This is a genomic window from Clostridium sp. CM027, from assembly GCF_024730565.1.
Taxonomy (GTDB): Bacteria; Bacillota; Clostridia; order Clostridiales; family Clostridiaceae; genus Clostridium_AD; species Clostridium_AD estertheticum_B.
The window spans coordinates 576717-1038089 of sequence record NZ_CP077725.1 but is presented as its reverse complement, the minus strand read 5'-3'; the positions used below and the strand labels follow the sequence as shown (position 1 = coordinate 1038089).

Here is a 461373-nt window from a genome sequence, read left to right as displayed (position 1 = left end):
TCTTCAAAATTGCGAATTGCAAGTGGTAAAATAGATGAGCTTTTAGTGCTTTCAAAGGATTTGAGGGCCAAGGACATGCGAGAACTTTTGCAAATATTTGAAGTCATAGATAGGTTATATGTTTGCAAAGTTTTAATAGTTCATCTTCTAAAAAGAAAAGAAACCCGCTGGAAATGCTATGGAGATAATGCGGATTTTCCATATAAAGATGATGGTTTACTTAAATATATCAACACAATATATAAAGATGGAAAGGTTAAAGTTGTTTTTAGAAATTTAATAAAGCGAGATGAAGTTTATGAGCATTAAAATAGATCCACAAAAATGTGTGGGTTGCGGAAAATGTATGGACGTTTGCCCGGGAAATCTTATATTTAAAAAGAATGACTCAAAAGCTTTTATAGAATACCCACAGGAGTGTTGGGGATGTTGTGCTTGCGTTAAAGAATGTCCTGCTATGGCTATAAATTATTATCTTGGAGCAGATATTGGAGGTAAAGGAACTTATTTAAATACAAAAAAAGAAAAAAATCTTCTTCATTGGCACATGTTTAAACCAAATAGTGAAGAAATCATTATTACAACAAATGTAGCAGAGGCTAACAAATATTAGGGAGGTAAAATTATGGATCATTTAGATACATTAGAAGCAGAAAGTATTTTTATATTAAGAGAATCCTATAAAAAATTAGGTAGACTTGGGATGTTATGGTCAATTGGAAAGGATTCAACAGTACTGTTGTGGCTCGCTAAGAAGGCTTTTTTTGGACATTGTCCTTTTCCTTTTATTCATGTAGATACCAAGCATAAAATACCTGCAATGATTGAATATAGAGACAAAATTGCTAAAGAGTTTAATATTGACCTTATAGTACACACGAATGAGGAAGCTATAAAGAATGGTATGGGGCCACATTGTGGAAGACTTAATTGCTGCAAGGCACTAAAAACAGATGGCCTTCAACAGGTGGTTACAAAGTATGAATTTGATGGATTAATTCTAGGAATTAGAAGTGATGAGGAAGGTTCGCGGTCAAAGGAAAGAGTATTTAGTGAAAGAAATAAGGATTCGGAATGGGATTATACTAATCAAGCACCAGAACTTTGGGATCAATTTAAAACTGATTTTCCAAAGGGCAATCATATTAGAGTTCATCCAATACTTCATTGGAGTGAAATTGACATATGGGCTTATATACAGAGAGAAAATATACCAATTATAGATTTGTATTTTGCTAAAGACGGCAAAAGATATAGAAGTCTTGGTTGCGCTGAGTGTACTGGTAAGATAGATTCTACGGCTACGACTATTGATGAAATTATTGAAGAACTAAAAAACACTACAACAGGTGAACGCGCAGGTAGAGCTCAAGATCAAGAGGATGCTTACGCAATGCAAAAGCTTCGTAAAGATGGGTATATGTAAGGGAGGGGTTTATTACTAATGGAAAATACAAGAGAAGTATTAAGAATAGTTACGGTAGGACACGTAGATCACGGCAAGTCTACAGTAATTGGAAGATTGCTTTATGATACAAAATCATTGCCAGAAGGTGCAATAGACAGAGTTAAAAAAATTGCTAAAGAAAAAGGTAAACCATTTGAATATGCATACCTATTAGATGCTTTTGAAGAAGAACAAAAACAAGGAATAACAATCGATACAACTTCTCTTCAATTTCATACAGACATGCGGGATTATGTAATTATAGATGCTCCAGGACATGTAGAATTTCTTAAAAACATGATTACAGGGGCAGCTAGCGCTGAAGCTGCACTTTTAATAATTGATGCGGAAGAAGGAATTCAAGAACAATCTAAAAGACATGGTTATATACTTTCTCTTTTAGGGATTAGGCAGGTGTGCGTTGTAGTTAATAAAATGGATCTTATTGATTATAGTCAGGAAAGATTTAATGTTATAAAAAATGAAATGAATGCTTTTTTAAATAATCTAAATGTACACCCTATGAGTTATATCCCTATATCAGCATTTTACGGTGAAAATTTAACTTCAAAATCCGATAAATTATCTTGGTATAAGGGGGAAACTGTGCTTGAAGCATTAGATTTATTTACCCAAGAAACAGGCCTCGAAGCAAAACCTCTAAGATTACCTATACAAGATGTATATAAGTTTGATAATAGGAGAATAATTGCAGGAAGAGTAGAGGCAGGTACACTTAATATTGGGGATGAGATTCTTATTTCACCAGAAAATAAAACTACAAAAGTTAAAACTATTGAATATTTTGTAGAAAAAGATAATGTAAAAACTGTAAGTGCAGGTATGTCGGTAGGTATTACTTTTGAAGATGAATTTTTTAATAAAAGAGGAGAAATAATCTCTCATAAAAAAAATACACCTATTGTCTCAAATATTTTTAAGACCAATATATTTTGGATGGGGAAAAGCAATTTTGTAAAAGGTAGGAAATATAAGATAAAGCTTGTAACTCAAGAAGTGGAATGTGAAATTGTATCATTTAATAAAGTTATAGATGCAACTACTTTAGGTACTTACGAAAATGCACTTGAGGCAAAAACTAATGATGTAGCTGAAGTTACTATAAAAACAAAGGAAAATATATGCTTTGATAAATTTTCAGATAACCAAAACACTGGTAGATTTGTAATAGTGGATGGCTATGATGTAAGTGGTGGTGGAATTATTTCAGGCGCTATTGATCCTGATGAAGTAACGGTGACTAGCTTTATTAAAGATGAAATTAAGATTCCAATAAATTGTTTTGATGAATATTATTATGATATTAAAACAGCAGAAGTTAAAAAGAACTTGTCAAAAGTCGTGCAATATAATATTTGTGATAATGTACCTTTCCTTGGAGAAAGTTATGATTTTAAAGAAAACTTCGATGTAATAGTATTAAATGCTAGCATTGTTGCTAAAATAAGAGCTGGTAAGTTAATGGATGTTATCTCAATAGATAAGTATTCTTATGAGGCCGTAGTCACTATTAATGAAAATGGGTTTGGTATCAATATAGGCGCTGATAAAGATTTATTGGACTATATCGCTGACCATGAAAAAGGCATTAACGATATTTTTGCAAATAAATGGCTTAATTTCACTAAATATAGAACTATAAAGTTTAGAGATATTATAGAAGAAATAGTAGAATACGAGATTTAAATCAAAAAGGAGGGGTATAATCCTCCTTTTAATTTATGAAAAAAGTAACTATTTTTATGGAATTTTACATGATTATTGATGCAACAAATAAAGATGTGTATAATTAATATAGGTGTATTAAATAATAAGACATTGTATTGTAGATTATAAGTTACTAAACAAAAAATCCATAGTTTAGTAGCTTTTTTATATTATAAGAAAGTGAAATTTATTTTATAAAGAATAAGAGGAGAGTTTAATGAAAAGTTTGGAGTTGTTAAAAAAAGAACTAGCTAGAATTGATGGGAAAAGTTATAGGTTGTACAAGGAGTTAGAGGGAGAGTATGATTTTGGGGGTTTTGCACTTTGCATAGATCATGTTCAAGGTGATCCTTTTGCATCACCATCAAGAATTAGGGTAATAGTAAATCAGAGGGTTGCTAAATTTCCAAAGGATACTTTTGATAATAAAATAAAAAATATTGCAGTAGCTGATTATTTAACAAGAGAATTTTATTCTAATATAAATAAGTGCTGCGTAAAAGTTTTTGGATCTGGGAAGAGTGGATTAATAGCTATAAGCAAATGTCCACAAGAGATACTAAATAGAACTTCAATAATTATAGATGAGGATAAAATAGAAGCAAGGTTTTATGTTGGATTTCCAGCGAGGGGAAGAAGCGTTTTATCAAGAGAGCTTGAGAAAATTTTGTATAATGTTATACCAAATATTGTAGAGAGGACTTTAATGTATAAAAATATTAATAGTGAAAAATTAATAAGCAGAGTAAATTTAGTAGAAGATCAAGAGCATATAAGAAGGTCGCTTGCAAGTAGAGGGCTAGTTGCATTTGTAGCCAATGGATCAATGCTGCCGAGAGAAAGTGGAATATCTACAAAAGCATTAAAAGCTGGCATGGTATTTGCCTCACCAAAGGAATTAGAAGTAGAGTTTAATACAAAGAGCCGTGGCAAAATTTGCGGAATGGGAATAAAAAAAGGTATAACGCTTATAGTAGGTGGAGGATATCATGGTAAATCAACATTATTAAAAGCAATAGAGCTTGGAGTTTATAATCATATTGAAGGTGATGGTAGAGAGTTTGTTATAACAGATGAATCAGCTTTAAAAGTAAGGGCAGAAGATAGTAGATGCGTCACTAAAACGGATATATCACTATTTATTAGTAACTTACCTAACGGGAAAGACACTGTAGAATTCTCTACGCAGAACGCAAGTGGGAGTACATCACAAGCGGCGAGTATTATTGAGGGGATAGAAAGCAGCGCTAAGGTATTTTTAATAGATGAAGATACTTCAGCTACTAATTTCATGATGAGAGATGATTTAATGCAAAAATTAGTTTGCACAGAAAAGGAACCAATCACACCGTTTATTGAAATAGTGGGATCTTTATATAACCAGAAAGGTATTTCAACAATAATGGTAGTAGGAAGCTCTGGAGATTTTTTTGATGTAGCGGATTCTGTAGTGCAGCTTGATAATTATGAGGCCAAGGACGTCACAAAAAAGGCTAAAAAACTAAGTAGTGGTCATATTACAAAAAGAATTAACGAAAGAAATTTAAAAATAGATATCTCATTTAACAGAGTAGTTAAAGCCGGAACTATTTCACAAGGAGAAAGGGGAGTTAAAATCAAAACAATGGGGCTCAATATATTGTGTATAAACAGAGATGACATAGATTTAAGAGCTGTAGAGCAAATAGTTGATAGTGAACAAGTAAATGCTATAGGCACAATTATGAAATGGGCAGAGGTAAATATTATGAATAAGGGCTTAAGATTTGAAAGTATGGTTGATGATATAATTTGTAAAATAAAGAAAAATGGGTTAATATCCATGGATAAATTAAAAGGTGGAAGTGGAGATTTAGCCATGCCGCGAAAGCAAGAAATAATGGCAGTATATAATAGGTACAGAAACCTAAAAATATAAAAAGATATAACTAGAATTTGGCATAAAAATAAATCAATGACATTTTTATTTATTGCATTTTTTTTAAAAATCCTGTATTCTTATGAATAATGAAGTAGATTAAAGGCTAAAACAGGGGGTAACAAATGTGAAAAAATTTAAACGAGTACTAGTAGCAAACAGAGGCGAAATTGCTATAAGAATTTTTAGAGCTTGTAATGAACTTGGGATTCGTACGGTGGCGATTTATTCCAATGAAGATAAGTATTCACTTTTTAAAACTAAGGCAGACGAAGCTTATTTAATTGGAAAAAGCAGAAGTCCTGTTGAGGCATATCTAAATATTGAGGAGATAATCAGTATTGCGCTTAAAAAAGGTGTAGATGCAATTCATCCAGGGTATGGATTCTTATCAGAGAACCCTGAATTCGCGAAAAAATGTGCAAAAGCAGGTATTGAATTTATCGGGCCTACAGCTGAAATGATGGATAAACTTGGAGATAAGATTAAATGCAAAATTGTGGCAAAATCATTAGGAGTTCCTACGATACCTGGTTATGAAAAAGAAATTGAAACAGTAGACATTGCAAAGAAACTCGCAGGGGAATGTGGATATCCTATTATGTTAAAGGCAGTTGCTGGCGGCGGCGGACGAGGCATGAGAATTGTAAGAAATGAAGGCGAATTAGCCTCTGCTTATAGAAGTGCTAAAAGTGAAGCAAAGAAAGCGTTCGGTATCGACCATTTATTTATAGAAAAATATTTTGAAAAGTCTAAACATATAGAAGTACAGGTTCTTGGAGACAAGTTTGGTAATATTGTTCATTTATTTGAAAGAGATTGCTCTATTCAAAGAAGACATCAAAAGGTAGTAGAGTACAGTCCTGCTTTTTCAATATCAGAAGAAAAAAGAAATGAAATCTGCAATGATGCATTAAAAATAGCTAAATCAGTAAATTATAGAAGTGCTGGAACTTTGGAGTTCTTAGTAGATACTTATGGGAATCATTATTTTATAGAAATGAACCCTAGAATTCAAGTTGAACACACCGTTACAGAAATGGTAACAGGTATTGATATAGTTCAAAGCCAAATACTTATAGCAGAAGATTATGCTTTAAATTCCTCTAAAATAGGAATTTCGTCTCAAGAAGATGTTGTGCTTCGAGGATATTCTATTCAGTGCAGGATAACAACAGAGGATCCTTCTAATAATTTTGCACCGGATACTGGAAAAATAGAAGAATATAGAACAGGTTCTGGCTTTGGAATAAGGCTTGATGGCGGTAATGGTTTTGCAGGGGCGGTAATTAGCCCTTACTACGATAGCCTTTTGGTAAAAAATATATCATGGTCTAGAACTTTTCAAGATGCTATAAGAAAATCTATAAGAGCTGTTGAGGAAACTAGAATTACAGGAGTAAAGACTAATATAGGTTTTCTAATTAATGTATTAAATCATCCTACTTTTTTGAAGGGCGAATGTAATACAAGTTTTATTGAAGAAAGTCCAGAATTAATATCCATTGCACCTAAGGAAGATGAGGAAGGCAGAGTGTTAAAATTCATTGGAGACAAAATGGTAAATGAAGTAAGTGGAATTAAAAAGCTTTATGATGTGCCGGTAGTTCCTAAAATTATAATGCCAAATAAACTTAGTGGGACAAAACAGATTTTAGATATGCAGGGTACGGAAGGTCTTTTAAACTGGATTAAAAATCAAAATAAATTACTGTTAACAGACACCACAATGAGAGATGCTCATCAATCTTTAATGGCAACTAGAATGCGAACGAAGGATATGTTAAAAATAGCAAGTGCTACCTCTGTTTATGGAGGAGATTTGTTTTCCCTTGAGATGTGGGGAGGAGCTACTTTTGATGTAGCATACCGCTTTTTAAACGAATCGCCCTGGGAAAGATTAACACAGCTACGATCGAAAATTCCTAATGTGCTTTTCCAGATGCTACTACGTGGAGCAAATGCAGTAGGCTATAAAAATTATCCTGATAATGTAATCCGTGAATTTATTAAAGAATCTGCAGATACAGGCATTGATGTTTTCAGAATTTTTGATTCTCTAAACTGGTTAAAAGGAATGGAAGTTTCAATAGATGAAGTTATTAAAAGTGGTAAAGTTGCAGAAGCTTGTATTTGTTACACAGGAGACATCTTAAATGATAAAAAAGATAAATATAATTTGGATTATTATATTAAGCTAGCAAAGGAAATTGAGAAAACAGGAGCTCATATTTTAGGAATAAAAGATATGTCAGCACTGCTTAAACCTCATGCTGCGTTTAAGTTAATAAATGCACTAAAGCAAGAAGTAGGAATGCCTATTCATCTTCATACCCATGATACTACAGGAAATGGAGTTGCTACAGTTTTGATGGCGGCTCAAGCAGGCGTTGACATTGTAGATACTGCTTTTAACAGTATGTCAGGGCTTACAAGTCAACCAGCTTTAAATTCAGTTGTTGCAGCACTTAAGAATACTGACAGGGATACTGGGATAGAACCCAAAGGAATTCAGGAAATTTCAGATTATTGGGATGCAGTAAGACCAGTTTATGACCAATTTAAATCAGATTTGAATTCTGGTTCCGCTGAAATTTATAGATATGAAATTCCAGGAGGCCAATACTCTAATCTCAAACCACAAGTAGAAAGTTTCGGACTTTCACATAAATTTAATGAAATTAAAGAACTGTATAAAGAAGTAAATGAAATGGTAGGGGATATTGTAAAGGTAACTCCATCCTCTAAGATGGTTGGAGACTTTGCAATATTTATGCTTCAAAATGACCTTACACCAGAAAATATATACGAAAAAGCTACTAATATGTCTTTCCCAGATTCCGTTGTAGCATACTTTAAAGGCATGATGGGTCAACCAATGGGAGGATTTCCAGAAAAACTTCAGATATTAGTTTTAAAGGGTGAGAAGCCAATTACATGTAGACCGGGTGAATTACTCCCTGATGAGGATTTTAGCAAGATAGAGAAACACCTAATAGAGAAATTTAATATTGCTCCAAATAAAAAAGACGTACTTAGCTATTCATTATACCCTGAGGTATTCGATGGCTATATAAAATATGTTAAGGAGTTTGGAGATTTAAGTAGAATCGGAAGCGATGTATATTTCCACGGGCTCAATGAGGGTGAAACCTGCGAAGTCGAAATTGCTGAAGGAAAAACCTATATGATAAAGTTGCTTCACATTGGTAGATTGGATTTAGAGGGTAACAAAGTTCTTGTTTTCGAGGTGGATGGAAATAGACGCGAAATAAAAATAAAAGATAGAAACAATAAAGCGTTGCAAGATTTCCAAGGACCAGAAATGGCAGATTCATCAAATCCTTTAGAAATCGGAGCACCTATACCAGGAACTATTTTAGCCATTCTTGTAGCAGAAGGAGATACAATAACTGAAAATCAACCATTGATGACAGTGGAGGCTATGAAAATGGAGACAAGGGTAAGCGCCAGTGTAACAGGAGTGGTTGAGTCAATTAATGTTATTGAAGGACAACAGGTAAAGGCTGGAGAACTTTTAATAAATTTAAAATAGCTTAGAAAATTAGCAAATAAAACTCAAATAAGAGTAAAAAAAACACTAAAGTTTTTAAGCTTTAGTGTTTTTTACTCTTATTTTTTTGTTAATTAAGGTTTAATGCACGTTTGAAACTAATTTATGAATTTTTAAGAAAATATTTATATAAAAAGATTATATTGGTTATTGCGTTCGAATATAAATTATAAGACATGAAGTTTATATGATGAGGGAGAAATCAAAATTTATGAAAAGAGAGGATGAAGAATAATGAAAAAGTTATCAATAACCTTAGCGTTTGTTATGATTGCTTCCATGTCTTTTATCGGATGCAGTAAATCTACTGAGCCAAAAGTAACAACTATTCAGTTTATGGAGACTCTAACCAGTCCTGAGAGGACTAAATTTGTAAAAGAGCTTATATCTGATTTTGAATTAAAGAATAAAGATGTAAAAGTGGAACTAATCTCTGAGCCATGGGAACAAGCCCATGATAAAATCATTACAATGTCAGCTGCAAATCAACTGCCAGATGTAATGGAAATGGCTGCAAATTGGGCTTCTGAAATCGGTGCAACCGGAAAGCTTGAAGATTTAGGGCCATATTATAATAAATGGGACAAAAAGGATACATTGACAGAGAAAAGCCTTAAGCTTGGTAAAGCATACAAAGACACATTGTATGTCGTTCCTCATAGTTTATATTTCCAGGCAATGTATTATAGGAACGATTGGTTAAAAGCAGCAGGTGTTGATGTTCCAAAAACAACAGAGGATTTCTTTAATACTGCAGAAAAAATCACGGATAAATCAAAAAACAGGTATGGATATTCATTCAGAGGAGGAGCGGGAAGCTGGACCCTTATGTCGAACTTCATTATGACTAATGGAGGATTTACAAATTACTTTGATGAAAATGGTAAATGTGTGTTTAGAAAACCTGAATCCGTTGAAACATTTAAGAAATTCACTGATATGTATCTAAAGGCTGCTCCAAAGGATGCTCTTAACTGGGGATATGCGGAAACAGTTGATGCATTCACATCAAGTAATACAGCCCTAATCATACAGGACTCTGAAGTAATAAAATCATGTGAAACAAAAATGGACAAAGGAACATTTGAAACAGGATTATGTCCTGTAGGTCCTGATGGCAAGAGATATTTACAAGGAGGATACATTGGGTTCTCAATGCCATCTGCTTCATATAAGAAAGAAGCTTCTTGGAAATTCATTTCTTATATGATTAGCCCTGAAGTTAACCTTAAATGGGGTGTTAAAAACTCTGTAATTCCTGCAACAAAAGTACCTAATGATAGCGCTGAGTTTAAAAAAGGTTATATTTCTGCATATACAAATACTTTAGAAGATTCCAATACAGTATTGTTCAGCGCTCCTGAATATTTGCCAGAATGGGGAGAATTTACAGGGAAGATTGCTGGGCAAGAACTTCAGTCATATCTCTTGAAAAAGCAAACTGCAGAAAAAACTATGAATAATATATCTACGTATTTAGAAAATGCAAATGCAAAATACAATAAAAAATAGTGGTATTAAATAAAGAGGAATGGAGAAATTATCCATTCCTCTTGATAGGAGGTAGTAGTTTGGACAGTAAAAAATCATTAGCACAAAAAAAACGGGTTATAAACAGTGTTAAGATAAAGAATATTGAGCCTTATTTATATATAATGCCGGGATTAGTAATAATGTTTGTTTTTATTGGGTATCCAATTGCAAAGGGGATAGAAACCTCCTTCTATCATTATAGGCTAAATGATCCAAATATTTACTTTAATGGTCTTGAAAATTACAAAGCAATACTTGCAGAAAAAGATTTTTGGAAGATTTTAAAAAATTCATTCTGGTGGGTTGCAGGTTCAATAAGTTTCCAGTTTACATTTGGGTTAATTTTGGCGCTGCTACTAAATAGAAGATTTAAATTTAGGAGCTTATATCAAGCCTTAGTTCTTGCGCCTTGGGCAGTACCTGGCTTTTTAATAGGGCTTATATGGAAATGGCTACTTAATGGGCAATATGGAGTTATAAATGATATACTTATTAAATTGCATTTAATAAAAGAGCCTATTTCATTCTTGGCACAATTAAATACTGCACTTCCAAGCACAATAGTGGCAAATATTTGGTATGGTATACCGTTTTTCGCCATAATGATTTTGGCTGCACTTCAGTCGATACCGTTAACTTTATATGAATCTGCAGAAATAGATGGTGCAGGAAAAGTAGCAAAATTTTTCAAAATAACTTTGCCATACATAAAACCCACTATCATTACAACTTTGCTGCTTAGAGTCATATGGATATTTAGTTTTGCAGATATTATATATATAATGACAAATGGTGGGCCTTTGAATTCATCAAATAATTTGGCTTCTTATATTATTTTTAAAGCATATAAAGTCCTTGATTTTGGGCAGGCGTCAGCTATAAGTGTCATATTTTTAGTAATACTACTCATATATACTGTACTTTATCTAGCAATTACGAAATTTGATAAAGCGGGTGATTTTTAATGAACAAGGAAAATAAATTAAGCAGAGCATTGACATACTTTTTAATGGTAGCATTCTTTATTTTTATGACTTTCCCTATCATCTGGATATTTATTACATCAGTAAAGTCAGTTAAGGAGATAGTGACCATACCTATAACATACTTTCCAAAACACTTTACTTTAAAAAATTATGAAAGTATATTAAAAACTACAAACTTTCCAGTATACTTTAAAAATAGTGTGATTGTAGGTACTACTGCATCAATAGGGACTTTGATTATATCACTATTTGCAGGATATTCTCTGGCAAGGTTTAAATTTGCAGGTAAAAAACTTACCCTCTTTCTATTCCTTGCAACTCAGATGGTTCCTGTGGCAGCGATTATAGTGCCTATATTTATGCTTTTTTCAAAATTAGGCCTTATAAATAATTTGCTGGGGCTAATAATAATTTATATAGTTTTGAACATCCCTTTTTGCACTATGATGATAAGGGGATTTTTCGAAAAAATACCTTATACTTTGGAAGAAGCTGCAATGATTGATGGATGTTCAAGAATACAAGCATTGATAAAAATAATACTTCCTGTAATGAAACCAGGTATTATTGCAACTTTTGTTTTTGCTTTTATGGGAGCATGGAATGAATTATTCTTCAACACTCTGTTTATAAGCCGTGAAGGCCTTAAAACTCTGCCAACAGGGATTAATGCTTTTATCGGGAAATATGATATAGACTGGGGAATGATGACAGCAGGTTCTGTTATTGCTTTAATACCTATATTCATTATGTTTGGTGTTATCCAAAAATATCTGGTAGGGGGTCTTACTGACGGTGCTGTCAAAGGATAATAATTTTATCTATGGTTGTGTATAGACAAGTAAGAGATTATATAACAAGATGATGCACCTAGATATAGGTGTATTTTTTATATTTAGGGTAGTGAGCTACAGTATACATAAGGATAAAATTAGGAAAATATTAATAGTTTGGTAATTATTGAGCTAAAATTTGACTTATTACTATATTTACGAGTGAATTTTTTGTGGTATAATGTAAATTAATAAAGAAATAGGAGGGTTTTCAATGGCAATACTTACGTCTATTAAAGATGCTTTAAATGCGAAGCAATATAAATCTGAGGTTGAAAAACTAATCGAGGAAAATAAAAATTTGAAATATATAAAATTAACTCCAACTCAAATGGGAATGAGTCAAATTTTATCTAAAACTAAAGAACTTGAAGCAGAGCTCGAAGGATATGATAATATAATTAAAACAAAAGCAAAAGACATACAAGAACTTAAAACAGAATATAATGATCAAGCTGTGTATCAGTCTAGAGAGTTTGAACAAAAATCGAATGAATATGATGATTTAATTAAGCTGAAATGTAAAGAGCTTGAAGATAAATCAGCAGAATACGATTGCATAATTGAAAACAAGAGTAAAGAATATGATGATCTAATTCAGCTAAAAGGTAAAGAACTTGAAGACAAATCAACAGAATACGATGGATTAATTGAAAACAAAAGTAAAGAGTATGATAATTTAATCCAGTTAAAAGATAAAGAACTTGAAGATAAATCAACAGAGTATGATGACTTTATTGAAATGAAAAGCAAAGAATATGAGGATATGTTCAAACTAAAAGCTAATGAAATTGAACAGAAATCAAATGAATATGAAGTTTTAATTGAAACTAAAACAAAATTCATTGAGGAACTTAATGCAGAATATAACGATATAAAAACATGTGTGGATAGCTTAAAGTCTCAAATAATAAATTTAGATGATGATATTTTAATGCAAAGTTTTGGAGTTTATAAATCTGAATATAATTTAATGAATTCAGAAAAATGTTCTACAATGCTTCAGGATATAAGAGAAAAGCAAATTGAGATGATAAAATCAAAGGAAGCTATAGAATTTAAGCAGTGGATTGTTAATGGAAGTATAAAAGAAGGCAATCAACTAGTTGGAGATATGACAGAGGATATGATTAAATTAGTCCTTAGGATTTTTAATGATGAGTGTGATTCTATAATTGAAAAGGTTAAATTTAGTAATATAGAAATGATAGAAAATAGAATCAAAAAATTCTTTGAGGATTTAAATAAGCTTGGGAATATAACACAAGTTAAAATAGCTCCTAAATATTTGGATACTAAACTAGAAGAACTTTATCTTTCTTATGAATATAAACTTAAAAAACAGGAAGAAAAGTAAAATAATGGTTGTGTGATAACCTTAGAAGAACTATAATGAAGCTATAACAAAAATGCATTATTTATGAAAGTAATTATTAAAATTAAAATTTAAACGTCAAATTAAGGCGTTTATTTATAAGGAGGAATATAAATGAAAAAAACAGTAAAAAAGAAAAAAATAGGATTACTTCCTAGACTTATTATCGCTATCATATTAGGTATCATTTTAGGAAAAATACTTCCAGGAACAGGGATTAGGATTTTTGCAACATTCAATGGACTATTCGGTCAATTTTTAGGTTTTGCTATACCGCTTATAATTATAGGATTTATAGTACCTGGTATAGGTGATCTTGGTAGTGGGGCTGGTAAAATTCTAGCTTTAACTGCAGGAATAGCGTATGCATCTACTATAATTGCCGGATCAATAGCATACTTTGCAAATATTACTATTCTTCCAATGTTTTTAAAACCTGGAGCACTAGGCGCAAATTTTGGTAGTAGTGAGAGTGGGCTTGCTAAAGCATTTATTGAATTTAAAATACTACCTTTAATGGATGTAATGACTGCTTTAGTTCTTGCATTTACAATAGGTATAGGAATTGCTGCAATAAAATCTACTGCCATAAAGAGTGTTATGAAGGAATTCCAAGAAATTATAAGTAAACTGATTTCTGGAATAATAATTCCACTACTACCTATATACATTATGGGTACTTTCGCAAATATGACTTATGCTGGTCAAGTTGAATCTATATTAAAGGTATTCTCAAAAGTATTCATTTTAGTTATTTTACTTCACATTATAGTAATTGTTCTTCAATATGTAGTTGCTGGAAGCATATCAGGTGCTAATCCATTCAGATTAATTAAGAAAATGATTCCTGCATATTTAACAGCTATAGGAACTCAATCATCTGCAGCAACTATTCCTGTTACTCTTGCTCAAACTAAAAAAAATGGGGTAAGTGATGGAGTAGCTGATTTTGTAATACCACTTTGTGCAACTATACATCTTTCAGGTAGCACAATAACTTTGGTAAGTTGTTCTCTTGCAATAATGATGTTAAATGGTATGAATTATGGTTTTGGAACTTTCTTTGGATTTATTTTAGCATTAGGAGTTACAATGGTAGCGGCTCCCGGAGTTCCTGGCGGAGCGGTTATGGCATCACTTGGACTTCTTCAAAGTATGCTCGGATTCAATGAAACATTGACATCGCTTATGATAGCTCTATATGTAGCCCAAGATAGTTTTGGTACTGCTTGCAACATAACTGGAGATGGAGCAATTGCTGTTATAATAAATAAAATCTCAGGACATAAACTTGAAACTCCAAAAGAAAAAGATGCTATTGCTTAGATATTATGGTAAATTAAATATAGTGATATATTTTTAGTGTAAATAGTAATAGCATTATAAGAACAGGAGGACGAAATATGGAATTAGATTTGAAATTTCAAAAGTTAAAGGAGATTCTTCAAGATTTAGAAAGTGTAGCGGTAGCGTATTCTGGGGGTGTTGATAGCACGTTTCTTTTAAAGGTAGCAGCTGATGTTTTGGGGAATAGGGTTATAGCAATAACGGCAAAGTCATCAACATACCCGGAAAGAGAATTTAAGGAAGCTGTTAAATATATTGAAGGTATCGGGGCAAAGCATATAGTCATAATTTCGGAAGAATTAGAAATTGAAGGATTTGCTAAAAATCCTGTTAATAGGTGCTATTTTTGTAAAAAAGAACTTTTCTCAAAGATTAGAAAAGTTGCTGATGATAATAACATTAATGCAGTTTTAGATGGTTCGAATGTTGATGACTCTTCCGATTACAGACCGGGAATGAAGGCAGCTAAGGAATTAAAAGTTATTAGCCCATTAAAGGATGCTGGCTTTACGAAAAATGATATAAGAGCACTGTCAAAGAGATTGGGTGTACCTACTTGGGACAAGCCAGCATTTGCATGTCTATCCTCAAGATTTCCATATGGCAATGAGATAACGGTGAAAAAACTAAGTATGGTTGAAAAAGCCGAACAGTTTTTATTGGATTTAGGGTTCAGACAGATAAGGGTAAGGCACCACGGAGATATAGCAAGGGTAGAGGTTAATGTTGAAGAAAGAAATAAATTTTTCAATATTGAAATGATGGATAAAGTTGGAAACAAATTGAAAAGTATTGGTTTTAAATATGTAACCCTTGATTTGTTAGGCTATAGAACTGGAAGTATGAACGAAGTACTTAGCGTAGCAGAAAGAAATTCAGTAAAAGCTCTTGATTAAAATCAAGAGCTTTTTTATTAATAGTTGCTACTATATCAAAGATTGTTTTATCTAAATAAATTTAATTTTCATGAAATATTTTTTATAGCAAGTAAAAAATATATACTAATTTACGTTTATATGGTAAAATGTGGTAGAGGAAATTTAATATAGACTAACTGCAATTGGTAGGAACTTAAAGACAAAAACTAGCCATATTATAGAGGTATTGTTACCAAATGTTAAGGAAGTTATAAAACAATAGAAAGAAGGAGAGTTTATGAATAAATATTGGTGGAAAGAAAGTGTAGTTTACCAGATTTACCCAAGAAGTTTTAAAGATAGTAATGGCGACGGAATCGGAGACTTAAGAGGAATAATAGAAAAACTTGATTATCTTGAGGAACTAGGAATTGATGTAATATGGTTGTCGCCTGTTTATGAATCACCTAATGATGATAATGGATATGATATAAGTAATTACCAGGGGATAATGAAAGAATTTGGAACCATAGAGGATTTTGATTTATTGCTATCACGAGCTCATGATAGAAAGATTAAGATAATGATGGATCTTGTCGTAAATCATAGTTCTGATGAGCATAAATGGTTTATTGAGAGTAAGAAATCTAAAACAAATAAATATAGAGATTATTACATTTGGAGGGATGCAAAAGATAGCTTGCCTCCCAATAATTGGGGATCGTGCTTTAGTGGTTCTGCTTGGGAATTAGACCCTCAATCACAAATGTATTATTTACACTTATTCTCGAAAAAACAACCAGATTTAAATTGGGAGAACGAAAATTTAAGAAAAGAAATCTTTGGTATGATGGAATGGTGGCTAGAAAAAGGAATTGATGGTTTCCGTATGGATGTTATTAATATGATTGGAAAAGATCAAAGCTATCCTGACGGTATTCTTAATGGAGATAATAACTATGCAGATCCAGGTAATTTCAGCAAAAATCATCCAAAGGTTCATGATTATTTACAAGAAATGAATAAAGAAGTATTAAGCAAGTATGATGTTATAACTGTTGGCGAAACGCCAGATGTAACACCTGCGCAAGCTATCGAATACGTAGATGAAGATAGAAATGAATTAAATATGGTGTTTCAATTTGAACATATGAGTGTAGGAGATGGGCCAGAAGGGAAATGGGGCAAAACAAAATTTGAGCTGAGTGAATTTAAAACTATTATGTCAAAATGGCAAAATGAACTTGAAGCTAAAGGATGGAATAGTCTTTATTTAAATAACCATGATCAACCAAGAATGGTTTCACGTTTTGGAAATGACAATAAATATAGAATTGAATCTGCAAAAATGTTAGCAACCTTTCTTCATATGATGCAAGGTACTCCCTACATTTATCAAGGTGAGGAAATAGGTATGACAAATGTCAAATTTGATAACATCAATGATTACAAAGATATTGAAACACTAAATGCATATAGAGATTTTACTGAAAGTGGTAAGAAAAGTCATGATGAGATTATGAATTCTATTTATAAAAGGGGCAGAGATAACGCAAGAACGCCATTTCAGTGGAATAATAAAAAAAATGCAGGTTTTACTGATGGAACTCCTTGGATCAAGGTAAATCCAAATTATAAATATGTTAATGCGCAATCGCAATTAGAAGATGAAAACTCTATTTTTAATTATTATAAAAAACTTATAAGACTTAGAAAGAATAATGAAATAATAGTATATGGAAAATATACTTTAATTTTGGGGGACCACAAAGATATCTATGCATATAAAAGAGAATTAAAAAATGAGACTCTTTTAGTAATATGTAATTTCTGTGAGAACATTGCTAAATTTGCTCTTTCCAACAATATAAAATATGAGCATAAGGATCTTCTAATTTCAAATTATATTGTAGAGACTGAGTCCATAGATGAAATTAACCTTAAACCTTATGAAGCAAGAGTATATTTGTTAAAATAAGTGAACTATATAAGTGGAATTAATACTCAAGGTTCGCAACCCTCAAAAACTTGTTAAATAAGGATTTGAGGGTTTTTATTTATAATGATAATTAGGTGTACGAATGATTTTCAAAAATCGATTTATGAGAAGTAAGCTGCTAGAGCATTTAATGTTGGTGGAAAGTAGTAGAAAAAATTGATGATAGCTTAAAGCTTTCAACTAAGCTTAATTTGTGGTATAATAAGACAATATTGTAAAGATAATGAAACACTATTACTAAAATACTTGGGAGGGAATTATTATGAATTTATTGATTTTAGCCCCAGCTTGTTCCATATTAGCCCTTGCTTTTGCCGGTTATCTTGCAGCTAAAGTACTAAAAAAAGATGAAGGAACCGAGCAGATGAAAAAAATTGCGACTGCTATTAGAAATGGTGCAGATGCATATTTAAAAAGACAGTATACAGGAGTGATTATTTTCTTTGCAGCTATGTTTGTAATACTAGGAATACTTGCATCATTTGGGTTTATTACCCCATTTGCACCTTTTGCATTTATAAGTGGGGGGTTCTTCTCAGGTCTCTCAGGCTTTATAGGAATGAAAATTGCTACCCGTGCAAATGTTAGAACTACACATGCAGCTGGGAAAAGTCTTAATAGTGCTTTAAACGTTGCTTTTTCAAGCGGTGCAGTAATGGGACTTACCGTTGTAGGTCTTGGACTTCTTCATGTTAGTATATTTTATTACTTATTGGATTTTTTCTATAGAGATTTAGAAGCGGGTATAAGAATTCAAAATATAACAAGTGCACTGATTACATGTGGAATGGGAGCTAGTGCAATGGCATTATTTGCACGTGTTGGTGGCGGTATATTTACTAAAGCAGCAGATGTAGGTGCAGACCTTGTTGGTAAGCTTGAAGCAGGAATTCCTGAGGATGATCCAAGAAACCCTGCAGTTATAGCGGATAACGTTGGAGACAATGTTGGAGATGTAGCTGGTATGGGTGCAGATTTATATGAATCCTATGTTGGGTCAATAGTAGCTACTGCTGCTCTTGCCGTAGCAGCTGGACTTGGAGTTTCAGGTGTTACAATTCCTATGATCATAGCAGCTATAGGTATAGTTGCATCTATTATTGGAACCTTCTTTGTTAAATCAGGGGAGAAAGCTGAGCAAAAAAGTCTTTTATCAGCTCTTAGACGAGGTGTTTACGTTAGTTCTGCAATAATTGGGATAGCTACATTCTTCCTAGTCTGGAATGTACTTGGATGGGATCATATTGGAGTTTACTTTGCAATATTAAGTGGTCTTATAGCAGGTAATTTAATTGGGTTTTGTACAGAGTACTTTACTTCAGACACATACAAGCCTACCCAAAAACTAGCACAAACAACAAAAACCGGTGCAGCAACAGTTATAATAGGTGGTCTTTCACTTGGAATGATGTCTACTTTTCTTCCAGTTGTAATAGTAGCTGTGGCTATAGCAACTAGTTTTTATTTTGCTGGAGGAGCAGTAGATTATAATATGGGGTTATATGGCGTAGGAATAGCCGCAGTAGGTATGCTTAGCACACTAGGTATAACACTTGCTACGGATGCGTATGGTCCTGTGGCAGATAACGCTGGTGGTATTGCAGAAATGACTCATCAAGATCCTATAGTACGAGAAAGAACAGATGCTCTTGATTCTTTAGGCAATACTACTGCAGCTACAGGCAAAGGTTTTGCTATAGGTTCTGCAGCACTAACAGCTCTTGCGCTTATCGCAGCATATAGAGATCAAGTAGAAATTATTATAAAAAAAGAAAATTTGGATTTTGTTTTTAATTTGTCAGTATTAAATCCCCAGGTTCTTATAGGGTTATTTATAGGTGGAATGGTGCCTTTCATATTTGCAGCACTCACCATGGATGCAGTCGGCACGGCAGCACAACTTATAGTGGTAGAAGTTAGAAGACAATTTAAAGAGATAGTGGGTCTTATGGAAGGTAAATCAGAAGCTGATTATGCAAGGTGTGTTGATATCTGTACAAAATCAGCTCAAAGGGAAATGATTATGCCAGCACTACTCGCTATTACTATTCCAATAGTAGTTGGTTTACTTTTAGGTGTAAATGGCGTAGTAGGATTATTAGCAGGAGCAACTGTAACAGGTTTTGTACTTGCTATTATGATGGCAAATTCAGGTGGAGCTTGGGATAATGCTAAAAAGCATATTGAAGCCGGAAACCTAGGTGGAAAAGGATCGGATTGTCATAAAGCTGCCGTTGTTGGTGACACTGTAGGAGATCCATTTAAGGATACCTCAGGTCCATCCATAAACATATTGATTAAATTACTTTCAATGGTATCAATAGTATTTGCAGCATTTATTTTGAAGTTCTCAATGTTTTAGATATTACAAAGTCAACTGTAAAATAGTAATAATAACCATCGGTTAAGATGCAAGCAGCATCTTAATCGGTGGTTATTATTAGTATTATGGCAAAGAAAAGTTATTCTATTAATTCCTTAAACTCCATATGGTTACGTACATTATCAAAATCTTCCTCATTCTTTGCATTATTTTTTACACTTGGATTAATATCAATAGCTAGTTTTAAGTATTTTACGGTATTATTAACATCACCTTTTCTTCCATAGATACTAGCTATACCATAATAGCTCCATTCAAACTTTTCGACTTCTAGATCTTTTTTATACCATGTTATAGCTTCATCATAATGTTCGTATAATTCATTGGCTAGTGCTTTATTAAATCTTGCATATCCGTAATTAGGGTTAAGTTTTAATGATTGATTGATTTGCTGCATACCTTTTTCAAAATTTCCACTATAAGCTAAGGCAATTCCTTCTACAGCATATGCTTTATAAAAAGTAGGATCTTCTTTTATGACTTGTCTTTCCGTTTCAATAGCTTGCTTATATTTTTTATCAAAAAATTCATCATACCCTTTCTTCCATACCTTTTCTAAGTTTTCTTGTTTTTGATTTATCTGTTGCTGTTTTTCTTTTTCTTTTTCTTTTTCTTTTTCTTTTAATTGTTGCTTTTTTATTTCTTCGTTTTTATTGCTCGATACAATCACACTGTTATTTTTCATTGTAGCATTAACCATTATACCTATCACTATAGCAGAAAGAATAGCAAACATTATTACCCTAAATTTAAATGATTGTGATTTCATATTTTCCACCGATTCCTTTACTATAATATTTTAAACTTAAACTTTAATATTACGCCATATGATTTTGTTCGTTTTTGACAAGTATATGGTAGAGATACCTATATAATAACAATATATGAATATTTAATATAGTAAAAGTTATTAAGGGCTGTGTTTATTTAAACAAAACATAAAAAAATACCGGAATATATCAAAATACATCGAAATAAACGAAATTAAATGATAGAATAGTAAAAAGATATACAAAATAAATGGTTATATCTAAACAAAAGCTTTAGAACAGACTAAGGCGATGATTTAACATGAAAGAATAATTATTATTATACTTAGGAGGAAAATTAAATGGAAAAAAGAACTAATTTTATAGGATTATTACCTTTGGTATTTTTCTTAATATTGTTTATGGGGGTTGGTATTTTAACGGGAAACTTCTCTAGTATGCCATTATTGCTAGCATTTGTTTTCGCTACTGCTTTTGCTTTATTATTGGATAAAAAAGGAGAGAAAACATCCTTGTCCGACAAGATTGATATATTTGCGAAAGCGGCTGGAGAACCTACTATTATGTTAATGGTAGTTATATTCATATTGGCAGGCGCTTTTTATTCAATTGCAGATGCAATGGGTGCTGTTACTTCCATAGTAAATATGGGATTAAGTGTTTTACCAGCCAATATGATGTTACCAGGTTTATTTATAGTTTGTTCTATTTTATCATTTTCTATGGGCACTTCAATGGGAACTATAACAGCTTTAGCGCCAATAGGAGTTGGTATAGCATCGCAAACGGGTATGGGATTACCTTTGGTATTAGGAACTGTAGTCGGTGGTGCAATGTTTGGGGATAATCTATCTTTTATTTCAGATACAACAATTGCAGCTACAAGAACGCAAGGAGTAAAAATGAGAGATAAATTTAAATCAAACGGTTTAATTATTTTACCCGCTTTTGTTATTACTGTAATAATATTGACTTTTCTATCTGGTGGAAATGTTCAGTTGCAAGCACTTGAATACTCGTTAGTTAGAATAATTCCATATATATCAATTATTGCTAGTGCGGCAATCGGCCTAAATGTTATGGTTGTTTTAGGAATAGGTATAGCTACTGGATCAATAATAGGACTTGCAATGGGTAGTTTTAATATAGTTGAGATGTTTGCAATATTGCAAAGAGGGATGGGCTGGATGGAAGATTTAGCACTGATATCTATTATAGTAGGCGGATTGGTTGGCCTTATGCATTATTATGGGGGGATTGAGTATCTACTAGAAAATTTAGCATCTAAAGTTAAAACAAAAAAAGGAGCAGAAATAGGAATAGCTGCACTAGTAAGCGTGCTAGATATAACTACAACAAATAATACAATATCTATTATTACGGCAGGACCACTCGCAAAGGATTTGTCAGAAAAATATGGGGTTAGTCCAATAAGAGCAGCAAGTATTTTAGATATATTTTCGGCTGGGTTTCAAGGCGTAAGTCCTTATGCAGGGCAAATGCTATTAGCAGCAACAATTGGGAAGATATCACCTATTCAAATTATTCCTTTTTCAATATATTCTTATTTAATGATAGTTTGCGGATTACTTTCAATATTCTTAGATTGGCCCAAAGCCCAAAGTTTTAAATAAACAGGGGCAGTCATGAGAATGGCTTTAGTGGAGTTTTATTCTAGCAATAAGGAAGTAAATCCTAAGTAAGCTGGCACCTATAGAGTAAACACTTTTTTATGTGCTTACCCTATAGGTGCCAGTTTATTTATGCACTTACCCTTATATGAATAATTGTATATCTGATTCGAGAGCATCCTTTAGATAGTCCTTAGCCTCAATTACCTCAAGTTCTGGAATGAGTTCTTCCTTTTTAAGGCCCATAACTTCCATTGAAAGCTTACATCCATAAAACTTAACACCTTTTTTTACAGCACCTTCTAGAAATTTAGAAAGGGTAGGTGTTCCGTCTTCCTTCATCATAGCCTCAAGCATTTTTTTTCCGAAACCACTAAAATTCATGGTGGAAAGGGGTAATTCATCTGGACCTTTTGGAGTCATTGCACCCATAAGTTTCTCCAGCGAAGACTTACCTTCACTTGTATTTATATTTGGATTTCTCAATAAAAGCAGACCCCAAAAGGCGAAAAACATAGACACTTCCATTCCTAATTCTTTAGCTGAATTTGCCAGTATTAATCCAGCTAAAGCTTTGTCATATTCTCCACTAAACATTATAAGACTTAGTTTTTTATTCATTATAGCACCTCATTTTCTTTAGTATGTGTATATGTTTACATATTTATTCTTATTCATTAATTGAATTTTTTTATAATAATGGGGAAATAATATAATAAATGTTGCAAAAATATTTATTATATTTAGGAGGATTATTGTATGAATTCTTTAGACAGACTATCAAATAAAAATAAATTTAAAAAAAGAAAACAAAGGGTTTGCCCTATTAAAAGTTTAGCAGTGATAGGTGTCGCAATTGGAGGAGCTATTGCAGGTTTGTTCGTTCGAAGTTGTTGTGGCGAAATAAAAAATATTATTATTAGTAATGCAAAAGATATTGAAGAGGATATTGAAGAAGATACAAATACTAAAAGGGATGAAATTAAGCAAACATTGGATAAAGCACTTGATGAATCTGTAGGTGACGTAGGAATTGCAATGGAGAGGGCCTTTGAAGACTTGGAAGATGAGAAACAAAGCAAGGATGAGGTTATAAAATAATATGTATATATTAAATCAACTCCTGCGGAGCTGCACAGCATCGAAGAAGATGAATTGACGACTTCAGAAGGAGATTAATACCGCACTTATAGAAGTAGGAGACTTTCCTTCTGAAATGTCGTTAAACTTTGAGTTATAAAAAATGATTATATGCTAATAGTTAAGAAAGAGGATTAAAAACAACAGAGATTGGAAGCTTCTAGAAGCTTCCAATCTCTGTAAATGGTAAGAACTTTTTGAACAGTCTTATTTATGTCTGTTTAATGATTTTAGCTACTGTATTATATATTTTTACCTTTTTCTTTAAGAAATGATAATAACATTTTTTTATTAGTATTAATAATAAGTTCTTCAGGCATATTTATATCTCTAAGTAGTTTTTCTACAACACTAAAATTTCCTATAGAATAGCAGAAATGAGCATCACTGTTTACAATAATCCTTACTCCAAATTCTTTGCAAAGTTTTAGAATTTTAAGACAGTTTTTGTCACTGCCTTTTCTTGAAGTTACAAAAGAGCTATTATTTATTTCGATTAGTATATTTTTTTCTTTTGCTTTTTTTACGATTTCTTCCGCATGTATAGGGAATTTAGGATTTCCCATATGTCCTAAAATATTCACATAAGGATTATCCATAGCTTTTAAAATAGTAGCTGTATTTAAGTCTGCACTCTTTTCACCTTCCATTAGAGGTTCATGCATGCTTGCTATCATTATGTCAAGAACATTTTGTAGCTTTACTGGTATATCAAGATTACCTTCATAATCAATTATATTAGCTTCACATCCGTAAAGCATTTTAACACCGTATAATTCTCTTGGCAGCACTTTAAAATTTTCAAAATACCAAGGGTCGGGAGCCCCTGGCATATTAGGACCGTGATCTGTAACTCCTAATATCTCAAGACCTTTCTCACTAGCATATTTCGCATTCTCCATTAAAGTACTATATGCATGGCCACTAACTATAGTATGGGTATGTAAATCAGCAATAAACTTCATAAAATCTCTCCTCTCACTTTTCCATCTGTATATATTTAATTGTATCCCAAAATCCATGCTAGTGCTTAAAAAGGGGATATATTTTACTTATATTACTCTGAATTCTCCACCATAAACATTGAAACCTATCACGACTACTACAAATAATACTACAATATATATTACTTCAAATAAATTTCCAGTATCAGAGCCTGTGGTAATATGTGGTGGGAATTTAAGTTTAAACTTACCTATTTTTTCTAATATATTAACAAATTTATTATGAATACCTAATTTTTTCAATAACTGCGCAAGAAACCTGGGTATTGAAAGTATTGGTACTCCTTCTTTAGTAAATATATCAGCCCAATAAATATGACTTATATATCCAACGAAAAAACACCCCGTTAAATACTCATAGCCTAATTTATTAAATACATATGAAGCTGAAATAGTAAAAATAGTAACGCCTTCTATTGAGTGCAAAAATGTTCTGTGTGGGAATATTGCTATACAAATTAATAAAATACAAATAAGATAAATAAATGCATCGTTTAAATTAGTAACGTTATACATTGCTAAAATTGCACTCGAACCAATATAAGTTATAAGCATGGTCGACCTTTTGAAATTATTTGTTCCTTTACTAATTGTGGCGGATAATTTCTTATAAACTAAACCAATGATAGGAATCCTTTTGTAATACCTATCATTGGTGATTCCTAAAACTATAAAAAGGAAAGACATAAAATATGTGAATATCTCAGCATATTTACCTATATATTTTATCATTGTTAACTCTTGTACAATAGTTTTTGAATACCACAAAATCAGTGCCCCAAGTCCAATACTTAATAATAATTTTAGTAATAACTTTAATGATTTTTCCATATTATTTATTACTTTAGTACTTGTGCCTGAAAGTGGGTTCATTTGGTTTATCTTACTATTTTGACTATCTGCATCAACAAGTAATCCCGCCAGAGAGGCAGTTCCAAGGCCAATAATGCTTATTCCCATTGGAACATGTATATATTTATTGTTGAATATTGGCATTGAATTAATTAAAGGTATTGTCGCTACTATAGCATATGATAATATCGCTATTTTTTGGTGTGATCGCCCATTCATCTTATGTACTCCTTACTTCCGTTGATGTCATTGTAAATTTTTTTATAAATTACATTACATATTGTTTTTTAAAAACTTAATTATATAACTTAATGTGTGAAAATCACAATTTAAATCGGATTTAATGATATTTAATCCTTTAATTAAGGTATCCTCATCAAAGTTCTCTAATAATATTGTTAAATTTATCATGTTAATGCCACCATCTTTTGTATCTAGAACCCTTGCAGCCTTTACATATTTATTTTTCATTGCATCTAGAATAGCTATTTTAAGGTCCTCACTAATTTCAAATTGTGGCATTTCATCAAAAATTTTGATGCCTGAGTTTTTAATGCTAAGATTCTTAGCTTTTGTAACATCAGTTGACAAAAATATAGTATTTTTAAATTCCGCATCTTTAAAATCAACACCGTCTAGATTCACAGAATCAAATATAGTATTTTCAAATATAGTATTTTTGAAATCACTGCCTTTTAGATTTGTTCCAATAAATTCGGCCCACTTAAAGGTACACTCAAAAAACACACATGATTTAAAATGCGCACCTCTAAAATTTACAAAATTAAAATTAGAGTTTGAAAAATCACTATTATAACAATTGCTTCTCTCAAGATTTTTATACATAAAATTCTTACCTATTTTCTCTATGTTGTTGTAAATAAAATTACCTTTAACACTTTGATTCTTACCCATTTTTACCTCCATGGCAAATGCATTTATTTGCCTTCCTTAATATTAGTATACCTTAAAAAAACTTCTAACCAATTTTAAGGTGGTTAGAAGTTTTTACATTCATTATAAATAGTATACACAATTTCAATAAAAGTCAATAATTAATTAAAAGAAAACTATCACATTTTTAAATACGTGAATATAATATTATGTACTCAACAATATTATATGGAGGATTAAATTGGAACAGAATGAAATGAGAAAAAAAACAAACTGCCCAACAATGAGTAATTGTATTCCACAAGAAACTATAATAGAAAATGTTAGATTAGCCGCAGCTTACGTTCCGTACCAAAAACTTTGCACGATTTTTGCGCCTTTAGAAGCACTTAAAAGAGGAACTGCTTTCCCAGAACTTTATAGTCCGTTTGAGGGGGAAAACAAAAAAAATAGTCCATTTGCATCAAGTAAAAAGGGGAGAACTTATGAAGACTAAAATGGAACTTTTAAAACTAATTGTTGCTTCAGAATTTATGAAAGATGACCTAGGTTTGTTTCTTAATACCCATCCAATGGATCAAGAGGCTCTTGCAAAATATAATTTTTATGTGATGGAATCAAGAGGATTAAGAGAAAGCTATGAGATGAATTACGGAATGTTGTCTGACAACTCGCTGAGCCCTTATCCATGGCAGTGGATAAATAATCCATGGCCTTGGGAAACTGATGCTAATTTCAAACTTGAAAGGGGGGATATGTAATTTATGTGGACATACGATAAGTTTTTACAGTATCCAGTGAAAATTAAAAATCCAAATCCTGCAATGGCGAAAATTATTATTACTCAATATGGCGGACCGGATGGTGAATTAGGTGCCTCATTAAGATATCTGAGTCAGCGCTTTTCTATGATTACGCCTCAAGCTATAACAACATGTACTGATATTGGTACGGAAGAATTGGCCCATTTAGAAATGGTAGGTGCTATGGTTAGACAGCTAATGAAAGGTGCCAGTCTTGAAGAAATTGAAAAAGGAGGCATGAGTGGCTATTATGTGGATCATGGTAGAGGAGTATACCCTGTAAGTGCTTCAGGAGTACCCTTTAATGCTTCTTATCTTCAATCGAAAGGGGATCCAATTGTAGATCTAACAGAAAACTTAGCAGCAGAGCAAAAAGCAAGGGCCACTTATGAATATCTAATTAACATGGCAGATGACCCTGATGTATTAGATCCATTGAAGTTTCTACGAGAAAGAGAAATTGTTCACTATCAAAGGTTTGGTGAATCTCTTAGGATTGTTCAAGATTACTTACAGGAACCTCGTTTGTTTACAATGAGATAATGAATTATAAGTACACATATAAATGATAATAAAGCTTAGGATTGTGAAAACAATCCTAAGCTTTTAATTTATAAAAAAAATTTGCGGTTGACTTCCATATACAAAGATGGTAAAATCTTAACAGAATTATGAACAAATTATTAACAAAAATCATTAAACACATTTATAAGTATAAATAACCAAAAATAAGTTTAATGAATATTTATGCTTTAGTTTTATTATTATGCATAGCAAATTAGATAATTGCGAATATATATACAAACAATCTGACGTTTTAACTTATCAAGAGGAGATGTATGTAGTATTATTGCGCAAAATAGAGATTTTCATAACCATATAGTGATAATTCAGGAGCAAAGCTAATAATCAAGATATATATGCAATTACAGTGAAATAATGGGGTTCCCTTATAAAATCGTACACTTTATAATGATAGTATAAATAAAAATGAATAGGAGGCCAAGTTAAATGGAATCATTTATAAATGTAACTTCTGAAATAGGAAAACTTAATAAAGTAATGCTACATAGACCCGGTAGAGAAATAGAAAATTTAGTACCAAATCTTCTTGAAAGATTGCTTTTCGATGATATTCCTTATTTAGAAGTAGCGCGAAAAGAACATGACATATTTGCAAAAATATTAAAAGAAAACGATGTTGAAGTTCTTTATTTAGAAGAACTTGTTACAGAGGCTTTGAATGAGGATCAAACAAAAAAAATATTTTTACAACAGTTTTTACATGAAAGCCACATTAGTAATAAAGAAATATATAAATCTCTTTATGATTATTTAATGTCAAAGCCTACAAGAGAAATGATTGATATACTTATGGCTGGAGTTAGAAAAAACGAAATAGCTGTTAAGGAGATTCATTCTCTAAGAGGATTAATAGGAACCCAGTATCCATTCTACTTAGATCCTATGCCTAATCTTTACTTTACTCGCGATCCAGGTGCTTCAATTGGAAATGGGATTACTATAAATACTATGCAAACTGAAGCTAGAAGACGTGAGACTTTGTTCCTAGAATTTATTCATGAATATCATAGTTCTTTCAAACAAAATGAAGTGCCACTTTGGTATGATAGAAGCCTCCCAAATAATATCGAAGGTGGGGACGAACTTATATTATCTGCCACAACCCTTGCAATAGGATGCAGTCAAAGAACTTCCCCTGAAGCTATAGAAGTTGTAGCAAGAAATTTGTTTGAAATACATACTACTTTTGAAAAAGTATTAGTACTAGAAATTCCATCTAGCAGAGCATTTATGCATCTTGATACTGTATTTACTATGGTTGATTATGATAAATTTACAATACACCCAGAGATAGAAGGACCACTTAATGTTTTCGAAATTACAAAAGGTGTCAATGGAGAATTAAATATTAAGCAAGAAAAAGATATATTACAAAATGTATTAAAATCTGCATTAAAAGTGCCTTCAGTTGATTTAATAAGATGTGGTGGTGGTGACGCTATTGTAGCGGCAAGAGAGCAATGGAATGATGGATCAAACACTCTAGCTATTGCACCAGGAAAAGTTATAACTTATGAACGAAATTATGTTACAAATGAAATTTTATCAAAACGTGGTGTAACAGTGCTCACAATGCCAAGTGCCGAACTTTCAAGAGGAAGAGGCGGCCCAAGATGTATGAGTATGCCACTAAATAGAGACAACTTATAAACACAATATAAAAACAATATAAAAACAACAATATTAGGAGGAATTTATTATGTTTAACTTAAGAAACAGAAACTTTTTAACTTTGATGGACTTTACTCCAAAGGAAATAAACTACTTTTTAGATTTAGCTAGAGATTTAAAAAGAGCTAAGTATGCAGGTACAGAACAACAGAAATTAAAAGGTAAAAACATTGCGCTAATATTTGAAAAGAGTTCTACAAGAACAAGATGTGCTTTTGAAGTAGGAGCACTAGACCAAGGAGCTCATGTAACTTACCTTGGACCTACAGGAACTCAAATTGGCAAAAAGGAATCTGTAGCAGATACAGCTAGAGTTCTTGGCAGAATGTATGATGGAATAGAATATAGAGGATATGGCCAAGAAATAGTTGAAGAACTAGCAAAATATGCAGGAGTTCCAGTATGGAACGGATTAACAACTGAAGACCACCCAACACAAATTCTTGCAGATTTTTTAACTATAAAAGAACACTTTGACAAGCCATTAAGCGATATTGTGTTTGTATATGCCGGAGATGGAAGAAACAACATGGCAAATGCATTGATGATAGGCGCTGCTAAAATGGGTATGGACTTTAGAATTGTATCACCAAAGAGCTTATTCCCAGAAGCAGCATTAGTTTCAAAATGTAATGAAATTGCTAAAGAAACAGGAGGAAAGATTACCATTACAGATAGCGTTGATGCAGGAGTTAAAAGTGCAGATGTAATCTACACAGACGTATGGGTTTCTATGGGCGAAGCAGACGAAGTATGGGCATCAAGAATAGAATTATTAAGGCCATACCAAGTTAATATGGAAATGCTTAATAAGACAGGTAATAAAAACGTTAAATTCATGCACTGCCTACCAGCTTTTCATGATTTAAAAACACTTGTAGGTAAAGATATATTTGAAAAATATGGTCTTGAAGGTTTAGAAGTTACAGATGAAGTATTTGAAAGTACACATTCTATAGTATTTGATGAAGCAGAAAACAGAATGCATACAATCAAAGCAATTATGGTTGCTACACTTGGAAACTAGCCTAAAATAATTATAAAATTAATTGGTGAGGGCAATATTATTGCTCTCACCAATTTAAAATATGGCTAATACATTAATCAAAAGGAGATTACAAAATGTCTGATAGATCAAAAAAACTAGGGTTGTTTTCACTAACAGCATTAGTTATTACGTCCTCAATAGGTGCTGGTATATTTAGTATATCTAGTGATTTAGTATCTGGTGCTGCAGCAGGACCTGCAATTATTGCATGGATAATTGTTGGTTTTGGTGTTTTAATGTTATCGTTATCTTTTAACAATTTATTATTAAAAAAGCCTGAATTAAATGGCATATTCAGCTATGCAGAAGATGGTTTTGGAAAATTTGGAGGTTTTATTAGTGGATGGGGATACTGGTTATCATCTTGGCTTGGCAATGTAGCCTTTGCCACAATGCTTATGAGTATACTTTCCTACTTCTTTCCCGTCTTTGGAAATGGTCATAATATACCATCAATTATCGGTGCAAGTGTTTTTATATGGTTACTTACTTACATAGTTAATAGAGGAGTTGAAGAAGCCGCTGTTATAAATACACTAGTTACCTTATTTAAATTAATACCAATCTTTTTATTCATAGTAATAGGTATTATAGCTTTTAAGGTGGATTTATTTACATATCATTTTTGGGGAAACATATCTACTAATTTTAAGATATCAGATATATTCGTGCAAGTTAAAAGTTGTATGATGGTAATGATGTGGGTTTTTGTCGGTATAGAAGGGGCCTCTATGTTATCTTCTCGTGCTAATAAGAAATCTGAAGCAGGCAGGGCAACTGTACTAGGACTATTAGGTTTATTAATTATTTATGTTTTAGCTTCTATGATTCCTTATGGTCTTATGAGTAAAGAGCAACTAGTAAATTTACCAACTCCTACAATGGCGTATATCTTAAAAGATATTGTTGGGCCATGGGGAGCTACATTCATAAACATAGGTTTAATAATATCTATTTTAGGTTCATGGTTATCGTGGACAATGTTACCCGCTGAAACCACTCTTTTAATGGCACGTGCAAACCTACTGCCGAAAAAATTTGGTGAAGTAAATAAAGCTGGTGCGCCTACTTTTTCATTAATTATCACGGCGGCTTTAACTCAATTATTCATTTTCACTTTATTATTTACAGATAAAGCATATCAGTTTGCTTATTCAATGGGTACTGCTGCAATATTAATATGTTATTTATTCGTTGGAATGTATCAATTTAAAATATCTTATATCGACAGACATAAAAAAGGTGAAATAAAACAAATAATCATAGGTTTAATTACAGTAATTTTTGAAATTTGGGGAATTCTAGCTTCAGGAATAAACTATACTTTGCTTTGTCTTTTGGCTTATATTCCTGGGATTGCGTTTTTTGTAATGGCTAGAAAAGAAAATGGTGAAAAGAAATTACTAACAAAAAACCAATTTGTATTAACTTCTTTGATCGTTATTGGATCAATATATGTTATTTATCTATTAGCAATAAGTAAAATTACAATTTAAATTGTTGAAAAGAGGTTTTTAATATGAAAATTGCAAATTTTGGCGTTGAAGAATGGTTAAATGTTTGGGAAAATGATGCTATCTATGATATAGCAGGAAGCTCAATAGCTTCATTTTCATTAGAGGAAATAATATCTATAGATGGGACAACTCCAGAGGAATTTTTCCATGGACTATTAAAAACAAAAATGAACTATGGATGGATAGAAGGGTCCCCAGAGTTTAAAAAAGAGGTTAGTAAATTATATGAAAATGTTCCAGCTGAAAATATTCTACAAACTAATGGAGCAACTGGCGCAAATTTATTAGCTTTATATTCATTAATTGAGCCAAATGATCATGTGATTGCCATGCATCCTAGCTATCAACAATTATATGAGATTCCAAAGTCTTTTGGTGCTGAAGTGGAGTTTTGGGAAATTTATGAAGATAATGACTGGCTACCTAAGTTAGATGAATTAAAAAAATTAATGCGTCCAAATACAAAATTGATTTGTTTGAATAATGCAAATAATCCTACTGGGACTATTTTTGATGATAACTTTCTAAAAGAAATAGTTAAGATTGCGGATGCTGTGGGTGCTTACATTTTAGTTGATGAAGTATATAAACCTTTAGATTCTGACATTTCTGTTTCATCAATAGTAGACCTATATGATAAAGGGATTTCTACAAATAGTCTATCAAAAACATATTCAGTTCCAGGAATACGTGTTGGTTGGATTGCTAGCAATAAAGAATTAGCAGATTCATTTAGGAAGTATCGTGATTACACTATGATTTGCGCAGGTGTTTTTGATGATTATCTAGCTGTTCATGTATTAAAAAATAAAGAATTAGTCCTAGATAGAAATAAAAAAATTATCCATACGAATTTAGAAATTGTTAAGGAATGGATTAAAAATGAACCTCGCGTTTCATTAGTGTTTCCGAAATATGTTTCTACATCATTTATAAAATTAGATATACCTGTTGATATTGAACAATTCTGCATAGATATTTTAAAAGAAAAAGGAGTTCTTTTAGTTCCAGGCAATCGTTTTGATGTTCCGGGGCATGCTAGGTTAGGATACTGTTCGCATTCAAATATATTAATAAATGGATTAAAAGAGCTATCTGCTTATTTAACAAAGTTTGATAAATAATCTAATCTAAAATAATTTATACTTACAAAGTTAATATATTTTACAAATAAAAAAGTTTACATGGAAGTCATAAGATGAAAATACTTACGGCTTGCATGTAAACTTTTAATTTAGTTTATTGAGGATCTATGTGTTCCAATTTAATGACTACATGATTTACTAAAATACAGCTACCCAAACTAATGCTGCAAGTACTGCTCCAACTATTGGGGCAAATACTGGAATCCATGAATACGCCCAATCAGAATCTCCTTTACCGGCTATTGGTAATATTGCATGAACAATTCTTGGTCCTAAATCTCTTGCTGGATTTATTGCATATCCCGTTGGTCCACCTAAAGAAAGTCCTAAACCCAAAATTAATCCTCCAACAACAAATGTTGGTAATCCTGCAGCAGCTGTAACACCACCTATACCTAATATAACAAAAACCAATACAAATGTTCCGATTACTTCAGTTAAAAAGTTTGAAGAATACTTTCTAATTGCTGGTCCTGTACAAAATACTGCGAGTTTTCCAGCCTGGTCATCTGTTGCCTTCCAGTGTTCTAAGTATGTAAGCCATACTAGTGTAGCTCCAGCCATAGCTCCTAACATTTGGGCTATAACATAACCAGGCACTTGCGCCCAGGAAAATTTTCCAGCAACAGCTAAAGCAATAGTAAGCGCTGGGTTAAAGTGAGCACCGCTTATTGCACCAAAAATGAACGCTGGCAACATAACGGCCATTGCCCAACCAGATGCAATTACAATCCATCCGCTATTTTGAGACTTACTTTTGTTTAGTACACTGCCTGCAACTACACCGTCTCCTAAAAGAATAAGTATCATAGTACCAAAAAATTCAGCTAATAGTTTTGTTGACATTTTATTTTCCCCCTAATTTTCGAATATCTTTATAGATGAAATGTATTGCATTGCGTCTATATTTGAATACATATCATATCATATCATATTATAGCTTTATTTTCCTTATTTCGACCAATTTCTTGATCTTCCAATAGCTTTATGCCATCCTTTTAAAAGTTCTAATCTCTTTTCTTCTCCCATTTTTGGTTCAAAGGATCTTGATAGTGCCCAATTTTTCGCAATTTCCTCCTGATCTTTCCAATATCCAACTGCCAGGCCTGCTAAATAGGCAGCACCTAACGCTGTTGTTTCAATTACTTTTGGTCTGTCAACTTGAACATCTAATATATCTGACTGAAACTGCATTAAGAAGTTATTAGCACATGCACCACCATCCACCTTTAATGATTTAAGTGTAATACCTGAATCTTCTTGCATAGCTTTTAATACATCATTTGTCTGATAAGCTAAGGATTCAAGTGCTGCTCGTATAAAGTGTTCTTTCTTAGTTCCGCGAGTTAAACCAACTATTGTTCCTCTTGCATATGGATCCCAATATGGAGCACCAAGTCCAACGAATGCTGGCACCATATATACACCATCTGTATCTTCAACAGCACAGGCATACTCCTCTGATTCAGGTGCGGTCTTTATCATTCTTAATTCATCTCTTAGCCATTGAATAGTTGCACCTGCAACAAATACACTTCCCTCAAGAGCGTAGTTAACTTTGCCATTAATGCCGTAAGCTATAGTTGTAAGTAAACCATTGTGGGAATCAACTGCTTTTTCACCAGTGTTCATTAATAAGAAGCAACCAGTACCATAAGTATTTTTAGCCGTTCCAGCTTGATAACAAGTTTGTCCAAACAGGGCAGCTTGCTGATCACCGGCTGCGCCAGCTATTGCAATTGGAGAACCAAATATTGAATTATCGGTGTATCCATAAACACAGCTTGACGGTTTTACTTCTGCAAGCATTGATTTAGGTATATCTAAAGTACTAAGTATTTCATCGTCCCATTTCAATTCATGAATGTTGTATAGAAGTGTTCTTGAAGCATTTGTATAATCTGTTACATGAACCTTTCCATTTGTTAATTTCCAAATTAACCATGTATCAATAGTACCAAATATTAAATTACCTTTTTCAGCCTCGTCTCTAGCACCAGCGACATTATCAAGTATCCATTTAACTTTTGTTCCAGAAAAATAAGCATCAAGTATAAGTCCAGTTTTATCGCGTACTACTTTATTAAAGCCTACAGTCTTTAATTCATCACACATGCCAGCGGTTCTTCTACATTGCCAAACAATTGCATTGTATACAGGAACTCCAGTGTTTTTATTCCAAACCACTGTAGTTTCTCTTTGATTAGTAATACCAATAGCGGAGATATCTTTTGCTGTGGCACCAATTTTGGCCATAGCTTCTTGTGCCATACCTAATTGAGTAGCCCAAATTTCCATAGGGTCATGCTCAACCCAACCTGGACTCGGAAATATTTGTGTAAACTCTTTTTGAGCTACGCTTGCAATAAGTCCTTCTTTGTTAAATAAAATGCATCTTGAACTTGTTGTTCCTTGATCTAGTGCCATTACATACTTAGCCATAATTTGTACACTCCTTTTTCGGTTTAATAGTAATCGTTTACTTAATGATTTATGGAAACACGATATTAATTAATATAATATCGTGAATTATTATTGGATTAGTTGTTAATGTTAAATCATCACCTGCGCAGCGGCAGTATCAACGACTTCAGAAAGAAATTTATACTCTCACTGAAGTTTTTTCTTTATTATAGTGTATAACCCCCTCTTATAGAAGAAGGGGTTATATACTATTACTAATATACTATTAAAGTAATACTATTAGACCACTTTAACGTTCTTAGTTGCTATAATATTCACTCCGGTGTCAAGTATGTTTTCTAGAACCACATCACCTATAGAAATAGGAGCTTTTACTATAACATTTTTTAATGCTCTTACGCAGTCATAAATCATATCCTTTGGAATATCTCTCTCAGTTTTAACAGGAAGTATCTCATTTTCCCCACCTGAAACTAAAACAGAGGATGTAACGACTCTTGTTGGATTAGTGCATTCTTTCTTGCCGTAGGTTTCTCCCAGCTTACAGGTATTTCCTTTAACGCTAATAACTTCTTTGCCCTCAAGCGCTACCACAAGAGCACAACCTATTGGACAGCCTATGCATGTTAATTCCCTTGTACTCATAGTTAACTACTCCTTTTCTACCTTTATGGTAATCTTTTTACAGTTACTATATTTATCAAAAACTGCTTTAGTTAATTTAACGCTTTCCATTTCGCCTGGTGTAAGAATCTTTTTCTTTAAATGCATTTCGCGCACATCATCAAAATAAACAGATATATAAGCAGATTTATGTACCTCACCAACCCTAAATCTAACATCTATTATGTTATCGATATTTTCAGGATTGATAGTACTTGGTACTGTATACCTAACTCCGTCTGTCGCGAAGATCTCAATACTCTTTCCGGCATGGTAAATTCCTTTTATGTAATCAGAAGCATTTCTACCAGCAGTGTAGCTTTCAGTGGTTACATTATCTACTAAATCATGAACGTGAAGCACATTGCCACAGGTAAATATTCCAGAAATGCTCGTCTGCATGCTTTCATCTACCTCAGGACCCCCAGTAACTCTGGAAAGTTTAACATTAGCTTTTCTAGAAAGTTCATTTTCGGGTAGAAGGCCAACAGATAAAAGTAATGTATCACAAGCAATGTATTCCTCAGTTCCCTTAATTGGTTTTCTATGGTCATCAACTTGAGCTATAGTAACTCCGCAAAGTCTATCATGCCCATGTATATTTGTTATAGTGTGGCTTAATTTTAAAGGAATATTAAAATCGTCTAAGCATTGTACAATATTTCTCTTAAGTCCACTTGAATGAGGCATTAGTTCTACACAAGCCTTTACATTTGCACCTTCGAGGGTCATTCGTCTTGCCATTATAAGTCCGATATCTCCAGAACCAAGTATTACTACTTCTTTTCCTGGCATTAGACCCTCAACATTAACATATTTTTGAGCTGTTCCAGCTGTATAAATACCTGCGCATCTTGCACCTGGTATGTTTAAAGCTCCTCTTGGTCTTTCTCTGCATCCCATTGCAAGTATAACTGCTTTTGCCTGGAGCTCCAATATACCATCTTCTGTATTTACAGCAGTAACTTGTTTATTATCATTTACATCTAGAACCATGGTATTTAACCTATACTCGATATTAAGTGCAATAACCTTGTCAATAAATCGTTGAGAATACTCAGGACCAGTAAGTTCTTCTTTAAATGTGTGAAGACCAAAACCATTATGAATACATTGATTGAGAATACCACCTAATTGATTATCTCTTTCTATAATTAAAATGCTGTTTATCCCTTGATCCTTTGCAGAAACTGCAGCTGCAAGGCCTGCTGGACCTCCACCAATTATGATTAAATCATATTCTTGCATATATATTCCTCCAATTTATAAAGATTGTTTATTTTTGCCAGTGAGCAGTATAGAATTTTCGCCTGATTTTGTAATGGCGCATCGTGGTATATTAAGTTCTCTTGAAAGAATATCTACAACTTTTGTTGCACAAAAGCCCGATTGGCATCTCCCCATTCCAGCTCTTGTCCTTCTTTTAACTCCATCAAGTGTTTTTGCTCCAAGAGGTCTTCTTATAGAGTCTATAATTTCACCTTCTGTTACAGTTTCACACCTACAAACAATTGTTCCATATTCAGGTATTTCCTTGATTATTTTTTTTCGCTCATCGTTTGACATTTCTCTAAATTTTCTTGTACCTTTTCGTATAGGGTTGAATTTTACATTTTCCTGCGGTGCTAATTTTTCTGTTACTATATCAGCTACCATTGCAGCAATACTTGGAGCACTAGTTAAACCTGGAGAATCAATTGCTGCTACATTAATAAAGTTCTTAGCGTCTTCTGCTTCCCCAATTATAAAATCATTTCCCTCGCATTTTGATCTATTCCCTGCAAAAGAAGTTATAACCATATTCATAGGAAGTGGCATTTGGATACTTAATTGAGCATTTAAAACGATATCATCGATGCCTTCACGAGTTGTACTAAGATCAGCTTTGTTATCTTGATCTACAGCATTAGGTCCAATTAGAAGGTTACCATCAACAGTAGGGGTAACTAAAACTCCTTTTCCAAGTTTAGTTGGAAGTTGAAAAATAGTTTTTGTAACTAAATCTCCGCAAGCTTTATCAAATAAGACATATTCTCCTAGCTTGGGAAGTATTTTAAATTTATTATTGCTTACCATATTATTAATTTCATCCGAAAATAAACCGGCTGCATTTATTACTACTTTTGTTTCAATGTCGCCTTTATTAGTTTTTATAACGTAACAACTTTGTTTTTTTTCTATATTAAGGACCTCAGTTCCAAATTCAAATTCCACGCCATTGGTGTATGCGTTTTCAGCCATAGCAATAGTCATTTCATATGGGCAAACAATTCCTCCTGTTGGAGCATATAAGGCACCGACACAGCTCAATGTTACATTAGGTTCCATTTCTCTAACTTGATCTCCATCAAGAATAGCTAAATTAGGTACTCCATTTTTTTCGCCTTGTTCTAGTAATTCTTTAAGATCATTCATGTGTTTCTCGTCGAAGCACAGAACCAATGATCCATTCCTCTTAAATGGGAAATCTAATTCCTTTGCAAGCTTTGTATACATTTCATTACCTTTTGCGTTTAATTTTCCCTTAATAGTACTTGGATTAGCATCATACCCTGCATGTACTATTGCACTATTTGCTTTTGTTGTACCAGAAGCAACATCACTAGATTTTTCAATAACACATGTTTTTAAATTATATTTAGATAGCTCTCTTGATACTGAGCAGCCAATGATGCCAGCACCAATAATAGTTACGTCAAACATCCTTTTACCTCCTAAATGCAAATAAAAAGAGAACCTTGATTAATAGGTATAAAATACCCATACATCAAGGCTCTCTTTTCTCCGCCTTTACTTATTTAAGTACATACTAACATAATAATTAAAGAAGTACAAGTCCCAATTAAAAACATACATAATTTCGAAACAACAACAGAATGATGTGAATTTGCTTGAATGAGAAATGAGAATGTGATAGTATTTAATTAATTATATCTTATAAACCTAAATAAATTTTTGGAGGGTACATCATTGGAAAACCTAGAACAATTATTAATAGAGAACCCAGTTATTGCAGCCATACGAAATGAGCAGGATTTAAAAAAAGTGATTCTTAGTAATGTTCATATTGTGTTTGTCTTATATGGGAGCATAATAAATTTAAAGAAAACATGTGAGGACCTTAAAGAGGCGGGCAAAGTAGTATTTGTTCACGTGGACTTAATAGAAGGATTAAAGGCAGATTATGCAGGGCTGCTTTTTCTAAAACAATGTGGAGAACCTTATGGAATTATAACTACAAGGGCAACAAATATAAAAAATGGGAGAAAGCTAGGATTCTGCGCTATACAGAGAATATTTGCAGTAGATTCTTTGGCTTTAGAAACGGGAATAAGAAATATACAATCTGTAATTCCAGATGCTGTAGAGGTTATGCCTGGGGTTGCAAGTAAGATTATTAAAAATATAGGAAGTGCAGTGAGAGTACCAATTATAGCAGGGGGATTGATTCAAAATAAGAAGGATATAATGGAATCAATTAGCGCAGGAGCAATGGCTATTTCAACGTCAAAACAAGAATTATGGGGTTTATCTGAAGAATAGTAAAGATGAGATTTTCTTATAGGAACATAAGTTGGTAATTAGTTATCAACTTATGTTCCTATAATTTTTGAGAAATAGACCATTGACAAACATGTTAACATGTTATATCATTTAAACATTAAAGAATTTGAAGATATTAATTTAAACTTTTGTGAGGTGTTATTATTATGAAAAATATCATTATTAAGGAAATCAATAAAAAAGTATATTTTTATTTTAGCTGGGGCTATCGTTATTTTAGCGTTAGTTACTTTTTGTGCAAAAAAAAATATATGGTTTTTTTAAATAATGAGTTTAGTAATAAAACTATGATACCAGCGTATGCTGATTTATAGAAAGTAAACTAAGTCTGTACGCAAGGAGGACTCATTATAGGGGTTCTCCTTTTTTAAAAGGAAGACCCATTATAAGGGGTCTTCCTTTTTTTATAATTTTTTATAAGTTAAATGACTTATTAAGACTAAGATCAAAATAATATTTTAGGAGGAATTTTAAATGGTAATCGTAATGAAATCAACTGCAAAACAAGAACAGATTATGAATATTAAGAAAAAACTTGAGGGGTTAGGTTGTGCCATCTTTATTACACAGGGAGAAAACTGTTGCATTTTAGGGATTGTTGGAGACACAAGTTCAATAAATGCAGGCCAGATTGAAGCAGAGGAATGTGTTGATAATGTTATGAGAGTTCAAGCTCCTTACAAAAGAGCTAATAGACTTTTTCATCCTGATGATTCATTAATAAAGGTAGATAACAGAATAATAGGTGGAAAAGAACTAGCGATAATTGCAGGGCCTTGTGCTGTGGAAAGTGAAGAGCAATTGATAACTATTGCAAAAGATGTAAAGCTAGCAGGAGCTAATTTTCTAAGAGGCGGAGCTTACAAACCTAGAACTTCTCCATACGCATTTCAAGGAATGGAGGAAGAAGGATTAAAAATATTATTAGAAGCAAGAAAAATAACGGGGCTTCCAATAGTAACTGAAGTTATGAGTGTTGAACTAGTTGATAAAATATCGCAATATGCTGATGTACTTCAAATTGGAGCTAGAAATATGCAAAATTTCGATCTTTTAAAAGAAGTAGGAAGATGTAATAAGACAATACTTTTAAAGAGAGGTATGAGTGCAACAATTGAAGAACTTCTTATGTCTGCGGAGTACATAATGTCTGAAGGAAATCAAAATGTAGTTTTATGTGAAAGAGGTATTAGGACCTTCGAAACTTTCACAAGAAACACCTTAGATTTAAGTGCAATTCCAGTACTTAAGAGGCTTAGTCACTTGCCAGTTATAGTAGATCCAAGTCATGCCGCTGGTAAATGGTGGTTAGTAGAGTCACTTGCGAAAGCAGCTATAGCAGTTGGTGCAGATGGTCTTGAAATTGAGGTGCATAACGATCCTACCAATGCATTGTGTGATGGACAACAATCATTAAAACCGGAGAAATTTGAGGATCTTGTAAATTCCATAAGAGTAATTGCAAAAACACAAAATAGAATAGTTTAAGAGGTGGTAAATTTGGATTGTACAGACTTTAACATTACAATTGTAGGATTAGGACTTATAGGTGGCTCCTTTGCTATGGCACTAAGAGAATTAAAACCTAAAAATATTTGGGCTATTGACATTGATAAAGATGTTTTAGATATAGCTGAGGAAATGAACATTATTGATAAAGGATATACAAGTCCAGAAATACCACTTAGTAATTCGGATATTGTGATACTTGCAGTTTATCCTCAAAAGACTATAGATTTTGTGAAAAACAATATGAACTTATTTAAAAGTGGAGCAGTTATTACAGATACTGCTGGAATTAAGAGTAATTTAATAAGTGAAATTATGATTGAACTTAGAGATGATTTAGATTTTATCGGTGGTCACCCAATGGCTGGAAAAGAAGAATCAGGGCTCAAGGCTGCAACTAAAGATATGTTTAAAAATGCTAACTATATCTTGACACCAATTAATGGAAATAAAGAGGAGAATATAAATTTAGTAACGGGGATAGTTAGGGGAATGGGGTGTAAAAGTGTGGTACGACTTACACCGAATCAGCATGATGATATAATTGCTTATACAAGCCAGTTACCACATGTTATAGCTGTTTCCTTAATAGATTGTAATAGTTTAATTGTCGGAATACCCCAGTTTGTTGGAGGAAGTTTTAAGGATACCACTAGAGTTGCTACTATAAATGGTGAATTATGGCCTGAATTACTTTTTTATAATGAAGAAAATATAGTTAGCAAAATTGAAGACTTTGAAAATAATATAAAAGAAATAAAAGATGCAATAATAAATCATGATGAAGCTTTTCTAAAGAAAAGGTTTGAGAATGCAACTAATAAGAGAAAGGAGATAAGTAAAGGTGTATAGTATAGAAGTTAAAGCTTCTAGCAGAAGCTATCCAATATACATTAAGAATGGATTACTAGAGGAAATTGGAGCAGAAGTTAAGAAGATATATAAAGGAAGAAAAATAGCCGTAGTAACAGATTCTAATGTTAATGGATTTTATGGGCAAAAGCTTATTTGTTCATTAAAAGAGTCAGGATTTGAAACTTTTAAAATTGTTGTAAAAGCTGGTGAAGAAAGCAAGTCCTTCGAAACTCTTTTAGAGGTGTATGATAAACTTTTAGATTTTAAGATAAACAGAGGAGATATTATAATTGCCTTAGGTGGTGGAGTTGTTGGAGATATGAGTGGTTTTGCAGCCGCAACTTTTTTAAGAGGGATTCCACTCATACAAATTCCAACTACATTACTAGCACAGGTGGATAGTAGTGTAGGTGGTAAGGTTGCAGTAGATTTGCCTCGTGGAAAGAACCTTGTGGGAAGTTTTTATAGCCCTACAGCAGTTTTTATTGATCCATTACTGCTTGGAACACTTAATGACAAGTTTTTTAGTGATGGAATGGGTGAAGTTATAAAATATGGAGCAATAAAAGATAGTGAGCTATTTTATACATTAATGAATTATGAAAACAAAGAAGCCCTTTTAAAAGAGATAGATAAAATCATTTATACTTGCCTTAGTATTAAGGCCGCTATTGTTGAAGATGATGAGTTGGATACTGGGGGCAGAATGTTATTAAACTATGGTCATACCATCGGTCACGCAATTGAGCAATTCTTTAATTTTGAGGTGTATTCCCATGGAGAAGCAGTGGCAATGGGGATGTATTCTATAACAAAACTAGGAGAAGAACTAGGAATGACTAAAACTGGAACAGCAAGTGCTATAAAAGATATTTTAATTAAGTATAATTTGCCTTGGATGTTACCTGAAATAAAAAGTGAGAATATAATTGAGACTATTAGTCATGATAAGAAAAACATTGGGGAATCCATGAATTTCATATTAATAGAATCCATTGGAAATAGTTTTATTGAAAAAATTAATGAAGCTAATATTAAGGGTTATCTGCAAAAAATTCTTAAATAATTATTATATTGAATTGAGGTGTTCGTCGATGAAGTCAGTTATAATTCAACCTTTTTCTTTGAATGGAAAAGTCAAAATTCCGCCTTCAAAATCATTATCCCATAGAGCGGTTATAGCTGCAGGATTAAGTGGCGATGAATGTGCCATTAATAATATTAGTATGTCTGAGGATATAATAGCTACTTGTGAAATAATGGAGAAACTTGGAGTTAAGATTAAACAATTCCCAAACAATCTTGTGGTATGTGGAAAAGGTAAGCTTCAGCTTGCATGCGGTGGAACTTTGGGAAGCGAGCTACAATGCAATGAAAGTGGATCAACACTACGTTTTTTAATTCCTATAGCAATTTTAACTGGAGAAAAAATAATCTTTAAAGGGAAGTCCAAACTAGTACAAAGAACACTTAAACCTTATTATGAAATTTTTGATAAGCAGAATATAAAGTACACTACTAACAATGGTTGTCTTCCTTTAACAATACACGGGAGCCTTAAACCTGGGATTTTTGAACTAAGAGGAGATGTAAGCTCTCAGTTCATTACCGGTCTTATTTATGCGCTGCCTCTATTAAATGGAGAGTCAACGATTAAAATTACTAGTTCCATAGAATCTATTGGGTACATAGATTTAACCCTAGATGTGCTTTCTAAATTTGGGATAAAGGTAGAAAATAATAATTATAGAGAATTTAAAATAAAAGGAAATCAACATTTCATGAAAAGAGATTATAGAGTTGAGGGCGATTTTTCTCAAGCTGCATTTTACCTTGCTGCTGGTGTTTTAGGTGGAGAAATTGAATGCATTGATTTAAATATGGAATCACTTCAAGGAGACAAAGTAATATTGGACATAATTAAAAATATGGGCGGAAAGATTACTATTGAAGATGGTATTATAAGGGCTTCAAAATCAAATTTAAAAGGCACCGTTATTGATGCATCACAATGTCCTGACCTTGTACCAATTGCTGCGGTGCTTGGTGCTTTAAGCGATGGAACAACAGAGATCATTAATGCTGCTAGAGTTAGAATAAAAGAATCTGATAGATTAAAAGCTATAGCAACAGAGCTAAATAAAATTGGAGCAGAGGTTATTGAAAGAGAGGATTCACTTCTAATTCATGGTAAACCATGGCTTAAGGGCGGAATTGTAAGCAGTTGGAATGATCATAGAATAGCTATGGCTATGGCAATTGCTTCAATTAGATGCACGCAGAAGCTCACAATTGAGGATAGTGGGGCAGTGAAAAAATCCTATCCAGAGTTTTATGAGGATTTTAAGGGGTTAGGAGGAAAAGTTAATGAGCGGACAATGGGGTAAAAAAGTAAAGTATTCCATCTTTGGAGAATCGCATGGAAGAGGAATAGGAATAATTATTGATGGATTACCGCCAGGTATAAAGCTTGATATGGATTTTATTAATAGTGAAATGCAAAGACGCGCTCCAGGACGAGATGAATTTTCAACTAAAAGAAAAGAATGTGATAAATTTGAAATACTAAGTGGATATTTTAATGGATATACCACAGGGACACCTCTTTGTAGCGTTATTTTTAATGAAAATCAAAATTCGAAGGATTACGATAAGTTAAAGGATTTAGTAAGACCGGGTCATGCTGATTTTACAGGAAAGGTTAAATATTCAGGCTTTAACGATTATAGAGGTGGCGGACATTTCTCAGGAAGAATTACAGCACCACTTGTTTTTGCAGGTGCTGTTGCGAAACAGATACTTTTTGATAAGGGAATCGAAATAGGAAGTCACATTTTAAGTATTGGGAATGTGTTTGATAGTTATTTTGATGGGGTCAATTTAAAGAAACAGATATTAGCAGATATTCTAAAGAAAGATTTTCCTGTAATTGATGATTCAAAGGGAAAAGAAATGAAGAACATTATATTAAAGGCGAAGGAAGAAACAGATTCGGTTGGAGGTATAATTGAAGCTACTATATTAAATGTGCCTTGTGGACTGGGGGAACCATTCTTTGATTCTATAGAGAGCAATTTAGCTCAATTACTATTTTCTGTGCCTGCAGTTAAGGGGGTAGAATTTGGCATGGGCTTTCAAATAACAAAACTTCGGGGAAGCGTATCAAATGATGTACCGTGCATTAAAAATGGGAGTGTATTGACGAAAACTAACAATAATGGTGGAATTAATGGTGGTATTTCTAATGGAATGCCGATAGTTTTTAGGGTAGCTATGAAACCAACACCTTCTATTGCAAAAACTCAAGATACCATTGATATGGTGACTTGTGAAAATTCGGAAGTATCTGTTACAGGAAGGCATGACCCTTGCATAGTTTTAAGAGCGCTAGCAGTGATAGAAGCTTGCGCTGCAATGAGTATTTTAGATTTTATTTGAAGGATGTGCTTTAATGAGTAAATTAGATGATTTTAATATAGATAATTTAAGAAGTGAAATTGATAAAATTGACTCAAGCCTTGTATCATTATTTGAAAAGCGTATGGAAGTAGTTTTAAAGGTAGCTGAATATAAAAAAAATAATCATATGGAAGTTTTAAATAAGGCTAGAGAAGAAATAGTTATAAAGAAGAATTTAGACTTAGTTAAAAATAAAAATTTGTTTTTAGAGGTAGAAGAATTTTTCAAATCCGTTATGGAAATAAGTAGAGGGTTTCAAAACAAAAATTTAAATCGGGAGGGGGCTTTTGCTACTGAGAAAAAGCTAACAGTTGGTTTTTATGGCGTAACAGGTTCCTTTAGCGAACAAGCTTTAAAGGGATATTTCGGTGAAAATGTGGACGCAAAAGCAATAAGTGAGTTTGAAGATATATTTTTGCAATTGAAATATGGGAAGATAAATTATGGTGTTATCCCTATAGAAAATTCTTCCACAGGAGCAATATCCGCGGTTTATGACCTTCTAAATAAATATAATTTTTATATAACAGGAGAAAAATATCTTAAAATAAGCCAAAACTTAATGGGAATTAGAGGATCAACACTAGATGATATCAAAGAGGTTTACTCTCATCCACAGGGATTAGAGCAAAGTATGGAATTTTTAAAAGGCTACAAGCAGTGGAAGTTAGTTCCCTATAACAGCACTGCAAAAAGTGCGCAGTTAGTTAAAGATAGACAGGACAAAACCTTGGCAGCCATAGCTAGCGCTAAGGCAGCGGAAATATACAACCTTGAGATTTTGCAGAAAAATGTAAATTCAAATGCAACAAATATGACTAGGTTTGTTGTTATTGGTAAAGAGTTGGAGTCAACTAGCGGAAACAATAAAACAAGCTTAGTTTTATCTACTACCCACAAGGCAGGTTCGCTCTATCATGTTTTAAAGCATTTTGAAGAAAATGGTATAAACCTTTTGAAAATTGAATCTAGACCAATAAAGGATAAGCCATGGGAATATTTCTTTTACATAGATTTCCACGGAAACATAGATGAAGATAAAATTATATCTTCAATTAAGTTAATTAAAAAGAATAGCCGTTATTTTAAAATATTGGGCAATTATAAAAGTGAAATGATTGACAATGAATAAATGATATTAGTAAGTTTTACTTAAGAAATGAGGGTGAGTTATGTCAGGGTTATATGGTTTACTTGGAGAAAAACTATCACATAGTGTTTCGCCGCAAATACATTCAATGGTATTTAATAAATTGAATATGAAGGGTTATTATCATCTCTTCGAATTTAAAAGCAAAGATCTGAAAGCAGCAATGGCCGGATTTAATGTTATTAAACCAAGAGGTATTAATGTAACTATTCCTTATAAAATTAAGGTTATGGAATTACTTGATGAGGTTAGCATAGAAGCAAAAGCGATAGGATCTGTAAACACCCTAAAGTTTGAGGAAAACAAAACTATTGGATACAACACAGATTACTTTGGAATTGGAATGCTTTTCAATAAGTATGATATTGAAGTGAAAAATAAAAAAGCAACAATACTTGGAAACGGTGGAGTAGCAGTTACTGTGGTTCAATATTTATTAAATAAGGGAATAACTGAAATTACTGTAGTTACAAGAGATATCTCAAGGATTAAGGAAAACAGCAAATTTAATGGTTGTAAATTGATTTCTTATAATGAAATTCAAGGGCTTAAAGAGTCAGATATAGTGGTAAACTGTACACCACTTGGAATGTATCCTAATTTGGACAATTCTCCAATTGAAAAGAAACATATTGGTAAATTTGGCGCCGCTGTAGATATGATCTACAATCCTAAGGAAACCCTATTTTTAAAGTATGCGAAGGAGACGGGTTTAAAAGCAGTTAATGGTCTTTATATGCTAGTTGGCCAGGCAATTGCTGCTCAGGAAATCTGGAATGATATTAAGATCCCAAAGATAATAATTGATGAAATTTATGATGAACTAGAAAAGGGAGTAGAAAATTAAAAGATGAAAAATATAGTTTTAATTGGGATGCCCGGTTGTGGTAAAAGTGTCATTGGAGAAATAATCGCAGAAAAGATAGAAATGGCATTTATAGACATAGATGCATATATTGAAGCTAGTACAAATCTTACGATTACTGAAATGTTTAAAAATGGTGAGGCTGGATTTAGAGACATAGAATCTAAAGTAGTTGAGAAATTATCTAAAAAAAATCGAGTAATTATTTCAACTGGCGGTGGAGTGATTAAAAAACATGAAAATATTTTAAATTTAAAGAAAAATGGTATTATAATTTACATAAACCGTCCTATTGAAAATATAGTAGCGGATATAGATGTTGAGACCCGCCCCTTACTAGCAAAAGATCCATCTAAGCTTTATAGATTGTTTGAGGAGAGAGGTCACTTGTACAAACAATATTGTGACTATGAGGTTATGAATACTAGTGATATTTACGATGTAGTGAATAATATCATAGAAATATATATAAATGAGATGTCGTTAATTAAATAACTTAACACAGAAAAAAAGCTGTTGATTATTAAACAGTATCGTTGAAAAATAATTGTAAACAAGTTTTTTATCATTTAGCATTGAGTAATATGGAAATTATTATTGTGAAATGAATTCAAATAAAGTAATATATATATAAGATTAAATTCAAAACAACAAATTATCTATATTTAAAATGGAGAGTCAAATCAGGAGTAAATTAATAAATGTTTGAGATGGAAGAAAAATATATTATGTACGTTGACAAATTATAAAAAAAGGTGTAGTTTATAACTAGCGTTAGCACTCGATAACATAGAGTGCTAACAAAATAAAAAATAAGAAGATTTGGTACGAAAGGGGAAATTTTAATTGGAAAAAAAGCAGTTTAAAACGGAGTCTAAGAGAATTCTGGATATGATGGTAAATTCAATATATACTCATAGGGATATTTTTTTAAGAGAACTTATCTCTAATGCTAGTGATGCTATTGATAAAATTTATTATAAGACATTAGCGGATGATTCATTGAATTTTGATAAGGGTAATTACTATATTACAATAGCCAGTGATAAGTTAACTAGAACAATAAAAATTTCTGATACAGGAATTGGAATGACAGAAGCTGAACTTAGTGATAACCTAGGAGTTATAGCTAAAAGTGGCTCTTTAGCATTCAAAAAAGAAAATGAAATAAAAGATGGGTACGACATAATTGGACAATTTGGAGTGGGATTTTATTCTGCATTTATGGTAGCAGATAATATTACTGTTATAAGTAAAGTTTTTGGTAGTGATGAAGCACATAAATGGGAATCTAATGGTGCAGAGGGTTATACCATAGAACCTTGCGCAAAAGATACTGTTGGAACAGAAATTATACTTAAAATAAAAGAGAATACAGAAGATGATAACTTTGATGAATTTCTTGATGAAAATGGACTAAAATCTATTGTAAAGAAATACTCCGATTTCATTAGGTATCCAATTAAAATGGATATAAGTCAGTCAAGACTTAAAGAAGGTAGTGAAACAGACTACGAAGACTTCGTTGAGGAAAAGACTGTAAACAGCATGGTTCCTATATGGAGAAAAAATAAAAGCGAACTTACTGATGAAGATTATGATAATTTTTACGCTGAAAAGCACTATGGATTTGACAAACCAGCAAGGCATATCCATATTAGTGTTGATGGTGTTATAAGTTATAATTCAATTTTATATATTCCAGAAAAAACGCCTTATGATTTCTATACAAAAGAATATGAAAAAGGCTTAGAATTATATTCAAGTGGTGTTTTAATCATGGATAAGTGTGCAGATTTATTGCCTGACTATTTTAGTTTTGTAAAAGGAATAGTTGATTCAGAAGATCTGTCGCTTAACATATCTAGAGAAGTACTGCAACATGATAGACAACTTAAACTTATAGCTAAAAACATTAAAACTAAAATTAAAAATGAGTTAGATAGTTTACTTAAAAATGAAAGAGAAAAATATGAAGAATTTTATGAAGCATTTGGAAGACAATTGAAGTATGGTATTTATAGCGATTTTGGAAGTAACAAAGATGTTTTGCAAGATTTATTGTTGTTTTATTCATCAAAGGAGAAAAAGAATGTTACTTTAGATGAATATGTTTCTAGAATGCCAGAGGATCAAAAATATATTTATTATGCTTCAGGAGAATCAAACGCGCGAATTGAAAAATTACCACAAATTGAAATGGTATCAGATAAGGGATTCGAAATTTTATATTTCACGGATGAGGTAGACGAATTCGCTGTGAAAATGATAATGAAGTACAAAGAAAAGGAATTTAAATCTGTATCAAGTGGTGACTTAGGTATAGAAGTAGATGAAAAAGAAAATCCTTCTAGCACTGATGAAAAAGACAATAAAGAATTATTTGAACATATGAAAAGTGTTTTAACAGGTAGAGTTAAGGATGTTAGGGCATCAAAAAGACTTAAGAACTACCCAGTATGTTTATCAAATGATGGTGACCTTACAATAGAAATGGAAAAAACATTAAATTCTATGCCTAACAATGAAAACATAAAAGCAGATAAGGTTTTAGAAATAAATATAAATAATGATATGTTTAAAGTACTTAAGGAATCTTTCGAAAAAGATAAAGTTAAGTTAGATTTATATACTAATATATTATATAATCAGGCGCTACTTATTGAAGGATTACCGATTAACGATCCGGTAGAATTCACAAACAATATATGTAAAGTAATGATATAAGAAAAATACGCTTTCAATAAAAATTTAAGAGAGCTTTGCAAAAGCGTTACAAATATATAAAAAAAGCATATGCTATATTTGGAAGATGGTTTCTGTATTGTGAAATATAACCCATAAACTAGACAGTTTAAAAAAAATGACCTATGTTAGCACTAAAAAGTGAGTCCTGTATTGAGCAGGGCTCATTTTATTTAATCCCCACTGGTATCTGTCATTATTATAGTAACTCATATAACTATCAACTATTCCTACTAACTCACCGAATGACATAGCTTGTTTATATTCCATCTCGTCTTTCATATGCCCGAAAAATGATTCCATAGGAGCATTATCTAAACAATTACCTTTTCTAGACTTTGATTGTGTCAGTCCTAATTCTTTAACACGAGATTGAAAATCTGCATTTGTATAATGAAATCCTTGATCAGGGTGTATAATTGTATCTGAATTATCTTCCAAATTAAGGTTACATTCTAACCTATTAAGCGTTTTTAACACTATACTCAATTTTTTTCTCCAGCGAGCCAGCGTATTGACTGGGTTTCGCTTTTCTATTATAGATATGTCAAATCCACAATGCCTAAAGAAATCCATAGGGGCTTTTTTAGAGTCCATTGATATCTATCTTTATTATAATAGTTCGCATAGTCCTTAATTTCATTTTTTACGCTTTTAGAATAGCAGGCTACCGCCTGAAAAATCATGTGATATTTTAAGTTGAATAATATATCGTGAATACATTTTTTTATCTCAAAGCTAACAAATTTAAATTATATAACGACTTATGGTCTAAAATATGTATTTCATGGTAATAGAGTTTACACTATTTGTACATCTGTGTAAAATGATTATTATAAAGTAATGCCCTATGTATGAAAGAGAATTAACATGTCTTACAAAACTATTATTTAGTATGGAGTGCAATGAGCAAGCAGCATATTGTAGTTCATAGAAGGAGTGGTTAATCACTGAATAAGAAGAATAGGTGGTATAAAAATGGTAAAAAAACAATTAAATGAAGAAGAAATACAAATTTATCCGTTAAGTTTATATCAAAAAGATGTATGGGTTGAACAATGCTTATATAAAGATAAACCAATATATAATATTGGTGGTTATGCAAATATTAATGGTCCTATCGAATACCAAATGTTTCAAAAATCGGTACAAAAGCTAATTGAAGACAATGATAGCTTAAGAATTAGAATATTTGAAAATGATGGACAACCTTCGCAGAAAATATTAAAAGAATTGAAATATGAGGTACCGTTTTATGATTTTTCCATAAAACAATATGCGGAGAAATTTTCTTTGAATTGGATGCAAAAGGAATTTTTAAAACCATTTATTTTTGATAATGGTGAGAATTTATTTCGATTTGTTCTTATTAAAGTAAATAATAATAAGTATTTCTACTTTATGGAATCGCATCATATAGTATCAGATGGATGGGGATTTTCACTAATATTTAAAGAGACAGTTAATAATTATAACAATATAACTGAGACAAAAAGCAAGTTAGAAAAGTATTCCTATTTAGAATTTATAAAAGAAAATAAAAGATACCAAGAATCAGATACATATTTAAAAAACAAAATGTTTTGGAAGGATAAATTCAAACATATTCCAGAAGCTCTATTTACTAAGGGTGTGAATAGTAATGGAGGTATAGTTAGTAATAGAGAAAGCCTAGTAATAGAAAGAAAAGTGTATGATGAAATAATTGAATTTTCTAACAAAAGAAAATGTTCCGTATTTCACTTTTTTCTTGGTATATTAGCTGTATATTTCGGAGAGGTTTGCAATAAAGAAGAGGTAGTAATAGGAGTTCCCATATTAAACAGAACAAAAGCTAGCAATAAGCAAATAGTAGGACATTTTGCCAATGTTATACCATTAAAGATAGCTATAATAAAAGAAAAGACATTTTCATATATGATAAATGAAATAAGGATGGAATTAGGAGAGTGTTACAGACATCAAAAACTTTCTTTTGGTGAAATTTGCGGTAGCATTTATAAAGAAAGAAAAGACGGCTTATTTGATATAACTTTATCCTATGAACATCATAATTACGCAGCAAATTTTAATGGGGCAAAAACGGATATAAAAACGTTAAGTAATCATCATGAAAGAAATTCCATGAGCGTATTTATACGAGAGTTTGACGAGTGTAAAGATGTTGAGATTAACTTTGACTATAATATTGAAGTATTTAAAAAATTTATGCCTATAAAAGATGTAATTACACATATCCAATATTTAATTAAACATATTATAGATAGTGATGAAAAAAGTATTAATGATATTGAAATAATTACAGAACAAGAAAAACATCATATATTATGTGATTTTAACGATACAAAGGCAGAATATCAAAAATATAAGACAATATATGAATTGTTTGAGGAACAGGTTGAAAAAACGCCAGATAATATAGCAGTAGTATTTGAAGATGAGAAGCTAACTTATAGAGAACTAAATGAGAAAGCCAATAGTTTAGCAAGAATATTGAGGGAAAAAGGCGTTAAACCAGACAGTGTAGTAGGAATAATGATAGAGAGTTCCCCGGAGATGATAGTAGGAATACTTGCAATTTTAAAAGCTGGAGGAGCCTATTTACCAATAGAACCAAGTTACCCACAAGAGAGAATAAAATACATATTGGAAAACAGTAAGTCTTCTATACTTATTACAAAGTCAGCATATATGGATCTATTTAACATTGAGGTAGAAATAATAGACATGGATAATACTGAAATCTATAATACTGATAAAGAGAATTTGGGGAAAGTAAATATACCCCAAGATTTAGCTTATATAATCTATACATCAGGGAGTACTGGAAAACCTAAAGGTGTTGTAATTACGCATGAGGCAGTGTTAAATACAATACAGGATATAAATAGTAAATTTGCAGTAAAAGAAAATGATAAAATCATAGGACTTTCTTCTGTGTGTTTTGATCTATCAGTATATGATATCTTTGGGGCTTTGAGTACAGGAGCAAAGCTTGTGCAAATTAAAGATCAACGAGATGTAAATAAAATTATTGAGGTATTAAAGGATAAAAGTATAACTATATGGAACTCAGTTCCTGCTATTATGGATATGTTAATAGAAAGTATAACAGAGCCATTTAAAAATGAAAATTTGAGACTAGTAATGTTAAGTGGAGATTGGATTCCTTTAAAATTGCCTGGAAAAATAAAAAAATATTTTCCAAATGCAGCAATAATAAGTTTAGGTGGTGCAACAGAAGCTTCTATTTGGTCTATCTATTATCCGGTTACGGAAGTTAAAATCGAATGGAATAGCATTCCATATGGAATGCCTTTATCTAATCAAAGTTTCTATGTGTTAAACAAAGAAATGAAGTTATGTCCATTTGGAATCCCTGGAAAGTTATATATTGGAGGAGTTGGATTAGCAAAAGGGTATATGAATGATATAGAAAAGACGAAAAATGCGTTTATTAATCATCCTGAGTTGGGTAAATTGTATAGTACTGGAGATTGGGGGAGATTTCGTAAAGAAGGATATATTGAATTTTTAGGTAGAAGAGATCATCAGGTGAAAATAAGAGGATTTAGAATAGAACTTGGTGAAATAGAAAATCAGTTATTAAGGCAAGAAAATATAAAAGAAGCAGTAGTAGTAGATAGAGAAGACAAAAAAGGGAATAAATACTTATGTGCATATATAGTATTAAAAAAAGAAATGACAGTAGCAGAATTAAGAGAAAGTTTGTCAAAAGAACTACCAGACTACATGATACCGGCGTATTTTATACAGATAGAGAAGATACCACTAACACCAAATGGAAAGATAGATAGAAAAGCACTGCCAGAGCCAGATGGAGAAATAAGTACAGGAGTAGAATATGCAGTACCAAGAAATGAAATAGAAGAGAAAATGGTAAAGGTATGGTCTGAAGTATTAGGAGTAAAAAAAGTAGGAATTGATGACAGTTTCTTTGAATTAGGGGGAGATTCAATTAAGGCTATACAGGTCTGCGCTCGTTTAAGCAGATATAATTTGAAGATAACAGTTAGTGAGTTGTTTGCAAATCCAACAATAAGAGAATTAAGTATAAATGCTAAGCAAGAGGATAAACAAATAAATCAAAAAGTTATACAAGGAGAAGTAGAACTAACTGCTATACAAAGGTGGTTTTTTAAACAGGAATTTACCAATATGCATCATTGGAACCAAGCATTTATGATGTACTCAAAAGAGTGTTTTGATGAAAAAATTATAGATAAGGTATTTTCGAAAATAGTTGAACATCATGATGCATTAAGGATAGTTATTAGAAAAGAAGAAAATAAGCTAATTCAGTACAACAGGAGAGTAGAAGATAAATTATTTGATTTATCAGTTATGGATTTGGGTAATAAAGAATCATATCAAGCAGAAATGGAAGAACAGGCAACAAAGATACAGTCAAGTATAAATCTAATTGATGGACCTCTTGTAAAGTTAGGGTTGTTTAAAACTAAAGATGGAGATCATTTGTTAATAGTAATACATCATTTAGTAGTGGATGGTATTTCGTGGAGAGTTTTACTTGAAGATTTTTCGGCAGGATATAGATGTGCTGTAAATAAAGAAAAAATAGAACTACCTATAAAAACACATTCATTTAAGGAATGGTCAGAGAATATTCAAAAATACGCTAAGAGTAATAAACTATTAGAGGAAATAGAGTATTGGAAAAATGTCGAAGATACTGAAGTAATAAAACTTCCTAAAGATCATCAAACTACAAGTAATAATTGGTATAGTTCTAAGAAGGTACAAATGAAAATATCAAAAGAAGAGACAGATAAGCTATTAACAGATACAAATAGAGCTTATAATACAGAAATAAATGATATTTTATTAGCTGCACTAGGATTATCAATAAAAAATTGGACAGGTGAAAATAAAGTTTTAGTAAGTATTGAAGGGCATGGAAGAGAAGAAATAATACCTAATATGAATATAACAAGAACAATAGGATGGTTTACATCATCTTATCCTGTAATTTTAGATTGTGAAAAATCTGAGGATATAAATTACTATATAAAATCAACAAAGGATGGTATAAGGAGAATTCCCAATAAGGGAGTAGGATACAATATATTAAAATATGTAACACTTAATGAGTATATAAAAGATTTAGAATTTAAACAAAACCCTCAAATAAGCTTTAATTATTTAGGCCAATTTGATAATGATGTAAACCAAGAAATGTTTAATGCATCATTTATTCCTACAGGAGATGCTATAGGTAAGGAATGTCAACGTTTATATGATATAGACATAAATGGCATGGTAGTAAAGGGAGAATTGTGTTTAAACTTTGAATATAATAAAGATGAGTATGATGAGAGCACAATTATAGAACTTGTTAAAAATTATAAAGAAGCACTACTAGATATTATTAAATATTGTGTTGAAAAAGAAGAGACGGAAATGACACCAAGTGACTTGGACTATAAAGAAGTTTCTATTGAAGAACTTCAAGATATAAAGTTAACAATTGGAAGTTTATTTAATGAAATCTGATCTCTATTGAAGTGCAATTTGAAATTACTACTAATATATCTTGCTTCGTGTTTCAGTTAGACTGAAGCAAGGTATATATTAAAAATGGGAGATGATAAATAGTGAGTAATAATGAAATGATAAAAAATATATATCCCTTATCTCCAATGCAAGAAGGTATGCTATTTCATAAATTATTGGGTAATGATAAAAATGCATATTTTGAACAATCATCTTCTAAAATAATTGGAAGCTTAGAAGTGGAATTATTTGAAATAAGTATAAATAAACTCATTGAAAGATATGATGTTTTAAGAACCTTATTTATATATGAAGATAAAAAAAGACCTTTACAGATTGTACTAAAAAAAGCCAAAATAAAAATATGCTTTGAAGATATATCGTCCTTAAGAAGTAGTGAGAAAGTAATATTCATAAAGGAATTTAAAGAAAAGGATACAGTTAAAGGATTTAACTTGTCAAGGGAAATTTCAATAAGAGCTTCGATAATTAAAACAGATGAAGAAAAGTATATTTTTATATTAAGTTTTCATCACATAATTTTAGATGGATGGAGTATTCCAATTATATTTAATGAGCTTATGTATATATATAGTGCGCTTAAGGAAAATAGGCCTATAAAATTTAAAAAAGTAAACGAGTACAGTAATTATATAAAATGGTTAGAAAAGCAAGATAAAAAAGAAGCTCTTTTATATTGGGAGAAATACTTAGAAGACTACGAACAACAAGCGCAGATTTCACAATTAGCTAAGTCCGTTAAAGAGGTTAAGTACATAAACAGTGATATAAAATTTATTATAGATAAAGAAACAACAAACAAGTTAGAAAATATAGCAAGAAAGAATAAAGCAACTGTAAACACAGTGTTTCAAACTATATGGGGAATATTACTTCAAAGATATAATAATGTAAATGATGTTGTGTTTGGAGCCATAGTATCAGGTAGACCGGCTGAAATTGATGGAATTGAAAATATGGCAGGGTTGTTTATAAATACTGTTCCAGTACGAATAAAAAGTAGCACAGACAAGGGGTTTATAGGATTATTAAAAGAAGTACAAGATGCTAATGTTAAGTCTAAAAAGTATGAGTATGTGCCATTAGCAGAAGTACAATCAAATACAAGTATAAAACAAAAATTAATAGATAATATAATGGTATTTGAAAATTATCCAGTGATTGAACATAATAAAAAATTAGATTTTAAAATACAAATGGATGAAGTTGTTGAACAAACTAATTATAATTTTAATATTATAATTGGAATGACTGATGAAATATTTATAAAATTAAATTATAATGCATCTATTTATGATGATAAGTATGTAAATATGATAGCAGGTCATATAAAACATGTCATAAAAGAGGTATCAGAGAATCCAGAAATAAAGATATCAGAAATAGATATGCTTTCAGAAGAGGAAAAGACAAAAATATTAGTAGAGTTCAATGATACAAAAGCAGAGTATCCAAAGGATAAAACAATTCATGAATTGTTCGAAGAACAGGTAGAAAAATCACCAGATAATATAGCAGTAGTACTTGAAGATAAAAAGCTAACTTATAGAGAACTAAATGAGAAAGCAAATAGTTTAGCAAGAATATTGAGAGAAAAGGGCGTAGAGCCAGATTCTATAGTAGGAATAATGGTGGAAAGATCTCTGGAGATGATGATAGGGATAATGGGAATATTAAAAGCGGGGGGAGCATATCTACCTATAGATCTAAGCCATCCAAAGGAAAGAATTGAGTATATGCTAATGGATAGTGAAGTCAAAGTATTATTAAGCGCAGAAAGATTAGTAGATAACATAGAGTTTGATGGAGAAGTTATAGATTTAGTTGATAAATATTTATTTAAAGGTAATTTAAGTAATCTAGAGAAAGTAAATCAATCAAGTAATTTAGCGTATATTATATATACTTCAGGTACAACTGGTGAACCTAAGGGGGCGATGATAGAGCATTTTAACCTTAATAACTTTATACATTCCTTAGCTAAACAATTTGATAAGGGATTTAATTCAAATGATAGGATTTTATCATTAACAAACTATGTGTTTGATGTAAGTGTATGCGAGTTCTTTGTGTCATTAATCAGTGGAGCAACTTTAGTTATTAATCATAAACAAAAGACCTTTGATCCTATTGAAATAGCAAAATTAATAGTTAATAATCAAATAACGTTTACGTATATTCCACCGTCTCTGTTATTAGAAGTCTATGAAAATTTAAAGATGAATAAGAGAAAGGTAAAGCTAAGGAAATTACTGGTTGGTGTTGAAGCAATAAGAGGCGAGACATTAAATAAATTTTATACTCTAAATAAAGACTTAGAGATAGTAAATGGTTATGGACCTACTGAAACAACTATATGTTCAACTTTTTATAAGGTAACTAAAAATGAGCCTCAAAATAGAAATGTACTAATAGGAAGAAGTGTAGGAAATACTAATATTTATATTTTAAATAAATATTTAAAAATAGTTCAGGTAGGAGTAGTAGGAGAGTTATTCATAAGTGGAGATGGGGTATCAAGAGGATATATAAATAAACAAGAATTGACAGATGAAAAGTTCGTAGGAAATCCATTTAAATTAGGTACTAAAATGTATCACACAGAAGATTTTGCAAGATGGCTACCTGATGGAAATATAGAATTTATAGGAAGAACAGATAATCAAGTAAAAATAAGAGGCTTTAGAATAGAACTTGGTGAAATAGAGAATCAGTTATTAAAGCAGAAAAATATAAAAGAGGCAGTAGTAGTAGATAGACAAGATAATCAAGGAAATAAATACTTATGTGCGTATATAGCATGTGATGAAGAAATGACGGTAGCAGAATTAAGAGAAGGGTTGAAAAAAGAATTACCAGAGTACATGATTCCAGCATATTTTATGCAAATAGAGAGGATGCCACTAACACCAAATGGAAAGATAGATAGGAAAGCATTACCAGAGCCGGATGGAGAAATAAACACAGGAGTAGAGTATGCATCAGCAACAAATGAGACAGAAGAGAAGCTAGTAAAGGTATGGAGTGAAGTACTAGGAGTAGAAGGAATAGGTATTGATGATAATTTTTTTGTATTAGGAGGACATTCACTAAAGGCTATACAGGTAGTGTCAATGATACATAAAGAGCTAAATGTAGAAGTGCCTGTAGGTGAGGTATTTAGTAATACAACTATAAGACAGATAGGAGAATATATAAGCAAATCAAAGGAAAGCATATACTCATCAATAAAAGTGGTAGAAGAAAAATGGGAGAAGGAAGTACTATGAGTTTGATATTTAGAATAAAAGCATCTTCAGCACAAAAGAGGTTATTTACATTAAATCAGTTTGAAAAAGAAAAAACAAGCTACAATATGCCATCAGTAATGGTAGTAGAAGGAAATTTAGAAAAAGAAAAAGTAGAAGAAACATTTAGAAAGCTTGTTGAAAGGCATGAAGCATTTAGAACTTCTTTTGAATTAAGAGATAAAGAAATAGTACAAAAAATACACAAAGAGGTAGAATTTTATTTAGAATACATAGAATTAAAGAAAGAAGAAGAAGAAACAATAAAAATAATAGTAAAAAGCTTTATAAAACCATTTGATCTATCAAAAGCACCTTTATTAAGAGTGAAACTAATAAAAATAGAAGAAGAAAAACATATATTAATGATAGATATGCATCATATAATATCAGATGGTACATCTATAGGAATTATTATAGAAGAATTCTCAAAGCTTTACAAAGGAGAAGAATTAAAAAAATTAAAAATACAATATAAAGACTATTCAGCATGGCAAAATGAAGCTTTAAGCTCAGAAAATATGAAAAACCAAGAAGAGTATTGGAAAAATGTATTTAAGAAGAAAATACCTGTATTAGACATGCCAACAGATTATAAAAGACCTACAATGAAAAGCTTCGAAGGAGAAAGTATAGGATTTAAGATTGATAAATATATAACAGAAAAGGCAAAGAAAATAGGAATGGATAATGGAACAACATTGTATATGACATTATTGTCAACATACAATATACTGCTATCAAGATATAGTGGACAAGAAGATATAATAGTAGGCTCACCAATAGAGGGAAGACCACATGCCGATTTACAAAAAATAGTAGGCGTGTTTGTAAATACTCTTGCAATGAGGAACTATCCAAAAGCAGATAAAACCTTTAAAGATTTTTTGCAGGATGTAAAGAAAAATGCATTAAATGCATACGAAAATCAAGATTATCAATTTGATGAATTAGTAAAAAAGTTAGATATAAGAAAAGATTTAAGTAGAAATGCACTATTTGATGCTATGTTTGTATTACAGAATACTGATGTTTACGGTATAGATATTGATAGCTTAAAATTCAAACCATATAGCTTTGAATATAAAATGTCTAAGTTTGATATTACATTATCAGCAATAGAAGCAAAAGGAGAAATATCATTCAACATAGAATACTGCACAAAGTTGTTTAAGAGAGAAACAATAGAAAGAGTAATACAACACTTTATAAATATATTAAAAGAAGTATCAGAGAATCCAGAAATAAAGATATCAGAGATAGAGATGCTTTCAGAAGAAGAAAAGATAAAGATACTAGTAGATTTTAACAATACGAAGGCAGAATATCAAAAAGATAAAACAATATATGAATTGTTTGAGGAACAGGTTGAAAAAACGCCAGATAATATAGCAGTAGTATTTGAAGATGAGAAGCTAACTTATAGAGAACTAAATGAGAAAGCCAATAGTTTAGCAAGAATATTGAGGGAAAAAGGCGTTAAACCAGACAGTGTAGTAGGAATAATGATAGAGAGTTCCCCGGAGATGATAGTAGGAATACTTGCAATTTTAAAAGCTGGAGGAGCCTATTTACCAATAGAACCAAGTTATCCACAAGAGAGAATAAAATACATATTGGAAAACAGTAAGTCTTCTATACTTATTACAAAGTCAGCATATATGGATCTATTTAACATCGAGGTAGAAATAATAGACATAGATAATACTGAAATCTATAATACTGATAAAGAGAATTTGGGGAAAGTAAATATACCCCAAGATTTAGCTTATATAATCTATACCTCAGGAAGTACTGGAAAACCTAAAGGTGTTGTAATTACGCATGAGGCAGTGTTAAATACAATACAGGATATAAATAGTAAATTTGCAGTAAAAGAAAATGATAAAATCATAGGACTTTCTTCTGTGTGTTTTGATCTATCAGTATATGATATCTTTGGGGCTTTGAGTACAGGAGCAAAGCTTGTGCAAATTAAAGATCAACGAGATGTAAATAAAATTATTGAGGTATTAAAGGATAAAAGTATAACTATATGGAACTCAGTTCCTGCTATTATGGATATGTTAATAGAAAGTATAACAGAGCCATTTAAAAATGAAAATTTGAGACTAGTAATGTTAAGTGGAGATTGGATTCCTTTAAAATTGCCTGGAAAAATAAAAAAATATTTTCCAAATGCAGCCATAATAAGTTTAGGTGGTGCAACAGAAGCTTCTATTTGGTCTATCTATTATCCGGTTACGGAAGTTAAAATCGGATGGAATAGCATTCCATATGGAATGCCTTTATCTAATCAAAGTTTCTATGTGTTAAATAAAGAAATGAAGTTATGTCCATTTGGAATCCCTGGAAAGTTATATATTGGAGGAATTGGATTAGCAAAAGGGTATATGAATGATATAGAAAAGACGAAAAATGCGTTTATTAATCATCCTGAGTTTGGTAAATTGTATAGTACTGGAGATTGGGGGAGATTTCGTAAAGAAGGATATATTGAATTTTTAGGTAGAAGAGATCATCAGGTGAAAATAAGAGGATTTAGAATAGAACTTGGTGAAATAGAAAATCAGTTATTAAGGCAAGAAAATATAAAAGAAGCAGTAGTAGTAGATAGAGAAGACAAAAAAGGGAATAAATACTTATGTGCATATATAGTATTAAAAAAAGAAATGACAGTAGCAGAATTAAGAGAAAGTTTGTCAAAAGAACTACCAGACTACATGATACCGGCGTATTTTATACAGATAGAGAAGATACCACTAACACCAAATGGAAAGATAGATAGAAAAGCACTGCCAGAGCCAGATGGAGAAATAAGTACAGGAGTAGAATATGCAGTACCAAGAAATGAAATAGAAGAGAAAATGGTAAAGGTATGGTCTGAAGTATTAGGAGTAAAAAAAGTAGGAATTGATGACAGTTTCTTTGAATTAGGGGGAGACTCAATTAAAGCCATTCGTATGATATCGAAACTGCGAGAATACGGTTATGAGATAGGTATAAGAAATATTATGAGAGATAGAACTATTCGAGCAATTCGTACAGGAATTAGTAAAGTAGAAATAAGTAATGCAGAACAATCAGAAATAGTAGGTAAAGTTGGGTTAACACCAATACAAATAGACATCTTTACAAATAAGCTTGAAGTTCCAAATCATTTTAATCAATCCTTTATTCTTGAAAGTAAAGAAAGAATAAAGCAAGAAAGTCTTAAAAAGGCACTCACAGCAATTGTAGAGCATCATGATATACTTAGAGCAGTGTACAAAGATGATGAACTAACAATAAGGTCAAATTCTGAAGGTAGCTTGTATAACTTTAAGTATTATGATTTTTCTGATATTAAAGAAGAAGAAATATTATACAGAAAAATAGATGAAAGTGCAAATGAAATACAATCGAGTATTAATATTTCAACTGGACCATTAATGAAAGTAGGAGTATTCTGTACAGAATACAAAGACTATTTATTCATTTCCATTCATCATTTAGTGGTAGATGGAGTGTCGTGGCGAATCATTTTAGAAGACTTAAGCAGAGGATATTTAGCATCAAAAGAGAAAAAAGAAATTATACTTCCAGCAAAAACTGTTTCATTCAAGAAATGGAGTGAGACATTAAGAAGATATAGAGAGAGCAATGATTTGAAGAAAGAGATTGTTTATTGGAAAGATATTGAACAAAAGGTTAAAGAGAGTAAGATGGGATTTACAGTAAATGAAGTCGAACATGGAATAAATGATGTTACTGTTCATTTAACTAGTGAACAAACAAATGATTTACTATATAAAGCGGGACGAGCTTATGGGACAGAAATTAACGATTTGCTTTTAACAGCATTATTTAGAGCAGTTAATAAAGTTACAGGAATTAAGAGTGTGTCTGTAAGCGTTGAAGGGCATGGAAGAGAGCCAATAGGGTTCTCCATGGCAATTGACAGAACTGTAGGATGGTTTACAAGCGTTTATCCTGTAGCAATAAATGAAATCGGAGAAACAATAGTAAAGGACATATGTAAAATAAAAGAGACTCTAAGAAAAATTCCTAATCATGGAATTGGATATGGAGTGCTAAAAGTATTAGGAGATGATGTGCTGGAGGGAATAGAGCCTGATATCACATTTAATTATTTAGGGGAATTTGGACAGGAAAATAATACTGAGGATTTTTTATTAAGCAATATCTCTTGTGGACAAGAGATATCAGAAAAAAATAGATTTGGAACACCTATTTCAGTTAATGGTGCTATTATTAACAAAGAACTTAATCTCCTTATCAATTTTGATAAGGAGAGATTCAGTAAATGTTTCATAGAAGATTTCAAAAGACAGTATGAAAAACAATTACTTGATATAATAGGGCACTGTGTAAAGGTAAGAAAAAGAGAGAGTATAGAAGTAAATGGACTAGAAATGAATAATAGTTACAATAATTTCGATATGAATCAGTTTATTTGGTCAAGATTTAGTGTTGATAGTATTCTTAAGGTTATTAGTGTAGATAAGCAAGCATATTCTATATTATTTGTAGAAAACATGGATCAAAAAATCAGAAATGAAATTATTAACACAATAACTGAAAAATTGTCAATAAAACATATGCCACATTACTGTATTAATATGAGAAAACATCAACTCTCACAAAGCATAATGGATGAAAAGATGTTTAGAGAGATGTGTAGCGATAATAACTCTTTAAGCAATAAAGATTTTTCACAGATTGAATTAAAGAACTTTAATAATAATTTGAATAACAAAATTATAGACCAATATATAGCTTCTTGTATGCAAAAATCTTTTCTTGAAGCAACGGGCACTATAATAGAAGAAGTGATAACAGTTAATGGAATTTATACCCAAGATAAAATTATGGAAGCAGTTAAATTAGTTGTTCAAGAACAAAGTGTATTAAGAAGTTCATATGAGAAGTGTGATAGAGAATATATTATTTCCGAACATAAATATGATACTTCATGGTATGTTCCATATGTTGACTTAAGATACAGTTCCTATGAATATATCACTACCATTCATAAAGATATTTACGGAATGAAAAATGGAGAAGGTAACTGTGATGGTCGAAATAATTTGATTAGAATGGTGATTACTAGAGAGTCGGAAGTATGTCATAAACTCCATATTATAGCACATCATAGTGGATGGGATAAAGCCAGTACACAAATTTTAAATGATAGGTTAAATGATTTAATTAAATCTAATTCAACTGAAACATTAATTAAAACAACGTATAAAAATTATATTGAAGAGATTAAAAATTGTAATGGATTTACAAAAAATATTGGATATATGGCAGAATTAAAAATTGAAGATTTTATAGAAAATGTTAATGAATATGTTCGAGGTAATATAGATAATAATCTCGAAAAATCAATACTTTTAACAATAAAAATGGGACCAAAATCGTTGAAGGTTTTAAAAGAAAAGCCATGGAATTTATTAACTCATGTATTGAGAATTGTAGCAAGGGAGAATCAATTAATCTCACTAGATAAAACTATTATACCAATGTTTATTTTACAAGAAGATAGAAGAGGTAAGGAGAGAAATTATACCAATACAATGGGTGAATTTTTAGATATATTACCAATATTAATAGATTGCTCACAAGATGCAATTAAATGCGATATGCAAAAATACGTAGAAAAAGTTCAAAATATTAAAAAAGATGAAAATATTAATTATTTAGAACTTTTTAACAGGCAACAGCAAGATTTTTATTTATTAACTGCATCTGTTTTGTCAATCAATTATCATGGTATTTTTGAATTAACATATGATATAGTACAAAAAATGTTAAGTTTAGATAAGATAAGAAGGGCAACAGAAATTTTTGTTAATTGTTATTCAAACTATCTAGTTATATCATTTCCTATTTATAAGAAATGCATTAATAATTTAGAAAAAATCTTACAAGATGAATTCAACATATTAGAGACTAAATTTAGTGAGGGATAACATTTAAACTTCAAATGAAAAATGTGGATTCCACCATTCTCATTTAAAAGGTAAAACAGTTTATGGTCATAAATTAGTTACCGTTATGTTATTGTGCGATACTCTTGTGCTACCATATATCATCGTGGTGAAAATAAAGCATGAATCAATTAGTTAATTCACGAGGAAATACCACTAAAAAATAAAAGTGGTATTTTCTCATGATAAAAATAATATAAAGAGTAATGGATGAAAATTTATGATGTACCCTGGTTAACCAACTAAACTCCTTATTTATATATATTCAATTTGTTTATTAAAGGAATAAAGTGAATAATTTAAAATATTTATAATCATGTTTAAAGATTCGTAGTCTTTTGAAACATATTCTAACATATTTGTGTATTCCATAAGTTTAGACAATTCTTCGTTTCTGCATTCTTGTTCAAAATTTCTTTTTACATTTTCATTATTTAATTCTGTAAGTATAATTATTAAAACTAAAGAATTTAATACAATAAATAGATTTATCATGAATAATTTTATGAAGATATTTAAATGACTTATAAAAAAATTGGATATAAATAGAGTACCATTACAATAGTAGAAATTATAGTACTTATATTTAAAACTAAGCTAAGCATTTTTTTATCAGTCCCTTTAGATACATTGCAGAAACAAAACAAGTTTCATCATTTACAAAATATATAATACGATTTTGTTTATCAATTGAGTTTATGTTAGTTATGTTTACCAAATATGATTTATGAGCTTTATAAAAACATGAGTTTAATTCAACCTCAAAATCTTTCAATTTTCCATAAAACTCAAATTGTCCATTATTTGTATGGAGCCTCAATTTATGAGTTATAGTTGTTGTTTCAAAAAATAACATGTCGCATAAAGAGAAATTAGTTATTCTATTTCCTAAATTTATCGCTATAGTTACTTTTTCTTTAGTATTATTTTTGTTGTAATCATTACATGATTCTAAAATACACTCATTAATTTTATTCTTAATACTTTTAATATCACCTTTTAAAATATAATCTAAAGCTTGTACTTTATATTTGAAAGTTAAAAGAGACATCTCAGAATGTGCTGTAATAAAAACAATATATCCTTTTGAATCATACTTTCTTATAATCTTAGCAAGTTCTATTCCTGATATTTGATCTTTTAGGTCTACATCAAGAAAATAAATAAAGATTCTCTCTTTATTGCTTTTTACATAAGCAATGACTTCTTCATATTTTCTTGTTGATAATTCTATTTCTAAATCAATTTTCAAATTTATTAATTCATCTTTTATAATGTTTTCAATTTGTTTTTTTTGATGTTCATTATCTTCACAAATTATGATACCAAGCATTGTATACCCTCCTAAAGTTATTTCAACACTGATTATTACATATTGTAACATAATAATCCGAATTATGCAGTCCTATTGGTCAAGATATTATCATAAGCATATCTCTCCTTCGTTCGAGAAGATCATATTCCATTATCTTTTATATAAAATTAAAATAATTATTCAACAATAAGTAAATTATGTAATATTTTAAGTTGTACTAAAAATGTTCTTAACATCCGACTCGCCACGCACTCTCGTGACTTCAGTCATGAGTTAGTGGCGGACGCATATGTCGAAAAAAATATAGATAAATCGTTATACATGATTATTTTATTTATAAACATATGTTATTATAAATATATAAATAAAAAAACGGAGTAATAACATGTGAGTAAAATATATCATGGTAGAGGGTATGTTTATTCCATTCAAATCACAGGCTCTAAGGAGTTTTCGTGAATGCTCTGGTAAACAAAGGAGAAAATACTTATGGTAAAACTCATCGCAACAGATATGGATGGTACCTTATTAAATGACAATGGAAATATAAATGAAAAAATATTTGATTTAATACATATGTTTAATGAAAAGGATATAAAATTTGCAGCAGCAAGTGGCAGATTTTACTCTCAACTAAGCAAAAATTTTGAAAAGGTCAATACAGATATGATATTTATTGCTCATAATGGAGCCCTTGTTAAGTATAATAATAAGGGTAAGACGTTGTATTCAAGCAGTATTGATAGAGAAGAAATAGACTCTGTGGTGAATTTAAATCCAAAGCTAGGAGAGGAATTATTTTTAGCTGGAGAAAATGAGGCATATATAGTAAATCCATCAGAAGATATGTTGAATAACTTTACATCTTTTGAGGTGCCTGTGGTAATATTAAAATCTTTTAGCGAAATAAAAAATCCAATATATAAGATTACTTATTATATGACTGATGGAGTTAAACCATCTATAGTGGATTATATAAAGGGGAATTTGAGTGATAAGCTTGAATTTGTTGTATCCGGCGACAAGTGGATAGATATAATGAACAAAGGTATAAGCAAAGGAAAGGCTATAAATATGATTCAAGAAAAATTTAAAATAAATCAAAAGAACACAATGGTTTTTGGGGATTATTATAATGATTTGACTATGTTTAAAGCAGCACATTATAGTTATGCAATGAAGAATGCTCCAGAAGATGTGAAAAAACATGCTAACTTTATTGCAGGAAGCAATAATGAAGATGGCGTTTATAATGTAATAGCTTCTTTGTAGAAATAAATGCTTTTTATACAATTAGTTAATGAGTTTAAAACAAAGCATAGCCTTTCCTAATAATGGGAGAGGCTATTTTTGGCTGACTCTGTAAGTTATTCGTTGAAGTTCTAGAAATCTCTTTGGATCGTCATTACGCAAAAATTATATGTTTCAATCTATTTACTTATAATCAAGACAATGGTAAAATTACATTAAACGATGTTTAATATAATTACAGTGATTAATAAAACATTAACTATTGGAGGGATTATGGGAATAACAGAAAGAAGACAATTCGAAAAAGAGATCATAAGAAAAAAAATAATAGATGCCACAAATGATATATTAGTGGAAGAAGGCTATGAAAATTTATCTATTCGTAAGATTGCTAGTAGGATTGAGTATTCTCCAGGTATTATTTATCACTATTTTAAGGATAAGGCTGAAATAGTGTCTTTTGTTGTAGCGGAAGGGTATGGAAACATATTAAAAATTATAAGTGAGATTCCTATAGATACTGAAAACCCAGATAAGACAATAGTAAATGGGATGAGGTCTTATATTGAACTTATGCTAGAAAATCCACAGCAATTTAGGGTTGTTTTAATGAATGATATTGAAACTATACAAGAAAAGGTAAATATGCTGCAGGAGGGTATTTCAAAGGAAAGAAAAAGTATACAAGGGCTTTGTAAGTTAGTAGAGTTGGCGATCAGAAAAAACATTTTCAGAAAAATGGATATTGAGCTTACTGCACAAATAATATGGACATCTACTCATGGGCTTGTTTCTAGATTAATATTAGAAAAAAATATTACTAAGCAACAAAAAGAGAGACTTATAAATCATCATTTTGAAATTCTTATTAATGGATTATTAAAATAAAGGGGGGGGCAAGTATGAAAACAGTTATTATTTATGCATCTAAGCATGGTTGCACAGAAAAATGTAGCAATATTTTAAAAGGTAAGCTACATGGTGAAGTGAAAATTGTAGATATAAAAAAGGAAAGTATGCCGGAAATGATTTTGTTTGATAACATTATTATCGGCGGATCAATCTACATGGGGAGAATTCAAAAGGAGGTAAATTCGTTTTGTTTAAAAAATATTAGTGCATTAAAAAAGAAGAAACTTGGATTTTTTATTTGTTGTATGAGTGAAAATGAGATGGCAGAAAAACAGATACACACATCTTTTCCCGAAGAATTGTTAACAGATGCAATTGCAACACAATACTTCGGAGGAGAGTTCATATTTAAAAAAATGAATGTCCTTGAAAGATTTATTATTAAGAAGATTAGTAAAACTAATAAGGATACATCAACGCTTTCAAAGGAAAATATTAATAAATTTGCACAGGTAATAAACAATGGTTAAGTTGAGGGAGGGTGGGATTAAATGAAGAAAATTTTAAAAGTTACAGTATCTATATCCATTCTCCTATTTTTAATTGCTATAGTCGGAGTGCTTTTTGTTACTCGTGGGCTCGAATCGGGTATCAATCTAGTCGTTAATGATGTGAATTTGTCATCATTAAGTGATGGAATGTACAATGGGAAATATAATGCTGGAAGATGGTCTAATGAGATGAATATAATAATTAAAGAACATAAAATTATTAAAATAGATGTGGTAAAGGATGTTTTTTTCTCAAAACCAGAGGTTACAAAAGCCCTGCTAAGTAAGGTTCTAGAAAAACAAAATACTAATGTAGATGTTATTTCAGGGGCAACAGTAACTTCCAAAGCATATTTAAAGGCTATTGAAAATTCATTAAAGTAAAAAAACAATGCAACATTTCATACCTTTTGGTAAGTTATATTACAAAAAAATGTGTACTTGTTCTATGTTTTTTAATGGCGTATACTTTCAAGTAGAAATGTATTTAATATAATACTAAGGAGTGTGAAAATTTAATGATTACTATAGTCGCAAAAAATTCAATTAAACAAGCCAAAGTAGAAGAATTCAAGCGTTTAGCAGAAAAACTTATAAAAGAAAGCAGAAAAGAAAAAGGAAATATATCGTACAATTTATATCAAGACGCTAACAAATGTAATGTATTAACATTTATAGAAGAGTGGGAAAATGAAGATGTAATTAAGAGTCATAACATCTCAGAACATTTCACTAGCATTGTTCCCCAATTTGAAGATTTACAAGAAAGTCAGTCAGAGGTTAATTTATATAAATTGATATAACAAAATATTTTATTCGGAGAATAAAATTAGGAGGTAGAATAAATGAAAGTTGTAGCTATTAATGGTAGTCCCAATAAAGAAGGAAATACTTATCATGCAATAAAAATGGTTGCAAATGAACTTGAAAAAGAAGGAATAGAAACGGAAATCATTCATGTAGGTGGCAAGTCAATTAGGGGATGTACTGCTTGTAATCAATGTGCAAAAAATAAAAATGAAAAATGTGTGCTTCCAGGTGATGATGTTAACGAGTGGATTCAAAAAATGAATGGAGCAGATGGAATAATTTTAGGATCTCCTGTACACTACGCATCAATTGGAGGAACTATGAAATCATTTCTAGATAGAGCTTTCTATGTTGCGGGTAATAATGAGGGAATGCTAAGACATAAAGTTGGTGTTTCCGTTATTGCTGTAAGGCGTTCTGGTGGAATTCCAACTTTTAATCAGATAAACAATTATATTAATTATTCGGAAATGTTAATGCCAACTTCGAATTATTGGAATGTTATTCACGGTACAAGCCCCGGTGAGGCATTACAAGATGAAGAAGGGGTGCAAATTATGAGAGTGCTTGGGAAGAATATGGCATGGCTTATGAAATTAGTTGAAAATGGAAAAGAAAATATTAAAGCGCCAGAAAGAGAAGAAAAAATATTCATGAACTTTATTCGCTAATAGAGTGTTCTATAAGATGGAAAAGAACTGCTTAATTTAAATTGAGCAGTTCTTTTCCATTTTGTTTACAGAATTAGATCTATTACTCCATTTACTAATTTTGAAGTTGTTTTAATATATTGAAGTTTTAAAAATCAAAAGTATAGAATAAAAACTACCTTTCTAGGATAATATAATCTTAGAAAGGGGAGTTTTTAATGCCAAATAAAGCTACAAAAATGAATATACAGCATGATTTAAATAAAAAACATAATAAGCCTGGAATTGTGGATGCAGAAGGCGAACCAGTCAATAATAAACCAATAAAAGAAGCTAAAAAAACATTTCGTTAAAAAAAGGGCCTTAGGGCTCTTTTGCATTGTAAAATTACTTAGTAGGTTGATCTCCTCTAAAACCATAATTAGTTGAAATCGTTCTTCCAATACTATTAACCTTACCGGTTATGCATCCACGACAATGAGCGGGAGTATCCCCAGTACATATTTTACCTGGGTACAGTGCATAATGCTTTCTGTATTCGCCTTCTGTAACATTAGGCATAACTACATTGGCGCCGCTTTGCAGAGCCATTAGTCTTCCATTTTTGTTTAAGGACTCCATAGCAGTTGTCGCAGGTATGTTAATGTCTGGTAGGAGCAAACGTGTTATAGCCATAACTTTAAGGGCCATAGTTAGCTCCTTACCCTTGGCAGTTGCAAGTGGGGTGTCTTCATTTGGAATAAAAGGACCTATGCCTAGCATGTCAGCATTTATTTCTTTGAAAAATAATATATCATTCGCATAGGACTCTATAGTTTGGTTTGGGAGACCAACCATAACACCAGTTCCAACTTCATAGCCTAATTCTTTTAATATCGTTAAGCAATTCAGTCTGTTTTCGTGGCTCATGCCTGGGTCTATATCTTCATATAGGTTTTTATCCGTTGTCTCAATTCTTAAAAGATACCTATCAGCACCAGCGTCTCTAAAAGCTTTATATTCATCATAAGTTTTTTCACCTATACTTAAAGTTAGAGCTAAATCTAAAGCCTTTATTCCCTTTATTATTCTGATAATTCTATCTCTTGTGTAATAATCATCTTCACCACCTTGAAGTACTATAGTTTTATAGCCAAATGACTTAGCTTTAGTGGCAAAGTCTAAAATTTGTTCCTGCGTTAATCTGTATCTAACTAAATTTTTATTATCTCGTCTTAGTCCGCAGTAATGACAATTTCTTTTGCATATATTCGTAAATTCAATAAGTCCTCTAAGATGAACTTCATCCCCTAAATATTTTTTTCGAACTTCATCAGCTGCATTAAATAGTTCTTGGTCTATATCATTGCAACTCAAAAGAGCAATGATTTCTTCTTTACACAATTTATGCTCTGTTTTTGCCATGTTTATTATTTCTAATAATTTCATCATTATCGGTTATCTCCTTATATTTATTATTGTAGTTATCTAGAATATAAAATAATTATAAATTATTTTGTCACTAACATATAGTGTTAAGACTATCATAATATTATAAATAATATATGTAAATATAAAAGAAGAAAACATATTAATAAATTTAGACCATACTAGTTAAATAAGAATTATTATTAATACGATTTAGTAGTTATTGTAAAAAAACAGCATCTAATATTATTGACTTAAGAAAAGAAAGGTGCTACTATAAAAATAAGTTTAATTATATGCAATTTAAGTTAAAAAACAAGAATAAAGGAGAGGTTATTTATGAATAAAGTTGAGATTTATACAAGCAATGCTTGTGGATTTTGTCATATGGCTAAGGAGTTTTTCGAAGAAAATAATATTGTATATATAGAGCATAATATTTCTGAAAATTTAGAAGCAAAAAAAGCGCTTATAAAAAAAGGCTATAGGTCTGTACCGGTAATAGATATAAATGGAGAAGAAATGGTTGGGTTTGATAAGGAAAAAGTAGTTGCTAAACTAGGCCTATAAAAGTAATAAAATATATATGTTACAAAAAGAAGCTGATAGGCTTCTTTTTTTGTAGCAATTACTTCTAGGGGAGATGACAATTATCAATTGTTATTATTTCACTTATAAAAGTATGGGATTTACTTATAAAATGTTGCTAAACATCTAAAAACAAATAAAAGTGTTGACATGTACAATTTTAACTGATAGAATAGTAAATGTAGTCACTTGTTGACGAATGTATAACGTAAATTGGTCTTTGAAAATTAAACAGAGAAATAGGTAAAGATAGCGAAATAATATTTCGTTAAACCAGTTAATTACTTTAGTATAAAGTAAAATTTAGTCGTAAGACTAAAAGTATGTAATGAGCTTGCGTAACAACTTAACAGTTGTCGCAGATTAATCATTTCAACTAAAAAAGTGTAAACTTTTAAATTGAGAGTTTGATCCTGGCTCAGGACGAACGCTGGCGGCGTGCCTAACACATGCAAGTCGAGCGATGAAACCTTTCGGGGTGGATTAGCGGCGGACGGGTGAGTAACACGTGGGTAACCTGCCTCAAAGAGGGGAATAGCCTCCCGAAAGGGAGATTAATACCGCATAATATGTTTTGGTCGCATGATCGAAACATCAAAGGATTTTTCTTCGGAAAATTCCACTTTGAGATGGACCCGCGGCGCATTAGCTAGTTGGTGAGGTAACGGCTCACCAAGGCGACGATGCGTAGCCGACCTGAGAGGGTGATCGGCCACATTGGAACTGAGACACGGTCCAGACTCCTACGGGAGGCAGCAGTGGGGAATATTGCGCAATGGGGGAAACCCTGACGCAGCAACGCCGCGTGAATGATGAAGGCCTTCGGGTTGTAAAGTTCTGTCTTCTGGGACGATAATGACGGTACCAGAGGAGGAAGCCACGGCTAACTACGTGCCAGCAGCCGCGGTAATACGTAGGTGGCAAGCGTTGTCCGGATTTACTGGGCGTAAAGGATGCGTAGGCGGACATTTAAGTCAGATGTGAAATACCCGAGCTTAACTTGGGTGCTGCATTTGAAACTGGGTGTCTAGAGTGCAGGAGAGGTAAGTGGAATTCCTAGTGTAGCGGTGAAATGCGTAGAGATTAGGAAGAACACCAGTGGCGAAGGCGACTTACTGGACTGTAACTGACGCTGAGGCATGAAAGCGTGGGGAGCAAACAGGATTAGATACCCTGGTAGTCCACGCCGTAAACGATGAATACTAGGTGTCGGGGGTCGAACCTCGGTGCCGCCGTTAACACATTAAGTATTCCGCCTGGGGAGTACGATCGCAAGATTAAAACTCAAAGGAATTGACGGGGGCCCGCACAAGCAGCGGAGCATGTGGTTTAATTCGAAGCAACGCGAAGAACCTTACCTAGACTTGACATCCCCTGCATAACCCAGAGATGGGCGAAGTCCTTCGGGACAGGGTGACAGGTGGTGCATGGTTGTCGTCAGCTCGTGTCGTGAGATGTTGGGTTAAGTCCCGCAACGAGCGCAACCCTTATCATTAGTTGCTACCATTAAGTTGAGCACTCTAGTGAGACTGCCCGGGTTAACCGGGAGGAAGGTGGGGATGACGTCAAATCATCATGCCCCTTATGTCTAGGGCTACACACGTGCTACAATGGTGAGTACAAAGAGATGCAAGACCGCAAGGTGGAGCCAAACTCAAAAACTCATCCCAGTTCGGATTGTAGGCTGCAACTCGCCTACATGAAGCCGGAGTTGCTAGTAATCGCGAATCAGCATGTCGCGGTGAATACGTTCCCGGGCCTTGTACACACCGCCCGTCACACCATGAGAGTTGGTAACACCCGAAGTCCGTGAGGTAACCGTAAGGAGCCAGCGGCCGAAGGTGGGATTGATGATTGGGGTGAAGTCGTAACAAGGTAGCCGTAGGAGAACCTGCGGCTGGATCACCTCCTTTCTAGGGAGTAGATGTATTGATTTCGGTCGATGCAATAGAAGAATGTTAATTTGTTCTTCAAAAATATCTATTGTAATTAATCGTACCTAATTCTCTGTTTAATTTTGAGAGACTAATAGTCTAAAAATGTAATGAACAATTATAAAAGCGCTATTTGGTGTTTATAGTTGCTCATTACATTTTTTTGATTAGGTTAATAATATGTAATGAGTACGCGAAGTATAACTTTAACACTTATATGAAAAAAACATAAAAAAGCAAACTTTCACAAGATAGTGGAAGTTTGCTTTTTTATGTTTAATAAATACTCAAAATAGATTCATTAGTAATCAAGGGTTAAATTGCCTACGGAAGTAGCTACTGTCTTTGAAGTTAACCACTCATTTGTTGCAGTACTATCATAAAAATACAAGGCTCCTTTAGTTGGGTCTGTTCCTTTTGAAGCTTCAGATGCTGCTGTGAACTTTGAACCCTATTTACGGCTACAGCTCCAGGTGTGCTCTTCGTAATGCTTTGTAGAGTGCCTTGTGGTGCTAACTTGTCCACTTGATGGGATGCTTGAAATTGTAAGTGCGTCCCTAGGGTAAATAGTATCGTTCCATTTATCATTTGCACTAATACTAATTTAAAAAATTTTACTTAAAAACATATAATTAATGTATTTTTGTAAATACTATATGTAGAATAGTTAGAAAATACAATAAATGTTTAGATATCAAAATAAGCAAAAGGAGATGTTATTTTGGGTAACGATAAGAATAGAGAAGTGAGAAAAGAAAAGCAAAGTGAGGATAAAAAAACTTTTACGAGTGAAGTTCAAGAATTCCATAAACCAGAGGATTATGAAGATGCTTTTAAAGGATACTATCCAAAACAAAAATAAGTCATAATATCTTTAAAGTTTCAATAAAATGGAAAATAAGTTATTAGGTAAAATAAAACAATATATATTTTAGATTAAAGAATCAAGATCTTAGAGCTTGATTCTTTAATTTTTAATAGTTTATAAATAAATTCTTAATTGCTGGGTTACTTATAATAAGTTTATGTAGGGAAAACCCGATAAAAGAATTAATCACTGAAGTAGGAAGCACTATGGATACGAAGAGGATTAAAAAAGGTGCAGGTAAAGCAAATAGAATAAGAGCTGAACCAAGAAAAATACTTCCACTTATTATAGTTCCAAGAAAATAAATGCACCCTAATTTAAGAGGAGAATTAGGATTGAGATACTTATATAACCCGTATATAAGTATTGAAGTTATAACCTTATCTATAATGTTAGGAAGTTGGCCGCCTGGAAAAGTCGTAGATAAGGCACCTAAAATACCTGCTACTATTCCTGTAATAATGGTTATCTTAAGATCTTTAGTTAATGTTAGGGACAAAATCATAAATACTAATAAAAAATCTGGTTTCATTCCTAAAAAGATACCTGGAACAATTTGATGCAATATAAGACCGATTGCAAGTAATAGAGACGTTATTATTAGTTTATTTGTTTTCATAAAAAAAGCTCCTTTTCAAAATAATTTAGAGTTAAATCATCACCTACGGTGTTGCACAGCTTCGAAGAAGATGAATTGAAGACTTCAGAACGAGATTTATACTCCCTATACAGTTTTATTTTTGTTATAGTATAGAACGCCCACTCATAGGAGTGGGATACTTTCCTTCTGAAATGTCGTTAAATGGTTTATTATTATTTTAAAAGCAAATATCTTTCAGAACATCAAATTAACCACCACCTTTACTTTATTATTTAAAATAAAAAAAACCTTCGCCCTGTATTAGGGCGAAGGATATTCGCTGTACCACCTAAATTATGCTACAAAAAAACTAAACATATCTTATAATTCGAGCACTGAAATGCTCTAGCCCTTTTAACAGTGGGCGTCCGGTAACTACTACTCTCAAAATTTGATTTCGGGTTACTTCTAGCAGGTCCATTCACTAAAGTTATCAATACTGAGATTACACTATCCTCAGCTCTCTGAATTTGCATGACTTTAACTACTATTCCTGTTCAACGAATTTATTATTATAATAATAGCATTAAAATTATTAAATGTAAACAATTTTTTCATTAAGAATTATTTACATTTGATAAGAAACGACTAAGATATGTAAATGATTTTACATAAAGAGAAGACTTCAACAATATTTCTATTGTTGAAATCTTCTCTTTTATAAATCTGTTTTATTGAAATTCTAAAGTACTATTATCAAGCCAAGTCCACTCAGGTTTAAAAACTCTTACATCCTCTAAAAGTTGATTGAAAGCCAAATCTGCTTGTTTTGCCTCTAATAGTATATCTAAGTCTATTCCTAAAGGAATACATTTTTCAATAAACTCGATGAATGATGCTGCATCAATGTTATCAGCATGCTTTTTATCTTTTTCACTAGTTTTTGGGCTTGAAAAATGTACTTTTGGTGCTAAAGGCTCACCTTCCCAAGTAGAAAATATATCTTTCAACATAGGTTCTAGTTCATCACCACCGTTGTTGCAGTTATGATGATGTACATCTAGTACCATAGGCACATTTATTTCTTTGCATATGTTTAATACTTCTTTAGTAGTAAAGCTTTTATCATCATTTTCAAATACTAATAACTCAGTTATTTCCTTTGGTAAGTTATTGAAATTCTTAAAGAATCTTTCTGTAGCAGCGAGCTTTCCGCCTTCTTTACCACCAATGTGTAATACCATTTTTCCTAAGGGATAGTTAATATCCTTAAAAAGATTGGCGTGGAATTGTAGATTTTTTGCAGTAGCTTTTATTACTTCTTCCTTAGAACTATTTATGACATTAGATTCATCAGGATGAGTATCTACTCTTAAATTGTTGTTGTTAATAAAATTTCCAAGCCATTCAAAATCCATTTTTAAAATTCTTCTAAATTCCCAATCTGTAACTTCAGGATGAGTTGCTAAAGGGATTAAAGCAGAAGTTATTCTATAAAAATGGACATTGTTTTTTACAACGTATTCTAGAATTTTATGCAAATCATTAACGTTTGATACAGCTACCTTTTGTAGCTTTTCAAGCTTATCTCTAGCCGTCGATTGTTTGGTATATGTAGAAAAAGTTACTGTGCTAGCAGAAGTTATCTTTGCTGACTTTAAGGCAGTAGCCACGTAGCCTAATCTTATTTGCATAATATCACTCCTCATATAATATAGTTATAAATTTGAATATAAATTAAAACATCTCTACTAACCGATATTTTTTAATATATTTTAATAAGCATAATTTTATAGCAATAAAAGTACAATAGCGAAGATAATTTACTATTGTAAAAACGTATTAAGTAAAGGTTTAAAAATTTGCTAATGAGATAAATCCCATATTTCAAAAGTTATAAACAATATTTAAACGTTCCTTAAAAACATCTTATTAAATAAATATAATATCTGAATAGATTTAATAATAAACTCAAATTTAATCATATCACATAATCATAGTGTATGTAAAACAATATAAACTATGATTTAATAAATATTTGTATATTTTAGAGAATTTCATTATAAAAAAGATAAAAACACAAATGTAAGAGAATTTATTTTATGAAATTTTAAAATTATGGTTTTTTATAAAAAGCATATAAAACACTAAGCTAAATGAAAAAAGATAACACTTTGTTTAAAAGATAACATACTTTCATTTTGGCATAAATTAATAATGATGAAAAAAATTTGATGTTATTTAGAATAAAACCCATATATATAATCGTTTTCAGAGAATTTTAAAGTATTGTAGGAGACTAATTGATACTAAAGCATAATAGAATGGTAAAAAAATCATAAAAACTATTTACAACTATCATAAAATTGTGATATAATTAACATGCAAACAAGAACCCAAACATTTATAAGTAAGATCTGAAGATTTAGTGATGAATTGAAGAGTTAACTCATTAAAAAAAATTAATTAATCAGATAAACTTTAAAAGCCAATCTTGAGGAGTTTATTACAACTAATATACAAAAAAAGCAGCAGTACATGAAAGTGAACTACTGCTTTTTGAATTATACAATTAATTGTAGTAATTATCATCTCTTTTTTATGTTATAATTTATTCTTTATTGGAAGTCCGATCCTTATAGTTGTCCCCATTTTAGGTTTGCTTTCTACTATAATGGAGCCGTTATGTTCACCAATAATCCATTTCGCAATAGATAAGCCAAGGCCTGTTCCGCCACTTTCTTTTGCTCTTGATTTATCACATCTATAAAATCTATTAAAAATATAGGGGAGATCTTCTTTAAAAATACCTATTCCCGTATCTATAATTTCAATTACTAAATTATTTTTTCTAATATAGCTATTTAACTTAATACTTCCACCACTTTGAGTATACTTTATGCTATTATCAATGAAAATTCGTAATGCTTGTTTTAATAATTTTTTATCTGCATAAATAATTACAGTTTCATTAATATCAGTTGTAATTTCATGATGGCCATCAATTAGTTTTGTTTCTTTTACGATTTCAAATACTAATTGATCGAAATAAAATTCTTGTTTGGAAAGTCTTTGAGTATTTTTGTCACTTCTTGCAAGGAAGAGAAGTTTTTCTACTAATTGCTGCATATTTTCAGACTCGCTTTTAATAGCGATTATAGATTCGTCGAGTACCGCTTTGTCATCTTTTCCCCAACGGGACAACATATTTGCATAGCCTTTTATAACGGCTATGGGAGTTCTGAGTTCATGGGAGGCGTCTGATACAAATTGATTTTGCATTTCATAGGAAATTTGAATGCGATCCAACATTTCATTAAAGTTTTCGGCTAGCTGTTTTAACTCATCGTGAGAATTGCTAACGTTTAGCCTCTTTTCCAAGGCATTAATTGAAATAGATTTTGTGGTTTCTGTCATACTTTTTATAGGCAGAAGCATTTTTTTACTTGCTTTAGAGCCAATACCTAATGTAATAATTAAAGAGAATATATTTATTATGAAAATAATAAATGCAAAAACATCCCAATATTTGTTTTCATTTTCTAGATTTTTAGAAAGTTGAAGGAAAAATATTTTATTGTTCTGGTCTAACTTAGTAGTAACAAAAACAAGTTGTTGATTTGTTTCATTTGTAGCTGGGTTAGGTGAGCTATCTTTATTAAAATATACATTTTTTTTATCCTTTTCAGTAGTTAAAAGAAGACTTTCTTTTTCATCAAAAATACTGAAGGTTACATATTTTATATTAGAAAAAATATCAACATTAATGTCCTGAGGGTCTTTGTTTAATTTAGCATATTTAATAGCTACTGCACTATATTTAGTAAGTTCACCCTTAGCTTCATTCAATAGATAGAATCTAAAGCCTATAATTAAACCAACACTTAAAAGTAACAGTGTAATAGAAAAAATGAGAGTATAGACTGCAGTCATCTTAAAACTAATTGAAAATCTTAGCAGTTTATGTATTATGCGAGATAATTTTTTCAATAATGTTGGCATAAACAAAAGGATTATTCTAATTAACTTAAAAATTAACCGTAATGATTGTAATAAGAGCTTAAGGATAGATTTTAAATTATTCATCTTTTAAAACATATCCCACCCCTCGCACCGTATGAATAAACTTCAAGTTAAACTTATCATCTATTTTACTTCTTAAATATCTAATATATACATCTACTACATTAGTATCACCCATATATTCATATCCCCATACAATATCTATGATTTTATTTCTTGTAAGAACAATATTTTTATTATCCATTAGGTACTTAAGTAAATCAAATTCTGTCTTAGTTAGTTCTATAGAGTTATCCTTAAATGTAACCACATGTTGATCTAAGTCTATGGTCAATTCTCCAATAGACAATATATTTCTGCTTTCATTGAATACAAGTGTTTTTTTTAATGCTGTTCTTATTCTTGCAAGTAATTCTTCAATAGCGAAAGGCTTAGTCATATAGTCATCGGCACCTATGTCAAGGCCCATAACTTTATCCATTATTTCATCTTTCGCAGTAAGCATTATAATAGGAACTGAGGACACTTGCCTAAGTCTTCTTAATACCTCAAGGCCATTTAAGGAAGGCAACATAACATCAAGGATTACGAGATCAAAAAAATCATTAATGGCCTTATCTAAACCCTCACGTCCGTCATGACATTGCTCAACAATATAACCCTCATACTTTAATTCTAACTCAAGAAACCGTGCTATTTTTATTTCATCCTCAATTATTAAAATCTTTTGCCCACTCATATATAGACTGTACCTCCAAAATATATTATATTAATAGCTTTATTATATATTATTTCATATATAATTACAGACAATTAACTACATATTTTAAATTTTTTAAAAAACCTACATTGATAAGGTGTAGGTTTTTAGTATTTTATTTTCGTGTGCCTTATTCAGTTTTCATTTCTTCGGTAATTTTTGTAGTCACCTTATTAACAGCAACAGACATCTTATCAAAAATCTTGTTTGCTTCTGAATCTTCATTGTTTTTCTTTTGAATTCTTATTTTATGATTAGTTGCTAAGGCTAATATTAATGCTCCAATTACTAGGGGGAAAGCTACTATAGTTATTATAATGGCTAGTGTTACACAGATATTTAATACTACAGCATCATCTTTTTTAACTATTAGCTTTGTTTCATTGGCTTTTTTAATAAGATTTTTTACCTCTTTAAAAAAAATGCTTTCACTGCAAGGATTCTCCTCCGCTTTAATTTTGTTTTGCTTTTCAAGATATACTAAAGCTTCAATAAGGTCTCCGGCACTTTGCTCTAAGGCGTTTTTAGCATCCTCATAACTTACATTAGCTCTTTTTCTTAATTCATCAATTTGTTCTAAATTTATTGACATTTTAATTCCTCCTCGTTTTTATTTGTTTTCTATGTTTTCATTATAAGATTGGAGGATTAAAGATTTATTAGTAGAACGTTAAAATTACATTAGAAATTTAAATTTTAGGTCTTGATTTTAGAATAACATTGAAAATTGGTGTAAAATATTAATATCAGTATATATTTTAAGAATGGAGTGATAAACATATGATTACGCTGACAGAGCAACAAGCACAAAGTATAGTGGATAGAATGATGAATGTAATACCATATAACGTAAATATAATGAATGATAAGGGAATGATTATTGGAAGTGGAGATAAAAATAGACTTTATAAGTTGCATGAGGGAGCTATGGAAGCTATATCTAATAAAAAGATGATTGCAATTTCAGAAGGTGGATTATGTACAAAACCAGGAGTAAATACGCCAATAATTTTTCAAGACAAAATCATTGGCGTTATAGGGATTACAGGTGTACCAAAGGAGGTTCGCCCTTTTGTTGAGTTGGTTAGAATAACTGCGGAACTTCTAGTAAATCAGGAGTACGTTTTATGTCAAAGAAAAATTAATGAACAGCTAAAAGAGGAGTTTTTATATGAATTAATTTATCTAAACAATGACTATAGTCAGGATTTTAAAGAAAGAGGAGATTCTTTGGGAATTGATGTATCTATTCCAAGGGTAGCTGTGGTTTTAACTTTTAGAGAGGACTACATGGGGAAAGTAAAGAGTAAATTAATGAATTTTTTAAGGAATGATGAATTTTATTTGAAATTAAATCCATCTACTATAGTAACTTTTATGTATTACGATAGTTTTGTTACTAAGAGATTAGAAAGGTTCTTATGCAAAGAAGAGGACTGTTGCTTTCAAATAGGAATAGGATATAGTGAAAATATTTTCGGTACATCATTTAAGCAAGCAACGAAGGCACTTGGAATTGGGAAAAAAATTGAAAGCAAAAGAAAAATTTATTTATACAAAGATATAGCCTTTATTTCATTGTTATCAAGTTTTAAAGGAAATAATGATATGAAAAAAATAATCGAGAATTTAGAAGCTGAGAATCAATTAAACTTACTATCGACATTAAGTACTTATATAAATATGAATGGACAAGTAAATAAAAGTTCTGAGGAACTTCATATTCATAGAAATACATTGAATTATAGGTTAGATAAAGTTGAAGAAGTTACTGGGAAAAACCCAAAAAACTTTATTGACTTGTTCCAATTATATACTGCGTATATCTTATCCAAACTATAATTGTTCATATGCACAAAAATTATAGTTCGATTATTAAACAAATGCCTAATGTTTATTTTTTTGAATTCGTTTACAATATAAAAAAGAGAACAACAGAGGAGGAGTTAATATGCAAGTAACCGCATTAGGCGCAATTATTGCACTTATATTAGCAATTTTTTTAATAATTAAAAAAGTTCATCCAGCATATGCCCTTATATTAGGTGCATTAATAGGTGGTTTAGTAGGTGGAGTAGGACTAACAAACACTGTAGTATTTATGATTGATGGTGCAAAAGGTATAATGCCGGCAATCCTTAGAATACTTACTGCCGGAGTTTTAGCAGGAGTCCTTATAGAATCTGGTGCTGCTGCAAAGATTGCAGAAACTATTGTAGATAAAATAGGAGAAAATAATTCTCTAGTAGCACTAGCACTCGCAACTTTAGTACTGACATCTGTAGGAGTTTTTGTAGACGTAGCAGTTATTACAGTAGCACCAATAGCGATGTCTATTGCCATTCGTGCTAATTTATCTAAATCATCGATTCTTATTGCTATGATAGGTGGGGGAAAAGCAGGAAATATTATGTCTCCTAATCCTAATGCTATAGCAGCAGCGGATGCATTTAAAGTGCCATTAACATCAGTTATGGCAGCAGGTATAGTGCCAGCAGTATTTGGCCTTATTGTTACATGCATAATAGCGAAAAAGCTAATTAAAAAAGGAAATTTTGTTGAAAAAGGCGAAGTTGATTGTGAAGTTGAGCAAAAACCAAGCTTTTTATCAGCAATTGTTGGACCAATAGTTGCTATAGTATTACTTTCTCTTAGACCTTTATTCAAAATTAGTATAGATCCACTAATAGCATTACCAATCGGAGGGACCGTTGGAGCGCTTGCTATGGGAAAAATAAAAAACTTAAATAAATACTCAATTGTTGGGTTAACAAAAATGAGTGGAGTAGCTATTTTACTTATTGGTACAGGAACGCTTGCAGGAATTATAGCTAATTCTGGGTTAAAAGATGTAATTGTGCAAGGACTTAGTGCTTCAGGCCTTCCTGCATATGCATTAGCGCCTATAGCAGGAATATTAATGTCTGCGGCTACAGCATCAACTACATCTGGTACTGCAGTAGCAAGTACAGTATTTGGTGGAACTATATTAGAACTAGGAATCTCACCTCTTTCAGCAGCGGCAATGATTCATAGTGGAGCAACAGTTTTAGATCATCTTCCACACGGGAGTTTTTTTCATGCAACAGGTGGAAGTATATTTATGGATATGAAGGGAAGATTAAAACTTATACCATATGAATCATTAGTAGGTTTAACTATGACTTTAGTGTCAACTATAATATTTGGAATAATGAAATAGAGCTCTAAGTAATTGATTATAACAATTAATAATAAAGAATATCTCACAGGTTTAAATTAGTAATTCACTTTGGAAAGGATAGATATATATGAAATTTGTGTTAGCACCAGATTCATTTAAGGAAAGTATGACAGCAAAAGAAGTAGCGGAGGCCATGGAGAGAGGAATCAAAAAAATCATTCCACATGCGGAATGTGTGAAGGTTCCAATGGCTGACGGTGGAGAAGGAACGGTGCAGTCTCTTGTAGATGCAACAGAAGGTGAACTATACAAAACGCTGGTTAAAGGACCCCTTGGTGATGAAGTTCTAGCTACATTTGGAGTGCTTGGAGATAAAAAAACAGCAGTAATTGAGATGGCTAGCGCCAGTGGGTTGCATCTTGTGCCTAGGGAAAAAAGAAACCCTCTTTTGACTACAACTTATGGTACGGGAGAATTGATTAAAGCGGCTCTTGATGCAGGTGTTAACCATCTGATTATAGGAATAGGCGGTAGTGCCACAAATGACGGCGGTGCGGGAATGATACAAGCACTTGGTGGAAAGCTCTTAACAAAGGATAATGAAGAGATTAATTTAGGCGGTGGATATTTAAATCTTCTTCATAAGATAGATTTAAATGGACTAGATAAGAGGATAAAAGATACTAAGATTGAAGTAGCCTGTGATGTTACTAATCCTTTAACAGGCAAAAATGGTGCTTCTTATATTTTTGGACCACAAAAGGGTGCAACAGGTGAAATAGTTAAAATTTTAGATGATAATTTAAGTCATTATGCAAAAATTATAAAAGAACAGTTAGGATTAGATATTGAAAGTATTCCTGGAGCAGGAGCAGCGGGGGGACTAGGTGCAGGGCTTCTTGCTTTCTTCTGCGCAGAACTTAAAAGGGGAATAGATTTAGTTACGAAGCATACTAATCTCAAAGAAAAAATGCAAGATGCAGATTATGTATTTACTGGAGAAGGAAGCATAGATGGACAAACACTTTATGGAAAAGCACCTCTTGGAGTGGCTTTAATAGCTAAAGAATATAATATACCTGTTATTGCATTTGCAGGACGAATAGGTGATGGAGCAGAGGCTTTATATGCACATGGAATAAATTCAATAATAGGCATATTATCAGAAGCTGAAACAATTGATAAGGCACTTGAAAAAGGTCCGGAAAATATTGAAAGAGCTAGTGAAAATGTAGTTAGAATTATTTTACTTAATAAGTAAGCTAATCTTAACAAAATAGTAATTAATAACTCCTTAAGGGTTTATTAATTACTATTTTGTTGTTTTTTAAGAAAAATTTTCTTAAAAATTGTAATTTTTATTAACCAATATCTGCACCAGTGAATATAGTATAGTATAATAAAAAATATGAATTATATAGTATATTTAGCTCATTAATAAAACAAATTGTAAATTTATAATAAAGACAAATTCAACTATGAATCCGATTTATTAGTACATATATCAACGCATAAAAATTATGACCACAATATATTTTAGTGATATATGTATCTATAAAAGTATGAATAACTTATAAATCGGTATCTGTGTGTATCGTCTTATTCTAAATTTATACAAAAAGGAGTTTTATAAAATGAGTAGAGATGAAAATAATAATAATAATAACTGTGAATGTGAATTATGTCATTCTATTAATGCAGAACCAGTAAGTATAGAAAAACATGGTGCAAAATTATTAACTGTAAGAATACAAGTAAATAACGTATGCTTTGGCAAAACAGTAGCTGTTGCATGTATTATATATGATAATGCTGGTAGAATAATCACTTTTAGAGGGTTTACTACAATACTATGTAAAGAGGATGAATGCAATCAATGTGGTACGATTAGACGTAAACTTGTGTTTGTACTTCCAGATGATATTGAAGAGCCAGAAGAAGTAGACGTACGTATTGCAGCTAATTATTTATTTCCATGTGAGTAAAATAACTATGTAACTATAAAAAGAGATAATGAAGATTTAATCTTCATTATCTCTTTTTTTATTAAAACTAGTCGCATGCAAATAAATAAATTTGTCGAATATTAAAACTTATAATAGAAATTATAAGCTTAAACATGGTATAATATAAACTTATGAGTTGAAAATATATTTAAGTTATACTTAAAAATTATATATGGAACAAAAGAAAGGAAGTTAAAATGAGTAACATAAAATTTGAGGAATTTAATATTAGTGAAGAAATATTAAAAGCAATTAATAATTTAGGATATAAAAATCCTTCAGAGGTTCAGGCTGCGGTAATACCTATAGCCCTAAAAGGTAATGATATCATAGTAAAATCACAAACAGGTAGTGGGAAAACAGCTGCTTTTGCTATTCCACTTTGTGAAAGTGCAGATATAGAGGAAACAGAGCCTCAAGCATTAGTATTAACACCTACTAGAGAACTAGCTCTTCAATTGAGCCAGGATATAACACAAATAGGTAGATATAAGAAAATTAGAGCCGTAGCTGTTTTTGGTAAACAACCTATAGAAATGCAAAAGAAACAGTTAAAGCAAAGAGTGCACGTAGTAGTAGGTACGCCAGGAAGAACCTTAGATCATATTGAAAGAGGAACTATTAATTTAGACAAGATAAAATATTTAATATTAGACGAAGCAGATGAAATGCTTAGCATGGGATTTATAGAACAAGTAGAAGAGGTTATCAAAGCTGTTCCTAAAAATAGAGTTACTATGTTATTTTCAGCTACAATACCAGAATCTATTGAAGCAATTTGCATGAAATACATGGTGAATCCTGTTAAAATAGAAATAAACCCTGAAAAATTAACCGTTGAAAAAATTGATCAAGTTTGCTATGAAGTAGAGGAAGATAAGAAGCTCAGTTTGCTTAAGAGAACGCTTTATGTTGAAAATCCAGATTCATGTATAGTATTTTGTAGAACAAAAGAAAATGTTGATGCAATAACAAATCAAATGAAAAATCGCCATTATTCATGTATTAAGATACATGGAGGGTTACTTCAAAATGATAGATTAGATGCTATGGAAAGATTTAAAAAAGGTGAATTTAGATTTCTAGTGGCTACGGATGTTGCTGCTAGAGGTATTGATGTAGAAGATATAACTCATATTATAAATTATGATTTACCCTTAGAAAAAGAAAATTACGTGCATAGAATAGGAAGAACAGGACGTGCAGGCAAAAAGGGAAAAGCTATAACTTTTACAACGCGTCATGAAAAAAGATTTTTACAAAACATAGAAAACTATATTGGTATGGAGATACCTAAAAAACCAATTCCATCAAAGGAAGAGTCTGAGCCATATAGGGAAGCATTTTATGAAAAAAATGATGCCAAGCCTATTATTAAAAAGACTAAAGCATCTAATTTTAGTAGCGATATAATGAAAATATATATCAGTGCAGGTAAAAGGAAAAAAATAAGAAATGTAGATATTGTAGGAACTATTTGCAATATTGAGGGTGTTAGTGTTGAGGATATAGGTATTATAGATATTCAAGATAGTTTCTCTCATGTAGATATCATGGCTGGAAAAGGCAAGTTAGTATTAGAAGCCCTTAAAAACGGGACAATAAAGGGAAAAACAATTAGGGTAGAAAAAGCAAACAAATAGTACTTAATACTATAGAATGCAAAATGAGGTAGATAATCTAATTATCCACCTCATTTTTATATTAAATCATCTCCTGCGGAGCTGAAGTATTAACGACTTCAGAAGGATATTTATACTCCCACTGAAGTTTTCTGTTTGATAGCGTATAAAATGGCTGAAGATAATGGATTTACTGTAGTTTTAATGAGTGGTGACTTAGACCATATTCATTTATTAATAGAATTCATTACTCAACAATATATTCCTGATATAATGAAAGCATTAAAAGGAGTATCGGCTAGATTATTAATTAAAGAATATGGAATAATACTAAAGAAGAAATTATGTGGAGGCCATTTATGAAGACCTTCATATTTCGCTGCAACAGTAAGTGAGATATAGAAGAAGTTTGCTAATATAATATAAACAAAGCGGGTAGGAAGTATCCCAAATTTAACACCCATGGAGTTAGTAGGTAACGAGGACGATGATGTGGGAAAATCTAAGAGCAATCTTAGAAGCATGTGACTTCAGTCATGTGAGCTTCACGCGATAATATATATCTTAATGTTATAGATTAAACATAGAGTTATAAAATTGTTTTTAAATACAATTTAAATACTCTTTAATATGTGTTAAAATATAAAAGTTGTGGGAAAGATTTCGTCAAGGTAACTTAAAAAAAACAAACAACTAGGTAATATTAAGTATTATATAAATTATCAATAATATTACTTGTTAAAAAGGAGAGCTATAATGAAAACATTTCAAGATTTAGTAAATGAGACTTTAGATGTTCAAGATTTAGAGGAATTAGAATCAGCAGCAGATTTATTTCAATTTGGTATTGAAAAAGGATATTATAATAAGCGCCAAGCAGATCAATTTAACATTACATATTGGAAAATGAAAAATAAGTGCTTAGCTTATGAAGTTGCCAAAGAAATAAAAGGTAATAAATTAGATATAATTACCATGGTTACTAGTGCCCCAACTGAAATAAAAGACAATATGCGTGAGCTTATAAATTATGTAAATGGGAGAGTTAAGGCATTAAAGGGTAAAATGAATGGGAATAGATAGCATTGCTATTTTATAAATAATAATGAACTAATTGAAGTTAAGTTAATAATCATCTGTGCAGCTCCATTTGGGAATAAAAGGTATATAATATTATAAGTGAATAAGCTTATAGGAATATATGCAAGAAGGGTATATATTTATATATAAATATATACCCTTTATTCGTATAAATCCCCTGCAAGTTTTTCTAATGCACTTGTATTTAGATTGGAAATGGTGTGTTTTTTTTAATTTCTATGGTAACCTTATAAAAGGGACATATAAACAAATTAAAGAGTGGAGGAAATTAAATGTATAAAGCATCTGCGGTATTTATAGGTATATTAATTGCTATAATGGTGACTTTTAATGGGATTTTAGCAAATTATACAGATCAGTATGTATCAATATTAATAATTCACATAGTTGGACTTATTGCTGTTATTACTGTTTTATTATTTAAAAAAGAAAAGTTTAAGATTCCCAAAAACACTCCATTATATTTGTTTAGCGGTGGATTCATAGGAGTTTTTATGGTGTTTTTAAATAGTTTATGCTTCAATTTACTTGGCGCTTCTCTAACTTTATCATTAGGTATATTTGGACAATTAGTATTAGCCTGCTTTATAGACCATTATGGTCTATTTGGTTTAAATATTTATAAGTTTAAAAAGAAAAAAGTTGTCGGTTTTTTTATAATATTTTTAGGGCTAGTCACAATGATAATATATTAAATGGGAGATGGGGAAGTATGTTGTATATAATTTTAGCAATTTTATGTGGCTGTATTACTATAATATCCATGATTGTAAATTCACATCTAGCTAAAGAAATAGGGATTTTTCAAGGAACCCTTATAAACTATATTGTAGGATTATTAAGTACCATATTACTTATAGTTATAGTGAAAACCACTGTAAACACATCACTTAGTAGTTACACTACAATACCAGCATGGGCTTTTTTAGGGGGGTTACTAGGAGTAATAGTTGTTGCAAGTTCGAACATTGTAATTCCTAAAATTCCTACTATTTATACTACTTTGCTGATATTTATGGGTCAGCTTTTTACTGGTATACTTATTGATTATTTCAGAATGGGTTTTATTTCAAAAGGGAAAATTATTGGTGGCTTATTAATTCTATTTGGGCTAATATATAATTCTAATGTTGACAGGAAAGAATTGATTGGAAAATGTTAACGATATTTTAATTCAGATTATAAGAACATGAGCAACTCCGCAGGAAATGCTTTAATATTGTAGCTGCAAAAGTGATGATTTAATGAAAACTAAGTGATTATGGAAGATAAATTCATAATCACTTAGTTTTTTTATTGGTAGTAATGTATAATAATTTTTAAAAGGTTGTTTTGATATTTAAGAAATTAATGTATAACGAAAGATAATATATAATATAATTATAGAGAAAATAGTTAGTATATTTTATCATATGGCGTCCGTATATAGAAGTGATCACATTGAAAAATAATGAATCGCATTTTTTTTCACTACTGATGAATTTTTAAAAAAAGTAGGTGTTGCCTTAAGAATACTGCAGTACTATGATAAAATAGATTTAACGACATTTAGTAATTATAGTGATTTATATCTGCAAATTCTTGTAATAAATTATAGATTTAAGTAAAAATAAATTAGAATAGTTAAACATTAAAATAAAATTTAATTTGAAGGGTAGGATATGAATGAAAATAAGGAATATTCCTTTTTCACCTCCAGACATAACTGATACAGAAAAAAAGCTTGTAATGGAGGTGCTAGATTCAGGGTGGATTACAAGTGGGCCTAAGGCTATGGAATTTGAAGATCAAATTGCTAAGTATTGTCATGCAAATAATGCAGTAGCACTTTCAAGTGCGAGTGCAGGCTTAGAACTTATATTAAAGGTTTATAACATTTGCGAGGGCGACGAAGTTATTACAACACCTTATACATATACAGCTACAGCAAGTGTAATAATCCATAGGGGAGTTAAGCCAACTTTTGTAGATGTTAAAGAAGGCAGTTTTTTAATAGATGAGCAAAAATTAGGTATGACAATTACACCTAAAACGAAAGCTATAATAACTGTGGATTTTGCAGGGGTTCCTGTAGATTATGATGCTATAAAAGAAGTACTTAGGGAAAAAAATAGAGAAGATATTATATTTATATCAGATTCAGCTCACTCATTTGGAGCAATATACAAAGGAAACAAAGTTGGAACACAGGCTGATTTTAATGTTTTTTCGTTCCATGCGGTGAAGAATTTAACAACATCAGAGGGGGGAGCAATTGTTTTTAATGATAATAAATTTAAGGGGAAGGAAGATTTATTGCGAGAGTTTAAAATAACGTCTTATCAAGGTCAGTCAAAGGATACATTTGCTAAGATGAAAGCAGGAGCTTGGAAATATGATATCATAACAGATGGGATGAAATGTAATATGACAGATATTAGTGCAGCTATAGGGATTTCACAACTTCAAAGATATGAAGGAATGATTGAGCAAAGAAGAGATATTTTTAATGTGTATACCAAAGCTCTTGAAACTAAACAGTGGGCGATTATTCCTTTTATAAAGGATGAAAATAGAGAGACATCATATCATCTATATCCTTTAAGAGTAAAAGGAATTAATGAGATACAAAGAGATGAGGTAGTACAAAAACTTGCAGATATAAGCATAGCTACAAATGTTCACTTTACACCTTTACCAATGTTTACACTTTATAAGAATCTTGGGTATTCTATAAAGGATTATCCAAATGCATATAATCAATATGCAAATGAAATAACACTTCCAGTATACTCAACGCTTAAGTTAGAAGATGCAGAGTATGTGGTGCAAAAAGTAATAAGATGCGTAGAAGAGATAATGGGATAAAGCTCAAATTTAACTGACATTGCCAACTATATAAAAGGAGGTCCTATTATGAAGGTTAAATTTTATACATCTACAAGAGAATATACTAATAAAAAGTCGGAATTTAACAATGCTGTTCTAGGAGTTATGGAAAGAGGAATATCGATGCTAGGCACAGAGGTAACTGACTTCGAAGAAGCAGTTAGAAAATTTACTGGAGCTAAATATGCAATTGGTGTTGCATCGGGTACAGATGCCTTAGTAATGGCTTCTGATATACTAGGTTTTAAAGATGGGAAAGAAGTAATAACTTCACCTTTTACTTTCTTAGCTTCTACATCTTGCATTGCAAAACATAGGGCAAAACCTGTATTTGTAGATATTGATGAAGAAACTTTTAGTATAGATGTAGGCAAAATAGAAGAAGAAATAACAAAGGATACCGTAGGGATTATCCCAATTCATTTATTTTCACAAATGGGTGATATGGATAAAATTATGGACATAGCCAGTAGAAATAATTTGAAGGTTTTAGAAGACGCTGCGGAATCGTTTGGTATGAGATGGAAAGGGAATGGATCAGAATTTAGACATGCAGGTACAATAGGAGACTTTGGTGTTTTCTCATTCTTTCCTACCAAGACGTTAGGAGCTTATGGCGACGCTGGTATGATAGTAACTAACGATGAAAACTTAGCACGTATTACTAAAATGTACAGGGTTCATGGGGCTTCTAAGAAGTATCATTATGATTACATTGGATATAATTCAAGATTGGATTCAATTCAAGCGGCTATATTACAAGTGAAAATGAAATATATAAACGAAGCAATTCAAAAGAGAAATCATATTGCAAAATTATATATAGATAGATTACAAGATTGTGAGTTTATTAAAATACCTAAAATTAAAGGAAATCAAAAGCCGGTGTATTATGTATTTAATATATTAGCCGAAAGAAGAGATGAACTTTGCGAATATCTAAAAGCTAATGAAATAGGAAATAGTATTTATTATCCAATACCGCTTCATCTTCAAAAATGTTTTGAATACTTAGGATATAAAAAAGGCGATTTCCCAGTATCTGAAAGAATAGCAAATGACATCATTGCACTTCCTATATACCCAGAGATAACTGAGGAAGAAGTAGAATTTGTTTGTGAAACTATTAAGAAATTCTATAAAAAGTAAAGGAATTCCATATTACATTAATATGCATAGAATAGATATAACAATCATTGCATAAACCAAAAATATAAATATACGTTAGTTGAAATATAGTAAAAAAGAACATTCCATAATTAGTTGGACTAATTATGGAATGTTCTTTTGTTTTAAATAATTATGGTGATATGGACGGTTCATGTAAGTGTGATTTTAAATTTTTAATGTAAGCTCTTACCTTATAAATTTCTACTGCTGTAAGTAATGTTGGTGGTCCTAGTTTAGATAAAAAATTAATGACTTCTGTACTTTCTTGTACAGTGTCTTTAGCATATACGTAATCTGGTTTTAGCAATATACAGCCTATTATACAACCTATTATGGCTGGGTATGTGTTAAATTTAATATCTTTTAGTTTTGCTTTGAAGATAGCATTATTAATTCCATCTACTAAGGCTTTTCTGGGGTGACATGAATTTATTGTTTTAAATATAATAATAACCCCCTTAAAAACTATATATACTAATTATAGTATATGAAACTTAGGGGTAAGTGATATAGGTAGGAGATAATTTAATATGTACTAAGTATAAAACGGTAACAAACTTTAATCGGTATCTTGCAATGTACAATAGCATGTGCTAGTATATAATAAAGGTAAATAATCTAAGAGAAGGTGAAGTAATGAATGTACAATTTAAAAAAGGCGTTCTTGAATTATGTGTATTATCTGTACTTGATGGCAGAGATTGCTACGGATATGAACTTGTAAATGAAATTTCACAAGATATAGATATATCTGAAGGAACAATATATCCTTTGCTTAGGAGATTAAAAAGTGATGGATTTGTAACTACTTATCTTCAAGAATCACAAGAAGGGCCACCAAGGAAGTATTACAGCATTACGACACTGGGTAAGAATACAAAAGAAGAGCTAAAAGATGAGTGGTTGGATTTTGTAATCACAGTGAGCAAAGTTTTAAAGATAGAACAGAAAAAGGAGATGAGGATATGAATAAAAATGAATTTATGAAAGAACTTTCAAGAAATTTATCTAATCTTCGCGAAGAAGAAAAACAAGATATTTTAATTGATTATGATGAATATTTTACCATAGGAGCAGAAAAAGGAAGAAGTGAAGAAGACATAGCCATATCTCTTGGAGAGCCTAGAACTATTGCAAAACAGTTAAGAGCAAATTATATGATTGAGAAAGCACAAAATACAAAATCTTCAGCAAATATTGGTAGAGCTATAATTGCAGCAGTCGGGTTAGGTTTTTTTAATATAATATTGTTAGGACCGTTTATAGGTATTGTTGGGGTGCTCATAGGATTGTATGCAACGGCGTTTGGATTCACTATAAGTGGAATAGGGGTAGTTTTAGGCACGTTTCTTAAATTAATATTTCCAAGTTATATATCCATGGATGTAAATTGGATTATAAGTATTGCAATTGGCATGGGGCTTAGTGCTGTAGGAGCTTTAATGTTTATAGGATGTAAGCATCTAACAAAATGGCTATATAAAGTAACTATTAAATATTTAAAAACAAATATCAAAATAATTAATGGTAAAGAGGAGCAAGACTATGAGAAAATTTAATGAAAAAAAGGTTGTAAAATGCTTGATGATTGTAGTTATGTGTTCAATAATACTAGGAGGAGTAGGGTACGTACTTGAGTATAAATTAGGTATTATAAAATCTAACAATGATATAACACAAGGAAGCAGTACATCTAATGATAAGTTTAATATAGAGGCTACAAAGGAATTTAGTAAAGGGAATATTAAAACCATAAATGTAGAAACAGTAAGCACAGACGTAAACATTATCACTAGCAAGGAAGATAAAATAAGAGTTCATTTTTATGGTAATTCAAATTCGAAAAAGTCAGCACCACATTTAGAGGCATTTGTAAATGGGGATGATCTAGATGTTTTAATTAAATATCCAGGTAAAATTTTTGGTATAAATATAAACACAAAAATAAATTTAGATATATATGTTCCGGAAGACTATAAAAAGGATTTAAAAATAAATACAACATCAGGGGATGTTATTATAGGAGACCTACGATTAGATAAATTTAAATTTCAAACAACATCAGGAGATGCTAAGATAAACTTATTAACAACTAATGAAACAATATTTGAGGGTACTTCCGGCAAAGTAAATGTAAAATCCTTATTAAGTAAGAAGAATGAATTTAAGACAACTTCAGGGGACACAAAAATAGAAAATATTACAGGAGATATATTAGGTCAATCAGTTTCAGGTTGGTTCAAGTTTAAGTATAAAGACTTTAACAATGATATTAATATAGACTCTACTTCAGGAGATGTGGAATTAAAACTTCCTAAAAAATCAGAATTTAAATTAGACTTTGACAGTACATCAGGTGATCTTAGAAATGATTTTCCTATAACAGTGACAGGAGAAGCTGACAAGCATGAAATAAAAGGGGATGTAGGTAATGGAAATAAAATAATAAAAATAAATACAACTTCAGGTAATGCTACTATTAATGCTTCGGATGAGTAAAATTTATAAAAAAGGTTTCTGATAAATAAAACTAGAAAGCCACAAACCAGTAGGATAAATTATCCTACTGGTTTCAGACCGTTGACAAACATAAAATGTAAAACACTCTAATTTAAAATTGGAGTGTTTTTTTTATATTCAAAAAGGATTTTAGGACATCAATGTCGAATATATATAGTATACAAACTTTATAATTCGGAGGGCATTATTATGATTAATGAAAAGAACTTCACACAACAAAAACTAGAAATGGTGTATTTAGAAGATTTAGTTCCTAAAGACCATATTCTGAGAAATATAGATAAATACATGGATTTCTCTTTTATAAGAGAACTGACTAAAAAATATTACTGCTTAGATAATGGAAGACCTGGCGTAGGTGCGACCTTAATTACAGCATAATATCCTCGTAGTAGAGTGAACACTGCTGTAGACCTACAATTATTATTGTAGGTAACTAATATTTTCGAGACCAGCATGAGAGCCTAATATCTTATGGATACTGAGTCTGACTAATACTCCTGCCAGCCTTGCAGTAATGTAACGTTGCGAAGCATAGGTGAAGACGGAGACACTGGCAGTAATGCTACACTTCGGGTCCAGTCATATATGGTTATAATTTCCTTGTATTTAAATTTCGTAACAGATAATCCCTATCCCTAGTTCAGATGGGAGGGTGTAAAAATTTTTTTACCTCAATGTATGTCTACGCGTGCAGAAGGGGGACGACCTTATGGTGGTTGGAGAATGCGTGTGAGACGTATCCAGGTAAGAACTGAAAAGAACGGAATATAGAGGAGACCTAAGTATGATATATAAAGCGAAAATATTGGGAAAGGTGATTGACCTAATTACACTCCGTGTAATAATAATTGGGGACTGATTGCACCGAAAGGGTAAATCAATAAAGATTATGAATGGGTTAACAGCGAGGCTGTAGTACCGTTAGTATCCTATATTAAGAAATATAGGAGAGGAAAGAGCCTTAGACGTGTGATGTATATAAAATAATTTGTAAATTTCTAATTCGCCAAATTAGATGAAAGAGACTATTCGTACAGAAATGAGGAGAGTCAGACTAACGAGTATAAATAATATTTACTTCATAGATATGAAACAGAGATTTGAAGATTTTAAAAATGGAAATATAGATTTGCGTAATTTAAGTCCTTTAGTTTATTCCGAAGAGAATGTTATGCTAGCAGTACGTCAACTTAGCAAGGGTAAAGGAAGAATGACAAAAGGACCAGATGGTTCTAATTATGATACCATAGCAAAAACGAATTTTATTGAGTTAGGTATGATAGTAAAAGACCGTTTACTTAATAAAAAGATGGATTATGTTAAACGTATTTATATTCCTAAAGGTGATGGTAAGAAACGACCTATTGGCATATGCACAATCTGGGATAAGCTTGTTGAGAAGTGTATTCAGCTAGTATTAGACCCGTACTGTGAAACTAAGTTTGTTCCTAGTTCCTTTGGATTTAGGGAGCAAGTATCAACACATAATGCAATAGCAAAAGTTAAAAACCAAACTAATGTTATGCCATATGTCTTATCTGTAGACATGAAGGATTATTTTGGAACTATAGACCCTAATATTATGTATAGGGAACTATGGCATATGGGAATACATGACCAAGTAATATTAAACTATATTTATCGTTTTATTAAGAAAGGTTACCTAGAAGCAGGGTGCAAAATCTATGACCCGAAGGGTTCTGCACAAGGTAGTATTATAGGACCATTATTATCAAATGTGTACCTTCATCGTTTTGATGTATGGTTGCGAGATCAGGGTGATGATTGGCATGATAAAAGTGTTAATAAGTTTCATAATATAGACAATAGACGTTCAAATATGAGAAGAACTAATTTGAAAATTGGTATCCATGTAAGGTACGCTGATGACATTTTAGTTTTATGTAAGAGTAAGAGTGATGCTGAAAAGTTTAAATATAGTGTAACGAAATATCTTACAAAAAATATGAAACTTATTATTAATGAAGATAAAACTAAAATTTATGATTTAAAGAAAGAAAAGATGAAATATCTGGGCTATAATTTTAAGCTTTATCAAAAACGTAGTAGAATAAGAAATGGTAAGGAGCTAATGGTAATTAACAGCTTACCAAAGGATAAGGGGAATTTAATAGTAGAAGAATGTTGTAAAAGACTTAATGATATTAAAAAAATACCTAGTTATGAGAACATCATGGCTTGGAATGTATATATTATAGGATTACATAATTACTATAAAGGTATGAATGAGTTTAATAAATGTTTTGGAAAGTTAGGATGGCGAATTTACAAAAGGTTTTATAATACAATGGAAGGTCGAATTAAGTTTATAACAGAACAAAAAATCAAGAATAATTTTAGAAAGGGTACATATAAAAGTTGGGGTAAAACAGGATACTACATGTTGTATGATATACCAATTGTTCATATAGAATGGGCTAATTGGGAATATAAATTAGTGAGTGCAATAAAAGGTAAAATATGTAGAATCAATCCGTACGATTATGGTGAAAAGAAAAACCATAAGCCTGGTGTATCTCTTAATGATATTAAGTACCTTGTAGAGAGTGCTAAATTATCTCGTCAGGCAAGTAGATTTAGTCAATTTAGAATTAGTAAATATAGTTCGTTACATGGATTGAGTCATATCTCTGGGGAAGTAGTTCCAGTAGAAGATTATCATTGCCATCATATAGTGCCTTGTAATAAGGGTGGTAAAGACGATTATAATAATCTATGCATACTAAGTAAGGAGCAACATATCATACTACATAGTAATAATAGAGCAAAATTATATGATGTGGTTGGAAAGAAGTATCATAAAAGGGTCGAAGAATTGATAAGTTTGCTATAAAAAAAAAAAAAAAAAAAAAAAAAAAAAAAAAAAAAAAAAAAAAAAAAAAAAAAAAAAAAAAAAAAAAAAAAAAAAAAAAAAAAAAAACTTGATTTCAAAAGTGGTTATAAATATATTTGAGTTTTCAGTTTGTCAGACGTTGGAACGCTGTATGCGATGAAAGTCGCCCGTACAGTGTGGGAAGGGGGAAAAGACCGAGGTAGTAATATCAGAGTCTTACCTATCTTCATATCCTATTATACTTTTTAAAATGCTGTTTATTGGGTACTTATTTGGAATAAAATCTGAACGACAACTTGTAAAGGACATTGAAGTAAATGTGGCTTATAGATGGTTTCTAGGACTAAGTCTTACTGATCCTATTCCAGATCATTCAACAATTAGCCAAAATAGACGTAGACGGTTTAAAGGTACAGATGTGTTTCAAAAAATATTTGACGAAGTAGTATTTAAGGCTATAAATCTTAAGATGGTAACCGGTAAAATACTTTACACAGATTCTACACACCTAAAAGCAAATGCTAATAAGCGAAAGCTTGTGAAAATTGAAGTTGAAAAAACGCCGAAAGAATATGTAGCTGAACTTAATAAAGCAGTGGAAGAAGATAGAATAAACCATGGTAAAAAACCTTTAAAGGAAAAAGAACCTGTTACCAAAATAAAAGAAACTAAAGTTAGCACAACCGACCCCGACAGTGGATATATGATGAGAGATGGCAAGCCGGAAGGCTTCTCATATTTAGATCACAGAACTGTCGATAGCAGACATAATATAATTACTGATGTGTATGTTACTCCTGGAAACATAAATGATGTTGATCCTTATATCGATAGATTAGATGTGCAAATAAAAAAGTTTAATTTTAATACAAAATATGTTGGTGCAGATGCTGGTTATGCTACAAATCTTATATGTAAAGAACTATATGAGAGGGAATTAAAATCTGTAATGGGATACCGTAGGTCTCCACATACAAAAGGAATGTACACAAAAAATAAATTCCAATATGTTAAAGAACAGGACATTTACGTATGCCCTGACTTAAGGGCTTTACATTATAAAACGACAACAAGAGAAGGATATAAAGAATATGTTGGTAATGCAAAATATTGCGAGATATGTCCAAATAGAGCTCAATGCTTTTCTGCAAAAAGCAAGTTTAAAACTATTAGAAGACATGTTTGGGAAACGTATAAAGAAGATGTTGTAAAGTTCACCAGAACAGATAAAGGCAGAAATATATATAGAAGAAGAAAAGAAACTATAGAGCGAAGCTTCGCAGATTCAAAACAACTGCATGGGCTTCGCTATTGCCATATGCGTGGATTAGAAAATGTGCAAGAGCAGTGTCTGCTTACAGCAGCAGTGCAGAATATGAAAAAGATAGCTAGCCTGCTATCTTTACTGTTTTTTGATTTTCTAACTAAGAAGATAGTTGTTATTTTACATTTATCCATAACTCAAAATGCTATCGCATAATTGCATGTAAAAAGCCCAGTATAATAAAAAAATTATACTGGGTTTGTAAACAACCTGAAACCAGTAGGATAAATTATCCTACTGGTTTTTTATATTCTCACTATATCTAAAAATGTTAATATTGAAGCTCCGCAGGAGATGATTTAATTAGTACTTGACAGTATAAGTATATAGTATTATATTTATAGTGTACTACAACAATAGTACACGCTGTACACATAGTGCAAATAGTGAAGAGTTAATTATTTGAGAGAAGGTGAAACCTTGATAAACATTGATAGCAGAAGCGGTAAACCTATTTATGAACAGATTATTGAGAAAGTAAAGGAAAATATAATAAAAGGAATATTAGAACCGGGAGATAAATTGCCTTCTGTAAGGGAACTTGCATCGCTTATAACAATCAATCCTAATACTATAAGCAAAGCATATAATGAGCTAGAAAGAATGAAGGCAATTGAAGTTATAAGAGGAAAAGGAACATTTGTAGTAGAAAATTTCAAACCTATCATGAATGAAGAAAAGATGAGAGAAATAAAAGAACATATGAAGAAAATAATTATAGAGGCACATTATATAGGTGTTGATAAAGATACGTTAATAGATATACTAAATGAAATTTATAACCAGTTTTAACGACCTTTCAGAAAAAAATATATTAATAGATGGTGAAGATATTTTAATTTTAATTTAAGGGGTGGTTTAAGTTGAAAAAAGTACCATATATAATCTTACTGGGATGCATAATTGTTACCATCTTAATATCTGCTTGTGGTAAAAAAAACATGAAGAATAATCTCATTATAGGAAATAAAAGTTCCGAAATTATTAGTGATATAGTAATTCAAAGGGTTGATAAAGTTAATATTATAGCTAGTCATCTTAAGGCTAACCAGCATGGATATTTTGATATGGGGGTACAAGAAAATTGTACTTATAAAGTGGAATTTGAAGACAAAAACAACAAGAGTACTCGTAGCAAAGAATTTACGTCAAATTTTAGTAGAGATAAAATAGCAAATATAAATATTTTAAAAGATAATAACGGAGAGTGGTCTGTTATTATAGAAAATTAAAAAGATTAAATCATCTCCTGCGGAGCTGAAACATTAACGACTTCAGAAGGAGATTTATACTCCCACTGAAGTTTTCTATTTGTTAAGGTATGTAACTCCCACTTATAGAAGTGGGAGACTTTCCTTCTGAAATGTCGTTAAACATCGAGAACAGAAATGTTCTCTTTTATTTTCTTTTTTTGCTTTTGTTTAATTCATAATAAATATGGTAAAATATAAAATAATGGATTATATGGAGGTGATACTATTAAATATGCGGAAGTCTACAACAAAATAAATGGAAATAATTTTATCCACCGATGCATATTAGTTAAAGGGAAATCTGCTAGTGGTAAAACAACTATGGCAGTTTCTAAATATAAGAATATGATAGAAAATGAAAATATAAAAAGTTCAAATATATTATGCTTATTTATGAATAAATATCAAAATATAACATGGACAAGAGAGATGGATTTTAACATGACTAGTGAGATTCGAAAAAACTCTTACTATGGATTTATCAGAAAAGAACTATCACTTTATTGGCCATATGTAGTAGAAAATTGCAAGGAATTAAAAATTAGTTTGTTGAAACCTGAATTCGCATCTTTTGATGCTACAAATTATGCTATGAAAGCACTAGTGGAGCATTTTAGAACGTCTAAAGGGTACTTTATAGATATTACATCAACTTCTTCTAAAATAGCTTCAGATTTGATTTCTAACATTAATAATGCTGCACTATCATTAGTGCCTTTTAATGAAATAGGAACTAGGCTATATAATTCATTAGAGGTAAAGGATTTTTGTGCAAAAGAAACATATAATCAATTGGATGAAGTAATTCAATATTATATCTCAAAATTATTGGGAAATGGTGTTGTAGATTATGGATTGTGTTTTTACTTGTATAATAAGTATTTACTTAAAGATGCAAGATACTTTAATATGAATAAAATAAAATATCTTATAGTAGACGATATAGATCAGGCTTCACCATCAGAGCTAGATCTGATATTTAAGCTTATTGATAATGTAGACAAGGCATACTTGTTTTACAACCCAAGCGGTGGATTTTGTAGTTATTATGGGGCTAATACTAATTATTTGAGACAAAAATTAAATATTGATTATGATGAAATTATTCTAGATGAGCATTTTTGCTGTAATGATGAATTTATTGATTTTTCGCGTGCGATAGAAAACCGAGCACATAATAATTACGAAGAGGAGAAAATAAGCGACAACCTACCAGCTTATATAGATTTGACTTCACAGCTTCGATGCGAAATGGTTGAAAAAATATCATTTAAAATTGAAGAATTAATAAATCATGGAGTTAAGCCTAAGGATATAGCTGTAATATGTCCATTTAATGATTTTGTCATTTCTCATGAACTACAGAAAAAAACAAAAGAATTAGGTATATCAGTCATGGAGACTTCTAAAAAATATAGATTTATTGACAATGAATATTTACAGCCATTAATTATATTAGCAGTATTGTGTAATTCTTTTACAAGCATAAAGTTAACAAGTGAAGATTATAAAAACTTTTTTTCTTTTATGTTACAGCTAGATATAATCAGGAGCTCGCTACTTTCTGATTTAGTAAATTCGAGTGGAGAGATGCGAGATATTAATAAAGCCATCCAAGATAGAGTAGGCATTGAGGTCGCAAGTAATTATAATGAATTAAAAAAATGGATAAGTGATTATAAAGAAAGTAACTTGGAATGCAATATACCACTAGGAGAATTTTTTAGAAAAGCATTCTTAGAAGTTCTTATAACAATACCTAAAGTTAAACAACATGTAGGTGACTATATAAGTATATATGAAAATTGTGAAAGCTTCGTAAATACTTTAGATAAATTACAATTTAAAGGGAAGTCATCTGAGGAGAGATTTATAGAATTTATAAGGCGTGATGGAAAAGATTTTTATTCGTTGAATGATATTCAAGAAATGCTATTACAAGAGAATAGTATAGTTTTCACATCGCCATATACATATTTAACTTCAAATTTAAGTAGCGTGGTTCAGATATGGGCAGATATTAACAGTAATATGTGGTGTTCAAGAAATATAAAGGAATTATCAAATTATTACGTGTTAAGAAGTAATTGGAATATTAATGATATCTATACGCAGGAAACAGAAAACAATAATATATATAGAATTTTAATGTCCGTTGTTGATGGCCTTTTAAGAAAATGTAGGGGCAAATTATACATATATGGCAGTGAGTATTCTCTAAATGGATATGAACAACAAAGTATATTTGCGGATATCCTTGTAGAAATCTTAAGCGGAAGAGGTGAAAATTATGATAGGGGATATGAGTAATGAAGAGGTAAAAATAAGTTATAGGGATGATCAATTGCATATAATGGAATATAGAGGAGGAACCATGGCGGTTCCAGCAGTTCCAGGAGCAGGGAAAACCTTCATAATATGTAATCTAGTATGTGAACTTATAGAAGATAAAATTCATAAACCTGGGAAAATACTTATAGTTACTTTTATGAATAGTGCAGTGAATAACTTTAAACATAGAATTTCAATAGTTTTACAAAATAAGGGAATAACAGCGAGTAATGATTATGAAGTTATGACTATTCATAGTTTAGCACTAAAGATTTTAAAAGATAGACCGGATGTAGTGGGAGTTAATGAAGAATTTAAAATATTAGATGATGTAAATAAAAGCTTATATTTAAATAAGTGCATTATGCATTGGAGAAGAAACGGTGGAGAAAATATATTTAAGGCTATGATATTAGATAAATCCCTAAATAAATACCCAGGAAAACAAAATGATTGGTGGAATGATTTTTTCACGACGGTGGATACAATTATTGGGGAATTAAAGATAAATGATATTTCTCCAGAAAAGTTAAAGGATGAAGTGAAAAATTTAAACCAAGACAGCATTTTAAATTATATATCTGAAATTTATGATTCATACACTAAAACCCTAAAAAGAGAGGGCTATATAGATTATAACGATTTGCTAATTCTTGCATATAAGCTTCTAAAAACTGATGATGTGCTTCGCGAAAAATTAAATGTAAAATATACTTTTGTATTTGAAGATGAGTGCCAAGACTCTAATTTAATTCAGGGAAGAATATTGGGTTTAATTTCTGAAAAAAACGGAAACTTAGTTAGGGTAGGGGATGTTAATCAAAGTATAACAGGTACATTTACATCTTCAGATCCAAAATTTTTCAGAGAATTTTGTGAAAATGCAAATAAAAAGTTTGAAATGTATATGGCAGGACGTAGCACAAAACATATTATTGATTTAGCAAACGAATTAGTTCGACATATCAATAATCATCATGGTGAAGAAAAATGTAGGTGTGCATTAGTAAATCAAGAAATTAAAACGGTACCAGAGTTTTTTAAACTAAAAAAGCAGGATGTGGACATTTACGGAATAAGCACTATGGTTTGTAGTTCAAATCAGGATGAAATTAATAAAGCTACTAAGCTAACAATGAAATTCAAAGAAAAATATCCTAATAAAACCTGTGCCATATTAGTTCCGTATAATAATCAAGTTAAAGAAATAGCGGATAAACTTAGAGAGTTAAATATTGAGTGTGATGAATTGTCAAATAAATCAGATAAAAGATGTAAGGCTGCATTTACATTAGGATATATATTGCAGTTTATTTCAGAGCCACATGATAGTTTTAAATTCAAAGATTTAGTAAAGAATGTGTTTATAGAAGAAAACAACGAAGAAAGTGAAAGGTTGTTTGATTTCATACAAGATTATAAAGTAGAAAAGCTAATGTATCCCAATGGAGGAGTCATAGATCAGAAAGATGTTCCTCGCGAAATATTAGGTTCAGAGGTCTATCAAAAATTTATAAAGTGCATGCAGCAGATTAAAATAATATTTCAATATCCTCAAACACATTTAGATAGACTGATTTTGCATATTAGTGATGTTTTAAATTTCAGTCTTGAGGATAGAGCGATGGCAGATGCAGTTGCATCGTATATTAGATTTCTATCAAAAGATGAAAGTGACTTTTGTTTAAAGCATATAGTGGATCAGTTGCTAGATGAAAAAAATGGTATATTAAATCATATTTCAGGTATAATTTATGACCTAGAAGGATATGAACCTTCCTCAGATAGAATAACAGTTTCTACTTGTCATAAAGCAAAAGGACTGGAATGGGATTGTGTATTTATATTAAGCATCACATCTTACCAATACCCATATATGACAACGGATAAATTTAGGGAGTACTATTACTTGAAACAACAATTTAAAAACCCTACAGTTCTTTGTAAAGCTGAAATTGCAAAAATTCTTGGTAATAATATTTGCGAGGATCCAATTGGGGAAGCGAAAATACAGATAATAAATGAAAAAATAAGGCTCTTATACGTAGGAATAACAAGAGCTAAAGAATATTTAATTTTAATGGCATCTAAGTGTAATGAAGGTAAATGGAATGAAAGTAAACCTTCAAAGTACTTTTATGTGCTTCAAGACTACATAAACAGCCAAAGGGGCGATGGTAAATGTTAGATATTAGAAAATTAAAACACGTTTACTATAGTCAAAATTTATTAAACACTTTTGATAAATGCCCTTTAAGATTCAAAATCAAGTATTTAGATAATGTTAAGTGGAAAAAGGATTCAATAGATAATGAGGATTATTATGAAAATATGAATATGGGACTCGATTTTCATCTCATTTGTGAAAGATATTTTTCAAATATTCCTGCTGGTATTGATAATAGCAATATCGATTTAATGAATTCGTTCAATTCATTAAAGGGAAAATTTACTCTTTTAGATGAAAATATATATTTTACTGAATATGAAATAAAAATGAGAAAAGATAACATCAGGATTCAGGCAAAGTATGATTTGATAATTATTAAGCCAAATAACAAAATAGAAATATGGGACTGGAAGACCGAAAATAGAAAACTTGACTATAAAGAAGTGTGTAAAAGAATGCAAACTATTGTTTATATGTATATATTGGGTGAGAGTTCTTTGAAAATATTTGATAAAGATATACCCCTAGAAAATATAAGTATGAATTTTTGGCAACCTCAGTTTAAAGATGATATCATTACTATTAATTATTCAGAGAGTAATCATAAAATTCACGAAGATAAAATTATGGAGATTACGCATTCATTAGACAATTATGATTTTAGTTTGGACTTTAATAGTGAACTATATAGCACGCAGTGCAAATATTGTGAATTCGGTGGATGTAACCAGGTTTGTGATGCTTTTATATAAAGGTTTTAGGTAAATAGAAAGTATGTATAAACCCTTGATTTTCAAGGGTTTATTTTTATCCCTATTTATATGCTAACTAGGATGTACTAACTAATATATAACTAAGAAAAAAAATATTTTTATGAAATATTGACAATTTTACTTAAATATAATATTATATCATTAAAAGATATATCATTTAATGATATATGTAATGACAAATGAAGGGAGGAAGAAAATGGCTAGGGGAAAAGCTTTAGACGAGGATATATTAACGGATTCTACCTACTGTATTTTACTCACCTTAGTAAGACCTATGCATGGATATGGGATAATGCAGGAGATTGAAAGATTTTCAAAAGGCGAAATGTTAATAGGGCCAGCAAGTCTTTATACAATTATAAAAAAATTGCAAAATGCAGATTTAATCCAATTAGTAGATGATGATGAAGAGAGACGTAAAACCTATACACTGACTTTTAAGGGGAAAGAAATATTAAAAAAAGACATTAAGAGAAGAATAACGATGGTAAGACATGGAGAGGAAGCTTTAAAACATTTAGAGGGGGATGATACTGATGGAAAAGAAGAATAGGTATATTTTGAATATGGGATTTGCCTTTGACGAAGATAGAGCTATGAAAAAATTGTGTCAAAGGGCAAAAGAAGGTTGGATTCTTAAGGAAATGTCCGGGTTTAGGTATAAATTAGTAAAAGGTGAACCAAGAGAAATAGTTTATTCCATGGATTACAAAGAATTAAGTGAAAACGATAATGAGTATTTTGAATTATTTCAGAGTAGTGGCTGGGAGCATATGTGTTCTTGTGGGACTTTTCATTTTTTTTCAGCACCACCTGAAACTGTTCCAATATACACTGAAAAAGAGAACCATATAAGTAAGTATGAAAGGGTAAAATACTTGTGTAAAAAAGCAGCGATTATATCAACAGTAATACTGGCTTTTGTAATCCTAATTGAATTTTTGCTAGCAAGCAGAATAGAGGGAACAATGATGAAAAATCAAATGCTATTAGTAGGTGTTATTTTAAGTACTATTTCAGTAGCTATTGCAGTGCCTTCACTTATGATGTGTGTTGCATATTATTTGAAAGAAAGGAGGATTTTAAAGTAAGGGTGCCTATTGCAATTTTTTTAAACTGATATGATCGCTTTTAGGAATTCAGGTTTAGTCGATCGACCATTTCGTTGCACGGTCGCGCAAGAAATCCTCCTTGGATAATAAATATTATATAGCAGTATAAAGTTTCTCCGAAAGTGACTTACAATAAGAAGAGCAGAAACATTGAAAGTTGATTTAAAATTCTTCTTCTGCAAATATAAAATTTCTTAATGGAATTTCACGCTTCAACCTCTTATTGTAAGTCACGGCGGAGAAACTTCATAGGTCACACTCAGTATTATTAGCTTGGTAAATTCGTTCTACATACTTTTCTATAAAGCAGCGCCGTAATACCTATCACTACAAAGGTAATCATTCCCGTAAGTAAATTCATATTTATACCTGGCAGAATGAGTAAAATCCCAATAAGTATAATACCAACCCCCATTGGAAGCATAATAACAAGGGAAAAAAATCACATTCATTACATACATCAATAAAAATCTGCTTGTGATGACCGAGGATGTTTGGACTGGTAGTGACATGAGCATATCGTAATCCTTGAAAGCAAATAATGTACCACTTGCCTTAAACAAGGTGAAAAACATTACAAGCATACTTGTAATTGTAAATGCATATCCTGGAATAATTGAATCAAGGTTTCTGTAGCCCCAGCCTCAATGAGTAATTTTAAAATGTTTTTACTTGTTTTCATAAAAAAACCATTAAATTACTTCAAATTTGCTCATGTTAAAGATAGTGGCTATTATAAATATTACACTACAAAAAATTGAAAATCCTATAGTATATAAATAGTTATCTAATGTAAATAAATTTGCTCCTTCCACTAATTTGTATGGCATGAGCTTTCCAATTGTATTCAAATTTACAAGTGCAGCATTCAAAAAAGTTATCATAAGCGTTATAAAACCTACTGTTACACCTTTTTTCACAAAGCTGCTAAAAAGTGTCACCAAGGCAATATTAAAAAAATAGTATACAGACATTAGAATAGCCGAGTTCATTACACCTGATAAAGCAACTTTTTCTCCTTTAAATAAAATACTTCCATAGTAAAAACAAGTCAAAAATCCTATGAAGGTCAATATGGTTACCACAATAGTATAATGAATTATTTTAGCAAGCACTATACCAACTGGATTACTTCCCTTAGAATATGGAAACACGAGTTTTTCGCCATTTATCTCATCATTTAAAGTACTTGCCAATGTGAATATTATGAATAAGTTTCCAATTTGAAAAAGATCTTTAATATAATTATTAATCGCACTCTTAGGAGTAGCAATAAAAAGTGAACTTAAATCTCCTTGTAATTGCTTTTCTAATATTTTTGGAAGTAATTTTAACATAAATGGATCTAAAATAGCGAATGCAATTATTCCTACAGCAAGTATTATATATTTATATTGTCTTTTGGATTCCATTATTTCTTTCTTAAAATACGCCTTAAAGGTTGTCATTTTTATTCACCAGCCTTATAAAAATATCTTCAAGATTACTTTTTCTTAAATTATAAGATAAAATATTATTTTCTCCCTTAACAAGTAGTTTTAAAAGTTCAGATTTAGCAACATCTAAATTATTAACATAGATAGAGGCCTTATTTTCATTTATCAAAACTTTTTCCACCCACTTAAAGTTTAAAAGAATTTTATCTAAGTTTACACAGTGTTTTTCAAACTCAATATCGAATATAGGTTGAATATACTTACTCTTTAAACTCTCTAAATTATCAGATATGAGTATTTGCCCCTTATCCAAAATACTTACCTCGTCACAAATCCTTTCTATATCACTCAAAATATGAGTTGAGATAAAAACAGTGGTTCCATTTGACCTCAAGTCTTTTATAAACTCTAGTATTTCCATTCTTCCCTCAGGATCTAGTGCAGATGTGGGTTCATCTAAAAAAACTATTTCTGGTTTATTAAATAGTGCCACTGCAATTCCTAATCGCTGCTTCATTCCACCTGAATATTGCCCTATTTTTCTCTTTGCTACCTCAGTAAGCTTAACAATTTCTAAAATCTCTACAGTTCGCTCCCTTATGTTTTTCTCTGTCATATTAGCTATTTCGCCAATAAAATGCAGATACTCATTAGCGCTCATGTAATTATAAAACACTGGATTTTGTGGAAGATATCCTACTTTCCTTAATAATTGCCTTTTATTTTTCTTGAAATCCCCTCCATCTAAATATATCTCTCCACCATTAAAATCAATTAACCCTGAAAGTATATTCATGGTTGTAGTTTTACCTGCTCCATTAGGACCTAGAAATCCGTATATGGTTCCCTTTTTTATTTCAAAGGATATATCTTTTAGAACTTCAAAGTCTCCATATTTTTTGTTGATATTTACCACTTTAAGCATCTTAATCACGCTCTCTTCCTATTAATAAAAAGGATATGCCACCTATTAATTGGATAAAAATTATAACTAAAGCCCATGCCCACTTAGGTAAAAATTTTACCCTGTCTCGTGTTAATCTATATAAGCAGAAACCAACAAGAACTATCTCTATTATAATTACAGGTGCAAGTAATTTTATTATCTCGAGTAGCGCCATTCCGTCAAACATATTCGATTCCCCCTTTTTATATTTTCATAACTTTAACGCAATAAAAATAAAAAAGTTCATTTTATTTTTATATTAGGAAACAGATTGCGTAAGTGGATGTGGATGAGAATGTAAAAACACTTATTTAAATGATAAAACACATGAAAGTAATAACAGCTTAAATCCAAAGTATATGTACCACATCCTCAGCCTACCAAAAGACTTTCTTTGTGAAGCGGATTGAGAGTTATTATTTTCCTTATATGCCATCCATCTTAGATACATATTAGGATAATTGCATAATAGTATGAACTTTCTCCGGAAGTGATTTGAAATAAGATGTGCAGAAACATTGAAAGTTGATTTAGAAATTCTTGTTTTGCTAATATAAAATCCTCGTGAGCCCGACTGGAAGGAAGGCTAGCGAACCGCCTGTAAGTCGAATGTGAGTGTTAGAGGATTTTATATTTGCCAAACAATAGAATTTCTTAATCAACTTTCACGTTTCAAGCTCTTATTTCAAGTCACGCAGGAGAAAGTTCATAGGTCTTGCACTCTTATTTTTTATTTTTTAATATTACTCGTGTTACCAGTAGGTAAATAAGGAGATTACCTGGTGTATTAATCAGTGCAAAAATCCCCCAAAGCCAATAGTATTTTTCTTTACGCCTTCTTGCATCACAAAATACCCAAGCTCCTTGAATTAATAATATAGGAATAGCAATTGCAAGCACTATAGTTAGTTTATTATTTAAAATCACCATTAACCTTCACTTTCCCTTCTTTTGATTGCTAAAACAGGTATTATTATCCAAGGAATAATGGTAATAATAAAAATCTGTGAAATAATTAGTAGTTTAGTACCTAAGAAAATGGTGGCTATAGCATACACAGAAAGAATTATAAAGGATGTTAATATAAAAAGAATAAATTCTTTTCTAGCATTACTATTGCCTCGTATACACACTCCTTGCTCTATTATACTTAAGGTATCTATATCAAAATCAAATATATCTTCATTTAAAACATCCATTTTTTTAGCTGTGGAATTAAGGACACTTTTAAATTCTTTATCTTCGTCACTATACTTTATATTTTTAAAAACGGTGTCTTGAACTTCATTGTAAAATTCATCAATTAAAGAGTTTTTAATCTTATCAGAATCCTTCATTTATATAATCTCCTTCCTTTCAATTTCACTTATTATATATTTCACTGCATTATGAAGCCTTGACCTAACCGTTCCAAGGCGGCATCCTAAAATTTCTGATATTTCCTCATATTTGTAACCATAATAATGCTTTAAAATAAATACAGCCCTTTTCTCATAGGGTAACATTAAAATTATTTTCATTATCTCTTTGTATTCGTAATTTGCGATCACAATGTCCTCTACTTGTTTGCTTTTATCATCCACACATTCCTCTATTAGTCCAAAGGATTTATTCTTTCTTAAATAATCCCTGTAAACATTGGTAGCTATTTTTATGAGCCAAGTAGAAAACTTTGCTCTAGGCTCAAACTTATTTATATTAATCACAGCTTTAAGCAATGCATCCTGAATAATATCCTGTGCTAAGTGTGGGTCTCCTACCATTTTAACAGTGTAGCCTTTTAAAATATTGTAATTATCTTTTAAAAGAGAATTTAGCGCGCTTTTATTTCCATCCTTAGCTTTATTAATAAGTTCTAGTTCATCCAATAATAATCACTCCTAGCAATCCTTCAACGCAAATATTGATTAATAAGTTCACTATATTTATTATAATCTACAATTACTAAATTATTTTACTGTTTTTCTATTTTTTTTAATATGCTCAGCCTTTAATTCCCGTTATTGAAAAGTATTTAAATAAAAGCATTACTAAAAACCAATAGTTTTGTAAATAAGGGTATTACTGATAATAAAATACTAAAATAGAGTCTTTTTAATAACGATAAGCATAGTCTTTATAATAACAACTATTTTTAAGATGAACAAAGTTGAGGTAAGTTTATTGGTATTCGATCTAAATAAAAAAGGAGGTATATATTATGTCAGACAAGGGCAAAAGTAAGGGTGCTTCAACCAAAAATAATGGCAAGAAAAGTGATAAAAAGAATCAAAAAAATAAGGGGCCTAAAAAGTAAAGGACCTAAAAAGCAAAAAATATCCTGAGCTCAATAAGAGTTCAGGATTTTTAGCATTAACAATACTATTAGTGTTAAAAACATAGTAATGCAAAAACATGAAATAAATGGTATCATATTATAAATACAATTAAATGAAAACCTAATTATGGGGGGTAATTCTTAGTTACGACAATAGAGCTAGTTTGGTTTAATCAAGCATTATCCCTATTAGCGTTAATTTTTATATTTATGTATAACGATAAGAAGGGTAAAGACTTAAAATACTTTTTTTATGCTTTTTATCCAGTGCATTTATTAGTAATAGGATTAATAAGGATCCTTCGTAAAACGTTATTGTAATATCAATAATGAATACACAGAGAAATTATTAGAAGATAACATTAAGAAAAGGAGATTTAAGTAGTATGAAATGGGAAATAAAAAAATTTAATGAACTAAATGGTGAGGAAGTATATGAAATTTTAAAACTTAGAAGTGAAGTCTTTGTTATAGAGCAGCAATGTATCTATGAGGAGTGTGATGGTAAAGATAATAATTCTTATCATTTATTTGCAAAAGAAAATGGGAAAATCATTGTTTACTTAAGGATTTTAGAAAAAGGTATTTCTTATAATGAAATATCTATAGGACGGGTATTAACTGATAAAAAACATCGTGGTAAAGGTTTAGCAAAGCAAATGATGATAAGAGCAATAGAATTTATCGAGAATAATTTAAATGAGAAGGTAATTAGGATTGGCGCACAGGAGTATTTGGTAAATTTCTATGAGGGTTTAGGGTTTGTGAGGGTTTCTGAGGTATATTTGGAAGATAACATTCCACATATAGAAATGTTATATAAAAATCTTTAATTATATATTAGCATCAGATTCATCTTTACGGTTTTTTTTACAAAAAACAAATTAAACCCTGTCTAATATAGATAGGGTTTAATTTAAGCTATAGAAAATATATAATTTTTTAATGTTTAGCAGGCAATTCATCTAAGCTTTTTAGTTCATAGCCTTTGCTTTCCCATTCGGTAATTACATCATCTAATATTTCAGCATTGGTTTTTGACACTGCATGTAGTAACATAATTCCACCGTTGTGGGTTCTTTGCATAATACGTTTTTTTGCAGCTTCATGGGATGGTTGATTGTCTGTAAGCCAATCCATATAAGCGAAACTCCAAAATATGGTTTTATATCCGTAGTTTTGAGTATATTGTAAGGATAACTCACTATATTTCCCCATCGGAGGTCTAAAATACTTAGACATCTTTTTATGAGTAATATTTTCAAATGCTTCTTCTACATCAGATAATTCTTTATTGAATTTATCTTCATCCTTTATAGAAGCCATTGAAGGGTGGTGATTACTATGGTTGCATACTAAGTGCCCCTCGTCTACCATTCTTTTAATTAATTCTGGGTTAGAAGTAATATAGGGTTTTACAACGAAAAATGCTGCTTTTACATTATGTTTTTTTAAAACATTTAAAATTGGAGCAGTATATCCAGCTTCATAACCCTCATCAAAAGTTAGATATAATATCTTTTTCGATGTATCTCCTAAATGATAACATCCATACTTTGATATAAAGCCTTTGGTTTCTTTAGGACCCTCAGGTGGATTATTGTCATTACGTGGTTGGAAATACCAATTATATTCTTTGGTGCTTAATCCAGTAGAGGGCGTAGTAATACTAAAGACACTTTTGAAAAAATTTACTATGGTAGGTGTTTTTGAACCTTGATTATTATAATATCCATTGTTTGAGTCTTTAATTGAAATATTGCCTAAATCTTTGCTATAAGCAACACTTGAAAAAGAGTTAACAAAAAACATTGAAGAAACAATAATACTTAACATCTTTCCTTTCAGAACGATCACCTCTAGTTTATTTTATTTAGATAGATTAATATATAACTTAGTATGCTCAGTAGATGTGTGTAGATATTCTTGAATCTAATGTTACATAATTAGTAATTTTTATTAATATTCCCATAAATATATTTTCACAACATTTTGAATTTACAATTTCATAAAAATTTTACTTTAAGGTTATTATTATTGTATACTATTAGTATGTCTACAGTGGAGGCGGTTAAATGGAATTAAGTTTAGAGCAACAAAAAATGATTCATAGCAAACCCTCAAGATATAGCTTAATTAGAGGAATTCAAGGTTCAGGTAAAACGACAGCAGCCATTTATAGAAGCCTTTATTTAAAAAATAACTATTGTTTATATGAAGGGGATAAAATATTAATGTTAGCATCTAAGGATGAAGACATAAATTATATTGAAAATATATATAACAGAGCAGAAGAAGAAACTAGGTTAGATTATTTAAGTCTATTTTCTAATAGTGAAAGAAACTTTCATGTGGTTACATTAGAAAGTATTTTACATAGATATTTTATTAAATATAAAAACAAGCATAAATTAAAAAATAAAATAATTGTAGATAATGATAAAAAAAATAGTATTATGAAAGATTGCATATTAGAAATTAAAAATATTTATCCAAGACTAAGAATATTACATACAGATTATGCTCAATTTTTTATAGAAGAAGTAAAGTGGATAAAAAGTTGCAATTACTTAAAAGCTAATTTGTATTTGCAAGTAAATAGAAGAGGAAGAAAATGCGAAAAAGGACAAGGACCTCAAAGAATTCTTAAAAATTCAACTGCTAGGAAAGCAATATTTCAACTTATGATCACGTATAATGAAAAGCTTAAATCAGAGGGTTTAGTTGACAATGAAGATATTAATATATATGCTCTGCGAATGGCACAAACTACTACAGTGGGCAGGTATTCTCATATCATAATTGACAAAAGTAATAATTTAACTAAGATACAAGTGGATTTTATTAATGCATTATTTAATGAAAAATCTTATTCGAACATGGTGTTTCTTCTTGATGTGGATAGACCACACAATTCTAATTCATGGATGGTGAAAGGCAAAAGAGTTAATGCTAAACCGCTAAGAGAAAAAGTAAAGTCTTATTCATTCAAAAAATACTATAAAACACAAGAAAAGCTCCAAAAAAAGTGTGATGAAATAACAAGCAAAAACTTGGATATTAATTCACTTGAGAACTTTAAGTATTGTGATATAAGACATAACAGAGCATATGAGTTTATGAGGGATTATAGTAGAAGATCAGATATTATAGTAAATGATGAAAAAGGCAACTATGAGTATATAAATGAGGAATTATTGGAGCTACCCGTGTATAGTGATATAGCAGCAGGCGAACCTATGCTTATTAATTCTGAAATGGAAGGTAAATTTTATATCCCGAAATATTGGTTAAAGGGAGTAAAAAACCCATTCATTTTAAAGGTTAAAGGTGACAGTATGATTGGGGCTCACATTAATAATGGAGATTATGTAGTAATACGGCAGGAACAAGCTGCAAATAATAAGGATATCGTAGCAGTTGACATAGGCGGAAATGCTACTTTAAAGAGACTTTCTATAAACAAAGATAGAATATTACTTATGCCAGAGAATGAAAAATATCAGCCTATTGTAGTAGATAGTGAAGATACATACATTTTAGGAGTAGCTATAGGAATTATAAAGCATGAAAATTAATCTATTTGAAAGGAGCTAAGTTATGATGAAGATATTTTTTATTTCCGATATCCATGGTTCTTTATACTATCTTAAAAAGGCTATAGAGCGGTATAAAGAAGAGGGAGCGGGTTATATAGTGCTTTTAGGAGATGTGTTATATCATGGCCCAAGAAATCAATTGCCAAAGGATTACAATCCACAATTAGTAGCTAGTCTCTTAAACGAATATAAAGACAAAATAATAGCTGTTAGAGGGAACTGTGATAGTGAGGTGGATCAAATGATTATTGAGTATCCTATGATGTCTGATTATTCTATAATATTATGCAATAATAGAAGATTATTTTTGACTCATGGGCACATATATAATGAGGATAATTTGCCCGAACTAAGTGAAAATGATGTTTTGGTATTTGGACACACGCATGTCCCTGTAGCTAAAAAACACAATAAAATATATGTGTTAAATCCTGGCTCGGTATCTTTACCTAAGGAAAATAACCCTAATTCTTATGCAATACTCAAAGATGATTTATTTCAAATAAAAGATTTAGATGGCGCTGTTATAAAAGAAATAAAATTATAAAAAATAATACCTCAGGGTGCCCTGAGGTATTATTTTTTATTTTCTAAGAAAAAAGCTAAATTGATCCTTTGTTGTAGTTGTAACAGATAGATTTCGTTTATGAAGTATACTATCAAATACTTCAAGTTGACCATCACATACATAGGCATAATCAGTTTTACCATCTTTTACCCAACCCATAAATACATAGGCATGGGAAGGCGTACCAGGACTTTCTGGCATATCTGTAGTGAAACATATATCACCTTTTTTTAATTTAGTGAAGTCAGTATTCTTTTTCCAGTCCATAGAAGTTAAAGATTCCATTAATCCCTTTACTGTTGTTGTATTCGCAGGGATAGCAATGGAATTAATTCTCAAAATCTCTGATAAGAGACATACAGTAACACCCTTTTGATTTCCACTATTTAAAGTAATTGCTTTTTTTAGGACAGATGTTCTATTTGCGTCTATATTTAAATATTCATAAATTTTAGTTGAAGTTACGGTAGGGTTAATGGTGTCAGGTTTAGTAGTTTCAGTAACTTCAGGAGCTTTAGTAGATGGGCTAGCATCGGGATTTTTTTGGACTGATTTAATGGTAGCTACATCTGCTTTGGGTTTCATGAATGAGGTGTTCATAAAAATAGAAAATATAATTATAGATACTATAACTATACCAAGTCCTAAAACAACCGCATTGTTCTTAAACTCGTTTTTGTCTGCTAACTCATGCATTTCTTTTATGTATTTTTCACTTTCCTCATCATCTTTTAACTTAGCAACTTCACTATTGTCAGTTTCAGAGTCAGGTTTTTCAGGAATATTTTTGTTTGAATACAAATTATTTATAATTTTATTATTTTCATTATTTTCATTGTTTACTAGGTCCTCTTTATTCATATTTTTCTGCTTGCCAATATAGGTAGAAATTTATCGGTTAACCTATATTTTTGCAGCACCTCCCTTTATTTTATATTGATTATATCAAAGCTTTAATTTTAAAAATTATTTATCAACTGACACAGTTTACTAAATTATTTACACCACCTACTTTTTATATTATAATTATAACATATTAAGAGGTATTTGAGTGCTATTTGTAGGAGTTTAAAGTAATTTAATATTTTGTGAAATATATTACAGTTATTGTGTTTATAATGTAATATAAAGATTGATTTTGTTTAGAACAAGACTGTAGTATAATATAATTAAAATTAATAAGTGAGGGATGTATAATGGCGGTAAAAATAGTCACTGATAGTACCTCATATATAAGTGAGGATTTAAGGAAAAAATATGATATTTCTATAGTTTCATTAAGTGTTATTTTTGGAAATAAGGAGTTCAAAGAAACCCTTATTGAAAATGAAAGTTTTTACGAAAAACTTGATAAGAACTTAAGTATTCCTACTTCATCACAACCATCGCTTGTGGAAATGTACAATATGATAGAAAATCAGGTAAGAGATAATAATGAAGTGGTTGGTGTTTTCCTTTCTTCAGACATGAGTGGAACTTATTCAAATGCATGCCTTGCAAAGAGTATGATTCTTGAAAACTACCCAAATGCACTAATTGAGATTATAGATTCTAGATCCAATTGCATGCAATTAGGATTTGCAGCCTTAACAGCGGCAATTGCGTCGCAACAAGGAAAATCAATAAATGAAGTAGTTGATATAGTAAAAAACAATATAAAGAGAAGTAGATTTCTGTTTATTCCTGATAATTTAGAGTATCTAAAAAAAGGTGGCAGAATAGGTGGTGCAAGTGCACTGTTAGGTACTATTTTTCAAATCAAACCTATTCTTACCGTAGTGGATGGAAAAACAGGATTATTTAATAAAGTAAGGACTAAAAAACGTGCAATACAAACTATGATTGATAAATTCATCGAGGACATAACAAAACATGGACTTGGAGAGGTAATGATTCATCACATAAATGATGTTGAAGGAGCACTGGCTTTTGCAAAAAAAGTCGAAGAATGTATAGGAAAAAAAGTAGACATAGCTCCAATTGGACCTGTAATAGGAACTCATGTTGGACCTGGTGCATTAGGTATTGTGTATTATACAAAGACAGATTTATAAATTAAGCAAAGCCGTATTGTGGATATATAGTACGGCTTTGCTTATAAAATAATTTGTATAAAACACGAAATACACTCAGTAAGTTATGTTTTTAAGTAGTTTTTTAGTATATTTTTTTTGAAATAGTTAAAGTTTCAATTAAATTTTGAAGGTGAAAGTTAAATACTATATTTATATCATTACTAATGTACGGGTAACTAAACATATTTTCATTAAATAATTCATTTATTCTAATACAGTTACTCTCGTTGATATAACAATTAGAATGAGAAGGCGTAAAGGTTAAAGACTTTAGTATAACTAGGTGATTATAAGCAGTTTTAGAAGTATCTATGACTTTGTTAATTTTAAGTATATGGTGGCTTTCAACATTCTCACTTTGTATTTCACTTAAGTATGAGTCTAATGATTTTTCCAATTTGGATATTTGGATGTTTAAACTAGAAAGATTAATATCTGTATTGAAATTAATCATCTCTTTAGAAATTATAAAAACATTATGGGTTAGATTTTCTGCATCCCGATGTAAGTTATCTAAGTATTTACGATGGAATATAAGATAGTTTACTGAAACTGATACAAAAATACCGATAAAAGTTTCTTCAACCCTACTTAAACTATAAAATAGAGGAGTGCCTTGTTTAAGATTCGTCATTATTGCTAAAAAAACTACGCATGCAATTATAATAGACTTTTTTCTATTAAGAAGATTCAAAGAATAAATTACAAATACTATTCCAATGCTGGTAAGAAATACATTGTTGGGACTTATAAGTGTGAATATTAATCCCCAAATTGCACCTACAATAGTACCAATCATTCTGTTTTTACCAGCAGTAAAGGAATCATGTATAGCACTTTGCATTGTTATTACAGCAGCTATACATGCATAAAAGGGAAATGTATTATGAAAAGCTCTTAGTATAATTATACATAAAAAAACTGAAATTGCAGTCTTTATATTTCTCATTCCTATTTTTTGCACACTGTTGCCTCCTGTTTTATTCTGTAGGGTGGATATAGTTTAGTGAATTAGAATTAGTGATAGATGTATAGAATAACTTATAAAGTATGAATAAACTTGCAACCTAAAATTACATTTATACATTGACAAATAATAAAATTTAAATTAAAATAGAAAGAAATTATAAAACATAAAAATTACAAATAAAAGTAAAGTACACTTTTAAATTAGTCCTGTGAGACTAGGAAGGAGTATAGATAATTATGGCATGTGTTTTTTGTTCTGTCAATTTTGAATTTAATACTATTAAATATAATACAATTAATAATATTCAGAATAATGCTATAGATTTATTTTCTATTTTGTTAATAAATGCTATTAATATATTAATAAAGGATAACAGAGAGATTATTTAAATAATCTCTCTGTTATCCTTTATTTTATTGAAAAAACATAATGATTTTTTTAATAAAAATGAGCAAAACCAATTAATTTGGAAAGTACTTGATTTTTATTGTGCATAAATATTATGCTAAATGAATAATAAAATAAGAAAAAACATTGCATTATTATAAAAAACAATATATAATAAATAGAATTAAGCCTGTACGCATGAGGAATATGGCTAAAAATAAATTTAAAAACATATATATTAGAAAAACATATAATATTCATAAAAATGAATAATTATTCATAAATGTCTTTTATTAATTGGAGAAAGTTTTTAGTTTACTAAGGAGGATTTAGTATGAAGGGTAAGTTGATTTTAGAGAATGGAATAATATTTGAAGGTGGTATATTTGGGTGTTTAGAAGAAAATGTTGGGGAAGTAGTTTTTAATACGGGTATGACTGGATATGAAGAAGTTTTAACGGACCCATCTTATTATGGACAAATAGTGACAATGACGTATCCGCTCATCGGGAATTATGGTATTAATTTGGAGGATGTAGAGTCGAAGTATCCGAAGGTAAAGGGGTTCATTGTTAGAGAAAAATGTGATTATCCTAATAACTTTAGATGCGAAATGGATTTGGAAGCATACTTTAAACAAAATAAAATAATAGGACTCGAAGGGATTGATACAAGGGCATTAACGAAAATACTTAGAAATAACGGGACCATGAAAGGTATTATTGCTACAAAGGAACTTACTAAAATTGAAATAAATCAAAAATTTGCGAGTTTTAATAATAACGATGCGGTGATGAAAGTTACAACGAAAGAGCGCTACACGATTGAGGGCACAGGACGACATGTGGCTATTATAGATTTTGGAATAAAGGAAAATATACTTCGCTCGTTTATTGCGAGAAATTGCAAATTAACAATATTTCCTGCATGCGAGAAATCGGAAGAAATATTAAGGGTTAACCCTGATCTAGTATTTTTATCGAATGGACCTGGGGACCCGGAGGATTTGCAAGAAGTGATCAAGACGTTGGGAGAGATTATAGGTAAAAAACCTGTAGTTGGAATTTGCCTAGGGCATCAACTTTTAGCGTTAGCCCTTGGCGGGAAAACTGAAAAACTTAAGTTTGGTCATAGAGGGTGTAATCATCCAGTTAAAGATGTAGAAGAGAATAAGGTTTATATTACATCACAAAACCACGGATATTATGTGAGTGAACTGCCGGAAGATATGGAGGTTACGCATGTAAGTGTAAATGATGGAACGATAGAAGGAATGAGGCATAAGAAACTGCCGATACTTAGCGTGCAGTTCCATCCGGAAGCTTGTCCGGGGCCTAAAGATATAGATGCTATTTTTGATAAATTTCTGTCGCTGATATAGGGTAGATATTTAAAACTGAAAGTTGAGAAGGAAAGTTAAGAACTAATGAAATTAGGATGCATAAATAGAATTTAAGAAGAAATAACATATAGGGGGATTCGTATGCCATTAGATAAAAGCATTAAAAAAGTATTAGTAGTTGGGTCAGGGCCGATAATAATAGGGCAAGCGGCGGAATTTGATTATTCTGGAACACAAGCTTGTCAAGCGTTGAAAGAGGAAGGCGTAGAAGTTGTACTTGTGAATAGTAATCCGGCAACTATAATGACTGATAAAGAAGTTGCTGATAAAGTTTATATAGAACCTTTAACTATAGAATTTTTGGAGAAGGTTATTGATAAGGAGAGGCCGGACAGTTTACTTGCGGGTATGGGCGGGCAAACAGGACTTAATTTAGCGGTTGAACTATTTGATAATGGAATTTTAGAAAAATATAATGTGAGAGTGATTGGAACCTCGATAGAAGCGATAAAAAAAGGTGAAGATAGAGAGCTTTTTAGAAATCTTATGCAGGAAATTGATCAACCGGTAGTGGAAAGTGCGATTGCTACAGATATAGCAGGAGGACTAAGATTTGCGAGCGAAATGGGATATCCCGTAATTGTAAGACCGGCATATACTATGGGAGGAAGTGGCGGTGGAATTGCAGAATCAGAGGAGCAACTACTTGAAATCCTAGAACTGGGATTGCAGTTAAGCTCTATAGGGCAAGTTCTTTTAGAAAAGAGTATTAAAGGGTGGAAAGAAATAGAGTATGAAGTTATGAGGGACGGAAATGGCAATTGCATTACCATATGTAATATGGAAAATGTAGATCCTGTAGGAATACATACTGGAGATAGTATTGTTGTAGCGCCAAGCCAAACTCTTTCTGATAGAGAATACCAGATGCTTAGAAGTGCATCTATTGATATTATAAATAGTGTAGGAATAGAGGGTGGATGCAATGTGCAACTTGCGCTTGATCCCAAAAGTTTTGAGTACGCAGTTATAGAAATTAATCCGAGGGTGAGTAGATCGTCTGCGCTAGCTTCGAAGGCTACGGGATATCCTATTGCCAAAGTAGCGGCAAAAATAGCACTAGGATATGCACTAGATGAGATAAAAAATGCAGTAACGCAAAAAACCTATGCCTGTTTTGAACCTTCGCTAGACTATGTGGTAGTTAAAATTCCTAGATGGCCTTTTGATAAGTTTGAGGGTGCGAATAGGGTTTTAGGTACGAAGATGATGGCTACAGGTGAAATAATGTCAATTGGAAGCAATTTTGAGGCAGCTCTATTAAAGGGAATTCGCTCTTTAGAAATAGGAAAGTATTCATTGCAATACGACTGCCTAGCGCGAAAAGATTTAAGCGAATTAAAGAAAAGAGTGATGGCTCCTGATGATGAGAGGATATTTCATTTGGCTGAAATGCTTAGGCGTGATTATATGGTGGAAAAGGTTTCGGAAATTACAGGAATAGATAAATTCTTTGTAAACAAAATTAAGTGGATAGTGGATGAAGAGGAAAAGATTAAAAAAACGTCAGTGCAAGATATGAATAAAGATTGGTTGCTTTTGTTAAAGAAAAAGGGGTTTTCAGATAAAGGCATTGCAGATTTATTAGAGGTGAATCCAAATGTAATTTACGAACTCAGAAATATATGGGATATCAAACCTGTCTATAAGATGGTAGATACATGCGGAGGGGAATTTGAAGCATTATCACCATATTACTACTCGACTTATGATGAATATGATGAGGTAGAGATAAGTGATAGAAAGAAGGTTATGGTAATAGGATCGGGGCCTATAAGGATAGGGCAGGGCATTGAGTTTGACTATGCATCTGTTCATAGTGTAATTGCTCTTAGAAAGCTGGGGATTGAGACTATAATAGTAAATAACAACCCGGAAACAGTAAGTACGGACTTTAATATTTCGGACAAATTATATTTTGAACCATTAACAGAAGAAGAAGTATTTAATATTGTTGAAAAAGAAAATCCTGATGGGGTTATACTTCAATTTGGAGGTCAGACCGCTATTAAACTCGCTAAATTCTTAAAGGAAAAAAACATACCTATATATGGAACTAAACCTGAGCAAATGGACGTAGCGGAGGATAGAGAAAAATTCGATGCGCTTTTGGAAGAGCTAAATATAAATAGACCAACGGGGAAAGCTGTTTGGAATTTAAAACAAGGATTAGAAGAGGCTGAAAACATAGGTTATCCGGTTTTGGTTAGGCCGTCGTATGTATTAGGTGGACGGGGAATGGAAATAACTTATTCGGAAAAAGAATTGGAACATTATTTAAAAAATGCATTTGAGAAAGATAAGAAAAATCCTGTTTTAATAGATAGATATTTATTGGGTAGAGAAATAGAAGTTGATGCTATTTGTGACGGTGAGGAAATATTAATACCGGGCATTATGGAACACTTAGAGAGAGCTGGAATTCACTCCGGAGACAGCATTACAATATATCCAAGTCGAAATATATCATATGCTATAAAAGAGAAGATATTAGAATACACTAAGAAGATAGCAATAGGACTCGAAGTGATAGGCATGATTAATATTCAATTTATAGAATTTAAAAGTGAATTGTATATAATAGAGGCTAATCCAAGAGCTAGCCGAACGGTTCCGTACATTAGTAAAGTTAGCAAAGTACCGATCGTAGAGCTTGCCACAAGAGTAATGCTGGGGGAAAAGTTAAAAAATTTAGGGTATGGTAATGGAGTTTATAAAGAAGCGGAGTTGGTGTCAGTTAAGGTTCCGGTATTTTCAACTCAAAAACTTCCGGAGGTTGAGGTGTGCCTTGGGCCGGAAATGAGATCCACAGGAGAGGTGCTCGGAATAGGAAGAGACTTTGAAGAAGCTCTATATAAAGGGTTTGTAGCGTCTGGAATGAAGGTTGAAAAAGAAAAAGGAGTTATCTTGGCAACGATAAATCCGCAGGATTACGAAGAGTTTTTGCATATTGCAAAGGCGTTTAATGAATTGAATTATAAATTTATAGCGACGAAAGGTACGGCTAAGTTATTGAGAAATAATGGGATTGATGCCTTAGGTGTTAAAAAAATTACGGATGGAGCCCCTAATATCATTGATGTGATAAAGAGAAGGCAGGTTGATTTAGTGATAAATACACCTACTAAGGGAAATGATTCGAAAACAGATGGTTTTAGAATTAGAAGAACAGCTATAGAAAATAACATTTCTGTTATTACTTCATTAGATACTGCGAAGGCTTTAGTAGAGATTATGAAGAAAAATATTGCGAGTATAAATTTAGAAGTATTTAATATTGCGGATTAGTATATTCTATTTAAAAAAATATTGAATTATAAATTAAAACTGCCCTTAGCTTATGATTAAGCTAAGGGCAGTTTTAAACCTCATCTTGGTTTGCTTTATGTATAAATATTATAATAAATGAATAATTAATAAGGCGAAAGCATTGCATTAATATAAAAAATAATATATAATAAATAAAAACAAGCCAGCAACATCAGTAAAAATGGTTAAAAAATAGCTGTAAAAGATAAATAAACGAAAATAAATAATATGCATAAGAATGTATAAACATTCAAAGATGCAATATGTTATAAAGATAGTGGTTACACTATCTAGAATCTAAGGGGGATATTAAAATGAAAGAAAAAGTGGTTTTAGCGTATTCTGGAGGATTAGATACATCTATAATAATAACTTGGATTAAGGAAAACTATGATATGGACGTTGTAGCAGCTTGCATTAATATTGGTCAAGAAGATGATATGAAGGCAATTGAGAAAAAGGCTATAAGTTCAGGCGCGCAAAAAATATATATTGAGAACGTAACAGCTGAATTCATAAAAGATTACGTATTTAAAGGAGTTAAAGCAAATGCTGCATATGAAGGAACATATTTATTGGGTACAGCATTTGCAAGACCATTAATAGCTAAAAAACTTGTTGAAATCGCTCATAAAGAAGGGGCAAAATATATATGTCACGGATGTACTGGGAAAGGAAATGATCAAGTTAGATTTGAAGTTGGGATAACAGCCATTGATCCTTCTATAAAGGTTATTGCTCCTTGGAGAATTTGGGATATAAAATCAAGAGAAGATGCTATAGATTATGCTAATGATAGAGGCATAGAAATATCAGTTACCAAGGAGAAAATCTATTCAGTAGATCAGAACTTGTGGCATGCAAGTCATGAAGGCGGAGATATTGAAGAATTAAATAATGAGCATAAAAGAGATATGTATCTTATGGTTACACCTCCAGAAAAAGCTAAGGATGAACCTACTTATGTAGAGATATATTTTGAAAAGGGAATTGCGACCAAAATTGACGGAATTGAACTTGAGCCAATTGATATTGTTTCAACATTAAATAAAATTGGTGGAGAAAATGGAATTGGAGTTATAGATATAGTAGAGAATAGACTTGTGGGGATGAAATCAAGAGGAATATATGAGACTCCTGGTGGGACTGTACTTTATGCAGCACACAAAGAACTAGAGGAAATAACTTTAGACAAGGATACACTCCACTTTAAATACTTAGTATCACAAAAATATGGGGAATTAGTATATAATGGACTTTGGTTTAGCGCTATGAGAGAAGCCCTTGATGCATTTGTGGATAAGACTCAAGAAACAGTAACAGGGACGGTTAAACTAAAACTTTATAAGGGAAACATCATGTCAGCAGGTAAAGAATCACCTAATGCTCTTTACGACGCGGGTATATCTTCGTTTGGAGCAAGTGATTTATATGATCATAAGGATGCAGAAGGATTTATAAACTTATTTTCATTGCCAAGTAAAATTAAAGCATATAAAAATTTAAACAATAGCTAAGAAAAATTATAAAATTTATGAAGGAAGAGCGGGTGATATATATGAAACTTTGGGGTGGAAGATTTAAGGAAAAAGAAAGCAAGCTTATGGAGGACTTTAATAGTTCTCTAAGCTTTGATAAAAGATTATATTATGAAGATATTATGGGTAGCATAGCCCATGTTAAAATGCTTGCTAAATGTAGTATTTTAACAAATGAGGAAAGTGTGACTATAGTTAATGGTCTGAATTCTATTCTTTCAGATATTCAAGAAGGCAAACTTAAAATTGAAGGTGATTATGAAGATATTCACAGTTTTATGGAAATACAGCTTACAAAACTTGTAGGGGATGTAGGTAAAAAACTCCATACAGCTAGAAGTCGAAATGATCAGGTTGCAGTAGATATGAGATTATATTCAAAATACAAAGCATTGGATGTTATTGATAACTTAGATGTTATTTTAAACACTATTGAAAAAGTTGGGAATGATAATGCGGTTATAATGCCAGGGTATACACATATGCAAAGAGCACAAGTAGTGACATTTAAACAGCACATTATGGCGTACTTTAATATGTTTCGTCGCGATAAGAAAAGGATTATAAGCGCTACAGAGATTATGGATGAAAATCCTCTTGGATGCTGTGCACTAGCGGGAACAACATATGATACAGACAGGAAGTTTACAACAAGCGAGCTAGGGTTTAAAAAACCTACAGATAATTTTATGGATGGAGTAAGTGATAGAGATTATTTATTAGAACTTTTATCCGATTTTTCTATAATAATGATGCATCTTAGTAGATTAAGTGAGGAGTTCATTTTATGGAGTACTAAAGAATTTAATTTCATTGAAATTAGCGATGAATTCTCCACGGGCAGTAGTATAATGCCACAGAAAAGAAATCCAGATGCAGCAGAATTAATAAGAGGGAAAACTGGAAGAGTATATGGAGATTTAATGAGTCTGCTTACCACTATGAAAGGAATACCACTTGCCTATAATAAAGATATGCAAGAAGATAAAGAACCTTTCTTTGATGCAGTTGACACAGTTTTAAAATGCTTAAAGGTTATGAATGAAATGTTAAGTACTTTAAAAATTAAAAAAGATAATATGTATAACGCAGTTAAAAGAGGTTTTCTAAATGCTACGGAAGCTGCAGATTATCTTGTAAGCAAAGGGGCAGCCTTTAGAGATGCTCATGGTGTTATAGGCGCTATAGTTATAAATTGTGAAAAAAAACATAAGGCTATAGAAGATTTAAGTTTAGAAGAACTTAAAAGTTTTAGCGATTTATTTCAAAATGATGTGTATGAATTTATAGATTATGAAAAGACTTTAAGCCGCGGTATAAAAAAAGAAATGTAAAGGCCGCCTTAGAGGTGGCAGAATACCCCCTTTAAATATAAGGCACGTAACAGGTAAATCCCCACCTGTTACGTGCTTTTTAGTAGATAATGCTACTTTAGTAGATAAAGCTACTTTAGTAGACAATTAATAGTTGAAATCTTTAAGGCACTTTTTAATGCCATCTTCAGTTTTAGGCATAACAATATCATAATTCTTCAATTTGCTATTACTTATTCGTAAGTCCCTTGGATGTTCTTTGTATTTTTCGGTATCTTTTTCTAAATAATTACCTGCTTTATGATTTAAGCCAATTTCTTTTAATATGAGCAAAGCTATATCATAAGTGCTTAAGTTATTTTCGCTTCCAGTGTGATAAGTTCCGTATGGAAGAGTAAAAATCTTATCAAAATTTGCTATTATATCATAAACATAGGTCATTCCTCTAAATTCATTTGAGGGTAATTTCATTTTTTTATACTTTAAAATAGAAGATACAACATTCCATAGTATATTAGAATTTACCCTGCAATTTTTTTCTGGAAATCCAAATAACCAAGTAAGTCTTAAAATCCATAGTTCATCAATAATTCCTTTTAATTCGTTTTCAGCTTCAAGTTTATGTTTCCCATAAATGGTATTTGGAGTTGGAATGTGATTTTCATTATATGGTCCTGATTCGAAATTGCCATTAAAAATTTGTTCAGAACTTAAATATATTAATTTAGATTTTGTTAAACTACAGGCTTTAGCAATGTTAATTGAACCTTTTACATTTATTTCATAAGATAGTTCTGGGTTTCGTTCACACAAACCTGTATCAGCAATAGCAGCGGTATGTATCACGTAATCAGGTTTGAATTTCTGTATAATTTCTAAGGCTTTACTCTCGTCTGTTATATCTAACTCTGCATGTCCTAATGGGATTATTTCGTATTTATCTTTATAATATGTGTAATATCTTGATGCTAAGAAACCATTAGAGCCGGTTAATAATACTTTTTTCATTGAACTCACCTCATTTTTTTTCTTTTTTTTTCTTAATATTATAATATCACATTATTTGAACTGTGACTAAATTTGTGAACTAAGAAAAAAACACCTAAGCTTAATAATAATAATAATAATAATAATAATTATTAAGCTTAGTGCACTTTTAGATTCTTAGTATTGTTCAATAAATAAATGTAAGATGGTGTATATATGAATAAAAAGATTTAGTGTTTTTAGCAACGATTATTATTTAAAAGAATTACTTCTAAAGATTCTATGCTTTTTATAATTATCTTCCCAATTTTTAAGAAATTCTTTTGCGCAAACTTCACCAGAATTATATAACTCCATAATTTTTTTATTCCCAATATTAAAATCTGTGGTTTTAATATCAAGGGTATCGATTTTTACAGTACGCAAGAAATCCATTTCGCTTATATGAATATCATCTTGTGCTTCTAACATAGTCTCAATAATTGAGCTAGTAAAATTTAAGATATTTGTGATTTTATGTTCTCGTATTTCTTTGTTCCCTCCGAGTTTAAAACCGATGGTTGGCCAGAGAGGAACACCATTCACATCAAAAATCCAAACTGGATAATTGCTTAAAACACCACCATCAACAATGAGAGACTTTTTATTAGTCTTTATATTATATAAGTTTACAGGGTGAAAAAAATAGGGGATAGATATGCTCATTCTTATTGCCAAACTTACTTCAAGTTCATCAGGATTTATCCCGTATCCCGCAATATCCTCTGGTAGTATTAGCATCTTTCCACAGCTAATATCAGTTGCTATAATATGCAGTTTGTATTTTCTTTTATACTTATTATTATTTAAAAGAATACCCTTTTCTCCTGGAATAATCAAATCTCCAAAGGTTATTTTTTTCCTATTTGTAAGCTTAAGTTTATGCGATAGAACTTCGTCAATCCAATTTTTTATATAGTCACCTTTATAAATGCCTTTTTTAAAAAGTAGATTGTAAGCATCAGAGAATATAGGCATATTAAAATGACTTTTATCAGCAAATTTTGTGTAGTCTAGATTTAGCATTAATTTTTTTATCTCGTCAGCTGGGTAGCCTACCGCAACTAGTGCAGCTATAATAGATCCGGCAGAGTTTCCTGAAATATTTTTCCATTGATATCCATTATCCTCAAATGTTTTTAAGGCACCTACAAGACCGATGCCCTTAACTCCGCCACCTTCAAACACAATATCTGCAAATCTTCTATTGTTGTATATATTCATATATATCACCCCTTTATGAGTAATATATGAATAAAAATATCTTCATGTCATATATTTAAAAAATAATATTAGTTACACTTTTTTTTGTTAAAAGAATATAATATATTACAACCATTTTATAAAAGAGGCAATGTATGAAAAAGTTAGAAGAATTCACGCCTTGTCAATTAGCCACATTAGCAACAGTAATAGGGATTATAATTGCTGGAAAACTTAATGTTAATCAACAAAATGTAATAGGTAATTTTTTAACGGGTTTGGCGCAGAGTATTTTGATAATTGCAGCTCAGTCTCAAAATCTTGAATCGCAGGATGGCAATCAATCTGGAGATAATGGAAACAGTAATTCTAAGGGCGATAATAAGGATTTACAAAAACAAATAGATGAACTAAAGGAAAATATTAAAAAGTTTGAAGATAATATGGATTGTTAAGAAAAACGCACTGAATAAAAGATGCGTTTTTTATGGTTTGACATTATAAGAATTTTTAGGTAGTATATACGTGTAAAGTAATTTAATATTAAAAACTAGGGGAGTCAATATTTTTGTCTGAGAGGAAACAGTTAAGTTTCGACCCTTATAACCTGAATTGGATAATGCCAGCGGAGGGAAAATATAATTTGCATTTAGGTTAAAATAAGAATATATAAATGGTGCAAAGTTATTCGATTATAGAACCCTTCGCTTAAAAATGAGCAAAGGGTTTATTTTACTTTAACAATATTATAAGGGGGAATTGAAATGTCAGTTGTAAATGTGAGTCTTCAAGTTATACCAGTGGTTGCGGAAGAAAAAATTTACCCAGTAGTAGATAAGGTTATAGAATATATTCAATCTAGTGGAGTGAAATATGAGGTAGGACCAATGGAAACCACTATGGAAGGTGAAATGGATGAGCTTTTAGATATAGTAAAAAAGGCCCAGGAAATTTGTGTAGTTCATGGAGCAAGTAGGGTTGTTTCTATAGTGAAAATCGATTATAAAGCTGAAGGCGTGACTATGAATGAAAAAACATATAAGTATAGAAAATAAACTTATTCCTATAGTTTTTCAATTAATAATTCTTTTTATATGGCAGATAGCTGTAGACAAATGGAAGGTTCCGCAATACATATTGCCTTCGCCAAAAGATATTATTAGTACCTTGGTGAATATAGTTCCAAGCATTACTAAGCATATTTATGCGACTTTATATGAAGCCTTGATTGGATTCGCAATATCAATTTTGATTGCGTTAATTTTAGCCATCTTAATGGATAATGTGAAAATCATTAAAAAATGCATATATCCAATTTTAGTAGTATCTCAAACTGTTCCAATTATTGCGCTAGCACCACTTTTCATAATATGGTTTGGTTTTGGAATATTGCCTAAGATTATTGTAGTAGTGTTAGTGTGCTTTTTCCCTATAGTTGTTAGTTTGATTGATGGATTAGAATCAGTAGACGCGGATATGGTAAACCTTTTAAAGACTATGGGAGCTAGTAAGTTTCAAATTTTCACCATGGTGAAGCTGCCATCCTCTACTGTAAATTTTTTTTCGGGCCTTAGAATAGCAGCAACCTATAGTATTATGGGGGCAGTTATTGGAGAATGGCTTGGAGGAGATAAGGGGCTTGGGGTATATATGATTAGAGCTAAAAATTCATATGCACTTGATAAAGTTTTTGCAGTGATTATAATTATTGTAATATTAAGCATGGGACTATTTGGACTCTTGAATTTATTACAATATTTTTTTACTCCTTGGACTAGAAATAAAGCAGATAACAATGACTAAATTTAAATAGGACATATTATTTTATTTGGAGGTAAAATCATGCTAAAGAAAGTAATTTCATTATTATTAACAGTTTCAATGACTACGGTTTTATTTGTGGGTTGTGCTGCAAAAAAAGAAGATGTAAAGAAGGAAGAAACTTTAAAAAAGGTTACTGTTATTTTAGATTGGATACCAAACACTAATCATACTGGATTATATGTAGCGAAAGATAATGGATATTTTAAAGAAGAAGGACTTGACGTGGAAATTATTCAACCAGCGCAGGGAAGTACTGCAAGTTTAATTGCAGCGGGCAAAGGAGATTTTGGCGTAAGCTATCAAGAAGATGTAACTTATGCTAGAACTGCTAAAGATCCACTTCCAATAAAAGCTATAGCCACTATTATTCAGCATAATACTTCCGGGTTTGCATCGCCTAAGGAAAAAAATATTAAATCTCCTAAGGATTTTGAAGGAAAAACCTATGGCGGATGGGGGTCGCCTTCTGAAAATGCAATTTTAAAGGCGGTTATGGAAAAAGATAATGCGGATTTTTCAAAACTAAAGATGGTAGATGCAGGATCAGAGGATTTCTTTGCTGTAACTAAGAAAAATATTGATATTGAATGGGTATTTTATGGATGGACAGGAATAGAAGCGAAGCTTAAAAATATTCCTATTGACTATATTGATATTGGAAAATTAAATAAAGATTTAGATTATTATACTCCGGTAATTATAGCCAATGAGAACAAATTAAAAGCGGATCCTGAAATGGCAAAGAAATTTTTAAAAGCAGTTACAAAAGGATATGAATACAGCATGGAGAAACCTGAGGAAAGTGCTAAGGTTTTACTGAAAAATGCACCGGAGACAGATGAAGCTCTTGCCGTCGCAAGTCAAAAATATTTAAAGGATCAATATAAAGCTGAAGCTGAAAAATGGGGCGTAATGAAAGAATCGGTTTGGAATAATTACACCAAATTTCTTTTAGATAAAAAGCTTCTAGGAAAAGATATGAAGGCGAGTGAGGCATTTACTAATGAGTACTTACCGAACTAGTAATGAAAAATTAAGAGTAGAAAATATTAAAAAAACTTTTGGAAGTATGAATATAATAAAGGATGTTTCTTTTTATGCAAGAGAGAATGAGTTTATAAGTTTACTAGGACCAAGTGGCAGTGGTAAAAGTACAATTTTTAATATTATATCAGGCCTTTTGCGTAAAGATTCGGGTGAAATTATATTTGACGGAGAAAAATGCTGCGATACTTTTGAAAAAGTAAGTTATATGCATCAAAAGGACCTGCTACTTCCATGGAAAAACATTGTGGATAATACTACACTGTCTCTTATTATAAAAGGAAAATCTAAAAAAGAGGCAAGGGCTCAGGCGCTTAGTCATTTTAAAACATTTGGGCTTGAAGGCTTCGAATATAAATATCCTTTTCAACTTTCAGGAGGTATGAGGCAGAGAGCTGCATTGCTTAGAACATATATGTCATCATCTGATATTATGCTGTTAGATGAGCCTTTTGGTGCACTTGATGCAATTACTAGGGCAAAGATGCACTATTGGCTAATAGACGTAATTAAAGAGCTAAAAGTTACCATAATATTTATAACTCATGATATTGAAGAAGCAGTATTCTTATCTGATAGAATATATGTATTATCAGATAAACCGGCAACTATAAAAAAAGAAATAATCGTTGATTTACCTAAAAACAGAAATAAGGATATTGTTACATCAGAAAAATTCAATGAAATAAAGAAAATCATTTTACAGACATTATAAGGAAAACACCCAGCTTAAAAGCATTTAAGTTGGGTGTTTCATTTATATTGAGATTGAAAAATGTATGATAAATTTATAGTTGTGAGAAAATAGAACAATAAGCCACATGGAAATAAATAAAAAGTCAATATTGGAGGAAACAAAATGAAACAAGGAGCTATAGAAAGGAATTTTAAAAAAATAAAAAGTCAATTTGCTCAGATTGAAGAAATAGTAAAGCATACTAAGTCAAATGTACTATGGGAACATGAAGCTGCTGTAAGAAAGAAACTAAAGGAATTAAATGAGTTTAAGAAAGAAAATTTTAAAGACTATAAAAGGGTTCATGAAAATTATTCAGCATTACTTAAATATATATCAATAAGGCTTGTTGAGGACTATAACAAGAAAAATAATACAGATTTTAATTTTGAGAACATTTTAAAGGACAAGGGTGAAAGCTATTTAAAATCAGGAATTATAAGTGTGTTAATAACGGAGCATATTCCTGAGATTATATCTAGTGAGTTTGAACGCGTGTTTCCAACTAATCCTAAAAATGAATATGAGGGATCAAGAAAATTTAAAAGAAAATTTTATCTCCATTTAGGTGAAACTAATACTGGGAAAACATATAATGCAATGATGCGGCTTAAAGAGGCAACAAAAGGAATTTACCTTTCTCCCTTAAGAATATTAGCACTTGAGAATTTTGAAAGATTAAATAGAGAAGGTGTAAAATGTAATCTTGCAACTGGAGAAGAAGAAATAATCATTGAAGATGCAGCTCATGTATGTTGTACTATAGAAAAATTAAATATAAATGAGGAATATGAAGTTGGTATTATAGACGAAATTCAAATGATAGATAATGACCAGAGGGGAGCTGCCTGGACAAGAGCTGTTTTAGGATTAAAAAGTAAAGAGATACACATTTGCGGGGCTACGAATGCGAAAGAATTGCTAATAAAAATAATAGAGGATTGCTCTGAGGAGTACGAGATTATAGAGTATAAAAGGGATACCCCTCTTGTAATGGAAAATAAATCTTTTGTATATAAAAGTATTGAGGTGGGTGATGCGCTTGTTACATTTTCGAAGAAGAAAGTATTAGAACTAGCTTATCATTACTCAAACCTAGGTATAAAAGTAAGTTTAATCTATGGAGATTTACCGCCAGAAGTTAGAAAAAAACAGTACAATCAGTTTATTAACAAGGAAAGCACAATTTTAATATCTACTGATGCAATAGGTATGGGAGTTAATCTTCCTATAAAAAGAATAATATTTATGGATATTAAAAAATTTGATGGTAATGAGATAAGGTATTTAACTTCTCAAGAAGTGAAACAGATCGCGGGAAGGGCAGGTAGAAAAGGGATATATGAGGTTGGATATGTAGCATCTTATGGCGATTCTCAAGATTTTATAAGAGAAAGTTTAGATACAAGGGATGCAACTATAGAAAAAGGAGTAATAGGCCCAAGTGAAGCTATATTAAAAATCAGTTCGCTTTCTCTTAGAGAGAAATTAGCGTTATGGAGTACAAAAGAAGAAAAAACACCTTTTTATAGAAAAATGGATATAAGCGAGTATTTGGTGGTATTAGATAATTTAAGGAGTTATAAATTGGAAGAAAGAATTCAATGGAGACTACTGAAAATTCCTTTTGATGTATCTAATGATAAGATGATGAATGCATTTTTAAAATATGTAGATGAATTGTTTATAACTAAAAGAGAGATTATCTCAAAACCACAGCGTCTATTAGAGAATCTTTATGAATTAGAGCTTTACTACCAAAAAATAAATATTTATTATTCCTTCTCAAAAGTTTTTAAATTAAATTTTGATGAACAATGGGTATATGAGAATAGAATAAAAGTCAGTGAAGATATTAATAAAATTTTGAAAAGTATATAAAACAAATGATAACATAGATGATTCTTATAGAAAATAATATTTAAAAGTATAGCTATTGCTTGCTATACTTTTTTTACCTTTGTGCCCATCAAAACGCTGTTATAAAATATATTAAATATGTACATTATATTAATATAACAAAAAATCAACTTAAAGGAGGCACATAGTATGTCATACAGGAGTTTAGTACCAGAAGCAAAAGCAGGATTAAACAAATTCAAAATGGAAACAGCAAATCAATTAGGAGTAAACTTTACGGACTATAATGGAGATTTAACATCAAGACAATGTGGTTCAGTTGGTGGACAAATGGTTAAATTAATGGTAGAACAATACGAAAAAAACTTATAAGTTAAAATTAGATAGGGTGTGCAGCAAAACTGTATACCCTATCTTTTATTAAGGCATATTCACATAAATAATTAATTGGAAATTTATTTTTTATATATAGTTGACTTATACTACATAATGAAGTATACTAGATCTCGTAGTGTTAATTACTAATAAGGCTCCTTGGTCAAGCGGTTAAGACACCACCCTCTCACGGTGGGATCAGGGGTTCAATTCCCCTAGGAGTCACCATTAACACTTTTTTTTATTGGGATGTAGCCAAGCGGTAAGGCACTAGACTCTGACTCTGGCATCCGCAGGTTCAAATCCTGCCATCTCAGCCAAATATATTATCATAATGAATATAAATAATTCTAGCATAATGTTTATTTTGCTGGGGTTATTTTTTTGTATATTTTTTCCTTGAAATATTATTAATAATTATATTGTTAGATGAAGAAGTTAGGCATAATAAAAAGTATTAGTTAGACATTTATAGTTAATACTATATTTAAACTTTGAATTGTTTTGTACTTCAGAGAAGGACAAGGAGGGAAATATATGAAAACAGGTATAGTAAAGTGGTATGATGTTGAAAGAGGATATGGATTTATATCCGCTCAAGAGGGTGAAGATGTATTTGTTCATCATTTAGCAATAAAAGAACAAGGGCCAAGAAAGGATTTACATGAGGGAGAAGAAGTGCAATTTGATGTTGTAGATGCACCTAAAGGCCCTCAAGCTATTAATGTTCAAAAAATGTAAAAATATTCGTTATTATTAAACAATATAAATGGAAAAATTCCGGCACGCTCATTTAATCCTTTGAGTGTGCTTTTTTACAATGTATTTTGAATTTATTTGGTTGAAAAATATGGGCGTGCGTATAGTTTATAATGGTAACACATTCTGGAATTTATAATATATAAAAATAGAAAAAACTCGATGGGGTGAAACTTTTGATTGCTATTAATGAAGAGATTATACGAGAACACAGTGATAAAGATTCTTATAAAAGTGGAACAGAGTATTATTTAAGTAATAAGGTTAAGCATATTGATATAGAAATAAAGAAGCGGGAAGATTACAGGGAAACTAAGATAACTTCAGATGTGGAGTCAACAAATTTCACTCGGTATAAAGTAGACACAAGTTTTAATAATAGTAATTCTTTTATAAGTTATCATTGTCAATGTAATGATTGTTATAGTTATTATGGAGAGGTGAGCATGTGCAAGCATGTAGTGGCTACATTATTAAAGTATTTTTATGAGAAAGACGAAATTATTAAAGCAAAAAGAATGGCTAAAACAAATAGTTTAATTAAACAAATAACTAAAAGTATAAATGGTGATCAAAGGATAAAATCATATCTAAATGTAGATGTAAAATATGAGCATGATCCTAATAGTGATAACCGAAAATCTTTTGTGAGTCTAAAGGTTGGAGAGGATAAGCAATACGTAGTTAAAAACATAAAAGAATTTTTTATTTGCTATAATAAAAGTTTTGAGTCTATGGAGTTTGGGAAAAAATTTACATACAATCCCTATTTGCACTCATTTAAAGAAGGTGATTTAAATATCATAGAACTTTTTAAAGAAGCGAGTGAACTTGAAGCGGTGGCTGGGGCTGCAAATACATATAAGGGAAATACAGTGAAATTTCTGTCTGGTAAAAAAGCTTATTTTACAGATAGCATGGTTAAAAGGTTATTTAAATGCTTATACAATAGGGATCTAACTGTGGTAATAAAAGGCGGAACGTTTACTAATGTACACATAAGGCAGAAAGCCATGCCCTTAGAATTCGAAATCAATAGAGAAGATAGTAAATTTATACTTCAGCAAAAAGAAGATATGCCTATTGCAATAAGCAATGATGGGGAATTCTTTTTCTATAAAGGTGAAATATATCAGCCACCTATTGCTCAAAGGGACGCATATTTACCTTTTTATAATAGATTTAAAGAGGAAAATAATAATTGCATAGAATTTTATGAACAAGAGAAAGATGATGTAGCATCATTTGTACTTCCAACTTTAAACAAGATAAGTGATAGAGTTGCCATAGACACATCATTAGAAAAAGAATTTTATATAGAAGAGCTTAAGGCGGTTGTTCATTTTGAAAAAAAGTCTAAAAATGTAGAGGTGTTCATAACTTTCAAGTATGGAGAGGTTGAGATAAATCCTTTTAATAGTAAAGAAAACAAAGCACAAGAGGGAAGAGTACTTATAAGAGACATAGAGAAGGAAATGGGTATCATAAATCAATTTCTTGAATTTGGTTTTGTTAGTACAAATAAGGGGTTTGATATTCGAGATGAAGCAAAGCTTCTAGAGTTTTTAGTTTCAGGACTGGAAAAGCTTCAGCAAGTGGCGGAGGTATATTATTCTGAAGAATTCAAGAAGATTAAGGTGCACGGAAATGCTGGATATAAGTCGAATATAAAGCTTAATAAGGATAATCTTTTAGAATTCAGCTTTAGCATTGAGGGGGTAGATAATACTGAACTCAGTAATGTTTTCTCAGCTTTAAGAGAAAAAAGAAAGTATCATAGGCTTAAAAACGGCAGTTTTGTTTTATTAGATTCAAATAATTTATTAAAAGTTGCTCAAATGATAGAGTATCTAAATATAAAGGATAGCGATATTGCGAAGAATAAAATTCTACTTTCAAAATATAATGCCATATATATAGAAGAAAAATTAAAACGAGAACAAATGGATTTTGTGAATACAAATAAAAAATTTAGAGACCTAGTTAATACTGTTAAGGATATTAGAGAATTGAAAGTAATAGTTCCTAAAACCTTAGATAGTATAATGAGAGATTATCAAAAGGTGGGGTTTAAGTGGTTAAAAACGCTTGCAAGTTGTGGATTTGGAGGGATACTAGCGGATGAAATGGGGCTGGGTAAAACACTTGAGGCTATAGCATTTATTCAATCAGAAGTGCAGGAAAATGAAAATAAGCAACCATCCCTGGTAGTATGCCCTACGTCGGTTGTATACAATTGGAAGGATGAAATAGAAAAATTTGCACCATCACTAAATTGTATAGTAATATCCGGAAATAAAAGTCAAAGAGTGCAACAAAAACAAAGCATTGATGAGACTGATGTGATTATTACATCATATGCACTTATACGGCGAGACCTTGAGGACTATCAAAAGATAAAATTTAGATATTGTTTCTTAGATGAGGCACAGTATATTAAGAATTTTAATTCGCAAAATGCACATTCTGTGAAAAGTATAAATGCTATAAGTAAATTCGCACTTACAGGAACGCCTATTGAGAATTCTCTTACGGAGCTTTGGTCAATTTTTGACTTTATAATGCCAGGTTATCTTTTAAATCATAGTGCTTTTTCAAAAAAATACGAAGCGCCAATTGTGAAGGATGGAAGTCATGAAGCGCTACAAGAACTAAATAATCATGTAAAACCATTTATACTTAGAAGGACTAAATTAGAGGTTGCAAAAGATTTGCCTTCTAAAATAGAACATAGAATTTCAGTAGAAATGACGGAGCAGCAGAAAAAGGTGTATTTAGCCTATTTAAAGGATGCAAAGGGAGAACTAGAAGAAGATATTAAGGCGAAAGGGTTTAATAAAAGCAAGTTTAAAGTACTGTCAATTTTAACAAGGCTAAGACAGATATGTTGCGACCCTTCTACTTTTATAGAGGACTATGTTGGGGGTAGCGGTAAAATGGAAGCTCTAGATGAAATTTTAGGAAATAGCTTAGAAGAAGGTCATAGAATATTAATATTTTCTCAATTTACTAGGGTGCTTAAAAACATTTCTAAGAGGTTAGATCCTAAAGAGATAAAGTACATGTATTTAGATGGCTCTACTAAGGCAGAAAAAAGAGTAGAAATGGTAAAAACCTTCAATGAAGGAGACACACAGGTATTTTTAATTTCTCTTAAAGCTGGGGGTACGGGTATAAACCTTACAGGTGCAGATATGGTAATACACTTTGACCCTTGGTGGAACCCGGCTGTGGAGTCTCAAGCTACAGATAGGGCTCATAGAATTGGGCAAAAGAAGACAGTAGAGGTGATAAAATTAATAGCAAGAGGGACTATAGAAGAAAAAATATTTAAGTTGCAACAAAAGAAAAAAGAAATTGTTGAAAGCGTTATTAATGATGAAACAGGAGCAGAATTATTTCTTTCTCAGATGAGCCAAAATGAAATTGAAGATCTATTTGTTTAATAATGCAGCTCCGCAGGAGATGATTTAACTGAATAAATTTATTAAGTAGTATCTTGCTATGGGGAAATAATATTGGGATTTTTAGTGAAAGAACGAAAAAAATGTTGACTTATGTAGAAATGAATGTTATTATTTTGAAAAATGAATAATAATAATAATCCGTATAATCTTGATAATAAGGTTCAAGAGTTTCTACTAGAAGGCCATTAACCTTCTAACTATGGATTAATCCTATAAGTAAAGATTTTTACTGAAATTATGCCCGTGGATTAATCCTATCCATGGGCATTTTTTTTTGCTTAATAAGGATTTATAAATTCAACATTATATTTTACCTAGGAGGAAATGGCATGAAATCATTTTTGCAATCATTTTTTAAACTCAAAGAAAATAATTCAAACGTTAGGACCGAAATATTAGCGGGTGTTACTACCTTTATTACTATGGCATATACTATATTAGTAATTCCTAATATTTTAAAGTTTAGTGGTATGAATCTTCCTGGAATAAAGGGCGATGGTGCTGCAGTTTTTACAGCAACAAATGACCCTGTGGTAGGAGCAATTTTTACAGCAGTATGTGTAGGCTCTGGAATTGGTACTATTTTAATAGGTACCTATGCAAATTTACCTTTTGCAATTGCACCAGGTATGGGATTATGTGCTTTCTTTACATATAGTGTATGCTTAACACTCGGCTATACTTGGAATCAGGCTTTAGCAGCTGTATTTATTTCTGGAATTTTATTTATAATAATTACGGTTACTTCAATACGCGAAAAAATAGTAGATGCGCTACCAGCAAATCTCAAGATAGCTATTTGCGGTGGTATAGGATTATTTATTGCGTTAATAGGTTTTAAAACTGGAAGCATAGTAGTTCCGAATCCAGGAACTCTTATAAGTTTTGGTGAATTCACAAATCCACACGCTGCTCTTACAATTATCGGTATAATTATAACAGCAATTTTAATGGCTAGAAATGTAAGAGGAGCTATGCTTATTGGAATAATCGCAACGACAATAATTGGAATACCTATGGGTATAACAAATTTAGCTGGAATAAAGCTCTTAAGTACACCACCATCCATTGCTCCAACTTTTATGGCTTTTGACTTTAAGGGTCTTTTAGGAGCTGGAGGAGCAGGTGTTATAGGAGCGATAACTAGCATAATTATGGTGGTTTTAACTTTTAGTTTAGTAGACTTATTTGATACAATTGGTACTTTGGTTGGAACAGCAGAAAAAGCCCAGATGTTAGATGAAAATGGAAAAGTTCGAAATATGAGAAAAGCGCTCTTATCAGATGCTATCGCAACAACTATAAGTGCCTGTATTGGTACACCCACTATGGCAACTTATGTTGAATCTACTGCGGGCATAGCTGAAGGAGGAAGAACTGGGTTAACATCTTGCGTGGTAGGCGTTTTATTTCTATTCTCTTTATTCTTTGCAGGTATAGTTGGGATAGTGCCACCAGAAGCAACAGCACCTGCGCTTATAATGGTTGGAGTCCTTATGATGGGTGCAGTTACTAAATTAGATTTTGATGATTTTACAGAAGCACTTCCAGCTTTTTTTACTATGGCTATAATGCCTTTTAGCTATAGCATAGCTAATGGTATAGCGGCGGGAATAATATTTTACCCTATACTTAAGGTTAGCACAGGAAGAAGGAAAGAAGTTCATCCAATAGTTTATGTGCTTGCAGCGTTATTTATTTTAAGATTTATCTATCTACCGGATTAAGAAGTTATAGTTAATTAATTAAAGATATCATAAATATAACTTCTTGTTTATAAAAAAACAGGCCTAGACTTATTTGAAAGTTCTAGTGCCTGTTTTTTATTTTGTTTAAATCATTATAATTTTACAGTTTGACCGATATCAATAATTTTTATGCTTCCATCATTTATTCTTTTTAAAGTATCACAGGTAACCTCATCTTCATCCTGAGCTAAAATATAGGTTTTATAATGAACTGGGATCATGATTTTAGCTTCTGTCATTTTAAACATTTTAAAGCTCTGCTCAGGAGTACAATGCATTTCTTGAAACTCATCAGGTTTATAGCAGCCTACAGGCATGATAGCAACATCTGCTATTAAATTTTTATATGTATCAGTATATGCAGTATCACCAGCAAAAAAAATCTTTTTTGAACTACTTTCAATTATATAGGAATTGCTCTCAGCTTCAGCTCCCCAAGGATAACGTCTACCATCATGATTTGCTTTTAAAGCCTTTATTTTTATGTGATTATCATTATACGTTTCATCATTGTTTAGAAGAATTATACTTTTAAAACCTAAAAGTCTTAAAGGAACCTTTAGGTTTTTAGGAGCAATAATTATAGCACTTTTATTTAGTTTCATTAGAGTGGAGTAATTCATATGATCCATATGACCATGAGACAGCAATATATAATCAATATTAATGGAGGCTAAGTTTAAAGATGGTTTAACTAATCTTTTTAATTGACCAAGATATATACTAGTTACAGGGTCAGTTACTATAACCTTACCACTTAAATTAATAACTACAGTAGCATGGCCTACCCAATGAATAGAATTTGTTACTACGGGCTCATACGATGGCACACTAATGGGATTGAAGTACAATTTAAAGTTTCTACGATGTAATTCATACATATATTTAAAGATTTTCGGGAATTTATTAAAGCTCATTTTATACCTCTTAATTTTAATATATTCGTTTTATAATAAGATTAAAAAATCTAATTTAATTATAACATAACCTGCTATATTATATATATATATGTATTAAATTACTAAATAAAAAACAATTGAACTAATATAATATATAATATATAATGTACACAAGAAAGTGTGTACATTATATATTATATATTATTCTATTATTTATGTAAACGGAATCAAAAAAGGGGGACTTATACATGATTGGCTTCTTAAACGCTTTACTAAAAATATCACCAGTATTTTTAATGGCAGGATTAATGATGTCTAAAATGGATGCATTACTAGCGGCACCAATAGCAACTATTTACGCAGCTATAATAGCATCATTAGTATGTAAATTTAAATTTAATGACATTGTTGATGGTGCGGTGGATAACGTAAAAGAAATGCAATTAGTTTTCTTTATACTGATGGCAGCTTATGCAATGGCAGAGGCTTTTATGTCAACAGGAGTGGGTGCATCAATAATTAATTTCTCATTAACACTTGGATTAACAGCTAGAACTGTAGCTGTAACAGGATTTATGGTAACGGCAGTGCTTTCAGTTGCAACTGGTAGTTCATGGGGAACCTTTGCAGCTTGTGCTCCGATTTTTCTATGGCTAAACCATATAGTAGGAGGAAATTTATTACTTACTACAGCAGCAATTGCTGGTGGAGCTTGTTTTGGAGACAATATAGGGCTTATTTCTGACACAACGGTCGTAAGTTCAGGTATTCAAAAAGTGGAAGTTATTGATAGAATAAGGCATCAAGGTGTTTGGTCACTAATATGTTTAACAATAACTGCAATTATGTTCTATGCTGTAAGCGTTGGAATGGGACTTCCAACAGTAATTGGTAATGCAGCGGATGCAATAGATAAAATTCCAAAAGATGTATGGGTATCACTTGAAAAAGCTAGACCTTCAGCAGTTGAACTTTTAAATCAAGTTAAAACCGGGGTTCCATATTATATGGTAATTCCATTATTGGTTGTACTTGTAGTAGCAATTAAAGGACTTCCAACACTTGCATGTTTAGGGCTTGGAATAATAACATCTTTAATCCTTGGATTGACAGCGGGAACAGTAGAATCTGTACCTCAATTTTTAGGATTAATGAAAATAGGTTTCGCAGATGCAGGTTCATGGGTTATTGTCATGATGATGTGGGTTGGTGCCTTTGGAGGCATCATGGGTAAAATGGATGCATTTGCTCCGTTATCAAGATTAGTTTCTAAAATTTCAAAAAATGTACGCCAACTTATGTTTTGGAATGGAATGTTGTCAATTTTAGGTAATGCTGCATTAGCAGATGAAATGGCACAAATAGTAACAGTTGGACCAATAATCAAAAATTTACTTGAAGATAACGTAGAGGGTAGCGAAGAAGATATGTATACATTACGTTTAAGAAATGCTACTTTCGGTGATGCGCTTGGTGTATTTGGGTCACAGCTTATTCCATGGCATGTATATATAGCTTTTTATATGGGGATAGCTTCATCAGTTTATCCACTTCACAAGTTTGTACCTCTTGATATAATAAGATATAACTTTATGGCTATGGTGGCAGTAGGTTCATTATTACTACTTACTATAACAGGACTAGATAGATTTATACCATTATTTAAATTGCCGACTGAACCCAATGTTAGATTAAAGAAAAATATTAAGATGGATAGTAAAGATGAATTATCTGCTTAAATGTAAAGTTTTAATAATATGTAATAAAACACTATATTGTAAATATACAATATAGTGTTTTTATTAAATATCAAAAAAATAATGAATTTGCTTAAATTAGCTCCTGCGGAGCTGAAGTCGTTAAATTGAGGAAAAGAAAAATTTTATATAAACATACTAGTTGATAAATAATTTAATAGTTATTCATGGTAAAATGTTTATCTATAATCATTTTTGAATCTTCTTCGGAGTCTTCTTGAAAATTTTCTTGGAAATTTTCTTCGAAATCTTCGTTTTTTTCTGGTTTTTGTCCCCATTTAACTTTAATTGAGAAATCACCATAATTTTCGTCCCTAACAAATTTAAATTCATAACCTAATTCTTCATTGTCAGGTATTAAAACACGGGTTCCGTCTATTTTGAGTTTGTCTTTGAATAATCTTATAACTTCATCTTTTAGGAAAAAGTAAAACTCTTCTTTGCTTCCAACATATCTTTCTATAGAATTCATGTATAAACCCCCTTTCATTATAATAATATTCAGATTTAATCATAAAGGTGATAGTAATTGTGTGTATTTTTACTAAAAAGCAATTTTTAACGACATTTTAGAAGGAAAGTCTCCCACTTCTATAAGCGGGAGTTACATAACCTAACAAATAGAAAACTTTAGTGGGAGTATAAATCTCCTTCTGAAGTCGTCAATGCAGCTTCTGTGAAGCTGTTGCAGCTCCGCAGGAGATGATTTAATTATAGCGAAATTAGGATATAATACTTGTTGATAGGCATAGCTAAATAAATAATTCAATAATATTCAATAATATGATATATTAAATAAAGAATATATGAAAATTATATAGGTAATGCACTTGTATGAAATAACTGTAGAAGGAAGGTTTTTTTATGAAAATTTATTCATGGAATGTAAATGGCATAAGAGCTATAAAAAATAAAGGATTTATTGAATGGATTAAAGAAGAACAGCCAGATATTTTATGTGTTCAAGAAACTAAAATCCAAGAAAACCAAATAGTTGAGGAGCTTAAAAATATAAAAGGTTATTACTCATATTTTTCGTGTGCGGAGAAAAAGGGGTATAGTGGTGTAGCTACTTACACTAAGGAAAAACCAATATCTGTTACGTACGGTATTGGAATAGAAAGATTTGATAGTGAGGGCAGAATATTAATAACTGAGTTTGAAAAGTTTACTCTATTTAACATATATTTTCCTAATGGGCAGAGAGATGAAGAAAGGTTAAATTATAAAATGGACTTTTATGATGCACTGCTCTCCTACTGTGAGACGCTTAAACTAAAAGGGAAAAAATTAATTATTTGTGGGGATTACAATACTGCACACAAAGAAGTAGATCTTAAAAATCCAAAAGCAAACGAAAAATATTCAGGGTTCTTACCGGTAGAGAGAGCTTGGATGGATAAATTTATATCATATGGTTATGTTGATACTTTTAGATATCTCCACGGGGCAGAAACCAAATATTCTTGGTGGAGTTATAGATTTAAGGCTAGAGAAAAAAATGTAGGATGGAGAATTGACTATTTTTTTGTAACTGAGGAGTTAGTAAGTGAATTAAAAGAAGCTAATATTTTAAATGATGTTTTAGGATCGGATCATTGTCCTGTGAGCATTATTTTATAGATATATATAAGAAAGGAAGTTATAGTATGAAGAATGAGAAAACATTATATCCTGTGAAATCAAAAAAAAGGTATGGGTATATAGATAAGGAAGGCAATGTAGTTATAGAATGTAAATATAATTATGCTGAGGAGTTTGAAGGCGAACTAGCCATAATTGGAATAGAGGAAAAGTATGGATTTATTAATAAAGCTGGAGAGGTTGTAATAGAACCTAAATATGATGAAGTTCAACAGTTTAGCGAAGGATCTGCAGTAATAAAGTTGGAAGGAAAGAAAGGCTATATTAATTTAAACGGTGAAATTATCGTTGAGCCTAAATATGATGAAGCTAACTACTTTATGGAGGGAAGAGCAGCAGTAAAGAATGGATATATGTGGGGATATATAGATGCTGAAGGTACGGAAATAGTGCCGGTAAACTTTTTAGATGCAAGCGACTTTAGTGAAGGGTTAGCAGCAGTGCAAATAGGTGGTAGAATAGCTTATATTGATAAATATGGAAAAGTTATAATAGATGCGATCTATGAGTATGCCCATGCATTTAACGATGGGATGGCATCTGTTTGCGCTAATGGAAAGTATGGCTATATAAACAATAAGGGAGAAATAATTATACCCCTTCGATATAATGTTTGTGGGGAGTTCAATGATGGACTCGCACCAGTTGAAATGAGGGAAAAATACGGCTATATAGATTGCAGCGGCGAGCTTATTATAAAACCTAAGTTTCAATGGGCAGATAGTTTCTATGAAGGCATAGCTGTAATTTGTGAGAATGAAAAATATGGTTGCATTGATAAAAATGGAAGCATTATAATACCCACTAAGTTTGAAGATGTAGATATTATGAGTGAAGGTTTAATAGCAGCTCAAATAGGAGAAAAGTGGGGTTACATAGATTGCGTTGGGGAAATAGTTATAGAGCCAAGTTTTGAAGAAGCATATGAATTTATTGGTGGAATTGCAAGGGTTGAATTAGGTAAAAGAATTGGATATGTTAATAAATTAGGGGAATATGTTTGGAAATTACAATCATAAAATTTTAATGAATGGAAGTTTCTTAAGTCTATTATAATTAAATAAGTATTGAAACCTCTACTGGAAATCCAGTGGAGGTTTTGTTGTATTGATGACAACATTTACTGTATAATAAGACTTACAACACTAATTAGGAGAGATGTAAATGGAAAAGATTGAATTACTAGCCCCTGCTGGAAGTATGGAAAGCGTATATGCAGCAGTGCAAATGAGGGCAGATGCAGTTTATATAGGAGGAAGTAAATTCTCAGCAAGAGCTTATGCTTTTAATTTTGATAATGAGAACCTCGCTCGGGCAGTAGATTACTGTCATATTTATGGAGTTAAAGTATATGTTACTTTAAACACATTACTAAAGGATAACGAATTAAAAGAAATTATGGAGTATGTAGGCTTTTTATATAGTGTAGGAGTAGATGCACTGATTGTTCAAGATACAGGATTAATATACTTAATAAGAAATAATTTTCCTGATTTTGAGCTTCATGCGTCCACACAGATGACGATTCATAATGGCGAAGCTGCCTTGTTTTTAAAAGAGATGGGATTTACTAGGATAGTTCTCTCAAGAGAGCTTAGTTTAAAAGAAATTGATTACATATCTAACACTTTAAAAGTGGAAACAGAAGTTTTTGTTCATGGAGCTTTATGCATATGTTATTCGGGACAGTGTCTTATGAGTAGTATTATTGGAGGGCGGAGTGGAAACAGGGGCAGATGTGCTCAACCCTGCAGATTACCTTATACACTAACAGATAAAAACACTGACAAAATGTATAAGGCATACCTTTTAAGCCCTAAAGATACTTGTACAATAGAAAACTTAAAAGATATAGCTAAAAGTGGCACGTCTTCACTAAAAATTGAAGGAAGAATGAAAAAACCGGAATATGTTGCAGGTGTTGTGGAAATATATAGACGAGCGCTGGACAATATTTGTAATAATAAAATACAAAAATTAGATAAGGATACTAAAGTTTTAACACAATTATTTAATAGAGAAGGGTTTTCAAAAGCTTACCTATATGGTAATAAAGGAAAAGATATGATGGCATATAAAGTGCCTAAAAATTCTGGGCTACCAATAGGCATCGCAAATGATGATTTGTCAGTAACACTTTTAGAGAATGTAGCATTAAAAGATGGTGTAATGTTTTTAGAGGATGGGTTTGCTATTTCAAAAATAATAAAGAATGGAATAGAGGTCGAAAATGCAGTGACCTCCGATAGAGTTTTATTAAAACCAGCTAAATTTAAAGCTGGAGACTTTTTATACAAAATTTCTGATGTTAAGTTAATGGATGATCTTTCAAATAGGTATAAGGATAAATTTAAGAGGAAAATAGAAATAAATCTTTCGATTGAGTTCGCCACAAATAAGCCTTTAAGTATAAGTACAAGTTATATGGGAAAAGGCTTTAATGTTAAGGGAGATATTGTTCAAGAAGCTTTAAATAAACCACTTGAAAGAGAACGTATAACCAAAAATCTATCTAAAACAGGAGATACTCCTTTCAAAATAAATGAAGTGAATTTTGAAAGCTTTGAAGAAGGTTTTGTGCCAATGGCAACATTGAATTTAGTTAGGCGAGAATTAATAGATGACGTTCAAAATTATATAATAGCAAAATATAAAAGAGAAAAAAATAATGTGCAGATTAATTACAATAAAGGACTTAGCCTACAGGGAGAAAAGAATTATTTAGAATTTAATGAGAATAAAAATAACATTATACCTGAGACACTTATATATGTAACAAATGAAGAGCAATTAAAAGCGGTACTTGAAATGGGTTTTGATAATATTGCTATAAATCCTTTTATGAGAAGATGTAACATCAACTTTAATGAGTATGATGTAAATATTTATTTTAAGGTTCCCAATATTATCAAAGAAGAATTTGAAAGTATTTGTGAATTTATTGAGAATAACTTAGGTAAATTAAAAGGTATTATTACGGCTAATCTAGGAATAATTAGTAGATTTAATAAAAAAATCACTGTAATTGGGGATTATAAATTGAATATTTTTAATAGCTATGCAGGAGATTTTTACAAGGATTTTCTAACGGGAACTTGTATTAGTGCTGAGTTAAACCAAATGGAAATCAAGAAAATTGCAACTAAAAGTTCTTTGCCACTGCAAATTATGATTTACGGAAAATATGAGCTTATGGTTAGTGAATATTGTGCTATAGGAAGCGTTTTTGGAAACAAGAGTGATAATAATACCTGCAAAGAGAAATGCATCAAAGGATTGTATACACTTAAAGATAGAATGGGCGCAGAATTTAGTATTGATACTGACAAATATTGTAGAAGCTATATTTATAACAATGTGCCTGTGAATTTGATCTCAAATATGGATGAAATAAAGAAAAATAATATTTCCTCTTTTAGATTAGATTTTATCCATGAAAATTATGAGGAAACTATAGAGGTTCTTAGAAATTATATCAATAAAGAATGGCAAGGAGAATTTAAAAATTATACTAGAGGGCACTATAAAAGAGGAGTCGAATAAATAATAGTAGGCGTTTAAATTTTTTAACAAAGGAAAGATGGTGAATTATTATGAATACAAAATCATTAAAGGTTTTAGAATACTATAAAATTAAAGAAAAAATCAAAGCATACACGCACACTACGGCAGGTAAAGACCTTATAGAGGGTTTGGAGCCTTACACTAATATTTATGAAGTAAAAGAACACTTACAGGAAACTAATGAGGCATTACTGCTTTTATCAAAAAAAGGAAGTGCACCATTTGAAGGTATATATGATGTTCGATCTGCAATAATAAGGGCATCAAAAGCAGCATCACTTATGCCAACGCAGCTTTTGAGGATAGCGCAAATGCTTAGGTGTGCTAGATTATTTCAAAATTATGTTGGTAACAAGTCAGATGAGCAGTCCTCTAGAGTTTTAGAAGATATATGTATTGGGATTGTCCCAATAAAAAAATTAGAAGATGAAATTTTTATAGCAATAATTAGTGATGAAGAAATTTCTGATAGGGCTAGTAGTTTGCTTTTTAGCTTAAGGAAATCTTTAAAAGAGAAAAATGCTTCAGTAAAAGATAAGGTAACTTCACTAGTTAGATCAAATGCAAAATATCTTCAAGAAAGCCTTTATACTATAAGAGGGGATAGATACGTAATTCCTGTTAAAATAGAACATAAGGGTAGTGTGCCAGGAATTGTGCATGATCAGAGTTCTTCAGGGGCTACACTATTCATTGAGCCAATGAGTTTAGTGAACCTAAATAATGAAATTAAGGAAATTATGCTAAAGGAAAAGGCTGAGGTTGAAAGAATTTTGGCTGAATTATCCTATAAGATATATGAAAATATAAATATTGTTGGTAACAATGCAAATATAGTATGGGAATTAGATTTTATTTTTGCAAAGGCAGGGTATGCAATAGAAATTAATGCTATTATTCCAGGGGTTAATGAAGAGGGAGTAATAGATATAATTGAAGCAAGGCACCCTTTGATAGATCCGTTGGTTGTAGTACCTAGTAATATTTATTTAGGAGGAGAATTTACTTCACTAGTAATAACAGGACCCAATACCGGGGGTAAAACAGTAACTTTAAAAACTGTAGGCTTAATTCAGTTAATGGCTATGAGTGGGATTTTAATTCCAGCTAGAGAAGGGTCCATGGTAAGCTTTTTTCATGAGATTTTCGCAGATATAGGTGACGAGCAAAGCATAGAGCAAAGCTTATCTACCTTTTCTTCCCATATGGCAAATATAGTAAATATAATTGAAAAAGCAGATATAAAATCTCTAGCTCTATTTGATGAATTAGGAGCTGGAACAGATCCTACAGAGGGAGCAGCACTTGCTGTTTCGATTCTCGAAAATTTAAGGGCAAGAGGTACAAAAGTAGTTGCGACTACCCATTATAGTGAATTAAAAGGATATGCTTTAAAAACTACAGGGGTTGAAAATGCTTCTGTAGAATTTAATGTAGACACGTTAAGCCCAACATATAGACTGATAATTGGAGTACCAGGTAAATCAAATGCTTTTGAAATATCTAAGAGACTAGGTCTCCCAGATTACATTATTAAAAATGCAAAAGAGAATATTTCTAAAGATACATTAGAGTTTGAAGAATTAGTTCAAAGTTTGCAAGAAAAGAGCATAAAGGCAGAGCGTGATGCTAGGGAAGCTGAAGCTTTGAAGCTAGAAGCTAGTAAGTTAAAAGACAAATACCAGGAAAAATTATATAAACTTGAAAACATTAGAGAAAATGCAATGTATGAAGCTCAAAGGGAAGCAAAGAGACTTATAAAAGATGCCAAGGAAGAATCAGATGTCATTCTTAAAAACATGAGACAACTTGAAAAGCTTGGATATTCCTCTGAAGCAAGGCAAAAGCTTGAAGAGGAAAGAATGAAAATTAAAAATAAGCTTGAAACATTAGATAGACATGTAGAAAAAAGCAATGACGAACTAGGAGAAAAATTAAAAAATGTAAAACAAGGTCAGGAAGTATATTTACCATCTCTTAACCAAAAGGTTATTGTAATCTCAAAACCTGATAAAAAGGGTGAGGTGCAGGTTCAAGCTGGCATTATGAAGATAAATGTCAAAGTGGGTGATCTGAGAGAATCAAAGCTTACGCAGGAAGATAAGAAAAAGGCAAAGATAATTAAGAGAGAAATGAAGCTAAATATAAGAAATGTGTCAACTTCTGTAGATTTAAGAGGTATGGATTCGGAGGAAGCTCTTTATACTGTTGATAAATATTTAGATGAAGCTTGTTTAGGAGGACTTAAAGAAGCTACAATTATTCATGGCAAGGGGACAGGAGTTTTAAGAAAAGCTATTACAGATATGTTAAAGAGGCATGGCCATGTTAAAACATATAGATTGGGAAATTACGGTGAAGGCGGTAGTGGAGTTACTGTAGTAGAACTAAAATAAAGGATGGTTATGATATGATTATTGCAAGTGCTTGTTTATGTGGAGTTAATTGTAAATATAATGGTGGCAATAATTTAGATTTAAGGGTGCTTAAACTATTGAAAGAAGGAAAAGTTATGCCTGTTTGCCCAGAACAGTTAGGGGGACAAGAAACCCCTAGGGCTCCTCATGAAATTGTAAACGGGAATGGTAGAGATGTGCTAGAAGGTAAAGCTAGAATTCTTGGGCCAGAGGATGATGATGTAACTGCAAAGTTTATAAAAGGGGCTTATGAAACTCTTGAAATTGCACAAAACGTTGGAGCTAGTATTGCTATTTTAAAAGCACGAAGTCCTTCTTGTGGAACTCCCCAAATATACGATGGAACTTTTAGTGGAACCAAAAAAAAAGGTAATGGAGTTACTGCGGAGTTATTATTATCCAGGGGTATAAAAGTTTTTACAGAAGAAAATCTAGATGATTTAGATTATAACTAAGGGGGAAATAAAATGAATTATAAAGATGTTTTAAAAGATGCTAGAGGGAATTTAAACAAAAGCTGTAGAGTTTGTCCTATATGTAATGGAGTAGCTTGTGCTGGAGAGGTACCTGGAATGGGCGGAAAAGGAACAGGGGATGCTTTTAAAATTAATATAGAGTCACTGGCAGCTTATAAACTTAATATGAGAACTATACATGATGCAAAAAATCCAGATACTTCTATAGAATTATTTGGAATAAAAATGGATATACCTGTATTTGCAGCTCCCGTATCTGGAACTACTTTAAACATGGGTGGTAAATTTAGTGAAGAAGAATATATATCTTGGGTTATTAGTGGATGCCTTAAGGGTGGTATAATCCCAATGGTGGGAGATACTGCTGTAGATTCTTTTTTTACAACTAATCTTTGTGAATTAGAAAAACAGGGTGGAAACGGCATTGCAATAATAAAACCTTGGGAAAATGCAAACGTTATAGAAAAAATTAAATTAGCAGAAAAAGCAGGCGCATTTGCTATAGGTATGGATATAGATGCTTGCGGTCTTATTACGTTAGCACTTCATGGCAAACCAGTTATGCCTAAAACCGTAGAAGAGATTAAAGAAATTGTTGAATCAACGAAGCTTCCATTTATTTTAAAAGGAATAATGACAGCAGACGAAGCAAAACTTGCGGTGGATGCAGGGGTATCCGCAATTGTAGTGTCAAATCATGGTGGGAGAGTATTAGACCAAACCCCGGGTGTAGCAGATGTTCTTACGGAAATTGCGAAGGAAGTTAAGGGTAAAGTAATTATTTTAGCTGATGGTGGAGTTCGAAGTGGAGCAGATATACTTAAAATGCTAGCACTAGGTGCAGACGCGGTACTTATTGGGAGGCCATTTGTAACCGCATCATTTGGAGGCAAGGCTGAAGGCGTAAAATCTTATATTGATTACCTTAGAGGTGAATTAAAATCAGCTATGGTGCTTACAGGGTGTAAATCTATACAAAATGTTAATAATAGAATTTTATATTAAATTTATTAAAAGGTCACTGAAATATTGTGATCTTTTTAATTCTCTACTCCTTTTAGTAGATTAAATCATCTCCTGCAGAGCTTCACAGCTTCGAGGAAGATGCATCGACAACTTCAGAAGGAGATTTATACTCCCACTTATAGAAGTAGGAGACTTTCCTTCTGGAATGTCGTTAAATTGGCAAAAACATTTGTAAAAGCCTTAGAATCGTAAATGAGAAAACAAAGGAGGAATAAAAATGCCAATATACATACTAGCATCTAAAGAAATATTAGAGCATATAAAGCAATATACAAAGAAAGGTGAAGTAGTTAGGATCTCTACCCCTTTAGAATATAATAATATATTATATAGAGAGATTGTATTTTCTAAGAAATTGTTCGGAAATTTTCGTAAAGAAAATTTGGGATATCTTTATATTAATGAAAAAAATGAAATTGCTACTGAAAAATTTTTACAAGAAAGACTAGCGAAATTAGCTTATTTTTCAGAAATATTTTATAATACAGAAAACAGAGCATGCATAGTAAATTCATTTCAAGATGAATCTACAGTTGAAAAGGATAAGAAAGAGTATAAATTAGTGGCTAAGGGTTTAGAGTTATTAACTAAAGAAGGAGTTGTGGACTCAGAGCAGGTAAAACAAATTGTTACTCAATTGCCTGATATTAGAAAAAAGAATAATGAAACTTTAAAACAACTTATAGATAAATCTCAGGAATTTAAAGAGGAGAAAAAATATTTTAATGAACATATGTTGGAAGAATTATTGCCAACATACAGAGATGCCTTAAGCATAAATTTACAAAAGATAAGATTGGTATATTCTGCAAGCGAATGCTATGAAAATATTAAAAGAATTTCCGAAAATAAGAGAAAACAAATGTCCATTAGGCTTAATCAAAAATTAGCTGAACCCTTAAAAAAGATAATTCATGTTATGAAGTATTTTATTAAAACAGTTAATACCTGTGAAAAAATAAGTGAAATGCAAGACACTGAATATTTCAAGTATTTAGGAACTATTGAAAAAGCAAATGTTGATTATAGAGTAAAATTGAATAGAAGAAAAAAGAACTCCTAAATCAGGAGTTCTTTTTCTTCTATTCAACAGTTATATAAACAGCATCTTCTTCTCTAACAACTTTTATATATTCAACTTCAGGGTCTTCAGTTCCTTGAACATATAATCCAGTGTTTTTCAATTTTTCAACATAATCTACGATTTCTTGAGTTATTCTCTCACCGGGGCAAAGTACTGGAATGCCAGGTGGATAAGCCATCAAGAATTCTCCGCTTATCATACCAACACTATTTTTGATTTCAACAGCAGTGTTTACGCTGTTGAAAGCCTCGCGTGGAATTTGAACTTGCTCTGGAATACTAGGAATATCAATAAAATCAGATTTTATTGTGCCTTTGCCATAGTACTCATTGCTTATTTCTACTAAAGCTTGAAGTAATTGCTCCATTCCATCTTTTGTATCTCCATACGAACCAACGGCTAATATGTTATAAAGATCAGATAATTCCATTTGGATATGATATTTGTTAGATAAAATCATATCCAAGTCATAACCAGTTATTCCTAAATCTCTACAAGTTATTGTTATTTTAGTTGGATCAAAAGCGTAAGCACCAAAACCATCTAAAACCTCTTCGCCAAAACAATAAAATCCTGGGATTTTATTTACTTCATTTCTTACATAATTACATAAATCAATAGTTTTTTCTAAAAGCTGAGTGCCCTCTAATGCAATTTGTCTCCTAGCACAATCCAGTGATGCCATTAGAATGTAGGAAGGTGACGTTGTGTGCATTAGGTTTATTAGTTGTTTAACTCTAGCGGGGTTAACACGCTTTGAATTAACATGTAGCATTGAACTTTGAGTTAATGAACCTATAATTTTATGAGTGCTTTGAGCACAGATGTCTGCACCAGCTTCCATTGCTGACATTGGTAATTTGCTATTAAAATTAAGATGAGGGCCATGAGCTTCATCAACTATAAAAGGAATATCGTATTCATGAACAATATCTGCAATTTTCTTAATATCAGTGGAAACTCCATAATATGTTGGGTTAATTATAAGTACAGCTTTTGCATCAGGATTATTCTTTAAGGTTTCTTCCACTGTTTCTGGGGAAACTCCATGAGCAACACCTATTTTTTTATCTAGTTCTGGTTGCATATAAACTGGAACTGCACCTGATAAAATGATACCACCAGTTATGGATTTATGTACATTTCTAGGTACAATGATTTTATCACCAGATCCAACTACAGACATAATCATAGCTTGAATAGCGCCAGAAGTTCCGTGTACTGAGAAAAATGATGCATCAGCACCATAAGCATCCGCTGCTAATTCTTGTGCCTTTTTGATAGGTCCAGTTGGGTGGTGAAAACTATCAACAAGTTTAAAAACCGTAACGTCAATTTTAAAAGGGTTTTCCCCCATAAAATTTCTAAATTGTTCATCAGCGCCTATTCCTTTTTTATGCCCAGGTACGTGAAAAGGTAAGGTTTCTCTGTCTACATATTCCATTAGAGCATCAAATAGTGGAGTTTCATTTTGATTTAATCTATACAATCTATACACCCCTTTCAAAAGAATTTATATTAGAAAACATTTAAATAAATAACGAGTCAGTATGTTAGACTATTATATCCTAGTCTATTTATTTAAATGTTCCAAATTTTTAAAACTGTTCTTTATAGTATATTCATTCAGCCAATTTATAATTATAAATGATTAGATATATAAATGCAATTATAATCTTCAAATAAAAGATAATCATGTCGTAAATGCTAGGCAATTAAGCTTTTTAGTAGAAATACAGTAATTGAAAACATGAAAAAGTGGGTTATTTGTAAAAAATGCCTTTTATTTGTAATGCATTGATAGTATAATATAATAGACTAAAGATAGATTAGGAGGAATAGAAAGGAAGATAATAATTGTTTGCTTCCTCAGGGGAATATAAGGAGGGTAATATAAAATGTACAAAGAAAAATATAAAAGTTGGATTAATTCTAATTTGATAGACTTGAAGTTAAAGAAAGAGCTAGAGCAATTAGTAGATGAAAAAGAAATTGAAGATAGATTTTATAAGGATTTAGAGTTTGGTACAGGGGGATTAAGAGGTGTAATTGGAGCAGGAACAAACAGAATGAATATACATACCATAGGTAAAGCTACTCAAGGGTTAGCAGATTATTTGAACTCAAGATATAAGGGGAATATATCAGTTAGCATAGCGTATGATTCAAGAAATATGTCTAAGGAATTTGCAATAGCTGCTGCAGAAACTCTTTGTGGGAATGGTATTTTCGTTAATTTATTTGAACAATTAACACCAACTCCAATTTTATCTTATGCTGTACGCGCACTAAAAAGTAAAGCCGGTATTGTTATTACAGCATCACATAATCCTAAAGAGTACAATGGATATAAGGTTTATGGAGATGATGGTGGACAAGTCACTGATGAAGCTGCAAGCCAAATTATAAATTGTGCAGCTAGCATAAAAGATTTTTCTAAGGTTAAAACTATGGAGTTTCATAAAGCTAAAACCAATGGAATGTTAACAATAATTGGAGAAAATCTTTATTTATCATACATTGATAAGGTTAAAAATTTAACTATGAGAAAAGACCTAGTTAAGGAATATGCCAAGGATTTAAAAATAATTTATACTCCTATTCATGGATCTGGAAACGTACCTGTGAGGAGAGTTTTAAAAGAATTAGGATATGATAATGTATTTGTTGTAAAAGAGCAGGAAATGCCAGATGGGAATTTCCCTACGGCGCCATATCCTAATCCAGAAGAACCAAAGGTATTTGAATTGGCGCTTATTATGGCAAAAGACATTAATCCTGACATTATTTTTGGTACGGACCCTGACTGCGATAGGATTGGAGTAGTAGTTAAAGACAAAGAAGGAAAGTATAAGGTTCTTACAGGAAATCAGACAGGTGTATTATTAAGTAATTATATTTTAAGTTCATTAAGTGAAACTAATGGGTTGTCTAAAAATGGCGTAGTAATAAAAACTATTGTTACTACAAATATGGTAGAGAGTATTGGGAAAAAATATAATGTTGAAGTGTTAGATGTACTCACAGGATTTAAATATATTGGAGAAAAAATTAAAGAGTTTGAAAATGCGGGTGAAAAAGAATTTATATTTGGTTTTGAAGAAAGCTTTGGTTATTTAGCAGGAAATTTTGTGCGTGATAAAGATGCAGTAATAGCTGCAATGCTAATTTGTGAAATGACACTCTACTATAAAAACAAAGGCATGAGTTTGTATGATGCTTTGATGGATATTTATAAAGAACATGGATACTACGAGGAAGGTTTAGTTTCAATAGAACTTGCAGGAAAAGATGGCGCAGAAAAAATAGGTAATATAATAGAACATTTAAGACATTCAATGAATGGCTTAATAGGTAATAACAGAATTATAAAAAAAATGGATTATAGAGCTGGTTTAGAAGTGGATTTAATCACAAATAAAGAAAAAATAATTAAATTGCCAAAATCAAATGTATTAAAGTTTGTCTTAGAGGATGGTTCTTGGTTTGTAGTTAGGCCTTCTGGAACTGAACCAAAAATGAAAATTTATTTATCTGTTAAAGGGAATTCATTAGAGAATACATATAAAAAAATAACTGAGCTAAAAGAAAATGTTATGTCAATATTTGATGAAGCAGGCATAAATTAAAAACGTATCGTAGGTAGTTATTAAATGCATAAAAAACCATAATTTTCATTTTTATGATTTTATATGGTTTACAAAACAACCTCAGTATACTATTATTATTAATAGTAACATTTGTAGCATAAATTTTTAAACCAGTAGGAAGGTGTAATCATGGATATTAAAACATATTTTTCTGAAAAATTATCAGTTCTTCTTTTTCTAGAAATAAAAAAAGACAGCAAAATTAATGATTTTGTGATTTTGGAGGACATATATTTCCCAGTGAGAACTAATGAGATAATCCAAAAAGTAAAGAATAAAGAAGATTTCGATAATATACCAGTTAATCTATTTATAGAAGGGATGTTCTATGTTTTAGGAGCAGATGAACTTTTTAAATACAATAAAGAGTATAAACAAATTATAAATACTATTCCAAATTCAATAGGATTTATTAAGGGCGTGATATTTAAAGAAATTCAGAATGAAAAGTACGAAGAAGCATTTATCTTCTTAAAAGGATTGTTAACTATAGAAGAAAACAAAGATAATTACGATAAGATTTTTTTGTTAGTTGATAAATTAAGAGCTACAAATAGTATATTCAAGGATGAGCAACTAAAACTTGTAGAAAAAGCTAAACAAATCACTAATTACAGTAATCCATATTTATATGAGGCGCTAGTTTTAAATAGTGAAAGTAAACATGAATTAGCATTAATAGCAATAAGCAATTATACTATAAATGGTGGAGAACAAACGGAAGCGGTTATTGAACTTAAAAACGATTTGGAAACCATAACAAATTTTCAAAAAGCGAAAGATTTAGTATCTAATAACCCTAAAGGTGCACTTGAAATTTTTATTCCTTTAATGGAACAATTAGGAGATAGAGCAGATATATATTATCACACTGCTGTAGCATACAGGAATTTACAAAATTATGAGAAGGCTATATACTATTTAAACGAAGCACAAGCAATTGACAACGATTTGATAGAGGTAGTAAATGAATTTGGTATTAACTATGCTTGTCTTGAAAATTACGAAGCAGCTATTCAATATTTTAGGAAAGCATTTGAGGTTACAAAGTCTATAGAGATATGTACAAATCTTGTTATGTGTTATTTAAATGTTGAAAACTTTGCGCAGGCGAGAATACATTTAGATATGGCTAAAAAAATAGATCCACAAGATGAAATTGTAATGCAACTAGAAAATCAATTGGCGGAGGGTAAATAATGGAGTTAGTGGAGTATTTTAATATTATAAAAAAGAGGTTACTGTTAGTAATTTTAGTAACAATAGGAGCAGCGGTGCTTAGTGGGGTTTTAAGCTATTTTGTTATTACACCTAGTTATAAATCTGATATATCGGTAATAATTGGAAAACCAGAAAGTAAATCTGCGGCGCCGCAGGATAGTTATAATGATGTAATTATGTATCAAAAATTAGTCAAAACTTATAGTGAATTTTCTAAATCACGAAAAGTTTCAGAACATGTCATTAAAGCACTTAAGTTAAATATAGAGCCTAATCAGCTTCAAGGAATGATATCAGTAGCACCTAAAGGAGATACTGAATTTTTAACGATAACAGTTAAATCTAAGGATCCCAAAGAAGCTATGAACATTGCTAATCAGTTAGCGAAGTCATTAAAATACATAAGTAACGATGTCAAAAAAGTGGATAATGTACAACTTTTAGATGAAGCACTACAACCTACAAGACCAGATAGTCCAAATTCAAAGTTAAACATAGCAATTGCATTTTTTATTGGACTTATGGTTTCGCTTGGAATAGCATTTTTATTGGAGTACTTAGATAACACTGTAAAAAGCCAAGAGGACATAGAAAAATTAACTGGGTTACCAGTTATAGGTATTATTCCTTTAACTCAAGATAAAAAATAGGAGGGTGAGAATATGTTAAAAAAATTAGTAACATTAAGAAATCCAAAATCTAGAACGGCAGAAGCTTTTAGAACGTTAAGAACAAATATTCAATTCTCTTCCTTGGATAAAGAATATAAATCCATAGTAGTTACTTCATCTGGCGTTGGAGAAGGTAAAAGTACAGTAATGTCAAATTTAGCTATAACTATGGCTGAAAGTGGTAAAAATGTTATTCTTGTAGATTGTGATTTTAGAAAACCTTCAATCCACAAGAAAATGGGAATTACCAATTCTGTAGGATTAACAAATATATTAGTTCAAGGTGTGAAAAAAGAGGAATGTGTTGTTAAGTCAACTGTTAATAATCTTTTTATACTAACTAGTGGTCCGGTGCCCCCAAATCCAGCAGAATTATTAGGAAGTAAAAAAATGCGGGACTTTATTGAAGTGCTAAAAAGTGAATTTGATTTAGTTCTTATTGATGCACCACCAGTTCTTGCGGTAACGGATGCACAAATTATATCTACAATAGTAGATGGCGTGATTTTTGTAGCTTCATATGGTGAGGCTCAAAAAAAAGCATTGGTAGATGCGAAACAATTGATTGATAAGGTTGGTGGAAAGATACTGGGAGTTGTATTTAATAAAGTTCCTCAATCTGTAAGCGGTTATTATGGAAAATATTATAAGGGCTATTATGGAAATGAAAACTAAAGGTTTAAAAGGTGTAAATTTATGATAGATTTTCATAGTCATATAATATATGCTATTGACGATGGATCAAAAAACTTAGACATGTCCATAGAAATGTTGAAAACAGCAGATAGTGAAGGTGTAGAATATATTTGTGCTACTCCTCATTTTATAACTGAAGAATTTGAATTTAGTCACGAGGAATATATTGAAAAAATAGATAGATTAGTTTTAGCCTCTAGGGAAGAAAATCTTAATATTAAGATTTTATCTGGACTAGAAATTTATATGCACCCCGATTTGCCAAAACTCTATAAAGAAAAGAAGATTTGGGGAATTAACGACTCGGAATATCTACTTATTGAGCTTCCTATGGGGCAGTTTCCTCTGTACACTGAAGATGTATTTTATGAGTTAATGTTACTTGGGGCAAAACCCATTTTAGCACATCCAGAGAGAAATCTTAGGATTATGAAAAATTATGATTTAGTTATTAATTTAATTAACCAAGGGGTATTGATGCAAATAAATTCTGGTAGTTTATTAGGTGATTATGGTAAGGAAGTTAAAAAAACAGCTGAAGAATTTGTAAAAAGGAACATGATACATTTGGTGGGTAGTGACGGACATAATATTACGAGCAGAAAAACGAAGATAAAAGAAGCTTATGCAATTATAAAACATAAAAATCAAGCTGTATATAACTGGATTGCTGAAAATCAAACTAACATTATTAATAATGTTTCCTCATTGGAAGTCTTAGAAATAAAACTTAAAAAAGAAAAAGGCAAGATTTCATTTTTAAGTTTTATCAAATGAATTTTGAGAAATAAGGTTGAAATATAGAAATGCATTATTTGAGGGGAGAAACACTATGAGAGTAAAAAAAGCTATAATTCCAGCAGCGGGGCTTGGTACAAGATTTTTGCCAGCAACAAAGGCACAACCAAAAGAGATGTTACCAATTGTTGATAAACCAACAATACAGTATATTATAGAGGAAGCGGTTGCGTCTGGGATTGAGGAAATATTAATTATAACAGGAAGAAATAAAAGAGCAATCGAAGATCATTTTGATAAGTCGATTGAACTTGAACAACAATTAGAGAAGAACGGTAAGGAAGATACCTTAACAATGGTTAGGGATATATCTAATATGGCAAACATTTATTACATACGTCAGAAAGAACCTAAAGGACTAGGTCATGCTATAGGTTGTGCAAAAACCTTTGTGGGGAACGAACCTTTTGCTGTAATGTTGGGCGATGATGTGGTGGATAGTGAAGTACCTTGTTTAAAACAACTCATAGATTGCTACGGCAAATATGAAACTTCAATTTTAGGAGTTCAAAAGGTTCCTTTAAGTGAAGTTAGCAAATATGGCATAGTAAAGGGAACTTCAGTAGAAGATAGAGTTTATAAGGTTGAAGATGTTATTGAAAAGCCTAACGCATCCGAAGCACCATCAAACATAGCAATACTCGGAAGATATATTATAACACCTAGAATATTTGATATTTTAGAAAATACAAAGCCTGGTAAGGGTGGGGAAATTCAACTTACAGATGCTTTAAAAACTTTAATAGCAGAGGAAAATATGTATGCTTATAATTTTGATGGCAGAAGATATGATGTAGGGGATAAAGAAGGATTTTTAGAAGCAAATGTAGAATATGCACTTAAAAGAGATGATCTTAAAGAAGCATTTATGAAATATCTCCTAACTATTAAGGATAACGATACCTTTAAAGAAATTTATAATAAATGTAGTAATAATTTATAACAGAGAGTATTAGTAAAAAGCCAAGTGAAACTGGCTTTTTTTTATTTGGTGCGCTCAGTATTGGGGATGAACCAAGTAAATTTATTAGAAAATAGATTACTTGATTTTTAAGAAATTTTAAATAAATAGTTAATAAACTCCCATAGATTGAACAAATAGAAATATTTGGGGTAAAATATTATATGCTAGTATAAAAAATATATTGAGAGGTTTTGGGTAGGAACTTATAATGTGGTAAAATGTAGCCATGAAGCTGTTGATAAAAGATTTGTCAAAATTATATGATCTAAGGCTATAGGAGGTAACAAAATGTTTCAATTTAAAGAGGAGTTATTATTAAAATTGAAAAATAAAACAGCTAAACTTGGTGTAGTAGGCTTGGGTTATGTGGGATTGCCATTAGCTGTAGAAAAGGCTAAAGTAGGATATGAAGTAATAGGGTTTGATGTTCAAGATCAAAAGGTTCAAATGGTAAATGAGGGACACAATTACATTGGTGATATTGTAGATTCAGATTTACTTAGATTAGTACAAGAAGGAAAACTTAAAGCTACCACAGACTTTAGCTTTGTTAAGGATGTTGATACAGTGTGTATTGCAGTCCCTACGCCACTAGATTTATATAAGCAACCGGATTTATCATATGTAGTGGAATCAACTAGAAGTGTAGCTAAGTATTTACATAGGGGGATGTTAGTAGTACTCGAAAGCACTACATACCCAGGAACAACGCAGGAAGTACTAAAACCAATACTTGAAGAATCAGGTTTAAAATGTGGAGTAGATTTTTTCTTGGCATTTTCTCCAGAGAGAGTTGATCCAGGGAATAAGCAGTTTAATACAAAAAACACCCCAAAGGTAGTTGGAGGATGTACTCCTAATTGTACTGAAGTAGCAGGAATGTTGTACAGAAGTGTACTAGAGGGAGAAATATTGGAAGTGTCTTCTCCAGCAGTGGCTGAAATGGAAAAAATTCTTGAAAATACTTTTAGAAATGTAAATATAGCACTAGCTAATGAAATGGCTATTCTGTGTAAAAGGATGAATATAGATGTTTGGGAAGTAATAGATGCAGCTAAAACTAAGCCTTATGGATTTATGCCATTCTACCCAGGCCCAGGGATTGGTGGACACTGTATACCACTTGATCCATTTTATCTAGAGTGGAAAGCAAAAGAGTATGATTATCATACAAAATTAATAGAAGCGTCGGGTATAATTAACGATTATATGCCTGAATTTGTGCTTGAAAATGTTATGAAACTTTTAAATGGTAATAAAAAGGCACTAAACGGAGCAAAAGTTCTCCTTATGGGTGTAGCTTACAAGAAAGACATAGATGATGTGAGAGAATCACCAACATTAAAGGTTATTGATCAATTAGAAAAAAATGGTGCGGATATAATTATAAATGATCCATTTATTAAAAAATTCACACACAAGGGTAAAGAATATGTATCTGTAACTTGGGAATATGAAATAAAAAATGCGGATATAGTAGTAATAACCACAGATCATAGTGGTTATAATTATGAAAAAATTGTGGAAGAAGCTAGCTTACTATATGATACTAGAAATGCTACAAAGCATGTTGTAAATAATAGAGAAAAGATAAATAAACTCTAAATAATGCATGCAAGCATTGTAAAATATTTTATAATATTGCATGCCAAAATCCTAGGAAGGCACCTTTAAGAGTAATTGCAAGGAGGGGTTTAAATGAAAAAATTAAAAATTGCAATAATAGGATGTGGAAGAATAGCATACAAACACGTGGAGGCTATAACACAAAATAAAACAGAAGTTGAACTTGTAGCAGTTTGCGATGTGTTAGAAGTTAATGCTAATTCCAAAAGAGATGAGTATATAGAAGCAATAGGTGAAAATTCAGATGTAAAAGTTTATATAGATTATAAAGAAATGCTTGAGAAAACTGATATTGATATGGTTTCTATAGCTACTGAAAGTGGGTATCATCCAGAAATAGCTATATATTGCATGAATAGTGGGAAACATGTAATTGTTGAAAAACCAATGGCATTATCTATTCAAGATGCTGATAGAATGATTAAATGCTCAAGAGAAAATAATGTAAAGCTTTGTGTTAGTCACCAAAATAGGTTTAATGAGCCAATAAGAAAACTTAGAGCTGCAGTCGACAAAAACAGGTTTGGAAAATTAGTTAATGGAACAGCAAGAATTCTTTGGAATAGAAATATGGAATATTACACGCAAGCACCTTGGAGAGGAACGTGGAGCCTGGATGGTGGTACTTTAATGAATCAATGTATTCACAATATTGATTTATTACAATGGATGATGGGTGGAGAAATAGATACGGTTTATGCTCAGTGTGGTACTTTCCTTCGAGATATAGAAGGTGAGGATTTTGGAGCAATAATTATAAGATTTATAAATGGAGCTATAGGTATAGTTGAAGGATCGGCTTGTGTATATCCTAAAAACTTGGAAGAAACATTGAGCATTTTTGGTGAAACTGGTACTGTTTCTATCGGAGGCATTGCAGTTAATTCAATAGAAACTTGGAGATTTGCTGATAATAAGGATACTGAGCAGGAAATATTAATGCAGCAAAAGGGAAATCCAGATTCAGTATATGGCTTCGGACATACCCCCTTATTTAAAAATATGATAGATGCTATAAATATGCATAGAGAACCGCTTATAAATGGCGAAGAAGGAAAAAAAGGTATGTCTATTATACTTGCAGCTTATAAATCAAGACTTACAGGTCTCCCAGTTAAATTTCCAATGGGGGATTTCTCAACACTCGAAATGAAAAAATAATTTTGAAGATATTATATGAAAAGAGGGTATTTTTATGAATTATGTTTCAGAAAAAAGCAAAATTGGCAATAATGTAACAATGGGACATTTTGTGGTAGTAGAAGATAATGTAGTAATAGGTGAAAATTGTATTATAGGAAGTAATGTAGTTATTCACATAGGAACTGTTATAGCAGATAATGTTAGAATAGATGATAATACGGTAATAGGTAAACAACCTATGAGATCAGTAAACAGTATATTCAAAAGTGAGGAAAAATTGCTTCCAGCTGAAATAAGTGAAGGTTGCATTATAGGGGCAGGAGTGATTATTTATTGTGGATGCGCAATTGCAGAAAAAACACTTATTGCTGACACTGCTGTAATAAGAGAAAATGTAATTGTAGGTTCAAAAACAATTATCGGCCGTGCAGCAACTATTGAAAATTTCTGTAAGGTTGGTTCTAATTGCAAAATACAGACTAATGTATATTTAACAGCTTATTCAGAAGTTGAGGATTATGTATTTATTGCGCCATGTGTTACAACCTCTAATGATAATTATGCAGGCAGATCAAAAGAAAGATTTGGAAAGTTCAAAGGGGTAACTATAAAAAAAGGTGGTAGAATTGGAGCAGGAGCAGTTATCCTGCCAGGTATTGCTATACATGAAGATGGTTTTGTGGCAGCAGGTAGTGTGGTCACAAAAGACGTGGAAGCAGGTAAAATCGTAGTTGGTAATCCAGCTAAAGTGCTTCGATCTGTACCAGAGGATCAATTGCTTAAAAATCAATAAAAGGAAGCAAAAGGTGATAATTATGTATAAGAATAAGAAGTTTCTAGCTATTATTCCAGCAAGAGGTGGTTCGAAAGGTATACCAAATAAAAATATTATGGCTATAAGTGGTAAACCACTTATAGCTTATACAATTGAATCAGGAAAAAAATCTAAATATATAGATGAATTAATTGTATCAACAGATAGTGAGGTTATTAAGGTTATAGCACAGCAATATGGGGCTAAGGTACCTTTTTTAAGACCAGAAGAACTATCAAATGATACTTCAAAATCCATAGACGTAGTTATACATTCAATAGATTTTTACAAAAAAAATAATGTAAGTTTTGATTACGTAATATTATTGCAACCCACATCTCCATTAAGAACGTTTAAGCACCTGGATGAATCTATAGAAAAGGTTATTGAGAGTAATAGTACCTCTTTAGTAAGTGTATGTGAAGCCTATGAAAATCCTGTACTTATGAGAAGTATAGAAAATGAAAAGCTAAAAGAAGTCATAAGTTTTGAAGGAACAAATATCAGAAGGCAAGACTTACCTGCTTTTTATATATTTAATGGTGCACTATATATAAATTCAAATGATATGTTAGTTAACAAAAAAAAATTTGTTGATGAAAACACAATCCCTTATGTAATGAACAAGGAAAGCTCTATAGATATTGACACGATGCTCGATGCAAGAATTGTAGAGATGATAATAGATACGAGTATTCATGTTTAAGATAGGAAATAAGGCTATAGGCGATGGAAATTCAACTTTTATTATAGCAGAGGCTGGGGTTAATCATAATGGAGACATAAAAATAGCAAAAGAGATGGTAGATAAAGCTGTATTTGCAGGGGCCGATGCCATAAAATTTCAAACATTTATTACAGAAAAATTAGTTACTGGATATGCAGAAATGGCTGAATATCAAAAGGACAACATAGGAAAAATTGACTCACAGTTTAATATGTTAAAGAAACTAGAACTATCGCACGAAAGTTTTATAGAAATACAAGAATACTGTATACATAAGGAAATTATGTTTTTATCTACACCTTTTGATTTTGAAAGCGCTGATTTTTTAGCGTCTATAGGCGTGGAGGCTTTTAAGATTAGTTCGGGAGACTTAACTAATATTCCATTTTTAGAACATATAGCAAGATTTAATAAACCTATAATTTTATCTTCTGGCATGGCGACACTTTCAGAAATCGAAGAAACAATAAATGTAATAAATTTCCTGGGTAATAAAGAAATAGCAGTGCTTCACTGTACTTCAAATTATCCAGCTAAATTAGAAAGTGTTAACTTGAATGCAATGAATACCATAAAAAAATCTTTTGAAATTGTGTCTGGATATTCCGATCACACTGAAGGAATAACAGTGCCTATTGCAGCAGTGGCTATGGGAGCAAATATAATTGAAAAGCATTTTACAATGGACAAAAGTATGGAAGGGCCAGATCATAAAGCTTCTCTGAATCCAATAGAGCTAAAAGAGATGGTTAAAGCGATTAGAGATGTAGAAATAGCACTCGGAACTGGAATTAAAATGTATAATTTTAGTGAAGTTGATACCATGAAGGCAGCTAGAAAAAGTATAGTCGCAGTTAGATATATAAAAGCAGGGGAGAGTATAAGATTCTCGGACTTAGATTACAAAAGACCAGGAAACGGACTTTCGCCTAAATTCTACATTGATATTGTTGGGCGAAAAACTAATAGAGATATAAAAATTGACGAACAAATAGCCTTAAATATGGTGGAATAAAAATTAGCTAAATTATTTCGAGCACATGGAACATGAGTACATAGAACATGCACTTATAGAATGGGAGATTAAATATGAAAAGAAAAATAGCAGTTATAACAGGTACGAGAGCAGATTATGGTATATTTTATCATGTTCTTAAAGAAATTGAAAAACATGAGGAATTGGATCTTAAGCTTATCGTTTGTGGAATGCATTTATGTCCTGAATTTGGCATGACTATAAATGAAATAGAAAAAGATGGCTTTGTAGTATCAGATAAATTTGAAACTGTTTTAGCTTCTGATACAGGGGCGGCAATGGCTAAATCTATAGGACTTTCAATTATAGGTATGGCTCAAAGCTTTGATAAAATAAAACCGGACCTAGTACTAATACTAGGTGATAGAGGAGAAATGCTAGCGGCAGCAACTGTAGCTATCCATATGAATATTCCTGTGGCTCATATTCATGGAGGAGAAGTAACGGGAACAGTAGATGAGTCTGTAAGGCACGCTATAACTAAATTTTCTCATATTCACTTTCCAGCAAATGAGGACAGCATGCAAAGAATAATTAAATTAGGGGAGAAGGAAAAAAATATTTTTGTAGTAGGAGCGCCGGGACTTGATTATATTGCGAAAGCAAAATATTTATCAAGGGAAGAAATACTAGAAAAATTTAAATTAAAAGATGATAAGATATTTTTAATGACTCAGCACCCAGTAACTACAGAAAGGGACATGGTGGAATGGCAAGTAAGAGAAACTTTAGATGCGGTTGTAGAACTTGGATATCAAACTATAGTTTCATATCCTAACAGTGATAATGGAGGAAGCGAAATTATAAGGGTTATTGAGGAGTATAGCGCTAAATATCCATTTTTAAAAGTATTTAGAAATTTAAGTCAAGTAGAATACCTAAGTTTTTTAAGTATAGCTCAGGTAATGATAGGAAATTCATCGTCAGGTATAATTGAAGCACCTAGCTTTAAACTGCCTGTAGTAAATATAGGGTCAAGGCAGGACGGAAGACTAAGAGCCCTCAATATAATAGACGTACCTTATGGAAAGGAAGCTGTAAAAGCAGGCGTTAAAAAATCAATAGACGATGAGAACTTTAAGAAGCAATTAGAAAACTGCACAAACCCTTATGGTGATGGGAATGCAAGTTGTAAAATAGCACAAATTTTAAGTGAGATAAAGATAGATAGGGAACTTATACAAAAAAGGATAACGTATTAGTTGATAGTTAGGGGTGAGATTATGGAGAAAATCGTACTTGTAGGTGCAGGTGGCCATTGCAAGGTTATTATAGACATTATAAAAAGTGCTTCTAGATATAATATTGTGGGGGTAACTGATAAAGATTATAACTACGATAAATTTGTATTAGATATACCTATAATAGGCGATGATAGCATTTTACAAGAATTATATAATACTGGTGTAAAAAATGCATTTGTATGTGTTGGTGCACTCCAAAACATTTTAACTCGCGAAAATATATATAATAATTTAAAAGCTATAGGGTTTAACATACCGGTACTTATACATAAGGATGCAATGGTTTCACCTTATGCAAATGTTGCAGGAGGAACTTGTATAATGCCTGGAGCCATAATCAATCCAGGAGCTTACATAGAAGAAAATTGCGTAGTAAACACCGGTGCAGTAATAGAACATGATTGCAAGCTGCAAAGGAATACACATATTTCACCTAAGGCTTGTTTAGCTGGCGGAGTTAGCATAGGGTGTAACACCCATATAGGTATGGGAAGTTCTATAATTCAATCAGTGCATATAGGGAATAATGTAATTATTGGAGCAGGAGCTGTGGTTATTGAAAATATAGCAGATAATGCAGTTGCTGTAGGAATTCCATCGAAAATTATAAAGTGTAGGTGATGTTATGAAATTTCCAATTGATGATTATTGTATAGGAGTGAATTCTACTATAAAAGAAGCTATGAAGGTTATAGATAAAAACTTAACAGGGGGAGCTTTAGTTGTAAATGGAAATAATGAATTAGTGGGAAGTATTACAGATGGGGATATACGGCGTGCTATACTTAAAGGCCACAGTATAAATGAGGGTATAGAGAATACATATTTTAAGGATTTTAAATTTGTTACAGAAGAGTATGGCAAAAAGAAAGCAAAAGAGTATATGATTAAGAAAAAGATAAGGCAGGTACCTGTTATTGATAAAAATAAAAAGCTCATAGACTTATATTTTTTAGATGACATATTATCTTATGATAAAAAGCAAAATTATGTTTTTATTTTAGCAGGAGGTTTGGGAACTCGGTTAAGACCATTAACTGAATCACTACCTAAACCTATGCTAACAGTTGGTGATAAACCTATCTTGGAGCTTATAATAGAACAATTTAAAGAATATGGGTTTACGAACTTTATTATTTCTCTTAATTACAAAGGGAAAATGATAGAGGAACACTTTAAAGATGGAAAAGAATTTGATGTAAACATAGAATACATTAGAGAAACTAAAAAACTAGGCACAGCAGGCTCAATAGCATTAGTAAAAGAAAAGTTTACAAAACCTTTCATAGTTATAAACGGAGATATATTAACAGGAATTGATTTTGAAAAATTTTTAAATCATCATATGAATAATAACTTTAATATAACTGTAGGTGTTAGAAATTATGAAATTAACGTTCCTTATGGAGTCTTAGTCACTGATAATATGATTATAGAGTCTGTAGAAGAGAAGCCTACATATAAATTTCACATTAATGGTGGAGTATATGCTGTTAATCCTGAAATTATAAAATACATACAGGAAGATGGAGTCTATAATATGACTGATTTAATAGAAGATGCAATTAACAATAATTGCACGTCAGGTATTTATGAGATAACTGAATACTGGAAAGATATAGGTAGAATGGAAGACTATAAAATGGCCAACACGGATATTAACAAATATTTTAAACTATAAGAAAGGAGTAGATGAAATGAACTGGCAAGGGAAAAAAGTTTTAGTTACAGGTGCAGAAGGTTTTATAGGAAGCCATTTAACAGAAAGATTGGTGGAACTTGGAGCAGATGTTACAGCCCTAGCTCAATATAATTCATTTAATAACTGGGGATGGATTGATACTTTTGATAAGTCAGTAAAAGAAAGTATTAAAGTTGTTACTGGAGACATAAGAGAATACGATGGAATGAAAAGAATTATTAAAGAACAAGAGGTAGTGTTTCATCTTGCGGCTCTCATTGCAATCCCGTATTCTTATTTATCGCCTATGGCCTATGTAAGAACAAATGTGGAAGGCACTACTAACGTTTTAGAAGCCTGCAGAGAATATGGGGTAGAAAAGATTGTACACACATCAACGTCTGAAACCTATGGAACAGCACTTTATGTACCAATTGATGAAAAACACCCAATGCAGGGTCAATCTCCATATTCAGCATCAAAAATAGGAGCAGATAAAATGGCGGAAAGTTACTATAAAAGTTTTAATATGCCTATAGCAACTATTAGACCGTTTAATACATATGGACCAAGACAATCTGCAAGGGCTGTAATTCCAACAATAATATCACAGATACTCGCAGGGAAAACAGAAATCAAGCTTGGAAGCCTAACTCCGACTAGAGACTTTAACTTTGTATTGGACACTGCCCAGGCATTCATAAAAATAGCAGAGAGTGAAAAAACTAATGGTGAAGTTATAAATGCTGGTTCAAATCACGAGATAACTATAGGAGAAACAGTTAAAAAAATAATAAGTATAATAGGTAAGGATGTAAAAATTATTTGCGATGATGAAAGGTTAAGACCTATAAACAGCGAAGTTAATAGATTATGGGCTGATAATACTAAAATAAAGGAATTAACGCTCTGGAAGCCTAATTACACTATAGACAGAGGTCTTGAAGCGACAGTAGATTGGATAAAAAATAATATGCAACATTTTAAGACAGACATATATAATATTTAGCAAAAGAAGAATGTTTAAAAAGTGGGAGGGTTTTGTTATGATACCTTTATGTATACCAGAAATTAGAGGAAATGAACTTAAATATGTTAAGGACTGTATAGATACTAATTGGGTATCTTCAGTAGGTAGTTATGTTAATTTATTTGAAGAAAAATTTAGTGAATATGTAGGTAGCAAAAGTGCAGTTGTCACAAATAATGGTACATCAGCACTTCAATTAGCGTTAGTAACCCTTGGAATAGGATACGCAGATGAAGTTATAGTTCCATCTTTAACTTTTATATCTCCAGTTAACACTATAAAATACGTAGGAGCACAGCCTGTATTTGTAGATGTATGTAGAGATACCTTTGTCATGGATGCAGAAAAGATAGAGGAATTAATAACACCTAAAACAAAGGCTATAATGCCAGTACATATTTATGGCCATCCTGTAGATATGGATAGAGTAATTCAAATAGCTAAAAAACATAATCTATTTGTTATAGAAGATGCAACTGAATCATTAGGATCTACTTTTAATGGCAGAATGACAGGTACCATAGGGGATATAGGCTGTTTTAGTTTTAATGGGAACAAAATTATAACTACTGGAGCAGGTGGAATGCTTGTAACTAATAATTCAGAATATGGCGCACGAGCGAAATTTTTATCCACTCAAACAAAAGTAGTTACTGAAAATAAAGCATTCTATCATTCAGAAATAGGATATAATTTTAGAATGCCAAATCTTTTGGCTGCATTTGGAGTGGCTCAACTTGAAAATATTAAAGAATATTTAAAAATTAAAAGACAAAATGCGGCATATTACAATGAACTATTAAGTGAAATTAAAGGAATTACCTTACCTATAGAAAAAGAGAATGTAGAAAATTGTTTCTGGCTATACTCAATCCTAGTTGAAGAAAAGTATGGTATAACTCGCGACGCGCTTATACAAAAATTTAATGAAGAAAAAGTAGAGGCAAGACCATTCTTTATGCCTATACATGATATGATTCCATATAAAACTTGTACACATGGGGATTTAAGTATTACAAATGAGCTTTATCAGCGTGGAATAAATCTTCCAAGTTCTGTTGGACTTAAAAAAGAAGACATTGCAAAGGTATGTGAAATAATAAAAGAATGCAATAAATAACTCTGTTATTTATTTGCATTTAAGGGCGAAAGTTATTAATTAAGCCGCTTTAGTGGAGGTTTATGATATATTGGTAAGGTGGATAGGAGATAATATGAATATAGATTTTATAAAGAAATTGTACAAAAGCAGATTGGTGAAAAGTGGAGTTTGGTTTACTATAGGGACCTTTTTTGTTCAAGGCATTTCCTTTGTAACTATGCCTATTTTTACGCGTTTACTTAGTGCTAGTGATTATGGAATAACGGGGGTATATACCACATGGCTTTCCGTTTTTACAACTATAATTACATTAGGGCTATTGGCTACAGTTAATAATGCCAAAGTGGATTTTCAGGAAAGATATGATGAGTATGCTTCATCTATACTTTTTTTAGTCACACTATTTGCTATTATGTGGCTTATAATTGGATTTGTGTTTAAAAAGCAAATATCTTCTATTATAAATTTAAATTCTATATTAGTCATCTTCCTTATTATTCAAGGTTTTTTTGGATTTATCGTGGATTTTTCTAATGCCAAATTAAATGCTGAATATAAATATAAGAAATATTTACTTATATCAATAAGTAGTGCTATTATAAACACAATTCTGGCTATAATACTCATAAGTAATATTAAAAGTGATAAGTATTATGGTAGGATTGGTTCTTTAATTATTGTAGCTTTAATTTACGGTACAGTTTTATATGTAATTGCTATGAAAAAAGGCAAAAAACTAATTAGTTTTGAATACTGGAAGTATGGATTAGCCATATCTATACCGGCAATTGTGCATCTTTTATCAGGCGTGATTTTGCAGTCTGTGGATACGGTTATGATAAATAGTATGATAGGATCTAGTGCTGCAGGAATATATACCTTTGCATATAAAATTGGAATGATAATGTATATTGTATGGTTGGCGTGTAATAAGGCTTGGGTACCGTGGTTTTATGAGAATATGAAAGAAAAAAATTATGATGACATAAAGCTGAAAATTAAATGTTATATTATGTTGTTTTCTGTGATGGGGTTTATACTTATATTTATATCTCCTGAAATAGGAAAACTAATGGGTACAAAAAAATTTTATAAAGGGTTAGATTACGTTCCATTAATCATAATAGGATATTATTTTCAATTTCTATACAGTATACCAGCTAATATTGAATTCTATACTAAAAATACAAAGTTCCTTTCCCTAGGAACCCTTATTGCAGCTTTAATAAATGGTGTATTAAATTATATTTTAATTCCAAGATACGGTGCAGTTGCAGGGGCATGGACAACAATAATATCGTATATCTTATTATTTTTATATCATTATTATATATCTTTACGCATATTAGACGTAAGAATTTATACGTTTAAACCTTTTGCATATGGCATTTTATACATAGTACTTAGCAGTGTAATATTTTTTATAGTAAAAAACAATTCGGTTTTGAGATATGGAATATTAATAGCAACATTAATTGTATTAGGATATGAGATTAAAAAAATCAGTGGAAAGTTAATGCAAAAATAAGTTAAAAGAGATGATTCAACGACATTTCAGAAGGAAAGTGTCCCACTTCTATAAGTGGGAGTACAAATCTCCTTCAGAAGTCGTTGATATTGCAGCTCCGCAGGAGATGATTTAATGGTTAAATTAATCTATACAGCACAAAAAAAAGAACTGATAATAGATAGAAAAGTTGTGGATTTATTTGAATATATAGGAAATATAAACGCAGAAAAGGAAGCTTTTGAGTATTTAACTTATTTAGAAAATCAAAAGGTTAATGGGTTAAAGCTTGAAGAGTTATATTTATATGATGATATACCATTATATATTTTTAGTAGACCCACTATTTATAGAAAATTAAATGGTTTGATTTTCTGTATTATGGTTATAAGAAATGCTAAGTATAAAACGAATGAAGAAATACAAGTAAAAACAGATGATGACTTTATGGAAAAGGTTTGTGTAGAGGTATTCAACCTTAAATGTGAGAGAATTTATAGTAAAAAAAACATTCAAGCTATAAGTAAAGGCAAGTTAACTAAACGGTTTATTAGGGGAATAGGGAGTTACTGCAAATTTATATTTAAAAACTTTTTAACGAATAGGAGAAATCATAAAGAACCATTTTTAATTATTTCACATGCTTCAAGTTTAAACTTAGTTAAAGGCAATACCGATGGCTATTACGATACTCAATTAGGGAAAGTTATAAATAAATTAAAAGAAACTTATAATATTTTAAATTTTCAACTCTTAAACAATAAATACATCATAGATAAGACTCTAAATTGTCATGAAAATTTTGTGCCATTTGAATTATTTATTTTATACAAAAGGCTTAAAGCCAAGAAAAATGTAAATAATAATTTATTAGTAGATAATTTAATTTATTTAGATAAGTTAGATTTTCACTTAAATGAACTTGATCTTAAAAATATACTTTTAGGATTTGTGATGAAGGATTTAAGAACGAGTTATCTTTCCTATTTATATGAACTATTAATGGCAGGAAAAATTATTAGAAAGTTGAAAAATAAAAAATGTTTAGTAGCAGGAGAAGGCGACAGGGGAAGGTGCTTTATAGTCGCAGGAAATAAGTTGAATATAGATACTTATGCTGTGCAACATGGAATAATAAATGAAACCTCATCTACTTACATAATTAATTCAAAGTATAAAGATTTGTTGGTGCCACGTAATACATTTGTCTGGGGGGGAAAGTATAAAGAATTATTGATATCTCATACAAATGTATATAATAAAGAAAATGTTAATGTAGTTGGTCAAGTAAGAACAGACAATTTAGTTCAAAATGGATATTTGAAAAAGTCTAAAAAAAATGGGACACTGAGAATACTTTATGCCACCCAATATTTTAGGGATTTACTTGAACCGGCTACCTTAATGCTATTTAAGGCATTAAATTTAATGAAGGAAGATTACGAATTAATTATAAAACTTCATCCTGTAGATTTGAATTTTGAATTTTATGAAGTTATGGTGGAAAAGTTCCACATTAAAAACTGTAAAATAATGAAGGATGGAGATTTGTATGAATTAATTAAATGGAGTGGTTTGGTAGTAAGCGTACATTCTACAGTAGTTGTAGAAGCGGCACTTATTAATAAACCTTCTATATGTATATTACTCCCTAAATATAATGATGCTGGTGGTTTTGTTAAAGAGGGGGTATCCTTTGGAGTTAAGGATGAAAATGAGCTTTTAGAGTGTATGATTAAAATAAATATAGGTGACGTGACACTAAACCACGATATGCAAAAGTATATCCATGAAAATTTCTATAAGTTGGATGGAAAAGTAACAGAGAGGATAATAAATATTATAGTAAATTCTCCTGAGAAGCTTTTAGAAACAATAAAGAATGAGTAATTAAAGATAACTTTCTAAGATTCTTAATTATACTTAAATAGTGTAAAAGAACAGGAGGAAATTTATGAGAAAAATTTGCTTTTTAGCAGATGCACATAGTATACATACAAGAAAATGGGTTCAATATTTTGCGAGACTTGGTAATGAGATTCATATAATTTCTATGAGAGAAACAGATTATGTGTATGAAAACAATGTAAATTTGCATGTGTTAAGAACTATAGGTACAAATAAGTTAAGTTATTTTTTATTAATTAAATCAATTAAAAAATTAGTAAAAGACATTAATCCAGATATATTACACAGTCACTATGCTACTAGCTATGGACTTTATGGGAGAATGTGCAATTTCCATCCATTTGTAATATCTGTTTGGGGTAGCGATGTGTATGAGTTCCCTAAAGATAATAAAGCTAAAGAATTGCTACTTAAGTATATATTAAAAGGAGCGGATAAAGTTTGCTCTACAAGTTATAATATGACTGAGGAAACAAAAAAATACTACAACAAAGAGATAGTAGTAACCCCCTTTGGTGTAGATTTAGATAAATTTAAATGTAACACACCTATACTAAATAGTAGTTATATTACCATAGGTGTTATTAAGGGATTAGAAAAAATATACGGGTTAAATTATCTTATTGAGGGATTTTCAGAGCTTATACGTAAATACAGCGGAACCAAAGATTTAAGACTTTTAATTGTTGGAGATGGTACCCAAAAATTAGAGCTTGAGTCTTTAGTAAAGAAATTAAATTTAAATTCTAAGGTTACATTTACAGGTAAAATAGATAATGAAAAAGTACCTGAATACATAAACAAGATGGATATAGTATGTCTGCCATCCTTAAGTGAAAGTTTTGGAGTTTCAGCTGTCGAGGCCTGTGCGTGTGGACGGCCAATAATAACTACAGATGTAGGTGGGTTAAAAGAGATAATTTTTAATAACTATAACGGTTTTGTAATCAAGCAAAAGAGTAGTTATGATATAACATTAAAACTTATGAAAATCATTGAAAATGAAGATCAAATGAAGGAATTTTCAAAAAATGCAAGAAGATTAGTCCGGGAGAGGTATAATTGGTTTGACAATGCAAAAATCATGAATGATATATATAAAACACTTGAGAAGGTTAGTAAATAGTAATGGTATATTCTAGCTTGCAATGCACTTGTCATTTGAAAATATCAGAAACTATGTAGGAGGATAAAAATGCAATTAACGCAAGAGATTAAAGAGTATTACTATTATTTGAAAAAGTATATTCACATAATTCTAATATTATATGCTGTTATAGAAATAGGGTTGTTTATAAAGATGGGTACATCAAATGTGCTCATGTTCGTAAGTAGCATATTTGTAACCTTGTTCGTAATTTGTAGTTTGATTTTAATGTTTAAAGATTTTGTTACCGCAAGTTTAGTTTACGCGGTAGCAATACCAATAATACCTATGGCATTGTATATTATGAATAGGTTAAATATAGCTGGGATAGGTGAAGTGGTATATTTAGCTTATTTTGCTATATATTTAACAAATATGGCTCGCGAATTTAAATATGGAGGATTTGATTTTTCAAAGTTTACGGTTAAATACACCAAGCTAAGTGTACTCTATATTATATTGTTATTATTAGCGACTATATCTTCTATGCTAAGTATTCATGTTTTAGAAGCATTTAAGCTAGTGCTACTTAACATGGTTTCAATGATGACCTATAGCATAGGTATACTTTGCTATAAAAAAAGCAATAAAGAGTTTTACAAGGATATATTGCTCTATTTATGCGTGGGAGTTACGTTATCATCAATACCAGATATAATAGTAACTTTATATAATTTAATTGTACGTAGCAATAATCAGCATCTCTATGGGGTCTTAGGTAGCAATTTCATGCTTGGATATACTATAATAGTAATGCCTTTTATATTGTTATATGCTATAAATAAAGAGCTATCAGGGAAACATAACAAAATATATATATTCTTATTATTAATTCAAATAATTAATTTTAGTACTCAAAAATCAAGGGGCATTCTACTAACATTAGCTATGTGTTTTTTTATTGTAATTATAGTAGATATAAATAATTGGAAAAAATATATACTAATTTCTATAGTTGTGATTTCTTGCATGACATTTAATGTTATGCATAGGTGGGAAGTGGAAGAAATTGCAACGGACATAAAGATAAACAGTATAGAAGACCTAGTCAGCAACAATGCCAGAATGCTTAAAAGATTAATAGAGCAAACTAAAAGTCGAAGACCAATATGGGCCTTAGCTTTTGAAATGATAAATGACCACTTTTATTTTGGTGTGGGACCAGGGCACTTTAAATATTACTATTTACAATATGGTGGAAACCCTAAAAAATTGTACATAGATGCTCATAATATAATTCTTAATTTAATTACAGAATTTGGAATTATATTTACTTTTACTTTTATGTTAGCTTGGCTAAGCAGCTTAATAAAGTCAGTATTGGATATAATTAAAAATAATAAGAAAGATTTCAAAGAATTTAAATGGCCAGGAATTATTGGGCTTTTATGTCTCTTAGTTTATGGAAATATTACAGGCCAATCTTTTATGGCCTCAAGAGATCCAATAAGTGTAGTGCCTGCTTTTGTTTTTACTGTAGTGATGATACTAATGATATATTCAGAAGGGAAATCTGTTAGTTAAGAGTTAGGACAATGAGAGGTGTTAATAATGAAAAACATATTAATTGTAGCTTATGTTTACCCACCACTAGGAGGTGCAGGAGTTCAGAGAACTTTAAAATTTGCTAAGTTTCTAAAGAAATTTGGATACAACGTAAACGTGCTTACTGTAAATAATGAAAAGAGCACTATAAAGGATGAGTCTTTGGAAGCTGAATCAACGGATGGAATAAAGGTATTTAGGGCTATGCAAAGAGATAATTTTATTGTCAATACTATTGCTAATAGGAATATAACCCATGTCAAAACCATGAAGGTTGAAAATAAAGAGGATATAATAAAAATAACCTCTGAAATTACACTTAAATCTAAAGTTAAGAGAAAAATAAAAAAAACCTTATTAAATATTTATAGAAATATGTACATACCGGATGATAAAATTTCATGGAAAAAAGATGCGGTAGAATTAGGACTTAAAATAATTAAGGAAGAAAAAATTGATATAATATACTCTACCTCAGCACCATATACTGGGCATTTAATTGCTTGTGAATTAAAGCAAAAATCTAACATAGCGTGGATTGCTGACTTTCGTGACCAATGGGTAACTAACCCATTCGCAGATTACACGCCCTATGCTAAGAGAAAAAATGAAAGGATGGAGACGACAGTTATTGAAAAAGCGAATGTTGTAATATCTGTAAGTAAACCTATAATAGATGATTTTATTGATAGATATAAGAATCAGAGGGCAGATAAATTTAAAATAATTACTAATGGATATGATGAGGATGATTTTGATGATTATAATATAGATAGGATACCTCCCAAATATATTATAACTTATAATGGAACCCTGTATGGGAAGATATCACCAAAGAATTTCTTAATAGCTATAGATAGGCTTATTGAGGATAAAAAAATAAAACTGGAAGAGCTTATCATTAGATTTGTCGGGCAAATAGGCAAGGATGCCCAGGAAGATATTACGTTTTTTCTTGCAAAATATGATAAGGTTATTGAATTTATATCATATTTGCCCCATAAAGAAAGTTTGAGGGAATTAGAAAATTCTTCAGCAGCGCTTCTAATTATAGGAGCGTTTGAAAGAAGCGAAGGCGTATATACAGGAAAGATATTTGAGTACATAAGAAGTGGAAGGGTTGTTATAGGCATTGTACCGGACGGTGTTGCTAAAGATTTAATACTTGATACGAACACAGGATTTTGTTGTCATCCTGAACAAATAGATGAAATTAAAGCAGTTATATATAAATCCTATGGCATTTGGAAAGGCACGCAGGAAAAGTTAGATATTCATTGGGAAAAAGTTAAAAAGTACAACAGAGAAAATTTAACTAGAGAACTGATGAGTATTATAGAAAGTTTATAAATGATGATTTGAAAAGGAAGTGCAATTCTAATTTTTATAAAAAACTTTATTAAAAAAACTTATTAAAAGTCAGGAGTCTATATGAAAATATTAACAGTCGTAGGAGCAAGACCGCAGTTTATAAAATCAGCTGCAGTATCGAATATAATTAGAAATGAGCATGAAGAAATTTTAATACATACAGGGCAACATTATGATGAAAATATGTCAAAGATTTTTTTCGAAGAACTTAAAATACCTAAGCCTAGTTATAATTTAGAGGTAGGTTCAGGTGGACACGGCATGCAAACTGGTAGGATGTTAATAGAGCTCGAAGAAATTTATATAAAAGAAAAGCCAGATATGGTTTTAGTTTATGGGGATACGAACTCAACCTTTGCTGGAGCAATTTGTGCAAGTAAGTTACGTATTCCAGTAGCACATATAGAAGCGGGACTTAGAAGCTTTAACATGAATATGCCGGAGGAACAAAATAGAATCTTAACAGATCATATTTCAAAATATCTGTTTGCACCTACAACTTCAGCGGTTAAAAACCTAAGTACTGAGGGCATAACTAAGGGTGTTCATAATGTAGGGGATGTAATGTATGATGCGACCCTTAATTTTTCAAAGATTTCAAAAGAAAAATCTAAGATTATGAAGAAACTTAATTTATACCAGGAAGAATTTATTTTAGCTACCATACATAGAGCAGAAAATACTAATGATATAAATAGATTAAGAAATATTAGTGAGGCATTAAATGAGAGCGGCAAAAAAATAATATTACCCCTACATCCAAGAACAAAAAAATATATGGATGATTATGGTTTGAAATTTAATAATAATATAAAGATAATTGACCCAGTTGGGTATTTAGACATGATCATTTTAGAAATGTACTGTAAAAAGATTGTCACAGACAGTGGTGGAGTTCAAAAGGAAGCTTTCTTTATGAGTAAGCCTTGTATTACTATGAGAGAAGAAACAGAATGGGTAGAAACAGTAGAAAATGGATGGAATATTATTGTTGGAACTGATAAAACTAAGATTTTAGAGGGCATAGTTAATTTTATGCCAAATAAATCTCAGCAAAATGTTTTTGGAGATGGCCATGCTGCAGAGAAAATTTTAAAAATTATAAACAAACAATAGAGGTGAAAACATGCGTATTTTATTTTTAACTCAGTACTGTCCCCCAGAGGTGGGGGCACCTCAAAATAGAATTTTTGAGTTTGCTAAAAAATTACAGGAATTTGGCCATGAAATTACAATATTAACAGCAATGCCTAACTACCCTAGAGGGGAGATTTTTGATGATTATAAAGGTAATAAGGTGGTCATAGAAGAAATTGAAGGTATAAAGATAATTAGAACTAGTATTTATGCTACAAAATCTAAGAGTTTTACTAAGAGATTAAGAAATTATTTATCTTTTACTTTTTCTTCTGTACTTCAAGGGGCTATTCATATAAATAAGCAGGATGTAGTAATAACGGAATCTCCACCACTGTTTCTAGGCTTTTCAGGGTATGTAATAGCTAAGCTTAAAAAAGCTAAATTTGTTTTTAACATATCTGATTTATGGCCAGAATCAGCTATAAAATTAGGTATGCTTCATAATAAGTTATTCATTAAAATGTCTGTATGGTTAGAAGAATTTTGTTATAGACGTGCAGTAGCTGTTACTTGTCAAACAGAAGGAATAGTTGATGATATAGTCGGTAGAGGATTTGATAAAAACAAAGTACATCTGCTAACTAATGGAGTTGATACAAAGCTATTTAAAAGTGAAAATAGGGATGAAACATTTAGAAGTGAAATTGGAGTGGAAAATAAGTTTGCACTATGTTACGCTGGTATTCATGGACTTGCACAAGGACTACAAGTTATAATAAATGCAGCAGAGATAGTAAAAGAGGAAAAAAACATTCAATTTGTTTTTGTAGGTGATGGTCCGGAAAAACAAGATCTTGTAAATATGGCAAAAGAAAAAGGATTAAAAAATGTTACCTTTTTACCTCTTCAGCCAAAGGTAAATATGCCTAAAATTGTAGCTTCTATGGATGCTGCAATAATTCCTTTAAAGAAGTTAGAACTTTTTAAAGGTGCTCTACCTTCAAAAATGTTTGAGACCTTAGCTTCAGAAATACCTATTATTTTACCAGTAAAGGGTGAAGCTGCTAAACTAATAAACAGTGCAAATGCAGGAATTGTAGTAGAACCAGAAAATTCAAAAGAAATTGCAGAAGCGGTGTTAAAGTTATATAATAACATGGAGCTTAGAAATAGGTTGGGTGAAAATGGAAGGGCTTATGTTATGGAGAATTATGCTAGAGAGGATATAACAAGAAAATTAGAAAAAATATTGATGAATTTATAAAAATTATAATATTAGTCTATAAAGAGGTGTAAAAAATGAAAGCTAAGTGTAGTATTTTGTATTATTTAATGTGTGCTTATATAGTGATAATGCCTCTGATTCAAGAGGGAACAAATTTAAAAGGAGTATCTGTTTCAGATATTTTATTAGGAATAATTATGTGCTTATATCTCATAAAGTTGATTTTTAATAAGGATACGAGGGGAAGGTTTCTTTATGGGATTAGAGACTTCTTTAGTAGTACTTTAAGTATTTGCATAGTGATGTTATTGGGTATTATGTTATTATCAACCTTTTATGCATTAGAAAAGGGATTAGCATTAAGCGAAAGCGCAAGATTTTTAACATATGTATTTATATTTTTTATAATTAAGTATGAATTTAATACAAAAAAATTAGTGAAAAACTTATTGAGATGCTTTATATTCACATCAGGAGTCTTGAGTATTTTTGGTATAATTCAATACTTTACAATAATTGGATTAGATAAAAGGTTTATTGTGAAATACTCCTATGGATATAGAGCAAGTAAGATTGCTGCAACAATGCAAAATCCTAATGCATATGCGGGCTTTCTTATTTTAATTATTTTTCCATTAGTAATGCTAACAATTTATGAAAAAAATAAAAAATTAAAAAGTATGTATGGAATAATATCAATTCTAATATTTCTCAATATACTTATGACTTATTCTAGAAATGTTTTATTAGGCGTTTGTATCGGTGCAGCGGTTTTATGTGTGCTGTATAGTTTAAAATTAATTGTAGTTTTTGGAGGGGTAGGTATTTTGGCTTTATTTAGTCCGGCGGTTCTTGATACAGTTAAGGATTTAACAAATAATGGACAAAATGTGGCTAGAATTAAATTGTGGAAAACGGCTCTAATGATGATTAAGGAACATCCAATTCTAGGAGTTGGTAATGGTAATTATATCAGTAGGTATAACGAATATATTAATAAGTATAAAGGCCTAAGCTACAACTCGTATACAAGATATCCTACACATAGTTCTTATTTAAAGACTCAAAGTGAATTGGGCATAATAGGAATAACATCTCTTTTAGTAATTTTAATAACAGTGCTTATTAGATTGAAAAAATTAATTACTATAACAGATGACAAATTTTTGCAAGCTTTTTACATGGGTGCATTGGCATCGATGGTAGCATTCTATTTTATGAATTTATCAGACAATCTATTTTTTGTGCCTAAAGTTACAACATATTTTTGGTTTATAGTAGCTACAGCTGAAGGTTTATTAAACGCATCAACAAATAATTTGAATATATAAGTTGGTGAAGAAATTTAGAAATACAGGGGGACGCTTAAATATTCATCAGAAAGTAGGAGTTAACGCAATATGATAAATATAGATAAAAAAGCGCATATTGAGAATAAGAGGCTTCAATTTGGACTTAAGAGATTAATGGATATTACATTATCTTTTATAGGTATAATTATATTATTGCCTATATATTTAATTATCATTATTGCTATTAAACTAGATTCAAAAGGAGCAACTGTATTTAAGCAGGTTAGGGTAGGTAAAGATGGAAAAAACTTTAATATTTATAAATTTAGAACTATGATAGCTCAAGCTGAAAGCAAAATAGAACTTAATATAGATCCGTTTGATTTGGAGAATTTTGTGTTTCAAGACAAGTCGGACGTTAGAATAACAAGGGTTGGAAAATTTTTAAGGTGCAACAGCCTAGATGAGATTCCACAATTTTTCAATGTTTTGTTTGGACAAATGAGCATTGTAGGTCCTAGGCCTGAAATACCAGAGATAGTTAAGTATTATCCCGAAAGCTACTACCAAAGACTCTTAGTTTTGCCAGGAATTACTGGACTTGCACAGATTAGTGGAAGAGGAGAAATCGAACTAGGGAAAACAGTTACTTATGATTTGGATTATATTAAAAATTTTTCAGTCCAATTAGATATAAAAATTATCTTCTTAACAGTTGTATCTGTGTTTAAAAAAGACGGCGCTTATTAGGGAGTTGTTAATTTGGAGGGGTTTTATTTATGATAACAAGAATTTTTCAATTCGAAATTTTTAATGATACCATAGAAGAATTGTTTAAAAACATAAACAGTTTTAAAAAGGTACATATTGTTTCAGGAAATCCACAAGTTCTTTTTAGTGGTCTACAAAATAATTTATTGTTAGAAAATTTCACTAGTAAAAATTCAATCATTATTCCAGATGGAATTGGTACAGTAATATGTTCTAAAATTGTAGGTCAACCGGTGAAAGAAAAAATTGCTGGTGTAGAACTTATGGATTGTATAGTAAAAAAATGTGAAAAAGAAAGCCAAGGAATATATTTGTTAGGGTCCACCCAGGAAACAGTGAATATGTGCAATATTAATCTGCGAACTAAATATCGCAAATTAAATATTTTAGGGAGTCATGATGGATATTTCGAAATGGACAATTGTGAAGAACTATTAAAAGAAATAGAAAAAGTTAGTCCACAAGTCTTATTTGTTGCTATGGGATGCCCAAGGCAAGAAGTATTTATAGCGAAATATATGGACAGACTTCCTTGCAAAGTATTTATGGGAGTTGGAGGAAGTTTTGATATTATAGCTGGTAATGTTAAACGTGCACCTAAATGGATGATAAATATAGGCATGGAATGGTTTTACAGAGTTGCGAAAGAACCATTTAGAATTAAAAGATTATCATCTATACCTAAGTTTATTTTAATGGTAATAAAGGACAAGTATAAACGTAAATAATTGTTATTAACATCAGAGAAGTAAAGGAGAGGATCCATATTAAAGTTTTGCATGTCATATCAGGAAATGATAATGGTGGTGGTGGAAAACACGTATTAAACATATGCAGTAAATACAATAACAAATTTGAGAATATAGTCGGTTGCTTGGGAGAAGGTCCACTTTACTCAAAAGTTAGAGTTATGGATATTAGCTACAAACTTTTTAGTAAGAAGCTTAATAATATTGAGCTAGTGAATTTTATAAGATGCAATTCGATAAGTTTAGTAAATTTCCATGGGGCAAAGCCATTCCTAATGCATTTAATTTTAAAAAGTAAATTAAACGTACCTACAGTAGCTGTAGTTCACAGTGATTTTAGATATGATTTCCTTAATAATAAAGTGAAATATTTTATTTTTACTCCCCTGAGTATTAAGGGTCTAAAGAGCTTTAATAATTATATTTGTGTATCAAATAATTTGAAGGTTTTATTAGAAGAAAAAAATATTCAAGGAAGTAAATCAGTTGTAAATAATGGTATAGATATAAAGAAAATTAGTATTGTGACGCCAACAGAAGATATACGAAATAATTTGAATTTAAAGAAGAATGATTTTGTATATGTTATGGTTGCGAGATTACATCCTATAAAAAATCATAGAGAAGTTATAGTGGGGTTTAGAAAACTTACTATTGAATTTCATGATGTAAAATTGCTTTTAGTTGGTGATGGTGAGCTACAATCCGAACTAGAGAAGTTAATAGTGGAACTAAAAATAGAAAATAAAGTTATAATGACCGGAAATGTTTCTAATCCAATAGACTATATAAACGCCTCTGATGTTAGTGTTTTAGCTTCTTTAAGCGAGGGTGGAGCACCACCCTTAACGGTTTTAGAATCAGCAATTGTAAAGAAACCTTTGATTTATACTGAAGTGGGCGACTTACAAAGTATATTAGGCGAAGACAGCGGGTATAAAGTGAAGAATCAAAACAACGAAAATATTTATAAAGCTATGAAAGAAGCATATTTAGATAAGAGCAATTTAAACATAAAGGGTGAAAAGTTATATAACATTGTTGTAAATAATTTTACTATAGAGAAGTTTTGGAAAAATTATTTTGAAATTTATAAGAGTATACTAAAAAAATAATAAGTACACTTTTTTATTTTTTTAATTCTATCTTTAAAATTTTAGGTGAAACAACTACATTATTTATGAAGCGATTACACATACTATAATTAAAGGAGTGTGTTATATGGAATTTTATGATGTAGTCAAAAGTAGAAAAAGTATTAAAAAATTTAAGAATACCCCAGTAAATAAAGAAAAATTAGCAAAAATGATTGATTCAGCTATGATGTCCCCTTCATGGAAAAATAATACTTCATACAAATTTATTTTAGTGGATGAAAAAAACAAACTAGAACAAATTTCTAAATCTATAATGAATAAGGACAATTCAGCAGCACAATCAATATTAGATGCTCCGATGACGGCGGTTATAGTAGCAAAGCCAGATGCTTCTGGAGAAGTTGAAAACAGAGAGTATTATTTAGTGGATAGTGCCATTGCTATGGAGCATTTTATTTTGTCAGCTACTAATGAGGGTTATGGAACTTGTTGGATTGCTGCAATTGATGAAGATATTATAAAAAAAGCATTAGCCATTCCACAAAATTACAAAGTAGTTGCAATGACTCCTATTGGGGAAATTGCAGAAAGTAAAGAACATAACAATAAAAAAGATGCAAAAGATTATGTATTCTTGAATACTTGGGATAATGCCTATGCTGAAAACACTAAATAAATTATGAGTTAGATGATTTTTTTTAATTACCCTATGTCTGCAAAAGCAGACATAGGGCTTTTATTTTGTTATATATCTATAAATGAGCGAAACGATTCCTGAAGAAATTATTAGTGATATATTGATGATGTTTTTAAATTGGCAAGAAGAAGGTAATACTGTTGAAAGTATTGAGTGCATAAGGTAAGAAAAGCGGGTATAATGAAGTAAGCTAAGTATGTCTATAATTCTAATGGTAACTTACGTATTAAACTTAAATTTTATAAAAAAATAAATATTTATTAACCGTGAAAAATAGAAAAATGAGGGAGTGGCAGTAATGTCTTCAGATCAAGCATGTAATTAAACTCACTCATTTCAATTTAGAAGAGATAATAAGTTGGAAGATTTAAAGCCTAAAAAATATATTTCTATAAAGAAGGTATGTATTAATGAATGAAAATAATATTGTAATCGGTAAAAAATATAGACATTTTAAAGGCAATGAGTATTTAGTGCTTTATGTAGCAAAACACTCAGAAACGCGTGAAGATATGGTGGTTTATCAGGCCCTTTATGGAGAAAGAGGAATATGGGTTAGACCATTAAGTATGTTTTTAGAGAAAAAAGAAGTTGATGGTAAAATGGTAAATAGATTTGAAAAGATTGATAACGAACTGGAATTAGCCGAAGAAATGCATCACAGTAGTTGATGTTATTAAGGTTGAAAACCAAATTAGTGGCATAGATGTGAAAGGTAAACCACTTCAGTAATGAAGTGGTTTGTTAATAAATATTTTTATTTAAAATTTAATTATTCCTATAGAATTTAAGAAAATAATTAAAAGAAGGATTGGTGATATAAATTTAATAAATACATATATAATGTTTAACACAGAATCGTTATTTAAAGTTCCTTGATTTGATAGTTCTAGTTTGAAATCTTCCTTTTTAGTAAAGTATCCAACGTAAATCGCTATTAAAAGCCCACCTATTGGAAGTAATATATCTGAAGATAAGTAGTCAAAGGTATCGAAAAATCCTCTCTGGCCTATTATATGAATATTAGCAAGGGCACTCGTGGGATGAGCCGATAATGTTGCGAGAATTCCAAACACCATCATTATGCTTGTTGTAAATAATACAGCTTTCGTTCTACTCATACCCTTTTCTTCTGTAAAATACGCAACTGGGACTTGAACCATAGATATCAGTGCTGTTGTAGCGGCTATTGCAGTTAAAAAGAAAAATGCGACTAATAATACACTGCCAAAAGGTATTTTTGAGAATACAAGTGGTATAGTCATAAATAAAAGACCAGGACCTTCACTAGGTTTTAGACCAAAAGAGAATACGGCTGGGAATATTGCAATTCCTGCCAATATTGAAATTAGTGAGTCAGATAAAGCAACCTTAACTGAAGTTGCTATCATATTATTATCAGGTGTAAAATAACTTCCATAAGTAATCATTGTTCCCATTCCGAGGGACAGTTTGAAAAAGGCTAGACCAAGAGCTGCTAATATAACACGTCCAGTTAATTGCGAAAAATCCACATGAAATAAAAATTTTAATCCTTGTGATGCACCTGGAAGTGTTAATGCCCTTGCACCACATATAATAATTAGTATGAATAATACAGGCATAAGTGTCTTTGTTATTCTTTCAATTCCATTTTTAACTCCTGCAATTAAGATTATTGAAACTACGATGAGAACTATAAATTGCCATACTATTGGAGACAGTGGTCCAATTAAGGTTGACATGAATTTTGCCGAAGCAGTACTAGAAGTAACCCCCCTAAAATCGCCCTTTATTGCCTTGAATACATAGGAATAAACCCATCCTGCAACACAGCTATAAAAAAATGCTATTAGAAATGCTGTAGATGTCCCCATTAATCCAATAGTTTTCCAGCCTTTAGCAGCATTTAATTTTTTAAAAGCTCCGACTGCATTTTTCCTTGATTTTCTTCCAATGTAAAATTCACATGCCATAATGGGAATACCAACTAATACAACACATAAAAGATATACTAAGAGAAAAGCTCCTCCACCGTTAGACCCTATTAAATAAGGGAATTTCCATATGTTACCTAAACCTACGGCTGAACCTAATGTTGCAAAAAAAATTGCAAATCCTGTAGAAAACATCTCTCTTTTATTTTTCTCTGCCACTGCATATCACTCCTCTTTATCTTTAATTAAACAATTATCTGTACTACAAAATTAGAGTACTGTTTAAATGATATCAAATTTATTTAAAAGGTAAAATTAATTTGTATCTGTTACTTTAACACCTTAGCACGTACATTTAAATATATCAATAAAAAAGTATTATTACGGAACGTTATTTTTATTTATTATTTCTCTTATTAGTGTATATATTCATATCTTATGAAGGTGTACAGACAAAGCAAATTAAGATAAAACACCGATATAAAAAGTAAAACAATATGATTTTACCTATTTATATAGTTTAGGTATGTTTAAGAATAGTTAAAATATTAAAATTTTCCCATCTGCAGGACTTAGTTTAATCTCTAGTTCTCAAAAGGGGGATTCAAAAACCGATACTACAAAATAACAAGCTTATGTATTAGGATAACGCCATAAAACAAAAAAAATCTAGTTTTAATCCACCATTTACTATGCAGTAGAACTGTATTAGGTACATGGTGGTTTTTTATTCTTATTTACATTTAATTCATATAATGATACTGTTATGACACACTATAACAAGAAGGTCTATATGATTAATTCATAAAGTTTTCATGTTAAAGACTATTATAGACTCTGAAAAATAGCTTTACTCTGGAGGAGGAAACAATATGTTTAATTATATAAACAAAAATATCATTAAGAATATCTTCTTTATACTACTGGGAAGTTTGATATCTTCACTCGGAATTAATTTGTTTATTTCCAAAGCCAAACTTCTAAGTGGTGGTGCAACTGGTATATCGTTAATTATCCAATATTTATTTAAATTTCCTGCTGGATATACTATACTCTTATTAAATATTCCGTTATTAATACTAAGTTATAAATATCTTAACAAACGATTTACTATTTTTTCAATTATAGGTATAATCTCATTTTCTTTGTTCTTAATTTTAACTGCTCCTTTAAAAGAACTGATTGGCACAAACGATACGTTACTATTATGTTTATACGGTGGAGTATTAAATGGAATTGGCATAGGAATAATATTCAGCAATCACGGTTCCGGAGGAGGAGCCAACATTGTTTCAGCTTTGATAAAAGTAAAACATGATAACTTTAATATAGGACAAATATCATTTTGTGTTAATATGATAATTGTTTGTATCGGTACTTTCTTTTTTGGAGTAACTAGCGCGTTGTATACTATAGCTTCTATGTATATAACGGCTGAAGTTACCGATAGAATAATTCATGGAATGAAAAAACAAAAATTAGTTCTTATTATTACTACAAAAGAAAAAGAAATTTGTAGTGGAATTTTGTATAAAATGCATAGAGGAGTTACTTTTTTATATGGAGAAGGTGCATATACTGGTAATCATCAAAAAATATTATTCTGTACAGTAGCACTCCATCAAATTCCCGAATTAAAATTAATAATTAAAGAAATAGACAATAATGCTTTTATGATAATAGTTGATGCTTCAGAGGTGAGAGGTAAAGGATTTAAAAACGATTTAATATAGTAGTAACCACTCCAACAGTAACTGGCTGCCTTTCTTAGGTAGCCTTTTTATATAACTTATCACATAAAGTTCACATATTAATTTGATACTGCTGATACAATTTACCCTTATAATTTTAATTGTGGAGAAAGATTTAATAATTAAAGTGAAGGGAATGATAATAATGAGTAATGGAATTATTTTTTCTGTAATAGTGCCTTTGTATAATGAAGAACTTGTTATAAATGAGAGTTACAAAAGATTAAAATCCGTCATGGATCAAACACTTGAAAACCATGAAATTTTATTTATTATAAACCATTAATGATTACTGGCTACTTTGGAGCATTTGCAGGTTTAATAGGTACTATTTTATTAATTAGTAGTATTACAACCTCACTGTTTAAGCAAAGCAATATATTAAATTTAGGTCTAATACTTTCCATTAACTTAATTATGTTTGGCATTATGTTTTGCTTTCTCGCTATTATAGGGCAATATAGTGGAAGAATATCTGATGAGAGTAAAGACAGACCTTTATATATAATTGCAAGTACAATAAGTTACAATGAACTTAAAAACAGTGTGACTTTTAAAGGTAATTGAGGATAGTATTGTGGATATTAAAGGTATAGAAAGTTTAATTGCTGATTTGATACTACAGCTACTAAGCTATGTGGCAGGGGACAATAAATATCAGAGAAGTTTTCACCAGCAAGATACTCCTTTGTTACATAAAAATATTATAAACACCTGAGCGGTATCAAAGATGTGGGTTGAAACATATATTGTTACGAGAAATAATTAAAATTGGAGATGGGTTTTATTAAAGGAATAGATATATCTAGTTACCAACAAAATGTAGATTTAAAAAAAGTAAAAAACAGTGGAATAGAAATAGTTTATATTAAAGCCACGGAAGGAATCAATTATAAAAATCCACTGTTACAATCACAATATAGTGGAGCAATTGAAGCAGGACTTAAAATTGGGTTTTATCATTTTTTAAGAGCAAATGATCCAATATTAGAAGCAAAACATTTTCTAAGTGTTATAGAAGGGCTTTCATCCGATTGTAAATACGTTATAGATGTAGAAGTGGCATTAGGGCAAACCGTAACTAAGACAAGCTCTAATGTAAGACTTTTCGCGAATTATCTAATATCAAATAATAAGGAAGTATGCATTTATACAGGAGATTATTTTTACGCAAACAATTTAAATAGCTCAGTTAAAGATATACCTTTGTGGGTGGCTCATTATGGAGCAGCAAAGCCCGATGTAATTAATTATATAGGATTTCAATATTCAAGCTCTGGGGGAGTAGACGGAATAAATGGACCTGTTGATTTAAATGAATTTAAATCTGATATATTTATTAATTCAGTCTCACATGTACCTGTAAATATTGTTGTAGTAGCTTTTCAACATGCTGTCAACATACTCGGATTAAAAGATAAAAACGGGGACAAGCTTGTTGAAGATGGCATCAAAGGTACACATACTAATGAGGTTGTAGCTAAGACATTTGTTACTAGAGGCGCCCATAATGAACTTGTAAGGTGGATACAGCAGCGACTTATTGCATTAGGATTTAGTTGTGGTAAAACAGGATCTGATTCAAATTTTGGATTGAACACATTATTATCTGTTCAGCATTTTCAGGCTTCAAGAGGGTTAAAACCAGATGGAATTGTCGGGCCAATAACCATAATACAACTTTTAAAATAAAAAGTAGTTTTTATGAATGTAACTCAACAGTATTGTGTTGCATTCATAAATTATAGCAAATGCGTATTTAATTTCTTATTTTACTTGTTTATTCCAAATTTATTAGGGAAGGGTCTCTTCCTTCACTTGGTTGCTATTTTTTAATTATTTTGAGCTAAACCCCTAACAAATATATTTCTTTCTTTTAATGCCTATTTTATCCATATTAATCATTTTTTCTATAATTTCCTTAGCTAGTGGCACTTTACAACTAGTTTTATTCATTAAAACATTAACTTTACCTATATTAATAGCAACCTTTAATGCTTTTTCATTTAATTCTGTTATATAAGTTCCAACATCTATTATAAACCCATTCATAGTATATTTAACCCTATTCTTTTCATTACGTATATTTGCTTCTATTTTATTTAAAAGATATCCTATTTCATTAATATCAATTAGATTATCCTCTGCTACAGATATATAAATGCTATATGTACTCCAACCACAAGCTGCAATCATTTCATTTTCAGATGTTATCCATTCCTTTGCAAGTTCTACTGCATAATCACTTCCGGCCGTTACAGTTGCAACTATATATTCCGCAATTGGATAACAATAAGCTTTATCTATCCACCCTTTCAGTTCTTCCTTTGACATGCTTTTAGGATTTATAGATAATGCTGCTAAATACATAGCATCATAAATCCCTGTTTTATATAATTCTTTCGCCAAATCATCATTTTTCTTTACAAACTTAACTAACTTTTTCAAATCAGCTATTTTAGCTCCAAAGAACGGTTCGCATATTCCATGATTAGACAATACATTTTTTATTTGAGGTGTCCCAAATGCTTCTATTTTGTTTACTATTTCATTTAACTCCATAAAGTCCTCCTAAATTATTTTATATTCTCAAAAGTTTATTTCTTATTTTCCTTATTAATATCAGCGTAATCAACCATATTATTAAACATCCTCAGTGTGGCATTGATACTCATTATCAATTATATTTTACTGAATAAAACATAATCTGTCAAATATATTAAAAAAATATTAACAATAAAAGTTTTAAATTAATTAAAATGGAGTTCTTGGTTTTTGTGAGATTCAGCGACGATAAATCACTTAAAGATTGTACCATATAATAATAGCTATCTTAAACTATATTTTATAGAATTGGGTAAGCTATAGTATACACTTATTAATACAGTGTAATTTATATATTTGAAGGGAGAATACTTATGAATAATAAAAATAAAAACGCTAATGTAAGCAGTAGCACTAGTGGCGCCACATTACAATCAAGTAAAGAATCAACTGGTTTTAAGGTTGGTTCAGTAAAAGTGCTAAGTAATGAACAATCTTATGCATCAAAGGACGATCCAAGCACTGATATGTCTACTATGACTAATAATATTAATTTTAGCACTCCAGAAGATGTAAAAGAATTTAATGAACGTTCAGAAGCTATTATAGCTGCAGGCAAAAAATAAACTAAGTATTAGATTAAGAGGATAAATATAAATTATGGATATAAAAAACTTGAAGAGATTAAAGCTGATGCCATATATGAAATTAATCAAATGGTGGCTCTAATCGATAATCAAGTGGAAGAAATTGTATTTTATAGTGAGTATGGTTTTTATGAATGGTAGGAAGTCACCTTGGAATTATATTTTACAAGGCAATTCCAATAAAATACTGCATTGGGCATTCGTCCTAATGCAGTATTTTATTTATACATCAAGTCTAATAAGATATTTGCATAATATGATAATGTATCCTTTTCAACAATCAATAATTTTGCTGGTAGGTACCCTTTCATATCCCGTGAATATAATAATATCATAGAATTTATTTAGGAGGATTTATTTTGGAAGAAAAAATAAAAGATGGTAAACCAACATATCAACCTTGCCCATTTATGTTGCAACAACCTATGGATTATACTGGTATGATGGGACAAATGTCTATGAGTAATCCAACAGAAAGAGAAGAAGATGAAGACTTTCTTGTAAGACAACACGGTCACGGAGGTGGCGGTGGACATTTTGGACATGGTGGTAACTTCGGTCACGGTGGTGGACTTTTTGGTGTCTTTGATTTTTTTCCATTCTATCCTTATCCATATTATGATTATGATTACGATTATGATTATGATTATCCAACACCTTATTAAAGAAATTATAAAACAACAAATTGGGCAATCTCCTAAGAGGCTGCCCTTTAAATTATTGTGCTACTGTTTGATTAACTATCAAAGTTGCAACTAGCTTAAATGTAGAAAGCTATAAAACAACTATTAACTTTCCAATATCAATTGGTAACTAAACGATGTTCAAATAAAATATCCAATAAGCGCACTCCATATAATTATTAACCTATGTTCATTATATGGTCAGTATAAACAAAATTTGAATAGGGTAATATAATATAGTCGATATAAAATACAAAGGCGATTAACATATCTATCTATTCGTGATATTAACTTATGGATATATCAATGAGTTTAGTTATTTATTAATCCATCCATAGTACTGCATAGGATTGGTACCAATCATAAATAAAAATGAATTTTGTAAATAGTTAAGTTAATGGTGGAGGTATTGAATGAAAAAGAAAAAAATATTTTGGATTTTTTCTGCTATTGTCTTGATTGTTACAATATACTGTTTTCTTTTAATTAAAAACTTTTCTAGAACAGGTGATGGTAAGCTTGATACATTATTTGGTGTAATGTCAAAAATAGAAGAGCATTTTAATCCTATTTCACTTAAAGGAAAATCAATATATGAAATGCGTGCAGCATTGCATAAGTCAACAACTATATGGAATTCCAAACCTATACCCTTTTCCAATATAAAAAATATGGATATAAAAACAGATTCAAATCAAGTGCCAGTGCGAATATATACGCCTGACGGCAATGGGAATGAATTGCCTATCATAATTTATTCACATGGCGGCAGTTGGATTAGCGGTAGTATTGATGACTATGACAATGTTTGCAGGAAGCTTTCAAAAAATTCAAGGGCTATAGTTGTATCTGTAAATTATCGTCTTGCGCCAGAAGATCCATTCCCAGCTGGTCTTAATGACGTATATAATGTGCTCCAATGGGTTTATAAATATGCTAAGAGTATTAATGGGGACTCCAGTCGAATATGTGTTGTAGGGGACAGTGCTGGGGGCAACCTTTCTGCAGTAGTTGCACAAATGGCACGTGATAAAGGTGGCCCACACATAATCTCTGAGGTACTAATATATCCATCAACAAACATTTATCAACTAAATACTAAATCTTGGTCGTATTTTGGTATGGATTATAATCTTACAAGGGAAAACTCTGAAAAATTTATATCCCTATACACTCCAAGTTTAGAAGAAAGAAAAAGTGGATATACCTCGCCTTTATTATCTGAAAATTTTAAAGATTTACCAGACACACTCATAATCACAGCCGAATTTGATCCATTAAGGGATGACGGTGAAGCTTACGGTAATAAATTAAAGGAAGCAGGTGTGAATGTAATTTCTACCAGATATAAAGGTGTTACACATGGCTTTATCTCAATGGATAAGATTACGAATAAATCAGATGAGGCTTTAATCGAAATTTCAACATATCTAAAAGAGCAATTTAATAGAAAGCAAATTTAATATTATGCTAAATAAATATTTTTTAATTACTTATATAATTAAACTTTATGGTGAATACATAAATATACAAAATATTTTAAACTAACCGGAAGTAAAGGGCCATGTAATATTAAGTTTTTAAAGCCACTAATGTTTAAAGTATAGTTTTACATTACAGTACTTGGTTAATGTTGTAAGCCAACATAATGGTGTAGATACCCATTTTATAGTATAATGGAGAAGAATCAAATTCCATTTTAAAGTGAGGTTTTTACATGTTTAAGATAATGATAGTAGAAGATGATATTAGGATAAAAGAAATATTGCTTGAAAATGTAATGAGATGGGGTTTTGATGGAAAAGCCATTGAGAACTTTAATGAGGTGTTTATCGAGTTTTCAAAATACTCTCCACATCTAGTTCTTATGGATATAAACCTTCCTTATTTTGATGGTTTTTACTGGTGCTATAAAATCAGAGAAATATCAAAGGTTCCCATAATATTTGTTTCTTCAAGGAATAACAATATGGATGTAATAATGGCAATTAATATGGGAGGAGATGATTTTATTCAAAAGCCCTTTTCCTTAGAAATATTGATGGCCAAAATAAATGCATTGATAAGAAGAACATATTCCTACGCAGATGCGCAGACTAATGTGCTTGAGTATAAAAACATTGTTTTAAATATGAAGGATAATAGCGTGTTTTTTAAAGATAAGAGGGTAGAACTAAGTAGAAATGAATTTAGCATTCTATATCTACTTATGAAAAATAATGGCAATTTAATAAGCAGAGATAAAATTATGCGAAGTCTCTGGGAGGATGAAAGTTTTGTTGATGATAATACCCTTACAGTGAATATCAATAGACTGCGTAAAAAATTAGAGAATATTGAACTAGAAGACTTAATTAAAACAAAAAAAAGGCAAGGGTATACAATACTATGAGATTTAGAAATTTTTTAAGGGACAGGATATTTTTAATTTTGTTTTATTTTATATTGATGCTATTTATTTCATCGGTGGTGTATTTTAACAATGAAGTAAAAATAAGTGTTGGCGATATAGCCTATATCAATATAGTAGGGTTTATTATGTTTATACTTTACTTAATATTTGAGTATTTAAAAAATAGAAGATATTATAATGTTATTAAATGTATTATAGATAACCAGAAAGAGAATATTGTTAATTCGTTGCCTATGCCATTAAATTATGAACAAAGGCTATTTGGAGAAATTCTTATGAAAGTTAACGAAGAATTCAATTTAAAAACAGATAGATTACATGAAGGGAAAAAAGAAAATGTAGACTTTATAAATTCCTGGGTTCATGAGATAAAAACGCCTATTTCTGCATGTAGATTGGTTATAGAGAACAGTATGTACAAGTCTAAGGAGGAGACCTTAAGTAACTTAGAGGATGAAATAGATCATATAGAGAATTACGTTGAACAAGCATTGTACTATTCACGATTAGATAGCTTTTCAAAGGACTATTTAGTAAATGAAATAAATATGCATAGTCTAATTGTTGGGGTTGTGAAAAAACATGCAAAGGAATTTATAGGTAAAAAAATAAAGATAGAATTAAGTGACTTAGAATTTACTATAGACTCAGATAAAAAGTGGCTTTTCTTTATTTTGGATCAGATTTTATCAAATTCATTAAAATATACAACAAGCGATGGACTTATTAAAATTAGTGGAGTATTAAAGCACAATGAGAAACAGCTTATTATCCAAGATAATGGAATTGGAATAAAATCTGAGGATATTAATAGGGTTTTTGACAAAGGATTTACTGGATATAATGGACGGGATGATTTTAAAGCCACAGGTATGGGACTCTATCTATCAAAAAATCTTGCTACAAAGCTTGGTCACCATATAACTATTGAATCAATGCATTCTGAATTTACTAGAGTAACAGTTCATTTTCCAAAACTTATAGAATATTATAGGGTTACAAACTAAAAATGTGGTTTGTAGCCCTATTTTTTTAAAACTTACAACAATGTAAGTTTAGAATGGACTTTGTAATGTTACACAATGGATTGGGTATTAGATTTGTTATAAAATAGAATTGTAATAAGCGAAAGGGTTTTAGGGACATTTCAGAAGGAAGTCTCCAACTTTTATAAGTGGGGGTATACTACAACAAAGAGAAATTTCAGTAAAAATCTAAATCTCCTTCTGAAGTCGTTAATATTGCAGCTTCGAAGAGGATGATTTAAGGAGGAAATAAAAATGGAAAATGTATTAGTTGCGAGAAATTTGAAAAAGGTTTACGGCTCAAGGGGGAATGTTTACACTGCATTGAATGATATAAACCTTGAAATAAAAGAAGGGGAGTTTATTGGAATAATGGGGCCTTCAGGTGCAGGAAAAACTACATTATTAAATATTATATCAACTATAGATAAACCAACTTCGGGAGTAGTAACTATTGATAAGGAAGATCTTGCAAAAATGAATGAAGATAAGTTAGCTTCTTTTAGAAGAGACAAATTAGGCTTTATATTTCAAGATTTTAATTTACTCGATACGTTAACATTAAAAGAAAATGTGGTGCTTCCATTAGCTCTTGCTAGAATAAACATAAAAGATATTGAAGCACGGGCTAGTATTATAGGAGCTACTTTAGGTATAAAGGATATATTCAATAAATATCCTTATGAGGTATCTGGGGGACAAAAACAGAGAGCAGCTGCTGCCAGAGCTATTATTACTAAACCTAAGATTATACTAGCCGATGAACCGACAGGTGCGTTGGATTCTAAATCTTCCACAGAACTTTTACAATCTTTAAGTGATTTAAATGAAACTCAAAGGGCTACTATTATGATGGTAACGCATGATGCCTTTGCTGCCAGCTATTGCAAACGGATAATATTTATAAAAGATGGTTCGCTATTTACGGAGCTTGTCAAGGGCACAACATCACGAAAAGAATTTTTTAAAAAGATACTAGATGTATTGGCTGCCTTAGGCGGAAACTTCGATGAAGTATCAATTTAACTTAGAAAGGATGTGATATACAGATGAATTTATTTAATATTACTTTTAGAAACATAAAGAGAAATTTTCATAACTATTTAATATATTTTGTATCCATGGTATTTTGCATAATGATTTATTATACCTTTACCTCCATCGAGTACAATAAACAGGTTACAGACTTAGCGGCGGATTCTATGAAAGTAAGTACTGCTTTTAATGCAGCCTCCATTGTTATAGCAGTGTTTGTAGCTATGTTTATATGGTATTCAAACTCATTTTTTACTAAAAAAAGAAAAAAGGAAGTAGCTTTATACTCCATGCTTGGAGTTAAGAAAAAGCAGATAGGAAGAATGTTATTTTATGAGAATCTAGTAATGGGAGCGCTGGCACTTGTGGCAGGCATATTAATAGGAACGTTATTTTCAAAATTATTTGTAATGATTTTAATTCATATTATGAGCTTTGATGTAAATGTTAAATTTGCTATATCGTTAAAGGCTATTATTAGCACAATTATAGTATTTTTAGTGATATTTATTATAGCATCCGTGCATTCATATACACTAATTTATAGATTTCAGCTAATAGAACTTTTTAAATCAGAGAAGGTGGCACAGAAGCAGCCAAAAGCTTCACTAATATTGGCTCTACTTTCTATAATTTTTATTGGGACGGGTTATTATATGGCACTAACCTATAAATTTGATAATTTATCTAAATTGTTAGTTATATTAGTTAGTACAGTTATTGGAACTTATATGTTTTTCTCTTCACTTATAGTATTTATTGTTAAGCTTTCTAAGAAAAATAAGGTTAAATATTTTAGGGGCTTAAATATGATAGGTACTTCTCAGCTTTTATATAGAATAAAAGCTAATGGAAGATCTTTAGCTACTATTGCAGTGCTTAGTGCAACAACTATTACGGCTATGGGAACCGCAGCATCGCTTTATTATGATCAAGTAAATAGTATAAATAAGTTAACCCCATTTAGTTATGACTATAAGAGCAATGGCAAAACGTTAGATGAACAAATTGATCAGATCATAAATAAATATCCGAATAATAAAATTAAAAGTTCTACTAATAGCGAATTTTTAATTATAGATAGTAAATGGCCTGAGATATCAAAGATGAAAACGCAGCCATTAACAAATTCAAAATCCTTTATTATATCAGAAAGTACTATGAAAGAATTATCAAAAGCAAGAGGAATAGATTACAATATATCTTTAAATTCAGATGAAGTATTATTTTTTATGCGTATGTATTCAGATAAGATGATGGAGAATCCTGTTGGGAGGAATATACAGCTTAAAATAAAGGATAGAACAGTTCCCTTAAAAATAAAAGATTTCAAAGAGAGCCTTCTAACTAATTCAATTGATATAAATGATTCATTTATGCAAGATACCGTAGTTGTAAAGGATGAGGTTTACAATAAATTATATGATAAAGATAAGGTTATAAAAAGAAGATTTATAAATATTGAAAATCAGAAAGAAAGTAAAAAGCTTACATCAGAAATAGAAACAGCACTAGGTAGTAAAGAAGCCCTATCATCATATTATAAGAGCTACATACATACTATGACTAGTATGGGTATTATAATATTTTTAGCATCATTTATAGGGTTTGTGTTTTTGATATGCACTGGAAGTATAATATTCTTCAAACAGCTGTCAGAGGCTGGTGAGGATAAGGACAAATACGATATACTAAAAAAAATTGGTGTGAAAAAATCAGAAATAAGGATTTCTATAGCAAAGCAAATGATTTTTATATTTGCACTACCTTTAGTTGTTGGAATAACACATAGTATTATTGCATTAACAATTCTGCAAATTATGCTTAGCTCGAGCTTAGTATATCCCCTTCTTATAACTGTGGGAGTATACACTCTGATTTATTTAATATATTATATATTAACTGTTAATTCTTATTGGAAAATAGTTAATGTAAAAGCATAAAAATTGATTGGAGTATCAAATTTATACTTACATGTTGTATGGAAATCGTAAGAAAAAATTAAGAAATATTGAAATACATTGCAAGAAAAATAGCCTATATACTAATAGTTGTTAGATGTTGGTAAATAATTTTAACAATTAGGCAAAATGTAATGTATATATCAAGAAGTTTAAAGTATGGTAATAAATATGTAACTGGTTTTAAAATCAAAAATGACTTTCCAAAACCAGTTACACTTAGAAATTTGTTAACTCATACTGCAGGCCTTGATGATAGATTGCCACTTTACTATAAAAGTATAGGTGATAAATTTTATGATTCTGTTGAACCCTTAGGAGAACTTTTAAAAAGAGATCTTCCACCAGTTATCAGAAAACCAGGAAGCTTATTTCCAGCATATACATTATTAATTATTTGATAAAAAATAAACTCTTACTCAGATGGAAAGTAAGTTATTTTTCGCCGATACATATATAGGTATATTTTGTTGACTTATGCCAGCTGATATTTCTAAACTTTCTTTCATTAAACATTTTTGTGATTTCAATTTCTGAATATATTCTTACATCACCACCATCACTGAATTTAATAAAAACATTCATAATCTGCCTTATTGGAGTAAACATCCACGTATCGCAAAGAATAAATTTACCCTGTGGTTTTAATACCCTATGAATTTCATCTAAAGCTTTTAATGGGTTAGGATAGTGGTGAAAGGATTCCGTACATATCACTACATCAAAGCTATTGTCTTTATAGGGTAGATTTTCCGAATCACCTTGTATTAGTTCTGCTTTTTCTTCTAATTTTTGCCTTGCGATTGTTAGCATTTCATCTGATAAATCCAGCCCATAAGCATGTATATTAGGCTTTTGTTCTAATAATAAAGCTAAAACACTGCCTGTACCACATCCTAAGTCTAAGATTGTGTCAAACTCTATTTCAGATAATATTTTTATAACGTTAGGATAACATTCTCTTGGATACTTGCTATAATTACTTTCATCATATACTTTAGCTTGCATATTGAAATTTTGTTTTGATTTCTCCTTATAATCTTTCATAGTTCACCTCATTTAATATTTTTAAATAAATATAAGTAAATTCAGTCATTTTTACAGGTGTTAACTAAATTATAGTTCAATTAATTACTAATTATAACATAAATTTCAATTATAAGGGATTGGATTATTTAAAAAGTGGTTCTCTCTGCCTTTGCAAACTCATACAATAGCTTTAACCATAGCCATTGTATGAAATTTAAGTTCCAAAATTCTTATTAAAGTTTTCGGATAGGTGAACCAACTATCGAACAAAACATAGGTTCCAGGTATGGCATAAGCTACCGCTTGCTTTAGCAGGTCAACCATTACATCTGGTGATTTTTTTACAGCTGTTGCTCCGCTTAAAAGGAGTCATTTAATCTCGTGAAAGTATTTTTTCACAATCTCAGTTTATAATAGCAATTAAGATCATTTTAAATGATTTTACCTAAGTAAACGTATTAACTACCCATTTGAGAAGTTGCTAAGCCTTTGTATATCATAGTATAGTTTTAACATAGATTGAAATTATGAGATATTTTAGGAGATGAAAAATCATATGGGGTCAGATATTATAGTAGGAGTTATCGGTAGTGTATTAATAGCTATGGGGTTAATGGGATTTAAAAAAGACATGACATTACTAAAGATGGAATTCGAAGGAACAAAAATGGAAACTGAAAAAACAAAAAAATGTAATTGGCTAAAAGTATTATACGTATAATTCATAAAACAAGAAAAGTTTAGCAATTCCGCTAGGCTTTTTCTTATTTACAAATATATTTTGATTGTCTATATTTAATGTTTTAACTTATTCTGATTTTTAAGTTTTATTCTTGATCTAGTAGTGAGAGTTTAAAAGGAGGTGAGATATACGAATGATATATTGAATAAAATTATTGAACAGGGAAATAAAGATAATGATAATATCGATTTAGCTGTAATAGCTGAAATAGAAAAATATATGGAAAATCACATAAAATGTGATTTTAAATTAGATTATAATTTAGTTTCTAGATTATATTATTAGAACATAATTTATATGATGATGAAAAATGTATAAATTGTCTTAAGTATTTATTAGAAAAACATAATGTAGATGATGTGAAGTACAAGGCATATCTTGTAATATTATTAGCTTGGATTGAGGATGGTGTTAGCGAGAGATCAGATTTTACAAGGAAATTTTTAGATAATATATTAATGAATAGTACTGATTCATATATAAAATCTATGCTTTATTATTTAAAAGCATTTGATTTTGAAAAATGTTCAAGTATAGATTCAGATAATATAATACAATTATTAAAATTTTCTATTAGTACTGATAAACATGCTAAAAATAGTTATATACTTATTTCTAATAAATACAAGCAATTAGGAAATATGAATTTATCAAAAAAATATCTTGAAGATGGATTGAAAAGTATAAAAAAAGTACTTTCATTGGACGATTTAAGTAAAAATGATATGACAGATATACAATTTTTCTTTAATTCAGATATAAAAGGTAATATTACTGATCAAGCTTCGTACAAAGAAATTTTTTTTTACCGAACTTAAATGATAATATTAAAGGGTCTTTAAATTTTTTATAGAATTATATTAAACATTGAAATGTCGGAATTAATTAGGAATATTAAGAAAATAGGATTAGATATAGAGTAAATTAAAAAAAGAAAATCTTCTGTCTAGAGAAAATTTGCCTTGAATATAAAAATCCCCCCAATCATAGTTTTCTTATCCTACAATTGGGGGGATTTCGCAATGACCATTTTTAGGGGTTCAGTTTATAGGAAAGGTAGGTTGTCCAACTAATATTAATATTTTCTATGAAAGTTTATCAGTATAAAGAAAGGTTTTAGACACTTGATTACCGTTCTCATATGTTATTCTAAATACATTTACTTTCTTTCCCACAATTTCATTAACAATATCATATCTTTTATTGTTAAGAATTGAATTTGAGTAGATACTAAATGTTACATTTTTGTTATGTACTGCAGATTCTATATATATAGGATAAGAAGTAGTATTTTTAAACCTATAATCGAGAGAACCGTAGGCAACTGTAGCATCCAATCCTGCACCAATATAGCTAGAATGCATTGTATGCGGATATCTTTCTACAGATGTTAAATTAGTTCTAAGTACTGCATTATAAAGTGTAGTTGAAACTTGGCATACTCCACCACCTATGCCATCTACATATTTGTCGCCTACAATTTCTTTTGATGTTTTATATCCTCGTTCAGAAGTTCTATCACCTACTACATCATTAAAACTAAAAACATCTCCCGGCATAAGTAGCTTCCCATTTATAGCATTAGAAGATACTCTAATATTTTCTGAACGATTTTCATTTGAATTTCTAAAGTTAGTTGTAACACTAGATATTTCAGCATTGATACATTTTAAATCATTTTCTTTAATTTTAGGTTCAACTTTTTTTAATTTAGATTCGATTACTAAATTTTGATCTTTTTCAATAGTATTAACTTTGTTAATTACAGCTTTTTTTAAACTGGCAGAATCAACACTAAGACCATATTCATCTTCAGTTATAACTAATTGACCTGAATTGTTTCTGAAAATAGTTGCATCTATTGCATTTTTATTGTTGTCCTTAGCAATATCTTTAAGTAAGGTATCTAGAATGGCATAATTGTAGGTATATTTAACATCAAAAGTTTGCTTGCCAGGAGACGTTATAGCAAAATAATTTTTAAATAAATTCTCTTTTCTACCAATATCGTAAGCTTTATTAATGACAACATTGTAATCCTGTTTTATTCCAAGTTTTGATGTATGGACGGTATAGTGTTTGTCATTAAGATTTATTGTTATATCTTTTTTAGCAATAATATTATTACGATTTTTAATAATAGCATTTTTCGCTTCATCCTTAGTCATGCCACCTAAATTTATATCCTCCACCCATACCTCGGGATAGATCTTTAAGTCGTATTTTGATATAGTAGAATACATAATAATTAATTGGACTCCTATTAGAGACACAATTATTCCTACTATAATCAAGGTTGTTCTTAACCTTTTTTTCTTTTTTTTGCTAGTTTTTGACATAATATTTAAACTCATGTTTTTTGCACCTCTCCTTACAATTATTGTTTTTCGACTATAATCCGTATATTAATACATATTTTGTTGCAACTAAGTACATTATAACTGATTTTTGATAGAGAGTTATTACAAAGAAGTTACTTTTATTTTTAATTTTTTATTCATTCTACTATTTATAGTTATACTGATGTATATTAGTAGTTGATAGTTATTTTTGAATATAAAATTAGTTGTAAAGATAAAAGTATTACTAATTAATGGAAGTCCTAAGGCTAAAGGATGTGCTTATACGGCTTTATGTAAAGTAAATAATGAAAGGGTGTTTTTGATGATTTATTCTTTAGAAAATTCAACAATTAAAATAACGGCTAGCGCTCATGGTGCAGAACTACATTCAATAACTGGAAAAAAAGAAGGAACAGAGTATCTGTGGAATGGAGACCAAAACTATTGGAAATATCATTCACCAATTTTATTTCCAATAGTCGGGAATCTAGTTGATTCAAAATATAAAATTGATGAAAAGCTATATGAATTGCCATCTCATGGATTAGGTAGGATATCAGATTTTAAATTTATATCACAAACTAATGATTCAATTACTTTTGAACTAAAATATTCTGAGGATACTATAAAAAGATATCCATATAAATTTTCTTTACTTATTAATTACACAATTGAAAATAATACAGTTAAAGTAACGTATAATGTTATAAATTTAGATAATAAGGATATATCATTTTCAATTGGTGCACATCCTGCATTTATGTGTCCTATTGAAAAAAATGAAAAATTAGAAGATTATTACCTTGAATTTAATAAGAAAGAAACAAGTGATATTATGGAATTAACTAAAGATGCTTATTTTTCACATAAGAGAAAAGAATGTTTAAAGGATACTGATATCATGATACTATCAAAAGAGTTATTTAAAGAGGATGCTTTAGTATTTGATGATTTGAAATCTGATAAAATAACTATAAAATCAAAAAATCATGAAAAGTCAGTATCAGTAGAATTTAAGGGATTCCCTTACATGGGAATATGGTCACCAAAAGGCGGAGCACCATTTTTATGCATAGAACCTTGGTTTGGACATGCAGATTATGAAGATTTTACTGGTGAATTTAAAGATAAAGAGGGCTCGATTTCATTAACTATTGGAGAAGAGTTTACATATAGTTATAAGATTTCTATTGTAGAATAATACATACTAATAAATGCATAGGTTGTTACAAGAAAAAAATAAGCCCAAGACTAGGGCTTATTTTTTTGATTATATTGTACCATTATTTTATGTTAAAATTTCCTATAGTTTGTTTTTTTACATTTAGGACAGGGAGGTAAAGTATCAGTATTATCATCTAATACTACTTTTTGACCGCAAATTTTACAAACATATGTACCATTTCCGGGTTTTTCACCAGTTGAGTATTTCATAAATAATTCACCTCTTTTTTTATTAAATTATAGTTAATATAATTTTAGCATAGTAGAATTATTTTAACAATACTAGAAAAGGAAGTAGCAATTGCTTTAATTTATACGGATGGAACTTTACCATTTTTTCTAAGTTTAGACCAAGTAACAAGTAACAATATCAACATTATTGCAAAAATACCTGATAATATGAAACAAGTGTTAGCACCGTATTTTTCAGCCACAAACCCTGAAAGAAGACTTCCAAGGGGGGTGAATCCAGTAAATACAAGTGAATATACACTCATAACTCGTCCTCTGTATTCATCCTTAGAATTTAGTTGTAACATTGAATTTGCAGTGGTGGAAAAAAACATATTAAATATTCCTGTTATAGCTAAACTTAAGGCAGTAAAATAATATAAATTACTTATACCTGTAAAAATTAACATTATGCCAATTCCAATAGAGCTACCAATCATAAGAATTTTATTTGGACCATTTTTGCTTTTAAAAGACATGAGAAGTGCTCCAATGAGGGAACCTGCTCCAAGTGCAGATAGTAAAATTCCATAGGTTTTTTCCTGCATATGTAGTACGTTTTTCGTAAATACAGGTATCAAAACGTTGTAGTTAAAAACGAATATTCCCATAATGCTAATTAATATCAAGGTTTCGAGTAAGATAGATTTGCTTTTTATATATTTAAGGCCATCCAATATTTCTTTAAGCATCCCTTTTTCAGAAGTTTTCTTTCTAACATAATTGATTGCTTCAATATGGACCAGTCCATAGATAACTGCCATAAAACTAAAACCATTTAATAAAAAACACCATCCTGCTCCGAGATATCCCATGAGTAGAGCTCCAATAGCCGGTCCAATAATTCTTGCTAAATTAAAAGTGGCTGAGTTTAAAGCAATGGCATTCATTAAATCGTCCTTTCCTACTATCTCAACATTAAAGGCTTGCCTAGTTGGCATATCTAAAGTATTGCAAAATCCAAGACACAAAGCTAAAGCTATTAGATGTTCATACTTTAATGTATTCGTAAAGACCAATGCAGACAATATAAAAGCTAATATCATCGATACGCTCTGAGTGAAAATCAGTATTTTTTTCTTTGGAAACTTATCAGTTAGTACCCCAGCAAACAATGAGAAAAAGGTTATGGGTAAAAACTGCATTGCTCCGACAAGTCCAAGTAAAAATGGAGATCCTGTTAGAGAAAGTACTAGCCAGGATTGTCCTATATTTTGTGTCCAGGTACCTATTAAAGAAAGACACTGACCCATCCAAAAATATCTATAATTTTTATGTGTAAGAGCATGAAAATTATTGTTAATAATTCTCTTAGTATTAACCACTATATTAATTTTTATCATCTCCTAATGAGCTTAATCATCTTTAGAATAATCATGTGTGAAAGTTGTAGCATTTTCTCCCATCCTTTCGAGTAATGCTAACGATGTTTTCTTTTCATCTTCACTAAATCCTGAAAATAAAATATATATCCAATCCATCATGGCTTTTCTAACCAGAGGTTTTATTTTCAATGCTTTCTCTGTAAGATAAACATTATATGCTCTTTTATCTTTTGCATCTATTTTTCTAATGATATAGTCATCATCTTCCAGCTTTTTTATAGCCTTTGCTGTGGTACCTTTATCAATTTTAAGGTAATCTGATAATTGTTCCTGACGTACTCCATCTTTTTTATATAATGCATTTAAAAATGTATATTGACCCTTACTTATATTATATGGCTTAAGTTGCCTTCCTACGTATACATGACCATTTCTATGTAAAAGAGAAATCCATCTTCCTAATGAGTTCATATTTTTATTCATTGTCGTATTCCTCCTAAATTAGTTGCAATCCCTACTAATTATATAATAGAGCAATATAGTTGTGAGTGCAACTATTTTTATAATAGTAGTGAAGTATGATTTAATTATAGAGATTTAAAATTTAAAGGCAACCTATAGTTGACAAAAATGTTATGTTTAATTGGTAGCAATATGGTTGTTTTATTAGTAGACTTATGTAGGGGTGATTAAAAATGAGTTTTCAGGAACAATTGCAAATCCTTAGAAAAGGAAAAGGATTATCACAAGAAAAATTAGCTGAAATGTTAGGTATATCAAGACAAGCAGTTGCAAAGTGGGAAGTTGGACATTCATATCCTGACATTGCAAGACTAATTGCATTAAGTGATTTCTTTAAAGTGAGTATTGATAAATTAGTTAATGATTATGAAGAAAATTGCCGTTTATGTATAGAAGAGAATAAGGTTGCTTCTATAAATGAAAAAATAATAGAATTTTTACGTACAGCAAAGAGATCTACATATGCAGGAAAGGGTGCCGAGATCCAATCTTCAAGACCTAATTCACATGATTTAGAGTATGTAGAAGGAAATCTAAAATATATTGATACCTATTTAGGGGGAGGGCAATTCGCAGGAGAAGAGGCTTTATGGAAGGATGATATTCCATTTTGGTCAATGAATTATACAGGCAGAATTATAGGGGAAGGATTTTCAGGGAACTTTTTAAAAGAAGCCTTGAGCTTAGTACCAAAAGAAAATCCATATCGTGGACCTATGGTATATCAAAATGGACAATATAAATATCATTGCATTGTTAATGGAGAATTTAAATGGTTTCAAGGATATGAGGAAATTTATTTTGATGATACAAAGGTATATGAGTGCTTTTTTCATGGTGGAACTATTAAATAATAGATTAATACTAATATAGGAGCTACTAAACTGCTTAAAAAATCTAAATAATTTCAAACAAAAGTGAACATATTTAGTTGTTCATGCAGTGAACGTTGCTTTCAAGCTTAAGTGAGTGTAGCATCTGAAAAGATTGTAGCACGATGAACTACGTGAAATGACAGGTTAAAGACGTACCTTTAGATGTACTTCAGTCTGATGCTCTACGATAATGAGGAGGAAAATAATCTAAGGTTTTGCTACGGCTTAATTATGATTAGGCACACCGAAATTCAGTGCACCATCATTTTACGAGTTGTAAACAAAATAACCAAATGGATTAAGATAGATTCGATATATTTAGAAAATGTGTTAATAGACATACGAGTTCTAACTGAAGGTAGAAGTCTATACAAATGGCAATATCAAAAATCTAATAGACTGGATAATAACATTAGGATAGCGGCACTCATGAGAGATAACTTTACTTGTGTTGATTGTGGTTCTAAAGAAAATGTACAAGAACACCACATTAAACCAAGACGTGCTAAAGGAGCCGACAGCATACATAATGTTGTAACATTATGCAAGTCATGTCACACAAAAACCTTTGGCAGAGAAATCGAGTTAATAGATCAAGATTTAGCTATAATAAAAGGTAGAAAATTAAATCTTAGTGATGCCTTGCATGTTATGCAAGGTAAAAAAAATTTACAAACTGAACTTAAGAAAATAGCCCCATTATATTTAACTACGGGTGGCGATACTGCAAACCATAGAAATGATTGGGATATAGAAAAAACACACTCAAATGATGCTTTAGTTATATGTAACGTAGATATCAAAAAAAATAATATTGATATCAAAGACTGGCAAATATCACCTTTACGTAAAAAATCTAAGGGTGACGCAGAGCTAATTGTAAAAGGATTTAAGCATAGAGATTATGTAAAGTATACCAAGAAAAATGGAACCGAGTATATTGGATATATTACAGCATTATACCCAAGTAAAAATCAATTTAACATGACACGAACAAATGGTGAGATATTAAAAAGATATGGTCTAAAAAGCTTGAAACTATTATCAAGACCAAAATGTATACGGTGGATATAATATTAAAAATAAGGAGGTGAACTGGTTAATTAAATCAAATGTACAATTATGTTCAGATTTAATTAACCAGGATGTATATGATTTTAAATAGAAATGATAAATGCTGGTGTGGAAGTGGACTAAAATATAAAAATTGCCATTTGGACTTTGATAAAAAGCTAGAAAACTTGAAGAAACAAGGCTGCATAGTTCCAACAAGAAATCTTATTAAGAGCAAGGAGCAAATTGAAGGAATAAGAAAAAGTGCTAAAATTAATAATGCTCTTTTAGATTTAGTTAGTGAGAATATTAAAGAAGGAATGACCACAGAAGAAATTAATAAGCTAGCTCATGAATATACAATATTCAGGGGTGGAATTCCAGCTACTCTTAATTATGATGGGTTTCCAAAAAGTATTTGTACATCAATCAATGATGAAGTGTGTCATGGAATACCAAGTAAAGATGTAGTACTTAAAAATGGTGATATTATAAATGTCGATGCAACTACTGTACTTAATGGATATTATTCAGATGCATCAAGAATGTTTATGATAGGAGAAGTAAGTAATGAAGCTAAGAAGATAGTAGAAATAACTAAGGAATGTTTAAATAAGGGAATAGAATCAGTAAAACCTTGGGGCTTTTTAGGTGACATTGGAGCAGCTATTCAAGAATATGCAGAAAGTAATGGATACTCAGTAGTTAGGGATTTTGGCGGACACGGAGTTGGGCTAAATATGCATGAGGATCCATTTGTTTTTCATTTTGGTACTAGAGGAACAGGTATGATTTTAGCACCAGGAATGGTATTTACGATTGAACCAATGATAAATGGCGGAAGTCATAAAATATATATAGATGAAGATAATGGATGGACAGCGCTTACAGCTGATGGATCTCTTTCATCACAATGCGAGCATACACTTCTTGTAACTGAGGATGGTATAGAGATAATATCTAAATAAATAATAATCAAATCATCTCCTGCGGAGTTGCAATATTAACATTAGCAGAACATGGTGGTTATTAAAAAAGCTCTGATTTCCTTAAGAAAATCAGAGCTTTTTAGGAGAATCTAGGTAGAGTACGATTACCAGTTAAATCATCACCTGCGGTGCTGTAATATCAACGACTTCAGAAGGAGATTTATACTCCCACTAAAGTTTTTTCTTTGTTATAGTCCATAACCCCATCTTATAGAAGAGGGAGACTTTCTTCTGAAATGTCGTTAAATATCGCGTTTCTCAAAAACTAAAAAACCTGCAGCGCAGAATATAACAGAATATATAACTGATACGCCAATAGCAAATGCAAGTGTTGTACCAACGACGAATGATCCGTTAACAATAAAGTAAGTAAAATCAGACAATCCAAAAGGAAGATATTTACCCCAGCTGAAATAGGATGAGAATATTTGCACCATATAACTACCAGCTAAAAGCAAGAATAAAGAGCATCCGGTTGCAATTGAGCGTGAACGAGATATTATTGAAAGTGCAAAAGCTACTAATACATACACAAGCACAGTAAGAAAATTAAGGCCATAAATAATAATTGTTTTTAGTACGGCTGGTATATATATTATTTTGGTACTCGTCCACATCATTTCCTTAGCACCCATGCCATTGAAACCGAAATATATACCCAGCAATATAAAGTTTAACAAAAATGCTGTTACCAAAAGTACAAGACCATAAAATAATGTAACAATTAGTTTTGCGGTAAGAATTTCAAACCGTTTATAAGGCCGTGATATCATCATTTTCATTGTACCCTCTGAAAATTCACCTGCAAATAAAGCTGAACATGCTATTATTAAAAGAAGTGCAATAATTAAACTATATGGAACATATGAATCAAACTTTGTGATTCTTGTCCAAATGCTGTCTTTGGATTCTGGCCTGATATTGTTAACAATGCTGTATTCATCTTCAGCTATGCTTTTTTTCATATTTCCTATGGATGCTGACGTTTTATCTGTTTTTTCAATTTGCGTTAGAGCAGCTTTTTCTACCGGAAGATTTGCCAGTAAGTCCTGTTTCCAATTTTCGGAAATTTTTGTAGTAGTTGAACTATTATGAGACACCTTGTGATATTTATAAATACTCGTTGCCGCTATTACAATTACAATCATTATGAGTAACATTATTTTTGTAGAAAGTCTTTTCCAAAGTTTTGTATTTTCTAGTGAAATAAGTGTAAAAAAATTCGCCATGTTATTTTTCCTCCCCTGTAAGCTTCATAAATACATCTTCAAGTGATTGAATCACTTGTCTGTCCATAGCGAAAATAGCTATGCCTGCAGAAGTTAATGTTGTAACTACTTCTGGAACACGATTTTTGGTTGTTTCAATATGTAATCCACCTTCCAAGATGCTGTTACTTATATTAACGCTTGTTAGAAGTGAAGCTGCTTTTTCATTATTATCAGATTCTAATGTCAGAACAGTTTTATCACCCTTTTGTGACATGTTAAGGAGTTCGTCAATGGATTTTACCGTTATAATTTTCCCCTTATTAATTATACCAACACGGTCGCACATCTGCTGCATTTCACCTAATATATGACTAGATACAAGCACCGTAAGACTAGTTTCTGATGAAAGCTTTCGAAGTAGCTCACGCATATCCTTGATTCCTGCGGGATCAAGACCATTTGTAGGCTCATCAAGTATAAGAAGTTTTGGACTATGAAGTATGGCCTGAGCAATACCTAGACGTTGCTTCATACCTAACGAATAAGTTTTCACCTTATCATTTATTGCCCGCTCTAAATCCACAATTTTCACTACTTCATTGATTCGAATCTCATCTACATCTTTATATATTTTAGCGAATAGTTTAAGATTATCGAGTCCAGACATATAATTATACATATCCGGATTTTCAACTATGCACCCAATGTTACGCATTGCTCCTTTGAAATCTTCTTTTACTGAGCATCCATCTACATAAATATTTCCCTCAGTAATTTTGGATAATCCAACAATCATCTTAATAGTAGTGGATTTTCCAGCGCCATTAGGTCCAAGAAAACCGAATATTTCTCCTTTTTTAAGTTCAATGGAAATATCTGAAACGATTGTACGTTTACCAATTACTTTTTTTAGTTTTTCGATTTTTAATACTTCATTAGCCATAATATGCCCCCTGAATTTTTTTCATTTCTCATCACTATAACCATAGTATACTCCACGAGCTGCTAACACTCAATGTCGCTACACTTACAAATAAAAAAGTTATCTTACTATTTTGTAAGAAAGCCCATATTTACAGTTATTAGTTAAGAAAGTAAAAATAGACTAAGGACACTCGAAAGGGTGTCTTTTCTTTTACATTAAATCATCTCCTGCGGAGCTGCATATTAACGACTTCAGAAGGAGATTTACCCCTTTGTAGCGCTCTGGAGTAGATAACAATTCTCAATTGTTATCCCCCCACTGAAGTTTTCTATTTGTTAGGGTAAGTAACTCCTACTTATAGAAGTGGGAGACTTTCCTTCTGGAATGTCGTTAAAATATGGGTGTTACATAATGGCAGTCAAACCTCTGCCAATTTTCGCTATAATTGGTAGAGGAAGGAGGGAAATTATGACACAATTGGATGAAATATTACAAAAAATTGAAAAACACAGAACTTTATTGCATCAGTTAATGGATGAAAAAGAAACCTTAACTGATCCCAGATTAGTAGTACTTAGTCAAGAGTTAGATGAACTACTAAATGAATACGATAAGCTATTAGATTAAATTTAATAGCTTATCGTATCAAATCAATTAAGGAGCCTAAGGGCTCCTTTTCATATTAAACCCAGTAACAATTATATGAATGAATCGTAATATATGGTAATATTTTAACAATGGCATAGTTAAGTTTCCTTCAAGAAATATATCTCATGAAAATGTGATACATAGTAACAAAATATCAAGCAAAAATGAAAGCGTAAAAGTGGAACTTTCAGATATTCATTTATAATTTTGATGTAGTCGGGTGAAATATTTGTTGAATAAGTATTATTGTAAGATTTCATTAATAATTTAAATATATTTCTTTAACTTTTCTTATGTATTATATAATTAAAGAAAGGATGTGTTTAGATGTGGCTTAAAAAACTAAAAAAGAAAAAACTTCAATGTTTTTTAATAGGAGCGTTATTATTTTTATCCTCTTTAATATTTACAAGTAGTTTGTCTATGTTAACTTCTATTCAAGGGTATATTAATAAATTTTATTCTAATGATAAATTTTACTATATAATTTGTTATAACGCTAATGAAAGTTCTACAAATGATGTACTTAAGTGGGGTAAAAATAATACAGAGGTTAATGATGTTAAAGCTACTGAGGCGTTCACTTCTGGTAACGACCTTTATCACAATGGTGTAAATTTAAAGATTTCAATGTACGATGTTGTTCCCATAGAAGATAGCAAAAATATTCCATTTGGACTAACTAAGGGTAACTCATCAAATAATGACAGTTGTCCTAAAAAAGGTGAAGTGTGGATTACTAAGATTCTAGCAGAAAATAATAATATTCACCTTGGAGATAACTTAACCATAAAAACAAAGACAAAGGACGTTACTTTAAAGGTTTCTTCCTTAATTAATGACTCTCTTGAGCCATCTTCTACTATTGGTATAATTAATCTATATACCAATAAGAATAGTGAGCAGGAATTCTCTTCATTAAGGAAAGCATCATTAATTTTTATAGATGTTAAAAGTGGGACTAATGTAGCTAATGTAGAAAAGGATTTGACCGGGGCTATAAAAGTTGGTGGCTTTGTATTTGATAAAGATTTATTAAGCTTAAGTTCAACGATGGCTTCTTCTATGATAGGTGGCATTGCAACCTTAGCTTCAATTCTAGTGTTTATTGTTTCAGTGCTTCTTATGCGATTTATTTTATGGAATAATATTTTAAAAGAATATAAATCTATTGGAATATACAAAGCTCTTGGTTTTTCTAAAAGAGATATTCTCAAATTTTATATTATAGGTTACTCAATAATTGCATTTATTGGAAGTATCCTTGGAGCTCTGTGTAGTATCCCTATATTAAATTATACAGCCTCGAAAGTTTTAAAGTATATTGGTGATTTTAAAGGTGTAAGTATTAATGCATATGTTATTTTAGCTACAGTAATTTTATTTACATTAGTGGTGATTATTAATCTGTATTTTGTAATTAGAAGAACTAATAAGATTACACCTGTGGAGGCTCTTAGAACAGGGATTACATCTTCAAGGCGAAAGCTAACAAAGTCATTGATCAAAGATAATATATCTTCCTTAGCCTTTGCAATAAACGATATGTTTAAATATAAAAAGACTACTGCCTTTATCACATTAACATTAACATTATCCCTAACACTGGTATTGATATTTGGTAATGCAAATGGATCTATGTCAAAGATGAAGGAAAATGCTCCTATTTGGTTTGGACTACCTAAAAGTAATGTAACCATTAGTGCTCCGCAAATGGTTAGACAATCAGAAGTTTTAAATAAGGTTTTGAATGATGTAAAGAAGGACAATAGAATTAAAAATTATGTTTATGGATCTATGATGCTAACGGATGTAGTAGAACTTGATACTAAAAAATACCCTATAAAGAGTACACTTTACGATATATTTGTGATGAATTCTTACACCAGTGATTTAGGCTTTACTATCATAGATGGGCATAATCCCAAAAATTCTAAAGAAGTAGCTGTTTCTTCAAAAATATTAAAAGATGCAGGATTATCCGTAGGAGACTATATAGAACTATCTATAAATAATAAAAAAGACTCCTATTTAATAACAGGCGCTTATAATTCAATGATGCAAAATGGATATGGTATAAGAATATTAAATGCTGCAATAGAAAAGGAGATTCCAAAATTTATAGGCAGTGAAATTTTTATAACTCTAACAGCTGGTACAGATATAAAACAATTTAAGAAAGAGATTAACAATATATATCCTAATTTAGATGCCAGTGAAATTCCACCTGCAATTAAAGATGTCATAGTATCTATCCCTGGAACAGTACTCCCTATTACCAATTTATTAATTGTGGTATTTATAGCATTTGGTGCAATAACGATATTAAATATTATCATAATCAATATTAGAGATAATAGAAGAAACTTTGGAATAATGAAGGCCCTAGGATTTACATCTAAAGAAATAAGAAACAGATATCTATATAGGATATTAATATTAACATTATTTAGCACAATTATAGCTATCATATTTAATTTAACGCTAGCAAGACCTATGATTGCTGCAGCAGTTAGTAAATTAGATGTGTTAATAATATCTCCAGTAACAATGTTACTACTAATAACTACTATGGTTTGTTTAATATTAGTAACTACACTTATATGCTGTAACTCTATAAAAAATACTAAGATTACTGAATTAATGGAGGAGTGATTTGATGAAAAAATCAGTTATAAAAGCTAATAATCTTTGCAAATCATTTGTCACAGGTAAAACTGCGCTAAATGTGATAAAAAATTTAAGTTTAGACATCTATGAAGGGGACTTTACTGTAATTATGGGAAGCTCAGGCTCTGGTAAATCTACATTATTATATACTTTAAGTGGTATGGACTCACCCACTAGTGGCAGCGTTAATATCTTAGGGAAGGATATTACATCAATGAAAGAGAATGAACTTTCATTAATTAGAAAAAAAGACATTTCCTTTGTATTTCAAAGTATAAATCTATTACCTGATATAACGGTTTTTGAAAACATAGCTTATTGTGGTTATGGAGTAAATAAAAATAAAAAAGAAGTCAATGAGAAAACCTTAAAGCTTCTTGAAACCCTGAGTATAAAAGATGCTAAGGAAAAATACCCCTCAGAAATTTCTGGTGGTATGCAACAAAGAGCAGCAGTGGCAAGAGCTATAATCACATCCCCTAAAATACTATTTGGAGACGAGCCCACAGGAGCACTTAACTCCACTGCGGGAGAAGAGGTTCTAGACATATTGTCGGACTTAAATAATAATGGTCAAACAGTAGTTATGGTCACTCATGATTTAAAGGCTGCTGCTCGTGCTTCCAGATTAATATATTTAAAGGATGGTAGAATAGATGGAGAACTTGATTTAGATAAATTCTTTAAATCAGACGATGGAAATAGAGAGGTTTTAATATTTGAATTTTTGAAAGAAAGAGGGTGGTAAACTCTCTTTTTTATATTTTTATGGTAAAATGTAATTATAAAGCATTTGGAGGGTAATTATGGCAAATGAAAAAATTCTTATCATTGAAGATGATATAGATATCAGAAATATATTAAAAGATTATTTTAATAGTGAAGGGTTTATAGTTGATTATTGTGATAATGGAGGAAAAGCTCTTGTCGCGTTTAATTCTTTTAATCCGGATATTGTTGTTTTAGATATAATGCTTCCTGAGGTGGATGGCATAGAAATCTGCAGAATTATTAGGACCACCTCGCGAGTACCCATAATAATGCTTTCTGCTAAAAGTGGGGATATTGATAAGATATTATCCCTGGGAGTTGGCGCTGACGATTATATAACTAAACCTTTTTCTCCCATGGAGATAATAGCTAGAATAAAAGCACATCTGCGGAGATATAAAACTTTTTCAATTCCATTAAAGGATTCTTATCCTTCTAAAAAGTATGATTCTGAAATAAAAGAGTTTGGTAAGTTAGCTATAGATAGTAAAAGCTATAAAGTAACCTTTAAGGGAAAAGAGATTCACTTAACATCCAGAGAATTTGAAATAGTAGACTTTTTATCCGATTATCCATGCCAAGTATTCTCTAAGCAGCAGCTTTATGATAATATTTGGGGACTTAGCGACTTTGGAGATTTAAATACAGTTGCTGTTTATGTAAATCGAATTCGCGAGAAATTTTCTCTGCACAATATAAATTACATTAAAACTGTTTGGGGAGTTGGTTACAAATGGGAGGAAGCAATAGATGAATAAGCAAAGCATAGCTTTGAAAGTTAAAGTTTTCACTTTATCTGTAATTGTATTAGTAGCCTTTGTAATTATTTATTCAACAAATCTTATATATAATAAAAACAGCTTTTATCCTACAGTTAATAAGGGCAGACTTTTAACAAGTTCTATAAAAATAAGTGTAGAAGAAGCATTAGTGAGTAATAATTCTGAATTTTCTTTGAAAAGTGATTTTCCCTATGCTGTTATAGATTTAAATGGAAAGGTTTTGTACTCTTCTATAAGTATTTATAAAAAAGATGCTGTAGCTGATTTAAATGAATTTATGGAATATGATAATAAAGCTTCGATGCAGCATCCGGGACTAATTAAATATACTATCCCACTAATTATAAATAGTAAACAAGTTGGCACAGCAATATTTTTAATTCCTAAGGAGGATTTTTTATCTACTTCACCCAAGCTAGTTACCTTTAGAGATGTATTACCTATTATCATCTCTTTATCTGCAATAATTATACTAATAATCCTCACTTATATTTTATTGAAAAAGGATATTTTATTGCCCTTAGATTCTCTTAATGAAAGTGCGCGGAGAATTTTAAAGGGTGATTTCACATATGAAATTCATTATGATTATGATACAGAAATGGGTGTTTTTTGCCACGATTTCGAAGCTATGAGAGATGAACTTAAATCTTCAAAGGAAAAGGAAATATCAATAAAGGTAAGTGAAAAGGAGCTTTTAGCTTGCTTATCTCATGATATTAAAACCCCTCTAACTGCCATCCATGGATATGCGTCAGGGATTAAGGATGGCATTGTTAAAGATAAGGCGGGTATTGAAAATTATTGTATAATAATATTAAACAGAGTAAAAATGTTATCTAAGCTTCTAGAGGATATACTAGAGCATTCAAAGGCAGAGCTTAACAAAATGAACATATCATTAGTTGAGTTCTACTGTGGCGATTTCTTTAAGGATATATTAGATGATTTATCTGTAGAGATAACCAGTAAGGAAATTCATTTTATTTTCCCAGATAAAATACCTAACCTTTTGTTAAATGGTGATAAGAAAAGACTTTCTCAAGTAATGTACAATTTAGTTTCAAATAGTATAAAGTATTCAAGAGAAGATGGATCCATTTCAATATATTTTGAAAACACTGGTAGGTATCTTAATGTATACATAAAAGATACAGGAATGGGAATTTCTTCGGCTGATATTCCTTATATATTTAATAAATTCTATAGAGCCGAGAAATGCAGAAATCAAAATATTCCAGGATCCGGCCTTGGTCTCTCCATTTCTAAGTATATTGTTGAGGCTCATGGTGGCTTTATAAATTGCGTTGAATCTTCATTGAATGGGACTATTATTTGCTTTGGAATACCAATATAAGTGGTATGGGTTAAGATGTATTTGTTAGATAGTGTACATTAAAATTGTAACTGTATGAGGAGGGGAGGAATATGAAGGGTAAAATTTCAACTAAAAACATTGGAAATATGTTAGTTATTATTTCTTTTACAATACCTTTAATTAATTTTATGTTTATACTGAATTGGTTCTTTGAGATAACTCCATATCAAAAATTAGAAGGGATGCCTTTATTGTTGACGCCTTTAATCTGTCCAATAGGGATGTTATTTGGTGTTTTGTCAATGGCGATTATACGTAATAAACTTGCAAAATATAGTATTATTTTCAATATTATATTAATAACACTACCGTTTTTATATTGGACTTTAGGAACTTTAATTTTTGGACCATGAACTAGCCTCCACTTTATAAGTGGGGCTTATTGGTGAATATAGATAATGATACAAGTTCCCCAAGCTAATAAATAAGAAAACACATAGAAAATTTTCCACTATGTGTTTCTTGTAGTTCTAATTTTGTTTATTTTCTAGCAGTAAAAATCTGAAAAGTAACTCCAAACTTATCAGTGACCATTCCATAAGCAGGGCTAAAGTAAATTTCATTAAGTTCAATAAGGATTTTACCATCTTCCTTCAATTTCTCATAAAATTGTTTGGTTATTGAAATGTCATCGCTTGTGATACATATTGAGATTTGATTTCCCTTCTGAAAAGGAACACCAGGGAAAATATCAGCAACCATAATTTTATTTTCACCAATTTTTAATACTGAGTGTGCGACAAGATCTAATTGATTCTTTTCAAACTTTGACACCTCATCTTTGGGACCTTGACCTATAGTTTGCATAAAAAGAACTTTAGCATTTAAAACCTCTTGATAATATTCAATTGCTTCTTTTGCTCTTCCATCCATTATCTGAATAAAAGGGCTGACTTTTAATGACATAATTAAACAGCTCCTTTGTAAATTTTTATAAGGATTTAATATAATTCAAATTTAGTCTCTACAAAAGCAAATATCCTTATTCATTGCTCTATTTATTATTATATATTATAATGGTGACAAACTATGTCATAGTTATTTTTGGGAGGCGTATATGTCTAAAGCAAAAAGATTAAATGAAATGATTATGATGGTCAATCGAAAGAAGAGATTTACGGTTCGGGAATTAGCACAAGAATTTGGGGTTTCTAAAAGAACCATTTTGAGAGATTTGCAAGAATTAGGCGAAATGGGTGTACCATTGTATTCAGAAGTAGGTCCGCATGGGGGCTATCAAGTCTTAAATGAACGAATTCTTCCTGCCATCACATTTACTGATGATGAGGCTATCTCTATATTCTTTGCTATTCATGCATTAAGACATTATATTTCTCTCCCATTTGACGGTGAGTATGAATCAATAAAAAAGAAGTTTTATTTAAATCTTTCTGGAGATATTAGAGATACGATAGATAGAATAAAAGACCGTGTTGATTTTTTGTCAGTACATCAACAAGAGGAAATTCCATTTTTAAGACAATTATTAGATGCATCAATAAAGCAGGATGTTATTATAATTAACTATGTGACAAATGAGAAAATCAGCAATAGAAGTATTCAACCAATTGGTATATATGCAAATGAAGGAATGTGGTATTGTCCATCTTATTGCTTTTTAACTAAAGATTATCGAGTCTTTAGGTGTGACCGTATAAAGTCTGTAAAACTTGATGAAAACACTGATACTATTGACTTGTCTAATATTAATTTAAAGAACCGTTTTTCAATCCTTAATGATACTAAAGAAACATTTGAATTATATGTGGAGTTAACTAATAAAGGTGTAGAAAAATATCAATCTGCAAAATGGCCAAATATTGAGTTGAATAAACAAGAAGATGGTTCAGGATTTTTGAATGGGAATATCTCAAAACATGATATTGATTTTTTTTCTGATTACTTTATTACATATAGTAAACATGCAATTATCAAAAAACCTTTTGAGTTAATTGCATGCATAAAAGGGAAACTAAATATAATTTTAAATCAGTATACTTAATTTTAATATAAATTATTTAATCAAATTTCCATCTATAATGACCGTGTATAGGAGATGTAAAGTAAGAAAGTTTCAGTATACTAGCATGAGGTTTGGTATTATGAATGACATAAGGAATACCATTTTTATCTCTTTTATTAGAAATAATACCAATATGTTCATAACCCTTAGTAAATACCACAATATCACCAGGTTGCCATTCTTTTAAATTTTCAGCATTCCTAGATTTAACTTCGGTGGTTAAACTTTGAGCGTGCCTACTAAAAAATATATCTTGATTGGGCACTCGTCTGAAATCAATATTAGGGTCTGGCTTTTCATCTACTCTAGGATAAAGTTTAATATTGCTTTTTATGTCCTCATCAATAAGGTCTTTTAAATTAATGTTAGCAGTTTTAAAACCTCGCCAAATTACGTCGGTACATACCCCTTCTTTTTCAGGTGGATAGCCACCATTATAATAATTACTTATATATTTTGTTTTATTAAGAACTTCATTATTAGCACCATTAACTATATCTAGTGCATCTGCTACTCCGTTTTTATTGTTATCAATTTTCGAAAAATTTTCAGATACTATAAATTTGGGTTTAAAGATGCTAAAAACATATTCATTAATGATGGATTTAAAAGGTGAATATATATAAGCACAAGTTAAGATTAAAAAAATCATTATTAAAATTACAACAAATTTTTTTTTCACTTTGTCACCACCCCATCTAGTTTACAATTATGACATTAAAATTATCTTTAAAGAAAAAAAGATTTAAAAATTCTTAGCCCATAATTATCTATCAAAAATAAATGAATTTATTACTGCTAAATATTCCCGAACAAAACAAGTAGGCACTAGAATTGGATGAAGTGGGGCAGGATACCCATATACTTTTAACCCCTGCCTTTCTGCTAAGAACTTAGCTCTAAACATATGGAAATTATTTGTAACAATAGTTGCTTCTATATTTTCTTTTTTATCTAATCCTTTTAAAAGCGCTGCTGTAAATTTAAAGTTTTCTAAAGTATCGGTTGACTTTTCCTCCTGTATTATCTGTTCTTTTGCCACTCCGTGCTTTATTAAAAATCTTTTCATAGCCGCTGCTTCCGTAATAGTTTCACTAGGACCTATTCCACCTGAAACCACTACCTTAACATTAGGATTTAATTTAATATATTCTAAACTGGCATAAAGCCTTTGATAAAGTGCCGTTGAAGGAACTTCTCCTCTAATACCAGCCCCTAAAATAACTAGATAATCTGTTTTTTCTCTATGCTTTGATATAGCTGATTGAATTATGCACCCTTCAATAAATACAAAAGAAGCTAGTCCCATAAAAAAGCATATTTTTATCGCTGTTCTAATCTTTCCTGGTTTTATTAAAATATATTCCCGTTTACTTTTCCGTTTAATTAATCCTAGTGATATTAATAATACTCCGAGGCCTAGATAAAATTCTGCAAAAGTTACTCTCCCGCCAAATATTATAGTTCCTATAAAATAGACTTCACATAATACACCTAAAACTACATAAACATTGCCCTTATTTTTCATAATATCTCCTACCCTGCTGTGTGCAGATAACACTTTTTATTTATATAATATCATAATATTTTATATAAATGGTATAATATTTATAACAATGCTACTCTGAAACCTAATTAGTATGAAAAACATCAAAAACTATTGACAAAATAGGGTAAACGTTTTAAGATGAAACTATACCAAATGTATATACTTTAGGGAGAAATATAATATGAAAATAACACAAGAAGCAGATTACGCTCTTAGAGTAGTAATTTACTTATGCAAATTAGGCTATGGTGAAAAGATAGAGGCAAAAGTAATTTCAGAAAAAGAAGGTATACCGCTAAGATTTCTTTTAAAACTTTTAGGAAAGCTTATACAAGCAAACATTCTAAAATCTTATAGGGGAGTCAAGGGAGGCTATGCTATAAACAAATTGCCAGAACAAATAACATTAAAAGGTGTTATAGAAGCAATAGATGGTCCAATATGTGTTAATAGATGCGTAATTGAACCAAGCTTTTGTAATTTGAATAGAAGTGGTGAATGCATTGTGCATAGAGCTATGACAAAAGTACAAAAGAATTTAAATGCGGAATTAGAAAGTATAAATTTTAAACAACTAGTAGAGGGAGAAGTTTAGGTATGAAATAAAGATTAGTTATGCATGCCTAATCTTACTGATAAATTATATAAAAAAACAAATATAAATTTAATAGTAAGATGTATACCAAAAGGGACCTGCTCATGAACTTTATCTATGAGCAGGTCCTAAATTTATATTTTTCTAAAATTACTTCATTGACTCGATAATGCTGCCTGCAATGGCATCCATTGAATCCGCATCATCTTCTTTCATGCTGGAGTTCAATGACATCTCATTATCTAAAATAGTCATTTCTTTCATCTCATCCAAAAGTCCACGCATCAATTTGCCGGATTGAGGGGCCCATGAGCCATTTTCTATAAGAGTGAAAGTACGTTTTTGAAGATTTAATGATTTCATATCCATCATATAATTCAGCATCGGTGGATAAATCTTCAAGTTGTAGGTTACAGAGGCAAGAACCACATGACTATATTTGAATGTCTCAGAAATCAAATAGGAGACGTGAGTTTTTGAAACGTCATACATAACCACATTAGTCATTCCCTTTTCCACGAGCCTTGTTGCTAGGTCACTTGCAGCGGCCTCCGTATTGCCGTACATTGTTCCATAAACGATCATTACTCCATTTTCCTCAGGCTCGTATCGACTCCACTTGTCGTACTTATCTAACAAGTACCCCAAATCATTACGCCATACTGGTCCATGTAGCGGGCAGATAATCTTGATGTCGAGAGTGCCCGCCTTCTTTAAAAGATTCTGAACATGAGGACCATACTTTCCTACAATGTTTGTATAATACCTTCTGGCATCGTCAATCCAATCCCGGTCAAAGTTCATTTCGTCATTAAACAGCTGACCATCTAATGAGCCGAAAGAACCGAAGGCATCAGCTGAAAATAATACACCATTGTAAGTATCAAATGTCACCATAGCTTCTGGCCAATGTACCATTGGAGCAGCTACAAATGTAACGTTATGTTTTCCAAAGGACATTGTATCTCCTTCACTAACTTCCATTATTTTGCCATCAATAGCGAAACCGAACTGATGCATGAACAAGGAAGCTTTTTGGGTGCATACAATCTTTACATCAGGATAACGAAGAATAATCTCTTCAATGCATGCTGCATGATCAGGTTCCATATGGTTAATTACCATATAATCTAAAGGCTTGCCTTTTAGGATTGATTGAATATTCAAAATGAACTGACGGCAAATTGACCAGTCTACTGTATCAAAGAGTACTGTCTTCTCGTCCATTAGCAAATATGAGTTATAAGAAACTCCTCGTGGAATTGGATGAATGTTTTCGAAAAGGGAAAGGCGACGATCGCTTCCACCAACCCAATAAAGATCCTCAGTTATATTTCTAACACAATACATATATATAATCCTCCTTTATACTAAAAACACATTATTAAATTTAATTATTATAAAAATTAGACTTCTATAAACATATTTTTTTCTTCATAACAAGATGGACAAGTCCACCCTTCAGGTATGTTTTCAAAGAGAGTACCTTCAGCTATTTCGCCTTCGCGATCACCCATACCAGGATCGTATTCATAACCGCATCCGTTACATACATAATGTTTCCAGGTTGGAACAATTTTCTTAGGAGTAGCTGACTTTATCTTCACCATCGGTGGAGCATCTTTCTTTGCTTCTCCGTTATCTAAAGCAGCAGTAAGTAATGGTAATATCTCCATTAAATCGCCAACGATACCGTAATCAGAGTTCTTAAAAATTTTCGCTTTGGGATCAATATTTATAGCAACTATTGTAGCAGCATCCTTTATGCCCTTCAAATGCTGACCTGCACCTGAAATACCACAAGCAATATAGAGATTTCCTTTAAATTTTTGACCAGACATACCAACATAACGATTGAGTGGTAAATATTTAAGTGTTTCAGCTACTGGACGCGAAGATCCTATAGCTGCACCAGCTTGAACTGCCAAGTCTTCTATAAGCTTCATATTTTCTTTTTCCCCTATACCTAGTCCTACGCTGACTACTCTTTCAGCCTTAGTTATAGGAGTATCCATTGGAATTCCAACTGTAAAATCATATTTATCAGCCTTAAGGGCTTCCACAAGTGCATTTACTTTTTCACTCGCAGTTCCTTCCTTGAAAATCACTTTTCTGCGATAACCTGTTGCAGGTCCACGTTCAGTAGCTTTACCTGTATTCTTGTTTTTCGGCATCTTGCCAATGATGTGAGCAGCGATAACGACACGTTGAATCTCATTAGTTCCTTCATATATTGTGCAAATTTTAGCATCTCTGTAAGCACGCTCAACTTCCATACCTTTCAAATAGCCGTTTCCACCAAATATTTGAAGAGCGTCATTTACAATCTCAAGGCAAACATCTGAAGCATATTGTTTCGCCATAGCAGCTTCCATACTGTAACGCTCATGATTTTCTTTAAGCTCTGCTGCACTGTAAATAAGTAATCTAGCTGCTCTAAGTTTTGTCGCCATATCTGCCAACTTAAAAGAGATAATCTGTTGCTGACAAATAGGTTTACCAAATTGAACCCTTTCTTTTGAGTACTCTAAAGCATTTTCATACGCGCCTTGAGCTATTCCTAGAGCCTGAGCTGCAATACCGATACGACCACCATCCAAAGTTGCCATAGCAATCTTGAACCCGTCACCTTCATTTCCTAGTAGATTTTCCTTAGGGACTTTCACGTCATTGAATATTAGCTCTGCAGTTGCAGATGATCTAATACCCATCTTGTCGTAATGCTTACCGAAGGTAAAGCCCTCTGTATCTTTTTCCACAATAAATGCACTTATACCACGAATACCTATATCCGGCGTAGTAATTGCAAAAACAACGTAAATATCAGCCTTACCAGCATTTGTTATGAAGATTTTTTCACCATTCAAAATGTAATTATCACCATCGAGTACGGCAATGGTTTCCGTACCGCCAGCATCACTACCAGCATTTTCTTCGGTAAGACCGAATGCACCAAGTTTCTCTCCCTTTGCGAGTGGCACTAAGTATTTTTGTTTCTGCTCCTCTGTTCCATAGGCAGAAATTGGGTAGGTGCCCAAAGATGTATGAGCGGAAAGAATTACGCCTGTACCACCATCCACTCTTGATAATTCTTCAACGGCAATTGCATAGCTCATTACATCCAGACCTGCTCCGCCGTATTCTTTTGGATATGGGATCCCCAGCATTCCCATTTTACCTAACTTATTAATTGCTTCCATAGGGAATTTATTTTCCTGATCCAAGGTAAATGCAATAGGTTTAACTTCCTCTTCTGCAAATTCTCTAATCTTTGTCCTCAAATTTTCATGTTGCTGCCTAGTCTTAAAAAACATAAATATACCCCCCTTTAATTAATACGGTTTCGTAAATGTTGCTTTGTGAAATCTGTAAAACCACAACATTGAGCTGCTGCAAGCAAAACTCATCAAACTCCTCCAATTATTTTTACATTTGGAATACATCTAATCAATATGTTTTACTGCATTAACCATACTTGGATTTTTTTTCGAATGTATACCTAAACCGTATAGATTTATTATATACGTAAGAGATTTACATTACAAGCTTAACCAAAACCTTTTTTTCGTCAGGATTCCCCATAAAAATGTGTGGCTTATTCTAAGGCTAAAAGAGGAATTTGCAAAGTGAGATTACTATGTTTTTTACTTCTTTCTACAAATTTAGAAGGGTAATCAGGGTACTTTGTAGAAATATGGTTTAGAAGCATGTCGTTGAAAATAATTTTGAATTTATTAAATTAAGGAGAAATAAATATGAAATACAAAATATATATTGTAGAAGATGATTTATCAATAAGTACTTTATTACAAGAATACATAGCTAAGTATGGGTTTGAGGTAATAGCGGTAAAAAACTTTGAAGAAATAATGATAGGATTTAATGGGTGTAACCCAGACTTAGTATTATTAGATGTTAATTTACCTAAATTTGATGGATTTTATTGGTGCAGAAAGATAAGGCAGCAATCAAAGATTCCTATAATATTTATATCTGCAAGAGATAGTGGAATGGATCAGGTTATGGCTTTAGAGAGTGGCGCAGATGACTATATAACCAAACCTTTTTATGTTGATGTTGTTATTGCAAAGATAAAAAGCCATATAAGAAGAGCTTTTGGAGATTATGCACCTAAGGTAGAGGAAAGAATAGTTGAAGCCGATAGTCTTAAGTTCTACCCAGAAAGGTCAGAAGTAGAATTTAATGGTGAAAGTTTAATTATCACTAAAAGGGAAGGCGTACTACTAGAATGCCTTATGGAAAAGTATCCTAAGGTAGTTAGTAGAGATTTCCTTTTAGAAAGAATATGGGATGACATTGAGTTTGTAGAGGAAAATACCCTAAGCGTAAATATTAGTAGAATAAGAAAGAGGTTGCAGGTTTTAGGAATAGATATGGGCATAGAGACTATAAGAGGAGCAGGTTATAGATTAAATAAAACCTGGTAGTGGAATGATATGAAATTATTTTTAAAGGATAATAGAGGTTATGTTTTTATATATTTATTAAGTTTAGCTCTTACAGTTATGTATTGTAATATTATGGGGTTCATAGAGTTTGGTGAAATCATTTATATACTTGTATTTAATACATTTATTCTGGTATGCTTCTTAGCTTTTAGGTATTATCAAAATAGACAGTTATACAAATTATTAAGAAATGGATTAAATTGTTTGAATGATGCTTTTTTGGAACTTGATAGTTCGGATTTGAGTCAAAATATTTCTGAAATATTAAAGAAGCAACATAATTTATATGAAGCTGAAATACAAAAGTGTAACAAAAATCATAATGAGCATTTAACTTTTATAAATCAGTGGGTACATCAAATGAAGACACCTCTTTCTGTAATACAACTTCTCCTTCAAGAATACGCAGGAGAAGAAAAGGCGCGAAGTATAGAAGAAGAGGTTAATAAATTAAATAAAGGTTTAAATATGGCAATGCATTTTGCAAGAATAGATTCTTTCCAAAAAGATTTTGTAGCAGAGCGAATTTCTTTGAAGAAGTTAGTTATTGATACAGTAAATGAAGAAAAGAAGATTTTCATAAAAAACAGAATAATTCCTAGAGTAGAAATAGATGAAGATATTGAAGTATACAGTGATGTAAAGTGGATAAAGTTTGTATTAGATCAACTTATTATTAATGGTGTGAAGTATTCAAAAGGCATGGGAAAAGAATTGATTATAAAAGCATGGGAAGAAGAAAAAAAAATTAAATTAAGTGTTATTGATGAGGGAATAGGAATCCCAAGGAAAGATATTAAAAGGGTATTTGACCTATTCTTTACTGGAGAGAATGGGCGTAGATATGGAGAATCAACTGGTATTGGATTATATATAGCCAAAGAGGTATGTGTAAATTTAGGCCATGCAATAGAGATAGAATCCACTGTGCATGAAGGAACAGTGGTTACAATAAGATTTACAAAATGAAAAATAGCTTTATATATAGATTATAATGGGGTGGAATATGGATAAAAGAGCTAAGATTTTAGTAGTTGAAGATGAAAATGAAATTAATAAATTACTTTGTAGTATTCTTGAAAATAAGGGTTATAGAGTTAGAGCAGCTTTTTCAGGGACAGAAGCTTTAATGTGTGTAGAAAATGAACGGTGGGATATGATTTTATTAGATTTGATGATCCCAGGGATTAGTGGAGAAGAAGCTATATTAAAAATTAGAGAAATAACAAAAGCACCAATAATTGTAGTAAGTGCAAAAACATCTAAAAAAACTAAGATAGAATTATTAGAAAGTGGAGCAGATGATTTTATTTGTAAGCCATTTGATCCAGATGAAGTTGTTGCAAGAGTTAATTGTAATTTGAGAAGATATCTAGAATTTTTTAAGGATGAGGGAAAGAAAAATAGAGATAATATTTTGAGTTATAAAGATATTAGTTTAAATACAGAAAGTAAAGAAGTAAAAGTGGGACAAACTATACTTACGCTAACTGCAAAAGAATTTGCATTACTAGAACTGTTATTAACAAATCCCAATAAGGTGTACAGTAAATCTAATATTTTCGAAAGTATATGGGGAGAAGAATTTTTGGGCGATGATAATACTGTAAATGTACATGTGAGTAGACTAAGAAATAAGCTGTTTATTGCAAATGATAGTGAAGATTACATAGAAACAATTTGGGCAATGGGGTATAAATTAAGAAGAATTAAGACTTTTGAAAGACTTTAGTAAAGTTTTCTTATGAAACATTAGTTATGATAAAAGAATGATTCATAAGGAGGTAATAAAATGAGTGAGTATGTAATTATAGCTAGTAACATTACAAAAACATATGGTAGTCGCAAAGTTTTAGATGATTTGTCCATAAAGATAAAAAAAGGTGATATATATGGAGTTATAGGGAAAAATGGTGCCGGAAAAACAACTATGATTAGAGTGCTTACAGGTCTTGTTATACCTAATGCTGGACAAGTTGAACTATTTGGACATAGTGAGGAGAAAGAGATTATTAAGGAAAGAAGTAGAATTGGTACATTAATAGAATCACCAGCTCTTTATCTTAACATGACGGCGTATGAAAATCTTGAACTTGTCAAAATTCAAAGAGGAGTTCCAGGAAACAAATGTATTAATGAGACTTTAAATTTAGTAGGACTTAAGGATGTCGCGAAAAAGAAAACTAAGAATTTCTCGCTAGGAATGAAACAAAGACTGGGAATTGCTATGGCATTATTAAGTGAGCCAGAATTTTTGGTTTTAGATGAACCTATGAATGGGCTAGATCCAATTGGAATAAAAGAAATAAGAGAGCTTTTAATTAAATTAAACAAAGAAAGAGGAACAACTATTTTAATATCAAGTCATATGTTATCTGAACTTACTCATATTTCCAATAGATATGGTTTTATAAATGATGGGAAATTAATTGAAGAAATGACGTCTTGTGAACTTTCAAACAAATGTAGAACTTATCTTCATTTGAAAGTAAATTATACTTCGGATGTTTCAGTTATTTTAGAAAATGAGATTGGGATAAAAGACTTTGAAGTTTTTCCAAATAATATCATAAGAATATATGATGAATTTGACGGAGAAAAGATTACTATTGCTCTATCTAAACATAACATAGGCGTTAAAGAAATAATGCAAATGGGTGAATCACTGGAGGATTATTTTACTAAGTTAGTTGGAGGAGAAGATAATGAGTAATCTAATTAGAGGAGAATTTTATAAATTAAGGAAAAGTAGATATTTTGTTGGAATGATATTTATGGCAATAGTGGCTTCATTTTTTTTAATTACTGTATGGGATAAGGATATACAACGACTGCAGAAAGTACATCCTAATTTTCTTATGAATGGAGCATATTCAATAGAATACGCATTCGAGTATATTATATATACTAGTTTTATATTTGCATTATTAGGCGGAGAATTTATTGCTAAGGATTTTAAGAATAATAATATAAGTAAAAGTTTCAGTTATGGATATACGAGAAGTAAGGTTATATTAAGTAAATTAATAGTATTTATAATGGCTTGTTTATTTTTAGAAATAATTTATACAACAATTTTAGTTATATATGTTTCAATAAATCATGGATTTTGTGAAGTCTTAAATTTAAGTGCTATTTTATACTTAACCAGAGTAATTATTATTGGAATAATGTATAGTGCAGTCACAATATGTATAATTGCTATGATTGCTATGATAACAAAGAGTGCTCTTTGTACATTTGTTTCACCAGTTATATTCTTTCTGAGTTTTCAATTGCCAAGCAACATAAGTGCATATATACTTCCTTATGTTGCTGGGCGAGTGGCAATATCGAGATTTGCACCTAAAGAAGAGATTATATTTGGGATAATTTCATCACTTTTAACTTTTATTATAACAATTGGAGGGAGTATGTTATATGTACGGCGTGAAGATATTAAGTAAAAGATAAGTAAAAATTTTATTATATGAGTAGGAGAAATGAAATGTATTTAGCTATTATTTTAATGATTATTTTTCTAATATTAATTTTGGCAGTAGCAATTATTAAGTTACATTTATATAAAAGAGAAATAGGAGCTATAACTAAGCAAATCAGAAATTTTAGAGTGCGAGAAACCAATAAAAAAGTTAATACTGAAATAGCTGATAAATATATAGAAAATTTAGCTTTTGAAATTAATGAATATTTAGAACTTTACAGAAGAAATGAACAAGAAAAAGTAATGTTTGAAAATACATTAAAACAAGGCATAGCTAATATGTCTCATGATTTAAGGACCCCCTTAACATCAATAATAGGATATTTAAAACTTCTTAAACAAAATACCATAGATAAAGAAGAGGCATTAGAGATAATTGAAAATAAAACTAACAAATTAAATGTTCTTATAAATGATTTTTTTGAGTTAGCTTCAATAGAGACTGAAGATTATGAGTTAGAGATGGTAAAAATAAATTTAACTAATATAGTACGAGACGAAATTTTATCACTTTATGAATCTTTTGAGAGAAAAGGGATAGAGCCCAAAATATGCATTCCGGATAAGCCAATTTTTATAATGGGGGATAAGGATAGTCTAGAGAGAATAATAGATAATTTGCTATCTAATACATTAAAATATGCTGAGAAAGTTATTGAAATAAAATTAGAAGAATGTGATGCTAAAGTTATTTTTAAAATTTCAAATATATGTACAGGCATTGATGAAAAAGATGTATTACATATATTTGATAGATTCTATATGGCAGACAAAGTGAGAACTGGGAATGGTGTAGGACTTGGGCTAGCTATTGTAAAAAGTTTAATGGAAAAGATGAATGGAGTTATAATATCAAAACTTGAAGGAAATAGGATTTCTATAATATGTGAATGGAAGTATATAAAATAGTATTATTTTATATACTTTTTTTTAGGCTGTTAAATCATCTCCTGAAGAGCTGTAACAACTAATAATTGCAAAGCTTACAACCATGTCACATTCCTGTAAGCTTTGCAGATAGTACCTTATACATTTTTATTATAAACTATATATAAAGTAATAATTAGTTTGTAAGGAGTGATAACGCATGGATATAATATTTTTATTAAAGGCAATCATAATAGCAATAGTAGAGGGCCTAACTGAGTTTATCCCAGTATCTTCTACAGGGCACATGATATTAATTGGATGGGCAATTGGGTTTGAAGGAAAATTCGTAGAGATGTTTGTAGTTGTAATTCAACTTGGGGCAATAATGGCAGTTGTTGTTTTGTATTGGAAGAAAATCAAAGAAAGTATAATAGAATTTTTTAAGTTTATATTTACTAAAGGAAGAGAGGGGGAAAAGGGATTTAGATTTGGGATTAATGTTGTTGCAGCTTCTATTCCCATGGCTATTGTAGGAGTAACATTTTACGATAAAATAAAATCGAAATTTATACCCGAAGCTGTCATAGTAGGATTTATAGTTGGTGGATTATTATTACTGATAGTCGAAAAGAGTTTCGTAGGAAAGAAGCATAAGGTAGATAGTATAGATAGCATAACCCCTGTACAATCATTAAAAATTGGTATATTACAACTTCTTTGTGTGTGGCCAGGAATGTCAAGAAGTGCATCTACAATTATGGGTGGATGGATTGCAGGATTATCAACACCGATAGCTGCAGAATTTTCGTTTTTCATAGCGATTCCAGCTATGATAGGGGCAACAGGTAAGGACTTATTTGAATTTGATTATTCTATAATGACGAAAACATTATGGATTTCATTAATAGCTGGATTTGTTGTGGCTTTCATGGTGTCCTTAATTGTTATGAAAAAATTTGTTGATTATTTAAAAAAGAAGCCAATGAAAGTATTTGCAGTATATAGAATAGTAGTAGGGATTTTACTTGGAGTATTAGTATTAACTAAGATTATCATCTTAACATAATCATTTTAACATAATAGGAGGAGTAAGTAATATGGATATTTTAGCTGTAAAGAATTTAAGCAAGGTATATGGTAATAAAATAACATTCAGTGCATTGGATAATATAAGTTTCACAATAGAAGAAGGTGAATTTGTAGGGATAATGGGGCCGTCAGGAAGTGGTAAGACAACACTGTTAAATATGATTTCAACAGTAGATAAGCCAACCTCCGGAGAGATAAGAATAAAAGATATAAATCCTTTAACGCTTAAGGGTGATGATCTGGCCTTATTTAGAAGGAGAGAATTAGGATTTGTATTTCAAGATTTCAATTTGCTAGATACTTTAACTATTGGTGAAAATATAGTGCTTCCACTTACATTAGATGGTGTACCAGTAAAAAACCAGGATGCGGAACTTAATAGAATATCAAAGATACTTGTAATAGAAAAACTAATTAACAAGAGAACTTTTGAAATATCAGGTGGAGAAGCTCAAAGGACATCTATTGCAAGGGCATTAATACATAATCCTACGCTGATACTCGCTGATGAGCCAACTGGTAACTTGGATTCAAAAGCTGCTAAAAATGTAATGGAATTATTTGAAAAAATAAATAAAGATGAAAAAGTAACTACAATGATGGTAACTCACGATGCATTTTCAGCAAGTTATTGTAATAGAATTCTATTTATAAAAGATGGAACTATATATAATGAAATTTATAAGGGAGATAGCAGAAAACAGTTTTATCAAGAAATTATTGATGTGCTTGCACTAATGGGAGGGGGAAACTAATGAATTTTAGAGAGTTTGCCACTAAAAATGTGTATAGAAATATAAAAGCGTATTTCGCTTACTTTTTAAGTAGTAGCATATCAGCGACCTTACTATTCTCTTTTACTATGATAATAGTTCATCCTGACTTTATGGTGCCTAATCAGCTAAGAAATACACTTTATGTTACAGCCGTAATTGCATACTTGTTTTTATGTTTCTTTGTATTTTACTCAGTAAGCGTCTTTTTAAAAAGTAGATATAAAGAATTTGGAATACTTTATATCATAGGTGCATCAAAAAAACAAATACAGAGGATGATAAGCATTGAAAATATAATAATTAGTTCAGTATCGGGAGTAGTAGGGATAATAGTCGGAATAGTATTTTCGAAAATACTTTTAGCAGCTAGTGGAAAGTTATTAGGATTTAATGCTCTAGGATTTTATATTCCAGTTAAAGCTATGATTATTACCTTAATTGCATTTGTAATGGTAGGAATAGTAATTCCAATATTTTGCTGCTTTATTATAAAAGAAGATATGGTTTTAAGATTACTTAAAGGAACTAAAAAACCCAAATCAGAACCAAAATCATCGGCTATTCTCTCGATTATATGCATATTATTACTTACAATAGGATATTATTTATCAATTACATCGACGGAAAAGACAATAATCTATAGAATAATACCTGTAACAATAATGGTGGTCACAGCAACATACTTATTATTTTCTCAGTTAAGTGTATTTTTATTTAAGTTACTTAAAAAAAATAGAAATTTTTATATGAAAAAAACTACAGTGCTATGGGTATCAGATTTATTATATAGAATTAAGGATAATACAAGAATGCTTTTCTTAATTACAATAACTTCAACCGTTGCCCTTTCATCAATAGGATCAGTATATGCCTATTGGAGAGATAAAGAAAACGAGGTAAATAAAAATTTTCCACAAGCATTTTTCTGTGTTGATACTTATAATAATAAAACTAAAATTGATTATAAAGTCGATTTTATAGAAGATTCATTGAAAAATGAAGAGATAGATTATACTAAGGTTAATGGCGAAATGAAGTTTGTTATACCTGATGGTGGCAAAGATGAAGTAACTATAATTAAAGAAGAAATTTATAACAAATTAGCAGTAGAATTATCTTTAAATACTATTATTTTAAAAGAAAATGAGACCAGAATAGTCGAAGCTTTAGCTAAAGATGAAAGAGAAAATGTTACTTTAGAAAATAAGGAATTAAAGGTTGTTAGTAGCGGTGATGAAGGAGTAATCCCAGCAATTTATGAAAAGGTATATGTGGTTAAAGATGATGTATATGAAAAAATGAAGGGGTCTAAGTGTTACTTTGGAGCACTTAATGTAAATAATTATAAGGATACATTAAGTATAGGTAATAATTGTTATAATAAGTTTGGCGATGATAAAGGTGATAAATATTATAATAATTTTCTGAAAGCATATATATTGGAAAGAACTAAAATAAACTATGGGGTAATTTTGTTTAGCGCAATATTTATAGGACTTATATTTTTTGTAACAACCGCAAGTTTCTTATATAACAAGTGTTACATGGATCTTATAGAGGATAAAAAGAAGTATAAACAATTGAATAAAATAGGATTAACTTATAGTGAAATAAAGAAGGTGTTAAATATTGAGATAGGGGCATTATTTTTACTTCCATATATAATTGCTGTTGTACATTTTTTCTTTGCCATGTGTTCATTAAAATCCGCTTTTGGATTTGAGATAACTGTACCAGCATTACAGGTTGTAGGAATTATGTTGATTGTCCAAATCATATATTTCCTTGTTATAAGAAAAAACTATTTATTAGAGATTAAAAAAAGCTTAGTGTAATTTTATTTTAATTGAATTATCTCGTAATATAGCGCACATTTGTTGTTTGCTGATAATAAGAAAAAAATAGAGAGGTTACAATTACTGGTGTTACATCTCAAGTGTGAAGAGTACTATTTACACAAATATAATACATATGAAGATCTGTCTAATGCAATTGATGAATATATTATATTCTGCAATACCAAGCGTTTACAAAAAGATTAAACGGCCTTAGCCCTTTGAAATTTAGGGGTCAGGCCGCTTGATTAGTTTTTATTATTTCCACTGTCTATTTTATAGGGATCAGTTCAACTTTTGTATTACATTAAAAAACACAGCAGAGCATGAAAACACCGTATTATTCAGGAATGGATTTTATGGTGCTTTTGCTATGAAGGAGTATAAATAAGAAGTCACTGCCTTTTACAGAAAGGCCTTACCTCAACTACATTTATACTAATTTTCTTTTTCACACCAAGGATCACACCCATCTTCAGGACAAGTAACGTGATTATGCTTTTTTTCACGCTTTGACTCAGGAGCATCAGTTTGAATGTAGGTCAATTGTCCTCCTGGATACACTCCATTGTTAGTAACTTTATAATCATCATGATTGTGCATAGGATAAAATTGAGGGAAAAAGTTGTCATTAACAGCTGAAGGTTCATCGCAGATATCTACATAATTGACTGTATTTATATTATTGATGTTGACTGGTTCAGTTGGAATATTAGCTATTGCATTTGGGTCTATATTATTTATTTCATGCATTTGCTTACACAAAGAGGGTATACAATCTTGTCCATTTACAATATAGTTTCTATATTGTGGACGTTTATCTTCGGCTTCTATCAATAGGTCAAACGTTTCTCCTGAACCTATTGTAGCTGTAAAGCCTCTTTCAAGGCCCTCATGTCCTTGTAAAACTAGTGTTTCAGACATCTTTAAGAATGGGCTTGGATTAGCATCCTTACCTATTACTGCAAAATGCCATCCGTGTATATGCCATGGTACGACCTGATAGCCCATATTAATCATTCTAAGCAGGAACATTTCTCCTGTTTTCACATGCACATAGGATTCGTAGTTAATCTGAGATACATCTTTATTACTGCCTGGAGAAGGAGTTAAGGGATGTGGAAGTAAGGTGTCCGGGAAGGCACGACCATTTACAAGCCAAAAGTCAGGTTTAAAATCCACAGGATTAAAATTACCACCGGTTTGAACACTATCATGCCATCTGGTATCTATATCAGAAAGTAACATGATATATTCCTTGTCAAAATAAGAACGTATATCATTGTATGCAAAATTTCTATTTGTAGCAGTTTTAGAAATATGGTGTTGTAGTTTTCCTTTGTATACCCAGCCGCCATTACATAATTTACTTATACCTACCAATTTAAGACTTTTCATGGACGGATAGACAACCAGGGCTCCGTACATACCCATCTGAACATGCTCAGATGCCTCAACATGACAGTGATACATATAGGTTCCGGGATGTTCCGTATCAAAAAGATAAGTTGCCACGGATGGGGCTTTATCAAAATCCATCCACATAGGAACTCCAAAGGATGATTCCGGGAAGCCATCCAGCTGAGTCGCTACATGGGCACCGTGCATATGCACAGTGTGATTATCCATAATACCTGCGGTAGGCATGCCTAAATTTATCAAGGTTATATAAACTCTATCGCCCATTTCCCCCCAGATCATTGGTGAAGGTATGGTAGCAGTTCCTATCAAGGCTTTAAATTTTGGCCAATTAGAGGGCTTTGTCCAATCAAGGTCTTCATTTACTACTTTACCATTAACACTTAACAGCCCACCAACAAAACCAAATACATACACTTTTCTACGCTCAGTTCCTACTGGCGGTAGGTCTGGAGAAGTAGGAAGTTCTATAAACCCATCAGTGGCAACAAGCACATAATGTCTAACACTCATTTTCTTATCACTCCTGTTTATTTATTTTTGATCAATATTGAAAGAAATATAGTAGTTTGTATACAGATCCAGCTCTTTGAAAGATATAATTTCAAATATATAACTGCATCTTTAGTTCATAATATGACAAATATAATAGAATTGATTCTAAATTCAAGTGAATATATTATACTTAATCTAGTATCTAAAGTTACATTTCTTGATCAAAATGCTTTACTTCACCGCTAGGATTAAACTCTTTACTACTCTTACCCTTTTCTTGAATGAATTCTATGAGTTTTTCTATATCATCTGTTTCCATTCTTACTGAAAAAGGTGTAGTAACCGCTAAGCGTAAATTTACCACGTTAAGAAAATATTATTAAAATAACGATAAATCCAGGGGAATATTAAATATACTCGTGTTATTTTAATATTGTTCTCAAAGATGTTACATTAGCTAATATATGCTAATAATATTTTCAATTTTTATCACCTTGAGGTAATGCTCTCATTAGAAAGAATTGTGTGAAAAAAGGAGAAGAAAAGATTATGTCTCAAGGTATAGTTTTTTCTCTTAAGGACATGAAGATATAAAAAAATCAAGAGGAGATATTTTTAAGTAATACAGAACTGAAATTATTCAAATATTTAATTATTAATCCTAAGCAATTTCTAGCAAAGGAGCAGCTTTTAAATGAATTGTGGAATATTGATGGGGATTTTATAGACCCAAATACTATAGCTGTAAATATAAGAAGCTTACAGTAATAGCTGTGATTGGCATCGCTTTTTTGTGGTACATAATAAAATATTTTGTTCGAAAACTAGACAGCTTTTCTTTAGAGGTAGATGAAATAATGAAGGGGAATTATTCTTTCAACATGGTGGATTATGATCAGGGTGTTTTATCTAGGCTTAATTTTCAATTTAGGCAAATGAGTAAGAAACTTGAAATGTGGTGTGATGTTTGATGCTAATAAAAAAAATATATATGCCATAATAAGAAAAGATAGCAAAGTGATTTAGAGGGAAGAATTTTAGTTAAATCATCACCTTTTGAAATGTCGTTAAATATGGATAAAAGTAAAAAAAGATATTTTAGGTAGAATAAAGATAAAATGATAAAATTTGCAGTATAATGAAGATAGAATAAGGTTGAGGACTGCGAGGATTATATTGGAAGAGAAAATATGAGCAAAGAAATGAATTATGAATAAAATAAGGGGCTTAGAAAGCATGAAAAGAGAAAAAATACTAGAAAATTTAAAATTACAAATAAAAATGGGTAATCATATTATTGGGGTAGCTGCAGGTGCAGGAATAACAGCAACGTATGCCAAACAGGGTGGGGCTGATTTTCTTTTGATGTTAAATTCAGGTAGGTTTCGCCAAATGGGGAGGGGCTCACTAGCAGGTTTTTTACCGTTTTGTAATAGCAATGATATGGTAATGGACTTTGCTTCTAAAGAAATAATGCCTTTGGTAACTGACATACCTATTATTTTTGGCCTTAATGCAACAGACCCTACAAAAAACATAAATAGTTACATAGATGAAATAAGGGGCATGGGTTTTTCTGGTATTAATAATTACCCGACAGTTGGACTAATTGACGGTCAATTTAGCGAGGCTCTTAAAGACAATGGACAGCATTATCTAATTGAAGTACAAGCAATAAGAATAGCCCATGAAAAAGATATGTTTACAGTTGCATTTGTGTTTGACGAGGTACAAACAGCTCAGATGATTGATGCTGGAGCTGATATAATTTGTGCACATTTAGGATTAACGGGAGGCGGGTTATTAGGGGCAAAAAAAGTATTCTCTCTGGAAGCTGCAAAGGTTAAAGTGGACAAGATATTTAATAAATGTAATGAATTAAAGCCAGAAGTAATTAAGTTGGTTTATGGTGGCCCTGTAAAGACACCAATTGATATTCAGTATATGTATAGTAGTAATAAAAGCTTAATGGGATATATAGGTGGGTCTGCATTTGAGAGGATTCCATCAGAAAAGGCGATTACAAATATAACAAAAGCCTTCAAAATAGCAGGGCAGCTGAATGAAGAAGATTTAATGATTAAGATGTTGGATGGAGTTTCAAAACACTATGATTATGTTGGATTTGTGCAGGAATACGTTTCTGAAAATTATATGAATGATATTTCGTTTTTAGATTTAGCTACAGTAGCGCATGTATCTAGGAGTTATTTAAGCAGTCTATTCAAAAAGAAAATTGGTTGCAGTTTTCCACAGTATATAGTTAAATTCCGTATAAATAAAGCAGTAGAAATTTTAGAAAGAGAAAATATCCAGTTATCAGAGTTAGCATCATTAGTTGGTTATCATGATTATTCACAATTTAGCAAAATGTTTAAAAAGTACAAGGGATTGTCTCCCAAACAATATAAAGCTAAAAATAATACATAAGCACAAAAACATAAGACATAAAAGCGTTTACGGTAAGAAGCTATGGCAGTATGATTAATTTAGAGTTGTATAGGGGGTTAAAAATTGAAAACAATTGCAATTGCAGGAACATTTGATACTAAAGGTGATGAGTATTTATATGTAAAAGAATTGATTGAAGGTTTGGGGTTAAGTACTTTTACGATTCACACAGGAGTGTTTAAGCCAACATTTAAACCTGATGTATCAAACAATGAAGTAGCAGAGATAGCAGGCGTAGACATTAAAACTCTCGTTGATAAAAAGGACAGAGCATTAGCAACAGAAATATTATCAAAAGGTATGGAAAAATTAGCACCTAAATTATACAAAGAAGGTAAATTTGATGGAATAATATCCCTTGGAGGTAGTGGAGGAACTTCACTAGTAACACCAGCAATGAGGGCACTTCCTATTGGGGTGCCAAAAGTTATGGTATCGACAGTAGCATCGGGAAATACTGCTCCATATGTAGGAACAAGTGATATTGTTATGATGCCATCTGTAGTAGATGTTTCAGGGCTTAATTCAATTTCAACTAAGATTTTTGCAAATGCAGTATTTGCAATAGCAGGTATGGTTAAATTTGAAAACATAAAAGTGGTAGAGAAAAAAAAATTAATTGCTGCAACTATGTTTGGCGTAACAACTCCATGTGTAACGGCAGCCAGAAAATATCTTGAGGATAGAGGATATGAAGTGCTTGTGTTCCATGCAACAGGTATAGGTGGACAGTCGATGGAAGCACTTATTGAGGCTGGATTTATTGAAGGAGTTTTAGATCTTACAACAACAGAGTGGGCAGATGAAGTTATCGGTGGAGTTTTGAATGCAGGGGAACATCGTTTAGAAGCCGCAAGTAAAAATCATGTTCCACAAGTTGTATCAGTAGGTGCACTTGATATGTGCAACTTTGGGACATACGATACAGTACCAAAAAAGTTTGAGGGACGTAATTTTTATAAGCACAATCCGACAGTGACACTTATGAGAACAAATGTAGCAGAAAATGAAGCAATCGGGAAAAAGCTTGTTGAGAAATTAAATATGGCAAAAGAGAAAACTGCTTTATTTTTACCACTAAGAGGCATATCGGGCATTGATGTAGAAGGTCAAGAGTTCTATGGTGTAGAAGAAGATAAGATGCTATTTGACACCTTAAGAAATGGTGTGAACAAAAACATTGTAGAAGTAATTGAAATGGATTGTGAGATTAACAATGCAGTATTTGCAGAAGTAGCAGCACAAAAATTAATAGATTTAATGAGTAAGTAGGATATAATGTTCGGATATATTAGTGTAGTAATAGGATTTTAGGTAATAATCCCAAAATTGAAAAACTAGTGACCAAAATTCAAACTATTTAAGGAGGATTTGGAAATGAATAAAATGACGAGAAAAGAAATTATTATAAAGTTTAAGGATGAAGTTAAAAATGGAAAGATACTATTAGGAGTAGGAGCGGGTACAGGTATTACTGCTAAAAGCAGCGAAGCTGGCGGAGCTGATATGCTAATTATATATAATTCTGGAAGATATAGAATGGCAGGCCGCGGATCACTTGCAGGATTATTATCTTATGGTGATGCAAATCAAATTGTGGTTGAGATGGGTTCAGAAGTATTACCTGTTGTAAAACATACACCCGTTTTAGCGGGGGTATGTGGTACTGATCCTTTTAGAGTTATGGAAATATATTTAAAACAACTAAAGGATCAAGGGTTTAATGGAGTTCAAAATTTCCCAACAGTAGGTTTAATTGATGGCGTATTCAGACAAAATTTAGAGGAAACAGGTATGGGATATGGATTAGAAGTAGAAATGATTAGAACAGCACATGAATTAGACATGCTTACGACTCCTTATGTATTTAATCCAGATCAAGCAAAAGCTATGGCAGCAGCAGGAGCAGATATCTTAGTCGCACATATGGGTTTGACTACCAAAGGTACAATTGGAGCAAAAACAGCTCTTACATTAGATGATTGTGTTAAGAAGATTGAAGCTATTATTAAAGCGGGTAGAGAAGTTAATCCAGATATTATGGTAATTTGTCACGGTGGACCGATTGCAGAACCAGAAGATGCTACATACGTAATTGAAAGAACAGAAGGGATAGATGGTTTCTTTGGTGCATCAAGTATTGAAAGATTTGCAGCTGAGAAAGGTATTAAAGAACAGACAGTATTATTTAAATCGATAGCAAAATAAATTATTAAGATTATACTTTAAAGGGAAAAGAAAGGGTTATGAGGTGCAAGATGCTTATTAAACAACCTATGGAAAGTTTAATGGAACAACAAAGTGTAACAGATGAAATTATGAAATATAAAGAATTATTAGATGAACGAATTATAACAGAAGAAGAATTTTTTATTAAGGAAAAAGAATTATTAAGAAAAATAATAAAATAAATATGGAATAATAAGAAGCTTAAAAATTGGCTTCTTTTTTATTACGTAATATAGTAGTTTAATTTATTGTAATTAATTGGGTTTAGGCTGTTAACAAAAATTAGAAAAGCATAAGTATAGTTTAAGACTCATGCTTTTCTAATTTTAACTACTACATACTTATTAATTTTTCCTGCATTTATTTCTTATCCATATTCTCAATCTTATTCATTTTATCCATCATTTTCATAGTATTCATTTGTATAGTTATATACATTTGCATCATGATATGCATGTGCATCATTTGCATATGCTCAGGCATAGTCATAGGCATAGTACTGTTAGATATAGGCATAATGGGCATAGGAATATTGGGCATATTGGGCATGTTTGGCATATTAGGCATAGGTGCAGGTGCCATCCTCCACGGCATCATGGGTTCTTCCATATTGTACATTTGATTCATATTGTTCCTCCAAAAATTATTATGTTACCCTATTATATATATTCAAATGAAGTCAAAATGTGTTTGTATGATAGAAAAATATAAGTAGGAATTTATAGAAGAAGCTCGGGTGCATTTAATTTAAGCTCTGAGTTTTGATTTTCACTTTGCACTGCACCTGTAAGTTGGGTATTTTTGCCCATGATGATAGGTTTGCTTACTGTTCTACATTCAAAGCTTTAGCCGCTGGTGCTGTTTTAAAACAAGATTCATTAGAGCAGCTTAAACAAGTAGTTAAATATAACAAAGAAGATGTTCTTTCTTATGCTCCAATTACAAAAGATAACATTGATAAAGGCATGACCATTGAAGAAATTTGCAATGCAGCATTACGGTTTAGTGATAATACAGCTGTAAACCTTTTATTTGATCATATAGGTGGACCTAATGGTTTTAAATCAGCACTTAATCAATTAGGGGATAACGTTACGCAACCTACACGTATAGAACCAGATCTAAACGAAGCCATACCTGAAGATATTAGGGACACTAGCACACCAAGACAATTGGCAACTGATTTACAAGCATACACAACTGGAGATATATTAACAGACGATAAGAAAAAAATTCTTATTGATTGGATGACATGTAATGCAACAGGTAATACACTAATTCGTGCAGGAGCACCAGAGGGCTGGGTAGTTATCATCGGAATATTTAGGGTAGTGTCAATGATAGTGGTGTTTGTAAAGTATAAAACATTTGGGATACTTCATACTTATGGGAATAAAATTACAGGGCTTGTGCTATTTGCATTCCCACTATCACTTGCTTTTTCCCAATCAGATGTGCTGATGTATATAATTTGTATGGTTGCAAGTGCCGCTGCTTTTGAAGAATTATTCATTCATCTATTATCAAATGAATTGCAAGCAAATAAGAAAAGTATATTCTTTAAGTGATAATAATTCTAGTTCTGGACAGGAATTTATTAAATCCACAGGTGCCAGCTTTGATAACTCTGAATATGAGATGTTTTTAAGAAATAAATTAAAACAAAATACAATAGCGCGTGATGTAGTTTTAAGAAAAACTACAAATAAAGATGCAAAAGAAATTGCAGTGCAGGATTATATATATTCAAATGTGGAATTCAAAGAAGAGGATATTTGTATGTTTGAGGAAGAAGAAAAATGTGGCGCAATTACTTATATAGCAGAAATTAATAATAAAACATAGGAAAAGTTCGTTTAGAAATATGTGATGGTGTAGGAGGTATTTATGGATTTGGTGTGCTCCCAGAACACCGTGGGAATGGTTATGGGAGAGACATTTTACTCTCATCAATAGAAAAATTGAAAGAGAAAAACTCAAAGAATATTATGCTTCAAGTGTCTGTAAAAAACAAAAATGCTTTAAAAAAGTCCTGCCGAAAGACCTTTACCGACTTTACACTCTCACCACGTTATAACAGTAAAAAAGATATTAAGAAGTGGATACTATATTCAAAATGTATGGCAAATGGTTATTCTATAAGAAAATGTGCAGAGCTAGTTGGAATAAGCATACCTACATCATTCTTTTGGAGATATAATTTTTAGATGCTATCAGAGTCTACATGGGTGTGGGTAATGTCGGTGGTGTAATTGAAGTGGACAAACTTTTTTTAGAGAATCGTTTAAAGGTAACCACAAGAAAAGCAAGACTTTTATCATGCCCCGAAAAGCTCATATGCGAGGGGTTGAGGGTAATAGAGGTAGTAATTTGTGCTATTGATAGAACTGGAAATATTATAACAGAACTAATTTGTAAGGCTAGAATAAAGCACACAGACTTAGAAAGGCTTTTTAAAGACAGAATTGAGGATGAATCTATTCTGTGTACTGATTCACATAAGAGGCATATTAAATTTGCTCAAAATTAAAATGTTGAACTACAACAGATTAAACGTGGTAAGCGCAAGGAAGGCATATATCATATACAGCATATTAATGCGTTCCATAGCAAATTAAAAGAGTGGATGTATCAGTTTCATAGTGTTGCAACAAAATATCTTGCTAATTACATGTACTGGTTTAAGTGGTTAGAGTTCTTTAAAACAGAGAAGGATACTGAAAAAAGCAAACATTTATTAGTTCAATCACATACATCTCATTCTGATACAAAGTTAAAGGATTTTAAAATTAGGGAAGCGATTTATATGCAATAATGTTAAATATTTGAAATATATACTTAATTATTGTATAATATAATAAAGACATAATGATTTAATAAATTGAAAGGAGTAGTTGTTTATGAAAATTTTTAATAAAACATATTTGGGTATTATTTTAGGCACTATTGTAGGAATTATAAATGTTTTACCGATGATATTGCAAAAGGTAGCTTGGGATGCTAATATATCAACTTTCTTGACTTGGGTTATAGTGGGCTTCTTTATTTCAACAACAAAGTTGGGATTCCATGGAGTTATAAAAGGAATTATTATTTCTATACTTATATTTATCCCCTCAACTATTTTTGTAATAGAATCTAATTTAACAGGAGCAATTTGGACTATGGTAATGACATTGATTTTCGGTGGTTTATTAGGGTATTTAATTGATAAACTTGAAAAACAACAATTCGTGAATTTGTAAAATATTGATTAAAGGAATCCTAAAATGGATTCCTTTAAAATTGGCATATTATCAACACTATGATTAAACATAGCCTAATATTTATATAAAAGCAATTTAGATAAGCTTAACTCCCCGATTATAAAAATACAAAATGAAAGTTTTTTAGGTAAGGATTTAGATTTATATAAAAAAAGAGTCAAGTTGACTTCGCCAATATTTTACATAAACAAAAAATTTCCTCCAGCTTTTATATTATGTGAAGGTGAAAGGATGTGTATGTTAGTGAATTTGGGAACAGCATTGATACATGGATTAATTTGGGCACTTATGTGGAGCAGTACGGTTACATTTATTGAAATAAAGTGGCCTCATTTATTTCTACAAGATTATCCGAAAGAACTACAGGAGGTTATTAATCTTCCTCCATTTACAAACAAAAAAGCTGCATATATGTTTGAAACAATAACGATGCTTTTAATTGTAGCTTTTATATTTTGGAGTGGCATATATACATATCATGAAAATCAAGTAAGTTATTGGATAATCTTTTGCCATATACTTATAGTCTGCCTGTGTTGGAATATATTTGATTTAATCGTGATGGACTGGCTTATTTTTTGCACTTGGCAGCCGAAGTTTATTGTACTTCCTGGGAGTGAGGGAAATAAAGCGTACAAAGATTATAAATTCCATTTTATCGGTTTCTTAAAGGGAAGTGTAATATCAGTAATTGGGTCGATTGTTATTTCAGGGATATGTTTTGTGATTTTAAAGTATTTAATATGGTAAGAGCATGAGCATAATGTGTGGTCATTTTAAGTCCGATTTTTATAAAGTTCAGCATAAACAACTACAAGAATTCTTGAAAGAATAATGGGGGTATGTCAACTTGTATTCTTATAGGAAGTAAGGCTAATTTATATTTTAAGAGGTGATGCAGTGAAGACAATAGCAAATTATATATCAATTGCGAGAATATTTTTTTCCATTACATTGCTTGTGGCAAAACCATTAAGTATAGTGTTCTTCGCAATCTATCTCGTTTGTGGAATTAGCGATGTTTTTGATGGATACATAGCAAGAAAAACAGATACCGCAAGTAAATTGGGTGAAAAACTTGACTCTGTTGCAGATTTGATAATGGTTGTGATACTGACAATTGTGCTATATCCAATTATTAATTCAATTATTAATTCAATTATAAATCCAACAGTTCAAATCATTGTTTGGGTAGTTATCATCGGAATAGTTAGAGTAGTGTCAATGATAGTGGTGTTTGTAAAGTATAAAACATTTGGGATACTTCATACTTATGGGAATAAAATTACAGGGCTTGTGCTATTTGCATTCCCACTATCACTTGCTTTTTCCCAATCAGATGTGCTGATGTATATAATTTGTATGGTTGCAAGTGCCGCTGCTTTTGAAGAATTATTCATTCATCTATTATCAAATGAATTGCAAGCAAATAAGAAAAGTATATTCTTAAAATGAGCATTATCCATATCAATTAACAGTTAAGACAAATAATTCTTAAGGTTCGTCATAAACAACTGTAAGAGAAAAGGATGGTGCAAATATATAGTATTAACTATTACTAATAAATAATAAAAAGGGGTTAGATATAGATTATGGGTGAAATAAAAAGTCCCTATATAAGATTAAGAGAAAGATTAAATAAAAATGACTATGAAGATATATATGCTCTTCAAGGAATTTGTTTAGAAATGGATAGAGTAAAACTAAAATTAGAGATTGATTATAAGCTAAGCAGGGCAGAAGGAAAAATTGATACTTTAAGCAAAATTAATGAATTCATGTATTATGATGGAGATGAGCTTATAGGTTATGCTGGTATATGTAACTTTGGGGGAGCTGTACTAGAAGTAAATGGTATGGTGCACCCCGGGTATAGAAGAATGGGTGTATTTAAAAGGTTATTTTCTTTAGTTAAAGATGAATGGAGAAGAGGCGATGCAACAAAAATGCTTTTGCTAAGTGATAATAATTCTAGTTCTGGACAGGAATTTATTAAATCCACAGGTGCCAGCTTTGATAACTCTGAATATGAGATGTTTTTAAGAAATAAATTAAAACAAAATACAATAGCGCATGATGTAGTTTTAAGAAAAACTACAAATAAGGATGCAAAAGAAATTGCAGTGCAGGATCATATATATTCAAATGTGGAATTAAAAGAAGAGGATATTTGTATGTTTGAGGAAGAAGAAAAATGTGGCGCAATTACTTATATAGCAGAAATTAATAATAAAATCATAGGAAAAGTTCGTTTAGAAATATGTGATGGTGTAGGTGGTATTTATGGATTTGGTGTGCTTCCAGAATACCGTGGGAATGGTTATGGAAGAGACATTTTACTCTTATCAATAGAAAAATTGAAAGAGAAAAACTCAAAGGATATTATGCTCCAAGTGTCTGTAAAAAACAAAAATGCTTTAAATCTTTATAAATCTTGTGGCTTTGAAGAGACTTATACTATGGATTACTATGAAATAAGTAAGTAAATATTGCATTTATGCAAAAATATTCTTAGATGTACTACTATCGGAATGCTATGAAAGTAAAACACTAATCATAAACACAAACATTGAATTGTTCGGTTTTATAGTTATGACGCTTAATAAGAATGATATGTTTAATTAAATACGAGTAAATTAAAGTAGGGGTTAAAATGAAGAAGGTTAATAGAAATTTAAAAATCGTAGCAGTATCTTTTGTAAATATTATCTTAGCTGCATTTGTATGGTATGTAATAACACTTATTAGTAGAAAATTTGGGCTTAAATTGCTTGAAAATAATTTTATAAATTATAGTGGCTTAGAAATTAGTATATTAATCGGCCAGTATTTTGTTATTAAAAAGTACAATAATGGCAGAGTTAGTTTTGATTTTATTGACATGAAGTTTAAACAAAATAGTTTTAAACAGTTATTTATAGGTATTGGCATAGGAACGCTAATGTATTTCGCTAGGGTGTTGATTTTGAGTGTAATAAAAATTGTAAAATTCAAAGGTATAGGGTTTATGTTCTACCCTACAAATGAAATTATTGTAGCTATTATTAGTGCATTCGTGACTTGTGCAATAGTCGGTTTTACTGAAGAAATATTATATAGGGGTATTATTTTAAAGCATTTAATGCAATTTAAAGGGAAAGTCGTTGCTCTGATAATAAGCTCATTAATTTTCACAATATTTCATACGCAGTATTATCAACAATTTCATGCCCTATTTGTTGTGTTTATTATGGGAATTCTATTGGGGTATTTGTATATAATAACAGAATCTTTATATTTGCCTATAGGGTTACATTTCGTAGTAGATTTTTATAGTTTCATAACAGGTGAATCTAACAATTTTTTACTTTTCGATATAAAAATTAGTAACTTGGTTTTCAGTTTATATTTTGATTATGTAACAATTATTGTAATTATAATACTGATTTTAATTTTAGCAGTGTATAAATTTAAACATAAAAAATTAAGTGCCAATACTTAAAAACAAGCTTAGGATTTATTATAAACGCTTATTTTTTTTATAGGTCGTGAGTAGAAATTACTGGACAGTAAAATTAATAGGGATTTCTGAATATCAATATGGCTTTATTTTTTAACACCATACTAATGGATTTAGATAATTCGTCAATCGTAAATCCATAATACCTAAACATTTGTAGAAAATTGAGAAGATTATTTTTATTGGGAGGTAATAACTTGAAAAAAGTAAGAGTTATAAAAATATTAATCTCAGCAATAGTTATTACATTATCGCTTTTAGGTTTATTTAATATCATTAATATAAAAATTATAATACCAATTGCATTACTATTATTAGGTATCTTGAGCATATTAAATGGGTATGACTCATATATTAATAACAAAAAAGGAGAATCAATTTTGTTAATTCTAAGTGGAGTATTCGTAATCTTTGTTTCTGTAATTATAACATTTTTTTAGTAAATTTAGGATTAGTAAGATAAGTTATACGATAAAGAGCGTGGTATGATTTGAATAAATATATACAACCCACAAGCATTTGCTGAAATGATAGGTATTTCGGTAAGAACATTACAAAGATGGGATAACGATAAGAAATTAATAGCTTTTAGAAATCCTTCTAATAGAAGATATTATACCCATAACCAATATGCTTAATATATGGGAAAATAATTCAAGATAAAGACATCAAAAAAACCATTATTTATACAAGGGTTTCGAGTAGTGGTCAGAAAGATGATTTAAAAAATCAAGTTGCTACTCTTAAAGAATTTGCCAATGCTAGAGGTATCATAATTGATGAGGTATTTGAGGATATTGGAAGTGGACTTAATTAGTTAAAAGTAACTAGTGGAACTGTAGGTTTTAAAGCAGGTAGGTACTATGTTTCTGTTTTAATTAATGTTCAAGGTACTAATGATTATGCAAGCTCTAATAATCAAGGAATAGGAATAGATTTAGGAATAAAAGACTTGGCAATAGTCAACACAATGAAGCTACCATTTAAACATATAAATAAAACCAAAGAAGTTAAAAAGAGAACACATTAAACTTTCAAGGAAATATGAGAGTTTAAAGGTAAGAAATAAAAAAATAAATATAAAAGGAGGAACTGCTACCAGGCAAAATATATCCGAACAAATAGTTATGGTACAAAAACTTCATCAGAAACTTTCTTATATTAGAAACAATTATGTTAATCAAGTAGTTAATAAGATAGTAAAAACCAAACCGTCTTATATAATAATTGAAGATTTAAACGTAAAAGGAATGATGAAGAATAAGCATTTGGCAAAGGCAATAGCACAACAAAATTTTTATGGCTTTAGAGTTAAACTTACTTTCAAATGTAAGATTAACAATATAGAATTAAGAATTGTTGATAGATGGTATCCATCAAGTACAACGTGTTAAGGAAGATTTAAAACTTTCAGACAGAGAGTATGTATGTCCAGTATGTGGACTTATAATTGATAGGGATAAAAATGCTAGTATAAACCTTGCAAATGCTAAAACATACAAAGTAGCATAACCAAGCTATTGTATATATGTACCGATGGCTAGTCGGGAATTTACGCCTTTGGAGTGTTATATCAAATGTTAGTAGTATAGTTTGCTATATGAGGACAGACACGTTGAAAAAGGAATTTTCTTGGTATGGGGATAATTGTCCATATTTTAAGTAGCAGTGAATAGAAGGAATGAAACTAATATTAAAATATATAAAAAAATATAAACCGCTTCTAGTGCTGAATATAATATCCGTTTTTGGATTTGTATTAGTGGAATTAGGAATTCCAACAATAATGGCTAGAGTGATTGACACAGGAATAGCTAATAAGGATATAGAATACACAAAGCATATGGGTATTGTAATTGTAGGAATATCTATAGTTGGAGCCATGGGTACAATATTATTAGGATACTGTTCTTCAAAAATCTCTACTAGTATGATTAGAGATTTAAGAAACGATATTTTTAAAAAATCTCAGGAATTTTCACATAGTGAATATGATAAGTTTGGGATATCGTCAATGATAACCAGAACAACCAATGATGTTTTTCAATTACAACAATTTACAAATACATTATTAAGAGTAGCATTCCTTGCACCGGTTATGTTTATTGTAAGTTTGGTAATGATTATAAGAACGAGCTTACATTTGTCTGTAGTATTAGCGATAACGGTACCATTCATAGTGCTTGGGGTAATTATTATATCTAAGATATCTTATCCAATATCAGAAAAGCAACAGAAAAAATTAGATAAATTAAATAGAATATCAAGAGAAAATTTAACTGGAGCGAGAGTAATTAGGGCATTTGGTAACGATGATCATGAAAACCAAAGATTTGAAGAAATTAACAATGAGTATACAAATCTATCTAAGAAGTTATATAAGCTTATGGCAATTTCTCAGCCAACTTTCTTTTTCTTGTTGAATTTAGCAGTGCTCGCTATTTTTTGGATTTCTAGCAAAATGATAAATGCAGGAACGCTACAAGTTGGACAACTGGTAGCATTTATAGAATATTTGTTTCATGCAATGTTCTCAATTATGCTTTTTTCAATGATGTTTATCATGTATCCAAAAGCACAAATTTCAGCTAATAGAATTAACGAGATATTAGCTGAAGAGCCTATTATTAAAAATCCTAAATATGGTGTTAAAAATACGGCTATTAGGGGGATTGTGGAGTTTGATAATGTTACCTTTATTTATCCAGATGGAGAGATTCCAGTTTTAAGTGATATATCCTTTACAGCAGTAAAAGGAGAAAAAGTTGCATTTATAGGAAGTACAGGCAGTGGGAAAAGTACGTTAATTAATTTAATTCCAAGATTTTATGATGTTACAAAGGGTAGCATAAAGATAGATGGCGTAGATGTGAGAGAATATGATTTAAAAGCACTACGTGAAAAAATGGGGTTTATACCTCAGAAAACATTGTTGTTTACTGGCAGTATAGGCACTAATATTAAATTTGGTAAAGCTGCTGCAGATAAACAAGAACTTGAACATTCGGCTAAGGTAGCCCAGGCTTATGATTTTATTAATAGTAAACATAAAAAATTTGAAGAATTAATAAGTGAAGGTGGATCTAATATGTCAGGAGGTCAAAAGCAAAGATTATCTATTGCAAGAGCATTAGTTAGAAAGCCTGAAATTTATATTTTTGATGATAGTTTTTCCGCTTTAGATTTTAAAACAGATGCAATGCTTAGAGAAAAGTTAAAGGACGAAACTAGAGATTCCGTAGTTTTAATGGTTGCACAACGGATAGGATCCATAATTGATGCTAATAAGATTATAGTATTGAATGAAGGCGAGATAGTAGGAATAGGAACTCATAAAGAATTACTAAAAACCTGCGAAATCTATTATGAAATTGCATCATCTCAACTTACAAAGGAGGAACTGGAACAATGAAAAAGTTAACGGATAATATAAGAAAAATTTCTCCCTTCGTAAAACCATATAGGAGAGCACTGATTGGCGCAATTTTATTTATAGTAGTAGCGTCTATTTTTACTGCTATTGCTCCAAAAATAGAGGGATTAATTACAACTAGTCTTGCCAAAGATGTTGTGAATATAGCAAAAGGTATAAAAGGAGCTTCAGTTAACTTTAATTATATTTTAAGGGTATTGGTAATATTGGCTTTTATTTATATATTTGGAACATTATCAACATATGCAGCAAGTTTGTTGTTAACTAATTCTATTCAAAACACTATGGAAGATTTAAGAAATGCTGTACAAGGTAAAATTAGAAAATTACCTATAAGTTATTTTGATAAAAATAGCTATGGGGATATGCTGAGCCGCATAACAAATGATATAGATACTATCTCTAATGCACTTCAACAGAGTTTTAGCCAAGTTATAAATTCAATATTGGCAATAACTCTAGCTATTGCGATGATGTTTACAATTAATATAAAACTTGCATTGGTAGCTATACTTATAATACCGATAAGTTATTTAGTGTCAAAATTTATAGTAAGTAAATCACAAAATTTATTTTATAGACAGCAAAATGTTTTGGGGGAATTAAATGGTAAAGTGCAAGAAATATATACTGGTTTTAACGAAATAAAGCTGTATGGAAAGCAAGAAGATGCTATAAAAGATTTTGAAAATATTAATGAAGAACTTTTTAATACTGGATTTAAGGCGCAATTTATATCTAGTATAATTTCTCCATTAGTTTCATTGGTAAGTTATTTAGGAATTGCAGCCATTGGAATTCTTGGCGCAACATATGCTATAAATGGAATAATGACAGTGGGTAATCTTCAAGCATCTATTCGTTATATCTGGCAAATAAACCAACCAATTTCTCAAGTAACACAATTATCTGCTGCAATACAATCAGCCTTTGCGGCAATTGAACGTGTATTTGAAATATTAGATGAGAAGGAGGAGATTCCAGATAAAGCCTCTTTTATAAAGCTCGCGAATGTACGTGGAAATGTTACTTTTGAACATGTCAAATTTGGATATAGTGGAGATAAGATTTTAATTGAGGACTTAAACGCAGAGATAAAAAGTGGTCAGATGGTTGCTATTGTAGGTCCAACAGGAGCAGGTAAAACAACATTAATAAATTTATTAATGAGATTTTATGATATTCAAGGGGGAGCTATAAAGATAGATGGAGTGGATACTAGAGATATGAAACGTGAAGATTTACGTTCTATATTCGGTATGGTTCTTCAGGATACTTGGCTATATAATGGAACAATTTATGAAAACATTGAGTATGGTAGATTTGGAGCTACCAAGGAAGAAATTATTGAAGCGGCTAAAATAGCTAACGTACATCACTTTATTAAAACACTTCCAGATGGGTATAACATGTTTCTAAACGAAGAGGCTTCTAACATATCTCAAGGAGAGAAACAACTTTTGACTATAGCAAGAGCTATAATATCAAATCCAGCAATATTAATATTAGATGAAGCAACTAGTTCAGTTGACACTAGATTAGAAATATTACTTCAAAAAGCTATGAGGAATATAATGAAAGGAAGAACTAGCTTTGTTATTGCACATAGACTTTCAACTATTCGTAATGCAGATTTAATATTGGTTATAGATGAAGGAAATATTATAGAACAAGGAACCCATAATGAGTTAATGAAAAAGGGCAGTTTCTATGAAAAACTCTATAATAGTCAGTTTGGGAGTCCGGTAGCAAATTAAACTAATTATTAATGAATATTTAAAGTATCATGGTCGTATTGTATTTTATTGTGTATAAAAAAGTTATATGCAGAAAGGGAGTTTAGTATGTTTGAAGAACTTAACAGGGAACTTATAAATGTCAAAGAAAAATTGTTGAGAAAAAAGAAATTTCAAAGTTCGGTTAACCAGACTAGGGAAGTGTTGCAAAAAGAATTAGATAGAAAGATAGAGCTCGAAAATATTCTTAAAGATGAGGATAAGGATGTCAAAAAACTTGAATCATTAAGTATTACTAGTATATTTTATTCGATACTCGGGAGTAAACATCAACAGCTTGAAAAAGAGAGGCAAGAGTTGCTTTCTGCTAGGTTAAAGTATGATGAGTGTTGTAAATCAGTTTTAGCATTAGAGAGGGAAATTGTATCGTATAAAGCTTCATTAAACAGTCTACTTGGCGTAGAGTGTGAATATGAAACTGTATTGAAGCACAAAAAAGAGTTTATACTGCGATTAAATGATGGTAAATCTCAAAAGTTACTTCAACTTATAGACAACCTAGCTGACCTTGAAGCACAGAAGAAAGAATTGAAGGAAGCAATTGCGTCAGGTGAGGCTGTACAAATTGAACTTGGACGGGTAAAAAATTCTCTTGAAAGCGCTGAAGGCTGGGGAACATGGGATATACTAGGAGGAGGCTTACTTGCAACTGCAGCTAAGCACTCACATATTGATGAAGCTAAGGAATATGCAAATAATACAAAAATTGCATTGATACGATTCCAAAATGAATTATCCGATGTGAATTTAATAATGAATATAGATATAAATATTGGGTCTTTCGAAACATTTGCAGATTATTTTATTGATGGTCTTATATCTGATTGGGTTGTACAATCAAGGATCTGTGAATCATTAGATAGTGTACATCGTGTTGCAAACAATGTAGAAAATGTAATAGGTTCACTGAAAGAAAAGCTCGATAGTATACAAAATGCCTTGCTTTCAACGGAAGAAAATATTAAATTGCTTGTTGAACAAGCGTAAATGTAGATTGAGGAAACATAAAAGTTATTTTGTTTAAAGGTAGGCATTAATTAAGGAGGAGTAGATGTTGATATCAGCGCAAACAAATATACACGATGAGGAAGTGGTTTTTTGAATGTATTAATCGCAGAAGATGAAAAGGACATCAGAATCCTTTTAAAGTTAGAGCTTGAGCAGGAGGGATACTCTGTATTTGCTGCAGAGGATGGCATTGAGGCTTTAGAAATCATACGAAACAAAGCAATTGATATTGCTATCCTTGATGTTATGATGCCACGACTGGATGGATTCAATCTGCTACGAAAAATCCGTCAAACAAGTAATCTTCCTGTCATATTTCTAACCGCTAGAGGTGATGATATGGACAAGATTTTAGGACTCGGGATTGGTGCTGATGATTACATAGTAAAGCCGTTTAGCATGCCAGAACTGCTTGCAAGAGTTGGTGCACAGCTTAGGCGAAACCTTGAATACTCGGTGCAAAATACGCACGCATTCTCCAAAATAAAGTATGGCAGCTTGTGCTTGGATAAAGATGCCTGCTGCGTCTATAAAGAGGATGTGCTGGTGGTACTGAATGCAAAAGAATATATGTTGCTTAAGTACCTTATGGAGAATCCGGAAAGGGTTTTTACCAGAAAGCAGTTATACAAGGCAGTATGGGATGAGGATATTTATTGTGACAATAACACCATTATGGTGCATATAAGTCATATCAGAAATAAGATTGAGACTGATCCAAGAAATCCGGAATATGTCAAAACCATTAGGGGTATTGGATATAAGTTTCATAAACAGAGCACGGTTAGCTTATGAACAGAAAAATAGAAAGCAGATTCTTAGCAAACTATGTCCTCATGTTTATTATTTCCATAATGATAGCTCTATTCGCACTTATGCTTTTAGGTTTTACAAACGATGTTATATCCAAGACCCTTGCTAAGAATAATTATACTGCAGAAAGCCTAATGAAGGATGATTATAAAAGGATTGACGTAGAACAGGTTATTTATAATGGCGGCGGTGTACAGGTAATTAACACCGATTATGAAGTTGCATATTCTTTAGGGCTTAACACTATTTCAAAAGGTAAACTTACCACAGCGGAGTTTACTGATTTTTTGATGAAGAGTAAAAGTATTGAAAGACGTTATAGCTATAGTATTAAATATAATTCTAAAAAGCAATTTTGGCTGGTAGTGACGTTTCCAACTTCTATTAGAATTGATTTGAATTTCGTATACAACAAAGAATACAATTCCGTTGATAAACAGGGAGTAGTTGGTGTTATTGTTGCTGTTACCTTACTTTACTTCATACTGCTTGCAATATGCACCGTGATATATTCAAAGCTATCATCTATAAGCATTATAAGCCCATTAAAGAAACTTTGTCACAGTGCTTCTCGATTGAAAGATGGAGATTATTCTTCAAGAGTTGAGCTTAATTTGAAAAATGAGTTTGGAGAATTAGAATATATATTTAACGAAATGGCAGAACAAATTGAACAGGAAATATATCTTAGAAATCAGTCTGAAGAAAACCGTAAAAGGCTTATACTTAATATTTCTCATGATCTTAAAAACCCTCTTGCAAGTATTATGGGTTATGCAGAGTTTAGCTATAACAAACCTGATTTATCAAAAGAAGAATACCGTACATACATGAAAGTAATATGTGAAAACAGCGTAAGAGTAAATAATTTAGTTACTAACCTATTTGAGCTGTCTAAAATGGAAAGTTCGAAATATTTATTGAATAAAACCAGAGTTGATATATGTGAGTATATGAGGGAAGAAATAGGTTTTTTTATAACTACATTTGATAAGGCACAATTTACATATGATTTTGAGATACCAGAAAAAGAAATCTTTATTGACATCGATTTAAAGCAGATGAATAGAGTAATCCAAAATCTTGTTTCTAATACAATAAAATATAATCCCAAAGGAACACTCTTAATGATCAGCTTATTTGAGCAGGGTGATGGAGTCGTTATTATCTTTAAGGATAATGGGATTGGAATGCCTTCAGAAATCGCAAAAGATATATTTAATCCATTTTTTGTGTCAAATAAGAATTGGAAGTATCTGAGAAAACAGACTAAATATTTGTAGAAGGGAGACTAATATGAAATCATTATTTAAAAAAGATACAACTTCTCGTGGGTCAAAAACCAATTTGTTGCTTCAACTACGTTTTCTTTTACCGCTACTCACAGCAGTTATAATCGCTTTGTATATTATTGTTATACGCCCACATCTTATGATTACAATGAAAACTGTCCCTATAGAGTTAGGGTTTGCGTTAATATTGATACTTTCTTTGGTTGTAGCAATAGCAACTCTTTTCATCTCAATTTTGATTGCAGTAATTATTGCTGTTTGTACACGTAAAAAAGCAAGGATAACGCCCTGGCTTTTGAAACTGCGGAGTCAGTTGATTGTAGCAGTAGTATTATTATTTGTGAATGTTGTTTCTATACTATGTAGCCAGTGGATGGCATACACGCCACCTATACTTGGAGATAATGGCAAACCATTAGTGGGTAGTATTGCTACCTTAGAGAAAGTAAGTCTAGGTGGTAGTGATCAGTGGATAACTATTCGTGGAAAAAATAAAAATAATCCGGTGCTACTTTTTCTAGCTGGTGGTCCCGGTGGAACACAGCTAGCCGCAACCAGAGAGCAACTAAAAAAACTTGAAGATAATTATGTGGTTGTTAACTGGGATCAACCAGGGGCGGGTAAGTCAATTAATGCTGTACCTCTTAAATCAATTACCCCTGAGCGATATATTTCTGATGGACATGAGCTAACACAGTACCTGTGCAATAGATTTAAACAAGAAAAGGTATATGTACTTGGTGAGTCGTGGGGGAGTGCACTAGGTATATTGCTTGTGCAATGTTACCCAGAACTATTTTCTGCTTTTATTGGTACTGGTCAGATGGTTGAATTCGTTGAAACCGATGTCCGTATGTATGAACTAGTGCTTAAGATGGCAAAAGATAGCAGAGATATAAAACAAATTGAAAAAATGAAAAATCAAGGCCTGCCACCATACCATGGTAAAGATGTAGTTTGGAAATTTTCTACCCTCTCACAGTACTTGAGTAAACATATGACAAAAAATTCTGAAATTGAGAGAGCAGGATATAATACATTTGGTGAAATTGGAGGTACTGAGTATGGGTTATGCGATAAAGTAAATTATTTTTTTGGTTTAGTTACTACTTTTAATCATGTCTATCCTCAGTTATACAATTTAGATCTACGTAAACAAGCTATAAAGTTAGATGTTCCAGTGTACTTTATGGAAGGTCGTCACGATGTCAACGCGTCACCAGTATTGGTTGAGGATTATTTCAATTCACTAAAAGCCCCTTCTAAAGAGCTCATTTGGTTTGAACACTCAGGGCACGATCCATGGAGAAACGAACCAGACAAGTTTGTTGATTTGATGATAAATTTGATATTGAAGGAAACAAAGATAAAGTAACAGAGTTATTGAAATGGGACTGTTTTCCGTTTCTTGTACTGAGTCTCCACATTATTGATATATCAATGAAGTGGGGACTATGAGTCGTCCCTATTATTATCGTAGTAGCGCCAACATTGCTTGTTTATCTATACTAATTCACATATAAATGGCTTGGACAATTGATTTTAGTGTTGCGTATATATAAACAATGTATGGTCTTTATTTATGAGGAAATTGTTCCAAAGTGTGGTAAATTATGATAATATTACATTAGTTACGACGCAGTTGTATTTTATTATGTATTAAAAGTTATTTGAATTGGGGGAGGATTAAGATGTTTGAAATTAGTGATAAAGAAGAAAAATGGTTTTTTAAACCTCGAAATTATGTAATTGGAAGAGATAGAGTTGAAATTATAACAGACCCTAACACTGATTTTTGGCAAAGAACTTATTATGGATTTAGAAATGATAATGCTCATGTTCTTTATATTACAACAGATGAAAGATATTTTTCATTTACAGTAAAGGCAGAGTTTAATAGTACAGCATTGTTTGACCAATGTGGAGTTGCAATTTATCAAAACAGTGAAAATTGGGTAAAGGCAGGAATAGAATTTCATGACAATAATACTGCATGGCTTGGAAGTGTGGTAACAAATCATGGATATTCTGATTGGGCAACTACGGATATTGGAGCATTTGTAAATTGTATGTGGTATAGATTAAGCAGACGAGAGAGTGATTATTGTCTTGAAAATTCCTTTGATGGTGTAAATTTCAAACAGATGCGGATTTTCCACTTGTTTGAAGGTGAAAAAGAAATTAATATTGGGTTACTTGCATGTTCACCAAGTAAAAATTCTTTTAAGGCTGTTTTTACTGAAATGAAGATAGGGGATTGTTTATGGAAAGAGCATAAATAATAAAATGAGAAAATAACATATGTGTAGGCGTTATGATATTAAGTGCTGTATTATTGTATTCCCATTTGGAACACCAGAAACATTTAGTAAATTAGGGATTAAAAAAACTATCTTAATTATTAGAATTTTAGGATTGATATTATTAATAGGAAGTTTTATTTGCTATAGTAATCCTCAGATATTATTTTAAGTAGTTAGGTTACATGTTTCTTAAATTGTTTAGTAATTGTAAAAAAAGTGAATAAGGGGTTTGACTTTGACAAAAAATATTTTGTTAGAATGCTTGACAAAATATTTTTTGTTAGATATAATTGTAAATATAAGTAATTGCGGAGGTGCTAATTATGAAAATTACAACAGGGCAAGCTGCACGAGGTGAAAATTTTTTTAAAAGACCTATTTTAATAAATAAATTATGGAGAAAAATCGATTCAGCTAGTAGTATTATAATTTCAGCTCCAAGAAGGGTTGGGAAAACATCTTTAATGAGGTATATAGAAGATAACCCAAGGGATAAATATTATATAATCTATGTAATTACGGAGTCTGTTTACAACGAAAATAAGTATTATAAGGAAATTGTAAAGGCCATTTTAAATTGCGATTCAATAAAGAAAAGAGACAAAGTAATAAATTCAATTAAAGATTTAGCTAAAACCATTTTTAAAAGTATTGACGAAGTAGGCATAGACACTGTTAAGTTTACTAAGACTATTGAACTTAATTATTATGAAAAGTTTATAGAAATTATGAGATCTATTGATTTAGAAGGGCACAAATTAATTATAATGATAGATGAATTTGCTCAAACGATAGAAAATATTCAACAAAATGAAGGCACTACATATGCAGTTCATCTTCTTCAAAGTAATAGAGCATTAAGACAAAATAGTGATATAAATAATAAATTTCAATTCATATATACAGGGTCCATAAGCCTCGAGGGTATTGCAAGACGAATGGACTCTTCAAAGTTTATAAATGATCTAGATATTTTAAAAGTCACTCCACTAAGTGAATCAGAGGGGAAAAGTCTTATAAATGAACTACTTAAAGGGCTTGATTTCACAATGGATACCGCTACTATAAATCATATGCTACATGAAATTAAGTGGTTGATTCCTTTTTATATTCAACTTGCTATGGATAAAATTCAGGATATTTATGATGAAGATCAAATATGCTCTATATATAATAAATCGGTTGATATAGCAATTAAACGGATGATAGAGGAAAATAATAAATTTAGCAGTTGGCATGAGAGGCTTAAGGTGTACAAAAATAATGACTATAAGTTTATTATAGAAGTATTAAACATAATAGCTATAACAGAAGCTAAGAAGATAACTTATAACGAAATATATGATTTAGCTGTAAAATATAATCTTTGCGAAACATATAAAGATCTCTTAAATACTATTATTGATGATGGATATATAAATAATGATGAGGAGGAAAAATTATATACATTTACCTCTCCTATATTAAGAATGTGGTGGTGTAAAAAAAATGCAAACTAGTACTTTAAGTTTTTATAATCCCAATAATTTATCGCATCAAGAATTAGTTGATAGATTTGTAATAAGGAAAAAAGAATTTCAAAAGATTTTTAAAGATATAAAAAATTCTGACATGAAATATCCAGAGCAGCATTATATCATAGAAGGTCAAAGAGGATATGGTAAAACAACTTTATTAAAAAGAATATACTTTGAAATAAAAGGAGATAAGCAGCTAAAAGCAAAGTTTATCCCTGTTATATTTCCTGAGGAGCAATACAGTATACGGAGACTGTTTAAACTTTGGGAGGTAACGGCTGCGAATCTTGAAATGGAAAATGATGAGTTTGTAGGGCTTTATGATGAAATGGATAAATATGCAGAGGTAGAAGACTACGAAGATATATGCTTTAAAATACTTGAGCAAAAACTTAAAGAAAAAAATAAAAAATTAATACTATTAATAGATGATACTTTCGGTATTCTAAAGAAGTTTAAAATCTATGAGCAGCAAAAACTTAGAGAAATTCTATTAACCTCTGCTGAAATTCGAATTATAGGAGCATCTTCAGAAGTTTTAGAATTTACTTTTGATTATAGTAATCCCTTCTATAACTTCTTTAATCTGATAAAATTAGAAGGATTAAATTCAGAAGAAACTGTGGAATTTTTTGAAAAGTTAGGTGGAATTTTTAATAAGAAGGGTATAAATGAGATACTTAAAAGTAACAGTGGGAAAATAGAAGCTTTAAGGCGGTTAACAGGTGGGGTGCCAAGAATCATGGCATTACTTTTCGATATTTTAAATGTTGACAACGGACCCGTATTTAAACAATTAGATACATTACTAGATAGAGTAACACCTCTTTATAAACATACAATGGATAGGTTATCTCCAGTGCAACAGGAAATTGTTGATGTTATAGCTTTACGCTTTGATGCCATAACCACAAAAGAAATAGCAGATAAAATAAGAATGCAAAGTAAAGAAGTATCCGCTCAGTTAAATCAATTAGAAAAAAACGGAGTAATAAATAAAACACCTGTAAATAAGAAAAATTATATGTACAAAATAAAAGAACGATTTTTTAACATATGGTATATGATGAGGTTTGGGGGAGAAAAAGAAAAACAGCAGGTGAAATGGCTTGTGGGTTTTTTTGAAAGCTGGTGCAATAAAGAGGACCTAATTAACAAAAGTGAAAAAAATGAAAAAAATGAAAAAAATGAAAATGATTTTAATACCATTTATGTTTTATCTGAAACCTTACTTTCTAATGATCGAATAGAAGAATCCTTAGAAAAAGCTCGCTTATTTTTAAGATCAGCTAATAATACAGATAAATATAATAAATCTATTAATGAATATTTAATTTTTCTAATGGCTAAAAAACAATACAATTCCTTATTTAAAATGTTTAATGAAGCTGAATTTAAGCTAAAGGATAAATTTAAGCCTACTTATTATGCGTTAATGTATTTTATGAAAAATCAAAATGAAAAATTTGAAATTGAGTATAAAAAAGTTGGAAAAGAATTAGAGGAAACTGTTGAAGAGATTATTGAAAAAGTTAAATCATCACCTGCGGTGCTGTAATAGTAAAGAAAGAGACAATTAAATACATACTAATATGATTGATATATAAATAAAACTATTCTACATCGGTATTATTTATGTTACTATTATTACGGTAGTTAAAGTTTAAAACACATAATATATACATAATAAAAAGGGGACCTGGAATCATGATAGACATAACAAAAGTATACCTTCAAAAGAAGTATAAAATAAGTTCAAAAACGCTAAAACTCTATGATATAGCAATACAAGATGTACAAGATGAGTTTAAAATTCTTGATGAAATAAGAGAGTTTAATCAACTTAAGGTTTTGACCGCACTACAAGATGAACGAATTAGCGAATGCCATTTTACAAATTCATCTGGATACGGTTATGGCGATATTGGGAGAGATTCATTAGATAAAGTATATGCAAGAATTTTCAATTGTGAGAGTGCACTCGTTCGGCCGCATTTCGTAAATGGAACACATGCAATTGGAGCGTCCTTATTTGGTAATTTAAGACCTAATGATACCATGATATCGGTATGCGGAACACCTTATGATACACTTCTTAATATAATAGGTATAAATGCTAAGGAGGATATAGGCTCATTAAAAGATTATGGTGTAAAATATAAACAATTAGAATTAAACGATAACTCTAAAGTTGATATTGATTTAATGAAAAAGACACTGATTGAAGATAAGTCAATAAAGCTAATTCATATTCAAAGATCTACTGGATATGGCTGGAGAAAAGCATTATTAATTTCTGAAATAGATGATATTATAAGCGCTGCAAAAGCTATAAATCCAAAGGTTATTTGTTTTGTAGATAATTGTTATGGTGAATTTATTGATGTTACGGAGCCTACAGATGTAGGAGCAGATATAGTTGCTGGATCCCTCATAAAAAATATTGGTGGTGGAATTGCACCTACAGGTGGATATATTGCAGGTAAAGAAGAATATGTACGACAAGCTTCTTACAGACTAACAACTCCTGGAATAGGAGGGGAATGTGGTTCTACGTTTGGAGTTATGCGTTCTTTATATCAAGGACTATTCATAGCACCACATATAGCTATGGAAGCATTGAAGGGCGCTATTTTCTGTGCAAGAATTATGGAACTTGCAGGTTTTGAAGTTCTTCCTAAGTATACTGATAAAAGAAGTGATATAATTCAAGCAATTAAATTTAATGATAAGGAAAAGTTAATTAATTTCTGTAGGGGTATACAAGAGGGGTCTCCCATTGATTCTTTTGTTCAATGTGAACCGTGGGACATGCCAGGATATGAAGATAAGGTTATAATGGCAGCAGGTGCATTTATTCAGGGAGCATCTATAGAATTATCTGCAGACGCTCCAATAAGAGAGCCTTATATAGCATATTTACAGGGTGGATTAACGTTTGATCATGCTAAAATTGGAATACTAATAGCACTTTCAAGAGTTATTTGAACTAGAAAGTAAATATTTATGACTTAATAATAGAATAAAAAAATCCTGCAATTGATATATTCATTGCAGGACTTTTTTGTTACATAAAATCTTTAAAGGTGGATATTTAATACTTTCTGTAAATACCAACAAGTACACCTAAAATTACACAGTCATCAACTATGATAGGGGACATAGTTGAATTTTCAGGCTGAAGCCTTATATGATCTTTTTCCTTGAAAAATCTTTTAATAGTTGCTTCATTATCAATAAGAGCTACAACTATATCGCCATTTTTAGCGGTATTGATTTTCTCAATTATAGCAAGGTCTTTATCCAATATTCCTGCTTCAATCATGCTGCTACCAGAAACTTTAAGCATAAATAGTTCATTATTGGTTTTAGTGAAATTTAAAGGAAGTGTAAATGTATCTTCAACATTTTCAACTGCGAGTATTGGTTTGCCAGCAGTGATTTTCCCTATAATAGGTATATCTATAAGTTCTTTTCTTATGACAGAATCCTTTATTAATTCAATTGCACGAGGCTTGGTAGGGTCTCTACGGATAAATCCTTTTTTTTCTAGTCTTGCTAAATGCCCATGAACAGTCGAAGTAGATCTTAATCCTACGCCATCACATATTTCTCTGACTGAAGGTGGATATCCTTTTAGTTGTACCTGTTTCTTTATAAAGTTATATATTTCACTTTGCTTATCTTTTTTTTCAGTTAACATGTAAACGCCTCCCATTCATAGTATAATTATACCATATAAATGTAATAACATCAAACTTACGTTCTGTTTTATAGTTATTAATAAAAATAAAAAATTATATATTATTATGTATGAATACATAAGTCATTATTAAGGGGTGTTAGTGTTTGATTATTGAAAATATATTTGCTATAATAGTCTATTATGAAAGTATTTGAAATAAATAGATTGGAGTGTTGTATGTCTAAAAATTGTATATTTAATAATAAGAAAATTTGTAATAGTTGTGGAGAATGTGAAGTCTGTGAATTAAATTCAAATAAGAAATGTAATAATTGCGGTAAATGCTTAGAAATGGAAGGTTACGATGTAAAAGCTATAAAAATTGATGAAGTTTTTGAGGATAATGAGATTGAAGGGGTAGAAGAGGTAGACGAAAATATTTGTGACAGGTCTGAAATTAATTTAGCGGAAGAAGTAGATAATGATGAAAATGAAAATGATGAACTACCAAAACTTGAAGATTATGACTCAGTGGTAGCCAGCGATGAATTTTTAAAACTACATAAAGATGAGTTCATACCTGAAAACAATGAGGTTTGGGAATTTATAGATGACATAGACGGGGCAAAAGAGCTACTTGAAAATGAAGATGATAACTCAGGATTACTTCAAGAAGAATTTCCTGGACTTATAAGACTAAAAAAAATATAAGTATTAGAAAGTATATATTACGCATAATGCATTAACCGTATTGCAATACGCGTAATATATACTTTTTTTTATTCATCAGAAAGTGGATTTGACTTAACCGCATTTCTTAATTTATCATTATCTACATGAGTATATATTTGGGTGGTAGATATATTTTCATGGCCTAATATTTCTTGTAGACTTCTAATGTCTACATTTCCATATTTATACATAAGAGTAGCAGATGTATGCCTTAATTTATGAGGAGTATACTTATCTTTATTAAGTCCAGCATTACCTATATATTTTTTTACAATTCTCTCCACAGTGCGTTTATTAATTCTTCCATATTTACCACTTATAAAAAGGGCATCCTTATCTTCAGAATGAATTTTATCTATGTTCATATTTCTAATAGGCAAATATTTATAAATTGATTTCAATGAAGCTTTATTCAAATAAATGGTTCGTTCTTTATTTCCTTTCCCAATAATAGATAATGTATCATCTTTAAAATCGGATATGTTTATACTACAAAGTTCTGACAGCCTGATACCACAATTTAAGAATAATGTAATAATACTATGGTCGCGAATAGAATGCTTATCTCTAGAGCTTGTAGCGTCTAGTAGTGCCTTACTTTCACTTAATGTTAAAAAAACAGGACTTCTTTTACCAAGTTTTGGTGACTCTAAATCTATTGTCGGGTCTATAGTTAGCACTTTAGCCTTAGTGGTTAAATACTTGAATAGGGACTTTATAGATGCAATTTTTCTTGCTTTAGCGTAGTTACCATTAGCCCTATATTTCCCAAGATAGGAGATATAGGCATATAAATCCTGCAATGTAAGAGTTTTTAATGTATCTAAAGTTAGGTCACTAATTATAATGTTCTCAAGAGGCAGAGCATTTTCTGAAGAGACTAGACCTTTGTATATTTTTAAGAACTTTAATAGCAATGATAAATCAGCAGTATAAGCAACAACAGTAGAACTAGAACATCCTTTAATAGTAGATAAATAATTCAGATAATCATTTAGAAACGGTGGGAGTTCATTGTTATAAATAGTATTTATATTCGATTTCATAAGTACCTCCAAAAATCATTATAATGTCGTGAAACTTACATTTCACGACATTATTATACTACAAGAGGGGGAGCAAAATCCTGATTTTTCTAAAATAATAAAAATAAACAAATGTTTTTATTATTTTTATTATTTCCACATGCAATTTGAATTTTATTCTTCGAAAGTTATAGTGAAATCATGGCCTGTGGAGCTACAATATTACCGACTTCAAAAGGAGATTTATACTACCACTGAAATTTTCTATTTGTTAGGTTATGTAACTCTTACTTATAGAATTGGGAGACTTTCCTTCTAAAATGTCGTTAAACTAAAAAAGCTATCAGTTTTGTTTGCATCACTGATAGCTTTTTATAGTATAATTTCTATCCAATACTAAGGATTATACGTTTATAGAAGTTTCTACTCCTAATGCATCTTTATTGGCCTCGATTATTGGTTTTACATATTCATCTATAAATTCTATTACTTGACTTGGAGCTCTACCTACAAATTTAATCGGGTCAATTACAGCAAATATCTCTTCTTTTGACATCCTAAAACTATCATCATTTATTATTCTTTCTATAAGATCATTATTTAAGCCTTCTTCTTTAACGCGTTTTGCTGCAGCCATAGAATGAACTCTAATGTTCTCATGAAGTTCTTGTCTGTCCCCGCCCCTTTTAACAGCTTCCATAAGGATATTTTCTGTAGCCATAAATGGAAGCTCGTGGTTTACATGAGCAGTAATTACTTTTTCATATACTACCATATTTCCAGCTATATTCATATACAAATTTAATACTCCATCAAGTGCTAAGAAAGCTTCAGCTACGGATATTCTCTTATTAGCTGAATCATCTAATGTTCTTTCAAACCATTGTGTTGCAGCTGTTATAGCAGGATTTAATGAATTCACTATAATATATCTTGATAAAGAGCTAATTCGCTCAGAACGCATAGGGTTTCTTTTGTATGCCATTGCAGAGGATCCAATTTGATTTTTTTCAAAAGGCTCTTCCACTTCTTTCATGCTTTGAAGTATCCTTAAATCATTACTGAATTTATATGCACTTTGAGCTATTTCTGATAAAGTATTTAATACTATAGAGTCTACTTTTCTAGAATAAGTTTGACCAGTAACGGGATATGTATCTTCAAAGCCCATTTTATTCGCTACATATTTATCTAAGTCTTTTACTTTTTTCTCATCATTTTCGAATAGATTCATAAAGCTCGCTTGGGTTCCAGTTGTTCCTTTAACCCCTAGTAACTTTATTCTATCTATTACAAAGTCTAAATTTTCTAGATCCATTATTAATTCTTGAATCCATAGGGTTGCCCTTTTACCTACAGTAGTTAATTGAGCTGGCTGTAAATGGGTAAAACCTAGTGTAGGAACATCTTTATACTTTAATGCAAATTCTGAAGATTTACTAATTACATTAATTAATTTTTTCTTAATTAATAGTAAAGCCTTTTTCATGACTATTAAGTCTGTATTATCGCCTACATAGCAGCTAGTAGCCCCTAAATGAATAATACCCTTCGCATTAGGACATTGAACCCCATATGCATATACATGGCTCATTACGTCATGTCGTATTTCTTTTTCTTTATTTTCAGCCACTTCGTAATTCACATTATCTACATAGGATTTAAGCTCTTCAATTTGAGATTCTGTAATATTGATTCCTAATATCCTTTCACCTTCAGCTAGTGCAACCCAAAGCTTTCTCCATGTTCTAAACTTCATATCATCTGAAAATAAATAACTCATCTCTTTTGATGCATATCTACTATTTAATGGTGTATTATAAGAATTTCTCATATTCTGCCTCCATACGTACAATTTTAAATATAAAACAAGTTTCATTCATATTATAACATACAATAGTGCTAAAAGTAATGAAAATGTTCGTATACTTAATTTGTACTTTCCAAATTATTTTTTAGTATATAAATTTATATACCATAACATTATATACGCTTTAAAGAAATTATTAAACAGTTCTAAAATATTATATTTATAATATAATTTATACAAATAGAATAATTATATTAGTCTGGGGGTAATTATGTATAAGCTTAGTATTATCGACAAACTTTCATTCGTGTTTGTATTGATTGGTGCTTTAAATTGGGGACTTTTAGGATTGTTAAATGTTAACTTAGTTAGTCTTATCTTTGGATTTGTTCCCTTCCTTGCTAGAGCAATATACATTTTAGTAGGATTATCTGCTGTGAATATTATTGTTTTCATAGCGAGAAATAAAAAAAATTAGATCCTCTTTTCTATTAATATTATCTTAAATAGTGTAATATTAATAGAAAAATACTCCGTAAATTATTATGGAGTATTTTTGATTATATTAAATCATCTATTGGGTTTCTAGGCCCTCTTAATTGGGCTCAGTTCACAATTGCTAAGTTATACTGGCCTACGTTCCAATACTTTTATTTTAATTTCTGATATATCGATTTTTTCCATTATCACATCCTAGCTAACTAGTTACTTGGAGTTACAGTTGATTGTTTTTCGTCTGGAGTTACAGTTGGTTCTTTTTCATCTGGAGTTACAGTTGGTTCTTTTTCGTCTGGAGTTACAGTGGGTTCTTTTTCATCTGGAGTTACAGTTGGTTCTTTTTCATCTGGAGTTACAGTTGGTTCTTTTTTATCTGGAGTTCCAGTTGACTCTTTTTCATCTGGAGTTACAGGTGATTCTTTTTCATCTGGAGTTCCAGGTGATTCTTTTTTATCTGGAGTTACAGGTGATTCTTTTTCATCTGGAGTTCCAGTTGATCCTTTTTTATCTGGAGTTCCAGTTGATTTTTTTTCATCTGTGGATAGTTTGGGAACGGGAGTTTTTACATTAGGAGATGTCCCTTTAAAATAAAATCTTCCTAAACCCCCAACAATTATAACTAAAATAATTGTTGCGATAATTATCATTGCCTTTTTATTCTTACTAGTTTTCTTATTTCTAGAGAGCGCTTCCCTATTTTCTTTATTTATTGTTTGTTCAGCGCCTGTTACCTTATTCATAACCGCTGTAAAATCTTCTTTTTCATTAGGAACTATTGCTTCGTTCTTTCTCACTGCCTTAAGGATTACCTGTTTTACATTTTTAGGTATATTAAACAAAAATGATAGTATTCCCTTTTGTTCTACAGAGTCTATCTCCTTAAAATTTTCAGGTGATCTGATTACAATAATAGGCTTATTATTGTAATTAGATTGTTTTTCTACATATACTGTAACTGAAAACTCATCACCCTTACTTATAAAAGGGATATAAACCTCTAAAATGTTATCCTTTATTGAAGAATCAAATTTTAAACCTTTTGTTATTGTGGCACCCGCACTCTTTAAGTTAGTCTGTGAACCCTGTATATTTATAGTTAACTCATGAATTGTTTTATTTGATGGGTTCTTAACAGTAATAATGTATGTGCAATGTTCTTTGCCATCCGTTTTTATAGGTTTACCATTTCGTACATTACATAATATTCTAGGTCCTAAATTTCTATAATAATCTAATAGTAATCCAGATATAAATGATATTATTATAGTTATAATTGCAGTTTTAATAATATTCATAAAATTAATTTTCGCTCCCTTATTTTTTACTGTTTTTCCAGCTACATAATTATATAATTCACTTTCAGTAAATTATAAAGTAGATGGATACTTGTGACAAACTTAAAAATTGAATTGAGAAGATTTATACAAGAGCCTAAGTAATAGTAGCTACGCATCTTAATGTAGACATGGTCTTGCCAACGCCTCCCTTTTGATTGCTCACTACACTGAAATTTTCTCTTTGTAGTCCCCCTAGAAATATAATGAAGTATCGTTAAAATACTTGTTTCATTATATTCCATATATCGAATGATAGCAAATCAAATTCCCCAAATGTGGTATCATTAATAAAAATTTAACATCATAAAATACTTCATTATGATGTTGACGCTAACCCGTATAGTAACATTAATTGCTTTTTTCTACTTGCTGATTTAAATAACATACAAGTATGTCTCAACAAAGGATATTTTAAGTTGTAGTTGGAAAATAATTTTGTTAATAATTATTTTTGATGCCTTATTTATTTGTTTGATTAAATTTGTTCCATTGTTAGTATTCTCTTGTTCCCATTTTGAGTTTCTTCAATAAAGAGAATATTATATTTTGCGAGATATATGTGATTAAACTAATCAAGTTTTACTTGAAATTTTTTTATTAACAAAAAAAAGCATGTATAAATTAATATAGATGCTTTGTCTAAATGAATTTTTGATTAGTTAGGCACTAGAATTACTACTCCAATTATTACAATAAATTGCTATCATATCATTGCAGCCATTCTATTTCCTACTCTCTATGTATTTTATAATTATTATAACTTACACACTAACCATCTATTGGGTTTTCAGGGCCTTTAAGCTCTAATTGATAAAAAACAAGATTGAGCCACTTCCCAAATTTAAATCCAGCTTTATTTATCTTACCTGAATACTCGAACCCCAATTTTTCGTGCAATTTGATACTTTTTTCATTTGATTCATCAATTGCCGCCACCATGGTTGCAAATCCTCTTTCATTGGAAAATCTTATTAGTTCTTTAGCTAGTAGTGTTCCTATGCCTTTGTTTCTACAGTTACCATTAACATAAATAGAGTGTTCAATAGTATATTTATATGCAGGCCATGCTCTGAATGGCCCAAATGTAGCAAATCCGATAACCTTATTATTTTCTTCAACTACTAATATTGGATACCCCTCTTTCTTCTTTTTTTCATACCATTGTTTTCTGTCATCAATTGTGTGAACTTTATAATCATAGACAGCTGTTGTATTTAATATTGCATCATTACAAATTTCTAAAATATCAATCAAATCATTTTCTACTGCTTCTCTTATCATTTTTATACCCCTCTCACAATAAAAAGTTGCCACTAAAAATTTCTTAACGATCATTCTATACAACATTATACAATATTTTTGTTTTTTAAAACATAACCTTTTATAATTGGTTTTTTCTTTTTCTTATAAGGGTTTTTTATTAGTGTTAGACCCTAAAGTTAAAATTGCTACTGTAGATATAATACACATTCCTCCGATTACTTCAAACAATCCAAAAGGAACATGTAACCAAAATATAGAAGCAAGTGTAGCGGATAAAGGTTCTGCACTTGCCAATAAGCTAGCTTCAGTAGGTGCAATATATTGTAAACTAGCTATGTACAAATAAAAGGCAATTAGTGTACCGAATAAAACCACAAATCCAACAAATAAACTAGAAAGCAAAGACCAATTTTGACCTTGTATATTCCATGGCGGGTTTATGAAACTCAGCCCAACTCCGCCTATAAGCATACCCCAACCTACAACAATCACAGCCCCCCACTCCTTAAGCAAACTATGTGGATATAATGTATAAAAGGCAAGGGCAATTGCTGACCCAACTCCCCAAGCGATGGCAGGTAACGAAATAGTAAGCCTATCAACCGTGCCGTTAGTCACAAGAAGAAATGTTCCCAAAATAGCTAAACCAACTGAAATAAATTCTTTTGGGCTTGGGACTTTTTTTAATCGTATTGCCAAATATGCTACTATAAATATCGGAGCTAAATATTGCAACAAAGTGGCTGTCGCAGCGTTACCTGATTTGATGGACATAAAATAAGTATATTGTACTCCGAGCATCCCAATTATCCCGAATATAATCAAATGTAATCGTTTAGAAGAGTCTTTCCATACAGACCAAACCTTATGTTGTCCATTAGTTTTAATACTTGCGAATAAGAGCAATAGTACACCTGATGTTATCATTCTTACTGTTACTAGCCAGCCAGGTTGAAATCCTTCGTTTTGAAAAAGTTTCTGTGCAACAGTACCAGAAATCCCCCACAAAATCGCACCGACTATAGCCATTGCATATCCTTTGTAGCGTAAATTCAGCATAATTCTAAACTCCTTTTTTCTATTCATTATGTTAACTACCAATAACTTTGTTTACTGATTACAAAACAACAGCATAGGTGTCATTATTTTCAATAAACATTTTTATGTACTGTCAACCAGCATTAGGACCAATTAGCTCACACCTAAAATAATACCTAAATATATTTTGTTAAATTTTCTCATAAACGGCTAGATCCCTCCCCATTAAATTACCATTGCGTAATTATTCAATTATACATAATATTAATATAAGTTTCAAATATTTAGCAAAATTATGTATAAATTGATTTCATATTTTTTATCAATACAAAAAAGCATCTATAAATATATTATAGATGCTTCAGGTTGTTTACAAACCCAGTATAATTTTTTTATTATACTGGGCCTTTTACATGCAATTATGCGATAGCATTTTGAGTTATGGATAAATTTAAAATAACAACTATCTTCTTAGTTAGAAAATCAAAAAACAGTAAAGATAGCAGGCTAGCTATCTTTTTCATATTCTGCACTGCTGCTGTAAGCAGACACTGCTCTTGCACATTTTCTAATCCACGCATATGGCAATAGCGAAGCCCATGCAGTTGTTTTGAATCTGCGAAGCTTCGCTCTATAGTTTCTTTTCTTCTTCTATATATATTTCTGCCTTTATCTGTTCTGGTGAACTTTACAACATCTTCTTTATACGTTTCCCAAACATGTCTTCTAATAGTTTTAAACTTGCTTTTTGCAGAAAAGCATTGAGCTCTATTTGGACATATCTCGCAATATTTTGCATTACCAACATATTCTTTATATCCTTCTCTTGTTGTCGTTTTATAATGTAAAGCCCTTAAGTCAGGGCATACGTAAATGTCCTGTTCTTTAACATATTGGAATTTATTTTTTGTGTACATTCCTTTTGTATGTGGAGACCTACGGTATCCCATTACAGATTTTAATTCCCTCTCATATAGTTCTTTACATATAAGATTTGTAGCATAACCAGCATCTGCACCAACATATTTTGTATTAAAATTAAACTTTTTTATTTGCACATCTAATCTATCGATATAAGGATCAACATCATTTATGTTTCCAGGAGTAACATACACATCAGTAATTATATTATGTCTGCTATCGACAGTTCTGTGATCTAAATATGAGAAGCCTTCCGGCTTGCCATCTCTCATCATATATCCACTGTCGGGGTCGGTTGTGCTAACTTTAGTTTCTTTTATTTTGGTAACAGGTTCTTTTTCCTTTAAAGGTTTTTTACCATGGTTTATTCTATCTTCTTCCACTGCTTTATTAAGTTCAGCTACATATTCTTTCGGCGTTTTTTCAACTTCAATTTTCACAAGCTTTCGCTTATTAGCATTTGCTTTTAGGTGTGTAGAATCTGTGTAAAGTATTTTACCGGTTACCATCTTAAGATTTATAGCCTTAAATACTACTTCGTCAAATATTTTTTGAAACACATCTGTACCTTTAAACCGTCTACGTCTATTTTGGCTAATTGTTGAATGATCTGGAATAGGATCAGTAAGACTTAGTCCTAGAAACCATCTATAAGCCACATTTACTTCAATGTCCTTTACAAGTTGTCGTTCAGATTTTATTCCAAATAAGTACCCAATAAACAGCATTTTAAAAAGTATAATAGGATATGAAGATAGGTAAGACTCTGATATTACTACCTCGGTCTTTTCCCCCTTCCCACACTGTACGGGCGACTTTCATCGCATACAGCGTTCCAACGTCTGACAAACTGAAAACTCAAATATATTTATAACCACTTTTGAAATCAAGTTTTTTTTTTTTTTTTTTTTTTTTTTTTTTTTTTTTTTTTTTTTTTTTTTTTTTTTTTTTTTTTTTTTTTTTTTTTTTTTTTTTTTTTTATAGCAAACTTATCAATTCTTCGACCCTTTTATGATACTTCTTTCCAACCACATCATATAATTTTGCTCTATTATTACTATGTAGTATGATATGTTGCTCCTTACTTAGTATGCATAGATTATTATAATCGTCTTTACCACCCTTATTACAAGGCACTATATGATGGCAATGATAATCTTCTACTGGAACTACTTCCCCAGAGATATGACTCAATCCATGTAACGAACTATATTTACTAATTCTAAATTGACTAAATCTACTTGCCTGACGAGATAATTTAGCACTCTCTACAAGGTACTTAATATCATTAAGAGATACACCAGGCTTATGGTTTTTCTTTTCACCATAATCGTACGGATTGATTCTACATATTTTACCTTTTATTGCACTCACTAATTTATATTCCCAATTAGCCCATTCTATATGAACAATTGGTATATCATACAACATGTAGTATCCTGTTTTACCCCAACTTTTATATGTACCCTTTCTAAAATTATTCTTGATTTTTTGTTCTGTTATAAACTTAATTCGACCTTCCATTGTATTATAAAACCTTTTGTAAATTCGCCATCCTAACTTTCCAAAACATTTATTAAACTCATTCATACCTTTATAGTAATTATGTAATCCTATAATATATACATTCCAAGCCATGATGTTCTCATAACTAGGTATTTTTTTAATATCATTAAGTCTTTTACAACATTCTTCTACTATTAAATTCCCCTTATCCTTTGGTAAGCTGTTAATTACCATTAGCTCCTTACCATTTCTTATTCTACTACGTTTTTGATAAAGCTTAAAATTATAGCCCAGATATTTCATCTTTTCTTTCTTTAAATCATAAATTTTAGTTTTATCTTCATTAATAATAAGTTTCATATTTTTTGTAAGATATTTCGTTACACTATATTTAAACTTTTCAGCATCACTCTTACTCTTACATAAAACTAAAATGTCATCAGCGTACCTTACATGGATACCAATTTTCAAATTAGTTCTTCTCATATTTGAACGTCTATTGTCTATATTATGAAACTTATTAACACTTTTATCATGCCAATCATCACCCTGATCTCGCAACCATACATCAAAACGATGAAGGTACACATTTGATAATAATGGTCCTATAATACTACCTTGTGCAGAACCCTTCGGGTCATAGATTTTGCACCCTGCTTCTAGGTAACCTTTCTTAATAAAACGATAAATATAGTTTAATATTACTTGGTCATGTATTCCCATATGCCATAGTTCCCTATACATAATATTAGGGTCTATAGTTCCAAAATAATCCTTCATGTCTACAGATAAGACATATGGCATAACATTAGTTTGGTTTTTAACTTTTGCTATTGCATTATGTGTTGATACTTGCTCCCTAAATCCAAAGGAACTAGGAACAAACTTAGTTTCACAGTACGGGTCTAATACTAGCTGAATACACTTCTCAACAAGCTTATCCCAGATTGTGCATATGCCAATAGGTCGTTTCTTACCATCACCTTTAGGAATATAAATACGTTTAACATAATCCATCTTTTTATTAAGTAAACGGTCTTTTACTATCATACCTAACTCAATAAAATTCGTTTTTGCTATGGTATCATAATTAGAACCATCTGGTCCTTTTGTCATTCTTCCTTTACCCTTGCTAAGTTGACGTACTGCTAGCATAACATTCTCTTCGGAATAAACTAAAGGACTTAAATTACGCAAATCTATATTTCCATTTTTAAAATCTTCAAATCTCTGTTTCATATCTATGAAGTAAATATTATTTATACTCGTTAGTCTGACTCTCCTCATTTCTGTACGAATAGTCTCTTTCATCTAATTTGGCGAATTAGAAATTTACAAATTATTTTATATACATCACACGTCTAAGGCTCTTTCCTCTCCTATATTTCTTAATATAGGATACTAACGGTACTACAGCCTCGCTGTTAACCCATTCATAATCTTTATTGATTTACCCTTTCGGTGCAATCAGTCCCCAATTATTATTACACGGAGTGTAATTAGGTCAATCACCTTTCCCAATATTTTCGCTTTATATATCATACTTAGGTCTCCTCTATATTCCGTTCTTTTCAGTTCTTACCTGGATACGTCTCACACGCATTCTCCAACCACCATAAGGTCGTCCCCCTTCTGCACGCGTAGACATACATTGAGGTAAAAAAATTTTTACACCCTCCCATCTGAACTAGGGATAGGGATTATCTGTTACGAAATTTAAATACAAGGAAATTATAACCATATATGACTGGACCCGAAGTGTAGCATTACTGCCAGTGTCTCCGTCTTCACCTATGCTTCGCAACGTTACATTACTGCAAGGCTGGCAGGAGTATTAGTCAGACTCAGTATCCATAAGATATTAGGCTCTCATGCTGGTCTCGAAAATATTAGTTACCTACAATAATAATTGTAGGTCTACAGCAGTGTTCACTCTACTACGAGGATATTATGCTGTAATTAAGGTCGCACCTACGCCAGGTCTTCCATTATCTAAGCAGTAATATTTTTTAGTCAGTTCTCTTATAAAAGAGAAATCCATGTATTTATCTATATTTCTCAGAATATGGTCTTTAGGAACTAAATCTTCTAAATACACCATTTCTAGTTTTTGTTGTGTGAAGTTCTTTTCATTAATCATAATAATGCCCTCCGAATTATAAAGTTTGTATACTATATATATTCGACATTGATGTCCTAAAATCCTTTTTGAATATGAAAAAAAACACTCCAATTTTAAATTAGAGTGTTTTACATTTTATGTTTGTCAACGGTCTGAAGCATCTATAAATATATTATAGATGCTTTTTTTTAATGTATTTAATAATGTTTAATTACTCTTTTTCCGTTTTAGTATCTTCTTCAGACCCTTCTTTTTTGTTCTTACTACATCCCATTTTTGAGCTTACTTTAGATACTATTTCTGGTACCATTTCAATAAGACTTTCAAGATTACATTTACCCTTTATAGGAAGCATTGTTACTTCTCCATTTTTTATAACTAAAATAGCAGTTGGGGTTATTCTAGCTCCTGCTCCAAGTCCGCCTCCAGAACCCTCACCATCCTTAGTAGAGTTGCCTGTGCCACCGCCAGTTCCACATCCGAATGAAACTGTAATAAGTGGTATGAGTGTTGTTTCCCCTATAATTATTGCCTCCCCCACTACTGTTTCTGTTTTTAAAAATTTTTCAAGGTTTGAGAATAATGCTTCGGTATTTTCTGTAATATTTATCATAACTTAATCCCCCTAATATTTTAAATTTAAGTATTTATTGATTGCGCAATCATTATTAACTTTATACTTAACAATACACATAAATTATTAATAAGTTTCAGATTTTCTAAAGTTTTTAAATATTTTTCCTCTATTATTTTTCTTAAGAATGAATTTAAGTGTTTTTATTGTAGCTACCAATAAAGAAATTCTGCCATGAATTTCACAATAAATATCAATTATTTCATCATCAAACACTGGTTGCAAATTAATATCGCTTGTAGGAATAAAACTTGATACTAAAGGGACAATTCCACAAGCTATACCCGTTAATGAAGGATCTTCAAATCCATAAACGCCATTGAGTTTGATTTTTTTTGGTTTAGTAATATTTATTATATCTTTAAAGTAATTAATTAAATCATTTATGAATGCCCCTTGGATATAATCCTTTATATTAAAATCAACATTTTTCTTCTTTTTCTTTTTTAGTTTTACCTTTTCATTTTCTTTTTTTCTATTAGACATTTTAATTTTTTTTCTAATAATGCATAATCCCATCACCTTTATTAAAAATAATGTTTCTTTATCCTCATATGCCACCATCATCTTTAAAAAATTTTTAAAAAATGATAGATTTACATCTGTCCTAATTTTTTCATCAATTTTTGTATTGAATTCATATTCAAATGGTATTATTATAAACAATAAAATCAAGCCCAATATAGTGATTAATAAATAAAGTAGTATTTTTATTATTGAAAATAAAACAAACAAGCTTGCACCTCCTTTTCCTTTAGCAGTCTAACCTACTTTTAATTTTAATTTTTTTACTATACTCATTTCATTTATCTTGTTTTTAATCATATGTTTTACAGGCGTTTTAATATAGTTAAAAGTAGCATCAATTCTATTACTTATGAAATTATTATATGGATTATTTTTATATGCTTCGCTTGATTCTGTTATAACGTTATGTATGCCCTTGTATGTCACAATAATATTGTGAACCTTCATCCTAATGCTAATATTGTCCATTTCCGATATGCAGTTTTCTGCAACAAGTTGTGAAATTATGCTTAGTTTATCAGGAAATTCAATATGACTTAGCTCATCTTTAATATTTTCATTAATAATAGTTATTAGCTTTAGGTCTTTTTGACAGTCAGTACAGTATTTTATGTGCTCTTCAATGAATATTTTCTCCAATGGTTCAATTGTCTTATCATCAAAAGCATATAACAGTTCCTTATCAAATTTACAGCACATAATTACGCCTCCATCTCACTTTCTAGTTGTTTCTTTAATATCGCTTTAGCCCTATACAAGTCCGTTTTAATTGTTCCAAGTGGTTTATTTAACAATTCTGAAATTTCCAAGTAACTCAGATCATCAAAATATCTTAATGCAATTACCATTCTATAATTATCAGATAAGTTCTTAAGTCCAGCCTCAATAATCTTTTTAAACTCCTTTTTCTCAACTTCCTCTTCTAAATTGTAGTCAGAAACAATAGTATCTTCTAAACAAAGTTTATTAGCATATTCATAATTTAATGAAATGACGTTGGTTTTAATATTTCTTTTAAAGTTAATACAAGTATTTACTGAAATCCTTCGTAACCAGGGGCGAAAAGGCATTGTCTCATCAAAACTTGATATATTTTTAAAAATCTTTATATAAATTTCTTGTACAATATCAAGAGAATCCTGTTCATTTTGAGTGTAACTATAGCAAATGCTATACAAATACCGCTCGTAAATCTTAAAAAGTTCCATAAAGGAGGATTTGTCATAGTTTTTGCATCTCGATATTAATTTTTTTTCAATCTCCACAACATCCCCTCCGGCTTCTACCTTAAATCATCTCCTGCGGAGCTGCAACATCTCCGCAGGAGATGCATTAACGACTTCAGAAGGAGATTTATACTCCACTTATAGAAGTGGGAGACTTTCCTTCTGAAATGTCCTTAAACGTTAAAATAATTCTCTCTATTATATACACATAATTAATGAATAAAGTTTCAAATATATATTATTTTTATTTATATCAAAAATTAAAAGGTGTTCATAATAAATTTGTATCAATTTATTATGAACACCTTTTTTATGTCACTTAATTATTAAGGTATAATACCAAATCCAATAATAATTAATATAGAGCATATAAATAAAACTATATTCCCTCCAAATCCTACTTTAGATAAGATTCTAATGACTTTATTTTCTGGAGGTTTTTGAGGAGTTAATGCATCCTGCTCCTAATGTCCAATAAACAAATAATAGAAACAAATTCAAATGTTGGCGACACCCCTGCTAGTCTTAACCCAATAAACTAATAATGATAAAATTATTAGAACTACTGCTGCTACAAGAAGATAATATTTTTCTTTAAAGCTATTATTCATTAAAGAAAATATACAAAAGTTTTTTGTGTATTTACCCTTTGTCATGATATCAAAGACAAAATAAACTATTGGTATCATATACCCTATGCTTACATTTTCAGTAAGGGAAGCAACAAATAACCCTAATCCGCCTAGAAATAATGCAGATATAAATGTTCCCATTATTAACCTTCCTGAAGTAAAGGTTCCACCAAGATAAATCAATATATTAACAAATAATGCTATTAGTGATACTAGTAAAATTACTGATATTAGTATTCTTATTATATAAACCAATATAGGAGAAATAGCCTTTGCGTTTATTGTCTCTTTTATATTTCCGTCTTCCTCCGGTGTAAAGATTGGCACTAGAATCACTACTCCAATCATTATAATAAATTGCTCACATATCTTTGCAGCCATTGGAAAATCCAAATTAGTAATGCTAAAGATTATGGGAGCTACAATTAATAATACAATTGAGAATAATATATTATTTCGAAAAGCTATTCTTAAATTTACCTTTGAAATTTGTAAAACATTTCGAATACTTATCATAAAAATCAATCCTTCCTATTCTCTTTAGATTTAATATATAAATAGATGCAATCACGAAAATTGCCGATAGCGATATAAAGAACATTCTATTTAAAAATATATTATTTATAATAGAAACAAATTCATCTCTCTCATATATTGTATTGAATCTTATCATTAATTGACTTAAACCATAACTTCCAATTAATGCACCTTTAAATATAGAGGAGTACCACCAAATCATTTGAACTGGAATAGCTATTGCTGTTTCTGTAAGAAGAGTTAAAAACATCCCTACCGCAGTTACTGCCATAAGCGTTGGCATAAGCCATCCTATTGAATATTTAAAAAACGCAAAATAATCTACCATTAAATTAAGTTTTCCACTAATACTTGCGGCCTGAAATGTTGAGACGATTGCAAGTAAGAAAATTGGAACCATCATCATTATAACTAAGGCACTATACCTCGACAGGATTAACTTAGTAGAGCTTACTCTTCTACTATAAATGACTTGTTTCATATTGCTTTTTTTATCTTTCCTAATAAAAGATACTACAACAAACACCGGAAATAAGCCCATTACGATTCCCATAAAGTCGCAAAATATCCTTGCAAAACCATTTGTAATCTTATCCTTTTCTATTAAATCTTTATAAGTTTTCATTGCTTCCTCATATGTTATTGGTCTAACGCCAAACCTTCTTAAATTTTCTTTTGAATAATTAGATTGCTCTCCTATTATATTATTAGCTTCCTCCATTAATACTTTAAAGCTAGCATAGTCTTTTGAGCTGCTGCTAAAATGTATTTCACTCCATTTTTCGGTTTTATGCAATTTGTCTAACTCGCTTAGAGATTTTCCTGTTATTTGACATAAAATTTCTTCTATCTTTTTCGTGTCTTCCTTATCTAATTTAACATTTTTAAACAAGCTATGTGGATAGGATGAGTATGTTCCTTGCATATGCTCTCCATACATCATTGATGTTGATTTAGAAATAATTTGTTCTGGTATCTCTTTAAAGGTAGATCCATAAGGATACCCATCATTCTCTTTATTGTACTTTTCAACATCTTGAACATAAGAAGGCTTTATCAAAGCACTTCCTTGATACTGTGGATCATTTCCTTTTATACTTGAATAGTATTGGGTATTATAAAATACTATGGCGATACAAATAAAAACTATATAAATCAAACTCTTACCTAATTGCTTACATTCCTTTGAAAATAGATTAAACATTATCTATCCCTCCAATCATAAGCATGTACGAATCTTCAATATTGGGTTCTCGAATTTGGGCATTATCGCTTGGAGGAACATCTGAGATAACCCTAATGGAGATACTGTCCCCTAACATAATCATACCTGTTATAATATATTTTTGTTTTATTCTTTCTAATTCTTCGGGGTTAACGTTCATAGAAAAAACTTTTCCTTCTGCTTTGCTTTTTAATTCCTGAACAGTTCCTTTAAATATAAGGCTCCCATTATCTAATATTCCAATGTTTTTGCAGGTGGCCTCAATGTCTCCGATTATATGTGTTGAAAGAATAACTATTTTATCCTTTGCTAGTTCACAAAGAAGGTTTCTAAATCGAATTCTCTCCTTTGGATCCAACCCTGCAGTTGGCTCATCAACTATTAGAACTTTTGGATTATGCAAAATTGCTTGAGCTATTCCAAGTCTTCTTTTCATTCCGCCAGACAGAGCCCTAACCTTTACTTTTTTACAATCTAACAAGTTAACCTTTTCTAAAAGTTCTGGAATTACTTTTTTCCTCTCACTTGAGGGAACCTCTGATAAAACTCCTAAATAATCCATGGCTTCATAAACGGATAGATTTGGATAAACTGAGAAGTCCTGAGGAAGATATCCAATAAGTTTTCTTAATTCTTTAGTTTTTAAAATATCTATTCCACAAATGCTGATTTCGCCACTACTTTTATTAAGCAGAGTTGCTAGTATCCTCATCAAAGTAGTTTTGCCTGCTCCATTTCTTCCAAGTAGTCCAAACATCCCCTGATCTATTGTTAAATTAACATCCTTTAAGGCACTCATACCACTGAATTTTTTTGATAAATTATTTATATTAATTTGCATGATTCCTACCTCCTAATTACTGGCGTAAATTTCATTAATTTAGATTCATAATTCATTGACGATAAAAGAGTAATGAATGATAAAATGGCGATTATAGATATATCGATATAAACAAATAAAGAGAGAACTGAAATTCCTATAAACATTAGAATTAAAGCGAAATAGATAAAACACTGTCTTTTCTTAATTTCCTTATCTCTTATTAAAATTCTTTCTATTTCCAATTGTTCATTTTCAACTATTTCAACCTTCTGCCACATTACGCTTAGAAATTCTTCATCTTTTAACATCTATATTCCTCCTTAGCAAGTTTTTGTAGTTTTTTTCTTGCTCTAAAAATAATAATTTTCACTTGACCTACAGACTTAATCATTATCTTTGAAATATCCTTATAGGACATATCCTCATATTCATAAAGGTACAATGCAGTCTTATACTCCTTATTTAATTTACCTAATAATTCTGTTACAAATAATCTGTCTTCCTTTTTCATAACAATATCCTCTGCGGAAGGTGTCCGTAGCTTTATATCATCAATATTTACTGGCTTTTGTTTTCTTAGATAATCGATGCACTTATTCCTTACCACTGTATATAAGAATGTTTTAAAACTATATTTATTCTTATAATCCATTCTTTTTACATAAATTAAAGCAAAACTATCCTGTATAATATCCTCTGATATAAATTCATCTTTTACATATTTCTGTGCAAACCTTAAAGCCTTTAATCTGTGTCTAATAACAATCTCCTCAAAAGCTTTTTTATTACCACTTTTGACTAGATCCATTATTGTATTATCATCAATCAAATCATCACCTCTTTGCGAAAAAACCATAGCTTAACTATTTTATTATACTTCTTACACGTATAAGTTCATAAAAAGTTACACTATAAGAAAAATTTTCATGTGAATTAAATTATCACCTGCGATGCTGCAATATTAAAAAGCTAGCAAGGAGATGCTAACCTCCAAACTAGCTTTTTAGAAAAACATTAATGTTACCTTATATATTTTCTATTTTTAGTGCATCAATAATATTCTCTTTTTTAATCTTTGAAGTTGCATATATCATCGTTGAACGGACAATTGCAAATACAGCAATTATAGTCACAATAACACTACCCCATGGAACAGCAAATTGAATATCGAATGAGTCCCTCAAAACCCTGTAAATCAAATACATCATTCCAAAACTAATAGGAAGCCCATAGAGCAAGCTCTTAATTCCATAAAACCAGCTTTCGTAATTAATCATTTTATTGAAACTCTTTGGTGTCATTCCAACGGATTTAAGCATTGCAAATTCCCGTCTACGTAGGGATATGCTAGTTGATATGGTATTTAAAATATTAGCTACGCAAATAGAGGTAATAATTGCTATAAAGCTATAGAAAAATACATAGATAAAGGTCATTTGTTGCCTGGCTTGTTTATTTTGCATTGTAAAATCAGTAATAGTTACACTTGCAATTGAGGTCTTATTTTCATATTCCTTAATACTTTCCACAAGCTTTGTAGGATTAGAACTTTTAATAAGCATATCAACCTGGCTAATCTCAGATATTTTTGGCAGCTTCCCTTGTATACTAGCATACACATCCTTTGATACTATGATCATAGGTTCTTCTATATTAGTTAACTTGGTTTCACCAATAGGCGTCTTATCTGCAAGGGCTGCTATTTCTAATAAAACACTATATTCATTAGGCTTATTACCTACAGTATCTGTAAATTTCAATTTTTCTCCTGGCTTAATATTAAAGCGGTTCATACGTAGGTATTTATAATCCGCTTTGATAGACACAGTGTTAATGAGTATGCCAGATGGATTTACAATATCTTTTAAACTAGTAAGATCAGTTCCCGTTTCTTTAGCGTATCTTTTAAGTGCGGCCTCATCAATAGATTTTATCGTAAAATGTGTTTTATAATTTTTAGCCTTTTCATCTTTATTATTTGGTGAAATCCTTGCTTTAATTTCATCAGGAATTAAACTGCTTTTAACATCTACTACAGCATTATTCATAGTTTCTTCAATAATACTTTCATCCACATATTTCATTTTTGTTATGGCATTATAAAAATTCTTTTTCTCTTGTAATGTAGCAGAGGATGTTACAAAAACATTAACATCATAAGGCATATTATTAACTTTACTTTCTGCTGATTTTTGAAACAGCAAGGATAGGGATGAAACTGATAAAAATAGGACAATACTAATAACTAAGGAAAATATGGTAGTTTTATATCTGCGACTATTGCGCTTTAAGTTTTTAAGCCCAAGCTCTGCTTCAAATCCAAATATAAATCTTGTCTGTTTAGATGTTTTCACAACTCTACTGGTGAGCTTGATGTCTCGTGATTGACACAGCGCATCAATAGGCGATATCTTAGATGCACTCTTTGCGGGAATGTAAGCTGATATTAAAATAGTAATAATAGAAAGTAATATAGCCACTAGTATTGCACCTGGAGATATTACAAGCTTTAGTTTAACAACTATTCCGAAGCCTTCTATTAGCGGTTGCACAAGCTTAAAAGTTATACCCATTGCTACTGTCCCCAAAAATACACCTATAGGAATACCGATAACCCCAACAACAAAACCTTCAAAAAATACAGATTTACTCTTTTGCTTTTTTGTTGCGCCTACACTTGCAAGCATCCCTAAATAACGGCTACGTTCCGAAATTGAAATTGCGAAGGAATTATATATAAGCGCTACGGAACCTATAATTATAATAACCATCATTATACTTGCAAGAATATATAGAGTTAAGAGTAAATGATCATTAATAATTCCATAGTACCTTAAAAGGCTACTATTGTAGATTTTATTATCGCTAGGAATTCCTATTCTTTCCGAAAGCTTATTTGCTTGTGTATTTACTTTTTTGCTCACATTTTTCCAAACTACTGATATATCAACAGTGTCAGTAGGCGCAAGCTCCGTTTTATCAAGATAGGATATCACTGTATAGCCAGGTGACCAGTAGAGTTCGAAGTTGGGTCTACTTATAATTCCTGTTATAGTATATTCTTTTTTATATTCCTCAATAAGTTTTTCACCTTTTTTATCTTTGCCTTGCTTTTGGAAGCTATAAATCTGTCCAAGGGCTTCCTTATTTCCATCTTCATAACGCTTTCCAACATCTAATTTAAGCACGTCACCAACCTTATATGCCACGCCACCATTTTCTGAAATCTGAGAAGATATAACTATTTCATTTGATTTTTTAGGGAGACGACCCTTAACTAAATCTAAATTAAAGCTTTCCATGCCCTGCTTATCATATTCTTCTATAAAAAGATAGGGTTTACTCTTATTTTTAGAACCTTCAAGCTTTGAATATCCTATATTCCTGCTTAAAGCTGCATTTGCCGTATTTTTATCATTCATCACTTCATTAATGTTTTCACTACGTAAATTGTTATAGCGTACATGCCAATTTCCTGTATCCTCTATGGTATTTTTCTTCATCATACTAAGGAAAGACATCACGGAGGTAGGTATGGCTGTTATCATAGAAACTGATAATATAACACCAATAATTGTAACAATAGTACGCTTTTTATTTGATTTCATGTGACGAAGGGTCAAAGAATTTATGATATTCATCTTCGAATCACCTCATCCTTTGCGATTCGCCCATCTTCAATTGAAATTATTCGGTCTGCCTGCAAAGCAATGCGTTCATCATGAGTGATTATTATTAAGGTCTGATGGTATTTTTTATTTGACAGCTTTAGAAGTTCTATTATTTCTCCACTGTTTTTGCTATCAAGGTTTCCTGTAGGCTCATCTGCAAGTACGAGCGCTGGGTTATTAATCAATGCCCTTCCTATTGATACACGTTGCTGTTGACCACCTGAAAGCTGATTAGGCAGATGATTTAATCTATCTACAAGGCCCAGCGTGTTAATTATCTCATCTAGTTGACCATTTTTTATTTTTTGACCATCCAGTAATAGCGGTAGGGTAATATTTTCTTCTACATTCAAAACTGGTATTAAATTATAAAATTGATAGATAAGACCTATTTGCCTACGTCTAAATATGGCAAGCTTTGTTTCATCCATTTCGTAAATGTCAGCATTCTCTACAAAAACCTTTCCACTTGTTGGCGTATCAACGCCACCCAATATATGTAAAAGTGTTGATTTGCCCGACCCCGATGGTCCAATAATTGCAACAAACTCCCCTTTATTGACTGAAAACGACACATTATCTAGAGCCTTTACAGATGATTCACCCCTACCATATATTTTAGACAGATTTTCTACTCTTAATATCTCCATTGCTGCTCACTCCTCTGTTAGTTTGTAACCTTAGTATATCTGTCTAATATGACTTTACAGTGACTATTTGTGTGACGATTTTGTCACACAACACTTTTATAAATCTTTATAATAAATTTTGTACCTTTGTTTTTCTCACTGGTAACTTCAATTGTACCACCTTGTTTCTGCAAAATGATTTTTGACATGGCGAGTCCAATACCTATACTGTCGTTGGGAGCATTGATGCCCTTATAAAAGCGATCGAATATATGTGGTAAATCCTCCTTATGGATCCCCTCACCATTATCAAATATTTTCATCATTGTATATATTGGAGTTTCGCAAAAATCAACACCTATATTTCCACCACAAGGTGTATGCTCAACACAATTTTTTATTATATTTGAAGCAGCCTCTGAGGACCAATTAAAATCGCCAATAAACTCAGTATGCTCATCACCGCTAATTTCAAGGGTTTGATCTTTAAGTTCCATAGGAATTAGCAGATGATGCGTAGCCCTACTGATAAGCTCCCGTACATTTACATTCTCTTTTTTTAACTCAATTGTACCTGCATCAATCTTAGATAACTTTAGTAGTGACGCAACAAGCCACTTAAGTCTTTCAAGTTGTGACCGAATATTTTGGGTGAATTCTTGGCGTTTATCCTGGGGTAGACTTTTGTCACATATAAGGTCTGTCATAACAAACATTGAAGTTATTGGAGTTTTAAGTTGATGGGAAATATCAGAAATTGAATCCGAAAGAAAAAGTTTATCTTTCTTTAATAGTTCAGCCTGTTCATATAAAGTCACAGTTACTTTGTATATTTCATTTTTAAGTATACTAAGCTCGCCTTCATCATTATCTCTAATATCAAGGGAATAATCTCCACTTGTAATTATCCTTAGATACTCAGATAATTGGTCTAATTGATTATATCTCCATCTGGTAAAAATGAAAGATATAACAATTATTAAAAGCAAAACTAAAAGTGCTATAATTCCTGCAATTATATTAACGAAAAAACAGGCAACTGATCCTATTAGTGAAATTGAAACCAAAAGAGTTATATATATCTTTATTTCTTTATTTCGTAGAATATTAATCACCTCCCTTATATCCAATTCCACGAACTGTTTTTATAATTGTTGGATTTTTGCTGTCATCCTCAATTTTTTCACGCAAACGTTTAATATATACCGTTAAAGTATTGTCATTCACAAAATCCCCTGCAAAATCCCATAGACCTTCTAAAAGTTGATTGCGATCAATAACTTGCCTCTGATTATTTGCAAAGATTAGAAGTAGTCGGTATTCAAGAGATGTTAATGTAACTTCATTCGCTTCTTTATACACTTTTGCCTGTGTAGTGTCTATCTTTATACCGCTAAACTCAATGATTGTTTTTGTAATTTCTGTTTTATCATATCTGCGAAGTACAGATTTAATTCGAGATAGAAGCTCTCTTATACGAAATGGCTTTGTTATATAGTCATCTGCCCCCATATCAAGCCCCATAACTACATTAACTTCATCATCTATTGCCGTTAGAAATATTACTGGTATATCTTCCTTTGCCTTAATTATTTTACAAATATCGTAGCCGCTTCCATCTGGAAGAGATAAATCAAGTATTGCCAAGTTAAAGCTATTTTTATGCAGCATAGTTTTTGCTGACTCCACATTCAAGCAGTGGGTAACAAAATACCCCTCCTGAGTCAGTGAGTAGCAAAGCCCTGATGCAATTATTCTATCATCCTCAACAAATAGTATTTTCATTGTGTAAATCTCCTTTGTATACCTAGTAAGTATTATCTTTCTTCTATTTTATCACATTATCTATCTCATAATTTAAATAAAAACGATAGTTTGATGTTAAAATGAATAACCCTACGTAAAGGTATTCCTTTGCGTAGGGTTAAAAACTTATAAAATGTATTCATAAAGTATAACAAAACATTTTAACAAATTAGATATTCGTGTTCTTTATGTCAACAGACGTTTATTTTAATATCCATGATGGAACATTCTTCTCCGTCTTCTTCTCCTTCGTCCAAGTAAATCTCTGATAAACAGTATTCTGGTTAAATCTTGAATCGGACCTCTTCTGCCTTGACGGCGTGTGTCTCTCATATCCTCATCATCATTATCATCGTCATCCCTATAATGTTTTTCACACTTTTCAGATACTTCTTTACACATATGCTCCATTTCATCCTTACTAGGGCAATACATTGGGCCATACTTGGATTCCATCATATCACAATGTTTTTTTACCATGGGATATATCATTCTATAGATTTTAGGATACATGCTTTTTAAATCTTCATCAGCTTCATCATGCATTGCCATATTCATCATAGGCATACTCATCATGGCCATATTCATCATGGCCATATTCATCATGGGCATGCTCATCATGGGCATGTTCATCATAGGCATGTTCTCCATAGGCATGTTCATCATAGGCATATTCTCCATAGGCATATTGGCCATTGGCATATTGGCCATTGGCATATTGGCCATTGGGATTTTCGTCATAGGCATATTGGCCATAGGAATTTTTTGTCCAACATTTTCACAGTCTTTATAACGGTAGTCGTACATAAGTACCTCCAAAATAATATTCACCATTTATATTATTCTGCTTTCGCTGTTTTGTTACAAATACCTATTTCCAGTGATTCCTTTAAGCCTTATTATATTGTTTAACACTATTTTAAATTCTATTTTTAAGAATTTTTCTATAAATCAAAGTTCCAAATCGAATTGGTAAGGCAAGAAACATTCCTATGGATGCAATTGCGTTACCAATAAATAATGAAGAAAGTGGATCCATTAGTGAATTGTCATTAACAAGATAAGTCCAAGTTGAAGAGGGTGGGTTTATCCGCTGTTTTAAGTTAATGAGTCCATGCGTTGATAAATCTAACGTTTCAAAATCTTGTAAAATTCTCGTTTGTATCTCTTGCTGCATCGTCTGAAATATGCCAGCTGTTTCTATTTGAAATGCTTGCAACGGATCTTTAAGCCTTAGTATACTTAACTTTACTCCCTCTTTAAGATATTCTACATGAGCGAGGTAATCAGCCCAAACTTCATCGATATTATATAGTGCTACTTGTTTTTCAAGTTCCTTTACGATGTCTTCACTAAAGAAGTTAATTAATTTTGTAAATAGCTGTGGATTTTCCAGGCTTAATATATTAAAAGGTAAAATATCATATACTATTTCCATTCTCCTTTGGTGAACAACAAGTCGCTGATTTTCTATGATAAAGGAATACTGCCATAATTCTCTACGTAAATCGGAATCCTGGCCCTGGATAATCCTCTGAACGTGTTCTATTTTACCTGCTATCTTAGGATTAAGCAAAGGTTCTTCTTGTATAGAAGATCTAATTGCCACAGGTATTATTTCATCGATACCATATCTTTTAATGAGGTCATCTTCAAGGCTTATAAAGAATTTTGACATGCCAATATCACCTTGACGGCCAGTTCTTCCTTTAAGCTGCTTATCAATGCGTTTACTCTCATACCTATTAGTACCTATAACATATAATCCTCCAAGGGAAACTATCTTATCTTTATTAGCTCCATCTAGGCCCCCAAGTTTTATATCAGCACCCCTGCCAGCCATATTAGTTGAAACAGTAACTGCATAAAGAGTACCTGCTTGTTCAATGATATGTGCTTCAAGTTCATCATTTTTTGCGTTTAAAATTTTATATTTAACGCCTAGCTTATTTAATTCTTCAGCCAAATATTCTGATTCTGCTACACTACAAGTGCCGATTAAAATAGGCTGTCCTGTGTCATGTACTCTTTTGATTTCCGAGCTCAAAGCTTTGTATTTGGCTTTTTTGTGCGTGAATATTACATCAGGATAATCAATTCGATTGCAAGGAATATGTGGTGGAATTACTATCACCTCCATGTCATACATCTCGCTGATTTCATTCAATGAGTCCATTGCTGTACCGGTCATCCCTGAAATTTTTTTATAAAGCAAAATGAAACTTTGCAAAGTTATCTGATTCATTATACGTCCTTTTGACTTATGGCTAAGGCACTCCTTGGCCTCAAGGGCTGATTGAATTCCATCGGGCCAACGCCTGTTTTCAGCGATGCGTCCAGTAAACTCGTCTACCATTTCAATTTTACCGTCTCTTACAATATAGTCTATATCCTTCTTCAATAAAGCAATTACATGAAGAATATTGTGTACTTCACTTAATAATTTAAAGTTTTCTTCTGCATATAAATTTTCACAATTAAGCATAGCTTCTGCTCGAAGTAGTCCTTTATTAGTCAAAAATACGTTCCTTTTAACTTCATCTTTCTCATAGTCAACTTCAGGCTCTAGTTTTCTTAAAGCTTCCATTGTTAAACAAAGAGTATCATCAGCAGCGTTCCCTCCTATTGCAATAACTAATGGTATTCTGGCTTCATCAATTATTATGGAATCTGCCTCGTCTATTATGGCAAAATTAAATGGACGTAGCACAATTTCACTTTTTTTATAAGAAAGTGAGTCCATTAAATAATCAAATCCAGCTACCTTGGCAGTTACATATGTAACATCACAACCATAAGCTCTTTGTTTTTCAGGCCGTTTCATAGTTTCCTGTACGAACCCCACAGTTAATCCAAGCATTTCATATACGGGTCCCATCCAAGTTGCATCCCTACGCGCTAAATAATCATTAAAGGTCAGTATATGACATCCACGTCCTGTAAGTGCATTTAAGACTGCGGGGAACACCGCGGCTAAAGTTTTTCCTTCACCGGTCTGCATCTCTATTAATCTTCCATTATGCATAGCTATGCCAGCAATCAGTTGCTCGTCGTAAGTAATGAGTCCTAGTACTCTTTTAACCGCCTGTTTTGTAAGTGCAAAGACTTCTATAATTATGTCATCCATAGATGTATACTCTAAAAGCTTACTCCTGAGCCCATGTGATTTATTTAGAAATTCAGTATTATCCAATGAATCAAATCTAAGACGATTTATTTGTTCTACTGTTTTTTCATAGCTATTATATTCTGCCTTATTTACTAAGTCATGAAATTTTTTTCTAATACTAATGGACATATGAATCACCACTCTTTCAACATAAAATAATTTGATTCTCAATTCACTTAAATAGTACAAACACGTTAGATATTGTAAATTATGACACTGTGTTTTTAGTAATTCAAATCATGCAATAATTTTAAGTCAATTATACCATTATGCACCATAAATTACTGTTTTTAAAAGTGGATGAGTTAATTTATACATACTACTAATTTTCTTTGTCTTAATTGTTTATATTATCCACATTTTTATTTATGTGTTAAACTCAAGGTGAAGCATTCGAAAAGGAGGATATTATGAAAAGACAAAGAAATGTTATAGAGGGCAGTATTTCGGAAAAAGTTTATGTTAAAATTAACGGAGCGAAGATGGGAATGATTATTAAAAGTGAGAATGCATCAAATCCAGTACTGCTTTTTGTTCACGGAGGCCCTGGTATGCCGGAACATCCACTTACCGAAACATACCCTACGGGACTTGAGAAATATTTTACGGTAGCATGGTGGAATCAGCGTGGCGCGGGTTTGTCCTATAGCAGTGATATCTCAGCAAAAACAATGACAACAGAACAGTTTGTATCTGACACAATAGAAGTAACGAACTATCTGCGTAAACGGTTTGGACAAGATAAAATATACCTTATGGGACACTCATGGGGTTCATACATAGCTATAGAGGCAGCGGCAAAATCATATGAGTTATACCATGCTTATATTGGTGTCGGACAAATATCAAATCAAATGGAATCGGAAAAAATTGCATATAAATATATGCTTAAGTACTACAAGGTAACAGGTGATGAAAAAACTGTAAAGAAGCTTCAGGCAATACCTATTGAAACAATGGATCATCTGCCAGATGCATACAATAAAATAAGGGATAATGTGATGCATAGAGCAGGAATTGGTACAACACATAAGATGAAATCAGTAGTCACCGGAATTTTTATGCCAGTTATGCAGAATCGCGAATATACCTTGAGAGAAAAAATTAATATATGGCGTGGAAAAGCATTTTCAAATTCTACTGTTTTAAACGAGGAGCTTTACAGAACGGGTTTGAGTAACAAGATAACAAAACTTGATATTCCGGTATATTTCTTTTCGGGAATATATGATTATACGGTAAACTATTCGATGTCGGAAGCTTATCTTAAAAAACTTGGTGCACCTGCAAAGGGATTTTATCTTTTTAAGGAATCTGCCCACAGTCCAATATATGAAGAGTCTGAAAAAGTGTTACAGATTATACAGCAGGATGTATTAAAAGGCAGGAATGATCTAGCTGACACATATTAATACAAAGTATGATCATAATATTTAGTACAAATTATTTATCTATTATATATAAGTAAGATAAGATGAATTTTTATGACATAACATTTTCAGTGTATTCTTTGATAGTAATATTGTTACCATAAATTTACTACTATTCAAATTCGCTTAGAAATCAACATTTATATATCTCGCTTTGAAATCTCAGTTTGGTCTAAATTTGACTTTACCGTTTTAATACTAGAAGATTTCTCTTTTTCATTGCTTCTCTTTATATCTTTTTCAAGAAAATTGGACTAATGAAGTGCCCAATTATAAAATTAATTCCGCTTGTCATGATAAAAATAACTACTTATTTCAGCAATCATCATAATCGTAAAAATGATGCCGAAACAACTGAAAATGCCGAGACACACATCATTTTTTGTTACTCCCCATACAACCATTGATAGTATTAAAAAAGTAACACAAGTGATCAGTGTAATATTAAAAGCACTGGTTTTTGATTTCATATTAATTAAATTTACTCTTTCATCATCATTTTGAACATCCTGTTTTGTACATCTGCTACTCAAACCTCTCCATATTTCTGTAACTCCAAATAGAATACAAAAAATAGCTAATATAATAGACTTGGTAATTCTTAAAGGATTTAAAGTATTAAACTGCGTAATTGTATCTGGAATGCTAATTGCTGCTAAGAATAAAAATATTATACCACTCCAAAATTTCTTTTTATTATATATTTTTTTCTTCATTTTCTAAATTCTCCTTTAAACAATATAATTTTTCAATAGTGGTGTTGAAAACGGAAGCTATCTTATATGCAAGCATAATTGAGGGGTTATACTGTCCTTTTTCAAGTGAAATAATCGTTCTTGATGAAACTGAATATATTCCTTAATTGTGTATCCGGCCAGAGAATAAAAAATTCTATATAAACCAGCAAGTTACATACAAGCTTCATTAGCAACCCTTTGCAGTTCAAACTTGTTTTCAATATTTAATTCAATATAATTCATTACTTAACCCTCATCAGCTGATATATTCACATTAACTTTTTTTCAGCCTCTTGCCTTGACTTTTTTCTCAATTTTTAATACAACTTAATAAAACATATATTTAACTATGACATATTACCATAAATTGAGTATATTTACAATTCTTTAGAAATGGGTAATAGCATCAAAGTGAATGTAACTCAATTGGTATTATAGTGATTTGTTTTTGAATTGTTATTATCTAAAGTTATATTTATTAATCAACAAATTTAAATAATTCTTCAACTGTCGTAATAGGTGTATATTTACGAAGCTGATTATATCTACTGTCCAACAAATCAAAATAATCATAGCTTACGGGCCTTGCTAATTTCTTAGCTTCCTCAACAGAGGCTACAAGCTTGCACCATGGCATTACAGATTCTAACGTTTTAAATGGGTCTAAATTCTCATCCCTTGCCTTATTTCAACCAGTCAGTCAAAACCAACCTGCCAGGATGATGAGGCGCTGATTAAACGGCTTTATGTATAGCTTGATAAAAATTATTATTTCCATTTTATCTTTAAGTTTGGTAGAAAACACTTTTTTTATAGCTGAAACACGAAAACTCAAATTAAGTTCTATTGCTTTTTCTGTAATTTGAAACGATAATAATATAAGAGGCATTATGCAATTTTGATACATTGTAGTATTATTAGACAGAAAAAGCAGGGAGGGATCAACAGTGAATACAATTTTATTGGTAGAAGATGATTTGAGTATTATTGATGGGCTAGAGTTTTCACTCCGAAAGAATGGCTTTCATATTGCCTTAGCACGAACCGTAAGGGAATGCTTTTTGATGCTTAGTGATAAGAAGTATGATTTGTTGCTACTCGATTTGACCTTACCTGATGGAAGCGGTTTTGACATCTGTAAGAAAGTACGGCAATCCTCCGATGTACCAATTATATTTTTAACGGCTTCCGATGAAGAGGTCAATATTGTAATGGGTTTGGATATTGGTGGGGATGACTATATTACAAAACCTTTCAAATTAAATGAACTGATTTCGCGAGTCAATGCTTTGCTTCGCCGTTCTCACATTCCTAGCCAAGAACCTATTGAATTGAAATCTAATGATATTACCATCAAACTGTTCGAAAGCCGAGTATTTAAGGATTCTAAAGAAATAGAACTTACTACGGTGGAGTACCGTCTTCTGCACCTGCTCATGCAAAATCAAAATATTGTGCTCACGAGAAACGTTATATTGGATAAGCTTTGGGACAATAACGGCAACTTCATCGATGATAACACCCTATCCGTCTATGTACGAAGACTAAGAATGAAAATTGAAGATAAAGCTGATAAACCGAAATTTTTATTGACAATACGACGATTAGGCTATAAATGGAGTGTGTTAAAGTGAGGCTATTATATGAGAATTTTTATTAATTACAATATAAGGAAACTATTTTCAGTCGTATCCATAATTCTTTTGTGTTTCATTCTAATAACACAGGTCATGGTATATTTCATGACAAACCAATATAAAAAGGAAATTATTACACACGATTATGCCATTGCCGGATATTTATATCAACAGGATGCAACAACAGACCAGATTGTACCTGCCTTCACTGGTAAAAAAAGTATGAAAGATTATACCATTGGGCGGGAGCTTTTGCAGCCTAAAGGGTATACAGACAGTATAAATAACAAGCTTCTGCCTGAAATTCAAAGTTTCCATCAGAAACTCGAGATTCTGGTACTGATACTTTCCGTTGTTGTATCGATTCTCCTGCTTTCAACATTATTTATTTTTTTTGTCCGGCAGGACAGAAAGCTTGAAAAGGCCAACACGGATATCTTAAGTTTTATGCATGGCAATAAAGATATCCGCTTCAGCGACAATGAGGAAGGTATTGTATCTCAGCTTTTTTCCTCTATAGATGTAATGGCAACATCTCTAACTGCCCATATAACAAAGGAAAAGCAGACAAAGGAGTTCCTAAAGAATACGATATCTGACATATCACATCAGTTAAAAACACCATTGACTGCGCTAAAAATGTACAATGAAATTATTCAGGAAGAAAACATAAACAACGGTGTTGTCGACAGCTTCACCATAAAAAGCAGTAATCAACTGGAACGGATGGAGTATCTAATTCGGAACCTTCTGAAATTGGCACGGCTAGATGCTGACACCATCGAATTAGAGAAAAGCAACTGCCTTATGAAAGATTTGCTAGAATGCATCGTTATAGGTTTCTCCACCCGTGCAAAATCAGAGGACAAGTCAATTATGCTAATGTGCAATAGCTATACCCTGTTAAATTGTGATGGAGGTTGGATACTGGAAGCTTTCAGTAATATTATGAAAAATGCATTGGATCACACCGTTTCGGGAAATGAAGTTCAAATTCTATGCGACGAAACGCCTGTGTTAATCTGTATCACAATTAAAGACAACGGTAGTGGCATCCACCCAGAGGACATCCATTATATTTTCAAACGATTTTATAGAAGCCGATTTTCCAAGGATAAGGATGGTATCGGCATTGGACTTACCCTTGCGAAAACCATTGTCGAAAAACATGGAGGCTCTATAACGGTGGAAAGCACGTTGAACCAAGGAACGACTTTCTATTTGACTTTTCCAAAGCTTACAAATCTGTAAGAAAGAATACACCTATCTGTAAGCTTAGCTTGTTATGCTAATAATAAGATTTAGAACATTGTGCATCATTGTTTCGGGTGAGATATGTTCAATAAATGAGCTTAATAAAAATTCAGAAGAGGTGTTTATATTGGATATTTTAATAGCCAAAAATTTAAGTAAAACTTATGGAAAGGGTGAAGTGAAAGTTGACGCACTGAAAAAGGTATCTTTTTCAGTTGCAAAAGGGGAATTTGTCTCAATAGTAGGACCATCCGGTTCAGGAAAAAGTACACTGCTTAATCTCCTTGGGGCATTGGACTCTCCAACCTCTGGAAATGTATTTCTTGATGGCAAAGACATTTCTGCCATGAAGGAAAAGAATCTCTCCGTCTTCCGCAGACGTAACATTGGGTTTATTTTTCAGGCATTCAATCTAATTCCCGAATTAAATGTAGAAGAGAACATTTTGTTGCCACTGCTGCTTGACTACAAGAAACCGGATATGAAATATATTGCTGAACTTTTGGACATACTTGGGCTCTCCAGCAGGAAACACCACCTTCCAAACCAGCTTTCTGGGGGACAGCAACAGCGCGTAGCAATCGGGCGTGCCCTTTCAACTCGTCCGGCAATTATTCTGGCAGACGAACCCACGGGAAATCTTGATACAAAAAACAGCAAAGAGGTAATCAATCTTTTAAAGCTTTCTGTCGAAAGATATAATCAGACATTAATTATGATTACCCACAATCCGAGTTTTGCCTCCTTCTCGGATCGGGTGCTAAACGTAGAGGATGGTATTGTATCCGAACTAGGGAGGGCTAAAAAATGAAAAACTATCTTGAGCTCGCACCAAAATACCTATCTGCCCATAAACGAAAAACGCGCCTGACTATCACCAGCGTTGCCATGGCTGTTGCACTAGTTGTCGGTATTTTTTCTATGGTAGATGCGTTGGTGAAATTTGAAAAAGCACAAGTACTAAAGGATCAAGGTAACTACCATATTTTAATTCGAAATCCGTCCCCAAGAGAGATTCAAGTCATTGGTAGCCGTATTGATGTACAAAATGCTGGAACCTGGAAAGACCTTGGTGAAGGAACCATCAACAGTGAGAACTGTGCCCTCACATCTCTAGATGAAAATTTCGCGAAAAATATCAACTTTAATCTTAACCAAGGCCGTTACCCGACTTTTAAAAATGAAATTATGCTTGAAAAATGGTTTATGGAAAAATCTAAGCCGGCACATAAAATCGGTGATACAATGACAATTACCTTACCAGACGAAACAGTTCAAGAGTTCATCATTAGCGGTATATACAATGACTGGGGTGCTACCAAAGCTGCTGCTATACCTGCTGTATTCGTGTCAACAAAAATGTCGGAACAGCTAAAAACGAAATCAAGCCAATATTTTGTGCTATTTAAAGATGGTGTAAATATCACACAGGTTGAAGGAGAAATCAAGAAAACTTTGAATATAGTAGATGACCGCATAGGGCGCAACGAAGGTCTTTTAGCCCTCATGATGCAAACAAAAAACAATATCATTTTGAAGATGTATGCTATCGGCGGCGTCTTATTCTTTATCGTCCTTATTACAAGCGTTGTAATGATCTATAACACTTTCAACATTTCAGTAATTGAAAGAGTTCGCCAATTCGGAATTCTGAGATGTATAGGGGCGTCACAGACACAAATAAAGCGTTTGGTAAAAAGAGAAGGCTTATCCATAAGTTTGAGAGCAATCCCCCTTGGCGTATTCGCCGGTATTTTGATAACCTTTATTTGTTCGGCAATAATAAAATTTTACAATAACAAGCTTTTTGGTGATATTTCATTGATTAATTTCAGTGCATTCGGCATTGGCGCGGGTATTGTAATAGGGTTTCTGACAGTCTTTATCTCTTCCTTATTACCTGCAAAAAAAGCTGCAAAAGTTTCTCCTGTAAGTGCCTTGAACGGAAGCGGGGATACAAATATTTCCCAAAAGACAAAGAGAGGCCTTCTTATGAAGATATTTCACGCTGAAATTGTTATTGGCATTAGCAACGCTGTTTACAAGAAGAAAACTCTTTTCTTGATATCTAGTTCTATTGCTCTCAGCATCATTATGTTTATGTGTTTTAGTGTAATCGTCAATCCCACCTTTTTGGGAATGAAAGCTACGGAAGTCTACACTCCTGACGTTTCAATCACATCCTCGCAAGGTATTGGCGAAAATATATACAAGAAACTGTCAACGCTTGGCGGTGTAAAAAGGGTGTATGGAAGAATGTCAAACTATGTGTATGCTACGTTTGACGTTACAAGGCTGACGGACACCTATAAAAAGGAAATGGGTCCCATCAAGACAGAAAGCAATGGCCTTATGGTTGCAACGGAGAGGTCATGGATTGTTTCCTATGATTCAATGCAAATGCAATGGGCAAAGAAATCATTAATGGCTGGAGGTATGGATGAAAATGAACTCAATGCTCAGAATGGTATTGTGGCCGTTGTTAAAAATTACAGAAAAGGAGAATTAGCGGCAGACGCAAGCCTGAAAGTTGGTGATGCTGTCTATATTAAAACTGCTACAGAGACTAAAGAATATAAAGTCATGGGAGTCTTGAGCTCTATGCCTTATGAAAGCGAAAAACAGACATTAACTACATTTATCACCACCCAAAAGCAGTTTACAGAAATCACTAGAGATATAACCTCTAACTATAAGACAATCGATATACAACTGAACAAGGATAATCAAGCACAAACCATAAATGAAATAAAAGCGTTAGTCGGAAATTCAGTGACACTACATGACATTCGTCAGCTAAGCGCAGAAGCAAATAACTCATTTATGACTATCGCAGTATTTATTTACGGATTTGTAGGTATAATTGCACTCATCAGTATTCTAAACATTATCAATACGATGAATACCAACATCACATCCAAAACTAAGTATTTGGGAATTATGCGTGCAATAGGCATGTCTGAGAGACAACTCACAAGAATGGCATTGGCAGAAGCTGTCGTCTATACGGTGAGCGGCTGCATAGCAGGATGCACCCTAGGGGTTCTACTACAGAAAACCCTGATGTCCTTACTTATTTCTAACTGGGAGTTTCCTGTATTGCAAGTCGTACTGATATTCATTATTTCCATTCTAGCTGCATCGTTCTCTATCATCAGTCCATTGAAGAGAATAAAGGCTCGTGGGATTTCTGAAGTCATTGGATCGCTCTAACTGCCAAAAGGACTCATAAAGAAGTGACAAAAACCTCCAATATTTCGCAGATAAACAGATGAAATATGGGGGGGGGTAACTTTAGATCATGCCTATTTTGTTTTTTATAAATAGGGTGTTTTTGCCTATCCTCGCGAAAAGGTGGATTAAGCAATTTATCTAAAATGACTTTTTTTATATTCTAGGGTAAGTTCTAAATCACTCTTTTTTATTCCTATTGGTGTGATTCAGGGAAATGTTGGCGAGACGGCCTAAGGGCCTATTTATAGGGGGTTGTGTAGTAATGGAACAGAAAATAATGGTATTCATCCTTTTCAAATTTAATATCTCCAATGTTACACAATGTACTTATTAAACTTTTCTTTTCCTAACTCCTCGAATTAGTGTTGACTTACTTATTACAGTTATCTCTGCGACTGCTGTATATGAATTGTTTTTTAGCATTTCAATCGCATTATTTATTTGTTTTGATGTATATATCTTAGGTCTACCCTCTTTAAATCCTTCTTTAGTTTTTGCAATTGCTTTACCTGTTTGGGTACGTTCAATAATTGTATTCTCTAGCAGTCCAACATTAATTACATGGACAGATATTCCTTTATTAAATAGCTCTTGAACTATGCTAATGCCTTCTACAGTATTTCTAGCCAATCTGTCTAGTTTAGTAACTACTAAGGTATCCCCCTGTTTTAAATCCTCTATCAATTTATTGAATATAGGTCTATCTATTGTAGTTCCTGTATACTGCTCTACTCTAATTTCGGCACCATCATATCTATCTAGTATATTCCTCGTCTGAACCTCTATGGAATGTCCTTCTTTTAATTGTCCTTTTGTACTTACCCTTATATTATGTGACCTGCTAGATAATATTCGTTATGTGAGGTAATTCTCAACTGTGCATTGAAGTGATAAAAGCCTTGCAATACCAATAATATTCCTCAAATTACATCGCATAATTATTCTCTTCTCTGGCTAAAATTATAATAGCTTATTCAAAGAATAAGACTAACTAAAGCACAGGAGGGAATAAGATATGATTCAGTTTGAAACTGATGTTACTGATTTGATACAGAAAGTTCTCCACTTGATGGAACATCAGCAGTACAGTAAAAATGCAATACGAAAACATAGGAGCATAATCAAGCAGTTGGTCGTGTTTTCCAAACAGAATTATGGTGGTAAATATTCTGTAGAAATCGGGGCTGCTTTTATTGACGAAGTCTCTAGAAGACAACCGCCACTCTCGCTGGAGTATTTTAGAGCGTTTAAGTCGGAAGTGCGAAGGCTTGATCATGTTTTGTTGAGAATGCCAGAACGCTATGCGTTTGGGGATATAGGGCAGTTTGACCATTCTTGTTTTGACAGTTTTACGAATGCCTATAATAAGTATATTCGGGGCATTTTAAAAAGTGCATTGGATGTTCGCATTCGTACAAGGGCGCTTGCCCGTTTTTTTAAGTGGCTAGAGCTACACGGGATAACCTCTCTTCAAGATCTGCAACCGCAGCACATTCACAACGTATATATTGATGCTTCGGATAAGGATTTGTTTCGAAAGACGGTCCGAGGATTCTTCAGATATGCATATTCTCACAAGCTTCTCAAAAGGGATTTCAGTGTAGCAGTTCCTTCTTTTAGAAGGCATATCCCCGTACCGTCAGTATATTCTACGGAAGAAGTTGAACGGCTTCTTTCCTCCGTAGATCGTAATACCAAGTATGGTAAACGGAATTATGCAATATTGTTACTAATCGCTAGGCTTGGAATTCGGAGCTCTGATATTGTCAATCTTCGCTTTGAAAATCTGAATTTTACAGCAAACGTTATTGAAATTACACAGGTAAAGACGAGTGAACATCTCACGCTTACGATTACAGACGAGATAAGGAATGCGATTTTGGATTATACCCATCACGGTGGAAGATCAGACCATAACAGCGACTATCTATTTCTTTCGTATGATGCACCAATAAGGCTATTAGGTGACAGAGCAATATATCCCATAGTGTCAAGAGCTTTTACGACTGCGGGAGTACAGATAGACGGTAGAAAGCATGGACCGCATGCTCTTAGGGCAAGCCTTGCTACCGCTCTATTGAATGAAGGATACAGCTATCCCGTCATAACCGAAGTTCTCGGGCATAAAGATCCGAACACCGCTCAGCATTATGTGAAAGTTGACATAACTCATCTTAGAGAATGTGCGATGCAGGTGCCTCCCCCTTCAGGAATGTTCTACAAGTATCTCTGTGGAGAGGAGGATGTTATATGAGAAAAAAATACTTTAACTTCCATAGCGTATTTGCGCCTGAGATAAGATCTTTTCTTGAATTACGCACCGCTCAAGGTCATGTAATACGCCATGAAGCCTATACATTGGAAACACTGGACATTTTTCTCGTGGAACATGGACTATGCGAAAGACGCCTTCCAGCGAAAACTATAGATTCATGGCTATACTCATTTCCAAACAAATTAAACGCCAATACTTTGGTAACTTATGTGTCCTATTACACGCAGTTTGCTAAATACATGCGTATATTGGATATTCCGGCATTTATTCCGGAAAGGCCAAAAGGTAACAACGATTATGTGCCATACATTTTTTCGGAGGATGAAATGAAAAGGCTGTTTGCGGTTTGTGATAATCTGCCACGCAAAAAACATGTTACAAAAGCACCGGTCATATTCCCTGTACTCTTCAGGATGATTTATGGCTGCGGATTGCGGCTTGATGAAGCACTCACACTGCGGCTAAAGGATGTAGATTTGAAAAACGGGGTACTTCACGTCCTTAATGCAAAAGGGTCAAAGGATCGTATTGTTCCAATGGATTGTTCGCTGACTGATATTTGCCGCAATTACTGCAAACTGCTCCATAGCAATTCAGAAGATACAGCATATTTTTTTGAAAGTCATAACCATAAGCGTTTTTCACAAGCTTGGGCGGGGCGCTGGTTCAGCATTGTACTGGAAAGTGCAGGAATAGCATTGTCGGATGGAACCAAAGTCAGCAGAGGTATTTGTCCCCATTGTCTTCGACATACTTTTGCTGTAGACTCATTCAGACGAATGGACCGTAAGGGAAGGGACTTGTATGAATCTGCACCGTTTCTCTCGACATACATGGGACACTATGATCTCTATGGTACGGAGAAATATCTTCGCATGACATCTGAGATGCACGCTGAGGTTGTTGACCAGATGGCAGCCTATACCTCTTGTGTTTTCCCGGAGGTATCGGAATGAAAACAACATTATTTATACAGCAGCTGGGAAATTATTTTGAAATATATCTCCCAAAGACAGGTGGCTATAGCCAAAACACCATATCTTCGTACAAAGATACATTTCGTATCCTGTTTAAATTCATGGATGAAATAAAAGGAATACGCCATTATCTGATTGCCTATAAACATTTTACTGTAGAACTCATGGAAGAGTTTATTCTTTGGCTCGAAGAGGAGCGTAATTACAGCGCATCATCGAGAAACCAGCGGCATGCTTCGATATCAGCTTTCTTCAAATATGCATCTAGGCGTGAAATGGATGCACTTTCTGCTTTCAATCGCATCAGCGCTGTGCCGTCTAAGAAAACACCAAGTGTTGCCTTTCCCTACTTTACAGTTAAAGAAATTGGCATTCTCCTTAAGGTGCCAGACGTATCAAACCGGCTAGGAAGAAGAGATCAAGCTTTGTTATGCTTGCTCTATGATAGTGCTGCCAGAGCTCAGGAGCTTTGTGACGTTACTGTCGCCGATGTTAGGTTTGGTCGCCCAACCCGAATAAAGCTGCATGGCAAGGGGAGAAAAACACGAGAAATCCCGTTGACAGACGAATGCTCCAAGCTGATAAAGCAATACATAAAGTCTCAAAAGCTTGATAATGAAGATTCTCACGCTCATCCTCTATTTAGCAGCCAAACCCATGAAAAAATGACTACATCATGCATCCGCAATATTGTTGAAAAATATGTGAGGTTGGCAAGGATAAAATGTCCAGAAATGTTTAGGGAAGCGAATTACTCACCGCACAGTTTTCGGCATAGTAAAAGTGTTCATATGGTTGAAGCCGGTATCCAGATCATATACATTCGAGACTTCCTCGGTCACACTACGATCAAGTCTACTGAGCGTTATGCAAAGGTTAGCCAGATGGCGATAACAAAGGCTCTTACAGAACGGAAAATTCCAAATGTTATCCCTGTAAATGAATCAGACGAAACAGTAAAGAAATCATTTCCGGGATTTCTAGAATAATTTTCCCATTACAAATTCAAAAATTATGTGAGGTAATTTCAGTATTTCACTTGGTAATTCAAGGCTTTCATCGCCTTTATACTCAAATTTGAATTACCTCACATAACTTGCATAACCTATTATCATTATAACCCCTTTTTAGCATATTGTTTTGATTATACGTAAGTGTTTTATAGGTATCAATACTGTTAAGTTATGACATTAAGATTTTATACATTTTCTTATACATTAGGGTTATATCCACTATCTAATATTAAAAATAAAAAGAGCAGAAATTTCTGTTCTTGATGTTGCACAATATAAGAATATTCCATTATAAAAACACCATAAAATTCAATTCTGAATAATACGGTGTTTTATTATGACCTAGGACAAAAATTCCAAAACTAAATTTCTAAACTCTTTTTTGTTACTAAACATAGCAGGATGATTTCCATTTTCAAAAATAACCAATTTAGAATTTTTCATTTTTAAATTAATAGCTTTTAATGTACTTTGGACATTAGGTATTAAATCATCTTTCGAGCTTCCTGTAATTAAAACATTATTTTCTATGTTACTAAGTTCATAATTAAAAAAATTACCTATGTTTCTTGAAAAATCTATAATTAAGTTTGTATTTTGATCAATAACATTTTTCCAATCAAAGCCATGCATTATAAACCAAAATAATTTAGAACCTAACTTGTTTTTTGCTGTTTTTCTATCATCTACAATTTTTTGCGCAAACTCATAAGATAAATTTTCTCCCATAAAACTATCTACAATTATTCTGTTAAATAAATTAGGTTGTTTCAATACAGCATTTAAAGCAACAATAGCCCCGCCACTTGTACCTAACAGATTAACATCGCTAATACCAATGTGCTTACATAATTCAATAATTAAAGTAGAATTAAAATGCCAATAATTTAATGGTAATTTATCTACTCTCTGAGATTTCCCTTGACCTACCAAATCTAATAAAATTACTTTAAAGTTTTTAGAATAGAATTTTAATTCTGGTATAAACATTTTTGAGGAAGCTGTATCTCCATGTATAATAACTAAAGGTCTCCCTTCACCAGATACTTTATAATATATATTAATATTTTCATACTTAAAATAAGACATTTTCAACCTCCCAATAGCAAACATTGTAAAATTTTTTAATGAATATTTGTTTTATATAATCTACATGGGAGAGTTAGTAATTACTCTTACATATAGACTATTTTAGTTTATTAAAAATCCCCATTATGATACCTCCTTGTAGTTTAGCAACTCACATTATTTTACAAATGTGTCTTAATATCAAGGACTATTATACCACTACCGATAAGCTAATTATAGTTTTAGATTGGGGGTTGTGTAGTAATAAGGCATAAACAGAATATAATTACAATTTATTACCGAATAGTTTTTTGTCCATTGGTTGCAATGGTCTCGCTTACCAGATAATATTTCTTTTGCTAAGTCAAATGAATAATACCCTACAATATTACATTGCATAATTTTGTATTTTTCAACATAATATGTTTTTTATATTACATCATAAATTATTCGATTTAAGATGTAATATTACAAAAAACATATTTTTAAATATGACTTAAGTAGAGGATAATAAAATGAAAAACAGACAAAAAAATAAACCAATATGTATATTAATTACTTTGATTATTTTTAGTTTTACTATGCTAACTACTAATATTACATCAAATGCAGCGGACATAAGTCCTAAAAATATAGATTTAGTAATAGTATTTGATGATAATAGTATTGATGAAAATATAAAAAATATTATAACTAATTCTGGTGGAAAAGTTGTAGAAGAATTTCCTGAATTAGTAATTAATAACCTGAATGTAACACAATAAACAATTGAGTTACATTCACATTGAGTCTATTAACTCGTTTTGAAAGAATTGTAAATATACTCTATTTTTAAAATCAGTCTTTTAAATTTGAAGTTATTGTTTCCTAATATAAAAAATCATACAACACAATAAAAATTATGTTATATGCTTTTTCTCCTATTTATGACTCATATGATACACCTAATTATCTAGCATTTTACCATCAATTTCCTGTGTGATCCTTGAAATAAAGGCCTCTAGTGAACAGTTACCCTCATCACCATTTTTTCTACTTCTGAGGGATATACTCTCTGAGTTTTGTTCTTTTTCACCAATAACTATGATATAGGGCAATCTTTCTATGCTACCCAAAATCACTCTGTGTATAACAATAGGTCTATGCTTTTCTCCATCACTGCCGATATATTGTAAGTCAAATCTTTGGGGAAGGTGTAAATCTAGTTGTATAGTTCCACATTTCTTTGTTTAATATCATAGGAGTTTCTATCTCAACATAACCATTTTTCTTATGAAGTTCTCTCCAGTACTCAATTAAATTATTCTTTAAAACTACACCATTGGGAAGGAAAAATGGAAATCCTGGTCCCTCATCCATTAAAGCAAATAATTTTAGTTCTTTACCAAGTTTTCTATGATCCCTTTTCTTCGCTTCTTCAATCATATTCAAATATTCATCAAGTTCACTTTTCTTAGCAAATGCCGTTCCATATATTCTTTGAAGCATTTTATTTTTTTCGCTGCCTCTCCAGTAAGCTCCTGCAACTGATAATAGCTTAAAGGCTTTTACTTTTGAAGTTGATAATACATGTGGCCCTGCACAGAGTTCTATAAAATCTCCCTGCTTAAAAAAAACTAATTCTTCTCCTTCTGGTAAATCATTAATGAGTTCTATTTTATAGATTTGTCCCTTATATTCCATAATCTTCAAAGCTTCTTTTATAGAAACTACTGATCGCTCTAATCTTAAGTCTTCTTTAACTATTTTTCTCATTTCTACTTCTATTTTTTCGAGTATATCCATAGTAAAGGGTTCTACTACATCAAAATCGTAATAAAATCCATTATCTATTGCAGGGCCGATAGCTAATTTAGCATTTGGATATAATAGCAAGTATATGATAGGCGGTGTGTCTAAGTGCCCTTCTTCTTCATTAGAATTTATTACAGTGCCATCCTTTATTACAACCTTTAACATAAACATTACTCCTTCAAAAAATAATAAACCCTCCCCAAAGTAAGGGACGAGTTTTATCGCGATTCTACCCAAATTACAGAAGCATAATTAAAAACACTTCTATCACTCAACACCACTAACGCCGGCTCGCGGAATTACCTACTTAAGTTCAGTAATCAACTCAGAGGTGGTTTTCAATATTGCTTGTTCAAGAAACCTTACAGCCGGTGAGTTTCTCCCTCTTAGAACAGCATACTATTTACTTTTCCTCTTCACAGTTTTTAATTAAAATTAGTATATTCTAAATTGTTTTCATTGTCAATATATGTTTCACTTTGGGGCTATTGCCTATTCCTTAAAAAATTCATTTTCAATGTAACATAACGAGTTGACTCTTTACTTTGAATGTATTACAAATCAGTCTTAATATAATAATAAGACTCCTCAGTCAAAGGCTGGTCCACATCCGATTTTCTCCTTCATGCTTCATACGAAAACCTGATGTGGCACAAGCTCTTTCACTGCTCTAGGTCACAAATGAAGCTTTAGACAATCTTACTCACTGCCTAGAAGTAAACTAATCTATTAAAGTACCTAAGCATTCATCATTCTATTTAAGTTTAGTAGCAGTCAGTAAACTTGTCCAAAGCAAATGAAATTATTCCCCCTTCATCCAGGGGAAACAGATCCTACTGCACTACAGCAGGATCTGTTTTTTGTTCTCAACCTACTAGGGGTATAGGTAGTAACGGAACTAAAAACGGCTATAAGTATGTAAATAAATGGAGTTGAAATTTAAGAATACATTTCTTAAAGCATCATATATATTTAATAATGCTTTAGGATGGAGATGTTATTTATGAAATTCAAATCAATAACAATGATACTAGAAATACTTTTATTTGTTGTTGGTGTGGCTGGATGTACAATGATGTTTATGCAAATGGGATTACCAACAGCCATGTTAACAATAATTACAATGCTTTTAATTATTAGTAGCACCTTTGAATTTATAAAAACTCAAAAACTGCGAAAATTAGTATACCCTATAATTACAACTTATTTTTTTGTAGGAATGCCTATTATAGAAAAGTTCACAAATAATGAAGTTTTCTTTGTGGGCTTTGCTGTATTAGGGTGTGTTATTACTATCATATTTGTTTATAAGGACTTAATAATAACCAACAAAGAAAAAGAATTACCACATTAAGAGGTCTCACCAACATAATTTTGAATCACACCAGTAGCAATTTTATAATATCTACGTAAATCTTAATGTATTTTACGTAGATATTCATAAATGTTTTGTTATACTTTACGAATATATTTTATAGCTTTTTTCAACCCTACGTAAAGGTATACCTTTACGTAGGGCAATTCGTTTTAACATCAAACTATAGTTTATAAAAATGGTGTTTAATGGTATAATTTTTCTAGTGATTAAGTCACAACGGTAAAATATTGTTCATTAAATGACTTTAAAATGAAGAGGGTTTTTATATGAAAAAAATAATAGCTTTTCTTTGTCTAATTTTAGTAGTATTATTTTTATTGGTTTATAAACAAGTTGGTAAAACCAACAATGCTGTAGTAAGTATTGGAAAATCAGATAAGTTTAGCCAAGGGGAAATGAATGATGCAACAAATTGTGTAAAGAAAAAATTCAAGGATTTTAGGGGATGTAGTCTTACAAAATTATGGTATGACGAAAAGAAATCAAATTATTTTATTGGAGGTTACTTGAAATATGGAAAAGGTTCAGCGAATGGTGTCAAGTCTGAGAATGTAATTGTTTTGCTTTCTACTTTTAATGTAGATTTTTCAGGAGGTGATGGGAGTTTTAATCCAAATTCAACTTATTCTAATTGGAATTGGACATTAATAAGGGATAGTAAAACAGGTAATTGGCGAGTTGACTGTTGGGGATATTAAAACTAATACAACTGAAATGTTAGCATTACTCTTAATAGAATGTGTAGAATTAGATATTAAAAAAGTCTTAATTACTTGCGACAAAAATAATATTGTATCGGTAAAGACTATGATAAATAATGGAGCTAAATTGGCAAATGAAATACCAGAAGGAAGTAGAATTACTCAAAGATATTGGATAACTTTAAATTAAATTAATAGCATTATCTATAAATAGAATAATTCGCATTTTTCTTATATTGATGATAAACATTGATATTAGTTAGTTTTAGGCTATTTTTTATTCTTGTTGGCGGGACCCCTCTTATCATTTAAAACCGCAAATTTCTTTATGTGGAATATATGTTATATACAGTATAATCAAGTAAATGGGGTGGAGCCACGGAACCGACAAAACCCACGTTAAGGAATATAGTTCCATAAACCTTCATTTTCGGTACTTAAATATAAACCTTAGGAATAGTCACTTTATACGTGATTATCAGTTCCAAAACTATTACCAAAAAAAAAGTATCAAAACAAATCGAATATAGCTTTTATGGTACTTATTTTTAAATATTATTTGCTTAACGTAGGCGAAAGTCATGTTTTATATCCATTTTATGTCTTAGCGTGGGGTTTGTCGGAAATGTTAGCGCTCCCCCTAAATAAGCTAATTAATAAAATTATGCGGAATATAAGGAGGACTTCGATATGACTGATTTAGAAAAGAATAACGATAGAGAAAGCATTGATGAAAATATAAAAAAATCTAAAAGCAAGCTACTAGTTATGGAGCCTATTTAAATGCCGTGAAATTTTGGTTTCACAGCATTGTATCTTTGAAATATATTTTTAAAGGATTGTAGATCTATAATATAGAATAAGCTAATTAAGCAAGTATTTTGTGTCGTGCTCGTATTTTTATGAGAGTTAGTTGTCTCTCAAACTAATAGAGAAATAGGAATTGATATAATATAACAATAATAAAATGCAGGAGATTTTATATGAGGAATACGGATGTATATGGGTTAATTATAATTACATTAATTATGGGAGGGATGTTTACATTTTTAGGATTGATAATTAAAAGTCAAAATGCAGGAGATATGCTGAATGGATTTGATGCGAAAAAATATAATAAAGATAAAGTATCAAGGATAGTAGGCGGAGATATGTTGTATACTGGTCTATTAATTATTCTTATAGGGGTTGGTGGGTTTTTTTTTAGTAGCAAATTTTATAATTATTTAACTATTGCACAGGTCGTTATTTTCGTACTAGGAATTATAAAAAGTATATATGATATGGATAAAAAATGTAGAATAAAAAAATAAATATGCAGTCTTAAAGTAAAAGATATAAGAAGATAAAGTGGTAGGTAATATTCATATATTTCGTCGCAAGTACCCCCAAGATCTTAGCTATGGTGGGTACTTGCTTTCAGTGCATATCTATACACTGAAAGTAACACAATACTAATTGTGTTACTTTCACATTGGGACTATTGCCTATTCCTTTGAAATTTCATTTTGCATGTATTACAAATCAGTCTTAATATAATAATAAGACTCCGCAGTCAAAGGCTGGTCCACATCAGATTTTCTCCTTCATTCTTCATACTAAAACCTGATGTGGCACAAGCTCTTTCACTACTCTAGGTCACAAATGAAGCTTTGGACAATCCTACTCACTGCCCAAAAGTAAACGTCCCAGAGGGCACAAAATCAATGTACTATATTTATAATATATCTTATAAAACAATACATTCAAATGTACAATAAGAAAAAAGGCTTTAGTTAAACCTACTATGAGCCTTTATATATCAACGCTTTATGTTATTTTTACGAATGTAAGGTTTTAGTCAAAATCGTACATTCGTTTGTGACGTAATTTATGAATATTTCGACTTAACTCGCACTAAAAAATATGCATATTTTTATTAGTTCATTTCGTTTCCTCGATAAACTCTTTTATTTTCGTTGAAACTGCATTCCCATGTCCTGTTATTAGATGTCCACCAGTTTCAAAAATGGCAGTTTTAGCATTTGTACGAGAAATAATTTTTTTGGTATCCTCATATTTTACCACAGATCATCTTTTGATTGAACCACTAAAATAGGAGCTGTTATTTTCTCAACTTTATAATCATCAAAATTAATATCCATGTCTAAATTCGTTATTGTTCCATCAGCCTTTATTCCGCTTTTACGTGGTTCTACAGGTAGCATGGTATTGTATATATCATTGTTAATATCGGATCCAAACATAGATTTAAAAACAAAGCCGAAATACTTTGTTGAAAGCCACATTGGGAAATCATTAACGATTATTGCAGGCGGACCCGTCATGCCTTTTATTTCTTCACGTGTCTTTTTTGTAGTAGGAACTCCAGATGAAAGTAAAATTAGCCCCTTGACACGATCGGGATATTCAATGGCAAACGTGATTCCTGCTGCACCTCCGGCAGATGTGGTAATAATATATGCCTTTTGAATCGAAAGCTGATCTAGTAAGCTTAAAAATGCTTTTGCTTGATTTTTCGGTGTTGGTTCAGAGGGTAAATCAGAGCCAGGATAACCGAAACGTGATGGAGCTATTTTTCGATAATCATTTCCCATAAGGCTTTTTAAAGATACAGAGCCTTGATCGTATCCACCAAAGATACCGTGGGATATGACTATTGTTTCACCGGAACCTTCGTCCATATAACTCATTTTACCATATTCAGTATCAATGGTTTTAACATCATAATGATTAAGATTTTCATATGATTTGCGAATATCAATGGTATATTGTATGGTTACAATGATTCCAAGCACAACTAATATTAACAGTAAATATACCCACATATGTTTGTACCATGTTTCCGTTAGTTTCAATTTACTTCCCCTCCTCAAAATACAAATAACATTTGTTTCACTTAAGTTACTCTTGTGGCGCGAGAATTTACAGATGCGTCTTAATATCAGGGATTATTATACAACTAACTATAAGCTCCTTATAGTTTTAGATTTATTTATAGAACGTTTTATAACCTTGTGATACTATATAAAACGTTAATACATTCCACCATTATATATGGTTACTTAACAACGTCTTTATAGTTATCAATATAAAAAATTACACAGCCACAATTAGGACAAACCGCTGCTTTGGGTGTACCATACGTTGTATTCAAAAAAAAATTGCCTTTTTTTGAAATTGTAATTCCACCAAAAGATTCAACTTTAAAATTCTCTATCATTTCAGTCTGGCATTGAGTACATATTTTTTTCATTTTTAAATCCCCCACGCTCTATTAATTATCTTCATTTTATATCACTGTTGCTACACTTTAATCTAAAATTTCGCAACAACATATAAATAAATTATACCATTGTGAGCAAAAAATCACTATTCTTTATAGTGGGAGAATTATAAAGAATTTATCCATTTTGTGTCTTAGCGTGGATTTTGTCGGAAATGTTGGCTCTACCCCATAGCCATCAAGCTAAGCCATATTGAATATTAGTAGCTGCTCCAGTGCTATTATAAGAGTAACTTCCTGTCTTGACATTAAAAGTTATATTCGTACCATTACTAGTATAGCCTCATACTTTTATTAAAAAAGATTTACTGTTTTTTATCAATTTATATACACTCAAAAATTTAGATTATCCACCTAAAACTTGTCTTGGTAATTAACAAAAAAAACACAGTCATGAGCTGTGTTTATCTATAAATCTTGACTTACTATTTAACAATCAAATTAAGTGCTCCATCTAAATCAGAAATAATATCTTTAACATTTTCAAGCCCTACTGCCAACCTTATTAAACCATCAGTTATACCAGCTTCCAATCTTTCTTCTTGTGGATATGAAGAATGAGTCATTGAAGCAGGATGTTCAATTAAAGTTTCAGGATCGCCTAAACTAACAGCTAATTTGCACATTTCAACTGCATTTATAACCCTTTTGCCTTCTTCTACTCCACCCTTTATTTCAAAAGCAATTACCGCTCCTGGAAGGCTCATTTGTTTTTTTGCTAATGCATATTGTGGGAAACTCTCAAGTCCTGGAAAATATACATTTTCTACTGCTGGGTGAGCTTCTAAAAATTTAGCTACAGACATTGCACTTTCACAGTGTCTGTCCATTCTAATTTCTAGTGTTTTCATTCCTCGTATAATCAAATATGCATCAAAAGGACTTAAACAAGCTCCTGTCATATCCTTAACACCAAATAATCTAACTTCATCAATAAATACTTTAGATCCAATAACAAAGCCAGCAATTACATCACCATGTCCATTTAGAAATTTGGTTCCAGAATGCACTACCACGTCTGCGCCTAGTTCTAATGGTCTTTGTATATATGGCGTGCTGAATGTATTATCCACCATTACTATGCAATTTTCTACTTCATGTGCAATCTTTGATATTTTATCAATATCTGTTATGAGTAACGTTGGATTTGCAGGTGTTTCTAAGAAAACAACCCTTGTATTTTCTTTCATAGCATTTCTTACATTTTCTAGATTCGTAACATCAACAAAAGTAACCTCAACGCCAAATCTTGCAATACCATTACTTAAAAATGCATGAGTACAGCCATAAATAGTTTTTGATGCCACTACATGATCTCCGGCCTTTAATAATGACCACATTGCTGAAGTTATGGCTCCTATGCCTGATGACATAGACATGCATGCTTCTCCACCTTCAAGTATTGCCAGTTTTTCTTCTAAAACTGTGTTAGTGGGATTTCCCAGTCTTGAATAAATATAGCCATCTTCTCTTCCTGCAAATCTATTACCACCTTGATCAGCTGAGTCAAAAACGAAGGTAGCTGTTTGATGTATTGGAGTAGCTAGTGCTCCGTATTGATCCACCTTACTTCCTCCATGTATAGCTTTAGTAGCAAATCCTTTGTTAATTAAATATTCTTTATTCATTATTAATTCCTCCTAATATTTAGTTATTACATAAATTAGTTAACACTATCAACACTTATTTCTTCACTCTATCTAAAGCTCAAGCTTTGTACAAAAACTTTATCAAAGTCTTCATAGTTTGAAAGTTCAATAATATCAACCTTTTTAACTACTGTCTCCATTTCCTTCCTATAAGACTTATTTAATAAAAATATTTGCCCTCCAGATTTTGAAGTATTTCCGACAAAGTCAATTTTGTCTTCAAGTTCTAAGGGTAGTAGACCTATATTTATTAAACTTTTTGCTCTGAGGTGGTAGCCAAAAGACCCTGCAATCAGTACTTTGTCTACTTTATTAGCCGTAATGTCTTTACTCCTCAGTAAAAATTCTATTCCAGCCCTAACTGCACCTTTTGCAAGCTGTACTTGCCTTATATCCTTTTGTGATAAGTAAACTTTATCAGTTATTTTAAATACCGTTTTGCCTTCATGTTTAACTATCTTTTCCTTCAATAGAGGTTTCACTTCTTCTTTATCTGTATCAACAAACTTACCATTTTTCTTAATTACTCCATGTTTAACAAGCTCACCAACAATGTCTAAAAGTCCACTTCCACAAATTCCAATTGCTTTGTCATCACCAATTGTTTTGACAGTTATGTTTCCGTCATCTTCTATATTGAAAAACTCTATAGCACCATTAGACGCCCTCATGCCATGAGTTATATTCATTCCTTCAAAGGCGGGGCCTGCAGCAGTGGAGGCCGCAGATAATTCTCCGTCTAAACTTAGAACCATCTCACCATTTGTCCCAATATCCACAAAAAGTGTAACACCATCTTTTTCATATAATTTAGCTGCAAGGATACCTGATGTTATGTCTGATCCAACATAAGCAGAAATTATAGGTGGAAGATATATTAGTCCAAAAGGGGAAATATTAAAGTCATGATGCAACGCTTCAACATGGTTCCCGCCAAAAATTTTAGGAGTATAAGGATACCTACCAAGCGAACTAGGGTTTATATTTGTTGCTAGATGTAACATACAAGTGTTTCCGCTTAGAATAACCTCATAGATATTTTCATTGGCTATACCTGCATTTTTACTTATTTCACTTATCATATTTTTAATTTCACGAGTAACACCACTATACATGGTATTTAAGTTCTTTTCCTCAGATGCAAACTTTATTCTCGACAAAACATCCTGTGCATGAATTGCTTGTGGATTTAGACAAGAAGTTGAACTAATTTCCACTCCATTAAATAAATCTATAAGAGAAGCAACCATGGTAGTTGTACCAATATCAACTACAACACCAAAATTCTTATTTTCCGTATTATTTGCTTCAATTCCAATAATTTGTTCCCCTGCATATACTCTCGTTACGCCTTCATCATCAAAATACTTCTTTTTAATTATAGGGTTAATTTTAAATTCAAAACTTTTGCCATGATTTAGAATTTTTAAGCTTTCATTTTGTTCCTTACGAGTTACCTCAACTAAAACATCCCCTATAACTTTTGTAGCACAGGATAATACAAATCCTGCCTTCTCTTCTTCTTTGGATAAATGATGTACTCCATTTGAAATTACATTCTTTATTGAGATGTTATCAAGCTTTACCTTGCATTTACCACAGGTTACAGCTGCATTACAAGGGGACTCTATTACGACCCCTGCAAGTCGCGCTGCTTGAAGAATTGTAGTTCCAACTTCAACACTAATTGTTATATTATCCGGAACAAATTTTACTTGTACCATTATTTTACACTTCCTTCCCTAACTGTTTTCGTAAAAGTATATATATTTTCAAGAGACGAAGAAGTACTTAAACCACATGCAGGAGATATAATATTTATACCATCTCGCAAAAGCTTCTCAGTTTGACTGGCAACTTTCTCTGTAGAACCAAATTCTAATAGGTAGGTACTTAAATTCCCCATAGTAGTAAGAGACGGGTACTCTTCTTTAAGAATACGCAAATTCACTAGTGAATCTGTGCTTATAGCATTGCATTTTATATTGGGCAACAGATTTTTTACAGCATTTAATTTACCACAAATATGAACTATAACAGGTACATTCAAAGAATGAATACCATTGATAAGCTTATTTAAATATCTTACAGCATATTCTTCAAACATTTTAGGTCCAAGTATTTCTCCAGTTGCTGTAGGATCTGCAATGGATATAACAGTAACTCCGTTATCAATCATAAGTTTTGCATACTCTATTAAAAAATCTGTTACATAATCAATAACTTTATGTGATCCTTCTTTATTCTTTCTTAACTCCTTCAAAAATGTCATTGGGTCAACCATAGAGGCAGAAGTACTTATAGGTCCAGTCAAACTGCCAATTACAGGCACGTCATCATTTTGCTTTGATATATAATAAACTGCCTGGATAATGGTATCAACACGTCCGTTTTTAAGAATTTCACTTATATTTTTAAATTCTACATTTGAAACGGAAGAAAATACTTCTGTAATAATTTTAGGTTCACAGGCAAGTGTTCCAAAATCTACTTTACTTCCAAGAACCTCAGCTTCTACAGTCATACAAAATGGAATCCCCAAGTTTTCAAAGCCTGTATGAGTATGAACATCCTTTGAAAGCAAGCACATAAGCTTACCATCCTTATGTGCCTGAGGCAAAGTATGCCCGGTTTTTTTCATTACATCTATTATAGCCGCATTCATCATTCCCCCTGGGCAAATAACAGGAGGCCTATCTACTTTTTCTTTATTTAAAACTCTTAGCAATCTTTCTTTTTGAGTAAGTACTTCCATTTTTAACCCTCTTTTCTTTTTAATTTTAAAAAGTAATTAGACTACAATTGAAGCAGCAACTAATTTCCTTGCCAGTCTTACAGCTTCTGCTGCATTTACCGAATACCCGTCTGCTCCAATTCTATCCGCAAACCCTTGTGAAATTGGACCTCCACCTATCATAATCTTAAATTTATCCCTGATATTTTGCTTGTCTAAACTTCTTATAACTTCTGCCATGTTATCCATAGTTGTAGTCATTAAAGTTGAAAGTGCTATTATATTTGCATTTTCCTCTTTCGCTCTTTCTACAAATATTGAAGGTGGAACGTCTCTTCCAAGATCAATAACATCAAAGCCTGAAGTCTCAAGCATAATCTTTACAAGATTTTTCCCTATATCATGAGTATCTCCCTCAACTACACCTATAATAACCTTGTGTTTCACTTCATTTTTATCTATTTTTATATGTGGTTTTAAAATATCAAGTCCTGCATACATTGCATCGGAACACATTAAAAGCTCTGGAATAAAATATTCTTCTTCCTCAAAAAGCTCTCCTGCTCTTTCCATACCTGCTGATAATCCTTTATCAATTGCTTCAAATGCATCATACTTCTGCGCAATTACCTCTTTTGAAATAGCTATTGCTACATCTTCATCCATATCAACCACTGATTCCGCTAGTTTCTTAAATAATATTTCTTTATTATCTGACATTTTATACCCTCCATTTTTAGTGCATTATTTTATACCAATATTAAAATCATCCTCTTTAACAATACCCCCGGGACTTATATTTATAAATTTATCATTGTCCCATGGACCTTTTACAATCTGTTCAATAAAAGTATCACTTCCTTTAATTGTGTCATGACTTAGGTTAAGCAGTTTTGCTATTTCTTCGGATTGTTCAATATCAGCCTTTTCGCTGCAACAACCGGTTTTAATAAACAATATCTGGTTATAACCTTCATACATTCTTGAGAGGACTTTTAGAGCTTTCTTTTCACCATATTTATCTTTAATACGATTGTGCTCAGCAAGTATTGATTTCTCTGAGTTCATATAACCACAAGATAAATAAAAGGTACCTGTTTTCTTTTCATAAATACCTTGATTTAATTTACCTGAATCAAGAAAAATTGAAATACAATCGTGTACTTTAGGTATTGTTAGAGTGCAATGGGTGGGCACCAAACCCTTAGCTGCCCCACCGCACAAGCCGAAAGCTAAAATAATTCTCGAATACCCTGTTGATCTTTCAATTATGCACTGCAATTCTTTCCTAAGTTTTTCAGGATAAAGATGTAGATTCATAGATATAAACTCAAATTCAACATCAAGTACTGGAGTTATAGAAAGCAACTCTTTTTTCATAACCTCACAAGCAATAATTTTCATAGTCATATAAATACCCCCTTATCTAAAAAGTTCAGGATCAAATGGATATTTGCCGTATTTCCTAGCTGCAGCACGTAAGGAAAGAATATTTTCAGGCGGAGTATCTATTGGCAAACCACAACCTAAAGCAAGAATATATCCCTTTGGACTGTCATAAGCTTTTCTAAGACATTCCTTTGCTTCTCTTTCAACATCTTGAGGAGTACCCAAATACATGGTGGCCGTAGGCTTCACATTGCCTACAAGGATTACTCTGTGACCTATAACCTTTTTTGCTTCTTTTAAATCTATAGTTTCATCAAGACTTAAAGCGCCTGCCCCGGCATCTGCCATAAGTGTCCAAATCTTTGTTGTATTTCCGCAAATGTGTAGGGAAGGAGCACTTTTACCAGAACTGATAATTGCATCAATAACCTCTTTTAAATATGGCAAAGTAAATTTTGCAAACATGTCCTTACTTATTAAAGCCCCTGAAGCAGTTGGTTCATCAATTTCTATGCTCACATCACGCTTAGCCACTTCCTTAATAAACGCAATAGTTGTATCTGTTACAAGTCTAAGAATCCTATGTGCAAATTCTGGATTTTTTCTTAAATCTCGTAAGAAATTTACTGTACCTCTAAGATTTCCTGCAGTTGTAAAAGGTCCTGGAATTCCAACAGAAACTGGTATTTCTTTTCCTAACTTATCTACAAGAGCTTCAGCAGTCTGTAAAATAAAGGGGAACCTACCGGACTTTTGAGGATCTGCCAAGGAAATCTTGTCCAAATCCGAAAAGTTCTTTATTGCGTAATCTGCAACATAAGGAGCCCCATGGTCAGGGAAAACAAGTTTACTTCCCAATGCTTCTGCGATTCCTCCAAGGCCTGGCCCGATAATGGTTGACTCAATGGCATATTTTTCATTTGCTGCAATTTGTCCCTGTAAAAATTTTTCTACTGAAAAATGAAGTTCAGACACCTTTACATTTATAAGATTTGCAGCATGATCACCAATACTAGGTCCACATTGAATTCTATCGTAAGACTTACCTTTTGCTATTGCTTCCGCTCTTTCTTTTGGAGTCATTTCATCTTTTAAATTTTGCCTATTCATATTTTCATTTCCTTTCTTGATTTATTTGTTTAAAATATAAATAAAAAGGTCAAAACAGCTTCTATAATTTAGAAATAATTTCATCCTCCAGTTTTCTGGTGAACCTCATTAATTTTTTTATAATACCTATATGTTTAATGGGTATTATATTAGTAATATACTACTTTGTCAACTTTTTGTGACTCAAACCTTTGAGAATGTAGATTGCAATATAAAATGTCCGGAAATTAAAAGAAAAATATAATGTTGGGGTATCGTCAGCAAAAATGTTATTTCGTACGCTAAGGAAAGTGTAGTTACATAAATGTAATTATTTCACTTGCTGAATTCATAGATCAGATTATTTTTATAAATCTCAAGTTTTAAATTCTTATGTACGAATGTAATCTTTTAAGCAAAACCTTACATTCATAAAAGCAACATAAAGCGTTGATATATAAAGGTTTATATCAAATTAAACTAACGCCTTTTCCCTTATTGTATATTTGAATGTATTGTTTTATCTGATATATTATAAATGGAGTACATTGATTTTGTGTTCTCAGGGACACTTTTTAGGAGTGAATTTATGATAGTAATAACCACTCACTTGATGAATAATATTGATTGTTTAGGACATCATAAATTTAATTTATATTGAAATTGACATCTTAAAGATTTAAATTGTTAAACTAAGCACTTTACAGCCTTAATCGTTACATTGTAAATATATTTTAAAACATTAATTATTTTACTCCGCAGTCAAAGGCTGATCCACAGCATATTTTCTCCTTCATTCTTCATACTAAAACCTGATGTGGCACAAGCTCTTTCACTACTCTAGGTCACAAATGAAGCTTTGGACAATCCTACTCACTGCCCAAAAGTAAACTAATCTATTAAAGTACCTAAGCATTCATCATTCTATTTAATCTTAGTAGCAGTCAGTAAACTTGTCTAAAGCAAATGAAATTATTTCCCCTTCCCCCAAGGGAAACAGATCCTACTGCACTACAGCAGGATCTGTTTTTTTGTTTTCAACCTACTATGGGTATATGTAGTAACGGAACCAAAAACGGCTATAAGCATGTAAATAAATGGATTTGAAATTCAAGAATACATTGCTTATAGCATCATATATATTTGATAATGCTTTAGGATGGAGATGTTATTGGGGTAGAAACCGCAAAGCGTAAATTCGCCCGGTTAAGCATATATTCCCAAGACGCTGATGCAATAAAACAGTTATTAAATATATGGGGTATTGAGACGATTCGTGAAAAAAACAGCCATAAGACAGTATTCTCCATTTTTGATGAACTATAAATCAAAAACGGAACTACTATTTCGTGGCTGTTATGATGTAAAGTATGAAGAATGGGACACAACTAATGCGTAAGACTTACGTATTTTATTAAATTCTATAACCTATAAATTATTAAAACTAAATTTTAGTTAATTGGTACACAAATTTCACAAAAATGGTTTTTAACCATTTCAGTTTTATACCTTTCAAGAATAGGTCTTGCCTCATCCAGTTGATACCCTTTCTTGAATAATTCCGGAAAAATTGCAAGCCACGCTTTTTGAACTTCTTCAGCTGTATGTCTTATTTTAAAAACTGCATATTTTCCTCCAAGAATGTTACCATCACTAATATAATCATCACTAATGCAATAATCATTTGAAATAACGAGACCTGTGTCATAACGACAATTTTCAGGTTCTACTATTTTAGGGTTATCATGGGCAATTCCTAGTATGATAGATTGCTCATTAAGCAGTCCATTAGACTTAGCCCATTTCTTTAATTTTTCCATTACTTTAATATTATTCTGCCCATAAGATCCAACCTGCCTTATATAAGCAATTCTATAAAATGAAGTTTTTTCAATTTCTATATTCATAATTCTTCCTTTCTTTATAAAGTACATCGATGTCTATAAACATCATATAATGCTTTAAAATAGAAAACAAGACATTTTTTTAAATTACTAAATTACCACTTACATGTGTTTATTAATACTTTATATGACGCATTAATTTATCAATTTGACGTAACTTTTAGGAATATTATACCCATTATCGGAGTAATGTTAAATTACTTTCAAAGGTCTCATGTTATCTACTAAATCATAATCAGAATTATCGCCATTTTTATCTCTCGCTTAGTTAGTGTTATCAATACTATAATTCTACTTTAACTAACTTGTTTTGAGCAAAAAAATAAGAGCTTTATCATTTAGTGATTAAATCCTTGGTATATCAATGATTTACACTGATGTTATATACTTTTTTGAGGTAGAACTTTTACATATTAATTCTAACTCGCAATATTCAAATAATAATATCCAACTGTAAATAACTGGCTTTGCGGTTACTACCCCTCTTACAGGAATACTTGAGGAATATAAAAAATATAAAGTTGAAGTGGAACAGTATAAAAGTCACTTGCAGATACTCAATCTAAAAATATGGAGTTATTAGTTAGCATTAAATACAAATTTTTACTGTTAGTAATTTAGGAAAAGACATTGAGAAGGTTGTTAACGGGTTGAATGAGAGTCAAGAGCAATTAGGTTTTTTTGCAATCATAAGTTCATCACATGCTTACGTATTTAATAATAATTATAAAATTATAAAATCGGGTTATAGTAGAAATTATAATAAGAATTTTGCATCGGCCACTGCATGTATTTACGGTAGGCCTGCAGGTACTTTTTGGTATGGTTTGAGTGCAAATTATTTTATGGATAGTTACTATGGTAATTTTGATGGAACTATTAAGTCGCCTAACATGACATGGTAAGAATATGAAGGATAGATTTTAAAAGCTATCCTTTTATTTTTACTGGAATGTTTTTTCGTATAGTATGTTATTTTCTTTATCCAAAATATAAATATGTTGTAAATCTAATTTGCCTGAAGAATTTGTTATGATTACACCTTTCTTTCTATCATCACTTTGGCTATTTTCAGTTCTGAAAATTTAGAATTTCAAAAAAATAAATTTATAGTAGAGGTCACAAACTCGTCCATTTACCAGCATCCTACAAATTTTAAAAAAGTAATTAGTCTTCGTGTTTTCCTTCTTGGATATCGAAATATTATTATAGTATATATATTTTATAAAACCTTATTATAATAATTATTATATTTTATAGCTACTAGTAGTATAGGGAATTTGGAAGGACAAGGTCTGGGCACGTATACCGTCACCCAAAAAGAGAACAAGCTTCAGCATAAGACTCTCTAAGCTTCCCAGTGTTTTCGTCCCTCAAACCATGGTAAACTAAGAGCTACTAATGATAAAGCTAGTCCTTTTTTGGGTACCCGACGGCGTGCATCGATTCTAGTTAAATTAATGACATGAAGATTAGAATTAGAAGTGGTAAAGGAAATAAAGAGAGATATACTTTATTATCAGAAAGAAATTTAGAATTATTAAGCGTATACTGGCGTGGTTTAGGAAGAAAGAATTACTCTATGCTCCGAAACTTAAGTTATTATTATCTTGATTTTACTATATTTTTATCCATATATATTTCATAAATTCTGTTATCAGTGGGTTCCTGTTTTTCTAATTAATCAACTTCAAAAGCAGGGTAATTCATGTTAATCAACACGAATCACCCTGCTAGGTATATCTTTTATAAAACTTGATAATTATTTTTATCAGTTCCTGTATGTGATCTCCTATCTTGTCTTTCATGATATTTACCTAGTCCAAATCTTTCATCCAAACTTAAATATCCTGTTACTCTTTAAATTCCACTTATAGGATTATTATAATTCAATCGGTACATCTTTTTCTTATATATATTCTTGTTTCTACTCTATTATAAAATTATCATTGTCTATTTTTTATTATTTTATCTTTTAAATATTGTATTTCTGATATGCTACCAGGGTTTTTACTTTACTATGGAGAGTTTGCTAATATTAATTTTATTCCATCCTTATAATTACTATCTTATCAGCTATTAGTGCTCCATCAGAACTTTCTCCCCAAACATCTAACTTGTCGCCCTTTTTCATATCATCTATAGAAGTTGATTTTATAGACCTTACTTCTCCTGCTGAAGTTATAACTTTAATAATATAATTTGTATCATCCTGTACTTTTATTTTCACCTTATTATCGGATGAAACGGAAATAGTAGACTCCCCACTTTCGAAATTATCTATACGGTTAATTGTTATTACAGCATTTTCATACTCTTTAAAGCAACCTTCTATATCAGACTTCGCTTCTGGAATTTGAATATCATCTTTTGATTTATTGTCTGTAGTCTTCTTATTTCTTTTATCCTCTGTATGACTTATAGTAGACCCTTCTTGATTTATGATTGGTTTTTGTATAACAATTATTTCCGCTACTATCTTACCCTCTACCTTTTTCCCCCAAATAGATAAAGTAGAATTTTTTTCTATACTACTTACTGAGTCCGTATATTCATTATATTCAGTAGTCATTTTATTTTTTTTACTTTCCATTGTATTTAGATATATCTTTGTATCTTCATTAACTTTTACATTTAATTTTTCCATTAATGAAGTGTCTACATTGCTATCTACAATCATACCATCATACATATTTATAATATTAGCATCATAACTAATAAAAGCTCCTATATAATCGACCCTTGATTCTGGTATAACATCTCCTCCGATTACTTCGTGCTCAAATTTTGTTATTCCAATCATATTTCCGAATTCAGCCTTTGCAACTGTAAATCCACTTACTAAAAATAAAACTGTTAGTGTTATTGTACCTATACATATTTTTTTATTAGTTACTAATATTTTAGTAACTACTTTATAACACAAATATCCTATTACTCCACCTAATGTATTTAAAATAATATCATCAATATCAGAACTCCCTATTGCTAATACATATTGTAAAGACTCAAGCACTAAGCTAAATACAAATGACATACATGCTACCGGCAATATACTCTTAGCCTTTTTTAAGATTAAAGGTAATAAATATCCTAGTGGAATAAATATTATTATGTTACCAAATAAATTAGATATAGCCCATGCCCATCCCAGACTGGATGCATTTTCAAAGAAATCAACCCATAGCTTAAATGGAATTAAATTTAAGCGTCTTAAACTAGCTGCTCTTGTTGAAAATATATGTATAGATCCAGGATATTTAAATACAACTATCTTAAATATTATTGCAATATATGCTACAAAAATACATATAATTATAAATTTTGATATACTCTTATACTTTGACTTCTGCTCCACTCTAATCACTCTCACTTATAATTTGTTGTTTATTTTTTAACCAACTGATATTGTACAGTCTTTCATTTCTACATCAACCTGTCTTATATTATCTACTATAAAACTCTCTTCATATGATTCTGATTGAATCCTATACAATCTATAATATATACCCTTATCTCTAATAAGCTCTTCATGACATCCTATTTCTACAACTTCCCCTTGCTCTATAACAATAATTTTATCAGCCATCTTTGCTGTTGAGAACCTATGTGAAACTATAATACTATTTGTATCTTTTATAAGCTCTTTAAAATTATTAAATAGTTCATATTCACCCTGTGCATCTAACGAAGCTGTCGGTTCATTAATATGGATTAATAGAAAAAATCATCTAATCTTTTTAAATGGGTGTTTTGACCTTTTTTTCCTACAAACTCATCAAACCTTTTACGTTCTTCCGTATCAATCCTAATTCCTAATACTGTACATTTCTCATCTGCCATTCTAAAAATACATCACGTTTAATTGTGTTAACACAATTAAACGTGATATAAAGTCTTTTGCAATGTGTTTTTGAGTCTTTTAATCTCATAACTAGATTATATATTAAATACCATGATAATTATAAAAACAAGAAATTAACTCGGAATAATTAGATTCAAATAACTTCTTACATTTATTTTTAATTGTTATCCAATTATAGGTGGTACAGGTAGTAACGGAACAGAAAACGGCTATAAACGTGTAAAAATATGGTAACAGTTAATAATACACTATACTTATTAGCTGTTACCATATTAAATTTATTCTATTTCCGATTCTAAAGTAAGCGAGGATATTAACATACCTTTTCTAATTTCTTCTGATACCTTAAATGAATATTTACCCATGATGTTAAGGGGGTAGTACGCCCTATTGAATAATAAAGAACTAATTAAACGGCAATGGTGTAAATTGTATTTCCCATTTCCGTTTTTGTTCCATTGCTACAGAGATGCCAAGTATTAGTATTATTTATACATTTTAGGAACGTCATTTCCACTCATATATTCCTGTTTCTTTTCTAAGTATAAATTATCATTAGTTCCTGTAACTGTAAACACAACGGAACTATTCATTGCACCTGTTACTAACTTTCCATCAGCATCAAACATCTCAAAATCATAAATCATATATAAAAATATCTTTCCATTAATTTTATGTTGATTAATTTCAGTTGACTTGAAAGAAATTTTAATAGGTTTCTTACACTGATACAGTTCATACATAATATAACCATTTGTAGAGGTATACACATCCTTAGACATATGTTTTGCCATCTTAGAATCGTACCCTTTTGAACTTGTATAAGCTTTATTTACTAAATCATTTACATTAACATAGTAAAGGCATATCTAAAACAATTATATCAACTTCTTTATTTTTTGTAAAATCCTTCCACTCATCTAAGAACATTTGCTTATTTCTTCCTAATCTGTCAAGAGATTTTATGTATAAAATACCACCACTTCTAAGAATACGTTTCATTAACTGGTATTCAGGTCTCTTAAAATCTTTACCACTGGCTTTTTCTATAAATATGTATTCATCCTGTATTCCAAGGTCTTTAGCCGTAGAAACTTGTCTTTCTAAAGATTGGTCTTTGCTACTTACTCTTGCATAAAAAAATAGTGGAAGCAAATCAATATAACTGCTGCAAAAGCTATGGAGTTTGTTACCATGAAAAATAATGCTTTTTATAGAAGAGTTAAAGAATATGAATCAATTTAATAATAACAAACCTATTTACTATATTAATAAGTTCCATAAAGTTATCGGTTTTACACATTTGTAGGTGTTACCCATTTATAACTTGGCATAGAATATTTAAAAAGTTTTTCAGATAATTTGCTTATTCCACCTTTCCGGGGGGGGGTGGGCAAAAACACACATTTTATGAACTAACTATAAGGCTTATTTTTTTTGATTTAATAAATTGAAAAAATGTAAATATTGCACTATAATAAAATTACATAAGAATAAAAGTTGTACATGCTTTGAGAAAAACATTTATTCCTTCCCACTCAGACATTTAAAACCATCTAAATATAAAAATAGTAATTTTTAAATGACTTTTATGGCTTCAGGATATTATAAAGCTACAGGTTACCAATAGTGATTATTATTTTTATAGTTGATTTAGTAATAATTATTTCTCTTTTAGTATATAAGATGCAACTCAATACGGGGAATCAACATCAAACATTTTTTGGTAAACTGAATCACAAACAAGCGATTTCCTTAAGAAATACTTGTGTAGGATTGACAGCGATATTTGTAGATGTGAATTACAAAAACTTTTTATTTCCAAGCTATAAAATTATATTTTTTATAGGTGCTTATGTTTTTTTCTTTTTATCCTGTTGATTTGGGCGTAAAATATCATATTTAAAGGTGAAAAAATGAAATGCTTCAGAATGAATAATTTGCTATTTATGATTATAAAATGAGTAAAATTAATTGGTATACAAGCAAGTACACTAAATTTGACAAGGAGTGATTTTATGTTGGATATTAATAAGTCAAGTATATCAGATGTATTCGGCTGGACTTGTTCTCCTGTATGGAGAAAATTTGCTTTGGATAACAATGGCATATTTGAAAAAGGAAACATAATAAAAGAGCAAAGTATAAAAATAAAAAATTTGGAAGGCTACATATGTTATAAAGCATACAGGAGAGCTAATGATAAAAGAGGTATGAATACACAGATAACGGCTTCTTATATTACAAAAGGCAATTTTATTTTTAAATCAAGAATAAAGGGAAGCATATATACACCATTTGTTAATTTCAATAAACTTGAAAATGCAAAAATCGATAATGAAATTTTTAATAAATTTATAATAAAAACTAATAACAAAAATACTTTAGCTGAATTATTCAAAGATGATGAGATTATTAGTTTGATAAGTTCGCAAGATTTATTCTGTATGGAAATTAGGAAAGGAAAAAAATTCAATGAAAAAGTTTTATATATAGAGATCGATGGAATAGTAGATAATTACAAGAAAATGGAACAAACTTTTAATTTAACTATTAAAATTATTAACTATATTCAAAAGATATAGTTATTTATATGGATATGTGCGATTGCTACGCTCTGTAGAAGAAAAATGGAAATGAACCTGAATGGATGGTAACCTTAAGAATTTGCTTAGAGAATTTATTAAATAAAAGAAAGCGTAAATTTACAAAGCCAATTTAATTAGTTTTAAGGGATATGGCCACATAGTTATCCAGTGTCACGGGCTGATACAACAAGTCAAAAGGGTGTTCCGTATACATAATAATAGAATTAAAGTATACCCTACCCTACTAAGTAAACTATGTCATAAGTAAATTGACACCAATAAGATTAATGGTGAGGGTGTCAATTTATTTAATATTATGGAATGTACAGTTTAGAAGCAGGATATTTTATAGTAAAGTATACCTCTTATTTCTTTATTCAATTTTACCTTTTAAAAATATAGGTTATATCAGTCTCTGTTGGTGTGTTATTTATTATTAGCAATAACGTTAGCTTCATTTTCTTTTTTATCCATTTCTAAAATCATATTTTTAAATTTTTCCGCCGCTTCCTCTTTTTCTTTTAATAAATTAGTAATTTTCTCATTAAAGCTTTCTTGTAATTCCTGTGTTTTGATTTGTTGCCCCTCTTTTAATTTTAAAAGTTCTTTGTCCATTTCAAAGATTGTTCTTTCCCGCTGCATTTCAACATCTTGCTTAGCTTTAATTTGCAGCTCATCTATTTTATTTTTGTTTATTTGGTTTAATTGATCTATCTGTTTTATTAATTTATCTTGTTCATCCTTTTTACTTAACAATTCATTCTTAAGTTGCATATTTTCATTCAATGATTTATCAAGGGATGTTTTAAGCTCTATAATCTCATCTTCGAATTTAATGTATTTTTCATTGGTATTAGCTAGGCTTAATATTTTTTCTTCCTGCATATTATTAAGGGTTTTTAAGTTCTTAATATTTTCTTGTAATTCTTTAGTTATATGCTTTGCATCAGATAGGTCTTTTCCCAATGAGCTTATTTTTTTGTTGTCTTCTTTTAATAATGTAATTTCTCCTTTTAGTTTTTCATTTTCCTTATTATTGTCTATTAACTCATTTCTATGGATATTTTTTACCTCTAAGGCTTTAATATTATTTCTTTCTACTATGTTTATGTATATATCTGCCATTCTACTGGTTATTGTTTGTAATTCTTTTATATCTTCGGACATAGTACTGTCCCCTTCTCTTGCTCTATTTAATTCGTAATACTTAACTACTTGCTCCATCAATTCCTTATTGTTTATTCCTTCACTCTGAGCTAACTCATTAAATTTTTGTTTTAATTCATCACTGATTCTTACGCTTAATATTGCATCCATTTCGTACTTCCTCTCTTAGGCCTGTATTTTCTATAATAAATAGAATAAATTTAATTATTTTCATAACTTAATGGCATTTATACTCTAAATTTATCTACAGCTTGTTAAATCATCTCCTGCGGAGCTGTTCATCTTCTTAGAAGCTGCTATATAAACAGTATAATTCCTAGGATACTTGGTTTCAATGATTTTTTAGTGATTTACTTATATTTATCATTGAATTTTTTTATATAATATAAATAATTTTTAATTGTAAACATGTGTATATCATTGTTTACAATGCAATTAAATACGTATACTTTATGTTTACATTATAAGTATACCATGAAATCTTTGAAAAATACATATAAAATCAGTAAAAAGGCTTGAAAACAAGTAAAAACAAAACCATTCAATATAACTTTTATTATATTGAATGGTTCTGATTGTGGTTATAATGATAATTTATAAGTAATATTAACTAAATAACATATTAAATAAATTAGGACGTGTGAGGAACATGGATAGTGTCCATAAAAACTTATCGTTCAAAAAGAGGAAGCAAGTTATAATGCCGTTTATCAGCTTTTAACATTCTTACTTATTAACTCCATAAATGTTTCAGGGGTTTCTATTGCCACTTTGGGATTATCCTTTAACCTATCCACAACCCTTTCAATATTACTAAGGCTTTTGCTCCAAGCATGAACATAAACAAAGGTGTAGCTATTAGAATTAGTAATATCTACTTGCCCAGAGTCAACTCTATGAGTAATGTTTTTCACGAGTTCATCTTCACTTTCAAGAGTATTCCAAAGTAAATCTCTGCAGGACACTATAGGTTTATTATTAGACCAAATAATTTCTCCGTGATAATTATCGTGCCTATGATAATCAAGATAAAACAACCCATGTATATTAGACTTCATAGTAAATTTGCCCCAAAGCTCCTTATCATAAAAAGACGAGTCATCTATAATTGATATATATTTTTGATCTACTTTTTTCATATAATCATTTAATCTGTTAATATATATTCTGAGAGCATCCTTATCAAATTTACTTGGGTACATATACCCATTTCCAGATGGTGGAACTATAAAATAATCATTAGTAGCTCCATGAGCTGCACTTTCATAATATAATTTAAATACAGTAGGTGCAAGGTAATATAAAGATGGGCTTAATGACCACCCCAAATTAAATTTGCCTTTATAAGGAGAACCATACCATTTGTGAGAACCATAATTAGTTCCAAGGTTCCACTGTTGATTATCTCCATCTGACACAATAAATGTTACATTATGAACATTTTCTTTATTAGGACTGTTCATTAACGTTTTTTGAGTCATTGGTAATAATGGGAATGAACTTAATACAGTTAAATTATACGACCAATCTGCAGCAACCATGCTAATACCATATTTTGAAACCGTACTTATATTAATAAATTCATCGGGTCCCCACCCGAGGCAAATGGAGTCCTTTTCCATGGATGAGAATATTTTATTGCGAAGCGTTGTATCATTTATTTTATCCTCATAAAATATTAGGGATTTGGTCATTATACCATAATCTCTTAAGGCGGAATCTTTGCTCGGGGATAACTCAATTATTATGGAATGATTGAGGCCAGAATCCCATAAATTATCGTACGCCCATTTTTCATCTGTGTTTCTGCAATCGCCTTTAATATTTGTAATTCCATAGGCGCGTACTTTGTCTTGGATAGCTTCATCAACTGCAATGCAATTATTTAACGAGGCAAGTGAACAAGCATTATTTATCGAAGGATCTTTTAGCGATTTATTATTGTAAAGTACATATCCATCAATATAATCCTTAAATACATCTAATAAGCGCCACGGATCTGATGTATTTTCGTATAAAACTCCATAACTATTTTTTAAATCCTCTAGCCATATTTGATAATCTGGTTGTGAGGAATTAAGTGTATATATTTGAATAGATGATTGACTACTAATAAGCCCTTGAAGGGTGGCTATCATTGTCCGCTCACAAGGCGTCATTGTATCTTGAGAAATAACATATAAATAAGTTGGAGTTGTAGGATTTTTCATAAAATTACTACTATTGAGAGTTTTTTTAAAGTCGCTCCATTTAATATTAGACATCTATATTTCCATTACAGTATTTATAGAAATTTCGCAGAAAATTAATTCTTTCATTATTATTATAAAAAGATTTAATATGACTCTCATCAAAATTTGCTAATAGTAATTGTCTATTTATAATATCATCTGCCATAACCTGGTGGGCATTTTTCATCATATCATACATAATCATGAAGGTACTAGTCCTTCCTATACCTTGTTTACAGTGAAAATGAACCCAGGTATTTTTAGATTGTGATTTTACGAGCTCTACGAAGTAATCAACCATATCATCTGTTGGAATCTTACCATCAGTAACAGGAATGCGTTTATATGATAGTGATTTAGAATTAACAAGATGCTCTTCATCTTCAACTTTTTTTGGAACTATACCTATATTATTATGATTATAAAAAGTAATAGGCACATTTAATTTAATACTATTTAATTTTTTATATTCATCAGACATCACTTGATCCTTTGTTAATCCTATATTAGCATCATTTTTTGCATTAGCCCAGCTAACAGGGACTCCATTAATAAACCCATGTGATTCTTGCCTCAAGTCAATAACTGCTATAGGTAATGAAGTTCCTAGACTATTTATTACAAGAGGCAGATTATACTCGGAAAATTGTTGACTACCTGAAATGTTTAATGTGTTTAATCCACTAAGATTTAATTCTTTACTACTTTGTGTACTTAATATATTAGTCGACTTGCGAAAATGTTTTGGAATTTCATAGAGATGATTTTTTAAATCTAAAATTAAATTTATATTGGTGTCATTTAAGGATACATCAGAAGCTCGTGCTATGGATCGCATCGTATTAGCAAGCATCATTTCATTGTTCTGCTGCATATATTTATTTAATCTCATCATATTATAAAAATAGGGACACATGTACATGTATATCCTCCATAAAAAATAGTTTTCACCATATATTATGAATAAAAAATTATTTTGTTACGGAGTTTTGATCTTGATGTTTGAGTTGAACCAAGATTACAACCCCACCAAAAAGTCATTATTATATAACGTTCGCTGGGGTTGTGAATATAATCTGAAATTTTAATTTTTATGAACATTCTCACTGTCTTTATCATAGAATTTAATAATAGTAATTTTATGGAGTGTAACATGGATTTTTTTAGATCAAATCAATATTCTAGAATAAATGCGGTTAATTATGCAATGACCTATGCCTTGCATCCAAACCCCAGTTTTAGGTACTTCTCTCTTATTAATAATGAGACTAGTGGCGACTGCGCAAACTTTGTATCTCAGTGTCTATTAGCTGGGGGAGCACCTATGAGGTTTAAAGGCTCACATCCTTGGTGGTACAGAAAGGCTAATACAAATAGTACAAATGATGACACATGGTCTGTTCCATGGGCTGTGGCAAATTCCCTTTATTGGTCTTTAAAGACTAATCAACAATCTAAAGCTTCAGGGATTAAGGGTCTAGAAATATATGATACTCGCCTTCTTGAATTAGGTGATTTAATTTTTTTTGAAGATAATGATGGAAATATTTTTCACTCTGCGATTATCACCGCTTTTAGATATTCACAGCCTTTAATTTCTCAACATACCTTTGAGGCTTTAAACATATTTTATGGAGATTCTTGGGGAGCAAATCGTGTACATTTTTTAAAAATAAGTTTATAACAATTATAATTTAAATATGTAATGGCATGTAAAATGATAGTTACGACTCAGCTATTCGCTATTGGAATGCCTGAGTAGTAACGATAAATCAAATCATTTTACATACCATTTTTGAAATATAGTAGCTATAATTACAGGCTAACTATTGTTTTTTTAAAATAAAATAAAATTCAACTCCAATTTCTGTGTTTTCTACTCCACAGCTACCACCATGAAGTAATACTATGTTTTTGACTATGGAAAGACCTAGACCAGTTCCCCCAAGCTTTCTAGTTCTTGATTTATCGATTTTATAGAAGTTATCCCATATCTTATTTTTTTCAGTATCATCAATTTTACTTCCGCTATTTTCCACTTCGACGCGGATAGCACCCTCTATATTTATCATTTTTACTGTTATGGATCCGCCATCATAGGTATGTCTTATTGCATTAGTCATATAGTTTGTTAGTACCTGTTCTATTCTGTTCCAATCTGCATTTACTTTTACATTTTGGATTAAATTTAATTCGAGCTTAATGTTTTTTTCATTAAGTAGGGATGAAAATTTCTTAGTAACTGGATTTATTAGTTCATCAAGAAAAAATACTTCCTCAATCAATTTAAAATTCCCAGATTCTAGTTGAGACAAATTCAACATATCTGATACTAAATTGTTCATTTTCCTTGATTCATCCATTATGACATCAATAAAATATTGTTTTTCTGCGCCTTCTAAAACATCATCGTTTAACGCTAGTGTATACCCCTCTATAAGGGTTATAGGAGTTTTAAGCTCGTGGGAAACTGCTGCCACAAAGTCTTTCCTCATTTCTGTTAGTTTCTTTTCTTTCTCAATATCCTTTTCTAATTGTGCGTTAGATTCTTTAAGTGAGGTTAATGCTTCATTTAAATTTTCTGATAGAAGGTTAAGTGAAGTCGCGAGAGCTCCTATTTCATCTTCACTTTTAACCTCACATTTTTCTGTAAGGTCAAGCTTTGCCATTTTAGCTGCCGTCTTAGTTATTTTTATCAATGGCTTTGCAATCATGCTTGAGTAAATTAAAGAAAGAAATAGAGTTATAACTAGGGCACCTATGTAGAAATACAAGTAAAATACCTTTATAACTTGAACGGCTTCATTTACTGGCTGTAGCGAAGCAAAAGCATACACAATTTCATCGCTATTTTCAGCATATAATATACCTGATACACTTGCTACCATATCGGGGGTTTCTTCAGTAGTAAAAATCAGGGATTTTCCTTCTTCTTTAAATTTATTAATACCACCGCTATTTTCTATTTCAGATGACATTATTTGGTTCATGATTCTAACTTTTATAGAGTCTTTTCTTTCATCAATTGTTTTTGTAAGATATTTTAAATTTCCTAATCTATCTCGTGTAATTATTTTATAGTTATTGTTTTCTTCAAAAGAACTAACTAAATTAATTTTATCTTCATCTTTTTGGAGTAAAGAATATTCGCTTTTGAATTTAACAAGATTATGTTCAAGATTATTCTTTTTCCATTTTATATAAAACTGCTCAAAAAATGCAGACTGCACTATCAAATTAGTAGTTATAAAAACTATAAAAACTATAGAGGTTATAGCGAAAAGCTTTCTAGTGATGCTCTTTTTACTTTTCATTTTTCGCCTCGAATTTATATCCAGCTCCTCTTATGGTTGCTATAAGATAAGATTTTTCACCTAGCTTCTCTCTTAATCTTTTTATAACAGTATCTACAGTTCTTAAATCTCCAAAGTAGTCAATACCCCATAAAGCATCCAATATTTTTTCTCTACTTAATACGATCCTTTTATTAAGTATAAAATAATTTAGTAGTTCAAATTCCTTTGGGGATAGATATATTTCACTATTATCTACATTAACCTCATGGCTTAAATTATCAACTACAAGGCCGTCAAAGTTATTTCCTTCCTTTAGAACAGGTTCAGTGCTGTAAGTTCGCCTTATAATTGCTTTCACTTTAGCAACTAGTAGCTTTGGGACAAATGGCTTCGTAATATAATGATCCGTGCCTAATTCAAACCCCAATAATTCATCATCTTCTTCGGATTTAGCTGTGAGCATTATAACAGGGATATTTGAGGTCTTTCTTATTTCCTTGCATACATCCCAGCCATCCATAATAGGCATCATTACATCTAAAATAATCAAATCTACTTTATTTTTATTAAATATATTAACAGCTTCATTGCCATTTTCTGCTTGCAAAATATTATATTGTTCTTTCCTTAAATAAATGGACACAAGATTTCTAATTCTTTCTTCATCATCTACAATTAAAATGGTTTCATTCATATATTTTCTCCTTTATATAGCTAGTGTAGCACTTGCTAATTTTCAACTTTCTTTTATATTATATAATAATACCAGTAATAATCATAATTTATTATATTTCAACTAACATAAAAGTAATATGAAAACTTACTCAGCGAAAGGGAGGGCACAAAGGAAGTGTAAATTAGTATATTGCAGCTCCACAGGAGATGATTTAATTATTTTATTCGTTTCTATCCTTTATATATATAATAAAGTTATACCATGGCACTTAAACGGCAAAAATGTTAACAAATTATGAAGGGCACTATAAACTTTTAAGCCACAATAATAATTCTTATTTTTAATAAAAAACTTATTGTCTTTAATAAAAATAGAAATCTATGCAGTTCCTCTAATAATAAGCTCTGTTTCAAAGTAAACTTGTTTTTCAAAAGGTAACTCACCATTTATTACACCTATTAAAATACTGCAGGCTTTTTTGCCCATTTTATATATAGGTTGTGCTATTGTTATAAGTTCTGGTTCTATAATTTCTGATATACGGATATTATCAAAGCCAACAACGGATATATCTCTTGGAATTTTATACCCATTTCGCAGTAAAATTTTCATCCCACCAAGGGCCATCATATCGTTACTATAAAAAATAGCATCCAAATTGGGGAAAGTACTTATTATTTTTTGCGTAGCTAGTACACCACCTTCAACATTAAAGGCTCCTTCAAATATATACTTTTTATCATATATTCCACAATTCTTCATTCACTCAATATAGCCCTCTAATCTTTGTTTTGATACTTCTAAATTTTCCCTTCCCTTTACGAAAACTATTTTACGGTTTCTCTTTTCATATAAGTACTTAATACCATTTTTTACACCCTGCTTGTTTAAACAAAATACCCCATAATCATCTTTATATCCTTCAATATATCTATCCACCAATACAAAAGGTATGTTATTGCTTTTTAGTATGGTTATACTTTCATTACTTTTACCTCCAGACATAAAAATAATGCCATCTATAAGTTTACTTATAAGAAGTTCAATATATTTTTGCTCTTTATCAATATCATTATCAGTGTTACATATTATTAAATTATATTCTAATCCTTCTGCCTCATCCTCAATAGCTCTTGCCATTTCTGCGAAAAATGGATTTGTGATATCTGGCAGTATAATTCCTATAGTACCGGATTTCTTGGTGCTAAGGCTTCTAGCTATGGAGTTAGGAATATAACTCATTTTCTTAGCAATTTCTAATACCCTTTTTCTGGTTGCGTCGCTTATGCTAGAATCCTTTTTATTCATAACCATTGAAACTGTGGCCTTTGAAACACCAGCCATTTCCGCTATATCCTTCATTGTTACATTATTCATAATCATCCTCCGATTTGTAGTAAATAATGCTATTGATTAAATCATCTTCTTCGAAGCTGAAACATCGTTGATCATCTAGCATCTAATAGTAGTAACCTATTCACAAAGTATACTTTTAACAATTATAATCTCATAAAATTATAACCCTGAGGATAATCCCCTGGGTTATAATTTTTATATTCTATTATTATTAGGGGAAGACTTGTTGTAAAATGAAGTTAAACCAATAAAAAAATCGTTACTACTCAGCCATTGCAAATCAACAAAACCCTTATATTGAAAAAAAGGGTTTTGGTTATACAACGTCGACTATAAACATCAGATAAATTAAAAATATGATTTGACTGGTGGTGAATATTTTGGATGAGCTAAAAATTATTAATAGTTATAATGATGGAGTTTCTGAAATTATTTCCTTAATTAAGGAAACTAATAGAGAATTAACAAATCATATTAATACTCTAACTACCGAAATAAAAGCTCTCAGGGAAGAGAATGTCAGACTTCTTGCACGAAATATTGAGTTAGAAACCATGCATAATAAAAACCCTATGTGTTAAGATAGTTGTCGTAGAGATAAATATAGTATACTATACAGTATAGGCTTTACGAGAGGAGAAATATATCATGGTTAGTAAAATTGGGTACCCTGAAGAAATAAGAAAAGAAGTACTTGCAAGAGTAACAGGATCCGGAAAAGAAAGTATAACTAAAGTTTCACTAGATAAAAAGATAAATAAAGGTACAATTTATAAATGGATTAAAGATGCTGAAAAAAAAGAGGGAATAAAGATTTTAAGACAAAATGGTGATTGGACATCAGAGGAAAAATTTCATATGGTTCTTGAGGCAGCCACTTTAACTGAGCAAGAACTTGGTGAATATTGCAGAAGAAAAGGTACCTACAAAGATGATATAAAAGCCTGGAAATCACAATGTATTAATGCAAACAGTGGTAGCATAGAAGATCCTAAAAAATTAAAAACTGAACTAAAAGAAGAAAAAGATAAAGTCAGAAAAATTGAAAAAGAACTTAGATTCAAAGAAAAAGCTTTAGCCGAAACAGCGGCACTTTTAGTACTAAGAAAAAACGTCCATGCGATTTGGGGGGACCAAGAGGAAGACTAATCAGTGCCTCAGATCGCATTAAAGCTTTAAAACTGATTGATGAAGCGGTGCAGGCTGGTGCTCGGGTGAGCCCATGCTGCAACGAAGTTGGAATATCGACTAGGACCTATGATCGATGGTCGCTAACGCCAGAATCCACGGAAGATAAACGTCCCATAGTATATAGGAATCCTCCTAAAAACAAACTTAGTGATGAAGAAAGAGCTGAGATTCTACAAGTTATAAATAGCCATGAGTATGCTGATTTAGTACCTGCACAAATAGTCCCAAAGCTTGCTGATCAGGGAATTTACATTTCTTCAGAATCTACGATTCACAGAATACTTAGAGAAGAAAAACAAAACAGTCATAGATTTAAGACGAAGGCGCCTGTAAAAAGGTTTCCGCCTACCCACATAGCAACCGCACACAAAACCAAGTTTGGACGTGGGACATAACCTGGCTTGACGGCTCTGTGAAAGGTCTATACTTTAAGCTATACCTGATACTAGATATGTTCAGCCGTATGATTGCTGGTTATGAAGTTTGGGAAACAGAGAATGCAGAATATGCCCAAATCCTTGTTAAACGCGCCATTCTTTCTCAGAAAATATCAGGTAAGCCTCTTATACTTCACTCTGATAATGGAAGTCCTATGAAGGCTGCAACTTTCCTTGCTACATTAGAGAAGCTAGGGGTTCAAAGTTCATTCTCAAGGCCTAGAGTAAGCAACGACAACCCATATTCAGAATCATTATTTAAGACAATGAAATATGTTCCTTCATTCCCTAATGGTGGTTTTGCTAATATTTCAGACGCACGTGAATGGGTAACTAGGTTTGTTTACTGGTACAACCATGTTCATATGCATAGTGGCATCAAATATTTGACCCCATACCAGCGCCATTATAGCTTGGATAAAAACATCATAGAGAATAGAAAAAAAGTGTATAAAATGGCAAAAGAAAATCATCCTGAAAGGTGGCGTAGGGAAATAAGAAATTGGGATTTGCCAAAATATGTGGCATTAAATCCAATAAAGGAAGAAGAGCTTGGTTGTATAGAGACAGCGTCGTCATAAAAACATCAAAATTTAAAATTGCGACAACTATGTTGACAAACTCCGAAAATAGTAATAACAGTAGCAAGCCACCGTCAACAAATAATAATAAAAAGCCCTCAAATAGCCGAACAAAGACCGGTAGGTCCTCAGGAGGGCAAGCTGGTCATATTGGAAAAACTCTTTTAAAAATTGATAATCCAGATAATATTATAGATATAAGAAAAAAAACTTGTAATTGTGGCTGTGATTTATCTGGTCTTGAAGGTAAAATCCAAACTAGACAAGTAGTTGATTTACCTCAGATTGTTATGAATGTTACGGAGTATAGAACCCACGAAGTGGTATGTCCCGATTGCAAAGAAGTTCATAAAACTGATTTTCCAGTAACAGTAGCTCAGTCTGTACAGTATGGTGAAAACCTGCAGGCGTTAATGGTATACCTTTCAAACTATCAACTTGTACCTCTTGCTAGAACAACTGAAATTATTAAAAACCATACTGGTAAAAATATTAGCCAAGGAACTATTGTGAATGCAAATAAACGTCTTTATGATAGTCTTGAAATATTTGAAAATACTATTAAAGAACAACTTAAAAATGCCGAAGTACTTCATGTTGACGAATCAGGACTACGTTTAAAAGGTAAAATAAATTGGGTTCATGTTGCATCCACAAGTAGTATTACGCATTATGCCATACATAAAAAAAGAGGCTCAATTGCTACCAATGAGATAGGTATACTTCCAGATTTTGAAGGAACCATGGTTCATGATCATTGGAAACCATATTATACATTCACAAACTGTACTCATGCTGAGTGTAATGCTCCTAATATGAGAATTTTAAAAGGTATAAATGAAAACTTTGGTCATATATGGGCTACTGACATGGGAAGCCTTTTGATTGAGATAAAAAGAGAAGTTGATTCTCTTAAATCTAAAGGAGTAACTTCTATGGCTGAAAGTGATATCAAAGCTTATGATGAAAAGTACAAAACTATCATTGCTCAAGGCAAAATAGAGGATGCAGAAAAATGTTCTGTTATACTATCGAAGAAAACAGGGCAGCCTGTAAAAAACGATGCTTTGAGACTTCTACGAAAGTTAGAAGAATATGATGTTGAAACACTTTCGTTTATGTATGACTTCAACATTCCATTCGAAAATAATTTAGCCGAGCGAGATATCAGAATGGTAAAGCTCAGACAAAAGATATCTGGCTGCTTTAGAAGTGATGATGGTGGTAGCCTGTTCTGTAGAATAAGAAGCTATATTTCTACCTGCAATAAGAATGGGCAAGATATAATGGAATCACTGAAGAACGCAATAAAAGGTGAACCATTTATACCAGAAAAGATATAGCTATATTTAATTTTATATTAGGGGACGCCTTTGAACTGCCCCCTGTCAAGTAGACAGTGGAAATAATTAAAGATTTTATGTAAGGCGTCTATCATTTGGTAGGCGCTTTATTTATGCTGCATTACCTAATAGATATCGCTGATATTCCATTGGTGTCATGCACTTTAAACGTTTTTGATAACGTCTATTATTATAATATTCTATATAGTCTTCAATCGATTTCTTTAAGCTTTCATAGTCTTCAAATTTATGAAGATAATACATTTCTGTTTTTAAGATTCCCCAAAATCCTTCCATTGGACCATTATCAATACAATGCCCAACCCTCGACATGCTCTGTATCATTCCAGCTTTTTTTAGTTTTTCTTTAAATATTTTTGAAGTATACTGGAAACCTCGGTCACTATGAAATATTGGTTTAGCATCAGGGTATACTTTAACAGCAAGATTAAAGGTTTGATAAACCAATTGGTTATTATTAGAATGACCAATGACATATGAAACAATACTTCTATCACCTAAATCAAATATTGCACTTAGATAAGCCTTTTGTCCACTTCTCCCATATTTAAACTCGGTTACATCTGTAAGCCATTTTTTATTGACTTGTTCTGCTTTAAAATTTCTATCCAAAATATTTTCTGCAGTAACTTCAGGAGTTGACTTAATATAATTATATCTTTTTTTTCTGCATACGGATTTTAATCCTAATATCTGCATCAGACGATAAATTCGTTTATAATTAACTTTTTTATTATATTCTCTACGGATTTTAATCGTCATCTGGCGATAGCCTAAGATACCGTCTTTTTCCTCATATAACTCACAAATAAGCTTTAATAATTCTTCGTTTTTCAATACTCGGTTACTTTTTTCTCTGTGTAGCCATTTATAATATGCAGAATGGCTAACGCCGCCTATAATGCACAACTCAGTTATAGGAAATTTATCTTTGTTAGATAATTCTTGGATTGCAAGATAAGTATCTTCGTATCTAGCTTCGCTTAATATCGCCTTCTTTCTATCTCTTGGATTTTTTTTAGAAGAGCATTCTCCATCCGTAATCTTCTATTTTGTGCTTCTAAAAGCTTGTATTGAGCTTTTAGCTTTTCATCTTCTGTCATTAACTCTTCAGCCTTTGGCTTTCCACGTCGGTCCAAAAGCCCTTCAATACCAAACTGATTATACTTCTTCATCCAGGTATAAATCTGAGGATAAGATACCTTATATTTTTCAACAGTTTTATTATAACTGTTATTGTTTTCAATACAGTACTTTATGATTTCAATGCGTTCAATATAAGAAGTTTTGCGTCCTTTGGTCATGATTATTTTTCCTCCTGTTCCAGAAGATTTTATGTTTTCATGACCATTATACTTCTTTATCCAATTGCATAAAACTGTATTTGACGAAATATGATACTTAATGCATAAATCATTCAGTGAGCCATGCCCATCAAGATATTCTTTTACAATGTTAATCTTGATTTTGGCAGTATAAGAAGTATTTTTGCTAGAATGTTTTAACCCAGCTTCACCTTCTGATTTATATCGTATTACCCATTTTTGAAAAGAACTCTTATGTACTTGAAGTTTGTTGCATAAACTTAACATACTAGCTTTTCCATTTAAATATGATGTTACAGCCTTAATTTTTTGTTGGTCTGATATAGTTGATTTTCTTCCCATAAAAAAATAGCCCTCCTTATAGTAAACAGTTTTATTATTTTAACTGTCTACCATAAGGGGAGCATATCACTTTCGGCTCCCTTTAATTTAGTATGTTCTTTTTTAGAGATGAGGGTCTACGACCATATTTTTATATTACCACAGGCACTCCCTATTGGGAATGCCTGTGTAGTAACAAAAAATCCATAGTGGATTATTCTGTGTTATGATTTAATCGACTAAGAAAAAAACACACAGGAGGATAATCACTATGGAATACCCAAATAATAACACAGAATCACGTAAAAATAAACACTTAAATTTTGAAGAACGCATTATTATTTAAATTCGTCTTAAAGATGGCTTTTCGCCATATAAGATAGCTAAAGAACTTAAACGTCCAATAAACACTGTTCTTAATGAAATACGCCGTGGTACTACAACTCAGATTAAACAAAGTAAACAAATTGAAATGTATCTTGCAGATACAGGGGAAGCCATTTACAAAAAGCATCGTCTGAATTCTTGTCGTGCTTTTAAGCGTTTAGATTGTTGTGATTTTATAAACTATGTAGTGGATAAGATTAAAAATTCATCATGGTCACCTGATGCTTGTGTTGGTAATTCACTTGAAACTGGACTATTTAAACGTTCTGAAATAGTCTGTACTAAAACATTGTATAACTATATCGATCTTGCTTTACTTAGTGTTAAAAATATTGATTTACCAATAAAACTACGTAGAAATATTAAGCCATCAACAGCCAAGAAACATAAGAAAATTCTTGGTAAAAGTATTGAGGAGCGCCCAGATATTATAAATAATCGCGAGCAATTTGGTCACTGGGAGATTGATACCGTAATTGGAGAAAAAGCAGGTAATGACTGTGTACTTTTGACTATTGTTGAACGTAAAACTAGGAATGCTATTGTACGTTCAATTGCAGGTAAAACAGCTAGTGCAGTTATGAATGAGCTTGCAAATATCAGCAACTTATATGGTGAGAAGTTTAGCCAAGTATTCAAGACAATAACTGGGGATAATGGTTCTGAATTTGCTGATTTATCCACACTTGAGATTGACAGTGATACAAAGGTATATTTCACTCATCCATATTCTTATTTTGAAAAAGGAACCAACGAACGTCACAATGGATTAATTCGCCGCTTCATTCCTAAATGGAAACGTATGTCAGATTATAGGGCTGCTGATATTTCATTCAGAGAGGAATGGATGAATACGCTTCCTAGGCGGATACTCCAGTACAAAACTCCTGAAGATCTATTTGAAGCACAATTAGATCTAATCTATGCAACCTAAGTAAATTCAACGATTTAAGTCATAAATAGAAATTAGTTCAATTTGTTATTGCAATTGGTCAAATCTTCTTTTTTTTCAATGTAGTATAATTTACAGTCTGATATATTTCTAAGTCTTGGAGCAAATCTGAAACCTAATAAATGAGTTAATCCAAATACTTGATCAGTATAACCTGCTGTATCAGTATAGTGTTCTTCAATCTCAAGTTCTGTTTTATGGTTGAGAAGTATATCAACTATATGAATTGCATCTCTTGAATTTGTATTTATAATACCTATTCCAAATCTTGAGTACTGATCACTTACAGCTGAGTACATTGTCACACCTTTTTCTAAGCCATAATGGTGGTTATAGCATGCATTTAAAGCTTCAACTGCCGATTTAACTCTTACTCCATCTGACGACGAAGTACTGCCATTTCCCCAATATTTAGCATAGGGCTGTTTATGTTGGCAGTTTATAATATCCGTCATAGCTTTTTCCATATTATCATCACTCATTCTCCAGTTAGCAGCATTACTTATTTGTTTGTAGGTTAATCCCTTTACAGCCTGTTCCATTTTCTTAAGTCCTATATTGGTCCCTAGATCCATAAGGGCAGCTGTCACACAGGCTCTTTCATTATCTTTAGGTTCTTTGCTAGTTGAGGCATGGGTTAGCTTTTTATCAAATGATGTATATTTACAAATATCTATAATTATATCTGACAAATTTACTCTAGGCATTAAGCTATAAAGCTTAGAAGATAATTTTTTTGCCTCATCAGGAACTGATTTTTCTAAGCTTGATAATACAAACTTATTGTTTTCTATAGATACCCCTTTCAGGGTTTTTATATTATCGGACACATATTTAAATTTACTATTTAGCAGCTCCAATCTAGATTTTAAATATTTTTCAACATCCAAGGACACTTTAAAATCAGTATTTTCAATAAGGGTGAAGAGCCATTATGGAGAGACATATTATATTCACTTGAATGTCCTAAAACATTTATTTTTGGAGAGAACTCGTTGCCCGATCCAGATATGCAGGTGCTCTCTGATCATGGTATTAAAATTGAGATTGTAGAGAAAGCTGGGCACTCTATGGCTTGGGAGAATCCAAAAGGGCTAGCTGAAGCAATTATAAAAGGCATATAAGTAAATTGAGAAAAATGAATTTGTTTTACATTCGAACTATTCTTATAGTGTGACTCAAATCCTACCGTTTTCATTTTTAAGAAATATGTTTAAAATATATTTTAGAGTAATTAAAACACGGATATAATCAAAGAATTTTTTGAATATATCCGCGTTTTGGTAATATATGTCTTAACGTATAAAATCCGCGTTTTGCGGTTACTACCCCACAATTAAATATTTTTTTTATAATTCTAATTATGAATAATAGCAATTGCAAACAATACCTATTAATAATTACTAGCTGATTGCGAAACTCTATAAAATTTTAGGGAAAAATTATATTATTCTTTTTGAATTTTATCGAACTTACTAAGCTGCAAATTAATTAGAACAAAATCTCCCTACGGTCGAGTTAGCAAATTCGCTTTTGTCTAACTATTAAATTGATGATAAGAATATATTGTTTTTATCGTTTGTAAAGTACTACAGAACTTTGAGCATCAACTACAACAGAATCACCTTTAAACTTCTTAATGGTTTTTATTCCTGCTTTTTTTCCATCAACAACAATATTCCACTTAGTATTTTCAGGTAACTTTATTGTGGTCTCAGTTTTATTTGAATTAAAAGCCACAACTATATTGTTCCATTTATCTTTGTTTGCATTATCTATAATTGAATAAGCTACAACATTAGCTGCAGTATTTATAAATTTTAGGTTATTCCTAATCATTTCAGCAGAATCCATTCTAAAGGCTGGATGAGTTTTCCTCAGTTGAATTAACCCTTTTACATAATTTACAGTATTAATATTATCCGACATTCTATTCCAATCAAGTAAATTTACACTGTCATCTGAATTATAGGAATTTGGATTTCCACCCTTGGTTCTTAAAAATTCTTGACCTGCCTGGAAGAAGGAAATTCCTTGTGAAGTAAAAATAATACTGTTTGCTAATCTATCCATTTTTAATCTCGTAGCATCGGTATCATTAGGATTAGTAAGAATAAGTTTATCCCACAATGTGTTGTTGTCATGAGCTTCTACATAAGCAACAGATTGCAATGGGTTAACCTTTCCCCAGGTTGTGATATCCTTTGAATAATCAATTGCACCTACGATACCTTTTTTGATATCTAGTTCTGCTCCAATTTTTCCATTAACAAAGCCTGTTCCTTTTGCATCAAATACACTACCTTTTATTCCGTCTCTAATAGTATCATTAAAAAAACTTATATTCGATAATTTATCTGCATTTTTCTGATCTGACTTATCTTCTGGTTTCAAGGTTGCACCCATATCCCAGCCTTCTCCAATAACTACTATACTTGGATCAATTTTATTTAAGGCTTTTCTTACCTCATTCATGGTTTGAGTATCAGTAAGACCCATAAGGTCAAATCTGAAACCATCTAAATTATATTCCTTAGCCCAATGAACTACAGAGTCCACAATAAATTTTCTTGCCATGGAATTTTCTGAAGCTATAGTATTTCCACATCCACTTTCATTAGCAAGAGTGCCATCAGTATTGTATCTAAAATAATAACCAGGTACTAGTTTATTAAAATTCGAGTTATCTGCACTAAACATATGGTTATAAACTACATCCATAGTTACTCTTAAATTGTTACCATGTAGGGATTGAACAGCTTCCTTTAATTCCTTAACTCTTATATTAGGATTATACGCATCTGTTGAGTAACTACCCTCTGGAGCATTGTAATTCTTAGGATCATAGCCCCAATTATACTGTGGTTTTGAAGAGGCTTCATCCACACTTGCATAATCAAATATAGGCATAAGCTGCACATGTGTTACACCTAGTTTCTTTATATAATCAATTCCAGTTTTTAATCCATTAGGTAATTTTGTACCTGTTTCAGTAAAAGCCAAAAATTTTCCCTTATTTTTCATTCCACTATTGGGATCAATAGAAAAATCTCTGACATGCGTTTCATATATTATTGCATTGTTTAACTTTCCGAATTTAGGTTTTTTGTTAGGTTCCCATTTATCAGGATTGGTATCCTTTAAATCTATTACAGCTCCTTTGTCTCCATTAGCAGAAACAGAACGAGCATAGGGATCCACAGCTTCATTCCATTTACCTTCAACATTAACCTTATATGTATAAAATATGTTCTTCCGGTCTCCTTTTAATTCTGCTACCCATGTTCCTTTTTCACTTTTATTCATATTGATAGCAGTACCAGTTTTGTCATCCCAATTTTTGTAGACTACCAGTTTAGCCTCAATAGCGGTAGGCGCCCATACTCTAAATCTTGTTTTATCCTTAGTATAAGTATTTCCTAGATCATTTCCAGCATAATAGAACTTTTTATCAAACTCATCACTTCCCATTGCATCTCCTGAAATTACATCATTAGAAATTACCTTTGTTTTACTTCGTGCAAACGTTTGCAAATTTGGCAATAAAAAAAATACATTTGTAAAAGCTAAAACTAATGTCAAAGACATTATCAGACCCTTATTAGTTTTTTTTATTCTTTTTAATTTCACAATTGCCCTCCTTAAAAATTTTTTTCTTTATTTTCTCTTTATACCATTCGACATTAATTCAATTTTTCCTTTATATATTTTTCTAATAGGGGTAGTAACCGCAAAACGCGGATTTTATACGTTAAGACATGTATTACCAAAATACCGATATATTCAAAGAATTCTTTGAATATATCGGTATTTTAATTACTCTAAAATATATTTTAAACATATTTCTTAAAAATGAAAAAGGTAGGATTTGAGTCACACTAAAAGAAATATACGACAGAACTGAATCTAAAATTATGTTACATCAACTCTACAACTTGAAATTTATTGCTTAGACATTATACCCCTTTGCAATAATTTTTTTTAAATCTTCTTTTAAATTATTGCTTTTATACTCTCCACCATGGAAACATATAATTTTTTCAATATCCAAATTGACAATTTTCTTTAGTGAATTTATTTCTGCCCCTTTATCTAACACAAATTGTTCATCCGCAATACCTAATATACCACCTTCTGAAATTAACATGTCTCCACTTATTAAGGTTTTCATTGATTCAATATAAATAGAAATATGTCCTGGCATATGCCCTGATGTTTCAATAACCTTTACTCCATTACATATAATTTCATTATCTGTAACTGCTAAAGCAGAATCCAAATACTCTACACTTTTTATCATTTGTATAAACCCAGCGTCTGCCTCCAATTTTTCTGCCTGTTCTAATCGAAGTGATTTCTTTTTTCCTAAAACATATGGGATTTGCTCTGCGTGTAGTGCGTCAAAATATAGCTTTATGGAACTGCATTCCTAAGTCAAATTATAACTATAACACTAATAATTATCTAGCGATTAATTGCTTTTTTAATAATCACATTATTTCTATGACAAAAGCTCCTAATGACTTGACATCATCAGGAGCTTAATTTATGCTTATTATTAAAACTAGAGAAAGGAAAAGGGAGAACCCCCGCCATCCAAAGCAACGTTCTCCCTTTAAAATAAGAGTTAAAAACTCTTATAAAACTATTATTATGATAAGACTATTTTCACAATTATACAAGTGTTTTAATCAAATTTCTTTTAAAAATGAGATAGCTGCCTTTGATAAATATGTAAGCACGGTCAATACAGCGACTTTAGTATGTCCATTTTGTGGCGCTAAACATGCATTATCCTCATTTGATTCTTACAAACGTCATCTTGTGACCTATGGGAATAATACTGCTCAAGATAATACGATCACCATTCTCAGATATATTTGTTCATCCTGTGGACATACCCATGCCCTCCTACCTTCGGTAATTGTGCCGTATATGTCATTTAGTTTTAAATTCACTGTATCCCTCATCCATGACTATCTTGTACATAAATATCGCTCCGTGGAAGGTATGTGTGAGCATTATGGAATTGCTATATCTACATTCTATCGAATTTTAAAGAAGTTTAAAGAACATAAACAGCTATGGCTTGGCCTTTTAGAGGAAAAGCTTATTTCAAATTTAAGTTTTATACAGCATATCATAAATAGCTCTTTTGATGAAATTGAGAACTTTATAATACAATTTTTCAAGCAAAATGGTTTATCGTTTTTTCAAGGAACGTCATAATTTAACTATAACCATATTTTCTTCATTTTAATTTATCCATACCACTTAATACGATAATGGTCATTGGAATGCCCATGTGATACCATTTTTCTAGAGGTGATGATAAATGAATAACAAAGAAATAATCGAAATAGCATCTATTAGATTAGCACTAATAGATGCTATAAATAATACTTTTACTGAGCAATCTAAAATTGCTTATTATAGACGTGTTTCTATTAACCCTGTAAAATTACCTAACGGTAATTCAGTTTTGTATAGCCCGGGGACGCTTTCTAATTGGGAATCAGAGTATAATAGATTTGGTTTTGATGCCCTTCTTCCGAAGACGCGTAGCGATATAGGTCAAACCAGAAAGCTAAGTGATGTAGCCATAGAGCAGATATACACTTTAAAAAACAACTTCCCTAGAATTAATGCTACGCTTATATATTATAAACTCATCGAAGATGGCTTTATTAAAGAAAATGATGTATCAATTTCGACAGTTCAGCGGTTTATAAAAAACAAGGACCTTAAATCTGCTAGATGTATCAACATGAAAGATAGAAAAGCTTTTGAAGAAGAGTTTGCAACTGGTATGTATCAAGGAGACACGTGTTACGGTCCATTTATAACTGAAAATGGTGAGCGTAAGCGGACGTACGTAATTATGCTAATAGATGATAAGTCTAGGCTAATAGTAGGCGGTAGATTCTTTTACAATGATAATTCTTATAACTTTCAGAAAGTACTTAAAGAGGCTGTAGCTAGGTATGGAATTCCCAATAAGATCTACTTGGATAATGGTTCTCCGTACAGAAATGAACAATTAAGCCTTATATGCGGCTCTCTTGGAATAGTAGAGCTCCACACAATGGTAAGAGATGGAGCATCAAAAGGAAAGGTAGAAAGAAATTTCAGGACATTAAAAAGTAGATGGCTAAATGCTTTAGATGTAGAATCCATTTCCTCCTTAGCGGAGCTAAATGATGAATTATTCACCTATATTAATAAGCATAACATAACTATTCATTCTTCTACAAATCAGCGCCCTATTGATAGATATAAGAGCGATTTAGCTCATGTGAAAGTAGCATCTAACAGTGAATGGCTAGATAATTGTTTTATGAATCGCGTACAACGCAGAGTAAATAATGATGCAACTATAAGCATTGATAAAACCTCTTATGATGTACCTATGCAATTTATAAAACAGAAGGTTGAAGTGCGGTATCTACCTGATGACCTGGACAGTGGTTATATCTATTATGAGAAGATTAAATATAGCATTAGAAAAACAAACAAGGTTGAAAATGGTAAAACTAAACGTAAAAACCCACTTAATATAGACTATTCAAAGGATGGTGTTAAATATGTTTAAGCAGTTTTATGGTATGAGCTTAAACCCTTTTGAAAAAGGCATTAAAGAAAAAGATGCATATATATCAAGGGATTTAAAAGAAATGATATCAAGACTTGATTATATTAATGAAACTAGAGGCATTGGATTATTTACGGCTTCGGCTGGGTCTGGAAAAACTTTTGCTCTTAGATGTTTCGCGAAGAAAGTCAATCCGAATTTAGCAAAGGTTATTTATCTTTGCCTTACTACCGTAACTACTACTGAGTTTTATCGTCAGTTTTGTATCTCCTTAGGACTTGAACCTTCCTCTCGTAAATCAGATATGTTTAAAAGTATAAAAGATTATATGGAAAGCATGAGCAGTGACAAACGTCTTCATTACATACTTGTATGGGATGAAGCACAGTATTTGAGTAACGACATATTAAAGGAATTAAAACTACTCATGAATTTTTCTATGGACTCAAAGGATTGTTTTTCACTGGTTTTAATAGGCCACCCTATACTTAATAACATCTTAGAAAAACAGATACATGAAGCATTAAAGCAAAGGATCATAATAAATTATGATTTTGAAGGACTTTCAGAGACTGAGGCTATAGAATACATTCATTCTAGACTCTCATTGGCAGGTGCTTCTTCTGAAATAATTGATGATAATGCCATTTTAGCTGCATATAGCAGCTGCGCTGGTTCTATAAGACGTCTAAATATGATATTAACAAAGTCTTTAATAATAGGTGCGCAGCACGAAAAAACAATAATTGACACGGACACAATAATGGCTGCAGCCAATGAAATATCGCTTCGTTAACCGTAAATTATTTTTTAGGAGGATTGTCTATGCCAATTAAATTTAAGTGTACAATGAAAACGGGCAAAAAAACAGAAAACTGGTCTGGGATGATAACTAAATTAACTAAATTTGGCAGTCATTACGAGCTTAAGATTGAAAGTAGAAGTAGATTTATTGTAGTTATAGGCAAAACAAGTTATGGTAATTTTGCTTGTATTCCTGATTATGATGTAGGCTGTCATCTTTCTACCTTAAATGATTTATTTTGGAACTCTGAACGCTTACGTGAGATTATGAATAAAGTAGATGCCATAACTGTGGCTCACGCATTACAAGCTGTCGCTGAATATATTGATTTAACCTAACATGTTTGGGTAGCTATTATTGCTACTCATTTTTTATATAAAAGTGGCCTGCCGGCTAAGAGAAATTATATTAATAAAGTGATTTTTTCTTATTGATAAAGTGATTTTATAGGTATAATCTGACGTAAATCACATATTAATAATAGAAATAAAATGACGTTTCAATTAGTTATAATTTGCCGTTTAACACTCTGCGGAACACTTCACCTTTACAGAAGGATATTTTTTTACAAGTTCCTTTACTGCTCCCATATGGTCATGGTCGTGGTGAGTTAAAATAACTTGTTAAAGATTTCTGATATCCAACCTATTTTGCTCAAAAGCTTTTTCTATTACTGACAAAAACATAGGATAACCTGTGTCAATTAAAATTAAATCATCATTGTTTTTAATTACAACTGATTAAATATAAAATTTCATTTCACCCATTTCAAACAATAATGGTAACGTTATTAGTTCAGCCATTTCATTTCCTCCTTTTTTTAAATATTTTACATATACGACCTATTTGTTAGTATATCATTACGGTAAATATAATTCTAATTTTTATAAATTATTGTAATATATCCCTCAAAGGTCTCATATTATCTATTAAATTGTAATCAGAATTATTGTCAAAGTTATACTGACCAATAAAATTAATATGTTCCCATCCAAGTGGAGAAACGTGTCTTAGAAGAGATTTGTCAACTCCTTCTTTTTCCTTAAGTTTCTCAACTGCTTTAGGTAAGTACATGGTATTCTAAAGAGTTATGGAGTTTATAATTATACTTAAAGCAGTAGCTCTCTGTAACTGTCCTTGAATATCTTTTTCATGAAGCATTCCATATTTACCAAAAAATATGGCTCTAGCCAGTGCATTCATTGCTTCACCTTTATTCAATCCTATCTGGATTTTTCTTCTGAAATCTTCGTCTGATTAATAATCAAGGATAAAAATAGTTACTCTGTCTTTAGTTTTAAATCTCTTATATCCATATAGTTTTAATATTTCTTCTAAATGTTCATATCTTGTGGGCTGTCGCTTTTATGATTGAAATTCAAAAGTACTGATTTTTAATTGTTCTGCAATATACAATATTATTTCATAAGGTATATTTTCAAAATCCATCAAGGTCCACCCTGCAAATCTAATTATACAGAGCTGAACTGCGAATCCTAGTTTACTACTAGATTAGTAAATCTTTTGCCTTCCTTAGAGTCTTTATACAGATTGTCAAATACGTCTTGCATATTATAATATTCATTATTTCTTAGTTTCTGTCTTTTCTCTAATTTAAAGTTTTCCTTCAAGTCAATTACTACCCCTTACGGTATTTCATTTCTCTTAGTCTCACCAGAACCTTGAATTATTCAGTATTTAATTTTCAAATAACAATTTGTCTAGTGGCTATTGCTAGGAGACCGTTACAGAATCCATTGTAGCTTTATGCCACCACTTTCACTTGGATTAAGATAAGTTATACGTGCGTTTTCCTTATCACTACTTCATGGGGAATAAACCCTCCGTATTCCAAGCTTCCCTTGTTCCGTTATTACTATCTTTACATATATCCTTAGGTCATTGGTATAAGTCTTGTAAGCTTGATAATGCCTGTAACATTATATGGATTTTCATATAAGAAAATCTTACTTGTCCACACTCACAAACACATATGTGTTATACTCATTTTTAAGTATTCAGCATAAAGACCCGTACATTCCCAATTTCGTCAGTTCTTATGAACATCCTAACCATAAATATTTTATAGACTCCCGGCCTATCATACACTCGACCACCTCTGGTTCGCTATTCGTGTAGGCATGGTATTTCTTCTACTTACGGTGTACTCTCAGCCAACTTCACCGAGCTTCTAACATTTAGGTGTTTACTCACCACCACGCTAGTCGGAGACTTAGAGAAAGCATTTCAAGGCGTTACCCTTTCATTCTACTTTTTGTTATAACAGTTCTAATTTTTGAATTCAATCAACTAATTAGTCTAAGCTTTTCACTTAGAAACAAGTCGCACTTCTCATACTATGGGTCCCTATATGAGTACTTAGCTTTACATTATCCTGTATGTCATTGAATATCCTCCAGGCCATTTTTACACTTAAAGGGCTATTGCCTCCTTGTCTTGATTTAAAAATATACTCATCATCAGATGGCTTATCTATATGCTCAAAATACCCCAAAAGAGCTTTTTTCATAGATTCATTTATAGGAAAAACTTTTTGTTTGCTTGTCTTTTTTTCAATTGGCCTAATTTCTTTTTTTAGTTCTCCAATTTCATAAAAAACATCCTCCCATTTTAATTTTACAATATCACTTACCCTTAGAGCTGAATTTATACCTACAACAAATATAGTATAATCTTTAAATTTTTCCCAAACAGATAATTTTTTACTGCCTGAATTTCTCTTTTACTTTTTATTGGATCTACTGTTTTGCTTCCTTTTTTCATTTTATCATTTGCCATTTTTATCCCTCGCTTAGTTAGTGTTATCAATACTATAATTATACTTTAACTAACTGGTTTTGAGCAAAAAAATAAGAGCTTTATCATTTAGCGATCAAACCCTAGCTATATCAATGCTTTATATTGATATTATATATTTTTTTGAGTTAGAACTATTACATATTAATTCTAAGTCAGAACATTAAAATAATAGTATCAAATTGTAAATAACTGGCTTAACGTTGTAAATTTACGCTTTGCGAGCACTACCCCTTTAGGGTAGTGGATGTAAGCCCTCACTATCCTTGACTTTGAATATATTTTTCAATAATTTCCTTGTTTACATTTCCGATACTACAAGCAAAATAACCATCTCCCCAAAGTATACGCTCATTCCAAAAATGTTTTTCTTCGGCAATATCATTCAATATTTGCTTGATTTGATTGCCATATTTAATTAACAATTGCATGCGATACTTACAAACAAATATTAAATGCACCATTATCAAGTATTTGCTGTGATTCCTTGATGTATAATCCATACACAAATCCTTTCATAAACTTATAAGGCGTTAATAAATCAACTCTAGGAACTTTCTTAATTTCGTTTAATCTTATATATGCTCCACCATTTTGAGTCCCTTTAACACTATAAATTTTTCCTTCATAATTAACTAAATCATTAGGTTGATAGAAATATTTAACCTTTCTTATTCTTCTCTGTCCTTTTGATAGCTTCTTACCCCTATATTGATGTAAATTTTCAGAATTTAAATTTTTATTTCTAGTTCTTCTGCCGTTGTTTAAATCTCCACCACTTACTTTTTCTCCAGTTCGTATATCAATATATTTAGAATCATAAAATTTTTCTAAACTTCTATTATTTCTTCTTACTTGTTTAACCTCAAATATCTTTGAATTTCTAACTTGGTTAATACCTTTAACTATAGCAAAAGCATCATTATAATGAGTTTTTTCTATTTTGTTTTCAATCCTATGATTTTTTGTTATATAGCCATAAGTTGTCTCAATATTACTATGGTTTTCTTTTAACTTATTGACTAAATACCATCTAATCATACTCATAAAGGTAGCATCTTTAAATCCTCTAACTTTCTTACCTTCCATACACCAATCGTATAAGAATTTTCCTTTTTTATGGTTAGGAGAAGTGTGGCACTTGTTACATAAAGTTATTAAATTACTAGGAGAATCTGTTCCACCATGACTTTTAAATTTAATATGATGTACTTCTAATATTTGTTCTTTGCCTTTGTTCTTACAGTTAGGATTTTGACATTTGTGATTATCTCTATGAAGTACATATTCTCTAGTATTCCAAAATGCCATCATATCTCCCTGTTGGTATTCTACTCCACTAATATTGTCATTCTTCATTTTTTGAATGTCAAAGCTCGCAACTTCTATAATACATTTAGTTATTGGCAATATCTTATATAAACTATCAATAAACTTAATATGAGAATCTAATTTGTGTTGTAAACTAGGTGCTAACCACCCTTTTGGTTTTGATTTTGTCCTATTGCTCCATCTAGTTTTTCTATGCCTTAATCTTGAACGTCTTATTTTTCTATATCTTGACTTTTCTAATAATCTTTCTTTCATACCTTGTAGTAATGTTAATTCACCTACAATTAATTCTTTCTTTTCAGTTACAGCAGAAAATCCAACATTGTTATATCCACTATCAATTCCTAATGTAATATCCTGCTTGTATCCACTACTACCAAAAATTAATTGAATTGTGAATGGCTTAATTGTTACAACTTTTGCTTTCTTTTGTTTTAGCAATAACCTAGATTTTCTAGGTGTAGTAGGCATTAATGCTTTTCCTATTTTGTTTAATACGTAGACTATCATAAAGTCTACCTCCTTTCAGAGTTGGTTCTCTTCGCCAATGTTATGCAAGGTTTTGAATATCTAACTCACTTCTCCTACCATCAGAGATGTTTAAAATTAGACCGTAGTGTTCAAGACTAGAGAAGTATCTTGAAGTACCTATATATTCTCACATAACGTAGTCTGTTAAGTCTTAGGCTATTCAACCGACTTGTTTACTCCTACAAGCCACTACCCTTTAGGGTAGTTGGTAGTTGACACCTACCAATTAAATATAAGCGCTATTAATACTAATATGATGTGAGTCATGTTCATTAATGCAAAATTTTTCACGGATAAAATGAAGGTTTCACTTTTAATAGGGTTTTGGTGAAATAATTTTATATTTTTATTCAATGGTATTATAGTTAAAATTACCAGCAATGATGAAACTGGTGAAATTTTCAATATAACTAAAATTATAATATCTAGGTATGCAATATAATATAGGGTCTTAAATAAGGTAAGTGCATTCCCCTTACCTAAATAGTAAGGCAACGTGTATCTCTTATTTGTTATATCCTCTTCAAGATCGCAAATGTTATTAGCAAGCATTATATTTGCTATGCCATTGATTGTTGGGGTGGAGATCAAAAAGATATAAAACAATTCTACTAGATTTATGCTGATGTTTAACATATTACTAACATACATTATAGAAATTATATTTCTATCAGATATATGAATGTAACAAGCTAAAAATAGAATTATAAATCCCATAAATACTCCAGAAAATACTTCACCTAGTGGCATACGTGAAATTGGAATAGGCCCATATGTATAGAATATACCTGCTAAAAATGAAATAATTCCAATTAAGAGCACAACTACATTAGTGTTTAAAGTTAATAGAATCCCAAAGAAAATTGCTATTGCAAGTAAGGTAAAAATTATAGCTACAGCTGTGGATTCTTTGATGTTATATCTTATGATTCCATTTTTATTTTCATGATTATGTCTGTTACACTTTAAATCTTTTTTGTAATCAATATAATTGTTAATTGCGGTTGTAGCCATATCGAATGTTAATAGTGAGATACCCATAATAATAAAATTTTTCAAATTAAAGCTTTTATATCGGTATAAAGAATAAAGTGTTCCCAATATAAATGGTATCATACTGGCCAATTTTGTTTTAATTTCAATAAATTCAAGAAAACTAATTAAATACAATTTTAAACCCTCCTGTTAAATAATAAATTCTTAGCTATAGTTTGTTTGACTTTCAAAATAATCCATGATATTATCATTGTAAACCATAAATTTAATTGGGTTTACAATGTTTCAGACATCATATTTATAATTTTTTAGGGAGGAATTTATTTTGAAATTATCTACACGAGATTTAATAATTACTGCATTATTTACTGCATTAACGGCAGTAGGAGGCTTTATTTCTATACCTCTAGGTCCAGTTCCTATAACGCTACAATCTTTTTTTGTTCTTTTATCTGGACTTATATTAGGTGCCAAGTTAGGTGCACTATCTCAAATCACATACCTTATTTTGGGGTTAATTGGATTACCTGTTTTTTCTGGCGGAACAGGAGGATTAACTTCTGTAGTAAGTCCTACCTTTGGATTTTTAATATCTTTTATTGTTGTAGCATATGTAATTGGCAAGATTACAGAGAAAAATAAATCTCTTTCTACAATAATATGTTCTGTTATTTTAGGAAGTTCCGTAATGTATCTTATGGGGATACCCTACTTTTATTTTATTTTTACGAATTATTTAGGGAAAAATATAAATTTTTATGCAGCTCTTAAATACGCTTGCATACCATTTATACCTGGAGATATTATAAAGGCAATTATAGCTATAATCATAGCTAAACAATTAATCCCTAGATTATCAAAACATTCGAATTCAAATTAATATTCATAAGTTATTGTAGTATTTTAGGAGATAATCTAATGATATCTTCTAAAATACATATTTAATATTATTTAGGGGCATGAAAATAAATAACAAGTCAAAGCTGTTAATATACTGACTTATTATTTAATTGAATATCCCTTATTCCCAGGTTGTCCATATCTCTGGTACATAGCCCACAGTGGCTTCCTTTCCATTACGTACTATAGGGGTATTAAAAAGTTGAGGATTTTTCAATAAAATTTCTTCTTTGGTCTCCTCACCTCTAATTTGCTGTAAATTTGATTTTTTATAATCCTTTGCTTTCGTGTTAATTAAATTGTTTAATCCTACAGAATGTTTCACACTTTGTAATTCACCCTTACTTAGTCCTTTAATATTAAAATCTATAAATTGATATTTTATATTTCTTTCCTTAAAATATCGTTCAGTTTTTTGTGTGTCAAAACACTTTTTTCTTCCAAAACATTGAATATTCATCTTTGAAATTCTCCTTAAAATATATTATTCTATTTTTTAAATGGTTAAATCATCACCTGCGGTGCCGCGGCAAAGACTTCTGAAATGTCGTTAGACTATAATATTATCATAGCTAGTAGCACGGTAGCAACTATTCCACAAATAACAGGAATAACATTTTTTCTAGCTACGTCAAAGGGTTCAACCTTACATATTCCTGCTGCAGCAACTACACTCCAAGGGATTATAGTTCCTCCACCTATCCATATTGTAATTATTTGACCAAATGCCGCAACCTTTTCCTTGTCTATATTAATAGTATTTGAAAAGGTGTTAGCTAAAGTGCCTACGAGCGGTAGACCTGCGAAACCTGAACCGCTAAGTCCAAGAAGAGTACTTACTGCTGTTTGGATACCTATAACTGAGTATTTAGATAATGGTATCTTGCTTGCAGCATATATTCCTATATCACTTAGAAGGCCGCTAGCTCCATTACCCAATATATCAACTGCGGTACTTTCACTTCCTAGAAAAAAGAACGCACCAATAATTATAATTGGTGCAAATATGTTTATACCAAAAGTAAAACCGCTTTTAATATATTTAGTAACCTCTCCTAATGACGTTCTAAAATCAGTATGTATTATAGATGAAATAATCATTATTATTGCTGCTGTACCACCTATTAGAGCTGTAGAGTCTGAACCTATGAAGTTGAATTTTTTAATGAATATGATATCTATTATAAATGATAAAGGGGTAACAATTGCCATTATTTTTATTCCTATTGAATGATTTTGTATTAATTTTCTAGTTTCAATTATTGTTGCATCAACCATAATTTTAGAGATTTTATCTTTTTTCATAAGTATAAATGCTAAAATTATAGTAACTATACTCATTATACCCCAAAAGGGAAGACATTCTTTAATAATTCCTAATGCATTAGGCAAGTTTGCAGTCTTAGCGGTTATTGATGGTGCTGCTTGAAGAACAAAATCGCTTGATAAAGCAACTCCATTTCCGAATAAACATAAAACAACTGCGGCCCATACAGGTGGCAATCCAGATTCTATTGCTGCAGGCACCATTAAAGCACCTATAAAAACTATTGCAGGTGTGGGCCAAATAAACCACGAGGTTACAGTAACCGTAATTCCTAGAATAAAAAATGACAATGTTTTATTTATCATTAATTTCCTTATAGGTTTTATAATTAATTCATCTGCACCCAGGTCATGTAATGAACTAGACATTGAATTAACTAAAGCAATAACTACAACTATTTCAATAAATTCTTTACCCGACACTACTACGGCCTTATATATAATCTGAACAGCACTTAGAACATCACCTGTAAAAATATAACCTATTACGCAAATGCCCACAATGCATGGAAGTATTACATCTTTTTTAAGTGTAATTATAACTGTAATTATTAGAATAATGATTATATATGCATAATGAATTACACTTAAATTTATCATATGTTGTTGCCCCTCCTATGTTTTATTCTCAATGCATACAAATATTGGTGTATTAATTTGATTAACTATTTTAAGAATCGAAATGCTCTATCTAGTTATTTTTTAAAGATATCTTAAATTGAGTATATGCAATATTCAAGGAAAATAATCAATTTTTACTATTTCAATTAAGATAAAAATTTGCAATATATTATTGAGGAACATAAATATAAATAGGCTAGTATACTGTATTACTATTTATGTTTATGGACATAACATATTGCATGACTTTAGCTTTCATTTATGATAAACTTGTGATTAGCAAAAAATATTCGACTCTATGGGACAATTAATCAACTGATGTTTTCTAAACCAAGAGGATAATAGATAACAGCTGTTATCTATATGCAAAGATAAGCAAGGAGGCAAACATGTTAAAAATCTGGGGTAAATTAATCAAAGATAATAGAATTATTATGGATGAAGTGTCAATGTCGAAGCTAGAAGATAATTACCAGGAAAATCTAAAAGCGTGCATTTCAGAGTTATGTTACAAATTTGATATTTCAACACCGTACTGGCTAAAATCTAATATTAATGAATACAATAAAAGACATAAAACTAGTTTTGACGAAAATAATTTTATAGAGGAAATTTACTTTGATAAGTTTATGATAGAAGAATTAAAACCAACTGAAAAATAGTGCTAATAAGCACTATTTTTTAATCTTCATTTTCATCATAAAAGTCTAAATACGAATAATTCTCACCATTTTTTTGCCAACCTAAGATAGAATCCATATTAACATTTTGTGCGGCTCTAAAAATAGATTTATCAGCACCGCTAAAATTCTTCTTTAACTCTTTAACTAAATCTTTAATTTCATGACGTTTATTGCCTATCTTTTTAGCTGCCACCATGCATGCACAATTTAGTGGCCAAATACCACTGTTTTGAGTGAAATCCACAATATATTGTTCTTCAATATAATAAAGAGGACGAATTAATTCCATACCTTCGAAATTTTGTGCTTTTAATTTTGGAAGCATAGTCTTAAAATTTCCTGAATAAAGAACATTTAACATAGTGGTTTCGACTACGTCATTAAAATGATGTCCAAGGGCAAGTTTATTACAACCTAACTCTTTTGCTTTTGCATATAATGCACCTCTGCGCATTTTTGCACACATGTAACAAGGATAATCCTTAGCTATACTATCAATTATATCAAAAACTCTTGATTCAAATATTTTCACAGGAATATTTAGATGTTTACAATTATCAATTAATAGTTCTTTTATATTTTTATGGTAACCAGGATCCATAGCAATATACTCTAATTCAAAATTAAATTTACCGTGAAGTTGTAACTCTTGAAATAATTTAGCCATTATTAGACTATCCTTACCGCCCGAGATAGCTACAGCAATTTTATCACCCTCGCAAACTAAATTATAATCTATTATAGCCTTAATGAATTTTCTCCAAATAGGCTTTCTAAAGGTTGTAATAAGACTACGTTCTATTTCCGCTAGTGGTTTTCTATCATTAAATGGAACTAATATTTCACAACCTTCTCCTGCAATGCTACTCATAAAATCACCCCTCCTGTACATTAGAATATTATAACATAATTCAGAAGGGTTTGTCTTTGGAAAGTAATACACGCTGATACACATTATTATAATAACAGAAACTTAAAGCATCTGATCAAACCACTATAAATGATATATAGATGTAACCCAAAAAAGATGACTTCTGTTTATATTGCAGAAATCATCTTGTAAGCAGAACAAATATGTTGAAATGTTTATTTAAAGAGTAAACACTGTGTCATCTGGAAAAATTGAGCCGCTAAAACCATCGAATGCTTCGAAGTGCTCTTCCGCATTATCAGGGGTTTCTTTCGAATTAATAATAGATATTTCATCGTCACCTATTATATTTAACTCCATCAAAGTAGTTACACCAAATCTTATAACATTATGAAGAATTATTGGAGCATCTGTAAGTTCAGTGATTGTTTTAATATTGAGTTGAAATTCATTTAATTCACGGTCTTTAGGAATATCTAAAAAAACTTCTATAGGTTTTTCAAAAAATCCATTTATACTGTTATTTTTGTTGTCTTCAAGATAATCAATTATATAATTAACTCTTCCAATAAATTTAATACTTGAAAACCCAGATGTTGTAGATAAAAGGCTTCTAATTTCGGAATGCTCTACAATAATACCAGGTTCAAATTTTATTTTTTCAAAAATATAAGAAGAATTTATATTTTTAGGTAAATTTATATTTATGATGGGGAAATTAAGATTTTCATTGTATGATGCAAATATTTTTTTTGCTATAATGGTTATTATCTGATTGCCTGGTTGTAGATTAGTTATTGCAGCTGGTGGAACATATGTATAAGGAAGTCTCAGTGAAATAACATCATAGGGCTGGCTATTAAGTGTATTCATCAGAATTGAACCAATTACAGAATTAGATTTTAAATCAATTATATCAATCCCGCCATGATTTTCACGGTTTCTATTAGCTACCAAGAGCTTAGTATAGTCGTCAGTTATAGAAAGTCTGGTAGGTTCAGGTTTTGAGGTAATAATAAAATCATATGCTTCATTAGTATTAGTATTTATTAACTCTATTCTGTTTAGTCCAAAATTTGATGCGTATAAGGTAGCGTCTTTTAAGATCATTCCAGCAATTAATGATCCCTTAGGTAAAATTAAATCAGTAACCTTTTCTGAGTTAATATCTATTTTTAATATATTATTTCGCATTGAAATGTATGCGGTTTTATCATCTTCGGATATTAAAAGATAAGTTGGATTTATACCTAGGTTTTTAAATGAATGTATAAGTCTATAACTTTCTGTACTATAAATTCTTAATTCCTTTAATAATGTATCTAATACATATAGCTTAGACCCTTCTTTATTAAGCCTTAAATCAATAATTGCTGATAATCCTTTAATGCGACCTAGTAACTTATCTAAGTTTATATCATATATAGTGACTTCAGAGGTATTTGAAACGTATATTTTTTTGTTTATGGTATCAATTTGAAAGTTGCCATTATTGGGAATAATATTTTCTTTTATTTCACCAGTAATATAATTAATAAATGAGATGGTATTACTCACATCACAAGCAACACTAATGGTATTGTTATCTTTCAGAGCTAATTTAAATGGACTTTTTCCTACAGATATTTCTTTTAATATAGTATTGCAAAGACCATCAATTATAGTTAAGGTTCCAGTTTTAACGTTTGAAACAAAATAAAAACTTTTTCTAATATTTTCAGCTATTTCAATCACACCCTTTATCTTTCTTAATAGAAAATATGCTTTAACAATAGAAAATATGCTAAAATTATAAAGGATTTGGAAATTCCAAATCCTAATAATTTCTTTGGATATAAACTAGACCCTTTCGTAGCTATCAAATTTTCCATTTTTAACGATCCTGTACACGCCTTTTGCTTTTATATTAATCTTTCGAATTTCATCGCTAACAATATTCATATAGACTTCTTTGAATTTGATGGATAGACTACAACCATAGGATATTTTTGTTGGGGTTGATACTAATTCAACCTTGCAAGATTTCTTTAAAAGCCTTTGGTACAAAAGTGTTGCAACATTATGACCTGGGTAAACAACTAAATATTCACTTTCTACTACTTCTACCTTCATAGCTTGAACATCTCCCTTATAGCTAATCAAGTTTATAAATTAATTTGTATCATAGATAAACTAGTAGACCAATCCATAATATGAAAATATCTTCTTCATGTGATATCTATCTGACCGGTCTTTTTTTAAAAATTCTATCTACAATTCCTATGTTTTTTTCATATTTTAGATCTTGTTTCAGACCTTCTTTTTCACTAGTTAGTCGCTCTAATTTATTATTCAATTCATTTACTACAACATCTTTGAACATCTTCTGTTTTTTCAACCCTTCGTATTCATTAGTAAGTTGTTCTGATTTATTCTTTAATTCATTTATTACTCTGTCCGTAGATATTTTTTCGATTTTCATTACTTCTAATTTTTTTATAGAAGTCTGTTGTATTTCAGCTATTATATTTAATTTCTCTTCAGCTTTTTTCTTTGCATTTGAAATCTTAAAGAAATTATTATCTGATTCCGCTAGAATTCTTAGTTTTTGCTGATACTTTATTTGTAAATCTATTAGTTTTTTTTCTAAATCTTTGTTAATTTTTTTTAGAGCTAAAATCTCTTCTTGAATATCTAGTTTGTTTTTTTTCACATTAGAATCTAATTTAGTTTTAGGAGCTACACTATTTAGTTTTGGAAAGTCATCTCTAGAGTCATTATCTTTGTAATGAGGTAATAATAAATTTATTTCAGGAGGATTAGTTCCTATCATATATTTACACTGTATATTACTATGCTTTTTACTTAAAGATAAAAATTTATACAGTGAAATTTCATTGTTTAATTGGGTGTAATCTTTATTGGGTTCACTCCATTGATTTTTATATGAAGAAGTTAGAATGTTTTTGCCTTCACTCCATATCGACCAAAGGACTCCACTAATTTCAACTAGCGATAAATTAGTTGGCATATCACAACCTTCATGAATTTTATAGCTTTTCATTTTTCCATCAGGTTCAATTAATACATGTTCTATAAAATACAATGATCCCTCTTTAGACAGATTTATTATATTTATTTTATTTACATATAATAATGTGCAAAAATTAATACTATTGCCGATAATACCATATAATCTTCTTGGAATACTCCAGTTATTGTTTTTGTATTCTGTGAAATTAATTACTATTTCATTTTTTTCATGCTTAATAAATACTAGGGATAAATCACCATTTTCTAAATTTTGTACCTGGTAATGGCAGAAAACCTCTTTTAGAAATGGTATGGTATCTATTGTATTAAATAAACTTTCATTTTTATTTAAGCACAAATGCATTAAAGAACATTGGATTCTCTTTATGCTATTTTTACCAATGAAAAATATATGCATTTGTTCACCAATTGTAATAACATTTAATTCAGTCATCTCATAGCCTTCATTTTCAAAACTATAAATGGTTTTTCCAAACCATTTATTCTGTTCCCATTCGCAATACTTAAGATCGCTATTTCCAACACTATATATAATGTAAATTTTGTTATCTATATCAAAATTAACGGTAAAATCAATAACTTCATTGTCAATTTTGTTTTCCTTAGTCCATTTATTCTCATCATACATAATACTGTACATTAAATTCCTATCATCATTTACATAGAAGCTCCATATATGATCTTCACTATCATAAAATAAACATGGACTACATATCCTCATATTACTCATCTCCTTATAGAAATTATATTTTATTCCAAAGTAATATATGACCTAAAAATTAATATTAAAGGCCATATATAAAGTATTTACATAATATAGTAATAGATAATTTAAAATTAACACTTAGGAACTATTTGTATTACTAAACAAGTATACCAATCACACCTCCTGGATACCTGCATACTATAATATCGAGAACACGCATTAGAAGTGTATCCCTTGACATAAAAGGAGGATGATTTATGGCTATTACTCGTGATGAATTTATTGCAAGACCCGGTATTGTTAACAAACAAGGACACCTTCCTGATCCATCAGAGCTGGTTTGCGTTGAAATTCCAAAAGTTTTTGACCAGTGCCTGATTAAAAGATGTTTAGTTTATGATTGCAGACCGGATACGCTAGATACAGATGCTGAATTAAGAAGTGGCATTCTTGAGAATCCAAAAACATTTACAGGATGTAGGGATTTTGATCTAAAGCTTATTTCAGTAGAGAAGATTCCACTAAAGAAAAATCCTAATTATAAGAAAGTAAAAATTTGCTTTGTAATTTCATTTTATGCGGATTTTATAAATTGTAACGGTGAGAGAAAATGCGAGTTTTACAAAATTAATCGTACAGAAGTTATATCAAAATTATATTGTCCAGATTCAATAGCGCAAATATCTACTAACTTTGTGTCTGGTTCATCTCAGGATCTTGATTCTGAAATTGTAAAACTTGAATTGGTTGCAGAATGTTTAGATGGAGCTTTTTGTAAAGATGATGATTGTCACAGTTTTTTAGATATCACTTTAGGATTCCATCTTATTGTAAAATGTGAACTAATTGTTCAATTATTAATTCCTGCATATGGTTATTGTCCTGTACCTTGTCAATGCGAAGAGGAATGTGAAGAAGATTCTTGTGAAAAATTTGATCACGCACCAGTTCCAAAATTCTTCCCAGATCAAAAACTTAGACCTTTATTTGATGATGACTGTGAAGATGATGAAAGTGAAGCTGATAAATAAGTGAATTCTAATAAAAAAACACAAAGCAACTAAAGTTTTTTAAGTGTTGAAATCAAACCTCAGTACAAATGGTAGACGTACTGAGGCTTGATATTGTTTACAGGGTTAGTTCTAAATCTCCATATATAAATTTTAATCAATAAAAATATCATTCACAACTTATAACCACCTGCATACTATAATATAGAGAACACGAATTAAAAGTGTATCACTTAACATAATAAAGGAGGATAATTTATGGCTATTACTCGTGAAGAGTTTATTGCAAGACCTGGTATTATTAACAAACAAGGGCACCTTCCTGATCCATCAGAACTAGTTTGCGTTGAAATCCCAAAAGTTTTTGACCAGTGCCTAATTAAAAGATGTTTAGTTTATTCTTGCGGACAAGATACGGTGGATACAGATGAAGAATTAAGAAGCGACTCCCTTTGTAACCCGAAAATATTTACAGGATGTAGGGATTTTCAACTTAAACTTATTTCGGTAGAGAAAATCCCACTAAAGAAAAATCCTAGTTACAAGAAAGTATTAATTTGCTTTAGAATTTCATTTTATGCAGATTATATAAATTGTAATGGAGAGACTAAATGCGAGTTTTTTGAAATTAATCGTACAGAGGTTATATCGAAACTATATTGCCCAGATTCAATAGCCCAAATATCTGCTAGCTTTATGCCTGGTAAATCAGAGGATCTTGATTCTGAAATTATAAAACTTGAATTGGTAGCAGAATGTTTAGATGGAGTTTTTTGTAAAGATGATGACTGTCATAGTTTTTTAGATATAACTTTAGGATTCCATCTTATTGTAAAATGTGAACTAATTGTTCAATTACTAATTCCTGCATATGGTTATTGTCCTGTACCTTGTCAATGCGAAGAAGAATGTGAAGAAGATGCTTGTGAAAAATTTGATCGCGCACCAGTTCCAAAATTCTTCCCAGATCAAAAGCTTAGACCTTTATTTGATGATGAATGTGAAGATGATGAGTAAGTAAATTCTAGAAAAATTACGAATAATTAGAACATTTATAGGCCTATCTCATATATTGTAATATGAGAATTCTAAGATATCCGACCTCGTAAACAGTACATTTAGAATTCTTTTACTAGATATAACGACTTAAAATTTAGGAGGAATTAATATATGAATTCAATGTCATGTCATTGTAAATCTGAAAAAGAGGATTGCTTTAAAAGAGAAAGAGAAAATGAGGAATGTTGTAAAAGAGACAGAGATAGGGATAGAGAAAATGAAGCTGAAATTTTATTAAAGTGTAAGCCTGGAACCGCAGCATCAGTGGCAGCAGCAACTGATGATGAAGTTACTAAAAGACTTGCTACTCTTAGTATAAATACTGAAAGATTTTGTAATCCATGCTTTAAGTTTGAATTTTCAACCAATATATTTTCTACACTACCAAAAGCAGATGATGAAGGTAATGATAAAAAAATGGCAAGTGTAACTGTTAGATTCCAACTATTTAAGCTTTGTAAACGTGATAGAGTTGCAACCGAAGTTGGACCTGAATGGATATTTGATTTATCAAATCCTTCAGACGATTTCCAATTAATGAAGCATGATATTGTTACTTTTATCGTTTGTGATTGTGATTGTGATTGTGATTGTGATTCCGAATGCTGCACCTATTTTGTACAGTCAACTACTACGGGCACACCCGGTGATGATCGTAAGCCCGCAAGCATCACTTTTAACAATCCAACACTTTCAGTTTTAGTAGCAGAAAACAAACGTCATTGCTGCTAGTACTATAACAGATAAAAAAGGCTCTATAAAAAGGGCCTTTTTTCATGTATATCCTTTAAAGCTTTAATAAGTTTTTCAATATCTTCTAAATCATTAAAATATCCTGGACTTATTCTAACTGTGCCTTTACGATTTGTGCCAAGTATTTCATGTATTAGTGGTGCACAGTGAAACCCGGTTCTCACAGCTATTCCTTTTTTATTTAAGAAATATCCCACTTCAGAAACATCAATATCGTCTATAGCCAAAGAAACTACAGCTCCTCTGTTATTATAATCGCATCCTCCATAAATTTTAACATAAGATAATTTACACAATTCTTTTACTAAATATTCTACGAGCATTATCTCATGTTTTCTTATATTTTCTATTCCGACTTTTCTAATAAACCTTATACCTGCGCATAGGCCTGCTATTGCTGGCGTATTTAAGGTTCCACTTTCAAATCTATCAGGTAAAAAGTCAGGTTGCTTCATAGAAAAGGACTCACTTCCAGTGCCACCTTGAATAAACGAATCCAGCTCAATCCCTTCTCTTATATATAAGCCTCCTGTTCCCTGGGGACCATATAATCCTTTATGACCCGGAAAAGCTAATAAGTCAATATTATCTCGTACTACATCTATTGGGATAACACCAGCACTTTGAGATGCATCAACTACGAATATTATTCCTGATTGTTTCGCGATTTCCCCTATAGCTCTTATATCTTGAACGGTTCCTAATACATTGGAAGTATGGTTTATTATTATTGCTTTTGTGTTTCTACGTATTTTTCTTTTTAAATTATTCATATTCAAATATCCATTTTCATTTACACCAAGAAGGGTAAATGCTATCCCTTTTTCACTTAGATAATTTAATGGTCTAAGAACTGAGTTATGTTCAATTATTGAGCTAATAACATGATCTCCTGACTTTAATATTCCTTTTATACCTATATTCAGAGCCTGGGTAGCATTACATGTAAAAATAATATTTAATAAATCAGGGATGTTGAAGAATTCACTTATCTCTTGCCTGGTATCCATAATTTTAGATGAAGCCTCAACTGCCATATCATGCGAACCCCTACCAGGATTTGCAGCGTAATTCTCCATGCATCTTAACACTTCGGAATAAACTGCCACAGGCTTTGGAAAACTTGTTGCAGCATTATCAAGATATATCATAGAATCCTCCTATTTTGAATATAGCGTTTTATTCTTTATATAGTATAGATATTTTGATATACTTAATAGTATGCTTAATAAAGTGTTAATTTTTTTACCTATCTAATTTTTAACGACATTCCTCCATTTGTAAATTTCAAATTGGATTTTAAACTAATGTATTAAAATAATAACATAAAAAATGAGCCTCTAAAAATAAGAGCTCATTTATTTTAACCATTACTAATTTAATTTTAGTATTATCGTATAAATATATTATCGAAACAAGGTCCCATTAATAATATAATCCTATTTATCAAATAAACCACCAGTTTTTTTAGTGCTCCTTGCTGCTTTTTTTGATTTTCCGATTACTTTATCAGCTCTTGAAAGACCACTTTGCTCAGAACTTTTCTTTTTCTTTTCCTCGATAAGTTTTTTCATCATTTCAATATTATTACTTGACATAAATTTTTCCTCCTTTGGCATCAAATCAAAGAATGTTAGATCCTATAGAATTTATGTTTCAATTCATAATCTCTACATTTTTATTTTCTACACTCAAACTCAACTTGTTGTTTTCCCTACTAATCAGTTTATCTCAATTCTTGTAAAAATTCAATATAATATTGAAAGATAACAATACTTTTTTATTAAAATGCCATTTAGTCTGTAAAATATTTTTAGATTTTCATATACATAGCAATTAATAAGTAATTCTGTTTAACTTAATAAGTACATTTTTATATCCTGGTTTTATAATTTCATTATCATACAAATTTTCATAGGTTGCTTTATCGATATCAAAGGCTAATGCTTTTGAGAAATTGTTTCCGTAAATCTTTTTAATAAACGTCTCAAAATCTCCTTTTATTAATGTATAATGTATTTCATCACAATGATACCCTTTTATATCATTATTCAATTTTTCTATAATTCCATATAATTGATAAATATAGCTCATTTCTTTTAAACTGAAAATTTTATCTAAAGCTACAATAGCTTCAGCATATTTAAAGTTCATAGGTATAGGATAAATACTAATTTTATTCTTATCATCAATTTCTTTCAACATTCTTAAACTTTGAAATAAAGTGGTACATATATCTAATTGAATAATAGCAGCATATTCACTGAGCCTTAAAGATTTACTTTGCTTCTGATGCTCTCTATTAGCTTTTTCAATTTTGCTTTCCCTCTCAATTGCAATATTAGTAGAATTTTTATTTATGAACCAACTAAAAACGCCGCCTAAAATAGCGCCAATTATAATGGATACAGAGGATATAATTGGATTTATAAGATTAGCAGGTATGAATAGTAACGATTTTAGCATTCCTATTTCTCCTTTTAAAAAAGTATTTTCTACAATATAGTTTCCTTACAAATTAAATTTATTCGTCTACCCTTCTATACTTTTAATTTATATTCTAATCATTGAAGAATTAACAGGTTGAAATATATTTTGACAAGTAAGAGGTAATTAGGGTATTATTTGTATGTAAAGCTTACAAAAATACGATTTTTACTAGATTAAAAATATACTTTAAAGTAATTTTAATGAAGGAGACTACAAACTCATGAATACACAAAGTGATAACAGAGGACAAATAAGAAATAATATACCAATAGGTATTACAGTAGATGTTGTATTAAAAAAAGACCAAAGAACAACTAAACTAACCAGAGGTGTAGTAAAAAGGTTGTTAACCAACTCTGCAGTACACCCAAGAGGTATAAAAGTTATGCTAGAAGATGGCCAGGTAGGAAGAGTCCAAGCCATTATATCAAAATAAAAACTAAAAGTTAAAAGTCAATTTACTATTGTAAATTGACTTTTAACTTTTATTATAGATCATACCCTTGCATTTCTAACCGAAATGATATATAATAATAAAGTTACCTAGTAAAAATAGAATATCTGCAAATACATGCAAAGTCGGATCATTAAAACACTTAGCAAAAGAGAAGACCTGAATTTTAAAATTCCAATTCTTAAATTCTTACCCTTTTCACTCTGAAATTTCTTAATGAATCCCTCATTAAAATTATGTTGAATAACGTACTGATAACGCTTATAACATATCCTAATTTGTTTTAGCGGTATTTCAAATCACTCTAAGTAAGCAAAGCAATTAATATTTGTTTCATGTGCTCTCATAGAATAGCAAGGAGGTGTTTATATGAGAAAAGACGAACTAGTTGAAATTACAGAAGATGTAATTAATGAATGTTTAGAATGTTTAGACTAACACCAAAAAAGCAAATCTGTCACTATTGACGTTCTAGTGTAGGTTTCTTTTTTTTATATAAATACAATTTATAAATTTTTACTTTAAAGTTATATTATGGAGTATTCCCAAGTTCTTAATCTCTAATGAATATTTTAAAATAAATAGTGCTATAAATAGAGGAAATTTCTTTTAAGTAGAGAATATGTGTTAGTAGAGAGAATGTAATTAAAAAGGAGTGTTTATAATGTTAACGATTTCTTTTATTAGCGGTGATACGGAACTATTTGATTTAAAACAATCTGAATGTGATCTGTTTAAAAGTTGGTTTTATAATTTTGAAAACTCCAGGCCTCATGAAGTTAATTCTATGGGTAAAAAATATTTGTTTAATAAGAAAGCAATAGCTTATATTGAGATAGAGCCTTAGGTTTTGGTGATATATCAAAGTAATGAATAATTCTTCATATGAATTGGAATAAAATACAAAGACCTGCATTTCTATAAGGATGCAGGTTTTTTGTATATATTAATTATAAACTTACGTATTTTCAGGTTATCCAACAAGACAACCTTTAGGTTTTCTTTTTAATGATTATTTACATAATATATAGGTAGAAAGAGAAGGTACACTTACCTCATTAATACAAGTTTTAATGCCTCTACTTACCCCTGTTTTATCAACTTCATATTCGTTTGCTATAATAGACCATTCTTTACTATCTGGTAAAATTATTTTTATTTCTTCTTTGTTAGCATTATGAATTATAATTAATTTACTATAACCATCTTTGAATGGGGAAGTTAATTCATAAGCTACACAGTTGCGAGGCGAATCAAGGAATATCAAGGATTCTCTTACTTCACAAGCATTGTCTAAGGTCATAACTTTTTGGCTTTTTCTTAAAGAGATTAGCCCTTTAATATATTCATAGGTTTCTGGGAACTCAGCTTTTCTACTCCATAGTATTTCGTTCACAGCATCACTAGAGTTATAGCTATTATGATTTCCTTGTTTGGTCCTTAGTATTTCTGTTCCACCTTGAATAAAAGGCACTCCTTGAGATGTAAGGACTATAGATAAAGCCAATCTATTCATTTTTTCTCTTTCCAAAGGAGTATTATTAGAATTGCTTTTTTCAAATTTATCATATAAGCATAAATTATCGTGAGCACTTACATAGTTTATTGTTTCTCCAGGATCTTGCGAGAAATCATATATTTCATTGTTATATTGAATGCCACCAACAATCCCCTTTTTAATTTCTACCTCAAGGCCTACCCTACCACTTACAAACCCTGATTGGATACCATCATTATCTCCCTTAATTGCATTTCTTAGAGCATCATTATATACAGACACTTGCATACCCTTTTGGCTACCTTTTCTAAGCTGCATAGAAGATGGTAATGATGATGTTCCCCCTGTCCATGGTTCACCATAAATAATAATATTCGGATTAATAATTTTTGCTTGTAGCGTTACTTCTTTCATTGTATCAATGTCATGAAGCGCCATTAAATCAAATCTAAAACCATCTATCTTGTATTCTCGTGCCCAGAATTTAACACTATCAACTATAAATTTTCTCATCATTGGTTTCTCTGACGCTGTTTCATTTCCACAGCCTGAACCATTAGTATAGTTGCCTTCGCCATCTGTTCTATAATAATAGCCAGGCACCAAGATATCCATTGGTGAGTTACCGGTTGTAAAAGTGTGGTTATATACAACATCCATAATTACGCTGATGCCATTTTCATGCAAAGTTTGAACCATGATCTTAAACTCGCGAATTCGCACAGTACCATCATAGGGATTCGTAGCGTAAGAACCCTCTGGAACATTATATAAATAAGGGTCATATCCCCAATTATATCCACCCTTAGTTTCATCCACACTTTTGAAATCAAAAACAGGCATCAAATGAACATGAGTTATTCCTAAATCTTTAAGGTGGTCTAGTCCTGTAACAACACCCTTTGAAGTTTTGGTGTTTTTTTCACAAAACGCTAAGTATTTCCCTTTGTTTTCCATTCCGGAATCTTGTGATACTGAAAAATCTCTAACATGAATTTCGTATATTACTGCCTCGGTTCTATTAATTGGTAAAGGTTTTTTATGATTATCCCAATTAGGGGGATTTAAAGAAGTAAAATCAATAATCATACCCTTTTCACCATTAGCACTTGATCCTTTAGTATATATATCTGGTGTTTCCTTTTCCTCGGAACCATCTGATACTAAATAATTATAGTATTTATTTTTAAAATCACCCTTAAGTTTAAATTCCCAAACTCCTTTTTCTTCCTTGTTCATTTCATATTTTTGTCCTAAGTCATCATCGGGAGTTTCATACACTATTACTACAAGTTTTTGAGCAGTAGGTGCCCAAACCTTAAATGTGGTGTATTCAATAGTATAAACTGCGCCTAAATCATTCCCATAGTATGTGAATTCTGGGTTTTCTAATATTTTTATCATCATCAATCTCTCTCCTTAAAAATCCATTAAATCATCACCTGCAGAGCAGTACATCTTTTTTAAAATGTACTAACGGCGTCAGGAGGATATTTATACTCCAACTGAAGTTCTTTTTTTCTAGGGCAATAAACACCCACATATAAAAATGACGGACTTTATTGTAAAATGCTGTTAGACATTTTATGAAATAGGACATGCGTTTGCATAGGTATAAAACAGAGTAAGTGATTCTTTATTCATAATATGTAGTACGCATGAAAAATAATCCTAAAAAGTTATAGTTATTTAGTTGATTCCCTTTCAACTAATTTTGTCTCAATAATATAATTGTATATTGACCCTTTTTCGTTTTCTAATTTGTTTATTAACAGCTTAACTGCAAAATAGCCTAATTCTTCAGAATTAATATCCACTGAAGATAGCGAGGGCTTTCTATAAGCTGCGAGTGGCGTGTTGTTAAATCCAACAATCGAAATATGACGCTCTGACATTTCACTTATAGCTTTGGATGCACCAAAGGCAATTAAATCATCAGTAGTGACAACAGCTGTAGGGGTAGAAGTATTTAAAATTTTTTTCATAGCATTATAACCACTAATTTCTGTAAACTCTCCTAATTGTACCATATTTTCGTCTATTTCCACTCCGATATTTTTAAGAGCCATCTTGTAACCTTCTAATCTATTTATAGTTACATTAAGCATAGGAGAACCTCCTATAAATGCAATTTTTCTCTCACCCTTTTGTATAAGCGTATTAACAACATTGTACATGGCGTTAATGTTATCATTATCAACCCATAAAACCCCTTCGGTACTTTCGGGTTTACCTATTACTACGAAAGGATAATCTGCTTCTTTTAAATAAGCAACACATTTGTCATCCTTCCTTACTGTTGGTAAAATAATCCCATCAACCCTTCTACTATTCATTAAACTTGATATGTATTCAACCTCTTGATCTTCATTGCTGCTATAAGCATACATGATATAATATCCTTTTTTTTGAGCATAGTGACTTATGCCTCTCATAACTTGAATGAAAAAAGGATTAACAAATAAATCTTCATCAGTATTAGGTAAAATAAGTCCTATAGTCTTTGTTGTTTGGCTGACCAGACTTCTAGCTATCGCATTAGGATGATAATTTATTTCCTTCATTGCTTTATAAACCCTATCTTTTGTGGCGTCACTAATTTTCGGATTATCCGCAATTACTCTTGAAACTGTGGATGGCGATACATTGGCTAGCTTAGCCACTTCTTTTATAGTTACAGACATTAAAACTTCACTTCCTAATTTCTAAAAATATTCTATGCTCATTATATTATTAAACATAATATTAATCAAGGCTAGCTTAGTTTATTTTTATTAATGAAATACCTATATTATTCATCTTTATTCAGGAAATATTTACAGGACTTAATCATATAATATAGTAATATCTCTTATAAAGAAGATGCTAATATGAATGAGGACAAAAATTATTATATTCAATTAAATAGTAGGGTTGAAAAAATGATTAGAAAATCAGAATTTTTAGGTTCGGGTCATAATGGAATAGTTTATTTACTTCCAGGCAAAAAAGTAATTAAAATTTTTAAAGATAAGAAAGTTTGTGAGGGTGAATATAATATTCTCATAAAAACTAGAAGAAGTAAATACTTCCCTAGAGTTTATGAACATGGTGCCTACTACATTGTACGAGATTATGCATGCGGAGAGCGGTTAGATAAGTATATCAAGAAGCATGGTATAAACAAAAAAATATCACTCAACATAATCAAACTTATTGCAGAATTTAAGAAGCTTAAATTTAAAAGACTAGATATTAGGTGTAAAGATTTATACTTAACGGATGATTTTTCGATTAATGTAATCGATCCTAAAAACAATTATTCTAAAAATGTAATTTACCCCAGACATCTAATGAAAGGCCTAAACAACTTAGGTGTAGTTGATGAATTTTTATCAACAGTTAGTGATGAAAATCCTGAAATCTATAAGTTGTGGAATCTTAAATTCAAACAGTATTTAGAAGAAACCATTAAATAAGTGAACATCAAAATAGTATAAGAGGCTGTAATCCACTAAAGGAGCAGCCTCTTATATTAGTGTATTATTATAATACATTTAATTCTCTTAACTCATCTAGAAATTCTTGAAAGTTTATTGCCCTTGAAGAATCTAATATAATTTTTGCGCTTCGAATTAGTTTTTTATCATCCGTCACAAGGATGTAGTCTTCATTCTGCTTGCAAATATCAATTAAACTATAGTCATTTATAGAAATTTTATCTCCATTAACTAAATATATATTTTTATTCTGCTCATATTTAATAAAATCACGACCTACACACTCTTCAATAAAAGTATGACCATTATTAGTAATAATATGTCCTAATAATTTTAAAAATTTATTAGAGAGTATAAAGTCTTCATTGAATTTTACATACTCTTTCACTGATAATTCTCCAGCTATATCTTCAGATATTTTAAAATTAATACATTTCATATTTTCAATAGTATCAAGCAAGGTAGGATATTTATTCCACATTTTTATAATTATATTGGTATCCAACAAATACTCTTTACAAATCATTGTACTATCTCCTTTTCTAAGTAAGTCTATATTGAATTTTTAATAAAAAGATATCTGAATCATTAGTTTTATTTATATTATATTCATTAATAATTAAATGGTTAACGACATTTCAGAAGGAAGGTCCTAGCTTCTATTAAATTGTTGCTTCTTAACCTTGATAAATATAAATAATGGCATTATAATTTAAATAGTAATATATAATTTTGAAAATGCTTAAACAAAAGCCTTAATAAATCAAAAATAAATAGGAAGGAGTAGCTGCTTTGCAGCTAATAAATAAAACTATGGAAGTACACATATTTTTAAAAGGTAATAAAAAGGCTGTTATTTACAAAGGCGACAGAATTGATGTTTTAGATTTTGAAATGAATGGAATTAAATATAAGCAAATCAGATATTTTAAAAAGGGTTTCAGTAAAAGTGAACTGGTTGAAGAAGAAAGTATAAGCAAAATAGTTAAAACAGAATTGTAATAAATACCTACATCCACGGCGTGGATGTAGGTATTTATTATAACGTTCTATTTTCTTTTTTTGTTCTTTGCCTTATTTTTATTATCTTGTCTGCTTCCATAATTTGCTCTGTCTTGGGTGCTTAGGGGCTTACTTTTCTTTTTAAAGTTTTTATCTATCGGAGTATCTTTGCTCTTACTTTTTATATTTTTCCCTTTATCTTTGCCATTTTGTTGTTTTGGGTTTATATTTGTGTTATTTAAATGTTCCTTATTTTTTTTGCTTCTTGGTTTTATTAAACACTTAGGTTCATAACCAATGAGATCTTCTCTATTAGCCTCTGTTAAAGCTGATAATACTAAATCATATTTCATAGGATCTTTATATTGAAGCAATGCCCTTTGCATAGCTTTTTCATTTTTAGTTTTAGGTATATGAACTTCTTCAAGGGTATTTGGATCAAGTCCCGTATAAAACATGGTTGTTGATGGTGTTCCTGGAGTTGGATAGAAATCTTGAACTTGTTCAGGTTGGTAATTAGTATCCCTAAGGTATTCTGCTAGTTCTACTGCTGAACTTATTGTACATCCTGGGTGGCTAGACATTAAATAAGGAATAAGATATTGTTTTTTTTCAATTTTTTCAGTAGCCTTATAAAATTTTTCCCTGAATTTATCATAAGTTTTACCTGCTGGTTTCCCCATGAATTTTAAAACTTTATGAGAAACATGCTCTGGTGCAACTTTTAGTTGGCCGCTGACATGATGCTTAATTAGTTCATTAAAAAAGGTGTCATTTTTATCTGCCATAATATAATCATAACGCAGCCCTGAACGCACAAAAACTTTTTTAATATCCGGCAATTCTCGAAGCGATCGTAGTAAATTTAAATACTCCATATGATCAACATTTAAATTCTTGCAAGGGCTTGGATGCAAACACTGCTTATCTATGCAAGCCCCTACTTTTAATTGTTTATCACATGCAGGTCGCCTAAAATTAGCGGTAGGCCCTCCTACATCATGAATATACCCTTTAAAATCCTTGAGTTTTGTAATTTGAATTGCTTCTTCTATTATTGAATTTTGACTTCTACTTTGCACAATTCGGCCTTGATGAAAGGTTATGGCACAGAAAGCACAGCTACCAAAACATCCTCTTGAACTAACTAAGCTGAATTTAACTTCCTCTATAGCAGGTATTCCACCGAGCTTTTCATAAATAGGATGATAATTTCTTTCATATGGCAGGCCATAAACAGTATCTAATTCTTCTCTAGTAAGGGGCATTTCTGGTTTGTTTTGCACAAGATACTTATTAGAATGTTTTTGAATTATACCATTTCCCCTAATAGGGTCTTGCTGATCATATTGTATTTTAAAGGCTTGTGCATATTTCTTTTTATCTCTGCAGACCTCTTTATATGATTCTATTTCAATGTAGTCACATATATTTTCAATATTATCTACCACATAACATGTTCCAGGTACCTGAGTAATGAATTTTATATCTACACCTTCATTTAATTCTTTTGCAATTTTAACGACTTGTTTTTCTCCCATACCATATATTAACAGGTCAGCTCCACTATCAATTAGCATAGATTTCCTTACTTTGTCACTCCAATAATCATAATGTGCGAAGCGCCTTAAACTTGCTTCTATTCCTCCAATAACAACAGGAACATTTTTATATGCTTCCCTTATTCTATTACAATAAACTATTGTTGCTCTGTCAGGCCTTAGGCCCATCTTTGCACCAGGGGAATACATATCTTTTTCTCTTATTTTTTTACTTACTGTATAATGATTAACCATAGAATCCATATTCCCAGAGTTAACTAGGAATCCAAGCCTTGGTTTGCCTAATTTTTTAAAATCCTCTATATCTTTCCAATCAGGTTGAGCTATTATTCCTACTTTATAACCTTCACTTTCAAGAACTCTTGAAATGATTGCAGTTCCAAAACTATGATGATCTACATAAGCATCACCAGTAACTATAATAAAATCTAATTCAGTCCAACCTCTATCTATAATATCTTTCTTACTAATAGGTAAATATTTATTATCACTCATTACTTCCACCTTCTTTTGCTTTAATCGTGAATCTCAATATATAATTTAAAATATAATTATATCATTCTTTACTATTTAATTCTTTGAAAATAATAAATAACATTAATAATAACATTTCTTATATACTTACGTATAATAAAATATAATGAATTTATCTTAGAAAATTAACATTCGATGAGAATAATAAAAAGGAGAAAATATATGAAAAAGTTAATTAATAATATAAAAAATGAAAATATTGAATTAACAGAAGAAGCAGCAACAAGTAGCAGTGACAATATTCAACAAGCTTTTGAAATAAGTATTCATGATGGAAAAGGCTTTTACGAAACTGGGGTAAGCACCGCGTTTTGGTCAACTTTAATGATTACAGCAAAAATTTTTCAGCCTGAAACGGGAGAATGGACAATTAAAATTAAAGATAAAGCTAGAAAAAATTTAGTGGTTTATGAAAATTATCATGTGGTACATGATAAAGAGATTTCATTTAATTATAAAACAAGCTTAAAAGTAAATCTTTTAATTGAGGCTACTTGGAACCAAGTTAAAGACACAATTTTAAGTGGAGAATTATCAATTAAGTACTAAAGCGCTGTTATTGTTTGAAAATAAAAACCTTTTCATATTAAACCATAAAATCCATTAAAACCTTAAGATTTTAATGGACTTTTTGTTTTATAGAAAATTTAAAAAGTGATTATAATATTAGACTTGTTCATTAACTTTTTCTAACAAAATAAAAAAGTCTTCTTCATTTTTACGTTCTAAATATGTGTCTATAAGTGACTGAGTAGACAATTTACTAAAGCCCTTATATCCATTGTCCAATATATCAGTTAAAACACTTATGAAATAATCTTTACTTTTATCTATATCCTTAAGCATCTTATATGATATATCCTTTATTAATTCTTCTTTTATATTTTCTCGTAGCTTTTCAGTATATTTTTTCATAAAAGTTTGTGTTTCTTCAGGATATGCAGAAAAATCTCCTGAAATTATATCTTGAATTTCCAACATAACCACTCCTTAGTAATTTCTGTTTTAAAATGTATTTTTATTATATATATTTATTTAGTTTTTAGTGAGGGGTTCTTTTACTATCACAAGTCCAAGTAATCCAGGCCCTGTATGAACTCCAGCCACTGGACTAATTTCTCCAAAGGATAATCTTGTAATATTTTGAAGACCAGCAATTGTGTCAGAAAAGATCTTTGCTTCTTCATAAGCGCCACCGTGCATAATCCAAACTTTACAAGGAGATATTGCAAGAGCTTCTCTTGCAATATCTACAAGTTTACTTGTAGCTTTCTTTTTTCCTTTTGCCTTTGCATAAGTATAATATGCGCCCTCTTTATTAATTGATATTATTGGTTTTATGTTTAAAATTTCCCCTATGGTACCGGAAACTTTTCCAATTCTACCGCCTTTAGTTAGATATTTTAGTGTATCCACCGCATAGTAAACAGTGATTCTATTTCTTATTTCAGGCAGATCTTTTACAATTTCCTCAAAGCCTTTTCCACAGCTGATCATTTCACCACATTCTTCAACAATTGCCGCCTCGCCAATAGTTAATGATTTAGAATCAAAAACGCAGGTTTCTATAGATGGATGATTTTCACTTACCAATCTCAATGTATTATATGTGCCTGATAACGCTTCAGATATTACTACTGCAATGGCATGTGTATATCCTTTCGCTTCAAGCTTTAAATACAAGTCTTCCATATCATTCATTGAAGGTAATGAAGTTGAGGGGATCTCATATAAGAAATTATCATAAACTTCTTTTGGGGTAATAGTTACCCTGTCAATGTACTCTCTATCCTTATATATTATTCTTAGAGGAAGTACAAATAGATCGTATTTTTCAATCATTTCTTTATCAACATCAGAAGTACTATCCGTAATAAGTGCAATCTTACTCATTTTAATTTCACCTTTCTTATTTTATTGTTTATTCAATAGTTCCATGTTTTGCAATCATCGCTGCACCAATTATACCTGCTTTATTACCTAGTTCTGCTAAAACAATTTTAGCAATAGGTAATTCAGAATAAGACTTGTTCGCTGCAACTTCATTTATAACCTTATCCAAAAGATATTGGCCTGCCCCTGCAACACCGCCACCTAATGCTATTATTTCTGGATCAATGAAATTGACTATATTAAGTATTCCTATGCTTAGATATTTCACTAAGCGATTCACTGCTAAATTTGCTATTATATCTCCTTCTCTAGCACAATCAAATATTATTTTTGCATCTATATTGTTAACATTCCCTCCTGCCCTTTCTATTATTATAGTGCTTTCATTCATTTCCTCAATTAGTTTTATTGTATGTTTTATTATAGCAGTAGATGAAGCGAAGGTTTCTAAGCAACCATTTCTTCCACAATTGCAATTGTAAAAATTTTCACCAACAACCATATGTCCAATTTCCGAGCCTATACCATTAAATCCACTATATACTTCACCATTTAAAATAATTCCCCCACCAATACCTGTTCCTAATGTAAGCATCAAGCTACTTTTACAATTCTTCATTGAGCCATTCTCATATTCCGCAAGTGCGGCCACCGTAGCATCATTATCTATATAAATTGGTTTATTAAGTGCATTTCCCAACATCTCTCTTAAATGTACATTCTTCCATCCAAGATTCACACAAAATATTACATTCCCATTTTTATCAGCTAAGCCCGGAATACCGATACCTATCGCCTTTATTCTTTTTAGTGGCATATTGAAATCCTCTAAAGTGTTTAAAACTAGAACTACCATATCCTCTATTATCTCATTGGGGTCCCTCCCCACTCTTGTAGCACATGATTTTTCATACTTTATGTTTCCTTGATCATCAACGATGCCAACTGCAATATTAGTGCCTCCTAAATCAATACCTATATACATATACTTCTTCCTTTCATAGCCTCTGCTACAGTTCTTTTATTTAATAAATATATATTCAATTTAAAACCATAAATTTCATTTAAAGGTATTCGCCATCAAACTAAAAAATAATTAAATTTTCATCGTTTTTATTCCAATATGCTTTGACATTATATTCATAAAGGATTAGAAAGATATCAATTTAAACAGTTTCAGACAGATTAGTAGTGAATATTTTTAAAATTGGTTTGGTTTTGTATATGAATAAATTATACCATATATACGTATTTTTACTTTGTAAATTAAAAAAAGAACCCAAGTAATTTTAAATTACTTGGGCTCTTTTTTAACAGATTTATATTTTGAATTATTTTTTTCATCCGGATTTATATATTCATAATCACCTACTTCATTTTTCCTGATTCCTAAAGATGCCATTTGTTTATTAGTAGTTTTAAGTTTATTAGCCATGTATCCACCTCTTTCTATAATATGGTTGCCATAAAAAAAATATTTATGCGTTATTTTTATACAAGAACTGGAGTTAAATCATCTCCTGCGAAGCTGCAACATCTTCGCAGAAGATGCATTGACGCTTCAGAAGGAGATTTATACTCTCACTGAAGTTTTCTATTTGTTAGGGCATATAACTCCCTATTGTAGAAGTGGGAGACTATCTTTTTGAAATGTCGTTAAAATCACTTCGCATATTTCATCTGAATTTAGGTAATTATAATATTAAAATAAATTAAAAAAATAAATATAAATGTGAAAGGTGGTGTTTTATATGGGAGTTTTACGTTGGATAGGCGGAATAGTAGTATTCTTTTGGGCATTAGGGCTTATATTTAGAGTTGGTGGCAGTATGATCCATATATTACTTCTAATAGCTGCAATTGTATTCATCGTGGATATGCTTTCAGGAAAAAGAAGAACCTAGGGACATATCCTATTGGATTCATGAGAAAAAATAATGCTACACAGGATATCTATTGTTAAATATCCTGTGTAACATTATTTTTTCGCCTTTTTTGCTATTCCAGCATATAAATATTCTAGGTGATTCGTATTAACGTCTCCCATTTTTAATATATCTATTCTACTTTTAGCCTTATCTAGAACTTCCTTTGCTTCATCAAAGTCCAGTTGCTTTATGCAAGAACTTGCATATTCTAGTAAATAATCAATTTTTATAACTACTTTTGCTAAGTCTTCCTTATCCTCATTTATCAAATTAATTAATATAGAATATATTTGGGGAGAAGCCGTCCCCTTATAATTATATAAAAGATCATTATTTTTACTGCTTTTTTTTGTCATATCTAACACCTCTTTATTTTTTGAAGTTTTATATTTAACATTACTTTTAAAGACATTTCAGAAGGAAAGTCTCCCAGTTCTATATTGCAGAGCTCCGCAGGAGATGATTCACCATATTAACTACATATGAATATGTGTCTTTTAAAGGTCCCTTTAGACACCGTACACCGATCATCTATGTGAAAGCCAACGGAAGTAATTTGCTCTTCCATATTATCAAAAGTAATTATTACCATTCTATCCGCTATTCTACGAGTACTACTCATAATGGCTAACTGTTCCTCGGTCGTAATTTGAGTGAATATACCATAAGGAAGATCAACGATGGCCACATTAAATTTATTCGCAATATCATTCATATCACAAATAGTTATTACATCATCATATCCAAAATACCGGAGGTTTGCCTTTGCATTTTCACCAATGTATGGATTTATCTCATAACCTTTAATATTAATATCCATTGAAATAGCTTCAATTAGTACCGTCCCAATGCCACAACATGGATCTACAACGCTGCAATTTAGATTATTAGCTACAGCTATATTAACAAGGGCCCGACATACATTCACCTTTAGTGCATTTGAATAAGAAAAAGGTTTTTTATTGTGCAATAGCCATTCAGAAGCATTGCTCTCACATTCACCAAATATCCAGTTGTTAGCTACTTTTGTTATGCCAAAGATAATTCTGGGATTTTTCATTTCAGCTTCTCCGAGTATTTTAAAGCCTATTTCGAATTCAATCCTACGCCTCTCATGAAAACCAATATTTTCATCAGTAGCATTGATATAAGCAACTTTATAATTTATGCCGGTAAGTTTGTCCATAACAATTTGATCAATGACCTGTTTCATTGTTTCTCCGGTATACATTATAGAAATGCATTTTTTTATAAAAGGACTTCTAGATGGATCCACATAAATATCAGAAAACAAGTGCTTTTCATCAAGGGGTTTATTAAAGAGGCACTTTATTTCCATTTTGCATAGGCTTTCTTCATCACTCGAATAATTAGTTGTGTATAAATACTTCTTTTCATTTTGTGGTAGCTGAAACATTAAAGCACATCCTTTTAAATTATATTGATAGCTTTTAAAAATCCATCAACTTTTTTTTCGTATTCATCTTTGTTCTTCCAATACGCCTCGGCATGCCCTGCACCCGGAGCAATATATATATCTTTGTAGCCCTTCTTTACTGAGTACATTTGGTTACACATAAAAGTAGGTACATAGTCATCTTTTTCACCATGAATAAACAATATCGGAATTTTCACATTAGGTAAAGTAGTTATAGGTGATACATCTTTGAAGTCCCATCCAACTCGAATTTTGCTGATTTTACTTGATAATTTTATGAGTGGAAATCTTTTTATACCGTAATATTTTTCTAATATGTGTTTAAATAAATCTTGTGCATCAGAGTATCCACAGTCATCTATACAAAACTTAATTCTATCATCTATTGCAATATTTTGAAGAACTATGCCGGCACCCATGGACTCGCCATGCAATCCGACGATGATATCATTTCCTAATTTATTAAACAGCCAATCAGTGCATTTTTTCAAATCAAACTTTTCATAATAACCAAATGAGGTATTTTTACCACCACTTAGACCATGATTTCTATGATCATAAATAAAGATAGCAAAACCTCTTTTTAAAAACATATCCATATATTTAACAGAGCCATACAAACTCGAAGTTATTCCATGACACAATATTATAGCTTTTTTTGAATTGTTATTTGGAAAGAAGAAACCATGAATTTTATAACCATATTGGGAATCTAGGTATACTTCTTGTTTTTCCAAATTATTAAATTTTTCTATATCTATTTTACCTTGTTCTACTTCATAATCGTATGTATAATTATATTTTGCAACCCTAGGATATATAATTATACTAGAAAAATGCCACCCTATAATAAAAATAGTAATAATAATTAAAATTAATATAAAAAATGTTATATTTATCATGACAATACCCCCCTCTAAAAAAAAGACCCTTGTATTTTATAATAAGGGCCCTTCAAAATACACAATAAGTTATAATACTAAGATTTCTTTCTAACCTTTAAAACATATATCATGCAAGCAATCCCAGCTAAGATTAATACAGCATAAATCCAAAAGGTTAATGTCATAAAAATATATTCTGATTCGAAATAAATTACAGTAGAGCTTAGAGCAGGGACTACTAATGAATCACCTTTAAATTGCTTTATAGTTTTAACACCTGCTTGTTCTCCATCTACTACAATATTCCACGTGCCTATCTTAGATAATTTAATGGTTGTGTCTTCTCTATTTGCATTAAAAGCTACTACAATATTCGCCCAAGTATCCATATTTGCACTGTAGTTCATTTCGTATGCTACCACATTTTCAGGGACTGTTAAAAAATTCAAGTTTTTCTTAATCATATCCGCTGAAGACATTCTGAAGGCCGGATGTGCTTTTCTTAACTCTATTAAACCTTTGAAATAATTAACAGTGTTGATGTTTTCTGATTTTCGAGTCCAATCAAGTTTATTTACACTATCAGGAGACTTATAGGAGTTGTTATCGCCACCTTTAGTTCTCAAAAATTCCTGTCCTGATTGAAAGAATGGAATACCTTGGGAAGTAAGAATTATAGCCTCTGCCATTTTGTGCATTTTTAATCTTGCTTCATCATTATCTTTTGGGTTTGTTAAAATAAGTTTATCCCATAATGTATTATTATTATGACATTCAGCATAAGTAATAGATTGTACAGGGTCAACTTTTTCCCAAGTTTTTATACCACTTGAGTAATCTATACCTCCGACTATTCCTTTTTTAATGTCTGTCTCCGCATTAGTTTTACCGTTAATAAAGCCCTTTGATTTTGATTCAAGTACGCTACCTTTTATTCCATCTTTCATTTTATCATTGAAATGTGATATTCCAGGCATTTTACTCGCATTTTTCTGTATTGCTGCTTTATCTTCTGAAAGAGTAGTCCCAATATTAGAGCTCTCTCCGATAATGAGAATGGAAGGATCTATATTATTTAATTTTTTTCTAACTTCATTCATTGTATTTATATCAATGAGCCCCATATTATCGAATTTAAATCCATCTATATTATATTCTTTTGCCCAATACATTACGGAATCTACAATAAACTTTCTTGTCATTGCATTTTCTGAAGCAAGGGTATTCCCATACCCACTTTCATCTGTGTTGCTACCATCTTTATCGTATCTATAATAATATCCTGGTACTAATTTATTGAAATTAGAATCATAGCTATTGTACATGTGATTATAAACTACATCCATGGTTACCCTTAATCCGTTATCATGAAGAGATTGTACTGCTTGTTTCAATTCTTTAACTCTAGTGATAGGATTGTATGGATCTGTTGAATAACTTCCTTCAGGTGCATTATAATTTTTAGGATTGTAACCCCAGTTAAATTGTGGCTTTTTTGAAGTCTCATCCACACTAGCATAATCAAACATTGGCATAAACTCCACATGCGTTACCCCTAGGTCTTTTATATAATCAACACCCGTCTTGGTACCATCTGTTCCCTTTGTCCCTGTTTCAGTAAACGCTAAAAATTTACCTTTGTTTTCCATACCACTATTTTGGTCTATAGAAAAGTCTCTAACATGTAGTTCGTATATAATTGCATCATTTAGATTTGTGAAATTAGGTTTTTCACTTGGCTTCCATTTTTCAGGAGTTGTTTCCTTTAAGTCAATTACAGCGCCCTTATCTCCATTTACAGACACAGAACGAGCATAAGGATCTACAGCCTCGTTCCAAACCCCTGCAATATTGACCTTATAAGTATAAAATATATCCTTTTGATCTCCATTTAAGTCAAAGGTCCAAGTGCCTTTGACGCTTTTTTTCATGCTAGATTCATTACCAATTTTATCATCCCATTTTTTATAAGTTACAATCTTTACCTCGGTTGCAGTTGGTGCCCATACTCTAAAGCTTGTTTTATTGGTAGAATAAGTATTACCTAAATCATTTCCTTCATAATAAAACATTTTTTCAAAACCAGCACTTCCCATTACATCCCCAATCACTACGTCCTTTTCCGGAAAACCTTCCTTAGAAACCGTAAGTTTTTGACTTAGTTTAACATTTTCACTAAGCTCTATCTTCGCAACTGTTGTAGTACCATCTTTTACTTCATTACTTGTTACTTCTTTTATTTTTACAGACTTACCATCGGCCTTAACTATAATGCCTTCAGTACTTTGTGCGATAAATTTAAATGCTAAGCTTGTTTCTATGCTTATGCTATTCAAGTCATCTAATTTTGCAGCTATAAATTTACCTGACTTATCTAAATTATTTCCAGCAGGTACGACCACCTTGGGAGCACCTACTTTAGCTTCAGCTACTGAATAGTATACTTTAGAGTCGCCTCCATTAATCCAAACTTCTCTAGCACCATCATTGAATTTCTCAATAAATCTATTCTCATCAGTGTCCTTTTCCCCTTTGTCTGTGCGTACTATAAACCCCACTTTATCATCGAATTTATCATCGAATTTAACTTCACATATCTCACCAAATGCATCCTTGCCAGCGACATCGAACTTACTTCCCTCTTCATCATCAGTCAACAACCACATGTTCCATTTTAAATCACTGCTTGGATTTTTAGCATAATGAACAATTATCTTCATATTACCGCTTTTAGCAAAAGTATCCATGCTTGGGAACAGAAAAAACAATTCTGTTATAACTAAAATAGCTGCAAGAAAAATGCTAAATGCCTTACTCTTGTTACTCTGAATATCAAAGTTCATAAATTTCTCCTCTAAAAAAATTATGGTCATCTAATCTATGTACTATCACTTACTATATAAACATTTTTAACCTTAATCCATTATATAATTTTAGAAAGATATATACAAGTAATTTATTAATCTCTTAAATCATCTTCTGCGAAGCTACAATAGCTCCGCAGGAGATGGTTTACGACTGCGGAAGGGAATGTATCCTATTCCACAAGTGAAAAACCGTACACTTTATCTCCCGTGTACGGTTTTCATTAGTTTTATTTGTAACATCATCTAAATAAAAAGACTCTTACTTAAAACAAAAATATATCATATACATGATTTTATGTAAATCTAAGGGTACATCCTTTCATTTCTTATAGCTACATAATTAATCTTGGCTTTCTGAGAATACCTTGTTAATAATGTCTACTCTGGAACTACCTATTATATTAGATATTTTTAAAGATATATTACCATCCTTATAAATTCTATTCTCGTTTGCATTAACTAGTACCATTATTTTTCCTTTTAGCTTTTCATATTCTATAATATCATCTAAATAAAGATCTACTAAATCCTTCAAACATGATGCTAATGCTTTTGGGTCCTTATAAACTTTTCTCATACTGCACTCCTTATTATTCATTTTAATGTGTATCTTCTTAATTATAGCCTAATATCTTTAAAATTTAAAGATATGTTGAAGGAATTGTAGCTACTTTCTATATAATTACCTTGGGAAATGTATTGTTTACAATTTTAACCAAAGAAATTTTACTAATATTAGGCAAGTATGATGTAATTGCTAATTGGAGGTATTTTATGATATTTTATTTTTCAGGAACTGGTAATTCACTTTATATTGCTAAAAGCATAGCAATGCAAAATAACGAAAATCTAATTTCCATAGCAGCTACTATGAAGAAAGATAACGAATCCTATGAATACACATTAAAAGATAGCATCCTAAAATTAGAGTTAATGATATGATAATAAATTAACTCTAAAAAACCCTCAATAATTTTATATTGAGGGTTTTTTAGAGTTAAGCATGAATGGAACTAGATTTACTACTTGACTATTATTCAGCCATCTCTAAAGCTATTTTCATCATATTAGTAAAGGCTTCTTGTCTTTCTTGAGACGTAGTCACCTCATGAGTTACTAAATTATCAGAGACTGTTAATAAACAAGATGCTTTCTTCCCCAATATATTTGCATTATGGAATAGAGCAAATGATTCCATTTCTACGCAAGTACAACCGTACTTTTCATAAATATCCTTATACTCATCAAAATTTTCACGATAAAATACATCCGATGAGTGAACTCTATTTTTATGAATTTTTATGCCTAAATCCTCTGCCGTTTTCTCTAACTTACTATTTAAAACAGATGATGCAGCAATTGTATCGGATTCATATCCACTTTGAGTTTTTGCATAAGTGGATTCACTCCAAGCCTCAGTGCAAAGTACTACATCATATAAGTTTAAATCAGCAGTGTAAGCACCACATGAACCAATTCGTATAATATTTTCTACACCATAAAAATTAAATAATTCATATGAGTAGATACCAATACTAGGCATACCCATGCCACTAGCCATTACAGAAATTTTACGTCCTTTATATGTACCCGTGTATCCAAATATATTTCGTACGTTATTAAATTTGGATACATTTTGTAAAAATGTTTCTGCAATAAATTGTGCCCGTAATGGATCCCCCGGCATTAAGACTGTTTTTGCAATAATTCCTTCTTCTTTTACTTCAATATGCGCTGTTGGTATCATATTGAAACCTCCTTATACTTATATTTATTTTTTGAAATATAGTGAATTGTATTCCTACTAATAACAATTAAGGTACATTCATATTATACCAAATTAAAAGTATAAAAAAATGCTATATGCTATTTATTTGACAATATTTTTGATTTAATTTACAAACTCAAGCATATCTAATATATAGATTGTTATTTCGGCTTTTTTACAATATTAATTATTAATGTAGGTTTACATTTTTGTAGGTTTACATAATTACAATTATGTAAACCTATTTTCGTTATATCTCAAATTCTTTTTATTTATTAATTTTTATAATATTAATAATTATTCGTGTATGATATAATTGTATGATAATTAAAATGAATTCTAATTGTTTAGACAATTTAAAATTATAGATTGGAGATATGATACTAATGCATAACGATAAAATTATATCAACTTTTATACCCTCAGTAGCTTCAATTTTACCTGAAACAAATAATGATATTTATTTTTTATTTTACAAGGATGAGTTATTAGTTAAATCTGACGCTAATAAAACAACAATACCTACAATTAGAGATCTAGTAGATTTAAAATTAAATAATATTCAATATCTTGGCTCCATAAATGGTGAAAATTGCTTTTGTGGAGAAATGAATAAAGATGCTATTATCCCAAACAGTATGTGTTTGCTCGACCTTAAATCTTTAACTCACCAGTTACCTAACGAAATGTTTTGGATAGCTGGGAGAGCTAAACAAATAGTAAGCTTTAATAATGATCATAAATATTGTGGCAGATGTGGCACATTAACTCAGAGCGTTGGTGGAGAAAGATCTAAAAAATGTTCCAAGTGTGGACTTGTAAATTACCCTAGGATTTGTCCAGCTATAATTGTAGCTGTTGTAAAGGATGGGAAATTACTTCTTGCTCATAATAATCAATTTCCTAAAGATTTATATAGTGTAGTTTCTGGTTTTGTAGAGGTTGGAGAGACTTTTGAGGAGTGTGTTGTTCGCGAAGTTTGTGAAGAAACAGGCATTACTGTAAAAAATATAAAATATTTTGGAAATCAACCTTGGCCTTTTCCTAATTCTCTAATGATAGGATTTACTTGCGAATACGAAAGCGGAGAAATACAAGTAGACGGAAAAGAAATTGGGCATGCTAAATGGTATAGTTCTACTGAACTACCTTTAACACCTGATAGTATAAGCATAGCTAAAAAATTGATTGACTGGTTTACTGAAAACAATTAAATCAGAGAATATATATACTAATACACAAACAAATAGAAGTTAGAATCCTTAATTCACAACGAATTAGATTCTAACTTCTATTTGTTCTTAATATATTTAACAATATTTTTTCTCCTTAAACTATATTTTCTTTTTAAATTTTAATCAATAAATCAGTATAGTGTTACAATTTTAATACTTAATTTATTACGGTTAAACTTAACTTTTGTATTCCTAAGTAATTTATAAAATGGCTTCCTAGCCGATTGCAATGGCAATCATCTTTGAATTCTTAGTTTACGTATAGTTTCTATATATTTTTTATGACCTCTCCCCACTCTATTATATTTTATTGGGGGTATCAAGTTTGTTTAAAGATTTTACTAAATATATGATAAGTTGCGCTTCTTATATTTATAATATAACATGATAATTATAATTTGTCAATAGTTATTATTAATCAACAAAGGAAATTTTATAATTCAGATCCATAATTTTGTGGTATAATTTTATGTATATGAAAGAAAATAACAAGTCACTGATTTCGAGAATATTTTCTTGAATTGCTTATAAAATAACAATGAAAAGAGGTTTAATGATGAATAAAAAAGAGTTGGCAAACATAAGAAAAGGGTTTAAATTAGATAGTGGCATGATGAAAATCCAGGAGATTTATAGTGTTTATCTAAAAAAAGATAATGTACGAATTGATTATGAGCCAGTTATTCATTCAGAATTTGATTACTTTGATAGAATGGATATGGATAAAAAAGAGTTGTTCTTAGGTAATTTTAAGAAAGTTCTTACCGGTGCTATTGATACTAAAATTTTCGAGTTGAATGTTCAAAATATAAAAGAAGAAAATAATACTCAAGAAATTTTAGGTGGTGCTTTAAAATCAAGTGATAAAAATGAAATTCAAAGCTACATTAATAAGCTTATTGAAAAGATTGCGGCTAACTATAAATATGAAACTGATGTGGTGGTTACTTTCATTAAAGCTGAATACTGGCTAGGCTCTAGCCACAAAAATATGGATGCAAATGAAAGTATCGATGATGCTGTCCAAGCCTTTAACTTTATCCTAGCAAGTGTAAACAAAATAGATATTCCAAAGAGAACCCTAAAATTCGACTACACTGATAAGGAATTTAAAGCAAATTCAGCCCTAGATTCGGTTATTAATCTTAATGCCCCCTTAGAAGGCTTTATGTTTCCTAGCCTAACTAATGGGTATTCAGATATTAATAAAATTTTATATTACGCCTCAAAACCTAAGGAATTAAACACAGACTTTATTGAAAATGTTCTTAACTGTGCTTTTAAATTTACTGCTGAAGATGAAAAAAATTGCTTTAGTGATATATTAAAATCTATAATTGGAGATAAAATAAAACCTGAACTTATGCAAGATATTTATGCGAACATCCACGAATTTGCAGAGCAAGCTGACGAAGGTGAAACTCCTACTCTTTGCGCTAAAGATATTAAAAATATCCTTAACAATTCTGGTGCAGAGATTATATGCGATATAGAAACTGCTTTTGAGGAAACTTGTGGTAGCGAATATGATTTTAAGATAAACAATATTGTACCTGAATTTAATGCAAAATCCATTAAAATTACTAGTGAAATTGCAAATATTACTTTAACACCTAAGGAACTAAATTCAATTAAACAAGTAAAAAATAAGGACGGTAGAAGATGTCTACTTATTGAAATTGATGAGGATATTGTTATAGAAGGCTTTAAATTAGAAACTGAAGAGTTTTAAATTCTAACCCTCATAATAAAAGGAGAATATTAGTGTCATCTAAGATGCACTAATATTCTCCTTTTATTCTATATTTGTTCTTAGGCCTACCAACTTTACCGTATTCCATTTCAACTACAAGTTTTTGTTCTTTCTCTAAATAATCTAAGTATCTTCTAGCAGTTATTCTAGAAACTCCGATATTTTTTGCCATCTGTTCTGATGTAAAAGAATTATCTTTCATGTTAGATATACCCACTAAAACTTTTTCGTAGGTGTATTGATTAAATCCCTTAATGTCACCAATATTCCCATCATATTCTATCACATGTCTATTCTCTTTTATGGTATATTTATCAATAGCTCCTTGCTCCATACTATCAAAGTTTTTAAAACTATTCTTTCTACTTTTAAATTGAAGAAGTGCTTCTTTAAATCTATTGAATATAAAGGGTTTAACTAAATAATCTACTGCACCATATCGAAAGGCTTCTTCAACCGTTTCTGTGTTCCTATCTGCTGTGATTAATATAACATCACATTTAAAATTTTGGAGTCGTATCCACTTTAATAAATCTATACCCTTCCCTTGAGGAAAAAAAACATCTAATAATATTAATTCAGGTTTCCCTCTTAATACAACTTCTTTTGCTTTTTCAATCGAGTTAACGCTATCATATAGTGTAAATCCCTCTATCTTTTTTAAAAATTTTTCGTTGATTTTTGCCACCATTGGGTCATCTTCAACAATAAGAACCTTAATCATATCATCTACCCCCTTTTCATCGGTATAAAAATATCCCATATGGTTCCATTTTCTTGCAGAATATTTATATCTCCACCAGCATAATCTATTATTTGCTTTACAATACTAAGCCCAAATCCTCTATTTCCAACTTTAGTTGTAAATCCGCGAACAAAAACACTATCCATTATATTTTCACTAATTCCAGGCCCATTATCCTGAATCCTTATTCTAAGTGCTTCATTAGTAGAATTTAATCTTATAAATATCCTACCATTTTCAAATTTCACTAATTCTTCAATAGAATTTTCTATTAAGTTTCCAATAACAGAGCAAATTTCATCTACTGTTATGTTTTCAGGAATTTTATCTATATAAGAATTTGAATCAATTTCTAAAGAAATCTTTGCTTCTGTTGCCTTGCTATATTTAGCAAGTAAGATCCCTGCTATGTGCGCATTCTTAATTTTTTTATTGAGAATATCAGAAACTTCGCCTCGTAGCTTCGATATATGACAAATATATTCAATTACCTCATCATATTCTTCTAATTGTATAAGTCCTGAAATAGTGTGAAGTTTGTTCATAAACTCGTGATTTTGTGCTCTTAAGGCACAGGTCATTTTTTTAATTCCCGTTAATTCTTCTGCCATATTCTTAACTTCTGTTAAGTCCTGAAAACTGGATACAACACCTATAATCTCTTCTCTATAATTTTTTAATAAGGTATGACTGCACATAAGGGTTCTATTCTGGCGTATTTTAATTTCTTGATTATATACCCCTTCATGAGTCCTCAATACTTCCATCATTTCATCTGTATAATTAAAGTTAAAATTAACAATCTTTTTACCTATATCCTCATCTTCTAGTTGTAATATTTCCTTAGCTATTTTATTAAAGAGTATTACTTTACCATCTTTATCAATAGCTAGAATTCCATTTTTAAGATTCTGCAAAATTAAGTCTCTCTGACCTAATAGAAGTGCAATTTCCTTTGGCTCTAGACCAAATATGCTCTTTTTTATTCTATTTGATAAAATGGCTGCGGCAATTATACCCATTAAAAGTCCACCTACTAAAGCTATCTTTAAACAAAATAAATGAAAGCTAAGTTCAGCATACACGGTATCGGTTAATAGACCCACTAAAACTGCTCCTACTTGTTCTCCTTTATAATATATGGGTACGAAGGCTCTTATTGCAGAAATCAGCACATTCCTGTCCTTAGATACATAAGACTCACCCTTTGCAATTACCCGTTCTTCTCCACCATCAGCATATTTTTTGCCTAGCGAATTTCCAAAGGGATAAGAATATTTTATTCCCTTCATATCCATAACAATAATATATTTAAATCTAGTTTTATCTCTGAAACTTTCTATAGTCTTTTGAACAGTTCCATAATCATTTGAGGTTGCTAAAGTTTCTTCAATTATATCAATAGAAGCAATAGTTACAGCTAAATCCATAGCATTATTTCCCATTTGAGTTTCCACAGAATTTCGTGCTTGGTAATAAGTAACAACTCCTATACTACCGATCACGATAAATATTATAATGCTCATAAATATTGTTAATCTATACTGTAATTTCAATAACACTCCACCTCATATTGTCATTTTTTAACTTTTGCTTTATTTAACCCATCCTTAATTGCTTTTATGAGCCCATCACTCGTATATGTAGCTCCTGCCACAACCTCAACCTCTGAACTATTGGCTTTAATGACTCTCACTGGGATCTTTTCATAAACTATATTAGCTATTATTGGTATTTCTTGTTGCTCCAATATCTTAATTTCTTTTATTTCATATTTGTCAGTTGCTATTTGTACTTTTATAGGCCCAATATGTCCTTCTGCATTTCCCTCATAGATTCCTTCTTTATAAATTATATTTTTAGAACCACAAGACACTAGGCTAGTTGCTAAAACTATTATTAAAGTTAGTCCTAATAATTTTTTCAAATAAGTCTCCCCTCTTGTTATTACCCTTGACCTTCTCTGGAGTAAATATCGGTTATTATAATAAAATCGATTTTGAGCTTCTTCTCATTTCAAGTATACCATTTACTAGTCCATTATAAAACTCTTGAGAATTATTTTAATATTTTTATATCCAAGGACAAAATATCCCCTCTAAAATGTCGATTATAATAAAGAAAAATAAGCCAATTATACTTAGAATTAAAATTCCTGAGTACATTTGTATATAGTTAATTCTCATCCATGAATCCATAATAAAATATCCCATGCCGTATTCAGTTCCGAAATTTTCAGTAAAAAATAAAACCGATATTGCTGTGCCTATGCCTATCCTAAGAGATGTTAATATAGCTTTAAGAATCCCTGGAAAAACAATTTCTTTTATTATTTGAAAATTTGTTGCTCCCAATGAATACATAGGATAAAAAACATCTTCAGGAATATTTTTCACTTCATCTCGTATATTAACTACTACGGGAAAAAAGGTAATTAAAAATATCATAACTATTTTTGTCAAATCTCCTAACCCAAAAATAAGCATTACTATAGGAAGTAATGCAATCTTGGGTATTGGATAATTAAAATATATAATTGGTGAAAATATTAAATCAATTTTTTTAAAGTATCCCATTAAAATACCCACTGGCACACCTATTGCCAATGTAAATAATATACCTACCATAATTCTATTAAAACTGTAAATAACATGGATTGAAATATCCTTATGAAAAGTTGTAAATATATTTATAACTATTGCATATGGTGGTGGAAATAAAGGCTTACTAATAATCATTGCTATTATTTGCCATAAACTAAAAATAATGATAAAAGCAATAACAAAATTAATTATTTTATATTCTTTAAGTCTCATTACTATGCGTCCCCTTTAAGAATTTTTCTAAGTTTACTATTTACATGGATATATTCTAAATCTACCTCCGTAGTTACACGTCCAAACAATGGATTGCTTATAACTTCAACTATTTTTCCTGGAGACGATGAGATTACAGCTATGTCCTTTGCTAAATATATTGCTTCCTTAATATCATGGGTTACAAGGATGGTGGTAACCTTATGTTCTTCCCATACTTCTAAAAACAATTTTTGAACATCCTCCCTAGTCATAGCATCTAATGCAGAAAAAGATTCATCCATTAAAAGTAAATCTGGTTTTAATAATAGAGCTCTAGCCAGGGAAACTCTCTGCATTTGTCCCCCACTTAGCTGACTGGGGTACCTTTTAACAAAGTCTTCAAGCTTTAACTCTTTTAGAATTTTTTTATAAAATTCTATATCTATATTCACCTTGCCATCTTTAATTTTAGTTGAAAGAAATATGTTTTCTTCTACGTTTTTCCATTTAACTAGTCCGTAATTCTGAGGTATTAACCCAATTCTATGATTTTTAGGATCTACTGTTTTTCCATCTATTAAAACTTCACCTTCATAGTCTACAATAATTCCTGCTAAAACTTTTAATAAGGTTGATTTGCCTCCCCCTGAGGGGCCAATTACAGCACATATTTCCCCCTTTTTCACTGTTAAATTTGCATTTTCTATCGCCTTTACATTTTTGTCTACATTTTTATAACAAACATTTAAATTATTTATTTTTATCATTTATTTCCACTCCACTCATGACATAAATCACTATCTATATCTAAGTTTTCAAGAATCCTCCCCACAGTGATATTTATAATATCGTCAATGGTTTTAGGCTTTTGATAAAAAGCTGGCATAGGCGGTATTATTCTAACATTTAAATCACTTAAAAAAAGCATGTTCTGAAGGTGAATAGAACTTAGAGGAGTTTCTCTTGGAATCAAAATCAACTTTCTTTTTTCTTTAATAATTACATCCGCAGCTCTTATTAGTAAATTATCGGAAGTACCACTTCGTATTTTTGAAAGGGTTCCCATTGAGCATGGCACAATTACCATTCCATCAGTCTTAAAGGAACCGCTTGCTATAGAGGAAAACATATCGTCTATTTCACATAGTTTAAGCGTTCCTTTGGTTTTATTCATATTTTGGAGCCATTCCTCAAAATTAATTTCAACCTCATATTCTAAAACCTTTCTACCATTATCTGTAATAACCAAATAAACTTCATTATCTTTTTCTATTAGTTCTTCTATAAGTCGTACACCGTAAATGCTACCACTAGCTCCAGTAATCCCTACTATATATCTTCCCAAATAAATCACCTCTTAATTATAATATATAAACATATCTAATACAGTAAAAACAAATATCAAAACACTTACAACTTGGTTTATGTGATAAGAAGCAATTTTCATCTTCTTTTCGTTTGTTGGCGATACAATATAATGTTCTAATGCTAATAAAATAGCACTTATAAAAATACCAAATAAATATATAAGACCTGTATGCATTATAAAATATAAGCTAAATAAAAGTAAAATCATAATAAAGTGAAACAAGGTGGATATGTATAAAGCCCCCTTTAGGCCAAATTTAGCAGGTATAGAAAATAAACCTGCCTTTCTATCAAAGTCAATATCTTGAGTTGCATAAATTATATCAAACCCTGCTACCCATAGAGTAACTACAGCACCTAAAATAATTGGTGTGAGCGCAAATTTTCCTGTTACTGCAAGCCATGCTCCCACAGGAGCTCCTCCACAAGTAATACCTAGAATAATATGGCATATCCATGTAAATCTTTTAGTATAGGAATAAATTATAAAAAGAAAAAGCGCCACTGGTGATAATAGAAAACATAAATCATTTAATTCATAGGCTGCTAAAATAAAGATTGAAAAACACAGTATTATGATTCCCCAGACTTCATAATCCTTTACTATTCCTTTTGGCAAATGTCTACTTGCCGTTCTAGGATTCTTTTTATCAATATCTTTATCTACAATTCTATTGAGAGCATTAGCTCCATTGCGAGCTCCAATCAAAGCAATTAATATCCAAAATATTGTAGGACCTGAAGGTAACCCATCTGCTGCCCAAATCATTGCTATTAAAGCGAAAGGAAGTGAAAATAATGTATGCGAAAACATAACTAACTCTCCATATTTTTTAAGTTTCTTTAATACCATATTCCTTCCACCTCTTATCTACCATTTCCTTAATTTCATCCGACATTTCTATATCATCTGGCCAAGGTCTTAAATGTCCTTCTGTGGGCCATTTTTTTGTAGCATCTATACCTATTCTAGATCCATAATGAGGAGTATTTGATGCATGGTCTAGTGCATCTAAAGGTCCATCTGAAATTACTAGATCCCTCTTAGGGTCAATATTGTTAAATACTTTCCATGCAACGGTTGAAATATCATGTGGATCTATATTTTCATCTACAACTATAATCATTTTTGTATACATCATTTGTCCAAGACCCCATAGCGCATTCATAACTTTATGAGCATGCTTTGGATAGGCTTTTTTAATAGAAACAATTACACAATTATGAAATACTCCTTCTAAAGGGAAATTCATGTCTATTATTTCTGGGCATTGAACCTTTATTAGGGGTAAAAAAATCCGTTCTGTAGCTTTTCCTAGGTAACAATCTTCCATAGGAGGCTTACCTACAACGGTTGTAACATATACTGGATTCTTTTTTCTTGTAATCTTTTCAATATGAAACACGGGATACATATCTTCAAGAGAATAATATCCTGTATGGTCACCGAAGGGGCCTTCTAGTCTTTTTTCATCTAAGTCTACATATCCTTCTAGTACAAATTCAGCATTAGCAGGTACATAAATGTCATTGGTGATACATTTAACAATTTCTAAAGGTGATTTTCTAAGAAATCCTGCAAAAATCATTTCATCTATCATTTTTGGAAGTGGTGCAGTTGCTGCATATATAGTTGCCGGGTCACAGCCTATGGCTACAGATACAGGCATTTTCATTCCAATCTTCCTATATTTTTCATATATCTCTTTGCCGTCTTTATGTAGATGCCAATGCATACCAGTGGTATTTTTATCATATACTTGAAGCCTATACATTCCAACGTTCTGCTGGTTAGTCTCTGGATCCTTTGTTATTACGAGTGGCAGTGTTATGTATCGTCCTCCATCTTTTGGCCAGCACTTTAATATTGGAAGTGTACTTAAATCCGCTTCCTCTATTATCTCTTGACAAGGTGCATTTTTGACTTTTTTAGGAAATACCCTTGCAAGCCTAGCAAGTTTTGGAATAGATTTTACCTTATTCATTAACGTTATGTAATTAGTAACGTCCATAAAATCCATTATAGTCTCCGCAATTTCATCAAGATCTTCCACTTCTAGTCCATAGTTAATTCTTTCGTAGCTTCCTAAAGAATTAATTAATACTGGGTAGTCAGAATTTTTCACATTCTTAAAAAGCAATGCATTACCATTTTTTTTTGAAACCCTATCAGCTATCTCCGTAATTTCAAGATCACTATCTACTTCTATTTCAATTTCATCTAAAAGTTTTTTTTCTTTCAAATAATTTATAAAATCCTGTAAATCTTTATAAGCCATAAAATGACTCCTTTCTAGAATTCATTAAGAATTCCGAGTTAATAATTTTTGTGTGATATCTTTAATTATTTCTTTACTTTCACAATCAGGTAATTTTTCTATATAATCAAAAGCTTTTTTAGTATATTTATTCGCTAAGTTTTGAGCTTTATCTATTCCTTTGTATTTATTAACTAATATAGTTATTTCGCGTACATCTTCATCACTTAATGAAGAGTTATCTAAAATAGTAGCGATCCTATTTTCTTTGTCCCCTACCATAGCATATATTAGGGGTAGTGTATAATACCCTTTTATTAAATCACTTTGAGGATTTTTCCCTAGTTTATTAGCATCTCCACTGTAATCCAGCGAATCATCTATAATTTGGAAAGCCATTCCAATATAGTAACCAACTCTTCCGAGTAATTTTGAAGTTTTCTCACTACAGTTAGATTCCTTTGCACCAGTGTAAAAGCTGATAGCAAATAAAGCTGCTGTTTTTCCAGATATAATCTTTATATATTTTTTAAGGCTTGTGTTTCTTGCGTATCTTATATTGTATTGTCTTATTTCCCCTATACATATTTTAGATATAGCCTTTGAAATATCTCTTAAGTTTTCCGTAGAATAATCAAATCCAGATAGCATTATAAAACATTGACAAAATAAAAAATCACCTATATACACTGCATATTCTTTACTGTATTTATGTTGTATGGTTTCTGTGCCGCGCCTCAGTTTTGATTCATCTACAATATCGTCATGAACTAATGTTGCCATATGCATCATTTCAATGGCAGCCGCTAAATTATACATTTTATCACAGTTATACTCCCCGAATTTTGCTGCTAATAACAGAAAGGCAGGCCTTAACATCTTGCCTCCTGCGTCAACTAATGGAGAAATAGCTTCATCAAACTTTTTCTCACTAGATTTTACATTGTTCTTAATTATTTTCTGAATGCTTTTCAATTCCTCTGCAATATCAGGGTAATCACCCCAAAACTTACTCATTTTATCACCTATGTCCAATTATTATTTTAAAATCTTTTTTTCATTTTATAACTATTAATTTCTTATTATAATTATTCCACTACAAAATCAAATGTCCTTTTAATTATTTTTAAAAGGACATTTGATTTATAAAATTCAATTTTTAATTATATAACTGTTGTTTAAATGTATAATTGTTAATCAACGTATAAATAAGATTTTTTAACAAATCCTATACGCTTCCAATATTTTTTAAGTACTGGTAATACATAGTAATCTAACCCGAAAGTACTTCCAGATCCACCTATAAGCGCGATTCCTGCACTTAAGTACCATAACATCTCAGTAGGAGCCATTCCTGAAGTCCAAATCATTATACCCATAGCAATTGACATAAGCGAAGCTAATGCTGTAAATAATCCAACTATCAATAATAATCCTACGCATATTTCTGCAATTACCATACCTGTTTGGAAAACTGAAGCTAAAGTCGTAAATCCACCGTCCCCTGTATAAAAGAAAGTATCCATAGACAATTTAACCATTTTCCCTATAAAACCTGGCACTGGCAAGGATGCCACTGCAGTCGTTGCCGCTTCTACTGCAGTCTTTGCTCCTTCTGCCGCAGCCGTTGCTGCAGTTGCTCCATCAACTACTGGAGCAGGTATTAAGAATATTTTTGAAGGATCGGCTATTATTTTAGGTAATTTTGCAAGCCCTTCTGATAACCACTTGTAACCAACGAATATTCTTAGTACTACTAGCCAAAAATTTGGAGATGACTTTGAAAAATGTCCACCTACAAGGCTTCTATTATCTTTAACATGGAAAAATTCATGCAATAAATATGAAAAGCATTTGTTAAACCCAGCAACCTGGATAAAGTACACAATATTTATAAAGTGTTTAACAAATAATGCGAAGAACCCAGATAAACTATAGAATTTTTTGCCGGATCCAATGCTTGCTAATCCATATTTACCACCTATGCATACCATTGCACCATGGAATGTAGGTTTATAAGATTTTTTTTCTAAGCCTAATATATCACTATAAACATTATGTGCAATTAATTCAGCAGATGCTTCTGCATTTTCAACCATCTGAGGAACAGGTCTTTCCTCACCTTCTGGAATAAAGAAGATATTATCACCAACAATATAAACATTTTTATAATCTAAAGATTGTAACTTGTCGTCAGTTACTATTCTTTTTCTACCCTTTTGCGCTATATCCATTTTACCGACAATATCTGAACCTTCAACACCAGCTGTCCAAATTACCGTGTAGGTATTAATGGTACCATTATTTCTTATTGTAGCACAATCTTTTGTAACTTCCGTAACACCGGCATTAGTTAGTACTTTAACTCCTAATTTGTTAAGTCTTTTCTTAGCTTTTGCAATTAACTTATCCGGAAAAGTAGGTAATATTTTAGGCAAGTCATCTACTAAATATAACGTTACCTCTTCTTCTCCTATGTAAAATTCCTTACATAATCTTTCTTTCCACTCCCCTAATTCACCCATCATTTCAACACCTGTGAACCCACCGCCAACAACAATAAACGTTAGCAGTTTTTGTCTTTCTGCTTTGTTTGGTTCTTTCACAGCTTTTCTGAACATTTGAAGGATATGCTCTTTTAAATTTACAGCATCTTCGTATGACCATAATTTGTGGCAGTATTCCTGCGCGCCGTTTATGCCAAAGTAAGTTGGCTTGGAGCCAGCACCAATAACTAGATAATCGTAATTATAGTTATTATTTTTAGATTTTAACACATTATTTTTAAAATCTAAATCTGTAATTTCGTCAAGTACAACCTCTACTTTTCTTTTTGCAAATATTTTTTTCAGATCAATTCTGATTGATTCTTCCGTTACCCTTCCAGCTGCCACTTCATGAAGTTCAGTAAGTAATGTATGGTATGGATTTTGATCTATAAGAGTAATTTCAACATTCTCATCTTTTTTAAACTTTTTAGCTAGTTTCTTCGCGGTTAATATTCCGCCATATCCGCCTCCAAGTATAGCTATTCTTTTCTTTTCACTCATACTATATCCCCTTCTGTTTAAAATTATTATTTTATAGGACTGTTTTTATAAAAATCATAGTTTATAAATATCAAACCATAGAATTATTAATACATTAGATTAAAATATATTACTTTATAAAAAATTAAATATGTTATTAACACTATCACCAAGTCTTTATTTATTTTGAACTTCCTTAGTTAAAATTTTATCATAATAATTTTAGCTAAGCAAATAAGAAAGCGATTTGTTCATTAATAATGTATTTTGTTAATTTAGTTCATGTATATGTTCCACGAGCTGGGTCTATAGCTGTTTACACTAGTTTAAATAAGTGTTATGATAACTGCGTTATTTACATTTCATTACAGCGCTTTATATTATTTTATCCATACTTCACTTTTTTTAAACTTTCTAAAATTATATTATTGGAGGCACTTTATGAAAAAAAATTTTTTAACACTTATGTTAGTATTAATAATGAGTATAAGCATCATTGGTTGTTCTAACAATCAAAAAAAAGATACAAGTTCACAATCCCTAAAGACTCTAACTATTGGTGTTATGCCTGATTTAGATTCCCTTCCACTTATTATAGCAGAGCACAATGGATATTTTAAGCAAGAAGGTTTCCAGGTAAAACTAGAGCATTTTAAAAGTGCATCGGATAGGGATACAGCTCTTCAAACCGGGAAAATTCATGGAGCAATATCTGATATGCTTTCGGTAGTATTTTTTAACGACAATAACTTTGATGTTAAAATCACATCAAAGACAGAAGGTAGCTTTAAATTGATCTCTGGAAAGAATTCTAATATTTCTAAAATTGAACAAGCTGATGGAAAATCCATAGGGATTTCTAAAAATACTATTATTGAATACTTAACAGATAGAATTATAGAAAGTTCAAACATAGATGTTAACTCACAAAAAAAAGTTGCAATACCAAAAATACCTACTCGCCTTGAGATGCTAACTAATGGTAAATTAGATATGGCTACATTACCAGAACCTCTTGCAAGTACTGCGATTTCTGCAGGTGGCAAGATTTTGAGTAGTTCTGATAAACTAGGTATAAACCCTGGTGTAATGTTATTCACAAAAGATGCAGTATCCTCAAAATCTGAAGAGATAAAATCATTTTATAGAGCTTATAATAAAGCTGTTGAATACTTGAATAAAGAAAAACCTGAAAGCTATATTGATTTTGTAATTAAAGAAGCTGGCTTCCCTGATACAATAAAAAGCACACTAACTATTCCGAATTATTCAAAGGCTTCTATGCCACCAGAAAAAGAGTTACAGGAAGTTATGACTTGGCTTAAAGCAAAAAAACTAACTACTAATAATTACAAATTACAAGACTTATCAAATAGTTCATTTATTAAATAATATACCACTGTAATAATATATAACCTCTTTTTCACTTAGTGTAGAAAGAGGCTACATCACTAGTAAAGGAAGGTGCTTTAATATGAGTAGATTTTTTAACAACAATGAAATAGAATTATTAGCTCCTGCAGGAACTTTCGAAATTTTTGAAAAGGTTATTCACAGCGGTGCTGATGCTGTATATTTGGGCGGCAAAAAATTAAATATGCGTATGCATCGAAAAGATTACAACCTGTCAAATGATGAATTAGAAAAAGCAATCAATATTGCTCATTCTTTAAATAAAAAAGTTTATGTAACAGTAAACAATCTTTTTAGTCAGCAGGATTTAAAAGATGCGGTGGAATATCTAAAATTCTTAGAAAAAGCTGGACCAGATGCTTTAATTATTCAAGATTTTAGCATATTAGAGTTAATAAATAGTTTAAATTTAAACCTAACTATCCATTCATCTGTAATGATGAATGTTCACAACTTAGAGACTATTAAAGCACTTCGAGGTTGTGGAATTACTAGGATTGTTGCGTCCAGGGACATGGATTTACAAACCATAAAGAACTTGCATTACCAAACCGATATGGAATTCGAATATTTTGCTCATGGAGATATGTGCATTGCCCATGGTGCTCAATGTTTGTATAGTGGCATGCTTTTCGGAAAGAGTAGTAATCGAGGACTTTGCATGAAGCCCTGCCGTTGGAATTTTACAATGAAACAAGATGGTCTAGCTTATCCTACAGAATATCCAATGGCTGTAAAAGATATGTATATGTATGAACATCTACCTGAAATGATTGAGGCAGGTATCCTCTCCTTTAAAATAGAAGGAAGAATGAAAGATGCAGATTATCTAGTTACCATGATTAATTACTACAGCGATGCTATAAATAGATATATTGATGACCCTATTTGCTATGATAGAAAAAAAGATGCCCAAAGTATTTATGGAACCCGCATTAGAGACTTATCTACCTGCAGTGCCTTTGGAAACCCAGGGCTCTCAAATATCAATAGACGCTATGAAGGTACGGGGAAATTTTATAGCCATGGTAAAGTTTTTAGTAAGCCTGTAGAAGAAATCGAAATTAGTAAAGAAACGGTAGAACAAATCAAGACCCTTTTGAATGAAAAAACTTCTCTAGCACAGAAACCTAATCTAAGTGTAAAAGTCAATTCCTATTCACAAGCTAAAGTCGCGATAGAGGTCGGTGTAGACGCGATTTATTTATCTGGAGAAGTTTTTGCGCCAAACCTTCCTTTTAGCAAGAGTGAAATACTTAAATTAACAAATGGAAAAGGAAATACAAAAATATATCTAGGCTTTCCAAAAATGATGTTTGAAGAGGATTTTTCAAAATACAATCATTTACTTGTGAGAAATAACTTAGGACTTGATGGCTTATTAGTAACCAATTTAGGAGCTATTCATAAATACAAATCTTTAGGACTTGAGCTTATTGGAGATTATTCCTTAAACATTTATAATCAATATGCGACTAGTTTCTATGAAAAGCAACGTTTATCTGTTGCTACACTTTCTGTAGAGACCCCACTGCTAGACGCTAAACAGACCATTGCTAAATCACCAATTCCTATTGAAATCATAGTTCACGGCTCTCCAACAGTTATGTATATGGATCATAATTTATATGAGAATACCAAAGTCTTAGAGTCTGTGATATGCGAGAATAATTCTCACGTAGATAACAAGGTGTTAGTTTTAGTTGATGAAAAAAAACATGAACACCCAATATATCAAGATAACTATGGCAGGAATCATATGATGCTTTATAAAGAGCTTTGTTATCTTCCCTTTTTAAAAGAACTAAATGATATTGGTGTAAACCATTTTAGAATTGAAGCTTGTCATTATGATACTAATAATCTACGAAAAGTTTTAAGTATTTACAGAGAAGCCATTAATGACTTAAGCAAATGTGAAGAATTATTCCATTCCCTAAGTCCTAGTGATGCTGGATTTACCCTTGGAGCATTTCAATTTAATAATGAAGGCGGTTATAATAATGTGTAATTATATAGGTCCTGAAAAAATTATTCAAAAGAAAAAAGAATTCCTTTTTCCCTGTTCGCAGCATTTTTATAAAAACCCACCTCAGATTACACGTGGAGAAATGCAGTATTTATTTGATTCAGAAGGTAAAAAATATCTCGATTTTTTTGCAGGAGTTTCTGTTGTTAATTGCGGTCATTGTAACCCTGAAATTTTAGATGCAACAATAGAACAAATGAAAACCCTTCAACATACAAGTACTATATATTTAACACAGCCAATAGTTGATCTAGCTGAAAAACTTTCATCTGTATTACCTGGGGATGTTAATCATTCGTTCTTCTGCTGTACGGGCTCAGAAGCTAATGAAGGTGCTCTTTTACTTGCTAGACTTTACACAGGCAGAAATGAATTTATTTCATTGAATAATAGCTTACATGGTAGAACTTATTTAACTATGAGTGTTACAGGAATACCTATGTGGAGAGCAGATCCTACGCTTTCTGATTGTGTTACCTTTGCCCCCAATACTTATGCTAAAGAGAAAAGCATTGAAGCAGCAGCTACAGAATCCTTAGAATCTGTAGAAAAATTAATTGAGGCTAAAGGACCAGATAAGATTGCTGCTTTAATTGCAGAGCCCGTGCAAGGTAATGGAGGCATTATAACTCCACCTCAGTGGTATTTCAAAAAATTAAAAACTCTACTTGAAAAACATGGAATACTATTAATTATTGATGAAGTTCAAACAGGATTTGCAAGAACTGGTAAGATGTTTGCCATAGAACATTATGAAATAATTCCAGATATAATTACAGTGGCAAAAGCTCTTGGAAACGGAATGCCGATATCAGCTTTTTGCACGAATGATAAAATTGCAGCAACATTTACCAAAGCTTCTGCATCTACTTTAGGTGGAAATCCAGTAGCTGCAAGTACTGCTATAGCTGTCCTTGACTACATTTCTAAAAATAACTTATGTATAAATGCAGAAAATTTAGGAGTAAAATTAAAAAGTGGCCTTCTTAAACTTAAGGAAAAGTACTCAATAATTTATGATGTTAGAGGTATAGGCCTTATGTTAGGTGTAGAGCTAGTAAAAGAAAATGGTGAACCAGCGTTTAAAGAAACTGACTTTGTATTAGAGATATTAAAGGATGAAGGCATTCTTTTAGGTAAAAATGGAATAGGTAGAAATGTGCTAGCTCTCCAGCCACCTCTTGTTATAACAGAAAATGATGTAGATTTTATGATAGATAAATTAAATTTAGCTTTGAGTAAATTATGTTAGTTTCCACGTGCTAATATAATACAATATGTTCATTAATGATATATTCGAATAAAAAAACTAAGTCTTAACTTTTAAGACTTAGTTTTTTATTGCAGTTATGTGTTTGTATTGCTGAAAAGCAAATGATAAATATTACATATCTCTAGGATCTATATCATTAATCATTTTTGCAGTCCCCAGTATGTACCATTTAACTTCCTTTTTCTCTACGCTTGATACTTTACCAAGTATTCGAGATTTAGACATAAGTCCTGCAAGTGAACCTACAAATGAAGGTGTATTTAATTGCACTTTCTTGATTTTTTTCACACTATCTATATCTTTAATAGTAGGCTCCTTAGGAATAGAGTTGTTTATTTCTTTACTCGTTTTACCTTTTTCTTTACTGGTAGCCCCCAAATCTTCTAGTGTTTTATAGATTTTTTCCATCATATGTTTTTTTCTTTCAATACTTATGCTAGGACTTTCAACTTCTGTGTATTCTACTGATTTTTTCATAATCATCGTTCCTTCCTTTAATTACAATAACCTAATAATGTGTTTATATCTATTATAACATGATTGTTAACATTTTTTTTAAAAATACTGAAATTTAAAATAGTGCAACTAGTGACACTATTTCATTTCAATTAAATTATCCCAATATTTCTTTGGCATATGTTGCATTTGTAGTCTTTTATTACTCCTTTCTTGTATGCCAACACTTTTATGAAAAACTTTCCAAAGGTTTCGATAGAATAACTCTTCCTTCTCATTACTTTCTAATTTTTCAAATTTCAAATCCCTTAATATCCATTCATGATTTTCATAAACTACACCTGTTTTTCTCTTCACATCATGAATTATCCACTTTTCATTTGTAAGTCTTGCTTTAAAGTGATTTGCTATGAGCTCAAGAATATTGTAAGTAGGTTCAATTGCTGCATACAATATGCCCTTGAATTCTTGAAATCTAACTAATCCTAAAAATCTATGTGCTTCAAAGCCAACTTTTCTAGAATATTTCTGTACTTCATTTACAATGTCATCTGTTAAAAAATCATTAACTTTACTCCCTAACTTAAACCCTAACTGAATATATTTAAATAATATTAACTCTATTCCTTGTACCTCAGATAAAAACGCTTGATACACATGAATTAATGCATCTTTTGATATTTTTTCTAGTATTGACTTAGATACTTTATTTGATTTTATTATATCAGTTTCTATAAACTTGTCCTTATATATCATGTCAAAAGTATATCTATCTACCCTATCTATGCATTCAGGTATTCTATCATAGTAACAACCATATACAACAGATAAAAACCCATCGAAACTTCCATCATAAATGTATCTAAACAAATAAATCACTCCTTTGAGTAAACAAGCTCATTTGTTGTGGCTTATCAAAACTTTCATAGTCTAATAAATAATTTTTGATCCTTCCTCTTTCCATCGCCTTATCTCCATAAAATTTACCACTACAAGTTATAAAGTATCTAGCTCTTTTGAGCACTACTCCTATTTTTTTTAAATTATCATAGGAAAGATTGCAAAGTCTTCTTGATTTTATAATTCTTAAAGCCGATGTTACTCCTATTCCAGGCACTCTAAGTAATGTTTCATAGGGAGCGTTATTTACTTCTAACGGAAACTTATCCAAATTATTTAATGCCCAAAAGGCTTTGGGATCTAAATTTATATCAAAGTTCGGATTTTGCTCATCTAATAATTCATTTGCCTTAAATCCATAATATCTTAAAAGCCAATCTGCTTGATACATTCTATGTTCTTTTAATATTGGAGGTGTGCTTTGAATAGCGGGTAAATTTGCGTGCTGCACCACCGGCACATAAGCAGAATAATACACCCTCTTAAGCCCAAAAGTATTATATAATCCTTCAGTAAGACTAATTACTCTTAAATCACTTTCATTAGTTGCCCCTACCATTATCTGAGTACTTTGTCCACCAGGAGTAAATCTAGGAGCTTTAAATCCTTTTTTCTTATATTCATTAGATTCTATTATACTGTGTTTAATAAGTCGCATAGGTTTTAATATATCTGCCTTATTCTTTTGAGGTGCTAAGAGTTTTAAGCTTTTTTCTGACGGCAACTCAATATTTACACTCATTCTGTCTGCATACAATCCCGCCTCATATATGAGCTTTGGATCAGAGCCTGGAATAGCTTTTACATGAATATATCCATTAAATTTGTGAATCAGTCTTAAATCCTTTAAAATTCTCACTAAATTTTCCATCGTGTAATCTGGGCTTCTTTCTACCCCAGAACTTAAAAATAATCCTTCGATATAATTTCTTCTATAGAAATTTATAGTTAAATCTACTACTTCTTTTGGAGTAAAGCTTGTTCTCTCCAGATCATTACTAGCTCTATTAATACAATATTTACAATCGTATATGCATTTATTGGTATACAAAATTTTAAGTAGCGAAATACATCTACCATCCTGTGACCAGGAATGGCAAATACCTGTTGATGCTGCATTACCTATGCCTCCCTTTGTGTTCTTTCTATTAGAACCGCTCGAAGAACAAGACGCATCATACTTCGCTGAATTAGATAATATTTCAAGTTTTTTCATTATATCCACTTTCATCACCCCGCAAACGTTTGTTCTTATTTTATCACGTTTTGTCCAATTTTGAAAGATATATTTCCTGGATAATCACGAAACTCTATTAAAATACACATTAACCACGCTACCATTTCCATAGCATCTTTTTCCTATCTTAATACTATTTATACTTGAACATCCCTCTACTTGAACTAAATATACCTGTCTTCCATTATTAATGGGAAAACTTATTTCACTCTCTTTTTCAAATTCTAAAGAATATATATTTATTCTTGATTAACTTTTATTAGTGCAATAGATTCTTTACTTACCATGTGTAACCATTTATTTTCTCTTTCTTCCCACGCAAACTGACAATTTCCATATTTCTATGGGGCTGTTTATCAAATTTAAATGATTTTACAAAAAAAGCCTAGCAATTACGCTAGGCTAACTTCTTCCACATTTCTTATTACAAATTCTTTTCGTAAGACTCAACCATTTTCTTAACCATTTGTCCGCCTACCGAACCATTCTCTCTTGAGGTTAAATCTCCATTGTAACCGTCTGTAAGATTTACTCCTACTTCTTTAGCAGCTTCCATTTTAAATTTGTTTAATCCAACCTTAGCCTCCGGAACCAATACTCTATTTCTTGACATATAATAACCTCCTCTATATTTGATAATCGTTTTCAATTACACTATTATCATGTGTATTATTATAAACAATATTCATAGAAAATTATGTCTATTCCAATATAATTAAATAGATGATTTTTAAGGGCTAGTTATTATATAAATTGAGTCCCACTATTCCAATAGATATTAGCTCATCTACATCCTTTCCTGGATAGGAATATTTTTTTTCTTCTTCACACAATGGTTGAGGGAATGAACTACTGCCAGTTATATAGGCTGTTAAAAATGTAATATTTCCAATCATATTTAATAAACAATTCATGAAAAACACAGATGTTCCTCCTACTAGAGCTTCTAAATATAATATGATTTGTTATTTGTTTTCATGTACCTATTATTTAATTATTAAATAAGAACTTTTAAGGCCGGTTTTTAAAATGCTTATGCAGAAGGGACCCACTAGAGGACTCTTTACATACTCATACCCTAAAAATTTTATTTATTCTACCACATTATATTTTTTTACGCATTTATAATTGATAACCAACAATTAGACATTTTCTTGATTTCAATGTTGCATTACAAAAACAAGTTTTGATAAATCAATATTCATAAATGAATACTCATAGGAGTAATAATACTATTTTAAAAGAATGCAGGAACTTGGACTCTATACTTTAGATATAGATGAGATTAAAGGTAAAATAGAAAATTTAAATTTAACTAATATATTTAATAAAAAACTTATATAGATTAAGAAATTGAAAGGCCCGCCTTAAAGTCTGGCCTTTTTCATTTGGAGAAAATTAATATTCACGTTTTCATTTTATATGATAAAAAAATTGCTTTAAACTGGACAGAATATGAATCTTATGCTACCTTTTATTTATGGTTTCTATTATACAATTGAGGAGGCGTTTTGTGAAAATCGGTTATGATGTTTATGATTCCCCTATTGGGCTTATCCATGTAGTAGTGAATGAGATCGGTGTTATAAAAGTAGAAATTTTTGAAGAAGATTGGATACAATACAAGAAAAAACATGAAGCTATTCCCAAAGATAATGAGTTATGCAAGGAAGTTATAGTTCAGCTAGACGAATATTTCAAAGGTAAAAGGAAAAATTTCGATATACCTTTATCTATAGAAGGCACACAGTTCAGAAAGAAAGTATGGAAAGCCCTTAGAGATATACCTTATGGTGAAACGCGGAATTATTTGCAAATTGCAGAATCCATCGGAAACCCTAAAGCTGTAAGGGCAGTAGGTCAAGCTAATAAATATAACCAATTGCCTATAATTATACCCTGTCACAGGGTCATTGGTAAAAGTGGTAAGTTGGTAGGCTTTGCTGGTAATAGAACGCCTACACAAAAATTACTATTGGAAATTGAAGGATTCAATTTCCAATAGTAATTTTTACACATAATAATAATTATAGACATAGCCCTAATAATGGTTATGTCTATAATCTAATTTAAAATTTTTATCAAATACAATCCATCATCTAAAATACTTAGTTCACAACTAAATTTAACACCCACATCAATCAGTTCAAAGCATACGTCCCTTGTACTATCTATATCAAATAGGCACTTTCCCTTTTCATCTAAAGCAGTTACAGCATCTTCATGAATGCCTTCTCTCAATAGATTCTCTTTAACTTCTTTATTTAACATTTTCACGCCTCCAACTTAATAAAATTCTTAGTGTCGAAATTATTTTTTCTCAAACAATCTATTATCTAATCAGATACTAAATTTAAAAATTGTTTTATTCTTGGGTTAGTTGTGTTAATTAATAACTCCTTCGGTGTTCCCCTGTCAACAATGATTCCGTTATCCATAAATATTATATTGTCTGCTACTTCTCTTGCAAAACTCATATTATGAGTAACAACTACCATTGTCATACCTTCAAGTGATAGATCCTTCATAACTTTAAGCACCTCCGCTTCAAGCTCAGGATCCAGTGCAGATGTTGGCTCGTCAAATAATAGTACTGATGGTTCTATAGCCATAGCACGCGCTATAGCAACCCTTTGTTGTTGTCCTCCTGAAAGCTCATGAGGATAACTGTTGCACTTGTCTAAAAGCCCAACCTTATCTAAAAGCTTAAGTGCTTTATCATGGGCTGCCTTCTTAGATTGCTTAAGTACAGTAACAAGCCCTTCCATAATATTTTCTACCACAGTCATATGAGGAAATAAATGGAATCCTTGAAATACCATTCCAGTATTCCTGCGAAGTGATATCACTTCTTTATCAGTTGGATTTTTATTTTCCCCAAACACTAATTCATTATCCCCAATGCTCATAGTCCCCTTATTAGGCAGATCTAGCAAATTCATACATCTAAGAAGTGTGGTTTTACCCGAACCTGAAGGCCCTATAATAATGGTTGCTTCGCCTCTTACAATTCGCAAATCTATACCTTTTAATATTTCATTATTTCCGAAACTCTTGTGTAAATTTTTTATATTAATCATGAATTTCCTCCAATTACCTAGCGACATATTTTTCAAGATTTTTCTCTATTTTCTGTTGAATTGTAGATAGTATAGTACAAAATAATAGATATATAAAGGCCACTTCACAGTACAATACAAGTGGTTCATATGTTACTGCTGTTATTCTTTGAGCAATCTGAAACATTTCCGCTAAAGTAATCGACGCAGCAAGGGATGTATCTTTAACAAGGCTTATAAATGAATTTGACAGCGGCGGTACAGATACTCTAGCTGCTTGTGGCAAAATTATACGAATCAACGACTGAGTATGAGTCATACCAATTGAAGATGCTGCTTCCCACTGCCCCTTAGGTATAGATAGAATTGCAGCCCTAATTACTTCCGAATTATAAGCTCCAACATTTAATGTAAAACCTATAATTGCTGCCGGTAAAGCTCCCATGGTTATACCAGCAGCTGGTAATCCGTAGAATATTATAAATAACTGCACGAGAAGCGGTGTCCCTCTTATTATCCAAACATAAAAACTTGATATTAAAACTAATGATTTATGTTTGGATATACGTGCAAGAGCCGTTGCCATAGCCACAATTGAACCGAGTATGAAAGAAAGCACTGCCACTGGAATGGTAAATTTTACACCAGCTATTAATAAAGGAAAAAAAGAGTCTTTAATTATGTTTAATATTCTTAGTGTTTGCACATCAAAATTCATCTTATCACCCTCTTATTTTGATACATCGCTGCCAAACCACTTATTTGAAATTTTTAAATAAGCACCATCTGCTTTCATATCAATAAGTGCTTTATTAACCGCATCCACTAATTCTTTATTTCCCTTTTTAAACATAAATGCGCTTGGCTGTGCATTTCCTTCCTCATCAACAACTTTTATAGCAAGGTCTGGTTTTTGTTTTTTAAGATCAAGATAAGATAAACTGTCATTAACTGTGGCATCTACCCTTTTAGAACCTAAAAGGTCAATTGCTTGATTAAAGCTGTCAACTGGTTGAAGTATTGCACCATTATCTTTTGCAATTTTAGATAAGTTACTAGTTAATGATTGAGCAGATTTCTTCCCCTTCAAATCTTCAAACTTTTTGATAGTGTTATCATCACTGTTTACTATAAGCACTGCTTTTGAAACTATATATGGTTCTGAAAAATCATATTTTTCTTGTCTATCTGGTTGAATTCCAACTAGATTTACTACCATATCAAATCGCTTTGCGTCGAGCCCAGCAAACATACCATCCCACTTTGTTTCCACAAATTCTGGTTTTACGGAAAGACGTTTAGATACTTCCTCTGCAATTTCAACATCAAAACCAGTTAACTTTCCTGATTTATCATGGAAGCTGTATGGTGCGTATGTTCCTTCAGTACCAATTTGTATTTTCCCTTCACTCTTTATTTTTGATAATAGGTCCTTAGATTCAGTGTTTTTACTACTACTTGTGGCGCATCCTACAAGTCCCAGTGTTGCTATTAATAAAGTACTAATTAATACAGATGTTTTTTTCATTTATTACCCTCCTAGTATTCCTATCGTTTTAGTAATGTATTGCATTGTATTTATAATACCATAGGTTTTCTTTTACTGTCAATATTTATTTTTAAGTTACTATAGTGAAGACTAATTATATATTATCACCATATTCATTTGTTTTGAAAACAAAAAAAAGCCCTAGTGAGCTCTTTTTTTCATTTTCCCTATATAAACATACATATTCAAAGCAGCTCTTCGACTCTTTCATCCCCCTACAATCTATTTCAATTGATTATTTCCACATACTCATCTTCTGGAAGTTGCCTTATGAATTCATATTCTTTTACATACATTAACCGAATTTTTTTTCCCTCTTCGCTTGAAGTTTGAGGCTCTTCTTTATTAACTTTCATTTCAACTATATCCGCCTCAATTAACCTATCATCATCAATACCGATTCTAAATTTATATGTATTAGCAATATGTTCATTCCAAGACTCTAGGTAAACCGCCTGCATTATTGTATTTTCACATTTTGAGCACTTGATATTTAGTTCCTGTCCAACTTTTTCAATGAGTACTCTATTGTTATCACATGTTTTGCACACCATAGTTCTATACATATTTAACCACCTCCACTAATTATATGTAATAAGGCGAAGATTTATTCTAAAAAATTCTATAAGAAATTAATAGAAAAAAAGATAGCAAAACCTTATTATAAAGTTTTTACTATCTTTTTAAATTAAAAAAATAAATCATTTGTAATTTATTCATGATTCTCAATGGTCATGAAGAGGTAATCCTAGCAGCGCTTGGTTATATCCTTGCTGCGCCTGTTTCTTTTGCAGCTTTCGCAATTGCTTCTGCTACTTTTGTTGCTACACCTCTATCTAATGCACTTGGAATTACATTGTTTTCGTTTAAATCTTCATCTTTTATATAATTTGCAATAGCATATGCTGCTGCAAGCTTCATTTCTTCATTTATTTCTTTTGCCCTCACATCTAATGCACCTCTGAATAACCCTGGAAATACAAGAACATTATTTACTTGGTTTGGAAAATCTGAACGTCCTGAACCACATACCCTCGCGCCCGCTTTTTTAGCTTCATCTGGCATGATTTCTGGGGTTGGATTTGCCATTCCAAAGACTATAGAATCTTTGTTCATAGATTTAACCATCTCAGGTGTTACTATTCCTGGTGCAGAAACCCCTATAAATACATCTGCACCTACTAATGCATCACTTAAGCTTCCTTTTATATTTTCTGGATTAGTTATTTCTGTAAGGGCTGTTTTTGCATCATCAATTATTGCCATCCCTCTATAAAGTACTCCTACTTTGTCACAGACAATTAAATTCTTCACTCCTGAGGAGAGTAAAAGCTTTGATATTGCTGTTCCCGCAGAACCAGCACCGTTTACTACAACCTTTAAATTCTCAAGCTTCTTTCCAACTACTTTACAAGCATTGATAAGACCTGCAAGAACTACAATTGCTGTCCCATGTTGGTCATCGTGAAATACTGGTATATCTAATATTTTTTTAAGCTTTTCTTCTATTTCAAAGCATCTTGGAGCACTAATATCTTCTAAGTTTATCCCACCAAACCCTGGGGAGATAAGCTGTATTGTGCGAACAATTTCATCTACGTCCTTTGTGTCTAAGCATATTGGAAAGGCATCTACATTACCAAACTCTTTAAACAATATAGCCTTTCCTTCCATAACCGGAAGTCCTGCCTCGGGTCCTATATCTCCAAGCCCTAGAATAGCAGTGCCATCCGTAACCACTGCAACCATATTCCCTTTAGATGTATATTTATACACATTTTCTACGTTTTCATAGATTTTCTTGCAAGGTTCTGCAACACCAGGTGTGTACGCAAGTGCCAAATCATCATTTGTTTGGATTTTTATTTTTGATATTACTTCAATTTTGCCTGTATGTTTTTCATGCAGTTTTAAACTTTCTACAAAATAATTCATTCAATACTTCCCCTTTTATTAAATTGTATTATTTATACATTGCCACTTAATTCTTCGTTCTCACTATTGAATACGTCAACGTCTAATTCCCCTTCTTGCTTAGCTATTATAACAGTGCAAATAGCATCTCCTGTAATATTGACAACTGTTCTGCCCATATCTACCAATCTATCTACACCCATTATAAGACCGATTCCTTCTAAGGGAAGACCTACAGCCTGAAATACCATAGACAGCATTATAATGGAAGCACCAGGGACTCCAGCTGTACCTACAGATGCAATAGTTGAAGTTAGAACTACTGTTAACATCATATTTAGTGTAACAGGAATGCCATATGCTTGAGCTACAAAGAATGTTGCTACCCCTTGCATAATAGCAGTACCATTCATATTAACTGTTGCACCTAATGGAATAGTGAAGGCCGCAATACCTTTTGATACCCCTAATTCTTTTTCACATGTTTCCATATTCACTGGTACTGTAGCATTACTACTAGCTGTTGAGAAAGCTACAGACATAACTGGGAAGAATTTTTTGTAAAACTTTTTTATAGATAACCCAGTAAAACTTTTTAAAAGACTTGCATATCCTAATATTGAGATAAGTAATAGACCCAAATATATTGTAAGAATATATTTCATTAAAGGCATCATAGCTACATACCCTACAGTAGCAAAGGTTTTAGCTATAAGCCCAAATACACCTATAGGTGCAAATGTCATAACGATTTCTACTAATTTCATTATTAAATCATTTAGGCTTTCAAGTAAATTAATTAGGGGCTGACCTTTTTTACCTAATAAAGATAAGCCTATACCAGTTAATACAGCAACTACAATAATTTGAAGCATATTACCTTCCGACATAGCTAAAATTGGATTACTTGGTACCATTTCGTATAACGTTTGTACCAATGGAGTTTTGGTAGCAATTGTAGTTTTCACTGCTTTTACGGCTGTTAAATCTAACCCTGATCCTGGCTTTATAAAATAACCTAAGACTAGCGCAATAGCAACAGCTATTGCTGTAGTTGATAGATAAAAAGCTACAGTCTTTCCCCCGACCCTACCTAATTTCTTTACATCTCCCATACTGGCCGCACCATTTGCTAAGGAAATAAACACCAGTGGGACTACAAGCATCATTATTCCTCTTAAAAAAAGTTGACCTACTAACTGGAAAACACCATTTATTAAAAAAGCATTTTTAAAAGTTCCATTAGGAAATTGAAATACAATAATTCCAGTTATTGATCCTAATAATAGAGCAATAAGGATTCTAGTTGTCAAGTTCACCTTTTTTTTACTCATACAAAACCCTCCTTTATATATTTTATTAGCTGGCTATGAAATGCCACAGCCAGCATTAATACCACATTTTTATATATTGAAATGGCTGTAATCCGCCCACCTTGGGCGCATATACATTTACAAGATGGGTATAAACTAAAAATGAATTTCGAAAGGAGCCCTTCATGTCAGTATGCTCCTAAACAACCAAATGTTGTTTAGGAGCATACTGGTAACCGTTTTCTTAATATTCACTCAATATGTTTTAGCCACTTCCGGAGTATATGCAATGCTAAGATCATCTCTAGTTTCAATCCTCGAAACTAACTGAGCCTTTACTTTATTCCATGATGATTGCAATTTCACTATACTATAATACCACAAAAAATACCTAATTGCATACTATTGTTTACATTTAATTAATAAAATAATTTATATAGCCATTAAATGCTTTGCTGCTATTCCTGGCTCGGTCATTGCTATTGTATCTAGTATTTCATTAAGTTGTGCTTTCGTTAAAATACTCTCTTTAAGTACCAATTCACTTACAGGTTCGCCTGTTGCAATCGCTCTAGCTGCAATTTTTGCAGCTGCCTTATAACCTACATGAGGTACTATCGCTGTAATTATACCTACACTATTATCTACTAAGTATTTGCACCTTTTTCTATTAGCCGTAATACCTGCAATACAATTTTCTCTAAGGGTATTAACTCCGTTACCTAGTGTTTCTATAGATTCATATAAGTTATAGAATATAACTGGTTCAAATGCATTTAATTCTAATTGTCCGGCCTCTGCTGCCATAGTTATAGTAATGTCATTGCCTATAATATTAAAAGATACTTGACTCATAACTTCTGGAATTACAGGATTTATCTTTCCTGGCATTATTGAAGATCCATTTTGTTTTGCTGGCAGATTGATTTCCCCAAAGCCTGCTCTAGGACCTGAAGACATTAACCTTAAGTCATTTGATATCTTGGATAGACTTACTGCACAAGTTTTAAGAGCTGATGAAACGTCCACAAAAACATCCAGATTTTGTGTCCCATCTATTAAGTCTTCTGCTTGATGTAAATCTAAATTAACAACATCATTAATTGCTGGCACGATTTTTTTAAAATATCCTGTATCCACATTTATTCCTGTCCCTATAGCAGAAGCTCCCATATTTACACTCTTTAGCCCTTCACTGGCTTTTTCTAACCTATCAATATTTCTTTTTATTACTGAGCTATATGCATGGAATTCTTGGCCTAATCTAATAGGTACAGCATCTTGCATTTGAGTTCTTCCCATTTTAATAACATCATCAAATTCTTTAGACTTTTCAACAAGTACATCACCAAGTTTTCTTAACTCCTCTAAGGTTTTTGGAATAAGTTTTAGAGCTGCCATCTTGCCTGCTGTTGGGAATACATCATTTGTAGATTGTCCCATATTTACATGATCATTTGGATGAACTTTATCATACGCTCCCAATTTACCACCCAATATTTCATTTGCTCTATTAGCAATTACTTCATTTGCATTCATATTACCCGATGTACCTGCTCCACCTTGAATAGGATCAATTATAAATTCATTATGTAATTTACCAACTATTATTTCATCACATGCTTGTACTATAGCGTCGCTGATTTTTTTACTCATTAATCCAGCTTCATTATTTGCAATAGCTGTAGCTTTTTTTACTTGCGCAAGACTGACTATTAAGTCTTTGTGCATCCTCCTACCTGTAATATTAAAGTTTTCTGACGCCCTTAATGATTGAACTCCATAATATGCTTCTATAGGTACATTCTTAGAGCCAACAGAATCGCTTTCCACCCTAAATTTTTGCATGTTTTCATTCATAATATTTCCTCCTTGTTTACTATAATATACTAATAATACCCTTTGAAATAAATTTTGTCAAATAAACATCTGTCTTTTTAAGTATCATAAGTAAGTCTTTTAACTAAATTAAGACTAATTTATTACTTAATATTTATTGATTTACGGCGCTTTAAAGCATTTGAAATTGAAAATTAATTCTTAATATACCTAGTGTTATATCGAATACAACCTTAAGTTTGAATATTTTGAATATTGTTTACTTTGCAAGATTACCGTTAAGATTAATTTTACATCTGCTCTCTAAGTGGTATTCCACATAAAAAAAATAAGTACCTCAAGGGTACTATGATATGACCTGAAGATAACTACTTGCTACTAAGAGTTTTTTGATATTTATAGGCATATAACATCACAATGAATTAATTAACCTGTTAATAAATCATATTGTAATTGTTTACACTATTATATTTACAATTATTTAGTACTTATTATATAATTTAAATCCAGTATTATCAACTATTGTTATACCCTTAAATTGATTATTCAATAAGGACTCATTACTTATTAAAACTCCATTTTATAAATTTTAACATAAAAAATACTTTCTTAATAAAATTCAAAAGTGAATCTTACCCCTACATATGGGATAAAACTCACTCATAATTACTAATTTGCCTTTACCTTTAATAAATGGTATCATTACTCCATTTTCCCTATGCCAATAATTGATTCACAAGAGGATTTACCTTCCTGCTATCATACTTTCCTTTTAACTTAGGCATAACAGCCTTCATAACCTTCCCCATGTCACCCTTTCCGCTAAAGTGATTTTGGGTAATAACTTCACTGATAATTATTTTTGCTTCATCGTCACTTAATTGCTTGGGCATATAAAATGTAAACATTTCGATAGCAATTTCTGTTTCAGCTATAATATCTTCTTTATTAGCTTCTTTCGCATAACTAAGAGTTTCATTTAATTGTTTAATTGTTTTCTCAATAATACCAACTAAGTCGTCGTCAGAAAGTTCTTTTTTCAAATCCATTTCTTTATATTTAACGTCAGCCATTAAAGTCCTTAAAGCAGTCAGTCTTACCTTATCCCTACTCTTCATATATTTAATAATATCATCTTTCAGTGTTTGTTTTAACATATGTGTTACCTCCTAAATAATTCAATATTTTTTAACAAGTTATTTTATTACTTTATTAAAACTATACTTATATATACATTATACTCTTATAATCTCACTTTAACGACATTTCAGAAGGAAAGTTTCCCAATTTTATAATCTAATATTAATTATATGCCCTATTCCAAAATTCTAATTCATACATGCATGATTTCATAAAAATAGCTAATAATCTTTTCTTTTCTATCTCATCTATGTCTTCGCATAAATTATTTATATAATCCAGCCAGTCATTAGTGAATTTTTCAAAATCTTCAGAAGCGTATTCTTCAATCCATGGATTGAAAAAATTCCCCTCTAGCTTATGTCCATAAGTCTTTTTAATATATTTGCCTATGTAGCTATAACTCCACGTACATGGCATAGCAACAAGAGCAATCTCCTTTAAATCTCCGGTGAGCGCCACACCTTGCATATAGCTTGTATAACTTGTAGTTATTAATTTATATTCACATTTTTCCGTTTCTTTAGCAGTTAATCCAAAGCCTTCTAAATATTTTATATGAACAGCCGTTTCATCCTCCATAATTCCCCTTATTGAATTATAATAAAATTTCATCTCGTCCATAGTTTTTGCCTTAATTAACCCTACAGAAAATACCTTTGAATATTCTTTTAAATATAGATAATCCTGTATAAGATAGTTTTTAAACTTTTCCTTATCTAAAGTACCTTCTCCTATCTCCTTTATAAATGGATGCTCTAAATATGAATTCCAAAATTCCTTTACCTCTTCAAATATATAATCTGTAAATTTCATACTATTCCACCCCTCCATCGTCATTTAATTTCTCAAACAGTTCTAAGCCCAAAAATGTCTATATAAGTCTATGCTATTTTCTAAGGAAGATCATTCAATGTTTTAAACTCATATCCCTGACTTTTCCACTCTTTAATCAGACTGTCGAGTATTTTTGTATTGGTTTCTGAAACTGCATGAAGCAAACATATCATTCCAGGCTTTGTTTGCTTTAAAAGATTTTTTTTTGCCGTTTCAGGGTTTGGCTGATCCTTAGGTTCATAATCTTTATAAGCAAGTGTAAAAAACACTGATTTATAACCAAGCTTTTGAGTGTAATAAAGAGAAAGTTCACTGAAGTCACCCATAGGCGGTCTAAAAAATTTCGACATTTTTAAACCGGGGATGTTATTAACAGTAGTTTCATTTTCTGTAATCTCTGAATTAAAATCCATTTCATTAGTTATAGAAGGCATGGATTTATGATGCACTGAATGATTCCCTATAATATGGCCTTCATTCATCATTCTTTTTACAAGATCAATATCTTTTGCACCATTAAAAGAACCCGTTACATAGGGCTTTGTTACAAAAAAAGCTGCTTTAACGTTGTTAGCTTTTAAAGTATCAAGAATGCTTGCTGTATAACCATTCTCATACCCCTCATCAAAAGTTAGATAAATTACTTTTTTAGAAGTTTCGCCAAAAGCATAAGCATGATATTTCGATAATAATGTTGAATTTTCTCTTGGTGAATAAGCCCATGACCAGTTAATAGTTTTTGTCTGTAGATTTGGACTATTCTCTTTTAAAGTTGATTTAGAGTTTGTATTTCCACCACTGCCCGTTTTAAGGCTGCTATTTGTTTGCTTTGCATTACTTAAACTTATCTGATTTTGTCTGTCATTTGCACAACCACAAAGCACAAGTGTTAATACTATTAATAACGGTATTTTTTTAAATTGCAATTAGATCACCTCTATGTATATTTTAATATATTCATATACGATAAACTTCCACATAGCTATTATACCTCTTTTAAAATATTTTATAATATTTTTTTGTATGTATTATTATAATTATTTGCAAATGAAAATAAGCTTTGAGCCATAAGGAATACTCCCTATAACTCAAAGCTACTATATCCTGAAAAATCTTATTATAATATAATGCATATTAAGCTGCCATTACCCTCATTTATAATTCGTTGTAGAGTCTTTTGAATTTTCACTTGAACGTCATCAGGCATCTTAAACAGCTTACTTTGGAGGCCTTCTTTAACTAATACTTCTAAAGATTTACCAAACATATTACTCTGCCAAATTTGAGATTTATCATTCTCAAACTGTTCTAAAATGGATTTATAGAAATCTTCACTTTGCTTTTCTGTACCCATAATAGGTGATATTTCTGTTTGTATGTCTGCCTTAATAAAATGAAGAGAAGGTGCAGATGCCTTTAATTTAACTCCATACCTCCCACCATGCTGCACAATTTCAGGTTCTTCTAATGTCATTTCTGAAAGCTGTGGTGCAACTAATCCATAGCCTTTTTCTTTAACATCTTTTAAAGCCTCTGAAATTTTATCATATTCTACTTTAGCTCTAGAGAATTCTCCCATTAATGTTAATAAATCATTTTCTCCTTTTATTTCACAATCACAAGTTTCGCCAAGTATTTTGTAAAATAATTCGTGTTTAGGAATTATATTTACTCTAGCAGTACCTTCTCCCATATTCATTTCATCAAGTATTGCAGAGTCTAAAAAATCAACTTCTTTAAATGTTAGTAGCGATTTATTTATATCCCTAACTTTAAAAATATCTTTACACGTATCTTTTAAGAACTTCATAAAGTTAATTTTTACCCAGTGCTTAGAACTTAAGTTTTCAATCCATTCTGGCATATCTATGTTAATTTCTTTAACTGGAAATTCTTTAAGAATTCTTTGAAATATATTAGCTATATCCTCCTCTTTCATATTTACAACATCCATAACTTGAACTGGAACATCATATTTTTCTTCTAATTCTCTTGCTAAAACTTGTGTTTCAGGAGCATCTGCATTTTTAGAATTTAATACCATTATGAAAGGTTTATTAATGGATTTAAGTTCATCAACTACCCTTCCTTCCGCTTCTAAATATTCTTCCCTTTCTATGCCTGTGATAGAACCATCTGTAGTAATTAAAAGACCAATAGTTGAATGCTCATTTATTACCTTTTTTGTTCCAATCTCTGCGGCTTCCTCAAATGGAATTTCGTAATCATACCAAGGGGTTGTTACCATTTTAGGCGTCTCTCCTTCAGCATATCCTACCGCTCCTTTAACAATATACCCAACACAATCGACCATCCTTACTTTAAATTTAGTTCCCCCTTCAAACTCAATTTCAACTGCTTCGTTGGGTACGAATTTAGGTTCAGTAGTATGAATCGATTTCCCTGAACCACTTTGAGGAAGTTCATCTTTTGCTCTTTCTTTTTTATGAGGATTGTCTATGTTAGGAATTACCATAAGCTCCATAAATCTTTTTATAAATGTTGATTTTCCAGTCCTTACAGGACCCACAACACCTACATAAATATCCCCTTGCGTTCTCTCCGCTATATCTTTATATATATCAAAATTATCCAATATATACCTCCCAATACTTATTATTATCACTATAAATATATTTTAGAGATCAATGAATTATTACTATAGATTAAAAATATATAAAAAAAACCAATTTTTTATTAAATTCTTAATAAAAAATTGGTCTTTCCATACTAATAGTTTTCTTAAAACTCATCTTTTTTGTTTCTTGACATTAATTCGTATACCCCATATTTAGGGTCTTTACCTTCAAATAATACTTTGTATAACACATCCGTAATAGGCATAGAAATCTGCTCTTTTTCTTTAAGCTCATAGAAGGCTCTTACAGCTTTTATACCCTCTACTACCATTCCTATGTCTTCGCATGCCTTTTCCATTGGAACACCCTTTCCAATCAAAATACCAGCTCTTCTATTTCTACTGTGCATACTAGTGCAAGTTACTATAAGATCACCCATACCCGTTAAGCCATAGAATGTTTCAATTCTGCCTCCGAGCTTTGTGCCTATTCGTATAATTTCACTCATTCCTCTTGTCATTAGCGCAGCCTTAGCATTGTCACCGTAGCCTATACCATCAGATACGCCTGCAGCTAGTGCAATAATGTTTTTAACTGCTCCACCTATCTCTACACCCACAATATCTTCATTAGTGTAAACTCTAAATTTACTAGACATAAATGCATCTTGCACAATACTTGCATACTCCATTTTTTTAGATGTAACTACTAGCGTTGTAGGTATATCTAATGCAACCTCTTCTGCATGACTAGGACCGGAAAGTATTACTATAGGGTTACTTACGATTTCTTCCTCTATAACTTCTGAAATCCTTTTTGCTGAGCCCTCTTCTATTCCCTTTGCAATGCTAACCACAATTTGATTTTCTTTTAGATGTGGTGCTATCATCTTACTTAAGCCTCTTATTGCATGCGAAGGCACTGCTAATACAATTAGCTCACTATCACTTATAACCTTTTCTATGTCCGTAAATGCTGTTACTCCTGCTGGCACGATAATGCCTGGTAAGTACTTAATGTTTTCTCTCTTAATGTTAATATCATCAATAACACTAAGCTTTCTATCCCAGATATTAACGCTCGCACCTTTTTTGGCAAGCATTATTGATAACGCAGTGCCAAAACTCCCACCACCTAAAAAAGCAACTTTTGACATTCTATTCCTTCCTTTCCCTAAATATAAGTCTTATCCCTGTTCCGATAAACTCAAAGCTATTTCTTAATTGATTTTCTAAATATCTTTCATAAGAAAAATGTAGTAAATTTTCATTATTTACAAAGAATACAAATGTTGGTGGTTTAGAGTCTACTTGAGTAACGTAGAATATTTTTAATCTTTTATTTGCCACCGTTGGAGGTTCTTTCATAAGTACAGCCTTATTTACAACTTCATTAAGTATTCCTGTAGAAATTCTTTTTGAATAATTCTCATAACATTCTTTAACTGTTTTTAATACCTTATGTACTCTTTGGCCTGTTTTTGCGGATATAAATAAATAAGGTGCATATGCCATGAAATTTAATCCTGCTTGTAATTTTTGTTTATATTCAAGCATAGTCTTTGTATCTTTTTCAATAAGATCCCATTTATTCACTATAACAAAAATTGCTTTTTTCATCTCATGAGCATAACCTATAATTTTCTCATCTTGATCACTTAATTCATCCGTAGCATCAAGGATAAGTACAACTACATCAGCTCGCTCAACAGCAGCTAATGATCTAATAACACTATACCTTTCAATTCCTTCTTCTACTTTACTTTTTCTTCTTATTCCCGCAGTATCTATAAGAATAAATTTACCTTCTTCAGTTTCTATTTTACTATCAATAGCATCTCTTGTAGTACCTGCAATATCAGTTACTATGTTTCTTTCTTCTCCAAGTATTTTATTTATAAGCGATGATTTACCAACATTCGGCTTACCTACTACTGCAACTTGAATATATTCTTCATCTTCTGTGTTTGAATAAACACTTTCAAAATGGGCTACTACTTCATCTAGCATATCTCCAAGTCCAAGGGCTTGAGTTGCAGAAATAGCTATAGGAGTCCCTATACCTAAATTATAGAATTCAAAGGCATTAGCTTCTAGTTCAAGATGGTCTATTTTATTTACTACGAGTACTACTGCTTTTTTGCTTTGTCTAAGCATCTGTGCAACTTCAGTATCCGCACCTGTAAGTCCTTGTTTACCATCTACAATAAATATTATAACATCTGCTGTTTCTATCGCTATTTGTGCCTGTCTTCTCATTTGAGCTAAAATAATATCTTGACTTTCAATTTCTATACCACCTGTATCAATTAATGTGAAATTGTGTCTAAGCCAATCTGCATCTGCATATACTCGGTCTCTTGTTACACCTGGTTTATCATCCACTATTGAAATTCTTTTACCTGCCAACTTATTAAATAATGTAGATTTCCCTACATTGGGTCTTCCTACTATTGCTACGATTGGTTTTGCCATTATTCTTCCTCCCGACTATTTTGGTTTATTATATGGATTAAATCTTCTCCTGAATAATCACATATTAAAATTTTTGTATTTAAGCTTTTTTCTAAATCACTTATCGTAATATTATCCAAGAGTATTTGTTCCTCATAGTTTCCTAGTTCATATCCTTTTTTTAGCATATTGCTAGGAATTATTAAATAATCTCCTAGCTTTTCATCCCTTAGCTGCTTAATTATGTCATTTCCTGTTAAAAGACCCGCTACTGTAATAGTTTCTCCAAAAAAAACATTATTTATTTTTTTAACATCAGTTTTTATTTTATTATTACATGCAGTAATTTTCTCAGCTACCTTTAATATTTCTGTATAAGCTGAATGCCCTGTTACAAATGTAAAGCTTCCCTTATTATTCGGCTTTAGGTTTGCTATATCTTTATCAATAACACTTCTAAGTAGTCTAATCATACCAATGCCATCTTCTAATTGATCATACCCATCATAAAACTCTTCTTGTGGTACATCACTATGTGCTACAACATAGAATTCATCAGACAATCGTATAAAAGGTGAGCCTACTTCTCTAATATATTTTTCTTGTAATTGCTTTACACTTTCTATTTCCTTTGCTGCAGTATTTTTATCATACAATGTTAAATTAAATAAGCCTTTTCTATACTTTGTTATACCAACTGGAACAACTGCTAAGTTTTCTATGCTAGGATAAAGTTTATATAAATCCTCAATGGTTTTTATAAGCTCTTCTCCATTATTAATACCTGGACAAGAAACTACTTGACAATTAATTTTAATACCCGCTTCAGCCAGCCTTTTTAACCTATCATACACATTTCCAGCAAATTTATTGTTTAACATTATCTTTCTAAGCTCTGGATCAGTAGTGTGAACTGATACATTAATAGGGCTTATTTTGTATCGAATAATTCTATCTATGTCCTCTTCCTTCATATTAGTTAAAGTTACAAAATTACCTTGAAAAAACGATAACCTTGAATCATCATCTTTAAAATACAAAGTTTCTCTCATTCCTTCTGGCAATTGGTCAATAAAACAAAATATACATTTATTATGACAGTTCATTGGTTTATCCAAAATAGCATCAACAAATTGGATTCCTAAATCTTCATCATATTCCTTTTCAAATTCAATTTCCCAAATCTCACCATCTATCTTTTCAATTTCAATTTCAAGAAGTTCATCTGTAATTAAAAACTTGTAGTCTATAATGTCTACTACGTCATTGCCATTTATACTTATTAATCTATCTCCTACTTCTAACTCAATTTCTTCTGCGATACTTCCTGGAAGTATCTTAGCTATTTGGTTTTTCATTTTTACCTCCTGCTCAACCATACCTTTCATCTAAAAGGTTTTATGAGGAATTAGAAATATTATATTAAGATTAAATCACACCTTTAAATTTATAATAAGAAATTAGTTAAGTAATAAATTATAGTATTCCATTAAGTTATATTACATTAATTAAATACCTAAGTCAACGCTATTAGTCGTTAAAAGAAGAAAAAAAGCAAATTACGCTCATTTTGCGGTTTTTTAACTATCTTATACTAATGGATTTAAACCTGCTATGCAATTTACTACAGAATAAAAATACCTCCTAAGAAGGAGGTATTAAAATGCTTCTATGCAATATTTTCTAATAATTTTCTTACCATCTTCACTTTTAAAATACTGAAAAAGATCCTTTAAACTGTCTTCTTTCTCTTTAGAATAATACATTTTTATTGGAATCCTTAGAAAGTAAAGTTCATTTTGTAAATTTGATTTAGTAATTTCAATACCATTTAATTTTAAAAATTTACTTTCTTTATTATACCACTGTCCAGGTATAAATCCTATAGAATTTTTATTCTGAGCAACAAAATTCTTCATCTCTTCTACACTTGATACATATTGAGTGCTATTACCCATTTGTTCTTTTACAGGAGTATCCATTATCCTTATGTTAAATCCCTGCTGGGCTGTATTTAACATATTTTTATATGCTACAGGTACTATTGTTTTTGATTCACCATTTAATTTTCCCCAGTTTACTATATTTCCAGTATATATTTTTTTTAATTCCTGAGTTCCCACACCATCCACTTTATTGCTAGCGTTAACAATAATCCCTATTCCATCACAAGCTAGCATGTCAGCTTCAATCTCCTTCTTATCTGGCTGAACATATCCAATTAAAACATCCCCTTCAGAATTATCTAATTTATTAAAAGCACTTTCTTTCTCAGCAGATTCCACAGTAACTGCATGCTCATTATTTAAATTATAATCACGTGCTAAATCATTTACCAAAGGAAAAACTGTGTCTTCACAAATTATTTTAATGCTTTTGGACTTTTTTTCTTTGAATTCTGCACCTTTTTTACACCCTGTACTTAGCATTATCATACTAACGCAAAAAAATATAAAAAAATTTTTTAGTTTTTTTTTCTTCATAATCACAACTCCACTACAATATTTTAAATTTGTATTTATTGTAGTTTTTGTATTTTATCTAAAAACTATTCGTTTAAATTAATTTTTTCACCAGTAACTAGATAAATTGTCCATTCACATATGTTTGTTGTATGGTCAGCAATTCTTTCTAGCCACTTACAAATGAATATAAATTGAGTAGCTTGATTTACTGTATTTTGATCTTTAATCATTAATTGTAGTAGTTCTCTAAATACTTCCTTATATATAGTATCTACCTCATCATCCCTTTTGCAAACTGCATAAGCCTTTTTAACATCTCCTGCCACATAGGCATCCAAGGCATCTCTTATCATAAGCACTACTATTTCAGCCATTTTAGGTATACTTACTAGTTGCTTTACATACTTTTCATCTTTTAATCTTAATGTGATTTTAGCAACATCAACGGCATAATCAGCCATTCTCTCAAGGTCCGTTACTATTTTTGTCATAGTGAAAATATTTCTTAAATCTATTGCTAAAGGCTGCTGCATAGCGATTAATTTTATTGCTTTATCTTCTATTTCTCGCTCCATTTCATCAACTATGTCATCATTCTTCATTATTTTTTTAGCTTTTTCGGTGTTTTGAGTAACTAAGGCATCGATGCAGTCATAAATTTGTTTTTCTACTATGCTTCCCATTCTAATTAAATCATTATGAAGCTCTTGAAGATTCGCTTCAAATACTTTTCTTGCCATTAAATCACCTTCCTTATTATATTTTAGCCAAATCTTCCTGTAATATAATCCTCTGTTCTTTTATCTCGAGGTTTGTAAAAAATCTCCTCTGTTTTTCCATTCTCAATGATTTCTCCATTTAAGAAAAATGCTGTATAATCAGAAATCCTACCTGCTTGCTGCATATTATGCGTAACAATTATAACTGTATACTTTTTTTTGAGAACATCCATTAATTCTTCAACCTTTAAAGTTGAAATAGGGTCTAATGCTGAAGTTGGTTCATCCATCAGTAAAACCTCAGGTTCTACTGCCAAAGTTCTAGCTATGCATAAACGTTGCTGTTGTCCACCAGATAATCCTAGCGCACTCTTTTTAAGCCTATCTTTTACTTCATTCCAAAGTGCAGCTCCCTTTAAACTATTCTCTACAACTTCATCAAGTTGTTTCTTATTAGTTAGACCATGAATTCTGGGTCCATAAGCCACATTATCGTATATTGACATAGGGAAAGGATTAGGCTTTTGGAATACCATTCCTATTTTCTTTCTTAAATCTATAACATCATAATCTGGATTGTATATATTTTTATTTTCGTATAATACTTCTCCATCTATTTTAACAGAATCTATTAAATCATTCATTCTGTTTATAGTACGTAAAAATGTCGATTTACCACAACCTGATGGTCCTATAAGTGCAGTAACAGAATTTTTTTCTATATTAATGTTTACATTTTTCAGTGCTTGAACGTTGCCATAATATAGATTTAGATTCTTTGCTATAACAATTCCCATATTATACCCTCCTTATTTACTTCCTGTATGAGATTCATACAATTTTTTCCCAATTACCCTTGCAGATACATTAAATATAAGCACTGCAATTATTAAAACTGCTGAAGCTCCATTTGCTATCTTAGTAGCATCAGGTACCATCCCTTCAGAATTCAACTTCCATATATATACAGATAAGGTTTCAGCGGGCCTTAATAAACTATAAGCTGAAGCTTTACTAGTTAAACTTAAATTAGTAAAATTCAAAGTTGGTGCACTCATACCTGCAGTATATAGTAATGCCGCTGCTTCTCCAAATATTCTTCCCGCTGCCAGTATAACACCCGTTAGAATTTGAGGCATTGCAGATGGCAATATAACATTTTTAATAGTCTGCCATCTAGTTGCACCTAATCCTAAGCTTGCTTCTTTAACACCAGACGAAGCGGCTTTAATAGCATTTTCACTAACTCTAGTAAGTCCAGGTAAATTTATTATAGTTATAGCTAATGCTCCAGCAATAAGAGAATATCCCCATCCTGTCATATTAACAAACACTAAAAGTCCAAATAGACCAACTACTATAGACGGTAGAGATGCCATAGTCTCAATACTCAATCTAATAATATTTAATAGCTTGCCTTCTTTTGCGTACTCAGCTAAATATATTCCAGCCCCTACACCTAGTGGCACTGTGATTATAAGTGTTACTACAAGCAGATGTAACGAATTATATAATTGACGTCCAATCCCTCCACCGGCTTCACCAATTTGGGGTTCTCCAAATATAAATTTTAAATTTAATGATTGCCTTCCATTATATAGTATATATCCTATGAGGCTTACGAGTAAAAGAATTACTAAAGCAGAAATTATATATAAAACTATGGTTGCTATTTTATCTTTAACTTTAGAACTCATTATACCTCACCTCTTCTTCCAAGTTTTCTAATTATAAGTATAAATACAAAGGATATTATTAGTAATAATAATGCCATTGACCATAACGCATCATTCCAAGCTGTACCATAGATTGTATTTGCCATATCCATAGTAAGTATGCTTGTTAATGTAGATGTGGTTCCGAGTAACCCCTTAGGGAATGCTACTGAGTTTCCTATAACCATTTGCACTGCTAATGCTTCTCCAAATGCTCTTGAAACTCCGAGTACTATACCTGTTAATATTCCACTTTTAGATGCAGGAATAATCACCTTAATTATAGTTTGCCATCTAGTTGCTCCAAGTCCATAAGATGCCTCTATATAATCTTTGGGTATGGTTTTTATAGCATCAGACGCAATACTTGTGATTGTTGGCAAAATCATTACGCTTATAACTAATACTCCTGCGAGTAAACTAAAACCAATTCCTCCGAACCAAAGCTTAATAATAGGCACTAAAACACTTACACCTATCCAACCATAAACAACTGAAGGTATTCCCACAAATAACTCTATGGCAGGTTGAAGAACTTTTGTGCCAAGTTTTGGTGATACTACATTCATAAACACTGCTAAAGCTACCCCTATCGGTGCACTTACTAGCACTGCAAGGAAAGACACTGCTGAAGACCCAAGAATAAATATCAAAGTTCCAAATTGAGGAGATAAAGATTCTCCCCCCACCTCTGGATTCCACTCTCCAGAGAATATAAAATGAAATATTGAGTATCCGTGCTTTATAAAGGTATTTAATCCTTTAGTCGTTAGGAAAAATATGATTGAAAAAGTAAGAATAACTATAACAGCACCACAAAATGTTGCAAATCCACGTCCTAAATATTCATTCTTTAGTTTTAAAAATATTTTTTTCATAGCATTTTTTTTCATATCATTGTACCTCAAAAAAATTATTTTAACGATATTCCAGAAGGAAAGTCCCCCTACCTTCTATAATTGTGGACTTACTACCCTAACAAAAATGAAACTTCGGCGAGGTTATAAATCTCCTTCTGAAGTCGTTAATATTGTAGAACCGAAAGTGATAATTTAATGCAAAATAAGACCGGTTTTACCCAGCCTTTAGAGAATATTAATCTCTTTTAGCCTTCATATCTGCCATTGGAATATACCCTAATTTTGTTATCCCTGCCTTCATTTCATCACTTACCATATAATCCAAGTATGCTTTTGTTATTCCTGTAGGTTCACCTTTGGTATACATATGTTCATATGCCCAAATTTTATATTTATCTGTGCTTATGTTCTCTGCATTTGCAGAAACACCATTAATTTTCAGTACGGTTAAACCCTCTTTATTAGCCTCATCAGCGAAGTATGATAATGCTAAGTAACTTATTGCCCCATCTGTTTGTTTAACTGCTTGTTTAACAGCTCCGCTCGAATCTTGAGTTAAACCAGCGACTTCTTCCTTTTTATCCAGACCAAATTCTTTAAATGTTACTCTAGTTCCTGAAGATTTTGGTCTATTTATAACAGTGATTTTCATGTCAGCTCCGCCAACTTCTTTCCAGTTTTTTATCTTACCTGTAAATATATCTATTAATTGAGCCTTTGTTAAAGATTCAACTTTAGATTTTTGATTTGTTACTGCTGCAATTCCTATAACACATACCTTATTGTCTTTTAATTTAGTTGCGTCAATTCCTTCTTTATCTTTTGCATAAATATCTGAATTTCCTATTTCTACACTACCTTCTAATACTAATTTAAGTCCAGTACCACTACCGCCACCTTGAACATTTACAGTTGCTCCTGGGTTTTTATCTAAAAAACTCTTAGCACCTAATTCAGCTAAAGGCTGAAGTGATGTTGATCCTGCTGCTGTTATTGTACCTGATAACTCATTTTTTTTAGTCTCAGTTTTAGGTGCAGTTTTACTTGAACAACCCGTGGAAATTCCTGCTGTCATTGCAACTGCTAGTGCAGCGACCATTAATTTTAAGTTTTTTCTTTTCATTGATAATTCCCCCGTTCATTTATTTAGATTGTTTTATTAGCTACTCATTACACTTATAATATTATACCCCGAAAGTTAACTTTGTATTAAGGCAAAGTTAACTAAAGTTTAGCTAATGTTAATTAAACTTTACAATGATAAAAATAAAGCTATCACGTTAATAACGCGATAGCTTTATTTTTATTTAGCGTACGGAATTTCAACTATAAATTTACTGCCTGATCCTAGCTGACTTTCCACATATATTTTTCCATTTAATTTAAGTACTATATGCTTAACAATAGCAAGTCCTAATCCAGTGCCACCTTTTGATCTTAAACGAGCCTTATCCACTCTGTAAAATCTCTCAAATATACGTGGAATTTGTTCTTTGTCTATTCCAACCCCAGTGTCCTTAACCCATAGCATGCATCTATCATCCTTGCTCTCCATTCCAATGCAAACACTATCTCCAGTTTCTGAGTAGTTTATTGCATTATCTACTAAGTTAATTAACATTTGTTTAAACCTATCAGCGTCACCTATCACTTCTTTTACATTTCGCTGATCAACCTTTAACTTGATTCCTTTTAATTCTGCTATGTTTTTCATTAAGTTGTAGACATTTTCTACAATTTTATTAATATTAATTTTTTCATTTTTAACTTCCTTTTGTTGTTCTATATGTGAAAGTGTTAAAATATCTGTACTTAATCTAGTTAATCTTTCAGCTTCTTCATTGATTATATTTAAAAATTTTTCCTTTGTGTCAGCATCATCAACATATTTTAGAGTTTCTGCAAACCCTTTAATAGAGGTTAAAGGCGTTTTAAGCTCATGAGAAACATTAGCAACAAATTGTGTTCTCATATTTTCCAATTTTTTCACTTCTGTAATATCTTGAACAACTGCCACAGTGCCTATATGTTCGCTTCTGTTAATTATATCTGTAGTTTTTATTCTAAGTTCTCTTTCTTGTGGCCAAACTATCTTTATTTCCTTATAATCATTATCACTTTGGTGGAAGATATTTTCTAATTCAAAATCCCTTATATTATCCAGAAGATTCTGCCCTATAATATCTTTAGTGATTCCAAATGTTTTTTTAGCATATGGATTAATCATTATCACTTTATTTTTTCTATCTACAGCAATGACTCCACTATCCATACTTTGCAAAATAGCCTCAAGCCTGTTTTGCTTATCGGTAACTTCATTCAATGTAGACTCTAGTTTATCCGCCATCTCATTAAAATTCTTAGCTAGTTGTCCTATTTCACCATCTGATAATACTCTAGCTCTTCTATGAAATTCGCCCTTACTAATTCTTGAAGTAATAAAAATCAAGTCGGTAATTGGTTTTACTATAATATATGATAGTTTTAGAGAAAACCAAATTGACATTATTGCTGAAAAAATTATGGCTAAGATGTAAAGCTTAAAATATTTACTGCCTAATCCATTTACAATTTCAAGAGGCATAGAACTTCTAATAATAAACCCATCACCAAAAGTGGTTGCAAAATACATCATATTCCGATCAGTAGATTTACTATATCTCACTGTAAATCCACTGCCGCTTTTTCTTGCGTCTTTTATTTCTTGCCTATCATTATGATCATCCATAGTTTCCCCGCTTATATTTGAATCATAAATAACTTTACCATTTTTATCAACATAGGTAACTCTTAGCTGCGAACTTTCTAAGTTCTCCATAAAAAATTTCTGAGGGTCTCTTAAATTATTACTTTGCAATAATCTAATAATCATATTGTTATTAATTTGAAGCTTCCCTTTTAGATTTTGCTGATATTCATAATTAAAAATAGACGTGAATAATGCAGTTACTACCACAAATATAAAAATCACAGTGCTTAACAAATATATAAGTAATTTTTTTTTCATAATTACTCTCCAAAATTAAATCTATATCCTATGCCCCTAATAGTCTGGATATACATTGGATTTTTATCATCTTCTTCAATTTTTTGCCTTAAATGTCTTATGTGAACGTCAACAGTTCTTGTTTCTCCTAAGTATTCATAACCCCATATTTTATCTAATAAAAAGTCTCTAGTCATAACTCTTCCTTTATTCTTTATCAAAATTTCCAATAGTTCGAATTCCTTTAATGTCAAATCAATTTTGATTTCACCTTTAATAACCTCGTGCTTACCAAAATCAATAGTCAAATTTCCAACACTAAAAGACTTTTCAGCTACTTGCATATTGGTTCTTCTAAGCATGGCTTTGATTCTTGCTACTAGCTCCCTTACTGAGAATGGCTTTGTAATATAATCGTCTGCCCCTAACTCTAGCCCTATTATTTTATCTATTTCTTCTGCTTTTGCTGTTATCATTATTATTGACATATTTGACATAGATGAATCTTTTCTAATTTCCTTACAAACATCTAGGCCATCCATTCCAGGTAACATTAAATCTAGTAACATCAATTGCGGCAATTGTTCTTTAGCAAGTTTTATAGCATCTATACCATTATTAGCACACATAACTTTATAACCATTCTTCTCCAAATTAAATTTAATTAACTCTTGTATATGTTCCTCATCATCAACCACTAATATTTTTTCTTCAGCCATGTTAATCCCTCCATATTTCAGCGTTAGTTTATTGTTTTAAATAAACAATAATACATTTTCTTTTGTTTATTATTACTAGCCTTAATATTACTCTAAATATCCTCACTAGTAAACTGTTCTATTACTTACCTGATAGTTTCATATCATCAGCCTCTAATATATTTAGCTGCTACGTCATAATTTTCTCGTAGTTTTTCAAAAAAAAATTATAAAAAAAATGCCTAAGGGCATTTTCATTCCTTAGACATTAATTTCCTTATCTCTTCCATGAATGTATTAATATCTTTGAATTGCCTATAAACTGAAGCAAACCTCACATAAGATACCTCATCTACATTTTTTAATATGCTCATAATGATTTCTCCTATATAATCTGATTTCACTTCTGTAAGCATTTCATTGTTTAACTGTTTTTCTACTTCATCACAAATAGCTTCTATTTGTTTTCTTGACACCGGCCTCTTTTGGCATGCCTTCATAAGGCCATTTAATATTTTCGTTCTGTCAAAATATTCTCTATTAGAATCCTTCTTTATTACTAAAATAGGTACATCTTCCACTTTTTCATATGTAGTATATCTCTTAAAACAACTTAGGCACTCTCTTCTTCTTCTAGTTGCAATATTCTCATCTGTTGATCTAGAATCAACTACTTTACTTTCTTCACAGCTGCAATATGGACATTTCAATGGCCTTCACGTCCTTTTCATAGTATAGTTAGCAAATATACTAACATTATACACTTTTTCCTATTCGTTTTCTATATTTACATCACTACCATCTACAAGAATAACATCTACCCCAATTTTCTTTACTTTTTCCCAAGGTATCTCAACACTATTATTTTTATTGAACCAAGATGACTTTTGGGTTGGCATTAGGATTGAAATAATTCTATAGTCTTCACAATCAACTTTTAAATCTTTGATATATCCCATTTTTGAGCCTGAACTTATATCTATAATTTCCATCTGTCTTAAATTATTTATTGCAAACATTAAACTTTCCATTTTGTTCACCCCCAATAAGTTTTCATAAACCCTTTTTTTAAACCAGCTAGTCACTACTCTAGTCTATTTTTAGAGGCCTAGCACTTTATATTATTTATATTCATAAGTTATTAAAAATATTATTTATAATTAGAACATTTCTTTATTTGTTTCATTTTGCTTAATATTTAATCTTCAAATAATAACTTTTAAAATCGGTTTCTAAAATAAAATTATAAAAAGGGTCCTACTTGCGGCTCCTATACCATTTTATTTATTTCTTTTTGTAATCTTTTTATTATTCTTTTTTCAAGCCTTGAGATATAAGATTGTGATATTCCAAGTATATCAGCCACTTCTTTTTGTGTTTTTTCTATGGTTCCATTTAAGCCAAATCTTAATTGAACAATTTCTTTTTCTCTTGAATTTAAACGTTGCATAGCAAGCCAAAGCAATTGTTTATCTACATCTTCTTCAATAATATTATAAACCACATCGTTGTCCGTTCCAATAATGTCTGAGAGCAGCAATTCATTACCGTCCCAATCAACATTTAGAGGCTCATAAAGAGAAATTTCTGTTTTAATTTTACTATTTCGCCTAAGATACATTAAAATTTCATTCTCTATACATCTTGAAGCATATGTAGCTAGCTTAATGTTCTTTTCAGGATCAAAAGTATTAACTGCTTTTATAAGCCCTATGGTTCCTACAGAAATTAAATCTTCAACATTTAAGCCTGTATTCTCAAACTTCCTTGCTATATATACTACCAGTCTTAAATTTCTTTCAATTAAGGTAGCTCTCACCTGCTTATCACCTGTATCTAATTTAACTACTAACTCATACTCTTCATCCTTAGTTAAAGGAGGTGGCAATGCATCGTTCCCTCCTATATAAAACAAATTGTTTGAAAATATTTTGAATTTAGCAAATAACTTGTTTAACATCACTTTAAAATTGAACATAATTTCCTCCCCATCTATATTATTAGCACATAGCGATCATTTCCTATTAAATCATCTAACTGAGTATCCCTCTAGACATAAGAGCGTTATAGTCATTATCTTTGCTTAATTTATACTCACAAAATGCTATAATTACATCTCTTGTTTCAACATTCTTTTTATCAATATGAATATTAATATACTGTGGTTTAAACCCTATAAGCCTTCCATTAGTGCCATTCACTACATTATAAGGAATAAAGTAAGTGTTGTTTCTTTCTAACAAAATTTCGCTTAAAATATCCCGTTCAACAATTAATACTGGTAAGTTGGTAGCAGGTTCACGAAGCTCATTTCCAGTATCTAAAAATGCCTTAATAGTTTTTTTATAGCTTTTATTTATTATATCAACAGTGTATATAAGTGTTGATATTTTTTTTCTATCTCCAATAAAAATCATGATCCTGTATATCAATATATAAATTATCATTACTGAAAGCATTAATTTTTCGTAAGGAAAATTTATTATGATTATATCAAATGACATATTTTTACTATTGTTCATTTGTATAAATAAACACATTCCAGCTAAAAGTATTGAATATAATATAAATATTAAAGAAGCCTTAATATTGAATAAAATGTTTTTTTCTCTAAAAACAATTAAAATCATCGCGACTGGTACTAATATTTTAAAAGGCAAATATGTCAAGTATCTAAGCTTTGGATAGACTACTGTTAATACATATAAGCTGCCTATAAAACTTGAAAGACACATCCATATAAGATTTACTCTTTTTCTTAATGTTTGAACTGTAATATGCAATATGAATAGATTAACTATAAAATTCACTAATATAAGGACATCTATATATACTATCACTTGCTCTTCCTCCTTTAAAATTATTATATAACTTATGCAATCAAAATTTTGTCATTTTTTACAATATTTTTTTATTTTTATTCTTCTATAAATCACCATTTTTTCCCATATTGTGTTAGGAAATACAAAGTAAAAAAAAGGACCATTCCTTATTAATTCACCACGTTAACTAGCCCCTCTAAAACGACTTAAGTTAACTTAGTGAATTTGCATAGAGATTATGTCCTATTAGCAATTAAAATTGCCCTAAACGCAAATAAAGTGCCAAAAGGCACTTTACTATTTATTACTTGCTTTGTCTTCTTAAAAAAGCTGGAATTTCTAAATCAGAATCTCCATACTCTTTAGTATATGCAACTTCTTCAATAGGATTAACTGGTTCTTTTACTTTAGGCTTTGGGACAGTTTTATTTTGCACAACTTTGTCACTTTCAAAACCAGTTGCAATAACTGTTATTCTTATTTCATCTTTTAGGTCTTCATCTATAACTGCACCAAATATAATATTAGCGTCTGGGTCAGCTGCACCTTGTACAATTTCCGCAGCCTCATTTATTTCAAGTAAACCTAAGTCCATTCCACCAGTAATATTTAAAAGTACACCTGTAGCACCGACTATAGAAGTTTCTAGTAACGGGCTTGAAATAGCTTGTTTTGCTGCCTCTTGAGATCTATTATCACCAGAGGCTCTACCAACACCCATATGTGCAAGACCTTTAGCAAGCATAATTGTTCTCACATCTGCAAAATCTAAATTTACAAGACCGGGTATAGTAATCAAATCAGATATACCTTGTATACCTTGTCTTAAAACATCATCTGCCATTTTGAAAGAGTCCATCAATGTAGTTTTTTTATCTACCATTGTTAATAATCTTTCATTTGGAATTGTTACTAAAGTATCAACTACTTCTTTAAGCGTTTTTATTCCGATTTCAGCATTAATCATTCTTTTTCTGCCTTCAAAAGGGAATGGTTTTGTTACAACTCCTACAGTAAGTATTCCCATGGATTTAGCGATTTCTGCAACTACAGGTGCAGCTCCAGTACCTGTACCGCCTCCCATACCTGCAGTAATAAATACCATATCCGCTCCTTTTATTGCTTGAGAAATTTCTTCTTTACTTTCTTCTGCCGCTTTCATACCTATTTCTGGATTAGCGCCTGCTCCTAGCCCCTTAGTTAACTTATCACCAATTTGAATTTTTTGAACTGCATGAGAAAGAATTAAAGCTTGTTTATCGGTATTTATCGCTATAAACTCCACGTTTTTGAGTCCCTCTATAATCATTCTGTTTATAGCATTGTTTCCTCCGCCTCCACACCCAATTACTTTAATTTGAGCAAATTCTTGAACATCAACATCAAAATCTAGCACAACACTACCTCCTCTTTAGAAAAAATCTGCAAAAAAACCTTTTATTTTTGATGCAAATCCATTTTCTACTTTTATATTTTTGTTTTTTGACCATTTGTTATCATATGAATGTTCATCTGATTCTTCCAATGAACTATTACTAGTTTTAATATTATTAACAGCTTGAAGCACTATACCTACTGCTGTAACATATATAGGGCTAGCTGCTCCTACATACTCTGGTGAACCGATTCTCACTGACTTATCGAGTATAACTTTACTGAGTTCATTAGTGCCTCTTAATAAAGCTATACCTCCACCAACTATTACTACTCCAGAAGTTTCATTATAAAATCCACTATTTACTAGGTTTCTTTTAATCAAATGTAATAACTCATCTACTCTAGCATAAATTATATCAACTAATAAATTATTATCAATTTCCATTAAATTATCATAAGAATCTTTGACTCTAATTTTCTCAACGTTTTCTCCATTTTCTTTAATTAAGCTTCCATATTTAAGCTTTAATCTTTCACCTTCGCTAAAAGGAACTTTAAGACAAACCGAGATATCGTTGGTTATGTTATCTCCACCTAATTGAATAATAGAAGTATGTTTTAATTTTCCACTCTTGTAAATAGAAATATCAATAGTTTGTGCTCCAACATCAACTAGTGCTATTCCCATGTCCTTTTCTTCTTTTCGTAATACAGCCTCTGATATAGCTGATGGTTGAAGTACTATCCCATTAACTTTAATTCCAGCTCGCTTCACACTTTTTAATAAATTACTAACTACTGTGGATTGTGCCATGACTACTTGTCCTTCAACTTCTAGCCTTATACCACTCATTCCTCTAGGGTCTTTGATATTATCATATCCATCAACAATATATTGTTCGGGCTCAACACCTACTATTTCTTTATCGGGCGGAACTGAGATGAGTTTAGCTGCCTCAATTACCCTGTCCACGTCGCTCTGCTTTATTTCTCTGTCTTCAGAAGATATCGCAATCATACCTGTATTTCTTACTAGTTCACAAATTCCTCCAGGTAAAGATATATACCCTTCATTGATTTGTGTATCTGTCATACGCTCTAATTGTGTAATACATTTTTTTATAGCTTCCGCTGTACTATCAATATCTATTACAACTGATTTATTTAAACCACTACATACAACTGATGTAATGCCTATAATCTGAAGTTTTCCATTACTACTGATTTTACCAACTGATCCACATATTTTTGATGATCCTAAATCAATCCCTACTATTTGTTCATTCATTAAGTTTATCCCCCCTCATAAGAGAAACCTTAAGTGTATATATTCAACAAAAAGATAAATTTTCCTCTTAATTTAAATGATTTTTTTAAATATTTATTATAAATTTAAATATAATCAAAATTAATTTCATTTTATTGTATATTTGCAGATATATATAACCTTAATTTCAAATTAGTAAATACATTATATTATGATGTTAAAAAGCTAACTTGTCCTTCTAGACTAATTATAATAGCAAAATATAGAAAAAGCAATATCATATGGTTAAGTAAATCAACCAAATAGTATATAAATTGGTTAATTTTACATTAAATTAAAAATAAAGCTGAAAGCTATAATTTATCTATGCTTTTAGCTTGTTTTTTAATTATTTACTAAAGCGATAGCATTCTTACAATCATTTCATTGTCAACTGAGTAATTAATTGCTTCCTCTTTAGATATAACACCTTTTTTATATAACTCTGCAATTGACATATCCATAGTTTTCATACCATATTTCCCGCCAGTTTGAACACAAGATTGTAATTGATGTGTCTTGCCTTCGCGGATAAGATTTTGAATTGCTGGAGTTGATATCATTACCTCAAGCGCTGCTACTCTCCCTCTTCCACTTATCTTAGGTATTAATTGTTGAGAAACTATTCCCTGCATTACCGCTGATAATTGAACTTTAATTTGTTGCTGCTGATATGGAGGAAATACATCAACTATTCTATCTACTGTTTTTGCTGCACCTATAGTATGTAAAGTAGAGAAAACCAAATGTCCAGTTTCAGCTGCAGTAATAGCAATAGAAATCGTTTCAAGATCTCGCATTTCACCTACTAATATAACATCTGGATCCTCTCTAAGAATAGCCCTTAATGCATTTTTATAATTTTTACTGTCTTTTCCGATTTCTCTTTGATTAATAATGGATTTGTTATGTTTGTGTAAATATTCAATAGGGTCCTCGAGTGTTATAATATTACATGCTCTAGTAGAATTAATTTCATTAACCATAGCAGCGAGAGTTGTACTTTTACCACTACCTGTAGGCCCTGTCACTAAAACTAGCCCTCTTTGTTTTGTGGTAAGAACCCTAACAACCTCTGGAAGCTCAAGCTGTTTAATAGTAGGTATTTTTAATGCAACTACTCTAATAGCTATAGTATCGCTTCCCCTATGTTTATAAACATTAACCCTAAATCTTCCAAGTCCGTAAATAAAGTAAGACGTATCGATTTCTCCATTTTGACAATATTTTTCATAAGAATTTTCTAAAATTTCTCTTGAGTATTTTTCAGTGTCTGCTGGAGTTAATTTATCTTTTCCTGTTTGTATTAAATTACCATCGACTCTAATGATTGGCACTGAGTCCACTGTAAGGTGCAAATCTGATGCATTTTGTTCTGTTGTCTTTTTTAGTAATTCACTAAGAGGTATCATTATTGGTCCTCCTGTTCTTTTAATGAAGCTTCCAAATATATATGCCAAATTGAGTTCTAAATTTTAGAATCTTCTTGTCACTTAAAATTTTTGCTCCATTTTCATCACCTAACTGCAGAAATTTTATTTTCTCAGATAAATAATTTAAATACATTCTTTCCCGAAATATTTTGTATCTTTAATGAAAATCGTTAAGATGCTTTATTTGACTAACGGTGTACATTTTATAATTATACCATAGTTGTTACAATTTATTAGAACTATTCAACCTATTTTTACTAGTACTATTTAATTCCTTATTAAGCTTCTTTAATGCCCTCTTTTCAATTCTAGAAACATAGGACCTTGAAATCCCTAAGATCAATGCAATTTCTCTTTGAGTTCTAGGGTTACCATCAAGTAATCCATATCGCATTTGAATTATTGTTTTTTCTCTATCCATTAAAGCTACGTTTATCTTATTATAAAGCTTTTTAATTTGTATTTTACTTTCTACTATATCAATAATAGAATCTTCATCGCTGCTTAACACATCCATAAGTGATATCTCATTACCCTCTTTATCAATACCAATAGGGTCTTGCAGGTAAACCTCCCCTTTTGTTTTCTTATTATTGCGAATAAGCATAAGTATCTCGTTTTCTATGCACCTTGCAGCATAGGTGGCAAGCCTTGTTCCCTTACTTATATCAAAGGAATCAATGGCTTTAATAAGACCTACAGTTCCAATAGAAATCAGGTCATCTACATCCTTTCCTGGATAGGAATATTTTTTTACTATATGTGCAACTAGTCTTAGATTTCGTTCAACTAATACACCTTTAGCTAGTAACTCGCCGTCCTTTAACTTTTTTAAATAGGATTTCTCCTCTTCTTCACTTAATGGTTGAGGGAATGAACTACTTCCAGTTATATAAGCCGTCAAAAGTGTAACATTTCCAATCATATCTAATAAACAATTTATGAAAAACACAGATGTTCCTCCTAATAGAGCTTATAATATAATATGATTTATTTTACTAAAAGTGCCTGTACATGGAAATTTATTTTATTATTTTATAAATTTCTTTAGCTAATAACTTTCCTTCCGAAGTCTTTAATGCAGCCTCACAGGAGATGTTTTAATGGCGTTAACTACTTTTTTAAATATCGGAGCCGCTGTACCTCCACCTTCTTCATCTGCTACACCTTTTACATTACTCATCTCAATATTATTTACATATACAACCATGGAATAATTTTTCCCGTTTAAATTGAAAAAGCCAACAAACCATCCATCGGAACACTTCTGACTTTCTTTTTTCCCATTTACTAATTTATTTACATAGTATGTAGTAGTGCCCGTTTTCCCACCTATATCCATGCCTTTAATTGAAGCCTGGGTTCCTGTGCCTTTGTTTACTACATCCATCATATGAAGTTTCACAGCTTCTGCAGTTTCTCTTTTTAATATGGTCGTATTTTTAGGGGTAATTTCCCCTAGAATTTTATTATCGTCATTTACGTATGCATCTATTATGCTTGGCTGAACATACACTCCATTATTTATAATAGTATTAGGAATACTCATGGCTTCTAGCGGCGTTATTCTAACATTCTGACCAATAGCTGTTTGACTTGTATCACCATCCGTAGGGTGTAATAAATCCGCCATGTCAAACTTACCACTGGCCTCTTGATGAATATTTAATACTTTATGTAACATCCCTTGTTTCTCTGCATAATCATATATATTTTTAAAACCTATTTTCCAACCTAGTTGAGCAAATATGTTATTAGAAGATTTGGCTAGCGCCTCTGCAACTGTAAATGTTTCTCCCTTAAAAGGCTCTTCTAGAAATATTTTAGGACTTACTGTATATTTTTTATAGTTATCTATTTTGTTCGTGTCTAAACCAGCTTCATCCACAATAACTTTAAAAATCGATCCCGGCAAAGCTCCATTAGTACTTGGATATCCTAAGTTCGCATTATAAGCGTTATCATCCTTTTGTACCATCGCCCTTATCTTTCCATTATTGCTCTCCATTACTACAACACCAATTTGACTATACTTTTTGTAGATTCCCTCATGAATAACAGCACAGGCTTTATCTTGGATTTCTTTATCTAAGGTAAGTCTTACATTAACATTGTTTTTAGGATTAATAATTTTGCCCGCAGCTATTTCGCCATTTACCCCTTTAGCAAATCTAATTTTTGTATAATCATTATTTTTAGTTTTATTGTAAATTTCCATTTCCAAAGAATCAGTACCTTTGAATACATAATCACTAACGACTTTTTTAGATACAGGATCAACGTATTCTTTATTGTATTTCGGGTCTATCAATACATTTTCAATTTTCCAATTCCTATCCTTGATCACTTCATTAGCTACATAGGTATAAAATCCTTTTACTTTTTTAATATCTTTAAGTTTATTATAAGTCACTTCATCAATTTTATATCTTATTTTCTCTCCATTACCATTACCTTTTATTTTTTCTAAATCATAGCCTTTATCATAGTTTCTTAAAGTAATAGTTAATGCTTGCATGTCATATTTGCTAGTATATTCATTAAATCTCAAATAATCGACAGGATCAATAATCGCATAGTAACTCACAGCATAATTCAAAAGATCTCGCCCATTACAGTCAGTTAAACTATATAGCGACCCATATTGTTCATCTATTGTATATTGTGAATTAAACATAGTTTTCAAGGGTTCAGATTTAAAATACATGTAATTCATGATTCTCCAAATTAAAAAACAAAATAATACCGTAAACACACCCATTACCGTCCAAGTTCTTTTTTTAATTTCACTTCTTTGATTTGAGTAACCAAAGATATTATTTCTACTACTCATAAAAAAACACCTCACCTAGGCTAATTCTCGCCTAGATTGAGATGTTTTATACTTCAAATATGTTATTTTTTCTTTTGCTGTTTCTGCAGTATTTGGCTTATATTAGCTGTAATTATATCTATAGCTACCTTATTATGTCCGCCTTCAGGTATAATAATGTCAGCGTGTCTTTTGGTAGGTTCAATAAATTGTTCGTGCATTGGTTTAACAACATTTAAATATTGATTTATAACAGAATCTGTTGTTCTACCTCTCTCGGTAATATCTCTTGTAAGTCTTCGTATAAACCTAACATCTGCATCTGTGTCTACATATATTTTAATATCCAGCATGTCACGAAGAACCTTTTCCTGGAGTACAAGAATTCCTTCAAATATAATAATTTCCTTTGGCTGCACGGAAACTGTTTCTTCTATTCTATTATGCATTTCAAAATTATATATAGGCTTTTCAATAACCTTTCCTTCTAAAAGAAGGTTTAGGTGTCTCACTAATAGTGAAGTATCAAAAGCATCCGGATGATCATAATTTGTTTTTATTCTTTCTTCAAAAGAAAGATTACTCTGATCCTTATAATAAGAATCTTGTGCAATCATTGTAATACATGTCTCATCAAAATGTTTATAAATTTCTCTCGCTATAGTGCTTTTTCCTGAACCCGTTCCTCCGGTTATCCCTATTAAAACCGGGCGATACATTATTCTTTCTCCTTAGATTTGATAAGTATATCATTCTCATGTAGTTTTTCTTTAACATTTACAGTGAATAACATCTGGGCACTTGGTGCAGCAGCTATGCTTTCGCCCTTAGAATTTCTCATATCATTAAGCACAATTAAAACATTATCTCCTACAGGCCTTAATACTTCAACAGTATCACCCTGGAATACTTTATTCCTTTGTTCCACTAATGCAATATTATTTTCCGAATGGTATTCGCGTACAATTCCAACTATATCGTAATCTCTAATATATGAAGAGGATTCATGTATCTGTTTATTGGGATCTCCAAAGTAGAACCCAGTATAATATTGTCTGTGACTCGGTTTCAAGAGGTTATCCATCCATTTTTTTTGAAATTTATAATTTACTGAATCCTTCATATATGTATCCAAAGCTTCTCTATAGGATTTACATACAGAAGCAACATAATATGAGCTTTTCATTCTTCCTTCTATTTTAAATGACGTTATCCCTGATTCTACAAGTTCCGGTATATGTTCTATCATGCATAAGTCCTTTGAATTCATTATGTAAGTGCCTTTATCATCTTCTATTATAGGAAAGTACTCACCATCTCTTTTTTCTTCCGTTAAGAAATATTTATATCTACATGGCTGGGCGCATTGTCCACGATTTGCATCTCTTCCCGTCATATAATTTGACATAAGACATCTTCCCGAATATGCCATACACATAGATCCATGGACAAAAGCTTCAAGTTCACAACTATCCGGCAACTTTGCTCTAATTTCTTTAATTTCACCTAGAGACAATTCTCTTGCAAGAACAATTCTTTTGACCCCTTGCTTATGCCAAAAAATAGCTGATTTGTAGTTTACATTGTTAGATTGGGTACTCAAATGAATTTCTAAATTTGGTACAACTTCTCTAGCCGTCATAATAATTCCTGGGTCAGAAACAATAATAGCATCTGCACCTAGTTCATATATTTCTTTTAGATAACCTTCTAGGCCTTCTAAATCGTCATTATGAGGAAATACATTTAATGTAACATATACTCTTTTACCTTTGGAATGTGCAAAGTCTATACCTTCTTTTAATTGAACATTGCTAAAATTATCCGCAAAAGCTCTTAAATTCAATTTACTTCCGCCTAAATAAACTGCGTCTGCTCCAAAATTTATAGCTGCTTTTAATTTCTCCAAATTACCTGCCGGTGCTAATATTTCTGGTTTCATTAGTTTCATGCCTCCTTACTTCCCCCTGCAAACTTTCTTACTGTAACTGAGATACCATCACCCATTGGTATTACAGAAGTTACAAGGTTATCATTATTAGATACTAGTTCTAAATAGCTTTTCATACGTTTTATTATAGTGATTTTTCTACGTGTTGCGAGTTCTTTCGATGCAACCATTCCTCGAAAAAGTACATTATCAGCAATAAGAACTCCCTCTCTTTTTAAGAGTCTCAAGCAGTGAGGAAGAAAATGATTATAGTGACCTTTACCTGCATCCATAAAAATCATATCATATTCATCTTGGAGACTTTCTAAAATCTCTAAACAATCTCCTTTTAGAACAGTAATTTTATTCTGCATTCCGTATTTTATTATATTCGCATTTGCAATTTCTATCATTTTTTCATCTCTTTCAATAGTCGTAATTTCACTTAACCCACCGGAAGTTAAATTCATTAAAATAGAAGAATATCCTATAGCCGTGCCCAGCTCTAAAATTTTTTTAGGTCTATTTATAGTTATCATTAATTCCAAAAATTTAGCAGTTTCTTTTTGAACTATAGGGACTCTATTCTCGAGAGCAAATTTCTCTAGCTCATCTAAAATACCAACATTACTTGGAATGAGATCTCTTAAATATTGTTCCATATAATCATATGTTATCCCACTCATTTAATTTCCTCCAAAATTCATTAATGCACATAAAAACAAATAACAAGTCAACGATATAATTATACTGACTTGTTATTTATTCTCATGTGACTAACACTAACTAAAATCCTTGTGTTACATCTTTGACCTTTAAAAATTCATTATAGTCATCTGTAAAAAAATGCTTTCCATCATTACTTAAAACAAAGTATAAATAATTTGTTTTAGTAGGAGATAAGGCTGCTTTAATAGATTCTTTTCCTGGGTTACATATTGGACCTACAGGAAGTCCTGTCACCTTGTAGGTATTATAAGGTGACTTAACCTCTAAATCTTTATTGTATAATTTTTCCTTATGTTTACCTAAAGAATATAAAACAGTTGCACAAGATTGTAACTTCATGTCTTTTTTTAGCCTATTATAAAAAACTGATGCCACTTTAGCTTTTTCATTTTTATCACTAGTTTCTCTTTCAACAATTGATGCCATTATTATTATATCATCTAATTTCTTCATCTCTATAGGCGTTTCTTTATTTATTTCATTTATAGTACTATAAAACTTATCCACCATTAATTTTATTATTGCATTTCCACTCATACCGGCTTTAAGATCATATGTAGATGGAAAAAGAAAACCTTCCAAATTAAATTTTCGGTTTTCTTTTTCCGTAATATAAGTAGGCAGCTTGTAAGTTTTACAGCTATCAATAAATTTTTCTTTGTTTATTATGCCTTTTTCTTGTAGCATATTTGCAATACTATTTATATCAAATCCCTCAGGTATTGTTACTTTAATAATGTCTTTTTCATTTCCTACAGTTGATAAAATTTTTATAAACTCCACAACTGTAACATCCTTTGGTATCAAGAACTTTCCTGTATGAACATTAGATTTTATTTTGTTTGATTTGATATAAAATTTTATAATACTTGCATTTTTTATAGCACCAATTTGGTTTAAATCATCTAGTACACTATACAAAGCGTCTCCATTTTTCACATTAACATAGATATCTTTATTAGTTTTAATAGGATGCTGTATTATCTTTTTATACTGAAAATTACCAGCTAATACGCAAACTATTAAAACCATAATTAATAGCACTATCTTTTTCATTAAACCACCCCATAATTTATGCTATTTGCTTTTTTTGCTAGTTGCTCTTTTTCTTTCTCCTGAATCTAATATTCTTTTTCTCATTCTGATATTTAGAGGAGTAATTTCAACTAACTCATCAACAGCTATAAATTCTAAGCATTGTTCTAGTGTCATTTGTTTTACTGGAACTAGTTTTGGTGATTCATCTGCTCCTGAAGATCTCGTATTTGTTAATTGTTTCTTTCTACAAATATTTATCTCCATATCTCCAGCTCTTGCACATTCTCCTGCAATCATTCCTGCATATACAGGCACTCCTGGTTCTAGGAAAAGAGTACCACGATCCTGAGCATTAAATAATCCGTAAGTAATTGATTCTCCTGTTTCAAATACAATTAAAGAACCTCTACTTCTATCTGGTATTTCACCTCTGTATTTATCGTAACCATCTAGAACGTGATTCATTATACCATTACCCTTGGTATCAGTCATAAGTTCACTTCTAAATCCAATTAATCCTCTTGATGGTATTTTAAATTCTAATCTAGTGTATCCATTTATAGCTGAAGTCATATTTACCATTTCTGCTTTTCTAGGTCCCATTTTCTCCATTACTACGCCCATAAATTCTTCTGGTACGTCAATTGTAAGGTACTCAATTGGCTCTGTTTTATGGCCATTTTCTTCTTTAAATATAACATTTGCTTTTGACACTTGGAATTCATATCCTTCACGTCTCATAGTTTCAATTAGAACTGAAAGATGAAGTTCTCCTCTTCCACTTACTTCAAAACCATCATCAATTTCTTTTACTCTTAAACTAACATTGGTTTCAAGCTCTTTGATAAGTCTATCTCTTATGTGTCTTGATGTAACATAAGTTCCTTCTTTTCCTGCAAAAGGAGAATTATTAACCATGAAATTCATAGTTAGTGTAGGCTCATCAATTTCAACGAATGGAAGAGCTTCTGGTTCATTAATATCAGCTATTGTCTCTCCGATGTTAATGTCTGGAATACCAGAAACTGCTACTATATCACCAAGCATTGCTTCTTCAGTTTCTTCTCTTTTAAGACCTTTGTAAACAAAAAGAGCTGAAACTTTAACATTGTTTATTGTGCCATCTTTTCTTATAAGTGCGATAGGTTGATTTCTTTTGATTGATCCTCTTTCGATCTTTCCTATTCCAATCTTACCAACATACTCATTATAATCAATAGTTGAAATAAGCAATTGAAGTGGCATATCTAAATATCCTTCTGGTGCCTTTACATTCTTTACTATAGAATCAAATAATGGTTCCATGTTGTCACTTACATCATCAACATTTAATTTAGCAAATCCTTCTCTAGCAGAAGCATATACCACTGCAAAATCTAATTGTTCATCATCCGCTCCAAGTTCAACAAATAGGTCAAAGACTTCATCAAGAACATGTGTAGGACGACCATCTTTTCTATCAATTTTGTTTATAACAACGATTGGCTTAAGGTTTAATTCTAATGCCTTTTTTAAAACGAATTTAGTTTGTGGCATTGGACCTTCATATGCATCAACTACAAGAAGTACGCTATCAACCATTTTAAGTACTCGTTCAACCTCTCCACCGAAGTCAGCGTGGCCAGGAGTATCAACTATATTTATTTTAATTCCATTATGCATTATTGCAGTATTTTTAGAAAGAATTGTTATTCCTCTTTCTTTTTCTAAATCGTTAGAGTCCATTACTCTTTCTTGCACTTTTTCGTTTTCTCTAAAAACATGGCTTTGTTTAAGTAAACAATCCACTAGTGTTGTCTTACCGTGATCTACGTGAGCAATTATTGCTATATTTCTAACATCATTTCTTGTAAATAAATTCATATTAATCCTCCAATTTTTTTTCGTAAGTTAAACATATTACACAAACAAAAATTGGATACGTCTTTAAGTACCCAACTTTCGCATTTACTATACTTATTTTAATGTTATCTTGCAAAAAAGTCAACTATGTATAGCATTCATTATTAAAAAAATGATACATTTACTTAAATTACATCATTTACTTGGTTTTTTCATCACATCATCCCACATAAATACAAATGCTTCCTCTGTAGGATTTATCGTTTACATTATTTGCAAATACACTTGTCACAAACACCATAGAATTTCAAACTATGATCTTCAATCTTAAAGTTATATTTTTTTTCAACAATAGTCTCTAATTCCTCTAGTAAATCTCCCTGCACCTCTAATACTTTACCACAGCGATTACATATTAGGTGATGATGTTGATGTCTCTCATTCTCATGGTTAAGTTCATATCTACTACAGCCATCATCTAAATCAAACTTTCGAATTACACCCATTTCTTCTAAAAGTTGAACTGTTCTATAAATTGTAGCAAGACCTATTTCTGGACAGTCAGATTTAACCAAGTCATATAGTTCTTCCGCAGTAAGATGGCTACCTTCACTCTTAATTATCCCATTTAAAATAGCCCTTCTCTGCGGAGTAAGCTTATAGCCCTCTTGTTTTAGAGTTTCTTTTAAACTCTCAACGCTCTCTGGAGATACCTTTGACATATATATACCCCTTTTCTACAAACATCATTTGACTCATAGATAAAATTATATTAAGTATACTTTTATTTTAATCCTTTATTATAATATTGTCAATTGATAATCATTTAGTTTTAAGAAAATAGGTTAATTAGTTTGAAAATATATTAAAATGTCTTAATTTAGAATCTTTTTGCTTAAATACTATTATAGTTCTCCTGAAGAAATTGCGTCATACGCCTCTGAAATCATTTCAAACTCTTCATCATCATCTATTGTAACTAAAATATCCTCACCCTCTGCGTCCTTATCTATTCTTAGTGCAATTGCATCAATATCTTCTTCACCAGTTGGCGCAACTATAACATATTCCTTATCTTTAATGTCCAATTTCGTTAGTACGTCAAATTCTATTTCTTTACCCTCTTCATCATATAATAATACGGTTTCAACATTGTTATCCATTTTATTTTCTCCTTTCAATTTATGCAATCAATAATATCTTAATACCCGTTGCATATTTTTGTAAATTTCATTTTATAGATGTGTGCCTAAACTATCTAAATATCCTTGTAAAATGAATGTAGCCGCAATTTTATCTACAATCTTTTTTCTTTTTGATCTAGATAAATCGCCCTCGAGCATTACTCTATTAGCAGCTACTGTTGATAATCTTTCATCCCACATTTTCACTTCTAAATTTAATGTTTCTTTAAGCTTTTCACAAAAACGCTGAACCTTTTCCCCTTGTGGTCCTATAGTTCCATTCATATTTTTAGGGAGGCCTGATACAAAACTTTCTACATTGTATTCCTTACATATTTTAGAAAGTTCCTCTATATCTAGAACTATGCTTTTCCTTTTAATTGTTGTAATTCCCTGTGCTGTTAATCCTAACGGATCGCATACAGCTACCCCTATTGTTCTGTCTCCAATATCTAACCCTAATATTCTCATCCAAATGCTCCTTTAATAATAGCCTAGTTAATGTACGCCATTAACTTTAAAAAATAAAATGCCCCCTATGGGCATTTTACTTTTTTATGTCTAGATAAGATTTCAAAACTTCTTCCAATATCTCATCTCTCTCTAGCTTTCTTACCATCGCTCTTGCTCCATTGTAGTTCGTTATATATGTCGGATCTCCTGAAATTAGATATCCTACCATTTGGTTCACTGGGTTATAGCCCTTTTTTATAAGTGAATTATATACGTCAGTCAAAATAGTTTTTGTTAAATCTTTTTTATCTTTTACAAAATCAAATTGGACTGTATTTTGATTATTATCCATTATATACACCCCTTTCCTCATCATACGCTAAACACTAAAATTTATCCCATTTGAATACGCTAGGAAATCATTTGGTAATATAGTAAATTTTTTTCAGTTGTAATAAGTTCCATAATTACATACTAACTATAATTAAATTACTTATTATTAATTATATTATAAAACAACTATTGCAAAAAGTATACTATTTTACCAATCTTTCAATTATAGAGCATACATTCGTTATTGCTTCATCTAATTTTTCGGGAAGTTTTCCACCTGCCTCTGCCATGTCAGGCCTTCCACCACCGCCACCACCAGCGATTTTAGCAACTTCTTTAATTATTTTCCCACAGTGTATTCCTTTATCTATTGCTGACTTAGACGCCATTGCAACAAATTGTACTTTATCGTCTGTACAGCTTCCTATTACCACTACACCATCAACAATCTTATTACGAAGTTTATCAGCTAAATCTCTTAAAGCATCTCCGTTTATATTTTTTACAGCTCCTGAAATCACTTTAACACCTTTGACCTGTTTAATATTCTCTAAAATTTCATCTACTGAAGAACTGGCTAATTTTTCTTTTAATAATACTATTTCCTTTTCTTTGTATTTTAATTCTACCAATTGAGTTTGTAATTTATTTATTATGTCTTTTTCTGAACATTTTAATGTACTTCCAATATATTTTAATAAATTACTTTTATCTTCTACATATTTTATAGATTCACTACCAGTTATAGCTTCAATTCTTCTAACCCCTGCCGCTACTCCTGCTTCAGATAAAATTTTAAATAATCCGATTTCGCCTGAATTTCTAACATGAGTACCGCCACATAATTCCTTACTATACTCTCCTACAGATACTACTCTAACATCTCCTTGATATTTTTCATCAAATAATGCTATAGCTCCAGTTTCCTTAGCTTTCTCAATGGTCATAACCTCAGTCTCTACCTTATACGCCTTCATAATATTGTCATTTACAATTTTCTCAACTTTAGCAATCTCTTTCTCAGTTAGTGCAGAAAAATGAGTGAAGTCAAACCTTAATCTATCTTCATTTACATAAGAACCTGATTGATGAACGTGATCACCTAAAACTCTTTTCAGCGTTTCTTGTAGCATGTGAGTTACAGTGTGATTTTTACAAATTTGAGCTCTCCTATCTTCGTCAACCTTAAGAGTTACTATTTCATCTGCTATCACTATTCCTTCTAACACCTCAATGAAATGTATTATTTTTCCAGAAATATCTTTTTGGCAATCGTACACTTTTGCTTTAAAATTATCATTAAAAATTATTCCCTTATCTCCAATTTGCCCTCCCATTTCTGCATAGAAAGGAGTATCTTCGGTTACAATAATCCCTTTTGACCCCTTTGAAAGGTCTGTAACATGCTCTTCGCCACTAATTAAAAATTTAGCCTTAGATTCCAATTGTATTTTATCATATCCATCAAATTTTGTTTCTATATTTTTAGGAATTAAGTTCATTGAACTTTCTCCACTGCCCATATAATTTGACTGTACTCTAGCAGCTCTTGCCCTTTGCTTTTGACTTTGCATTGCAGCATTAAATCCTTCTAAATCAATTTTTATACCAGCATCGCTAAGTATTTCTTCTGTAAGCTCATATGGAAAACCATAGGTATCGTATAATTTAAAAGCTTTATCTCCACCTAAAATTTTATTGTTATTTTTTTGAAGCTCTTCTATGTAAACTTTTAAAATATCCATACCAGAATCTATAGTTTCTAAAAATCTTTCCTCTTCAATTTTTATAACTTTCTTAATATAGGATGATTTTTCTTTTAATTCTGGGTATGCTTTAGAGGAGTTTTCAATAACAGTATCGCAAAGTTCACTTAAAAAAGTATTTTTAATTCCAATCAACCTACCATGCCTTGCCGCACGCCTTAGTAGTCGCCTAAGAACATAACCTCTTCCCTCATTAGACGGAAGTACACCATCACTTATCATAAAGGTTGTGCTTCTAACATGGTCTGTTATAACTTTTAAAGATATCGACTCATTACAGCTATCGCCACATTTCACGCCTGAAATTCTTGAAACTTCTTCTAAAATATTTTTTATAGTATCTACTTCAAATATACTATCTGTGCCTTGCATTATGCCAGCTATTCTCTCGAGACCCATACCTGTATCTATATTAGGATTTTTTAATTTGTTGTAGTTACCATGCTCATCCTTATTAAATTGAGTGAACACTAAATTCCAAAATTCTATTACTCTATCTTCATTGCCTGCCTTAATAAACTCTTCTTCCGTTTTTATTTGGCCGAGTTCTACATTTCTATCGAAGTGTATTTCTGAACTCGGTCCACAAGGTCCTTGACCTATTTCCCAAAAATTTTCTTCTTTTCCTAATCTAAAAATACGTGAAGGATCAACATCAGTATTTTTAATCCATACATCAAAAGCCTCATCATCCTCTAAATATATAGTTATATATAAATTTTCTTTTGGTATTTTCAAAACCTCTGTTGCATATTCCCAAGCCCATGGTATAACCTCTTTTTTGAAATAATCACCAAAAGAAAAATTTCCAAGCATTTCAAAGAAAGTGCCATGTCTTGATGTCTTTCCTACATTCTCAATATCTCCTGTCCTAATACATTTTTGACAATTAGTTATTCTAGTATTAGGTGGCGTTTTAATTCCTGTAAAATATGGTTTAAGTGGTTGCATACCCGCATTTACAAGCAATAAACTGCTGTCATTCTTAGGTACTAGAGGAAAACTTTCTAGTCTAAGATGCTCTTTACCTTCAAAAAAATTTAGAAACGATTCCCTAATTTCATTTAATCCTAATTTTTCCATAATATCTCCTCCGATTGTTTATAGACTGTGTTAACACGATCTATTTATGCTAATTTTATATATAGAATTTTAAAATTCATAATTTTCTAAAATATAAAAAAAAACCTTCACTTCCCTAAAGCAAGGGACGAAAGTTTTCCGCGTTACCACCCTAATTATATCACTATATAATTAATAACAATTAATTACACTGCAATATCTCTCAACAAAATAAGGTTCAAAGACAGCTTCAATATGGCTATCAAGAAGTTTTCACCCTCCACTTCCTCTCTAAATGACTAACTATATTTACTAATTCTTATCATTACCTGATATTAACTTATATATACTATAGTACATTTTACCTTAATACTTCAAGATATGCAAATTATAAATAAAAATATATTGCTTATTCCTAGAATAGATAATAGTTTAAGTCCTCATATATAACTTTTATCACTACTCCTAGTGGCACTGCTAGTATCATACCTAAAATCCCTCCAACCTTCCCACCTATAACCAACAATAATATTACTGTTAATGGGTGCATACTTATACTATCTCCAATTATTTTTGGTGACAATATACTTCCTTCGATTTGTTGAAGTGCAAATAGCCACAACGCTGTATATAAAGCTATTTTTGGAGAGTCAAGCAGAGCTATTAAAATGATAGGTATTACCCCAAATATAGGTCCAAAGTAAGGTATTATATTAAAAATTCCATTTATCAATGAAAGTATCAAAGGAAAATCAACTTTCATAAACATTAATATCAAAAATGTAGCAATGGTTATAATTCCACATAAGATAAATTGACTTATAATATACCTTCCTAATACTTTATCAATATCCGCTATGATTCTCTTTATTATATTTCTGCTCTCTGGTGGAAAAACTATCAATGCCTTATTTATCATGTTTTCACTATCGCATAAAAAGTAATATACTATTAAAGGCGAAACCATGTAAGTTAATATATTCTCACCGATGCCCATGATAGAATCTAATATTTTATCAAATATTAGAAGTATTTGAGCATTTGATTTTTGGTATATAGTAGTCATAATACTACTCATGACTCTGCTTCTATTTAATACTTTTATTTTCATATTTGCATTAATTAAATATTTTTGCAAATCATTTATTGCCTTATTTATGTCTAAACTTTCTCTAAATATTGATGGAATTACCACTATAAACGTTAATAATACTAAACTTAATAAACCGACTATTATTAAACAAGCAGAAGCTTTTTTATTTACTCCTTTTCTAATTAAAAGCATATATAATGGTTTTAGTATATATGCCACAATGAAAGAAATAAAGACTAAATTTATTAATTGTTTAACAATAGGGATTTTTATTAACATAAAGAGTACAACTACAAAAATAATAATACTGAGAATCGTAATAGCTAACTTCTTTTTGCTAATTTTTTTCATCGGCTTTTCCCTCCACAAAGAAGTTATGTGGCATACTTTTAAAACATGATTCATCAAAATTGGGAATGTAGAGAATATTTTCTTCTCCAAGTATTAGTTCATTTATTAGCATTATTCTTTTCCCTCTAAGTAAATTTGTAATAAATCCAGAAGACACTATAATTCCTTTTATTTCAAATGTATCACATGAAAAAGTAATATCCTCCACCATACCAAATACATTGCTACATTTATCTATTACATCCATATTAATAAAGCTATGTAAACATAGATATTTATTTTTCTCTACTTTTTTAACTACCATATGCTTATTAAAATATATGATGTCTTCTTTTAATACACTTAAATTTTTATGGAAAAGTTTATAAGGAGATATTACAAATCCGATTACCTTTCCTTTATTAAAATCCATTAACAAATCTCTGATAAACCCAATTTTCTTGCCATCCATACTAACAACATTCATAAATATAAAATCTCTGCTTTTAAACATATTATCTCCTAAATGAAAAAAATTTAATTATTATTTATTTATAGTTATATTCTCCAAATAATCTAAGAATTATTACATATACTAAAAATAATGTTAAAGATTAATATTTTGTAATTTTACAATTTCTTATATTAAATTACTGTTAGCCCTATTTTTTATATTTGCTCTAAATAATATTTTTAATAATAATTTTACTCTTTAATGACTTCTTTACCCTATTAATTTTATTAAAAGAAAGTGGTGAAATTTTGTAATGAAAAAATTAGTTATAAGTATATTGTTAATTGGTGGTTTATTTTTATCTGGCTGTAGTAATTCAAATTCTAACCTTAGCCCTAATATTAATTCTAAGGATGAGGTTGTTAATCCTAAGCCTGAAAATATTGATGTAGTTCAAAACAAGATTGATGCTATGAGTTTAGATGACAAGATTGGTCAGTTAGTAATTGTTGGGCTTGATGGTTATACAATGAATAATAATATAAATAATTTGATTAAAGACCATAAAGTTGGTGGATTTATTTTATTTAGAAATAATGTAGCTACTTCTAATCAATTAGTTAGCCTGATTAACTCACTAAAAACTACTAATTCACAAAACAAAACGCCTCTATTTATTTCTGTAGATGAGGAAGGTGGACGGGTATCACGAATTCCAAATGAAATTAAAAAGCTTCCATCCAATCAAGTTATAGGGGAAAAGAACGATGGTGCCTTAAGTTACAACATTGGGAAAATTATTGCAGAAGAACTTAAAACCTTTGGATTTAATATGAATTTTGCTCCAGTACTCGATATAAATAGCAACCCTAATAATCCTGTAATAGGAGACAGAGCTTTTGGGAGTACCACTGATATTGTTAATAAACTAGGCATTAAAACCATGGAAGGTATGATAGATAACAATATAATTCCTGTGGTAAAACACTTTCCTGGCCATGGGGACACTTCAGTTGATTCCCATGTAGGCCTGCCTGTAGTAAATAAGGATTTAACAAAACTTAATGCTTTCGAACTGACTCCTTTTAATGAAGCTATAAAGAATAATGTGGATGCCATTATGGTATCACATATATTACTTAATAAAATAGATTCTGTTTATCCTGCGAGTATGTCAAAAGTTATTATAACCGATATATTAAGAGGAACTTTAAAGTTTAGCGGTGTAGTCATTACTGATGATATGACCATGGCGGCCATTACAAAATATAATGACATTGGCGATGCTGCCGTTAAATCATTTAATGCTGGAAGTGACATTATCTTAGTATGCCATGAATATGACAACGAGCTAAAAGTAATTAATTCACTAAAAGCTGCAGTACAAAATAATGTAATATCAGAAAATAGGTTAAATGAGAGTGTATATAGAATACTGAAACTCAAAGAAAAATATATTATTAATAACGCTGCAATAAGTTCAATAAACATTCATGAAATTAACAATAAAATAGAAAACTTATTGAAAGAGTAAATCAAAATCAAACTACATAGGATTAACACCAATGAAGTTTCATTAAATCATCTCCTGCGTAGCTGAAATATATTTATTTTAAATCATTCTTCCAAGGCTCAAGCATGCATGACTCTCTATAATTATTTATCGCATTATGTATAGTTTGTTCTGCAAGCACTGAGCAATGTTGTTTTAAAGCCGGTAATCCTTCCAGAGCTTCAATAACTGACTTGTTGGTTAATTCCCATGCCTTCTCTAAGTTTTTACCCTTTATAAGCTCTGTCGCAATGCTAGATGATGCAATAGCTGAGCCACACCCAAAAGCCTTAAACTTAACACTAGTTATTATATTATCCTCAACCTTTATATAAATTTTCATTATATCCCCGCAATTAGGGTCCCCTGCCTCTCCAATACCGTTAGCATCACCTAATATACCCATATTTCTTGGACTATAAAAATGCTCCATAACCTTATCACTATACATCATAATATTGCTCCTCCTTTTATAAACAAAATAATAAAATTATCACCTTCAAAGCTGAAATTTCACTATTTAAAATAGTTACAATTATCCACTATAAATACAGAGGGATACCTAGTTTTTTAACTAAATATCCCTCTGCCTAAATTATAAACTAAATTAGTACACCTATAAAATTTCCTCGATTATCCCTCCGCCAACTACTAAGTTTTCTGAATAGAAAACTACTGATTGGCCTTTGGTTATAGCTCTTTGTTTCTCATCAAAAACGACCTTCACTCTATTATTTTCCAAAGGAATTAAATTAGCTAATTGAGGTTTTGCAGAATATCTAATCTTAGCCGAAACTCTTAAATTTGAGGTGAGCTTATCGAAGAGAATGAAATTTAAATCTTTTGCTATAAGCTCAGTTTTAAAAATATCCTCCTCATCACCTATTATTACTTGATTAGTTAGAGGGTTAATGTCAGTAACAAAAACAGGCTTACCTACCGCTATCCCAAGTCCTTTTCGCTGTCCTATAGTATAATACACTATTCCCTTGTGTCTTCCCATAATTTCCCCTTGCTTATTAACAAAGTTACCTGGCTTTATTTCTCTACCACTATACTTCTTAATATAAGCTCCATGGTCATTATCAGGTATAAAGCAAATTTCTTGGCTGTCCCTTTTTTTAAAAACCTCTAGTCCAATTCGCTCTGCAATATTTCGTATTTCTGGTTTAGCATAATCTCCACAGGGCATTAAAGTGTGACTTAATTGCTCTTGAGTTAATGTATACAATGCATAAGTTTGATCTTTTCTATCATCTTCTGATTTTCTAAGAATATATCGATCGTCTTGTTTTTCAATTTTAGCATAGTGACCTGTAGCTATATAATCAGCCCCAAGCGCCTTCGCTTTTCTTAAAAATTCTTCGAATTTAATCATCTTATTACATACAATACATGGATTAGGCGTTCTACCTTCCATATATTCATCAATAAAGTTATCAATAACATTTGTCTTAAAAACATCCTTAAAATTCATAACATAAAAGGGTATATCTAGTACGTCTGCAACGCGCCTTGCGTCATTTGCTGCAGAAATAGAACAACATCCGCCTTCATTTTCTTCATAATCCTGATTATCTGGTGATAGCTTCATCATAATTCCTATAACTTCATATCCTTGCTCTTTCAAAAGATATGCAGCTACGGAACTATCTACTCCACCACTCATTCCGATAACTACTTTTTTCTTCATTTAATATCACCTATTCTCCGTGTACTTCACCATGTATATCGTCATGTTCTACGAAATCCCATACTTCAAGTCCAGCCTTACTTCTATAATCATTAATTGCTTTGTGAATAGCTTCTTCAGCAAGTACTGAGCAATGCATTTTTATTGCTGGAAGTCCATCTAACGCTTCAGCC

General features: G+C 31.2%; 434 protein-coding genes, 2 tRNA genes, 1 rRNA gene, 12 pseudogenes, 2 riboswitches and 3 other annotated features (2 of these 454 running past the window's edge). Of the genes and pseudogenes, 243 read left to right on the top strand and 206 right to left on the bottom strand.

Annotation, left to right across the window (positions count from 1 at the left end):
- From KTC92_RS05050 to KTC92_RS04985, 14 genes are all read left to right on the top strand, one after another.
- A protein-coding gene (locus KTC92_RS05050) for an adenylyl-sulfate reductase subunit alpha (RefSeq protein ID WP_216303662.1) crosses the window boundary here: on the top strand, positions 1 to 309 show its 3' end. The gene continues 1371 nt to the left of window position 1, outside the view; 309 of the gene's 1680 nt are visible here — the last part of the coding sequence; the start codon falls outside the window, past its left edge; it ends in the stop codon at positions 307 to 309.
- Positions 299 to 613, top strand: coding sequence for a ferredoxin family protein (locus KTC92_RS05045; protein WP_216303661.1), 315 nt, complete (start codon positions 299 to 301; stop codon positions 611 to 613). The genes KTC92_RS05050 and KTC92_RS05045 overlap by 11 nt, the downstream gene beginning before the upstream one ends.
- Positions 614 to 625: 12 nt before the next feature.
- The gene (gene cysD, locus KTC92_RS05040) at positions 626 to 1426 is read left to right on the top strand and encodes a sulfate adenylyltransferase subunit CysD (RefSeq protein ID WP_220286883.1); all 801 of its coding nucleotides are present in this window, start codon (positions 626 to 628) and stop codon (positions 1424 to 1426) included.
- An 18-nt stretch (positions 1427 to 1444) separates the two neighbouring features.
- Positions 1445 to 3154 (top strand): sulfate adenylyltransferase subunit 1, encoded by a 1710-nt coding sequence (locus KTC92_RS05035; RefSeq protein ID WP_220286882.1) that lies wholly within the window; start codon positions 1445 to 1447, stop codon positions 3152 to 3154.
- A gap of 238 nt (positions 3155 to 3392) precedes the next feature.
- The gene (locus KTC92_RS05030) at positions 3393 to 5093 is read left to right on the top strand and encodes an ABC-ATPase domain-containing protein (RefSeq protein ID WP_216303658.1); all 1701 of its coding nucleotides are present in this window, start codon (positions 3393 to 3395) and stop codon (positions 5091 to 5093) included.
- Between the two features lie 127 nt (positions 5094 to 5220).
- Complete coding sequence (locus tag KTC92_RS05025) at positions 5221 to 8649, top strand: pyruvate carboxylase (RefSeq protein ID WP_216303657.1); 3429 nt, start codon at positions 5221 to 5223, stop codon at positions 8647 to 8649.
- A gap of 252 nt (positions 8650 to 8901) precedes the next feature.
- Positions 8902 to 10179 (top strand): sugar ABC transporter substrate-binding protein, encoded by a 1278-nt coding sequence (locus KTC92_RS05020; RefSeq protein ID WP_220286881.1) that lies wholly within the window; start codon positions 8902 to 8904, stop codon positions 10177 to 10179.
- 59 nt (positions 10180 to 10238) lie between these two features.
- On the top strand, positions 10239 to 11165 hold the full coding sequence (locus KTC92_RS05015; RefSeq protein ID WP_258280697.1) for a carbohydrate ABC transporter permease: 927 nt from the start codon (positions 10239 to 10241) through the stop codon (positions 11163 to 11165).
- Complete coding sequence (locus KTC92_RS05010) at positions 11165 to 11998, top strand: carbohydrate ABC transporter permease (RefSeq protein ID WP_220286880.1); 834 nt, start codon at positions 11165 to 11167, stop codon at positions 11996 to 11998. Before KTC92_RS05015 ends, KTC92_RS05010 begins: the two co-directional genes overlap by 1 nt.
- Positions 11999 to 12233: 235 nt before the next feature.
- The gene (locus tag KTC92_RS05005) at positions 12234 to 13376 is read left to right on the top strand and encodes a DUF4041 domain-containing protein (RefSeq protein ID WP_216304417.1); all 1143 of its coding nucleotides are present in this window, start codon (positions 12234 to 12236) and stop codon (positions 13374 to 13376) included.
- 132 nt (positions 13377 to 13508) lie between these two features.
- Positions 13509 to 14720 (top strand): dicarboxylate/amino acid:cation symporter, encoded by a 1212-nt coding sequence (locus tag KTC92_RS05000; RefSeq protein WP_216304418.1) that lies wholly within the window; start codon positions 13509 to 13511, stop codon positions 14718 to 14720.
- Positions 14721 to 14797: 77 nt separating this feature from the next.
- Complete coding sequence (gene larE / locus KTC92_RS04995; protein ID WP_216304420.1) at positions 14798 to 15637, top strand: ATP-dependent sacrificial sulfur transferase LarE; 840 nt, start codon at positions 14798 to 14800, stop codon at positions 15635 to 15637.
- A gap of 259 nt (positions 15638 to 15896) precedes the next feature.
- Positions 15897 to 17576, top strand: coding sequence for an alpha-glucosidase (locus tag KTC92_RS04990; RefSeq protein WP_220286879.1), 1680 nt, complete (start codon positions 15897 to 15899; stop codon positions 17574 to 17576).
- Between the two features lie 283 nt (positions 17577 to 17859).
- Positions 17860 to 19959 (top strand): sodium-translocating pyrophosphatase, encoded by a 2100-nt coding sequence (locus KTC92_RS04985; RefSeq protein WP_216304422.1) that lies wholly within the window; start codon positions 17860 to 17862, stop codon positions 19957 to 19959.
- Positions 19960 to 20059: 100 nt separating this feature from the next.
- Here the strand turns inward: KTC92_RS04985 and KTC92_RS04980 are convergent, their stop codons facing one another.
- Entirely contained in the window at positions 20060 to 20749 is a 690-nt protein-coding gene (locus KTC92_RS04980) for a tetratricopeptide repeat protein (RefSeq protein ID WP_220286878.1), read from the bottom strand.
- 342 nt (positions 20750 to 21091) lie between these two features.
- Here KTC92_RS04980 and KTC92_RS04975 point away from each other — a divergent pair, with 342 nt between their 5' ends.
- Positions 21092 to 22384, top strand: a complete 1293-nt coding sequence (locus KTC92_RS04975) for a Na+/H+ antiporter NhaC family protein (RefSeq protein ID WP_216304424.1) — start codon at positions 21092 to 21094, stop codon at positions 22382 to 22384.
- A 141-nt stretch (positions 22385 to 22525) separates the two neighbouring features.
- On the opposite strand, the gene KTC92_RS04970 is transcribed toward KTC92_RS04975, so the two are convergent.
- The gene (locus tag KTC92_RS04970; RefSeq protein ID WP_220286877.1) at positions 22526 to 23002 is read right to left on the bottom strand and encodes a DsrE/DsrF/DrsH-like family protein; all 477 of its coding nucleotides are present in this window, start codon (positions 23000 to 23002) and stop codon (positions 22526 to 22528) included.
- A 138-nt stretch (positions 23003 to 23140) separates the two neighbouring features.
- Between KTC92_RS04970 and KTC92_RS04965 the strand changes: the two genes are divergently transcribed.
- Positions 23141 to 23482 (top strand): hypothetical protein, encoded by a 342-nt coding sequence (locus KTC92_RS04965; protein ID WP_220286876.1) that lies wholly within the window; start codon positions 23141 to 23143, stop codon positions 23480 to 23482.
- Positions 23483 to 23763: 281 nt separating this feature from the next.
- Here the strand turns inward: KTC92_RS04965 and KTC92_RS04960 are convergent, their stop codons facing one another.
- The 3 genes from KTC92_RS04960 to KTC92_RS04950 all read right to left on the bottom strand — a co-directional run bounded on the left by KTC92_RS04960 (position 23764) and on the right by KTC92_RS04950 (position 26292).
- Positions 23764 to 24486, bottom strand: coding sequence for a phosphatase (locus KTC92_RS04960; RefSeq protein WP_216304426.1), 723 nt, complete (start codon positions 24484 to 24486; stop codon positions 23764 to 23766).
- An 87-nt stretch (positions 24487 to 24573) separates the two neighbouring features.
- Complete coding sequence (locus tag KTC92_RS04955) at positions 24574 to 25596, bottom strand: metal-dependent hydrolase (RefSeq protein WP_216304427.1); 1023 nt, start codon at positions 25594 to 25596, stop codon at positions 24574 to 24576.
- 54 nt (positions 25597 to 25650) lie between these two features.
- Positions 25651 to 26292 carry a pentapeptide repeat-containing protein gene (locus KTC92_RS04950; RefSeq protein WP_220286875.1) on the bottom strand — a complete coding sequence of 214 codons (642 nt, stop codon included), beginning with the start codon at positions 26290 to 26292 and terminating at the stop codon, positions 25651 to 25653.
- A 220-nt stretch (positions 26293 to 26512) separates the two neighbouring features.
- Here KTC92_RS04950 and KTC92_RS04945 point away from each other — a divergent pair, with 220 nt between their 5' ends.
- From KTC92_RS04945 to KTC92_RS04915, 7 genes are all read left to right on the top strand, one after another.
- Positions 26513 to 26767, top strand: a complete 255-nt coding sequence (locus KTC92_RS04945) for a spore coat associated protein CotJA (protein ID WP_253198299.1) — start codon at positions 26513 to 26515, stop codon at positions 26765 to 26767.
- Positions 26757 to 27032 carry a spore coat protein CotJB gene (locus tag KTC92_RS04940; protein ID WP_165414510.1) on the top strand — a complete coding sequence of 92 codons (276 nt, stop codon included), beginning with the start codon at positions 26757 to 26759 and terminating at the stop codon, positions 27030 to 27032. Before KTC92_RS04945 ends, KTC92_RS04940 begins: the two co-directional genes overlap by 11 nt.
- A 3-nt stretch (positions 27033 to 27035) precedes the next feature.
- Positions 27036 to 27617, top strand: coding sequence for a manganese catalase family protein (locus tag KTC92_RS04935; protein ID WP_165414511.1), 582 nt, complete (start codon positions 27036 to 27038; stop codon positions 27615 to 27617).
- A 468-nt stretch (positions 27618 to 28085) separates the two neighbouring features.
- Positions 28086 to 29309 carry an arginine deiminase gene (gene arcA, locus KTC92_RS04930; protein WP_216304573.1) on the top strand — a complete coding sequence of 408 codons (1224 nt, stop codon included), beginning with the start codon at positions 28086 to 28088 and terminating at the stop codon, positions 29307 to 29309.
- Between the two features lie 49 nt (positions 29310 to 29358).
- The gene (gene argF / locus KTC92_RS04925; protein ID WP_216304574.1) at positions 29359 to 30357 is read left to right on the top strand and encodes an ornithine carbamoyltransferase; all 999 of its coding nucleotides are present in this window, start codon (positions 29359 to 29361) and stop codon (positions 30355 to 30357) included.
- A gap of 95 nt (positions 30358 to 30452) precedes the next feature.
- Positions 30453 to 31874: an arginine-ornithine antiporter gene (gene arcD, locus KTC92_RS04920; RefSeq protein ID WP_216304575.1), complete on the top strand. Its 1422-nt coding sequence runs from the start codon at positions 30453 to 30455 to the stop codon at positions 31872 to 31874.
- 23 nt (positions 31875 to 31897) lie between these two features.
- Positions 31898 to 33019 (top strand): aminotransferase, encoded by a 1122-nt coding sequence (locus tag KTC92_RS04915; RefSeq protein ID WP_216304576.1) that lies wholly within the window; start codon positions 31898 to 31900, stop codon positions 33017 to 33019.
- Between the two features lie 159 nt (positions 33020 to 33178).
- On the opposite strand, the gene KTC92_RS04910 is transcribed toward KTC92_RS04915, so the two are convergent.
- The 5 genes from KTC92_RS04910 to KTC92_RS04890 form a co-directional block, all read right to left on the bottom strand.
- Positions 33179 to 33886 (bottom strand): MIP/aquaporin family protein, encoded by a 708-nt coding sequence (locus KTC92_RS04910; protein ID WP_216304577.1) that lies wholly within the window; start codon positions 33884 to 33886, stop codon positions 33179 to 33181.
- Between the two features lie 105 nt (positions 33887 to 33991).
- Positions 33992 to 35482 carry a glycerol kinase GlpK gene (glpK, locus tag KTC92_RS04905; RefSeq protein ID WP_220287840.1) on the bottom strand — a complete coding sequence of 497 codons (1491 nt, stop codon included), beginning with the start codon at positions 35480 to 35482 and terminating at the stop codon, positions 33992 to 33994.
- A 261-nt stretch (positions 35483 to 35743) separates the two neighbouring features.
- Positions 35744 to 36109: a DUF1667 domain-containing protein gene (locus KTC92_RS04900; RefSeq protein ID WP_220287842.1), complete on the bottom strand. Its 366-nt coding sequence runs from the start codon at positions 36107 to 36109 to the stop codon at positions 35744 to 35746.
- A 6-nt stretch (positions 36110 to 36115) separates the two neighbouring features.
- Positions 36116 to 37375, bottom strand: a complete 1260-nt coding sequence (locus tag KTC92_RS04895) for an NAD(P)/FAD-dependent oxidoreductase (RefSeq protein WP_220287871.1) — start codon at positions 37373 to 37375, stop codon at positions 36116 to 36118.
- Between the two features lie 15 nt (positions 37376 to 37390).
- On the bottom strand, positions 37391 to 38830 hold the full coding sequence (locus KTC92_RS04890) for an NAD(P)/FAD-dependent oxidoreductase (protein ID WP_258280696.1): 1440 nt from the start codon (positions 38828 to 38830) through the stop codon (positions 37391 to 37393).
- A 267-nt stretch (positions 38831 to 39097) separates the two neighbouring features.
- Between KTC92_RS04890 and KTC92_RS04885 the strand changes: the two genes are divergently transcribed.
- The 10 genes from KTC92_RS04885 (at position 39098) to htpG (ending at position 50256) form a co-directional block, all read left to right on the top strand.
- The gene (locus KTC92_RS04885; RefSeq protein WP_165414344.1) at positions 39098 to 39670 is read left to right on the top strand and encodes a glycerol-3-phosphate responsive antiterminator; all 573 of its coding nucleotides are present in this window, start codon (positions 39098 to 39100) and stop codon (positions 39668 to 39670) included.
- Between the two features lie 495 nt (positions 39671 to 40165).
- Positions 40166 to 41179, top strand: coding sequence for a 3-deoxy-7-phosphoheptulonate synthase (aroF, locus tag KTC92_RS04880; protein WP_216304052.1), 1014 nt, complete (start codon positions 40166 to 40168; stop codon positions 41177 to 41179).
- A gap of 12 nt (positions 41180 to 41191) precedes the next feature.
- Entirely contained in the window at positions 41192 to 42052 is an 861-nt protein-coding gene (locus KTC92_RS04875) for a prephenate dehydrogenase (protein ID WP_216304051.1), read from the top strand.
- On the top strand, positions 42045 to 43121 hold the full coding sequence (aroB, locus tag KTC92_RS04870; RefSeq protein ID WP_216304050.1) for a 3-dehydroquinate synthase: 1077 nt from the start codon (positions 42045 to 42047) through the stop codon (positions 43119 to 43121). Before KTC92_RS04875 ends, aroB begins: the two co-directional genes overlap by 8 nt.
- A 28-nt stretch (positions 43122 to 43149) precedes the next feature.
- On the top strand, positions 43150 to 44442 hold the full coding sequence (gene aroA / locus KTC92_RS04865) for a 3-phosphoshikimate 1-carboxyvinyltransferase (protein WP_220287794.1): 1293 nt from the start codon (positions 43150 to 43152) through the stop codon (positions 44440 to 44442).
- A complete protein-coding gene (gene aroC, locus KTC92_RS04860) occupies positions 44423 to 45493 on the top strand; it encodes a chorismate synthase (protein WP_220287792.1) in 1071 nt (356 codons plus the stop codon). The genes aroA and aroC overlap by 20 nt, the downstream gene beginning before the upstream one ends.
- Before the next feature lie 13 nt (positions 45494 to 45506).
- Positions 45507 to 46646: a prephenate dehydratase gene (gene pheA / locus KTC92_RS04855; RefSeq protein WP_220287790.1), complete on the top strand. Its 1140-nt coding sequence runs from the start codon at positions 45507 to 45509 to the stop codon at positions 46644 to 46646.
- A 40-nt stretch (positions 46647 to 46686) separates the two neighbouring features.
- The gene (gene aroE / locus KTC92_RS04850; RefSeq protein ID WP_220287788.1) at positions 46687 to 47511 is read left to right on the top strand and encodes a shikimate dehydrogenase; all 825 of its coding nucleotides are present in this window, start codon (positions 46687 to 46689) and stop codon (positions 47509 to 47511) included.
- A gap of 3 nt (positions 47512 to 47514) precedes the next feature.
- Entirely contained in the window at positions 47515 to 48024 is a 510-nt protein-coding gene (locus tag KTC92_RS04845; protein WP_216304045.1) for a shikimate kinase, read from the top strand.
- A 351-nt stretch (positions 48025 to 48375) separates the two neighbouring features.
- Positions 48376 to 50256 (top strand): molecular chaperone HtpG, encoded by a 1881-nt coding sequence (htpG, locus tag KTC92_RS04840; protein WP_216304044.1) that lies wholly within the window; start codon positions 48376 to 48378, stop codon positions 50254 to 50256.
- Between the two features lie 141 nt (positions 50257 to 50397).
- On the opposite strand, the gene KTC92_RS04835 is transcribed toward htpG, so the two are convergent.
- On the bottom strand, positions 50398 to 50754 hold the full coding sequence (locus tag KTC92_RS04835) for an IS3 family transposase (RefSeq protein WP_258280761.1): 357 nt from the start codon (positions 50752 to 50754) through the stop codon (positions 50398 to 50400).
- A 56-nt stretch (positions 50755 to 50810) separates the two neighbouring features.
- Positions 50811 to 50960 carry an IS3 family transposase gene (locus KTC92_RS18625; protein WP_369811885.1) on the bottom strand — a complete coding sequence of 50 codons (150 nt, stop codon included), beginning with the start codon at positions 50958 to 50960 and terminating at the stop codon, positions 50811 to 50813.
- Positions 50961 to 51252: 292 nt separating this feature from the next.
- Here KTC92_RS18625 and KTC92_RS04830 point away from each other — a divergent pair, with 292 nt between their 5' ends.
- The 3 genes from KTC92_RS04830 to KTC92_RS04820 all read left to right on the top strand — a co-directional run bounded on the left by KTC92_RS04830 (position 51253) and on the right by KTC92_RS04820 (position 65095).
- Positions 51253 to 55809 carry a non-ribosomal peptide synthetase gene (locus KTC92_RS04830; protein WP_258280695.1) on the top strand — a complete coding sequence of 1519 codons (4557 nt, stop codon included), beginning with the start codon at positions 51253 to 51255 and terminating at the stop codon, positions 55807 to 55809.
- A 101-nt stretch (positions 55810 to 55910) separates the two neighbouring features.
- Positions 55911 to 59099 carry a non-ribosomal peptide synthetase gene (locus tag KTC92_RS04825; protein ID WP_216304041.1) on the top strand — a complete coding sequence of 1063 codons (3189 nt, stop codon included), beginning with the start codon at positions 55911 to 55913 and terminating at the stop codon, positions 59097 to 59099.
- Positions 59096 to 65095: a non-ribosomal peptide synthetase gene (locus tag KTC92_RS04820; protein WP_258280694.1), complete on the top strand. Its 6000-nt coding sequence runs from the start codon at positions 59096 to 59098 to the stop codon at positions 65093 to 65095. The genes KTC92_RS04825 and KTC92_RS04820 overlap by 4 nt, the downstream gene beginning before the upstream one ends.
- 273 nt (positions 65096 to 65368) lie before the next feature.
- Here the strand turns inward: KTC92_RS04820 and KTC92_RS04815 are convergent, their stop codons facing one another.
- Positions 65369 to 65608, bottom strand: coding sequence for a hypothetical protein (locus KTC92_RS04815; RefSeq protein ID WP_216304039.1), 240 nt, complete (start codon positions 65606 to 65608; stop codon positions 65369 to 65371).
- 97 nt (positions 65609 to 65705) lie between these two features.
- Complete coding sequence (locus KTC92_RS04810) at positions 65706 to 66446, bottom strand: LytTR family DNA-binding domain-containing protein (protein ID WP_216304038.1); 741 nt, start codon at positions 66444 to 66446, stop codon at positions 65706 to 65708.
- A 471-nt stretch (positions 66447 to 66917) separates the two neighbouring features.
- Between KTC92_RS04810 and KTC92_RS04805 the strand changes: the two genes are divergently transcribed.
- The 7 genes from KTC92_RS04805 to KTC92_RS04775 all read left to right on the top strand — a co-directional run bounded on the left by KTC92_RS04805 (position 66918) and on the right by KTC92_RS04775 (position 70895).
- On the top strand, positions 66918 to 67700 hold the full coding sequence (locus KTC92_RS04805) for an HAD family hydrolase (protein ID WP_216304037.1): 783 nt from the start codon (positions 66918 to 66920) through the stop codon (positions 67698 to 67700).
- A 252-nt stretch (positions 67701 to 67952) separates the two neighbouring features.
- Complete coding sequence (locus tag KTC92_RS04800) at positions 67953 to 68567, top strand: TetR/AcrR family transcriptional regulator (RefSeq protein ID WP_216304036.1); 615 nt, start codon at positions 67953 to 67955, stop codon at positions 68565 to 68567.
- Between the two features lie 14 nt (positions 68568 to 68581).
- Entirely contained in the window at positions 68582 to 69061 is a 480-nt protein-coding gene (locus tag KTC92_RS04795) for a flavodoxin domain-containing protein (protein WP_216304035.1), read from the top strand.
- Between the two features lie 21 nt (positions 69062 to 69082).
- A complete protein-coding gene (locus KTC92_RS04790) occupies positions 69083 to 69466 on the top strand; it encodes an FMN-binding protein (RefSeq protein ID WP_216304034.1) in 384 nt (127 codons plus the stop codon).
- Positions 69467 to 69600: 134 nt separating this feature from the next.
- Entirely contained in the window at positions 69601 to 69885 is a 285-nt protein-coding gene (locus KTC92_RS04785) for a putative quinol monooxygenase (protein ID WP_216304033.1), read from the top strand.
- A 42-nt stretch (positions 69886 to 69927) separates the two neighbouring features.
- Positions 69928 to 70563 (top strand): flavodoxin family protein, encoded by a 636-nt coding sequence (locus tag KTC92_RS04780; RefSeq protein ID WP_216304032.1) that lies wholly within the window; start codon positions 69928 to 69930, stop codon positions 70561 to 70563.
- A gap of 197 nt (positions 70564 to 70760) precedes the next feature.
- A complete protein-coding gene (locus KTC92_RS04775) occupies positions 70761 to 70895 on the top strand; it encodes a hypothetical protein (protein WP_258280693.1) in 135 nt (44 codons plus the stop codon).
- Positions 70896 to 70929: 34 nt separating this feature from the next.
- Here KTC92_RS04775 and hydE read toward each other — a convergent pair whose 3' ends face one another.
- Positions 70930 to 71973, bottom strand: a complete 1044-nt coding sequence (gene hydE, locus KTC92_RS04770) for a [FeFe] hydrogenase H-cluster radical SAM maturase HydE (protein ID WP_216304031.1) — start codon at positions 71971 to 71973, stop codon at positions 70930 to 70932.
- Positions 71974 to 72288: 315 nt separating this feature from the next.
- Here hydE and KTC92_RS04765 point away from each other — a divergent pair, with 315 nt between their 5' ends.
- On the top strand, positions 72289 to 72519 hold the full coding sequence (locus tag KTC92_RS04765; RefSeq protein ID WP_165414326.1) for a glutaredoxin family protein: 231 nt from the start codon (positions 72289 to 72291) through the stop codon (positions 72517 to 72519).
- 413 nt (positions 72520 to 72932) lie between these two features.
- A 16S ribosomal RNA gene (locus KTC92_RS04760) occupies positions 72933 to 74450 on the top strand.
- A gap of 322 nt (positions 74451 to 74772) precedes the next feature.
- Here KTC92_RS04760 and KTC92_RS18620 read toward each other — a convergent pair.
- The gene (locus KTC92_RS18620; RefSeq protein ID WP_253198288.1) at positions 74773 to 74862 is read right to left on the bottom strand and encodes a hypothetical protein; all 90 of its coding nucleotides are present in this window, start codon (positions 74860 to 74862) and stop codon (positions 74773 to 74775) included.
- Positions 74823 to 74996 (bottom strand): hypothetical protein, encoded by a 174-nt coding sequence (locus KTC92_RS04750; protein WP_253198291.1) that lies wholly within the window; start codon positions 74994 to 74996, stop codon positions 74823 to 74825. The genes KTC92_RS18620 and KTC92_RS04750 overlap by 40 nt, the downstream gene beginning before the upstream one ends.
- A gap of 196 nt (positions 74997 to 75192) precedes the next feature.
- Here KTC92_RS04750 and KTC92_RS04745 point away from each other — a divergent pair, with 196 nt between their 5' ends.
- Positions 75193 to 75333 carry a hypothetical protein gene (locus KTC92_RS04745; RefSeq protein ID WP_216304289.1) on the top strand — a complete coding sequence of 47 codons (141 nt, stop codon included), beginning with the start codon at positions 75193 to 75195 and terminating at the stop codon, positions 75331 to 75333.
- Positions 75334 to 75445: 112 nt separating this feature from the next.
- Here KTC92_RS04745 and KTC92_RS04740 read toward each other — a convergent pair whose 3' ends face one another.
- From KTC92_RS04740 to KTC92_RS04720, 5 genes are all read right to left on the bottom strand, one after another.
- The gene (locus KTC92_RS04740) at positions 75446 to 75958 is read right to left on the bottom strand and encodes a tryptophan transporter (protein ID WP_216304290.1); all 513 of its coding nucleotides are present in this window, start codon (positions 75956 to 75958) and stop codon (positions 75446 to 75448) included.
- 280 nt (positions 75959 to 76238) lie between these two features.
- Positions 76239 to 76489 (bottom strand) — a binding site (T-box leader).
- A 161-nt stretch (positions 76490 to 76650) separates the two neighbouring features.
- Positions 76651 to 77613: a UV DNA damage repair endonuclease UvsE gene (gene uvsE, locus KTC92_RS04735; protein ID WP_216304291.1), complete on the bottom strand. Its 963-nt coding sequence runs from the start codon at positions 77611 to 77613 to the stop codon at positions 76651 to 76653.
- 910 nt (positions 77614 to 78523) lie between these two features.
- On the bottom strand, positions 78524 to 79768 hold the full coding sequence (locus KTC92_RS04730; RefSeq protein WP_253198289.1) for a HAMP domain-containing sensor histidine kinase: 1245 nt from the start codon (positions 79766 to 79768) through the stop codon (positions 78524 to 78526).
- A gap of 229 nt (positions 79769 to 79997) precedes the next feature.
- Positions 79998 to 80681, bottom strand: a complete 684-nt coding sequence (locus KTC92_RS04725; RefSeq protein WP_216304293.1) for a response regulator transcription factor — start codon at positions 80679 to 80681, stop codon at positions 79998 to 80000.
- Between the two features lie 151 nt (positions 80682 to 80832).
- Positions 80833 to 81294, bottom strand: a complete 462-nt coding sequence (locus KTC92_RS04720; protein ID WP_216304294.1) for a DUF4342 domain-containing protein — start codon at positions 81292 to 81294, stop codon at positions 80833 to 80835.
- A 188-nt stretch (positions 81295 to 81482) separates the two neighbouring features.
- Between KTC92_RS04720 and KTC92_RS04715 the strand changes: the two genes are divergently transcribed.
- From KTC92_RS04715 to KTC92_RS04665, 11 genes are all read left to right on the top strand, one after another.
- Positions 81483 to 82544: a sugar diacid recognition domain-containing protein gene (locus tag KTC92_RS04715; RefSeq protein ID WP_216304295.1), complete on the top strand. Its 1062-nt coding sequence runs from the start codon at positions 81483 to 81485 to the stop codon at positions 82542 to 82544.
- 109 nt (positions 82545 to 82653) lie between these two features.
- The gene (locus KTC92_RS04710; protein ID WP_216304296.1) at positions 82654 to 83904 is read left to right on the top strand and encodes a GntP family permease; all 1251 of its coding nucleotides are present in this window, start codon (positions 82654 to 82656) and stop codon (positions 83902 to 83904) included.
- An 88-nt stretch (positions 83905 to 83992) separates the two neighbouring features.
- Positions 83993 to 85126, top strand: a complete 1134-nt coding sequence (locus KTC92_RS04705) for a glycerate kinase (protein WP_220287656.1) — start codon at positions 83993 to 83995, stop codon at positions 85124 to 85126.
- A 373-nt stretch (positions 85127 to 85499) separates the two neighbouring features.
- Positions 85500 to 85850 carry a hypothetical protein gene (locus tag KTC92_RS04700; RefSeq protein ID WP_220287658.1) on the top strand — a complete coding sequence of 117 codons (351 nt, stop codon included), beginning with the start codon at positions 85500 to 85502 and terminating at the stop codon, positions 85848 to 85850.
- Positions 85851 to 86068: 218 nt separating this feature from the next.
- On the top strand, positions 86069 to 87514 hold the full coding sequence (locus KTC92_RS04695; RefSeq protein ID WP_165413493.1) for a DEAD/DEAH box helicase: 1446 nt from the start codon (positions 86069 to 86071) through the stop codon (positions 87512 to 87514).
- Positions 87515 to 87649: 135 nt separating this feature from the next.
- Positions 87650 to 87856, top strand: a complete 207-nt coding sequence (locus KTC92_RS04690) for a transposase (RefSeq protein ID WP_165413494.1) — start codon at positions 87650 to 87652, stop codon at positions 87854 to 87856.
- Positions 87857 to 88249: 393 nt separating this feature from the next.
- Positions 88250 to 88576 carry a hypothetical protein gene (locus KTC92_RS04685; RefSeq protein ID WP_165413495.1) on the top strand — a complete coding sequence of 109 codons (327 nt, stop codon included), beginning with the start codon at positions 88250 to 88252 and terminating at the stop codon, positions 88574 to 88576.
- A 290-nt stretch (positions 88577 to 88866) separates the two neighbouring features.
- Entirely contained in the window at positions 88867 to 89289 is a 423-nt protein-coding gene (locus tag KTC92_RS04680) for a DMT family transporter (RefSeq protein ID WP_220287660.1), read from the top strand.
- A gap of 17 nt (positions 89290 to 89306) precedes the next feature.
- A complete protein-coding gene (locus tag KTC92_RS04675) occupies positions 89307 to 89756 on the top strand; it encodes a DMT family transporter (RefSeq protein WP_165413497.1) in 450 nt (149 codons plus the stop codon).
- Positions 89757 to 90265: 509 nt separating this feature from the next.
- Positions 90266 to 91441: a DegT/DnrJ/EryC1/StrS aminotransferase family protein gene (locus KTC92_RS04670; RefSeq protein ID WP_216304309.1), complete on the top strand. Its 1176-nt coding sequence runs from the start codon at positions 90266 to 90268 to the stop codon at positions 91439 to 91441.
- A gap of 48 nt (positions 91442 to 91489) precedes the next feature.
- Complete coding sequence (locus KTC92_RS04665; RefSeq protein WP_220287662.1) at positions 91490 to 92611, top strand: DegT/DnrJ/EryC1/StrS aminotransferase family protein; 1122 nt, start codon at positions 91490 to 91492, stop codon at positions 92609 to 92611.
- A 151-nt stretch (positions 92612 to 92762) separates the two neighbouring features.
- Here KTC92_RS04665 and KTC92_RS04660 read toward each other — a convergent pair whose 3' ends face one another.
- Positions 92763 to 92939, bottom strand: a complete 177-nt coding sequence (locus KTC92_RS04660; RefSeq protein ID WP_216304301.1) for a hypothetical protein — start codon at positions 92937 to 92939, stop codon at positions 92763 to 92765.
- A 329-nt stretch (positions 92940 to 93268) separates the two neighbouring features.
- Between KTC92_RS04660 and KTC92_RS04655 the strand changes: the two genes are divergently transcribed.
- From KTC92_RS04655 to KTC92_RS04595, 13 genes and pseudogenes are all read left to right on the top strand, one after another.
- Positions 93269 to 93601 (top strand): PadR family transcriptional regulator, encoded by a 333-nt coding sequence (locus KTC92_RS04655; RefSeq protein ID WP_216304302.1) that lies wholly within the window; start codon positions 93269 to 93271, stop codon positions 93599 to 93601.
- A complete protein-coding gene (locus KTC92_RS04650; protein ID WP_220287664.1) occupies positions 93598 to 94191 on the top strand; it encodes an HAAS domain-containing protein in 594 nt (197 codons plus the stop codon). Before KTC92_RS04655 ends, KTC92_RS04650 begins: the two co-directional genes overlap by 4 nt.
- Positions 94178 to 95131 carry a DUF4097 family beta strand repeat-containing protein gene (locus KTC92_RS04645; protein WP_220287666.1) on the top strand — a complete coding sequence of 318 codons (954 nt, stop codon included), beginning with the start codon at positions 94178 to 94180 and terminating at the stop codon, positions 95129 to 95131. The genes KTC92_RS04650 and KTC92_RS04645 overlap by 14 nt, the downstream gene beginning before the upstream one ends.
- 210 nt (positions 95132 to 95341) lie before the next feature.
- Positions 95342 to 95524: pseudogene (locus KTC92_RS04640) on the top strand (IS5/IS1182 family transposase); the annotation flags it as partial.
- A gap of 718 nt (positions 95525 to 96242) precedes the next feature.
- On the top strand, positions 96243 to 98009 hold the full coding sequence (locus KTC92_RS04635; protein WP_220287873.1) for a reverse transcriptase domain-containing protein: 1767 nt from the start codon (positions 96243 to 96245) through the stop codon (positions 98007 to 98009).
- Between the two features lie 232 nt (positions 98010 to 98241).
- Positions 98242 to 99489: pseudogene (locus tag KTC92_RS04630) on the top strand (IS1182 family transposase); the annotation flags it as partial.
- Positions 99490 to 99753: 264 nt separating this feature from the next.
- Entirely contained in the window at positions 99754 to 100125 is a 372-nt protein-coding gene (locus KTC92_RS04625; RefSeq protein ID WP_220286784.1) for a GntR family transcriptional regulator, read from the top strand.
- Positions 100126 to 100196: 71 nt separating this feature from the next.
- The gene (locus KTC92_RS04620; protein WP_220286785.1) at positions 100197 to 100565 is read left to right on the top strand and encodes a hypothetical protein; all 369 of its coding nucleotides are present in this window, start codon (positions 100197 to 100199) and stop codon (positions 100563 to 100565) included.
- Between the two features lie 246 nt (positions 100566 to 100811).
- The gene (locus KTC92_RS04615; protein WP_375294766.1) at positions 100812 to 102896 is read left to right on the top strand and encodes a UvrD-helicase domain-containing protein; all 2085 of its coding nucleotides are present in this window, start codon (positions 100812 to 100814) and stop codon (positions 102894 to 102896) included.
- Positions 102877 to 105105: an ATP-dependent helicase gene (locus KTC92_RS04610; protein WP_220286787.1), complete on the top strand. Its 2229-nt coding sequence runs from the start codon at positions 102877 to 102879 to the stop codon at positions 105103 to 105105. Before KTC92_RS04615 ends, KTC92_RS04610 begins: the two co-directional genes overlap by 20 nt.
- Positions 105099 to 105839, top strand: coding sequence for a PD-(D/E)XK nuclease family protein (locus KTC92_RS04605; protein WP_220286788.1), 741 nt, complete (start codon positions 105099 to 105101; stop codon positions 105837 to 105839). Before KTC92_RS04610 ends, KTC92_RS04605 begins: the two co-directional genes overlap by 7 nt.
- 217 nt (positions 105840 to 106056) lie before the next feature.
- Positions 106057 to 106413: a PadR family transcriptional regulator gene (locus tag KTC92_RS04600; RefSeq protein WP_216303591.1), complete on the top strand. Its 357-nt coding sequence runs from the start codon at positions 106057 to 106059 to the stop codon at positions 106411 to 106413.
- The gene (locus KTC92_RS04595; protein ID WP_220286789.1) at positions 106397 to 106951 is read left to right on the top strand and encodes a DUF2812 domain-containing protein; all 555 of its coding nucleotides are present in this window, start codon (positions 106397 to 106399) and stop codon (positions 106949 to 106951) included. Before KTC92_RS04600 ends, KTC92_RS04595 begins: the two co-directional genes overlap by 17 nt.
- A 289-nt stretch (positions 106952 to 107240) precedes the next feature.
- Here KTC92_RS04595 and KTC92_RS04590 read toward each other — a convergent pair whose 3' ends face one another.
- The 7 genes from KTC92_RS04590 to sigY form a co-directional block, all read right to left on the bottom strand.
- Positions 107241 to 107387 carry a hypothetical protein gene (locus KTC92_RS04590; protein ID WP_220286790.1) on the bottom strand — a complete coding sequence of 49 codons (147 nt, stop codon included), beginning with the start codon at positions 107385 to 107387 and terminating at the stop codon, positions 107241 to 107243.
- A 277-nt stretch (positions 107388 to 107664) separates the two neighbouring features.
- Entirely contained in the window at positions 107665 to 108420 is a 756-nt protein-coding gene (locus KTC92_RS04585) for a hypothetical protein (protein WP_220286791.1), read from the bottom strand.
- Complete coding sequence (locus KTC92_RS04580; protein ID WP_220286842.1) at positions 108407 to 109333, bottom strand: ABC transporter ATP-binding protein; 927 nt, start codon at positions 109331 to 109333, stop codon at positions 108407 to 108409. The genes KTC92_RS04585 and KTC92_RS04580 overlap by 14 nt, the downstream gene beginning before the upstream one ends.
- A 1-nt stretch (position 109334) precedes the next feature.
- Complete coding sequence (locus KTC92_RS04575; RefSeq protein WP_216303588.1) at positions 109335 to 109541, bottom strand: PLDc N-terminal domain-containing protein; 207 nt, start codon at positions 109539 to 109541, stop codon at positions 109335 to 109337.
- A 536-nt stretch (positions 109542 to 110077) separates the two neighbouring features.
- The gene (locus KTC92_RS04570; protein ID WP_216303587.1) at positions 110078 to 110284 is read right to left on the bottom strand and encodes a hypothetical protein; all 207 of its coding nucleotides are present in this window, start codon (positions 110282 to 110284) and stop codon (positions 110078 to 110080) included.
- On the bottom strand, positions 110284 to 110691 hold the full coding sequence (locus KTC92_RS04565) for a hypothetical protein (RefSeq protein ID WP_216303586.1): 408 nt from the start codon (positions 110689 to 110691) through the stop codon (positions 110284 to 110286). The genes KTC92_RS04570 and KTC92_RS04565 overlap by 1 nt, the downstream gene beginning before the upstream one ends.
- Complete coding sequence (gene sigY, locus KTC92_RS04560; protein WP_220286793.1) at positions 110692 to 111222, bottom strand: RNA polymerase sigma factor SigY; 531 nt, start codon at positions 111220 to 111222, stop codon at positions 110692 to 110694.
- 602 nt (positions 111223 to 111824) lie between these two features.
- On the opposite strand from sigY, the gene KTC92_RS04555 reads away from it, so the two are divergent.
- Both KTC92_RS04555 and KTC92_RS04550 read left to right on the top strand, forming a co-directional pair.
- Positions 111825 to 111992: a conjugal transfer protein TraX gene (locus KTC92_RS04555; RefSeq protein ID WP_258280760.1), complete on the top strand. Its 168-nt coding sequence runs from the start codon at positions 111825 to 111827 to the stop codon at positions 111990 to 111992.
- A 65-nt stretch (positions 111993 to 112057) separates the two neighbouring features.
- Complete coding sequence (locus tag KTC92_RS04550) at positions 112058 to 112504, top strand: GNAT family N-acetyltransferase (protein WP_220286794.1); 447 nt, start codon at positions 112058 to 112060, stop codon at positions 112502 to 112504.
- Between the two features lie 109 nt (positions 112505 to 112613).
- Here the strand turns inward: KTC92_RS04550 and pdaA are convergent, their stop codons facing one another.
- Entirely contained in the window at positions 112614 to 113507 is an 894-nt protein-coding gene (pdaA, locus tag KTC92_RS04545) for a delta-lactam-biosynthetic de-N-acetylase (RefSeq protein WP_258280692.1), read from the bottom strand.
- A 239-nt stretch (positions 113508 to 113746) separates the two neighbouring features.
- Between pdaA and KTC92_RS04540 the strand changes: the two genes are divergently transcribed.
- The gene (locus KTC92_RS04540) at positions 113747 to 115249 is read left to right on the top strand and encodes a LexA family transcriptional regulator (protein ID WP_220286795.1); all 1503 of its coding nucleotides are present in this window, start codon (positions 113747 to 113749) and stop codon (positions 115247 to 115249) included.
- A gap of 25 nt (positions 115250 to 115274) precedes the next feature.
- Positions 115275 to 115817: a phosphodiesterase gene (yfcE, locus tag KTC92_RS04535; protein ID WP_216303595.1), complete on the top strand. Its 543-nt coding sequence runs from the start codon at positions 115275 to 115277 to the stop codon at positions 115815 to 115817.
- Between the two features lie 36 nt (positions 115818 to 115853).
- Here the strand turns inward: yfcE and KTC92_RS04530 are convergent, their stop codons facing one another.
- A complete protein-coding gene (locus KTC92_RS04530; RefSeq protein ID WP_220286796.1) occupies positions 115854 to 116699 on the bottom strand; it encodes a hypothetical protein in 846 nt (281 codons plus the stop codon).
- A gap of 335 nt (positions 116700 to 117034) precedes the next feature.
- Between KTC92_RS04530 and KTC92_RS04525 the strand changes: the two genes are divergently transcribed.
- Positions 117035 to 117892, top strand: a complete 858-nt coding sequence (locus KTC92_RS04525) for a DegV family protein (protein ID WP_216303580.1) — start codon at positions 117035 to 117037, stop codon at positions 117890 to 117892.
- Positions 117893 to 117995: 103 nt separating this feature from the next.
- On the opposite strand, the gene KTC92_RS04520 is transcribed toward KTC92_RS04525, so the two are convergent.
- On the bottom strand, positions 117996 to 118877 hold the full coding sequence (locus KTC92_RS04520; protein WP_216303579.1) for an aromatic acid exporter family protein: 882 nt from the start codon (positions 118875 to 118877) through the stop codon (positions 117996 to 117998).
- 242 nt (positions 118878 to 119119) lie between these two features.
- Between KTC92_RS04520 and KTC92_RS04515 the strand changes: the two genes are divergently transcribed.
- The 5 genes from KTC92_RS04515 to argH all read left to right on the top strand — a co-directional run bounded on the left by KTC92_RS04515 (position 119120) and on the right by argH (position 126853).
- Positions 119120 to 119272 (top strand): hypothetical protein, encoded by a 153-nt coding sequence (locus KTC92_RS04515; protein ID WP_258280691.1) that lies wholly within the window; start codon positions 119120 to 119122, stop codon positions 119270 to 119272.
- Between the two features lie 332 nt (positions 119273 to 119604).
- Complete coding sequence (locus KTC92_RS04510) at positions 119605 to 120651, top strand: carbamoyl phosphate synthase small subunit (RefSeq protein ID WP_220286797.1); 1047 nt, start codon at positions 119605 to 119607, stop codon at positions 120649 to 120651.
- A 102-nt stretch (positions 120652 to 120753) separates the two neighbouring features.
- Positions 120754 to 123960: a carbamoyl-phosphate synthase large subunit gene (carB, locus tag KTC92_RS04505; protein ID WP_220286798.1), complete on the top strand. Its 3207-nt coding sequence runs from the start codon at positions 120754 to 120756 to the stop codon at positions 123958 to 123960.
- Between the two features lie 335 nt (positions 123961 to 124295).
- Positions 124296 to 125498 carry an argininosuccinate synthase gene (locus tag KTC92_RS04500; RefSeq protein ID WP_220286799.1) on the top strand — a complete coding sequence of 401 codons (1203 nt, stop codon included), beginning with the start codon at positions 124296 to 124298 and terminating at the stop codon, positions 125496 to 125498.
- Between the two features lie 41 nt (positions 125499 to 125539).
- On the top strand, positions 125540 to 126853 hold the full coding sequence (gene argH, locus KTC92_RS04495) for an argininosuccinate lyase (RefSeq protein ID WP_220286800.1): 1314 nt from the start codon (positions 125540 to 125542) through the stop codon (positions 126851 to 126853).
- A gap of 126 nt (positions 126854 to 126979) precedes the next feature.
- Here argH and KTC92_RS04490 read toward each other — a convergent pair whose 3' ends face one another.
- Together KTC92_RS04490 and KTC92_RS04485 are read right to left on the bottom strand one after the other, a co-directional pair.
- Complete coding sequence (locus KTC92_RS04490; protein ID WP_220286801.1) at positions 126980 to 127840, bottom strand: sugar nucleotide-binding protein; 861 nt, start codon at positions 127838 to 127840, stop codon at positions 126980 to 126982.
- A gap of 231 nt (positions 127841 to 128071) precedes the next feature.
- A complete protein-coding gene (locus KTC92_RS04485; RefSeq protein ID WP_216303574.1) occupies positions 128072 to 129082 on the bottom strand; it encodes a patatin-like phospholipase family protein in 1011 nt (336 codons plus the stop codon).
- A 134-nt stretch (positions 129083 to 129216) separates the two neighbouring features.
- Here KTC92_RS04485 and KTC92_RS04480 point away from each other — a divergent pair, with 134 nt between their 5' ends.
- From KTC92_RS04480 to KTC92_RS04425, 12 genes are all read left to right on the top strand, one after another.
- Positions 129217 to 129516, top strand: a complete 300-nt coding sequence (locus tag KTC92_RS04480; RefSeq protein WP_216303573.1) for a hypothetical protein — start codon at positions 129217 to 129219, stop codon at positions 129514 to 129516.
- A gap of 87 nt (positions 129517 to 129603) precedes the next feature.
- A riboswitch (TPP riboswitch) is annotated at positions 129604 to 129713 on the top strand.
- A gap of 112 nt (positions 129714 to 129825) precedes the next feature.
- A complete protein-coding gene (locus KTC92_RS04475; RefSeq protein WP_216303572.1) occupies positions 129826 to 130116 on the top strand; it encodes a thiamine-binding protein in 291 nt (96 codons plus the stop codon).
- Positions 130088 to 130864 (top strand): ABC transporter permease, encoded by a 777-nt coding sequence (locus tag KTC92_RS04470; RefSeq protein WP_216303571.1) that lies wholly within the window; start codon positions 130088 to 130090, stop codon positions 130862 to 130864. The genes KTC92_RS04475 and KTC92_RS04470 overlap by 29 nt, the downstream gene beginning before the upstream one ends.
- A 36-nt stretch (positions 130865 to 130900) precedes the next feature.
- Positions 130901 to 131908, top strand: coding sequence for an ABC transporter substrate-binding protein (locus KTC92_RS04465; protein WP_258280759.1), 1008 nt, complete (start codon positions 130901 to 130903; stop codon positions 131906 to 131908).
- The gene (locus KTC92_RS04460; RefSeq protein ID WP_216303569.1) at positions 131889 to 132644 is read left to right on the top strand and encodes an ABC transporter ATP-binding protein; all 756 of its coding nucleotides are present in this window, start codon (positions 131889 to 131891) and stop codon (positions 132642 to 132644) included. Before KTC92_RS04465 ends, KTC92_RS04460 begins: the two co-directional genes overlap by 20 nt.
- A gap of 144 nt (positions 132645 to 132788) precedes the next feature.
- Entirely contained in the window at positions 132789 to 134546 is a 1758-nt protein-coding gene (locus KTC92_RS04455; RefSeq protein WP_216303568.1) for a DEAD/DEAH box helicase, read from the top strand.
- A 168-nt stretch (positions 134547 to 134714) separates the two neighbouring features.
- A complete protein-coding gene (locus KTC92_RS04450; RefSeq protein WP_216303567.1) occupies positions 134715 to 134897 on the top strand; it encodes an alpha/beta-type small acid-soluble spore protein in 183 nt (60 codons plus the stop codon).
- 156 nt (positions 134898 to 135053) lie between these two features.
- Positions 135054 to 135128: transfer RNA gene (locus tag KTC92_RS04445), tRNA-Glu, on the top strand.
- Positions 135129 to 135145: 17 nt separating this feature from the next.
- Positions 135146 to 135220, top strand: a tRNA-Gln gene (locus tag KTC92_RS04440).
- 217 nt (positions 135221 to 135437) lie between these two features.
- The gene (locus tag KTC92_RS04435) at positions 135438 to 135641 is read left to right on the top strand and encodes a cold-shock protein (protein ID WP_216303566.1); all 204 of its coding nucleotides are present in this window, start codon (positions 135438 to 135440) and stop codon (positions 135639 to 135641) included.
- Positions 135642 to 135838: 197 nt separating this feature from the next.
- Positions 135839 to 139105, top strand: a complete 3267-nt coding sequence (locus KTC92_RS04430) for an SNF2 helicase associated domain-containing protein (RefSeq protein WP_375294765.1) — start codon at positions 135839 to 135841, stop codon at positions 139103 to 139105.
- 139 nt (positions 139106 to 139244) lie between these two features.
- Positions 139245 to 139346, top strand: a riboswitch (purine riboswitch).
- Positions 139347 to 139455: 109 nt separating this feature from the next.
- Complete coding sequence (locus KTC92_RS04425) at positions 139456 to 140853, top strand: NCS2 family permease (RefSeq protein WP_216303564.1); 1398 nt, start codon at positions 139456 to 139458, stop codon at positions 140851 to 140853.
- A 113-nt stretch (positions 140854 to 140966) separates the two neighbouring features.
- On the opposite strand, the gene KTC92_RS04420 is transcribed toward KTC92_RS04425, so the two are convergent.
- Entirely contained in the window at positions 140967 to 141791 is an 825-nt protein-coding gene (locus tag KTC92_RS04420) for an MBL fold metallo-hydrolase (RefSeq protein WP_216303563.1), read from the bottom strand.
- A 230-nt stretch (positions 141792 to 142021) separates the two neighbouring features.
- On the opposite strand from KTC92_RS04420, the gene KTC92_RS04415 reads away from it, so the two are divergent.
- Positions 142022 to 143512, top strand: coding sequence for a Na+/H+ antiporter NhaC family protein (locus tag KTC92_RS04415; protein ID WP_216303562.1), 1491 nt, complete (start codon positions 142022 to 142024; stop codon positions 143510 to 143512).
- 172 nt (positions 143513 to 143684) lie between these two features.
- On the opposite strand, the gene KTC92_RS04410 is transcribed toward KTC92_RS04415, so the two are convergent.
- Positions 143685 to 144002 carry a hypothetical protein gene (locus KTC92_RS04410; RefSeq protein ID WP_220286805.1) on the bottom strand — a complete coding sequence of 106 codons (318 nt, stop codon included), beginning with the start codon at positions 144000 to 144002 and terminating at the stop codon, positions 143685 to 143687.
- A 392-nt stretch (positions 144003 to 144394) separates the two neighbouring features.
- Here KTC92_RS04410 and KTC92_RS04405 point away from each other — a divergent pair, with 392 nt between their 5' ends.
- From KTC92_RS04405 to KTC92_RS04375, 7 genes are all read left to right on the top strand, one after another.
- Positions 144395 to 145153: an exodeoxyribonuclease III gene (locus KTC92_RS04405; RefSeq protein WP_216303560.1), complete on the top strand. Its 759-nt coding sequence runs from the start codon at positions 144395 to 144397 to the stop codon at positions 145151 to 145153.
- A gap of 26 nt (positions 145154 to 145179) precedes the next feature.
- Positions 145180 to 146193 carry a WG repeat-containing protein gene (locus KTC92_RS04400; protein WP_216303559.1) on the top strand — a complete coding sequence of 338 codons (1014 nt, stop codon included), beginning with the start codon at positions 145180 to 145182 and terminating at the stop codon, positions 146191 to 146193.
- A 145-nt stretch (positions 146194 to 146338) separates the two neighbouring features.
- Positions 146339 to 148717, top strand: a complete 2379-nt coding sequence (locus tag KTC92_RS04395) for a DUF3656 domain-containing protein (RefSeq protein WP_220286806.1) — start codon at positions 146339 to 146341, stop codon at positions 148715 to 148717.
- Positions 148718 to 148767: 50 nt separating this feature from the next.
- The gene (locus tag KTC92_RS04390; protein WP_216303557.1) at positions 148768 to 151134 is read left to right on the top strand and encodes an endonuclease MutS2; all 2367 of its coding nucleotides are present in this window, start codon (positions 148768 to 148770) and stop codon (positions 151132 to 151134) included.
- A 14-nt stretch (positions 151135 to 151148) separates the two neighbouring features.
- Positions 151149 to 151610 (top strand): DUF523 domain-containing protein, encoded by a 462-nt coding sequence (locus tag KTC92_RS04385; protein ID WP_165413608.1) that lies wholly within the window; start codon positions 151149 to 151151, stop codon positions 151608 to 151610.
- A 12-nt stretch (positions 151611 to 151622) separates the two neighbouring features.
- Positions 151623 to 152636 carry an alpha-hydroxy-acid oxidizing protein gene (locus tag KTC92_RS04380; RefSeq protein ID WP_216303555.1) on the top strand — a complete coding sequence of 338 codons (1014 nt, stop codon included), beginning with the start codon at positions 151623 to 151625 and terminating at the stop codon, positions 152634 to 152636.
- A gap of 238 nt (positions 152637 to 152874) precedes the next feature.
- Positions 152875 to 153720 carry a hypothetical protein gene (locus KTC92_RS04375; protein ID WP_220286807.1) on the top strand — a complete coding sequence of 282 codons (846 nt, stop codon included), beginning with the start codon at positions 152875 to 152877 and terminating at the stop codon, positions 153718 to 153720.
- Between the two features lie 19 nt (positions 153721 to 153739).
- On the opposite strand, the gene KTC92_RS04370 is transcribed toward KTC92_RS04375, so the two are convergent.
- Entirely contained in the window at positions 153740 to 155230 is a 1491-nt protein-coding gene (locus tag KTC92_RS04370) for an aminotransferase class I/II-fold pyridoxal phosphate-dependent enzyme (RefSeq protein ID WP_165413611.1), read from the bottom strand.
- A 409-nt stretch (positions 155231 to 155639) separates the two neighbouring features.
- On the opposite strand from KTC92_RS04370, the gene KTC92_RS04365 reads away from it, so the two are divergent.
- The 29 genes from KTC92_RS04365 (at position 155640) to KTC92_RS04225 (ending at position 187204) form a co-directional block, all read left to right on the top strand.
- Complete coding sequence (locus KTC92_RS04365; protein WP_220286808.1) at positions 155640 to 157370, top strand: phospho-sugar mutase; 1731 nt, start codon at positions 155640 to 155642, stop codon at positions 157368 to 157370.
- 150 nt (positions 157371 to 157520) lie between these two features.
- Positions 157521 to 158591, top strand: a complete 1071-nt coding sequence (locus KTC92_RS04360; protein WP_220286809.1) for a capsular biosynthesis protein — start codon at positions 157521 to 157523, stop codon at positions 158589 to 158591.
- Complete coding sequence (locus KTC92_RS04355) at positions 158591 to 159262, top strand: YveK family protein (protein ID WP_220286810.1); 672 nt, start codon at positions 158591 to 158593, stop codon at positions 159260 to 159262. Before KTC92_RS04360 ends, KTC92_RS04355 begins: the two co-directional genes overlap by 1 nt.
- A 12-nt stretch (positions 159263 to 159274) precedes the next feature.
- Positions 159275 to 159958 (top strand): CpsD/CapB family tyrosine-protein kinase, encoded by a 684-nt coding sequence (locus KTC92_RS04350; protein ID WP_165413615.1) that lies wholly within the window; start codon positions 159275 to 159277, stop codon positions 159956 to 159958.
- Between the two features lie 21 nt (positions 159959 to 159979).
- Entirely contained in the window at positions 159980 to 160756 is a 777-nt protein-coding gene (locus tag KTC92_RS04345) for a tyrosine-protein phosphatase (protein WP_216303550.1), read from the top strand.
- Positions 160757 to 160811: 55 nt separating this feature from the next.
- Positions 160812 to 161720 (top strand): UTP--glucose-1-phosphate uridylyltransferase GalU, encoded by a 909-nt coding sequence (gene galU, locus KTC92_RS04340; protein WP_216303549.1) that lies wholly within the window; start codon positions 160812 to 160814, stop codon positions 161718 to 161720.
- 309 nt (positions 161721 to 162029) lie between these two features.
- Positions 162030 to 163346, top strand: a complete 1317-nt coding sequence (locus KTC92_RS04335) for a nucleotide sugar dehydrogenase (protein ID WP_216304330.1) — start codon at positions 162030 to 162032, stop codon at positions 163344 to 163346.
- Positions 163347 to 163439: 93 nt separating this feature from the next.
- Positions 163440 to 164528: a Gfo/Idh/MocA family protein gene (locus KTC92_RS04330; RefSeq protein WP_220286811.1), complete on the top strand. Its 1089-nt coding sequence runs from the start codon at positions 163440 to 163442 to the stop codon at positions 164526 to 164528.
- Between the two features lie 34 nt (positions 164529 to 164562).
- Positions 164563 to 165303 carry an N-acetyltransferase gene (locus KTC92_RS04325; RefSeq protein WP_220286812.1) on the top strand — a complete coding sequence of 247 codons (741 nt, stop codon included), beginning with the start codon at positions 164563 to 164565 and terminating at the stop codon, positions 165301 to 165303.
- A gap of 22 nt (positions 165304 to 165325) precedes the next feature.
- Positions 165326 to 166030 carry a cytidylyltransferase domain-containing protein gene (locus KTC92_RS04320; RefSeq protein ID WP_220286813.1) on the top strand — a complete coding sequence of 235 codons (705 nt, stop codon included), beginning with the start codon at positions 165326 to 165328 and terminating at the stop codon, positions 166028 to 166030.
- Positions 166023 to 167066, top strand: coding sequence for an N-acetylneuraminate synthase (neuB, locus tag KTC92_RS04315; protein ID WP_216304326.1), 1044 nt, complete (start codon positions 166023 to 166025; stop codon positions 167064 to 167066). Before KTC92_RS04320 ends, neuB begins: the two co-directional genes overlap by 8 nt.
- A 74-nt stretch (positions 167067 to 167140) precedes the next feature.
- Complete coding sequence (gene neuC / locus KTC92_RS04310) at positions 167141 to 168289, top strand: UDP-N-acetylglucosamine 2-epimerase (RefSeq protein WP_220286814.1); 1149 nt, start codon at positions 167141 to 167143, stop codon at positions 168287 to 168289.
- 21 nt (positions 168290 to 168310) lie between these two features.
- A complete protein-coding gene (locus KTC92_RS04305; RefSeq protein WP_220286815.1) occupies positions 168311 to 168952 on the top strand; it encodes an acetyltransferase in 642 nt (213 codons plus the stop codon).
- Positions 168953 to 168956: 4 nt separating this feature from the next.
- Complete coding sequence (locus tag KTC92_RS04300) at positions 168957 to 170012, top strand: nucleotidyltransferase family protein (protein ID WP_220286816.1); 1056 nt, start codon at positions 168957 to 168959, stop codon at positions 170010 to 170012.
- A gap of 16 nt (positions 170013 to 170028) precedes the next feature.
- Positions 170029 to 171021 (top strand): NAD-dependent 4,6-dehydratase LegB, encoded by a 993-nt coding sequence (locus KTC92_RS04295; protein WP_220286817.1) that lies wholly within the window; start codon positions 170029 to 170031, stop codon positions 171019 to 171021.
- Between the two features lie 37 nt (positions 171022 to 171058).
- The gene (locus KTC92_RS04290) at positions 171059 to 172162 is read left to right on the top strand and encodes a LegC family aminotransferase (RefSeq protein ID WP_220286818.1); all 1104 of its coding nucleotides are present in this window, start codon (positions 171059 to 171061) and stop codon (positions 172160 to 172162) included.
- Positions 172163 to 172256: 94 nt separating this feature from the next.
- The gene (locus KTC92_RS04285) at positions 172257 to 173672 is read left to right on the top strand and encodes a lipopolysaccharide biosynthesis protein (protein WP_216304320.1); all 1416 of its coding nucleotides are present in this window, start codon (positions 172257 to 172259) and stop codon (positions 173670 to 173672) included.
- A gap of 114 nt (positions 173673 to 173786) precedes the next feature.
- Positions 173787 to 175541 carry a CDP-glycerol glycerophosphotransferase family protein gene (locus tag KTC92_RS04280; RefSeq protein WP_220286819.1) on the top strand — a complete coding sequence of 585 codons (1755 nt, stop codon included), beginning with the start codon at positions 173787 to 173789 and terminating at the stop codon, positions 175539 to 175541.
- 64 nt (positions 175542 to 175605) lie between these two features.
- Positions 175606 to 176685, top strand: coding sequence for a glycosyltransferase (locus tag KTC92_RS04275; protein ID WP_220286820.1), 1080 nt, complete (start codon positions 175606 to 175608; stop codon positions 176683 to 176685).
- Positions 176686 to 176754: 69 nt separating this feature from the next.
- A complete protein-coding gene (locus KTC92_RS04270; protein WP_220286821.1) occupies positions 176755 to 178230 on the top strand; it encodes an O-antigen ligase in 1476 nt (491 codons plus the stop codon).
- A 27-nt stretch (positions 178231 to 178257) separates the two neighbouring features.
- Positions 178258 to 179601, top strand: a complete 1344-nt coding sequence (locus KTC92_RS04265) for a glycosyltransferase (RefSeq protein ID WP_220286822.1) — start codon at positions 178258 to 178260, stop codon at positions 179599 to 179601.
- 81 nt (positions 179602 to 179682) lie between these two features.
- Positions 179683 to 180738, top strand: coding sequence for a non-hydrolyzing UDP-N-acetylglucosamine 2-epimerase (gene wecB, locus KTC92_RS04260; protein WP_220286823.1), 1056 nt, complete (start codon positions 179683 to 179685; stop codon positions 180736 to 180738).
- A 10-nt stretch (positions 180739 to 180748) separates the two neighbouring features.
- Positions 180749 to 181966: a glycosyltransferase family 4 protein gene (locus KTC92_RS04255; protein WP_220286824.1), complete on the top strand. Its 1218-nt coding sequence runs from the start codon at positions 180749 to 180751 to the stop codon at positions 181964 to 181966.
- A 35-nt stretch (positions 181967 to 182001) separates the two neighbouring features.
- Positions 182002 to 183258, top strand: a complete 1257-nt coding sequence (locus KTC92_RS04250) for an O-antigen ligase (RefSeq protein WP_220286825.1) — start codon at positions 182002 to 182004, stop codon at positions 183256 to 183258.
- Positions 183259 to 183327: 69 nt separating this feature from the next.
- Positions 183328 to 183969 (top strand): sugar transferase, encoded by a 642-nt coding sequence (locus KTC92_RS04245; protein ID WP_216304312.1) that lies wholly within the window; start codon positions 183328 to 183330, stop codon positions 183967 to 183969.
- Positions 183970 to 183998: 29 nt separating this feature from the next.
- A complete protein-coding gene (locus KTC92_RS04240; protein ID WP_220286826.1) occupies positions 183999 to 184718 on the top strand; it encodes a WecB/TagA/CpsF family glycosyltransferase in 720 nt (239 codons plus the stop codon).
- Between the two features lie 47 nt (positions 184719 to 184765).
- Positions 184766 to 185854 (top strand): glycosyltransferase, encoded by a 1089-nt coding sequence (locus KTC92_RS04235; RefSeq protein WP_253198292.1) that lies wholly within the window; start codon positions 184766 to 184768, stop codon positions 185852 to 185854.
- A gap of 106 nt (positions 185855 to 185960) precedes the next feature.
- Complete coding sequence (locus tag KTC92_RS04230; RefSeq protein ID WP_216304310.1) at positions 185961 to 186512, top strand: nitroreductase family protein; 552 nt, start codon at positions 185961 to 185963, stop codon at positions 186510 to 186512.
- Positions 186513 to 186943: 431 nt separating this feature from the next.
- Positions 186944 to 187204 (top strand): DUF1653 domain-containing protein, encoded by a 261-nt coding sequence (locus KTC92_RS04225; protein WP_165414112.1) that lies wholly within the window; start codon positions 186944 to 186946, stop codon positions 187202 to 187204.
- Between the two features lie 90 nt (positions 187205 to 187294).
- On the opposite strand, the gene KTC92_RS04220 is transcribed toward KTC92_RS04225, so the two are convergent.
- The gene (locus KTC92_RS04220; RefSeq protein ID WP_165414114.1) at positions 187295 to 188644 is read right to left on the bottom strand and encodes a sodium-dependent transporter; all 1350 of its coding nucleotides are present in this window, start codon (positions 188642 to 188644) and stop codon (positions 187295 to 187297) included.
- A gap of 677 nt (positions 188645 to 189321) precedes the next feature.
- Between KTC92_RS04220 and KTC92_RS04215 the strand changes: the two genes are divergently transcribed.
- The 4 genes from KTC92_RS04215 to KTC92_RS04200 all read left to right on the top strand — a co-directional run bounded on the left by KTC92_RS04215 (position 189322) and on the right by KTC92_RS04200 (position 191892).
- On the top strand, positions 189322 to 190182 hold the full coding sequence (locus tag KTC92_RS04215; protein ID WP_165414108.1) for a YitT family protein: 861 nt from the start codon (positions 189322 to 189324) through the stop codon (positions 190180 to 190182).
- Between the two features lie 121 nt (positions 190183 to 190303).
- Complete coding sequence (locus KTC92_RS04210; RefSeq protein WP_220286827.1) at positions 190304 to 190486, top strand: hypothetical protein; 183 nt, start codon at positions 190304 to 190306, stop codon at positions 190484 to 190486.
- Positions 190486 to 190767, top strand: a complete 282-nt coding sequence (locus KTC92_RS04205) for a hypothetical protein (protein WP_253198294.1) — start codon at positions 190486 to 190488, stop codon at positions 190765 to 190767. Before KTC92_RS04210 ends, KTC92_RS04205 begins: the two co-directional genes overlap by 1 nt.
- A gap of 210 nt (positions 190768 to 190977) precedes the next feature.
- Positions 190978 to 191892, top strand: coding sequence for a GH25 family lysozyme (locus KTC92_RS04200; protein WP_258280690.1), 915 nt, complete (start codon positions 190978 to 190980; stop codon positions 191890 to 191892).
- Between the two features lie 162 nt (positions 191893 to 192054).
- Here KTC92_RS04200 and KTC92_RS04195 read toward each other — a convergent pair whose 3' ends face one another.
- Entirely contained in the window at positions 192055 to 192762 is a 708-nt protein-coding gene (locus tag KTC92_RS04195) for a DNA alkylation repair protein (RefSeq protein ID WP_220286828.1), read from the bottom strand.
- A gap of 356 nt (positions 192763 to 193118) precedes the next feature.
- Here KTC92_RS04195 and KTC92_RS04190 point away from each other — a divergent pair, with 356 nt between their 5' ends.
- The 8 genes from KTC92_RS04190 to KTC92_RS04155 all read left to right on the top strand — a co-directional run bounded on the left by KTC92_RS04190 (position 193119) and on the right by KTC92_RS04155 (position 200909).
- On the top strand, positions 193119 to 193370 hold the full coding sequence (locus KTC92_RS04190; RefSeq protein ID WP_220286829.1) for a hypothetical protein: 252 nt from the start codon (positions 193119 to 193121) through the stop codon (positions 193368 to 193370).
- A 380-nt stretch (positions 193371 to 193750) separates the two neighbouring features.
- Complete coding sequence (locus KTC92_RS04185) at positions 193751 to 194056, top strand: hypothetical protein (RefSeq protein WP_220286830.1); 306 nt, start codon at positions 193751 to 193753, stop codon at positions 194054 to 194056.
- 431 nt (positions 194057 to 194487) lie between these two features.
- A complete protein-coding gene (locus KTC92_RS04180) occupies positions 194488 to 195537 on the top strand; it encodes an alpha/beta hydrolase (protein WP_216304351.1) in 1050 nt (349 codons plus the stop codon).
- A gap of 254 nt (positions 195538 to 195791) precedes the next feature.
- Complete coding sequence (locus KTC92_RS04175; RefSeq protein WP_216304352.1) at positions 195792 to 196466, top strand: response regulator transcription factor; 675 nt, start codon at positions 195792 to 195794, stop codon at positions 196464 to 196466.
- A complete protein-coding gene (locus KTC92_RS04170) occupies positions 196463 to 197494 on the top strand; it encodes a HAMP domain-containing sensor histidine kinase (protein WP_220286831.1) in 1032 nt (343 codons plus the stop codon). The genes KTC92_RS04175 and KTC92_RS04170 overlap by 4 nt, the downstream gene beginning before the upstream one ends.
- Positions 197495 to 197767: 273 nt before the next feature.
- Positions 197768 to 198538 carry an ABC transporter ATP-binding protein gene (locus KTC92_RS04165; RefSeq protein ID WP_220286832.1) on the top strand — a complete coding sequence of 257 codons (771 nt, stop codon included), beginning with the start codon at positions 197768 to 197770 and terminating at the stop codon, positions 198536 to 198538.
- A gap of 23 nt (positions 198539 to 198561) precedes the next feature.
- Positions 198562 to 200490, top strand: coding sequence for an FtsX-like permease family protein (locus KTC92_RS04160; protein ID WP_220286833.1), 1929 nt, complete (start codon positions 198562 to 198564; stop codon positions 200488 to 200490).
- Between the two features lie 152 nt (positions 200491 to 200642).
- On the top strand, positions 200643 to 200909 hold the full coding sequence (locus tag KTC92_RS04155) for a hypothetical protein (RefSeq protein ID WP_216304356.1): 267 nt from the start codon (positions 200643 to 200645) through the stop codon (positions 200907 to 200909).
- A 34-nt stretch (positions 200910 to 200943) separates the two neighbouring features.
- On the opposite strand, the gene KTC92_RS04150 is transcribed toward KTC92_RS04155, so the two are convergent.
- A complete protein-coding gene (locus KTC92_RS04150; protein ID WP_220286834.1) occupies positions 200944 to 201555 on the bottom strand; it encodes a class I SAM-dependent methyltransferase in 612 nt (203 codons plus the stop codon).
- 159 nt (positions 201556 to 201714) lie between these two features.
- A complete protein-coding gene (locus tag KTC92_RS04145) occupies positions 201715 to 201861 on the bottom strand; it encodes a transposase (RefSeq protein ID WP_216304358.1) in 147 nt (48 codons plus the stop codon).
- A gap of 232 nt (positions 201862 to 202093) precedes the next feature.
- Here KTC92_RS04145 and KTC92_RS04140 point away from each other — a divergent pair, with 232 nt between their 5' ends.
- The 3 genes from KTC92_RS04140 to KTC92_RS04130 all read left to right on the top strand — a co-directional run bounded on the left by KTC92_RS04140 (position 202094) and on the right by KTC92_RS04130 (position 203097).
- Complete coding sequence (locus tag KTC92_RS04140; protein ID WP_220286835.1) at positions 202094 to 202258, top strand: hypothetical protein; 165 nt, start codon at positions 202094 to 202096, stop codon at positions 202256 to 202258.
- A 162-nt stretch (positions 202259 to 202420) separates the two neighbouring features.
- Positions 202421 to 202564, top strand: a complete 144-nt coding sequence (locus KTC92_RS04135) for a hypothetical protein (RefSeq protein WP_220286836.1) — start codon at positions 202421 to 202423, stop codon at positions 202562 to 202564.
- Between the two features lie 74 nt (positions 202565 to 202638).
- On the top strand, positions 202639 to 203097 hold the full coding sequence (locus KTC92_RS04130) for a hypothetical protein (protein ID WP_220286837.1): 459 nt from the start codon (positions 202639 to 202641) through the stop codon (positions 203095 to 203097).
- A 267-nt stretch (positions 203098 to 203364) separates the two neighbouring features.
- On the opposite strand, the gene KTC92_RS04125 is transcribed toward KTC92_RS04130, so the two are convergent.
- Positions 203365 to 204633, bottom strand: a complete 1269-nt coding sequence (locus tag KTC92_RS04125; RefSeq protein WP_258280689.1) for a VanW family protein — start codon at positions 204631 to 204633, stop codon at positions 203365 to 203367.
- A gap of 310 nt (positions 204634 to 204943) precedes the next feature.
- Between KTC92_RS04125 and KTC92_RS04120 the strand changes: the two genes are divergently transcribed.
- On the top strand, positions 204944 to 205822 hold the full coding sequence (locus tag KTC92_RS04120; RefSeq protein ID WP_220286845.1) for an aldose 1-epimerase family protein: 879 nt from the start codon (positions 204944 to 204946) through the stop codon (positions 205820 to 205822).
- Positions 205823 to 205914: 92 nt separating this feature from the next.
- Here the strand turns inward: KTC92_RS04120 and KTC92_RS04115 are convergent, their stop codons facing one another.
- The 3 genes from KTC92_RS04115 to KTC92_RS04105 form a co-directional block, all read right to left on the bottom strand.
- Positions 205915 to 206055: a zinc ribbon-containing protein gene (locus tag KTC92_RS04115; RefSeq protein WP_216304163.1), complete on the bottom strand. Its 141-nt coding sequence runs from the start codon at positions 206053 to 206055 to the stop codon at positions 205915 to 205917.
- Positions 206056 to 206156: 101 nt separating this feature from the next.
- Positions 206157 to 207419 (bottom strand): MFS transporter, encoded by a 1263-nt coding sequence (locus KTC92_RS04110; RefSeq protein WP_220286839.1) that lies wholly within the window; start codon positions 207417 to 207419, stop codon positions 206157 to 206159.
- A 12-nt stretch (positions 207420 to 207431) separates the two neighbouring features.
- On the bottom strand, positions 207432 to 207884 hold the full coding sequence (locus KTC92_RS04105) for a MarR family winged helix-turn-helix transcriptional regulator (RefSeq protein ID WP_216304165.1): 453 nt from the start codon (positions 207882 to 207884) through the stop codon (positions 207432 to 207434).
- A 212-nt stretch (positions 207885 to 208096) separates the two neighbouring features.
- On the opposite strand from KTC92_RS04105, the gene KTC92_RS04100 reads away from it, so the two are divergent.
- From KTC92_RS04100 to KTC92_RS04090, 3 genes are all read left to right on the top strand, one after another.
- Positions 208097 to 208777 (top strand): DUF5680 domain-containing protein, encoded by a 681-nt coding sequence (locus tag KTC92_RS04100; protein ID WP_220286840.1) that lies wholly within the window; start codon positions 208097 to 208099, stop codon positions 208775 to 208777.
- Positions 208778 to 209029: 252 nt separating this feature from the next.
- Positions 209030 to 209872, top strand: a complete 843-nt coding sequence (locus tag KTC92_RS04095) for an HNH endonuclease (RefSeq protein ID WP_258280688.1) — start codon at positions 209030 to 209032, stop codon at positions 209870 to 209872.
- Positions 209873 to 209949: 77 nt separating this feature from the next.
- The gene (locus KTC92_RS04090) at positions 209950 to 210819 is read left to right on the top strand and encodes a methionyl aminopeptidase (RefSeq protein WP_216304189.1); all 870 of its coding nucleotides are present in this window, start codon (positions 209950 to 209952) and stop codon (positions 210817 to 210819) included.
- A gap of 263 nt (positions 210820 to 211082) precedes the next feature.
- Here the strand turns inward: KTC92_RS04090 and KTC92_RS04085 are convergent, their stop codons facing one another.
- Complete coding sequence (locus KTC92_RS04085) at positions 211083 to 212069, bottom strand: ABC transporter permease (protein ID WP_216304168.1); 987 nt, start codon at positions 212067 to 212069, stop codon at positions 211083 to 211085.
- 1 nt (position 212070) lies between these two features.
- Entirely contained in the window at positions 212071 to 212994 is a 924-nt protein-coding gene (locus tag KTC92_RS04080; protein ID WP_216304169.1) for an ABC transporter ATP-binding protein, read from the bottom strand.
- Positions 212995 to 213444: 450 nt separating this feature from the next.
- Between KTC92_RS04080 and KTC92_RS04075 the strand changes: the two genes are divergently transcribed.
- From KTC92_RS04075 to KTC92_RS04050, 6 genes are all read left to right on the top strand, one after another.
- Positions 213445 to 213603, top strand: coding sequence for an aspartyl-phosphate phosphatase Spo0E family protein (locus KTC92_RS04075; RefSeq protein ID WP_216304170.1), 159 nt, complete (start codon positions 213445 to 213447; stop codon positions 213601 to 213603).
- Positions 213604 to 213951: 348 nt separating this feature from the next.
- Entirely contained in the window at positions 213952 to 216279 is a 2328-nt protein-coding gene (locus KTC92_RS04070; RefSeq protein WP_220287115.1) for an ABC transporter permease, read from the top strand.
- 4 nt (positions 216280 to 216283) lie between these two features.
- On the top strand, positions 216284 to 217042 hold the full coding sequence (locus tag KTC92_RS04065; protein ID WP_216304173.1) for an ABC transporter ATP-binding protein: 759 nt from the start codon (positions 216284 to 216286) through the stop codon (positions 217040 to 217042).
- A gap of 58 nt (positions 217043 to 217100) precedes the next feature.
- Complete coding sequence (locus KTC92_RS04060) at positions 217101 to 217823, top strand: response regulator transcription factor (RefSeq protein WP_216304174.1); 723 nt, start codon at positions 217101 to 217103, stop codon at positions 217821 to 217823.
- Positions 217816 to 219204: a HAMP domain-containing sensor histidine kinase gene (locus tag KTC92_RS04055; RefSeq protein ID WP_220287117.1), complete on the top strand. Its 1389-nt coding sequence runs from the start codon at positions 217816 to 217818 to the stop codon at positions 219202 to 219204. The genes KTC92_RS04060 and KTC92_RS04055 overlap by 8 nt, the downstream gene beginning before the upstream one ends.
- A gap of 71 nt (positions 219205 to 219275) precedes the next feature.
- The gene (locus KTC92_RS04050; RefSeq protein ID WP_216304176.1) at positions 219276 to 219578 is read left to right on the top strand and encodes a hypothetical protein; all 303 of its coding nucleotides are present in this window, start codon (positions 219276 to 219278) and stop codon (positions 219576 to 219578) included.
- 127 nt (positions 219579 to 219705) lie between these two features.
- Here the strand turns inward: KTC92_RS04050 and KTC92_RS04045 are convergent, their stop codons facing one another.
- On the bottom strand, positions 219706 to 220131 hold the full coding sequence (locus KTC92_RS04045) for a VOC family protein (RefSeq protein WP_220287119.1): 426 nt from the start codon (positions 220129 to 220131) through the stop codon (positions 219706 to 219708).
- A 151-nt stretch (positions 220132 to 220282) separates the two neighbouring features.
- On the opposite strand from KTC92_RS04045, the gene KTC92_RS04040 reads away from it, so the two are divergent.
- Positions 220283 to 221227: a YafY family protein gene (locus KTC92_RS04040; RefSeq protein WP_220287121.1), complete on the top strand. Its 945-nt coding sequence runs from the start codon at positions 220283 to 220285 to the stop codon at positions 221225 to 221227.
- Between the two features lie 16 nt (positions 221228 to 221243).
- On the opposite strand, the gene KTC92_RS04035 is transcribed toward KTC92_RS04040, so the two are convergent.
- Both KTC92_RS04035 and KTC92_RS04030 read right to left on the bottom strand, forming a co-directional pair.
- Positions 221244 to 221930 carry a DUF1287 domain-containing protein gene (locus KTC92_RS04035; protein ID WP_258280687.1) on the bottom strand — a complete coding sequence of 229 codons (687 nt, stop codon included), beginning with the start codon at positions 221928 to 221930 and terminating at the stop codon, positions 221244 to 221246.
- Positions 221931 to 222014: 84 nt separating this feature from the next.
- A complete protein-coding gene (locus KTC92_RS04030) occupies positions 222015 to 222776 on the bottom strand; it encodes a YdcF family protein (RefSeq protein WP_220287123.1) in 762 nt (253 codons plus the stop codon).
- A 202-nt stretch (positions 222777 to 222978) separates the two neighbouring features.
- Between KTC92_RS04030 and KTC92_RS04025 the strand changes: the two genes are divergently transcribed.
- Positions 222979 to 223392 carry an Rrf2 family transcriptional regulator gene (locus tag KTC92_RS04025; protein ID WP_165414758.1) on the top strand — a complete coding sequence of 138 codons (414 nt, stop codon included), beginning with the start codon at positions 222979 to 222981 and terminating at the stop codon, positions 223390 to 223392.
- Positions 223393 to 223542: 150 nt separating this feature from the next.
- On the opposite strand, the gene KTC92_RS04020 is transcribed toward KTC92_RS04025, so the two are convergent.
- Both KTC92_RS04020 and KTC92_RS04015 read right to left on the bottom strand, forming a co-directional pair.
- Positions 223543 to 224742, bottom strand: coding sequence for an FprA family A-type flavoprotein (locus KTC92_RS04020; protein WP_216304180.1), 1200 nt, complete (start codon positions 224740 to 224742; stop codon positions 223543 to 223545).
- Positions 224743 to 224798: 56 nt separating this feature from the next.
- Positions 224799 to 226706, bottom strand: a complete 1908-nt coding sequence (locus KTC92_RS04015) for an acyl-CoA dehydrogenase family protein (protein ID WP_220287125.1) — start codon at positions 226704 to 226706, stop codon at positions 224799 to 224801.
- 441 nt (positions 226707 to 227147) lie between these two features.
- Between KTC92_RS04015 and KTC92_RS04010 the strand changes: the two genes are divergently transcribed.
- The 10 genes from KTC92_RS04010 to KTC92_RS18615 all read left to right on the top strand — a co-directional run bounded on the left by KTC92_RS04010 (position 227148) and on the right by KTC92_RS18615 (position 236122).
- On the top strand, positions 227148 to 227840 hold the full coding sequence (locus KTC92_RS04010) for a response regulator transcription factor (RefSeq protein WP_220287127.1): 693 nt from the start codon (positions 227148 to 227150) through the stop codon (positions 227838 to 227840).
- A gap of 9 nt (positions 227841 to 227849) precedes the next feature.
- Positions 227850 to 228830, top strand: a complete 981-nt coding sequence (locus KTC92_RS04005) for a HAMP domain-containing sensor histidine kinase (protein WP_220287129.1) — start codon at positions 227850 to 227852, stop codon at positions 228828 to 228830.
- Between the two features lie 37 nt (positions 228831 to 228867).
- On the top strand, positions 228868 to 229593 hold the full coding sequence (locus KTC92_RS04000) for a response regulator transcription factor (RefSeq protein ID WP_220287130.1): 726 nt from the start codon (positions 228868 to 228870) through the stop codon (positions 229591 to 229593).
- A 60-nt stretch (positions 229594 to 229653) separates the two neighbouring features.
- A complete protein-coding gene (locus KTC92_RS03995; RefSeq protein WP_216304184.1) occupies positions 229654 to 230574 on the top strand; it encodes an ATP-binding cassette domain-containing protein in 921 nt (306 codons plus the stop codon).
- Positions 230567 to 231307: an ABC transporter permease gene (locus KTC92_RS03990; protein ID WP_220287132.1), complete on the top strand. Its 741-nt coding sequence runs from the start codon at positions 230567 to 230569 to the stop codon at positions 231305 to 231307. The genes KTC92_RS03995 and KTC92_RS03990 overlap by 8 nt, the downstream gene beginning before the upstream one ends.
- Positions 231308 to 231348: 41 nt before the next feature.
- The gene (locus KTC92_RS03985) at positions 231349 to 232254 is read left to right on the top strand and encodes a sensor histidine kinase KdpD (RefSeq protein WP_220287134.1); all 906 of its coding nucleotides are present in this window, start codon (positions 231349 to 231351) and stop codon (positions 232252 to 232254) included.
- 178 nt (positions 232255 to 232432) lie between these two features.
- Positions 232433 to 233281, top strand: coding sequence for an undecaprenyl-diphosphate phosphatase (locus KTC92_RS03980; RefSeq protein WP_220287136.1), 849 nt, complete (start codon positions 232433 to 232435; stop codon positions 233279 to 233281).
- 31 nt (positions 233282 to 233312) lie between these two features.
- The gene (locus tag KTC92_RS03975; protein ID WP_220287138.1) at positions 233313 to 234059 is read left to right on the top strand and encodes an ABC transporter ATP-binding protein; all 747 of its coding nucleotides are present in this window, start codon (positions 233313 to 233315) and stop codon (positions 234057 to 234059) included.
- Positions 234059 to 235915 (top strand): FtsX-like permease family protein, encoded by a 1857-nt coding sequence (locus KTC92_RS03970; protein ID WP_220287140.1) that lies wholly within the window; start codon positions 234059 to 234061, stop codon positions 235913 to 235915. The genes KTC92_RS03975 and KTC92_RS03970 overlap by 1 nt, the downstream gene beginning before the upstream one ends.
- An 87-nt stretch (positions 235916 to 236002) precedes the next feature.
- The gene (locus KTC92_RS18615) at positions 236003 to 236122 is read left to right on the top strand and encodes an IS3 family transposase (RefSeq protein WP_369811884.1); all 120 of its coding nucleotides are present in this window, start codon (positions 236003 to 236005) and stop codon (positions 236120 to 236122) included.
- A 231-nt stretch (positions 236123 to 236353) separates the two neighbouring features.
- Here KTC92_RS18615 and KTC92_RS03965 read toward each other — a convergent pair whose 3' ends face one another.
- Entirely contained in the window at positions 236354 to 237847 is a 1494-nt protein-coding gene (locus tag KTC92_RS03965) for a multicopper oxidase domain-containing protein (RefSeq protein ID WP_220287142.1), read from the bottom strand.
- Positions 237848 to 238438: 591 nt separating this feature from the next.
- Here KTC92_RS03965 and KTC92_RS03960 point away from each other — a divergent pair.
- The 6 genes from KTC92_RS03960 (at position 238439) to KTC92_RS03935 (ending at position 242691) form a co-directional block, all read left to right on the top strand.
- On the top strand, positions 238439 to 238597 hold the full coding sequence (locus KTC92_RS03960; RefSeq protein ID WP_216304028.1) for a helix-turn-helix domain-containing protein: 159 nt from the start codon (positions 238439 to 238441) through the stop codon (positions 238595 to 238597).
- A 23-nt stretch (positions 238598 to 238620) separates the two neighbouring features.
- Positions 238621 to 238800, top strand: coding sequence for a hypothetical protein (locus tag KTC92_RS03955; protein ID WP_258280686.1), 180 nt, complete (start codon positions 238621 to 238623; stop codon positions 238798 to 238800).
- A 265-nt stretch (positions 238801 to 239065) separates the two neighbouring features.
- On the top strand, positions 239066 to 240259 hold the full coding sequence (locus KTC92_RS03950; protein WP_216304002.1) for a phosphoenolpyruvate hydrolase family protein: 1194 nt from the start codon (positions 239066 to 239068) through the stop codon (positions 240257 to 240259).
- An 84-nt stretch (positions 240260 to 240343) separates the two neighbouring features.
- Positions 240344 to 241552 (top strand): Tm-1-like ATP-binding domain-containing protein, encoded by a 1209-nt coding sequence (locus KTC92_RS03945; RefSeq protein ID WP_216304003.1) that lies wholly within the window; start codon positions 240344 to 240346, stop codon positions 241550 to 241552.
- A gap of 105 nt (positions 241553 to 241657) precedes the next feature.
- Positions 241658 to 242488 (top strand): phosphoenolpyruvate hydrolase family protein, encoded by an 831-nt coding sequence (locus KTC92_RS03940; RefSeq protein WP_216304004.1) that lies wholly within the window; start codon positions 241658 to 241660, stop codon positions 242486 to 242488.
- Between the two features lie 50 nt (positions 242489 to 242538).
- Positions 242539 to 242691 carry a hypothetical protein gene (locus KTC92_RS03935; RefSeq protein WP_216304030.1) on the top strand — a complete coding sequence of 51 codons (153 nt, stop codon included), beginning with the start codon at positions 242539 to 242541 and terminating at the stop codon, positions 242689 to 242691.
- Between the two features lie 178 nt (positions 242692 to 242869).
- On the opposite strand, the gene KTC92_RS03930 is transcribed toward KTC92_RS03935, so the two are convergent.
- Entirely contained in the window at positions 242870 to 243136 is a 267-nt protein-coding gene (locus KTC92_RS03930; protein WP_216304005.1) for a hypothetical protein, read from the bottom strand.
- A gap of 161 nt (positions 243137 to 243297) precedes the next feature.
- Between KTC92_RS03930 and bla the strand changes: the two are divergent.
- The 23 genes and pseudogenes from bla to KTC92_RS03815 all read left to right on the top strand — a co-directional run.
- Positions 243298 to 243819, top strand: a pseudogene (gene bla, locus KTC92_RS03925) (class A beta-lactamase); the annotation flags it as partial.
- Between the two features lie 217 nt (positions 243820 to 244036).
- A complete protein-coding gene (locus tag KTC92_RS03920; protein ID WP_216304006.1) occupies positions 244037 to 244354 on the top strand; it encodes a hypothetical protein in 318 nt (105 codons plus the stop codon).
- On the top strand, positions 244351 to 244716 hold the full coding sequence (locus tag KTC92_RS03915) for a GNAT family N-acetyltransferase (protein WP_220287168.1): 366 nt from the start codon (positions 244351 to 244353) through the stop codon (positions 244714 to 244716). The genes KTC92_RS03920 and KTC92_RS03915 overlap by 4 nt, the downstream gene beginning before the upstream one ends.
- 17 nt (positions 244717 to 244733) lie before the next feature.
- Positions 244734 to 245039: a hypothetical protein gene (locus KTC92_RS03910; protein WP_258280685.1), complete on the top strand. Its 306-nt coding sequence runs from the start codon at positions 244734 to 244736 to the stop codon at positions 245037 to 245039.
- 96 nt (positions 245040 to 245135) lie between these two features.
- Positions 245136 to 245324, top strand: a complete 189-nt coding sequence (locus KTC92_RS03905) for a hypothetical protein (protein ID WP_258280684.1) — start codon at positions 245136 to 245138, stop codon at positions 245322 to 245324.
- Positions 245325 to 245409: 85 nt separating this feature from the next.
- Entirely contained in the window at positions 245410 to 245754 is a 345-nt protein-coding gene (locus KTC92_RS03900; RefSeq protein WP_220287148.1) for a hypothetical protein, read from the top strand.
- A gap of 258 nt (positions 245755 to 246012) precedes the next feature.
- Complete coding sequence (locus tag KTC92_RS03895) at positions 246013 to 246525, top strand: hypothetical protein (protein ID WP_216304009.1); 513 nt, start codon at positions 246013 to 246015, stop codon at positions 246523 to 246525.
- Between the two features lie 150 nt (positions 246526 to 246675).
- Entirely contained in the window at positions 246676 to 247230 is a 555-nt protein-coding gene (locus tag KTC92_RS03890) for a CDP-alcohol phosphatidyltransferase family protein (protein WP_216304010.1), read from the top strand.
- Positions 247231 to 247367: 137 nt separating this feature from the next.
- On the top strand, positions 247368 to 248261 hold the full coding sequence (locus KTC92_RS03885) for a GNAT family N-acetyltransferase (protein ID WP_216304011.1): 894 nt from the start codon (positions 247368 to 247370) through the stop codon (positions 248259 to 248261).
- A gap of 167 nt (positions 248262 to 248428) precedes the next feature.
- Entirely contained in the window at positions 248429 to 249256 is an 828-nt protein-coding gene (locus tag KTC92_RS03880; protein ID WP_216304012.1) for a CPBP family intramembrane glutamic endopeptidase, read from the top strand.
- A gap of 215 nt (positions 249257 to 249471) precedes the next feature.
- Positions 249472 to 249714 carry a hypothetical protein gene (locus tag KTC92_RS03875; RefSeq protein ID WP_216304013.1) on the top strand — a complete coding sequence of 81 codons (243 nt, stop codon included), beginning with the start codon at positions 249472 to 249474 and terminating at the stop codon, positions 249712 to 249714.
- Positions 249715 to 249768: 54 nt separating this feature from the next.
- Positions 249769 to 250088: pseudogene (locus tag KTC92_RS03870) on the top strand (recombinase family protein); the annotation flags it as partial.
- 9 nt (positions 250089 to 250097) lie between these two features.
- Positions 250098 to 250786, top strand: a pseudogene (locus KTC92_RS03865) (RNA-guided endonuclease InsQ/TnpB family protein); the annotation flags it as partial.
- 169 nt (positions 250787 to 250955) lie between these two features.
- Positions 250956 to 252686, top strand: a complete 1731-nt coding sequence (locus tag KTC92_RS03860) for an ABC transporter ATP-binding protein (protein WP_216304014.1) — start codon at positions 250956 to 250958, stop codon at positions 252684 to 252686.
- Entirely contained in the window at positions 252683 to 254464 is a 1782-nt protein-coding gene (locus KTC92_RS03855; RefSeq protein ID WP_220287150.1) for an ABC transporter ATP-binding protein, read from the top strand. Before KTC92_RS03860 ends, KTC92_RS03855 begins: the two co-directional genes overlap by 4 nt.
- An 87-nt stretch (positions 254465 to 254551) precedes the next feature.
- The gene (locus KTC92_RS03850) at positions 254552 to 255490 is read left to right on the top strand and encodes a hypothetical protein (RefSeq protein WP_220287153.1); all 939 of its coding nucleotides are present in this window, start codon (positions 254552 to 254554) and stop codon (positions 255488 to 255490) included.
- A gap of 111 nt (positions 255491 to 255601) precedes the next feature.
- Positions 255602 to 256306, top strand: a complete 705-nt coding sequence (locus KTC92_RS03845) for a response regulator transcription factor (protein WP_220287155.1) — start codon at positions 255602 to 255604, stop codon at positions 256304 to 256306.
- Complete coding sequence (locus KTC92_RS03840; RefSeq protein ID WP_220287158.1) at positions 256303 to 257607, top strand: HAMP domain-containing sensor histidine kinase; 1305 nt, start codon at positions 256303 to 256305, stop codon at positions 257605 to 257607. The genes KTC92_RS03845 and KTC92_RS03840 overlap by 4 nt, the downstream gene beginning before the upstream one ends.
- Before the next feature lie 13 nt (positions 257608 to 257620).
- Positions 257621 to 258991, top strand: a complete 1371-nt coding sequence (locus KTC92_RS03835; protein WP_220287160.1) for an alpha/beta fold hydrolase — start codon at positions 257621 to 257623, stop codon at positions 258989 to 258991.
- 316 nt (positions 258992 to 259307) lie between these two features.
- The gene (locus KTC92_RS03830) at positions 259308 to 259898 is read left to right on the top strand and encodes a DUF1349 domain-containing protein (RefSeq protein WP_216304020.1); all 591 of its coding nucleotides are present in this window, start codon (positions 259308 to 259310) and stop codon (positions 259896 to 259898) included.
- 344 nt (positions 259899 to 260242) lie between these two features.
- Positions 260243 to 261418, top strand: coding sequence for a hypothetical protein (locus tag KTC92_RS03825; RefSeq protein WP_216304021.1), 1176 nt, complete (start codon positions 260243 to 260245; stop codon positions 261416 to 261418).
- Positions 261408 to 262994, top strand: a complete 1587-nt coding sequence (locus KTC92_RS03820; protein ID WP_220287162.1) for an ATP-binding protein — start codon at positions 261408 to 261410, stop codon at positions 262992 to 262994. The genes KTC92_RS03825 and KTC92_RS03820 overlap by 11 nt, the downstream gene beginning before the upstream one ends.
- 149 nt (positions 262995 to 263143) lie before the next feature.
- Positions 263144 to 264424, top strand: a complete 1281-nt coding sequence (locus KTC92_RS03815; RefSeq protein ID WP_216304023.1) for a methionine gamma-lyase family protein — start codon at positions 263144 to 263146, stop codon at positions 264422 to 264424.
- Positions 264425 to 264530: 106 nt separating this feature from the next.
- Here the strand turns inward: KTC92_RS03815 and lexA are convergent, their stop codons facing one another.
- A complete protein-coding gene (gene lexA, locus KTC92_RS03810) occupies positions 264531 to 265139 on the bottom strand; it encodes a transcriptional repressor LexA (RefSeq protein WP_216304024.1) in 609 nt (202 codons plus the stop codon).
- A gap of 183 nt (positions 265140 to 265322) precedes the next feature.
- On the opposite strand from lexA, the gene KTC92_RS03805 reads away from it, so the two are divergent.
- Positions 265323 to 265832: a hypothetical protein gene (locus KTC92_RS03805; protein ID WP_258280683.1), complete on the top strand. Its 510-nt coding sequence runs from the start codon at positions 265323 to 265325 to the stop codon at positions 265830 to 265832.
- 68 nt (positions 265833 to 265900) lie between these two features.
- Here the strand turns inward: KTC92_RS03805 and KTC92_RS03800 are convergent, their stop codons facing one another.
- Positions 265901 to 266899, bottom strand: coding sequence for a tyrosine recombinase XerC (locus KTC92_RS03800; RefSeq protein WP_220287164.1), 999 nt, complete (start codon positions 266897 to 266899; stop codon positions 265901 to 265903).
- Positions 266900 to 267281: 382 nt separating this feature from the next.
- Positions 267282 to 268712, bottom strand: coding sequence for an adenylosuccinate lyase (gene purB, locus KTC92_RS03795; protein WP_216304027.1), 1431 nt, complete (start codon positions 268710 to 268712; stop codon positions 267282 to 267284).
- 247 nt (positions 268713 to 268959) lie between these two features.
- On the opposite strand from purB, the gene KTC92_RS03790 reads away from it, so the two are divergent.
- A complete protein-coding gene (locus KTC92_RS03790; RefSeq protein ID WP_165412978.1) occupies positions 268960 to 269166 on the top strand; it encodes a DUF378 domain-containing protein in 207 nt (68 codons plus the stop codon).
- A gap of 223 nt (positions 269167 to 269389) precedes the next feature.
- Here the strand turns inward: KTC92_RS03790 and KTC92_RS03785 are convergent, their stop codons facing one another.
- The 21 genes and pseudogenes from KTC92_RS03785 to KTC92_RS03685 all read right to left on the bottom strand — a co-directional run bounded on the left by KTC92_RS03785 (position 269390) and on the right by KTC92_RS03685 (position 292382).
- Positions 269390 to 270481, bottom strand: a complete 1092-nt coding sequence (locus tag KTC92_RS03785) for a hypothetical protein (protein WP_220287166.1) — start codon at positions 270479 to 270481, stop codon at positions 269390 to 269392.
- An 810-nt stretch (positions 270482 to 271291) separates the two neighbouring features.
- Complete coding sequence (locus KTC92_RS03780) at positions 271292 to 271804, bottom strand: GNAT family N-acetyltransferase (protein WP_216304055.1); 513 nt, start codon at positions 271802 to 271804, stop codon at positions 271292 to 271294.
- A 123-nt stretch (positions 271805 to 271927) separates the two neighbouring features.
- Positions 271928 to 272845 (bottom strand): DMT family transporter, encoded by a 918-nt coding sequence (locus tag KTC92_RS03775; protein ID WP_253198262.1) that lies wholly within the window; start codon positions 272843 to 272845, stop codon positions 271928 to 271930.
- 398 nt (positions 272846 to 273243) lie between these two features.
- Positions 273244 to 274491: pseudogene (locus KTC92_RS03770) on the bottom strand (IS1182 family transposase); the annotation flags it as partial.
- A 232-nt stretch (positions 274492 to 274723) separates the two neighbouring features.
- Positions 274724 to 276490 (bottom strand): reverse transcriptase domain-containing protein, encoded by a 1767-nt coding sequence (locus KTC92_RS03765; RefSeq protein WP_220287873.1) that lies wholly within the window; start codon positions 276488 to 276490, stop codon positions 274724 to 274726.
- Positions 276491 to 277208: 718 nt separating this feature from the next.
- Positions 277209 to 277391: pseudogene (locus KTC92_RS03760) on the bottom strand (IS5/IS1182 family transposase); the annotation flags it as partial.
- A gap of 193 nt (positions 277392 to 277584) precedes the next feature.
- Positions 277585 to 277986: a GerW family sporulation protein gene (locus KTC92_RS03755; RefSeq protein WP_220287171.1), complete on the bottom strand. Its 402-nt coding sequence runs from the start codon at positions 277984 to 277986 to the stop codon at positions 277585 to 277587.
- Positions 277987 to 278073: 87 nt separating this feature from the next.
- Positions 278074 to 278742, bottom strand: coding sequence for a DUF2953 domain-containing protein (locus KTC92_RS03750; protein WP_216304058.1), 669 nt, complete (start codon positions 278740 to 278742; stop codon positions 278074 to 278076).
- Between the two features lie 27 nt (positions 278743 to 278769).
- The gene (locus tag KTC92_RS03745) at positions 278770 to 279234 is read right to left on the bottom strand and encodes a zf-HC2 domain-containing protein (protein ID WP_216304059.1); all 465 of its coding nucleotides are present in this window, start codon (positions 279232 to 279234) and stop codon (positions 278770 to 278772) included.
- A 2-nt stretch (positions 279235 to 279236) separates the two neighbouring features.
- Entirely contained in the window at positions 279237 to 279800 is a 564-nt protein-coding gene (locus tag KTC92_RS03740; RefSeq protein ID WP_165412985.1) for an RNA polymerase sigma factor, read from the bottom strand.
- 458 nt (positions 279801 to 280258) lie between these two features.
- Positions 280259 to 280774, bottom strand: coding sequence for an ABC transporter permease (locus tag KTC92_RS03735; RefSeq protein ID WP_258280682.1), 516 nt, complete (start codon positions 280772 to 280774; stop codon positions 280259 to 280261).
- Positions 280775 to 280844: 70 nt separating this feature from the next.
- Positions 280845 to 282134, bottom strand: coding sequence for an ABC transporter permease (locus KTC92_RS03730; RefSeq protein ID WP_220287175.1), 1290 nt, complete (start codon positions 282132 to 282134; stop codon positions 280845 to 280847).
- Complete coding sequence (locus tag KTC92_RS03725) at positions 282127 to 282996, bottom strand: ABC transporter ATP-binding protein (RefSeq protein WP_220287176.1); 870 nt, start codon at positions 282994 to 282996, stop codon at positions 282127 to 282129. Before KTC92_RS03725 ends, KTC92_RS03730 begins: the two co-directional genes overlap by 8 nt.
- A gap of 5 nt (positions 282997 to 283001) precedes the next feature.
- Complete coding sequence (locus tag KTC92_RS03720; RefSeq protein ID WP_216304062.1) at positions 283002 to 283286, bottom strand: hypothetical protein; 285 nt, start codon at positions 283284 to 283286, stop codon at positions 283002 to 283004.
- Complete coding sequence (locus KTC92_RS03715) at positions 283280 to 283807, bottom strand: RNA polymerase sigma factor (protein WP_216304063.1); 528 nt, start codon at positions 283805 to 283807, stop codon at positions 283280 to 283282. The genes KTC92_RS03720 and KTC92_RS03715 overlap by 7 nt, the downstream gene beginning before the upstream one ends.
- 196 nt (positions 283808 to 284003) lie before the next feature.
- Positions 284004 to 286619, bottom strand: coding sequence for an FtsX-like permease family protein (locus tag KTC92_RS03710; protein ID WP_216304064.1), 2616 nt, complete (start codon positions 286617 to 286619; stop codon positions 284004 to 284006).
- On the bottom strand, positions 286616 to 287299 hold the full coding sequence (locus KTC92_RS03705; RefSeq protein ID WP_216304065.1) for an ABC transporter ATP-binding protein: 684 nt from the start codon (positions 287297 to 287299) through the stop codon (positions 286616 to 286618). The genes KTC92_RS03710 and KTC92_RS03705 overlap by 4 nt, the downstream gene beginning before the upstream one ends.
- Before the next feature lie 83 nt (positions 287300 to 287382).
- Positions 287383 to 288393: a HAMP domain-containing sensor histidine kinase gene (locus tag KTC92_RS03700; RefSeq protein ID WP_309137240.1), complete on the bottom strand. Its 1011-nt coding sequence runs from the start codon at positions 288391 to 288393 to the stop codon at positions 287383 to 287385.
- The gene (locus KTC92_RS03695; RefSeq protein WP_216304066.1) at positions 288386 to 289063 is read right to left on the bottom strand and encodes a response regulator transcription factor; all 678 of its coding nucleotides are present in this window, start codon (positions 289061 to 289063) and stop codon (positions 288386 to 288388) included. Before KTC92_RS03695 ends, KTC92_RS03700 begins: the two co-directional genes overlap by 8 nt.
- Before the next feature lie 228 nt (positions 289064 to 289291).
- Positions 289292 to 289891 carry a hypothetical protein gene (locus tag KTC92_RS03690; RefSeq protein ID WP_220287177.1) on the bottom strand — a complete coding sequence of 200 codons (600 nt, stop codon included), beginning with the start codon at positions 289889 to 289891 and terminating at the stop codon, positions 289292 to 289294.
- Positions 289892 to 290003: 112 nt separating this feature from the next.
- A complete protein-coding gene (locus tag KTC92_RS03685; protein ID WP_258280681.1) occupies positions 290004 to 292382 on the bottom strand; it encodes a DEAD/DEAH box helicase in 2379 nt (792 codons plus the stop codon).
- A 281-nt stretch (positions 292383 to 292663) separates the two neighbouring features.
- Between KTC92_RS03685 and KTC92_RS03680 the strand changes: the two genes are divergently transcribed.
- Complete coding sequence (locus KTC92_RS03680) at positions 292664 to 293665, top strand: alpha/beta hydrolase (protein ID WP_220287179.1); 1002 nt, start codon at positions 292664 to 292666, stop codon at positions 293663 to 293665.
- A 296-nt stretch (positions 293666 to 293961) separates the two neighbouring features.
- Here KTC92_RS03680 and KTC92_RS03675 read toward each other — a convergent pair whose 3' ends face one another.
- The 3 genes from KTC92_RS03675 to KTC92_RS03665 form a co-directional block, all read right to left on the bottom strand.
- Positions 293962 to 294399: a hypothetical protein gene (locus KTC92_RS03675; RefSeq protein WP_220287180.1), complete on the bottom strand. Its 438-nt coding sequence runs from the start codon at positions 294397 to 294399 to the stop codon at positions 293962 to 293964.
- Positions 294380 to 294538, bottom strand: coding sequence for a helix-turn-helix transcriptional regulator (locus KTC92_RS03670; protein WP_220287238.1), 159 nt, complete (start codon positions 294536 to 294538; stop codon positions 294380 to 294382). Before KTC92_RS03670 ends, KTC92_RS03675 begins: the two co-directional genes overlap by 20 nt.
- A gap of 360 nt (positions 294539 to 294898) precedes the next feature.
- The gene (locus KTC92_RS03665; RefSeq protein WP_220287181.1) at positions 294899 to 295057 is read right to left on the bottom strand and encodes a hypothetical protein; all 159 of its coding nucleotides are present in this window, start codon (positions 295055 to 295057) and stop codon (positions 294899 to 294901) included.
- 310 nt (positions 295058 to 295367) lie between these two features.
- Here KTC92_RS03665 and KTC92_RS03660 point away from each other — a divergent pair, with 310 nt between their 5' ends.
- The 4 genes from KTC92_RS03660 to KTC92_RS03645 all read left to right on the top strand — a co-directional run bounded on the left by KTC92_RS03660 (position 295368) and on the right by KTC92_RS03645 (position 300524).
- Positions 295368 to 296054 carry a response regulator transcription factor gene (locus KTC92_RS03660; protein WP_220287182.1) on the top strand — a complete coding sequence of 229 codons (687 nt, stop codon included), beginning with the start codon at positions 295368 to 295370 and terminating at the stop codon, positions 296052 to 296054.
- Positions 296055 to 296063: 9 nt separating this feature from the next.
- Positions 296064 to 297308 carry a sensor histidine kinase KdpD gene (locus tag KTC92_RS03655; RefSeq protein ID WP_220287184.1) on the top strand — a complete coding sequence of 415 codons (1245 nt, stop codon included), beginning with the start codon at positions 296064 to 296066 and terminating at the stop codon, positions 297306 to 297308.
- Between the two features lie 130 nt (positions 297309 to 297438).
- Complete coding sequence (locus KTC92_RS03650; protein ID WP_220287240.1) at positions 297439 to 298122, top strand: ABC transporter ATP-binding protein; 684 nt, start codon at positions 297439 to 297441, stop codon at positions 298120 to 298122.
- Positions 298119 to 300524, top strand: coding sequence for an ABC transporter permease (locus KTC92_RS03645; RefSeq protein WP_220287186.1), 2406 nt, complete (start codon positions 298119 to 298121; stop codon positions 300522 to 300524). Before KTC92_RS03650 ends, KTC92_RS03645 begins: the two co-directional genes overlap by 4 nt.
- A 351-nt stretch (positions 300525 to 300875) precedes the next feature.
- Here KTC92_RS03645 and KTC92_RS03640 read toward each other — a convergent pair whose 3' ends face one another.
- Positions 300876 to 301373 carry a recombinase family protein gene (locus tag KTC92_RS03640; RefSeq protein WP_220287242.1) on the bottom strand — a complete coding sequence of 166 codons (498 nt, stop codon included), beginning with the start codon at positions 301371 to 301373 and terminating at the stop codon, positions 300876 to 300878.
- Positions 301374 to 301560: 187 nt separating this feature from the next.
- Between KTC92_RS03640 and KTC92_RS03635 the strand changes: the two genes are divergently transcribed.
- Genes KTC92_RS03635 through KTC92_RS03625 form a run of 3 tightly spaced genes read left to right on the top strand, consistent with a single transcriptional unit; the run spans position 301561 to position 304786 of the window.
- The gene (locus KTC92_RS03635; RefSeq protein WP_220287188.1) at positions 301561 to 302799 is read left to right on the top strand and encodes a tyrosine-type recombinase/integrase; all 1239 of its coding nucleotides are present in this window, start codon (positions 301561 to 301563) and stop codon (positions 302797 to 302799) included.
- Entirely contained in the window at positions 302796 to 303776 is a 981-nt protein-coding gene (locus tag KTC92_RS03630; RefSeq protein ID WP_216304078.1) for a tyrosine-type recombinase/integrase, read from the top strand. Before KTC92_RS03635 ends, KTC92_RS03630 begins: the two co-directional genes overlap by 4 nt.
- The gene (locus KTC92_RS03625) at positions 303773 to 304786 is read left to right on the top strand and encodes a tyrosine-type recombinase/integrase (protein ID WP_216304077.1); all 1014 of its coding nucleotides are present in this window, start codon (positions 303773 to 303775) and stop codon (positions 304784 to 304786) included. The genes KTC92_RS03630 and KTC92_RS03625 overlap by 4 nt, the downstream gene beginning before the upstream one ends.
- A 366-nt stretch (positions 304787 to 305152) precedes the next feature.
- On the opposite strand, the gene KTC92_RS03620 is transcribed toward KTC92_RS03625, so the two are convergent.
- Positions 305153 to 305899 carry an alpha/beta fold hydrolase gene (locus KTC92_RS03620; protein ID WP_220287190.1) on the bottom strand — a complete coding sequence of 249 codons (747 nt, stop codon included), beginning with the start codon at positions 305897 to 305899 and terminating at the stop codon, positions 305153 to 305155.
- Positions 305900 to 306393: 494 nt separating this feature from the next.
- Here KTC92_RS03620 and KTC92_RS03615 point away from each other — a divergent pair, with 494 nt between their 5' ends.
- Positions 306394 to 306642, top strand: a complete 249-nt coding sequence (locus KTC92_RS03615; protein ID WP_220287193.1) for a hypothetical protein — start codon at positions 306394 to 306396, stop codon at positions 306640 to 306642.
- 180 nt (positions 306643 to 306822) lie between these two features.
- On the opposite strand, the gene KTC92_RS18610 is transcribed toward KTC92_RS03615, so the two are convergent.
- Complete coding sequence (locus KTC92_RS18610; protein ID WP_375294754.1) at positions 306823 to 306993, bottom strand: His/Gly/Thr/Pro-type tRNA ligase C-terminal domain-containing protein; 171 nt, start codon at positions 306991 to 306993, stop codon at positions 306823 to 306825.
- Between the two features lie 97 nt (positions 306994 to 307090).
- Positions 307091 to 307787, bottom strand: a pseudogene (locus KTC92_RS03610) (threonine--tRNA ligase); the annotation flags it as partial.
- 89 nt (positions 307788 to 307876) lie between these two features.
- Positions 307877 to 308101: a binding site (T-box leader), on the bottom strand.
- A gap of 574 nt (positions 308102 to 308675) precedes the next feature.
- On the opposite strand from KTC92_RS03610, the gene KTC92_RS03605 reads away from it, so the two are divergent.
- The 4 genes from KTC92_RS03605 to KTC92_RS03590 all read left to right on the top strand — a co-directional run bounded on the left by KTC92_RS03605 (position 308676) and on the right by KTC92_RS03590 (position 311064).
- Positions 308676 to 309026 carry a hypothetical protein gene (locus KTC92_RS03605; RefSeq protein ID WP_253198212.1) on the top strand — a complete coding sequence of 117 codons (351 nt, stop codon included), beginning with the start codon at positions 308676 to 308678 and terminating at the stop codon, positions 309024 to 309026.
- A gap of 290 nt (positions 309027 to 309316) precedes the next feature.
- Positions 309317 to 309748 (top strand): DUF4829 domain-containing protein, encoded by a 432-nt coding sequence (locus KTC92_RS03600; RefSeq protein WP_220287195.1) that lies wholly within the window; start codon positions 309317 to 309319, stop codon positions 309746 to 309748.
- On the top strand, positions 309729 to 309941 hold the full coding sequence (locus tag KTC92_RS03595) for a GNAT family N-acetyltransferase (RefSeq protein WP_258280680.1): 213 nt from the start codon (positions 309729 to 309731) through the stop codon (positions 309939 to 309941). Before KTC92_RS03600 ends, KTC92_RS03595 begins: the two co-directional genes overlap by 20 nt.
- A gap of 793 nt (positions 309942 to 310734) precedes the next feature.
- Entirely contained in the window at positions 310735 to 311064 is a 330-nt protein-coding gene (locus KTC92_RS03590) for a DUF3784 domain-containing protein (protein ID WP_220287199.1), read from the top strand.
- Between the two features lie 610 nt (positions 311065 to 311674).
- Here KTC92_RS03590 and KTC92_RS03585 read toward each other — a convergent pair.
- The 10 genes from KTC92_RS03585 to KTC92_RS03540 form a co-directional block, all read right to left on the bottom strand.
- Entirely contained in the window at positions 311675 to 311818 is a 144-nt protein-coding gene (locus tag KTC92_RS03585; protein WP_220287201.1) for a hypothetical protein, read from the bottom strand.
- On the bottom strand, positions 311812 to 312609 hold the full coding sequence (locus tag KTC92_RS03580; RefSeq protein ID WP_258280679.1) for an alpha/beta fold hydrolase: 798 nt from the start codon (positions 312607 to 312609) through the stop codon (positions 311812 to 311814). The genes KTC92_RS03585 and KTC92_RS03580 overlap by 7 nt, the downstream gene beginning before the upstream one ends.
- Before the next feature lie 203 nt (positions 312610 to 312812).
- Positions 312813 to 313007: a nucleic acid-binding protein gene (locus tag KTC92_RS03575; protein WP_220287205.1), complete on the bottom strand. Its 195-nt coding sequence runs from the start codon at positions 313005 to 313007 to the stop codon at positions 312813 to 312815.
- Positions 313008 to 313462: 455 nt separating this feature from the next.
- Positions 313463 to 314665 carry a methionine gamma-lyase gene (gene megL / locus KTC92_RS03570; protein WP_220287207.1) on the bottom strand — a complete coding sequence of 401 codons (1203 nt, stop codon included), beginning with the start codon at positions 314663 to 314665 and terminating at the stop codon, positions 313463 to 313465.
- 68 nt (positions 314666 to 314733) lie between these two features.
- Positions 314734 to 316410 carry an ASKHA domain-containing protein gene (locus KTC92_RS03565; protein WP_220287209.1) on the bottom strand — a complete coding sequence of 559 codons (1677 nt, stop codon included), beginning with the start codon at positions 316408 to 316410 and terminating at the stop codon, positions 314734 to 314736.
- Positions 316410 to 317441 carry a uroporphyrinogen decarboxylase family protein gene (locus tag KTC92_RS03560; protein WP_220287211.1) on the bottom strand — a complete coding sequence of 344 codons (1032 nt, stop codon included), beginning with the start codon at positions 317439 to 317441 and terminating at the stop codon, positions 316410 to 316412. The genes KTC92_RS03565 and KTC92_RS03560 overlap by 1 nt, the downstream gene beginning before the upstream one ends.
- 36 nt (positions 317442 to 317477) lie before the next feature.
- Positions 317478 to 318140 carry a corrinoid protein gene (locus tag KTC92_RS03555; protein WP_220287213.1) on the bottom strand — a complete coding sequence of 221 codons (663 nt, stop codon included), beginning with the start codon at positions 318138 to 318140 and terminating at the stop codon, positions 317478 to 317480.
- Positions 318141 to 318164: 24 nt separating this feature from the next.
- Positions 318165 to 318830, bottom strand: a complete 666-nt coding sequence (locus KTC92_RS03550) for a DUF1638 domain-containing protein (protein ID WP_220287215.1) — start codon at positions 318828 to 318830, stop codon at positions 318165 to 318167.
- 12 nt (positions 318831 to 318842) lie between these two features.
- A complete protein-coding gene (locus tag KTC92_RS03545) occupies positions 318843 to 319919 on the bottom strand; it encodes a uroporphyrinogen decarboxylase family protein (RefSeq protein ID WP_165414837.1) in 1077 nt (358 codons plus the stop codon).
- A gap of 1430 nt (positions 319920 to 321349) precedes the next feature.
- Positions 321350 to 321805: a GyrI-like domain-containing protein gene (locus KTC92_RS03540; protein WP_216303489.1), complete on the bottom strand. Its 456-nt coding sequence runs from the start codon at positions 321803 to 321805 to the stop codon at positions 321350 to 321352.
- Positions 321806 to 322452: 647 nt separating this feature from the next.
- Between KTC92_RS03540 and KTC92_RS03535 the strand changes: the two genes are divergently transcribed.
- Complete coding sequence (locus tag KTC92_RS03535) at positions 322453 to 322707, top strand: hypothetical protein (protein WP_216303488.1); 255 nt, start codon at positions 322453 to 322455, stop codon at positions 322705 to 322707.
- A gap of 1139 nt (positions 322708 to 323846) precedes the next feature.
- Here the strand turns inward: KTC92_RS03535 and KTC92_RS03530 are convergent.
- The 5 genes from KTC92_RS03530 to KTC92_RS03510 form a co-directional block, all read right to left on the bottom strand.
- Entirely contained in the window at positions 323847 to 325175 is a 1329-nt protein-coding gene (locus KTC92_RS03530) for a VanZ family protein (protein ID WP_220287217.1), read from the bottom strand.
- 21 nt (positions 325176 to 325196) lie between these two features.
- The gene (locus KTC92_RS03525) at positions 325197 to 325391 is read right to left on the bottom strand and encodes a hypothetical protein (protein WP_216303486.1); all 195 of its coding nucleotides are present in this window, start codon (positions 325389 to 325391) and stop codon (positions 325197 to 325199) included.
- Positions 325392 to 325516: 125 nt separating this feature from the next.
- Positions 325517 to 325645, bottom strand: coding sequence for a hypothetical protein (locus KTC92_RS03520; protein ID WP_258280678.1), 129 nt, complete (start codon positions 325643 to 325645; stop codon positions 325517 to 325519).
- 507 nt (positions 325646 to 326152) lie between these two features.
- Entirely contained in the window at positions 326153 to 326461 is a 309-nt protein-coding gene (locus KTC92_RS03515; RefSeq protein ID WP_220287220.1) for a hypothetical protein, read from the bottom strand.
- Positions 326462 to 326516: 55 nt separating this feature from the next.
- Positions 326517 to 326822 (bottom strand): recombinase family protein, encoded by a 306-nt coding sequence (locus KTC92_RS03510; RefSeq protein WP_220287222.1) that lies wholly within the window; start codon positions 326820 to 326822, stop codon positions 326517 to 326519.
- Between the two features lie 863 nt (positions 326823 to 327685).
- On the opposite strand from KTC92_RS03510, the gene KTC92_RS03505 reads away from it, so the two are divergent.
- Positions 327686 to 328252 (top strand): hypothetical protein, encoded by a 567-nt coding sequence (locus KTC92_RS03505; protein ID WP_220287224.1) that lies wholly within the window; start codon positions 327686 to 327688, stop codon positions 328250 to 328252.
- Positions 328253 to 328681: 429 nt separating this feature from the next.
- Here KTC92_RS03505 and KTC92_RS03500 read toward each other — a convergent pair whose 3' ends face one another.
- Entirely contained in the window at positions 328682 to 329572 is an 891-nt protein-coding gene (locus KTC92_RS03500) for a hypothetical protein (protein WP_220287226.1), read from the bottom strand.
- Positions 329573 to 330132: 560 nt separating this feature from the next.
- Positions 330133 to 332446: pseudogene (locus tag KTC92_RS03495) on the bottom strand (GxGYxYP domain-containing protein); the annotation flags it as partial.
- A 360-nt stretch (positions 332447 to 332806) separates the two neighbouring features.
- On the opposite strand from KTC92_RS03495, the gene KTC92_RS03490 reads away from it, so the two are divergent.
- The gene (locus KTC92_RS03490) at positions 332807 to 333337 is read left to right on the top strand and encodes an amidase domain-containing protein (protein WP_216303479.1); all 531 of its coding nucleotides are present in this window, start codon (positions 332807 to 332809) and stop codon (positions 333335 to 333337) included.
- Positions 333338 to 333479: 142 nt separating this feature from the next.
- Here KTC92_RS03490 and KTC92_RS03485 read toward each other — a convergent pair whose 3' ends face one another.
- From KTC92_RS03485 to KTC92_RS03475, 3 genes and pseudogenes are all read right to left on the bottom strand, one after another.
- Entirely contained in the window at positions 333480 to 334967 is a 1488-nt protein-coding gene (locus tag KTC92_RS03485; protein ID WP_220287228.1) for a HAMP domain-containing sensor histidine kinase, read from the bottom strand.
- Positions 334957 to 335643: a response regulator transcription factor gene (locus tag KTC92_RS03480; RefSeq protein WP_220287230.1), complete on the bottom strand. Its 687-nt coding sequence runs from the start codon at positions 335641 to 335643 to the stop codon at positions 334957 to 334959. Before KTC92_RS03480 ends, KTC92_RS03485 begins: the two co-directional genes overlap by 11 nt.
- A gap of 360 nt (positions 335644 to 336003) precedes the next feature.
- Positions 336004 to 337002 (bottom strand): annotated as a pseudogene (locus KTC92_RS03475) (LacI family DNA-binding transcriptional regulator).
- A 359-nt stretch (positions 337003 to 337361) separates the two neighbouring features.
- Between KTC92_RS03475 and KTC92_RS03470 the strand changes: the two are divergent.
- From KTC92_RS03470 to KTC92_RS03450, 5 genes are all read left to right on the top strand, one after another.
- On the top strand, positions 337362 to 337562 hold the full coding sequence (locus tag KTC92_RS03470) for a hypothetical protein (protein WP_220287232.1): 201 nt from the start codon (positions 337362 to 337364) through the stop codon (positions 337560 to 337562).
- Positions 337563 to 337629: 67 nt separating this feature from the next.
- A complete protein-coding gene (locus tag KTC92_RS03465; protein WP_220287247.1) occupies positions 337630 to 338130 on the top strand; it encodes a hypothetical protein in 501 nt (166 codons plus the stop codon).
- Positions 338106 to 338567: a helix-turn-helix domain-containing protein gene (locus tag KTC92_RS03460; protein ID WP_220287235.1), complete on the top strand. Its 462-nt coding sequence runs from the start codon at positions 338106 to 338108 to the stop codon at positions 338565 to 338567. The genes KTC92_RS03465 and KTC92_RS03460 overlap by 25 nt, the downstream gene beginning before the upstream one ends.
- A 17-nt stretch (positions 338568 to 338584) precedes the next feature.
- Complete coding sequence (locus tag KTC92_RS03455; protein WP_258280677.1) at positions 338585 to 339190, top strand: integrase core domain-containing protein; 606 nt, start codon at positions 338585 to 338587, stop codon at positions 339188 to 339190.
- 29 nt (positions 339191 to 339219) lie between these two features.
- The gene (locus tag KTC92_RS03450) at positions 339220 to 340533 is read left to right on the top strand and encodes an IS66 family transposase (RefSeq protein WP_258280676.1); all 1314 of its coding nucleotides are present in this window, start codon (positions 339220 to 339222) and stop codon (positions 340531 to 340533) included.
- A gap of 111 nt (positions 340534 to 340644) precedes the next feature.
- On the opposite strand, the gene KTC92_RS03445 is transcribed toward KTC92_RS03450, so the two are convergent.
- Positions 340645 to 341544: an IS3 family transposase gene (locus tag KTC92_RS03445; RefSeq protein WP_258280758.1), complete on the bottom strand. Its 900-nt coding sequence runs from the start codon at positions 341542 to 341544 to the stop codon at positions 340645 to 340647.
- The gene (locus KTC92_RS03440) at positions 341538 to 342221 is read right to left on the bottom strand and encodes a helix-turn-helix domain-containing protein (RefSeq protein ID WP_258280590.1); all 684 of its coding nucleotides are present in this window, start codon (positions 342219 to 342221) and stop codon (positions 341538 to 341540) included. Before KTC92_RS03440 ends, KTC92_RS03445 begins: the two co-directional genes overlap by 7 nt.
- 325 nt (positions 342222 to 342546) lie before the next feature.
- Between KTC92_RS03440 and KTC92_RS03435 the strand changes: the two genes are divergently transcribed.
- Complete coding sequence (locus KTC92_RS03435) at positions 342547 to 343521, top strand: IS30 family transposase (protein WP_375294764.1); 975 nt, start codon at positions 342547 to 342549, stop codon at positions 343519 to 343521.
- 32 nt (positions 343522 to 343553) lie between these two features.
- Here KTC92_RS03435 and KTC92_RS03430 read toward each other — a convergent pair whose 3' ends face one another.
- The gene (locus KTC92_RS03430) at positions 343554 to 344369 is read right to left on the bottom strand and encodes a Tn3 family transposase (protein ID WP_220286543.1); all 816 of its coding nucleotides are present in this window, start codon (positions 344367 to 344369) and stop codon (positions 343554 to 343556) included.
- Between the two features lie 165 nt (positions 344370 to 344534).
- On the opposite strand from KTC92_RS03430, the gene KTC92_RS03425 reads away from it, so the two are divergent.
- On the top strand, positions 344535 to 344663 hold the full coding sequence (locus KTC92_RS03425; protein ID WP_258280675.1) for a hypothetical protein: 129 nt from the start codon (positions 344535 to 344537) through the stop codon (positions 344661 to 344663).
- 448 nt (positions 344664 to 345111) lie between these two features.
- On the opposite strand, the gene pulA (KTC92_RS03420) is transcribed toward KTC92_RS03425, so the two are convergent.
- Together pulA (KTC92_RS03420) and KTC92_RS03415 are read right to left on the bottom strand one after the other, a co-directional pair.
- Positions 345112 to 347169 carry a type I pullulanase gene (gene pulA, locus KTC92_RS03420; protein WP_258280674.1) on the bottom strand — a complete coding sequence of 686 codons (2058 nt, stop codon included), beginning with the start codon at positions 347167 to 347169 and terminating at the stop codon, positions 345112 to 345114.
- Positions 347170 to 347488: 319 nt separating this feature from the next.
- The gene (locus tag KTC92_RS03415) at positions 347489 to 347839 is read right to left on the bottom strand and encodes an MBL fold metallo-hydrolase (RefSeq protein WP_258280673.1); all 351 of its coding nucleotides are present in this window, start codon (positions 347837 to 347839) and stop codon (positions 347489 to 347491) included.
- A gap of 248 nt (positions 347840 to 348087) precedes the next feature.
- Here KTC92_RS03415 and KTC92_RS03410 point away from each other — a divergent pair, with 248 nt between their 5' ends.
- The 4 genes from KTC92_RS03410 to KTC92_RS03395 all read left to right on the top strand — a co-directional run bounded on the left by KTC92_RS03410 (position 348088) and on the right by KTC92_RS03395 (position 351274).
- Positions 348088 to 348768 (top strand): DUF6431 domain-containing protein, encoded by a 681-nt coding sequence (locus KTC92_RS03410; protein ID WP_220286544.1) that lies wholly within the window; start codon positions 348088 to 348090, stop codon positions 348766 to 348768.
- 106 nt (positions 348769 to 348874) lie between these two features.
- Positions 348875 to 350131 carry a DDE-type integrase/transposase/recombinase gene (locus KTC92_RS03405; RefSeq protein ID WP_220286545.1) on the top strand — a complete coding sequence of 419 codons (1257 nt, stop codon included), beginning with the start codon at positions 348875 to 348877 and terminating at the stop codon, positions 350129 to 350131.
- Entirely contained in the window at positions 350124 to 350927 is an 804-nt protein-coding gene (locus KTC92_RS03400; RefSeq protein ID WP_220286546.1) for an ExeA family protein, read from the top strand. The genes KTC92_RS03405 and KTC92_RS03400 overlap by 8 nt, the downstream gene beginning before the upstream one ends.
- A 29-nt stretch (positions 350928 to 350956) precedes the next feature.
- The gene (locus tag KTC92_RS03395; RefSeq protein WP_220286547.1) at positions 350957 to 351274 is read left to right on the top strand and encodes a DUF6618 family protein; all 318 of its coding nucleotides are present in this window, start codon (positions 350957 to 350959) and stop codon (positions 351272 to 351274) included.
- Between the two features lie 183 nt (positions 351275 to 351457).
- Here KTC92_RS03395 and KTC92_RS03390 read toward each other — a convergent pair whose 3' ends face one another.
- The 9 genes and pseudogenes from KTC92_RS03390 to menA all read right to left on the bottom strand — a co-directional run bounded on the left by KTC92_RS03390 (position 351458) and on the right by menA (position 356786).
- Positions 351458 to 351553 (bottom strand): MBL fold metallo-hydrolase, encoded by a 96-nt coding sequence (locus KTC92_RS03390; protein ID WP_258280757.1) that lies wholly within the window; start codon positions 351551 to 351553, stop codon positions 351458 to 351460.
- A gap of 274 nt (positions 351554 to 351827) precedes the next feature.
- Positions 351828 to 352217, bottom strand: a pseudogene (locus KTC92_RS03385) (Tn3 family transposase); the annotation flags it as partial.
- Positions 352218 to 352301: 84 nt separating this feature from the next.
- Complete coding sequence (locus KTC92_RS18605; RefSeq protein ID WP_369811893.1) at positions 352302 to 352385, bottom strand: hypothetical protein; 84 nt, start codon at positions 352383 to 352385, stop codon at positions 352302 to 352304.
- Positions 352386 to 352432: 47 nt separating this feature from the next.
- Positions 352433 to 352567 (bottom strand): hypothetical protein, encoded by a 135-nt coding sequence (locus KTC92_RS03380; protein WP_258280672.1) that lies wholly within the window; start codon positions 352565 to 352567, stop codon positions 352433 to 352435.
- A gap of 701 nt (positions 352568 to 353268) precedes the next feature.
- On the bottom strand, positions 353269 to 353580 hold the full coding sequence (locus tag KTC92_RS03375) for a tyrosine-type recombinase/integrase (protein ID WP_258280756.1): 312 nt from the start codon (positions 353578 to 353580) through the stop codon (positions 353269 to 353271).
- Between the two features lie 29 nt (positions 353581 to 353609).
- Entirely contained in the window at positions 353610 to 353735 is a 126-nt protein-coding gene (locus KTC92_RS03370) for a hypothetical protein (RefSeq protein WP_258280671.1), read from the bottom strand.
- 278 nt (positions 353736 to 354013) lie between these two features.
- Positions 354014 to 354142: a transposase gene (locus KTC92_RS18600; protein WP_375294753.1), complete on the bottom strand. Its 129-nt coding sequence runs from the start codon at positions 354140 to 354142 to the stop codon at positions 354014 to 354016.
- Between the two features lie 49 nt (positions 354143 to 354191).
- The gene (iscB, locus tag KTC92_RS03360) at positions 354192 to 355595 is read right to left on the bottom strand and encodes an RNA-guided endonuclease IscB (protein ID WP_258280670.1); all 1404 of its coding nucleotides are present in this window, start codon (positions 355593 to 355595) and stop codon (positions 354192 to 354194) included.
- A 240-nt stretch (positions 355596 to 355835) separates the two neighbouring features.
- Positions 355836 to 356786, bottom strand: coding sequence for a 1,4-dihydroxy-2-naphthoate polyprenyltransferase (gene menA, locus KTC92_RS03355; protein WP_220286551.1), 951 nt, complete (start codon positions 356784 to 356786; stop codon positions 355836 to 355838).
- A 151-nt stretch (positions 356787 to 356937) separates the two neighbouring features.
- Here menA and KTC92_RS03350 point away from each other — a divergent pair, with 151 nt between their 5' ends.
- Positions 356938 to 357492: a biotin transporter BioY gene (locus KTC92_RS03350; RefSeq protein WP_220286552.1), complete on the top strand. Its 555-nt coding sequence runs from the start codon at positions 356938 to 356940 to the stop codon at positions 357490 to 357492.
- Positions 357493 to 357633: 141 nt separating this feature from the next.
- Here the strand turns inward: KTC92_RS03350 and KTC92_RS03345 are convergent, their stop codons facing one another.
- The gene (locus KTC92_RS03345) at positions 357634 to 357972 is read right to left on the bottom strand and encodes an arsenate reductase family protein (RefSeq protein ID WP_220286553.1); all 339 of its coding nucleotides are present in this window, start codon (positions 357970 to 357972) and stop codon (positions 357634 to 357636) included.
- A 95-nt stretch (positions 357973 to 358067) separates the two neighbouring features.
- Positions 358068 to 359438 (bottom strand): TRAP transporter permease, encoded by a 1371-nt coding sequence (locus tag KTC92_RS03340; protein WP_216303473.1) that lies wholly within the window; start codon positions 359436 to 359438, stop codon positions 358068 to 358070.
- A gap of 410 nt (positions 359439 to 359848) precedes the next feature.
- On the opposite strand from KTC92_RS03340, the gene KTC92_RS03335 reads away from it, so the two are divergent.
- The gene (locus KTC92_RS03335; protein WP_220286554.1) at positions 359849 to 360121 is read left to right on the top strand and encodes a hypothetical protein; all 273 of its coding nucleotides are present in this window, start codon (positions 359849 to 359851) and stop codon (positions 360119 to 360121) included.
- Positions 360122 to 360140: 19 nt separating this feature from the next.
- Here KTC92_RS03335 and KTC92_RS03330 read toward each other — a convergent pair whose 3' ends face one another.
- From KTC92_RS03330 to KTC92_RS03315, 4 genes are all read right to left on the bottom strand, one after another.
- Positions 360141 to 361013 carry an ATP-binding protein gene (locus tag KTC92_RS03330; RefSeq protein WP_220286555.1) on the bottom strand — a complete coding sequence of 291 codons (873 nt, stop codon included), beginning with the start codon at positions 361011 to 361013 and terminating at the stop codon, positions 360141 to 360143.
- 219 nt (positions 361014 to 361232) lie between these two features.
- The gene (locus KTC92_RS03325) at positions 361233 to 362747 is read right to left on the bottom strand and encodes a YncE family protein (protein ID WP_220286556.1); all 1515 of its coding nucleotides are present in this window, start codon (positions 362745 to 362747) and stop codon (positions 361233 to 361235) included.
- Between the two features lie 105 nt (positions 362748 to 362852).
- The gene (locus KTC92_RS03320; RefSeq protein WP_216303469.1) at positions 362853 to 363125 is read right to left on the bottom strand and encodes a DUF3343 domain-containing protein; all 273 of its coding nucleotides are present in this window, start codon (positions 363123 to 363125) and stop codon (positions 362853 to 362855) included.
- Positions 363126 to 363231: 106 nt separating this feature from the next.
- Entirely contained in the window at positions 363232 to 364767 is a 1536-nt protein-coding gene (locus tag KTC92_RS03315; RefSeq protein ID WP_220286557.1) for a hypothetical protein, read from the bottom strand.
- A 242-nt stretch (positions 364768 to 365009) separates the two neighbouring features.
- Between KTC92_RS03315 and KTC92_RS03310 the strand changes: the two genes are divergently transcribed.
- The 3 genes from KTC92_RS03310 (at position 365010) to KTC92_RS03300 (ending at position 367553) form a co-directional block, all read left to right on the top strand.
- Positions 365010 to 365783, top strand: a complete 774-nt coding sequence (locus KTC92_RS03310) for a hypothetical protein (protein ID WP_216303467.1) — start codon at positions 365010 to 365012, stop codon at positions 365781 to 365783.
- 237 nt (positions 365784 to 366020) lie between these two features.
- A complete protein-coding gene (locus KTC92_RS03305; RefSeq protein WP_216303466.1) occupies positions 366021 to 366779 on the top strand; it encodes a hypothetical protein in 759 nt (252 codons plus the stop codon).
- 153 nt (positions 366780 to 366932) lie between these two features.
- Complete coding sequence (locus KTC92_RS03300; protein WP_220286558.1) at positions 366933 to 367553, top strand: DUF4489 domain-containing protein; 621 nt, start codon at positions 366933 to 366935, stop codon at positions 367551 to 367553.
- Between the two features lie 23 nt (positions 367554 to 367576).
- On the opposite strand, the gene KTC92_RS03295 is transcribed toward KTC92_RS03300, so the two are convergent.
- The 3 genes from KTC92_RS03295 to KTC92_RS03285 all read right to left on the bottom strand — a co-directional run bounded on the left by KTC92_RS03295 (position 367577) and on the right by KTC92_RS03285 (position 370040).
- Positions 367577 to 368725 carry an aminotransferase class V-fold PLP-dependent enzyme gene (locus KTC92_RS03295; protein ID WP_216303464.1) on the bottom strand — a complete coding sequence of 383 codons (1149 nt, stop codon included), beginning with the start codon at positions 368723 to 368725 and terminating at the stop codon, positions 367577 to 367579.
- Positions 368726 to 369013: 288 nt separating this feature from the next.
- Positions 369014 to 369172, bottom strand: coding sequence for a hypothetical protein (locus KTC92_RS03290; RefSeq protein WP_165412809.1), 159 nt, complete (start codon positions 369170 to 369172; stop codon positions 369014 to 369016).
- Between the two features lie 238 nt (positions 369173 to 369410).
- Positions 369411 to 370040: a hypothetical protein gene (locus KTC92_RS03285; RefSeq protein ID WP_216303463.1), complete on the bottom strand. Its 630-nt coding sequence runs from the start codon at positions 370038 to 370040 to the stop codon at positions 369411 to 369413.
- Between the two features lie 244 nt (positions 370041 to 370284).
- On the opposite strand from KTC92_RS03285, the gene KTC92_RS03280 reads away from it, so the two are divergent.
- Together KTC92_RS03280 and KTC92_RS03275 are read left to right on the top strand one after the other, a co-directional pair.
- A complete protein-coding gene (locus KTC92_RS03280) occupies positions 370285 to 370500 on the top strand; it encodes a YwbE family protein (RefSeq protein ID WP_165412807.1) in 216 nt (71 codons plus the stop codon).
- Between the two features lie 682 nt (positions 370501 to 371182).
- Positions 371183 to 371365 (top strand): hypothetical protein, encoded by a 183-nt coding sequence (locus tag KTC92_RS03275; protein ID WP_165412806.1) that lies wholly within the window; start codon positions 371183 to 371185, stop codon positions 371363 to 371365.
- 165 nt (positions 371366 to 371530) lie between these two features.
- On the opposite strand, the gene pulA (KTC92_RS03270) is transcribed toward KTC92_RS03275, so the two are convergent.
- Positions 371531 to 373423 (bottom strand): type I pullulanase, encoded by a 1893-nt coding sequence (gene pulA, locus KTC92_RS03270; protein ID WP_216303462.1) that lies wholly within the window; start codon positions 373421 to 373423, stop codon positions 371531 to 371533.
- Between the two features lie 278 nt (positions 373424 to 373701).
- The gene (locus KTC92_RS03265; RefSeq protein WP_216303461.1) at positions 373702 to 374700 is read right to left on the bottom strand and encodes a LacI family DNA-binding transcriptional regulator; all 999 of its coding nucleotides are present in this window, start codon (positions 374698 to 374700) and stop codon (positions 373702 to 373704) included.
- A gap of 186 nt (positions 374701 to 374886) precedes the next feature.
- On the opposite strand from KTC92_RS03265, the gene KTC92_RS03260 reads away from it, so the two are divergent.
- Positions 374887 to 375474 (top strand): protein kinase, encoded by a 588-nt coding sequence (locus KTC92_RS03260; RefSeq protein WP_220286559.1) that lies wholly within the window; start codon positions 374887 to 374889, stop codon positions 375472 to 375474.
- 67 nt (positions 375475 to 375541) lie between these two features.
- Here the strand turns inward: KTC92_RS03260 and KTC92_RS03255 are convergent, their stop codons facing one another.
- Positions 375542 to 376021, bottom strand: a complete 480-nt coding sequence (locus KTC92_RS03255; RefSeq protein ID WP_216303459.1) for a hypothetical protein — start codon at positions 376019 to 376021, stop codon at positions 375542 to 375544.
- A 287-nt stretch (positions 376022 to 376308) separates the two neighbouring features.
- Here KTC92_RS03255 and KTC92_RS03250 point away from each other — a divergent pair, with 287 nt between their 5' ends.
- Positions 376309 to 376497: a hypothetical protein gene (locus KTC92_RS03250; protein ID WP_165412840.1), complete on the top strand. Its 189-nt coding sequence runs from the start codon at positions 376309 to 376311 to the stop codon at positions 376495 to 376497.
- Positions 376498 to 376544: 47 nt separating this feature from the next.
- Here the strand turns inward: KTC92_RS03250 and KTC92_RS03245 are convergent, their stop codons facing one another.
- The gene (locus tag KTC92_RS03245; RefSeq protein ID WP_220286560.1) at positions 376545 to 378554 is read right to left on the bottom strand and encodes a YgiQ family radical SAM protein; all 2010 of its coding nucleotides are present in this window, start codon (positions 378552 to 378554) and stop codon (positions 376545 to 376547) included.
- Between the two features lie 201 nt (positions 378555 to 378755).
- On the opposite strand from KTC92_RS03245, the gene KTC92_RS03240 reads away from it, so the two are divergent.
- Positions 378756 to 379142, top strand: coding sequence for a hypothetical protein (locus tag KTC92_RS03240; protein ID WP_216303457.1), 387 nt, complete (start codon positions 378756 to 378758; stop codon positions 379140 to 379142).
- Positions 379143 to 379259: 117 nt separating this feature from the next.
- Here KTC92_RS03240 and KTC92_RS03235 read toward each other — a convergent pair whose 3' ends face one another.
- The 4 genes from KTC92_RS03235 to KTC92_RS03220 form a co-directional block, all read right to left on the bottom strand.
- The gene (locus tag KTC92_RS03235) at positions 379260 to 379574 is read right to left on the bottom strand and encodes a hypothetical protein (protein ID WP_216303456.1); all 315 of its coding nucleotides are present in this window, start codon (positions 379572 to 379574) and stop codon (positions 379260 to 379262) included.
- 54 nt (positions 379575 to 379628) lie between these two features.
- Positions 379629 to 380486: a DegV family protein gene (locus tag KTC92_RS03230; RefSeq protein WP_216303455.1), complete on the bottom strand. Its 858-nt coding sequence runs from the start codon at positions 380484 to 380486 to the stop codon at positions 379629 to 379631.
- 28 nt (positions 380487 to 380514) lie between these two features.
- The gene (locus tag KTC92_RS03225) at positions 380515 to 381471 is read right to left on the bottom strand and encodes an ROK family protein (protein ID WP_216303454.1); all 957 of its coding nucleotides are present in this window, start codon (positions 381469 to 381471) and stop codon (positions 380515 to 380517) included.
- A gap of 309 nt (positions 381472 to 381780) precedes the next feature.
- Positions 381781 to 381921, bottom strand: a complete 141-nt coding sequence (locus KTC92_RS03220) for a hypothetical protein (protein WP_165412796.1) — start codon at positions 381919 to 381921, stop codon at positions 381781 to 381783.
- Positions 381922 to 382237: 316 nt separating this feature from the next.
- On the opposite strand from KTC92_RS03220, the gene KTC92_RS03215 reads away from it, so the two are divergent.
- The gene (locus KTC92_RS03215) at positions 382238 to 382390 is read left to right on the top strand and encodes a lmo0937 family membrane protein (RefSeq protein WP_165412795.1); all 153 of its coding nucleotides are present in this window, start codon (positions 382238 to 382240) and stop codon (positions 382388 to 382390) included.
- A 74-nt stretch (positions 382391 to 382464) separates the two neighbouring features.
- Here KTC92_RS03215 and KTC92_RS03210 read toward each other — a convergent pair whose 3' ends face one another.
- From KTC92_RS03210 to KTC92_RS03190, 5 genes are all read right to left on the bottom strand, one after another.
- Positions 382465 to 382770, bottom strand: coding sequence for a hypothetical protein (locus KTC92_RS03210; RefSeq protein ID WP_165412794.1), 306 nt, complete (start codon positions 382768 to 382770; stop codon positions 382465 to 382467).
- 116 nt (positions 382771 to 382886) lie between these two features.
- Positions 382887 to 383831 carry a TRM11 family methyltransferase gene (locus KTC92_RS03205; protein ID WP_216303453.1) on the bottom strand — a complete coding sequence of 315 codons (945 nt, stop codon included), beginning with the start codon at positions 383829 to 383831 and terminating at the stop codon, positions 382887 to 382889.
- A 14-nt stretch (positions 383832 to 383845) separates the two neighbouring features.
- Positions 383846 to 384754, bottom strand: a complete 909-nt coding sequence (locus KTC92_RS03200) for an alpha/beta hydrolase (RefSeq protein ID WP_216303452.1) — start codon at positions 384752 to 384754, stop codon at positions 383846 to 383848.
- A 77-nt stretch (positions 384755 to 384831) separates the two neighbouring features.
- The gene (gene pulA, locus KTC92_RS03195; RefSeq protein ID WP_216303451.1) at positions 384832 to 387579 is read right to left on the bottom strand and encodes a type I pullulanase; all 2748 of its coding nucleotides are present in this window, start codon (positions 387577 to 387579) and stop codon (positions 384832 to 384834) included.
- A 364-nt stretch (positions 387580 to 387943) separates the two neighbouring features.
- Positions 387944 to 388180, bottom strand: a complete 237-nt coding sequence (locus KTC92_RS03190) for a TIGR04540 family protein (protein ID WP_216303450.1) — start codon at positions 388178 to 388180, stop codon at positions 387944 to 387946.
- 197 nt (positions 388181 to 388377) lie between these two features.
- Between KTC92_RS03190 and KTC92_RS03185 the strand changes: the two genes are divergently transcribed.
- Positions 388378 to 388545, top strand: coding sequence for a hypothetical protein (locus KTC92_RS03185; RefSeq protein ID WP_224578941.1), 168 nt, complete (start codon positions 388378 to 388380; stop codon positions 388543 to 388545).
- Positions 388546 to 388636: 91 nt separating this feature from the next.
- On the opposite strand, the gene deoD is transcribed toward KTC92_RS03185, so the two are convergent.
- Positions 388637 to 389350 (bottom strand): purine-nucleoside phosphorylase, encoded by a 714-nt coding sequence (deoD, locus tag KTC92_RS03180; RefSeq protein ID WP_165412790.1) that lies wholly within the window; start codon positions 389348 to 389350, stop codon positions 388637 to 388639.
- A 407-nt stretch (positions 389351 to 389757) separates the two neighbouring features.
- Here deoD and nudC point away from each other — a divergent pair, with 407 nt between their 5' ends.
- A complete protein-coding gene (nudC, locus tag KTC92_RS03175; protein ID WP_165412789.1) occupies positions 389758 to 390585 on the top strand; it encodes an NAD(+) diphosphatase in 828 nt (275 codons plus the stop codon).
- A 559-nt stretch (positions 390586 to 391144) separates the two neighbouring features.
- The gene (locus tag KTC92_RS03170; RefSeq protein WP_258280669.1) at positions 391145 to 392338 is read left to right on the top strand and encodes a DUF4317 domain-containing protein; all 1194 of its coding nucleotides are present in this window, start codon (positions 391145 to 391147) and stop codon (positions 392336 to 392338) included.
- A 49-nt stretch (positions 392339 to 392387) separates the two neighbouring features.
- Here KTC92_RS03170 and KTC92_RS03165 read toward each other — a convergent pair whose 3' ends face one another.
- The 10 genes from KTC92_RS03165 to KTC92_RS03120 form a co-directional block, all read right to left on the bottom strand.
- On the bottom strand, positions 392388 to 393083 hold the full coding sequence (locus tag KTC92_RS03165; protein WP_165412788.1) for a response regulator: 696 nt from the start codon (positions 393081 to 393083) through the stop codon (positions 392388 to 392390).
- A gap of 5 nt (positions 393084 to 393088) precedes the next feature.
- Complete coding sequence (locus KTC92_RS03160; RefSeq protein WP_258280668.1) at positions 393089 to 394630, bottom strand: sensor histidine kinase; 1542 nt, start codon at positions 394628 to 394630, stop codon at positions 393089 to 393091.
- 50 nt (positions 394631 to 394680) lie between these two features.
- A complete protein-coding gene (locus KTC92_RS03155) occupies positions 394681 to 395031 on the bottom strand; it encodes an FMN-binding protein (RefSeq protein WP_165412786.1) in 351 nt (116 codons plus the stop codon).
- 145 nt (positions 395032 to 395176) lie between these two features.
- Complete coding sequence (locus KTC92_RS03150) at positions 395177 to 395920, bottom strand: ABC transporter permease (RefSeq protein WP_216302835.1); 744 nt, start codon at positions 395918 to 395920, stop codon at positions 395177 to 395179.
- Between the two features lie 2 nt (positions 395921 to 395922).
- On the bottom strand, positions 395923 to 396669 hold the full coding sequence (locus tag KTC92_RS03145; protein ID WP_216302834.1) for an ATP-binding cassette domain-containing protein: 747 nt from the start codon (positions 396667 to 396669) through the stop codon (positions 395923 to 395925).
- Positions 396666 to 397247 (bottom strand): UbiX family flavin prenyltransferase, encoded by a 582-nt coding sequence (locus tag KTC92_RS03140; RefSeq protein ID WP_165412783.1) that lies wholly within the window; start codon positions 397245 to 397247, stop codon positions 396666 to 396668. Before KTC92_RS03140 ends, KTC92_RS03145 begins: the two co-directional genes overlap by 4 nt.
- Before the next feature lie 12 nt (positions 397248 to 397259).
- The gene (locus KTC92_RS03135; protein WP_220286561.1) at positions 397260 to 398123 is read right to left on the bottom strand and encodes a UbiA-like polyprenyltransferase; all 864 of its coding nucleotides are present in this window, start codon (positions 398121 to 398123) and stop codon (positions 397260 to 397262) included.
- On the bottom strand, positions 398104 to 399549 hold the full coding sequence (locus KTC92_RS03130) for a menaquinone biosynthesis decarboxylase (protein ID WP_216302832.1): 1446 nt from the start codon (positions 399547 to 399549) through the stop codon (positions 398104 to 398106). Before KTC92_RS03130 ends, KTC92_RS03135 begins: the two co-directional genes overlap by 20 nt.
- Positions 399550 to 399573: 24 nt before the next feature.
- The gene (locus KTC92_RS03125; protein WP_216302831.1) at positions 399574 to 400545 is read right to left on the bottom strand and encodes a polyprenyl synthetase family protein; all 972 of its coding nucleotides are present in this window, start codon (positions 400543 to 400545) and stop codon (positions 399574 to 399576) included.
- A 176-nt stretch (positions 400546 to 400721) separates the two neighbouring features.
- Positions 400722 to 402578, bottom strand: coding sequence for an FAD-dependent oxidoreductase (locus KTC92_RS03120; protein ID WP_216302830.1), 1857 nt, complete (start codon positions 402576 to 402578; stop codon positions 400722 to 400724).
- Between the two features lie 420 nt (positions 402579 to 402998).
- Here KTC92_RS03120 and KTC92_RS03115 point away from each other — a divergent pair, with 420 nt between their 5' ends.
- The 3 genes from KTC92_RS03115 (at position 402999) to KTC92_RS03105 (ending at position 407251) form a co-directional block, all read left to right on the top strand.
- Positions 402999 to 403949 carry an ABC transporter substrate-binding protein gene (locus KTC92_RS03115; protein ID WP_216302829.1) on the top strand — a complete coding sequence of 317 codons (951 nt, stop codon included), beginning with the start codon at positions 402999 to 403001 and terminating at the stop codon, positions 403947 to 403949.
- Positions 403950 to 404031: 82 nt separating this feature from the next.
- Positions 404032 to 405981 (top strand): peptidase U32 family protein, encoded by a 1950-nt coding sequence (locus KTC92_RS03110; protein ID WP_220286562.1) that lies wholly within the window; start codon positions 404032 to 404034, stop codon positions 405979 to 405981.
- On the top strand, positions 405974 to 407251 hold the full coding sequence (locus tag KTC92_RS03105; RefSeq protein WP_220286600.1) for an aspartate aminotransferase family protein: 1278 nt from the start codon (positions 405974 to 405976) through the stop codon (positions 407249 to 407251). The genes KTC92_RS03110 and KTC92_RS03105 overlap by 8 nt, the downstream gene beginning before the upstream one ends.
- A gap of 132 nt (positions 407252 to 407383) precedes the next feature.
- Here the strand turns inward: KTC92_RS03105 and KTC92_RS03100 are convergent, their stop codons facing one another.
- The 6 genes and pseudogenes from KTC92_RS03100 to KTC92_RS03075 all read right to left on the bottom strand — a co-directional run.
- On the bottom strand, positions 407384 to 407749 hold the full coding sequence (locus KTC92_RS03100) for a hypothetical protein (protein ID WP_216302826.1): 366 nt from the start codon (positions 407747 to 407749) through the stop codon (positions 407384 to 407386).
- 117 nt (positions 407750 to 407866) lie between these two features.
- Positions 407867 to 408598, bottom strand: a complete 732-nt coding sequence (locus KTC92_RS03095; protein WP_216302825.1) for a TIGR03915 family putative DNA repair protein — start codon at positions 408596 to 408598, stop codon at positions 407867 to 407869.
- Positions 408591 to 409853 carry a putative DNA modification/repair radical SAM protein gene (locus tag KTC92_RS03090; protein WP_216302824.1) on the bottom strand — a complete coding sequence of 421 codons (1263 nt, stop codon included), beginning with the start codon at positions 409851 to 409853 and terminating at the stop codon, positions 408591 to 408593. Before KTC92_RS03090 ends, KTC92_RS03095 begins: the two co-directional genes overlap by 8 nt.
- Positions 409854 to 409928: 75 nt before the next feature.
- A complete protein-coding gene (locus KTC92_RS03085) occupies positions 409929 to 410057 on the bottom strand; it encodes a hypothetical protein (protein ID WP_258280755.1) in 129 nt (42 codons plus the stop codon).
- A gap of 232 nt (positions 410058 to 410289) precedes the next feature.
- Complete coding sequence (locus tag KTC92_RS03080; RefSeq protein WP_165413544.1) at positions 410290 to 410478, bottom strand: alpha/beta-type small acid-soluble spore protein; 189 nt, start codon at positions 410476 to 410478, stop codon at positions 410290 to 410292.
- Between the two features lie 142 nt (positions 410479 to 410620).
- Positions 410621 to 410788, bottom strand: a pseudogene (locus tag KTC92_RS03075) (RNA polymerase subunit sigma-70); the annotation flags it as partial.
- A gap of 575 nt (positions 410789 to 411363) precedes the next feature.
- Between KTC92_RS03075 and KTC92_RS03070 the strand changes: the two are divergent.
- The gene (locus tag KTC92_RS03070; RefSeq protein WP_216302841.1) at positions 411364 to 411870 is read left to right on the top strand and encodes a methylated-DNA--[protein]-cysteine S-methyltransferase; all 507 of its coding nucleotides are present in this window, start codon (positions 411364 to 411366) and stop codon (positions 411868 to 411870) included.
- A 59-nt stretch (positions 411871 to 411929) separates the two neighbouring features.
- Here the strand turns inward: KTC92_RS03070 and KTC92_RS03065 are convergent, their stop codons facing one another.
- From KTC92_RS03065 to KTC92_RS02850, 44 genes are all read right to left on the bottom strand, one after another.
- Positions 411930 to 412136 carry a hypothetical protein gene (locus tag KTC92_RS03065; RefSeq protein ID WP_220286563.1) on the bottom strand — a complete coding sequence of 69 codons (207 nt, stop codon included), beginning with the start codon at positions 412134 to 412136 and terminating at the stop codon, positions 411930 to 411932.
- 65 nt (positions 412137 to 412201) lie between these two features.
- Positions 412202 to 412945 (bottom strand): amino acid ABC transporter ATP-binding protein, encoded by a 744-nt coding sequence (locus KTC92_RS03060; protein ID WP_220286564.1) that lies wholly within the window; start codon positions 412943 to 412945, stop codon positions 412202 to 412204.
- A 13-nt stretch (positions 412946 to 412958) separates the two neighbouring features.
- Positions 412959 to 413642, bottom strand: coding sequence for an amino acid ABC transporter permease (locus tag KTC92_RS03055; protein WP_216302822.1), 684 nt, complete (start codon positions 413640 to 413642; stop codon positions 412959 to 412961).
- 12 nt (positions 413643 to 413654) lie between these two features.
- Positions 413655 to 414452, bottom strand: a complete 798-nt coding sequence (locus tag KTC92_RS03050) for an amino acid ABC transporter substrate-binding protein (RefSeq protein ID WP_216302821.1) — start codon at positions 414450 to 414452, stop codon at positions 413655 to 413657.
- Between the two features lie 248 nt (positions 414453 to 414700).
- On the bottom strand, positions 414701 to 415039 hold the full coding sequence (locus tag KTC92_RS03045) for a hypothetical protein (RefSeq protein WP_165413537.1): 339 nt from the start codon (positions 415037 to 415039) through the stop codon (positions 414701 to 414703).
- Positions 415040 to 415235: 196 nt separating this feature from the next.
- Entirely contained in the window at positions 415236 to 416408 is a 1173-nt protein-coding gene (locus KTC92_RS03040) for an NADP-dependent malic enzyme (RefSeq protein WP_165413536.1), read from the bottom strand.
- A 32-nt stretch (positions 416409 to 416440) separates the two neighbouring features.
- Positions 416441 to 417721 carry a dicarboxylate/amino acid:cation symporter gene (locus KTC92_RS03035; RefSeq protein ID WP_165413535.1) on the bottom strand — a complete coding sequence of 427 codons (1281 nt, stop codon included), beginning with the start codon at positions 417719 to 417721 and terminating at the stop codon, positions 416441 to 416443.
- A 411-nt stretch (positions 417722 to 418132) separates the two neighbouring features.
- A complete protein-coding gene (locus KTC92_RS03030) occupies positions 418133 to 419560 on the bottom strand; it encodes an aspartate ammonia-lyase (protein ID WP_258280667.1) in 1428 nt (475 codons plus the stop codon).
- Positions 419561 to 420255: 695 nt separating this feature from the next.
- Positions 420256 to 420696 (bottom strand): GatB/YqeY domain-containing protein, encoded by a 441-nt coding sequence (locus tag KTC92_RS03025; RefSeq protein ID WP_165413534.1) that lies wholly within the window; start codon positions 420694 to 420696, stop codon positions 420256 to 420258.
- Between the two features lie 145 nt (positions 420697 to 420841).
- Positions 420842 to 421495, bottom strand: coding sequence for a thiaminase II (tenA, locus tag KTC92_RS03020; protein WP_220286565.1), 654 nt, complete (start codon positions 421493 to 421495; stop codon positions 420842 to 420844).
- A gap of 80 nt (positions 421496 to 421575) precedes the next feature.
- Positions 421576 to 422442, bottom strand: a complete 867-nt coding sequence (locus tag KTC92_RS03015) for a polysaccharide deacetylase family protein (RefSeq protein ID WP_216302818.1) — start codon at positions 422440 to 422442, stop codon at positions 421576 to 421578.
- 191 nt (positions 422443 to 422633) lie between these two features.
- Positions 422634 to 424112 (bottom strand): stage IV sporulation protein A, encoded by a 1479-nt coding sequence (gene spoIVA, locus KTC92_RS03010; protein ID WP_216302817.1) that lies wholly within the window; start codon positions 424110 to 424112, stop codon positions 422634 to 422636.
- Positions 424113 to 424258: 146 nt separating this feature from the next.
- The gene (locus KTC92_RS03005; RefSeq protein ID WP_220286566.1) at positions 424259 to 425251 is read right to left on the bottom strand and encodes an NAD(P)H-dependent glycerol-3-phosphate dehydrogenase; all 993 of its coding nucleotides are present in this window, start codon (positions 425249 to 425251) and stop codon (positions 424259 to 424261) included.
- A gap of 1 nt (position 425252) precedes the next feature.
- Entirely contained in the window at positions 425253 to 426569 is a 1317-nt protein-coding gene (gene der, locus KTC92_RS03000) for a ribosome biogenesis GTPase Der (RefSeq protein WP_216302815.1), read from the bottom strand.
- Positions 426569 to 427906: a DUF512 domain-containing protein gene (locus tag KTC92_RS02995; RefSeq protein WP_220286567.1), complete on the bottom strand. Its 1338-nt coding sequence runs from the start codon at positions 427904 to 427906 to the stop codon at positions 426569 to 426571. The genes der and KTC92_RS02995 overlap by 1 nt, the downstream gene beginning before the upstream one ends.
- A gap of 300 nt (positions 427907 to 428206) precedes the next feature.
- Positions 428207 to 429031 (bottom strand): substrate-binding domain-containing protein, encoded by an 825-nt coding sequence (locus KTC92_RS02990; RefSeq protein WP_220286568.1) that lies wholly within the window; start codon positions 429029 to 429031, stop codon positions 428207 to 428209.
- Positions 429032 to 429096: 65 nt separating this feature from the next.
- Entirely contained in the window at positions 429097 to 429753 is a 657-nt protein-coding gene (phoU, locus tag KTC92_RS02985) for a phosphate signaling complex protein PhoU (RefSeq protein WP_220286569.1), read from the bottom strand.
- 23 nt (positions 429754 to 429776) lie between these two features.
- Positions 429777 to 430529, bottom strand: a complete 753-nt coding sequence (pstB, locus tag KTC92_RS02980) for a phosphate ABC transporter ATP-binding protein PstB (protein ID WP_165413525.1) — start codon at positions 430527 to 430529, stop codon at positions 429777 to 429779.
- A 12-nt stretch (positions 430530 to 430541) separates the two neighbouring features.
- Complete coding sequence (gene pstA / locus KTC92_RS02975; RefSeq protein ID WP_220286570.1) at positions 430542 to 431429, bottom strand: phosphate ABC transporter permease PstA; 888 nt, start codon at positions 431427 to 431429, stop codon at positions 430542 to 430544.
- The gene (gene pstC, locus KTC92_RS02970) at positions 431429 to 432340 is read right to left on the bottom strand and encodes a phosphate ABC transporter permease subunit PstC (RefSeq protein WP_220286571.1); all 912 of its coding nucleotides are present in this window, start codon (positions 432338 to 432340) and stop codon (positions 431429 to 431431) included. The genes pstA and pstC overlap by 1 nt, the downstream gene beginning before the upstream one ends.
- Positions 432341 to 432542: 202 nt before the next feature.
- Positions 432543 to 433430 carry a phosphate ABC transporter substrate-binding protein gene (locus KTC92_RS02965; protein ID WP_165413522.1) on the bottom strand — a complete coding sequence of 296 codons (888 nt, stop codon included), beginning with the start codon at positions 433428 to 433430 and terminating at the stop codon, positions 432543 to 432545.
- A gap of 180 nt (positions 433431 to 433610) precedes the next feature.
- Complete coding sequence (gene pnpS, locus KTC92_RS02960; RefSeq protein WP_165412724.1) at positions 433611 to 435314, bottom strand: two-component system histidine kinase PnpS; 1704 nt, start codon at positions 435312 to 435314, stop codon at positions 433611 to 433613.
- A 2-nt stretch (positions 435315 to 435316) separates the two neighbouring features.
- On the bottom strand, positions 435317 to 436012 hold the full coding sequence (locus KTC92_RS02955) for a response regulator (protein ID WP_165412725.1): 696 nt from the start codon (positions 436010 to 436012) through the stop codon (positions 435317 to 435319).
- 233 nt (positions 436013 to 436245) lie between these two features.
- The gene (gene nrdR, locus KTC92_RS02950) at positions 436246 to 436701 is read right to left on the bottom strand and encodes a transcriptional regulator NrdR (RefSeq protein ID WP_165412726.1); all 456 of its coding nucleotides are present in this window, start codon (positions 436699 to 436701) and stop codon (positions 436246 to 436248) included.
- Positions 436702 to 436761: 60 nt separating this feature from the next.
- Complete coding sequence (locus tag KTC92_RS02945) at positions 436762 to 437022, bottom strand: YlmC/YmxH family sporulation protein (protein WP_165412727.1); 261 nt, start codon at positions 437020 to 437022, stop codon at positions 436762 to 436764.
- 239 nt (positions 437023 to 437261) lie between these two features.
- Positions 437262 to 437969: an RNA polymerase sporulation sigma factor SigE gene (gene sigE / locus KTC92_RS02940; RefSeq protein WP_165412728.1), complete on the bottom strand. Its 708-nt coding sequence runs from the start codon at positions 437967 to 437969 to the stop codon at positions 437262 to 437264.
- 55 nt (positions 437970 to 438024) lie between these two features.
- On the bottom strand, positions 438025 to 438831 hold the full coding sequence (gene spoIIGA / locus KTC92_RS02935) for a sigma-E processing peptidase SpoIIGA (RefSeq protein ID WP_165412729.1): 807 nt from the start codon (positions 438829 to 438831) through the stop codon (positions 438025 to 438027).
- A 286-nt stretch (positions 438832 to 439117) separates the two neighbouring features.
- The gene (gene ftsZ / locus KTC92_RS02930; protein ID WP_165412730.1) at positions 439118 to 440209 is read right to left on the bottom strand and encodes a cell division protein FtsZ; all 1092 of its coding nucleotides are present in this window, start codon (positions 440207 to 440209) and stop codon (positions 439118 to 439120) included.
- 15 nt (positions 440210 to 440224) lie between these two features.
- On the bottom strand, positions 440225 to 441478 hold the full coding sequence (gene ftsA / locus KTC92_RS02925; protein WP_220286572.1) for a cell division protein FtsA: 1254 nt from the start codon (positions 441476 to 441478) through the stop codon (positions 440225 to 440227).
- Positions 441479 to 441852: 374 nt separating this feature from the next.
- Positions 441853 to 442908, bottom strand: a complete 1056-nt coding sequence (locus tag KTC92_RS02920; RefSeq protein WP_216302811.1) for a type IV pilus twitching motility protein PilT — start codon at positions 442906 to 442908, stop codon at positions 441853 to 441855.
- A gap of 244 nt (positions 442909 to 443152) precedes the next feature.
- A complete protein-coding gene (sigK, locus tag KTC92_RS02915) occupies positions 443153 to 443881 on the bottom strand; it encodes an RNA polymerase sporulation sigma factor SigK (protein WP_216302810.1) in 729 nt (242 codons plus the stop codon).
- A 123-nt stretch (positions 443882 to 444004) separates the two neighbouring features.
- On the bottom strand, positions 444005 to 445762 hold the full coding sequence (locus KTC92_RS02910) for a penicillin-binding transpeptidase domain-containing protein (RefSeq protein WP_216302809.1): 1758 nt from the start codon (positions 445760 to 445762) through the stop codon (positions 444005 to 444007).
- A gap of 62 nt (positions 445763 to 445824) precedes the next feature.
- Positions 445825 to 446460 carry a uridine kinase gene (udk, locus tag KTC92_RS02905; RefSeq protein WP_165412735.1) on the bottom strand — a complete coding sequence of 212 codons (636 nt, stop codon included), beginning with the start codon at positions 446458 to 446460 and terminating at the stop codon, positions 445825 to 445827.
- A complete protein-coding gene (locus KTC92_RS02900; RefSeq protein WP_216302808.1) occupies positions 446460 to 447692 on the bottom strand; it encodes a U32 family peptidase in 1233 nt (410 codons plus the stop codon). The genes udk and KTC92_RS02900 overlap by 1 nt, the downstream gene beginning before the upstream one ends.
- Positions 447689 to 448357, bottom strand: a complete 669-nt coding sequence (locus KTC92_RS02895) for an O-methyltransferase (RefSeq protein WP_216302807.1) — start codon at positions 448355 to 448357, stop codon at positions 447689 to 447691. Before KTC92_RS02895 ends, KTC92_RS02900 begins: the two co-directional genes overlap by 4 nt.
- A gap of 100 nt (positions 448358 to 448457) precedes the next feature.
- Positions 448458 to 449456, bottom strand: coding sequence for an endolytic transglycosylase MltG (gene mltG, locus KTC92_RS02890; RefSeq protein ID WP_216302806.1), 999 nt, complete (start codon positions 449454 to 449456; stop codon positions 448458 to 448460).
- Between the two features lie 21 nt (positions 449457 to 449477).
- Positions 449478 to 451301 carry a translational GTPase TypA gene (typA, locus tag KTC92_RS02885; RefSeq protein WP_165412739.1) on the bottom strand — a complete coding sequence of 608 codons (1824 nt, stop codon included), beginning with the start codon at positions 451299 to 451301 and terminating at the stop codon, positions 449478 to 449480.
- Positions 451302 to 451549: 248 nt separating this feature from the next.
- A complete protein-coding gene (locus tag KTC92_RS02880) occupies positions 451550 to 452002 on the bottom strand; it encodes a Fur family transcriptional regulator (protein ID WP_165412740.1) in 453 nt (150 codons plus the stop codon).
- A 183-nt stretch (positions 452003 to 452185) separates the two neighbouring features.
- On the bottom strand, positions 452186 to 452443 hold the full coding sequence (locus tag KTC92_RS02875) for a DUF1292 domain-containing protein (protein WP_165412741.1): 258 nt from the start codon (positions 452441 to 452443) through the stop codon (positions 452186 to 452188).
- 72 nt (positions 452444 to 452515) lie between these two features.
- A complete protein-coding gene (ruvX, locus tag KTC92_RS02870; protein WP_165412742.1) occupies positions 452516 to 452935 on the bottom strand; it encodes a Holliday junction resolvase RuvX in 420 nt (139 codons plus the stop codon).
- A gap of 76 nt (positions 452936 to 453011) precedes the next feature.
- The gene (locus KTC92_RS02865) at positions 453012 to 453269 is read right to left on the bottom strand and encodes an IreB family regulatory phosphoprotein (protein ID WP_165412743.1); all 258 of its coding nucleotides are present in this window, start codon (positions 453267 to 453269) and stop codon (positions 453012 to 453014) included.
- A gap of 184 nt (positions 453270 to 453453) precedes the next feature.
- Positions 453454 to 456099 carry an alanine--tRNA ligase gene (gene alaS / locus KTC92_RS02860; protein ID WP_216302805.1) on the bottom strand — a complete coding sequence of 882 codons (2646 nt, stop codon included), beginning with the start codon at positions 456097 to 456099 and terminating at the stop codon, positions 453454 to 453456.
- Positions 456100 to 456219: 120 nt separating this feature from the next.
- Positions 456220 to 456413: a binding site (T-box leader), on the bottom strand.
- A gap of 80 nt (positions 456414 to 456493) precedes the next feature.
- Entirely contained in the window at positions 456494 to 457522 is a 1029-nt protein-coding gene (locus KTC92_RS02855; RefSeq protein WP_165412745.1) for an AI-2E family transporter, read from the bottom strand.
- Positions 457509 to 458015: a PRC-barrel domain-containing protein gene (locus tag KTC92_RS02850; protein ID WP_165412746.1), complete on the bottom strand. Its 507-nt coding sequence runs from the start codon at positions 458013 to 458015 to the stop codon at positions 457509 to 457511. Before KTC92_RS02850 ends, KTC92_RS02855 begins: the two co-directional genes overlap by 14 nt.
- Before the next feature lie 253 nt (positions 458016 to 458268).
- On the opposite strand from KTC92_RS02850, the gene nagZ reads away from it, so the two are divergent.
- Positions 458269 to 459489, top strand: a complete 1221-nt coding sequence (gene nagZ / locus KTC92_RS02845; RefSeq protein ID WP_165412747.1) for a beta-N-acetylhexosaminidase — start codon at positions 458269 to 458271, stop codon at positions 459487 to 459489.
- A 73-nt stretch (positions 459490 to 459562) separates the two neighbouring features.
- On the opposite strand, the gene nifU (KTC92_RS02840) is transcribed toward nagZ, so the two are convergent.
- The 3 genes from nifU (KTC92_RS02840) to nifU (KTC92_RS02830) form a co-directional block, all read right to left on the bottom strand.
- Complete coding sequence (gene nifU, locus KTC92_RS02840) at positions 459563 to 459958, bottom strand: Fe-S cluster assembly scaffold protein NifU (RefSeq protein WP_187351419.1); 396 nt, start codon at positions 459956 to 459958, stop codon at positions 459563 to 459565.
- A 165-nt stretch (positions 459959 to 460123) separates the two neighbouring features.
- On the bottom strand, positions 460124 to 461200 hold the full coding sequence (gene mnmA / locus KTC92_RS02835; protein WP_165412749.1) for a tRNA 2-thiouridine(34) synthase MnmA: 1077 nt from the start codon (positions 461198 to 461200) through the stop codon (positions 460124 to 460126).
- A gap of 10 nt (positions 461201 to 461210) precedes the next feature.
- A protein-coding gene (gene nifU, locus KTC92_RS02830) for a Fe-S cluster assembly scaffold protein NifU (RefSeq protein WP_165412750.1) crosses the window boundary here: on the bottom strand, positions 461211 to 461373 show its 3' portion. Its footprint extends 266 nt past the window's final position; the window shows 163 of its 429 coding nt (coding positions 267-429); its start codon lies off the right edge, out of view; its stop codon occupies positions 461211 to 461213.

Excerpts from the sequence above, each read along its gene's own strand:
- KTC92_RS03850 (WP_220287153.1), top strand. The coding sequence starts at position 254,552 with ATGTTTGAAGAACTTAACAGGGAACTTATAAATGTCAAAGAAAAATTG.
- KTC92_RS04380 (WP_216303555.1), top strand. The coding sequence starts at position 151,623 with ATGAATTATAAAGATGTTTTAAAAGATGCTAGAGGGAATTTAAACAAA.
- KTC92_RS04040 (WP_220287121.1), top strand. The coding sequence starts at position 220,283 with ATGTCTAAAGCAAAAAGATTAAATGAAATGATTATGATGGTCAATCGA.
- KTC92_RS03695 (WP_216304066.1), bottom strand. The coding sequence starts at position 289,063 with ATGAAAATACTATTTGTTGAGGATGATAGAATAATTGCATCAGGGCTT.
- KTC92_RS02965 (WP_165413522.1), bottom strand. The coding sequence starts at position 433,430 with ATGAAAAGAAAAAACTTAAAATTAATGGTCGCTGCACTAGCAGTTGCA.
- KTC92_RS04265 (WP_220286822.1), top strand. The coding sequence starts at position 178,258 with ATGAAAAACATATTAATTGTAGCTTATGTTTACCCACCACTAGGAGGT.
- KTC92_RS04205 (WP_253198294.1), top strand. The coding sequence starts at position 190,486 with ATGATTACTGGCTACTTTGGAGCATTTGCAGGTTTAATAGGTACTATT.
- KTC92_RS03125 (WP_216302831.1), bottom strand. The coding sequence starts at position 400,545 with ATGAGTAAGTTTTGGGGTGATTACCCTGATATTGCAGAGGAATTGAAA.
- KTC92_RS04075 (WP_216304170.1), top strand. The coding sequence starts at position 213,445 with ATGACACAATTGGATGAAATATTACAAAAAATTGAAAAACACAGAACT.
- pstC (WP_220286571.1), bottom strand. The coding sequence starts at position 432,340 with ATGAAAAAAAATGCTATGAAAAAAATATTTTTAAAACTAAAGAATGAA.
- typA (WP_165412739.1), bottom strand. The coding sequence starts at position 451,301 with ATGAATTTATTTACAAGAAATGATGTTAGAAATATAGCAATAATTGCT.
- KTC92_RS04610 (WP_220286787.1), top strand. The coding sequence starts at position 102,877 with ATGATAGGGGATATGAGTAATGAAGAGGTAAAAATAAGTTATAGGGAT.
- KTC92_RS03245 (WP_220286560.1), bottom strand. The coding sequence starts at position 378,554 with ATGAGTGATAATAAATATTTACCTATTAGTAAGAAAGATATTATAGAT.
- KTC92_RS05010 (WP_220286880.1), top strand. The coding sequence starts at position 11,165 with ATGAACAAGGAAAATAAATTAAGCAGAGCATTGACATACTTTTTAATG.
- KTC92_RS04960 (WP_216304426.1), bottom strand. The coding sequence starts at position 24,486 with ATGAAGTTTATTGCTGATTTACATACCCATACTATAGTTAGTGGCCAT.
- KTC92_RS04645 (WP_220287666.1), top strand. The coding sequence starts at position 94,178 with ATGAGAAAATTTAATGAAAAAAAGGTTGTAAAATGCTTGATGATTGTA.
- KTC92_RS04330 (WP_220286811.1), top strand. The coding sequence starts at position 163,440 with ATGAAAAAATTAAAAATTGCAATAATAGGATGTGGAAGAATAGCATAC.
- KTC92_RS04955 (WP_216304427.1), bottom strand. The coding sequence starts at position 25,596 with ATGAATGGGCGATCACACCAAAAAATAGCGATATTATCATATGCTATA.
- KTC92_RS04250 (WP_220286825.1), top strand. The coding sequence starts at position 182,002 with ATGAAAGCTAAGTGTAGTATTTTGTATTATTTAATGTGTGCTTATATA.
- KTC92_RS04605 (WP_220286788.1), top strand. The coding sequence starts at position 105,099 with ATGTTAGATATTAGAAAATTAAAACACGTTTACTATAGTCAAAATTTA.
- KTC92_RS04710 (WP_216304296.1), top strand. The coding sequence starts at position 82,654 with ATGCAAGTAACCGCATTAGGCGCAATTATTGCACTTATATTAGCAATT.
- KTC92_RS03335 (WP_220286554.1), top strand. The coding sequence starts at position 359,849 with ATGTTAAAAATCTGGGGTAAATTAATCAAAGATAATAGAATTATTATG.
- KTC92_RS03970 (WP_220287140.1), top strand. The coding sequence starts at position 234,059 with ATGAATTTTAGAGAGTTTGCCACTAAAAATGTGTATAGAAATATAAAA.
- KTC92_RS03290 (WP_165412809.1), bottom strand. The coding sequence starts at position 369,172 with ATGTCAAGTAATAATATTGAAATGATGAAAAAACTTATCGAGGAAAAG.
- KTC92_RS04915 (WP_216304576.1), top strand. The coding sequence starts at position 31,898 with ATGAAAATTGCAAATTTTGGCGTTGAAGAATGGTTAAATGTTTGGGAA.
- KTC92_RS03120 (WP_216302830.1), bottom strand. The coding sequence starts at position 402,578 with ATGAGTGAAAAGAAAAGAATAGCTATACTTGGAGGCGGATATGGCGGA.
- KTC92_RS04455 (WP_216303568.1), top strand. The coding sequence starts at position 132,789 with ATGAAACAAGGAGCTATAGAAAGGAATTTTAAAAAAATAAAAAGTCAA.
- KTC92_RS04045 (WP_220287119.1), bottom strand. The coding sequence starts at position 220,131 with ATGTCATTAAAAGTCAGCCCTTTTATTCAGATAATGGATGGAAGAGCA.
- KTC92_RS03275 (WP_165412806.1), top strand. The coding sequence starts at position 371,183 with ATGTTAACGATTTCTTTTATTAGCGGTGATACGGAACTATTTGATTTA.
- nagZ (WP_165412747.1), top strand. The coding sequence starts at position 458,269 with ATGAAAAAATTAGTTATAAGTATATTGTTAATTGGTGGTTTATTTTTA.
- KTC92_RS03555 (WP_220287213.1), bottom strand. The coding sequence starts at position 318,140 with ATGTCAGATAATAAAGAAATATTATTTAAGAAACTAGCGGAATCAGTG.
- KTC92_RS04085 (WP_216304168.1), bottom strand. The coding sequence starts at position 212,069 with ATGGCGAATTTTTTTACACTTATTTCACTAGAAAATACAAAACTTTGG.
- KTC92_RS04245 (WP_216304312.1), top strand. The coding sequence starts at position 183,328 with ATGATAAATATAGATAAAAAAGCGCATATTGAGAATAAGAGGCTTCAA.
- KTC92_RS02875 (WP_165412741.1), bottom strand. The coding sequence starts at position 452,443 with ATGGATAACAATGTTGAAACCGTATTATTATATGATGAAGAGGGTAAA.
- KTC92_RS03005 (WP_220286566.1), bottom strand. The coding sequence starts at position 425,251 with ATGTCAAAAGTTGCTTTTTTAGGTGGTGGGAGTTTTGGCACTGCGTTA.
- KTC92_RS03080 (WP_165413544.1), bottom strand. The coding sequence starts at position 410,478 with ATGTCAAGAAATAGAGTATTGGTTCCGGAGGCTAAGGTTGGATTAAAC.
- KTC92_RS03415 (WP_258280673.1), bottom strand. The coding sequence starts at position 347,839 with ATGATAAAAAGTGTAGAGTATTTGGATTCTGCTTTAGCAGTTACAGAT.
- neuB (WP_216304326.1), top strand. The coding sequence starts at position 166,023 with ATGTTTAAGATAGGAAATAAGGCTATAGGCGATGGAAATTCAACTTTT.
- KTC92_RS04790 (WP_216304034.1), top strand. The coding sequence starts at position 69,083 with ATGAAGAAAATTTTAAAAGTTACAGTATCTATATCCATTCTCCTATTT.
- KTC92_RS05035 (WP_220286882.1), top strand. The coding sequence starts at position 1,445 with ATGGAAAATACAAGAGAAGTATTAAGAATAGTTACGGTAGGACACGTA.
- KTC92_RS03835 (WP_220287160.1), top strand. The coding sequence starts at position 257,621 with ATGAAATCATTATTTAAAAAAGATACAACTTCTCGTGGGTCAAAAACC.
- KTC92_RS03755 (WP_220287171.1), bottom strand. The coding sequence starts at position 277,986 with ATGATAAATATTACAGAAAATACCGAAGCATTATTCTCAAACCTTGAA.
- sigE (WP_165412728.1), bottom strand. The coding sequence starts at position 437,969 with ATGTTCAATTTTAAAGTGATGTTAAACAAGTTATTTGCTAAATTCAAA.
- KTC92_RS04070 (WP_220287115.1), top strand. The coding sequence starts at position 213,952 with ATGTGGCTTAAAAAACTAAAAAAGAAAAAACTTCAATGTTTTTTAATA.
- KTC92_RS03300 (WP_220286558.1), top strand. The coding sequence starts at position 366,933 with ATGAATTCAATGTCATGTCATTGTAAATCTGAAAAAGAGGATTGCTTT.
- KTC92_RS04910 (WP_216304577.1), bottom strand. The coding sequence starts at position 33,886 with ATGTCAACAAAACTATTAGCTGAATTTTTTGGTACTATGATACTTATT.
- KTC92_RS03575 (WP_220287205.1), bottom strand. The coding sequence starts at position 313,007 with ATGAAAAAAATATGTACTCAATGCCAGACTGAAATGATAGAGAATTTT.
- KTC92_RS03240 (WP_216303457.1), top strand. The coding sequence starts at position 378,756 with ATGAAAAAGTTAATTAATAATATAAAAAATGAAAATATTGAATTAACA.
- KTC92_RS04405 (WP_216303560.1), top strand. The coding sequence starts at position 144,395 with ATGAAAATTTATTCATGGAATGTAAATGGCATAAGAGCTATAAAAAAT.
- KTC92_RS04890 (WP_258280696.1), bottom strand. The coding sequence starts at position 38,830 with ATGTTTGACGTAACTATTATTGGTGCTGGCATCATTGGCTGCTCAGTA.
- KTC92_RS03645 (WP_220287186.1), top strand. The coding sequence starts at position 298,119 with ATGAAAAACTATCTTGAGCTCGCACCAAAATACCTATCTGCCCATAAA.
- KTC92_RS03505 (WP_220287224.1), top strand. The coding sequence starts at position 327,686 with ATGTTGGATATTAATAAGTCAAGTATATCAGATGTATTCGGCTGGACT.
- KTC92_RS04460 (WP_216303569.1), top strand. The coding sequence starts at position 131,889 with ATGAGTACTTACCGAACTAGTAATGAAAAATTAAGAGTAGAAAATATT.
- KTC92_RS03260 (WP_220286559.1), top strand. The coding sequence starts at position 374,887 with ATGAATGAGGACAAAAATTATTATATTCAATTAAATAGTAGGGTTGAA.
- pstB (WP_165413525.1), bottom strand. The coding sequence starts at position 430,529 with ATGGGAATTGTTATAGCAAAGAATCTAAATCTATATTATGGCAACGTT.
- KTC92_RS04215 (WP_165414108.1), top strand. The coding sequence starts at position 189,322 with ATGTTTAATTATATAAACAAAAATATCATTAAGAATATCTTCTTTATA.
- KTC92_RS05020 (WP_220286881.1), top strand. The coding sequence starts at position 8,902 with ATGAAAAAGTTATCAATAACCTTAGCGTTTGTTATGATTGCTTCCATG.
- KTC92_RS03200 (WP_216303452.1), bottom strand. The coding sequence starts at position 384,754 with ATGATAAATATAACATTTTTTATATTAATTTTAATTATTATTACTATT.
- KTC92_RS04335 (WP_216304330.1), top strand. The coding sequence starts at position 162,030 with ATGTTTCAATTTAAAGAGGAGTTATTATTAAAATTGAAAAATAAAACA.
- KTC92_RS04145 (WP_216304358.1), bottom strand. The coding sequence starts at position 201,861 with ATGGTTGACCTGCTAAAGCAAGCGGTAGCTTATGCCATACCTGGAACC.
- KTC92_RS03330 (WP_220286555.1), bottom strand. The coding sequence starts at position 361,013 with ATGAGTAGCATTGCAGGAGAAGGTTGTGAAATATTAGTTCCATTTAAT.
- KTC92_RS04305 (WP_220286815.1), top strand. The coding sequence starts at position 168,311 with ATGGAGAAAATCGTACTTGTAGGTGCAGGTGGCCATTGCAAGGTTATT.
- KTC92_RS04360 (WP_220286809.1), top strand. The coding sequence starts at position 157,521 with ATGGATATTAAAACATATTTTTCTGAAAAATTATCAGTTCTTCTTTTT.
- KTC92_RS04105 (WP_216304165.1), bottom strand. The coding sequence starts at position 207,884 with ATGAATAAAAATATGAACTCATTAGGAAGATGGATTTCTCTTTTACAT.
- argF (WP_216304574.1), top strand. The coding sequence starts at position 29,359 with ATGTTTAACTTAAGAAACAGAAACTTTTTAACTTTGATGGACTTTACT.
- KTC92_RS03720 (WP_216304062.1), bottom strand. The coding sequence starts at position 283,286 with ATGTTAAAAGATGAAGAATTTCTAAGCGTAATGTGGCAGAAGGTTGAA.
- KTC92_RS03840 (WP_220287158.1), top strand. The coding sequence starts at position 256,303 with ATGAACAGAAAAATAGAAAGCAGATTCTTAGCAAACTATGTCCTCATG.
- KTC92_RS04970 (WP_220286877.1), bottom strand. The coding sequence starts at position 23,002 with ATGAATAAAAAACTAAGTCTTATAATGTTTAGTGGAGAATATGACAAA.
- KTC92_RS04125 (WP_258280689.1), bottom strand. The coding sequence starts at position 204,633 with ATGAGTTTAAATATTATGTCAAAAACTAGCAAAAAAAAGAAAAAAAGG.
- KTC92_RS04090 (WP_216304189.1), top strand. The coding sequence starts at position 209,950 with ATGATTTTAAATAGAAATGATAAATGCTGGTGTGGAAGTGGACTAAAA.
- KTC92_RS04565 (WP_216303586.1), bottom strand. The coding sequence starts at position 110,691 with ATGAAGGATTCTGATAAGATTAAAAACTCTTTAATTGATGAATTTTAC.
- KTC92_RS03130 (WP_216302832.1), bottom strand. The coding sequence starts at position 399,549 with ATGGCTTATAAAGATTTACAGGATTTTATAAATTATTTGAAAGAAAAA.
- mltG (WP_216302806.1), bottom strand. The coding sequence starts at position 449,456 with ATGAAAAAGATAGTGCTATTAATTATGGTTTTAATAGTTTGCGTATTA.
- KTC92_RS04295 (WP_220286817.1), top strand. The coding sequence starts at position 170,029 with ATGAACTGGCAAGGGAAAAAAGTTTTAGTTACAGGTGCAGAAGGTTTT.
- arcD (WP_216304575.1), top strand. The coding sequence starts at position 30,453 with ATGTCTGATAGATCAAAAAAACTAGGGTTGTTTTCACTAACAGCATTA.
- KTC92_RS18605 (WP_369811893.1), bottom strand. The coding sequence starts at position 352,385 with ATGGATTTTGAAAATATACCTTATGAAATAATATTGTATATTGCAGAA.
- KTC92_RS03490 (WP_216303479.1), top strand. The coding sequence starts at position 332,807 with ATGGATTTTTTTAGATCAAATCAATATTCTAGAATAAATGCGGTTAAT.
- KTC92_RS03655 (WP_220287184.1), top strand. The coding sequence starts at position 296,064 with ATGAGAATTTTTATTAATTACAATATAAGGAAACTATTTTCAGTCGTA.
- KTC92_RS04175 (WP_216304352.1), top strand. The coding sequence starts at position 195,792 with ATGTTTAAGATAATGATAGTAGAAGATGATATTAGGATAAAAGAAATA.
- KTC92_RS03910 (WP_258280685.1), top strand. The coding sequence starts at position 244,734 with ATGGGTGTGGGTAATGTCGGTGGTGTAATTGAAGTGGACAAACTTTTT.
- KTC92_RS02990 (WP_220286568.1), bottom strand. The coding sequence starts at position 429,031 with ATGAAGAAAAAAAAACTAAAAAATTTTTTTATATTTTTTTGCGTTAGT.
- KTC92_RS03665 (WP_220287181.1), bottom strand. The coding sequence starts at position 295,057 with ATGCCATGGTGCAAGCTTGTAGCCTCTGTTGAGGAAGCTAAGAAATTA.
- KTC92_RS03305 (WP_216303466.1), top strand. The coding sequence starts at position 366,021 with ATGGCTATTACTCGTGAAGAGTTTATTGCAAGACCTGGTATTATTAAC.
- argH (WP_220286800.1), top strand. The coding sequence starts at position 125,540 with ATGAAACTTTGGGGTGGAAGATTTAAGGAAAAAGAAAGCAAGCTTATG.
- tenA (WP_220286565.1), bottom strand. The coding sequence starts at position 421,495 with ATGAAATTTACAGATTATATATTTGAAGAGGTAAAGGAATTTTGGAAT.
- KTC92_RS04985 (WP_216304422.1), top strand. The coding sequence starts at position 17,860 with ATGAATTTATTGATTTTAGCCCCAGCTTGTTCCATATTAGCCCTTGCT.
- KTC92_RS04550 (WP_220286794.1), top strand. The coding sequence starts at position 112,058 with ATGAAATGGGAAATAAAAAAATTTAATGAACTAAATGGTGAGGAAGTA.
- KTC92_RS04810 (WP_216304038.1), bottom strand. The coding sequence starts at position 66,446 with ATGCTTGGTATCATAATTTGTGAAGATAATGAACATCAAAAAAAACAA.
- wecB (WP_220286823.1), top strand. The coding sequence starts at position 179,683 with ATGAAAATATTAACAGTCGTAGGAGCAAGACCGCAGTTTATAAAATCA.
- KTC92_RS03060 (WP_220286564.1), bottom strand. The coding sequence starts at position 412,945 with ATGATTAATATAAAAAATTTACACAAGAGTTTCGGAAATAATGAAATA.
- KTC92_RS04795 (WP_216304035.1), top strand. The coding sequence starts at position 68,582 with ATGAAAACAGTTATTATTTATGCATCTAAGCATGGTTGCACAGAAAAA.
- KTC92_RS02910 (WP_216302809.1), bottom strand. The coding sequence starts at position 445,762 with ATGAGTAGTAGAAATAATATCTTTGGTTACTCAAATCAAAGAAGTGAA.
- KTC92_RS04150 (WP_220286834.1), bottom strand. The coding sequence starts at position 201,555 with ATGAAAGATTATAAGGAGAAATCAAAACAAAATTTCAATATGCAAGCT.
- KTC92_RS03560 (WP_220287211.1), bottom strand. The coding sequence starts at position 317,441 with ATGGAAGTACTTACTCAAAAAGAAAGATTGCTAAGAGTTTTAAATAAA.
- KTC92_RS04385 (WP_165413608.1), top strand. The coding sequence starts at position 151,149 with ATGATTATTGCAAGTGCTTGTTTATGTGGAGTTAATTGTAAATATAAT.
- KTC92_RS03235 (WP_216303456.1), bottom strand. The coding sequence starts at position 379,574 with ATGTTGGAAATTCAAGATATAATTTCAGGAGATTTTTCTGCATATCCT.
- KTC92_RS04015 (WP_220287125.1), bottom strand. The coding sequence starts at position 226,706 with ATGTTTTTTAAGACTAGGCAGCAACATGAAAATTTGAGGACAAAGATT.
- KTC92_RS04815 (WP_216304039.1), bottom strand. The coding sequence starts at position 65,608 with ATGATAAATCTATTTATTGTATTAAATTCTTTAGTTTTAATAATTATA.
- KTC92_RS04200 (WP_258280690.1), top strand. The coding sequence starts at position 190,978 with ATGGGTTTTATTAAAGGAATAGATATATCTAGTTACCAACAAAATGTA.
- KTC92_RS03485 (WP_220287228.1), bottom strand. The coding sequence starts at position 334,967 with ATGAAAAGTAAAAAGAGCATCACTAGAAAGCTTTTCGCTATAACCTCT.
- KTC92_RS03765 (WP_220287873.1), bottom strand. The coding sequence starts at position 276,490 with ATGAAACAGAGATTTGAAGATTTTAAAAATGGAAATATAGATTTGCGT.
- KTC92_RS04965 (WP_220286876.1), top strand. The coding sequence starts at position 23,141 with ATGAATTCTTTAGACAGACTATCAAATAAAAATAAATTTAAAAAAAGA.
- KTC92_RS03055 (WP_216302822.1), bottom strand. The coding sequence starts at position 413,642 with ATGAATTTTGATGTGCAAACACTAAGAATATTAAACATAATTAAAGAC.
- KTC92_RS03400 (WP_220286546.1), top strand. The coding sequence starts at position 350,124 with ATGTTTAAGCAGTTTTATGGTATGAGCTTAAACCCTTTTGAAAAAGGC.
- KTC92_RS03215 (WP_165412795.1), top strand. The coding sequence starts at position 382,238 with ATGGGAGTTTTACGTTGGATAGGCGGAATAGTAGTATTCTTTTGGGCA.
- KTC92_RS03625 (WP_216304077.1), top strand. The coding sequence starts at position 303,773 with ATGAAAACAACATTATTTATACAGCAGCTGGGAAATTATTTTGAAATA.
- KTC92_RS03525 (WP_216303486.1), bottom strand. The coding sequence starts at position 325,391 with ATGGCTGATAAAATTATTGTTATAGAGCAAGGGGAAGTTGTAGAAATA.
- KTC92_RS02895 (WP_216302807.1), bottom strand. The coding sequence starts at position 448,357 with ATGAGTGGGATAACATATGATTATATGGAACAATATTTAAGAGATCTC.
- phoU (WP_220286569.1), bottom strand. The coding sequence starts at position 429,753 with ATGGCAAGAAAAGTATTTGAAGCGAATCTTCAAGAGCTTCATAATGAT.
- ftsA (WP_220286572.1), bottom strand. The coding sequence starts at position 441,478 with ATGAATGAACAAATAGTAGGGATTGATTTAGGATCATCAAAAATATGT.
- KTC92_RS04355 (WP_220286810.1), top strand. The coding sequence starts at position 158,591 with ATGGAGTTAGTGGAGTATTTTAATATTATAAAAAAGAGGTTACTGTTA.
- KTC92_RS04290 (WP_220286818.1), top strand. The coding sequence starts at position 171,059 with ATGATACCTTTATGTATACCAGAAATTAGAGGAAATGAACTTAAATAT.
- KTC92_RS04580 (WP_220286842.1), bottom strand. The coding sequence starts at position 109,333 with ATGCTTAAAGTGGTAAATATCAACAAAAAATATGGAGACTTTGAAGTT.
- KTC92_RS04080 (WP_216304169.1), bottom strand. The coding sequence starts at position 212,994 with ATGGCTAATGAAGTATTAAAAATCGAAAAACTAAAAAAAGTAATTGGT.
- KTC92_RS04120 (WP_220286845.1), top strand. The coding sequence starts at position 204,944 with ATGATTTATTCTTTAGAAAATTCAACAATTAAAATAACGGCTAGCGCT.
- KTC92_RS03620 (WP_220287190.1), bottom strand. The coding sequence starts at position 305,899 with ATGTCTTATTTTAAGTATGAAAATATTAATATATATTATAAAGTATCT.
- KTC92_RS03785 (WP_220287166.1), bottom strand. The coding sequence starts at position 270,481 with ATGAATATTATTAAAACTGCAATTATAACTATAATAATATCATTTATA.
- KTC92_RS03550 (WP_220287215.1), bottom strand. The coding sequence starts at position 318,830 with ATGACTATGAAAATTATTGCTTGTGAGGTTATGAAAAAAGAGTTGCTT.
- KTC92_RS04950 (WP_220286875.1), bottom strand. The coding sequence starts at position 26,292 with ATGGGTAAGAATCAAAGTGTTAAAGGTAATTTTATTTACAACAACATA.
- galU (WP_216303549.1), top strand. The coding sequence starts at position 160,812 with ATGAGAGTAAAAAAAGCTATAATTCCAGCAGCGGGGCTTGGTACAAGA.
- iscB (WP_258280670.1), bottom strand. The coding sequence starts at position 355,595 with ATGATAGTCTACGTATTAAACAAAATAGGAAAAGCATTAATGCCTACT.
- KTC92_RS03950 (WP_216304002.1), top strand. The coding sequence starts at position 239,066 with ATGAAAAGAGAAAAAATACTAGAAAATTTAAAATTACAAATAAAAATG.
- nifU (WP_187351419.1), bottom strand. The coding sequence starts at position 459,958 with ATGTATAGTGATAAGGTTATGGAGCATTTTTATAGTCCAAGAAATATG.
- KTC92_RS03225 (WP_216303454.1), bottom strand. The coding sequence starts at position 381,471 with ATGTATATAGGTATTGATTTAGGAGGCACTAATATTGCAGTTGGCATC.
- KTC92_RS04525 (WP_216303580.1), top strand. The coding sequence starts at position 117,035 with ATGGCGGTAAAAATAGTCACTGATAGTACCTCATATATAAGTGAGGAT.
- aroF (WP_216304052.1), top strand. The coding sequence starts at position 40,166 with ATGGTAATCGTAATGAAATCAACTGCAAAACAAGAACAGATTATGAAT.
- KTC92_RS03725 (WP_220287176.1), bottom strand. The coding sequence starts at position 282,996 with ATGCAAATTAATATAAATAATTTATCAAAAAAATTCAGTGGTATGAGT.
- KTC92_RS04435 (WP_216303566.1), top strand. The coding sequence starts at position 135,438 with ATGAAAACAGGTATAGTAAAGTGGTATGATGTTGAAAGAGGATATGGA.
- KTC92_RS04475 (WP_216303572.1), top strand. The coding sequence starts at position 129,826 with ATGTCAGTTGTAAATGTGAGTCTTCAAGTTATACCAGTGGTTGCGGAA.
- KTC92_RS04685 (WP_165413495.1), top strand. The coding sequence starts at position 88,250 with ATGAAAACATTTCAAGATTTAGTAAATGAGACTTTAGATGTTCAAGAT.
- KTC92_RS03250 (WP_165412840.1), top strand. The coding sequence starts at position 376,309 with ATGGAAGTACACATATTTTTAAAAGGTAATAAAAAGGCTGTTATTTAC.
- KTC92_RS04065 (WP_216304173.1), top strand. The coding sequence starts at position 216,284 with ATGAAAAAATCAGTTATAAAAGCTAATAATCTTTGCAAATCATTTGTC.
- KTC92_RS04655 (WP_216304302.1), top strand. The coding sequence starts at position 93,269 with ATGAATGTACAATTTAAAAAAGGCGTTCTTGAATTATGTGTATTATCT.
- KTC92_RS04365 (WP_220286808.1), top strand. The coding sequence starts at position 155,640 with ATGTACAAAGAAAAATATAAAAGTTGGATTAATTCTAATTTGATAGAC.
- KTC92_RS03150 (WP_216302835.1), bottom strand. The coding sequence starts at position 395,920 with ATGAGACTTAAAGAATATAAAATAATTAATTTTGTTATTGCTTTTATC.
- KTC92_RS04780 (WP_216304032.1), top strand. The coding sequence starts at position 69,928 with ATGAAAGTTGTAGCTATTAATGGTAGTCCCAATAAAGAAGGAAATACT.
- purB (WP_216304027.1), bottom strand. The coding sequence starts at position 268,712 with ATGAGAAATTCTTATAATACACCATTAAATAGTAGATATGCATCAAAA.
- KTC92_RS04350 (WP_165413615.1), top strand. The coding sequence starts at position 159,275 with ATGTTAAAAAAATTAGTAACATTAAGAAATCCAAAATCTAGAACGGCA.
- KTC92_RS03395 (WP_220286547.1), top strand. The coding sequence starts at position 350,957 with ATGCCAATTAAATTTAAGTGTACAATGAAAACGGGCAAAAAAACAGAA.
- pnpS (WP_165412724.1), bottom strand. The coding sequence starts at position 435,314 with ATGAAAAAAAAATTACTTATATATTTGTTAAGCACTGTGATTTTTATA.
- deoD (WP_165412790.1), bottom strand. The coding sequence starts at position 389,350 with ATGATACCAACAGCGCATATTGAAGTAAAAGAAGAAGGAATTATTGCA.
- alaS (WP_216302805.1), bottom strand. The coding sequence starts at position 456,099 with ATGGAAAAATTAGGATTAAATGAAATTAGGGAATCGTTTCTAAATTTT.
- KTC92_RS04425 (WP_216303564.1), top strand. The coding sequence starts at position 139,456 with ATGAAATCATTTTTGCAATCATTTTTTAAACTCAAAGAAAATAATTCA.
- KTC92_RS03735 (WP_258280682.1), bottom strand. The coding sequence starts at position 280,774 with ATGGCTGCAAAGATATGTGAGCAATTTATTATAATGATTGGAGTAGTG.
- KTC92_RS04325 (WP_220286812.1), top strand. The coding sequence starts at position 164,563 with ATGAATTATGTTTCAGAAAAAAGCAAAATTGGCAATAATGTAACAATG.
- glpK (WP_220287840.1), bottom strand. The coding sequence starts at position 35,482 with ATGGCTAAGTATGTAATGGCACTAGATCAAGGAACAACAAGTTCAAGA.
- KTC92_RS03995 (WP_216304184.1), top strand. The coding sequence starts at position 229,654 with ATGAGTGAGTATGTAATTATAGCTAGTAACATTACAAAAACATATGGT.
- KTC92_RS03635 (WP_220287188.1), top strand. The coding sequence starts at position 301,561 with ATGATTCAGTTTGAAACTGATGTTACTGATTTGATACAGAAAGTTCTC.
- neuC (WP_220286814.1), top strand. The coding sequence starts at position 167,141 with ATGAAAAGAAAAATAGCAGTTATAACAGGTACGAGAGCAGATTATGGT.
- KTC92_RS04635 (WP_220287873.1), top strand. The coding sequence starts at position 96,243 with ATGAAACAGAGATTTGAAGATTTTAAAAATGGAAATATAGATTTGCGT.
- KTC92_RS02855 (WP_165412745.1), bottom strand. The coding sequence starts at position 457,522 with ATGAAAAAAATTAGCAAAAAGAAGTTAGCTATTACGATTCTCAGTATT.
- KTC92_RS04275 (WP_220286820.1), top strand. The coding sequence starts at position 175,606 with ATGAGAAAAATTTGCTTTTTAGCAGATGCACATAGTATACATACAAGA.
- pheA (WP_220287790.1), top strand. The coding sequence starts at position 45,507 with ATGAGTAAATTAGATGATTTTAATATAGATAATTTAAGAAGTGAAATT.
- KTC92_RS04190 (WP_220286829.1), top strand. The coding sequence starts at position 193,119 with ATGAATAATAAAAATAAAAACGCTAATGTAAGCAGTAGCACTAGTGGC.
- KTC92_RS04140 (WP_220286835.1), top strand. The coding sequence starts at position 202,094 with ATGGGGTCAGATATTATAGTAGGAGTTATCGGTAGTGTATTAATAGCT.
- KTC92_RS04025 (WP_165414758.1), top strand. The coding sequence starts at position 222,979 with ATGAAAATAACACAAGAAGCAGATTACGCTCTTAGAGTAGTAATTTAC.
- KTC92_RS03590 (WP_220287199.1), top strand. The coding sequence starts at position 310,735 with ATGAGGAATACGGATGTATATGGGTTAATTATAATTACATTAATTATG.
- KTC92_RS04665 (WP_220287662.1), top strand. The coding sequence starts at position 91,490 with ATGAAGGTTAAATTTTATACATCTACAAGAGAATATACTAATAAAAAG.
- KTC92_RS03065 (WP_220286563.1), bottom strand. The coding sequence starts at position 412,136 with ATGTTAAATAAAGAAGTTAAAGAGAATCTATTGAGAGAAGGCATTCAT.
- KTC92_RS04720 (WP_216304294.1), bottom strand. The coding sequence starts at position 81,294 with ATGTCAATAAATTTAGAACAAATTGATGAATTAAGAAAAAGAGCTAAT.
- KTC92_RS04515 (WP_258280691.1), top strand. The coding sequence starts at position 119,120 with ATGGCATGTGTTTTTTGTTCTGTCAATTTTGAATTTAATACTATTAAA.
- KTC92_RS04585 (WP_220286791.1), bottom strand. The coding sequence starts at position 108,420 with ATGACAACCTTTAAGGCGTATTTTAAGAAAGAAATAATGGAATCCAAA.
- KTC92_RS03160 (WP_258280668.1), bottom strand. The coding sequence starts at position 394,630 with ATGAGCATTATAATATTTATCGTGATCGGTAGTATAGGAGTTGTTACT.
- KTC92_RS04935 (WP_165414511.1), top strand. The coding sequence starts at position 27,036 with ATGTGGACATACGATAAGTTTTTACAGTATCCAGTGAAAATTAAAAAT.
- KTC92_RS04255 (WP_220286824.1), top strand. The coding sequence starts at position 180,749 with ATGCGTATTTTATTTTTAACTCAGTACTGTCCCCCAGAGGTGGGGGCA.
- pulA (WP_216303451.1), bottom strand. The coding sequence starts at position 387,579 with ATGAACTTTGATATTCAGAGTAACAAGAGTAAGGCATTTAGCATTTTT.
- KTC92_RS03730 (WP_220287175.1), bottom strand. The coding sequence starts at position 282,134 with ATGTTTAATCTATTTTCAAAGGAATGTAAGCAATTAGGTAAGAGTTTG.
- KTC92_RS03210 (WP_165412794.1), bottom strand. The coding sequence starts at position 382,770 with ATGACAAAAAAAAGCAGTAAAAATAATGATCTTTTATATAATTATAAG.
- KTC92_RS03030 (WP_258280667.1), bottom strand. The coding sequence starts at position 419,560 with ATGAATGAAAACATGCAAAAATTTAGGGTGGAAAGCGATTCTGTTGGC.
- KTC92_RS04225 (WP_165414112.1), top strand. The coding sequence starts at position 186,944 with ATGAATGAAAATAATATTGTAATCGGTAAAAAATATAGACATTTTAAA.
- KTC92_RS03480 (WP_220287230.1), bottom strand. The coding sequence starts at position 335,643 with ATGAATGAAACCATTTTAATTGTAGATGATGAAGAAAGAATTAGAAAT.
- KTC92_RS04650 (WP_220287664.1), top strand. The coding sequence starts at position 93,598 with ATGAATAAAAATGAATTTATGAAAGAACTTTCAAGAAATTTATCTAAT.
- KTC92_RS03025 (WP_165413534.1), bottom strand. The coding sequence starts at position 420,696 with ATGTTAAAACAAACACTGAAAGATGATATTATTAAATATATGAAGAGT.
- KTC92_RS03780 (WP_216304055.1), bottom strand. The coding sequence starts at position 271,804 with ATGATAAGAGAAGCAGTAGAAAATGATTTGATTGATATTTTAGAAATT.
- KTC92_RS04180 (WP_216304351.1), top strand. The coding sequence starts at position 194,488 with ATGAAAAAGAAAAAAATATTTTGGATTTTTTCTGCTATTGTCTTGATT.
- KTC92_RS04410 (WP_220286805.1), bottom strand. The coding sequence starts at position 144,002 with ATGAATTCTATAGAAAGATATGTTGGAAGCAAAGAAGAGTTTTACTTT.
- KTC92_RS02945 (WP_165412727.1), bottom strand. The coding sequence starts at position 437,022 with ATGGAAAGTTTAATGTTTGCAATAAATAATTTAAGACAGATGGAAATT.
- KTC92_RS04800 (WP_216304036.1), top strand. The coding sequence starts at position 67,953 with ATGGGAATAACAGAAAGAAGACAATTCGAAAAAGAGATCATAAGAAAA.
- KTC92_RS04500 (WP_220286799.1), top strand. The coding sequence starts at position 124,296 with ATGAAAGAAAAAGTGGTTTTAGCGTATTCTGGAGGATTAGATACATCT.
- KTC92_RS04010 (WP_220287127.1), top strand. The coding sequence starts at position 227,148 with ATGAAATACAAAATATATATTGTAGAAGATGATTTATCAATAAGTACT.
- KTC92_RS04510 (WP_220286797.1), top strand. The coding sequence starts at position 119,605 with ATGAAGGGTAAGTTGATTTTAGAGAATGGAATAATATTTGAAGGTGGT.
- KTC92_RS03615 (WP_220287193.1), top strand. The coding sequence starts at position 306,394 with ATGAAAAACAGACAAAAAAATAAACCAATATGTATATTAATTACTTTG.
- KTC92_RS18625 (WP_369811885.1), bottom strand. The coding sequence starts at position 50,960 with ATGATTTTTCAGGCGGTAGCCTGCTATTCTAAAAGCGTAAAAAATGAA.
- KTC92_RS03690 (WP_220287177.1), bottom strand. The coding sequence starts at position 289,891 with ATGTACGACTACCGTTATAAAGACTGTGAAAATGTTGGACAAAAAATT.
- KTC92_RS04285 (WP_216304320.1), top strand. The coding sequence starts at position 172,257 with ATGAATATAGATTTTATAAAGAAATTGTACAAAAGCAGATTGGTGAAA.
- KTC92_RS03980 (WP_220287136.1), top strand. The coding sequence starts at position 232,433 with ATGGATATAATATTTTTATTAAAGGCAATCATAATAGCAATAGTAGAG.
- KTC92_RS04005 (WP_220287129.1), top strand. The coding sequence starts at position 227,850 with ATGAAATTATTTTTAAAGGATAATAGAGGTTATGTTTTTATATATTTA.
- carB (WP_220286798.1), top strand. The coding sequence starts at position 120,754 with ATGCCATTAGATAAAAGCATTAAAAAAGTATTAGTAGTTGGGTCAGGG.
- KTC92_RS04300 (WP_220286816.1), top strand. The coding sequence starts at position 168,957 with ATGAAATTTCCAATTGATGATTATTGTATAGGAGTGAATTCTACTATA.
- KTC92_RS04415 (WP_216303562.1), top strand. The coding sequence starts at position 142,022 with ATGATTGGCTTCTTAAACGCTTTACTAAAAATATCACCAGTATTTTTA.
- KTC92_RS03905 (WP_258280684.1), top strand. The coding sequence starts at position 245,136 with ATGTATCAGTTTCATAGTGTTGCAACAAAATATCTTGCTAATTACATG.
- KTC92_RS04765 (WP_165414326.1), top strand. The coding sequence starts at position 72,289 with ATGAATAAAGTTGAGATTTATACAAGCAATGCTTGTGGATTTTGTCAT.
- KTC92_RS03545 (WP_165414837.1), bottom strand. The coding sequence starts at position 319,919 with ATGAATAGGCAAAATTTAAAAGATGAAATGACTCCAAAAGAAAGAGCG.
- KTC92_RS03830 (WP_216304020.1), top strand. The coding sequence starts at position 259,308 with ATGTTTGAAATTAGTGATAAAGAAGAAAAATGGTTTTTTAAACCTCGA.
- KTC92_RS04595 (WP_220286789.1), top strand. The coding sequence starts at position 106,397 with ATGGAAAAGAAGAATAGGTATATTTTGAATATGGGATTTGCCTTTGAC.
- KTC92_RS04020 (WP_216304180.1), bottom strand. The coding sequence starts at position 224,742 with ATGTATTGTGTTAGAAATATAACTGAGGATCTTTATTGGGTTGGTGGA.
- KTC92_RS03565 (WP_220287209.1), bottom strand. The coding sequence starts at position 316,410 with ATGGTACAAGTAAAATTTGTTCCGGATAATATAACAATTAGTGTTGAA.
- KTC92_RS03630 (WP_216304078.1), top strand. The coding sequence starts at position 302,796 with ATGAGAAAAAAATACTTTAACTTCCATAGCGTATTTGCGCCTGAGATA.
- KTC92_RS04320 (WP_220286813.1), top strand. The coding sequence starts at position 165,326 with ATGTATAAGAATAAGAAGTTTCTAGCTATTATTCCAGCAAGAGGTGGT.
- cysD (WP_220286883.1), top strand. The coding sequence starts at position 626 with ATGGATCATTTAGATACATTAGAAGCAGAAAGTATTTTTATATTAAGA.
- KTC92_RS04590 (WP_220286790.1), bottom strand. The coding sequence starts at position 107,387 with ATGGGGGTTGGTATTATACTTATTGGGATTTTACTCATTCTGCCAGGT.
- KTC92_RS03800 (WP_220287164.1), bottom strand. The coding sequence starts at position 266,899 with ATGAAATCGAATATAAATACTATTTATAACAATGAACTCCCACCGTTT.
- KTC92_RS03705 (WP_216304065.1), bottom strand. The coding sequence starts at position 287,299 with ATGGAGATATTAAGAGTAGAAAATCTGTCTAAAATATATGGTAGGGGT.
- KTC92_RS03515 (WP_220287220.1), bottom strand. The coding sequence starts at position 326,461 with ATGGCAAAACATATGTCTAAGGATGTGTATACCTCTACAAATGGTTAT.
- KTC92_RS03940 (WP_216304004.1), top strand. The coding sequence starts at position 241,658 with ATGAATAAAATGACGAGAAAAGAAATTATTATAAAGTTTAAGGATGAA.
- KTC92_RS03265 (WP_216303461.1), bottom strand. The coding sequence starts at position 374,700 with ATGTCTGTAACTATAAAAGAAGTGGCTAAGCTAGCCAATGTATCGCCA.
- ruvX (WP_165412742.1), bottom strand. The coding sequence starts at position 452,935 with ATGAGAATATTAGGGTTAGATATTGGAGACAGAACAATAGGGGTAGCT.
- KTC92_RS03900 (WP_220287148.1), top strand. The coding sequence starts at position 245,410 with ATGAAAATTTTTAATAAAACATATTTGGGTATTATTTTAGGCACTATT.
- KTC92_RS03340 (WP_216303473.1), bottom strand. The coding sequence starts at position 359,438 with ATGATAAATTTAAGTGTAATTCATTATGCATATATAATCATTATTCTA.
- KTC92_RS04975 (WP_216304424.1), top strand. The coding sequence starts at position 21,092 with ATGGAAAAAAGAACTAATTTTATAGGATTATTACCTTTGGTATTTTTC.
- KTC92_RS04060 (WP_216304174.1), top strand. The coding sequence starts at position 217,101 with ATGGCAAATGAAAAAATTCTTATCATTGAAGATGATATAGATATCAGA.
- mnmA (WP_165412749.1), bottom strand. The coding sequence starts at position 461,200 with ATGAAGAAAAAAGTAGTTATCGGAATGAGTGGTGGAGTAGATAGTTCC.
- KTC92_RS04395 (WP_220286806.1), top strand. The coding sequence starts at position 146,339 with ATGGAAAAGATTGAATTACTAGCCCCTGCTGGAAGTATGGAAAGCGTA.
- udk (WP_165412735.1), bottom strand. The coding sequence starts at position 446,460 with ATGTATCGCCCGGTTTTAATAGGGATAACCGGAGGAACGGGTTCAGGA.
- KTC92_RS04050 (WP_216304176.1), top strand. The coding sequence starts at position 219,276 with ATGAAGGGTAAAATTTCAACTAAAAACATTGGAAATATGTTAGTTATT.
- KTC92_RS03825 (WP_216304021.1), top strand. The coding sequence starts at position 260,243 with ATGAAAATTACAACAGGGCAAGCTGCACGAGGTGAAAATTTTTTTAAA.
- KTC92_RS04485 (WP_216303574.1), bottom strand. The coding sequence starts at position 129,082 with ATGAATATATACAACAATAGAAGATTTGCAGATATTGTGTTTGAAGGT.
- KTC92_RS04990 (WP_220286879.1), top strand. The coding sequence starts at position 15,897 with ATGAATAAATATTGGTGGAAAGAAAGTGTAGTTTACCAGATTTACCCA.
- KTC92_RS03605 (WP_253198212.1), top strand. The coding sequence starts at position 308,676 with ATGAAATTCAAATCAATAACAATGATACTAGAAATACTTTTATTTGTT.
- KTC92_RS04540 (WP_220286795.1), top strand. The coding sequence starts at position 113,747 with ATGGAATTAAGTTTAGAGCAACAAAAAATGATTCATAGCAAACCCTCA.
- KTC92_RS04575 (WP_216303588.1), bottom strand. The coding sequence starts at position 109,541 with ATGTTTGACGGAATGGCGCTACTCGAGATAATAAAATTACTTGCACCT.
- KTC92_RS03985 (WP_220287134.1), top strand. The coding sequence starts at position 231,349 with ATGTATTTAGCTATTATTTTAATGATTATTTTTCTAATATTAATTTTG.
- KTC92_RS03410 (WP_220286544.1), top strand. The coding sequence starts at position 348,088 with ATGCTTATTATTAAAACTAGAGAAAGGAAAAGGGAGAACCCCCGCCAT.
- KTC92_RS04270 (WP_220286821.1), top strand. The coding sequence starts at position 176,755 with ATGCAATTAACGCAAGAGATTAAAGAGTATTACTATTATTTGAAAAAG.
- KTC92_RS04220 (WP_165414114.1), bottom strand. The coding sequence starts at position 188,644 with ATGTTTTCTACAGGATTTGCAATTTTTTTTGCAACATTAGGTTCAGCC.
- KTC92_RS02920 (WP_216302811.1), bottom strand. The coding sequence starts at position 442,908 with ATGATACCTCTTAGTGAATTACTAAAAAAGACAACAGAACAAAATGCA.
- KTC92_RS03170 (WP_258280669.1), top strand. The coding sequence starts at position 391,145 with ATGAAAAGAGGTTTAATGATGAATAAAAAAGAGTTGGCAAACATAAGA.
- KTC92_RS03975 (WP_220287138.1), top strand. The coding sequence starts at position 233,313 with ATGGATATTTTAGCTGTAAAGAATTTAAGCAAGGTATATGGTAATAAA.
- KTC92_RS03815 (WP_216304023.1), top strand. The coding sequence starts at position 263,144 with ATGATAGACATAACAAAAGTATACCTTCAAAAGAAGTATAAAATAAGT.
- KTC92_RS04695 (WP_165413493.1), top strand. The coding sequence starts at position 86,069 with ATGAGTAACATAAAATTTGAGGAATTTAATATTAGTGAAGAAATATTA.
- arcA (WP_216304573.1), top strand. The coding sequence starts at position 28,086 with ATGGAATCATTTATAAATGTAACTTCTGAAATAGGAAAACTTAATAAA.
- KTC92_RS03110 (WP_220286562.1), top strand. The coding sequence starts at position 404,032 with ATGAGTAGATTTTTTAACAACAATGAAATAGAATTATTAGCTCCTGCA.
- lexA (WP_216304024.1), bottom strand. The coding sequence starts at position 265,139 with ATGTTAACTGAAAAAAAAGATAAGCAAAGTGAAATATATAACTTTATA.
- KTC92_RS03165 (WP_165412788.1), bottom strand. The coding sequence starts at position 393,083 with ATGATTAAGGTTCTTATTGTTGAAGATGACCCAATGGTGGCAAAAATC.
- KTC92_RS04375 (WP_220286807.1), top strand. The coding sequence starts at position 152,875 with ATGCCAATATACATACTAGCATCTAAAGAAATATTAGAGCATATAAAG.
- KTC92_RS04240 (WP_220286826.1), top strand. The coding sequence starts at position 183,999 with ATGATAACAAGAATTTTTCAATTCGAAATTTTTAATGATACCATAGAA.
- KTC92_RS03710 (WP_216304064.1), bottom strand. The coding sequence starts at position 286,619 with ATGAATATCATAAATTCTTTGACCCTTCGTCACATGAAATCAAATAAA.
- KTC92_RS03440 (WP_258280590.1), bottom strand. The coding sequence starts at position 342,221 with ATGGGAAGAAAATCAACTATATCAGACCAACAAAAAATTAAGGCTGTA.
- KTC92_RS03190 (WP_216303450.1), bottom strand. The coding sequence starts at position 388,180 with ATGAGAAAAGTTTATAAGGACCCAAAAGCATTAGCATCATGTTTGAAG.
- nudC (WP_165412789.1), top strand. The coding sequence starts at position 389,758 with ATGCATAACGATAAAATTATATCAACTTTTATACCCTCAGTAGCTTCA.
- aroE (WP_220287788.1), top strand. The coding sequence starts at position 46,687 with ATGTCAGGGTTATATGGTTTACTTGGAGAAAAACTATCACATAGTGTT.
- KTC92_RS03920 (WP_216304006.1), top strand. The coding sequence starts at position 244,037 with ATGAATTGCAAGCAAATAAGAAAAGTATATTCTTTAAGTGATAATAAT.
- KTC92_RS03145 (WP_216302834.1), bottom strand. The coding sequence starts at position 396,669 with ATGATAAAAATAAATAATTTAAATGTTTGTTATAAAAATGTAGACAAA.
- KTC92_RS03315 (WP_220286557.1), bottom strand. The coding sequence starts at position 364,767 with ATGAGGATATGTAGTCCATGTTTATTTTATGATAGTGAAGATCATATA.
- KTC92_RS03255 (WP_216303459.1), bottom strand. The coding sequence starts at position 376,021 with ATGATTTGTAAAGAGTATTTGTTGGATACCAATATAATTATAAAAATG.
- KTC92_RS03320 (WP_216303469.1), bottom strand. The coding sequence starts at position 363,125 with ATGAAGGTAGAAGTAGTAGAAAGTGAATATTTAGTTGTTTACCCAGGT.
- KTC92_RS03185 (WP_224578941.1), top strand. The coding sequence starts at position 388,378 with ATGATATTTTATTTTTCAGGAACTGGTAATTCACTTTATATTGCTAAA.
- KTC92_RS04195 (WP_220286828.1), bottom strand. The coding sequence starts at position 192,762 with ATGGAGTTAAATGAAATAGTAAACAAAATAGAAGCATTTGGGACACCT.
- KTC92_RS03885 (WP_216304011.1), top strand. The coding sequence starts at position 247,368 with ATGGGTGAAATAAAAAGTCCCTATATAAGATTAAGAGAAAGATTAAAT.
- KTC92_RS04280 (WP_220286819.1), top strand. The coding sequence starts at position 173,787 with ATGGTTAAATTAATCTATACAGCACAAAAAAAAGAACTGATAATAGAT.
- KTC92_RS03965 (WP_220287142.1), bottom strand. The coding sequence starts at position 237,847 with ATGAGTGTTAGACATTATGTGCTTGTTGCCACTGATGGGTTTATAGAA.
- KTC92_RS04230 (WP_216304310.1), top strand. The coding sequence starts at position 185,961 with ATGGAATTTTATGATGTAGTCAAAAGTAGAAAAAGTATTAAAAAATTT.
- KTC92_RS04155 (WP_216304356.1), top strand. The coding sequence starts at position 200,643 with ATGTATATATCAAGAAGTTTAAAGTATGGTAATAAATATGTAACTGGT.
- KTC92_RS03230 (WP_216303455.1), bottom strand. The coding sequence starts at position 380,486 with ATGAGTAAGATTGCACTTATTACGGATAGTACTTCTGATGTTGATAAA.
- uvsE (WP_216304291.1), bottom strand. The coding sequence starts at position 77,613 with ATGCAAATAAGATTAGGCTACGTGGCTACTGCCTTAAAGTCAGCAAAG.
- KTC92_RS03045 (WP_165413537.1), bottom strand. The coding sequence starts at position 415,039 with ATGTATAGAACTATGGTGTGCAAAACATGTGATAACAATAGAGTACTC.
- KTC92_RS04570 (WP_216303587.1), bottom strand. The coding sequence starts at position 110,284 with ATGGTGATTTTAAATAATAAACTAACTATAGTGCTTGCAATTGCTATT.
- hydE (WP_216304031.1), bottom strand. The coding sequence starts at position 71,973 with ATGATGAAATTATTAGAAATAATAAACATGGCAAAAACAGAGCATAAA.
- KTC92_RS03205 (WP_216303453.1), bottom strand. The coding sequence starts at position 383,831 with ATGTTTCAGCTACCACAAAATGAAAAGAAGTATTTATACACAACTAAT.
- larE (WP_216304420.1), top strand. The coding sequence starts at position 14,798 with ATGGAATTAGATTTGAAATTTCAAAAGTTAAAGGAGATTCTTCAAGAT.
- KTC92_RS04480 (WP_216303573.1), top strand. The coding sequence starts at position 129,217 with ATGAAAAAGTTAGAAGAATTCACGCCTTGTCAATTAGCCACATTAGCA.
- KTC92_RS04470 (WP_216303571.1), top strand. The coding sequence starts at position 130,088 with ATGAAAAAACATATAAGTATAGAAAATAAACTTATTCCTATAGTTTTT.
- KTC92_RS05000 (WP_216304418.1), top strand. The coding sequence starts at position 13,509 with ATGAAAAAAACAGTAAAAAAGAAAAAAATAGGATTACTTCCTAGACTT.
- KTC92_RS03600 (WP_220287195.1), top strand. The coding sequence starts at position 309,317 with ATGAAAAAAATAATAGCTTTTCTTTGTCTAATTTTAGTAGTATTATTT.
- KTC92_RS04805 (WP_216304037.1), top strand. The coding sequence starts at position 66,918 with ATGGTAAAACTCATCGCAACAGATATGGATGGTACCTTATTAAATGAC.
- KTC92_RS04980 (WP_220286878.1), bottom strand. The coding sequence starts at position 20,749 with ATGAAATCACAATCATTTAAATTTAGGGTAATAATGTTTGCTATTCTT.
- KTC92_RS03935 (WP_216304030.1), top strand. The coding sequence starts at position 242,539 with ATGCTTATTAAACAACCTATGGAAAGTTTAATGGAACAACAAAGTGTA.
- KTC92_RS03895 (WP_216304009.1), top strand. The coding sequence starts at position 246,013 with ATGTTAGTGAATTTGGGAACAGCATTGATACATGGATTAATTTGGGCA.
- KTC92_RS04160 (WP_220286833.1), top strand. The coding sequence starts at position 198,562 with ATGAATTTATTTAATATTACTTTTAGAAACATAAAGAGAAATTTTCAT.
- KTC92_RS04675 (WP_165413497.1), top strand. The coding sequence starts at position 89,307 with ATGTTGTATATAATTTTAGCAATTTTATGTGGCTGTATTACTATAATA.
- KTC92_RS03820 (WP_220287162.1), top strand. The coding sequence starts at position 261,408 with ATGCAAACTAGTACTTTAAGTTTTTATAATCCCAATAATTTATCGCAT.
- KTC92_RS04055 (WP_220287117.1), top strand. The coding sequence starts at position 217,816 with ATGAATAAGCAAAGCATAGCTTTGAAAGTTAAAGTTTTCACTTTATCT.
- KTC92_RS03790 (WP_165412978.1), top strand. The coding sequence starts at position 268,960 with ATGTATAAGCTTAGTATTATCGACAAACTTTCATTCGTGTTTGTATTG.
- KTC92_RS02900 (WP_216302808.1), bottom strand. The coding sequence starts at position 447,692 with ATGAAACTAATGAAACCAGAAATATTAGCACCGGCAGGTAATTTGGAG.
- KTC92_RS04830 (WP_258280695.1), top strand. The coding sequence starts at position 51,253 with ATGGTAAAAAAACAATTAAATGAAGAAGAAATACAAATTTATCCGTTA.
- KTC92_RS03775 (WP_253198262.1), bottom strand. The coding sequence starts at position 272,845 with ATGCTGAATTTACGCTACAAAGGATATGCAATGGCTATAGTCGGTGCG.
- KTC92_RS03880 (WP_216304012.1), top strand. The coding sequence starts at position 248,429 with ATGAAGAAGGTTAATAGAAATTTAAAAATCGTAGCAGTATCTTTTGTA.
- KTC92_RS04490 (WP_220286801.1), bottom strand. The coding sequence starts at position 127,840 with ATGAAAAAAGTATTATTAACCGGCTCTAATGGTTTCTTAGCATCAAGA.
- KTC92_RS04775 (WP_258280693.1), top strand. The coding sequence starts at position 70,761 with ATGCCAAATAAAGCTACAAAAATGAATATACAGCATGATTTAAATAAA.
- KTC92_RS04940 (WP_165414510.1), top strand. The coding sequence starts at position 26,757 with ATGAAGACTAAAATGGAACTTTTAAAACTAATTGTTGCTTCAGAATTT.
- pdaA (WP_258280692.1), bottom strand. The coding sequence starts at position 113,507 with ATGTTAAGTATTATTGTTTCTTCAATGTTTTTTGTTAACTCTTTTTCA.
- KTC92_RS02880 (WP_165412740.1), bottom strand. The coding sequence starts at position 452,002 with ATGTCAAAGGTATCTCCAGAGAGCGTTGAGAGTTTAAAAGAAACTCTA.
- KTC92_RS03050 (WP_216302821.1), bottom strand. The coding sequence starts at position 414,452 with ATGAAAAAAACATCTGTATTAATTAGTACTTTATTAATAGCAACACTG.
- KTC92_RS03295 (WP_216303464.1), bottom strand. The coding sequence starts at position 368,725 with ATGATATATCTTGATAATGCTGCAACAAGTTTTCCAAAGCCTGTGGCA.
- KTC92_RS03100 (WP_216302826.1), bottom strand. The coding sequence starts at position 407,749 with ATGAAAAAATCAGTAGAATACACAGAAGTTGAAAGTCCTAGCATAAGT.
- KTC92_RS04820 (WP_258280694.1), top strand. The coding sequence starts at position 59,096 with ATGAGTTTGATATTTAGAATAAAAGCATCTTCAGCACAAAAGAGGTTA.
- KTC92_RS03405 (WP_220286545.1), top strand. The coding sequence starts at position 348,875 with ATGAATAACAAAGAAATAATCGAAATAGCATCTATTAGATTAGCACTA.
- KTC92_RS04900 (WP_220287842.1), bottom strand. The coding sequence starts at position 36,109 with ATGAGTACAAGGGAATTAACATGCATAGGCTGTCCAATAGGTTGTGCT.
- KTC92_RS04115 (WP_216304163.1), bottom strand. The coding sequence starts at position 206,055 with ATGAAATACTCAACTGGTGAAAAACCCGGAAATGGTACATATGTTTGT.
- KTC92_RS02995 (WP_220286567.1), bottom strand. The coding sequence starts at position 427,906 with ATGAAAAACCAAATAGCTAAGATACTTCCAGGAAGTATCGCAGAAGAA.
- KTC92_RS03745 (WP_216304059.1), bottom strand. The coding sequence starts at position 279,234 with ATGTGCTGTAAATTTGATAAGGAACTGTTATATGCTTTTGATGATAAG.
- KTC92_RS04345 (WP_216303550.1), top strand. The coding sequence starts at position 159,980 with ATGATAGATTTTCATAGTCATATAATATATGCTATTGACGATGGATCA.
- KTC92_RS04680 (WP_220287660.1), top strand. The coding sequence starts at position 88,867 with ATGTATAAAGCATCTGCGGTATTTATAGGTATATTAATTGCTATAATG.
- KTC92_RS03465 (WP_220287247.1), top strand. The coding sequence starts at position 337,630 with ATGGTTAGTAAAATTGGGTACCCTGAAGAAATAAGAAAAGAAGTACTT.
- KTC92_RS04740 (WP_216304290.1), bottom strand. The coding sequence starts at position 75,958 with ATGAAAACAAATAAACTAATAATAACGTCTCTATTACTTGCAATCGGT.
- KTC92_RS03450 (WP_258280676.1), top strand. The coding sequence starts at position 339,220 with ATGTTGACAAACTCCGAAAATAGTAATAACAGTAGCAAGCCACCGTCA.
- KTC92_RS03675 (WP_220287180.1), bottom strand. The coding sequence starts at position 294,399 with ATGAAGAAAAAAATATATAATAAAAAGAAATTTTGGAGTGGTATAATA.
- KTC92_RS04530 (WP_220286796.1), bottom strand. The coding sequence starts at position 116,699 with ATGAATAAAGAGGACCTAGTAAACAATGAAAATAATGAAAATAATAAA.
- KTC92_RS04420 (WP_216303563.1), bottom strand. The coding sequence starts at position 141,791 with ATGAGCTTTAATAAATTCCCGAAAATCTTTAAATATATGTATGAATTA.
- KTC92_RS02865 (WP_165412743.1), bottom strand. The coding sequence starts at position 453,269 with ATGGATAATAATCAAAATACAGTCCAATTTGATTTTGTAAAAGATAAA.
- KTC92_RS03310 (WP_216303467.1), top strand. The coding sequence starts at position 365,010 with ATGGCTATTACTCGTGATGAATTTATTGCAAGACCCGGTATTGTTAAC.
- aroC (WP_220287792.1), top strand. The coding sequence starts at position 44,423 with ATGAGCGGACAATGGGGTAAAAAAGTAAAGTATTCCATCTTTGGAGAA.
- KTC92_RS05045 (WP_216303661.1), top strand. The coding sequence starts at position 299 with ATGAGCATTAAAATAGATCCACAAAAATGTGTGGGTTGCGGAAAATGT.
- KTC92_RS04450 (WP_216303567.1), top strand. The coding sequence starts at position 134,715 with ATGTCATACAGGAGTTTAGTACCAGAAGCAAAAGCAGGATTAAACAAA.
- KTC92_RS05005 (WP_216304417.1), top strand. The coding sequence starts at position 12,234 with ATGGCAATACTTACGTCTATTAAAGATGCTTTAAATGCGAAGCAATAT.
- KTC92_RS03220 (WP_165412796.1), bottom strand. The coding sequence starts at position 381,921 with ATGGCTAATAAACTTAAAACTACTAATAAACAAATGGCATCTTTAGGA.
- pulA (WP_216303462.1), bottom strand. The coding sequence starts at position 373,423 with ATGATGATAAAAATATTAGAAAACCCAGAATTCACATACTATGGGAAT.
- KTC92_RS03500 (WP_220287226.1), bottom strand. The coding sequence starts at position 329,572 with ATGGATGCAATATTAAGCGTAAGAATCAGTGATGAATTAAAACAAAAA.
- KTC92_RS04390 (WP_216303557.1), top strand. The coding sequence starts at position 148,768 with ATGAATACAAAATCATTAAAGGTTTTAGAATACTATAAAATTAAAGAA.
- KTC92_RS03040 (WP_165413536.1), bottom strand. The coding sequence starts at position 416,408 with ATGAATTATTTTGTAGAAAGTTTAAAACTGCATGAAAAACATACAGGC.
- KTC92_RS03680 (WP_220287179.1), top strand. The coding sequence starts at position 292,664 with ATGAAAAGACAAAGAAATGTTATAGAGGGCAGTATTTCGGAAAAAGTT.
- KTC92_RS04400 (WP_216303559.1), top strand. The coding sequence starts at position 145,180 with ATGAAGAATGAGAAAACATTATATCCTGTGAAATCAAAAAAAAGGTAT.
- KTC92_RS04030 (WP_220287123.1), bottom strand. The coding sequence starts at position 222,776 with ATGAAAAATAAGGGCAATGTTTATGTAGTTTTAGGTGTATTATGTGAA.
- KTC92_RS04715 (WP_216304295.1), top strand. The coding sequence starts at position 81,483 with ATGATTACGCTGACAGAGCAACAAGCACAAAGTATAGTGGATAGAATG.
- KTC92_RS03345 (WP_220286553.1), bottom strand. The coding sequence starts at position 357,972 with ATGAATATTCAATGTTTTGGAAGAAAAAAGTGTTTTGACACACAAAAA.
- KTC92_RS03930 (WP_216304005.1), bottom strand. The coding sequence starts at position 243,136 with ATGAATCAAATGTACAATATGGAAGAACCCATGATGCCGTGGAGGATG.
- KTC92_RS04600 (WP_216303591.1), top strand. The coding sequence starts at position 106,057 with ATGGCTAGGGGAAAAGCTTTAGACGAGGATATATTAACGGATTCTACC.
- KTC92_RS03685 (WP_258280681.1), bottom strand. The coding sequence starts at position 292,382 with ATGTCCATTAGTATTAGAAAAAAATTTCATGACTTAGTAAATAAGGCA.
- KTC92_RS03370 (WP_258280671.1), bottom strand. The coding sequence starts at position 353,735 with ATGGCAAATGATAAAATGAAAAAAGGAAGCAAAACAGTAGATCCAATA.
- pstA (WP_220286570.1), bottom strand. The coding sequence starts at position 431,429 with ATGAGTTCTAAAGTTAAAGATAAAATAGCAACCATAGTTTTATATATA.
- aroA (WP_220287794.1), top strand. The coding sequence starts at position 43,150 with ATGAAGTCAGTTATAATTCAACCTTTTTCTTTGAATGGAAAAGTCAAA.
- KTC92_RS02850 (WP_165412746.1), bottom strand. The coding sequence starts at position 458,015 with ATGTTTAAAAGCAGAGATTTTATATTTATGAATGTTGTTAGTATGGAT.
- KTC92_RS03035 (WP_165413535.1), bottom strand. The coding sequence starts at position 417,721 with ATGAGTAAAAAAAAGGTGAACTTGACAACTAGAATCCTTATTGCTCTA.
- KTC92_RS04095 (WP_258280688.1), top strand. The coding sequence starts at position 209,030 with ATGATTAGGCACACCGAAATTCAGTGCACCATCATTTTACGAGTTGTA.
- KTC92_RS03280 (WP_165412807.1), top strand. The coding sequence starts at position 370,285 with ATGAATACACAAAGTGATAACAGAGGACAAATAAGAAATAATATACCA.
- KTC92_RS05030 (WP_216303658.1), top strand. The coding sequence starts at position 3,393 with ATGAAAAGTTTGGAGTTGTTAAAAAAAGAACTAGCTAGAATTGATGGG.
- KTC92_RS03285 (WP_216303463.1), bottom strand. The coding sequence starts at position 370,040 with ATGCTAAAATCGTTACTATTCATACCTGCTAATCTTATAAATCCAATT.
- yfcE (WP_216303595.1), top strand. The coding sequence starts at position 115,275 with ATGAAGATATTTTTTATTTCCGATATCCATGGTTCTTTATACTATCTT.
- KTC92_RS04100 (WP_220286840.1), top strand. The coding sequence starts at position 208,097 with ATGAGTTTTCAGGAACAATTGCAAATCCTTAGAAAAGGAAAAGGATTA.
- KTC92_RS03855 (WP_220287150.1), top strand. The coding sequence starts at position 252,683 with ATGAAAAAGTTAACGGATAATATAAGAAAAATTTCTCCCTTCGTAAAA.
- KTC92_RS04000 (WP_220287130.1), top strand. The coding sequence starts at position 228,868 with ATGGATAAAAGAGCTAAGATTTTAGTAGTTGAAGATGAAAATGAAATT.
- KTC92_RS03540 (WP_216303489.1), bottom strand. The coding sequence starts at position 321,805 with ATGAATATAGAAATTGAAAAAACTTCATTTTATAGAATTGCTTATATA.
- KTC92_RS03135 (WP_220286561.1), bottom strand. The coding sequence starts at position 398,123 with ATGGTATTAAAGAAACTTAAAAAATATGGAGAGTTAGTTATGTTTTCG.
- KTC92_RS03805 (WP_258280683.1), top strand. The coding sequence starts at position 265,323 with ATGAAAGTATTTGAAATAAATAGATTGGAGTGTTGTATGTCTAAAAAT.
- KTC92_RS04165 (WP_220286832.1), top strand. The coding sequence starts at position 197,768 with ATGGAAAATGTATTAGTTGCGAGAAATTTGAAAAAGGTTTACGGCTCA.
- KTC92_RS04700 (WP_220287658.1), top strand. The coding sequence starts at position 85,500 with ATGAGTAGAGATGAAAATAATAATAATAATAACTGTGAATGTGAATTA.
- KTC92_RS04705 (WP_220287656.1), top strand. The coding sequence starts at position 83,993 with ATGAAATTTGTGTTAGCACCAGATTCATTTAAGGAAAGTATGACAGCA.
- KTC92_RS04895 (WP_220287871.1), bottom strand. The coding sequence starts at position 37,375 with ATGCAAGAATATGATTTAATCATAATTGGTGGAGGTCCAGCAGGCCTT.
- KTC92_RS03990 (WP_220287132.1), top strand. The coding sequence starts at position 230,567 with ATGAGTAATCTAATTAGAGGAGAATTTTATAAATTAAGGAAAAGTAGA.
- KTC92_RS04785 (WP_216304033.1), top strand. The coding sequence starts at position 69,601 with ATGATTACTATAGTCGCAAAAAATTCAATTAAACAAGCCAAAGTAGAA.
- KTC92_RS03115 (WP_216302829.1), top strand. The coding sequence starts at position 402,999 with ATGAAAAAAAATTTTTTAACACTTATGTTAGTATTAATAATGAGTATA.
- megL (WP_220287207.1), bottom strand. The coding sequence starts at position 314,665 with ATGAATAAAGAATATTTAATTAACAAAGGATTTGCTACTAAAGCTATA.
- KTC92_RS04110 (WP_220286839.1), bottom strand. The coding sequence starts at position 207,419 with ATGATAAAAATTAATATAGTGGTTAATACTAAGAGAATTATTAACAAT.
- KTC92_RS02955 (WP_165412725.1), bottom strand. The coding sequence starts at position 436,012 with ATGGCTGAAGAAAAAATATTAGTGGTTGATGATGAGGAACATATACAA.
- KTC92_RS04170 (WP_220286831.1), top strand. The coding sequence starts at position 196,463 with ATGAGATTTAGAAATTTTTTAAGGGACAGGATATTTTTAATTTTGTTT.
- der (WP_216302815.1), bottom strand. The coding sequence starts at position 426,569 with ATGGCAAAACCAATCGTAGCAATAGTAGGAAGACCCAATGTAGGGAAA.
- KTC92_RS04725 (WP_216304293.1), bottom strand. The coding sequence starts at position 80,681 with ATGAGTGGGCAAAAGATTTTAATAATTGAGGATGAAATAAAAATAGCA.
- KTC92_RS03105 (WP_220286600.1), top strand. The coding sequence starts at position 405,974 with ATGTGTAATTATATAGGTCCTGAAAAAATTATTCAAAAGAAAAAAGAA.
- KTC92_RS03860 (WP_216304014.1), top strand. The coding sequence starts at position 250,956 with ATGAAACTAATATTAAAATATATAAAAAAATATAAACCGCTTCTAGTG.
- KTC92_RS03520 (WP_258280678.1), bottom strand. The coding sequence starts at position 325,645 with ATGGCAGATGAGAAATGTACAGTATTAGGAATTAGGATTGATACGGAA.
- KTC92_RS04845 (WP_216304045.1), top strand. The coding sequence starts at position 47,515 with ATGAAAAATATAGTTTTAATTGGGATGCCCGGTTGTGGTAAAAGTGTC.